The organism is Verrucosispora sp. WMMD1129, from assembly GCF_029581255.1.
GTDB classification, from domain to species: Bacteria; Actinomycetota; Actinomycetes; order Mycobacteriales; family Micromonosporaceae; genus Micromonospora; species Micromonospora sediminimaris.
On sequence record NZ_CP120741.1, the window covers coordinates 5,950,332 to 6,411,704 of the forward strand.

Genomic DNA, 461,373 nt, shown 5'->3' on the forward strand with positions numbered 1-461,373 from the left:
CGGCCTGGGGTTGGCGATCGCGCACAGCGGGACCTACCTCGGTATCCTGCTCGGCGAACATCGAGAGGGCGAGGAGCGGACCGCCGCCGCCCTCGCCCGCTGCGCCGACCTGCCGGGTAAGGTGCGGGTTTTCCGAACCCTCGGCGCCGCCGACTATCCGACCGGGCCCGCCACTGCCGGGCCCGCGAGTCGGTGCGGTGAAGGGCTGACCGAGCTGCGCGAGCAGGTACGTGAAGGGACGCCGACGTGAGTACGACAGACACGATCGCGGATCGGAGTTGGTCGCGGGCGCGTACCGCTGTCCTCCGCGACGCGGTCGGGGTGGGCGTGGCCGTCGGTGCGCTCGGGCTCTCCTTCGGCGCACTGTCGGTACTGGCCGGCTTCTCCGTCGCACAGACCTCTGCGCTGTCGCTGCTGATGTTTTCCGGCGCGTCGCAGTTCGCCGTGATCGGGGTGATGGGCGCCGGCGGTGGCGCGCTGACCGGCGCGGCCACCGCCACCCTGCTGGGGGTGCGCAACAGCCTCTACGGCCTGAACCTCGCGTCCCTGCTGCGGCTCCACGGGGCGCGGCGCCTGGTCGGCGCGCACCTGGTGCTCGACGAGAGTTCGGCGATGGCGACGGCCCGCAGCGACCCGCGCGAGGCGCGTCTGGCGTTCTGGGCCACCGGGATCTCCGTCTTCGTCCTCTGGAACATCGCCACGCTGGCCGGTGCGCTCGGCGCACACGTGCTGCCCGACCCGGAAGCACTCGGGCTCGACGTGGCCGCACCGGCCGCGTTCATCGCCCTGCTGCTGCCGCGACTGCGCGGCCGACGGCTGTGGGCACTCGCCGTCGCCGCTGCCGTCATCGCGCTGATCATGGTGCCGCTGTTGCCGGCCGGGATACCGGTGCTGGTGGCCGGACTGACCGCCATCGTCGCGGCGTTCACTGCCCGCCGGGCGGGTGACCGCTGATGTGGACGGCGGTCCTGCTGGGCACCCTCGGGGTGTATCTGCTCAAGCTCGTCGGGCTCTGCGTACCCAAGTCGGTGTTGGAACAGCCGCAGGTGCAGGAGGCGTCGGCGTTGCTTCCGGTGGCGCTGCTGGCCGCCCTGGTCGCGGTGCAGACCTTCGCCACCGGCCACGATCTGGTGCTCGACGCGCGCGCCGCCGGCTTCGCCGTCGCCTTGGTGGCGGCGTTGCTGCGGGCACCGTTCCTGATGGTTGTCGCCCTCGGCGCCGGTACCGCCGCCGTGCTGCGTCTGATCACTTAGCGCCACCGGGGTGTTTGTCCTCGGTGTCCACTGCACGAATAATTGTGGTGCAGATGACCACACGAGCGCTGAAGGGGGACGGAGTGGCGAGCCGTCGAGGGTCGCCCTCCCATCAACCTATGGGTATTGATCACCACGGCCGGACCCAACGGCTGGACTGGGCAGACGTCACACTCCGCGAATGGGACTGCACGGTCCTGTGGTCGGATCCGGCGGATCCCGACCAGGGCATCGTGCTGGACCGGTCCGCGTTCTACCCTGGCGGTGGCGGTCAGCCGCCGGACCACGGCGTGCTGATCTGGCAGGGTGTGCAGACGCGGATCGTCGGCACCCGCAAGGGCGACGACCTCTACCTGTTGCCCGCGCCGGGGGACCCGGTGCCCCCGGTCGGCACCACGGTGACCGGTGCGATCGACGACGACCGCCGTAGCTCGCTGATGCGTACGCACTCGGGCCTGCACGTGCTCTGTGGCACCGTCTTCCGCGACTTCAACGTGCTGGTTACCGGCAGCAACATGGAGCCCGGCGAGGCCCGGATGGACTTCAACCTGCCGGAGATCCCGCCGGGCTTCAAACAGAGCCTGGAGGATGCGGTGAACGCCGAGATCGCCGCGGACCGCAAGATCGTGGTGCGGATGCTCTCCCGGGAAGAGGCGAACGCAACGCCCGACCTGGTACGGACCCAGTTCAAGGCACCGCCGGAGCTGCCCGAGGTGCGGGTGGTGGACATTGTCGGGCTCGATGTGCAGGCCGACGGGGGCACTCACGTGGCGTCGACCGGTCAGATCGGCCGGGTGACCGTCACCAAGGTCGAGAGCAAGGGTCGGCAGAACCGGCGGGTCCGGATCAAACTGAGTTCCTGACCTGCGGGGCTGGGCCGGTGTCGTGACCACCGGCCCGGCCGCACACCGGTCAGCGGGCGTCGGGCAGTTCGCGCCGCAGGATCGCGGGCCACTGCTGCGGGTCGTCGCCGAGGTAGCCGTGGATCCAGTGCAGCCAGCGGTCCATGCCGAAGCCGACACACGCCGACGACGCCGTCGCTCCGGTGGCTTCGGTCATCGCGAAGCCCTGGCCGAAGTGCTGCTGGTGCAGGTTGACCGAGCTGACCGCGACCGCGGCTCCGCTGCCCGCCATCCGTCCGCACACCTCCTGCTTGAGATCCCAGGTGCTCTGGTAGCTGGCGAGGTCGGCACGGCTGTCGGTGAAGAACGGGTCGTTGGCCGAGCCGATCCGTGCCGGCAGCCCCAGTTCCCGGACCACCTCGGTGAGATCGGCGAGTGCCCGGTCGCGGAACCGGCGGGCACCGGCCCGGTCACCCACGTAGATCACCTCGCGCATGTCGAAGGACCAGAGCCGGGTGACCTCGTCCGTGGTGCCGGCCTCGTACCGACCGCACGACTGACGGGCGGTGGCGATCAGCGGCTCGGTGAGCCGGGTGCCGCTGAGCGCTGCGAACAGGTGCAGGCACACGGTCGGTGCCACGGCCACCGGCGCCTCCCGCAGCTCGGCACGGCGCTCGGCGGCGGTGCGGGCCCGGGCGAACCGGTCCAGCGCCGGCAGGTCGGAGGCCACCACCGCGCAGGTGGTCAGGTGCTGCGGGAAGGTGCGGGCGTAACCGGCCCGCTCGATGGTCTCCCAGGCGACCAGGTGGGGGACCAGGTACTCGTCGGCACCCCAGCCCCGGGCCAGGCGGAGAAACAGGGCGTCCAGGGCGCGGACGAGCCGGGCGGGACCTGGACCGTGCACGGCCAGGCCGGGCCCGACGGCGACGCGATCCGGGCGGCCCTCGGCACCGGTGACCGGCGCCACGTCGGCGGACCAGGAGTCGTACACGATCCGGGCCTGCCGGTCCGGCACGACGCGGGCCCGCTCCAGGGCCTCGGTCAGTCGCTGACCGATCTTCTCTGCCGCGTTGTCGTCGACGTGGTAGACCACTGTGAGTTGGTCGGCGTGATCACATTCCCATGACCATGCCTCGTCCAGGCAGTAGGGGAGCAGATCGTCGAAACACCGCCGGCCGTCCGGCGTGAGGCGGACGTCGGCCTGCCACACCCTCGGTGCCGGCGTCACGATCGGGGCGCTCATCGTCGACTCCGGGGCCGGCAGTCCAGGCGCAGGCCGCTGGCGGCGCGGAAGCCCCGCCCGCGTACCGGCGGGACGGGACCGAGCGGGTGCACCTCGGCCACCCGCTCGACCAGCGCCTCCAGCACGACTTCCAGTTCGGCCTGGGCGAGACCCATGCCGAGGCAGACGTGCCGGCCGGCGCCGAAGGCGAGAGACGGTCGGTCCCGGCGGGTGTGATCGAACCGGTGCGGGTCCGGATAGATCCCCGGGTCGCGGTTGGCGGCGGCCAGGCAGACCTGGACCGGAGTGGCCCGTGGAATCGGTACTCCGGCCAACTCGACGTCGGCAGCCGCGAACCGCAGCGTCACGTGCAGTGGTGGCTCGTGCCGCAGCGTCTCGGCGACGACCGCCGGGATCAGCGCCGGGTCGGCGGCGACCCCCGCGTACAGCGCGGGATCCGCGGCCAGCCGGGCGAACAGATTGCTGATCGCCGCTGCGGTCGTCTCGGTGCCCGCGGCCAGCAGCAGGATCGCGTTGTTGACGACGTCCGCCTCCGTCAGCACCTCGTCGGCGGCGAGGACGGCGAGGATGCCTCCGTCATCCGTGCCGGCGGCGATCCGGCTGCGGAAGTACGCGGCGAGTTCCCGCCGCCGCTGCACCACCGCCGCCAGCGGAACCGGCGCGTGGTCGACGTATTCGACGAGCGGCCGCATCGCCTCGTGCAGCCACTCGGCGTCGCCGTCGGGCAGCCCCATGAAGCGGCACACGACCCGCATCGGCAAAGCGGTGGCCAGCCGGTCTGCGAGGTCCGGGCGGGCGTCGGCCAGCAGGTCGTCAAGCGTCGCCGCGGCCAGTGGAGCGATGATGTCGCGGGCGAACGCGGCCACCTTCCGGGGGCGCAGGACTCCGGCCGTGGCCGCCCGAGCCCGGGTGTGCGCCGATCCTTCCTGGTCGAGCATGGACGGCCCGAAGGCCCGTCGGCTGGTGCGGAACGGGTGGTAGACGGTGAAGTCCGGCGAGGTGACGACCCGGCGGACCAGGTCGTACCCGACCACGAAGTACGACTCCAGGGCGGGGACGTACGACACGGGTTGGTGCTCGCGGTGCCAGTCGTACAGCGGCCAGGGGTTGGTCTGGAAGACCGGGTCGGCGAAGTTCAGCTCACCGGCCGGCCCGGCGGTCAGATCGACCGTCGGCATGGAACCCTCCTCAGGGTGTGAAGCCCAGGTCGCCGGTGCCGTCCAGGAAGTCGTCCAGGTGGGTCAGGTCGGCGAGGGTTTTTCCGTCGTGCTGCATGGCCTCCTTCAATGCCTCCTCGCGGTCGCGAAGGACCGCGCCCGCGGCGAACACCGCGCCGACGCGGTCGGCGGGGAGCAGCAGGAAGCCGTCCGGGTCACCGAACAGCCAGTCGCCGGGGCGAACCGCGGTGCCGGCCACCTCGACGGTCTGCGGCAGGTCGATGGCGCGCTGACTGGTGGTGCGCGCCGACACGAACGTCACCTGCGTGGAGAAGACCGGCACGTCGATGGCGGCGAGGTCGGTCAGGTCGCGTACGGCGCCGTCGACCACGATCCCGCCGAGCCGTTGCACCGCCGCGGAGGTGAGGAAGATGTCGCCGACGATCGCCTCGGAGCGCGTGACGGTGTTGTGGATGAACAGCACGTGCCCGGGCGGTGTCTGTGCCAGTGCCTGCAACGCCGGGAGCATGTCGTCGGTCGTGGCCACCGGGAAGACCGGCCCGCAGACGCGTGGCCGGCCGTTGCGCGGCACCGCCGGCAGGTGCAGCGGCGCCACGAACTCGGGCGCGGCGTCCGCGAGCTGGGCACAGCCGACGGTCGCGAAGCGACGGCGGATCCGGTTGATGTGTTCCTCGTCGGTGGGTCGCTGCTCGGTGACGGTCATACCCGTTCTTCCGTTCCGGCGACGACGTCGTACAGGCCGCGGAGGGTGTAGAAGGTCTCCAGCTCGTGGTCGGCGAGATCGACCGCCACGCCGGTGGTCTCCTCGACGAAGACGATCATCCGGATCATCGAGAAGGAGTTGACCAACCCGAGGTCGAACAGGTTGTCGTCCGGGTCTATGTCGGCGGGCGGGGCGGTGGTGCCCGCCTCGGACGCGGTTCGGGTCAGGAACCCGACAACCTCACGGTAGAACTGCTCTCGCTCCATCTGCTGCCTCCCGGTCATCCGTTGAGTACGTTCCACAGCGTGTCCACGCCGCCGCGCAGTTGATCAGCCGGCACCGTCAGCGGCGGTGCGATCCGGATCCGTTCGCCGTGCCGGCCACCGGCGAACACCAGGACGCCCGCCTCGAAGGCGGCGGCCACCACCGCACGGCTGGTCCGTGCGGTCGGCCGGAAGGACAGCGCCGGACCGGTGACGTGCACCTCGTCGGCGAGCCCGGCGGCGGTGAGGCGGTCGGCCAGATCCCGCAGCGGACGCTCGACGGTGGCAGCCATCGCGGCGACGTCGTTGCTGTCGAGGTAGGCCGCGACCGCGACCGCCGCGGCCGGGCCCATGGTCCCGGTCTGGAAGGTGTGCGCGAGGTAGACGGCGGCCGCGTCCCGCTCCAGGTGTTGTTTGTAGACCACGGCGGAGAGCGGGTACATCCCGTTGGTCAGTGACTTGCTGAACAACACCACGTCCGGGTCGAGGCCGGCGGCGGCGGACGGGCTGAAGGGGCCGTGCCGGTGGAAGCCGCACTGGATCTCGTCGGCGATCAGCAGCACCCCGGCGGAGCGGGCCGACTCGGAGAGCTGGCGCAGCCAGTCCACGTCGAGCGGCACGTAACCGTTGGCGCCCTGCACCGGTTCGTAGATGACGCAGGAGACGTCGGTCCAGTCCTCGGGGACCTCGCCGGGAGTGAGATGCCCGACCTCTGTGTTGAGCAGCTCGACGAATCCGGTGTCCTGAAGGGAGAACTCCCGCTGGACGGTGGTGACGGCGGCTGCGTCGACGCCCAGGCCGTGGAAGGCGCCGCGTACGCCCAGCACCCGGCCGGGCCGGTGCCGGCGGGCCAGGGCCAACGCGGTGGAGACCGCGAAACTGCCGCCGATCTGGAACAGCACCCGCCGGTCGGCGGTGCCACCGAGTCGGCGGCACAGCCAACGAGCGATCAGTTCGGCGTCGGCGGTCTGGAAGGGAGCGGCGAGGTCCGACGGTCGTCGCAGCGCCTCCACGATGGCCGGATTGCGATGGCCGAAGTTGACCGCGGCGAACGCGGACATGAAGTCGGTGCAGGACCGTATCCGCCCGGCCGGGTCGGCCAACCGTAACGTCGCGTTCTCGGCGTCGACGAGGAGATACCGGCCTGGTAGGACGCCGCCTTCGTCGAGGCGGCTGAGGTACGAGGTGGTCTCACGGTCCAGTACGGCGTTGCTCACAGGCTCAAACTCCTCGGAGAGGTCCCGGGACGCAGGTGCACGCGGCGACGCGTGGATGCCGGCGACGCTGAAGCGCAGCAACCGGCGGACGGCTCAGCGGCTGGACCCCGACGGTCCGCAGCTGGGCAGGGCACGTTTTGCCGGCTGAGGTCGACGCAGAGCTTGGGCCGCACCCGTCGCCGGCGCGGATTGCGCGCCTGGCCGGTGCGAGGAGATGACCGCCCGTTATGAACGCGAAGTCGTGGTGTTTCCCCCGATCCACCCGAACACGCGACAGACGCTAGACCAACCCGGCACGCACGGTCAACCGAAATGCTGTCGCATTTCCGCGGCGGTCTTCCTTCCGCCGAGCGCCTCGTGGTGGTCGTCTGCGCGCCGCCACCGTTGAGAGATCTAGATTGCTGCCGCGTCGCTGGCGGGCGGTTTGTCGGCGCGGACTGCGTAGTGCCGTCTGGACGTTTCCGTTCCAGCATACGGACAGCTAATGCTGACAGAGCCACAGGTGGGGGCGTATGGGCGGTCCGGAGAACGTCGGCAGCATTGACACCCGTCAGGGGGCTGTCTCACCATGGGAGCGCGCCCACGGCCGGCCATCGCTCGCCCGTGAGCGCAGAAGTGCTGGTCGCCGATGGCAAACAGGCAGCCGGTGCCGAACAACGGGGGATTGCTGCAAACGCGTCGCGACGATCTCGTGGCCGGGTGTACGCGCCTCCGTGTCGGTGAGCGCCACCCACTCTCCAACTCCGTTCTGACCGTCGTGCCTATTGGGCCGCATGGTCCGCGGTGAACGGCTGTGAGTTGTGCCCGATGAGGAGTTCGCGTGCCCGTTGACAGTGCCAAACGGCAGGTTTGGCTCGTGCAGCAAGGCGTTTGGGACACGCCGATGGAATCCATGCCCCTCGCCGCCGGCTACCTCAAGGCCACCGCGCTCGCCGACGAACGGATTGCGCGGGAGACCGAGATAGAGATTCGCAATTACCGTGGCGGGATGAAGCTTTCCGCGCTCTCCCAAGATCTATTTCGGGACGGCGCGCCCGATGTCCTGGCGTTCTCCGTGCTCGGCTGGAACTACCGGGAGTTCGGGGTCCTGGCGGAGACGTTCAAGCAGCTTCGCCCGGACGGCTGGGTGATCTTCGGCGGCACCCACGTGGCCAACCGCGCCCAGCGGACCTTCGCGATGGTTCCCGAGGTCGACGTGGTGGTCAACGGCGAGGGCGAGTTCGTCTTCACCGAGCTGGTCACCGCCTACCTCGACGGGCGCTCGCCGCGGTCGCTGGGCGACATCGACGGAATCTCCTTCCAGGATCCGGACGGTGCGGTGGTGACCACGCCGGACCGGCCGCGCCTGGAGGACCTGGACGTCATCCCGTCGCCCCTGCTGACCGGGGCCATCCCACTGCTCGACGACGCCGGCGAGTTCCGGTACGACGTCGCCCTGATGGAGACCAACCGGGGCTGCCCGTACAAGTGCTCGTTCTGCTACTGGGGCGGTGCGGTAGGCCAGCGGGTGCGGGCCTTCTCCCGCCAGCGTCTCCGCGACGAGCTGGAGTTCCTCGCCCAGCACAAGGTGCACACGGTGGTGCTCTGCGACGCCAACTTCGGCATGCTGCCGATCGACGCGGAGTTCGTCGCGGATCTGCTGGAGATTCGTGAGCGTTACGGGTACCCGCGCACGCTGGAGACGTCCTGGGCCAAGAACAAGTCGAAGGTCTTCTACCAGATCGTCCGGGACATGAAGAACGCCGGGATGCGCAGCTCGTTCACCCTGGCCCTGCAGACCCTCTCCGACGACGCCCTCAAGCTGATGAACCGCCGCAACATGAAGGTCAACGACTGGCGCGACCTCGTCGAGTGGCTCAAGGCCGAGGAACTGGACTGCTACGCGGAGCTGATCTGGGGCGCCCCGGGGGAGAGCCTGCAGTCGTTCCTGCGTGGCTACGACCGCCTCGCCGAACACGTGTCCCGGATCGCCGTCTATCCGATGCTCCTGCTGCCGAACACCGAGTACTTCGACAAGAAGGACGCGTACGGGTTCGTGACCGTGCGCGGCGACACCGACGACTTCGAGTACGTCCTGGCCCACCACACCATGCCGCTGCGGGAGAATCTCGAGGCTCGCCGGTTCATCTTCTACGCCCGGGTGCTGGCGGAGAACCTGGTGCTGCGGCACGTGTGGGCGCCGGCCCGGGTGTACGCCGGGCTCAGCCAGTCCACGTTGCTGCTGAACTTCGCCGACTGGTTGGAGCGTCAGGACGACGCCGACTCGGCGCCGCTGCGGGAGGCGGCCGCCAACGCCGCCGCCGAGTTCGGCGCGGTCAGTCCGGCGCTGGTCTACATGTACGGCGATCCACGTGCCAAGACGGTGCTCAGCCAGTGGTGGCAGGAGGCGGTTCGTCCGCTGGTGCCGGAGTCGGCCCGCCGGTGCCTGGACGAGGCATTCCGGTACGACATCGTCACCCAGCCCACCTGTGCCGAGCCGGGCAGCCTGGAAGCGGCCGGGTTGGATCTGGTCGACATCGACGGCGAGGCCTTCCTGCGCGGCGCGCCGGTCGAGTTCGAGTTCGACGTGCCGCGCCTGGTGGAGGCGATCGGACGTGGCGAGACGGTGCCGATCGAACCACGGCGACTGGTCACCTCCTTCTACTACAAGGTGGGTTTCGCCGCATTCGTGGCCACCACGAATCACGAACAGTCGGCGTACTTCCTCGGCCGGCCAGAGCGCGACGTCCTGGGCGGCCAGCTGGTCCAGGACGTAGCCGGATGACTTGAGCGATCGGAGAGACATATGGACCTGGGTATGCGGCACGTGACGCAGCTGACCGTCGGCACCTGGCAGGCGGAGGTGCTCTACACCCTCGCCGAGCTGGACGTCTTCACCGCGCTCGCCGACCAGCCGGCCACCGCGGCGGAGCTGGCCGCCGCCCATGGGTGGCACCCGGAAGCCACCGAGGCGGTACTCGACGCCGGCGTGGCACTGCGGTTGCTGAGCCGTACCGGAGCGGTGTACGCCAACACCGAGCTGTCCCGCCGGCTGCTCACCGGGGACACCGACGAATGCCTGGTCGAGTGGGTACGAACCATGGGCCGCTGGGCCCGGGCCTGGGCGCGGCTGACCGACGTGGTCCGCAACGGCGGGCCGGCCCTGGGCCACGACATTCGGCTGACCGAGGACCCGGCCTACCTCGCCGACCTGGAGGTCGGGTTCTTCCGGTACGCCACCCGGCTCGCCGAGGAACTGGCCGTGTGCGTACCGGGCCCGCTGGAGGGTGCACTCGTCGATCTCGGCGGGGGCTGCGGCGCGTACTCGATGGCGCTGTGCCGGCGGCATCCCGGGCTCACCTCCGTCATCTGGGAACTGCCGGACGCGGTGCCGCTGGCCAGCAAGGTGATCGCCGAACACGGGATGGCCGACCGGGTCAGCGTGGTGGGGCGCGACTACACCCGGGAGGAGTACGGCACCGGCCTCGCCGCCGTGCTCATGTCCAACATGCTGCACTCCGAGCGGCGGGAGACCGCCGCCGAAATGCTCCGGCGGGCGCACCGGGCGCTCGCGCCGGGCGGCCGGCTGATCGTCAACGGCAACCTGCTCAACGAGGACCGCACCGGGCCCCTGTTCTCCGCGCTGCACAACGTCTCGTCGATGGTGCTGTGGGAGGGCGGACGGGACTTCAGCGTGGCCGAGCTCAGCCGGCTGATCATTGACAACGGCTTCGGTGAGCCTCAGGTGGAGCCGATCGCCGGGGCCTCGTCACACGTGCTGATCGCACGCAAGCCGGAGTAACGGTGCGCCACGAGACGGTCGTCACCGATCCCACCGAGCTGTACCGGCTCCGCGACGGCGTGTACGCCGCCGACCTGCTCATCGTGGTCGTCGCGGAGCTGGACCTGTTCACCTGGCTCGACAGGTACGAGCGCGAGCACGACGACCCGGCCGGGATCGAGCAGGTGTGCGGGGCGCATCACCTCGACCCACGGGCGGCCGACGTGACGATCACCTACCTCGTCGCGCGGGGGCTGCTGGTCCGCGTCGGCGACCGGATCGTGCCGACCAGGGTTGCCCGGGACCACCTGGTCGCCGGTTCGCCGTACGACCTGCGGGCCTACTACGCCTCGCTGCGGGAGCGGCCCACCTGCCGGGATCTGCTCGCGGTCCTTCGTTCCGGACGCCCTGCGGCGTGGGCCGGCGCCGGTGGCCAAGAGGTGTGGTCGGATCGGCTGGCGTCGCCGGAGTTCGCCGCTTCGATCACCGCCGCGATGGACGCGCGGGGCGCGTACCTGGGCCCGGCCCTGGCCGAAGCGATCGCGGACCTGCCCGCACGCGCGGTCCTGGATGTGGGCGGTGGCTCCGGAATCTACGGCTCCGCGCTGGTGGAGCGACTGCCTGGTCTGCGGGTCGATGTCTTCGAACGGCCGCCGGTGGACGACGTCGCCCGCACCCTGCTGGCCACGCGCGGCCACGCGGACCGGGTCGGTGTCGTGGCCGGCGACATGTTCGCCGGCCTGCCCGGTGAGTACGACGCCCACCTGTACTCGCACGTGCTGCACGACTGGGGAGCCGGCGAGGTCCGCCGGCTGCTGGCGAACTCCGCCGCCGCCCTGCCGCCCGGCGGCTGGCTCGTGGTGCACGACACCCATATCGACGATGAACGATCAGGGCCGTTGCCGGTGGCGGAGTACTCGGTGCTGCTCATGCACTCGACCCCCGGCAAGTGCTGGTCCGTGGCGGAGCTGCGCGGCATGTTCGCCGAGGCCGGCTTCGACTACGTGGACTGTCGGCCGACCGCAGCCGACCGCACCGCCGTCATCGGTCGGCGGGCCCGCCGATGACCGAGAGAAAGGTGGCGGCCGTGTCGCCCACCCTGACCGAACGCGTACGCGGTTGGACGCGGCCGACCCGGGAACGCTGGTCGGCCATCTTCCGGCTGCTACCCCGGGCCGGCGCCTCAGTGATCATCGCTGCGGTCCTGCTCAACCTGGCGATCGGCGTGCTGCCGATGGCCTTCATCATCTGGACCGGCCAAGTGCTCGGTGACCTGCCGGCAGTCGCCGGTGGGACTCCGGACGCCTGGCGCACCGTCGTGCTCAGCCTGACGATCGCGGTGGCCGCCTTCGTTCTCCAGCAGATGCTGGTGCCGTTCCAGTCGGCTCTGGGCGAGGTGGTGATCCGGCGGGTGGACGGCTTCTGCGCCGGGCGGCTGGGCCGCGCCGCCCTTGCCGAAGCCCCGATCGCGGTGCTGGAGCGACCCGACATCAGCGGGCTGCTCGGTGAGGCGCGGGGCGGCTACGACCGGGTGCTGCCCACGCCGGGTGACGCGGTCGCGGGCGCGCTGGCGTTGATCGCGCGGTACAGCCAGCTCGCCGGTGCGGTCATCCTGGTCGGGTTCGTGCTCTCGGTACCCGCTGCGCTGCTGATCGGGGCGACCGCGTTGATCGTCCGGTACGGCCAGCGTGGTTCCCTCGGCCGCTTCGGCGCGCTCTGGGTCAGTCTGCTGCCGAGCCGGCAGCGGGTGATGTATCTGCGCTCCTCCGGCACCAGCACGAAGGTGGCCAAGGAGATGCGGATGTTCGGGCTGCTGGAGTGGTACCAGCGCCGGCATCGGGACGACTCACGTTCCTACCTGGATCCGCTGTGGGTCGGCCGGCGGCGGATCCTGCTGCGCCCGTTCCTCGCGTACGCCACCGTCGCGCTGGTCGGCGGCGCGACGGTGCTGTACTGGCTGGCCGGTGCCGCCGGCAGCGGCACGCTGACGCTCACGCAGCTGGGTATCGCCATCCAGGGGGTGCTGATCCCGATCCGGTTCGGGGTGTTCTTCCCGGAGTCGGACGTGCAGACCCAGTACGGCATGCAGGCGTACCAGGCGCTGACCACGTTCGAGCGGACCGCTGCCGAAGGCCGGGCCGGCGTCGCCGGTGACCTGCCGGTGCCGGCCGGCCCGATCGGCCCGATCCGCTTCGACGACGTGGCGTTCCGCTACGGCGAGAAGGGCAGCCCGGTGCTCGACGGAGTCTCCTGCACCCTGCCGGCGGGGCGGAGCACCGCCATCGTCGGGCTCAACGGTGCCGGCAAGACGACGTTGGTCAAGCTGCTGGCCCGGCTCTACGACCCGACCGGTGGGGCGATCTCGGTCGGCGGCGTCGACCTGCGCCAGTACTCACCGCGGGACTGGCAACAACGGCTCGCCGTCATCTTCCAGGACTACGTGCACTACGAGCTGGACGCGGCGGCGAACATCGGCCTGGGCGCGGCGGACCACCTCGACGATCGGGAAGGTCTGCTGGCCGCCGCCCGCCGGGCGGGCGCCGAGGACGTGATCGACGCTCTGCCGCACGGACTGGACACGATCCTGTCCCGGCAGTACGCGGGCGGCACCGACCTCTCCGGTGGCCAGTGGCAACGGATCGCCCTCGCCCGGGCGCTGTTCGCGGTGCGGCACGGCGCGTCCGTCCTGGTGCTCGACGAACCCACCGCTCAACTCGACGTCCGCGCGGAGGTCGAGTTCTACGACCGGTTCCTCGAACTGACCCGCGGACTCACCACAGTGATCATCTCGCACCGGTTCTCGACCGTACGACGCGCCGACCAGATCATCGTCCTGGACGGCGGACGGGTCACCGAGCAGGGCAGCCACGACGAGCTGATGGCGGCCGGCGGCCAGTACGCCGAGCTGTTCCGTCTCCAGGCGCGGCGCTTCTCCGGCGACGACGAGCCGCTCGTGGAGGTGACCGCATGATAGGGCTGTTGCGTACCGCCCGTTTCATGCTGGGCCTGGCGGCCCGCCTGGACCGTGGCCGGCTCATCCGGTCGGGCGTGTTGATGCTCCTGGGCTACGCCGCGACCCCGTTCATCGCGCTGGGCCTGCGGGATCTCACAAACGCCGCGCTGAGCGGCGACGTCTCGGCGGCCACCATCGCCGCGCTTGTCGTCGCGGTGCTGCTCACCTTCGAGCTGATGTTGGGCCACTTCGCGCACCTGTCGTACTTCGAGGTCGGCGAACTGGCCGAGGTGGCCCTCAACGAGGAGCTGTTGCGCCACGTCAACGCGGGCCACGGGCTGGAACGGGTGGACGACCCGGAGTTCGCCGACGGCGTGACGATGGTGCAGGAGGAGCTGGTCCGCACCCGGGTCGCGCTGGAGGCGGTGCTGCAACTCGGCGGCCTGCTGCTCCAGGTTCTCGTCACGACCGTCGTGCTGGCGATGCTGAATCCGTGGCTGCTCCTGCTGCCCGTCGCGGCTCTTGCGCCGGTGTTCATCGGTAAGCGGGCCCAGGCGACCATCGACGCGGCCAAGGAGAACGCCGCCGAAACCACCCGGCAGGCACGGCACCTGCTGGAACTGGCCACCACTCCGGCCGCGATCAAGGAGATCCGCCTGTTCCACGGCGAGCAGGAACTGCTGCGCCGGCACGAAAGGGCCTGGTCGGCGTCGACCCGACTGTTGTGGCGGGCGCACCGCCGGGCGGCGACGCTGCGCTCCGCCGGCCAGTCGGTGTTCGCGCTGGCGTACGGCGGCGCAGTGGTGCTGATCATCTCTCAGGTACGCGACGGGCGCGCCGACGTGGGCGACGTGGTCCTGGTGATCACCCTGGCGGTGCAGGTGGCGGTGCAGGTGGCCAGCGCTCTCAACCTGCTCGCGCTGTTGCAGGGGGTCGGCCGGACCGTGGCCCGGCTGACCCGGCTGCGCCGGTCGACCGGCGCGGCGACCACCGTGGGCACCGAGTCGTCCGGCGGGGTGCCGGAGCGTCTGAACGACGGCATCGTGCTGGAGAACGTCAGTTTCCACTACCCGGGAACCGACCGTCTCGTGCTCCGCGACATCAACCTGCGGTTGCCGGCCGGGGGTTCGGTTGCCATCGTCGGTGAGAACGGCGCCGGCAAGAGCACGCTGGTCAAGCTCCTCTGCGGGCTGTACCAGCCGGTTTCCGGGCGGATCCTGCTGGACCACGGCGACCTGGCTGACGTGCCGGACGACGAGTGGCGCAAGCGGGTGGCCCCGCTGTTCCAGGACTTCGCGCGCTTCGAACTGCTGGTGCGGGAGAGTGTCGGGCTCGGTGACGTGGCGCGCGTCGAGGACCGCGACGCGGTCGCCGACGCCGTCGACCGGGCCGAGGCCGGCGGCGCGGTGGCCGCGGTGCCGGGTGGTCTGGACGGGCTGCTCGGAAAGGGGTACGGCGACGGCGCGGAGCTTTCCGGCGGTCAGTGGCAACGGCTCGGGCTGGCTCGGACGATGATGCGCGACCGACCGCTGTTGCTGGTGCTCGACGAACCGGCGGCGGCCCTGGACGCGGCCGCCGAACACGCCATCTTCGAACGCTACCGGGACTCCGCCGGGCGGGTGGGCGCCGTCAACGGTGGCGTCACGCTCTTCGTGTCGCACCGGTTCTCCACCGTGCGCATGGCGGACCTGATCGTCGTGCTGGACGGTGGCCGGGTGGCCGAGAGTGGCAGCCACGCCGAGCTGATGGCGCGCGGCGGTCTGTACGCGGAGCTGTTCGGCATGCAGGCGCGGGTGTCCACGTGACGGCGTCGATTATCGTGCCGTTCGCCGGCACCCGTACCGCCGAGGCGGCGCTGAGCTGGGGGCAGGAGTCGATCTGGCGGACCGTACGCTGGCTCGACGAGGACGACCCGTACTTCAACATCCCGTACGTGCTGCCGATCGTCGGCGGCCCCGACCTGGACCGGGTCGGTGCCGCGTTGCGCCGGCTGGTGGAGCGGCACGAGGCGCTGCGTACCACGATCGCGGACACTCCGGACGGTGCCCGACAGACCGTTGTGGCGGCCGGCGAGCTCTGCGTCGACGTGCACGAGGCCGGGGACGACGACGCGCAGGTGGCGCAGCGGGTCGCCGCCGACCTCGCGGCCCGCGCCTTCCGGTACGCCGAGGAGCTGCCGTTCCGCTGCGCGGTGGTGCGCCGCGACGGTGTGGCCACCCAGCTGGCGCTGGCCCTGTCGCACCTGGCCGTGGACGCCTGGTCGATCCGGGTGCTCACCGACGACTGGGCCGCCCTGGTCGCCGGCGCGGACCCGGGTGACGTGCCGACGCAGCCGCTGGACCGGGTGGCGTTCGAACGCGACGGCGCCGGTGCCGGTCGGGGTGCCGAGTCGGTGGAGTACTGGGCCCGGACGCTGGCGCAGGCGCCACGGACACTGTTCGACTTCCCGCCACGGGAACCGGAGACGCTACGGTTCGTGCGGGTCGGCATGGAGTCGCCGGCCCTGGCGGTGGCCGCCACGGAGCTCGCGCACCGGTGGGGAGTGAGCACCGCCAGCGTGCTGACCGTGGCCTGTGGCGTCCTACTCGGGGTGCACACCGGGCACGACCGCGTCGCGCTTCAGCTCATCGTCGCCAACCGGCACGACCGGCGGTTCCGCACCATGGTCGGCCCGGCGGCCCAGGACGGCCTGCTGCTGCTGGATCTGGACGCGGGCTCCTTCGCCGAGACGGTGCGGCGGGGCCACATGCAGGCGATGGCGGCGTACCGGTACGGGCATTACGATCCGGCGGCCGTTCGCCAGTTGCGGGAACAGGCCGGCCTCGTGCGGGGCGCCCCGATGGACCTGTCCGCGTACTTCAACGACATCCGAGCCTCCGGAGTCTGGCCCCGGCTGCCGGCCGCGCCCGACGGCCTACGCGGCCTCAGCTCACGGACCCGCACCTTCGTGGTGGGCTCGCACGCCAAGGTGGACGCCAAGGCGTTCTTCGCCACCGGCGCGGCCCCCGACACCGGCCAGCTGTACCTGCTCGCGGACACCGCCTACCTGGCTCGCGAGACGGCGTTCGCCCTGCTCCGCGCGGTCGAGGAGATCCTGGTCACCGCCGTGGAGTCCGACGATCTGCGGATCTCCGACCTCGCCGCGGTCGCCGGGCTCGCCGTGGTTCGGCGCGGGCCCGGCTGGACCCGTAGCGGTCCGGACTGGGTACACCTCGACGCGCCCGCCGCAGCATCGCAGGACACGCCCGAGATCGTGCAGAGGTCTTCTACCCCCGGAGGCGCCGTATGACCGCTGTGACCGAACTGACCTGGGACGACGAGATGCGGACCGCGGTGGACCGCCTCACCCACACCGCCGAGGAGAACTACTACAACCCCTACCAGACGTTCGAGTGGCCGGATCACATCGACGAGAGCATTCCGTGGATGAGTGCCGACCTGATGACCGTGCACGGCACCGAGGCGGCCGCCGAACTGTCGTCGGCGCAGCGACTGGCGCTGTCCAAGTGGGAGAGCATCCACTTCTACAGCCTCAACGTGCACGGGATCCGGGATCTGATGACCGAGGTCGTGGCGCGGATACACACGCCCGGATTCGAGATCCCCACCCCGTTCTTCCATCACTTCCTCGGTGAGGAGAACGAGCACATGTGGTTTTTCGCCGAGTTCTGCCTGCGCTACGGCGGGAAGATCTATCCGGACCGGACGATGGCGTTTCCCCGGGAGCCGGCCAGCCCGGTCGTCGACCACTTCATCGTCTTCAGCCGGATCCTCATCTTCGAGATCATCGTCGACTACTTCAACAGCCGGATGGCGGCCGACGCCACCCTGCCGGAGACGATCCGGGCCATCAACCGGGTGCACCACCAGGACGAGTCACGGCACATCGCGTTCGGCTGCCACCTCGTCCGGGTGCTGTTCGACCGGTTGCGGGCCACCTGCGATCCGGCCGAGGTGGAGCAGGCCCGCCGGTACGTGGCCCGGTACATCGAATCCTCTCTGCACCAGATGTACAGTGTGGACGCCTACCGGGACGCGGGGATCGACCGGCCCGCCGCGTTCCGGCAGCGGCTGTTGGCCGACCCGGGACGCCGAGCGGTGCACGAAGCCTTCGCCGGGCGCGCGTACAGCTTCTACCGACGGATCGGGGTGCTGGCATGACCGCGGGCCCGACCGAAGCTCATCTCGGCGCCGTGCCGGCGCTGCGCGACCCGGGCCCCGGGCTGATCGTGCTCGACCCCGACCAGGCTCGCCTCTTCCACCTTCTCGACGGGCTCTTCGTCGGGGTCGCGGAGCGGTTCGGCGCGGCGCCCGTGGTCGGGCCGCCGCTGCTGCCGGCGGCGGACCTCGTCCGACTCGACTACTTCCGTAACTTTCCGCACCTGGGCGTGCTGGCCGCCCGCCTGACACCCGAGGCGACCGCCGAGGCCGCCGCCGGCGCCGACCCCACCGCGCTGGACACCGTGCCGACCGGCTACCTCCTGCCCTCCGCGACCTGCTACGGGTTGCTCACCGCCATGACGGGCGTCCGCCTCGACGCCCCCGTACGGCTGTCCGCGACCGGCCGATGTTTCCGCAACGAGGAGCGGTTCGAGGGCCTGCGCCGGCTCTGGGGCTTCCACATGCGGGAGATCCTGTTCGTGGGGGACCAGGACGGTGCCGCCGGGCACCTGAACGTCTCCCGCGAGATGATCCTCGACCTCGCCAACCGGCTCGGCGTGCCGGTGACGGTGGAGGCGGCCAACGATCCGTTCTACGACCGGACCGGTTCCCGGGCCCGGCTGGCCATGCTGGACCCGGTCAAGCACGAGTTCGTCACCGTGGACGGCACCGCCATCGCCTCGGTGAACCGGCATCGCAACTTCTTCGGTGAGCGGCTCGACATCCGGCTCGGTGCCGACAACGCGTACAGCTCGTGCACCGCGTTCGGTGTCGAACGCTGGATTCACGCGATGGTGTGCGCGCACGGGTCGGTGCGCGCCGCGCTGGCGGTCGCGGAGCGGGCCAGTGGCTGACGTCCCGGTCACCACCGGTGTGCTCGGCGTCCGGCTGCCCCTGGTGCAGGCCGGCATGGGCGGGGTGGCCGGCCCCGCCCTGGCCGCGGCGGTGGCCGAAGCCGGCGCGTTGGGGACGGTGGCGCTGTACCGCGTCGACGCGTCGACCGCCGCCGAGTTGGTCCGCCGCACGGCGGAGAACACCGCGGCCACCTTCGGCGTCAACGTCATCCCGGAGGTTGCCGGGGCGACGCTGCCCGCGCAGGTCGCCGCGGTGCTGGACGCCGCCGACCGAAGACTGGTGATCAACGTGTACGGCCTGCCGCCGTCGTGGCTGGTACCCCGGGCGCACGACGCGGGGCACACCGTTCTGGTTCAGGTCGGGTCGGCCGCCGACGCTCAGCGGGCGGCGGCGGACGGCGCCGACGTGCTCGCCGTGCAGGGCGTCGAGGCCGGCGGACACCATCTGGGGGACCGGCCGGTGGCGGATCTGCTGGCCGAGGTGCTGGACCGCGGCGTGTCGGTGCCGGTGCTGGCCGCCGGTGGTATCCAACGCGCCGACCAGGTCGCGGAGCACCTGCGGGCCGGCGCGGGTGGCTGCCTGTGCGGCACGGCGTTCGTGGTCGCGGCGGAGGCGGCCGCGCATCCGGACTACCAGGCCGCCATCGTGGCGGCCGGCGAGGACGCCACCACCGTCACCGACCGTTTCGCGATCGGCTGGCCGGGTCGTCGGCACCGGGTGCTGCGTTCGGCCGTCACGCAGGCGGCGCAACCGCCGGCCGGCCGCTTCGTCGCCTGGACCACGGTTACCGGCCGGCGGTTGCCGGTGCCGCGCGGGTCCGCCGCCGTGCCGACCGTCGAGACGCAGGGCGGGATCGCCGAGATGGCCCGCTATGCGGGTACCGGCGCCCGGTGGGTGACGGCGGTGGAGCCGGCCGCGGAGATCGTGTCGCGTCTGACGGGCCTGCCGGCCACCGGCGAATCCGTCGCGCGGGTCGGAAGTGCGCTGTGACCCGCACGGTGCCGCCGGGCGCACCGGACGGTCGGGACCTGGCGGGCCGAGGTCCGGGGCGCTGGGATCTGCCGGGCCGGGATCTCGACGGTCGCGGACCGGGGTGTGGGCCTGTCGAGGCACTGCGCCGGCTGGTCGGTGATGCGCCGGAGGTCGGTCTCGACCTGGTCGCGGTCGATCGGGTCCGCCGCGCGATCGACCGCCACGGCGACCGCTGGCTGGCCGACATGTTCACCGGGGCGGAACTGGAGCAGTTGCGACTCGTCCGCGGTGATCTGCCCGAACGGGCGGCCGGCCGGGTCGCCGCCAAGGAGGCGGTCGTCAAGGCGTTGCGCCCGGACGACCTTGTGGCCTGGCACGACATCGAGGTCCTGCGGCTGCCGCACGGCGCTCCGGTCGTGCGGTTGTCCGGCCGGGCCGGGCGGCACGCCGAGCACCGCGGCGTGCGTTCGGTCGCGGTGAGCATCACCCATCAGGACGGCTGGGCCGCGGCGATCGCGGTGGCCGGGTCCGCTGACCCCGACTTCGAGGAGTACCCACATGGATGAGATCCGCGAGTGGATCCGGAGCAGGAACCCGTCGCTGACCGGCGACATCGGCGAGGACGACGACCTCATCGAGGCCCGCTTGATCGATTCGCTGGACTTCCTGGACTTCGTCTACCTCCTGGAGGAGGTCTCCGGCAGTCCGATCGACCTGCAGCAGTTGAGCGTCGATGACTTCCGGACACTGGGCCGGATCCGCAAGCGGTTCCTGCCGGCTGAATGAGGCCCGCTGCACGGGGGGACGACAAGATGCCGAACTCCCTTCTCGTCCGGGTGACGGACGAACGGACCGTCGAGGCGGAAGCGACCTGGGGACAACGGGCCATCTGGTCCTGCATCCAGTTCATGGGGGAGCACGATCCGTACTTCAACGCGGGGCGGGTTCTGCCGGTGCCGCAGCGGTGCGGTCTGACCGACGTCGCCGACGCACTCGGTGAACTGCTTCGCCGGCATGAGACGCTGCGGACGGTGTTCGAGTTCGCTGACTCGACCCTGCGGCAGACGGTGCAGGGCTCCGGCGAGCTGCCGGTCGCGGTGGAGCCGTTGTCCACCGCCGGGCACGCCTCGGCGGACGCGGCTGCCTGGACACGGATGTACCAACTCGCCGGCCTCGTGTTGCCGGTGCACGAGTGGCCGGTACGGATCGCGGTGCTGACCGAGGCTGACCGACCACGGTTCGTGGCGGTGGTGTTCAGTCATCTGGCCGTCGACCACACCGGTGCCGAGCTGGTCATGGCGGATCTCGCGGAGCTGTTGGCCGGGCGACGGCCGCCGCTTCCCGAACGCCAGCCCGTCGACCAGGCCGCGTACGAGCGATCCGAGGCGGGGCACGCCACGAGCGAGACAGCCCTGCGGCACTGGGCCCGTACGCTCCGGAACATTCCCGCCTCCATCTTCGACTACCGCACCCACCACACCGGGTCACCCCGATTCCGCCGGACGATCATGTACAGCGAGGCGGTCACCGCCGCCGCCGCGGCTGCCGCCGTACGCCTGCGGGTCACCTCGTCGGCGGTGCTGTTGGCGGCGCAGGCTCTCGTGTTGGGCCGGTACACCGGCCACGACGTCGTGCCGGTGCAGCTCATCTGCGCCAACCGCGACACGGAGCGGGAACGGCTGGTCGCCACGGTCGCCGGAGACGGCATCGTCCGGGTCGATCTGGCTGAGGACTCCTTCGCGCGGATCGTCCGGCGGACCTTCCTTGCGGGCGTGGGCGCGTACCGGTTCGGTTACTACGATCCCGAGGCGGCCTGGCGGATGAGGGCCGCCGAGCACCTCGCGCGTGGCGCGGTCCTCGGCATCGGCGTCTACTTCAACGACGTACGCGACGGCGTCTCGTCCGCCGTGCCGACCGACCCGGCGGACGAGCGGACGATACGCCGGCTGGCCGCCAGCACGAGGATCGAGCCGGCCGGCGGTTGGGACCTGATGGATGCCCGGGTGTTCCTGACCGTGGCCACCGCCGGCGCGGCGACCCGGCTGTCGATGCTCTGTGACACCGCGTACGTGCCGACGGAGGACGTCGTCGCACTGCTGCACGGCATCGAACGGGTGGTGATCGCAGCGGCGACCGACGACCTCACCGCAGAGCTGACCTCCGAGGCCATCGGGGTGCCGTCGGTCGTGCGCGGCCCGGACTGGGTGCGTGGCCCCGACGGATGGGTCGATCTGGCCGGCACTCGCGCGCTCTGGCGCGATCTGCTGCCCGACGCCACCGTGGGTGGGGTCTTCCTGGCCGAGGATCCGGCCCCGACCGGCTCCGGGTTGGTCGGCTATCTGGCCGGGCCGCCCGACGGCGACCTGCACGACCTGCACGAGGCGTTCGTCGCCGCGCTCGGCGAGCGGACGGATGTTCGCGCACCGTCCCGCTACGTCCGGTGCGCCCACGGGCCGGATGATCCGGACGACCGGCTGGCGTGGGAGAAGTGCCCGGTGCTCGCCGAGGGAACGGGACGGCGGGTCGACGGCCCCACCGATCGGCTCTCGGTCGATCCTGCGGTTCGTCGCGCGGCCTGGGTTGCCGCAGACGACGGTCGCTGAAGAACCTCGGGCCACGACCGGGGGAACGGCCGTGGCCCCGGCGTCACGCCAGTTCCGCCAGGAACCGGTGCATCCGGTCGAGCGCGTCCGTCAGGCGGTCCGGTGGCTGGGTGAACGACAGCCGGACATGGCCCCTGCCGTGCCGGCCGTAGCTGCTGCCCGGCATGACGGCGACTCCCGTCTCGGCGAGCAGCCGCTGCGCGAAGACCACGTCCGGCAGGCCCGTGTCGCTGATGTCGGGGAACGCGTAGAAGGCGCCCATCGGCGGGGTGAGTCGCACCGAGGGCATGTCGAGCAGCCGGGTGACGGTGAGGTCACGACGGGCGCGGTACTCGGCGGCGTACCTCGCCGACCAGCTGGCCGTCTCGGGCGCGGTCAGCGCTGCGGGCAGCGCCCGCTGGACGAACGCCGGCATGCAGCAGTTCGTGTTGGTCATCAGGACCGCGAAGTCGGCGGCGAGGTGTGGGGGAGCCACCATGATCCCGGCCCGCCAGCCGCACATGGCATGGCTCTTCGACAGTGTCTCCGAGACGATGACGCGTTCCGGCGGCAGCTCGGCCAGCAGGGCGTCGGTGTCCACACCGGTCCAGTTCAACCCCCGGTACGCCTCGTCGCGCAGCACGTAGAAGGAGTGCCGCCGGACGAGGTCCGTCAGCTCCCGGGCGGTCTCCGGGAGCAGGACGGCTCCGGTGGGATTGTGTGGTGAGTTGACCACCAGCAGGCGGGTCCGGGCGGTGACCCGGGCGGCCAGTTCAGCGATGTCGGGGGCGAAGCCGGCCGTACCGCGGAGCGGATAACTGACGGGCACCCCGCCGGCGAGCCGCACCAGCTCGGCGTAGACCGGAAAGCCTGGATCCGGGAGCAGCACCTCGTCGCCGGGAGCGACGAGGGTCAGCAGGGCGAAGTGCAGGACCATGTTGCTGCCGGGCACGAGCAGCACCTGCTCGGCGGCCACCGGCATCCGCAGCAGCCGCGCGTAGTGTCCGGCGAGGTGCTGGCGTATCTCCGGGTCACCGGCCGGGGCCGTGTAGTGCGTCCAACCGTCACGCGCGCTGCTGACCATCGCCGACACGATGTGGGCCGCCGTCGGCAGGTCGGGCTCGCCGAGTTCGAGGTGGATGACGTCCCGGCCGGTGGCGGCCAGTTCGTCCGCCTGATGCTGCACCGCGAACGCCGAGTGCCGCAGCAGACTGCGCAGCGGAGGCTGCGCGGATACGACGCGGGACGCTGGCGGTGGAGTTGCCAGCGTACGCAGGGCCTCGGTCATTCCGGCTCGCCCAGCACCCGCTGTACCTCGGCGCGAATGCGTCCCTCGGTCGGCCACATCGTCTCTTCCAGTGGGGGAGCGGACGGCACCGGAACGTCGGGCTGGCACACGTACCCGATCCGCCCACCGGCCGCAGCCGCCACCCCGGGCTCGTCGAGCAGCCGGGACAGGATCTGCGCGGGCGCACCGGAGCGCGGGCCGTCGTCGACGAAGACCAGTCGCCCGGTACGGCGGACCGATGCGGCCAACGCCGCGGTGTCCAGCGGGACCAGCGTGCGGGGGTCGAGGACGTCACAGTGCACGCCGTCGGCGGCGAGCGCGTCGGCCGCGTCCGACGCGACCTTGACGGCGCCACCGATCGCCACGATCGTGGCCGCGTCGCCGTGACGCAGGTGCGCGGCCTCGCCGAAGCGCAGCGGAGCGGCGGCGAGCGCGGCACTCAGCCCCCGCTGACGGTTCAGCTCCGGTGCGACGAAGTACAGGACCGGGCCGGGCCACCGCGTCGCGCCGCGGAGCAACGCGCACGCGTCCCGCAACGAGCCGGGTACGACCACGGCGAGACCCGGTGTCTGCATGAAGATGCCGTACGGACACTGTTCGTTCTGCGGGCCGAGCTGCTGCCGCCCGCGGGTCGCCGACGTCACGATCATCGGCACCCGGTACTGGCCGCCGGAGAGATAGTGCATCCGGCCGGCGTGGTTGACCAGTTGGTCCATCACCAGCATGGCGAACGAGGCCCGGTTCAGGTCGACGATCGGCCGCAGGCCGCTCATTGCCGCGCCGACCGCCATGCCGGTCATCGCCTGTTCGGAGATCGCGCAGATGCGCACCCGGTCCGAGCCGAATCGTCGGCGCAGCGACGCCGGTGAGTTGGTGGCCAGGAACACCAGGTTCGGATCCCGGGTGAACTCCTCTTCGAGGACGAGATCCAGCAGACCGACTTCGTTCACGGTTCCTCCGCCCAGACATGCGTCGCCGCTTCCTCCGGTGCCGGCCATGGGGAGCTGCGGGCGGTTTCGACGGCGCGCTCGACCCGCTCGCGGGCTCGCTCCCAGATGGCCTCGACGTCCGCGTCCGACAGCCTGTCCCGCAGGGGTGGGCTCTGTCGTGCGGTGTCGATCGGATCCCGCGCCCGCCACGCCGCCATCTCGTCCGATGGCCGCACCTCCGGCGAAGGGCGCTCGAACTGCAGGTGGAACCGGGTCAGGTAGGTCCGCGCCTCGATGAACGTCGGGCCCCCGCCGCCCCGGGCGAGTCGCACGGCATCGTGGGCCGCCGTCGCGACCGCGGCCACGTCGTTGCCGTCGATCCCCACCGCGCGGACCCGGTGTGCCTCGGCCAGGCGTAGCAGTGACACCTCGGGATAGACCTCCTCGGTGCGGTTGCCGGCCTGGTACCCGTTGTGCTCGCACACGATCACCAGCGGCAGCCGTTGCACGGCGGCGATGGTGAGGGTCTCGTGCACCGCGCCGCTGCCCAGGGCGCCGTCACCGATGAACGCGACGCTGACCGCCGGCTCACCGCGTACCTGGGCGGCCATGGCGGCGCCGGCGGCGACGGGTACGCCGGCGCCGACGATGCCGCTGGACATCAGCAGATTGGTTCGGCTGTCACTGATCAGCGCGGCTGCCTTACCGCCACACAGCCCGGCGGCTCGGCCGAACAGCTCGGCGGTGAGGGCGTCGAGGTCCACCCCGCGGGCGATCGCGTGCCCGTGCCCCCGGTAGTGGCTGACCAGGGAGTCCGCCTGGGTCAGTGCCGCGCACACCCCGACGGCGATGGCCTCCTGGCCGACGTACGGATGCACCGGCCCGATCACCTCACCGGCGGTGCGCAGCTCCATCATCCGCTCCTCGAACACCCGGATCAGCACCATGCTGGCGAACATGGCGACCGGGTCCGGCGCGGCCGGTTCGGCGCTCCTGGCCGGGGCGACGGCCGTGGTCATGGGGTCTCCTCATCTCGGCTGTCGTGCGGAAGGTCAGGTCGTCGGGTGCTGATGATCAGGCCGGTGCCGGCCGGGATCGGCGCTGTGACGAGCCGGGGGTCGTCGGTCAGCGTCCGTTCCACCCGCAGCACCGCGGCGCGGTGTTCGGGGTCGGTGTAGCGCCCCAGGTCCATGTCGTCGACGACGAGCAACCCGCCGGGCGCCAGCGCGTCGATCGTCAGGTCGAGGCCGGTCCACTTGCCGGCGACGGCGTCGGCGAAGACGAGGTCGAACCGGCCCAGCGTGGGCAGCAACGCCTCGGCGTCACCCGTGTGGATCACGACGTTCGTCGGCCAGTCGTCGGCGCGCACGGCTGCGGCCAGGGACTCGTCCAGCTCGACCGTCTCCAGCCGGGCGTCGTCGCGCCGGTCGATCCCTTCGGCCAGCCACGCGGTGCCGACCCCCGTACCGGTGCCCAGTTCCAGGATCCGACCGTTGGGCGGGACCGCTGCCGCCAACGTCGCCAGCAGCGGACCCACCGGGTCTTCGCAGGCACCGTGGAAGCCGTGCTCGGACGCGCGGGCGAGGGCGCGGCGCACCCGGGGCGGCACCGCGGTGCGGGTCGTCATGGCGCCACCTCCGACGGGTCGGGACGGGATTTCGCGTGCCACTCGTCTCGTACCGGGGTGATGACCTCGGCCACCAGCCGGCGCAACAGGGTCGGCGACGCGTCGGGCGGCAGACTGAACACGACGTGCCGGGCCCCGGCGGCCACCAGCCGCGCCGTCCAGAACCGGGCCGCGAGCAGGTCCCCGGCGGCCACGTGCAGTTGCGCCGACAGTGTGATCTCGGCAGGGTCGCGTCCGCTGTCGACACAGTGCTTGGCCAGCACGTCCCGGCCCTGACGCAGGGTGCTGACCTGGCCGTCGGCCACGTTCCAGACGTCTGCGTGCCGGGCCACGACCTTCAGGGCGCGCGGTCCGGAGGCCCCGAGGACGAAGCGGGGCCGGATGCTCGGGCGCGGATTGAGACCGGCGCCCTCCACCTGGTAGTACCGGCCGGCGAAGTGGACGGTGTCCTCGGTGCAGAGCCGGTGCACGACGGTGCATGCCTCGTCCCAACGGGCGAGCCGTTCCGCCGGAGCGGGCAGGGGTATGCCGAGCCGCCGGCATTCCTCGGCGTGCCAGCCCGCACCGAAGCCGAACTCGACCCGCCCGGCGGAGACGTGGTCGACGGTGGCGAGCATGTGCGCCAGCACGGCGGGATGCCGGTAGACGTTCCCGGTGACGAGGACGCCGATCCGTAGTCGTGCGGTCTGGGTCGCCAGGGCGGCCAGCAGGGTCCACGCTTCCAGGCAGCTGCCGTCGGGCGCGGCGTTCACCGGCTGGAAGTGGTCGTAGAGCCAGGCGTCCCGCCATTCGCCGTCGGCGTCGGCGGCGGACCAGAGCCGTTGCAGTTGCGACCAGCTGATGAGCTGCTGTGCGACCTTGAAGCCGAAATTCAGCTGGGCGGCCGTCACGGCGTACGCCATCGCGTACGGATGGTGGACCGACTCATCGAGTGCTCCTGTCCCGCGGTCGAGGCGCACGGCACACCCCACCAGCCGGCACGAATATGGCAGAACCAGACGGCGGCAGGCCGTTCCCGACGGCGGTCGCGGTGTCATTCCCGTGTCGTGGCGACCGACGACGCGAATTGTTAACTTAGCGTCAGTTCAGTTCGCACAACATTGTCGTCAGGGCACGCGTCAACGCACCTGACGTCACTTCTGCGCAGTTGCTGACCAAGCCCTCGATGCGGTCGCCAATTGTGGTGCGACGGCATGGGCGTACGCGATGTGTGCTATTTGAATCCCCCGTTGAACGACCGGTGTGGTGTCGCCTGAAGAAGGTGGCCACCTGTCTCTGTTGAGCCTCCGGTGTGACGCCGTGACAGTCGGTCGTGACGCCTCGATGATGGAACCGTGGCTAGCGCCGGGTCGTCAACCAGCATCCCGCGCAGTGAGAAGCGCCTATCTCGACAACGGCCCGGGACCACGGAAAACCATAGTGGACCATCCCGCTGCCTTGACGGGATGGCTATTGTCGTCCGGGAGCCCGCGCGCCGGCCGGTCCGCACTGCGGCCGGCGACACTTTACGAATCCAGCCGCTATCATCGGACGTCGCGCGCGCTTTGCCAGATCGCTTTCACGCCGACGGGGGAACGAAGGCGCATGATCAACAATGCTCGGTCGCGCAATACCACCGCGGTGCTCGACGAGGGCGCCGGCCCACCGTCGCGCAGCCGACTGTCGGACGCGGACCTGTCCGCCATGCTGCTCATTCGGCACTTCGAGAAAAGTTTGCTCAAACTCTTCGAGCAGGGATTCCTGCACGGCACGACACACACCTGTCTCGGGCAGGAGTACGTGCCCGTGGCGTTGACGTCCCTGCTGCGCGACGACGACCACATCTTCAGCAACCACCGGGGCCACGGCCACTACCTGGCCAGATTCGCGGACCCCGAGGGCCTGCTCGCCGAGTTGCTCGGTCGCGCCGGTGCTGTCTGCGGCGGTGTCGGCGGCAGCCAGCACCTGCTCCGCGAACGGTTCCTCTCCACCGGCGTGCAGGGGCAGAGCCTGCCGGTGGCCGCGGGCGTGGCGTTGCACCTCAAGCGGTCCACCCCGGGAGCGCTCGCCTGCGTCTACACCGGTGACGGCACCTGGGGCGAGGGTGTGGTCTACGAAGCTCTGAACATCGCCGCCCGGTGGGAGTTGCCGCTGCTCGTCGTCACGGAGAACAACGGCATCGCCCAGTCGACGCCGACCGTGCAGCAGATGGCGGGCGACATCGGTGGCCGGGCGGCGGCCTTCGGCATCGCGTACGAGCGGTTCACCGACACCGACGTGAACCGGCTGCGAGCGGCCCTGCGGCCGCTGGTGGAGCAGGTGCGCCACGCGTCACGGCCGTTCGTCGTCGAGTTCGTCACCCATCGCCTCGGCCCGCACAGCAAGGGCGACGACTCCCGCTCGCCGGCCGAGTTGCGTGCGGTCCGCGCGGCGGACTGGGCGACCGGGTACGCGGCCGGGCACCCTGAGCAGTTCGATCGGATCGACGCGGAGCAGTCGCGGCGGGTCGAACGGATCGTCGCCGAGGTGCTGGCCCGGCCGCTGACGGCGTGGAGCCCACGGTGACCGCCCCCCGGGTGGCCGGCGATCTCAATACCGCGTTGCACCGGCTGTTCGCCGAGGACGAGCGGGCCATGCTGCTCGGCGAGGACGTCTGCGATCCGTACGGTGGTGCCTTCAAAGTCACCCGGGGGCTCTCCACCCGGTATCCCCACCGGGTCCGCAACACACCGATCAGCGAGGGTGCGCTGGTGGGTGTCGCCAGCGGGCTGGCCCTGGCCGGCGACACCGCCATCGCGGAGATCATGTTCGCCGACTTCGTCACGCTCGCCTTCGACCAGTTGGTCAACTTCGCCAGCAAGTCGACCGCCATGTACGGCCGTCGCCTGCCCCTGCGCCTGGTGGTGCGTTGCCCGACCGGTGGGAATCGCGGGTACGGGCCGACCCACAGCCAGACCCCGCAGAAACATCTCGTCGGCGTACCCGGGCTGGCGCTCTACGAGGTGTCGCCGTTGCACGACAACCACACGCTGCTCACCCGGATGCTCGATGACGGGGTGCCCGCCGTGCTGTTCGAGGGCAAGGTCCTCTACGGCGAACGCATGTTCACCGACGGCATGGTGGACGACCTCTTCGGCTACGAGCTCACCGACGGCGTGGCCCGGATCCGCCTGCACGACCCGGTACCGCCGGACTGCGTGCTCATCACCTCCGGCGCGCTGGTGCACCGCGCCGTCGAGGCGCTGCGTGAGCTGCTTCTGCACGACGAGATCGTGGCCGAGCTGCTTGTCGTGTCCCGGCTCTACCCGGTGGACCGGGCGCCCCTGCTGAGCTTGACGGGGCCGGCGCGGCGGGTGGCGGTGATCGAGGAGAGCACCGCCGGCGGTACGTGGGGCGCCGAGGTCGCAGCGGCTCTGCATCCATCCCTGTGGGGCACCCTGGCCGCACCGATCCGCCTGATCCACTCGCTCGACAGCATCATTCCCGCCGCAGCCCACCTGGAACGACAGGTGCTGGTGCAGAGCGGCACGATCCGGCACGCCGTCAAGGAGCTGGTCAATGGCTGATATCCGAATCCCCCGGCTCAACACCAACGACGCCTCGTACGTGCTGGTCGAATGGTTGGTCGACGACGGCGCGACGGTGCAGAGCGGCGCGACGGTGGCGACGGTCGAGACGTCGAAGGCCCTGGAGGACCTGGTGTCCGAGCACACCGGGGTGCTGAGCCGCCGACTGCCGGCCGGCGCCGACTGCCGGCCGGGTCAGGTCGTGGCGGTACTGACGCCGCCGTCGCAGGCGCCGCCGCCGGTTGCCGGCCCGGACCGCGAGGAGGCCGACCGTACGCCGCAAGCCCCACGGGTCGCGCCCGCTGCCCTGGTGATCACGGAACCGGCGCGGGCCCTCATGCGGGAACACGGCATCGACGAACAGGATCTGGCCATGCTGGGCCGCGCGCTGATCCGTCGCAGTGACGTGGCGGCTCTGCTGGCCGGTCCGGTCGTGCCGCCGCTCGACGCAGCGGAGGTCACCGCGGTTTCGCAGGAGGACGGCCATGCCCGGCCCACCCGCTGACCACGGCCCGGATCAGCCGTTCCCCGGCTGGGAGAGCGTGCAGGCCAACCTGGCCGGAGCGCACCTCGCCGGCGCCGTCTGCGCCGAGCTGGATCGCCGCACCTTCCTGCACCCCGGTCCGCCGCTGGACATCGCCGACGCGCCGGCGCCGATGCGGTCGGCCATCGTGGGCGCACTGCTTCTCGAAGAAGAGGCCGACAGCCCCGCCGCCGCCGAGCGGCTGATCGACCGCCGCGAGGTGCGGCTGCTGCCGTCGGTCGATGTGGGTGCCGTGGTGCCGATGACGGGGGTGCTGTCGCCGTCCATGCCGGTCGTGGTCGTGGCGGACGCCGACGGGCGGCAGGCGTTCGGTCCGCTGGAGAACGGCGCTGGCGCGTGCCTGCGCTTCGGCTGTCACGAGCAGCAGGTACTCGACCAGATCCGGTGGATCGGCCAGGTCGTCGTACCGGTGCTCGACCAGGTCGCCCGGCTGACACCGATCAACGTGACCCGCATCATGGCCGAGTCCCTGCGCCGTGGCGACGAGTGCCATGCCCGCACCGTAGCGGGCAGCTCCCTGCTACTGACCCAGGTCTTCGCCACCCTACTGGGTCGCCAGATGTCCGGCCCGGACGTGGCCCGCGTGGCCCGTTGGTGCCGCGCCAACCTGCACCTGTTCGGGGCGTTCGCCACACCCGCGGCTCGCCTGCTCGCCGACACCGCACACGGCCATGATCGCAGTCCGATCGTGACCGCGCTGGCCTCCAACGGGAACGAGTTCGGCGTCCGGGTCAGCGGTACCGGCGACCGGTGGTTCGTCACCGAGGCGCCGGTGGGCGAGGTCGTGCTCTTCGACGGGTACCGCCCGGCGGACGCCCACCCGATCGCGGGTGACTCCTTCGTCATGGAGGTCGTGGGTCTCGGCGCCGTGGCGCTTGCCGCCAGCCCCGTGGTCGCCGCGCAGCTTGGTTGGTCGGCGGCGGACGTCGCGCGGCACACCGCCCGGATGCGCGAGATCACCGTCGAGCCGGGGGACCGGTTCAGGCTGCCCGGCGACGATTTCCGGGGCGTCGCCACCGGCATCGATGTGCATCGGGCGGCGCGTGCCGGCTTTGGTCCGTCGGTAAACACCGGCATCGTGCACCGACGGCCCGGCGTCGGCCAGATCGGTGGCGGCATCGCGGACCTGCCGACCGCACCGTTCCGCGAGGCTGCGGCCGTGCTCGGTGCGGCCAGGGGAGTGCCGTCATCGGTTTGGCGTTGAGGTCGGTCGGGGTGAGGCTGCTCAGTCGAGCTGGGCGCGAGCAACCCAGTGATGGTCCCGGGGCGGGCAGAGGCGCTCGGGCGGCGCGGGCAGCCACGAGCACTCGCCCGCGTAGAGCTGCCGCAGCGTGTATGCCTCCGCCGTCCAGCCCTGGTGGCGCAGGAAGTCGCCGAGGTCGTCGAAGCCGAGTTGGAACGCGGATCCCCGTGACGTCATGAAGGCCAGAAACGTCTCGTTGGCCGGATCGGTGTAGTAGTCGGTGTGCGGCGCGTCGACAAGCAGTACCGAACCGCGCGTCGACATCTTCCGCACGGTCCCGATCAGCCGGGTGAAATCCTCGATCTCGAGGTAGGGAAGCAGCCCTTCGATGATCCAGACCGTGGGTTCGGCCGGTTCGTAGCCGGTTGCCCGCAACTGCTGCGGCCACGTGTCATGCCGAAGATCGGCGCCGAGGGAGGCCCGACGGCAGACGAGCCGGTCCCGGACCGGCTCCAACATCCGCTCCTTGGTCTCCAACTGGCCCGGCAGGTCGACCTCGAAGAACCGGGTACGCGAGGGAAGATCCAGTCGCCATGCCCGGGTGTCACTGCCGGCCGCCAGGCAGACCACCTGGGTTATGCCAGCGTCGGCCGCCGCTTGAAGCGCGATGTCACCGAACCGGGCTCGGACGATCACGGACCCGACGGTGCCGCCGGCGGCCAGCGCCGCCTCCGTCATCTTCCGGGACACCGGGGTGCTCAACAGCCTGGCGTACCGGTCCACCAGGTAGGCGTCGGGGCGGTCGTGCTCCATGGCTCTGATGACGGCGGTGATGAAGCCGGTCTCCTTCACCGCCCTGGACTCGTCGTTGCGCCCGGCGAGGTCCGCCGCCCCCGTGCTGGTACCCGCGCTCTTGCCGGGCTGCCGAGCTACGCCCAGCGACGGTCGGGAGTTGACCCAGTCCTGATCGAACCTGCCGGTCCGGGCATAGCTGCGGGAGATTTCCGCGAGTTCCGCCTCGCTGAAGACCTCCCGCACATCCGTGAACCCGTGCGGTGCCCGCTGGTGGGCGAGCGTGATCACCTTCTCGGGCCCCAGGGAGCGGTTCGCGTGCTGCAACTCGGTCATCTGCGGGCGGCGTTCGTCCTCGTAGGCGCGCAGGGCGCTGCCCAGATCGGCGTGGGTCGCCAGGTGCCACGACAACACCCGGGCGTCGACGATGGCCTGGGTGGCCCCGTTGGACCCGGCCGGATACATGGCGTGGGCGGCGTCGCCCACAAGCGTCACGTCGTTGAAGCTCCAGCGCGGGATCGGGTCTCTGTCGATCATCGGGTACCGCTGGACGTCCGCCGTGTCGTCGAGCAGGCGGGGCAGGTCCACTCCCGGCGGCGCCCAGCTGCCGAACTGGCGCAGTACGGCTGCCCGCCGCTCGGCGGCGTCCGTGCGATCGTGCGGCGGCAACGGGTCGGCCTCGTCGTCAGGGAAGGCGGCGACCCAGTTGATCAGGGACTTGTTCGTGGCGTTGTCCCTGTCGATGGGATACAGCACGAGTCGCCGCCGGTCGTCACCGAGCACCGCCATCGTGCTGCCCGTCAGGAAGTGGCGGCCCCAGGCGGTCCCTCGGTACATCGTCATGCCGTTGGCCGGGGGCGGTCCCTCGGCCGGGTAGAACGTCGCCCGGACAGCGGAGTGAATGCCGTCCGCGCCGATGAGAAGCCCGGTGTCGACCGTACGCGTGGTGCCGTCCCGGTCCATGAAGGTCCCGTACGTCCGACCCGGCTCGCTGTGCAGGCCGACGAGCCGTGCGTCGGTGACGATGGCCCTGTCACCCAGGCGCAGTCGTACCGCGTCGGCCAGAACCGTCACGAGCCGGGCACGGGAGATCGAAAGCTGCGGCCATCGGTAACCCGCCTGAGTGCCGCGATCCTCGCGCCACACGAGATCCCCACGGGTGTTGTACATCGCCAGTTCCCGGGTGCGGACCGCGTGCTGCTGCAACTCGTCGAGCAGCCCGAGTTCGGCGAGTTCCCGCACGGCGTTGGGCAGAATGTTGAGCCCGAGCCCGTGTGGACGCAGGTCCGGCTCCGCCTCGAAGACCGTGACCCGGTCGAAGCCCGCCGCGTGCAGGCTGAGCGCGGTGGCCAGCCCCGCGACCCCGGCCCCCACTATCGTGATCTCCATCGTCAGCGTCCTACCTTCCGGGTACGTCACGGCAGTTGGACCCGCTGCGCAGCGGTGGCGTTGAGCAGGGCGCGGTTCTGTCTTGTCAGGGCGAGGATCTCCTCTAGGAGCCCCACACTCCCGCCGCCACTGCCCAGTTCATACAGTCGGAGTTCCTCCTGATAGGCGCGTCGCGCCATCACCAGATGCTTTCCGCGGAACGACGTGAGGGTCTGCAGGGCTCGCCGCAGGCTCCTCGCACTGGCCTCGACGATCTCGTCCGCGGACCGTGCGCCGGCGGTTCCGAGGGCCGCGACGACGCGGGACGTGATGGATGGCGTGTTCGCCCACTCCGCGTACCGCTCCCGCCACTGCGGCAGGGTCTGCGCTGACACCTCACGGCAGAACTGCAGATATCCCGGGCTTCCTCGGTCCGAAGCCCACAGGAGCAGGTCGATGAGAAAGATCGGAATGTGGGCCGCCGCCGGTCCCATGTAGGCGCGGCCGGCGACGCGGACGTCCTCGTAGAACGGTCTGAGCACCCGCGCGAAGAACTCGGGGGTGACGCTCGCCTGGATACCGCTCATGACCGTGTCCGCCACCGCGATCTGCGCGGCGAGCGACGCGATCCGCTCCGCGTGGACGGGCGCGGCCGGGTCCTCCTGCATCAGCGAGCGTCCGACATCGACCGCGTGGGCGAGGTTCGGCACGCAGGTGCGTACCGCGTTGATCAGGCTGCGTTCCATCGGGTGCCCCGTGTAGAGCCGTTCCCGCTCACCCGTCGGATTCCACGACGTGTAGTGGTACACCGTGTCCCGCGGAATCATCCCGGTACGCTGGCCCAGCAGCTGGAATGACCTGGTCGCGCCCGGCACGGCGTCGAAGGCGGACACCCCGTGCCGTTGCAGGCTGCCGAGATACATGCCGAGATCACGCATGGCGGCGAGACACTCCGCGGTGGTGAAGGCCGCGATGCTCTCCGCCGGGGGAAGCGCAGCGCCGAGCACCCGTGCCAACGCGGCGACATCGGCGGCCCTGTTCAACCTGGGCAACATCCGAAGCTCGCTGTCCAACCGCAACGGGTCGAGCCTTCTGACCTGCTCGTTGTGCTCCTCGGAGATCACATCCACATTTGCGCTGCGGTGCACGTGAATCCTTCCCCCACGCGGATCCAGGCGATGTCCCTGATTCGAGCAGGAAGGCGTCGTGCCGTACGAATACCTGACAGAGCCCTGACAGATAGCCGTGCCCGTGCGGCGGTGGCCGAGGGGCCGGGCGGAGTCAGGCGTGCAGGGTGGGGCGGTAGGTGAGTTCCTGGGCGCGGCCGTCGAGGGTCCGGCTTTCGAGCAGTTCCAGGTCGAAGTCGGCCGCGCCCTGGAAGACGGGTTCCGTGCCGGTCTGGCCCGTGATCACCGGGAAGACGGTCACCTGGACGCGGTCGACCAGGCCGGCGGCCATCAGCGCACGGTTCATCGACAGGCTGCCGTGCGACCGCAGGGGTACGTCGGACTCCTCCTTCAGCCGGGCGACGACGTCGACGGCGTCGCCGCGCGCGATTGTCGCGTCCGGCCAGTCGAGGGGAGCTTCGAGGGTGTTCGACACCACCGTCGCCGGGAGGTTCCGCATCCGGGTGACCCAGGCGTCGCGTACCTCGGACTCCTCGGTGCTCTCGGCCAGCAGCTGCGCGAACACCCGGTACGTGTCGGCGCCGAAGACCATGCGCTGCTCCGCGCGGTACGCGGCGAGGCGGTGCGCGAGCAGCTCCGGGCCCTGCTTGCCCCAGTAGCCGCCCCAGTCGCCGCTGTGGGTGCCGTAGCCGTCGAGGCTGGCGAAGACGTCGAAGGTGTAGGTGACGGTCATGAGGTTCTCCTCGTCCGGGTGAGTTCGGTGTGACGACGTTGCAGGAAGGCGCGTTCGGTCTCGTTGGTGGCCAGTGCCATGGCCTCGTGGTAGGCGGCCCGGGCCTCCGTGTCGCGGCCGAGCCGGGCCAGCAGTTCGGCGCGGGTGGCGGGCAGCCGGTGGTAGCCGGGGAGGTCGATGTCCGCCAACGCGGCGAGGGCCACCGCCGGGCCGTGTACCTCCGCCACCGCGACCGCACGGTTGAGCGCGACGACCGGGTTCGGTGCCAGCGCGAGCAGTTGGTCGTACAGTGCCAGGACCTGTGGCCAGTCGGTGGCGGCGCCGTCGGTGTGCACCGCGCTGATCGCGGCCTGGATCTGGTACGGCCCGGGCCGGTTGCGCCGCAGGCAGCGGCGGACCAGGTCGTGGCCTTCGGCGATGAGGGCCCGGTCCCACAACGACCGGTCCTGATCGGGGAGCGGGACGAGTTCCCCGCCCGGGCCGAGCCGGGCCGGGCGGCGTGCCTCGGTCAGCAGCAGCAGGGCGAGCAGGCCGAGCACCTCGGGCTCGTCGGGCATCAACGCGGCGAGTTCGCGGGCGAGCCGGATCGCCTCGGCGCACAGGTCCGTCCTGATCAGCGGCCCCGCGGTGGACGTGTAGCCCTCGTTGAACATCAGGTAGAGCACGGTGAGCACGGGCGGTAACCGGTCCGGCAGCTCGTGTTCGGCGGGTACCCGGTACGGGATGCCGGCGTCGCGGATCTTCTTCTTGGCGCGCACGATCCGCTGGGCGACGGTGGCCTCCTGGATCAGGTAGGCCCGGGCGATCTCCGGCACGTCGAGGCCACCGAGGAGCCGGAGCGTAAGGGCGGTACGCGCGTCGGGGGCGAGGGCCGGGTGGCAGCAGGTGAAGATGAGTCGCAGTTGGTCGTCCTGCACCGGTCCCACCTCCTGGGGTTCGTCCGGTTGGTGCAGTAGCAGGGCTTCGGCGTGCCGGGCCTCGCGGGTGGTCTCCCGGCGGAGCCGGTCGACGGCCCGGTTCCGGGCGGTGGTCACGATCCAGGCGCCGGGGTTCGGCGGCAGCGTCTGCCACTTCTGCAGCGCCGTGGTGAAGGCGTCCTGCACCGCCTCCTCGGCGAGGTGGATGTCGCCGAGGAGGCGGGCCAGGGTGGCGACGCAGCGGCCGTACTCCGCGCGGTAGACGTTCGCCAGGTCCATGTCGGGTGACCGGCTCCGGTTCAGGCCTGGGACAGGTCGTCGAAGGGGCGCACCTCGACCGGGCCGCAGGCCGCGGCGCACTTCTCGGCCCAGGCGAGAGCCTCGTCCAGGTCGGCGCACTTGATGACCCAGAAGCCGGCGATGTGTTCCTTCGTCTCGGCGAACGGCCCGTCGCTCATGGTGGTGGCGCCGTTCTCGATCCGCACGACGGTGGCGCTGTCGGGCGACCGGAGCCCTCCGCCGAAGACCCAGGCGCCGGCGGCCTGCATCTCGTCGTTGACCCGGCCGGTCTCCCTGAACATGGTCTGCATCTCCTCGTCGGACGGCTCTGGTGCGCCCTCGACGAAGTGCACGGACAGCAGGTACTGCTTCATGACGATCCTCCGGTAACTCGATGGGTGGGCTCAGGCGGCCAGGCGGCGCGCGACAGCGGGGATCACGATCGCGGCCGCGACCAGGTGGGTGAGCATCAGCAACGCCTTGGTGGCCGGGCCGGCGTCGACGACCACATCCGGCACCAGCGACAGCACGGTCAGCACCACTGTCGTACGGACGAAGGTGCGCCGCGGACGTCGGGCGAGGCGGGACAGCAGCGCGGCGATGACCACGCCGATCAGCGAGAAGAAGGCGGTCAGCACACCGAAGCCGGCGACCGGGATCGGGGGCTGCGCCGATGTCGAGACTGACACCGGCCGCGTGGCCGGCGGCGGCGACGGCCATCGTGGCGGCGCTGGCGGCAGCCGTCGCGACAACGCCGGTTCCGATCAGCGCACCGGTGGCCGGCAGGGTGGCGCGGGTGGTGTTCGTGGTGGTGCTCATCGTGCCCTCCAGCAGGCGTATCGTCCGGCTCGGTGCCGGGCTCTCACCAGAGCTACGAAGAGGACCCACCCCGATCGACAGGCACGCCAAGATTTTTTGCGGAAGTTCAGTCCGGCGCGGGCTGCGGCCGGGCTTTCTGCGGATAGAACGTCTCGTGGCGGGCCAGCATGGCGACGAACTCGCCGATCTTTCGTTCCCGGGTCTGGGCTCGCTTCACGGCGTTGAGGCGGTGGATGAGAGCGAACCGGTTGGTCTTGGTGAGCACGTCGAACATGGCCTGGGCGGCGGGCTCGGCCGCGATGGCGGCGAGGAGGTCGGCCGGCACCTCGGCTTCCGACGGTGGGGCGTACGCGGCCGCCCATCGGCCGTCCGCCTTCGCGGCCTGCACGGCGGCGCGGCCCGATGGCAGCATCCGCCCCTGCGCCTCCAGCCGGGCGACGTGGGCCACGTTGCGCTGGGACCAGGAACTGCGGGGTCGGCGAGGGGTGTACCGGATCCAGGAGGTCTCGTGATCCCGTTTGCGGGCCTGCCCGTCGATCCAACCGAAACACAGGGCCTCGTCGACCGCCTGCTGCCAGGTCAGGGTGGTGACCGAGCCGCCCTTCTTGGTGAGGGCGAGCCAGACGCCGGGCGACGTGGCGTGGTTGACCGACAACCAGGCACGCAGGGCGTCGGCGTCCGCGACGATCAACTCATCCAGCTCAGCGCTCGCCATGACGGCAGACTAGTGCGGTACCCGGACATGTTGGCCGTGTCGCTGCCCGGACCGGCGAACCTGGTCGGGCGCCGCAGCCTCGGCAGGTGACAGTGATCGGGCGGGTAGCGTCGGCAGCATGTCGTTGGAGGCCGTCGGGGCGCTGCGGGAGCCGGTGCGCCGGGCGGTGTACGAGTACGTTGTCGCGCAGGCGGAACCGGTGAGCCGTAACGAGGTCGCCGAGGCGGTGGGCGTCGGCCGTACCCTGGCGGCCTTCCATCTGGACAAGCTGGCCGAGGCCGGACTGCTGGAGACGTCCTACGCGCCGCGCAGTGGCGGGCCGGGTGCGGGACGGCCGGCCAAGCTGTACCGGCGGTCGGCGGCCGAACACGCGGTGACGCTGCCGCCGCGCGACTATCGGCTGCTGGCCGATGTGCTGGCGAGTGCGGTCGAGCGATCCGGTGTGGAGCCGGCGGTCCACTCGGCAGCGCGTGAGCTGGGCGCGAAGCTCGCCGGTGGCGGGGTGTTCGAACGACTGGGGACGCTCGGCTACGAGCCGTTCGAGGATGTCGACCAGACGATCCGGCTGCGTAACTGTCCGTTCCACGCTCTGGCCCAGGCGTATCCCGCACTGGTCTGCGGTTTGAACCTGGCACTGCTCGACGGTCTGGTCGGCGACCGTGGCTGGGACGTCCGGCTCGACCCCGGGCCGACCGGGTGCTGCGTCGTGCTCCAATCTAAAGACAATCAGGATTGACATAGAACGTAGGCTTGGCCGCATGGCCGACCATCACGTGGCGCAACTGAACATCGCCCGGCTCCGCGCACCCCTCGACAGCCCCGAGCTTGCCGATTTCGTGGCCCTGCTTCCCGAGGTCAACGAACTGGCCGAGCGCTCGCCCGGTTACGTGTGGCGACTGCAGGACGAGTCCGGTGACGCGACCGCCCTGCGACCCTTCGAACCGGACATCATCGTGAACCTGACAGTGTGGCAGTCGATCGAGTCGCTGCGCGGCTTCGTGTACCGGACCGCGCACCTGGAGCCGATGCGTCGGCGGCGGGAGTGGTTCACTCCGCTCGACCGCCCCCACCTCGTGCTGTGGTGGATTCCGGCCGGCGTCCTGCCGACCCTCACCGAGGCCGCCGAACGGCTGGAACTGCTGCGCCGTGGCCCGTCGCCGGAGGCGTTCACCCTTCGCGAGCCGTACCCCGCGCCCGGCGAGCGGGTCGCCTGAGCGGCCACGCCCCGTCATCGATCGACGTCCTCCCGGACTGGGCCGACCAGCATCTGGGCGCGATCGAGGCGGCACGCCGGGCGTACGACGACGCCGCTTCGGCCACCTGAAGCGCGGCCGTCGGGTGCCGCGCGACGTCGACCGGTGGCCAGGCCGGTCCGGTCTTCGATCGGGTGATCGGCGCGGGTAGCGTGAGGCGATGGAGGGCGCGGGGCCACGACGCGGCGCGGACCAGAACGTCGTGCGCGAGGTGAACCGGTCGCTCGTGCTCGCTGCCCTCAGGGCGGGCGGACGGATCTCGAGAGCCGGCATCGCGCGGGTCACCACGTTGGCCAAGCCGACCGTTTCCGCGATCGTCGACGAGTTGATCGCCGACGGCCTGGTCCGCGAGGTCGGCCGAGGGGCCACCTCGGTCGGTGGCGGCCGGCCGCCGATCCTGCTGGAGTTCAACGCCGCCTCGCATCTCGTCGTCGGCGCGCACATCGGCGCCCGGCGTACCACGGTGGCGGTCAGCGATGCCGACGGGCGCGAGCTGGGGCGTCGTGAGTTCGACACGCCGGCCGGCGCGCCCGAGGCGGTGCTGCGGGAGGTCGCGGCGCAGGCGACGGGCGTCGTCGGGGCAGCGGTACCGGGCGGACGAATCGCCGCGGTCGGTGTGGTGCTGCCCGGGCTCACCGACTTCCACCGCGCAGTCTGCCTGCTGGCGCCGAACCTCGGGTGGCGCGACGTACCCGTCGGCGAGGTGTTGACCGCCATCCTCGGCGTGCCGGTCTACCTGCACAACGCCGGTCAGGCAGCGGCGGTCGCGGAGCATCTCGAAGGCGTCGGCGCCAAGGTCGGGGACCTGGCGTTGCTGTACGTGGGTACCGGCCTGTCGGTGGCGGTGCTCTGCGCCGGCCAGGTGCTCTACGGCACCGGTGGCACGGCCGGCGAGATCGGACACTGCCGGATGCCGGGCGGTACCGTGCCGTGCAACTGCGGCAACGTGGGCTGCCTGGAGACGCTGGCGTCCGGGCCGGCGCTGGTCCGGCTCGCGCGGGAGGCGCTCGCGGCGGGCCGGGGGTCGGTGCTGAACGGCGGGTTCGACGTACGGGACGTGGCTGCCGCGGCCCGCTGCGGTGACGTCGTGGCGACCGACGCGGTGGCGGAGGTGGGCCGCAACCTGGGCCTGGCCGCGTCGTGGGTCATCAACGCGTACAACCCGGCGATGCTGGTTCTCGGTGGCGGCCTCGCCGCGATCTCCGATCTGCTGCTGCCCCACCTCCGGGCGACGACGACGCAGTACGCGCTCGGTCCCGCCCGACGTGCTGTGGAGATCCAGGTTTCCACTCTCGGCCGGGACGCGGAGGTACGCGGTGCGGTGCTGCTCGCGTTGCAGCACTCCACAACGTACGACCGGGTGGTTCTCCGGTCGTGAGGTCGCGGACCGGCAGCGCCCCGACCACTTAGGAAGGGCATTGAACTAACTGGTTCCCGGCCGTAGAGTCGGGCGCGACAGCATCGCCCGAGTGCCTTGACACGCCGGCACCGGACCCTGTGGAGCGTGCGATGACACTGGTAGCCGGGGTCGACTCGTCCACCCAGTCGACGAAGGTGGTGGTGTGCGACGCGGACACCGGCGAGGTGCTCCGCGAGGGCCGCGCCCCGCACCCCGACGGGACGGAGGTCGACCCGCACCTGTGGTGGACCGCCTTCGAGCGGGCCAGCGCCGGGCTGCTGGACGGCGTGGCCGCGATCGGCGTCGGCGGGCAGCAGCAGGGCATGATCTGCCTCGACGAGGCTGGCGAGGTGGTGCGTCCCGCCTTGCTGTGGAACGACACCCGCTCGGCGCGCGCCGCGGTCGACCTCACCGGCGAATTCGGTGGCCCGCAGGCGTGGGCCGACGCGGTCGGGCTGGTGCCGGTGGCCAGCTTCACGGTCACCAAACTGCGCTGGTTCGCTCGCGCCGAGCCGGAACTCGCGGCCCGGACCGATACGGTGCTGTTGCCGCACGACTGGCTCACCCATCGATTGCGCGCGGGCGGGGGAGAGCCGACGACGGATCGCGGCGAGGCCTCCGGCACCGGGTACTGGTCGCCGGCGACCGGGGAGTACCGGCGGGACCTGGTGCGGCTCGCCTTCGGTCGGGACGTGGCACTGCCCCGGGTCGCCGGCCCTGCCGAGACGGTAGGCGAGACCGCGTCCGGTGCGATACTCGCCGCCGGCACCGGCGACACCATGGGCGCGGCACTCGGCGTCGGCCTGAGACCCGGCGACGTGGTGGTGTCGCTGGGCACCTCGGGATGCGCGTTCGGGCTGAGTGAGGTCCCGACCGTCGACCCGAGCGGGTTGGTGGCCGGCTACGCCGACGCGACAGGTCGGTTCCTGCCGCTGGTGTGCACGCTCAACGCGGCAAGGGTGCTGGTCGCGGTCGCCGATCTGCTGGGCCGGTCGCTGGCCGAACTCGACGAGTTGGCGCTCTCGGCGCCGCCCGGCGCGGACGGATTGACGCTCCTGCCGTACCTGGACGGGGAGCGCACCCCGAACCTGCCTGACGCCCGCGGTCTGCTCGCCGGGCTGACCCGCGCGAACGCGTCGGCGGCGAATCTGGCGCGGGCCGCTGTGGAGGGCATGCTCGGCGGTCTCGCCGACGCCCTCGACGCCCTCCGCGCCCAGGGCATCCCGGTCGTCCGGGTGCTGCTGGTCGGCGGCGCGGCCCGGTCGCGGGCGGTGCGGGCGGTCGCGCCGGCGTTGTTCGGCGCGCCGGTGAGCGTGCCGCGCCCTGGTGAGTACGTCGCGCTCGGCGCGGCACGTCAGGCGGCCTGGGCGTTGGCCGGTGGAGCCGAACCGCCACAGTGGCCGGTCGCTGCCGACGAGGTGGCCGCCGCCGGCACCCCGGACGTGCACGAGCGCTACGTCGACGTCCGTCAGCGGGCGCTTCCACTGCTCGCGGCGACGGAGGGCTGAGCGCTATTGCCAAAGATGTGCAGATGCATCTAGCTTGCATCTGTGGCCATCTCGTGGATTCGCGCCGCCGTCGGCGTGCCCGTTGCCCTCTCCGTGGCGCTCGTCAGCGGTTGCGGTGGCCCGCCCCGGGACGATGGTGCGCTGGGTGGCACCAGCATCGTCATCGGCGCGGCGTCGGAACCGGACAACCTCAACCCGGTACTCGGCTACGCACCCAACGGGGCGAGCAAGCTGTTCGACGGCCTGGTGGACCGGGACGCCGACCTGAGCCTGCGGCCGGCACTGGCAGCGGAGCTGCCCCGGGTCTCCACCGACGGCCTGACCTGGACCGCGGATCTGCGGCCCGGCGTCACCTTCTCCGACGGTCAGCCGGTCACCGCCGAGGACGTGGTCTTCACCTACGAGGCGGTGGTGGCGCCCGCGTCGCAGTCGCCCATCGCCGCGGACTACGAGGCGCTGGAATCGGTGCGCGCCGTCGACACCGACACTGTCGAGTTCCGGCTCAGGTACCCGTACCAGCCGTGGGCGCAGCGGCTGGCCCTGGGCATCGTGCCCAAGCAGGCGCTGGCCGGGCAGGACATCCGCGCGGCGAAGTTCAACCGGCACCCGGTCGGCACCGGTCCCTATCGGTTGGTGGACTGGCGGGCCGGCGAACGGATGGTCCTGACGGCGAACCCCGACTACTACCGGGGCGCCCCGCAGGTCACCGACGTGACGATCGTGTTCGCCGCCGACGACAACGTACGCGCGCAGCGGATGGCCGCCGGCGAGTTCGACGCCGCCGCGTTGCCACCGAAGCTCGCCAGGACCTACGAAGGCCGGCCCGGCTACCGGGTCGTCTCCAGCCGTAGCGCTGACTACCGTGGCATCGGGCTGCCCGTCGACCTGCCGATCACCGCGACGGCGCAGACCCGTCGCGCCGTCAACCTCGCCATCGACCGGCAGGCCATGGTGGACACCATCCTCGCCGGCCAGGGCACGCCGGCGAGCAGCCCGGTCGCGCCCGCGCTGGCGCAGTGGCACGTACCGAGTACGGCGTTCGCGTTCGACCGGGCGCAGGCCGCACGACTGCTCGACGAGGCCGGGTGGCGGCCGGGCCCGGACGGCGTACGGGTCAAGGACGGCGTGCGTGCCGAGTTGCCGGTCCTGTATCCCGGCGACGACGTGCTGCGCAAGGAGTTGGCGGTGGCTGCGGCCAGCGACATTTCCGAGATCGGGATCGAGGCCCGGGCGGAGAGCGCCACCTTCGAGCAGATGTTGCAACGGCGCACCAGCACCGCCGGACTCTGGGGCGGCGGCGACCCCTACGACCCGGACAGCGCCGCCTACACCCTGCTGCACTCGAAGTACGCCGACACCGGCGGCTATGTGAACATGACCCGCTACCGCAATGCCGAGGTGGACGCCGCGCTGGACCGCGGCCGGCAAGCCGGCGACGCCGACGCGCGGGTGGCGGCCTACCACGACTTCCAGCGCGCCTACGCCGACGATCCGGGATGGGCGTTCCTGGTCTTCCTGAACCACACGTACGTGTTGCGGGAGGGGTGGACGGGTCTGCGTGACCAGGTGGAACCGCACGACCATGGTCTGATCCACGGGCCTTGGTGGAACCTGGAGGAGTGGACTCCGGCCGCGGCGGCGGTCCGGTGACGGTCGCCGAGCCGACGAGCGCACCGCCGCGCCGGTCGCTGGCCGGGGCGCTGGGTCGGCTGGTCCTGCGCCGGCTGCTGCTCGCCGTCCCGGTGTTGGCTGCGGTCAGCGCCACCATCTTCGTCCTCGGCAAGGCATCGCCGTTCGACCCCGTCGCCTCGTACTTCGGTGTGCGGATTCTGCGTGCCTCCCCGGAGCAGGTGGCGCAGATCCGGCAGGACTGGGGCGCGGACGACCCGGCTCTGGTGCAGTACGGTCGGTGGCTGAAACACCTGCTCAGCGGCGACCTCGGCGACTCCCGCACGTTCGGGTTGCCGGTCGCCACCCTCATCGGTGACCGACTCGGCTGGTCCGCGCTACTGGCCGGCACGGGCCTGCTGCTGGCGTTGGCACTGGCACTGCTCGCCGGCACGGCGGCCGCGTGGCACCGGGGCGGGTGGTTCGACCGGGCGGTCTCCTCGGTGGCCTACACGCTGGAGGCGACGCCGGTGTTCTGGCTGGCCCTGGGCGCCCTGTCGCTGTTCGCCGTGCGACTGCGCTGGCTGCCGGCGGCTGGGCTGACCGACCCCGGCGCCGACATCTCCGCCGCGCAGGTCGCCGAACATCTGATTCTGCCCGCCGCAGTGCTGGGTGTGGCACAGGCGCCGTGGTTCCTGCTGTTCATCCGCGAGTCGGTGGCGCACGGGCTGACCCAGGACTACGTCCTCGGTGCCCGTGCCCGTGGTCTGGGGGAACGCACGGTGGTGTTGCGCCACGCGTTGCGCACCGGCCTGCTCCCGCTGATCACCCTGGTCGGCGCGCGGGTACCCGAACTGATCACCGGCGCGGTGCTCGTGGAGGCGGTGTTCTCCTGGCCCGGCGTCGCCGCCGCCACCGTCACCGCCGCGACCACCGTCGACTTCGCGCTGCTGGCGGCGCTGACCCTGCTCGGGACCGTCTCGGTGCTCGTGGGGAACCTGCTGGCTGACATCGGCTACTCGATCGCCGACCCCCGGGTGCGTGCCGATGGGTGAGCAGGCTATCGCGCCGCACTGGCGGCCCGCCGCCCGCCGCCGCGCCGGATCCGCCCGGCCCGGTCAGGCGTACCGGCGTCGGGCCCGGCTCCGGCTGGCCGTCTCGGTTGCGGTGCTCGCCACCCTGACCCTCACGGTCCTGATCGTCCCGCCCATCGTGGACCTCGACCAGCAGAGCGTCGACCTGCGGCAGGCCCTGCTGCCACCGTCGTTCGCCCACCCGTTCGGCACCGACGAGGTCGGTCGAGATGTCCTGCTGCGTTGCGTGTACGGGCTGCGCGTCTCCTTCATCGTCGGGCTGGTCGCTGCTGCGGTGTCCACCGTCATCGGCGTCGCCGTCGGCGCGGTGGCCGGTGCCTTCGGCGGCTGGGTCGATCGCATCCTGATGCGCGGCGTAGACGCGGTCGCCTCCGTACCGCATCTGCTGCTGGGTATCTTCATCGTGGCGATGTTCCAGCCCGGCCTGGTGCCGGTCATCGCGTCGATCGGGCTCACCCACTGGCTCGGCACCGCCCGCATCGTCCGATCGGAGATCCTGTCCCTGCGGGAACGACCGTTCGTCGACGCCGCGGTTGTCGGCGGTGCCTCCCGCTGGTACGTCATCCGGCGACACCTGCTGCCCAACGTCGCCGGGCATGCCGCCCTCGCCGCGACCCTCGTCGTGCCGCACGCGATCTGGCATGAGACCGCGCTGTCGTTTCTCGGCCTCGGACTGCCGGTCCACCTGGCCAGTCTCGGCAACATGCTCAACGACGGTCAGCAGTCCCTGCTCACCGGCGGCTGGTGGAACTCCTTCTTCCCTGGGCTGCTGCTGGTGGCGGCCGCGCTGGCCATCGCGGGGCTCGCCGGTTACGCCCGCGAGCGCACCGACCCGTATCGAAGTTCGGAGATGATCCGGTGACGGTCCTCGTCGACGTACGTGATCTGTCGGTGCGCTTCCGGCTGCCGCGCGGGACCACCGTGCGGGCGGTGAGCGGCGCGTCCTTCCAACTGCGGGCCGGGCGTTGCCTCGCGCTCGTCGGCGAGAGCGGCTGCGGCAAGTCCGTCCTGGTGGGTGCCCTGCTCGGTCTGCTGCCCGGCAACGCCGAGGTGGCTGGCACCGCTGCGCTTACCGACGGCGTCGGTCGGGTGGACCTGCTCACCGCCCCGGAACCGGTGCTGGCCCGGCAGATCCGTGGCCGGCGCATCGGTCTCGTGCCCCAGTCACCGACCGCTCACCTGACCCCCGTGCACACGGTGCGCCGTCACCTCACCGAAACCCTGGCCACACTGCGGCCGACGATCGGGCGGCCAACCCGGCGACGGCGACGGGCGGCGGACCTGGCCGCCGTCGAGGCCGGGGCACGGGTCGGCCTGCCCGCGAGCGCCCTGGATCATTACCCGCACGAGCTTTCCGGCGGCATGGCGCAACGTGCCGTCACCGCCCTCGCCCTGGCCGGCGATCCTGAGGTCCTGCTCGCCGACGAGCCCACCACCGGCCTGGACGCGCCTCTGGCCAGGCGGACGCTGGACGAGTTGCGGCATCTCGTCGACCTCGGGCATGCGGTTCTGTTGATCACTCACGACCTGGACGCCGCCGCCCGCATCGCCGACGACATCGCGGTCATGTACGCCAGTCGCATCGTCGAGACCGGGCCCGTCGAGACGGTGCTGCATCGGCCTCGGCACCCGTACACCGCTGGTCTGCTGGCCGCCCTGCCGCGCAACGGTTTTCACCCGATCCCTGGCCTGCCACCGCAGCTCGACTCGCTACCGGACGGCTGCGCGTTCGAGCCGCGCTGCCAGCGTGCCGGCGCCGAGTGTGCGCAGGTGCCGCCGGCGGCGACCGACGGTGGGCACCTGGTCGCCTGTCACCGGCCATGCTGACCGCTCGCGGGATCACCGCCGGCTGGACGCCGGGTCGGCCCGTCGTCCGAGGGGTCGACGTCGACCTCGAACCTGGCGAGGTGCTGGGGTTGCAGGGCCCGAGCGGCTGCGGCAAGTCCACCCTCGCCCGGGTGCTCGCCCTGTTGCACCGGCCCACGGCCGGTGTGGTGCGTATCGACGGCGATTCGGTGAGCGGACACCGGTACGCCGTTCCACGCGAGCTGAGAACCCGGATCGGCGTGCTGTTCCAGCAGCCGAGGATCTCCGTCGACCCCCGCCTGACGCTGCGTCAGATCATCGTGGAACCGCTGCGAGCCAACGGTCGGCGCGCCGAGGCGACCCAGCGGCTGTCCGAGCTGGCCGGGGCCGTCGGACTCACCGAGGACCTGCTCGACCGCCGTCCGCACGCGGTGAGCGACGGGCAACTGCAGCGGGCCTGTCTCGCTCGTGCTCTCGCGTTGCGGCCCAGGTATCTGATCTGCGACGAGATGACCGCCATGCTGGACGCTTCAACCACCGCCGCTCTCGTCCACGTGTTGAACGCGTACCGGGATCGGGAAGGCGCCGGAATCCTCGCCATCAGTCATGACGACGACCTGCTCGCTTATTGGACTGACCGTGTTCACCGGCTGCACGACCAACATTGACATTGCCGTCATCGCGCGTGATGTCGGGCGATTCTACTATACATGCCGCCGCAACTTGCTCACCATGTCATGATTCTGAAAGGTGGCTGGGGTATTAATTCTGCACATCCGTGACAAGGTGCTCGATGAATGTCTCGTCGAATGTCACACAGCATTGATCATGAGCTCGTCCAATGCACTCTGACCTGCTTATTCGTGGTCCCTGTAGGCTGCATTGACAGACTTGGTGGTCGCGGCTACTGTTTGCGACGGAGCCGTTGCGGTGTCGTGAGAGCCTCCGGCGGTCGCAGTATGTCCCTAGTCCGGGGGGAATTGTTGGACATCCGCGAAATGCCACGTAAACATCAACCGAGGTCTTTTGCTCAAACCGATATCGCGACAGATTCGACACCTTCCTGGTGGGGTAGAGTCGGTGTTGGCACTGCCATGGGGCACCATGGCGAGTTGCTTCAAGGCGTTTTCCACGACAAATCCGGTAACCCTCGTCGTGGTCTGGTCACGATGCCGGTCGTCGATCTGAAAACGGTGGCGATATTCCGAGGAAAGGCCGGCTCCGGTCCGGTGCGTATCACGGTTGAGCCGGGCAGTAAGGACAAGGCCCGTCGGGCCGCCGAGCTTGCCGTCGACTACTGCGCTCAGCGCTCCGGGAGCCCTGCCGTGCACGGGCACCTGGTGAATCACACGGCGGTCATGAGCGGTCTGGGCCTGGGCGCGTCCACAAGCGACGTGGTCGCCAGCATCCGTGCCGTGGCCGACTGGTACCGGTTGTCCCTGCAACCGGCGGAGATCGCCCGACTGAGCGTACTCGCCGAGCGCGCCTCCGACTCCATCATGATCGAGGACCGGACCGTGCTCTTCGCGCAGCGCGAAGGGGTGGTGCTGGAGGACTTCACCACCCCGCTGCCGCCGGTGATCGTCGTCGGCTGTGTGGCCGGTCCCGACCTCAGCGTCGACACGTTGACGCTCACGCCCGCCGAGTACGACCCGGACGAGTTGATTCGACTGCAGGTCATGCTCTCGACGTTGCGGCACGGCATCGCCACCGCCGACGTGACGCTGATCGGCGCCGTGGCGACGGCGAGCGCCCGGATGAACCAGCGCTTCCTTCCCAAGCCTGAACTCGAAACGTTGATCGCAATCGGTGAGGCGCACGCCGCCGCCGGAGTGCAGGTCGCGCACAGCGGTTCCGTCGCTGGCCTGATCTTCGATCCGGAGCGTGCGTCCGTCTCGGACGACATCGAGCGCTGTGTCCGGGCCATGAGACATGCCGGCATCACCCATACCGAGGTGTTCTGTTCGCAGCCGGCCAAGACGGGAGGACGGGGATGAGATCCTCAGTGTTCGAGGAGATCACCGCAGGGGTGGAACGACCGCAGATCGTCCGACTGGGACCGAACCTCTTCGGCGTCGTGTTCACGCTGATGAAGATGATCCCGGCACGCTACATCCTGCGGCAGGCTGTCGCGCGCGGCGACATCGGTCCCGACACGCTCATCGTGGAGACCACCTCGGGTACCTTCGGACTCGCCCTGGCCATGCAGACCGCGCTGCTGCGCCGACGCCTGATCCTGGTCAGCGACCCGGTGATCGATGACGAACTGCACCGGCGACTGACCGACCTCGGCGCGACCGTGGAGATCGTCCGGCACATGGCCGCGAGCGGTGGCTACCAGGGGGCGCGGCTGGAGCGGCTCGCGGAGATCCGTGCCGAACACGAAGACTCGTTCTGCCCCGAGCAGTACGCGAACCCGGACAACCCCCGCTCCTACTCCCTGGTGGCCGAGCTGCTCAGCGAAGCCCTGCCCCAGGTCGACCTGCTGATCGGACCGGTCGGGTCGGGCGGATCCATGTGCGGTACGGCCTCCTTCCTCCGATCGGTCAGTCCCGACCTGCGGCTGATCGGCGTGGACACACACCGCAGTGTGCTGTTCGGTCAACCCGACGGAGCGCGATCCCTGCGCGGCCTCGGCAACAGTCTGATCCCACCGAACCTCGACCACACCGCGTTCGATCAGGTGCACTGGTGCAGCGCCGGTCAGGCCTACCGGGCCACCCGGAAACTGCACCGCGAGCACGCCGTCTTCCAGGGGCCGACCAGCGGCGCGGCCTTTCTCGTGGCCGAGCGGGTGGCGATGACGAACCCCGACGCGGTGACCGTGGTCATGCTGCCCGACCAGGGCTACCGCTACCAGTCCACTGTCTACGACGACCGGTGGCTCGCCGAGCAGGGGCACCTGGCCGACTCGACCGAGGATCGGCCGGTGGAGACTAGCCACCCCCTTGCCGAGCACGCGGAGTGGTCCTGGTTCAACTGGGGACGACGGAGCCTGCACGAGGTCCTCGAACATCGCGGCACCGCAAGCGTGGCGGCGCGATGAGCGACACGGGCCGGATCAAGGAGCCCATCGGCCTGCGGACGCAGCGGCAGATCTACGGTGAGCCGACGCCGGCCGAGATCGCCGAGGAACTCGATCGCACCACCCTGGTGGACCTGGCACACGTGGTCATGCTCAGGGAGCGGCGGTTGATCGAGCCCGAGGCGGCGGTCGCGCTGGTGACGCTGATCGAGCAGCTTCGCGACAGCCGCTTCGCCGCCCTCGCCAACGCCCGCATGCCGCGCGGGCTGTATCTGGCCTACGAGCAGTACCTCACCGCGGAACTCGGCGAGGAGGTCGGCGGCGTACTGCACACCGGACGTTCCCGCAACGACATGAAGGCCACCATCACCCTGACCCGGCTGCGCGAGTGGCTGCTGTCCTTCCTTCAGGAAACGTCGAGGCTCGTCGCGGTGCTGCTGAGCCGGGGACGTGAGTACCGCGACGTCGTGATGCCGGTGCACACCCACTACCAGGCGGCGATGCCGATCACCTACGGCTACTACCTGACCGGCGTGGCGGCCGGGCTGACCCGGGAGATCGAGTCGGCCTGGGACTCGGCCAGGGGACTACGGCGCTGCCCCATGGGCGCCGGTGCGGTCGCCGGAAGCGACCTGCCGATCGATCCGGCCCGGGTCGCCGCGCTGCTGGGATTCGAGGAACCACCGGTGCACGCCCTGGACGCCATCGCCAGCCGGGACGTCGCGCTGCGACTGCTGGCGGACGCCACCGGCGTGGCCGTCGTGCTGAGCAGGCTCGGCACCGACCTGCAGCTGTGGAGTACCGAGGAGTTCGGCTTCATCCAGTTTCCCGACCGTCTCGTCGGCGGCAGTTCGGCGATGCCGCAGAAGCGCAACGCCTTCCTGCTCGAACACGTCACGGCCGCCGTGGGGAGGGTGAGTTCGTCCTGGGTGGGCGCGGTCACCGCGATGAAGGGCGCACCCTTCACCAACTCGATCGAGGTCGGCACCGAGGCGGTCGGACTCGCCTGGCCGGGTCTGCGAGCCGCCACCGACGTCGTACAGCTCGGTCAGGTTCTGGTCAGCGGCGCCCGACCACGTCCCGGCCGGATGCGACAGCGGGCGGTGGAGGGGATCACCACGGCCACGGCGGTGGCCAACCGACTGGTCCAGGACGGCATGCCCTTCCGGGTCGCGCACCACACTGTCGGTGCGGCCATCCGGGAGCAGCTGGCCGAGGCCGACGGCGAGCCGACCGGCATCGACTGGGTGGCGCAGCGATTCCCGGCGGCCGCCAAGGTCGCCGACCCGGCGATCGCGGCGAGCCTCACCGACGCCGGCGGCGGCCCCGGTGACTGGCAGCGCGGGTACGACGACGTGTACGGCAGGTTGCGGGTCCTCCGCGACCGGAGTCAGCGGGAGTTGGCGCGGCTGACCGCCGCCCGTGCCGAGCTGAACAGCGCCGTCCGTGAGCTGCGGCACGGCAGGACCACGGCCAACCAGCAGAAGGAGGATCGGTGGACGCCTCGGGGGTGATGGTGTTCGTGGAGAGCAACACCACGGGGACCGGTCGGCTCTACTGCCGGGCAGCTCGGCACCGAGGACTACGTCCGGTCATGCTCGCCCGCGATCCGTCCCGCTATCCGTACCTCGCCCAGGACGGGATCGATGCGCTCGTCCTCGACACCGGTGACGCCGAGACGGTCGCGCGTGCCTGCCAGCAGCTGGGGCCGGTCGCGGGCGTCACCTCCAGCTCCGAGTACTTCGTCCCGGTCGCCGCCCGGGCGGCACGGCGGGTGGGTCTCGCCGGCCCCGATCCCGTTGCCGTCGAGCAGGCCCGCGACAAGGGGTTGCAACGGGAGGCGCTGCTGGCAGCGGGCGTATCCGTGCCTGACTTCCGCGTGATCCGTACGCCGGGCGAGGCGACGTCGGTCGCGGTCGAACTCGGCTGTCCGTTGGTGGTGAAGCCGGTGCGGGGCTCGGGCTCGGTGGGGGTGCGGCTGTGCCGCACCAGCCGGGAGGTCGTCGAGCACGCGACCCGGTTGCTCGCCACCAGGGTCAACGAGCGGGGTCTGCCCGTTGAGCCGAGAGTCCTCGTCGAGCGCTTCGTCAGCGGGCCCGAGTTCTCCGCGGAGTTCTTCGACGGTGAGCTGGTGGGCCTGACCGCCAAGCAGCTCGGCCCGCCACCACACTTTGTCGAGACCGGGCACGACTTTCCCGCGGAGCTTGAGCCGACGGCTGCTGCCGCGCTTACCGAATGCGCGCGATCCGCGTTGCAGGCGCTCGGCCTGACCTGGGGGGCGACGCACACCGAGCTGCGGTTGAGTCCCGACGGACCGATGATCATCGAGGTGAACCCACGCCTGGCCGGCGGCTTGATCCCCGAGCTGGTACGCGCGGCCCTCGGCATCGACCTGGTGGACTGCGTCATCGCGCGGGCAAGCGGCGACCTGCCCAAACTGCGTCCACTGCGCAACGCACACGCCGCGATCCGATTCCTCATCGCGCCGGGCGACGGGGAGATAGCCGAGGTCGACGGGGTCGAGCCGGCGGAACGGACCGCGGCGGTCCGCGCCGTCAACATTGGCGTGGCGGTCGGGGATCGCGTCGCGGTGACCGGGGCGTTCACCGACCGGATCGGCTCGGTCATCGCCGCTGCCGACACCGGTCCGGAGGCCGCTCGGCAGGCCGAGACGGCGCTGGGTCGACTGACCGTACGGCTCGCAGACCACGCGGAGAACGGAATGGCCGGCAAATGATCGAGTTGCGTAGTGACACCTTCACCGTGCCCGACGCGACCATGCGACACGCCATCGCCGAGGCCGCCGTCGGAGACGACGTCTACGGTGAGGACCCGACCGTGCGGGCGCTGGAGCGGCGGGCGGCGGCGCTGACCGGGCATCAGGCGGCGGTGTTCACCCCCAGCGGCACCATGGCCAACCTCTGCTCGGTCATGGCCCAGGCGGAACGTGGGCGGGCGGTGATCGTCGGTGACCGCAGCGACCTGTACCTTTTCGAGGCCGGCGGACCGTCGGTGCTCGGTGGCACCGTGCTGCGCCCGGTGCCGAACCTGCCGGACGGCACGCTCGACCCGCGTCGGTTGACCGAGGAGCTGACCGTCGACCGGCAGGATCCGCAGTTCGCGCTGCCCGCACTGCTCTGCGTGGAGAACACCCACAACATGGCCGGGGGCGTGCCACTGGACCTGGGATACCTCAAGCACCTGCGGGATCTCAGCGGGGAACACGGCATCCGGCTGCACCTGGACGGTGCGCGGGTCTTCAACGCCGCGGTCGCCCTCGGCGTACCGGTAGGCGAGATCACCAGCCTCGCCGACTCGGCGCAGTTCTGTCTGTCGAAGGGGCTGGGCGCGCCGGTCGGCTCGCTGCTGGTGGGTAGCGCGGAGGTGATCGAACGGGCCCAACGGATCCGCAAGATGCTCGGCGGTGGCATGCGCCAGGCCGGTCTGCTCGCGGCGGCCGGTCTCATCGCGCTCGACGATGTCGAGCAGCGGCTGCGGAGCGATCATGAGCACGCGGCCATCTTCGCCGAGTTGCTCATGGCCTCCGACGCGCTGGAGCTGCGTGGCGGAGCACCCCGTACCAACATCGTCTTCTTCCGGGCCGCCGGCGTCGAGAGCCAAACCTCGTTCCTGCGGCACTGCGCCGACGGGGGAGTTCGCCTCCTCGAACTCGAAGCCGGCTGGGTGCGGGCGGTCTTCCACGGCGGGGTCAGCGGGGCGGACGCGCGACGCGCGGCCCACGTCATCCGTACCGCCGCCGAACGCCACCCGCGCTGACAGACCCCGCTCCGACCGCCGCCGTCCGTGGCAGGAAGGCCGAGATGAGTAGCCTCCCCGAGTTCCCTTCGATCCCCGCCGCGCTGAGCCACTGGGCACAGCGGCGTCCGGACGCTGTCGCGTTCACGTTCGTCCAGGCCGGCGGGGCGATCGAGCAGGTGACCTACGCGCAGCTTGAGGAGAACGCGCTACGGGTCGCGTTGTCGCTGCGGGAATCGACGCGGCCCGGCGACCGTGCCCTGCTGATCCTGCCACCCGGTCTCGACTTCCTGACCGCGTTCCTCGGCTGCCTGCACAGCGGTGTCGTCGCGGTGCCGCTCTACCCGCCCCGCCCGGGGGCGCGGCTCGATCGGATCGAGAGCGTCGTGCGCAGCTGCCAACCGGCGCACGCGGTCACCACGGATCTCTTCGTCGAGCAGTTGACCGCCTTTTTCGGTGGGAACGCGACCGCCTCGATGCGGATCCATCCGTTCAAGTCACTCCTGCACGGTGAGCCCGGCAGCGCGGGGGTGGCTGCCGTCAGGCCCGGGCCCGGCGGCGAGGATCTGGCCTTCCTGCAGTACACCTCCGGCTCGACAGGCCAGCCCAAGGGCGTGATGGTCAGCCACCGCAACCTCGTGCAGAACGAGGAGGCGATCGCCGAGGGCTTCGGCATCCGCCCCGACGACATCGTCCTCAGCTGGCTGCCGATGTACCACGACATGGGGCTGATCGGTACCGCCCTGTTGCCCGTCTACCGGGGCATTCCCTCGGTGCTGCTGGACACCTTCGCGTTCGTGCACGATCCGATGCTGTGGCCGCTGGCCGTGGACCGCTTCGGCGCCACCTGCTCCGGTGGCCCGAACTTCGCCTACCAGTTGCTCGTCGAACGGTACGACCGGGCCCGGCTCACCGACATCGACCTGAGCCGGTGGCGGATCGCGTTCAACGGGGCCGAGCCCGTGCGCGCGGAGACGATGCGGGACTTCGCGACGTGCTACGGCGTGCACGGTTTCGACCGCGACGCCTTCTTTCCCTGTTACGGCCTGGCCGAAGCCACTCTCTTCGTCGCCGGAGCCGAACCGGGAACGGGGTACCGGTCCCGACACGTCAGCCGCCGGGAACTGGAGCGCGGCCGGCTGGTCGAGCTGCCGGAGGAGACAAGCGAGGCCGGCACGAGCCTCGTCTCGTCGGGGCGACCGGCCCGGCACACCGAGATCGTCATTCGCGGCGGTGACGACGACCGGGTCCTGCCCGACGGGGAGATCGGGGAGATCTGTGTGCGGGGGCCGGGCGTGGCCCAGGGGTACTGGGACGATGCGACGGCCACCCGACAGACCTTCCACGCCGACGTTCCTGGTCGCGAGGGGCGCTGTCTTCGGACCGGGGACCTCGGCTTCACCTGGCAGGGCGAGTTGTACCCGGTCAGCCGCAGCAAGGACCTGCTGATCGTCGCCGGGCGGAACTTCTACCCGCACGACGTCGAGACCGTCGCGCTGACCGCCTGCGCCGACCTGCGCGGCGGTGCCGCAGCCGCATTCCAGCCGGATCCCGACGCCCCGCCAGTGACCCTGGTGGCCGAGGTGGCCCGGGCGTCTCTGGCCCGCCTGCGCGATCCGGCTGCGGCGGCCGCGGTGCGGACGGAGGTGCTGCGCGCCGTCGGTGTCGAGTGTGACCTCCAACTGGCCGAGGTGGTGCTGGTCTACCCGGGCTCCCTGCCCAAGACGTCGAGCGGAAAGATCCGGCGGAGCGAGACCCGGGCCCGCCATCTCACCGGCCGGCTGCGGGTGCTGGGGCACTCGGAGAATCCACAGCCGCGTCCGGCACCGCCCACCGCCGACCAGCTCGACGCGCTACACCGTCGCGACCGGGACACGCGGCGGCAGCTGGTGCGTCAACTGCTGGCCGCGCTGGTCAGCGCCGCGGGGCAGCAGCTGACGGTGCAGGACTGGTCCCGGCCGCTGGCCGCACTCGGGCTCGACTCGCTGCGTACCGCCACCGTGAAGGTGAGGTGCGAACAGCAGCTCGGCCGCTCCCTGGACAGTCGACTCTTCACCAGCGACCGCTCCCTCGAAGAGATCGCCGAAGCGGTGGTGGTGTTGACCGGGCAGCCCCCGGAGCCCGCGCAGCCGGAGCCGACGACCGGATCTCCGGATCGGGTCGCGCCGGCCACCGACGGCCAGGTGCAGATGCAGTTCTATGACGAGTTCCATCCGCAGGACACGGCGAACATCCTGACCAGCGCCGTCCGCCTGTCCCGTCGGTACGACCCCGACCTGCTGCGCGCCGCGGTTTCGGCGGCGGTGGCCCGGCACCCGGCGCTGCGCACGGTGCTCGGGTCGCCCGGCAGCGGGACGCAGATCGTGCGGGACAGCCCTCAGCTCGACTGGTCGCAGGTGGCGCTCACCGATATCGACGAGTCGGTCGACTTCTTCCTGCGGGAGGTCGCCGACCGGCGGTTCTGTCTCACCGAAGGTCCGCTGGTCCGGGCCGCCGCCGTGCTGACGCCGGAGAGCACCGTCTTCATGCTCGTCTGCCACCATGCGATCGTCGACCACTGGTCGTTGCGGGTGATCTTCATGGAGATCCTGGCGGAGCTGCCCGGGGTGCGCCTGGGCGGAGAGCTTCCCGCCACCGACCGGGGCGACTACGTGCAGCGGCAGCGGTGGTTGTCCGCCTCAACCGACGACGAGTCGGCCCGGCGCCGGCTCACCGCGCTTGCCGAGCGGTGGCACCCACTGCGCGACCACCTGCTCTTCCCGACCGTCCGAACGGGAGGCACTCCGGGCCGGAACCCCGCCGCGATCATCGACTTCGAGGTGGACGGTGCCGACCGCCTCTACCAGCGGGCCCAGCTCCGTGGGCACACGCCGTTCGTCAGCCTCGTCGCGGCGTACCTGAGGGCGCTGCATCGGACGACCGGCGAACAGCGGATCGTGATCGGCACCCCACACCATGGCCGGGACGACTGGCGCTTCGCCGACATGGTCGGCTACCTGGTCAACATGCTGCCCCTGGCCGGCCGGTTCGAGGACGACGAGCGCCTGGAACAGATCGAGGACCGCAGCCGGGCCGAACTGCGCGACGCCCTGGCCGACGCTGATCTGCCGTTCGCCCGGCTGGTCAAGGCGCTCAGCCCGGACCGGCACGGGCAGACACCCCTGTTCCAGGCCACGTTCACCTTTCAGCAGTCGACGGACGGGCTGCTCGACGATGGTTTCTCGATCCCGTCCAGCGGATGCCGCCAGCGGCTCGGAGAGGTCGAGGTGTCGGTGGTGGACGTACCTCCCCGGGATGTCGCCTTCACCGTCAGCCTGTACGGCACCCGGCACGCCGACCGCCTGACGTTCCGTCTGGTCTACCAGCGGGAGCGGATCGACGCCGCCACCGCAGCCCGGATCGTGGCGGAGTTCCAGTCGGCCCTCAAGGAGATCGCATCGCCCGGCCCCGCGCCGGCCGTCGAGGAGGCAGGACGATGAACAGCCAGGACATTCCGGTGCCGTCGGTGGGGCAGGCGCGGAGTTTGGTGGCGGGGTTTGGGGAGTCGGTTCGGTGTTTTCCGGATCGGGTGGCGGTGCGGTGTGGTGGTCGGGGTGTGACGTTTGCGGAGTTGGATCGTCGGGTGGGGGTGTTGGCGGGGGCGATTCGGGCTGCGGGTGTGGATGTGTCGCGGCCGGTGGGTGTGTTGTTGGATCGTTCTGTTGACATGGTTGCTGCGGTGCTTGCGGTGTTGCGGGTGGGGTCGTCGTATGTGCCGTTGGATGTGGGGACTCCGGCGGGTCGGTTGGAGTTGATTGTGGATGATGCTGATCCGTCGGTGGTGGTGACCAGTGGTGGGTTGGTGGGGTTGTTGCCGGAGGGTGTGCCTTCGGTGCTTGTGGATGATGAGGGTGTGGTCGGCGGTCCGGTGGACGTGGCTGTGGCGGAGTCGGGTGGGGATGATCGGGCGTATGTGATTTTCACGTCGGGGACGACGGGGCGTCCGAAGGGTGTGCAGATTTCGCACGGTAATGTGTTGCGGCTTTTTGGGGTGACGGAGCGTCATTTCGGGTTTGGTCCGGATGATGTGTGGGCGATGTTCCACTCGTTCGCCTTCGATTTCTCGGTGTGGGAGATGTGGGGGCCGCTGTTGTACGGCGGTTGCCTGGTGATCGTGCCGAGGGAGACCGCCCAGGATCCTCGGGCGTTGTGGGACCTGCTGGAGCAGGAGCGGGTGAGTGTGCTGTGCCAGACGCCCACCGCCTTCAATCAGCTGATCGCCGAGGACGCGACCCGGGGCCGTCGACTGCCCCTGAGGTGGGTGATATTCGGCGGCGAGGCGCTGCACTTCGCCGACCTGCGGCCGTGGGTGGCCCGGTACGGCGACGAGCAACCACAACTGATCAACATGTACGGCATCACCGAGACCACGGTGCACGCCACCTACCGGCGGGTGCGGCGCGACGACCTGGATCAGGGGCGGTCGTTGATCGGAGTGCCGCTGGCGGACCTGCGGTTCACCCTCGTCGACGCCGACCTCAACGAGGTGCCCGCCGGCGAGGTGGGGGAAATCATCGTCACCGGGCCGGGGGTCAGCGCGGGCTACCTGGGCCGGCCCGAGCTCGACGCCGAGCGGTTCGTCCGGTTGCCCGGCAGCACGGCGCGGTCCTACCGCTCCGGCGATCAGGCCGTGCTGGTGGAGAGCGGCGAGTACGAGTACCGGGGCCGGCAGGACGACCAGGTCAAGATCCGCGGATTCCGGATCGAACTCGGCGAGGTGCACGCCGCCTTCGCCGGCATCCCCGGCGTACGGCAGGTCGTCGTCACCGTGGTCCGGCCCGAGACCGCCGCCGATCCGGTGCTGCGAAACCGGACCGCGTCGCTTGAGATCACCGATGTGCGGGATCTGCTGCGCGGCGAGAGCCGCCGTGCCCCGTCGCCGAGCACCGGCCCACGGATCGTCGCCCACCTGGTCGCCGACGACGACCTCGACCCCGGCGAGCTTTTCACCCGCCTTCGGGGACGGCTTCCGAACTACATGATGCCGTCGTTCATCGTGCCCGTCGACGCCATCCCGCTCACCCAGAACGGCAAGGTCGACCGGGACCGGCTGCCGACCGCCACCCCCGCGAACAGCCTGCGTGAATCCCGCCCGGTGGAGGCCGCCGGGCAGGGCAACCTGGTGACCCTCATCCGCCAGATCTTCGCCGAGGTGCTGGGCGTACCGAGCGTCGGCAGCGACGACTCCTTCTTCAGCGTCGGCGGTGACTCGATCACGGCCCTGCGGCTGCGTGCCCGCGCCCAGGAGCGCGGCGTCACGCTGAACCTGGTCGACATCTACGGCACTCCGACACCCGCCGGACTCGCCGCCCTCGCCGGAACTGCGCAGGCGCCGTCGGAGAATCGCCCGCCGACCCCGCCCTTCAGCCTGATCAGCGCAGCGGACCGCGCGGCGCTACCGGACGGCGTGACCGACGCCTACCCGGTCAGCACCCTCCAGGGGGGCCTGCTCTTCCACAGCGCCTACGACGCTGACGTCAACATGTACTGCGACATCTTCATGTTCCGGCTCCGAGCCGGCTACGACCATCGGGCGATGGAGCAGGCGGTCGCGCGAGCGGTGGCCCGCCACGAGATCCTGCGCACCTCCTTCACGTTCACCGACCACTCGCAACCGCTGCAACTGGTGCATCCCAGCGCGCCGTCCCGGGTGACCGTGGTGGACCTGCGGCACCTGGGTGGAGAGGAACAGGATGCCGAGCTGAGCCGGTGGCAACTGGGGGAGCGGCAGACCGGGTACGACTGGAGCGTCGCTCCGTTGATGCGGTACACGGTGCACCTGCTGTCGGCCGACGAGTTCCAGTTCTCCGTCAGTTTCCACGACGCGCTGTTGGACGGGTGGAGCGAATCATCGCTGATCACCGAGATCCTCTCCGACTACTGGCAGCTGCGGGCGGGGGACAAGCCGGTGGCCGCCCCACCCCGACGCCGCTACGCCGACTTCATCGCGCTTGAGCAGGAGACGCTGCGCGATCCGTCAGTCCACGAGTTCTGGGCGCGGGAGCTGAGCGGGGCGGAGCCGACCCTGCTGCCCCGGAATGCCGTCGCGACCGGGACGGCCGCCCGTAACGAGATCGGCTTCCTCAGCGTCGAGGTCGACGCCGATCTTTCGGCGGCGCTCGACGAACTCGCCGCCCGCTGCGCCGTCTCGCTCAAGCACGTGCTGCTGGCGGTACACGCCCGGGTGCTGGCCACCGTCACCGGACGCTCCGACCTGGTGCTGGGCGTGGAGTCGAACGGTCGGGTCGAGGAGGAGGGCGGCGCCGAGGTGATCGGCGTACACCTCAACCTGCTGCCGTACCGGCTGGCCACCTCCGGCACCACCTGGATGGCGCTGATCCGGGCGGCGTACGCCAAGGAACAGCAACTGTTGCCCGTGCGGCGGTTTCCCTACGCCGAACTGCAGCGGCTCAACGGCGGCCGGGAGCTCACCGACGTGAGCTTCAACTACACGCACTTCCACAGCTACGAACAGCTGGCGTCCGCGACGTCCCTGACCGTGGTGGACGCGAAGGCGTACATCCAGACGCACTTCGCGCTCCGTACCGAGTTCAACAAGGACCCCTTCACCAAGCTGCTCTCTCTCGATCTTGAGGCCGATCTGCACCGGTTGAGCGAGCCGCAGGTGCGGCTCATCGCCGCCCTGTACCGCCACGCGTTGGCCGATGCCGTGGCCCACCCCGAGACCGTGCCCAGCCGGCGTACGTTGCTCGGTGAGACGTACTGGCAGGAGCTTGTCGCCGCGTTCGGACCGCCCGCCCGGCCACTGTCCGCGCCCGGCTACTTCACCCTGCTGGAGCAGTCGTGCGCGACCCACGCGGAGGCGCTGGCCGTGCGCTGCGGCGAGGATTCGCTGACCTACGCGGAGCTGGCCGTACGCATCGAGCGGATCGCGGCCCGGCTGGCGCGACGAGCCGTCACGGCCGGAACCGTGGTCGGCATGTCGGCCGCACGGGGCATCGACTCGTTCGTCACCGCGCTGGCGGCGATGCGTATCGGCGCGATCTACCTGCCCCTGCCCTCGGGGCCACCGACCAGGGTGGCCAGCATGCTGCGGACCAGCCAGGCCGCGCTGGTCCTCGGCGACAGGCAGAGCGAGGCAGCGCTCCGTGAGGCGGCCGGGCCGACACCGTTGCTCCTGCTCGACGAACTGGTGGCCTCGGGCGACGAGCACGATCGATACGCCGGGCCACTGCCCGGCGGTCGGGCCGCCGCCTACGTCATCTTCACCTCCGGCTCGACGGGTGAGCCCAAGGGCGCGACGATCCGGCATGACGGGATGCTCAACCACCTGGAAGCGAAGATCGGCACGCTGGGAATCAGTGCCGGCGACCTCGTCTCCCAGGACGCCGCCGCCACCTTCGACATCTCGATCTGGCAGATGCTCGCGCCGCTGGCGGTGGGCGCGACATCGGTGATCTATCCCGACGAGATCAGTCAGGATCCGTCACGGTTGCTGCGCGCCGTGGCCGAGGACGGCATCACCGTACTTGAGGTCTCACCCACGGTGTTGAGCGTCTTCAGCGCCGAGTTGACCCACTACGGACTGGCCGCCTTCCCGCCGTTCCGGCTGCGCTGGGTCGTTTCCAGCGGGGAGACGTTGACCCCGAAGAGCGCCAACGCATTCCGTCGGCACCTGCCGCAGGTGCGACTGCTGAACATGTGGGGGGCCACGGAGGTCTCCGACGACTGCACCCACTACGAGATCATCGGGTGGGCCGACGAGCGGGCCGCCTCGGTGCCGGTGGGCCGTCCCATCGACAACGCCAAGGTCTACGTCCTCGACGAACACCGTGAACCGGTGCCGACGGGCACCCCGGGCGAGTTGTACGTCGGGGGGCTCTGCGTCGGTGCCGGCTACGTCAACGACGTCGAGCGCACCGCCGCCGCGTTCGTACCCGATCCCATTGCCGAGCAGCCTGGGATCGTGGCCTACCGGACGGGTGATCGGGGCCGACTGCTGCCTGACGGGAACCTCGAGTTCCTCGGCCGGATCGACAAGCAGGTCAAGATACGCGGACACCGCGTCGAGCTGGCTGAGGTGGAGGGGGCGCTCGCCGCGATCCCGACACTGCAGGAGAGCGTGGTCATCGTGCGTTCGGACGGCGAACACGGCAACCAGCTCGTCGCGTTCTTCGTCCCGCAGACGGTTGCCGGCGACGGTGGGACCGCTGCCGGATCGGGCCCGTCCCGGGCCGAGGTGTCCCCGCTGGAACTACGCGAGCAACTGGCCGCCATCCTGCCCCGGTACGCGGTACCGGATCACCTTGTCCGCCTCGACGTGCTGCCCCGCACGCCGCACGGCAAGGTCGACACCCGGTCCCTCGCCGGATGGCAGCCGGCACCGCCGCCCGAGCTGACCGACGACCTCGAACCGGGGAACGAGACCGAGGCCGTCGTGATGGATGTCTGGCGCAGCGTGCTGCGGCTGTCGATGCGGCCCGGTCCACTCACCGACTTCTTCGGCCTGGGCGGTCACTCGCTGCACGCGGCGCAGGTGATGGCCCGGCTACGGGATCGCTTCGGGATGGATCTGCCGATCCGTCTGCTGTTCGAGAATCCGAACCCCCGCGCCCTGGCCCAGCGGATCGCCAGCGGTCGCGGGGTCGTGCCGGCGACCGACGGAACGCGTATCCGGCCGGCACAACCCCGACCGGACCGGTTCCCGCTGGCCGCCAACCAGGCCGCCCTCTGGTTCCTGTGCCAGGTCGACCCGGACGACCGCTCCTACGACAACACGGTGCTGTTGCACCTGTCCGGGGCGCTGGACATCACCGCGCTGCGCTCCGCGATCACGACTCTGACCAGCCGGCACGAGGTGTTCTCGATGCGCTTCGGCACCGAGGAGGGCAGCAGCTATCAGCGACCCGACCGGGACGCGGTGGTGACGCTCGACGTGGTGGACGCGACGGGGGAGCAGCTCACCGATCCGACGGAGATGACGAGGTACGTCCGGGACCAGGTCCTCAGTGACCTCGTGCTGGACCTGACCAGCGGCCCGGTCGTGGTCACCCGCCTGTTCCGGTTCACCCCGACCGAGCATGTGCTGCAGTGGAGCAGTCATCACCTGGTGTCGGATGGCTGGTCCACGAACGTGGTCTTCAGCGAGATCACCGAGGCGTACCGGGCGCACCGGCAGGGGCTGCCGCCCCAACTGCCGGAGCTGCCGATCCAGTACGCCGACTATGCCCTCTGGCGGCACGAGCGGGCGGCGGCCACGGCCGGCGCGGACGTCGACTTCTGGCGGGACTACCTGGACGGCTACTCCGGCGACCTCGGCCTGGTGACGGATTTCCCCCGAACCGAGGAGCGCAGTCGGGAGGCCGGTTACGTGGCGGTGCGGTGGCCAACCGGACAGCGGGATCGCGTGCAGCGCGCCGCGGAGGAGGCCGGGGTCACCACCTTCATGCTCCTGCACAGCGCGGCGGCGATCGTGCTCAGCCGATTCGCCCAGCACACCGACATCGTGTTGGCCGCCCCGGTCGCCGGCCGCGACCTTGCCGAGACGGAGAACCTGGTCGGCTACTTCGCGGACACGCTGCCCTTCCGGTACCGGGTGGAGCCACAGGCCACCGGCGCTGCCCTGGTCGATGCGATAGCTGCCAGCGCCCTCTCCGCGCTGGATCATCAACAGCTGTCGTTCCAGGAGATCGTGCGGGCGGCGCGGCCGCCTCGGGTCGCGGGGATGCCGACCTTGGTCCAGGCCATGGTCGCCGTCGACAACTACCCGCTCGACCTACGCACGCTGCCCGAGGTGACCGGTCGGCTGGTGCAGCTGCCACCGGCGACCGCGCTGTTCGACCTGCTGTTCCGCTTCGTGTTCGACCCGGAGCCGGAGCTGTCCGCACAGTACGACGCGACGCTCTTCACCCGTGCCACCATCGATCGGCTCCTGGCTGCGATCGGCCGGGCACTGGAGTTCCTGGTCACCCACCCCGACATGAAGCTCTCCGAGATGCGGCTCATCGATCAGGACGACCAGACGGAGCTGGAGCGCCTTTGGCGCGAGATCAGCGGCGATGACATCGACCTCGGCAAGGCGGCGGCGCAGATTGTCGAGTCCCCGTCCTGGCCGGACTTCCTGGCGGCGGTCCAGGCACGGCAGGGCCTGCTCGCCGCGCTGCTGCTCGCGTTCTGACCCACCGATACCAACTGTTTTGACGAAGGGCCAACCGTGAATCAGGTTCTTGCAGATCTTCTGCGTCAGCGGGTGATTCAGCGTAGTCAGTCGGATTCGACGGTCACCGATGGCGACGCGCGGATCGGCCGGAGCGTGCCGTCGGTGGGGCAGGCGCGGAGTTTGGTGGCGGGGTTTGGGGAGTCGGTTCGGTGTTTTCCGGATCGGGTGGCGGTGCGGTGTGGTGGTCGGGGTGTGACGTTTGCGGAGTTGGATCGTCGGGTGGGGGTGTTGGCGGGGGCGATTCGGGCTGCGGGTGTGGATGTGTCGCGGCCGGTGGGTGTGTTGTTGGATCGTTCTGTTGACATGGTTGCTGCGGTGCTTGCGGTGTTGCGGGTGGGGTCGTCGTATGTGCCGTTGGATGTGGGGACTCCGGCGGGTCGGTTGGAGTTGATTGTGGATGATGCTGATCCGTCGGTGGTGGTGACCAGTGGTGGGTTGGTGGGGTTGTTGCCGGAGGGTGTGCCTTCGGTGCTTGTGGATGATGAGGGTGTGGTCGGCGGTCCGGTGGACGTGGCTGTGGCGGAGTCGGGTGGGGATGATCGGGCGTATGTGATTTTTACGTCGGGGACGACGGGGCGTCCGAAGGGTGTGCAGATTTCGCACGGTAATGTGTTGCGGCTTTTTGGGGTGACGGAGCGTCATTTCGGGTTTGGTCCGGATGATGTGTGGGCGATGTTCCACTCGTTCGCCTTCGACGTGTCCGTGTGGGAGATGTGGGGGCCGCTGTTGTACGGCGGTTGCCTGGTGATCGTGCCGAGGGAGACCGCCCAGGACCCCCAAGCCCTCTGGGACCTGCTGGAACGGGAGCGGGTCACGGTGCTGTGCCAGACGCCCACCGCGCTCAACCAGCTCATCGCCGAGGACGCCACCCGCGACCGTCGACTGCCGTTGCGCTACGTCATCAGCGCAGGTGAGGCGCTGCACTTCGCCGACCTGCGGCCGTGGGTGGCCAGGTACGGCGACGAGCAACCACAACTGATCAACATGTACGGTCCGACGGAGACCACCGTCTACGCCAGCTACCGGCGGGTGCGGCGGGAGGACCTGGATCAGGGGCGGTCGCTGATCGGGGTGCCGCTGGCGGATCTGCGGTTCACCCTCGTCGACGCCGACCTCAACGAGGTGCCGGCCGGCCAGCCGGGCGAGATCGTCATCACCGGTCCCGCGCTGAGCAGCGGATACCTCGGCAGCCCGAGACTGAATCGGGCGCGTTTCGTGCGCCTGCCGGCGACGGGGGAGCGCGGCTACCGCTCGGGCGACCAGGCCGTGCTGATGGAGACCGGCGAGTACGAGTACCGGGGCCGGCAGGACGACCAGGTCAAGATCCGCGGATTCCGGATCGAACTCGGCGAGGTGGAAACCGCCCTGCGCGCTCTCGGCTCGGTCTCCGCGGTCGCCGTTGTCGCCCGTGATCTACCACAACGTGGCACCGCGCTGGTGGCCTACCTGGTGCCGAGCCAGCCAGGACTTACCGCCGTCGCCCTGCGGCGTGCGCTGGCCGCGTCGCTGCCGGCGTACATGATCCCGAGTGTCTTCGTCACCCTGGACGCCCTGCCGCTCAACCAGAACGACAAGGTGGACCGGCGGGCGTTGCCGGATCCCGCCCAAGCGACGCTCCTACCCGACACCGAGCACGGCCCGGCGCCGATCGCCGCGCCGGTGTCGACCGCGTCGAGCGGTGACGTCGACGAGGACCGGGTGGCACAGGTGGTGGCCGGCCTGCTCGGCATCGAGCGGGTCGATCCGCAGACCAGCTTCTTCGAGTTCGGCGGCCACTCCATCCTCGCCATCCGGCTGGTCGCCCGGATCGGGAGCGAGTTCGGCGTCGACATACCGCTGCGTCTCTTCCTGCGCGACCCGACCGTACGCGGGCTCACCCAACTCGTCCGGCGCGGCGGCGCCGACGGGCGTACCTCGGGCGGTGGCGGCATTCCGCTGTACCGCGTGCCACCGGGCGAGCCGGTGCCGGTGACCGACCCCCAGGGACGGTTGTACTACCTGGCCCAGCTGCAGCGGGACAGCGCCGCGTACAACCTGCACCAGACCGCCCTGATCGAGGGTGAGCTGGATGTCGACGCGCTGGAACGGGCCTTCCGGGCCATCGTCGACCGGCATGCCGCCCTCCGCACGGTCCTGCGCCTGACCGACAGCGGCATCGTGCAGGTCGTCCGTCCCGCCGGCCAGTTCAGGATGGCGGTCGAGACGGCGGAGGTGCCGCCCGGCGCGGACCTGAAGGCAGTGGCCGAGCGGTTGTCCGAGCAGGAACTACGCCGTCCGTTCGACCTGGAACACGACGACATGCTGCGGGTACGCCTGATCAGGCTGATGCCCCACACGCACGCACTGCTGATCAGCATGCACCACGTCGCCTCCGACGGCTGGTCGATCGGCATCCTCGCCCGCGAGGTCGGCCATCTGTACCGCGCCTTCCACCAGGACCTCGCGGCCGATCAGGCCGAGCTACCGCCGTTGCCGGCGACCTACGCCGACTACTCCTACAGCGTGACGCGCTGGGCCGACAGCCCGCAGGCGACTCGTGACCTCGGCTACTGGGAGGAACGTCTGCGGGATCTGCCACTCGTGCACGGCCTTCCACTCGACCGGCCCCGCCCCATCGAGGCGACCCATGCGGGTGAGAGCATCATCCAGCGGCTCGACCCGCGGCTCACCGAGGCGGTACGAGCGCTGGCCCGAACCTCTGGGGGGACCCCGTTCGTGCTGCTGCACGCGGTGTTCGCGATGCTGCTGGCGAAGCGGTCGGGCAGCGGTGACGTGGTCGTCGGTACTCCGGTCGCCAACCGCAACGGCACCGAACTCGACGGACTCATCGGAATGTTCGTCAACACCCTGGTACGCCGGACCCGGGTGGACGACGCCCCCACTTTCCTGAGCTACGTGCAGCACGTCCGGGAGGAGGCACTGCTCGACCTCGACCATCAGCATGTGCCGCTGGACATGGTGGTGACCCGGCTCAATCCGGCCCGCTCGACCGCCCACTCACCGCTTTTCCAGATCATGTTCGCCTACCAGGACGACCAACGCGGCGGCATCGAGTTGGACGGACTTGCTGTCGACCTGCTTCCGTCACCGAGTCAGGACACCCAGGCGGAGCTGATGCTCGATGTTTTCGACATCGGCCGGAACCTCGAACTGCGCTGGCACTTCAACCCCGACCTGTTCGACCGACCGACCATCCAGTCCTGCGCCGACGAGTACGTCGACCTGCTGCGACGTGCCCTGGCGGAGCCGCAGTCCAGTGTGGCGGCCCTGCTCGGCCGGGAAATACGCGGCACCCGGCGGCTGCTGGCGCTGCGTCGGCGGCCCGAGGGCGCCACGCCGATCTTCGCGCTTCCCGGGGTGCTCGGTCTTGGTACCTCCTTCGCCCAGCTGAGCGCCATGTTCGACGATCGTTCGTTCTTCGCGGTGTCGACCAGAGAGCTGTTCCAGGAGGGGGGCGACGGCACCGTCACCGCGCTGGCCAGCAGATGCGCCGAGGTGATCGCCGCGGCGGCGGGCACCGGACCTGTCGATCTCGTGGGCCACTCCTTCGGCGGCGCGCTCGGCCTCTACGTCGCGCACGAGCTGCAGGCCCGAGGCGTTCCGGTCACCCGCCTGGTGGCGCTGGACTCGGTGGACCCGGAAGCGGTGGGGCGTCGCCTGGGGACCAGCCGCGTCGAGCAGTTCGTCTCGTTCCTGGCGATCCTGGCGGAGATGTTCCCGGTGGTGCGCGAGCACGCCCCCTCGGACCTGCCGAGCCTGCTGCGAACCACGCCGGAGGAGCAGATTCTCGCCGAGGTCCAGGAGCTGATCGGGACGGACGCGCCAGAACTGCTCAACGGTGACCTCACCGAGGTGTTCGACGCGTTCAGCGGGATGTCGTCGCTGCGCTGGCCGCCGGTCACGGTCCCGCCGGACCTTTCGATCATGCTGATCGAGGCCGCGCAGACTCGCCATGACCAGGGCGAACAGCCGAGATCGGGTTGGCAGCGGATCGCCGGGGAGACGTTGACGTACGCCTCGGTCGCGGCCGGACACGAGGCGATGCTCTACCGTCCGCACGTCACCGAGGTGGCCGAGCTGATGCGCCGCTTCCTCGGTCAGCGTGGGCCCGTCGCCACGGACGGGGCAGGGTCGGCCTCCCGATGACGACGACAACCCGCCCCATGATGTTGGCCCGACTACTGATCGCCGGGGCCGGGATCATGAGTCTGGCGAACTCGGTGGCGATCCCCTTCCTCGCGATCTTCCTCCATCGGGAGCTGGGACTCACCCCGACCACGATCGGCTTCATCATCGGGTCGTCGGTCTTCTTCTCGATCTTCGCCGGCTTCGTCGGTGGCTCACTCTCCGACGCGCTGGGCCGCACCAGGCTGCTGCTGCTCGCGTTGTCCGGGGTCATCGCCTCCTTCGTGGCCTTCTACTTCAGCAACGGGGTGCTGGCGGTCTTCTTCATCAACGCCGCCCTGGCCCTCAGCAGCAGCACCTTCAACCCGGTGGCGAAGGCGCTGCTGAGTGATCTGCTGCCGGCGGAGGACCGGCTGAGATGGTTCTCGTACCAGTACATGGCGGTCAACGTCGGGTTCGCCGTGGGGCCGTTGCTGGGCGCGTACGCCGGCCTCTCCGGCGGCCGGGTGGCCTTCCTGGTCGGCGCGGCGGTCTACGCGGTCTATCTCTGCCTGTTCGGGCTGACGCTGCTGTTCCTGCCACCGATGACACCTGCGGTGCTGGAGCAGGAGCCCAGCACCGGCTTCCGAACCCACCTCGAAGGGCTGCGGGACAGCTTCCGGGTGGTCGTCCGGGACTTCCGGTTGCTCTGCTTCATCGCCGCGGGTCTCCTGCTGGAGGCGGTACACAGCAAGATCTCGGCGCTGCTGGCGCAGCATCTCTCCGCCGGATTCGCCGACGGCACGAAGATCCTCGGCTACGTGCTGACCACAAACGCCGTCACCGTGGTCGTCGTCCAACTCTTCGTCTCGCGGTACGCGCGCAAGCGTGACCCGGTGCGGTCGATCGTCATCGGCGGGGTGCTCCTCGTCGCGGGCATGGTGGGCTTCGCCTTCGCCGGTCCGGGTTGGCAGTTCGTGGCGGCAATGGTGATCTTCACGATCGGGGAGACCTTCATCATCCCGGCGGAGTTCGCCGTCATCGACCGGATCGCACCCCCGGACCGGCGGGGCAGCTACTTCGGGGCACAGACCTTCGCGCAGCTCGGTGGCTTCATCGGACCCTTCACGGGTGGACTGATCCTGGCGCACTACGGCGGCACGGCGATGTTCCTCGGGGTGAGTGTCTTCGCGGTGATCAGTGTCCTGATCTACCTCCTGGTGGGACGTAACCTGCCCGGTCTTCAGATGGGCAAGGCCACCCCTCGGGCTCGGACGGCGGTCGGCGATGGCGCGACGTGACCGGGTACGCGACGGGGCGCTGCGGCTGCTGCGCACGCCGGCCGTGCGGGCACACGCCGATCGTGGCTCGGTGCGGCTGAGCGGCCTGACCGACCGGGCCATGGTGCGCCGCGACGACCGTGGGGTGCCGTGGATCATCGCCCACGACGAGCACGACCTCTACTTCGCCAGCGGCTTCGCGCAGGCCAGCGACCGGCTGTGGCAGATGGACGTGCTCCGGCGACGAGCCCGCGGCCGACTGGCGGAGGTGCTGGGCGAGACGGTCGTGCCCGAGGACGTACGGGCCCGCAGGCTCGCTCTGGAACGGGTGGCCCGCCAGTCGCTGGAACTGGTGGACCGTGCGTCGTACGCCTGCCTGGTGGCCTTCAGCGACGGCGTCAACGCGGCGATCCGCCGGCTCCGGCGGCGGGCCGGTCTGCCGGTGGAGTTTCTGCTGCTCCGCTACCGACCCGAGCCCTGGACACCGCTCGACTCCGTGCTCATCGTCAAGCACCTGGGGTTCGACCTCGGCACCAACCTCCGGCAGGAGGTCTTCCGCATGCGACTCGCGGCGGAGCGGCCCCGCTACGCGGCCTCCTTCTCCGCGCCGCGCTACCCGATCGACGGCGCGGTGACCATCAGGCGTCCGGGGCAGGGCGTCGACATGCGCCTCGGCCGCCCGGGAGCGTCCGAGTCCGCCCCGGTCGTCGAGTTGCCTGAGCAGTCCCGTGCCTGGCTGTGGGGGCTGCTGGACGGGGAGACGTCCCCCGGATCCAATGCCTGGGCGGTCTCGGGGCGACTCACCCGCTCGGGCGCGCCCCTGCTGGCCAACGATCCGCACGTGCTGTTCACCCAACCGAGCATCTGGTACCAGATGGGTTTGCTGCTGTCGGCGGAGCCGGCGACGGCGTACGGCATCACCGTCCCCGGACTGCCCGGACTCATCGCCGGCAGCAACAGCCGGCTGGCCTGGGGCATCACCAACGCCACTGTCGACACCCAGGATCTCTGCCTGCTCGACGGCCCGGCAGCGCGGCCGACCTGGCGGCAGGAGAGCGTCATCTCGGTCCGGGGCGGCGCGGACGTCGCGGTCCGGGCCGCGGGCGGGCAGCGGCACGTCGAGTTCGACGCGCCGGGTCCGGACGGCGCCGCCCGGCTCGGCCTCTTCTGGAGCGGCTTCGTGCCCTCCACCGAGATCGTCGGTTGTCTGCGGATGTGGCGGGCGGAGACCTATCCCCGCTTCCGGGCGGCCCTGCGGGACTTCGGCGTGCCGGTGCTCAACGTGGTGGTGGCCACCGCCGACGACGTCATAGCGCTCAAGACCGCCGGGAACGTGCCGCGGCGACGGCCGGGCAGCGGGCTTGCCCCAGCATCGTTCGGCGACGTCGCCGAGTCGTGGCAGGATCTGCTCTCCTTCGACGAGCTGCCGGAGACGGTCAACCCCGCCGAGGGCTACATCATCTCCGCGAACCACAAACTGGTGCCGGACGACGCGAAGGTCCACGTCGGCGTCGACTGGGTCGCCCCGTACCGGGCCGAACGCATCGAGCAGCTGATCCGTGACGGGTCGATTTCGGCTGAGGAGTGCGCGCGCTGGCAGAACGACCTGGCTGACGGAAGGGCGGCCCGGGTGCTGCCGGTGCTGCTGGACGCGCTGGCTGCCCGCCCGCCCACGGATCCGCTGGCGGGGACCGGGCACCGCCTGCTCAGCGAGTGGGACGGCCACGCCCGAGGCGAGCAGCCGGCGCCACTTGTCTTTCTCCGGCTGCTGCAGGCCCTGGTGGACCGATGGGTGACCGAACCACTGGGTGCGGATCTGGCTACCAGCATGCCGGATCTGACCCTGCAAGTTGATCATCTCATTCTCGACGCGGAGGCCCGACGACAACTCGGCGAGACCGAGCCACTTCCGGTCGTCGTCGCCGAAGCGCTGGAGACGGCGATCGCGAGAATCGTCACCGCACACGGCACGGACCCGGCAGGTTGGCGTTACGACGCGGTGCACCGCGTCAACGACCGGCATCCGATCGCCAAGGCGCTTCCCGGGCTGCGCGGACTCTTCGGCGGCGACGAGACCCCGGTCGGAGGCAGCGGCCACTCGGTCTGCCTCATGACCCCGGATCGCAGCGGCGCCGCGATCGAGGGAGCACCCTGGCGCTTCGTGGCCGAGGTCGACCCCGCCGGGCCGCTGCTGCGGGACGTCCTGCGCCACGGCAGCTCGGGGCTGCCCGGCTCCGCGCACTACGACGACCAGACGCCGGTCCATGCCCAGGGGCAGACCTACCTGGTTCCGCTCGCCGGGCCGCAGGGCGCGGCAGACCGGACGCTCACGCTGCTGCCGTCACGCCCGGCGACAGGTTGAACGACGGTACCGCACCGCGGGATCGACAAGCGCCCACCGACGGGCCGGCCGACCGGCCGGGGACGGTACCCTGCGCCTACCGGGGGCGGCCCCGGCCCGGCCGGAGAGGATCGCGTAGCTCGTGGATGACATCGTTTCGCTGGTCCGGCCCGAGATCTACGCGATGCGGCCCTACAGTTCGGCGCGCGTCGAGGCGGAGCAGGTCGCCCGGGTCCACCTCGACGCGAACGAGAACCCCTACCCGCCGTACCCGGGCGGGCCCGAGCAGGAGGGCCTCAACCGGTACCCGGAACCGCAGCCGCCGTCGCTGCTGAGCCGCTTCGCCGAGATCTACGGCCTGCCGGTGGAGCAGCTCTTCCTGTCGCGTGGTGCGGACGAGTCCATCGACCTGTTGGTCCGCGCGTTCTGTGCGGCCGGCCGGGACGGCATCCTGATCACACCGCCGACCTTCGTCATGTACGAGACGGCTGCGGCCATCCAGGGTGCGTCGGTGTGCCGGGTGCCCCTCGTGCCCGGGGTGTACCAGCTCGACACCGACGCGATGCTGGCGGCCTGCGACGCCGATCCCGGGATCAAGCTCGTCTTCGTCTGCTCGCCGAACAACCCGACCGCCAACCTGATGGACCGGGCGTCCGTGCTGTGGCTCGCCGAGCGGCTACGCGGCCGGGCGATGGTGGTGGTCGACGAGCTCTACCTCGATTACTCGGGACAGCCGTCACTCGCGGGCGACATCGCCGGCCATCCCAATCTCGTCGTCGTGCGCTCGCTGTCCAAGGAGTACAGCCTCGCCGGTGAGCGCTGCGGCATCACCCTCGCCCACCCGGAGGTCGTCGGGGTCCTCCGTCGCATCATGCCGCCGTACCCGCTCACCGTCACGGCGATCCGCGCGATCGGCGCGGCGATCTCGCCTGCGGGCATCGCCCAGGGACGCCGCAACATCGAGCGTATCGTCGCCGAGCGGGATCGGGTGCGCAACGCCTTGGCGCAGCTGCCGGCGGTGATCGAGGTGTTCCCGTCGGACGCGAACTTCCTGCTGCTGCGGACCGAGGATCCGCAGCGGCTGTGCGGCGCCTTGGCCGCGCAGGGCATCCGGCTGCGGGACCGCAGCAGTGTGATCGACGGTGGCGTCCGGCTGTCGATCGGCACTCCCGAGGAGAACGACGAGCTGCTCCAGGCTCTCAAGCTGCACGGCTGAGCCGTTCCCGTCGGCCCGGTCTCCGGCTGTCCGGCCGCGGTTCGGGCCGTTCGCGGCGTGGGAACCGGCCGGCGCGCGGCCGGGTAGCGTGCGGGCGTGACCGCGACAGGAGCGGTCACGCCCGCACCGGTCGGGCTCAGGCTGCGGTGGGTTGCCGCAGCGCCTGCCAGGCGCCGTAGCCGCCGAGCAGGTCGGCGACGTCGGTACGGCCGGCCTGGCGCAGCAGGCTGGCCGCGACCGAGGAGCGGTAGCCGCCGGCGCAGTGCACGACGACGGGCCGGTCGTCGGGCACCTCGTCGAGTCGCCGGGGCAGTTCGGCCAGCGGGATGTGCAGCGACCCGGCGATGGAACCCTGCTCACGCTCACCGGCGTTGCGCACGTCGAGCACGCGCGGCGGCTCGGTCCGGTCGAGGGACTCGCGCAGCTCGGTGGCGGTGACCCGGCTGGCCGGGGTGAGGTCGGCGACCATCTCGCGGAACGCGTCCTCGGGATCGCGCAGGTAGCCGGCGACATGGTCGAAGCCGATCCGGGCGAGGCGGGTCACGATCTCCTCCTCGCGGCCCTGGTGGGCGATGACGAGGATGGTGCGCTCGGGCGCGACGACGCTACCCGCGGTCTCGGCGAAGCGGCCGTCGGCGGGGATGTTGATCGCGCCACGGAGGTGCCCGGCGGCGTACTCGTGCGGGTCGCGGGTGTCGACGACGATGGCGCCGTCGGCCCGGGCGGCGAGGAACTCGGCGGGGGTGAGCGGCCGGGCGGCGCGGGCGTGGTCGAACAGCTCGCGGGTCTTGCGGTTGAGCACCGCGTCGAAGGCGAAGTACCCGGGTGCCGCCGGCTGACCGCCGGTGACCAGCTCGACGAACTGGTCCTCGCTCATCGGCGCGCAGGCGTAGTTGGTGCGGCGTTGCTCGCCGATGGTGGACTGCCGCTCGGTCGACAGGTTCTTGCCGCAGGCCGAGCCCGCGCCGTGGGCCGGGAAGACCCGCACCGCATCGGGCAGGGCCATCAGCTTGCGGTGCACGCTGTGGTAGAGCATGCTGCCCAGCTCGTCGGCGGTGACGCCGAGCGAGGCGAGCAGGTCGGGCCGGCCCACGTCGCCGATGAACAGCGCGTCGCCCGTCAGCACGCCGTACGGCACGGTGTCCTCGGCGTGCTCGTACACCAGCACGCTCACCGACTCCGGGGTGTGTCCGGGCGTTTCCATGATCTGCAGGGTGACCTCGCCGAGGCTGATCCGGTCGCCGTCGGTCAGCTTGCGGATCGGGTACTCGGTCTCGGCGCGTCGGCCGTACCCGATCCAGGCGCCGGTCGCCGCCGCCACCTCCAGATGCCCGGCGAGGAAATCGGCGTGGAAGTGGGTGTTGATCACGCCCTCGATGGTCAGCCCCCGGGCCCGGGAGTCGGTGAGGTACTCCTCGATGTCGCGGCGTGGGTCGACCAGGACCGCCCGACCGGTGGTGTCGTCGGCGATCAGGTACGACGCCTGGGAGAGGCAGTCCAGGTAGTACTGGGTGAACAGCAGGGTCAAACTCCTTCATGACGAGAACGGTCGACGGGACTTCTTCCGCCATACCCCTGGGGGTATATGGTGGGCACAGTGCTACGGTCCGGTCTTCGGCGGGATCACCTCCGCGACGAGTTCGGGTGCCCAGCACCGCTCGCCGCATCGGCCGGCGTGCACGGCCAGGATGCGGGTGCCCGGCAGCCGGGTGGCCAACCGGGACAGGCCGGCGCGCAGTTGACGATGATGCTCGGCCACGCTCACCGGGTTTCCCGCGCAGTCCGAGTGCGCGGCGACGACCAGGGTCGCGCTGCCGTGTGCCCGCTGGGAGACCCGCACCTTTTCCAGCAGAGTGTCCAGTCGGGACTCACCCGTCGTGGCCAGCAGCGCCTCCGGCCCGGGCTCGGTGATGGTGTCGAGGTACTCGACGTCGAGATGCCGTTTCACCCACTCGTCGAGGGGACGCTGGATGCGGCCGTCGATGCAGCTCAGCAGCGTGGCGAACCGGTCGGGCACGGCTAGAACACCTCCTGTGGCGACGGCGGCCGTGCGGGTGTGTCGACCACCGGCTGCGTCGCCCCGCCGCCGCTGGCCGCCACCGCGGCCGTCAGGTCGGGGTGCACCTGACCGCCGCTGTGCACCGTCTGCCACACGCCCGCCCGCCCGAGCAGGTCGCGCACCGGCCCACGGACCGTGGCCAGGTGCAGCGCCACGCCCCGGGACGCGAGACGTTTGTGCAACTCGGCGACGGCGTGGGCACCGTCGGCATCGGCGTCGCTTATCGCGCTGGCGTCGAGCACCAGTGCCGTCAGTTCCGGCCGTTGCTCGGCCAGGCTGAGCAGTCGGTCCTCCAGGAACTGGGCGTTGGCGAAGTACAGCGGCCCGTCCACCCGGACGATCGCGACCCGGGGGTCGGTGATCAGGCCCGCGTAGCGCGCCACGTTGCGGTACGTCTGCGTGCCCGGCACCCGGCCGAGTTCGGCCAGATGCGGCCGGGCCGAACGCCACAGGAAGACCGCCAGGGCGAAGGTCACGCCGGCGGCGAGACCGGGTTCGACCCCGAACAGCAGGGTGACCGCGAAGGTGAGCGCGAGGGTCAGCCCGTCCGAGCGGCGGGTCCGCCACGCGGTCACCGCCGACCGCCGGTCGACCAGCCCGAGCACCGCCACCACCACGATGGCGGCGAGCACCGCCTTGGGCAGGTGGTGGAAGGCCGGCGTGAGGAACACCGCGGTCAGGGCCACCATCAGGGCGGTGACCACACTGGCCAAGGGGGTGCGTGCCCCGGCCGAGTAGTTCACCGCGCTGCGGGAGAAGCCGCCGGCCACCGGAAACGCCTGGAACAGGCCGGCCGCGACGTTTGCCGAACCGACCGCCGCGAGTTCCTGGTTGGGGTTGATCTGCTGGCGGCTCCGCGCCGCGAGGGACTTGGCCACGGCGATGCCCTCCATGTAGGCGACCAGGGCGATCGCCACGGCGGCCGGCAGCAACGCCGCCACGTCCGAGCCGCCGAGCGCGGGGACGGCGGGGGCGGGAAGCCCGCCGGGGACCTCAGTGAGGATCCGCACGCCGTGCGTGCCGAGGGAGAAGGCGGCGCTGGCCACGGTGACGCCCGCCACCACGAGCAGGGCGCCGGGCAGTTTCGGCAGGTAGCGGCGAACCAGTAGCAGACCGGCGACGCTGGTCGCCGAGACGAGGACCGTCAGCGGGTGGACGGTGGTGGCCGACCGCCAGAGCGACGCGGCGATCTGCGGAAAGGTCTCCGCCCGCCCCGCGTCGAGTCCGAGCAGGTCCTTCACCTGGCTGGCCGCGATCACGATCGCGGCGGCGGAGGTGAAGCCGGACAGCACCGAGTGGGACATGAAGTTGACCAGGGCGCCGAGCCGGAGCACACCCATCAGCACCTGGATCGCGCCGACCAGCAGGGCGAGCAGGCCGGCGAGAGCGGCGTAGCGGGCGGGGTCGCCGTCGGCGAGCGGAGCGAGCGCGGTGCCGGTCATCAACGCGGTGATGGCCACCGGCCCGACCGCCAACGATCCGGAGCTGCCCAGCAGCGCGTAGACCAGCAGCGGCACGACCGAGGCGTAGAGCCCGGTGACCGGGGGCATACCGGCCAGCGCGGCATAGGCCATGCTCTGCGGCACCAGCATGACCGCCACGGTCAGACCGGCGATCAGGTCGTGGCGCAGGGTGCGACGGTCGTAGTGGCGCAACCATCCGAGCAGGGGCACCACCCGGGCCGGGCCGGAGCGGTCCTGCCGGACGTACTCCGTACCGTTCACGCCTGTTGCCGATCGTTGCGCAGCCGCGCCAGGGACCGGTCGACGTCGCAACCGGCGCCGCGGTTGTAGGGCAGCCGGGACAGCATCGCTCCCATCGCGCAGGTGTCGGTCAGGGCGGCGAACGTCAGGCCGGCGCCGATGAAGCCGGCCACGAAGCGGGCGGCGGGCACCCAGACGCTGGCGACGACGGCGAGCAGCACCACCCCGCCGGCGACGAGGCGGACCTGGCGTTCCAGGCTCCACCGCTGCCGACCACGCTCGACCGGTCCGCCCGCGGCGACCCAGGCGTTCATGCCGCCGGTGATGACGGTGGCATCGGTCAGGCCGGCGTTCGCCAGCCGGGCGCAGGCCGTCGTGGCCCGGTTGCCGGACTGGCACATCAGCAGGATCCGGCCCCCCGCGTCGTTGACGATCCGGCCGAGGTGCGCGTCGACCTGGTCGAGCGGCAGGTTGATCGAGGCGGGCACGTGCGCGGTCTCGAACTCGCCCGGGGTGCGTACGTCGACGATCAGCACGTCGGGGTTGTCGGCGATCAGGGCTCGTGCGGCGGGCACGTCGATGGTCGGGGAACTGCTCCTGGCGGTCACGGGACACTCCATCCTCAGGCTCGGCTTCATACCCCGGGGGGTATCTGGATCCGAGTATTGACCAAGGATCGGAGAACCGCAAACGGCCCGCGGTCGGCCGCCCGGAAATACCCCCCGGTGTACTGTTGTTCGACGAGTGGAGAGGGGTGGGGATGCAGGTCGACGAGGACGCGGTAGGTGACGTGGTCAAGCGACTTCGCCGTGCCGAGGGCCAGATTCGCGGCGTCATCGGCATGCTCGAAGACGGCCGGGACTGCGCCGAGGTGGTGACCCAGCTCGCGGCGGTCTCGCGCGCGCTGGACCGGGCCGGCTTCAAGATCATCGCGAGTGGCCTGGAGCAGTGCGTCAGCGGCTCCGCCGGGGACGACCGCAAGGCCAACCTCGAACAGATGGAGAAGCTCTTCCTGTCGCTGGCCTGAGGTTCGTCGCCGAACGGTCGCGCCCCGGCGGAGTCGGGGCCGCGGTCAGCGGAAACCGGCGATCAGAAACGCCGCCAGGCCCGCCAGTGCCAGTGGCAACGCCGCGATGAGAGCCAGCGCGCGTTGCCGGTTCGTCCGCCCGGCCAGGGCGAGGACCAGCAGGCCGAGCGCGATCCTGATCAGGGCGTCCCAGATCGGGTCGTCGCCGTAGCTGGGGTCGCCGATCCGGCGGATCTCCAGCCCCGCCTCGGCGAACAGCACCGCGGCCGGCAGCGCCGGCCCGACCACCTGTCGCCAACCTGCCACGTGTGTCCATGTTCCGGCGATGCCGAAGAGCACTCCGGCGAGGACGCCGAAGCACATCCAGAGCAGTGACGTCGGTGCCCACAGCACGGACCAGTCGTCGCCCTGCACGACCGCCGCCGTGACGTAGTAGCTGGGTACCGCGACCACGAGTGCGACAGCGGCGCCCGCCGCCGCGCGCAGCTTGCCCGACCGCACCCAGAAGCCGAAGAGGTAGGCGGCGACCGCCCACACCGCACTGGAGTTGCCGAGGTCGCCGACGGGATACGGCACGTACTTGATCCAGATGAAGTCGAGGCAGCCGAGCAGCAGTCCGCCCAGGGTCGCCGCGAGCGCCACCCGCCGGTTGTCGGGTTCAGGTCGCATGGGCTGCGAGCATACCGGGTATGCACCGAGGCCGCGCGTCGCGGGTCAACGCGGTGCGACGCCGTTGCGGTAGGCCCAGACGACAGTCTGGAGCCGGTCCCGTACGCCGATCTTGGCCATGGCGCGGCCGAGGTGCGACTTGACCGTGCTGGTCTCGATGAACAACTCGTCGGCGATCTCGACGTTCGACAGCCCTTGGGCGAGCAGGCCGATGATCTCGACCTCCCGCGCGGTGAGCTGATGCGCGGCGGCGGCATCGGTCGCCGGTGCCGGGGTGCGGCGGGCGAACTCGGCGATCACGCGTCGGGTGACGGCCTGGTCGACGAGCCCCTGACCGTCGGCGAGGCGCCGCACCGCCTCGATCAGTTCCTCCGGCTCACAGTCCTTGAGGATGAAACCGCTGGCGCCGGACTCCAGCGCGCCGAAGACGTACTCGTCGAGGTCGAAGGTGGTGACCACCAGCACGGCCGGCGGCGACCCGACCGCCTCGGTGATGATCCGGCGGGTCGCGGTGAGGCCGTCGCCGCCGGGCATGCGTACGTCCATGCAGATGACCTCGGGCCGGAGCCGGCGGGCCAGCTCGACGGCGGTGGACCCGCTCGACGCCTCACCCACCACCTCGATGTCGCCGGCCTGTTCGAGGATGACGCGGAAGCCGGCCCGGACGACGGACTGGTCGTCGACGAGCATCACTGTGATCATCTCTGGTCGTCTCCGTTCACGGTCGCCGTCGCCCCGGTGGCGCGGGCATCGTCTCCGGTCGTCGGCACCGTCACGGTGACCGACCATCCGCCGGTCGTCGTCGGGCCGGCGGTGAACTGCGCGCCGATCAGATGTGCCCGCTCGCGCATGCCCACCAGCCCGACCCCACCGGTGACCGGGGATCTCGGCTCGGGTCGTCGGGTCGGCCGGTCGTTGCTCACCTCAAGCGAGACCTGCCGCGGCAGGAAGCGCAGTTGCACGCGGACCGGCGCCCCCGGCGCGTGCTGGCGGGCGTTGGAGAGGGACTCCTGGACGATCCGGTACAGCGCGACGTCGGCGATCGGCGGCACGTCCCGGTGCTGCCCGTGCCGGACGATCTCGACCGGGCTGCCGAGCTGCCGGGCGTCGCTCACGAGATCGTCGAGCATGGCCAACCCGGGCACCGGAGCGTTGCCGTCGCTGTCCCCGGTCCGACCGCGCAGCACCCCCACCACGAGTCGGAGATTGTCGAGGGTCTCCTTGCCCTGGGATCGGATCCATGCCACCGCGGTCTTCGCCGCGGACGGATCCGGGTCGATCAGTCGCTCGGCCGCCGCCGCCTGCACCACCATGCCGGACAGGTGATGGGCGGCGACGTCGTGCAACTCGCGCGCCATCCGGGCGCGTTCCGCGCCGATGGCAGCGCGCACCGTGGCCTGCTGTGCCCGCACCGCCTCGTCCGCCCGGGCCCGCACCAGTTGCAGGTACCGCCGGTAGGTCGCCACGTAGCTGCCGACGAAGACGAGACCGGCGTAGACCAGGGCGCTGGTGGCCAGATGTCCGACGGTCGTGACGAGCGGCCCGGGGCCCGGGCCGCCGATGGCGAAGTCAGCCGCGTCGGCAGCTCGTGCCGCCACGGCCACGCCGGACGTCTCCACCACCACGGCCGCGCCGGCAGCCAGCAGCGCCGAGCGGAGCGGGAGCAGCGTGCCGACGGTGTACGCCGCGACGAACGGTGCGATACCGCGGATCGTCGCCTCGGGTACCGAGAGGACGATGACCGGCACCTGGACGCCGACGACGAGCGCGAGGCAGAGCCGTGGCCGGACCCGACGCAGGCACAGCAGCATCGCCTGCCCGCTGCACAGGGCGATGACCAGCCAGACCCGCGCCGGGCCGAAGGTGAGCCCCTGCGCCGGTGCCACGAACCGGAACAACAGCGTCATGACCAGGAACGTCAGCACGGTGAGCAGCGCCGCGAGCAGGCAGTCCCGCGCGAACCGACCGGTCACCCCGACCCGGGTCAGCCGATCGTCGAACCAGCGGGTCAGCCGGGGTGGACCCGGGACGTCGACGGCGTCCGTGACGGTGCCGCTGTGGTCGGACATGCGATTGTCGTCCTCGTTCCGGTTCGTTTCGGTCAGTAGGAGATGCTAGGGGCCAGCAGCATGAACTCGACGGCGAACCAACCCGTGCCGGCCAGCGCGAGCAGCACCGCCACGCCGCCGGTGATCCGGTGCCAGCCGGTCCGGCGTCGGATGTCGTCGACCAGCCGGACGGCGGCCGGCAGCACCCCGAGCAGGCCGATCAGCTGCATCAGCTGCACCACCCGCAGGCTGGTCGCGGAGACATCCTGCAAGCCCATGATGCTGACCAGGCTCACCGCCCAGCCGGCGAGGGCGAGCAGCGTGCCGGCGACGGCGACCCGGGTGAGGATCCGCGCCGTTCGGCCGGCCCGGTCCCGGGGTGCGCGGCCGAGGCGGCGGCGGACGATGGCGCGTACCGGCCACGAGAGGGCCACGAGCAGCAGGACCACTGTGGATGCGGCGAGCACGGTCAGCACCAGTGCCGAGTCCCGTTCGGCCGGCACCGGCAGCAGCGCGAACGCGGAGTCGAAGCTGATCGCCTCCACCTGTCCGTCGGTCACCCGCATCGCCACGGTGCGCTGCCCGCCGACCTCGCGCCACACCCACGGCGAGACCTCCTCGTACAGCGCGGGGGAGTCGGACAGTGGCGCGGGCTCGAACAGCAGCCGGTCGCCGTCGGCGACGCTGACCGTGGTACGCCCGACCAGACCCATCATGGTCAGGAAGTTGCTCCGCACCGCCCGCGAACTCTCGTACGTCCCGGCGGCCAGCGCGGCGTGCTCGGCGGCGGTGGCCGGGTCGACGTCTGCGACCGGTTGCGTGCCCGCGACCTGTCGCGTGGCCCCGGCGGGGAAGTAGCGGTCGGCGAAGCCGTTCAACACGGCCTGCCGGAGTTCGTGACTGTCCAGCGCACCCTCCCCGGTGCTGTTCAGCGAGAGGTAGATGCCGGTCCGGTCGTCGGGGTAGAGCTGGAGGTGGGAGTGGAAGTAGCGGGTGTCGCCGCCGTGGCCGAGGATGCGGTGCCCGTTGCGGCTCTCGTCGAAGTAGCCGAGGGTCATCCGAGGGCCCTCGGCGAGCGTGCCGAGTGACGTGGCGTCGAGTGCCGGGCGCTGCATGAGTTCCCGCGTCGGCGCGTCGAGCAGCGGTGCCTCACCCACCTGCTCGCCCAGCTGGGCGAGCATGAACCGGGCCATGTCCGTCGCCGGGGCACTGAGCGCGCCGGCCGGGGGAGTGCTCACGATCTCGAACGGCGCTGCGGGCGCGCCGGCGCGTTCGTACCCGTTGGACATCCGATCGCTCAGGTGCGGGGGCAACGGCTGCTCAAAGGTGGACGATGCCATGCCGGCGCGGGCCAGCACGTTGCTGGCGACGTACTCCTCGAAACGGAGGCCGCTGGCCCGCTCGACGAGGTAGCCGGCCAGCGCGTTGCCGTAGTTGGAGTAGGCCGGCACCGTGCCCGGCTCGTAGATCTGCTCCGGCGGGTCGTTGATCAGGGCGGCCCGCAGGTCGACGTCGGTCCCGGTGGTGCCGATGAGGCCGGCGATCCGCTCCTCGAACCCGGCGGTGTGGGTGAGCAGGTGCCGCAGCGTGACGTCCTGCGGATAGCGGCGGGGCACGGTGAAGTCGAGGTACTCGCCGATGTCGGTGTCCAGCTGGAGCTTGCCGCTCTGCACGAGTTGCAGTGCCGCGGTGGCGGTGACCAGCTTGGATACCGATCCCACCCGGAACAGGTGCCGGTCGGGATCGACCGGGACCGCAGCCGCGTCACCGACACCGGTGTCGGCGTGGCCATAGCCCCGGGCGGTGAGGGTTTCGCCGTCCCGGACCACGGCGACGCTCGCGCCGGCGACGCCGGTACGCGCCAGCGCGGCCGGCAGCAGCCCGTCGAGCCAGGTGTTGACGTTCGCGCCGGTCAAGGCGGCGGGCTCGGCCGGGGCGGGCGGTGCCGAGCCGGGCGGTGCCGGGGCGCTCTGCGGAGTGCCGCACCCCACCACCGTCGCGGCGACCGCGACCGCCGTGGCCAGGGCAGCGCCGACTCGTACGCGGCGCGAGCGGGATCGGGTTGCGCGAGGTCGGGTCACGGTCTTGTGGATCATGGTCGGTAGCCACCTTCCGGGCCGCCCGGGTGTCCGGAATGCTTCCGTACGGCGTCACCCGGGGCCTGGTGCCAGCCTGCGGGAGCGCCGTCGACGCGACATCTGGCGCAGGACGGCATTCGACTTACGACCTGAGTAGCAACCCAGGGTGCGACCGCATACCCGCGCGCCCTGCCGGGTACGTCGATCGACGAGGATGGCCGGGGGGGCGGTGCGCCGGCCCTACGGCCCCGATGGGGAGCGAGGAATGTCGATGCGAAAGTGGTCTGCCGGAGTGGGGTTGGCGGCGCTGGCGGTGGGGGTCGCAGGTTGCGGTGGCACCAGTGCCACCGACGGGGGGTCCGCGTCGCCGACGGCTACCCGGACGCCGATCGCCGAGGCCACCACCGGGGAGGTGCCGGCGCCCACGGCGTCGGTGCCGGCCAGCCCGGTGCCGACCGCCACCCCGGCGGTGTTGTCCGGTACCCGTCAGGTCACCATCACCCGGGTCGACGGCTTCGAGGCGGGACTGTCGTTGACCGACGACGGCCGCCTGGCCGAGGTGGACGACGACAGCGGTCGGCAGCTGTTCGTGCCGACCCCACTGAGCGGGCAGAACTTTCTGATCCGGTCCTATCGGGGGGCGGGCGGCGGCCCGGGCGCCGGTGAGCCGGTCTGCTGGCGGGTCCGCAACCCGAGCGGCAGCCAACCGCTGGTGGTGGAGGGTGCCGCCTGCCGCGAGGACGAGCCGCGACAGCAGTTCACCATCTCCGCCGCGGACGCGGACGAGGGGTTCCTGATCAGCAACAACTCGGCGTACCTGCGGACGTCGCGGGAGTCCGGGTTGATCCTGGAGGAGTTGGGCGACGCGCCACCGGCGAGCAGCTTCCGGTTCAACGACAACGGGCCGGCACCCGACCGAAATTGATCACCCTGCCGGGTGGCTCCGCGCCGCGTCCGCGCGATTCCCACCTTCGTCAGGGTCGCTGCGGAGACGGTCCAACTCGGCGAGGTACATCGCCTGCATGCGGTCGTAGTGCCGAACCAGTAGAGAGACCTCCTCGACGCTGTACCCCTCGACGAGCCGCTCCGCCCGTTCGGCGAACCGCTCGTACGGTCGCGCCAGCTCGGCGATCCGCTCGGGCCGCAGGGCGACGATGACCCGCCGCCGGTCCGCCGGATCGCGCTCGGCCGTCACGTAGCCCGCCTGCTGGAGCCGGCGGAGCATGCTGGTCACCGCCCCGGTGGTGAGGTTGGTCCGCTCGGCGACCTGACCTGCGGTGGCGGAGCCGACGTCCGCCAGGTAGTCCAGGCACTCCAGGTCGCTCACGGTGAGGCCCAGCCGTTCCGCGATGGCGTACCGGAACACCATGGACAGCCGCGACGTCTCCCGCCCGGCGCGCATGAGGTCGGCGATCGCGGCGGCACGGGCCGGCTCGTGGGACATGACCGTCATCATGCCTCCGGCACGGTGACCCGGTGCAACCGAGGTAACACCCGGGTCAGCACCCAGTGCGGTGCGGCGGCGCCCCCGGTCAGGCGGCGCATCAGCCGAGCGGCGGTGTCGACGGCGCGGAAGGCGTACGGCACCATCTCGTTCTGGTACCTGGCGATCGCCACCTCCACCGGGGTGCCGTTCGTCCGAGCCTCGACCAGCCGCTGACCGAGCAGGGCAGCGTCGCGCAGCGCGGTGTTGCCGCCCTGCGCACCGAACGGCGGCATGGCGTGCACCGCGTCGCCCATCATCGTCGCCCGGGGTACCGCCCACCGGTGCGGGCGCTGGCCGGTGGCGAAGAGGTTGAGCACCGTGGCGTCCAACTCGGCCGTGTCGACCAGCCGCCGGACGAGCGGGTGGAAGTCGGCACTCATCCGGGCGGCCAGTTCCCACAGCGTCAGCAGGTGCCCGCGCACGCCGATGGGCACCTCCTCCCGCCGCAGCAGCAGTGCCCACATGACGTAGTCGTCGCCGGTGGGCGCGTAGCTGCCCGGGGCCAGACGGGCGAATGCCTCGCGCGGGCGCTCGCCGAACCGCATGGGGGTGAAGAAGAAGGCGCGGCCGGGCCGGTCGGCGATGGCCAGGACCCCGCTGGTGCGCAGCGCTTCCGGGATGACGCTCTCGCCGTGGTGCCGCAGGGGAGACCGGCCATAGATGCCCACCATCGGGGTGTCGGTCGGGTGCGCGTCCGGCATGAGCTGCGCGCGCAGCGCCGAGCCGACGCCGTCCGCGCCGACGACGACGTTCGCCGGGGCGGCCCCGCCGTCGGAGAACCGCAGCCGAAGCCGGGCCGGGTCGTCGCTGTCCACCGCGACGGCCGTCTTGCCGTAGTGGATGCGCCCGTCCAGCCCAGACTGCAGGATCGACCGCAGGGTCAGCCGGTCGACCTGGCGGGTCGCGTACGGCTCGTCCTTGAAGGTGATGGTGAACGCGTCGCGCAGCCGGCTGTCGGTGAAGCGCAGCTGCCCGCCGGGCTCGTCGCCGGTGGACAGCGCCAGGCGGTACAGCGGGCGGGGCAGGCTCTCGCGCAGGGCCGCCAGCCCGTACCGGTCGAGGATGATCCGGTAGCCCTGCCGCCGGACGAAGGGGCCCGAGTCCCGTTCGTAGACGTGCACGTCGATGCCGGCGCGCATCAGGTACTGGGCGAGGCAGAGGCCGGAGAGGCCGCCGCCGGCGATCGCCACCGAGAAGTCAGTCGATACGCTCATGAGCGTTATCTTAATGACTAAGATAATTTGGGCAAGGGCTGCCGGCCTGCGATGCCCCCTGCGTCATTGATCGATCAGCTCGACGGTGACGATGGCGGTGTCGCCCGGGTCGAGATCCTCGGCGGCGCGGACGGCACGCTTGACCGGCAGCACGTAACAGCCGCGTGTGCGGTCGGGAAAGATTGAGGTCGTCCAGCTGCTGCCACCGATGGTCGCTCGGACCCGCACCGCGCCGAATCCCCGCCGTGCCCCGCCGCAGCGGTCCCGGATGTCCTCGGAAGCATCGTCAGGCAGGCTCACGAAGGTCCAGCTTTCATTGCGCCGGGCAGCCCAGAGCCACAACTCGCTGTCGAACTCCACGATCACGACGCCCATCATCACACCCGGGCCCGACAGCGCCGTTCGACCGCGTGCGACTCGCGGCCGTCGCCGGGTACGGCCGGCTGAGGTTCCGTTCCGGCCCCGGTGCGGCCGGGACGTCTCGTCCCGGCCGCACGCACGGATCAGGTGTTGATGGCACCCATCATCGTGGCGCGGGTGTTACCCCGCGCCGCGCGTTCTCCGGCGGCCATCGCCTCTTCCGGGGTGGCGCCACGGGCCATCGCCCTGGCCACGGCCTCGGTGCGCTGTTGTTCGATCTTCCTGCGCCGCCGCTTCTTGAACCAGCTCCAAAAGGACATGTCGGCCATCTGCCCGAGTGCAGACCACACCAAACCTGTCCGTCCTCACCGCATCGTGTGGCGTTCGGCGAACCGCCACACGATCTCGCTGGCGTCGGGACCCGCGTGATCGGTGTACCTGCCGTCGCCGTCCGGGCCCGGCCAGGCGTGCCCCATGCCCTGGACGAGGTACGACTCGACGATCGACGAGCCGTCCGACGCGGTGATCGTCGTATGCGTGTACGCGTGTCGTCCCGCGGCGGCTGGCACGGACGTGGTCTCCTCGGTCCGGCCGAGGCTGTCGTTGGGCTGCCCGTCGTCGATGAGGTCACCCACCGCGGTCCAGTGCGCGGCGAGTCGGGTGGCGACCAGAGGCGGCACGACATCGTCCTGCTCGCCCTGGATGATCAGCAGCGGCACCCGCCGGGCCCGTTCGCCCATCTGCGCCCACGCCTGCCGCGCCGTGTCCAGCGGTGAGGTCGAGTCCGGGTCGTCCGGGTCGACCTGGTCGAGGCCGTACTCACCGCCGGCGACCGAGGTCACCGTGGCGAAGACGTCGGGATAGGTCGCGCCGAGGATGACGGCGGTGCCCGCCCCCGAGGACGCGCCGGCCACGTGCACCTGCGCCGGATCCGCGTCGTACTTCTCGACCACCTCGCGGGCGACACCGGCCAGCAGCGCGGGTTCTCCGGTGTGCCGCTGCTGCTGGCGAGGGTCGGCCGAGTTCCAGCAGGCGATCACGTTGCGGGAGATCAACTGCGTGGGGTAGACGACGATGAAGCCTTCCCGGTCGGCCAGGCTGTTGAACTGCGTGGTGGCCTTCATCGAGTTCCACCCGTAGCCGGTCATCGCGCAACCGTGGATCGCCATGACGACCGGCAGCCGGGCGGTCCCGTCCTGCTGGGGCGGGAGATGAACCTGGTAACGCTGCGAACCGGCAGGGCCCTGGTAGACATGGTTGCGGTCGCCCGCGCCCATCTGCCAGGGCAGGCCGAGTTGGAGAGCGGCGACGCCGAGACTGACGACGGCCACGACGGTGACGAAGATGCTGGAGACGATCCCCAGCCACCGCCGCCGGGGACGACGAGAATCGGCGTCGGCATTCGTCGCGGACTCGTTGGCAGGGGTGATGGACATGTACCCATGACAGCGCGGACGCAGCCGACCTGTCAGTGCCGCGGTGTCATGACCGCATGTGACACAGCGTCACTGGTCGTGGCGAATGACCTGGGCGCGTCGGCCGCCGGTCTACATGTTCATGATCGGTAGCTGAGCGTCGCTCGGCTCAAGCCGGGTGAGCAACTGCTCGGGCTGTCCGGTCACCATCGACAGCGCGTTCAGTGCCGCCGCCCGGTCGCCCTGGTCGGCCGACACGACGGCCACGGCGATGGCGAGTCCGCTGGCCACGTGTGGGCTGCGCTCCTGCGCCAGCCGGGCGGCGTCGGCGATGTCCCGCCACGCATCGTCGTGGCGGCCGGTGCGGCTGTGCGCGATCGCCCGGTTGGCGAGCAGCATGACCCGCACGATCGGGGTGCACTCGTCGGTGAGCTGGCGGCCCATCAACTCGGCGGCGCGCTGGTATTCCCGGTTGCGGAACGCCGCTGCCCAGCCGGTGCGGTCGGTGAGCTGGATCAGGTCGATCACCCGGCCCTCCTCCGGCCAGGTCCTGCGGTAACTGAGCCGGAAGCTCATCCAGCCGTTCGGGTCCAGGGCGGGCAGCAGTGGACGGATGTCGGTCGCGCACTGCTCCGGGCTCGGCGGACAACGAAGGAAAACCGGCTTCGGGTCGGCCACCAGCGCCCGACCTTCGTGGTCGAACAGCCAGTTACCGCGATGCGCGTCGCCGTGCAGGACGTTGCGGGAATGCAGAAGCGCCAGCGTGTGGCCAATGGCGTAGCCGTCGGTGTCCGGCGTGAACCTGCCCGGCTCGGCCACCCACAGATCCCGGAACTCCCGGTAGTCGGTCACCACCGGCCGGGCCTCGTACGGAAATGGCGGCGGTGGCATGCGGTCGACGTAGGAGCACAGGTAGCGGATGCTCTCGCGTGGGCCGATCACCAGCGGATAGCGCGGCCCGCCCGCGCCGGTCAGGGCGGACAGCGGCACCGCAGCACACTCACCGACCGACTCGACGATGTACTGCGGCCACTGATCCGTCTGGCGGTCTGCGGGCACCTCGTCGCGGAGCAGGACGATCTGGCCGCCCGCCACCAGGTCGCGTACGGCGCAAAGGTCTGTTCCGGTGAACTCGGTCGCTTCGACGCCCGTCGAGCCCAGCATCATGGGGCCGATCCTAGAATGCACGTCGTGGCCGCAAACGGACAGAATGTGGCGCTGGTGACGCAGACACTGATGGCCAACGCCAGCAGCGTCCTGTCCCGCCCAGAGGCGCTGACTCTCCCCAGGTTCCTCGATCTCTGCTCGCTCTGCGAGGCTGCGGTGCTGCTCGACCGGATGGAGGCACTGGGGGCCTCGAACGAGTACGTCAGTGGCCTCAGCAGCCAACTCGCCCGCGAGGGGCTGTACCGGACGTTTGTGCCGACTCTGCCGCGCGACGAACTGCGCCGGATCGCGCTGCGACTGCCCGACGAACTCGCGATGCGGGTCGCCGAAGGCAGCGGCGACGACCCGTCCGCGGCCAGCGAGACCGGCGCGGTGGCCGGTCTGGACTACGCGGCCGGGCTGAACAATCTCCTCGCCCAGGTCGACGGGCTCGGCAGCTTCGCCAGCGCGGGCGAGGCCGTGGTCAAGGAGCGGATGTACCGGGGCAACGGCTACCTGGTGGTGGCCGCCGCACACGGCCTCGACTACTTTCCCGACTTCGACCGTGTGCCGTTCGTCGCCGGCACCCTGCAGAAGACCTACCGGTCGCTGCCGCGTCAGCTGTACGACAGGATCGCCGAATCGCTCCAGGAACCGCTCACCGGAGGCGACGTCGTCGCCGAGTGGACGGCCATGTCGACGATCCCGATCCCGCCGATCGCCGCGCTCGTGCTGTCCCGCGCGTCCGGTCTCGACGACATTCCCGAGCAAGTGCTCCGAGTCCGCGACGAGTTCAGTGGATTCCGCCGCTACTTCGCTGACTTCAAGGCCGAGTTGCAGGCCGCCGACACGATCCGCGAACGCCGCAAACTACTGGCCCGCTACCGAACCCTGCTGGAGGAGGCGAGCGGCCCGGGACGCGAGGCGGTCTCCGTGACCGAGATGCTCAACCTGACCGAAAAGGCGGTCGCGGTGGCCGCCGCGCCGGCCGTGCCGACAAGTTACGGCGCGCTGCTGGTGACGCAACCGATCGACTGGATCAGCCGCTGGTGGCGCCGCCGCCCGCTGGCCATCCTGTTCCGCCTGGACAGCAAGATGCCCAAACTCTCGGAATACCAGCAGTTGGCCGCCCGCCTGTGGGGGCCCGGGTCTGCCGCCCGTCTGCACGACCAGGCCGCTGCGCACGGCACCGCCATGCAGAGGCTGCTGTCCGAGGTCGAGACCACCGTCCAGTGAGCGTCAGGCGGCGCGCTTGGGTGGCATCCGTCACTCGCTGGCGTCGCGCTCGTCGGCCAGGCCGGCCAGGCGTCGCTTGTCGGGCTTGCCGGCGACCGTGACCGGCGCCTCGGCGATGAAACTGATCTTCCGGGGGGTGCTCGGCTCGCCGAGCTGCTTGCGGACCAGCTCGCGCAGCACGTCCGGATCCGGCTGCCGGCCCTGGGTGGCGGGGACCACGAAGGCGTGCACCGCCTCGCCGGTCTCCTCGTCGGGTGCGGCCACCACGTACGCCTCGGCGACGTCGTCGCAGCTGGCCAGGACACGTTCGATCGGGCCGGCGTACTGGAGGTCGGCGTTGACGATGATGACGTCCCGGGCCCGTCCCAGCAGGTACAGGTAGCCGTCGGGGTCCAGCCGGCCGAGGTCCCGGGTGCGTACCCAACCGTCGGTGAAGACCTCGGCGGTCTCTGCCGGTTCGTTCCAGTAACCGCTGGCCTGGGACGGGGTGCGGACGAAGACCTCCCCTTCGACCCCGGCCGTGACCGGCCGGCCGTCGGTGTCGCGGACCTGCACCTCGACCGCGGTTGGTGGACGACCCACCGAGGCGAGCAGGGCCGGTGCGGCGAGCATCTCCGTCGGGGTCAGCATGGAGATCATGCCGGTCTCGGTCTGGCCGTAGCCGTGGTAGACGACCGGCCCAAGGACGGAGAGCGCCTCGGCGAGCCGGGCCGGATGCAGGGGCGCGCCGGAGACCAGCAGGGCGCGTAGCGTGCCGAGGTCGGCCGGCGCGGCGCGCTGGGCGGCGACCAGCTTCGCCAGCCTGGGGACGGTGATCACGCTGGCGGTCGCCCGGTGCCGGACCAGCGCGTCGGGGAAGAACGGTGCACCGGCACGAGGTGGCTCGGCGATCACCATCGTGCCGCCGGCGGCCAGGGTGAGGACGCCGTACTCCAGCATCACCTGACTGTTGAGCGAGCCGAAGACCAGGTAGCGGTCGAGGTGGCCGGCAAGGTCGCGGACCGCCGGCGGCCACCGGTCCGGGTGCGCCGCCCAGGCGGCGTCGAGGGACCCGTACGTCTGGAGGCAGCCCTTGGGGTTGCCGGTGCTGCCGCTGGTGTAGACGACCCGGGCGACGTCGTCCGGATGCCCGGCGGGGACCGGTGGTGTGACGTCGGTCCGGGTGGCGGTCAGGTCGGGTGTCCCGTCGACCGGGCCGATGCCGAGCAGGGGACGGTCGGCGGCGACCGACCTCAGCTGCGGTGTCGCGGTCGAGCGGTCGACGAGCACCGCCGCGATCCGGTGGCCGAGCAGGTGCCGGAGGTGATCGGCGGGCAGTCCGGGGCGTACCCCGGCGACCCGGGCGCCGACCACCTGGGCCGCGACGATGGCGGCGAACGCCTCCGGAGACACGCCGAGCGCCACCGCCACCCCAGCGCCCGGGCCGATTCCGGCCGCCTGGAGACCTGCGGTGATCCGGGCGATCAGCTCGGACATCTCGTCGGCGCCGACGGTGCGCGAACCGTGTTCGAAGACCGGCCGGGCCCGCCCGCTGCCCAGCAGGTCGAGGATCGCCTGCGGAAAGCCCGTTTCGGCTCCCGCCGTCACCCGGCTGCTCCTGCCGCCGGGGCGACGCCGGCCAGGGACTCCTTGACGAAGACCGCCAGCGGCTGCTGGTGCACGGTGGGCAGGTTCCACTCGTTCTCCAGGTTCTCCGCCAGGTGGTGCACGGCCACCACCTGCCCGTCCCGGTGGTGCCGCACGACCGGGTGCAGGTACGTGGCCCGGTGTGCGCCATGCGCGTCGTTCTCCGCCACCCGGGGCACCGAGATGTCGAACGGGTCGACGGAATCGTGGTCCGGCCCGTACTCAAGGGTGACGGCGAGCGCCCAGCCGCCGCCCAGCCCGCCGTCGGCGAGGTACGCCATCGGCACCTCCTCGTGGTAGTAGGCGGTGTCGTCGCGTACCGTGACCACGTCGCCGAGCACCCCGAACTGCTGCCAGAGCGCCGACGAACGGTTGACCCGGGCGATGATCGCGTCGGTGATCGCCTCGGGGGTCGCCTCCAGTCGGGCGGTCGGCCACTGCGTGTCGTGGTAGCGGGAGGCGAGGATGCGGTGCAGCGCCCGTACCCCGTACCGGAAGCCGTGGATGAAGCCGCTTGTCGATCGTTTGAAGTCGCGTTGCTGGGTGAGGGTGCCGGCGAAGTAGAGGTCGGGGACCGTGGTCGACTCGTACGCCGGGGTCTGCTCCGGGAAGCGGTCGTCGATCACCAGCCGGGGCCGGCAGCTCTCGTCGAAGATGCTCGCGTCGAATCGGAATCCGGTGCAGGCGATCACCCGGTCGTAGCGGATCTCCCGGATCGCCTCGGCGGAGCGGGCGTACCGGAAGCGGACGAGGTAACCGCCCTCGGGCTGGCGGTGGATGCTCTCCACCGTGCCGTCCAGCACGGCGTTCTGCGACTTCAACTGGTAGGTGTCGAGGAAGTTGTTGTTCACCGCCCGCAGGTGCCCGACATAGTGTGACTGCCAGGCGAACCGGACCGAGCGGGGCCCGGCCAGGTGCACCACGGCGGCGGTCTCCATCAGCGCGTCGGCGGTCTCGAAGCCGGAGTTTCCCTTGCCGATGATCATGACGCGTTGGTTGACGAAGTCGGCCGGGTCGACACTGACCGTGTCGTACCGTTCGGCGTTCTCGATCCCGTCGATGGCCGGCACGTACAGCTGCGAGACACCGGTTGCGACGATCAGCCGACGTCCCCGCCAGGTGTGGCCGTCGGCGTCGAGGGCGTGGAAGCCGCCGCTGTCGCGGCTGATGCGGACCACCCGGGTCTGGTAGCAGACCCGCACCCCGGTCGCCCTGGCGAAGTCGGCGAGGTAGCGCAGCAGGTCGTCGGCGGCCGGGAAGTACCGCTGGCTGTACCGGCTGAACAGCAGGTCCGGATCGTCACTGAGCAGCGAGTTCCAGTCCATCCGCAGGTTGAACTCCGGATCGTCGGAGCCGGTGTGGACCTTGTTGATGGAGATCAGCTTGCGGTGTCGCGGATAGCTGCGGAAGAAGGAGCCGGGCTCGGCACCGGCTTCCAGGACGACGTAGTCGTGACCGTCGCGTTCGAGCGACGCGCCGAGTTGCAGTCCCGCCGGCCCCGCACCGATGATCAGGTAGTCGTGCGTCATGTGCCCGGACGGTAGCGACGGGTCATCAGAGATAACTCAGACCGCTCTGAGAATCCCCGGCTACGGTCGGTCCGATGACGACCCACACCGCGCCCGACGCGGTCAGCCCGATCGACCTGGCCCGCCCGCTGCGGGTGGCCGACCTGCGCCGGGCCGCCAGCGAGGTCACCGTCGACATCGCCGCCGAGGTACGCGACCGGGTACGGCGCTCCCGCGACCACCTGCGCGCGGTCCTCGGCGACAACCGTCAGGTCTACGGTGCGACCACCGGGTTCGGCGCGCTCGTCGGGTTCGCCGGCCGGGACGACGACGCGGACCAGTGCGACAACACCCTCGCCCACCTCGGCGCCGGCCAGGGCCCGGACATCGACCCGGAGGTGGTCCGGGCGGCGATGCTGGTCCGGGTGTGGTCGCTGGGCCAGGGCACCTCCGGCGTCTCGCTGCGGGTCGTCGAGGGGCTCGCCGCGATGTTCGGTACGACGTTCGTGCCGGCGATGCCCCGCCTCGGGTCGGTCGGGGCCAGCGGTGACCTCATCCCGCTCGCCTATGCCACCCAGTCGCTGCGGGGCCGGGGCTGGGCCTATCTGGACGGTGACCGGAGGCCCGCCGCCGAGGCGCTCGCCACGGCCGGGCTGACACCGCTCCTCCTCGACGGACGCGACGCGCTCGCGCTGGTGAACGGCACCTCGCTTACCACCGCCGCCACCGCACTCGCGCTGGACGACATCCGCCGCGCGCACCGGGCCGCCCAACTGCTGAGCTGCCTCCTCGTCGACGTGCTCGGCTGCGACCCCGGCCAGTTCCTGCATCCCCGGCTGCTGGCCGCGTACGGGCATCCCGGCGCGGTCGACGTCGGCGCCCGGATGCGGGAGTGCCTTGCCGGCGCGGTGCCGTCGGGTGGGCGCCCGCTCCAGGAGGCGTACAGCATCCGCTGCACTCCGCAGCTGCTCGGCGCCGCCGAGGACGCGTTGCGGTACGTCGACGGCGTGGTGGAGTCGGATCTGCGCAGCGTCAGCGACAACCCGCTGTTCTTCCCGGACGACGATCTGGTGCTGCACGGCGGCAACTTCTTCGGCCAGCCGGCGGCCTTCGCCGCCGACGTGCTGGCGACCGTGGCGGCCCAGCTCGGCAACCTCGTGGAGCGCCAGCTCGACCTCCTGGTCGACCCGGTCCGCAACGGCGGGCTGCCGCCGATGCTCGCGGCCGGGCCGGGACGGCAGCACGGGCTACAGGGCGCCCAGCTCGCCTCGACCGCGATGGTCGCGGAGATCCGCCGGCAGGCCACCCCGGCCGGGATGCAGAGCCTGCCGACGAATCTGCACAATCAGGACGTCGTGCCGTTCGGTACCCAGGCCGCGCTGCGCGCCGTGGACCAGGCACGGTTGCTGCGGCTGATCTGCGGAACGCTTGCGGTCGGGCTGCGTCAGGCGGTCCACGTCGGTGCGCGTACCCCGACCGCACCGGCCTGCGTCGCCGTGCTGGAGCGGCTCGCGGAGATCGTGCCGGCGATCGACCCGGACCGGCCGCTCGACGCCGATGTCCGCCGTGCCGCCGACCTGCTCGACCTGCTGACCGAGCCACCACAATTACCGGCCTCGGCTGGCTGATTTTTCTCTGAGTTCGCCTTCGTACCGTCGCCTGGTGACCGCAGAGATGCTCGACTATCTGATCATCGGGGCGGGGCCGGCCGGACTTCAGCTGGGGGCGCTCCTCGAACGGGACGGCCGGCGGGACTACCTGGTACTGGAGTCAGCCGACATCCCCGGTGCCTTCTTCACCCGGTTTCCCCGACACCGTCAACTCATCTCGATCAACAAGCCGCACACCGGATCCGACGATCCGGAGCTGAACCTGCGGCTGGACTGGAACTCGCTGCTCAGCGACGACCCGGCGTTGCGGTTCACCCGCTACACCGAGCGCTACTTCCCGGACGCCGAGGTGATGGTCCGCTACCTGGCGGACTTCGCGGCGGCCACCGGGGTCCAGGTCCGCTACCGCAGCCGGGTGGTCCGGGTCGCCCGGTCCGCCGACGGTGGCTTCGCGGTCACCGACCAGGAGGGTACGACCCACCGGGCGCGTCGGGTCGTCGTGGCGACCGGTGTCTCGAAGCCGTACGTCGCGCCGATTCCCGGCATCGAACTCGTGGAGCGGTACGACGAGATGCCGGTCGATCCACGCGACTTCCTCGACCAGCGGGTGCTGATCATCGGCAAGGGCAACTCCGCTTTCGAGACCGCGGACAGCCTGATGGAGACCACCACCCTGGTCCACGTGGCCGGGCCGAGTCCGGTCCGGATGGCGTGGCGGACCCACTACGTCGGGCACCTGCGGGCGGTGAACAACAACTTCCTGGACACCTACCAGCTCAAGTCGGCAAACGCGATCCTGGACGGGCACGTGCGCGCCATCGAGCGGGACGGTGACGGCTACCGGGTGACCTTCGGCTTCTCCCGAGCCAACGAGGTCACCAAGGAGCTGCGCTACGACCGGGTGCTGGCCTGCACCGGTTTCCGCTTCGACGCGTCGATCTTCGCCGACGACTGCCGACCGACGCTGGTGATCAACGACCGCTTCCCGGCCCAGACCCCCGCCTTCGAGTCGGTCAACGTTCCGGGTCTGTTCTTCGCCGGCACGCTGACTCAGCAGCGCGACTTCAAGAAGTCGACGAACGGCTTCATCCACGGTTTCCGGTACGGCGTCCGGGCACTGCACCGCATCCTGGAACAGCGGTACCACGACAATCCGTGGCCGGCGGAGAAGCTCGACGCGACCGCCGAGGCGGCGGCCGACGCGATCATCGAGCGGGTCAACCGTTCCTCCGGCCTCTGGCAGCAGTTCGCGGTGCTCGCCGACGTGCTCACCGTGGCCGAATCGGGCGCCCGCTACCACGAGGAACTGCCCGTCGACTACATCGGGCAGGCCGGGCTGGCCACCGCCGATCATCAGGTGGAGCACGCCTTCGTCGTCACCCTTGAGTACGGTCCCGACCACGACCAGGTCGACCCTTTCGACATCTCGGTGAGCCGGATCGCCCAGGACGTGCCCGGCCAGGCCCACGACGCGGCGTATCTGCATCCGGTGGTGCGCCATCACCGCGGGGGTCAGCTGACGGCGGTGCACCACCTGGCGGAGAACCTGGAGAACCAGTGGGACAAGCCGCAGGTGCACCGGGCGCCGCTGGTCGCCTTCCTGCGCCGCTGCCTGACGAGCACTGTGGGCTGACGCGATGCCATCGGTGCCTGCGCAGGTGACCCCGTCGCGCACCGCAATGGCCGACCCGGGGCCCCTGCACCGTCTCGACGATCTGGAAGCCGAGGCGCGGCTGCGGCTCGATCCGGTGCATCGGGACTTCTTCGCCGGCGGTGCCGGGGACGAGCGGACGCTACGGGCCAACGAGACTGCCTTCGACGCGTACCGGATCCTGCCCCGGGTGCTGCGGGGCGGCGGTGAGCGCGACCTGCGGACCGAACTGCTCGGCGAGACCCTGCCCATGCCGGTGCTGGTCTCTCCGACCGCCTTTCACCGGCTGGCGCACCCGGAGGGGGAAGTGGCGACGGCCCGGGCGGTGGGGGCGGTCGGCACCGTACTGGTGGTGAGCATGGCCTCCACCACGCCGATCGAGGCGGTGGCCGAGGCGATCGAGCCGTCGGACCGGTCGGCGCGGCTGTGGTTCCAGCTCTATCCACAGCCGGATCTCGGCTTCACCGCCTCGGTGGTCAGCCGGGCGGAGGCGGCCGGCTGCCGCGCCCTGGTGGTCACTGTCGACTCGCCGGTCTTCGGCCGCCGCGACCGCGACCTGCGCAACGGTTTCCTCGACCTGCCGCCCGGCTACTGTTGCGAGAACATGCGCGACCCGGAGACCGGCCGGGTCCGGGACATCGTCATGGACGCCACCCTCGACTGGGCCCGAATCGAGTGGCTGCGCGCGACGACGCGGCTGCCGATCGTGCTGAAGGGGATCCTGCACCCGGCCGACGCCCGCCTCGCGGTCGCGCACGGCGTGGACGCCGTGCTGGTCTCCAACCACGGCGGGCGGCAGCTCGACGGGGTGCCGGCGAGCATCGACGCCCTGCCGGCGGTCGTGGCGGCGGTCGGGGGTCGCATTCCCGTCCTGCTCGACGGCGGGATCCGCCGGGGGACCGACATCCTCACCGCGCTGGCGCTCGGGGCGGTCGCGGTCGGGGTCGGTCGACCGGTGCTCTGGGCGCTGGCGGCCCGGGGCGAGCGCGGCGTCAGTCAGCTGCTCGACCTGCTCCGCGCCGAGCTGGCCCGGGCCATGACGCTCGCCGGTGCGGTCCGTCCCGCCGATCTCACCCGCGAAATGATCCTCGACCGGGTGCCGGGATGACCTACCCGCTGGTGCTGCTGTGCTGCCTGGCCGGCCTGCTGGCGGTGGGTTGGCTGCTGCCGCGCCGGCTGCCACCGGCGGTGATCCGGCTCCGCGAGTGGATCTTCAGGCGGGTGAACGGCGCCGAGGGGATTCCGGTGCCCGGCCCCCGGATCGGTCCCGAGCACTTCACCCGGATCTACTCCCATCCGGCGGCCAGCGGGCGTAGCCGGGGCGCCGGCATCTCCGACCTCTTCTGGTACTGGCTGGCGCCCGGGCCGCAGATGCACCAGGAACACCTGGAGCCGGGCGAGCGCTACCGCACGGTGGCCCGGACGACCAGGCGGGTGGTCGCGGTGTCGCATCGACGTTCGACCGAGCTGGCCGGCGCGGCGACCCGACGGATCCTCGACGAGCTGCCGGCCGGCCGGACCCGCCACGTCCGGCTGCGGGACCTGATGATGCCGATCTGGGCGGAGGTCTACTACGAACTCGTCTTCGGCGCCGCGTGCCCGCCGGACGTCCGGGCGCTGATCGTGGCCAACGCCGACGACGTGGTCACCGCGCTCAAGTGCTGCGGGCTTCGGCACCTGGACCGGCGCGATCGGCTCACCCGCTATCTGCGAGCCCGGGTCGAGGCCGGTACGGCGCCGGTGACGCTGCCGGATCCCTTCACCGCCGAGGAGACCGCGTGGTATCTCCAGGGCACCTTCTTCAACACCGCCGTGGTGCAGATGTCGGAGGCGATGGCGCACCTCCTGCTCGCCGTGGCGCAACACCCGACGGTGCAGCGGGAACTGGTCGCCACCCTCGACGACCCCGACGGCGACGCCGCCCTGGATCGGGTGATCGACGAGACGCTGCGCGTGCATCCGCTGTTCGGGGTGGCGCACCGGATCACGTCCGGCCCGATCGAGGTCGACGCCGGGCTCACCATCCCGACCGGCTCGGTGCTGCTCTTCAACTACCTGGCCTACCAGCGCAGCGGACCGGCGGCCGACGACACCTTCGCGCCGGAACGTTGGCTCACCCAGGACCGGGGCGACGTGCACTTCGTCCCGTTCGGTGTCACCGCCAACCGGGCCTGCCCGGCCCGCGGCGTCGCGCCGGTGATGATGCGCGCGGTGACCCGGGAGGTGCTGCGCCGGTACGCCCTGGTCTCCACCGTGCGGCACACCCGGTCGCTGCCGAACCGCGGACCCTGCTTCCTCGTCCCGACCGACGCTCGACCGCCGGCCCCGGCCCGACTGTCGGTGATGCGGTGGGGCGACCGCTGGTCCGACGTGGGGCGTAGCCTCGTCCAACTGGCGCTCGGCACCTGGATGGTGCTCGACGCCCGACGTCAGCGCCTCTGCGCGAGCTACTTCGAGCAGGTCCGGCGATGACCACGGATGGTCGATCGGGCTGGCGGCGATCGCCGATCGAGACAACATAGAGACATTGGTCACAATCGATGTCGAGGGATCGGTGTGGGATTCTCGACGTGTGCTACAGGTAAGCGGGGTATCACCAGACGTACACCGGCTGCTCCTGGTCGAGGACGACGCGGAACTCGCGGACATGCTCACCGAGGTACTTGCCGACGAGGGATACCAGGTCGACGTGGCTCGGGACGGACATCGGGGGTTGCACCTCGGGCTCACCCGACCCTACGACGTGATGGTGATCGATCGGCTGCTGCCGGCGCTCGACGGGCTCAACCTGCTGACCCGGCTGCGCTCGCGCGCGATCGGTGCCCGTGCGTTGCTGCTCACCGCGCTCGGCACGGTCGACGACCGGGTGGCCGGCCTGAACGCGGGCGCCGACGACTACCTGATCAAGCCGTTCGACCTGGACGAACTGAGTGCCAGGCTCCGGGCGCTCTGCAGACGTACCTCGGACGGCGCCGAGGCGCTGCCGATCGGCACCGGTCGGCTCGACCTCGGCCTGCGAGACGTGGTGCTGGCGGACGGCACCCGGGTGGCGCTCTCCGCCCGGGAGTTCGAACTGCTCCGCGTGCTCGCCGTACGCCCCCGGGCGGTGCACACCCGCGCCGAGCTGCGCCGCCGGGTCTTCGACGAGGCGGCGGCGACCTCCATCGTCGACACCTATGTGTACTACCTGCGACGCAAGCTCGGCCGGACGGCGGTCCGCACCGTGCACGGCCTCGGCTACCGGATCGGTGAGCTGTGACGCCGTGGCGGAGGCTGCGCCGGCCGGCGCCGGCCGGCCTCTCCTGGATGGCGGCCGAGCGCATCGTGGTGGCCCGGGCCCGTCGCCGGGTCGGCGTGCTGGTCGGGCTCGCGGTGACCGTCCTGGTCACGGCGGTCGGCGTGCTCGCCTACGGCATGCTGGTCCGTGACCAGGAGCGCCAGATCAAACGCGAACTCGCCTACACCGCCAGCCGTAGCGACCCGTCCGGTCCACCCGGCTGCACCTGGCTGTTCCTGCTCCGCGACGGCGAGATCACCGGCGGTACGGTGCCGGCGCCGCCCGGGTTCCCGCTGGCGACGGCGATGACCACCACGGCCAGCACCGGAGTCCCGGCGGAAACCACGATCACGCGCAACGGCACGGTCTACTTCGTCCTGACCGAGACCCGTGGCGAGGACGTCGTGCAGGCGATCTTCGACGCCCGGTACCAACTCGCCGACCGGCGTCACCTGCTCGTCGCGCTCGCCGTCGCGGAACTGCTCGGGCTGATCGTCGCCGTCGCCAGCGGTTGCGTGGTGGGCCGGCTCGCCGTCGCGCCGCTGGCCGACTCCCTCGCCCGGCAGCGCCGATTCATCGCCGACGTCAGCCACGAACTGCGTACGCCCATCGCGCAGGTGCACACCCGGGCACAACTGCTGGCGCGGCGGGCCGGCGCCGCCGGCATCCCCGTCGAGTACCAGTCGGAGCTGAATCGCCTGACCGGCACCACCAGACGACTCGGCGAGGTCGTCAACGACCTGCTGCTCTCCGCCCGGCTGGCCGCCGCCCCGGGTGACCGGCCGGCCGCCGACCCGGTGGACCTGGCCACTCTCGCCGAGGCCGCCGTGCTCGCTGAGAACGACCGGGCCGGCGAACAGGGTGTGGCGCTCACCCTCAGCCGTCCGGACGTGCCGGTCCCGGTCGCCGGGGTGGAGTCGGCGCTGCGGCGGGTGATCAGCGAACTGCTGACCAACGCCCTCACCCACACCCCGGCCGGCGGACGGATCGACGTGACGGTGCGCCTGCCCGCCCCCGACGTGGCGGAGTTGATCGTCGCCGACACCGGCAACGGCTTCGACCCGGCCGACCGCATCTTCGACCGGTTCTACAGCGGCGCGGGCCCGGAGAAGCGCCACACCGGGCTCGGCCTGGCACTGCTTCGGGAGGTGGTCACCGGGCACGGAGGCAGCATCGACGCCCGCAGCCATCCCGGTCGGGGCGCCCGGTTCGCCGTCCGGCTGCCGGTCGGGACGAGCCCGCGACCGGCCGCGTCGACGCTCGCGTCGGTCTCCGGCGACGCCTGACCGGGGAGGGCGTACGGGACGTGCGGAGAGCTGACCTGCCGGTGTCAACGGGGGCGCGCAGCGGCCTCCGGGGTCTCGGCGATCTGCCGCGTCACGTGGCAGGCGACCTCGCGCAGGACGTCGATCTGACTCGCGGTGAGGCCGTCGATGACGTAGTGACGGACGGCGGCGACGTGTCCGGGGGCTGCGGCGACCACAAGATCCCACCCGTCTTCGGTGAGCGTGGCCACGGTGTAGCGGGGGCTCTCCGGGTCGGGTGCGCGGCGCAGCAGTCCCCGCTGTTCGAGCCGCTTCACGACGTTCGACAGTCGGGACAGCGAGCAGCTGATCTGGCTGGCCAGATCACTGAGCCGCAGGGTGCGTGCGGGGGCCATGGACAGGCCGCTGAGTACGAAGTAGTCGAACAGCGTGAGGTGGTTGTCGCGCAGGAGTTGGGCGTCGAGGGCGCTCGGCAGGTTGAACATGAGTTTGGCCAGGGCAAGCCAGGCGTCGCGCTCGTGGTCGGTCAACCACCGAGGTTCCTCAGCCATGCCGCAAGCGTACGTCCCGGCCTGACCTGCCCGAGTGGGGGACGTCCCAGCTCAGCCGGTTGACTCGGGGGCGTCGGTGTCGAGCAGGGGAGCGAGGGTCTCCCAGTTGGCGCGGGTGGCCTCCGCCGCACCTGCGACATCTCCGGCCTCGCACCGCGCGATGATCAGCTCGTGCTGAGCGACCGACTCTCGGCCGCTGAGTGAGGAGAAACGCAGTCGCTCCAGGCGACGCAGCACCGGGGTGAACTGTTCGAGCACGTCGCGTAGGGCCTGGTTGGCGCTGGCCTGGACGGCAACTGCGTGGAAGGCGTCGTCGGCGGCGATGGCCTCGTCCACGTCGTTACGCCGCAGCGCCTCGGCGAACCGGGCGTTGGCCGCGCGCATGGCGTCGATCTCGTCGGCGGAGAGGTTGGGCAGTGCCTCGCGGACGGCCAGTTCGTGCATGGCGGCCGTGACCGACTGGGCGTTTCGGGCGGCGCGGACGTCCAGCGGGCTGACCATCGTGTATCGGCCGGGTCTGGTCTGCACCAGACCTGCCTGCTCCAAGCGGGCCAGGGCCTCCCGGACCGGGGTGCGGCTCACGCCGAGCCACTCGACCAGGTCGTTGTCGTTGAGGCGTTCGCCGGGGGCCAGCGTGCCGCCGACGATGGCGTCGCGGATCGCCCGGTAGGCCTCGTCGCGGAGAAGTGACCTGGGAGCGAGTCCCGGCCCCCGTGGAACAGGCATGCAATATGTTGCACACCGGATGTGCCAGCTGTCAACCAGGCTCGCCTCGCGATGGATTGAGGACGTCGGCTCTTGCCCTTCTCCAATATTCGTTGGAATACTGTATTTAAGGTGTGGTCTGCCGACGTGGGCGGCCAGGCGAGGAGGATGTGATGGCTGAGGTGAATGTGGTTCCGCTGGTCGACGAGGGTCTGGGGAACACGGCGTATCTGCTGGATCTTGGTGGTCGGGCGCTGGCGGTGGACGCGAGCCGTGACCTGCGGACGCTGCGGGCGGTCGCCGAGCGTCGTGGCCTGCGGATCGCTTACGCCGCTGACACGCATCTGCACGCGGATTTCCTGTCCGGTGCCCGTGACCTGGCTGCCAGCGACGGTGCGCGGGTGCTGGCCTCGGCGGCGGGCCAGCGCGAGTTCGGACACGTCGCGCTGGCCGACGGGGACGAGGTGGACCTGGGTGGGTTGACCCTTCGGGTCCTGGCGACCCCGGGGCACACGCACGAGCACATCGCCTTCGAGGTGCTGGACGGCCCGCGGACCGTCGGGGTGTTCACCGGGGGATCGCTGCTGGTCGGAGCTGCCGCGCGTACCGACCTGGTGGCGCCGGAGCGCACCGAGGAACTGGCCCGGGCCCAGTACCGGTCGCTGCGCCGTCTCGCGACGCTTGGCGACGCGGTGGCGGTGTGGCCGACACATGGCGCGGGGTCGTTCTGCTCGGCACCGCCCAGCGCGGAACGGACCTCGACCATCGGGGCTCAGAGGGCGACGAACGCGCTGTTGCGCGCCGAGTCCGAGGACGCGTTCGTGACGGCGCTGCTGGGTTCGCTGGGCACGTTCCCGCCGTACTTCCTGCGACTGCCGGAGCTGAACCGTCTCGGGCCGGCGCTGGTCGGGAGCGCAGCCGTCCTGCCCGACCTGAGGGTCGAGGACGTTCGGCGCCTGCGCGAGGCCGACGCCGAGGTTGTCGACGTCCGGCCGGTTGCCGACTTCGCCGCCGGACACATCCCCGGCTCGCTGTCCATTCCGCTGCGCGGGGTGTTCGCCACGTGGCTGGGATGGCTCGTCGACCCCGACCGCCCCTTGGTCGTGGTTCGCAACGCCGACCAGGACCGGGACGAGGTGATCTGGCAGGCATTGAAGATCGGCTACGACCGGCTCGCTGGTGAGTTCACCGGGGGCATGGCCACCTGGACCGCGGCCGGTGGGCAGCTCAGGTCGATTCCGCTGGTCGACGGCGCGGCGCTGGCCGACGCCTCCATCCTGGACGTTCGGCAGATCAGCGAGTACACCACCGGTCATGTCCCGGGCGCCCGGCACATCGAACTCGGCGGCCTTGCCGCTCGTGCCGGGGCAGCGCCAGTCGGCCGCACCGTGTTGATGTGCGGCCACGGAGAACGGGCTATGACGGCCGCCAGCCTGCTCGCCCGGGCCGACCGCACCGATCTCGCCGTGCTCGCCGGCGGCCCGTCGGACTGGTCCACCGCGACTGGCGCGAAGCTGGGGGTGGGAGCATGAGTCTGCGCGCGACTCAACGCCCGATCGCCCTGGGCCTGCGGCAGAACGCAGCCCAGTTTTCCCTGCTCGTCGCGGTCAATGCCCTTGTCGGCGGGATGCTCGGCCAGGAGCGGACGGTGCTGCCGCTGCTGGCGGAGTCCGGGTTCGGTCAGCAGGCGTACACCGCCGCACTGACCTATATCCTGGCGTTCGGCCTGGCCAAGGCCGCGACGAACTACTTCGCCGGCACCTGGTCGGACCGCTACGGCCGCAAGCCGGTGCTGGTCGCGGGCTGGCTGATCGCCGTCCCGGTACCGCTGCTGCTGATCTGGGCACCGACCTGGGGGTGGGTCGTCGCCGCCAACGTGCTGCTCGGCGTCAGCCAGGGGCTCACCTGGTCCACCACAGTGATCATGAAGATCGACCTGGTCGGGCCGGCCCGGCGTGGGTTCGCGATGGGGTTCAACGAGGCCGCTGGCTACCTGGCCGTCGCCGCGACCGCGCTCGCTACCGGGTACCTAGCCGAGGCGTACGGGCTGCGCCCGGCACCATTCCTGCTCGGGATCGCGTACGCGGCGCTCGGGCTGGGTCTGTCGACGCTCCTGGTGCGGGAAACCCGCGGGCACGCCCGCCTGGAGGCAGCGAACCACGTAGCCCGTGCCGACGGCCGCCACGATCACCTGCATCCGGAGCTGAGCAACCGGCAGGTGTTCACCCAGACCAGCTTCCGCGAGCCCGCGCTGTCGTCGGCCAGCCAGGCCGGTCTGGTGAACAACCTCAACGACGGTCTCGCGTGGGGGCTGTTTCCCGTGCTGTTCGCCGCCGCAGGTCTGTCCGTCGGACGCATCGGCATCCTGGCGGCGCTCTACCCGGCGGTCTGGGGCCTCGGGCAACTGTTCACCGGCGCGCTGTCGGACCGGTGGGGGCGCAAGTGGTTGATCGCTGCCGGCATGTGGGCCCAGGCCCTCGGCCTGGCGCTGATCGCCCTCGCCGACGCCTTCACCTGGTGGGCGGTCGCGGCGGTCCTGCTCGGCGCCGGCACCGCGATGGTCTACCCGACGCTGCTGGCGTCCATCGGTGACGTCGCCCACCCGGCGTGGCGGGCCCGCTCCGTCGGCGTCTACCGGCTCTGGCGCGACGGCGGCTTCGCGGTAGGCGCCCTGCTCGCCGGTGTCGTCGCCGACGCCTTCGGAATCCGGGCGGCGATTTGGACCGTCGCCGCCCTCACCGCCGCGTCCGGGCTGGTCGTCGCCGCCAGAATGTACGAGACCCACCGACGCCGGATCCCGGCCTCGTCAGCACCCCAGGGAGGCACCAATGGGTGACCGAGCCGCCAAGGACGCGCTGTTCGCCGAGTTCGCCGCCGTCGGCAAAGCCCTCGGCAGCCCGAAGCGCCTGGAACTGCTCGACCTGCTCGCCCAGGGCCCGCGCAGCGTCGAGGACCTCGCCAACGCCGCCGACCTCGGGCTGTCCACCTGCTCGGCGCACCTGCAACGTCTCCTCGCAGCCGGGCTCGTCGCCACCCGCCGCGACGGCACCCGGATCTGGTACTCCCTGGCCGGCGACGACGTCGCCGCCCTGTTCGCGAACCTCCGCAGCGTGGCGCAGCGGCACCGACCGCACACCGAGCAGGCCCGCCGCGCCTACCTTGGTCCCGACGACACCGAACAAATCGATCTGGCCGAGCTGCTCCGCCGGGCCGAAGCCGGCGACGTCGTCGTCCTCGACGTGCGACCGGCACCGGAGTACGCCGCCGGGCATCTGCCCGGCGCGGTATCCATACCACTTGACGAACTCGAGGACAGGCTCGCCGAACTGCCCGAAGACCGGGAGGTCGTCGCCTACTGTCGCGGTGCCTACTGCGCCCTCGCTCACGACGCGGTCCGGCTCCTCAGCGCCCACGGCCGGCAGGCACGGTGCGCCACCGACGGCATCCTGGAATGGCGAGTGGCCGGCCTGCCCGTCCAGTTCAGGGCCGCCTGAGCGCGAACTCGACGACCAGGACGTACATCGGATCCTCCCCTTCTCGAAGGAGTGGTCACAGGGCCAGCAAACCCCGGTCGGTGAACTGGGCGCGGACCCGGTCGAGCAGTTCGGGCGTGGGTGGCTCGGTGTCGGCACAGGCAAACGGCAGCCCCAACTCGCGGTACTTGTGCGCGCCGAGCCGGTGGAACGGCAACACCTCCACCCGCTGCACGGTGGGCAGCGTGGCGACGAAGTCGGCGACGCCGGCCACGTTGGCCGGGTCGTCGGTGAGGCCGGGCACCAGGACGAAGCGGATCCAGATCGGGGTGCCCCGCTCGGCGAGGCGGCGGGCGAAGCGCAGCGTCGGCGCGACCGTACCGGTCCGGGTGACCCGGCGGTAGGTCGCCGGATCCCAGCTCTTGATGTCCAGCAGCACCAGGTCGGTCGCGTCGAGCAACTCCGGGGTGGCGCGGTCGCCCAGGAAACCGCTGGTGTCCAGGGCGGTGTGCAGACCCAGCTCCCTGCACCGGCGCAGCACGGCCGCGGTGAACCGCGCCTGTTGCAGTGGCTCGCCGCCGCTGAGCGTGACGCCGCCACCGGCGACCTTGATGAAACGTTCGTACCGCCGGATCTCGGTGACCAGGTCGTCGACGGTCATGGCCCGTCCGCTGCGCTGGTACCAGGTGTCGGGGCTGTGGCAGAAGCGGCAGCGCAACGGGCAGCCGGCGAGGAACGCGACGAAGCGGGTACCGGGCCCGTCCACTCCGGTCGAGATGTCGAAGGAGTGGACGGACCCGACCACCGCACCCGCGGGCACGAGGGGCGGGCGCGACGGCCAGACCTGCGGCGTCATCACAGTCGGCCGTGGAAGGTGCGGGAGATGACGTCGCGCTGCTGCTCGCGGGTCAACCGGACGAAGTTCACCGCGTACCCGGAGACCCGGATGGTGAGCTGCGGGTACCGCTCCGGGTGCGCCATGGCGTCTTCGAGGGTGGCCCGGTCGAGGACGTTGACGTTGAGGTGGAAGCCGCCCGCGTCGGCGTAACCGTCGAGCACTCCCACGAGATTGTCGACCTGCTCGTCGCGGGTGCGGCCGAGCCCGTCCGGGGTGACAGTGGTGGTGAGCGAGATGCCGTCGCGGGCGCTGGCGTACGGCAGCTTCGCCACTGACAGCGCCGCCGCGACGAGGCCGTGCGTGTCCCGGCCGTTCATCGGGTTCGCGCCGGGCGCGAACGGCTCGCCGGCCCGACGACCGTCCGGGGTGTTGCCGGTGTGTTTGCCGTAGACCACGTTCGAGGTGATGGTGAGCACCGACAGGCTCGGCTCGGCCCCCCGGTACGTCGGCTGCGCCCGTACCTTGTCCATGAAGCGCTGCACCAGGTCGACGGCGATGGCGTCGGCCCGGTCGTCGTTGTTGCCGAAGGCCGGGTAGTCGCCGTCGACGGTGTAGTCGGTGACCAGGCCGGTGTCGTCGCGCAGCACCTTGACCTGGGCGTGCCGGATCGCCGACAGGCTGTCCACGGCGACGGAGAGCCCGGCGATGCCGGTGGCGAGGAAGCGGTGCACCGGGTGGTCGTGCAGCGCCATCTCCAGTCGCTCGTAGGCGTACTTGTCGTGCATGTAGTGGATGACGTTGAGCGCGCGTACGTAGGTGCGGGCGAGCCAGTCGAGGGTCCGGTCGAACGCGGCCAGGACGGTGTCGTAGTCCAGCACGTCGTCGGTGACGGGCGGCGTGGCGGGCGCGACCTGCGCGCCGCTGATCTCGTCCCGACCGCCGTTGATCGCGTAGAGCAGGGCCTTGGCGAGATTGGCGCGGGCGCCGAAGTACTGCATGTCCTTGCCGACGCGCATCGCCGACACGCAGCAGGCGATCGCGGTGTCGTCGGAGTACACCGGCCGGATCAGGTCGTCGTTCTCGTACTGGATGGCGCTGGTGTCCAGCGACACCTGCGCGCAGAAGCGTTTGAAACCGGTGGGCAGGTCGGCCGACCAGAGGACGGTCAGGTTCGGCTCGGGTGCCGGACCGAGGTTGTACAGCGTCTGCAGGTACCGGAAGCTGGTGCGGGTCACCAGCGGCCTACCGTCCGTGCCGACCCCACCGATGGCCTCGGTGACCCAGGTGGGGTCGCCGGAGAACAGCTCGTCGTACTCGGGGGTACGCAGGAAGCGGATGATCCGCAGCTTGATCACGAAGTCGTCGATCAGCTCCTGGGCGGCGGACTCGGTGAGCCGGCCCTCGGCGAGGTCGCGGTCCAGGTACACGTCGATGAAGGTCGACGTGCGACCCAGCGACATGGCGGCGCCGTTCTGTTCCTTGGTGGCGGCCAGGTAGGCGAAGTAGAGCCACTGGACCGCCTCGCGGCCGGTGGCGGCGGGTGCGCTGATGTCGCAGCCGTAACCGGCGGCCATCTCCTTGAGTTCGCCGAGGGCGCGGATCTGCTCGGCCAGCTCCTCACGGTCGCGGATGACGTCCTCGGAGCAGGGACGGTCGTCCAGGGACGCCTTGATCGCCTGGCGTTCGGCGACGAGGCGGTCGACGCCGTAGAGCGCGATCCGCCGGTAGTCACCGATGATCCGGCCGCGACCGTAGGCGTCGGGCAGTCCGGTGACGATGTGCGAGCGCCGCGCCGCCAGCACGTCGTTGGGGTAGGCGTCGAAGACCCCGGCGTTGTGGGTCTTGCGGTACGTGGTGAAGACGCGGCGCACCTGCGGGTCCAGCTCGAAGCCGTACGCGGCGAGCCCGTTCTCCACCATCCGGAGCCCACCGTTGGGCATGATCGCCCGGCGCAGCGGCGCGTCGGTCTGCAGCCCGACGATCAGCTCGTGATCCCGGTCGATCCAGCCGGGCGCGTGCGAGGTGATCGTGGCGGGGGTGTGCGGGTCCACGTCGTAGATCCCGCGCTCCCGTTCGGCGATGAACAGGTCACGCAGTCGGTCCCACAGTTGTGTGGTGCGAGCGGTCGGGCCGGCGAGGAACCGGGCGTCCCCGTGGTACGGGGTGACGTTGTCGCGGACGAACGCGGCGACGTCGACGGTGTCGCGCCAGGCGTCGCCGTGGAAGCCGCGCCACGGGTCGGGCCGCGCCGTCGGGCGCTGCTCGGACCGGGCCGCCGGGCTGTGCTGCTGGGCCATGTCTCCTCCTGGAAGCTCTCTTCGAGCCTCTCGCGGGGGTGGCCGGGCGGTCAGGGGCGAAAGGCCCGGGCGGTCCGGGCCGCTGGACACCGGCGTGGGCCCCGGTGCGGCGGCGACGATCAGGGTGTGACCGGACGACGTGACCGGCATCGACGATCGGAGTGATCCGCATGACCGCCGCCACCGCGACGAGCCTCCTGCCAACCTCGGCCCCGCCGCCGCAGCGCGGGGCGGCCAGCACGCCCGGGACCGCCATCGACACCCTGGTCGGCAATGGACTCAAGGCGCTCGACGACTACGCCGCGTTCGACCAGGAGCGCGTCGACCGGATTGTGGCGAAGGCCTCTGTGGCGGCGCTGAGCCGGCACGCCGAGCTGGCTCGGATGGCGGTGACCGAGACCGGCCGGGGCGTTTTCGAGGACAAGGCGGTCAAGAACATCTTCGCGTGTGAGCACGTCACCAATCACATGGCGGCCCTGAGGACGGTCGGGGTCATCTCCCGTGACGAGATCAACGGCATCGTCGAGATCGCCGAGCCGGTCGGCGTGGTCTGCGCCGTCACTCCGGTCACCAATCCCACGTCGACGACCATCTTCAAGGCGCTGCTCGGGCTGAAGACCCGCAACCCGATGATCTTCGCCTTTCATCCGGCCGCCCAGCGGTGCAGTGTCGAGGCGGCCCGGGTGGTCCGGGACGCCGCCGTCGCGGCGGGCGCACCCGAGCACTGCATCCAGTGGATCGAGCAGCCTTCCGTGGAGGCCACCGGCGCGCTGATGAAGCACCCCGGGGTCGCCACGATCCTGGCCACCGGTGGCAACGGGATGGTGCGGGCGGCGTACTCGTCCGGAAAGCCGGCCCTTGGCGTGGGTGCCGGCAACGTGCCGGCGTACGTCCATCGCGGTGCGAAGCTGCGCCGGGCGGTGCATGACATCGTGCTGTCGAAGTCGTTCGACAACGGCATGATCTGCGCCTCCGAGCAGGCGGTGATCATCGATGCCGAGGTGTATCCGGCGGCGATGGCCGAGTTCCAGCGACTGCACGCCTATCTGGCCGCCCCCGACGAGAAGCGCCGGATCGAGGAGCTGATCTTCGGGGCCGCCGCCGGTGGCACCGATTGCGCGGGTGCGCGGCTCAACCCGGAGGTCGTCGGCCAGAGCGCGGTGTGGATCGCCGAGCGCGCCGGCCTGACGGTGCCGGCCGACACGTCGGTGATCCTGGTGGAGGTGGACCGGGTCGGCCCGGCCGAACCACTCACCCGGGAGAAGCTCTGCCCCGTCCTGGCGGTGCTGCGCGCCGAGTCCACCGAGGACGGCATCCGGCACGCCGAGCAGATGGTCGAGCTGAACGGCCTCGGGCACAGCGCGGTCATCCACACCGAGGACGCGCACCTCGTGGAGGAGTACGGGCGGCGGGTCAAGGCGGTGCGCATCATCTGGAACGCTCCCGCGTCGCAGGGCGGCATCGGCGACATGTACAACGCGTTCCTGCCGTCGTTGACGCTGGGCTGCGGCAGCTACGGACGAAACTCGGTGTCGAACAACGTCACCGCGGTCGACCTGCTCAACGTCAAGCGGGTCGGCCGTCGGAACAACAACCTGCAGTGGTTCAAGGTTCCACCGAAGATCTACTTCGAGCCGAACGCGATCCGCTACCTGGCCGACCTGCCCGACGTGCACCGGGTCACGGTGGTCACCGACCACACCATGACCCGGCTGGGGTACGTCGACCGGCTGATCACCGTCCTGCAGCGGCGGCCCGAGCGGGTGGCGTTGCAAATCATCGACGATGTCGAACCGGAGCCGAGCGTCGGCACGGTCGACCGGGGCGCGGAGCTGATGCGGTCCTTCCGACCCGACACGATCGTCGCGTTGGGCGGCGGCTCGGCGATGGACGCCGCCAAGGTGATGTGGCTGCGCTACGAGCACCCGGAGGTGGTCTTCGCCGACATGCGGGAGAAGTTCTTCGACATCCGCAAACGGGCCTTCAAGTTCCCGACGCTGGGGGAGCGGGCCCGGCTGGTCTGCATCCCCACCACCTCCGGCACGGGCGCCGAGGTGACGCCGTTCGCGGTCATCACCGACACCGCCACCGGCAAGAAGTTTCCCCTCGCCGACTACGCCCTGACGCCGAGCGTGGCCATCGTCGACCCGGTGCTCGCCGCCGACCTGCCGCCCACCATCACGGCGGACAGCGGCTTCGACGCGCTGACCCACGCCACTGAGTCGTACGTCTCGGTCTACGCCAACGACTTCACCGACGGTCTCGCGTTGCAGGCCATCAAGCTGATCTTCACCTACCTGGAGCGCGCGGTGCGCAACGGCGCGGCCGACGCCGAGGCCCGGGAGAAGATGCACAACGCGGGAACCATCGCCGGCATGGCCTTCGGCAGCGCCTTCCTGGGCATCGTGCACGCCATGTCGCACACCCTGGGTGCCACCTTCCACGTGGCGCACGGACGCACCAACGCGATCCTGATGCCGCACGTCATCCGCTACAACGGCACCACACCGACCAAGCTGACCGGATGGCCCAGGTACGAGGACTACCGGGCGCCGGAGCGGTTCCAGGACATCGCCCGGATGCTGGGCCTGCCGGCGGCCACCGCGCAGGAGGGGGTCGAGTCGTACGCCGCCGCGGTGGAGCGGCTGCGCGACGCCGTCGGCATCGAGCCGTCCTTCCAGGCCGTCGGCGTCGACGAGGAGGCTTTCCTCGCCGCGTTGCCGCAACAGGCCCTCAACGCGTACGAGGACCAGTGCGCTCCGGCCAACCCGCGGATGCCCATGCTCGACGACATGCAGGAGCTGATGCGAGCCGCGTACCACGGCACGTGACCACGGCACCGGTCGCGGCGGGTGGGTTCGCGGTGGTGACCGAGGAGACCCCGGCTAGCCATCGCAAATGACAACCGTTATCGTCTGGTGGTCGGGGATCCCCTGAACATCGGGAGTGCGCGGTGGGACATGTGCTGGTGGTCGAGAGCTGGGTGGGTGCGATGAGCACCCTGCTGCCCCGGGCGATCCGGGAAGCCGGACATCGGTTCACCTTCCTGACCAGGAACCTGCACCACTACCTGGGCCGGGGCAGCGGCGACGGGGTGCACCCGCTGCTCACCGCGGACAATGTGATCACCGCCGAGACCAACGACCTGGACCTGCTGCTGCCCCAGGTCCAGCGGCTGCACGAGGTACTGCGCTTCGACGGTGTCATCACCTCCTGCGACTACTACCTCGGCACCGTCGCCCGGCTGGCCGCACACCTGGGTCTGCCGGGTGCCCGGCCGCAAGCCGTCGAGTACGCCTGCCGCAAGGACCTGGCGCGGCAACGGATGCAGGCGGCCGGCCTGCCCGGCCCGGGTTTCGCGATCACCGAGGACTGGCCGGGTGCCGAGGCCGACGCGCGTACGCTGGGCTTCCCGCTGGTGATCAAGCCGGTCGACCTGTGCGCCGGAATGTTCGTCCGGCTGGTGGCCGACCGGACCGAACTGCGCGAGGCCTTCGACGCCCTCGACGCGTTCCCGGTCAACGCCCGTGGCCAGCAGCGCGCACCACAGGTGCTGCTGGAAGAGGTGCTGGTCGGGCCGGAGGTCAGCGTCGAGACCGTCACCATCGACGGCACGACGACGGTGCTCGGTGTGACGGACAAGAGCCTGGCCGGCGAGCCGTGGTTCGTCGAGACGGGGCACATGTTCCCCGCCGCGCTCGACGCCGCGACGGTCACCGCGGTGGGCGACACGGCGGTCGCCGCCCTCGCCGCGGTCGGGTTCGACCGGGGAGTGGCGCACACCGAGCTGCGGTTGACGGCCGCCGGGCCGCGGGTGGTGGAGATCAACCCACGCCCGGCGGGCAACCAGATCACCGAGTTGGTGCGGCGGGCGACCGGGGTGGATCTGCCCATGGTGTACGCGCAGCTCGCCCTCGGTGAACAACCGGACGTCACAGTGACCGACACGGGCGTGCGTAGCGCGGCCATCTCGTTCCTGCTGCCGCCCCACGCCGGGACCGTCGCCGGGATCGACGGCTCGGCCACGGTGGCCGCAGCGCCCGACGTCGTCGACTGGGCGGTGAAACCCGTTGGGCACCGCACCGGCGACGCGGTGAGCAACAACACCTACCTCGGCCATGTCATGACTGTGGACACCACCGGCCTCGGCGCCCGCGCCCGCGCTGAGGAACTCATCGCCGGCCTGCGTGTGCGGTACGCCGACGAGCTGGCCGGGGCGCTGGCGTGACGACACCGACGCCGGTGGAGACCGGTGAGCCGTTCATGTCGGTGACGGACCTGATCGACGCGGTCAACGCGGCCCGATTCGGTCCCGATCCGGCCACCGAGCAGGTCAGCGTCGCGTTCACCACCCGGCAGGGTGCCCGGCACGCCGGACGCGGCCGCAGCTACCGCAACCACGTACTGAGTCTGCGGGTGGGCGCCACCGTCGGTTCCTGCTCGACTGAGCCGGCTGAACTGACCGACGACGTCGCGTACGACTGCGTGGGTCGCAGCGTCGCGGAACTGCTCACCCACCCGGTGCCGGCGGTCCGCGTCGCGGCCCTGGACGCCTACCTCGCCGCGGCCCGTCCGCACGCGCACGCTGCCGACGACGCGGTCACCATCCCCGCCGGCACCTCGCTGGCCAAGTCGACCGCCAGAGCCGCCGCGGTGGTGGACCTGCTGCCGGTGGCCCGGGGGCAGCAGGTCCTGGTGGTCGGCGTGGTCAACTCCCTGCTCGGCCAACTGCGCCGCCGCGGCATCGGCTACCTGCCCTGCGATCTGGCGGGCGGCAGCACCGAGTGGGACGAGCCGTGTCTGCCGGACGCCGACGCGCTGCTGGAACGCTGTGACGCTCTGCTGGTGTCCGGAATGACGCTGGGCAACGGCACCTTCGAGCCACTGCTGCGGCACGCCCGCGCCACCGGCAAACCGATGGTGGCCTTCGCGCAGACCGGCAGCGCCGTCCTGCCGTGCTTCCTCGGCGCCGGGCTCAGCGCCGTGTCCGCCGAACCGTACCCGTTCTTCTGGCTCGACGGCGGGCCGACGACGGTCTACCGCTACCGCGCCGCCGACGGGTCGCCATGCTGACCGGCGCCGCGCCGGGAACGTGCGCACCACACCTGCTGGACCTGCTGGGGCGCTCCCCGGTGGCGTACGTCGACACCCCGCTGCCGCACCCGCACGGCGGCTTCCACGCCAAGGTGGAGTATCTGAACCCCGGCGGCATGAAAGCACGCGCCGCCGTGGCCATGCTCCAGGCCGCCCGGCAGCGCGGTGACCTTCGACCGGGAGCCACGGTGGTGGAGTCCACAAGCGGCACCCTCGGGATCGGGCTGGCGTTCGCCGGGCAGGCCCTGGGCCACCCGGTCATCCTCGTGGTGGACCGCGACATCGAACGACCGATGCGGGCGCTGCTGACCGCCTACGGGGCGGTGGTCGAGGTGGTCGAGCAGCCGCACCCGGTCGGCGGTTGGCAGCAGGCCCGCCTGGACCGACTGCACGAGATCCTGGCGCGCATCCCGGACGCCTACTGGCCTGATCAGTACCACAACCCGGACAACGCCGCCGGTTACCGCACTCTCGCCGCCGAGCTGACCGGGCAGGTCGAGGCCGTCGACGTGCTGGTGTGCAGCGTCGGCACCGGCGGGCACAGCGCCGGCCTGGCCCGGGCGTTGCGGCGGCACTGGCCCCGGATGCGGCTCGTCGGCGTCGACACCGTCGGCTCGACGATCTTCGGTCAGCCCGCGCGGCCACGGCTGATGCGCGGTCTGGGCAGCAGCATCTTCCCCCGCAATGTCGACTACACCGCCTTCGACGAGGTGCACTGGATCGGCCCGGTGGAGGCGGTGGACGCCTGCCGCCGGCTGGCACGCTCGGCGTTCGTCACCGGCGGTTGGAGCACCGGCGCCGTGGCCCGGGTCGCCGCGTGGATCAGCCGCATGCAGCCCGGCGCGCGGGTGGTCACGATCTTCCCGGACGGTCCGCACCGCTACCTCGACTCGATCTTCGACGACGCGTTCTGCGCCGCCCACGGGCTGTTCGCCCCCGCACCGGGCCACCCGATCGAGATTCCGTACCCGGACGCCGTCGAGGTCACCCGGTGGAGTCGCTGCCGGACCGTCCGCGACCCGCTGCGCCGCCTGGCGGTGCCGGCATGAGGCTCGGCTGGCGCAGCTACCCGCTGCGGCTCCGCGAGCCGCTGCGGATCTCCCGCTCGACGATGCCGGGCCGCGACGCCGTGCAGGTCGAGCTGTCCCACGACGGCTTCACCGGCCACGGCGAGGTCGTCACGAGCGTCTACTACGGCCTCGACCTGGCCGCCATCCTCGACCTGCTCGCCGGGCTCAGGGACCGGGTGCGCGGCTACGGCGAACCCGAGACGCTGGTGGCGGACCTGCCCGCGCTCGCCGCTGAGCTGCCCGCCGGAGTGCTGGCGGCCCTGGACGCCGCCGTCCACGATCTGGTGGGCCGGCGCGCCGGGATGCCGGTGCATCGGTGGCTCGGCCGGCCGGATTTCGCCCCGGTGCCCACGGCTCACACCATCGGCCTGGTCGCCCCCGGGGACGCGGCCACCACCGCTCGGGCGCTCGGGCGGCGCGGCTTCCAGTTCGTCAAGGTCAAGTGCGGCGACGCCGCTGACCTGGCCCGCATCGCCGCCGTACGCGTTGCCGCGCCGCAGGCCCGGCTCCTGCTCGACCCGAACGGCGCCTGGACAGCCGAGCAGACCGTGCGGCTACTCGACACGATGCGCCCGTACCGCATCGACGCCGTCGAACAACCCATCGCGCCCGGAACACCGCAGCTGCTCGCCTGGATCAGCGCGCGCACCGAGGTGCCGGTCATCGCCGACGAGGACGCCGCCACGGTGGCGCACCTCGACGCGCTCGCGGGCACGGTCGCCGGCATCAACATCAAACTCGCGAAGTGTGGCGGCATCCACGCCGCACAGCAGATCGCGGCCACCGCCCGCGCGTACGGCATGGACCTGATGCTGGGCTGCCTGGTGGCCAGCTCGCTGGGGATCGCACCAGCGGTGCACCTCACCGGCGATGCCCGCTGGATCGACCTGGACGGGCACCTGCTGCTCGCCGACGATCCGTGGACCGGTATCGGCGGCCACGACGGTGTCCTGCGGCTGACCGACGAACCCGGTCTCGGCGTGCGGGCGGCCCGATGAGCACGTGGGCCGCACTGCGCAGCTTTCCGCTGCCGATCCGACTGCTGGTGGTCAACCAACTCGGCGTCAACATCGGCTTCTACCTGCTGCTGCCCTACCTCGCCGGCTATCTGGCCGACGACGTCGGCCTGTCCGCCGCCGTGATCGGCGTCGTGCTCGGCGTGCGGAACCTCAGCCAGCAGGGCCTGTTCCTGCTGGGCGGCTCGGCCGCCGACCGGCTCGGTGCCCGCGGCGTCATCATCGCCGGCTGCGCCCTGCGCGCCGTCGGCTTCGGACTGTTCGCCCTCAGCACCTCGTTGCCGCTGCTGCTTGCCGCGTCGATCCTGTCCGGGCTGGCCGGGGCGCTGTTCAACCCGGCGGTGCGCACCTATGTGGCGCAGGCCGCCGCCGACCGGCGCGCCGAGGCGTTTGCGTTGTTCAACGTGTTCGCCAGCGCGGGCGCGCTGCTCGGCCCACTGCTGGGCTCGGCACTGCTGCTTGTCGACTTCCGGGTCGCCGCGTTGACCGCCGCGGCGGTGTTCGCCGCGCTCACCGTGGCGCAGGCGGTCTGGCTGCCCGCCCAACCGGTGACGTCCAGCGCGGCCACCGTCTGGCAGGACTGGCGCACCGGCATCGCCGACCGCCGGTTCCTGGCCTTCAGCGTGGCGCTGGCCGGCATGTTCGCGTTGCAGACCCAGTTGTATCTGATCCTGCCGGTGCAGGCGGAACACGTCACCGGGCAGCCGGTCGCGGTCGCGGTGCTGTTCGTCGTCTCCACCGTCGTGACGCTCACCCTGCAACTGCCCCTGACCGGCTGGCTACATCGCCGGGTCAGCCGCGGTACGAGCATCACCGCAGGCATGGCCGTGATGGGAGCCGGCTTCCTGCTGCCGCTGCTGCGGGTGGAGCCGGCGCCTCCGGCGCTGCGGCTGCTGCCCGTACTGGCCGCTGCCGTCCTGCTCACCGTCGGGGTGATGATCACCCAGCCCTTCGTTCTGGAGCTGATCCCCACCTTCGCCGGGCCGGGACTGACCGGCACCTATTTCGGCCTGTTCTACCTGGTGTCCGGGATTCTCGCCGCCGGCTGCACCGCCGCCGTCGGCGCGGCGGTGGGCGGCTCCGGAGGCGCCGGTGTGCCCGCGGCGGCGTGGCTGCTCACCGCCGGTGTCGGGCTGGCATCGGCAGGCGCGGTGTGGCTGCTGCGCCGTGGCGGCCTGCTCACCCCGGCACCGGCGATACCGGCGGCGGCGTCGGCGGGCGTGTCATGAGCGGAGAGAACCTGCTCACCGACAACCCGGAGCTGTACGAACAACAGTTTCCCGACCCGGGCCACATCGCCGCCCGGTTCGTCGACGACCTCGTGCGCCGATTCGCCGACCGCGCCGTCGCCGCGCCCCGGCTGCTCGACGTCGGTTGTGGCACCGGTCGCGACGCCGGGCACCTCGCCACCCTCGGTTACACCGCCACCGGGTTGGACATTTCGGTGCCGATGTTGACCTACGCGCAGCGCCGCCATCCCGGAGTCCGGTTCGTGCACGCCGACCTGCGCACCTTCGACCTGACCGGTGACTTCGACGTGATCACCTGCCTGGACAGCGCGTTGCTGTACTGCCACCACAACGCCGACCTGACCGCGTTCCTGCAGCGCTGCCGCCGGCACCTGCGGCCCGGTGGGCTGCTGGTGGCGGAGATGCGCAACGGCGCCTTCTTCCTCGGCAGCACCGAACTCCTCGACGGTGCCCGCACCCGCAGCGTGACCTGGCGTGACGTCACGTACACCTCCGCGACGCGGCTGTGGATCGACCACCGCGAGCAGTTGCTGCGCCGGGAGCGCGTCTGGACCTGGCCGAACTGCCCGCAACCGCTGGTACAGACCTCGGCGTGGCGGCTGCTGTTCCCCGCCGAACTGCGGCACCTGCTCGACACCGCCGGGTTCGACGTGGTGGCCCTGTTCGACACCCCCGGGCCACGGACCGACCCGCCCTGGCATCCGGCGGCCGCGCCGTCTGACGCCCTGTCCGGCGACCGTCTGCACCTGGTCGCCCGCCGCCGCAACGAGGCGGCGTAACTCGCACCTGCGTATCGAAAGGACATCCCCATGATTCACCCTCCCGTCACCGCGCCGCGAGTATCTCGCCGTGGCCTGCTCGGCGGCGCCGCCGCCGTCTCCGCCGCCCTGCTCACCGGCTGCGGCCCGGGTCAGGACCCGGCCACCACCTCGTCCGGGCAGCCCCAGCGCGGCGGCCGGCTGCGGGTGGCGTTCGCCGGCGGTGGTGTCAACGAGACGTTGGACCCGCACCTGGCGAACCTGTTCAACGAGGCATCGCGCGCCAAGGCGATGTTCGACAAGCTCGCCGACTACGGCCCGGACGTCTCCATCCAGCCCCGCCTCGCCGAACGCTGGGAGCCCAGCGGCGACCTCACCCGCTGGCGGATCACCCTGCGCCAGGCCACCTTCCACGACGGCAGGCCGGTCCGCTCCGCCGACGTGCTCTACAGCTACACCAGGATCACCGACCCGAAGCGGGCGTTCCGCGCCAAGGCCAGCCTCGGCCTGCTCGACCTGCCCAACAGCCGGGCCGTCGACGACCGCACCCTGGAGTTTGCCCTCAAGCAGCCCTTCGCGGAGTTCCCCAACGCCCTGGCCGCGTTCGGCGCGTACATCGTCCCCGAGGGCGCCGACAGCTTCGAGCGGCCCGTCGGTTCCGGGCCGTTCACCTTCGACTCCTGGCAACCCGGCCGGTCGCTGCTGCTCAAGCGGTACGACGGCTACTGGGAGGGCGCCGCGCACCTCGACGAGCTGGAGTATCTGATCAGCAACGAGGAGTCGGCCCGAGTCAACGCCCTCCTCGCCGGCCAGGTCGACTACGCGCACGACATCACCCCCACCACCGCCCGTACCCACGCCGACGGCGGCCGGATGACCGTCACCCGGATGCCGAACAGCACCATGCAGTCGTTCGCCATGAAGGTCGACCGGCCACCGTTCGACAACCGCGACCTGCGCGAGGCCATGTTCCTGCTCACCGACCGCCAGCAGTTGGTCGACACTGTCCTGGCCGGTTCCGGTCAGGTCGGCAACGACCTGTTCGGCAAGGGCTACCAGTACTACGCCGACGACATCGCCCAGCGCACCCGCGACCTCGACCGGGCCCGGTTCCTCATCGACAAGGCCGGTGCCAAGGGGCTGCGGATCCCGCTCGACACCGCGTCGGTGGCCAGCGGTTTCGTCGAGGCCGCCAGCGTTTTCGCCGAACAGGCCAAGCAGGCCGGGCTCGTCATCGAAACGGCGATGGGCAACAAGGACACCTACTGGAAGGACATCCTCAACTCCGGTGTGCTGGCCTCGTACCGCTCCGGTGCCATGCCGATCGAAACGCACATCTCGCAGCGGCTGCTGACCAACTCCACCACCAACGCCACCAGATGGGCCCGCCCCGAGTTCGACACCCTCTACGCCAAGGCCATCTCCAGCGCCGATGAAGCGACCCGCCGGCAGGCGTACGGCGACATGCAGCGCACCCTGCACGCCGAGGGCGGATTCCTGATCTGGGGTTTCGCGGACTTCCTCGTCGCCACCGCGCCTCGCGTCGGTGGGGTCTCCTCCGACGCCCCGGCCAACACCCTCGACTGGGCCCGTTTCGACAAGGTCTGGCTGGGGTGAGTCTGCCCCGCTACGCGGCCGGTCGGCTGCTGCTCGGCCTCGGGCAGGTCGCCGGGATCACCACAATCGTGTTCGTGCTCACCGAGGCGTTGCCCGGTGACGCCGCCGTGGTGATCGCCGGCGACCAGCCCGACCCGGCACGCATCGCCGCGATCCGGGCACAACTGGACCTCGACCGACCGGCCTGGCAGCGCTACCTCGACTGGCTGACCGACCTGATCCGCGGCGACCTCGGCGTCTCGCTGATCTCGCAGCGGCCGATCGTCGAACGCCTCGCCGACAGCGCGGCGGCCACTCTGCTGTTGGCGGCGGTGACGCTCCTCGTGCTGGTACCGCTTGCCATCGCGTTGGGCATGCTGGCGGCCCGCCGGGAAGGGGGACGACTGGACCGGATGGTGTCGGCGGTGTCGGTCGCGCTGTACGCGGTACCCGAATTCGCCCTGGCGATCCTGCTCATCGCCGTCTTCGGCGTCCAACTCGGTTGGCTGCCGCCCACCGCGTTCGGCGCGGACCTGCTCGCCCGGCCGTCCGTGCTCGTGCTGCCGCTGCTGGTGCTGCTCGCTCGGCCGATCTGCACCATCAGCCGGCTCACCCGCGCCGGCATGCTCGACGCCCTGCGCGGCGAGCACGTGCGCCATGCCCGACGGCTCGGCATCACCGGCAGCCGGCTCTGGCTTCGCCACGCCCTGCCTGGTGCGTTGGCACCCGTGGTGCAGCAACTCGCCCGCACCACCGACTGGCTGCTCGGCGGCGTCATCGTCGTCGAGGCGGTGTTCGTCATCCCCGGCCTCGGCACCGCCCTGGTCGACGCCGTGTCCACCCGGGACATCCCGACCGTGCAGGCGTTGTGCGTCCTGGTAGCCGTCACCACCGTGGTGGTGAACCTGGCCGCCGACCTGGTGGCGTTCCGCCTCGCACCCCGGATCGGGGCTGTCCGGTGAGGCGGCTGCGCACCCTCACCGGGGCACTGCTGCTCGCGGTGCCGCTCGCGCTGGCCGTGTTCGGCCCGCTGCTGGCCGGCGAGGCGGGCGACCGCACGTTCCCGTTCTCCGGCGACGGTCCGCTGGGCACCGACTTTGTCGGCCGCGACGTGGGGCAGCAGGTCCTGCTCGGCGGCCGGTCCGTCGTCGTGGTCGCCGTCTGCGCGACGCTGCTGGCGTACCTCGTCGGTGTGCCGGTCGGGCTGCTGGCCGCCGCCACCCGCCGCCGATGGGTCGACGAGCTGCTCATGCGCCCCCTCGACCTGATGCTGGCGGTGCCGTCGCTGCTGCTGCTGATCCTGCTGGCCGCCACCGCGCCGCCCGGGCCCCTCACCCTGGTCGGGATCGTCGCGCTGATCGGGCTGCCGGAGATCGCCCGGATCACCCGGGCCGCCGCGCTGCCGCTGGCCCACGGGACGGCCATGGAGGCGATGCGCCTCTACCGGGAGACCTGGTGGCGGCGCGGTCCCGGCTACATCGGTACCGGCATCCGGCGGATCCTGCTGGCCGACGCCGGGGTCCGGTTCATCGGCGCCATCTACCTGGTGGCCACCGCGAGTTTCCTGGGCATCGGCGTGGCACCCGACGCCGCGGACTGGGCCGTCATGGTGGACCGCAATCGCACCGGCCTCTTCCTCCAACCCTGGGCCGTCGCCGTGCCGGCCGCGCTGATCATCTGCCTGGCCGTCGGTCTCAACCTGGTCACCGACCGGATGCTGGTCACCCCTGCCGTGCCCAGCCCCGCACCACCGCCCGTACCAGCCACGACCGGCGACCGCCCGCACGCGCAGAACGCCCTCCTTCAGGTGCGGGAGCTGACGGCCCTGGCCGTCGACCGGACGTTGGTCGACGGCGTCTCGTTCAGCCTGCCGGCTGGCGAGATCCTCGCCGTGATCGGCGCATCCGGCAGCGGCAAGACCACCACCGCCCGGGCCCTGCTCGGCGAGGTAGCCCCCGGCGTCACTCTCACCGGCAGCATCACCCTGGCTGGCCAGCCGGTCACGACCGTCAGCCCGCCCAGGCCCGGCACCGTCGGCTACGTGCCCCAGCAACCCGGCACCGCACTCAACCCCGTACGCCGCATCGGCGCGGTGCTCCATGAGATTGCCCGGCACCAGACACCCGAAGACAGCCGCAGCGCCCATCGGAGCGCGGTGACGGCGACCCTCGAACACGTCAGCCTGCCGACCGATCGCCGGTTCCTGCGCCGCTTCCCACACCAGCTTTCCGGCGGTCAGCAACAACGCCTCGTCATCGCCCACGCCCTGCTGGCCCACGCCGTGCTGCTCATCGCCGACGAACCCACCACCGGCCAGGACGCGATCACCCGCAACGCCGTCGCCCGGGAACTGACGAAACTCGCCCGCGACGGTATCGCCGTCATCCTGCTCAGCCACGATCTGCACCTGGTACGAGCCGTCGCCGACCGGATCCTCGTGCTGCACCGAGGTGCCGCCGTCGAATCCGGTCCGGCCGCCGAGGTGCTCGCCGTGCCGCAGCACCGGCACACCCAGCAACTGCTCGCGACGCCACCGGCCGGGCCACCGGCGGTGGTCGGCGAGGACCGGCCGCTGCTGCGCGTCACCGGCCTGAGCGCCGCCCACCGCGACGGTGGTCGACACCGCGACGTGCTCCGTGACGTCAGCGTGTCCGTCCCCGCCGGGCAGTGCCTGGCGGTGGTCGGCCGGTCCGGCAGTGGCAAGACCACGCTCGCCCGCTGCATCGCCGGCCTGCACCCCGCCCGCACCGGCCAGGTGATCCTCGCCGAGCACCGCCTCGCGGCGCAGCTCGACCAGCGCCAGCCCCACGAACTCGGGGCGGTCCAGTACGTGTTCCAGGACGCCCGTGCCAGCTTCAACCCCTACCGGCCGGTCCTCGACCAGATCGCCGGGCCCGCGCGCCGGCTGCGGGACGCCACGCCGGACCAGGCCCGTCACACCGCCCTGCACCTGCTCGAACGGGTGGGTCTCGCCGAACACACCGTGATCCAACGTCCCGACCGGCTCTCCGGCGGCGAACTGCACCGCGCGGCGCTCGCTCGTGCTCTCGCCAGCGAGCCCCGCGTCCTCATCTGCGACGAGACGACCGCCGGACTCGACAGCGTCACCCGGCACGGCATCCTCACGCTTCTCGACGAGCTGCGACGCACTCTCGGACTGACCGTGGTCATGATCAGCCACGACCGCGACGTCGTGGCCCACCTCGCCGACCACATCGCCGTTCTCGACGACGGAACCGTCGTCGACAGCGGACCGGCCGACGCCCTGCTCAACCACGCACACCACCCGCTGACCCGCGCGCTTCTGCACATCGACCCGGCGACCGCCGCGGCACCGTCGAACCCATGACCGGAGGCACCATGCAGCAGTACCGACGCAACGTCGGCCCGTACGACGTCCAGCCGGCCGACCAACGGCACCTCGACGGAGCGCGCGGCGTCATGCTCGACAGCTTCTACCGCGACTTCGGCTACGGCTACCGGCCCGACTGGCACCGGGACGTCATCGACCTCGACGGCACCTACCTCACGCCGCAGCACCACGCCCTGTTCGTCGCGACCAAGGGCGACGAGGTCGTCGGCACCACCGGGGTGCGGGCCGGTGGGCCCAAGAGCCCACCACACCCGCGTTTCCTCGCCCAGCGCTACCCGGACGAGACCACCGCACAGCTGTTCCGGGTCTACGTCCGGCCGGAACACCGACGCTACGGCCTCGCCCGGGCACTCGTCGGCCTCGCCATCGACTTCGTCACCCGGCAACCGCATTACCAGGCGCTCTACCTGCACACGGATCCGCGCATCGACGGTGCCGAACCGTTCTGGCGGAGCCTGGCCACGCCGATCCACGACCCGCGTGACGGCGGCGACGACATTTACCAGACCGTCCACTTCGAGATCGCGTTGCCCGGCCGCCCCCGTTAGCGACCGGGCAGACCTCGTCGCGCTACGCCGAGCGTTCGGCGGCAGCCCGTGCCGGGCCCGATTCCGCCTCCACCAGTTGGCGGCGCTTGTTGTTGCTGAGCCACCGGTGCGATCCGGGCTTGCGGGCCTCGTTCGTGAGGTGGGCAACGGCGAACCGGTAGGTGAGAGCCTTCAGTTTCGCGCCGAAGCGGCCGCCGACGTACATCCTGTTCGCGGTGTCGTCCCGGCCCGCCAATTGGTAGATGCCGGCACGGGTGCCCAAGCCGACACACATGGCACCGAAGAAGACACTCGTCGGCTCGGCGGGCGTACCCGCGATGCGCCGTAGCACCGTGTCCGCGGCGTGCGCGCCGAGGCAACTCGCCGTGTACGCGCTCATTCGGTACGGCACGCCCGACGGCGCCGCCGAGTCCCCGGCCGCGACGATGCGTTCGTCGTCGACGCTGGTCAGCGTCTCGTCGGTGATCAGGCGCCCGAGGGCGTCGGTCCGCAACCCGCTGCGCGTGGCCAGATCCGGCACCCCGAAGCCTGCGGTCCAGATGGTGATCGTGCTCGGCAGCGTACGACCGTCACCGAGCCGCACGGCGTCCCGCGTGACCTCGGTGACCTCGGTGCCGGGACCGGCCAGGACGTCCACGCCGATCCTGGTGAGTGACCTGGCGGCGGCGCGTCGGGCCCGTGGGTGCAGGTACGCGCCGAGCGTACCCCCGCAGACCAGACTGACCCGGTGCCCCCGCTCGGCCAACTCGGCGGCGGTCTCGATGCCGGTCGGCCCGGCGCCCACGACCGTCACCGGAGTCGCGGGGCCCTGGTCGTCGAGGATCGAGCGCAGCCGCTGCGCTGCCTCGAGGGTGGCCATCGGGTAGGCGAACTCGGCCGCGCCGGGAACGCGTGATTCGGCGCTCGCGCTGCCCGCCGCGTAGACGAGGTAGTCGTAGCCGAGTGTGCCGGCCCCCAGCAGAGTCACACTGCGCTGAGCCGCGTCGATTGCGGTGACGGTGTCCTGGATCAGCCGCACGTCTTCGGCCAGCACCTGCCGGTAGGGCACGACCGCATCGTGGACACCGGCGACCACGTGGTGCAGCCGGAGCCGGATGACGAAGTCCGGCCGCGGATTCACCACGGTCACGGTGACGTCGTCGCGCTGCATCAGGCGATTGGCCGCCATCACGCCGGCAAATCCGCCGCCGACCACTACCACCCTGGTGTTCCCTGCCATGTCTGACTCCCTTCGCGGACGGTTCAACCCCCGAGACACCGGCAGAGCCCCAGGTGTGACTGGCGTGGCTCACCTCACTTCCTGCCGCCGCCATCCCGACTGGTCGGCGGGTGGTGGAACGGCGTGATCCCCTGACGGGATCAACAGGCCGTCAGGGGATCACCGCGGAGTCGGGTCAGAGCGCCGCCACCGCCGCGTCGTCATTGCCCGGCATCCGGGTCACGCTGGGCAGCAGCGGATCGGTCACTGCCGATCGTCGGCTCGCCTCGTCGGTCGGGCAGATCGCGGTTTGCAGCAACGTGTACCAGGCAATGTCGATCGGGTGTGGATCGGGCAGGCCGATCTGGTAGTGGCTGAGGTTGATCCCGGAGGACACCTGGCGGGTGCCGTCGCGGCTGTGCATCGAGTACGTCAGGTGACCGATGACCGCGCCGTCATGCCCCCAGAACTCGCCGCACGGCGTGGGCAGTGAGTAGATGCCGAGCCCGTAGCTGCCGGCTTCGGGTTGCTCCGGCAGCATCGGCACCCCGGTGAGCATCTCGTCGAGGGTGGTCGGGCTGAGCAGGTCACCGCCGAGCAGCGCCCGGAAGAAGGTGTTCAGGTCTGCCGTGGTGGCGATCATCTCGCCGGCCGTCCATGCCCAGCTCATGTTGAACTCGCTGAGGTCGCGTACGCCGAACGGGGCGAAGTAGGCACCGCTGTGCGGGCCGCGGATCCTCGGGTCGGCGCCGGGGAAGGACGTTCCGGTGAGTTTCAGCGGCCGCAGGATGCGCCGCTGCACCTCGGCCGCCGCATCCTTGCCGGTGATCTTTTCGATCAGCAGGCCGGCCAGGACGTAGTTGGTGTTCGAGTAGCTGAACCGGGCGCCGGGAGCGTTTGTCGGGGGCATGGCCAGGCCGATGGCGACCAGGTCCGCCGGGGCGTACGTGGTGACCTGCATCTGGTTGATCGCCGCGTACGAGTCGAGCAGGGCGTTGGTGTAGTTGCCGATGCCGCTGGTGTGGTTCAGCAGCATCCGGACGGTGACCTGGTCGCCGAGCTCACCCGGCACGACGTCGGGCAGCCACTGCCCGATCGGGTCGTCGAGGCCCAACCGGTCCTCGTCAACGAGTTGGAGCACGGTGGTGGCGACGAAGGTCTTGGTGATGCTGCCGATCCGGTGCCGCAGTTGCGGCTGCATCGGTCGAGGTCTGGTCAGGAACGCCTGGCCGGCGGCGTCACGCCAGTCGCGCCGGCCATCGCGCACGGCGACCAGGACGCCTGGGGCGCCGGCTTCGGGTACCGCGGCGAGTGCGTTGCGCAGTTCGGCGCGGTCCAGCCCGCCGGCGGTTGGCCCGGCTGGCGGACGCGGCTGAGCTGCGGCGGAGGCGGGTACGACAGCGATCGCGGTTGCCAGCGCCACGCTGGACGCCACGATCTTCAGTGTCCGAAATGTACGTGACATACAGACATACTCACCGGGTCCGACCCTGGTCACATCCTGCTCAGGCGGGAGATCCGGCTCCCGCTGCGGTACGAAGGAGAGTCAACCGATCGACGCACGGCCGGGCTGTCGATGTTCGACTTTCCGGTTCGAGCGGCAACTCTCGGGGTGCGTCCTGCCGTCGTCATGCCCAGGCAGGCGGGGTTTGGCGACTGCGGCGACGGGGGTAGAGAGCGTCCGCTCGTCAGCCAACCCCCGAAGGAGACGGTCATGTCGGTGCAGGCGTTCCTCTATGTCGTCGCGGTCATCCTGCTCGTGCTCGCCGCGTTGCCCCTGCCTACCCGGGGCGTCTCGCTCGCGCTGCTCGGCGCGGCGTGCGCCCTGCTGGCCTACGCCTGGCCGGTGATCACCGGTTAGGAAGGACCAGTCGTGCTCGTCCGAGGAGCCCTGCCGTCGCTATGGCAGGGCTCCTGCCGTTGTCGCCGCCTGTGGTGCACGCAGCGGGTGCGGTGGTCGACTCACCGTGTCGGTCGGCGGGCGGCCCAGACGCTGCGCTCGGTTCGGACGGCGAGATCGCTGCTGCGCAGGATGCTGTGCTGGTTGTCGGTGTCCAGCAGCCGGTCGAGTGCGGCAAGATCCTCGGGGGCGAGGGCGTCGGCGACGCTGTGGCGGATGCGCTGGAGGCTGGTCTGGGCGTAGACGCCGACCCGCTTGTCGTTCGAGCCGTTGACCCGCACGGTCAGCCGGCGCTCAGCTTCGACTGTGAATCCGGCGGCGGTGAGCAGCGGCCCCCAGTCGGCGCCGCGGTGGGGAAGGTGCGCGGCGTGGACGCGGGCGCCGGCGGCGTGGCAGCGCTCTTCCAGACCGGGGCGGTCGTCCGGGGCGCTCTCGGGGAGGAATCGCGGGAAGCCGGCCAGCTCCACGACGGCGAACAGGCCGCCCGGGGGCAACAGGTCGTGGACCGCGCGCAGGACCTGGTCGGGGTGGGCCATGTGGTGCAGCGAAGCGGAGGCCCACACCAGGTCCGGGGTGCCGAGCTCGGGCCAGTCGGGCTCGTCGAGGTTGGCCTGGACGGTCCGCACCCGCTTCGTCTCACCTCGGCCGTACGCCTTGTCCCGCAGCCGCTGGAGGTGCCCGGCCGAGGAGTCGACAGCGGTCACGTGCGCCTCGGGGAAGCGGTCGAGGAGGGCGAAGGTTCCCGCTCCGGTGCCGCTGCCCAGATCCACGATCTGGCGCGGGGGAGTGTCGACAGGTAGCCAGGCCGTGATCTCGGTGAGGTGCGCCGCGAGGACTTCCGCGTCCAGGTCGAGGATCTCCGCCTGTCCGGCATCGTGGCATGCGCGGTGGGCTGCGTGGGTCATACCCCGACGTTAAGACGGTCATGCGCACACGGCACGATCGCTTCCCGATTACGCAAGACGGTGGGCGAAGGAGTGGCCTGACACGCAAGAACGATCGTCTGCGCCGCGCTGTGGTGGTGGGACGAGCCGTCACCGTCGCGGGTTCTCTTTCTCGCGCTGCTGGTGTCCGCGGCGGGCGTCGCGGTCGAAGATGCCCAGGATCTCGCAGGGGCGACCGTCGGCGCCGATGGCGTGCGGCAGCATGGTGGGGAACTCGGCGGCCTGGTTGGTCTCGAGGCGGAAACGCCGGTGGCCGAGCAGCAGGACCGCAGTGCCGGACAGGACCACGAGCCATTCGCGGCCAGGGTGGGCGCGCATGCGGGCCGGATTGTCCGGTGGCGGCTCGGTCATCCGTTGACGGACGACGGACATGCCCGGATCGGCCTTGATGGGCCAGCGCATCAACCCGTGGGCGCCATCGATCATCGGGCTGGTGACGATGTCGTCTGAGGCGGTCTCCACGAGCTGGTCCAGGGTGGTGTCGAGGGCGTGGGCGAGCGTGACGAGCTGGTCCAGGGCGAGGCGGCGCTGGCCGTTCTCGATGCGGCTGAGCGAGGACTGACTGAGCCGGGCCCGGGTGGCCAGTTCTTCCAGTGACCAGCCCTGGGCGACCCGCAGAGCGCGGATCCGTTTGCGTACGAGGCTGTCCAGGTCACCATCATCTTGCGTCATAGGCAACATCGTATGCCCCTAGGGCAGTGCGTGGTTAGCGTCGTGCGTACCAGGCCCGGACCATTCGGGCCGTTCGCAGAGGGAAAGACCGATGACCTTCGTACGGCGCACCCTACGCCGCACTCCGCAGGCCCTTGACCCGCTCCGGGGCCTGCCCTCGGTTCGCCGATCGCTACCGCGCCCCCTTGTCGGGAGGAATTCATGAGTACGTACCAGCCGGCGGAGCTGAGCACAGCGGCGCAGGACGGTGCTGTGGTCGGCGGAAGCGCGCCAGATGCCCGTCAGCTTCGCTTGATCCTGATCGCGGTCTCCGTCGCCCTGATGGCCGTGATCGCTTCCGTCTCGGGCCTGAACGTGGCCCAGACCCATCTCGCAGTCGACTTCGGCGCCGCACAGACCACCGTCCTCTGGATCATCAACAGCTACACCCTCACCCTGGCTGCGCTGCTGCTCCCGCTCGGTGCCCTGGGCGACCGGTTGGGTCGCAAGCCCATGCTGATCGCCGGGCTGGTCGTGTTCGGTGCGGCGAGCGTCGCAGCGGGCCTTGCCCCGAACGCCGAGATCATGATCGCGGCACGGGTGCTCAGTGGTGTCAGCGCCGCGATGATCATGCCGATCACCCTGGCGGTGATCACCTCCACCTTCCCCGAGCGCGAACGCGGCAAGGCGATCGGCGTCTGGACGGGCGTCGCCGGTGGCGGTGGCATCCTCGGCATGTTTCTCTCCGCCCTGCTCGTCGACGTGGCCTCCTGGCGCTGGCTGTTCGTCCTGCCCGTGGCCCTTGGCATCGTGGCCCTGGCCATGGCGGTGCGGTCGGTGCCCAACTCCCGCGAGTTCTCCGCCCACCCCTTCGACCTCCTCGGCGCGCTGACCTCCAGCGTGGCCGTGGTGGGGCTCATCTACGTGCTGCACGAGGCACCGGAACGCGGCTGGAGCGACCGCGTCACCATGATCAGCCTCGTCGTCGGCCTGGCCGCACTCATCGCGTTCGTGACCTGGGAACTGTGGCGTCGGGACGCCTCGCTGTTGGACGTCCGCCTGTTCCGCGAGTGGGATCTGGCCGGTGGTTCGCTCACGCTCCTGGTCGTCTTCGGCGTCCAGGCAGGCATCGCCGTGGTCCTCTTTCCGTTCTTCCAGGCCGTGCTCGGCTGGTCGGGACTGCTGTCGACCCTCGCGATGATGCCCATGGCGGTACTGATGATGATCACGTCCGCGCTGGCCCCGCACCTTGCCGCCCGCATCGGCTCCCGATCCACCGTGGCCCTCGGTGTCGCTCTGGGTGGCGTCGGTCTGACCCTCATGGCCCTGGTCGTCTCCGTGGACGGCGGCTACCGCTCCGTCCTGCCCGGCATGCTCGCCATGGGCATCGGCATGGGCTTCTCGATGGCTCCCTCCACCGAGGCGATCACCAGCTCCCTGCCCGTTGCCAAGCAGGGTGTCGCCTCCGCCCTCAACGACATCACCCGTGAGTTCGGCACCGCGCTCGGCGTCGCCATGCTCGGCGCACTACTGTCCGCCGGCTACCGCGTTTCCATCGACGACAAGCTGCACGGCATTCCCGCCGACACCGCCAGTACCGCCCGTGAGGGTGTCGCCAACGCCCTGGACGTGGCCGGGGAATCCAGCTCCCACGGCCCGCAGGTGATCCACGCCGCGCAGCAGGCGTTCGTGGACGGGTGGCGACAGGCCATGGTGGTAGGCGCCGCCGTCATGGCTGTCATGTTCCTCGTCGTCCTGGCCGGCGGCCCCAAGCGCCGCCCCGCACCACCGGCCGAGGTGACCAGAGCCACCGGGACCGTCCCGCGCTGACCACTGGTGCTGGTGGTGAGCTCGCGGACACCACGGTGACTGTCGAGCTGGCATGCTCTGGGAAGTGTCGGGACTGATCGGGGGAACCGCCGGGCGCCGGGAAGGGACCACCATGGGCACCGAGTTGGCCGACATCCTGGATGCGGCAGCCCAGGGGCACTTCCCGGCGCCGGACGGCGGCGTCACCGTGGTGCCACAGCCGAACAGTCGTGATGCCGGAGTGGTCGCCTTCACCGCCCACTCGGTGGTCTTCACCGACGAGGACCCGTTGTGGGTGCGCCGCATCCTCGCGTCGCTCGACTGCGACCCCCTGGCGGCCACGATGAATCCGGCCTTTCTGCACGCGCTGCTCGACCGCACCCGGCGCGCCATGGACACGATCGACCTCCTGACCGTGGCGAGCCCGCTGGCCGGTGAGCCTCCGCTGGACCTGACAGAGGTGACCAACGCGGATCATCCACGCCGGATCAGGGCCGGTAAACGCCGTGACGAGCTGCGCGTCTGGGCGGCCGACGGCGGAATCGTCATCCTCGGCCGCGGTGTGGCAGGCCGCTGGGAGACGGCGATCGAGGTCGACGAAGGCCATCGAAGCCGGGGCCTCGGGCGGGCACTGGCGACCGCCGCCCGGCACCTGGCGCCCGACGGCCAGCCTGTCTGGGCGCAGCAGGCCGCCGGCAACGCACGCAGCGTCCGCGCTTTCCAGGCGGCTGGCTTCCGGCCGGTGGGAGCCGAAGCGCTCCTGATCTGCACGTAGTGCGGTGTCCAGCAACGTTCGCAACGCTTCTGGACACCGCACCGGGCGACACCGCGAGCGGTGGTGCGGGCCGGGGTGGACGCGTCAGCTCAACCTGAAGGCCACGTTGTCGACGTCGAAGGTCGTGACGCCGTTGCCGGCCGTCTCGCTGGCGAGGAAGCTGACCGTCGCGGCGCGTTCGGTCGTCGCGGTCCCGGACGACATGGTGTACTGCCGCCACTCTGCTCCTCCGTCGAAGGCCAGGGAGAACCGGGTCTTCGGGGGGATGCCGGTTACTGCCAGCCCGACGTTCAGGTAATCGCCACGGCGGGTTTCGGTGGTGGTGGTCCGGACCCAGAAGCGGACCGTCAGGTCGCAGTTGGCCGGAACCGTGACGGTGGTGCGCAGCAGGTCGGTGCGGGTGACGTCCAACCCGGCGAAGGTGGCGTACGCGCGGCCGGTGCGCGCTGGCCGGGTCGTGTCGCCGAGCACGACAATGCGGGGGCCGGCCTCCCAGCCGGTGGTGCCCCGCTCGAACCCGGGGTTGGGATGGATCTGCCCGGTGCAGGGCGGATCGGCTGCCGGCTGGCCGGCGGGTGCGCTGCCCGTGGTCAGGAGCAGCAGAGCCGCAGCGATTGTGGTGGTGACGAGGGCCTTCATCAGTTCTCCCCGAAGCAAGGCATTCGAGACGGTCAATCGACCATGCTTCACGGAGGTTGGCGCGTCAAGCCCGTCCCACCAGGGACAGCGGAGCCGGCAGCCTACAGTCGGACCATGAGCACCGACACCGGAATGCGGCTCCGATTGCCTCGGCCGCAGTCGTGACACCCGCAACGTCAGCAGGGTCAGGAGCGACAGCAGCCGCCGCCGGTCCCGTACGCGCCGTCTACCCCGGCAGCTTTCATCCCTTCACCGCCGGGCATATGAACGTGGTGCACCGTGCACGTGGCCTCTTCGACGAAGTGGTCGTGCTGGTCGCCGTCAACAGCGACAAGCGCCCAGGCGTCGACGAGGAGGAGCGGGCCGCCGCCGTCCGGGCTGCCCTGCCGGTCGAGTGGACCTCTGTCACCGTGGTGGCCTGGAGCGGGTTGACCTCCGACTACTGCCGTAGCCATGACGTGGCGGTCATCGTGCGGGGCGTGCGGAACACCACCGACCTTCAGGCCGAGTACCGACTCGCCGCGATGAACCAGTCGCTCGGTGTCCCCACGGTGTTGCTGCCAGCGCAGCCCGAACTGACCAGGCTGTCCTCGACAGCGGTACGCACGCTGGGACGCTGACCCGCTTCGAAGATGCCGACCGACCCTGGTGATGAGTTGTCGCGCCCGCATCCGTCATACCTACGACGGAACACCGACGGGACACCGACGGAAGGATGACGTGATGGGTGCGAACACGCGGCCGAAGGAGCTGGGTGTGGGCGATCTGGATGAGATCGACGAGTTCTCGGGGCTGGCGCAGCGGCACCGGCGCGAGCTGCACGTGCATTGCTACCGGATGCTCGGGTCGTTCGAGGATGCCGAGGACACCGTCCAGGAGACGTTCCTGCGTGCCTGGCGGCGGCGGGAGACCTTCGCGGGGCGCTCGTCGTTCCGGGCCTGGCTGTATCGGATCGCCACCAACGCCTGCCTGGATCTGCTGGCCAAGTGCCGCCCGGAACCGGCGACCGGCGGTGAGGTGCGGTGGTTGCAGCCCTACCCGGACCGGCTGCTCGACGAGCTGGCCGCGGCCGTCGCGGACGAGCCGGAGGTCGTCGCCGTCGCGCGGGAGACGATCGAGTTGGCGTACCTGGTCGCGGTCCAGCACCTGGCGCCGCGCCCGCGGGCGGTGCTGATCCTGCGGGACGTCCTCGGTTGGCCGGCGAAGGACGTCGCGGAACTGCTCGGCGACTCGGTCAACTCCGTGAACAGCGCGTTGCAGCGGGCCCGCGCGGGCATGCGGGAGCATCTGCCCGCTGAGCGGCAGGACTGGACCGGCGGCGAGGAGGACGCCGGGACACGGGAACTGGTGCGCCGCTACACCGACGCCAGCGTGGCCACGGACATCGACCGGCTCGCCGCACTGCTGCGCGACGACGTCCGCTGCTCGATGCCGCCCACCCCGGGCCTGCACGTCGGCCGCGACGCGGTGGTGACCGACTGGGTCGGCAGCGGCTTCGTGGGCATGACGGGCCTGCGTGCCGTCGAGACCCGGGTGAATCGGCAGCCCGCAGTCGCCTTCTACCACTGGCGGAAGCGCGAGGGCGCGTACCTGCCGCTGACGATCGACGTGCTGCGGGTCACCGGCGGGACGATCAGCGAGATCATCACCTTCCACGACGATCAGTTCCCGAGGCTCGGGCTACCGGAACGTCTGCCGGCCGACGGCACCGACTGAACACTCGACCGCACCGGACCGGCCGCAGGTTTCGCTGACCGTCGCATCCGGGTAGCGCAGGGCGCATGAACCGCAATCTCGCGAAGGGGCTGCAGGTTGCGTGGGGTCTGCCGGAGTTTCGCAGTGGGTTGCGACATCTCATCGATCTCGACGAGGTGTCGGTGCTGCTGGCCACGCTCTCCGGTCCGGAACATGATCGCGGGGTGGAACGCAGCGTGTTGACGCTGCTGCGGTCCGGCCTGGACGCGGTCGAGGTTCGTGAGGCGGTGTTGCTGCTGCTGGAGCGGGACGAGGTACGCCGGCCGCTCGTCGCCGCGGTGGGGCCACTTGTGGACCGGCCGGGTCAGGCTGCGGCCATCGCCTCGGCGGCCGAGGATCCGGTGGTGCGACGTGAGGTGCGGGCGGTGCTGGACAGTGCCCGGGTGCGCGAGCTGATCTGGCTGGCGATCGACAACCAGGTCAGCCACGACCGGCTCGGACTGATCCGGCGGGCGGCGCTGCTGTTCGTGCGGCACTCGAGCGTACGGCGTCTTGCCTGGGCGCTGCGCCGACACGGCGTGCTGCGCGAGCTACGTCGCAGGCCGTGACCCACGACGATCGCCGGGCGGTCGACCGGCGCGACGGCGTCAACCCGATAAATCGGAGGCGTCGCGGCGGTGTACGTCGCTAGCGTGCCACCTCGTGGGCAGCACGAACCTCCGAACCGAGCGTCTTGAGCTTCGTCCCGTGCGGGACGAGGACATCGACCGCATCCTGGAGTACCGCAACCTGCCGGAGGTCACCCGCTGGCTGGTGCGCACCGAGGTCGACCCGGCGTCCTTCCGGGCGGCGTGGCAGCGCGCGGCGAACGATCCTGACGACCACAGCAGGGCGGTGGTGCTCGGCGGCGTGGTGATCGGGACCGTCTCGCTCGACGTGATCGACGGCATGGGGCAGCCCGGCATGCCGGCGCGGACCGAAGCCGAGCTCGGCTACATCTTCGACCCGGCGTACGGCGGCCAGGGTTACGCGACCGAGGCGGTCACCGCGATGGTGGCGTACGCCTTCGACCGGCTGGGCGTGCGAAGAATCACCGCCGGCTGCTTCGCGGACAACCTGGCCTCCGTGCGGATCCTGGAGAAGGTCGGCATGCGTCGTGAGCAGCACGGTGTCGGTGACTCCTGGCACGCCGAGCTGGGCTGGGTGGACGGCTACACGTACGCCCTGCTCGCCGAGACCTGGCGGCAGATGTCGGGGTCAGGGGCGGCTGAGGTGCCTCGACCAGTGCGGAGCGGGTGACCCGACCCGGCTGGGCCGAGCTACCCACGCTCGGCCCAGCCGGCGAATCATCGGGTGAACCGGTTGGCGGCCTCACCTTCCAGATGGCCTGGTGGGAGGCGGCGTCCGCAGATCACGAGCAGGAGATCCTGGGCCAGCCCGCGCACCGTCGTTCCGCTGCCGTGGCACCAGTCGAGGTCGGTTGCCCGCAGCGCCACCCCGGCCAGGTCCGTGCCGAAGAACGCGATGTTCCTGGGTGCCAGCCCAGCGAGGACCATAGCCATGCGGTCCGGCGGAATCCGCCGGCCCAACCCGAGGCTGACGGTGATGTCGAGCCCGTGGATGACGTCGTGGGACAGGGCTCCGAGCGCACCACCGCCCGGCGGTCTCCAGGGATGGGCGACGTTGTCGCGGAGCGTCGCCAGGAGTTCTGCGCTGGTCATGCGCGTCGCGTCACGTCGTGCGCACCGGTCGGCCATCCGGTTGAAACTGCCGCCTGCCTTCACCAGCTCCACGAACGTCCGGCCGAGCGAGGTGCGGAACGGCATCGTCGTGTGGGCGACGACCTCGCGGACCCGCCAGCCGTCGCACAGGGTCGGCGCGTCCCACTGGTCTGGTCGGAGGGTGGCGAGCAGGTCCACCTGCTCGCTCCGTTCCGCGGTCACCGCCGCCCGGATGTCTTCTTCAGTCACTGTCAGCCCTTCATGGTCGTGGTGCGTCGTCGGAGGGACGTGCTGCATGACATACGGACGAGGCGCGGCGAACTCATCGGTCAGCCCGTGTCGTTCCCGATGCGTAGGGTCGGGAGGATGTTCGAGACGCCGACCGACGAGGTTGCCGAGCTGGAGCGGTTCCGGACGGAACTCACCGGCTACTGCTACCGGATGCTCGGCTCCGGTTTCGAGGCCGAGGACGCGGTGCAGGAGACGCTGGTGCGGGCGTGGCGGTCCTACGACCGTTACGACGAGCGACGAGCATCGCTGCGTACCTGGCTGTACCGCATCGCCACGAACGTCTGCCTCGACCTGCTCCGCAGCGCGCAGCGCCGGGTTCTGGCCATGGACCTGGGCCCCGCTACCCAGGCCGGAGCTTCCCTCGGCCCGCCGGTGGCGGACCAGCGGTGGATCCATCCGATTCCGGACGGCCGTGCCCTACCGTCGACCGACAGCCCGGAGGAACTGGCCGTCCAACGCGAGACCATCCGGCTGGCGTTCGTCGCCGTGCTCCAACACCTGCCGCCCCGGCAACGCGCCGTACTGATCCTGCGCGACGTGTTGTGCTGGCCGGTGGGGGAGGTGGCACAGCTGCTGGAGACCACCGTGGCCGCGGTGAACAGCTCGCTGCAACGGGCTCGGGCGACGCTGCGGGCGAACGAACCCACACCCAGCGATCCGTGGCGGCCCGCCGACCCGGCCCACCGGGATCTGCTCGACCGCTACTGCACCGCGTTCGAACGGCACGACATCGCCACGCTGGTGTCGCTGCTGCACCAGGACGCCACGATGTCGATGCCGCCCTTCGCGTGGTGGCTGCGTGGCCGGGACGAGATCCGTCTGGCGTTGCAGGACCCGCAGGCGTCGTGCGCGGGCGCTCGGCTGTGGCCGGTGCGGGCGAACGGATCACCGGCGTTCTGGCAGACGCGCCCCGACCCGGCCGGTGGCCACCGGCCATTCGCGCTCGTGCTGCTCGATGTGACCGACGACCTGATCACCGGCATCGTCACGTACCTCGACGCCGACCGGCTGGTGCCGCTGTTCGGGATTCCGCAGCCGGCCCGGTGGTAGGGCGGTTCCGTCGTTCGGCGGGCGGTCGGGCCTTGGCGCGGGCTCGCCTCAGGTGGCGGGCAGGCGGACCTCGAACCGGCAGCCGCGGTCGGTGTTGCGTACGTTGACCCGGCCACCGTGCGCCTCGACGAGTCCGCGCACGATGGCCAGGCCGAGTCCGCCGCCACCGCCTGAGTCGGCCGCTCCGGGGGTGCGGGCTCGTTCACCTCGGAACGCGACGTCGAAGACCCGGTCCAGGTCTTCGCCGGGGATGCCCCCGCAGGTGTCGGAGACGGCCAGCCAGACGTTGTCGGTCTCGTGGCCGGCGGCGATGTGCACGCTGCCGTCCTCCGGTGTGTAACGGACGGAATTGATCAGCAGGTTGCTGACGATCCGGGCGAGTTCGCGTTCGCCGGCCCGCACGTTGGGCCAGCCGCTGTCGGCTGCCACCAGGTGGATCCGGCGGCGGGCGGCCAGCGGTGCGACGCCGGCGATCGCGTCGGACACCACGTCGCGCAACGGCACGGTGGTGGGCATGAGCCGTAGCGCGCCGGCGTTGATCCGGGACAGCTCGAACAGGTCGTCGACGAGTTGGGCCATCCGGTCGGTCTCCACCCGGATCCGCCGGTGGTACTCGTCGATGACGGCTGGGTCGTGGATGATGCCGTCCTCCAGGGCCTCGGCCATGGCTCGCAGCCCGGCCAGCGGGGTACGCAGGTCATGTGACACCCAGGCGACGAGTTCGCGGCGGCCGGCCTCCAGCCGCCGTTCGCGTTCCCGGGCAGCCCGGGCCCAGACCGCGGCGGCGGCCAGCCGGCTGCCGAAGGTGGCGCCGACGGCGAGGCTGATCACCGCGGAGGCGCTGACCGTGACGAGAACGACCCACAGGTCGTGCGCGGACAGGAACATCGCCTGCGCGACCGTGGCGACTCCGGCGACCACGGCGAGGACGGTGACCGTGAGCAGCACCAGGATGTGCACGAGGATCGACCGGCCGCGCAGCATCCGTAGCGCTGCGGCGCCGGCCAGGCCGACGACGCCTCCGGCGGCGAGGGCGTAGAGCCCGATGAGCAGCGTGTCGCTCACTGGCCGGTTTCCTCGTCGAGCGGGTCGTAACGGTATCCGACGCCCCAGACGGTGCGGATCCGCTGCGGGTCGGCCGGGTCGTGCTCGATCTTCTCGCGCAACCGACGGACGTGGACGGTGACCGTCGACTGGTCGCCGAACTGCCATCCCCAGACCTTGTCCAGCAGGTCGCTGCGCGACCACGCTCGGCCCGGATGCCGTATGAAGAAGATCAGGAGATCGATCTCCCGGGCGGTCAACGACAACGGTGTTCCACCCATGGTGGCGACGCGGCGGGCGGTGTCCACGGTCAGCGCCGCGTCGGTCAGCTTCGCCGAGACGGTGGGGTGGGCGGTGTGCGCGGCGGTGCGGCGCAGCACCGAGCGGATCCGCAGCACCAGTTCGCGGGGGGAGAAGGGCTTGGTGACGTAGTCGTCGGCGCCGACCTCGAGCCCGAGGACCCGGTCGGCCTCCTCGCCGAGCGCGGTGAGCATGACCACCGGCAGGTCAGGCAGCTGTCGCCGGATCCGGCGGCAGACTTCGAGGCCGTCGATGCCGGGCATCATCAGGTCGAGTACGACGAGGTCGGGTCGCTGGGCGGCGATCGCGGCAAGGCCGTCGGCGCCGTCGGCGGCCAGCTGGACCTCGCAGCCGGCCTGCTCCAGGTAACGCCGGACAACGTCACTGACCGTCGGGTCGTCGTCGACCACTAACACCCGGTGTCCCATCCTGACCAGGCTATCGACCGGGGATCACGGACGACCCCCGGCGGGTCTTTCGGATTCCTTACGGTCCGCCGCCGCGCGTCTCCGTAACACGCAGGCCAGCAGCGTCGTGCCGGCGACGGCGAGCAGGACGGCGACCAGATTGCGGCCGTACGGCAGCGGCAGCACCGAGGTGTTGTCGGCCGAGCGTCCGAACCCCAGGGCGAGGGGCAGTCCCACCACGGTGACCGCCGCGGCGGTGATCGCCGCAGTGCGGAGGGTCGACCGGCACCGTGGCGGAACGCGGGTCAGCGCGGCGCCGACGGCCAGCACCGCCGCCATCCAGACGACGTCGTGGCCCACCAGCACGGCGGCCAGGAAGATCAGCACCCCGCCCGGGGAAACATCGGCGTCGGTGAGGGCGCCGCCGACGGCGTACGCGATGAGCAGGCAACCGCCGGCGACCAACCCGGCCCGGGTCTTCACGGTGTCCCCGCAACGGTGATCCGGCTGATCCACTTGGTCTGCAGCACGCCGGGCCGGTTGGGCGCGATCAGCCGCGCCGGATAGCCGTGGTCGATGTGCAGGGGCTCGCCGCCCAACCGCAGCGCGACCAGAGTCAGCGGATCTCCCACATGTTCCGGTGGCACCGTGCAGGCACGGTATCGCCCGCCCACCTGAAGTGACTCGACAAGTGCCGTCGAGCGTCGCGGATCGGCACCCACGAGCGCGACCAGATCGCCCAGCCGCACGCCGGTCCACGTGCCGACGGCGCTCCAGCCCTCCACGCAGGCGATCGGCAGGTCCGCGCGGTACTGCGGAAGTCGATAGAGGGCGGCGAGGTCCAGGCTGACGCTGCGGACCGGTCCGGTAACCCACAGCCGGTACGCCGGGTCGAGGGCCGCGGCGCGCACTCCGGCGCCGGCCGCGGTCCGGTTCACCGGAAGGCCCTGCGGTCCCACGTCGGGGTGGCGTGGGGCGAGCACCGCGAGACCGGCCAACGGCCGGATCGTCTGCCCGACCGTGGTCAGGGTGATCAGTCCGGAGGCGGCGGCGACGCCGCCGAGCAGGGCACGCCGGTTCAGGCCGTCCTGCCGTGGCTCACCCGCCATCGGACGGGCGAGCGCGGCGCGGACCGCCGGCAGGTGTACGCCGATGTGCACCAGGAGACCGCCGACCGCCAGCCAGGCCACCCAGTAGTGCCCGGCGGTGAAGAAGAACGGCATCGGCGCGTACCAGCGGGAGATGTTGAGGACGCCGCTGACCAGCAGGAACAGTGCGGCGGCGACCAGTAGGCCGGTGCCCGCGCGTTCGGCGGCGTGCGCGATCGAGCGGGCCGGCGGCCAGCTGAACAGGCGCGGGTACACCGACCACAGCTTGGCGCCGAGCAGCGGAATCGAGGCGAGCCCGGTCGCCACGTGCAGACCCTGGGTGAAGCGGTAGAGCCCGACCGGGCGGGCCGGCCACCAGAACCAACCCGGCGGGTGCTGGATCAGGTGGCTGAGCAGACCGGTGGCGAAGCAGATGCCGAAGGCCACGCCGAGGGCGACGCCGAGCTGACTGGTCAGCCGGGTAGACCGTAGCCGGGACCGGAACCGCCCGGGGCGCAGCGGTCCGCGCCGCAGGGCCACCGGTGGTGCCGGCAACGGCGTCAGGCACCACCGGGCGAGGCGGCGCAGCACCGCCGCGCGGCCGGTCACCGGGGTGTCAGGGTGGCGAACCACCGACCTGCCTCCGTCCAGGTGTCGCGCAGCCGCATCGCGGTGGCGTCGGCCAGCTCGGGAAGCTCGTCGACGGGTACGCAGGCCCAGGGCAGCACGCGGTCGGTGCCGTCCGGGGTCTGCACCGTCGCGGTCCCGGACCAGGCCGGTGTGCCGGCCGGTGCCAGCTCCGCATGGAGGTACCCGTCGGCGGCCAGCAGTTGACGGCAACGGCGAAGCAGCCGGTACGGGTCACCGCCGATGCCGATGTTGCCGTCGGCCAGCAGCAGGTGCCGCCAGCGGCCGGCACCGGGCACCGGACCGAAGACGTCGCGGTGCAGGGCGGGTGCGCCACGACGGCGGGCCAGCCGAACCGCGCTGGCGCTGACGTCGATGCCGAGGGCCGGCCGGCCGGCGTGGACGAGGGCGCTGGTGAGCCGGCCGGGGCCGCAGCCGACGTCAAGGGTGTGGCCGGTGCAGCACTCGATCAGCGCATCGTCTCCGTCGATCACGTCCCGGCACCAGGCGGCCGGGTCGAATCGGTACACACCGCCGCTGGGATGCCGGGCCGTGAAGGCGGCCGGGATGCCCGCCGCGGCCCTGTCGATCGCGGTGTCGAAGACCGCGACGGCGTTCACCGGGCGACCGGTGCGGGACGCGGCACCTCGGCGGCGACGGCGTGGGCGAACCGGCTGTCCGGCGGGCACAAGCTCGCCACGGCGCGGGCGTCGGCGGCGGTGTCCACGTCGGACAGGCGAGGCAGCAGGCGTACCCGCAGGCCGCGCCGACGCAACGCCACCGCGGTGGATCGGCCGGTGGTGGCCGTGGAGGTGGCGATGGTACGCAGCACGACGGCGTGGCCGGGGTCGCGCAGCCCCAGTATCCACCATCCGCCGTCGGTGGCCGGGCCGAGCACCGCGTCCGGGCCGCCCACTGTGGCGAGCAGCTCTCGGGCCTCGTCGAGGTGATCGACGAGGAGCTGTGGGGTGTCCATGCCGATCAGCACGGCGGGTGTGCCGGGTGTGCGGGCGTCGGCGAACGCGTTGGCGAGGCGGTCGCCGAGCGAGTCGCCCCGTTGGGGGAGTGTCGCCCAACCTGGCGGGGTGGGGTGCTCGCCGTCGAGGACGAGAACGCGGGAACCGGCCGCCGCGGTGGTGACGGTGTCGAGGGTGTCGGCCAGGGCGGCGGCGGCGACCCGGGCGGCCTGCTCGGGGGTGCAGGGTGGGCAGAGCCGCGTCTTGACCCGCCCGGGTGTCGGCGCCTTGGCCAGCACCAGGATCTGGGCGGCGCTCACCGGGCCAGCACCGCGCTCATGTCGCGGATGGCACGGGCGGTGCCGAGCACGGTGCCGGTCACCTTCGAGCGGGTGCCGGCCGCCCTCGGGCGGTAGTCGACGTCGATCTCGATGACCCGCCAACCGGCCCGGTCCGCCGAGATCAGCAGCTCCAACGGGTAGCCGAACCGCCGGTCGCGCAGCCCCAGCGCCAGCAGGTCGTCGCGGCGTACCGCCCGCATCGGGCCGATGTCGTGAACGTCCAGGCCGGTGCTGCGGCGCAGCCGGTGGGCGAGGACGGCGTTGGCTGCCCGGGCGTGCAGCGGCCACACGCCCCGTCCGACCGGGCGGCGTCGGCCGGTGGCCAACTGCGCCTGACCGGTGCGCACGTACGCGGCCAGCCGGGGCAGTTGTGCCGGGTCGAAGGAGCCGTCGGCGTCCATCACGCACACCACCCCGTCGGCGGCGTCGGCCGCCACGACACCGGCGTGCACGGCGGCGCCGTAGCCGGGCTCGGCGACGCTGATCACCTTCGCGCCGTGGGCGCGAGCCACCTCGGCCGAGCCGTCGGTCGAGCCGTTGTCCACCACGATCGGCCGGTAGCCGGCCGGTATCCGGGCCAGCAGGCCGGGCAGTGCCGGCGCCTCGTTCCGGCAGGGAAGAACCACATCGGTCATGTCGCGGACGCTAATCAGGATCGGGCGGAGCAGGTATTACCAGCCGATGATGAAGTCTTACGAGATGCTGACGGCTGCCCGTCAGGGCCGCCTCCGGTGCCCGGCTGGTTCTAGCGTCGGCCCGTGACCCACGTACTCGTCACCGGCGGAGCCGGTTTCATCGGGACCCATGTCGTCGCCGCGCTGCACCGGGTCGGGCATCAGGTGTCCGTCGTGGACGCAGGTCATCCGGGCGCGCACCGCGTGCCCTTACCGGACGCCGTGGCCGGCGCCCCGCTGCGCCGGGTCGACCTGCGTGACCGGGCCGCCGTCGCCGCAGCCCTGACCGGCGTGGACGTGGTCGTGCACCAGGCGGCCATGGTCGGGCTCGGCGTGGACCTCGACGACCTGCCCGAGTACGTCGGCTGCAACGATCTCGGCACCGCCGTGCTCCTGGCCGAGATGGCCCGCGCGGGTATCCACCGGCTCGTGCTGGCCAGCTCGATGGTCGTCTACGGCGAGGGCGCCTACACCTGTGCCCGGCATGGTGCGGTACGCCCCGCCCCACGCGCCGCCACCGACCTGGCCGCCCGGCGATTCGAGCCCGCCTGCTCCGACTGCGGCACGGCCCTGGAGCCGGGACTCATCGATGAGGACGCACCACTGGACCCACGCAGCGTGTACGCCGCCACGAAGGTCGCCCAGGAACACCTGACGGCGGCCTGGTGCCGGCAGACCGGTGGCACCGTGGTGGCGTTGCGATACCACAACGTCTACGGGCCCGGCATGCCGCGCGACACGCCGTACAGCGGTGTCGCGGCGATCTTCCGGTCCGCGCTGGCGGCGGGCCGGGCTCCGCGCGTGTTCGAGGACGGCTGCCAGCGACGCGACTTCGTCCACGTCGACGACGTGGCGGCGGCCAACCTCGCGGCGGTGACGGCCACCGGGAGCCGGACCGGCTGGCGGGCCTACAACGTCGCCTCCGGGCATCCGGCAAGCATCGGGGAGATGGCCGCCGAACTCGCCCGGGCCGCCGGCGGTCCGAGGCCGGTGGTCACCGGCGAGTTCCGGCTCGGCGACGTACGCCACGTGGTCGCCTCACCGGCCCGTGCCCGGGCCGAACTCGGATTCCGCGCGGCGGTCCGCCTCGCCGACGGAGTCCGGCAGTTCGCCCACGCACCACTGCGCGGATGAGCACGACGCTCCTCGCCCGGCTGCGGCGCACCACCGCACGGGCCGACCTGATCGCCGTCGGGGTCGCCGTCGGGTTGTTCGCCGCCGCCGCCGGTGTCGGCGGTCTGCTCCACCTGCTGGGACGTCCGGTGCACGCCAGTGCGGCACCGTTGTTCGCGCAGTGGCGGCCGCACGTCGGCCCCGGCACCCCGCTGGCGGTGGCGGTGGCCGTACTCGTCTGCTGGCGCGGAGCCGCCCTGGCCGGCCGGCTGCCGTGGCGGCGGCTGCTCGTCCTGTCCTACGCCACCGCGGTGGCCTGGACGCTGTCACTGGCACTTGTCGACGGCTGGCAACGCGGCATCGCCGGCCGGCTGACCACCCACCACGAGTATCTGCACGAGGTTCCCGGCGTCACCGACATCGCCGCGATGCTGGCCGCCTTCACCTCCCGGATCCTCGACTTCCAGCCGGATTCCTGGACCACCCACGTGTCCGGCCACCCGCCGGGAGCGCTGCTGGTGTTCGTCTGGCTGGACCGGGTCGGGTTGGGCGGGGGCGGCTGGGCGGGGGTGCTGTGCATCCTGACGGCGGCGCTCACCGCCGTCGCCGTGCCGCACACCGTGCGGCTGCTCGGCACCGACGACGCGGCGCGGGCCGTGCTGCCGTTCGCGGCGTTGTTCCCGGGAGCGGTCTGGTCCGGAGTGTCCGCCGACGGCCTGTTCGCCGGGGTGACCGCCACCGGGGTCGCCCTGCTGGCGTACGGGCTCACCCGGGGCAGCGCGGTCGGCGCGCTCGGCGGCGGCGCACTGCTGGGTTTCGGCTGTTACCTCTCCTACGGGCTGGTGCTGATGGTCCCGATCGTGCTGGCCGTGGTGATGCTGGGCCACCGGCGCCGGCCCGCCGCCTGGTGGGCGCTCGGCGGCGCGGCACTCGTGGTGGGCGCGTTCACAGTCGCCGGCTTCGACTGGCTGACCGGCTATCACCTGGTCATCGAGCGCTACTACCAGGGCATCGCCAGTCGGCGCGCCTACGGTTACTGGGTCTGGGCCAACCTGGCGATCCTCACCGTCGCCGCCGGCCCGGCAGCTGCCGTCATCCTCCGCCGCGCGGCGGTCGCCGGATGGCAGGCGGTCTCGTCACTGCGGCCGGGCCGCGGTCTGCCGCGACCGCAGCAGGGCTCCGTCGGGTACGCCGCCTGGCTGCTGCCCGTCGCCGCGGCGGCGGCGATCGTCGCCGCGGACCTGTCCGGCTACAGCAAGGCCGAGGTGGAACGCATCTGGCTGCCCTTCACCTGGTGGCTCATTGCGGGCGCCGCCCTGATTCCCGCCACCGGCCGCCGTACCTGGCTCGCCGGGCAGGCAGGGGTGGCCCTCGCGATCAATCACCTGCTCCTGACGACGTGGTAGGGCACTTCTTACCGAACGATGACATACCCGCTCGATGCTGACCCTTCATCACACAAGGGGCCGTATCCCGAGGCGTCGGCGCACCACGGCAGCCGACGTGCCAGTGACGTTCAGGAGAAGCCATGACAAACCGACAGCGGCGCTTCCGGCCGACGCAGACCAGACAGGTCCGAATCGCCATGGCGGCGGTGGTGCTCGCCGCCACCGGCGCGCTCACCGTCACCTTCGTCTCCGGCGGCGGCAACGGCACCGCGGACGCGGCGACAAACCTCGCGCAGTTCGTGGCGATCGAGGACGTACGGCCGAACGTGTCGAACCCGAAGCCGGCCGTCGGCGCCGCCACCGGCCGGTTCACTGTGGACTGCGGCACCAACGAGAACGGCAAGTTCAGCCCGGACAACCCGGTCGCACAGCCCGGTGTCAAGAACGGCGCCGAACATGTGCACGACTTCGTCGGCAACCTGGCCATCACCGCGGACTCGTCCAACGCCGACCTCGCCGCGTCCGGCACCACCTGCAAGAACGGCGACAGGTCGTCGTACTTCTGGCCGGTCGTGCGCATCGACCGGACGGTCCGCAGCGGTGACCGGGTCGCGCAGGCCCTCGCCCGGACCCAACCGATGATCGTCTGCCCCTCCGTGCGGGACCGGCTGCCCGCCGTCCCCCTCCGGGCCCGCGACACGGTCGACCGTCGACTCGCGGAACTGGACCGCCTGAACGCCCAGGCCGGCCGGCGGATGACCGCCAGCCGAGGTCGGGTCGACGCCGCCCTCAACAGGCAGGTCCTCGACGCGCTGCGGACCCGCCGCGCCATCGTGATCAAGAACATCAGCAACGCCCTGCGCTCCGCCGGCACGGCTCGGCCGGCCGGCCTGGTGTCGCTTGTCGACTGCGATGTGAGCTACGACGGCATGCACGCCTCGATGCACGGCCCCAGCCACGCTGCCAGCGCCACGGCGGATCGCGTTGCGAACCCGCGGCTCCGCTGCCCCACCGTGCGCGGCAGGCTGCCCGGAGTGCCGGCCCCAGCCGTCGCCGAGGTCAACCGTAACCTCGACGAGCTCGACCGGCAGATCTCCGAGGCCACCGAACGGATCGCCACCAGTGGAGGTCAGGGCGGCCCCAATTTCGTGGACAACGCGATCGTCGGCCCGCTGACGGCCAAGCGGATCGCCGTGCTCGACCGGATCGGCATCGCCATCGGGCGTCACAGCGCCCGGCCGCAGGGTCTGGAAGCGCTCGCCGCCTGCACCGTCGACCAGGCGGCCGGCGACCCGGGGCCCACCACGCCCGGCAGCGCACCCAGCCCGACGGCGTCCGCGCTGCCCGAACCCCAGGGGCCCGATTTCGAACTGCCCGGCAACACCGGTGGCATTGTCCGCCCCGCCCAGGTGCTCATCGAGTACCGGGGCAACCCGGTCAGCAAGGTCGTGCCGATGCCCAGGTTCCTGCGGGCGCTCACCGGCGACGCCAAGCCCACCAGCCGTGGCCCGGCCAACGCCCGCCCGTCCTGGACGTGCTCCGGCTTCGCCGACCGGCTCGCCGACAAGTACCCGATCTGCCCGGTCGGCAGCCAGGTGCAGCGCGTGCACGACTTTCCGGGCTGCTGGGACGGCCGGAACATCGACAGCGACAACCACCGTAGCCACGTCGCCTTCGCCGACCCGGCCACCGGCGCCTGCCCGCAGGGATTCCGAGCGATCCCGCAGCTGCGGATCACCATTTCCTACGACATCCCCCGGGACGTGCAGGAGAAGGGTCAGTACGCGCTGGACTCCTTCCCCGAGGAGAACCACAATCCCTTCTCCGACCACGACGACTTCATCAACGTCAACTCCACCCGCACGATGAAACACATCGTCACCTGCATCAACAAGGGCCGGGACTGCTCGTGAATCCGCAGACCGTGTCCCCGTCCGCCGACCTTGCCGTCATCGGTGGCTCGGGTCTCTACGCGCTGCTCGACGGCGCCACCGAATATGTTGTCCAGACGCCGTACGGTGCGCCATCCGACGCGGTGACGATCGCCGACGTCGGCGGCCGTCGGGTGGCGTTCCTCCCTCGACACGGCCGCGACCACCGGCATCCTGCGCACCGGATTCCCTACCGGGCCAACCTGTGGGCGCTGCGGTCGCTCGGGGTACGCCAGATACTCGCGCCGTGCGCCGTCGGTGGCCTGCGTCCGGAACTCGGTCCCGGCACGTTCGTGGTACCCGATCAGCTCATCGACCGGACCAGCGGCCGGGCGCAGACGTACTACGAGCAGGGCGCGGTGCACGTCTCCTTCGCCGACCCGTACTGCCCGGTCGGTCGGCGTACCCTGCTGACGGCTGCCACCGGCCGGTCGGTGCCCGCGCACGACGGCGGAACCATGGTGGTGGTCGAGGGGCCGCGCTTCTCCACCCGCGCCGAATCCCGGTGGTACGCGGCGGTCGGCGGCGCGGTCATCAACATGACCGGCCACCCGGAGGCGGTTCTCGCCCGGGAGTTGGCTCTCTGCTACAGCTCGATCGCCCTGGTGACCGATCTGGACGCCGGCGTGGAGAGCGGTCACGGGGTGACGCAGCAGGAGGTGTTCCGGGTCTTCGGCGAGAACACCGAGCGGCTGCGCGGGCTGCTGCTCGACGCGGTCGCCGCGCTTCCGGTCGAGCGGGACTGTCCCTGTCCGCACAGCCTGGACGGCATCACCCTCCCGATCGAGCTGCCCTGACCGGCGGCCGGAACCTCGTTCGCCCGGCTCAGCCGGCCTTCTCCTACCTGGTGGAGGCCGGCTGAGCCGGTGACCGGGCCGCTCCGGACCGAGGCGATCAGCTCCGTTCGAACACCTCGGGACTGGTGCTCGGGTCGGTGAAGCGAAGTCGGTAGAGCGCGGGCATCGGCATCTGCCGCACCGTGGCCCAGCTGACCGGCACGCCGAAGCCGGCCAACGCCCGGCAGATGAAGGTGCCGTGGCTGCCGACGAGAACCACCCGGCCGGCGTGGTGCCGGGCGAGTGCCCGCAGGGCGGCGACGGCACGGATGCTGAGCTGATCGAGGCTCTCCCCGCCCGGGCGTGCGTAGGAGAGGTCCGTCCAGCTCCTGACGTAGTGCGACTCCCATACCTCGGTGAAGGCGAGGCCGTCGTCCCACTCGCGCAGCTCGGTCCGGGTGCGTACGGGCAGGCCGAGCGCGTCGGCGGTCGGTTGGACGGTCTGGATCGCGCGCCGGTACGGGCTGGACCAGACCGCCGCCGGCCGCGGCTCGGTGAGCATCGCCACCAGTTCCTGCGCCTGCCGCAGCCCGTCTGCGGTCAGCGGGCGGGTGAAGTCGTCCGGACCGCCGGCGGTCGGCGGGACGGACCGGGCGTGCCGGACCAGCACGATCTCGGTCGGCATCAGAGACCTCCGCTGTCTCCGTGACCGTACCCCTGCTGCCGTGCCCATCCATCGACGACATCGTCGCCTGCTATTAGGTGCTGGGCTTCCACCCGACGTACCAGCAGCGCAAACCCAACCCGTACGTGGCGCTCCGGCCGTTGTCAGACAGTGCCGAGCCGGCGTGCCGAGCGGGGCGCCGGACGCGTGGGCCGGCCCACCCGGGTGACGTGTAGCAGCCGGTCCGGTGCGACGTCCAGCAGCGCACCGAGCGCCGTCCGGGTGGCATCGACGTCGATCAGCTGGCTCAGCGGATGCGCCGCCAGCCCGGCGATGTGCAGGGTCAGCCAGACCCGCAGCAGCACCCTGCCGACCTCGACCTGGCCGGGCCGGTCGAGGTCCGCCGGGCCGACGAGGACCAGCACCGCGCCGCCGCGCTTGAGCGGGTCGTCGGCGGCGGCGAGCAGCCTCGGCAACCCCAGTGGCCGCAGCAGCGGGTACGCGGCCAGCGCCGCGCGCAGCCCGGTCGCGGCGGTCCGCGACAACGCGAGGCAGCGGTCGTTGAGCCCGTCGGCGTGGTAGTTCGGATGTGTCGGATCGAGCCGTAGCCAGCGGCGCAGCTCGGTGACGACCGCCGGGTCCGCGTACAGCCGCCGGTCGGCGGCGCGTAACAGGGCACCGAGTCGATCCGGGTGCGACACGGCGAGGAGGCCGCCGCCCGCCTGCCGGGCGACCGAGCCGACCGCGTCGAGGGTCTCCTGCTCCGGACCGGCGGCGAAGCGGCCCCGGTCGGTGCGGCGCTGCCACACGTCGGTGGTGCGAAACGGCGTCGGGTAGCGGTGCCGGGCCGGCCGTAGCCGGCCCACCTGCCGGTGCTGTTCGTCGTGGTCGGCGACGAACTCCAGGTGCAGGCCGGCGTCGGCGGCGACGATCAGGCAGGTCTCGACGAACGCGCCGAGGGACAGGCGCAGGTCCCGGCCGCTGGGGTCGGCCGCCGGCAACGTGTGGGCCGCGTGCCAGCCGACGTGGATCGCCCCCGGTTCGTAGCGCAGTCGCCACGGCTGGGTGTTGTGCGCACTCGGCGCCCGCCAGCACAACGGCTCCAGCGCGCGGAACGCGGCGAGGTCCACCTACCGCTCCTTCGCATAGAAGGTGTACCCGTGCAGCGGGCGACCGCCGAGCCGCCGGTACTGGGCGGCCGACGCCGGGTTGTCCCGCCCGACGTAGGTGCTGCGCAGCGTCGTGTAGCCGGCGGCGTGCAGGTTGCGGTGCAGGTGCGTGGAGAGCAGCCGCTGGTAGCCGCGCCCCTGGTACTGCGGCAGCACGCCCTTGACGATCAGCACCGCCTCCCTCCGGTAGCGGCGACGCGTGGCCAGCAACCGCACCTGGTTGACCGGGTGCAGGTCACCGCGGACGGCGACCAGGAACTCGCTGATGTCCGGTACGCAGAGCACGAACGCCACCGGCTGCCCGTTGCGGGTCAGGTAGAGCAGCAGTGACTCGTCGAGCAGGTATGCCAGACCGTCGGTCTGCCGCCGTAGCTGTCCGGCGGAGATCGGCGTGTAGTAGCCGAGCTGGGCGAAGGAGGCGTTCAGCATCCCGCGCAGCAGGTCGAGTTGGTCGTCGAGCCGCCGGACATCACCACGGTGCAACTCCAGCCGGGCGTCTTCGGGCGCACTGCGAGCCGGCTGCGCCGGGGCGGGCACCGGGCAGATCCAGGTGTCGGACTCGAACCGGCGGTGGAACCCGTACGCCTCGTAGGCGGCCACGTAGCGCGGCGGGTTCCAGGCGCTGTCGACGAAGCCCCGCTCGGCGTAGCCGGAGGTGATCACCCCGCCGGCCTGGTTGGGTAGCAGCGCCACCGGGCCGAACAGCAGGTCCCGGTCGGCATCGGCATGCGCGGCAATCGCGTCGAACAGCGGCCCGGCGGCCGGCGCGGTGAACTCGGTCAGCCCGAACAGCTGGCACCGACGGCCGATCTTCGTGTCGAAGGCCGGATCGGTGTGCAGGGTGGTGCGTCCGACCACCGTGCCGGCGGCGTCGCGTAGCAGGTACAGCGGTACGCCGTCGCGCCACCACCGCCGGATCTGCTGCCGGGGAACGGGTACGTGACGCGGTTCGTCGGCGTACAGCCGGTCGGTGAACGCCAGGAACTGCCGCAGGTCCCGGCGGGTGGAGACGCGGTCGAACCGGTGGCTGCTCACCGCCGGACCGCCGGACCGGTCGTCTCCGCGCCCAGCGGGGTGAAGGTCGCGATGTGTCCCATCTCCGGGCTTTCGGCCCGCCACGCGCCGTTGGAGTACCCGTCCGGAGCGGCGCTGTAGAGCCGGATGAACCCGGCGGTGGCATTGCGGGTGCCGTCGGTCAACCAGACCATCAGCCGGCGGTGATGGCGGGTACGGGCGAAGCGCAGCATCGCGTCGCGGTCGGTGAAGAACGCGATGGTGCCGAGGGTCAACGGAAACTGCCAGTAGACCGTGTGCCAGCAGTAGCCGGACATCCGGCGCATGTCCCGGACCATCCGGAACCAGGCCGGCGCCAGTCGCAGCAGCACCAGGGGATTGGCGTACCGGGTCCCACCGATGAACATGGCGCCGGCGCGGGCCTGGGCGGGAGCGCGGGAGAAGTCGCGAGTACGCATGGTCACCTCACCAGGTAGACGTTCTTGATCTTCTGCTGCCCGGCGAACGGGCCACTGCCGGGTTCGTGCAACTCCACTCGCAGGTCACCGGCGGTCGGGTCCTCCACCAGGGACTGGGCGAAGTCCCGGGAGACCGAGGTGAGATGCCGGCGTACGCCGCTGCGGCACGCGGCGGCGAGCGCGTCGCGCTGCGCGGCGGCCAGCGGGCGGCGCAGTTCGAGGTGGATCACCGGCCGGGTCTCCAGCGCCGCGTCCTCGACCAACGCCAGACAGAACCGGTTGATCTCGGCGGCGTGCGGATTGCCGGTGTAGAGGCCGTACTCGACGTCCTGGGGGTAGAGGTTGGCTCCCAGGTAGGAGACCGTGGAATCGCGCCGCCCGAACAGCAGCAGCACCGGCAGGGTCATCCGCTCGGCGGAGACGGCGGTGCGGAACTCGGCCCCGCGTACCGGGTCGGCCTGCGCCAGCTCGACGACCTGCCGGTACGGCACCAGCAGCGCCTCGTCCCCGATGTTGTAGCGCAACCGGGGTTGCAGCACGTCGGTGGTGACCGTGCAGACCAGTTCCCGTCGCTCGTTGGTCTCCAGGTAGGTGCTGAACGGGTTGTACTGGAACACCATCGGCAGCCGTTGCTCGTCGGCGCCGAGCAGCGCGGTCCGCAGGGCGCGGTCGGTCTGCAACCGCCGTCGCAGCCACACCGTGAGCCGGGTCTCCGCACCGATGCCGATGGTCAGGTCCGACGCACCGTACGCCGAACGCACAAGCGCGAACCGCTGCTCCAGGTAGTCGCGCAGCGCCTCGGTCATTCCCTCACCGCCGCAACTGGCGAAGATGCGGTACCGCGACCACGGGAAGCCCTCGGCGTCGAGCCGGTCGCGCAGGTGTTTCAGGAACGGCGGGTACGCGGTCACCAGGTAGTCGAAGTCGGGACCGAATTCACGGAGCGTGTCGACGATCTTCCCGAGGTCCGGGCCGGTGTTCTTCACCACGGCGATGCGGGCCATCGCGGCGCCGGTCGTCGTCCCGGTCGCCCACGCGCCCATCGAGTAGGCGTTGATGACGAACGGCCGGCGCATCGGAAACACCAGCCCGGTGTATCCGGCGATGTCGCGGTGCACCGCGCGCAGTTCCCGCTCCGCGCGGGGCCAGTTGAACGGCTGCCCGGACGAGCCGGCCGACTCGTCGACCACCACCCCACGGGTGGGCAGCCGTCCCCGCCAGCAGCGCGCGGCGGCGTCGTAGGCCGTGACGTAACGGAGCTTGTCGGTCTCCGGAAAGTCGTCGAGTCGGCGGCGGTTACCGGCGGGGCGGGCCCGCAGGAAGGCCCGGTAGGCGGGTACCTGCCGGGCGGCTCGTACACAGATCGCCGCCGCGTTCGCACCGGCCAGCCGGTCCAGGAACGGGTGGTGCCGCCGCGCCAGCCACCGCCACCCGGCGGGGTGGCGGCCGGCGAGCCGGCTCAGCGCGGCGACCAGCCGGCCGAGGGTCGCCAGGACGGCCTGCCGGGCCCGCGCGGCCACGACCGGCAAGGGAGAATCGGCGGTACGCAGAGCAGGGTGTCGGTGTGGCAGTTCGGCCATGACGACATCCTGTCGACGCCGCGGCGTCGACACCTGAGCCCGCGCACGGTCCCCGCTGAGTATCCCTACCCAGCCGGCTTCCCGGGTTACTCGTTGAGCAGCTGCTCGCGGAGGATGTCGGCGTGCCCACAGTGCTGGGCGAGTTCGCGCAGCACGTGCAGGTACACCCAGCGCAGCGGCAGCGGGCCCCGCCGGTTGCCGCGCAGTGTGTCGTCCAGATCCAGGGACGACGTCGCCTGGCGCGACGCCTCGCAGGCCTCGCGGTGCGCCTGCTGGACGCTGGCGATCGTGTCGCCGTCGTCGAGGACGAACGACTCGTCCGGCGTCGCCGGAATGCCGATCTCAGCGCGCGACCGGCACGTGACGGCTTCGTCGAACCAGACCTTCTCCACGAATGTCGCATGCTTCACCAGACCCAGCAGCGTGGTTCGGGAAACCACCAACGAGCGGCGGGCCTGTTCCTCGGTCAGCCCGTCCAGGCAGTTGGTGAGCGCCCTGCGGTGCTCGTCGATGAACGCCTCGAACTGGGCCTTGGCCGGCTGTGCGACGACCTGGTCGGCGAAGGTGGGTGGGTAGGAAGGCATGGACGTAGCATCCCAGACCGCCACTCAGCAGCGGCCACACCGCTCTTAGAATCCGTCGGGTGATCGTACGCAGGGCTGGCGTGGCGGACGTGGCGGCGCTCGCGGAACTACGCGGCATCGACGGGAACACGCTCCGGGCGTACGCCGACTGGGTGGCCGCCCACGCGCAGACGCACCTGCCGTTCGTCGCCGAGATCGACGGACTGGTGGTGGGTGCCGCCTGGCTCCATGTCGCGCAACGGGTGCCAGGTAACGGAGCGCTTGAGCGCTGGTACGGCGACATCCAGTCGGTCGAGGTCCGTGCGGAGTACCGCAATCGCGGCATCGGCGGCGCGCTGATGGCCGCGATCCTGGCCGAGGCCCGCTCCCGGGGGCTGCTGCACGTGACCGTCCACTCCGGTCGCCGCGCGGTCGAGTTCTACCTGCGCAACGGCTTCACCCAGCACCGCCAGATCCTGCTCTGGGAGCCGACGCACCGGCCGCCGCCGTGACCGTACGCCGCCGTTGGCCTGCTGCGACCGCCCTGCCCTGCCCTGCCCTGCCCGGCCCGGCCCGGCGTAATTCGGTCGCGTGCGGTGCGGCTGGCGGGGACGATACGGCGATGCCCGGTGCACCCGAGGGATTCACCTACCGCCTCCGCAAGAACGGTGACGTCGAACTGCTCCATCACAGCCGGCCGGCCGGCGTGCTTCGGGGTTCCGCTGCGGCCCGGTTCCTGATCGACGTCAACACCGAAGATCCTCAGGAGTTGATGGCGCGCATCACCGGCAACTACAAACACGGCAACGAGCGGACGGCCAAGAAACACCCCCGCAACCGCCACCGGTAGCCCACGTCGATGTGCCGGCACCCCTTGGTCCAACTGGCCGGATGCCGGCAGCCGGTGGCCGGGCCGTCAGGTGTCGGTTTCGAGGGCGAAGGTGTTGCCGTCGGGATCCTGGAACCACGCGATGCGTCCACCGCCGGCCCGAGCGGTGATTCCCCTGGCGTCATGGTCCAACTGGTCGTACCGGATGATGTCGACGCCGGACGAGACGAGTTCGTCGACGATCTGGTCGATGTCGTCGACGTACCAGGTCGTCAGGGTCGCCGGACTTTTCCCGGCAGTGACCGACTGGTAGACGTTCAGCGCCATCCTGCCACCGCAACCATAGATGCGGCTGCCGTCGGCGATCTGGGCGCTGGGGCCGGACTGTAATGCCTGGAGGCCGAGCTTGCCTTCGTAGAACGCGATCGCCAGTTGGATGTTGGACACCGCGACCGACGCTCTGAGGTCGTACCTGCTCAACGGCATGCACCACTGTCGCACAGGGCTAGCCGACCGGAGGGCTTATCAGCATGGTCCTGCGTCGCCGGTCGGCTGACAGCCATCCCGTTGCCTGCTCGCTGGGAAGCAGCGCCGGCCAAGGGATCTCCGCACGCGTTCGCGGGCCCCGGCCGATGCGCAGCACGAACCGCCAACGCTCCTGACCGCCGGGCCCGCACCAGGCCCGGCCACGGATGAACGGTTCGGCGCTCAGCAACTCGTACTGCTCGGCTACCAGACCATCGCACCAGTACCACCGAAGGTGCTGGTCCTCGAAGCCCCGGAACTCCGCGCAGATGCGGAACTCCAGCCGTACCCAGAAGTCCTGCTCATCCATGGCGACCCCCACCGACAACCGGGTGCCATCGCACCGTACGCCACGTTCGATGACTGATCGACGGGCTACTGTCGCTCGCGTACCAGATCGCGCTCAGACCTCCATGGTCAGACGAGGACGGCTCAGTGAGTGATGTTCCGGATCTCGGCCCCGTGCCGCAGCGCATCACCGTCGACGCTGAACAGGTGCGTCGGCTCGTCGCCGACCAGTTCCCGCACCTGGCCAACCTCCCGATCGAGCCGGTGGCCAACGGCGGCTGGGACAACTGGACCTTCCACCTCGGTCCCGACCTGCTGGTGCGTCTACCCAGCGCTGCCGAGTACGCCCTGGCGGTCGACAAGGAACATCGTTGGCTGCCGGCCCTCGCCGCCCGGCTGCCGCTGCCCATCCCCACCCCGGTGGCGAAAGGCAGACCCGACGCGAGTTATCCCTACCCGTGGTCGATCTACCGGTGGCTCGACGGCGAGCCGGCCAGCCTGGACCGCATCGACGAACCGGCGCGATTCGCGATCGACCTGGCCGAGTTCCTGGTGGCCCTGCGGGCCGTCGACGCCGCTTGCGGTCCGCAGCCGGGTGTCCACAACTGGTTCCGGGGCGGCACCCCGCGCACCTACGACAAGCTTGTTGAGCAGGCGCTTGCGGAGTTGGAGGGCCACGTCGATGCCGAGCTGGTGCGCGAGATCTGGGCGACGGCACTCGACGCCCGCTGGGACGGTGTCGACCGGTGGTTCCACGGGGACATCGCCCAGGGCAACCTTCTGCTTGCTGACGGCCAGCTGGCGGCCGTCATCGATTTCGGGACCTGCGGCGTCGGTGACCCGGCCTGCGACCTGGCGATCGCCTGGACGTTGCTGACCGCCGACGGCCGGCAGGCATTCCGCGCCCGGCTGTCGGTGGATGATGCGACGTGGGCGCGTGGCCGTGGCTGGGCCCTCTGGAAAACCCTCGCCACCTGCGCCTCCACCTTCGACGCCCCCGAGGACGCAGCAGAGTTCGCGAACGCGCGCCGCATTCTCGCCGGCATCCTCTCCGACTACGTGGCCAGCACTGTCACCAAGCCTCGCCGGCAACAGTGACACCCGCCCTGGCACCCCTCGGGACGTGTCGACCGTTCCGAGCCCCGCCCTGGCCCGCTACGGCGCGGGTTCGAGTACGACGACGGGGATCTGGCGGGTGGTCTTCCGCTCGTACTCGGCGAAGAATGGGTACGCAGCCTTCTGCGCGCTCCAGATCCGTTCCCGCTCGTCCCCGGTGGCGACCCGAGCGACCAGATCGACCGTGTCCGTGCCGATCTCCGCTCGCGTCTGCGGATTCGCGAGCAGGTTGTGGTACCAGTCGGGGTTGGTGGGCGCGCCGGCCTTGGACGCGAACACGGCGTAGCCGCCGTCCACCTTCTGGTACATCATCGGGTGTACGCGGGGCTGGCCGCTCTTGGCGCCGACCGTGTGCAACAGCAGCAGCGGCTCGCCGGCGAAGTGACCGCCCACCTGCCCGCCGTTGGCGCGAAACTCGGCGATGACCTTGTCGTTCCAGTCGCTCATGTCTTCCCCTCGACCAGTGCGTACCGGCTTCTTGAGTCCGATTCTGACAGTCCCGGCTCCGCCGCACACCGCGACGCGACCGGGCACCGCGCGAGCTTCTCCACCGACCGTCCGTGGCGGGTGGTCACTGCCCGTGGGACGCGGACAACGGCAGGAGTGGACGGACAACGGCCCGGGTCAACGCGTCCATCCTGGTGTCAAGCGTCAATGATCGAGACGCGGTTGGGGTTGCTTGGCTCAGGCTGAAACATGGTCAGCAGGCTCTCGCCCTCGGCCACGACGGCGTCGCGCTCGTCCGTCGTGAGCGTACGTAGCGGCGTGATCCGTAACGTCGCCGCGCCGTCGTCGGCGGTGACCGCCCAGGTGCCCGAGACCCGTCCGTCGACCAACAGGAAGCGTGCGCCGGTGACGCTCAGCCCGCGATGTTCGACGTCGATGACGCGGCTGCGGTCGTCGTAGCCGAGCACCGCGTTGTCGAACGCCGGCAGGAACCGCGGCGGCGCGGGGGTGTGCGGGTCGGGCAGTGCGCCGTCCGGCACGTCGAGCAACTCGCGGCCGCGCTCGTCGCGGAACGTCCGCAACGAGGGGCGCAACCGTTGGACGGACTCCCGCAGCCCGCCCAACCCGGACCAGGCTCGGATGTCGGCGGTGGCCGCCGGGCCGTACGCGGCGAGGTAGCGCAGGACCAGCGCGTCGACGGTGGCGGGCGACGTCGACGCCAACGGCCGACCCAACCACGTCTCGATGGTGGTGTTGTACGCGGCGGCGCGCTGGCCCCAGACACCACGCGGTGGCACCTGCACGAGCGGCACGAGCGTGCTGAGCGCGTCGCCCAACGTGCGCGCCTGCACACCCGGCCAACGGTCGGCAATCACGCGGGCCGCCTCGGTGAGCATGCGCGGCCGCTCCTCGAACAACGGTCTGCCCAGTTTCGTCAGCTCGTCGAGGTCGACGCCGGGCAGCGCCCGGCGCAACGTCGACCACATGCGTGAGACCAGCATCGTCTGGTGCACCGGCCGCAGCGTGACGCAGTCGTCGGCGGTCACCAGGTGCAGGGTTCGGCGCATCAGCAGGGTGCGGACGGCCCGGCGGCTCAGCAGCAGCTCGGCCAGCGCCGCCGGCTGGAAACCGGCCAGCCGGCTCCACAACCCGACGTAGGGCTCCAACGGCTCCTGCGCCTGCAACCCCACCAGGTACTCAAGGGCGTCAGCGACCGGCATGTCGTGCCGTTGCAACAGGAGCTGACGGGCCAGCAGCGCCCGGTTGAGGGCGCGACGGTCGAGCACGCTCATGGCGCCGACGCTATCGCCCACCCCGGACATCTTCTGCTCGGCGGATCCAGGCGTGCGACGGCTCCACCCTCGTATCCTGGTCAGGCTACGAGCAGGCGGAGACCGAGCTCCGCCGTGTCGAGGGCGACCAGGTCGCGGTTGCGCTCGGCCCACCGACCCGAGGACAGGTCCTCGCGGAGTCTGCTGACCGCCCGCTGCTCGGCCTGCGGTCCGACCCGGGCCCACACCGAAACCGCGCGGCGTACGTGTTCGTCCAGGTACGCCTCAGGTCGACGCCAGTACGCCTCGAAGAACCCGTCGACGCAGTCCCATGGCACGAGCACCGGCTCGGCGCGTCCGCCGATCGCATTGGCCAGATCGGCCAGCGACGGCCACCCGACGAGGAGGTCAGCGAACTCCGGCAGGTAATCGCGGGTGAGCCAGAATCGTTGACGCCAGCCGGTGTCGTCGGCGTCGTACGTGAACACCACCACGCGGCGGGCCACCCGTCGCATCTCGCGCAGCCCGGCGACCGGGTCGGGCCAGTGGTGCACGGTGCTGACCGCCATCGCGGCATCGAACGACTGGTCCTCGAACGGCAGACTCTGCGCAGCGGCGGCCACGCACGGTGCCGCGCCCGGAGGACGCAGCGCCCGCATGACCGCCGACGGCTCCACCGCCGTCACGTCGCGGTCGGGCGGCTCGTACGAGCCGGTGCCGGCTCCGATGTTGAGCACCGTCCGGGCGTCACCCAACGCATCCCAGATGCGCGCGGCGATCCGCGGCTCGGTGCGTCGGGTCGCGGGATAGTCGGCTCCGATGGCGTCGTACAACTGTGCCCCGAACACTCTCAGCTGCTCCTCCGGTGTCGTCCTGATTCCCCTCGCCCGTGCCTCCAGTTCCCGGTCGATGGCCGTCACCATGGCGGCAGCGCGATCACGCTGATCCATCAGCAGGCCCCGCAGCCGGCACAGATGTGCGACCGCGTCCGTGGTCGGATCGTCGACCAGATCCGCGATCTCACGCAGCCCGAAGCCGAGCCGCCGGTAGGCGAGCACCTCCCGGAGCCGCTCCACATCGTCGGCGGAGTAGGCCCGGTGTCCGGCCGCGGTTCGGGTGGACGGTTCGAGGAGGCCGATCTCGTCGTAGTGGTGCAGGGTGCGGACGCTGACGCCGGCCAGCTCCGCCACCCGTCCCACGGTCAGATGCTCCGCCATGGCACGACTATCGGGCATCACGCCGCGTGAGGAACAAGGCTCGCCGCCGCCCGATCTTCCTCAGGTCCGCTCCAACGTCTGCGCGCGAGCGCGACCGTACTGGGCCAGGGCGTGAAAGGCGGCCTTCGGCGTCCACGAGCCGTCGGGCAGTACCCGCACGATGCCGCGCGCGGCCAGGTCGTAGTCGTGCGCGGGGTCGCCGGTGGTGGGTAGGTGCCGGTTCGCGAACGTGTAGACGAACGCTGCCTCCACACCGCCACGCTCGTAGTCGCGTAGCAGATCCAGCAGGTAGCGGGACTGGCCCGCCTCGTCCCGTTCCAGGCTGGTGGTGAGCTGCACGGCACGGCCCTGCTCGTCGTAGGTCACCGGCTCCGTCGCGCCCGCGACGTCGGCCGCGCCCCGGAAGGTGCAGCAGCCGAACTCGGTCACGGCGTACGGCTTGCCCTGCCCCACGGCAGCGGCCAGGGTCTGCGGAAATGCCGCGGCGTTCGTCGTGTCACGGTAGCCGGCGTCGCTGGCGATGATGTCGAACGGCGCCCAGTCGACGTCTTCCAGGGGGATCGCGGCGTAACCGACCAGGCCGCCGAACCGCTGCCGCACCGCAGGCATCACCTCGGCGAAAAAGTCGCGCACGGCGGCTCGGGCTATCGGGACCGCCTCCCGCATCCGCATCGGATCGGCGAACAGTGTCAGCCGCTCGACCAGGTCGCGACCGGGCAGGAAGCCGTCGGTGAACAGGGAGATCTCGGAGCCGGTGAGGTACACGACCGAGGCGCCGGTGCGGCGGAGCCGCTCGGCCCGCTCGGCGCCGTCGAGCAGGAACGCTTTGAGCCCGTCGCGGTCGAGGCCATTGGTGAAGGGGGAGTACCACACCTCGAGCCCCGCTTCGGCGGCGAATCGCGCGGCCAACTCCAGCCGGTCCTGGACACCGCCGGTGAGGCGTACCGCGTCGCAGTGCAACTCCTCGCGGATGACGCGCAGGTCGCGCCGGACGGTCTCGGGGTCGAACGGCTCGTGGGTGGTGGAGCCGGCGCTGACGAAGCCGGTGTCGTAGTTCATGCCGAAGACACGCACGGGGATCTCCTCGCCCTAGGGTACGCATCGTACCTTACAGGGTACGTCTAGTACCCTGCAATGAATGGGCACCAGACGCCGGGGCGAGGAACTGGAAGGGGCGATCCTGCAGGCGGCGGCGGAGGAACTGCGCCGGTCCGGCTACGCGGGGATGACCATGGACCGGGTCGCCGCCCGGGCCGGGACCAACAAGAACGCCATCTACCGCCGATGGCCACATCGGGCGGCGCTGGGCATCGCGGCGTACCGTCACCTCTCCGACATCGCGATGCCGAACCCCGACACGGGCACGTTGCGGGGCGACGCGCTTGAGATGCTGCGGCAGGCGAACGAGACGTGGTCCTCGCCGCACGGGGCGGTCCTGCGCAGCCTGCTGGCCGCGGCGGCGGACGACCCGGCGCTGCTCGACCTGATGCGGGAACGATCAGGCGCGGACACCATGGACCGCGCCTGGCTGACCATGCTCGACCGCGCGGTCGCCCGCGGTGAGGTACCACCGTCGGCCGTGCACCCGCGGGTCGCGGCGACGCCGATGATGCTGCTGAGAGCCGAGTACGCGATGCGCGGCACCCCGTCGGTCCCCGACGAGGTCCTGATCGAAATCGTCGACGAGGTCTTCCTGCCGCTCGTACGCGGTCGCGTCTGACCTCCTCGCCGGCGGTGGCCGACGCGGGGCTGGCCGGGGTCGGGCGGGGCTACCCTGACCGGGTGCGGTTGGTCATCATGGCAGACACCCACCTGCCGAAACGTGCCCGGGACCTGCCGCCCGGGCTGTGGGCCGCCGTCGACGCCGCAGACCTTGTCATCCATGCCGGCGACTGGGTCGACGCCGCCCTGCTCGACGAGCTGGAGCGGCGCAGCGCCCGGCTGGTCGGCGTCCACGGCAACAACGACGGTCCCGACCTGCGTGCCCGACTGCCGGAGATCGCCCGCGTGGAGGTCGGCGGGATGCGGATCGCGGTGGTGCACGAGACCGGGCCGGCCAGTGGCCGGGAGCGGCGGTGCGCGGCGCGCTTCCCCGACTGCGACCTGCTCGTCTTCGGTCACTCCCACATCCCCTGGGACAGCGAGGCGCCCGGCGGCCTGCGGTTGCTCAATCCCGGCTCGCCGACCGACCGGCGCCGCCAGCCGTACGCGACGTACCTCACCTGCGAACTGGTCGACGGTCGGCTCGACGCCGTCACCCTGCACGAGGTGCCGCGCCAGCCGTAGCCGGGACGCGGGCCGGCCTAGTCTGGACGCATGCCGAAAGCCATCTGGAACGACCTGGTCATCGCCGAGAGCCCGGACACCGTCGTGGTCGAGGGCAACCACTATTTCCCCCGCGCCGCGCTCCGCGACGACCTGCTGCGGGACTCCGACACCCACACGGTCTGCCCGTGGAAGGGCACCGCGTCGTACTACACGCTGGAGCACGACGGGCGGACCAGTGTGGACGCGGTCTGGTACTACCCGCAGCCGCTGCCCGAGGCCGAGATGATCCGGGACCGGGTCGCGTTCTGGAAGGACGTCAAGGTCGTCGGGGACGACTGACGTCGATGTCAGCGCCCGAGGGTGCTGTCGAAGGCGGTCAGCCGCTGCACGAACCAGGACGGGTCGGCCAGGTGGGGGTAGTGGGTGACGGTGGGCGACATCTCGACGACCGCACCTGGAATTCGACTGCCCAGCCAGGCCGGATAGTCGTCGGCCACGGGTAGGCCGTGTAGCGACAGGAAGGGTGTGGGCTGCCGCATCGCCATCACGTTCGCCATGAACGCGGCCAGTTCCGGCGGTTCGAGGTCGAGCAGGGGCGCCCATGCTCCGAGCAGTACGTCCTGGCGCAGCGTCCGGTTCTTGCTGATCTCTTCGGCGACGGCGGCGTCGAGCTGCCCGTACATCCTGGCCAACGCCGACGTCATGAACTCGGCGAAACCCTCCCCTCGCAAGGCCCTGGCCGCCCGTGCCGGCAGCGGTTCCACGTCGAGCGTCTGATCGACGGTGACCACACCGCGCGTCGGGAAACGGGCGGCGTAGGCAGTCGCCACCACCCCGCCGAAAGAGTGCCCCACGACCAGGGGATCCTGCTCGATTCCCAGGGCGCGGACGAGTTCGTGGAGGTCGCCGGCCATGCTCAGCGGGTCGTACGGCGGCACTCGTGGCGAGGTGCCATGGCCGCGCAGGTCGACGCGGACCGTACGGAAGTGCGCGGCCAGCGGCACCCGAGCCCAGGAACGGCGGTCCTCGGTCATGCCATGGATCGCGACGAGGAGTGGTCCGACACCGTCGACGTCATGGGCGAGCGGGACGGTCCGGATCATCGGTGCGTGCCTTCCGGTCCGCCGGTCCGGAGACTGGCGCGAACGAGGCTGCGTGCCAGCTCGGTGCTTTCCGCGAGCGTGTCGAGAGCGAGTGGTTGGGTGGCGAGAGCGCCCTCGTGCAGCACGAGGAGCCGGGTGGCAAGGGTGGCGGGTTGTGCGCAGCCCGCCGCGGCGGCGAGTTCCCTGAAGAGATCCAGCAGCCAGTGCTTCTGGTCCGCGGCGATGCGGTGGGCGGGATGCGCCGGGTCCGGCAGTTCGGCCAGCGCGTTGATGAACGCGCAGCCGCGGGTGTTGGTCCTGCTCCAGGTCCGCAGCGCGTCGAACGGCGCGGTGACCGCCGCGACCGGATCGGCGCACGCGTCGACGGTGTCGTGGACGAGCGACCGCCAGCGTCGGTCGCGCTCGGTGAGGTACGCGGAGACGAGGTGGTCTTTTGAGCCGAACTGGTTGTACAGGGTCCGTTTGGTCAGACCCGAGTGCTCGGCGATGAGATCCACGCCGACGGCGGTGATCCCGCGGTCGTAGAAAAGCTCCTCGGCAGCCGCGAGAATGCGCTGGCCAGCCGGGGTGCGGACCCGCTTTTCCGGCATCTGGGGCTCCTCCTCACCGATCGCTGTACGCTGGATGATTCACAGATCAGTGTACTTTGCGAGGGGGGCAGGCTGATGGCGGTGCCGACGACCATGCGTGCGGTGCGGATCACCCGGCACGGTGGACCGGACGTGCTGACCGAGGCGGAGGTGACCGTGCCCGCCCTGGTGGCGGGGGAGGTGCTGGTGAGGGTCGGCGCGGTGGCGCTGAACAACACCGACCTGTGGACCAGGGAGGGTGCCTACGGTCGCCCGGGGGACCCGCAGGCGCGGTCGGGCTGGCGGGGGCCGATCCAGTTCCCTCGCATCCAGGGCGCCGACGTGGCCGGCCGGGTCGTGTCGGTGGGGTCCGGCGTGGACGCGAGCCTCGTCGGTCGCAGGGTGGTGGTCGATCCGGCGATCTACGACGCCGACGGGCCGGACGCGAACCCGGTCGGCCTGATGGGCAGCGAACGCGACGGTGGCTACGCCGAGTACGTGACCGCACCGGCGCGGCAGGTGCACGACATGACGGAGTCGCCGCTCGCGGACGATCAGCTCGCGGCGTTGCCGACGGCGTACGGCACGGCGCTGGGCATGATCGAGCGGGGCCGGCTGCGGGCCGGGGAGACCGTCCTGGTCTCGGGAGCCTCCGGCGGCGTGGGATTGGCGCTGGTGCAGATCGCGCGGGCGCGCGGCGCGCGGGTGCTGGCCATCAGCAGCGGGGAGAAGATCGACGCGGTGCGCGGGGCGGGAGCGCACGACGTGGTGGACCGCGCGCAGGACGTCGTCGAGCAGGTCCGGGCCATCGCCCCGGAGGGCATCGACGTGGGACTGGACGTCGTCGCCGGCGACCTCGTGGACGCGGGTCTGCCCCTGTTGCGCGACGGCGGCCGGTGGGTCATCGCCGGTGCGCTCGGCGGCTACCAGGTGGCCTTCGACGTGCGCCGCCTCTACCTGCACAACGCGCAGTTGATCGGCTCCGCGATGCACAGCCCGGCACACTTCGAACTCCTGATGGACCTGGCCCGGCGAGGTGAGATCGCGCCCGTCATCGCGGCGATCTTCCCGCTGCACCAGGCCGCTGCCGCTCAGGAGGAACTCGCTCGTCGGCAGCACGTGGGAAAGATCGTCCTGGTCCCGTAGCGGCCCCGTCGGAGACGGTGGGTCTTCACGCTGGTCGGCGGTGCAGCTCCAGGGCGCCCCGGTCGAGGACCAGCCGGCCCTGACCGTCGACCGCCTGGAAGAGCGCACCACCCGGCCGCCGCCACACCAGCACGCTGAGGGTGTCGCCGGGAAACAGTGGCGCGCTGAACCGGGCGCTGATCCGGTGGATCCGGTCGGGATCCCCGTCGGCCACGGCGTGCAGCAGCGTCCGGGCGACGAAGCCGTACGTACACAGCCCGTGCAGCACCGACCCGCGCAGCCCGGCGGCGCGGGCCACGGCCGGATCGGAGTGCAGCGGGTTGCGGTCGCCACTGAGCCGGTAGAGCAGGGCCTGGTCGGCGCGGATCTGATGGTGGCCGGTGTGATCGGGCTGCCCCGCCGGACGTTCCCAGGTGGTGACCGGCGCGCGCTGTCCGCCGAACCGCCCGGCGCCGATGACGAACATGGCCCGCTCGACGGTGGCCAGCGGTGCGCCGTCGACGCCGTGGATCTCCGAGCGGTGGTGGACCAGCGCCCCGCGATCCTGGTCGTACACGCCGGTGACGCTGGCGGTGGTGCGGGCCCGACCAGCGGGTGGCAACGGCCGGTGCAGGGTCAGCGTCTCACCGGCGTGCCGGACGACGGCGGGTTCGCCGAGATACGGCGGTTCGGCGGCGAGCAGGGTGGCGAAGGTCGGCAGCGCGGCGTGCCGGTGGCCGGTGGAGTTCTCGGTGGTGAAACGCAGTTCGTCGGCGGGGTCGGCCTGCCCGGCGCCGACGCCGAGGGCGTAGAGGATCGTGTCGGTGACGGTCCACGTCCGCTCGGTCGTCGTTCGCGGGTAACAGTTCGGTGCGCAGAGTCGGGACGCCATCGCGGGTCCGACACGTTCAGTTACTGGCTCCGGCGGCGTTGATGCTGGCCGAGATTTCGGATTCGCCGCATCAACTGGGTTGTTCAGGCACTCCACGGTCGGTGTCTCCTCGATGCGGGGCAAGCGAACTGGGGCCGTACGGCGGAATCTGGCTACTGTCGGTGTCGAGAGCCCAGTGGCCGAAACTCTTGACGTTGTAAACCGCCTCACAGTAGCGTCCCATATTAAGCAACCAAGACCACAATATGAGCCGCTGAAGTCTGGGGTAGTCATGAGAATGCGAGTGCGGGCCGCGGCCGCAGCCCTGCTGATGACCGTCGCCGTGGCGGGGTGTTCCGAGAACCAGTCCTCCGGGGAGCCCGACGGCGACAGCGCCGCCCCCTCCGCCGCCGTCAACTTCGGCGTCGGCGTCGACCCGGCGTACTCGCCGATCTACCTGGCCAACCAGGAGAACCTCTTCGAGCAGGCCGGCCTCAACGTGACCGTCACCCAGTACCAGGAGGGCACCGGCGGGCTCGACGCCATCCTGGCCAAACAGGGCCAGGTCACCGCCAGCACCGAGTCGAGCCTGCTCAACCGGGCGACCCGGGGCGACATCAAGGGACTCGCGGTCTTCTCCCAGTCGCCCAGCTTCATCAAGCTCGTCGCCCGGTCCGGCATCACCGACGTCGCCGGCATCAAGAAGTACGGCGTCGTGCCGGGGACCGTGAACGAGTACGCCACCAACAAGGTGCTCGACAGCGAGGGCATCAGCCGCGACGCGGTCGAGTTCGTCAACGCCTCGCCCGCCGAGATGCCGGCACTGCTGCAACGCGGCGACGTCGACGGCTACATCATGTGGGAGCCGTGGCCGTCGCGTGGCGTCGCCAACGGCGGCACGGTGCTGCTGACCAGCGGGGACATCGGCTACGTCTACAACCTGATCATCGGTGTCGACGGCGCCTGGTACGAGGCCAACAAGGAGACCGCCAAGAAGGTCGTCGACACCATCGCGACGGCGTGCGAGCAGCTCACCGCCGACCCGGCCAAGGCCGGCACGGTCACCGAGGCGGCGATCAAGGTGCCGGCGGCGGAGGCCCAGGCCCTCCTCGAAGGTGTCCAGTGCCAGGTCCGGGACTTCACCGACGAGGACATCGCCCGCTACAACGAGATCGCCCAGTTCCAGCAGGACAGCAAGATCGTGGACCAGAAGGCCGACCCGGCGGCGGTCATGGTCAGGGGAGTGGTGTGAACCGCTCCGGCTCCCCGGTGTCCGTACGCGACGTCGACATCCGCTTCGACGACTTCGTGGCGGTCCGCCAGGCGAACCTGGACATCGCCGGTGGGGAGTTCGTCTGCCTGCTCGGCCCCAGCGGTTGCGGCAAGTCCACGCTGCTCAACGCGATCGCCGGGTTCGTCAAGCCGGTCGGTGGGGAGGTGACCTGCGCCGGTGCGCGGGTCACCGGCCCCGACGTGTCGCGCGGGGTGGTGTTCCAGAGCGCCGAGGCCCTCTTCCCGTGGCTGACCGTACGCCAGAACGTCGACTTCGGCCCCCGGATGCGCGGCGTCGGCAAGGCGCAGCGGGCCAGCGCCGTGGACCGCTACCTGGCCATGGTCGGGCTCAGTCACAGCGCCGACCGGTTTCCCGGTCAGCTCTCCGGCGGCATGCGCCAGCGTGCGCAGTTGGCCCGGGTGCTGGCCAACGAACCGTCGGTCGTGCTGATGGACGAGCCGTTCGGCGCCTTGGACGCGCAGACCCGGCTGGTGATGCAGGTCGAACTCGACCGGATCTGGCGGGAGACCGGCGCGACGATCGTGTTCGTCACCCACGACATCGGCGAGGCGATCCTGCTCGGCGACCGGATCGTCACCATGACCGCCGGTCCGTCGGCGGCGATCAAGAACGTCTACCCGTGCGACCTGCCCCGGCCCCGTGACCTGACCGACCCGGCGAGCGCCGCGCTCTTCCGTCAGCTGCGCGAGGACATCGGCACCGAGGTGGCCCGGACCCTGCGCGCCCAGGGCCTCGACGACGGGCACGACGGGCCGGATGCCGGCGGCGACGGCGGCCGGCCCGCCGACGAGGACAGGAGGACGCGACGATGAGCGTGGACGTCCGTACCGTCGCCGAGCGGACCGGCCGGACCGGGCCCGAGCCGGCCCGCCGCCGCCGGAGCCGGCCCCGGCTGACGCGAGTCGGGCTGTCGGTCCTGTCGGTGGCGCTCGGCATCGTCATCTGGGACCTGGTCAGCCGCAACTACACGGCTTTCTTCCTGCCGTCGCCGTTGCTCACCTGGCGCGGCGCGGTCGAACTGGTCCAGGACGGCACGCTGTGGAGTTCGGTGAGCGCCTCGTCGACCCGGATCCTGACCGGTTGGGGACTGGGCGTCGTGATCGGGGTACCGGTCGGGCTGCTGATGGGCTGCGTGCCGTGGCTGCGGTTGATGCTGGACCCGTACATCCAGTTCTTCCGGTTCGTGCCGCCGATCGCCTTCGTCACGCTGGCGATCATCTGGCTCGGCCCGGGTGAGGCGTCGAAGGTCGCGCTGATCTTCTACACGACCGTCTTCATCGTCGCGCTCAACACGCTGGCCGGGGTCCTGTCGGTCGACGAGCTGCGGCTGCGGGCGGCCCGGGCCCTCGGCGCCAGTCCGGTTCGCACGCTGGTCTCGGTGGTGCTGCCCTCGACCGTGCCGCACGTCGTGACCGGCGCTCGGCTGGCCATGGGCAACTCCTTCCTGACGATCGTCTCCGCCGAGATCGTGGCGGCGCAGAGCGGCCTGGGTTCGCTGATCTGGACCGCCCGCAACTACGCCAAGACCGAGTGGGTCTTCGTCGGCATCATCGCCCTGGGCATGCTCGGCTACCTCTTCGACTGGATCCTGCGCATGGTCAGCAGCAGGACCCTGCGCCGCTACGGCGTCACCTTCTGACCAGGCCGCCCCGGCGGGCGGCCCGGCCACGTCGCGCCCCATTCCGCGCGCCCACCACTAGCGAAAGGCTCGCCATGCTGTGCATCGGCGTCGACATCGGTGGCACCTTCACCGACGTCATCGTGTACGAGCCGGCCACCGCCCGGCTCGCCGAGGCCAAGACCCTCTCCACGCCGGACGACCCGGCGGCGGCCATCTTCGAGGGCCTGGCCAAGCTCGGCGTACGCCTCGACGAGGTCGACCGGTTCGTCCACGGCACCACCCGGGTCACCAACGCGCTGTTGGAAGGCTCCGGTGAGCCGGTCAGCGTGGTGGCCACGGCGGGCTTCCGGGACGTCCTGGAGATGGGGTTGGGGCATCGGCCGCAGCTCTACAGCGTCAAGGAGGCGGGACGTCCGCCGCTGGCCCCGCGTCGGCTGCGGCACGTGCTGCGGGAGCGGATCGGCGCCGACGGCAGCGTGGTGCAGCCGCTGGACAGCGCCGACCTCGACGCCGTGCTGGAGCGGGTGGCCGCCGCCGGGCCGAAGGCGGTCGCCGTCTGCCTGCTGCACTCCTACCGCAACCCGGCGCACGAGCGGGCGGCGGCCTCCCGGCTGGCCGAGCGTTACCCCGGTCTGGTCTGCACGATCTCCTCCGACGTGGTGCCGGAGCAGGGCGAGTACGAGCGGTTCACCACCACCGTGCTCAATGCCAGCGTCCGGTCGACGGTGGCGGACTACCTGCGCGGGCTCGGCACCACGCTCGCGGCCGGCGGCTACGCCCACCCTCTTTCGATCATGACCAGCAGTGGTGGGATCGTCTCCACCGAGGAGGCCGGCCGGCTGCCGATCAACCTGGCGTTGTCCGGTCCGGCCGGCGGAGTCGCCGCCAGCGTCCACGTCGCCGGGCTGGCCGGCTACCCGAACGTGATCACCTGTGACATCGGTGGCACCAGCACCGACGTCTGTCTGATCAAGAACGGCACCCCGTTGATGACGAACGACGGGAAGATCGCCGGCTACCCGAACCGCACCTTCCAGGTCGAGATCAACACGATAGGTGCCGGCGGCGGCTCGATCGCCTGGCGGGACCTGGGCGGCGAACTGCGGATCGGGCCACGCAGCGCCGGCTCGACCCCCGGTCCGGCCGCGTACGGTCGGGGCGGCACCGAGCCGACGACCACCGACGCGCATCTGGTCGTCGGCCACCTCGATCCGCAGGAGAGCCTCGGCGGCGAGGTACGCCTCGACGTCACCGCCGCCCGAGCCGCCGTGCACCGCCTCGCCGCCGAGTTCGGTCTCGACGACCTGGAACTGGCCCACGGCATCATCACCATCGCCACCACCAAGATGACCAGCGCGATCAAGGAGATCTCGGTCGCCTGCGGTCACGACCCTCGGGACTTCGTGCTGATGCCCTTCGGCGGGGCCGGCCCGATGCACGCCACCGTGCTCGCCGACGAACTGGGCATCCGCCGGGTACTGGTGCCACCGGTGCCGGGCAACTTCTCCGCGCTCGGCTTCGTCACCGCCCAGGCCCGGCACGACTACGTGCGTACGGTGCTGGTGCCCGCCGACGAGACGGGTCTCGGTGCCGTACGCGCCGTGGTGGCCGAACTGCGTGACGTCGCGCGGGCGCAGCTCAAGGCGGAGGACGGTGTCGAACCCGACCAGGTCACGTTCGGCCTGTCGGTCGGCATGCGGTTCCGGGGGCAGTCCTTCGACCTCGCCGTACCCGTCGAGGAGGTGCCGGCGACCGCCGAGGAGCTGGTGGGGATGTTCCACACCGCCTACGCCGAGCGGTACGCGTACGCCCGGTCCGGGCATCCGGCCGAGATCGTCAACTGCCGGCTGACCGCGTTCGGTCCGCGGCCCGCCGTGCGCTTCGCGCCCCCGGCCGGCGCCGCGCCGCAGCCCGAACGGACCCGGATCTACGGTGCCGACGGCTGGGTCGACGCCACCGTGTGGCGGCGTACCGACCTGGCCCCCGGCGGCGCGGTGTCCGGTCCGGCGGTCATCCGGGAGAACGGCAGCACGACCGTGGTCGGCGTCGGCTGGACCGCCACCGTCGACAACCACGGAAACCTGCTGCTCGTCAAGGAGTGACCCGGTGATTCCCTCCGCCTTCGACGCCATCGTCCTGGACCGCGCCGCCCGGGAACCGGACCGCCCGCTCTACGTCTTCGACGAGCGGGACCGGCCGGTGTCGGCGGGTGAGTTCGCCGACCTGGCCGGCCGGGCAGCGGCGGTGCTGGCCGCGCTGGGGGTCGGTCGCGGCGACCGGATCGCGGTGTGGGCCGAGAACAGTCTGGGCTGGCTGGTCCTGCTGGCCGCCGCGAGTTGGCGGGGTGCCGCGCTGGTGACGCTGCATCCGGGTCTGAGCACCCCGGAGCTGACCGCGGCACTGGCCCGCAGCCGACCGCGTCGGCTCTTCGTCGCCAACCAGGTGCGGGACCGCGACGGCCCGGCCACCGCCGCGCAGGCCGTCGCCGGGCTGCCGTCCGACGCCCGCCCCGACGGCTGGCACGCGTTCGACGACGGCCTGGTCGGACTGCCCGGCTGGACCGACGCTGTGCCGGCCCCGGCCGCGGACCCGGACGCCACCCTGAACATCCAGTTCACCTCGGGCTCGACCGGTCCGGCCAAGATGGTCTCGCTCAGTGCCCGCAACCTGATCGTCAACGCGCGGTGGACTGCCGACGCCGCCGGTCTCGGCTCCGGCGACCGGATCGCCTCGCCGCTGCCGCTGGCACACGCGGCGGGTCTCGGCAGTGGCGCCGTCCTGGCCCTGGTCACCGGGGCACTGTGGGTGTCGGTACGCCGGTTCCGGTCCGGCCCGGTGCTGGCCCAGATCGCCCGGCACCGGTGCACGGTGCTCCAGGCGGTGCCGACGATGGCGACGATGCTCGCCGACACCGTCGAGGCCGCCCCGGACCGCTTCGACCTGTCCTCGCTGCGGGTCGGCTTCCTCGGCGGCGCGCCCTGCGCACCGGCGCTGCTCGCCCGCACCCGGCGGGTGCTCGGGCTGGACCGTATCGCCGTGGTCTACGGGCAGACCGAGGCCGGACCGACGATAAGCGTCGACCCCGGTGATGGAAGCTGCGGCCGTCCCGGCGACACCGTCGGCCGGATCGTGCCGGACCTGTGCGCCGTCGTCGTCGCCCCCGGCACCCGGACCGAGCTGCCCACCGGCCGTCCCGGTGAGCTGCTGGTACGCGGCGAGTCGGTGACCGCCGGCTACGTCGACGACCCGGCTGCCACCCGCGCCGCGGTCACCTCCGACGGCTGGCTACGAACCGGAGACCTGGGCGCGCTCGGCACCGACCGGATCTTCACCCTCACCGGCCGGGTCAAGGAACTGATCATCCGGGGCGGTGAGAACGTCAGCCCGGCCGAGGTGGAGGCGGCGTTGCTCGACGACCCGGCCGTTGCCCAGGTGTGCGTACTCGGCGTGCCGTCGCCGCGCTGGGGTGAGGAGATCGGCGCCCTCGTCGTCGCCGTCACGGGCGCCGAGATCGACCCGGACCGGCTCACCGGGCTGGCCGCCGCCCGGCTGGCCCGGCACAAGGTGCCCACGCTGATCCGTACGGTGCCGGGGCTGCCGCTGCTGCCGTCCGGCAAGGTCGACCGGCGCGCCGCGCTCGGCCTGCTCACCGGCGAGGAGGAACGCTGATGCAGCTCGGCTCGTGTTTTCTGGACTCGTTGACCGTCACCAGTTTCTTCGGCAACGCCGAGATGCGTGGGATCTTCAACGACCGCCAGCTGATGCAGTCCTGGCTCGACGTCGAGGCGGCCCTGGCCCGTGGCCAGGCCGGCCTCGGCATCATCCCGTCGGCGGCGGCCCAGGCGATCACCGACGCGGCCCGGCTCGACCGGCTCGACACCGCGGTGCTCGCGGCCGGGGCCGCCGACACCGTGCACCCGCTCGTGCCGCTGGTCCGGGCGCTGACCGACGCCTGCTCCGGTGACGCCGGCCGCTACGTCCATCTCGGCGCGACCACCCAGGACGTGATGGACACCGGCTTCGTGCTGCGCGCCCGGGCCGGGCTGGATGTCGTGCAGCGCCAGGTCGACGACCTGGTACGCATCCTGCGCCGGCTGGCCCTGCGTCACCGGGCCACCCCGATGCCGGCCCGCACCCACGGTCAGCAGGCGCTGCCGACCACGTTCGGCCTGCGCTGCGCGGTGTGGCAGAGCGAGCTGCAACGGCACCGGGCCCGGCTGGCCCAGCTGCGCGAACGACTGCTGGTGACCAGCATGGGTGGGGCGGCCGGCACGATGGCCGGGTACGGGTCGCAGGCGTTCGCCCTGGAACGCGCGGTGGCCGACGAGCTCGGTCTCGGTGTCGCGGACACCCCGTGGCACGCCACGTCGGACCGGTTCGTCGAGTGCCTGATGGTCCTCGGGCTGGTCGCCGCCAGCGCCGAGAAGCTGGCCCGGGAGATCTACTTCCTCGGTCGTACCGAGGTCGGCGAGGCGTACGAGCCGCAGCGGGCGACCCAGGTCGGCAGCAGCACCATGCCGCACAAGCGCAATCCGATCCGGTGCGAGGCGGTGATCGCCGCGGCCGGCACGTTGCGCGCCCAGGTGCCGCTGGCGCTACAGACCATGGTCGCCCAGGACGACCGGGACATGGGCGTCGGCATGACGTTGTGGAAGTTGCTGCCGGAGTGCTTCATCCTCATCGGCGGCGCCCTGGAACGGCTGGTCGAGGTCTTCGGTGACCTCGGCGTCAACCCGGACCGGATGCGGTCAAACCTGGACGCGACCGGCGGGCTGGTGCTCTCCGAGGCGGTGATGCTGCGCCTCGCCGAGCCGCTGGGCCGCGAGCAGGCCCACCACCTGGTGATGCGGATCGTCCGCGACAGCCTGGAGCAGAACCGGCCGTTCGCCGAGGTGCTGCGGGCTGATCCGCAGGTGGCCGCCGCGCTGCCCGGCACCTCACTGGCGGGGTTGCTCGATCCGGTGTCGTACGTCGGCCATGCCGCCGCGCTGGTCGATCGAACCCTGCTGACCTCGGAGTCGACATGACAAGTGACCAGTCCGTGTTGCTGCACCGCTCGGGCCGGTTGGCCCGGGTGACCCTGCACCGGCCCTCCCGGCGCAACAGTTTCGACCTGCGTATGCTCGCCCGCTTCGAGGACGTGCTGCACGAACTCGGCCGCGACCGCACGGTCGAGGTGGTGGTCCTCACCGGCGACGGTACGGCGTTCTGCGCCGGCACCGACCTGCACGAGCTGGCCGGCCTCGACGCCGAAACCACCATGTACGTCCAGCGGCGCACCGCCGACCTGGTGGAGCGCTGGTACCGGCTGGAGCAGACCACGGTCGCCGCGTTCAACGGGCCGGCGATCGGCTCGGGCGCGGTCCTCGGGCTCGCCAGTGACCTGCGGGTGGCCGCCGACAGCGCCTACTTCACCTTTCCCGAGGTGACCTTCGGCATCCCGTTGACCTGGAGCGGCATGGCGATCCTCGCGGATCTGGTCGGTGCCGACCTGGCCAAGCGCTGGTTGCTGCTCGGCGAGCGGGTCGAACCGGCCGACATGCTGGCCCTGCGTCTGGTCACGGCCGTGGTCGACGCCGACGGACTGCCGGCCGCCGTCACCGGCATCACCGACCGGCTGCTCGCCACCTCGGCGGTCGGCCGGTCGATGACCAAGCGCGCGGCCCGGCTGGCCGGGCCCCGGTTCGACGCGGTGGCCAACGACTCCTACCTCGGCGCGCTGAGCGTGGCGCTGCGCCCGCCCGGCGGCTACCTGGACGGGGGAGCACGGTGAAGGTCTTCGAGGCGATCGCCGACGCCGTCGTCGCGCACGGCGTCGACACCGTCTTCGGTCTGCTCGGCGACGCCAACATGTTCCTGGTCGCCGACCTGGTGCACCGGCACGGGGTGCGGTTCGTCGCGGCCCGCAACGAGAACGCCGCGGTGATGATGGCCGACGGGTACGCCCGCACCACCGGCCGGTGCGCGGTCGCGACCGTCACCCAGGGGCCCGGGCTGGCCGTGGCCGGGGCGGCCCTGACCATCGCCCGGCAGGCCCGCACCCCGCTGGTCCTGATCGCCGGCGACACTCCGCCCGGTGACCCGCTGCACGTGCAGCATTTCGACCAGCAGCCGTACGCGCTGGCCACCGCGGGCACCTTCGTGCCGGTCGCCGCCGGGACCGCCGTACGCGATGTCGGGTTGGCGTTCCGGGCGGCCCGCGAGCTGCCCGGCCCGGTGGTGCTGAACGTGCCGATCGATCTCGCGGACGAGGCGGTGCCGCCCGGCCCGGTCGGGCCGGCGCCGGTGCCGCCCCGGGCGCCGCGACCGCTCGTGCCGGATCCCGCCGACGTCGACGCGCTGGCCCGACGGCTGCGTGCGGCGCAGCGTCCGGTGCTGCTCGCCGGCCGGGGCGCAGAGTCGGCCGCCGCCGCGATCCGGGAACTCGCCGACCGCAGTGGGGCCCTGCTCGCCACCACGCTGATGGCCGCCGGCCTGTTCGCCGGGCACCCGTACGACCTGGGGGTGGCCGGCGGGCTGTCCCGGCCGCTGACCCGGCGGGTGTTGGCCGGGGCGGACCTGGTGGTCACCTTCGGGGCCGGGCTCAACAGGTGGACCGCCGACCACGGTGCCCTCTTCCCGGACGCGGTGGTGGTGAGCGTGGACGTCGACCCGGCGGCGATCGGGGCGCGCTGGCCGGTGACCGCCGGGGTACTCGGCGACGCGGGTGAGACGGCCCGGGCGGTGTCGGCGGTGCTGGCGCCGGTACGCCGGCCGCACTGGCGCAGCTCCGACCTGTCAGCCGAGCTGGCGGTCGCCGACCCGTTCGCCGGGCTGGCCGTCGAATGCACGGCGGACCGGATCGATCCACGCGCGTTCATCCGGATCTGCGCCGGCCGGCTGCCGCGCGAGCGGACCACGGTGGTCGGCGTCGGTCATTTCGGCGGCTGGCCCAACCTGCTGCTCGACTCGGCCGCCACCGACCGGTCCTTCGTCGCGCCGTGGGAGTTCGGCAGCATCGGCGTGGGGCTGCCGTTCGCGGTGGGTGCCGCCGTGGGCCGTCCCGACCGGCCGGTGGTCGCCTTCGAGGGGGACGGCAGCCTGCTCACCGGGCTCGGTGAGCTGGACACTCTGGCCCGGGTCGGTGCGCCGGTGCTGCTGGTGCTGCTCGACGACGCCGCGTACGGCGCGGAGGTGCGCAAGCTCGCCCCTCGGGGGGTCGACCCGGAACTTGCCCGGTTCCCCGAACGGGATCTCGCCGCGGTGGCCCGCGCGCTCGGGGTGCCGGCGTGGACCGTCACCGACGACGCGGGCGCGCAGGCCGCCTTCGACGAGGTGCTGCCGCTGACCGGGCCGGCCGTGCTCCACGTTCGGGTACGCCCCGACGTGGTGCAGGAGAAGTTTTGACCGGGTCAGTCGCCCCAGACGTCGCCGAAGCCGTACCCGAGCTGCCGGGACAACTCGTCGGCGGTCCGGCAGGCCGCCGCGGCGAGTTCCGCCACCCGTGGCTCGTCCAGCCGGAAGATCGGGCCGGACACGCTTATCGCGCCGGTGACCCGGCCGTGGCGGTCGCGGACCGGCGCGGCCACGACCCGCAGTCCCTCCTCGCTCTCCTGGTCGTTGAGGGCCCAGCCCTGCTGCCGGACGGTCGCCATCCGGGAGACGAACGTGTCCAGGTCGGTGATCGTGTTGCCGGTCAGGGCGGTGAACGGTGCGGTGGCCAGCGTGGCCCGCAGTTGCGCGTCGTCCTGGTCGATCAGCAGCGCCTTGCCGGCTGCGCTGCACCACAGCGGGATGCGCCGGCCGAGCCGGGAGACGAGCTGCAGGTTGCGGGTGCCCTGCACGACGTGGATGGAGATCGCGTCGAGGCCCTCCAGGACCGACAGGTTGACGCTCTCGCCCTCTTCCTCGGCCAGCCGGTGCACCAGGGGGCGGGCGACGCCGTGCAGATCGAGGCCGGCGAGGTAGCGGGCGCCGAGTTCGAAGACGGTGACGCCGAGCCGGTAGTTCCCGTTCTCCTCGTTGCGATGCAGGAAGCCGGCGTCGGCCAGGGCACGGAACAACCGGCTGGCGGTCGACTTGTGCAGCCCCAGCTCGCGGCTGACGTCACTGACCTTGCGTTCGGTGTCGGTGCCGCGGAAGGCGAGCAGCACGCTGAGCGCGCGGTCCAGCGCCTGCGTGCCGGACTCGCGGGGGGCCGGCCCGTCGTCCGGGCTGGGGTCAGTGGCGTACGACATCTTGCTTCCCACCTTCTCGGTTGCTAGGTTTCATAATATAACTCTAGGACCACAATATGGTCCAGTCCATGACCGGGATCGAGCCGGAACCAGTGAGGCATCCGCATGACTGTGAACCCGATCGACCTGGAAGTCGTCACCGAAGGTCTCATCTCGATCGTCCGGGAGATGCGACAGACGATCTTCCGTACGGCGCACTCGCCGGTGATCGCCGACGCGCAGGACTTCTCGTGCGCGCTGTTCGACCCGCAGGGACAGATGGTCGCCCAGGGCCGGGACATGCCCGGTCACGTCATCGCCATGCCGGCCTCGGTCGCGGAGATCTTCGCCGACTTCGCCGACGAGATGCGTCCCGGTGACCTCTACATCGTCAACGACCCCTATCGCGGCGGCAGCCACCTCAACGACGTCACCCTGATCAGCCCGGTCTTCGTCGACGGCAAGCTCTTCCTCTTCCCCTGCGTACGCATGCACTGGGCGGACATCGGCGGGATGACCCCGGGCAGCGTCTCCGGCCAGGCCACCGAGATCCTTCAGGAAGGGCTGCGGATCCCGCCGATCAAGCTGATCGAGCAGGGCCGACCGAACCGGGCCGCGTTCGACATCGTCTTCGCCAACGTGCGGATGGCCGAGGAACGCCGCGGCGACCTCGAATCCAGCATCGCCGCCTGCCACACCGCTGAACGCCGGCTGCGGGAACTTGTCGCCCGGCACGGCACCGACCTGATCGGCGAATCCGTCGCCGCCAACATGGACCGCACCGAGCAGCGGCTGCGCGCCATGATCCGGGCCCTGCCCGACGGCACCTACCGCTACGAGGACTACCTCGACCTCTACACCGACGGCCACTACGACGCGGCCATCGTCCGCTGTGCGCTCACCGTCGACGGCGACGAGATCGAGGCCGACTTCCGTGGCTCGTCGGCCCAGGTGGCGGCCGTGGTGAACTCCTCGCGGGCGATGACCGTCGCCGGCGTCTTCATCGCGGTCAAGTCGGCACTGGACCCCGGCGGCCTGGTCAACCACGGCGCGTTCCGGCCGCTGCGGGTGCTCACCGAACCCGGCACCGTCGTGCACGTCAGCTATCCGGCCCCGGCCAACGCGCACAGCGAGGTCCGCAAGCGGGTCATCTCGGCCGTGATGGCCGCCCTCAGCCAGGTGGCACCCGACCTCATCGCCGCCGACCAGTTCGGCACCACCTTCCAGAACCTCATCGGCGGCGTCGACGAGCACACCGGGCGGCCCTACCTCTACTACGACTACCCGGCCGGTGGCAACGGCGGATTCCTCGAATCCGACGGGCCCAGCGCGATGAACCCCGTCGACCTCGGCGACATCTCCACCATCCAGTCCGTCGAGCGGCTGGAGACCGAGATACCCATCCTCGTCGAAGCGTGCGAGCTGCGGGCCGGCTCCGGCGGCGACGGGGTGCGCCGCGGTGGGCTCGGCAGCCGCCGGGAAACCCGCCTGCTGGCCAGTGGTGGCGCGTACTCGGTGCAGACCGACCGCACCACCGTCCCGCCGTACGGGCTGCGCAACGGCGGGCCCGGCGCACCCACCGTGACCCACATCCGGCGCGCGGACGGCGAGCGCGTGGACTTCGCCACCCCCGGCAAGGTCGCCGGCTTCCCGATGCGTGCCGGCGACGTACTGGTCATGGAGTCGGCCGGCGGTGGCGGCTGGGGAGATCCGCTGGAGCGGCTGCCCGAGGACGTCGCCCAGGACGTCGCCCAGGAGTACCTGACCGTTGCCGAGGCCCGGCGGCGCTACGGCGTCGAGATCGACCGGGCCGGTCGGGTCGACGCCACCGCGACCGCCGCGCACCGGCAACGACTGCGCGACGAGCGGCGCTGGCTGCGCACCACCGTCACCGCCAACCCGGCCTACACCGGCCAGCGGGGACAGCGACGCCTGGCCTACGTCGCCGCCGGCAGCGATCTCGCCGAGGACACCCTCGTCGAGGTGCACGGCGCACACCCGGCCCCGCTGCGGGCCTGGATCCGGCATGACGCGGCACTGGCCGCGGACGAACTCGCCCTCGACGACGACGGGCTGCAGATTCTCGGCGCCGCCCCGCACGACCGTAGCTACGTGCGGGTGCTCACCGGGGAAGGATGGTCATGAGCAAGGTCTTCCGGGTGCCGCTGCCGCCGGCCCGGGGCGGCGCCACCACCGCTCCGCGGGCACCGCAGCCGACCGCCACGCCGCCACGCTGCGGCATCGTCGCCGGCTGCCTGAGTCCACACCCACCACACCTGATCTACGCCGAGAATCCGCCGCAGAACGAACCCCGCTCCACCGGCGGCTGGGAAACGCTGCGCTGGGCGTACGAGCGGCTGCGCGCCCGCATCCGCGAGGTGCACAAGCCGGACGTGCTCATCGTGCACGCCCCGCACTGGATCACGATGGTCGGTCACCACGTCAACTGTGTGCCGAACCCGCGTGGCATCTCCGTCGAGCCGATCTTCCCGCACCTGTTCCGCTACCGCTACGACTTCCGTACCGACGTCGAACTCGGCGAGGCGATCGCCGACGAGGCCGGCGGCCTCGGCCTGGTCACCCGCAAGCTGCGCGATCCCCGGGTACGCGTCGACTACGCCACCATCGGCGCCCTGCACCTGGCGAACCCGGCCTGGGACATCCCGGTGGTCTCGCTGTCGGCGAACAACAACCCGTACTTCTACTCCGACGCGTCGCTGGAGGAGATGGAGGTGCTCGGCGAGGCCACCCGGCGGGCGGTCGAGGCCACCGGCCGGCGGGCCGTCCTGCTCGCCTCCAACTCGCTGTCGCACCTGCACTGGCACGAGGAACCGGAGCTGCCCGAGGACATGGAGCGGGAACACCCCTACAACAATCACCAGTACCGGTGGGACATGAAACTGCTGGAGGCGATCCGGCGTGGACCCACCGCACCGCTGCGCGAACTCATCCCCGAACACATCGAGGCGACCGCCTCGGAAACCAAGGCCGGCAGCCTCACCTGGATGCTCGCCGCGATGGGCTGGCCCAAGGTCGGCGGCGACGTGCTCGGCTACGGCACGATCATCGGCACCGGCAACGCGGTGGTGGAGTGGCTGCCCGAGGGGAGCCACCATGGCTGACCGGACCGGAATCCTCGCCGGGGCGCTGCTGCCCGGCATGCCCCACCTGCTCGCCGACCAGGCGGCGCCGAGCTGGTCGGCGCTGGCCGACGCGGCCCGCGACGTGGGCGCCCGGCTGCGCCGCCTCGAACCCGACGTGGTGCTGCTGCTGTCGACGCAGTGGTTCACCGTCCTCGGCCACCAGTTCCAGTGCGACCCCAACCCGCGCGGCCAGCACGTCGACGAGAACTGGTACGCCTACGACTACGGTCTGCTCGACTACGACCTGCGGTTCGACGTCGACTTCACCGAACGTTGGGCGGCGCGGGTGCAGGCCGGGGGACTGCAGGCCCGACGGACCCGTTACGACGGGTTCCCGATCGACACCGGCACCATCGTCACCTCCGCGCTGCTCGACCCGGACCGGAAGCTGCGCTGGGCGCAGGTCTCCTGCAACCTCTACGCCGACGCCGACACCCTCGCCGACGTCGGTCGGGCCGGTGCCGCCGCCGCCCGCGACGCCGGTCTGCGCGCCGCGGTCGTCGTGGTGACCGGGATGTCCTCCGGGCTCATCCAACAGTGGATCGAGCCCGGCCAGGACCGCATCGGCGCACCCGGCCACGACCAGTGGAACACCCGGATCCTCGACCTGCTCACCGCCGGCAAGGTCGACGAGGTCCTCGCCGTCCGCGAGGACTTCGCCCGGCAGGCGCAGGCCGACAGCCAGTTCCGGGCGTTGGCCTTCGCCACCGGCGCCGAAGCAACCACCGGCCCGGCCCGACTGCACGCCTACGGCCCGATCTGGGGCACCGGCGGCGCCGTCGTGTCCTGGAACCTGCCAGACCACCACTAGAGGAGAGAGCATGCGGAACATGGCCGTGGGCTTCGTCGAAGCCGAAGGTTTCACCCCCATCTTCGACGCCGTCGACGCGATGGTGAAGGCCACCGAGGTCGAGGTGACCAAGGTGGTCCGGCTCGGCGGCGGCATCGTGGCCGTCGCCGTACGCGGTGACCTGGCGACCGTCGAGGAAGCCGTCGACATCGGCGAGGAGACCGCCCGGGCCAAGAGCCGCTCGGTGCGTTCGATCGTCTTCGCGAGCCCCTGCGACGCCGTCAGCGCGCTGGCGGCCGACCCCCAACTCGTCGGCAACTGACCCACCGGTAAGGAGAACCAGACATGTCCTCCGACATCGCGATCGGAATCGTCGAGACCCGCGGAGTCGTGGCCCTCTCGGCGGGCATCGAAGCCATGATCAAAACCGCGGACGTACGGTGCGTCGGCGTCGAACGGGTCACCAGCGGCTATCTCGCCGTCGCGGTACGCGGCACCCTCGCCGCCGTACGGCAGGCCGTCGCCGCTGGCGAGACCGCCATCCGCGCCCACGGCGAGCTGCGCAGCTCGCAGGTCTATCCCAAGCCGCACCCGAACACCGCGGCGCTGCTCGACAACCCGGAAACCGCCCGGATCCGCGAGGTCATGGCCGGCCTGCACGGAGCGAGCTGATGGTGCTCGGCGAGGTCGTCGGCAAGGTGTGGGCAGACCGGATCCTGACCCCGTTGCAGGGCCGGCGGCTGGTGCTGATCCGGGTCCGGCCGGACGGCCCCGACCTGGTGGCCGTCGACCCGCTGAACGTCGGCGTCGGCACCACCGTGCTTGTCGTCACCGACGAGGCAGCCGCCGCGGTGGCCGGTGAGCCCACCGTCGACGCCGCCGTCGTCGCCCTGGTCGCCGACGCCGGCACCGCCGAGGCCGCCGACACCGCGCCCATCACCGCCTGACCGAAAGGTATGCCTGATGACCGACGGGCTCTGGTCCCCCAGCCTGCTCGCCGGCCGGCCGGCCGGCGAGCCGACCGTGCTGCCGAACTTCGTCAACGGCGAGTTCGACACCTCCGGCACGCACTTCGCCAAGGTCTCCCCGGTCACCGGAGACACCATCCGGTACGTCGCCGAGGCCGACAAGTCCACAGTGGATGCCGCGGTTGCGGCGGCCCGATCGGCGGTGCGTGGACCGTGGGGTCGGATGGGGGAGCGGGAGCGGGCCGCGGTGCTGTACCGGGTCGCCGACGAGTTGGAGCGTCGGTTCGACGACCTGCTGGCTGCGGAGGTCGGTGACACCGGCAAGTCGATCGCGCAGGCACGGACCCTCGACATCCCGCGTGGCGCGGCGAACTTCCGGGCCTTCGCGGAGATCGTCTCGACCGCGCCGGCGGAGTCGTTCACGACGGTGACACCGAGCGGCGGACGGGCACTGAACTATGCGGTGCGTAAGCCCGTCGGTGTGGTGGCGGTGATCGTGCCGTGGAACCTGCCGCTGCTGCTGTTGACATGGAAGGTGGCCCCGGCGCTGGCCTGTGGCAACGCGGTGGTGGTGAAGCCGTCGGAGGAGACGCCGTCGTCGGCGACGTTGCTGGCGGAGGTGATGGCGGCCGCCGGGGTGCCCGACGGGGTCTTCAACGTGGTGCACGGGTTCGGGCCGGGTTCGGCGGGAGAGTTCCTGACCCGGCATCCGGGGGTCGACGCGATCACGTTCACAGGCGAGTCGGCGACCGGTGGAGCGATCATGCGGGCCGCGGCCGACGGGGTGAAGGCGGTCTCGTTCGAACTGGGCGGCAAGAACGCCGGCCTGGTCTTCGCGGACGCCGACCTCGACGCCGCGGTCGCCGGCTCGGTGCGGTCGTCGTTCACAAACGGTGGGCAGGTGTGCCTGTGCACGGAGCGGTTGTTCGTGCAGCGGCCGGTGTTCGACGAGTTCGTGACCCGGCTGGCGAAGCGGGCCGACGAGTTGGCGTTCGGCTGGCCCGCCGACGAGGCGACGGCGAACATGCCGCTGATCTCCCACCAGCACCGGGAGAAGGTGCTGGGCTACTACGACCTGGCCCGCGCCGAGGGCGCCACGGTCCTCGCCGGGGGCGGTGTCCCGAGCTTCGACGACGCCCGCGACGGCGGCGCGTACGTCCGACCGACCGTGCTGACCGGCCTGACGCCCGACGCCCGGGTCAACCGGGAGGAGGTCTTCGGCCCGCTCTGCCACGTGGCGCCGTTCGAGGACGAGGACGAGGCGTTCGCGCTGGCCAACGACAGCGAGTACGGATTGGCCGGCACCGTCTGGACGCGGGACGTGGGCCGGGCGCACCGGGCCGGCGTACGTCTGGACGCGGGGATCGTCTGGGTGAACACCTGGTTCCTGCGGGATCTGCGTACGCCGTTCGGCGGCGTGAAGGCATCGGGCGTCGGCCGTGAGGGCGGCGTCCACTCCCTGAACTTCTACTCGGAGCTGACGAATGTCTGCGTGGATCTGTCATGACTGATGTTGCCCGGGCTGCGGACCTGCTCCGAGGCGCGTACGAGACCGGGAGACCCGTGCCGCCGCTGCGCGGCGAGTTGCTGCCGGCCGGGGATGTCGACGCGGCGTACCAGGTGCAGCAGGCGCAGGTCGTCGCGTGGGAGGCAGCGGGCCGCCGCCGGGTCGGAGCCAAGGTCGGCCTGACGTCGGCGGCAGTGCAGCAGGCGTTCGGCGTCTTCCAGCCGGACTTCGGGGTGTTGTTCGCCGACATGGCCGTCCCGGACGGCGCCGAGGTCGCCCGTGGTCGGTTGCTGCAACCTCGGGTGGAGGCCGAGGTGGCGTTCGTGCTGGGGGCGGATCTGCCGTTCGAGCAGGTGACGGCCGTCGACGTCATCCGGGCGACCGACCACGTGTTGCCGGCGATCGAGATCGTGGACTCCAGGATCGCGGGTTGGGACATCTCGATCGTGGACACGGTCGCCGACAACGCCTCCTCGGGCCTGTTCGTGCTCGGTAACCAGCCCCGGAAGCTGTCGGACGTGGACCTGCGGCTGGCCGGGATGGTGCTCGAACACGCGGGAGAGCCGGTGTCGGTGGGGGCCGGCGCCGCCTGCCTCGGCAATCCGGTGCACGCGGTGGCCTGGTTGGCGCAGACGCTGGCCGTCGCGGGCGCTCCGCTGGTCGCCGGCGACGTGGTGCTCTCCGGGGCGCTCGGGCCGATGGTGCCGGTCACCGCCGGCGCGGCGTACGAGGCACGGATTTCCGGCCTGGGCTCGGTCCGGGCCTGCTTCGAGCTGGGGGAGACGACATGACCACGGGTGTTGCGGTGATCGGGTCGGGCAACATCGGCACCGATCTGATGATCAAGGTGTTGCGGTTGTCGGAGTCGCTGCGGATGGTGGCGATGGTCGGGGTCGATCCGAACTCCGACGGCCTGGCCAGGGCCCGTCGGCTCGGGGTGGCCACGACCGCCGACGGGATCGACGGGCTGCTGGCGATCCCGGAGTTCGCCGACGTGCGGGTGGTGTTCGACGCGACGTCGGCGGGGGCGCACCACCGGCACGCCGCGCTGCTGCGGGAACACGGCCGGCTGGTGGTGGACCTGACCCCAGCCGCCGTCGGCCCGTACGTGGTGCCGCCGGTGAATCTGGACGAGCATCTGGACGAGCCGAACGTGAACATGGTGACCTGTGGTGGTCAGGCGACCGTTCCCGTCGTCGCCGCGGTCGGCCGGGTGACGCCGGTGCGGTACGCCGAGATCGTGGCGTCGATCGCGTCCAGGTCTGCCGGGCCGGGGACGCGGGCGAACATCGACGAGTTCACCGAGACGACGGCACGGGCGATCGAGGTCGTCGGCGGCGCCGAGCGCGGCAAGGCCATCATCGTGTTGAATCCGGCGGAGCCGCCGATGATCATGCGGGACACCGTCTACTGCCTGTGCCCGGGCCGGGACGTCGACCGGGAGGCCGTCGCGGCGTCGGTCGAGGCGATGGTCGCCACCGTCGCCGGGTACGTGCCCGGCTACCGGCTGAAGCAGCGGGTGCAGTTCGACGAGGTCGACGCCCACGTGCCCGCGTTGGGTGCCCGGTTCACCGGCGTGCAGGTGTCGGTGTTCCTGGAGGTGTCCGGGGCCGGGCACTACCTGCCGGCGTACGCCGGGAATCTCGACATCATGACGTCGGCGGCGCTGCGCACCGCGGAGCGGATGGTGGCGTCACGTGCCGGACGGGAGGTGCCGGCGTGACCGGGCTGTACATCCAGGACGTGACGTTACGGGACGGCATGCATGCCGTCCGGCACCAGTTCACCGTCGACCAGGTCCGGTCGATCGCCGCGGCCCTCGACGCGGCCGGTGTCGCGGCGATCGAGGTCGCGCACGGCGACGGCCTGGCCGGATCGAGCGTGAACTACGGGCACGGCGCCGCCTCCGACGCGGACTGGATCGCCGCGGCGGCCGAGACGGTCACCACCGCGAAGCTGACCACCCTGCTGCTGCCCGGCATCGGCACCATCGCCGACCTGAAGGCGGCCCGCGACCTGGGGGTGACAAGCGTACGGATCGCCACGCACTGCACCGAGGCGGACATCTCCGCCCAGCACATCGGATGGGCGCGCGACAACGGCATGGACGTGTCCGGGTTCCTGATGATGGCGCACATGACCGACCCGACGGCCCTTGCCGAGCAGGCGAAGCTGATGGAGTCGTACGGTGCCCACTGCGTCTACGTCACCGACTCCGGTGGCCGGCTGCTCACCCGGGACGTCGCCGAGCGGGTCGACGCGTACCGGCAACGGCTCGACCCGGGCACCCAGATCGGTATCCACGCGCATCACAACCTGTCCCTCGGCGTGGCGAACAGCGTCGCCGCGGTCGAGCACGGCACCACCCGGGTGGACGCGTCCCTGGCCGGACACGGCGCGGGTGCCGGGAACGCACCCCTGGAGGTGTTCGTCGCCGTGGCCGACCTGCACGGCTGGGAGCACGGCTGTGACGTGTTCGCGCTTATGGACGCCGCCGACGACCTGATCCGGCCGGTGCAGGACCGGCCGGTCCGCGTCGACCGGGAAACCCTCACCCTCGGCTACGCCGGGGTCTACTCCAGCTTCCTTCGGCACGCCGAAAGGGCGGCGCAGCGCTACGGGGTCGACGTCCGCTCGATCCTCGTCGAACTGGGTCGCCGCGGCATGGTCGGCGGGCAGGAGGACATGATCGTCGACGTCGCCCTCGACCTGGTGAACGCCGCCACCGACACCGGAGGGGACCGATGAGCACCGTCGACCAACTCGCCGTACGCCTCGACGACGCGGCGACCGGCCGCACCGCGCTCCCGTCGTCCGGGGCCGGGACCGGGCTGGACGTGCCCACCGCCTACCGGGTGCAGCAGGCGGTGGTGGACCGCCGGCTGTCCCGTGGCGAACGTCCCGTGGGGTTGAAGCTGGGGCTGACCAGCCGGGCCAAGATGACGCAGATGGGCGTCGACGAGGTCATCTGGGGCCGGCTCACCGACGCCATGCGGATCCCGGACGGCGGCACCATCAGACTCGGCGACCACATCCACCCGAAGGCCGAACCGGAGGTCGCCTTCCTCGTCGAGGGCGGTGCCATCACGGCGGTGGCGCCGGCGATCGAGGTCATCGACTCCCGGTACGTCGACTTCCGCTTCACGCTGCCCGAGGTCATCGCCGACAACACCTCGGCCAGCGGCTTCGTGCTCGGTGCCTGGCAGCCGATACCGGACGGGATCGACAACCTCGGCGTGCTGCTGGAGGTCGACGGGCGGACCGTCCAGATCGGCTCGACGGCCGCCATCCTCGGCGATCCGCGCCGGGCGCTGTCGGACGCGGTCCGGCTCGCCGACGCCAACGGTGTGGACCTGGCCGACAACTCGGTCCTGCTCGCCGGTGCGGCGACGGCCGCCGTACCGTTGCGCGCCGGATCACACGTGCGGGTCACCGTCGAGCAGCTCGGCACGGCGTCGCTGCGGGTCGGGTCATGACGGGCGGGAGCGAGGCGGCCATGGGCCACGGGGGAGTCGTGCCGGGCATGGCCACGCCACGCGGCCGGTTTCCGCACGTCAAGCTCGCCGGCGATCTGATCTTCGTCTCGGGCACGTCGAGCCGCCGGCCGGACAACACAATCGTCGGCGCGGCCGTGGACCCGATGGGTGTCACCGACCTCGACATCCGCGCGCAGACCCGCGCCGTCATCGAAAACATCCGCGACATCCTGCACTCGGTCGGCGCCGACCTGACGGACCTTGTCCAGCTCACCACCTACCTGGTCAACATGAACGACTTCGGTGGCTACAACGAGGTCTACGCCGAGTACTTCGACGAGACCGGCCCCACCCGCACCACCGTCGCCGTACACCAGTTGCCGCACCCGCACCTGCTCATCGAGATCCAGGCGGTCGGCCGGCGGCGGCCATGACCTGTCGACGCCAGCGTCCCGAGGCCGCCCAGGGGAATGGTGAAACCATCGTCCTAGGACGGGCTGGCCGTTGTGGGGGGCGTCACGGCAGGTAGCGGAGACCCGGACACCTGCGCGAAGTTGTGCAGGGGCATGGCAACCGGCATCCGCGACGGCTGCGAACGGGCACTGGCGCATCGCCCGGCCCGCTGCGCACCAAGATGATCTACGGTGGCGGTCGAGGAGCGCGGATGATGTCACGACCCGGGGTGCAGCGTGCGCTTATCGCTGCCGTCCAGGTGCTCAGCCTGGCGGTGTGGTTCTCGGCCTCCGCCGTGGTGCCGGCGCTACGCGAGTCGTGGCAGATCAGCGCCGCCGCGTCCGTCTGGCTGACCGCGTCCGTCCAACTCGGGTTCGTCGCCGGTGCCGTCACGTCCACCGTGCTGAACCTGGCCGACCGGATCAGGCCGCACCTGCTGATGGCCGGCTGCGCGACGTTGGCCGCCGCCTGCACCGGCGTCTTCGCCCTCACCGTTGACGGGCTGGCCGGGGCCGTCCCGCTGCGCTTCCTCACCGGTGTCTTCCTGGCCGGGGTGTACCCGGTCGGCATGAAGCTGACCGGGTCCTGGGCGCCGCCGGCCCGCCGAGGGCTCGCGTTCGGCGTCATGATCGGCGCGCTGACCCTCGGCTCGGCGCTGCCGCACCTGATCGGGGGGCTCGGCGACCTGCCGTGGCGCGGCGTGATGGGCACCGCTGCCGGCTGCGCGCTGCTCGGCGCGGTGGTGGCCGTGACCCTGGTGCGGGAGGGTCCGCAGTTCGCCCCGGGCACGCCACCGCGTCCGTACCCCCGGTACGCCCTGGCGATGTTCGCCCAGCGTGGTCCCCGGTTGGTGAACCTGGGCTACTTCGGACACATGTGGGAGCTGTACGCGCTCTGGACCTGGCTGCCCAGCTTCCTGATCGCGGGTACGGCCGCCCGGACCGGCCGCGACGGTGTGAACGTCAGCCTGCTCGCGTTCCTGGCCATCGGCCTCGCCGGAGTCGCCGGATGCCTGGCCGGCGGGTGGGCCGCGGACCGATTCGGGCGACCCCGGGCCGCGTTCACCGCCCTGGTGGTCAGTGGTGCCTGCTGCCTGGCCTCACCACTGTTCTTCACCGCGCCGCCCGGCGCCGTCGTGCTGCTGGGCGTGGTGTGGGGTGCCGCGGTCATCGCGGACTCCGGCGTCTTCTCGACCGCCCTGAGCGAGGTCGCCGACAGGCGGTACGTCGGAACCGCGCTCACCGCGCAGACGGCCATCGGGTTCGCCCTGACCGTCGTCACCATTCAACTCGTCCCCGTGCTGGCCGACGCGGTCGGCTGGCGTTGGGCGTTCCTGCTGCTCTCTCCGGGCCCGTTCGTCGGCGCGCTGGCGATGCGCGCCTTCGGCCGTCAGCCCGCTCGCGCCTGAGCAGCGGAGAGGCTGCCGCCGTCCGGCTGGCAGGCGGCTGGCCGACTGTCGGTCATCGTGCGCGAGGTAGGGCGGCGGTGGTGACCGCGCGCCCGGCCTCGTCGTGCGCGGTGACCGTCGGCGGCCGGCGGGAGCCCCAGACCACGATCAGATGACCGTGGTACGGGACGGGCAGGCGACGGTCGGCGACCCGTAGTTCCGTGATCCCAGAACCGACAAGTATCTCCCCCGCGTGCACCCACCGGCTGCCCCATGGCAGCGGGCGCCGGGTGTCGCGGAGGGCACCGGAGCTTCCCTCCACCACCACGTCATGCGGCGCGAGGCCGACGCGGGCGCGTTCGAACTCGTCCGCCGTCAGGTCTTCGCCGCTGGACGACGCGCTGCCGCCGAGCTGTCGCCAGGTGCCGCGACCGTCGACGGCCAGCAGGTGTGTCTCGTCCCAGTGGCAGCCGACGCCGCGACGGAGAAACCGGGTGGCGGCGATGTCGCCATCCACGTCGACCGCGATCGGCGCGAATCGGCGACGCCGGCTCAACCGCACCGGGCGGTCCGGCAGACCCGATCTGATCAGACGCAGGCTCTCGGCCTGACTGTCGTACGCCACCCGCCGACCGTATCGGCGTGGAGGCGCGTTGTGCAGCGTGCGACCGTCTGCGCCGGCCGGAACAGCCTCGACCTGGAGGAGGGGACGACAGCGTACGTCGCACTTGGTCAATCGGTGGAAATCAGATCTCGTCGTCGCTCTTTCGCCCAGACTGGCCGGGTGAGCGCTCCACCGCCGTTGCGCCGGTCCCGTTGGCTCCGGCCGGTCATGCCCGGCTCTCGGGTCACCCGGCTGGAGCTGTTCTTCGACCTGATCTTCGTTTTCGCGTTCCTCAACGTCGCTGGGCTGGTGTCGGCCGAGGTGACCACGCAGGCGGTGCTGTCCGGCGTGGTCGTGCTGGCCCTGCTCTGGTGGTGCTGGACGACGTTCGCCACGCTGGGCAACCTGGTCCGAGCCGACTACGGACTGCTGCCCATGTTCGGGCTCGGCGTGATGGCCGCCGCGTTCGTACTGGCCATCGCCATCCCGCAGGCGTTTCTCAACCAACCCGACGACCTGACCGGCCCGGTGGTCTTCGCCGTCGCCTACCTGGTCTTGCGGGCCCTGACCCTGGCCGCGTTCCTGTACGCGCTCAGCGCCGCCGGTCGCAGCCGTCGACAACTCATGCTGATCAGCCTGCCAGCGGCGTTGGCGGCAGTGCTCGTCGGGTTGGCGGCCTCCGTGAGCCGGTGGGTGCCGGCGGTAGCCGTCCTCGACGTGCGTCTCGGGTTGTGGGCCGCCGCCCTGTTGGTCGAGTACTCGGTCGGCCTGTTCCTGCCGTACACCCGATGGGCCGTCGCCTCGGCCGGGCACTGGGCGGAGCGGCATTCGCTGATCGTCATCATCGCCCTCGGGGAGGCGGTCATCTCCCTCGGGCTCGGCCCGGGCCGGTTCGACCGGCTCGCCCTGACCACCACGGTGATCACCGGATCCGTGCTCGGCATCGCGCTGCTCGCGACGCTGTGGTGGCTGCACTTCGACACGCTGCTGCCGAGCGTCGAGCAGGCCATGCACGGCACCCGGGGTCCGGAGCGGATCACCCTTGCCCGGGACGTCTTCTCCTACCTGCACTTCGTCAGCATCGTCGGGATCGTGGGGACCGCCCTCGGGCTGAAGTTGGTGCTTGAGGCGGTAGCCATGCCCGAGGCCGAACCGTTGCCCTGGCCGGCCGTCACCATCCTGTACGGTGGCGTCGCCCTCTATCTGCTGGCGGGCGTGGCCGTCGCGGCGCGGACGTTTCGCCGGCTGCGGGCCACCACGCTGATCGCCGCAGTGGTCGTCGGCCTGCTGGCGGTGCCGGCGGCCGCGCTCACCCCTCTCGTCGCGCTGGCCGTGCTGGTGTCGGTCTGCGGTGCCCTCGTGGTGATCCAGCGGTTCAGCGCCGCCGACGCGCGGGCACGGATCAAGGCCTCGGTCCACGCGGAGGAACGGGCGGTCGAAGTGGCGGCCAGCGAGTGGCGCCGCCAGCGTCTCTGACCTGGCGGCGGTGAACCACCGGTGTGCCCATGTCGGCGACGGGCGCTGCCATCTCCCGTTGGCAGGGCGCGAGGCGTTGGATGGGTGATTCGGTCGCGACCTCGCGGGTACCCGGTCGGGATGGCACGAGCACCTTCACCGGAGGACATCTACGGCAGCGCCCGCGCCGAGGGCGAACGGCGACTGTCCAGCAGCGCTCTGGAGCAGGCATCCACCGGGTTCATCGCCGGGGTCACAATCGTGTTCGGCATCGTGGCGCTGGGCGTGGCCCGGGAACTGGCCGCACCCGACTTCGCTTCCGGCGTGGGGCAACTGGTCGGCGCGCTGGCCTTCGGTATCGGCCTGGTCTTCGTGGTGGTCGGACGCACCGAGTTGTTCACCGAGAACTTCTTCGACCCGGTCGCCGCCGCGGTGGCCCGTCGGCGGCTCGGCGCGCTGTGGCCGCTGGCCCGGTTGTGGCTGCTGGTGCTCGTCCTGAACTTCGCCGGCGGTGCTCTGATGGCCGCCGTGTTCACAGTCCCCGGCACGCTGCCGGGCCGAGCCCACCACACCCTGGCCCTCGTCGCCGAGGAGATCGCCGCCAAGGACGGGCTGGCGACCTTCACCCGGGGCATCGCCGCCGGAACCCTGTTGACCCTGCTGTCCTACCTGCTGCATGCCGTCGAATCGGTGGGCAGTCGGATGCTCCTGGCCTACGTGGTGGGGTTCTTCCTCGCCCTTGGCCCGTTCGATCATGTCGTGGTCTCCGGGCTGCACCTCTTGTTCGGTATCTGGCTGGGCGCTCCCGTCTCCTACCCGGATCTTGGGCTCAACATCGTCCTCTCCGGTGCCGGGAACCTCCTGGGCGGCCTGCTCCTGATGACGCTGACCCATGCGGTCCAGGTCAAGGGCAGCGGCTGAGGACGGTCAGCTGCGGCCCCAGGGCGTGGTCGGTTGCAGGACCGCCTGTTGCAGGGCGGCGGTTCGCCACCTTGTGACCTGCTGATACTCGGGATCGGCGACCATCCGGCTGAAAGCCGTCCGGCTCGGGTACCGCACCAGCAGCACCGCGTCCCATGCCTGGCCCTCCTCGGCGACCAGGGCCGGTCCACCGTCACCGGCGTAGAGCACCTCGCCGCCGTGGCGGGGCAGGAAGGTCTCGCGCAGCGCGGCGGCGTACCGTTCGTACGACACCCGTCCACCGTCGGCGAAACGCAGCAGGTTGAGCATCACCACAGGCGCCTCGGGGTCGGTGGCGAGGAACTCCTTCAGATCCCGACCGGTCGGGTCGACGGCCATGTTCGCGTCTCCTTCAGTTGCGGGTGGCGACATCAGACCACAGACCTCGGTGGCGGGAGAACCGCCCGCCGGCCTGGCCGGGGTACCCGGGTGTCAGGGCCGCCCGGGTACTGGTGCGGTGGGCCGGGCAGTTCCTGGTGGCGGAGCATGGACGGTGATGTCCTGGGTGACGGAGGCGACCCGGAGGCCGTTTTCGGTGAAGCGATCAAGCACTCTCCGGGTGACCTGGTCCTTGACCTGTCGGGCTGCGCGTACCGGCACTACGAACCGGGCGGACAGCTCGATCCAGTTGGGGGTGGCACGGATGAAGACCCGAGGATCCACCTCGGCGTCGGCGACCGGGTAGCGGTGGCGCATCTGCTCGATGGCGCGCTGCGCCTCGGCGGTGGAGGAGATGTTCTGTGCCTCTTCGCACAGGATGCGCTCCGCCAGGTGCCAGTCCGCCTCGTAGGGGACCGGCAGGGTCAGTTCCTCCCACAGATGGTCCAGCACGGTGCTGCTGTTGAACACCGGCGCGGTGAACACGAAACGGTTCGACAGGGACACCACGCGCCCGGTGTACTGGCGGCCGCGGATCCAGGACTCCGGGTCTGAAGAGGAGCCGCTCTCCAGGATCCGGGTACGTAGTGGGGTGATGTCCAGGACGTCGCCGCGTACGCCGCACATCTGGATGCGGTCACCGACGCGGAACTGCCGGCCGGTGAGGATGCTGACCCAACCGGCGAATGCGCCCAGGACCTCCTGCAGCGCCAACGCGAGGCCGGCGGCGAGTAGACCGAAGACCACACCGACCCGTCCGGCGAACGGCCTCCACAGCAGCGCCAGCGCGAACAACAGCGCTACGACGGTCAGGTAGTGCACCGCCTTGCGGAGGTAGTAGCGGTTGGTGGTGTCCTTCACCTTGACTGTGGCCAGCCGACCAGCCAGGGCGGCGACGACGACAGCGAGCAGGGCCAGGACGACGCTGGTCACGAGTCGACCGTTCACGCTGCTCGTGTCCCACAGTATTTCCAGGAACCGCGCCATGGTGCTGCCCATCGTTCTCGGCGGCCGACCGATGTGTGTCCGTCGCGTCTTCACCTTAGGCAGCCGCCGACGGGGGATTCGCGGAATGCGCGACACACCATCCGTGCCGGTCGGGCGCGGCGTCAATCGCTGTGGTCGGCCCCGTCGTGGATCTCGGCCTCCTCGGGCTCGACGACTGGTGGTGGCGGTGGCACGGGGGTCAGGGCAGCGGCGACCGGTGCCGGGCCGGTGACGCGTTGCCCATTGCCGAAGTCGAAGGTGACAGAGGCGTGCTGCCCGGAGCGGAGAGACTCGTCCAGATCGAGGAGTTGAAAGTACCGGCCGGATTGTTCGTTGAACCGCACGAAGCTCAGCGGCGGGAGTTCGATCCGAGCGGGCCCGGTCGCTGGTTGCGGCACCCCGCTCTGCGGCGATCCGTCGGGGGAGAGGGAGGCGTTCGGGCTGGCGGTGGTGGGGCGCGGAGATGCTGCGTCCGACCGGGGAGGGATGGGTCGGTCAGCATCGACGATGACGACCTCGCGGGCGTCCTGCGTGGTGACGGTCACCGTGACCGGCCCCTTCGAGTCGTTGTAGATGACGGCGCTGAGCAACGCGTTCTCGCCGGCGCGGTAGCCATCAGCGCCCGGAAACTCGATGAGCAGACCGCGAACCGCGTACTCGCCGTTGTCGGCCATGAGGTTGACGCCCTGGATGGAGGGCTCCTTCTCGGCCGTCTCCGCGATCTGCCCCGCGCCGCATCCGCCGAACAGCAACACGACCAGTGCCGTGCCGGGCAGCGACGCCCACCGGAGCGTTCTGGCCGGTCGCGTCACGGTGCCTCCTCGCGGTTCCGCGCTCCGTCTCGGTGCTCCGCGTTCCGTTCGCGACCGCGGCGACAAACCCAGCCTAATGCCGCTCGACCGGGCCGGTGCGCGGATCCAGGTGGCTCGCCTACCGCCAGCCTCGCCGCGATCGGCCGGGCCGATCGCGGCATCACCCGCCGGCATCCGACGTGGCCGGCCGGACCGGGACAGGCGTCAGGGGCGTTCCCAGAAGTCCGGACCGATGGGCTGGCGATAGTCGGAACTGGCGACGAAGAAGCCCTCGTCGTCGACCTCGATGGGCAGCTGCGGCAGCGGCCGGCTGGCCGGCCCGAAGACGGGTCGCGCGTTGTCGGTGATCAGAAACTGGGACTGATGGCACGGGCAGAGCAACCGGTTGGTCTGTTGCTCGTAGAGGCTGGCGGGGCAGCCGGCATGGGTGCAGATCTTGGAGTAGGCGATGAAGTCGCCCCACATCCAGTCCTGCTTGCCGGCCCGACGGTTGTTTTCCCGTGCGGCGAGGGCATCCTCGGCGCGCAACCGGATGAGCAGCGTGACCGAGTCGGCGTACTGGTTGCTGACGCCGTGTGGGATGCCTGGGAACACGGTGACCTGGCCGCCGGGTAGCACGTCCAGCGGCCGGACGGGCCGCAGGTCTTCCCGAACGAGCCGGATCCTGGTGACGGCGCCGTTGTCGTCGGCGGGGGCGAACCCGGTGCGGAACAGTTCCCGGTTGTCGTGCGGGTCCCTGATGAGGCCGCCGACCAGGGGAGCGGCGACGACCGCCCCGACCGGAACCAGACCCGCGAGCAGGGACACCCCGAGCACGGGGCGCCGTTTCACGCCCAGCTCGTCGGCCATGTACAACATGGTCTGGCCGGTGATGCGCCGATCGGCGGCGGGTACCGGCTCGTCGTGCCGGTCCTGGATCGACACCTCTTTCGGCAGCAGTCGCTTGCCCCAGACCAGGATGCCGAAACCCAGCGCGAGCAGCGCGACGCCGAGGGTCAGACCGAGCAGCGGGGTGTAGTACTCCTCGATGTCACCCACCAGTCGATACCGCCAGGGCCACCAGATGTAGACGATGAGGAAGGCCGTGGCGGACAGCCCGGTGACCAGGAAGAGGGCGGCCACGGTGCGGACCAGTCGCCGTTCGGCCCTGGAACCGGCGGCCACCTGCGGTTCGTAGTGGACGATCTCGATGTCATCGCGGCGCGCACCCTCGCGAACCACCTCGAAGCGAGCCAAGCCGGGGTCGTCGACGTCCGTCGGCTCGCGGCCGTGTCGTTCGGTACCGGTGTTCACGACTTACCCGCGATCCACAGACTGGCGAACACCAGGGCGATGATGCCGACAAGGAAGATCGCCAATCCTTCGGTGGACGGGCCGTAGCGGCCGAGGTTGAAACCGCCCGGGTCGCGATCGTCCTGCACGACCTGCTGGATGTAGGCGATGATGTCGGCCTTCTGCTCAGGGGTCAGCTGACTGTCGCCGAACACCGGCATGTTCTGTGGACCGCTGAGCATCGCCGCGTAGATCGTCCGATCCGACGCCGGGTACAGACTCGGCGCGAACTTGCCGGAGGACAGGGCACCCCCGCCGCCGCCGAAGGCGTGACACTGCGAGCAGTTGATCCGGAACAATTCTCCGCCCCCGGCCAGATCGGCGTCGTTCAACTGTTCGTCGACGCTGTCTGGCACCACCGGGCCTCCGCCGATCTCCTGGATGTAGGCCGCCAGCTGACGGACCTCCTCGTCGCTGTACTGCGGTGGCTTGCGCAACGCCTGCGCCTCCTGCCGCGCCAGTGGCATCCGCCCGGTACCGACCTGAAACTCGACCGACGCCGCGCCCACCCCCACCAGGCTGGGCCCGCGCCCCTCGACACCACCGGCGCTGCGTCCGTGGCAGGTGATGCAACCGACGTTGAACAACGCCTCACCCTGCGCGGCGGCGCCGCTGAACCGAGGCTCCTCCTGCGCTCGCGCGGCGGGCGCGAAAGTCGCATACACCCCGCCGGCCAGCACCAATGCGGTCAAAAGCCGGGCTGCGGCTCCGAGACGCCGACGGGCCCTGCTCATCGAACGTACGACAATCCGGCGGCTCGGCCTTTGCCGGCCGGATCGGCCCCGACGATCAGTCGCCACGCCGTCTCCTGTGTCCGAGGGTGAGCCGGGGCACCGACGGACCTGCCGATCATCGTGCGAGCAGAACCGGCCCCACCGCAGACTAAGAAGTGAGCAGCGGGTGCACGCCAGTTTCGGTCAGTCCGTCCCTCCCAGGCGTTCAGTACCGGTCGTCGAGGATCTCCTTCATCTGGTTGATCTCCTCCTGTTGCGACCGGACGATCTGGTCGCACAGTCGTACGATCTCGGGGTCGGTGATCTGGGATTCCTGGCACACGAGGATGGCCCGGGAATGATGGGGGATCATGGATTTGAGGAAGGCTTCGTTGCCCACGAACGGCTCCGTACGCACGGCCGCGAACCCGCCCACGAAGAGCACGCCCAGCGCGATGTAGAGGGCGATGTTGAGACGCCGGACGGCGAACATCTGGTGCATGACGCCCATCATGATGAGGCCCATGGCGGCCACCATGATCAGCGACATGTAGAAGTTGCTGAGGTTCAGGTAGAAATCCGACCAGCCGCGAATCTGGGACAGCGTCAGGACGAACATGACCGCCAGGCTGATCACTAGGACCAGCCCGAACCGAACGTAGTTCTGCTTCATTTTCCCTCCGCCAGCCGGTCGGGCAGTTTCACCCACTATCTGGTGGTAAGAAACCATACGCGCTTACGGGCGGCTGGTCCGGCCGCCGGGCAAGCCGGACCGGACGGTCGACGGTCCCGCCCGGCGGACGTGGGTCGACCGGATCCAGCTGTGATAGGCGGCCAGGTCGACGTTGCTGCCGCAGACGATGATGGCGACGTGCCGGCCGGCGAACCGGTCAGGATCTTCGAGGATCGCGGCGACGCCGAGCGCGGCTGACGGTTCGGCGACCAGGCCGGCCTGGTCGAGAAGCATCCGCATACCGGCGATGATCGAGGTTTCCTGGACGAGGATGGCGTCGTCGGCGACCAGGAGCAGGTCGTCCAGGACGGCCGGGATGGGTCGCCGGCCGGCGACGCCGTCGGCGATCGTGTTGATCGATTCGGTGGTCACGACCGCCCGCTGGTGCCAGGAGCGGGTCATCGCTGGTGCGCCCAGCGGCTGGACGCAGAGAACCTCGACATGGGGGGCCTGTTCCTTCAGGACGTGCCCCACTCCCGTGGCCAGCGCGCCACCGCCGAGCGCGATCAGCACAGCGTCGAAGGACGGCGCGGTGTCCACCAGTTCCAGGCCGATGGTTCCCGCGCCGTCGCAGGTCTCGATGTCCAGGCTGTCTTCGAGGAGCCGGATGCCGCGCTGCCGGGCGATGGCTGCCGCCCGGTCGCGGGCCAGCTCGTGATCGCCGTCGACCAACTCCAGCCTGGCGCCCAGGGCCCGGATGCGATCGAGCTTGGCGACGGTCGCCCGGCGGGTGGCCACGACGGTGACGTCGAGTCCTCGACCGCGACCGGACCAGGCGAGGGCCTGGCCGAGGTTGCCCGCGCTGGCGCACACCACCGCGTGTTGTCCGTCGTCTGCGAGCTGACTCGCGACCAGTTCGGTGCCGCGGGCCTTGAAGCTGCGGACCGGGTTCGCTGTTTCGAGCTTGATGCTCACGGCACACCCGAGTTCGGGCTCCAGCGGCTCGCATCGGTACAGCGGAGTGTCGAGGAAGACCGGGTCGATGGTCCGTCGGGCCGCCCGGATCCGGGCGGTGTCCAGGCGGGTCTTCGGCACGACCGATCAGCGTAGCGGTGGCCGGCCGCTGCGTGGGGGCACTCGGGTGCCGGATTTCTTTCACGGTTCTGTCAGGCAGCGGTATCGGGCCGACGGGTCCGGCAGAGTTGCGGACGCTGGCCTTTACCTGTGGAGGGTGGGCGTTGACCTTGACGCGTCACGGAACGGACGACTCGACCAGGGATCGGCAGGCGGACGGACCAGTGATCCGTGTGCGCGACCTGGCGAAGACGTATCCCGTGCCGGGTGGTGAGTTTCCCGCGCTGACCGGGGTGGACATCTCTGTGGAAGCCGGCGAGTTCGTCGCGGTGGTAGGTCGATCGGGCAGCGGCAAGACGACACTGTTGAATCTGCTCGCCGGGATCGACCGGCCGACCGTCGGGGAGATCAGGGTGGCCGGAATCGCCCTGCACGACGTACCCGAGGCCCGGTTGGCGGCCTGGCGGGGGCGCGCGGTCGGGTTGGTGTTCCAGTTCTTCCAGTTGCTGCCGACGCTGACCGTCGCGGAGAACGTGATGCTGCCGATGGACTTCTGCGGCACGGTACCGGCGCGCCGCCGCCGGCCGCTCGCGCTGGAGCTGTTGAGCCGCGTCGGCATCGCCGACCACGCCGACAAGGTGCCGGCCGGGTTGTCCGGCGGGCAGCAGCAGCGGGCCGCGATCGCCCGGGCTCTGGCCAACGACCCGCCGGTCATCCTGGCCGACGAACCGACAGGCAATCTCGACAGCTCCACCGCCGAAGCCGTGCTCGGACTGTTCCGGGATCTGGCTCGCGCCGGCAAGGCCGTCGTCATGGTCACCCACGAGCGCGACCTTTCCGGGTACGCCGACCGTCTGGTCACGCTCGTCGACGGACGGGTGGCGGAGGACGTGGCGGTCTCAGCGTGATGCGGCCACGCACGGTCAAGATGTGGCGGGACCTGTCTGCTGCTCGGGGCCGGGTAGCGGTCATGATTCTGGCGATCACGGTGGCGATGTCCGGTGTGGGTGCGCTGCTCATCGCCCGTACGGTGATCGTCCGTGAGGCCGAGGCGGTCTATGCCGGCACCAACCCGGCGAGCGCGACTCTGGAGGTCGAAGGCGGCGTCGATGCCGCCCTGCTCGCCCAGGTTCGCGCCCGACCCGGTGTCACGGACGCCGTGGCGCGTCAGACCGTCCTGACCCGGGTCCGGGTCGGTGACCAGTGGCGTCGCATGCTGCTGTTCGTCATCGCGCCGGACGATCCGATGCGGGTGGCGAAGCTGCGCATGGAGTCCGGTGCCTGGCCGCCAGCCGACGGTGAACTGCTCCTGGAACGTACCGCGGGGCCGGTCCTGGACGCGGCAGTCGGCGACCGCCTGGCGGTCGCCGGACCCTCCGGTGCGACGACGGAGGTGCGGATCGCCGGCACCGTGTACGACGCCGCGTTGGCCCCGGCCGGGCAGGAGAGCGTCGGCTACGGCTATCTCACCCCGGTTGGGCTGGCTCGTCTCGGTTTCACCGCTTCGGCCGACGAGCTGCGTATCGTCACGGCCGAACGGGACGAGGCCACTGTGGCGGCGACCGCGACCGGCGTCGCGGCATGGCTGACCGCCCAGGGCCGCGAGGTGCATCTGATCCAGGTACCTCCGTACCAGCATCCGCACCACAGCCAGTCCGAGACGATCACCGGCATGTTCCTGGCCTTCGCCATCGCGGCCCTGGTTCTCGCCGGAGTCCTGGTGGCGGCGACACTCGGCGCGATGCTGGCAGCACAGACCCGTCAGATCGGCATCATGAAGACCGTCGGCGCCACCACCGGCCAACTGCTGCGGGTCTACCTGGGGGCGGTTGCCGCGATCGCCGCGACCGCCACCGTGCTGGCCGTCGTCCCGGCACTGCTGGCCGGTTACGGGCTGACCGGGCTGGTCGCCGAGATGCTCAACGTCGAGATCACCAACCGGGCGACGCCTTGGTGGGTGCCGGCGGCGTTCTTTGCCGTCGGACTCGTGGTGCCGCTGGCGGTCGCGCTCGTACCGCTCGTCCGGGCGGCCCGGATCACCGTACGGTCCGCACTCGACGAGCATGGCGCCGGGACGAGAGTGGGAACTCGGCGCGGCGACCGGTGGCTGACCCGGCTGCGCGGTGGCCGGCTCAGCGCCCTCGCCCTGCGCAATCTGCTGCGCCGCCGAGGCCGGCTGGCGCTGACCCTGGCACTGCTGGCCGCGGGCGGGGCGATGTTCACCAGCGGGCTCAACAGTTCTGCCGCCTGGCGGAGCTGGGTCGACGACGGCATGGCCCGCCGGGCGTACGACGCGCAACTGCGGCTCGCCGCACCGGCGTCGGTCGACACCATCACCAGGGCCGCGAGCGTCGTCGACGGCGTGATCGCGGTCGAACCGTTCGTGTCACTACCGGCGACGCCGGCCAGCGCGGACGGGCAGATCGAGGTGGAGCGCACCTACCCCGACGACGGACACGGCCGGTTCCTGCTCGCCGCGCTGCCGGTGCCCACCCGCATGGTGGACTTCGAGGTCACCGCCGGTCGCTGGCTACAGGCAGCAGACACCGACGGCGTCGTGCTGAACCAGAGCGCCGTGTCTCGGCTCGGCGATCCGCGCGTCGGCGACGAGGTGCACCTGGCCGTCGACGGAGTGGTCGGGCGGTGGCGGCTCGTCGGCACTGTCGCGGAGGCCGGCGGACCCGCCACCGCGTACACGAGCCCGCAGAGCGTCACCCGGTTCGTGGACCCGGGGACCGCCAACATGCTGCACATCGTCACCGCCGGAGATACCGCGGCGGTCACCGGCGCGGTGGAGGGGGCGCTCACCAGCGCGGGGCTGACGGTCGGCGAGTCGATGCTCACCGAGGACCTGCGCACGGCGATCGACGAGCACGTGGCCATCTTCATCGGCACCCTGCTCGCACTCGCCGCGCTGATGGCGGCTGTCGGCATCCTCGGGTTGGCCGCCACGATGAGCATCACCGTCACCCAACGCACCCGCGAGTACGGCATCATGCAGGCCATCGGTGCCCGTCCCACAGTCATCCGCCGCATGGTCGTCCTCGAAGGCACTGTCACCGGTCTGCTCGGCTCGCTCGTGGCCATCTCCCTCGGAGTGCCGCTGTCCATCCTGGTGGGCGAACTGCTCGGCCGGATCTCCTTCGGGCTGCCGTTGCCGCTGCGACTCTCACCGGGCGGACTCGTCGGCTGGCTGTTGCTCTCCATCGTTGCGGCGGCCGCCGCGTCGCTGGTCGCGGCGCACCGAGCGGCTCGGCTCACCGTGCGGGAGACGCTCACCTACCAGTGAACCGGTGCCGGACCGGCGGAGGCACTATCGTGCTGGCGTGCAGATCCGTTTCGACGTACCCGCCGATCCCGCCTATCCGGGCCGGGTGGCCGCTGCGCTCAGCGGTGCTCAGGCGCGGAGGTACCGCCTGATCGGCGCGGTGCTGGTGGCGGTCGGTGTGATTGGTTTTGTCGTCTCGCGGGGGTTCGGGTGGGGCGCGCAGACGCTGTCGGTGTGGATGACGCTGGGTTTGGGTGGTCTGCTGGCGATGCTGTACTGGCCGTGGCTGCGGTGGCGGGCCCGCCGTCGCTCCAGCGGCTATGCCGTCGAGGGCGGTTACGACATCACCGAGGACAACATCATGATGCGCAGTGGGTCGGAGTCCGGCGGCATCGCCTGGGACGGAGTGACCCAGGTGCGGGCCACCCCTGAGTTCTGGATCGTGTACGTGGGGCGGATGCCGGCGACGGTGATCCCGCGCCGCCTGATGTCCGCCGAGGACGCGGAGACACTGCGCGCCTACATGGCCGGACGTGGGCTGCTTCGGACGTGACCTGATCTGTGGGGTCGCGGGCGACCGGGCCGGGTGGCCGCCCGGGGCGCGCGCCATCTCCGCACGCCCCGGGCAGGTTCAGCACTGTCAGGGGGTGAGCACGACCGTGGAGATGCTGCGGGCGCCGACGTTGACGGAGACCTGCCCGCCGTTGACGGTCACCGGCTGACTGGCCGCGTTGGCGTTCTGCGAGGTCAGGTAGTGCTCGGCCCGGGAGACGTTCTGCGGCACCTGGATCACCGCATTGTTGACCGCGCTGGTCGAGCGGTTCAGGATCACCAGCGTGGTCTTTCCGCCGCCGGTGTAGGCGGTGACCTCCAGCGGCGCGGCCTTGCTGCTCTTCGTGAGGGCGACCCGCTGGTAGCCGGGACGGACGTACTTGGCGTACTGCGAGAAGGCGTACCCGCGCTTGAGCGGGGCTCCGGCGGTGGTGCCGAAGGCGGACTCGCCGTCGCCGATGAAGGAGTAGTAGCGCTTGCCGTACCACCACACGTAGGCGGACCAGTTGGCTTCCATCGACCTGTGCACCGTACGCATGATGTCGTCGAGGGTCTCGTTCCAGACCGTCTGGTTACTGGGGTTGCCCCAGATGTTGGAACCGTTGCCGTCGGCCTCGTGCAGGTTCCACTCGGTCATCCATACCGGCTTGTTGTGCTGGTCGGCCAGGGGGTAGGAGCGTAGCCGACCGGACGCTTCGGTGCCGTACAGGTGGCCACCGATGTAGCCGATGTTGTTGCGGGCGGTCGCGTCGTTGAGGGTCGGATCGGTGTAGGTGTAGTTCAGGTTCACCGCCTCAGCGACCATCAGCCTGGTGTTCTGCACCCGTGTCCCGTGGTCGCGTACGAAGTCGCGCAGCTCGGTGCCGCTCCAGTCCATCGAGTCGTAGTCGGGGTGCCAGTCCGGCTCGTTCTGTACAGAGGTGACGTCGATCGTGACGCCCTGGTTGCGCATCGACTGGACGTAGCTGTTCAGATGGTTCGCGTAGTCGTCGTAGTAGTCGGTTCTCAGCTTGCCGCCGTTGGTCCGGCTGTTGTTCGTCTTCCATGCCGCCGGTGCGGTCCACGGCGAGGCGAGGATCTTCACATCGGATCCGTACGACTTGGCAGTCCGCAAGGCGTTCACGTGGACCGGCCACTCGCCGGACTCCGGCGAGATGCCGGTACGGACGATCGACAGGCCCAGCTGGTTGGGGCCCAACCCGACCAGCGTCTGGGTCTCGGCCGTCGACCAGGTGCCGTTGCCCCAGATCGAGGTGGCGGCCCCGAATCCGTCGATCGTCTGGTGGCGGGTGGCGGTGTTCACCGTGATGTCGGCCGGCCCGGTCGGCGGCGGGGTGGTGGGCGACGGCGGCGGGGTGGTGGTGGGTGGGGTGGTGGGGGTGACGCCGCCGGTGCAGGTCACGCCGTTGAGGGCGAAGGTGGTGGGGGCGGGGTTGCTGCTGTTCCAGGAGCCGTTGAATCCGAAGGAGGCGGTTCCGTTGGTGGGGATGCTGCCGTTGTAGCTGACGTTCCTGGCGGTGACGGCGGCGCCGTTCTGGGTCAGGGTGGTGTTCCATGACTGGGTGACGGTCTGCCCGGCGCCGAACGACCACGTCAACGTCCAACTGGTCAACGGGTCACCGAGGTTGGTGATGGTGACGTTGGCGCCGAAGCCGCCGGGCCACTGCGAGGACACCGCGTAGTTCACCGAACAGCCGGCCGCCGCCGCGCCGGCTGGCATCGCCGCGGCGGCGACTGCGGCCGACGCCAGGAGGACGGTGCTCGCCGACACCAGTGCGGCGTTGACTCTGAATCTACTTCTCACACGTCTCATCGCTGATGTGCCCTTCAGGATTGGTGTGTGGGGGTGGAGTCGGGTGACGTCGACTGCCCGTCATGCGCTGAGAACGTTCACCTGCCGGGTTGGCCCGGCTTGCGCGGCCTGCCCGCGTACGTGCCCTACTGGATGGGTGACCAGGTCTGCCAGCTCAAACGGGATTCAACGATCGATTGCCTCCGATCGATGCTTGAGGGCGTGGGAGCGCTCCCGTAATATACACGACGCAGCTGTTAACGTTCACCTAACACCGACGACCGCCAATGTGTATCTGCCATCCCATCGGGAGGATGCCTTATGTCAAGATCCAGACACGTCAATGTCGTCGCGGCATCGTTCGGCGCCGCGCTGCTGGCGTCCACGGCGCTCGTCGTGGCGATGCCGGCGAGCGCGGCGGCGGCCGGCTGTTCGGTGAACTACGCGGTGTCCTCGCAGTGGCCCGGCGGCTTCGGCGCCAACGTCACCATCACCAACCTCGGTGACCCGTTGACCAGTTGGACGTTGACGTGGTCGTTCGGCGCCGGGCAGACCGTCACCCAGTCATGGAACACCACCCTGACCCAGAACGGCGCCGCCGTCACCGCCAGGAACGTCAGCTACAACGGCAGCATCCCCACCAACGGAACCGCCTCCTTCGGATTCAACGGCTCCTGGAACAGCAGCAACCCCGCCCCCACCACCTTCGCCCTCAACGGCGTGACCTGCACCGGCGGCGTCACCCCCACCACCCCACCCACCACCACCCCACCTACCACCACGCCACCCACCACCACCCCGCCGACCACGCCGCCGCCGACCGGTACCTGCAACCTGCCGTCGTCGTACCGGTGGTCGTCGACGGGTGCGCTGGCGCAGCCGCGGTCGGGTTGGGTGTCGTTGAAGGACTTCACCCACGCGCCGTACAACGGTCAGCACCTGGTTTACGCCACCACGCATGACACCGGCACGTCGTGGGGTTCGATGAACTTCGGTCTGTTCTCGAACTGGAACCAGATGGGTTCGGCCAGCCAGAACGCGATGCCGTTCTCGGCGGTCGCGCCGTCGTTGTTCTACTTCGCTCCGCGTAACGTCTGGGTGTTGGCGTACCAGTGGGGTGGGCCGGCGTTCTCGTACCGGACGTCGACGAATCCGACGAACGTGAACAGTTGGTCGGCGCACCAGACGTTGTTCACCGGGTCGATCTCGAACTCGGGTACGGGTCCAATCGACCAGGCGTTGATCGGTGACGACCAGAACATGTACCTGTTCTTCGCCGGGGACAACGGCCGTATCTACCGGGCCAGCATGCCGATCGGGAACTTCCCGGGCAGCTTCGGGTCGAACTACACCACGATCATGACCGACACCACGAACAACCTGTTCGAAGGTGTGCAGGTCTACAAGCTCCAGGGTCAGCAGCGGTACCTGATGCTTGTCGAGGCGATCGGTTCGCAGGGCCGTTACTTCCGGTCGTTCACCGCCACCAGCCTGGGCGGCAACTGGACCCCGCAGGCCACCAGCGAGAGCAACCCGTTCGCCGGTAAGGCCAACAGCGGCGCGACCTGGACCAACGACATCAGCCACGGCGAGCTCATCCGGTCGAACGCCGACCAGACCATGACCGTGGATCCCTGCAACCTGCAACTGCTGTACCAGGGACGGTCACCCAACTCCGGCGGTGACTACGGCCTGCTGCCGTACCGTCCCGGCCTGCTCACTCTGCAACGCTGAGCGGGCTCGATCGTGGTCCGGACACCTCCGGGTGTCCGGACCACGCTTCGCCCTGCCGGATAGGGACCGTGGGGAGGCCACCTCAGCGGCGGCTGGACGTATCCGGCCGCCGCTTTCGCACCAGGTCGACGAGACCGCGCCACACGTGGCCGACCGTGGCAGCGGTGCGGATGGTCACCAGCGGGTTCCAGAAGTCCCGGAAGTGAACGATCCTGCCGTCCCGAAAGCGGACCACGGAGATGTAGACCTGGTGGAACGGTCGTTTGGTGATCACGCCCCTGCCGTGACCCACGAACTCGGCGATGACCAACTCGGGATCGGTCGTCTCGTGGAAGACCAGGCCGGAGAAGCGCACGTCGAACTGCTTCGGGAAGTCCTTCATGTGCTCGTACAGCTGGTGGTGCCCGACGAACCGGGGTCGGACGCCCGGCGGTGGGTACGGAAACTCCAGCACCCCGTCCGGGTCGAACAGGTCGACCCATTCCCGGATCCGTCCTTCGGTGATGTATTCGAGGTTGCGGGCGAACGACGCCTGCGCTCGTGCCCGGCTCTGCTCGGTATCCACGTCTGGCCACCTCTCGATGTCGGTCGTCACGGTTCGGGCTGAGGGCGAGAGACGGTGAGTCAGCCATCGCGCGGCGGGACGAGCGCGGCGAGGTTCCGGTCGATCAGGTTGTCCGGCAACAGCCGGGCGGCCAGGCTCGCGATTCGTACGTCGGGGCCGACCGGGTACCGGGTCCTCGGCCGAGCCGCGGTGAGGGCACGGGCCACCGTCCGGGCGTACTGCCCGGGGGTGGTCCTGCTGCGATGCACCTGGCGTGCGTTGCGGCGCAGGAAGGCCCGGAACGCCGCCCGGTACAACGCCGCGGTCGGCTCCGGCACGCCGTCGATGAGCTCCTCCCCGGCCTGGTCGAGCTTCTCCCAGATCGGCGTACGGATCGCGCCCGGCTGCACCACCGAGACCGTGACACCGAACGGCCGCAACTCGCGCCGCAGACTGTCGCTGATCGCCTCCTTGGCGAACTGCGCCGCCGCGTAGGCGCCCAGGTACGGCAGCGCCACCCGGCCGAGTCCCGAGGTGACGTTCACGATCCGCCCCCGGCCGGCCCGCAGCAGCGGCAGGAACCCCTGGATCGTCTCCACCTGCCCGATCACGTTCGTCTCCAACTGCCGCCGGAACTGCTCACCGGACAGGCACTCCAACGGACCGGGTTGAGCGACACCGGCGTTGTTCACCAGGCCCCAGAGCCCGACTTCGCCGAGCCGCCGGGCCACCTCGTCCACCGCCTGCCGGATCTGACCCGGCTCGGTCACGTCGAAACGCAGCGGATGCAACCGGCCGGCCGACGACTCCGCGAGCAGCCGCTCGCCGTCAGCCGTGGCGCGCACCCCGGCGCAGACCTGGAAACCGATCCGCTCGAGGTGTAGGGCCGCCTCCCTGCCAAGACCGGACGACGCCCCGGTGATCACCACGGTGCGACCCGACGGCGTGATCCCTGCTGCTCTCCTGATCACGGGCGGCTCCGCCCCGGCCGGCAGCCGATCGCGGCGAGCGCAGCGTCGACGCTCGCCTCCACCAGGCCGATCGCCCGCTGCTCGGGCAGTGCGTCGGGCACGTAGGTGAAGTTCCAGAACAAGCGCCCGTGGCTGGTGTTCACCGTGGAGACGAGGTAGCCGCACACGGAAAGGCCGGCGACGAACTGGGCACCGGAGAGCTGCCACGGCCCGATCCGGGCGGGGAAGTCGTACCGGCCGATGTTGGACAGGCACAGGTTCACCGGACCGCTGCGTTCCATCATCTCGATGAACCGCCCGCTGGCGGTGACCGACTTCGGACCGGTGAGCCCGACCAGGTCGATCATGGAAAAGTGGCTGCCCGCCCGGCGACGGGCCGCGAGATCGTCGCTGATCGAGCGGGCGAGCTGCCAGAGGGAGAGCCCTGGACGGTATCTGACGAGGGTGGGCACGGTGGCGACGTACGCCCCCACGGCCCGTTCGGGCACGGCGGGCTCCAGCGCGTCGCGGAAGGTGACCGGGGAGCCGATCGTCACGTGTCCCGGCGCCGGTGGGCCGGTCTCGGCGGTGACGGCCAGCACCATCGCGGCCGCGAGTGCGCCGTGCACCGTGGTCTCCTCCCGCCGACAGGCCACCACCAGCGCCTCGACCTGCTCCGGAGTGAGGCTCCGGGCGAGCAGCCGGGTACGCCGCGCGGTGAACGGCACGAAGTGGCTCGGCACGACCCGGGCCGGACGGTGACGGTGCACCCGGTACAGGTCCCGGAGCAGCAGCCGCCGCAGCCGCAGCGCCCCGAGCACGCCCCGGTACCGGCGGGGAAACATCGCCTCGCAGGCGGGCAGCGCCGGCTCACCCGGCGCGCCCACCGGGTCCGGCACGGCCGACTCGGCACGGTCGACGTCCTGGGTGACGGAGTACGCCGGCTCGGCGAGTTCGATCCACTGCCGCAGCAGCGAGAGCACGGTCGTGCCGTCGGCCACGCAGTGCGGCATGGTCAGCAGCAGATCGTGCACCTCGTCGTCGGGCACGCCGGTGCTGGAGGCCCGGGTGAGCACCACGGCTCGACACAGCGGGCCGGTGCGCCAGTCGACCCGGTCGACGAGCTCGTACTCGTTGACTCGCCGCACCCAGCCCGGTGTCGCATCCGACGAAACGTCCTCGACGTCGGACACCTGATGCAGCGGTATCGGCCGATCGACAGGCACGAACCGGGGGGATCGCCCGTCCGGCGCGGCGGCGATCGCCACTCGCAGCAGCGGGTGCCGTCGGCGCAGGTGGTGCAGCGCGGCGTGGAGCACAGGGGCTGGTAACGGCCCGCGTACCCGGACGCGGGCCACGACGTTGAGCGGTGACACCTGATCGGCGATCCAGTACCAGCGTTCGAGCGGGCTCAACGTCCGCCGTACCTCGGTCGTCGGCACGATCATTTCGGGGTCACCGTCGGGTCCGGGGAGCCGGCGAAGGTGAGTGCGATCTCGTTGCGCCGGTCGAGGAGGCGATCGGGCAGCCAGCGCAGGTAGAGCCGGCGGACCAGGTCGGCGATCGGGTGGGCCAACTGCTCGACCCGACTGAGCGAGTACGCTTCCCGGACCATCCAGCGGGTCCGATCGCGCCGCGCGGTCTCGTAGCGTCGCAGGGCATGGGGCAGATCGACTGCCTGACGTAGGCAGTGGGCGAGGACGACGGCGTCCTCCACGGCCAGCGCCGCGCCCTGGCCGAGGCTCGGCAACATCGGGTGGGCCGCGTCACCGAGCAGCGTCACCGGTCCACAGCCCCACCGGTCAAGGAACGGCCGGTCCCGGGCCGGCACGCTGATGATCGCCGACTCGGGCGTCTGGGCGATAGCGACCCGGATCTCCTCGGCCCAGCCGGAGTACGCCCGCTCGATCTCGGCCTTGCCACCGCGCCAGTCACGGGCCACAGCCGGTGCCATGTTCAGCGTGCCCCACCAGTAGACCCGGTCGCCGTCGAGTTGAACCAGGCCGAACCGCTGGCCCCGTCCCCAGTAGTGGGCGGCGTAGCCGTCACGGATCTTCGGGTGTCGCAACGGGAGGGTCGCCAGCCAGCAGACGTACCCCGGTTCGCGGGGCCGCTCGGGTCCGGCTATCTGCCGGCGGACGGCCGAATGGAATCCGTCGGCACCGATGAGCAGGTCCCCCTCGGCGGTCTGCCCTTCGTGGAAGTCGACCCGGACGTGGTCGCCGGTCACCCGGAACCGCCGGGCCGTGGCGCCGAGCCGCACCGGTGGGTCGCCGGCGGCGGCGAGCAGCGCCTGGTGCAGCTCGGCCCGGTGGATGGCGACGTTCTGTGCTCCGAGTCGGTCACCGAGCCGCGCGAACGAGACGGTCCTGATCGGATCGCCGGTGGCGGTGCAGAGCCGCAGCGCCGGGTAGGCGCGGCCCCGCCGCTCGACGTCGAGATCGAGGCCGAGGGTGCGCAGTGCGACGCGTGCGTTGGCGCTCAGCGACAGCGCCGATCCGCCGGGCCGCATGTCACCGGCTTTTTCGTAGATCTCCACGTCGACACCGACGTGACGCAGGGTGGCGGCTGCCGCCAACCCGCCGATGCCCGCGCCGATGATGAGTGCCTTGGGGCGTCGTCGCCCCGGGCGTCGCGTTCCGTCCGCTGCCGCCATCACCGGCCGCCGCCAACCGGGCTGGATTCGCTCTGGCCGGTCACCGGTGTGGTGGAACCGGCCAGCAGCTCGGCGATCCGGTGGGCCACGTCCACCACGTGTGGCGGGTCCATCAGTGCCAGATGGTCGCCAGGCACATCGAGCACGTCGATCCGGCCCGTGGTCAGTTCACCCCACCCGTTGCGCGGGTCGAGGTGCAGCGACCCGGCGATGTCGTGCATGGGTTTGAGCAGAGGCGGAAGCGGGTCGGAGGCCCGCAGCAGGGTGATGTCCTGGTCGACGACTTCGGGACGGTAGGCGATGATGGCCTCCCAGTTGGCCTTGAACACCTCGAACAGCCGACGCACCGCCGCCGGCGAGTCGCCCGGGCGTAACACCCCGGCGGCGCCGGCCCGGCGGGCGACGAAGTCCAGCCTTTCCTGGGGCGAAGTCAGATTCGACGGAATCGGCTCCAGTAGCGGCCGGTCCTGGTCGAGCGGCATCAGTTCCCAGAAGAACCAGTCGAGCAGCACGTCGTCGGTCACTGGCACCGGCTCGTCGGAGCGTCTGGCGATGGGATCGATGAGGATCAGCTGCTCTACCGGGCGGGCTCCGGTGGGGTCGAGCCGGCGGGCCGCCCGGTTGAGCTGGCGGGCCATCTCGAAGGCCACGACGCCGCCGAACGACCAGCCGCCGATCGTGTACGGCCCGTGCGGCTGGACCCGGCGGATCGCGGCGAGGTAGCTGGCCGCCAGTGCCGGCACGGACCGCAGCGGCTTCGTCCCGGCGGTGATGCCGGCAGCCTGGAGCGCGTGGACAGGCTGCTCCCGGGGCAGGTGCCGGGCGAGCGGCAGGTAGCACAGAACGTTGCCGCCGATCGGGTGGACGAGGAAAAGCGGCGTTCGCTCACCGGCGGCACGTATCGGCACCAGCGGGTCGACCGACGCCGGGTCCGCTCCGCCCGCCCGAAGCAGCGCGGCGAGGCTGGACACGGTCGGGGCGGTGACGAAGGCTGCGACTGGCACGACCACGCCGTACCGCTTCTCGATGAGCGTGACCAGGCGCATCGCGGTGAGCGAGGTGGCACCCAGCTCGAACAGGTTGTCCTGGACGTCGACCTGCGGCAGGTGGAGCAACTCCGCGACGATCTCCGCGAGGACGCGTTCGTACCGGTTGCGGGGCACCGTTGGCCGAGCCGCTTCCATGCGCAGCGGAAGCTCGCGCAGTCGGCGTTCGTCGCGTTTGCCGCTCGGAGTCAGCGGCATCTCCGGTAGCCAGTGGAAGTGGGTGGGCACCAACTGCTCGGGCAGCATTTCCCGCAGCCGGCGCCGCAGGTCGGTGAGGTCGACCCGAGCCGGCTCACCGACGACGAAGGCGGCCAGGAAGGCATCGGCGTTGTCCGGGCGTCGAGCCACCACCGCGGCCTCGCGGATGCCCGGGTGGTGCGTGGCCAGCTTCATCAGCGCTATCTCGGCTTCAAGCGGCTCCACCCGGAAACCCCGGATCTTGGTCTGGGTGTCGGTACGCGCGAGCCAGACCAGGTCGCCGTTGGGCAGCACCCGGGCCAGGTCTCCGGTGCGGTAGAGCCGCGCACCGGGCGTACCGGACGGGTTGGGCACGAACCGTTGAGCGGTCAGTCCGGGCTGCCGGTGGTAGCCCCGCGCCACCTGGACGCCGCCCAGGTACAGCTCCCCGGCGACTCCGGTTGGTACCGGACGCATCCGCCCGTCCAACAGGTACAGCTCGACCCCGGGAATCGCCGGCCCGATCGGGGGGAGATCGGGGAACCGGTCCGGGTCGCCGGTCATCGGGTACGCGGTGACGACGTGGGTCTCGGTCGGTCCGTACTGGTTCTCCAGGACCGCGCCGGCCGGCAGGGCCGCGATGAACCGGCGGATCTCGGCGGTCACCCGGAGCTGTTCTCCCGACGAGATCACCACCCGCAGCGCGCGGGGGTGGATCCCCAGCGTCACCGCGGCCCCGGCGAGTTGCTGGAGCATCACGTACGGCAGGGCGACCCGTTCGACGGACTCCCGGTCGAGCAGTCGCAGCAGCTCCGAGGTGTCTCGCCGCTGCCGTTCGTCGATGAGTTGGAGCGTCCCGCCGGCACTGATCGTGGTGAAGATCTCCTGGAACGACACGTCGAAGCTGAGCGGTGCGAACTGGAGGGTGACGCCGCCGGCTGCCGCACTGGCCGCTCCCGTCTGCCACGTGTGCAGGTTGCCGAAGGCGGCGTGGGACATTGCCGCCGCCTTCGGTACGCCGGTGGAACCGGAGGTGAAGAGCACGTAGAGCAGGTCGTCCGGCCGGTGCCGGGGCAGTGGGGCCGGTGTGACGACCCGAGGCGGTGCGAGGAGGTCCTCCACGACCAGCACGATCCCGGGCCGGCCCACCAGTTCGGCGTGCGACCGGTCCGCGATGATTCGGACCGGTCGCGCCTGGGTGAGCATCGCCGCGATCCGCTCCGGCGGGTAGGTCACGTCCAGCGGTAGACAGGCCGCGCCGGCACGGACGACGCCGTAGATCGACGCGATCATCTCGGGGGAGCGGCCCACCGCGATCCCGACCAGGTCGCCCGGACGCACCCCGGCGTGGATCAGCGCGTACGCGATTCGGTCGACCTCCTGCCGCAACCGCGCGTACGTCCACCGACGGGTCCCGGCCGCCACCGCCACGGCGTCCGGCGTGTGCCGCGCGTGATCGACGAGGCGGCGGACGATGTCGCTGTGCGGCCCGCTCGCCGGCCTGACCGGACCGGCCGTGACCACCGGCGTGGCCGGGGCCAGGAACCCGAAGTCCGGTGCGGCGTCCGGTTCGTCGGTGATCCGGGCGAGGATCCGCAGGTACGTCTCGGCGATCAGGTCGGTCTGCGCCCGGGTGAACGTCCGGCGGTCGGCGTCGATCCGCAGTGAGATGCGCTGCTCCGCCGGGTGGACGAAGACGTTGAGCAGCAACGCGAAGTTGGTCTCCTCCCAGGCGTCGAAACCGAGCAGCGTGATCGAGGGAAGTCCGAGCAGCGGCGCCAGGACGTGCATGTGCACGTAGTTGAAAGCCAGCTCGAAGACCTGCCCGCCGCCCCGGTCGTGCTGGATGGCGTGCAGCGGATAACGCCGGTACGGCTGGCACTCCTGCTCCCGCTGGTGCACCTCGCGGACAGCTTCCAGCCAGCAGGGGTGCTCGGACCGAAGACGCAACGGCACCGTGTTGAGGAAGAGCCCGGCCAGCCGCTCCGCTCCGTCCCGCTCGGGTCGGCCGTGGGTGACCAGCCCGACGGTCACGTCCGTGGCGCCGGAGTACAGCCGCAGCGTCAGGCAGTAGGCGGCGAGGAACACCGACTTCAGCGGGAGTCCGTGATCGTGGGCGAAGGCGCGTACCCGCTGCTCCAGACCCATCGGCAGCGGGACCAGCTGCGTCGGCGACTCATCGTCGCCCGGCGGCTCGTACTGCCGGAAGCCGTCGAGCTGGGTCAGCTCGGCGCCGTCGAGCCGGTCGGCCCAGAATCGCCGGGCCGACGTGGAGGCGAGCGCGCGGCGTTCCTCGACGACGTATGCGGCCGGGCCGGGCAGCGTCGTCTCGGCGACCGCCTCGATTCCGGTGCCGATCAGGTGCAGGTAGTCGCGGAACAGGTCACCGACAACGGTGGCGACGCTCCAGCCGTCCAGGAGCACGTGATGGAAGCTGAACACCAGGTCGACCACGCCGGAGGGGAGGACATGTGCCCGGAACAGGAACAGCGGCGGCTGGTCGAACGCGTACCGGTGGCGGCGTCGTTGTCGCATGTGTGCCAGCACCTCGGCCCGGGCGGCGTCCGGATCGAGGGTACGCAGATCAGCGATGTCGAGGCCGCCGGCGATCCGGGTGTGCACGATCTGCAGCGGTTCGGTGCAGCCACCCACGTCGAAGGCGGAGCGCAGGCCCGGGTGCCGGGTGACCAGCCGGTCGTACGCCGCGCGGAAGGCGTCCTCGTGCCACGGCATCCGGACCTCGTAACGGAAGACGTCGTGGTAGGCGGTGGCTGTCTCGTGCTCGCTGCTGTGGTAGAGGAGCCCGAGTTGGAGCGCGGTGGCGGGAAAGGCGTCCGCTGCGTCGCCGAGCCGGGCCCGGTCGAGCGGGGACACGAGCGCGAACGGGGCCTCCGCAGCGGGTGGGCTGGGCGATAGGTCGGCCGGCGCAGTGCGTCGGGCGTACTGCGCCAGCGCCGCGATGGTCGGATGTTCGGCCAGATCGGCGAGGGTGAAACGCAGGCCCTGGCGTTCCGCCTCGGCACGGATGCGCAACGCCAGGATCGAGTCGCCGCCGATGGCGTGGTAATCCTGGTGGATGCCGACCGACGGCAGGTCCAGCACCCGTGACCAGATCGTGGCCAGGGTGCGCTCCACGTCGTCGCGGGGCGCCTGCGCCGGCTCCTGATGCGGCCGTGCCGCCGGTGCGGGCAACGCCGCGACGTCGAGCTTGCCGTTCGTGGTGAGAGGCATCCGGTCCAGCCGGCCGAAGAAGGCGGGCACCATGAAGTCCGGCAGGTGGCGCAGCAGGTGGCCGCGCAGTCGCACCGGGTCGAGGTCCGCCTCCGCCACGTAGTAGCCGACCAGGTGGAGGTTCCGACCGGCGGAGGTACGGGCGACGACCGCGGCCTCGCGGATCCCCGGGTAGCCGACGAGCACCTGCTGGACCTCGCCGGTCTCGACCCGGTTGCCCCGGATCTTCACCTGCCCGTCGAGCCGGCCGAGATATTCGAGGTTGCCGTCGGCGAGCCACCGGGCGAGGTCACCCGTGCGGTACATCCGGCCCTCGCCGCGCACCGGGTCGGTGACGAACCGGGTGGCGGCCGGCGCCTGCCCGCCGGTCCCGGTCCCGCCGACCCCGGCGCGTCCCAGGTAGCCCCGGGCGACGGCGACCCCGGCGACGCACAGTTCACCGGGTACGCCCACCGGCTGCGGCTGGTCGTCCCGGCCGAGCACGTAGAGCCGGACGTTGTCGATCGGTCGGCCGATCGGCACGCGTCGCGTCGGCCGGTCCGGATCGGGGTGGCACTCGTGATGTGTGACGTCGACCGTCGCCTCGGTCGGCCCGTACAGGTTGATCAGCCGGGGCCCGGCGGAGGGGTCGGTGCCGGGCGGTCGGTGGAACGACCTGTGGAACTGGTCGACCCGTCGGGCGGGCAGTTCCTCACCGCTCGCGAAGACCAGCCGGAGCGGGTCGGCCTGCCGGCGCAGTTCCGGTGCCTCGGCCAGCAGGTCGAGGAACGGCCCGAACATCGACGGTACGAAGTGGATGACGGTCACTCCGTGCCGTGCCACGGTGGTCACCAGCGTGCGGGGATCCCGGTGCGCCCCGGGGCACGGCAGGACGAGTCGAGCACCCGCGAGCGCCCACCAGAACAGCTCCCACACCGACACGTCGAACGTGATCGGGGTCTTCTGCACGAGCACGTCGTCGCCGTCGAGCGGGTAACAGCGCTGCATCCACGCCAGCCGGTTCACCACCGAACGGTGTTCGACCATCACTCCCTTGGGGTCGCCTGTCGATCCCGAGGTGTAGATGACGTACGCGAGGTCGGTGGGCCGGGCGGACGGTGCGACCGGGTCGCTCGGGTAGGTGGTCAGCGCGTCGAGGCAGCGCACGGTCAGGCCCGGGACGGCATCCGGGCCGCCGCCTTGGGAGGCCGGCTGCGCACCGCAGGTCAGCAGGACCTTCGCGCCGCTGTCGGCGAGCAGGTACCGGATCCGGGCCGGCGGATGATCTGGGTCGACGGGGACGTACGCCCCGCCCGCCTTCAAGGTGCCGAGGATCGCGGCGAGCAGCGACGCCCCCCGCTCGGCCAGGATTGCCACCCGGTCGTCGCGGCCGACGCCGTCGGCACGCAACGCCTGCGCCACCTGGTTGGCTCGCGCGTCGAGGTCGGCGTAGCTGAGCGTCTCGCCGGTACCGTCCACCACCACGGCGATCCGGTCGGGTGTCCGGGCTGCCTGTTCCTCGAACAGAGCGTGGAGTGTCGCCTCGGTCGGATGGTCCACGTCGCAGTCGCCGTGCGCCCCGGTGACCTGGTCGAGTTCGGCGTCGCTGAGCATCGGGATCCGGTTCAGGGGCACGTCGGGCCGGTCGAGCGCGTGGTTGAGGAGGGTGACGAGGTGTCGGCCCAACGCCTCGGCGGTGAAGTCCTCGTCGAACACGTCACGGGAGTAGTCGAGGTCGACGGTCAATGTGCCGTCGTCGTGCTCGTTGACGAGCACGGCCAGAGCGTTCTGCTCACCTACCCGGCTGGCACCGAGTGTCCGGTGGGCGATGCCGGGAATCAACTCCGGACGTGGCCAGCGTAGCCAGGAGAGGGTCACGTCGTAGAGCTGACGGGGCCCATGGGGTGGGGTGACTTCGCGCAGCAGTTCGCCCCGCGACAGGCGTTGATGGGTACGCATCGAGCGCAGGGTCTGCTGCAGCTCGGCCGCCAGTGCGAGCATCGTGCGGGTACCGGGAACCGCGACCGGCACCGGCAGTTCGTTGGCGAAGTGGCCGACGGTGTGCCGCTGCGCGTACGTGCTCCGGTTGAGCATCGGCACGCCGAGCACGACCTGTTCGGCCCGATGGATACGACCGAGGCAGACCGCGAGGGCCGCCGCGAAGACGGTGAACGGCGACTGACCGGTGGCCCGGATCCGGTCGACGAGCTCCGGACGTAGGGGAAAGCTGTGCCGGGCGGTCCGGTAACGGCCGGTGGTACGAGGGGCGAACAGGGCTGGGGTGATGCCGTCAAGGCAGGCGCGGAAGTGTTCGACGTCCCGCTTGCGCTCAACGGATCCGGCGTAGTCGGCCATGTCCCGCACCAGGTCCAGGTAGGACGGGCGTCCGCCCGCGACCGGAGCCGTTCCCGCGAGGGCCGCCGCGTACCCGGCGCAGACCTGCCGCAGCAGCAGCCGGGCGCCCCAACCGTCGGTGACCAGGTGGTGGGCGTTGAGGTAGGCGTACGCGACGGACTCGCTCTCCCGCAGCAGGGCCAGCCGGTAGAGCCGGTTGCGGTGCAGCTCGAAGGGCTCGGCGAACGACTGTGCCATCCAGGAATGGCACGCCTCGTGCGGGTCGGGGGCGCTGGTGAAATCGTGGACCTCGACCACTGCCTGCTCAGGCTCCACCCATTGGAAGGGCAGTCCGTCTTTTTCGTCGAAGCGTAATCGCAGCGCGTCATTGGACTCTATCGCCTGCCGTACGCAGCTGAGCAGGAGCCCGTGGTCGAGGGGGCCGACGAACTGTTCCCATCCGCACACATTGAACTGCGGGTTTTTCGGAGACAAACGGCTTGCTACCCAGATGTCTGATTGGTATGTGGTTAACGACGTACGGCCCGGATTGATCACTGGTCACCTTTTCGCTCGCTACCGCACCGGACCGGGGCACCGATGGCATTCGCGATCGTGCCCGGTTCCGGAAGTGCGGAGGGTGTCGCTGCGGTCGAGATTGGCCGCTACGGACGAGGCGCGCGGCGGTGGAGACAAGGTGAGGTCAGCCGCCTGTTCTCGGTGGCTGTTCCTGACGTTTCTGTGGCGAAATTCTCCGGCGTGGCGTTCTCACGCCACCGCCGCTCCCGTTGATCACTTCGGGGCAGCGTAGCCGAGAGGTGGTGCCGGGGTCACGGCATCATTCTGATGTCTGTCAGCCTTTGGGAGTCGCCTCTCGTTCGTCTCTAGCGTATGACCCGAATTGAGCTTCCGGACGTGATCCTGGGCGTGATGGTCTTTGCGTGCGTGGGTCCTTGTGCCGGCTTTCAGGTGGGGGAATGAGGCGGGTGGACGCACCGGATCGGCGATCTGAGACGTGCATTTCATCTCGGGTGGCGGGAGCGTGATGTCCGGGCCCGGCACCCTCCTGCGGTGGACGGTGCGGCACGGTCTGCTGCGGCTCGGCATCGCCGCCGCCGCACGTCGGGGCGACACGCAGGCCCGGCTCTTTCTCGACCCGGTGATCCGCGAGAACCCGTACCCGTTCTATCGCCAGGTCCGCCAGACCGGTGCCCTCGTCCGTGGCCGCCTCATGTGGAGTGCCACGCGGCACGACGTGGTCACCGAGGTACTCCGCCGCGACGCGTTCGGCGTGCATCCGGACACGGTTCCGGCGCCCCGCCCGCTGGCGACGCTGCGCCGGCTGAGCCGGCGGGGGATGCCGATCGGGCCTATCGATCCACCGTCGATGCTCGTCACCGACCCTCCCGCGCACACCCGCTACCGTCGACTCGTCGTCAAGGTCTTCACCGCCCGGGCGATCGAGGGTCTGCGGTCCCAGGTCGAGCGGCACTGTGCCGACCTGCTCGACGAACTGGGCCGGGCCGCCCCGCACCGCGGGCCGGTGGATCTGGTTGCGCGTTACGCCAGTCTGCTACCGGTCACCATGATCGCCGAGATCCTCGGCGTGCCACCGCAACTGCGCCAACGCTTCCTGGACTGGGGTTCCGCCATGTCGCCGGCGTTGGACCTTGGGCTCTCCCTCGGCGAGTTCCGCCGTGTCGAGGCGGGGATCCGGCAGCTCAACGCCTGGCTGCGGGGACACTTCGCCCGCCTGCGCGCCGACCCCGGCGCCGACCTGCTGAGCCAACTGGTACTCCTGGACAGCGACGGTGAACGGCTGACCGAGGAGGAACTGGTCGTCCTCGCCGGCCTGCTGATGGCTGCGGGCTTCGAGACGACCGTGAATCTCCTCGGCACCGGCACGACGCTGCTGCTGGCCCACCCCGAGCAACTCGCCCTGCTGCGTGCCGAGCCGCACCGGTGGCCGAACGCGGTGGAGGAGATCCTGCGTTATGACTCCCCGGTGCAGACGACTGCCCGGTACTGCCGGACCGACACCGAGGTGGCCGGGGTACGGCTACGCCGGGGCGAGGTCGTGGTGCCGATGCTGGGCGGGGCCAACCGGGACCCGGCTGTCTTCGCCGATCCGGACCGCTTCGACGTGACCCGGGGCAACGCGCGCGACCATCTCGCCTTCTCCAGCGGGGCGCACTACTGTCTCGGCGCCAACCTGGCCCGACTCGAGGGCGAGATCGGACTGCGCAGCCTTTTCGAGCGGTACCCCGATCTGGCGCTGGACGGCGTACCGCAACGCCGGCCGACCCGGGTGCTCCGTGGCTACGACCACCTGCCGGTACGCCTCAGGCCATGACGCCGAGCCCGAAACCGACGTACCAGTACCGACGTGTCAGGAGCCGAGGTGCCAGCAGCAGCCGGGGCTGTGCCCCGCAGGCCGATCATGTTCGCCAGCCCGTCCCACCCCGGACAGCTCAACCCCTTGCTGACCATCGCCGCAGAGATGTCCCGACGGGGTGAACCGGATCTGTGGTTCAGCGTCGACGTAGACGCCCGGCACCGGGTCGAGGCGGCTGCGCTCGGCAGCCCGCTGCGATACCTGCCCGGCGCCGACGTGCCGGTGCGGATCGAGGGCGAACTGTACGCGGCGATGGCCGGTGGACGACGTACCACCGCCGGCCTGGCCGCTCTCGCCCGGGCGGTACGTACGGCCGACGGCACCGCACAGGTATACCGGCGCAGCCTCGACCACATCGAGCGGGTCGACCCCCGGCTGATGGTCATCGACGTGATGAACCTCGGCGCACTCGACGCGGCGACCGCTGCGGGCGTGCCCTACGTGCTGAGCGTGCCGTATCCGATCAGCGCCGCCTACCTGAGCCGTCTGCCGTGGGACTACCCGACGCCCACCTCGGGGCTTCCGCGCCGGCTGACCGGGGCACAGCGGTTGACCAATGTGCTGTTCCGCGCACGGCTGCACATGGCGCTGCTGCGCGCGCTGGCCGGGCCGACCTGGCGGCGCCGGGCCCGCGGCCTGGCCAACGCCTCCGGTGACCCCGCTGAGTACGCCGCCGCAGCGGTCGCCGTCTTCGGCTACACCGTGTTCGGGCTGGAGTACCCCTTTCCCGCACCGGACCATCTGCACCTGTTGGGCGCGATGGTGCCTGAGGAAACCACGACGCCCGGGCGACCCTGCGACGAACTGACCGACTGGCTGGACCAGCAGACCAGCGTGGTGTACGTCTGCCTGGGCACTCTGGCCAGTCTCTCCGTTGCCCAGCTCGACGCGTTCGCCGAAGCACTCGGTCGGATCGGCCCGGAACACCAGGTGCTGTGGAAACTGCCACCCCAGCAACGTTGCGTGCTGACCAGACCGCTGCCGGCGAACATCAGGGTCGAGGAGTGGGTACCGTCCCAACTTGCGGTGCTCGCTCACCCGCGGGTACGCGCCTTCGTCTGCCACGGCGGTGCGAACGGTTTCCACGAGGGGATCCATTTCGGACAGCCGATGCTGATCACCCCGTTCTGGCTGGACTGCTACGACGTCGCCGCCCGGGCGGTCGACGCGGGTGTCGGGCTGGCCCTCGACGAACCGCCCCGGGTGGACCCGGACGAGATCACCGGCAAGCTGCGTCGGCTGCTGTCGGAGGACGGCTTCCGGCAGCGCAGCTGCTACTGGAGTGAGCAGAGCCGTAAGGCGGGCGGGGCAGGGCGCGCGGCGGACCTGTTGCGCGAGCTCTCCGGCCGTGACGAGCGGCCAGCGGGAGTGGCGTGACCCGGTGACGTCAGCCCCGACCCGGGACGGCCGAACGCCGGTGGCGGGGTGCGGTCCGATCCGCACCCCGCCACCGGGCCGTCGAAGGGTCAGGGGTTGGTGATGCCCAGCGAGTAGCTGCCGGAGCCGCTGTACGCGTGCACCTCGAAGCGGTAGTAACCCGCCGTGCCGTTGTAGGTCAGCGACTCATCCGGCCCGGCGCTGTAGGAGCCGGCCACGTCGACCCAGGCCGATCCGCTCCACTTTTGCAGGTAGAGGTCGAAGTCCACCCCGGTCGGCCCGTCCAGGCAACCGCGGTGGGTGCCCGAGGAGGACGAGTAGTAGTAGCTGCCGTTCGGCTGGTAGCGACTCTGGCCGGAGGAGATGCTGCCGGTGTAGGTCGCCTCGTAGCCGCTGCACCCGGTGGGCGGCGGCGGCTCGTTACCACCGCCACTGGTGCGCAGCGTCAGGCCGTACGCCGAGAGGATCTCGTTGACCGGCTGGAAGTAGGTGGTCCCGCCGGAGGAGCAGTTGCCGGAGCCACCCGAGGTCACGCCCTGGGCCTGCTGGCCGGACAGCCACGACCCGCCCGAGTCGCCCGGCTCGGCGCAGGCGTTCGTGCGGGTCAGTCCGCTGACCGAGCCCTCGGCGTAGTTGACGGTCTGGTTCTTGGCCTGGATGGTGCCGCACCGCCAGCCGGTGGTCGAGCCGGAGCGGCAGACCGCCGCACCGACGGCGGCCTCGGTGGAGCCGGCGACCGTCACGTTGCCGCCTGAGTAGTTGTTGACCCACGGCTGCGGCGTCCAGTTCGAGTTGGTCTGGACCCAGCCGTAGTCGTTGCCCGGGAACGACGAGCCGCGGAAGGTGCCCTGGGCCACCTGGTTGTAGCCCTGGGTGGCGGTGCCGGTGCGGCCACAGTGTCCGGCGGTGACGAAGCCTCCGGTCACCGAGAACCCGACCGAGCAGCGTCCGCCCATGTAGTAGGCGTCGCCGCCCCGGACGTCGTAGAGCAGCCGAGGAGCCTCGGTGGTGCTGACCACCCGGACCGCGGTGGCGTCGACGCGGCTCGTGCGGACGAACTTCGCGGCCGCTGCGGTGTTCCCGTTGGCGAGGACCACGACGGTGTTGGTCGTGACGTCGACGTACCAGCCGGGTACCGCGCCGGCCGGCGCCTTGGCGGCGTGGCGGTCCAGGGTCGCCTTGATCCGGTCCAACTCGGCGCCGCTGCGCTCGACGATCGTCGCCTGCGCGCCAGCGGCCTTGACCCGGTTGGCTGCGGCCTTGCCGGTGACGGCGACGACCAGGCCGTCGGCGGTCATCCAGCCACCGGCGTACGACGAGCCCAGGGACCGGCGCAGACTGGCGTCCGTCCTGGTTCCCTTGTCGTCCCGGGCGATCCGGGTGCGCGCCTCGGTGGGGGTCAGATCGAGGTCACGCTGCATCGCGGCGAGCATCTCCGACGATGCGGCCGCCACGGCGGCGCTGGCGGTGTCCGGGGTGGGCAGTGGGGCCGCTGCGGCGGGGGTTACCGCGACGGCGATGGCACCGACGGGCAGCAGGATCGCTGCTGCCGCGAGGGTGAGAACTCGTCTCATCTATTGCCTCCTGTGGAAACGGCGGCGCGGATCGGGGGTGCGCCGCGATCGGGGCGGGGTTGTCCCGCCGCGCTCCGCCCTCGGGGTTTGGGCGACGATGCTGCGGGTGTCGCAGCCCGTTGACCTGGCCGGTGCCGCTGCCGGGCGCCTCGGAGGTACGCCAGCCGGATCAGGTGGGCCACCGCCAACCTAACCGGAATCCATAGAGAAAGATCTATACCAGTTAACTCATATTAAGGCGAACGATGCTCGGTTCCTGGCGTGCGCCGGCTGCTCACTCGGGCTTGACCGCGTGTACGCGTTCGACGGTGCCGGCCTTCGACCGCTCGGCCTCGACGACGGTGAACCCTGCCGTCCGCACGAGTGGCAGCTGACGGCGGGTGAGGTGCTCGCCGGCCGAGCGAATCGTCAGCCGTTCGAGGAGCCACTGCGCGGCGTAGATCGGTGGCCACGTGCTACCGATGTGGTCCAGCAGGAGCAGCCGGCCGCCGGGTACGAGGACCCGCTTCATCTCGTCGATCGCCCGCGCCGGCCGCGGAATGCTACAGAGTGAGAGGGCGCAGACCACGGTGTCGAACGAGGCGGCAGCGAAGGGCAGCTCCTCCGCGTCGCCCTCGCGCAGGTCGACGGTGCGGCCGAGATCTGCGGCCCGTCGCCGCGCTATGTCCAGCATCGCCCGGCTCAGCTCGACGCCCGTCACCGTCGTGTCGACGGGGTAGTACGGCAGGTTACGGCCGGTGCCGATGGCGACCTCCAGCACCCGACCACGCGCGCGGGCACCCAGCCATTCGCGGCCACCGGCGAACTGGACCCGCTCGAAGAACGCGATCTGCTTGTCGTAGCGGGGTGCGGACCTGTCCCACACCCGTCGCTGCCTCGCCGTCGGCGTCTCGGCGATCTTCCTCTGGGCGGGGCCGTTCATGATGGTGGTCTTTCCTCGTAGCCGGGCGGCCGGACGGATTGTCGGTGCTGAGCGACATGTCGCTGTGACATGAATATGCCGCTGAGACAGTTTGTTCGGGCTCTTGTCGTCGCTCGGGTCACCCGCTCGCTCAGACCGTGAGGGTAGTGGCCGTGCCGGGGGTGAGCCAGCGCAGGCTCTCCCGGACCGGGGACGGAGCCGCGGCGAAGGCGGCCTCGATCGCCGGTCGGCCCTCGCGGAAGTGACCCCAGCCCTCGTAGTGCACCGGTAGCACGGTGTGGGCCTTGAGCAGACCGCACAGTTCGGCGCCCTCGGCTGCGGTCATCGTGTAGCGCAGCGGACCGGTGAGGCCGAACCGCACCGCTCCGAGGTGCAGTACGACGGTGCCGATGGCGAACCGGTCGGCGACCTGACGGACTCCGTCGTAGAGCACGGTGTCGCCGGTGATCCAGAGCGGACCGTGCCGCTGGCCGGGCCAGCGCAGCACGAACCCGGTCACCTCGCCGACGACCGGCCGGCTCAGTGGTGGGCCGTGCCGGCACGGGGTCGCGATGACCTCGATGGTCGGGTGGCCGGGTGCGGTGAGTGTGGTGTGCTGCCACGGTGCCAGGCCGGTGGTGCCGGCACCGAGTCGCCGGCCGCCGGCCACCGTGGTGACGACCCGGCTCGCCGCCCGCAGCAGGCCCCGGCCGGCGTCGTCGAGGTTGTCGGCATGGTGGTCGTGGGTCAGCAGCACCGCGTCGAGGTCGCCGAGCGACTCGGCGGCCAGTGCGGGGCCGGCTAGCTTGCGTGAGGCGGTGCCCCAGCCGAACTGGTAGGTCCGCCCGGGCTCGTCGAACGTCGGGTCGGTGAGCAGCTGCCAACCGTCGACCTCGATCAGCACGGTCGGACCGCCGATGTGCGTGATCCGTACGTCGGTCATGCGGCCTGCCGCACGGCCCAGTCGAGCACCTCGTCCGCGATCCGCTGCCACCCCTGCTGGGCCGGCAGCAGGTGGGCGTACCCCGGGTACTCGCGGCGTTCGGTGACGGTGTTGGAGGTGTAATGCTCCGCGTTCGACCTCTGTACGGCGGGCGGCATGATGTGGTCCTCACCGCCGGAGACGAACAGCAGCGGCGCGCGGTCATCGTTCTGGTAGTCGACCCAGGTGTCCTGGTGACCGGGCTGGAAGTTGGCCAAGACACCGCCCCACACGATGCCGCCGGGGGCGGGGATGTGGTAGCGCTCGTAGAGTGCCCGCGACTCCTCGTCGGTGAACGTGTTGGTGAAGGCGTACTTCCACTGTTCGAGGGTCAAGCCGACCGCCTTGTGTCGGTTGGCGGGGTTCCTGAGCACCGGGAAAGTGGATTTGACCTGGGACAGGGGGACCACGCGAACACCCTCGGTGGGTGCCGAGTTGAGCGCCACGCCAGCGGCGCCGAAGCCGTGGTCGAGCAGGATCTGGGTGAAGGCGCCACCGGCGGAGTGACCGATGATGATCGGAGCCTCCGGCAGCCCCCGCACGACCTCTTCGAGGTGGGCGATGATCTGCGGCACCGTCACCTGTGCGATCGGGGCCGGGTCGGCGTTGAGCGCCTCCACCTCGACCTCGAATCCTGGGTATGCGGGGGCCACCACCTGGTGGCCCTTGCTCTCATAGTGGGAGATCCAGTGCTCCCAGCTGCGGGGCGTCACCCAGAAGCCGTGCACCAGGACGATCGGTCTCATGGCTGGTACTCCTCTTTAACACGTCCACAACTGCGCCGTATCAAACACCGTGCGGATGGAGAAACCCCGTCGTGCGTTCGCGGTTGCGGCAGAACGGCGAACGAGACGACGAGGTCGAGCTCAGTATGCGCCCCGCCGAGGGGTAGGACAACGCAGGCAAGTAGATCCAACATCTGCTATATATGGGAACGCTCCCAAGCCTCGCCACCCCAATTTGCCGTGGTGGAAATCAGCTCCTGGAGGAGAACATGCGCAGCCTTCTTGCCGCGTTGACGGCCCTGACGGTCGGCGTCACGGTCGGCAGTGTCCCGTCCGACGCCGCGGACGCCGCCCACCGAGGCTCCTGCACCCGGCAGATGCTCTTCTGCGAGGACTTCGAGCGACTGCCGCGCGGTGGCGCCAGCACCCTGGACTGGGGCATCGACACGCGCAACGGCACACTCACCGTGGAACGTGCCCGTCGTGGCAACCAGGTGTTGCACATCCACACCGTCGACAACGGACGAGCCTTCCTTCGCGTCGATGATTTCGCCGCGCCAGGAAACCGCTTCTACGGTCGGATGCGGCTGCGCGTCGATGCCTTCCCCACCGGCCCGGACTGGGCGCACTTCACCCTGGTCGAGGCGACCGGCACCGGCAGCTCGGAGATCGTCCGTCCGATCGGCGGGCAGTACGCACCCACGGTTCCCGGCATCTTCTGGGGGGTGGGCGCCGACGGCGGGCCGACCGGCGACTGGACCAACTGGCGCGAGTCCGCCCCGGTCGTCGAGGACACCTGGCAGTGCTTCGAGTGGCAGCTTGACCCGGCGGACAACCGGGTCGCGGTGTGGATCGACGGGGTGGCGAACCCGGAGCTGACCGCCTCCACCACCGAACACGGTGGCAACGACGTGCCGTTCGTCCTGCCGACGGTGAACACCGTCAAGATCGGCTGGCAGCTCTACCAGGGCGGCACCACGCCGGGCGAGTTCGATCTCTGGATCGACGACATCGCCCTGTCCACCAGGCGCCTCGGCTGCTGACCTGCACGGCCGACACGCCGTTCGGGGAAGACCACGCGGGCGTCGTCGGGATATTCGGCTGTGCCCGGCGACGAATCTCCCTACGCTCCACCCGGTGAATGGCGCTGCCGATGACGGTCAGCCGACGATCCGGGGGATGCAATGACGTGTCAGCTGGTCGCGGTGTGTTTCGATGCCAGCGCGCCGCTGCGGTTGGCGCAGTTCTGGGCCGGCCTGCTCGGCCGGGATGTCGTTCGTGACGCCGGCGGCGCGTTTCTCCCCGGCACGGACACGCAGCTCGGCCTCCGGTTCGTGGCAAGCCGCGCGAAGCGGGTGGGGGAGAACCGCCTGCACCTGCACCTCACCAGCGCCAGCCCGGACGACCAGCAGCAGACGGTGGCCAGGGCGCTCGCTCTCGGTGCGGGCCACCTGGACCTGGGACAACGCCCGGAGGAAGGACACGTCGTCCTGGCCGACCCCGAAGGTAACGCATTCTGCGTGATCGAGCCGGGCAACAAGTTCCTCGCCGGATGCGGATTCCTCGGTGAAATCGCCTGCGACGGCACCCGGGAGGTCGGCCTCTTCTGGCAGGCGGCGCTGCACTGGCCGCTCGTGTGGGATCAGGGTCAGGAGACCGCCGTGCAGTCACCGCGCGGTGGGACGAAGGTCGCCTGGGGTGGTCCGCCTGTGGCACCGAAGCAGGGAAGGAGCCGGCAGCGCTTCGAACTTGCGCCACCCGCTGACGGTGACCAGCGGTCGGAGGCCGACCGGCTGGTGTCCCTCGGCGCCACGTGGATCGGGGTCGGCGAGGACGGCACGGTCATGCTGGCCGACCCCGACGGCAACGAGTTCGGTGTCCTGCCCCCCGGATAGCCCACATGACCCGGCATTGACCGCTGCCGGTGCTGACAACCGGCGGTCCGTCGACCGCGCGGAGATCGCCCGGGTCAGGAGTGGGTGGCGGACTTCTCGGGGTGGTCCGGGGAGGCGGTGCCGTGGGCGGGGCGGCGGGTCAAGACCCGGGGGCCGGAAGCCGTGACGGCGACCGTGTGCTCGGAGTGGGCGGTGCGGGAACCGTCGGCCGACCGGATGGTCCAGCCGTCCTTGTCGTACCTGATCTTGTCGGTGGAGTGGCAGAGCCAGGGCTCGATGGCGATGGTCAGACCGGGTTCGAGTTTCAGGCCGCGCCGGGGGCGGCCGCTGTTGGCCACGTGCGGGGCCTCGTGCATGGTGCGGCCGATGCCGTGGCCGCCGAACTCGCCGTTGACCCGGTAACCGTAGGCGTTGGCGACCTCGCCGATCGCGGCGGAGACGTCGCCCAGCCGGCCGCCGGGCTGGGCGGCCTTGATGGCGGCTTCCAGTGCGACCTCGGTGGCCTCGATCAGCCTCAGGTCGGCCGGGTCGGGGGTGCCGACGACGACGGAGAGCGCGGAGTCGGCGACCCAGCCGTCGATGCCGACCGCCATGTCGATGCTGAGCAGATCGCCGTCCCGTAGGACGTAGTCGTGGGGAAGACCGTGCAGCACCGCGTCGTTGACCGACAGGCACAGCACGTTGCGGAACGGGCCGCGGCCGAACGAGGGGGCGTAATCCCAGTAGCAGGACTCCGCACCGCGTTCGTTGATCCGACGGCGAGCGTAGTGCTCAAGGTCCATCAGGTTGACGCCGACGGCGGCGACACCGCTCAGCTCGGCGAGCAACTCGCCGACGAACTGGCCGGTCACCGCCATCAGCTCGATTTCCTCGGCCGACTTGAGCTCGATCATGAAAAAGCCTCCCTCACTCCTGCGGTATTTTTATACCACGTCACGATGGGGCGGCTCGGAGGGATATCCTGCTGGCATGGTTCGCCAACCGCTCACCGCCGAACAGATCGCCGCGGGCCAGCGCCTCGGAGCCGCCCTGCGGGCCGCTCGAGCCGGCCGCAGCCTCGTCGACGTGGCCCTGGCAGCCGGCATCTCGCCCGAGACGCTGCGCAAGATCGAGGCGGGCCGCCTCCCCGCGCCGGCGTTCGGCACCGTGGTCCGCCTCAGCCACGCCCTGGACGTTTCTCTCAGCGATCTGGCCGAGGTCTGGCGGGCCGACATGCCCGTCCGCCAGGCGTCCTAGGGTCCCTGCCGACCTTGTGCGTCCGTTGAATCCCCACCGCGCGGGACGGCCTGACCTACCCGTCATCTTCCTGGACCTCGACGGCGTACTGAATCCCTTCGCGGCACCGACCTGCCCGGACGGCTACCAGGAACGTGTCCTCTTCGACGGGGAAGACCCGCAGCGCTACTGCGTGGCGCATGCCGACTGGATCCGGGAGTTGGCCGTCGCCGGAGAGCTGTGGTGGGCAACGGGTTGGGGCGAGGACGCCAACGAGCTCTACCTGCCGCTGCTCGGAGTCGGGCCGCTGCCGGTGGTCGGCTTCCCGCCGGCGCCGTTCGATCCTGAACTCAAGGTGCCGGCCGTGGCCGCCGTGGCCGCCGATCGACCGGCCGCGTGGATCGATGACGAGCACACCGCCGTCGGCCGGCGGTGGGCCGCTGCCCGTTCGGTACCGACCTTGCTCGTATCGATCGATCCCGCGCTCGGCTGGACGCGATCGGACGTCGACCGCGTGCTCACCTGGGCGGCATCCCTGCCCAGGTGAGCACGGGTTGCACGAAGCCCGAGAGGCCCCGTCCTACCTCGCCGAGTCGTGATCCGGTCGACCTGCGGACCCATCCGTGCCGGATCGGGCCGTCAGTGTCCGGCGCAGCTCGCGGACGGTGTCGAAGGCCGGGTTGTCGTCGTCGGCGTACGCCTCCTGCCACAGGTCGTGCCATTCGGAATCTGCGGACATGATCCGCTCGAGCGCGCTCGCGGCCAGTGCGGGCAGGTCGCCGGGCAGGTCGAGTCGGCCGCCGCTGCGGAGAACCTCCGGCGCGTACGGTGAAGTGACGGGTTGCCCGCCGGGCAGGTGCGCGGCCACGATCGCGGCTGCGGCGATCGCCTCGCAGGCGATGTCGGAGTCGAGGTAGTCCTGCTCGACGGCGGCCCCGTGCAGGGCCTTGCGGACCAGTGCCGGACGCTCAGTGGCGTCGGCCTTGTCGAGGTCGCCACACCAGTCGGCGGCGGTGTCGTTGTCGAACGGTCCGCTGTCCCAGCTACCCACGTAACCCTCCCAAGATCGGTTGTGCGGCATTCTGGCACCGGCCACCGACAGGCTTCGACGCTGACCGGGACGACGGTGGCGCATCGACCGCCGGATGTCTGGCACCCGAACGAGGAGCCCGAGACGGACCGGAGTGAGCGCGCCGTCGAGGGGACCACTTAGGATGGTCGACGGCGTCGGCCGCAGGATGTCGAGCAGGTGCAGTTCGGCCGACCGTGATCCGGTGTGGACGAGGAGACGAACTGTGGCGAATGAAGAGGTGGCACCGTCCGGGGTCGACATGAGCGTGCCGAGTATCGCCCGGGTGTACGACTTCATGCTCGGTGGCAAGGACAACTTCGCTGTGGACCGCGCCGTCGCCGAGCACGCGCTCAGGATCACGCCGGACGGCCCGCAGGCGGGCCAGGCGAATCGGGCCTTCCTGCGTCGGGCGGTGCGCTTTCTCACCGAGCAGGGCATCGGGCAGTTCCTCGATCTCGGTTCCGGTCTGCCCACTCAGGGCAATGTGCACCAGGTGGCCCTGCGCCACGACCCGCAGGCGCGGGTGGTCTACGTCGACAACGATCCGATCGTGCTGGCGCACGGTAGGGCGCTGCTGGCCGACGCCGGAACCGCGACGGTGGTCCAGGCCGACATCCGGTCGCCGGAGGCCATCCTGGAGCACCCGGAGGTCCGCCGGTTCCTGGACTTCGACCGCCCCGTCGGGCTGTTGCTCTTCGCGATCCTGCACCACCTCACGGACGACGAGAACCCGAAGGCGGTGGCGGCGAGGCTGATCGACGCCCTGCCGTCGGGCAGCTACGTCGCGATCTCCCACTTCCGTGATCCCGGTGACCGGCACCCCGATGCCTCCCGGAAGGCGCGCGAGGTCGAGCGCATCTTCAACGAGTCCCTCGGCACCGGTCGTTGGCGTACCGACGAGGAGATCCTCTCCTTTGTCGAGGGGCTAAAGGTGGCGGAACCGGGCCTGGTGCCGGTGGCCGCGTGGCGACCGGACCCGGATGAGACCGCACCGGAGCAGAGCGACACCTACCACACCTTCGTCGGGGTGGTCGCCCGCAAGCCGTAGTACCGCGGCGTGGCCGGCTGCGCGGAGCCCGTCACCGCCACACGGTGATCTGACTGGCCACCAGCGCCTTCTGCCCTTCGAACGGGCGGTACGCCGCCCGGTCGGTCAGGTGGTGGCGGGTCGCGAGGCTGCGGTACGAGAAGCGGACCACGGTCCCCTCCACGCTGAGCAACTGCGGCGGGGTCGCCTCCACCGCCTGCCCGGTCAGGACGAGCAGGGTGCGGTCGGCCAGATCGACATCCCGTACGACGAGCGCGCGCTCGTCGATGACCCGGTCCACGGTCGCGGTCACGGTCAGCGCGTCACCGACGTCGACCTTCGCGAGGGTGTTCGGCGGGCTGGTGCCGGTGGCGGGAGGTGGCGGTTCCGCCGCCGGCTCGGGGGCGCAGCCGGTGACGGTGAGTAGGGCCGCCAGTGCGGTGCCGAGCGCTGCGTGCCGGACGCCGCGCGGAACGGCTCCTCCTTGGCCGCCTCGCACGGCCGGATGGACTGCTGGATCGCCGGCAGCGCGCACCCGCCGCGTGGTCCAGTTGGCAAAACGTCGGTCGCGCATGTCGTCGCCTCCTCGAAACGATGCCTGTTCCCAGAGATGCCCTGCGGGATGACGGGTGCCGCGCGAACGTGTGACGGTCACGTGACATCACGAATCGAGACGTACCAACTGATTGACCAGGGGTTTTCCCGCCTCCGGCCGGGGGTAGCGCGATGGTCGACCAGGGCGGTGACCGGACACGATCCGCCGACGGGACACCCTGCCAGGGGTGCGCGACCGGAGCGGGAGGTTGGGCTCGTGCGATGTCTGCAGCGGCGTTACCGGCTCGACGAGCCGGTCGGCCGGGGCGGGATGGCCACCGTCTGGCGCGGCTACGATCTGCGGTTGCAGCGTACCGTCGCGGTGAAGCTGTTGTCGGCGCCGCTGCTGGGCGACCCGGCGGCCCGCGACCGCATCCGCCGCGAGGCGCTGGCCGCCGCCCGGCTGGACCACCCGGGTGTGGCCCGGGTCTACGACTACGGTGAGCAGCGGCACCTGACCCGCACACCCACCCCGTTCCTGGTGATGGAGTTCGTCGCCGGATCGACGCTGTCCGCTCGGCTCCGTGCCGCCGGCCCGCTGCCCCCGGACGAGGCGCTGCGGATCGGTCAGCAGGTTGCGGCGGCTCTCGCCGCCGCGCACGAGCAGGGCATCGTGCACCGGGACGTCAAGCCCGGCAACATCATGCTCACCGAGAGCGGCGTGAAGGTGGTCGACTTCGGTATCGCGGCCGGCGCGGGTGACGACCCGGCGGAGCCGGACGGGCAGTTGTGGGGGACCCCGAGCTATCTGCCGCCGGAGCTGACCGCCGGAGCGGAGGCGGTGCCGGCGGGCGACGTGTTCGCCCTCGGCGTCGTGCTCGCCGAGTGCCTCACCGGTCAGGCTCCCCGACGCGCTCCGCACGAATCGGTGGCCGTTCCCGCCGTCGAGGGACTGTCCGACTTCCACGCGCACCTGATCGGTAGGTGTCTGGCCACCGATCCGGACCGGCGTCCGGGCGCGGCCGAAGTCGCCGAGACGCTGGCCGGGGCGACCATGACCGTGCGGCCGGCACCCGGCGCCGCGCCGACCTCGGTCGCCGTACCCACCCGGACGGTCGCCGGCCCCACCAGGCCGGCCGGCGCACCTGCCCGGCGGTCGGCGGTCGTCGGGCGGCGGCGCGGACTGCTGTTCGCCGCTCCTGCCGCCGCGGCGGCCGCGCTGGCCGGGATCCTGCCGGGACTGCTCACCGCCGAGGAAGGCTCGGCGGACCCACCGGCCGCCGAGGCCGGCTGCACGGTGCAGTACCGGGCGCAGCAGGCCGCCGATGGCCGTTTCCTGGCTCAGATCAGCGTTACCGGAACCGGGCGACCCGCGACCGGGCAGCGGGCGCTGACCTTCACCCTGCCGGCCAGCCAACATCTCCTCGACGTGCAGGGCGCCGCCTGGACACACGACGAGCAGCGGGTGACCCTGCGACTGGCCGAGCCGTCGGCCCCGGGCACCGGTGTGACGGCGACCCTGCACGGTCGGGTCGAGTCCGGCGGGCACGAGACGCCGGAGCGGTTCAGCCTGGCGGGTGTCGCCTGCGAGCATGCCGGCACGCACGTACGGACGTCGGTCCTGGCCTCCGCGTCGGCCGAGCCGGCGGCGTCGACGGAGGGGGCCTCCCGGGGGCGGTCGGGTGCGCCGGACGGCGACCGCCCGTCTCCGGACGGCGGCGGAGGCGGATCGGGTCAGCCCGACGCCCAGCCGTCGGGCGCACCATCGGCGACGCCACCGGGCACGCCGACCAGCTCGACGCCGACCACGTCCGATCCGTCGACGTCCCCGAGCCCGTCGGCGACGACCAGCCCCACGCCCAGCCCGTCGGCGACGTCGAGTCCCGCGGCGACCTCGCGGCCCCCCACCCCGTCCCCGCCGCCGGATCCGACCCCGGCACCGAGCACGGAACCTGCCGAAACCACAGCTCCCCCTGCCGATCAGACGTCTCCCACCGCCTCGGTGACCTCGGCCACGTCGGCGGCTGCGGACGAGGGCGGGGACACCGGCGACACGAATGCCTGATCCCGCGAAAACTTGATTGATTCCAGAAGAGTCGAGTAGGTTCGTCGGCATGACGGCCGACTTCGAGGCGCAGCTGCGGGCGGTCTCGTTGCGCGTGACCCGGCCCCGGTTGGCGGTGCTCGCGGCGCTACGCGACCACCCGCACGTCGACACCGACACCGTGATCCGGCTGGTCCGTGCCGATCATCCCACCGTGTCCCACCAGGCGATCTACGATGTGCTGCGGGCACTCACCGACGCCGGTCTGGTGCGGCGCATCCAGCCCACCGGAGCGATCGCCCGCTACGAGTCCCGGGTCGGGGACAACCACCATCATGTCGTCTGCCGCTCCTGCGGCGTGATCGCCGACGTGGACTGCGCCGTCGGCTACGCCCCCTGTCTGACCGCCTCCGACGACCACGGGTTCGTGGTCGACGAGGCGGAGGTCGTCTACTGGGGCACCTGCCCCGACTGCGCGACCGCCCGCACCACAAGTGAACCGCCAGGTCGGAAGGAAGCACATTGAGCAACGCAGAGCACGACGCCCCGTCCAGCGCCCAGGGCGTGGACGCCAAGGCGGCGGCCGGCTGCCCGGTCGCGCACGACTCCGTGACCGCCCACGGCAGCGAGAGCGAGAACCCGGCGATCGACTCGCCGACCCCGAAGACCGGCGGTCGTCCGCGTACGAACCGGGACTGGTGGCCCAACCAGCTCGACCTCTCGGTGCTGCACGCCCACTCGTCGAAGGGCAACCCGCTGGGGGAGGACTTCAGCTACGCCAAGGAGTTCGCCAAGCTCGACGTCGAGGCGCTCAAGCGGGACATCACCGAGGTCCTCACCACCTCGCAGGACTGGTGGCCGGCCGACTTCGGTCACTACGGCGGCCTGATGATCCGGATGAGCTGGCACGCCGCGGGCACCTACCGCATCGAGGACGGCCGCGGCGGCGCCGGTGACGGCGGGCAGCGCTTCGCCCCGCTCAACAGCTGGCCGGACAACGCCAACCTGGACAAGGCGCGCCGCCTGCTCTGGCCGGTGAAGCAGAAGTACGGCCAGCAGATCTCCTGGGCCGACCTGCTCGTGCTCGCCGGCAACGTGGCCCTGGAGTCGATGGGCTTCAAGACCTTCGGGTTCGGCTTCGGCCGGGAGGACGTCTGGGAGCCCGAGGAGATCTTCTGGGGCCCGGAGGACACCTGGCTGGGTGACGAGCGCTACGTCTCCGAGAAGGAGATGTCGCAGGGCGTCGGCGCGACCGAGATGGGCCTGATCTACGTCAACCCCGAGGGCCCGCGCGGCAACGCCGACCCGCTCGCGGCGGCGCACTTCATCCGGGAGACCTTCGCCCGGATGGCGATGAACGACGAGGAGACCGTCGCGCTCATCGCCGGTGGCCACACCTTCGGCAAGACCCACGGCGCCGGTGTCGCCGACGACCACGTGGGCGCGGAGCCTGAGGGCGCGCCGCTGGAGGCGCAGGGCCTGGGCTGGCTGAGCACGTACGGCAGCGGCAAGGGCGCCGACACCATCACCAGCGGCCTTGAGGTCACCTGGACCGACCGGCCGACGCAGTGGAGCAACCGGTTCTTCGAGATCCTCTTCGGCTACGAGTGGGAACTCACCACCAGCCCCGGCGGTGCCAAGCAGTGGGTCGCCAAGGACGCCGAGGCGATCATCCCGGACGCCCACGACCCGTCGAAGAAGCACAAGCCCACGATGCTCACGACCGACCTGTCGCTGCGCGTGGACCCGGCGTACGAGAAGATCTCCCGCCGGTTCCTGGAGAACCCGGACGAGTTCGCGCTGGCCTTCGCCAAGGCGTGGTTCAAGCTGCTGCACCGCGACATGGGTCCGGTCAGCCGGTTCCTCGGGCCGTGGGTGCCGGAGCCCCAGCTGTGGCAGGACCCGGTGCCGGCCGTCGACCACGAGCTGGTCGGTGAAGCTGACATCGCGGCGCTCAAGGCGAAGGTGCTGGAGTCCGGTCTCACCACTGCCCAGTTGGTGAGCACCGCCTGGGCCTCGGCCGCGAGCTTCCGGTACACCGACAAGCGCGGCGGTGCCAACGGTGCCCGGATCCGCCTTGAGCCGCAGCGCAGCTGGGAGGTCAACCAGCCGGAGCAGCTCGCGACGGTGCTGAGCACCCTGGAGGGCATCCAGCGGGAGTTCAACGCGGCGGGCGGGGCCAGGATCTCCCTCGCCGACCTGATCGTGCTGGCCGGTTCGGCCGCGGTCGAGAAGGCGGCGCGGGACGCCGGTGTCGAGATCACCGTCCCATTCCACCCGGGCCGCACCGACGCCAGCCAGGAGCAGACCGACATCGAGTCGTTCCGGGTCCTGGAGCCGCGTGCCGACGGGTTCCGCAACTACCTGCGTGCCGGCGAGAAGACCCAGCCGGAGGTGCTGCTCATCGACCGGGCGTACATGCTCAACCTGACCGCGCCCGAGATGACCGTACTCGTGGGTGGCCTGCGCTCCCTCGGTGCCAATGTCGGCGGCAGCCGGCACGGCGTGCTCACCGACCGGCCCGGCGTGCTCAGCAACGACTTCTTCAGCAACCTGCTCTCCCCGGGCACGCGCTGGAAGGCGTCGGAGTCCGACGAGCACGTGTACGAGATCCGTGACGTGGCCACCGAGCAGGTGAAGTGGACCGCCACCGCGGTCGACCTCATCTTCGGCTCCAACTCCCAGCTCCGCGCGCTCGCCGAGGTCTACGCCAGCGACGACGCCCGGGTCAAGTTCGTGGCCGACTTCGTGGCGGCCTGGACCAAGGTGATGGAACTGGACCGCTTCGACCTCGCCTGATCCGACACCCACCGACGAGCCCCGGGCGACCAGCAACGGTCGACCGGGGCTCGCCGCACCTGAGGTCTGCGGGTGCCTCAGCCCTTCAGACCGGTGTGGGCCAGACCTTCGATGAACTGCCGTTGCGCGATCACGAAGATCACCAAAATGGGGATGGCGGTCATCGACGCCGCCGACAGCTGTACGTCCCACATCGGCCCGCCGTAGGCGTCGACGAACTGGGTCAGCGCCTGCGGCAGGGTGAACTTCTCCGGTGTGGAGAGGAAGACGATCGGCTCCAGGTAGAGATTCCAGCTGTGCAGGAAGGTGAAGATCGCCACCGCGCCGAGCGCCGGACGGGCCAGCGGCAACGCGATGCGCCAGAAGGTGGCGAAGCGGCCCAGCCCGTCCACCCGCGCCGCCTCCTCCAACTCGGCGGGGAGGGTGATGAAGAACTGCCGCATGATGAAGGTGGCCAGCACGCTCGGCGCGCCGAGGATCGGCACCAGGATCAGCGGCCAGTGGGTGTCCACCATGCCCCACGAGTTGAACATCCGGAACAGCGGCACGATCGTCACCTCGCTCGGGATGAGCAGCCCGACCAGCACCACCACGAACAGCACCTGCTGACCCCGGAAGCGGATCCGGGCGAAGGCGTACCCGGCCAGCGACGACACCGCCAGGGTGCCGATGGTGACCACGGCCGCGATGTACCCGCTGTTGAAGTACTGCTGCGCGAACGGTTGCAGCTCGAAGACCCGACGGTACGCGGAGAGGCTGGCCTCGGTCGGGATCAGCGACGGCGGGAAGGCGAAGATGTCGCCCACCGGTTTCACCGACGAGGTGACCATCCACCAGGTGGGGAAGACGAACGGCAGGGCCAGCAGGCAGAGCGCACCGTAGAGCGCGACCCTGGCCCGTGCGGAGAGCCTACTGTTCATGGAAGACCCACTTCCTGCGCATCCGCCACTGCACGACGGTGAGCACCAGCACGATCAGGAAGAGCAGCACCGACAGCGTGGCGCCGTAGCCGAACTGGTGGAACTGGAACGCCCGCTGGTACAGGTAGTAGACGAGCACCGTGGTCGAGGTGCCCGGCCCGCCCTGGGTGAGCACGGCGATCTGGGCGAACACCTGCAACGACCCGACCACCGTGATGATCGAGGTGAGCAGGATGGTCGGGCTGATCAGCGGCACGGTGATCCGACGGAACCGGGTCCAGGCGTTGGCGCCCTCGACCCGGGCCGCCTCGTACAGTTCCGCCGGCACCCCCTGCAGGGCGGCCAGGAACAGCACCATGTTCAGGCCGACGTTCTTGACCACCTGCACCACGATCACCGACAGCAGTGCCGTCCAGTCGCCGCGCAGCCAGTTTGGCCCGTCCACGCCGGCCACGCCCAACGCCCCGTTGACACCGCCGTTGTCCTGGAGCAGGAAGCCCCACACGATCGTCCAGGCGACCAGCGAGACGACCACCGGGGAGAAGAACAACGTCCGGAACACGACGGTGCCGCGTAGCCGCTGGTTGAGCAGCACCGCGAGCAGCAGGGCCAGGCTGAGGTTGAACGCCACCAGGCCGATCGAGAACAGCGCGGTGACCCGCAGCACCGACGGCAGGTTCGGGTCGTCGGCCATGGCCTGGTAGTTGCCCGGGCCGACGAACTCGAAGGTGCCGGCGAGCACGTTCCACTCGTGCAGGCTGTACCAGAAGACCAGCCCGAGCGGAATCAGCACGAACAGCACCGACCCGGCGAGTTGCGGTGCGACGAAGAGCAGCCCGGCGAGCTGGTCGCGGCGGCGGGTCGTCCACCAGCCGCGCCGCCGGTGCGGCGCGGCCCCGCCGGGGGCGGACCGGTCACCGGCCCGCCCCACGGTGTCCCTGGTCAGGACCGACATCGAGGATCCCTACTTCGTCAGCAGCGGGTTGATCGCGGTGCAGACGCCGTCGAGTACGCCCCGCACGTCGGCGTCCGGCCGCCACAGCGGGTCCAGTGCGGCCCGGACCGCCTGGTTCAGCTCGGCCTGGCCGGTGTGGCTGGGCTTGACCACCCCGTCGGCGATCCCGTCGATGACAACCTCCTGCAACTGCTCCGGGCTGAGCAGCGGGTTGGTCTTGGCGAGGGTCTCGGCGGTGAGCAGCGAGGTACGCGGCGGCGGGAAGAACTGCGCGAGCTTCGCCGAGTTGGCCGGGTTGGTCAGGTAGGCCAGGAAATCGGCGGCGGCATCGGCGTTGCGGCCCTGCTTGAGCACACCCATCCCGCCCTGGCCGATCACCGCGTACTCACCCTTCGGTCCGGCGGGCAGCGGCACCAGGTCCCAACCGAACTTCTGCCCCTCCAGCAGCGACGCGCGGGAGATCTGGGTGATGGTCATGCCGGCGTCACCGGCGAAGAAGTCGGCGGTGGTGCCCGGGCCCGGTAGCGCCTTGTCGACGAAGATCCCCCGGTGCAGGACGGTCATCGCCTCGACCATCTCGGCCGAGTTGAAGCCGCAGGTGCGGCCGTCCTCGCTCCACGCCTGCGCGCCCCAACCGGTCCAGACGGTGGACAGGAAGTCCCAACCCTTGTAGTCGAAGTCGCGGACCACCAGACCCGCCTTGCCGGTCTCCGCCTGCACCGCCTTCGCGGTGGTCAGCGCGTTCTGCCAGGTCCACTGGCCGGCGGCGATCAGCTCGGCCGGGCTCTGCGCGCCGGATGACTTCACCAGGTCGGTGTTGACGAACACCCCGAACGGCGAGGTGGAGAAGGGGTACGCGTACAGCTTGCCGTCGGCCTGCCACAGCTTCGTCGCGGCCGGGGCGAGCTCGTCGAAGCCGTACCCCTCGGTGCCCTTGAGGGTGTCGTCAAGCGGCACCAGCGCGCCGGAGGTGACGAAGTCGGGCGCGGAGTTCTCCAGCACCCAGGCCAGGTCGGGCGGGTTGCCGCCGGCGATCTGGGTGGTCAGGGTGGTGGTGTAGCTCTCGAACGGGATCGGGTCGAAGGTGATTCCGGCGATGTCCGGATTCGTCGCGGTGTATTCGGCGGCGATCTCGTTGAACAGCTTCAGGTGGGCCTCGTTCGCCGACCAGGTGGTCATCCGCAACGTGACCGGGCCGTCGGACTCGGTGGAGTCGCCACCGCAGGCGGTCAGGCCGAGCAGCGCGCTGAGCGCGACGACGGCCGTCAACCGGTTCCTCATGGGGGATATGTCCTTCCTCAGTAGCCGGCGATGTCGGGCCAGCGCAGCTCGACACCGGAATCGGCGAGGCGGTTCTGGAAGTCGGCCAGCAGGCCGGGGGTGTAACGCACCGCGCGGGGGGTGACCCGCCGGGCCAGGCAGAAGTCCGCGAGCAGGCCGGCGACCTCGCCGACGTTCCACTCCACGGGGTGCAGGCGGTAGGAGCCGTTTGTGATGTGTGTGGTGCCGATGTTCTTGCCGGCGGGCAGCAGGTTCTCCATCCGCCGGGGGATCAGGGCGCCGAGCGGGATCTCGAACGGGCAGGAGGCCACGTCGATGTAGTTGTCGCCGCCGGTGGAGGGGTGCAGGTCGATGCGGTACATCCCGACACCTACCGAGTCGGCGTAGCTGACCGCGCCCTTGTCGCCCCGGATCTCCAGGGAGAGGTCCTGCTCGACGACTGTGTACTCGGCGCGGATGCGGCGCGACTCCCGGATGTAGGGCGCCTGGGCCAGGCCGCTGTGGGTGACGTCTCCGCCGGTGGCGGGGGTGCCGGTGCCGGTGACGTCGCCGCGTAGTCGCAGCCCGGGAAAGCCGGTTCCACCGTCGGTGCGTGGCGCCTCGGTCTGCAACCAGTACAGCACCGACAGGGACAGCTCCCGGGCCGCGGCGATGCCGGCGTCGCCGTCAGGTACGTCGATCACCGGCCGCTCGAAGTAGTCGATCATCGGCCAGTTGACCAGGCAGATGTCGCTGTCGTACGCACCGGGGGTGAAGTTGCGTCGGGCGGCGATGCGGCGGAACGTCCACAGGTTCCCGTCGCCGGGATTGACCCGCTGGTCGGCCTGGACCAGCCAGGGGTCGTCGTCCGGGTTGGGGGTGAAGCTGCGTTCGGAGATCGCCAGGGTGCGCGGGTTGGGGGAGCGGAACGACAGCATCCGGTCGCCCCAGAACGGTGGCCGGTACGCCCGCCAGAAGTCGTACGCCGTCGGCTTGTCGATCGTGTGGTCGCCGTCGACGTGGTCGACCGCGAAGCACACCGACACCGCCTGCATGTTCGCCGGCTGGGCCTGCTCCGGCGCGCTCGGTTCACCGGTGTCGGCCCGGGACTCGAAGCCGGTGACGTACTCGGTGCCGGTCAACGGCAGCAGTTCGCCGGTCTCGGTGGCGTCCAGCACGTACGGCGCGCTCAGGTGCACCCGCTCACCGGTGTACCGGTGCGCCACGGTGACACCGACGACCCGGTCGCCGTCGGTGTCGGCGGCCACCGGCCGGTACGGCTGGAGCACCCGCAGCCGCCCGGATCCCCGGTACGGCCCCAGCATGCCCTCCAGCACCGCCACCGCGACCCGGGGTTCGTGGCAGAGCCGGCTGACGTGCCCGGCGCCCGGGTTGAGCGCGGTGGTGCGCCGAGCCCGGTCGGTCAGCGGATACCAGCGACGGTAGTGCTCCCGGATGCCGTCCCGCAGCGCCCGGTAGCTGGCGGTGACGCCGAAGTGCTCCACCCAGGAGTGCTCGTCCGGCGGTACGGCCTGGCTGGTGAGTTGCCCGCCGAGCCAGTCGTACTCCTCGGTCAGCAGCACGCTGCGGCCGGCGCGCAGCGCGGCCAGGGCGGCGGCCACGCCGCCGAGCCCACCGCCGACGATAAGTACTTCGGCCTGCATCTCGGGCACGGTCGGTCCTCTCATGGAACGGTCCAGGGTCGCCGGGCAACGGGATGGCGACCGGGGGTGAGCTGGTCAGTGCCGGGGCGGCAGGAGGGTGACGCCGTCGACCGGCTGGCACGGCAGCAGCCGCTGGGTCACCGTGCCGGGCACCCCGGCGAGCAGCCCGGTGAGCACCTCGACGGCCTGCCATCCCATCTCGCGGCGGGGGATCCGGAAGCCGGTGAACTCCAGGTCGCTTGTGGTCGGCCGGGTCGGGTCGCCAAGCGCGAGGATGGACAGGTCGGCGGGCACGGTCCGGCCGCGCTCGGCGGCGGCGGTGGCCAGCGCGACCCCGTCGGCGTACTCCTCGACCACCACGGCGGTGACTCCGGTGTCGAGCAGCGTGTCGAGCAGGTCGGCGGGGGAGCGGTCGGTGGGTTCGTGCCGGGTCGGCAGCCCGGCCGCGTCGAGGGCGGCCCGGTAGCCGGCGAACCGGTCGGTGTGTGATTCCGGGCCGGCGCCCTGGCCGAGGTACGCCAGCCTGGTGTGGCCGGCGTCGAGGGCGCGCCGGACCACGTCGGCGGTGGCGGCGGCGTAGTCCGCGCCGACGTACGGCACCGGTCCGCCCGCGTCGTCGCGTCGGCCGACGGAGACGAACGGCTGCCCCTCGGCGACCAGGCGGCCCAGCTCGTCGCGGTCCAGTGAACGACCGAGCAGGACGCAGCCGTCGGCCAGCCGCAGCCGGTTGTCGTCGTGGAAGATTCGCCGCCGGCCGTCGGTGACCGGGGCGCTGGTGAGCAGCAGCAGGTCGCAGCCGAGGCGCTCGGCGGACTCCTCGATACCTACCAGGAACGGGTGGTAGAAGTCGCCGGTGCCGGCCGGGAAGACCGGCTCGTAGGTGAAGACGCCGATGATCCGGTTGTGTCGGGCGGCGAGCCGCCGGGCCACCGGGTCGGCGACGTACCCGGTGGCCCGGATGGCGCCCAGCACCCGTTCCCGGGTCTCCGGGGCGATCCGGACGCTGCCGTCGTCGCGGCCGTTGAGCACCAGCGAGACCGTCGCCTGGCTGACGCCGGTCATCCGGGCGATGTCCTGCTGGGTCACCCGCCTGCGCGATCCGGTCACGTTCCGTGTCCAATCGTTTCTGCGCTAATACGCATTAGCTACGTTGGTGTGAAATCCTGCGACCCGCCACCGCCTGTCGTCAACCCCCCGTCGTCGGAAAATTTCTCCGGATGATCGGCGTGATAATTCGTATTAGCGCCTTGACCGGGGCTCGTCGCCGACCGCAGACTCATCGATCACAAGGTTCGCTCCCTCATGGAGCCCGATCTCACGCACGGTCACCGGCAAGTGTTGCGGTGGCCGCGGTCCACGCCTGCCACCCACCGTTCCGCCGCGTTCCCGCCGGCAGGGCGGTCCCGCACCATCCCCAGCTCCGCCATCGACGAGCGTCCCCTCACGATCGGAGACCCGCATGCCCGACCGGACCCCCCGACCCGCCCCGGTGACCCGCCGTGGCCTGCTGCGCGGCGCCGCCCTGATCGGCACCGCCACGGCCGCCGGTACCGCAATCGGCGGCACCCTCGCCGCCGCTCCGGCCCTCGCCGGCCCGGCCGGCTTCCCCAGCTACCGGTACGTCCGCGACGCGTTCGCCACGCCGCTGCGCTACAACCCCACCGGCGAGATGATCTTTCCCTGCGTACGTGGGGTCTACGACAAGATCTCCGGTGCCCGGGGGCGGTACTACCTCTACTACGCCCCGCACGACGCGCCCGGCGGCATCTGCCTGGCCTACGCCGACCGGCTCGAAGGCCCCTACACCGAACACCCCGGGAACCCGATCATCGACCGGGTGCTACCCGCCACCACGGTCAGTCACGTCTCCTCACCGCACGTGGTGTGGAACGCCTCCACCAGGGAGTTCTTCCTCTACTTCCACGGGGAGAACTTCACCACCCGGGTGGCCCGCTCCCGCGACGGCATCAACTTCACCAACGAGACGCCGATCCTGAGCACCCGGCTGGTGCCGAACACCACCGAGACCTCGTACGCCCGGGTCTTCGAACACTCCGTCGCCGGAAAGAACAACAAGTACGTCATGCTCTTCATGGGCGCGCACACCGTCGGCCCCGGCACCCGCAAGATCTTCTGGGGTTGGTCACCGAACGGCTGGGACCAGTGGCAGTTCGCCCCGAACCCGTTGATCTCGCCGGCCGGTGATGGGTTGACCGACATCTCCAGCCCGCACCTGCTCAGGCGCAACGGCACCAGCTACGTCGCCTACCACGGCAACGACGGTCGGATCCGGCTCACCGAGGTCGGCAACAACTTCGACCGGGAGGTGCACCTCGGGGTCTTCCACGCCCCGATCGCCTCGGACAACGGTCGGGTCGCCGCGCCGGCCTTCGGCACCGACGGCGGCGTCTCGTACATGATCTACGAGGCCGGACCCCGGCTCGACGCCCGCATCTGCATCGCCCGCGCCGTCTGAGCGGTGCGGGGCCGCCGCCCCGCTCCGGCAACTCAGCTCCGGTGCCGGCTGGTCACGGCCACCGGACGGAGAGGAGATCGGCGACGACCGCGGCGGCCAGAAGGCGGACATGCAGGTGGTGGCCACCGCCCTGAGTGGGCGGTGGCCACCACCGGAGCCACCTCACCGGCCCCGGCCCGTCAGCGTGGTCGGCTGACCTGGCCCGGGCCGGGTGTCACAGGTTGGCGCAGTACCCGACGCTGAAGGTGCTGGCGCCGGCGGCCAGGGTCCGGTTCCACTTCACCCCCTGGATCCGGTAGCTGCCGTCGGCCAGCCGCTCCCGCTTGAAGTTCCAGGCGGTGTAGATGTCACCCTCCAGATCGACCACCGCGGTCCACTCGACGGGCTTGTCGCCGTTGTTGGTGGCGGTGATGGTGGCGCAGTAGCCGCCGCCGCTGTCGGAGTTCCAGCGGGCGATCCGCTCCATCGCGATCTCCACGTTGGAGCCGGCGACCAGCCGACCCACGCCCCAACGGGCGGTGGTCTGGTAGCCCTCGCCGTTCTGCTCGGCCCAGTTGCGGATCGACGTGCGTGCGCCGTCGGAGGCGTCGTTGACCTGGAAGTCCAGGCCGTGGAACGTGCCGAGACCACCGTATTCGAGCAGGCTGATCGCCGCCTCGACGGTGTAGCCGGTCTCGGTACGCACGGCAACGCTCTCCAGCCGCCCGGCCTGGAACGCTTCGTCACCGGTGCCGAACGACACGACGTTGTCAGCGTTGATGCGGATCTGGGTGTCGTCGTAGCGGAACGGACCGTTCTTGGCGTTGCCGGCGTCGACGTAGATCTCGACCGAGTCCTGGGTCCACGGGTCGGAGCCGGAGACGTCCACCACCGGGTCGGTGACCTCGGCCAGCACGTACAGCGTCTGGCCTCGCCAGAGGGTGCGGACATTCGCGGTCGCGCCGTCGGTGCCGGAGACCTGCTTGGCGGTGGTGACCGAGGTGGCCTGGGCCCAGCCGGCATCCACCGTGCCGTCGATGACCGGCGCGGTGCCCGTCTCGCGGACCTCCAGGTACGACAGCTCCTCCACCAGGCTCAGGGTGCCCACCGCGCCCGGAGTGTTCCAGCCGGAGGTGGTGCCGTTGTCGGTCACCCGCACGTCGAAGGTGCGGGTCTCGCCCTCGGCGGCATCGACCAGCGGCAGGTGGGCGACCAGGTGGTAGCCGTCGTCCCGCTCGGCCGCCACGGCCGGCACGTCGCCGCTGCCGTCGCGGGAGACCCGGTAGGTCTCGTCACCCAGGGCGAAGGTGACCCGGTCGTCGTCGGAGACCGAGGCGTCGTCGACCGTGACGTACGCGGTCAGGTGGTCCGGCGACCAGCGCAACTGGAACCGGGCCGCGTCCTCGATCGGATGCAGGGGCAGTTTGCGCCAGGTCAGGTCCTTCGGCGCGGCGGCCGTGAGGGCCACGTCACCGGCGAAGACGTTGGCCGTGCGCAGGCGTGCCGGCAGGTCGCCGTCCACCGCCCCGTAGTAGGCGGGCTTGGCCCGCAGGTTGTCGTCGAACAGCAGCGGCGCGTTGGCCGACCGCCACGAACGGCCGTCGGTGAGGCCCCACACCGTCACGGCGAACAGGTCCTCGGTGTGCTCCCGGAAGATGCGGAAGGCGTCCCGGTAGAAGTAGCCCTGCTCGATCAACCGCGCCTGGGTCACCGGAGTGCCGGTGGTGACGTCGAGTTCGGTGACGGCCTGGGTCAGCGGTAGCCCGGCGAAGGCGTCCAACGTGGCCTCCAGGCTGCTGACCGGCGTGGCCAGCGAGACGTGGAACTGGTGCCCCACCCCGTCGATCGGCACGTCGCGGTCGACAAGCCGCTGCACCAGTGCCCGGTAGCGGGCCTGCTTGCCACTCTGCTCGGTGTTGTAGTCGTTGATGAACAGGGTGACCGGGTCGCTGTCGGCCACGGCGTGGACGTCGTTGAACGCCTCGTGCGCGTACTCGAACGACAGGTCGATGAAGTTCTCGCCGAGAATCCGGTACCACTCGCTGCGGCGCAGGCCGTCGGCGTACTCGCCGCTGTCGCTGATGACCTCGTTGACGACATCCCAGGCGTACAGCGGGTTGGTGGGGGAGCCGAAGAGGCCGTACCGCTCGGACAGCGATTCGGCGACGTTGAAGATGTGGGTACGCAGGCGGTCGCGCAGCAACTGCTGGTGTTCCGCCGACGTGGTCAGCGGCTGGCCGTCCGCGTCCTGGAAGAACCAGTCGGGGGTCTGGCTGTGCCAGACCAGCACGTGACCGTAGACGCGCAGGTCGTTGTCGCGGGCGAAGTCCATCACCGCGAGCGCCTGCTCGTGCGGTCGGAAGGTGCGTTCGTCGTCGTACCAGGCCTCGGGCTTCATGTGGTTCTCGTGCGTGACCTGGTTGAAGTGCCGGTTCAGCAGATCGGCGGCGCCGCCGACGGTCTCCCGGGCGTCGATGGCCACGCCGACCGGGAAATCGGTGGTCTCGTGGATCCCGGTCAGGTCTTCGATGACCGGCGGCTCCGGCACCCGGACGACGATGTCGTCGACCAGGAAGTCGCTGGTGTTGCCGGCTACGTCCGCGCCCTCCCAGCGGGTTTCGAAGTAGAGCGACGCCTCGTCCGAGGCGGGCATGGTGAAGCGGGCGCTCACCTCGGTCCAGCCCGTGTTCGTGATGGACTCGAACTGGGCGAGGGTGCTGAACGACTGGCTGCCGCCGGAGGTGCTGGCCAGGCTGAGCCAGATCTGGTCGGTCGGCTGGCCCTCAGCGAACCGCAGCCAGGCGCTGAACTCGTAGGTGACGCCCGCTTCGAACAGGCCGGCGACGTCACGCCCGAGGCCGGCGCCCTGGTTGACCCGGTCGGTGACCAGCGCCGCGGCCGAGCCGCCGTGTGCGACGTCGTTGATCTCGACCGTCGGGGCGCCGGCACCGCTGTCGCGCGGACCCCAGCCGTCCAGACCGTCCTCGAAGTCGGTGTCGATGACGACGGTGCCGGGTTCAGGTCCGCCCGGTTCGCCGTCCGGCCCGGTGATCAGGACGTCGTCCAGGAGGAACGGGGTGCTCTCCGCCGCCTCGACGTACACGGTGGCCGTGCTGAGCCCGTCGGGCAGCGTGTAGGTGCCGCCGATCTGCACCCAGCTCTCGGCGGTGGTGGGGACGTCGCCGCCGATCCAGGTGTAGGTGTTGTCACCGCCGTCGACCGGGGTCGCCTCGACGGTGAAGTGCACTCCCGCGGTGCCCTCGGTGCCGGCCGGCAGCTTGACCCAGGCGGTGACCGAGTACTGCGTGCCGGGCCGGAACAGCGCCGTCGCGCTCGTCGCCGGGCCCTGCCAGTTCGCCGTACGGCCGGTGACCGACAGGCTGCTGTCGCTCTCGTGTCCCTCGTCGGCGATGGCGAGGGTGATGTCGCCGCGCGGTCCCCACGGCGCGTACGAGCCGGACTCGAAGTCGTTGGCGAGGACGATCTCGGCGGCTGCCGCCGGCGCGGGTGCCACGGCGACCGCCGCGACGAGCGCTGCCGAGCAGAGCAGCGCGACGGTTCGGGATCGGCGTCGTGATCGATGGGAGAGGTTCCAGAGGCGCATCGAAATCCCTCTACTTTTTATCGGTGCTGGCGGGGTGTGTCTGACGTGGCCCTTGGGACGGATTCAAGCGCGTGCATGCTATGTCGAGACCGCCGTGGTGGCCATAACTTCCGGAAGTTTCCGGTAACGACGCAGCGGTGGCGGCCGGTGAATTGCCAGCGGCCAGGGCTACCGCAGGGGTTGGCCGGCCGGCCGGTGCGGCACCGTGGGGCGGGCAGACGCACCGACCCGGTACCGGAAGACGTGCCGGTAGGTCTGCGGGGTCATCCCGCTGATCCGACCGAAGTGCTGGCGCAGGTTGGCGCCGCTGCCGAAGCCGGTACGGTGCGCGATCCGCTCGACCGGATCCTCGGTGGTCTCCAGCAACTCCTGTGCCAGTCGGACCCGCTGCTCCAACAACCACTGCAACGGCGTGGTGCCGAGCGAGTCGCGGAACCGGCGGGCCAGGGTGCGCGGGCTCAGGTTGGCCGCGCGGGCCAGATCGTTCACCGACAGCGGCCGGTCGAGGCGTTGCCGAGCCCACTCCAGCACCGGGCTCAGGTCGGCCGGGGAGACTCCCCGCACCGGCGGCGCCGGATACTGGGTGTGGTCGGCGCCCCGCTGCGGCGCCACCACCATCCGCCGGGCCACCTCGGCGGCCACCGCGGCACCGTGGTCCAGCCGCACCAGATGCAGGCACAGGTCGATGGCCGCGGCGGTGCCGGCCGAGGTGAAGATGTTGTCCTCCGCCACGTACAGCACCCGGGGGTCGAGGTCGACAAGCGGGAACCGGCCGGCGAAGTCCTGCGCGTTCATCCAGTGCGTGGTGGCGCGGCGACCGTCGAGCAGGCCGGCCGCGGCGATCGGGTACGCACCGGTGCAGATGCCGACGATGCGGCTGCCCCGCGCGTACGCGGTGCGCAGCGCCTCGACCAGCGCTGCCGGGGGACTGACCTGGGCCGGTCGGGCGCAACCGGGCACCAGCACGGTGTCGGCCTCGACCAGATCGTCCAGGCCGTACGCGGGGTCGAGCCACGAGCCACCCGTGGTACGCAGCGGGCCCGGCTCGGCCGCGCACAGGCGCATCTCGTACCACGGGTCGACGATGTCCCGTCGGTCGGTGCCGAACACCTCCTGCGGGACCGCCAGCTCGAAGATCGGCGGGTTGTCGGTCACCGCCACCGCGACGACGTGCGGACGCATGGCAGAAATCTAACGCAGCTCGGCGTCAATCCTGCTGTCCCGGTCGGCCGGCCTGAACGACGGTGATCACATGACCCAGACCCGTGCCACGCCGGTGACCGGTGGTCGGCTGACCGCCGCCCAGGGCACCGCTCTCTACGTCGGTGCCGTACTGGGTACCGGCGTGATCGCGCTGCCCGCGCTGGCGGCCGAGGCCGCCGGCCCCGCCTCGCTGCTCGCCTGGCTGCTGCTCGTGATCGTCTCCGCTCCCCTGGCCGGCACGTTCGCCGCGCTCGGTTCCCGTCACCCGGACGCCGGTGGCGTGTCGACGTACGCCCGGATGGCCTTCGGACCGCGGGCGGCGGCCGTCGTCGGCTGGTGTTTCTACTTCGCGGTGCCGCCGGGCGCATCCGCGGCGGCGCTGTTCGGGGCCGCCTACGTCGAGGCGGCGGTCGGCGGCGGTACGCCGACCGTCGCGGTCACGGCGGCGCTGCTGATGGTCGCGGTCACCGCCACCAACCATGCCGGTGTGCAGCTCGCCGGCCGGGTGCAGCTCGCGCTCGCCGGAGCGCTTGTCGCGTTCCTGCTGCTGGCGGTGCTGTTGTCGCTGCCACACGCGGACGCCGCGAACCTCACGCCCTTCGCCCCGCACGGCCTGCCGGCCGTGGGCCCGGCGGCGGCGTTGCTGATGTGGAGCTTCGTCGGCTGGGAGGCGATCACCCACTTGACGGGCGAGTTCCGCCGTCCCGAGCGGGATCTGCCCCGGGCCACTGCCGCAGCGGTCGTCGTGGTCGGCGCGCTGTATCTGGCGGTGGCCTTCGCGACCGTCGCCGTGCTCGGCTCGACTGCGGCGGACTCCACGGCACCGCTGGGCGACCTGTTCGCGGTCGCGCTCGGCGGCGACGCCCGCTGGCTGGTCGCCGGGGCGGCGCTGCTGCTGACCTTCGGTGCGATGAACGCCTACTACGCCGGAGCGGCGAAGCTCGGTGCGGCGCTCGGCCGCGACGGCGCGCTGCCGGACTGGCTCGCCCGGGGCAGCGTGGCCGGCGAGGTGCCCCGCCGAAGCCTCGCCGTCACCGCCACCCTGGCCTTCCTCGCGCTGGGCGCGGTACTGGTCACCGGCCTCGGCACCCATTCGCTGGTGCTGCTCACGACCGGCTCCTTCATCACCGTCTACGTGATCGGTGTCGCGGCGGCGCTGCGGCTGCTGCCCCGCCGCAGCGCCGCCTGGTACGCCGCCGCCGCGACCATCGGTGTGGTGCTGTTCCTGCTGGTCATGACCGGCGTGTACCTGCTCTGGCCGGTGGCGGTGACCGGGGCGGCGCTGCTGTACCTCCGGGCACGGGGCCGAGTCCGGTCCTGATCGGCACACACCCGCCGGGGTTCGGGGCTCGGCGGGTGTGTGCCGAGTCGACGCCGACCTTGTTAGGCTTGCCCTGCGGATCAACGCGCCAGGTACGGAGCGAGGAGCGCTCGGCATGCTTTCGGGGGACGACGAAATCTCAGGGTGAGCAGCCCTGCCGCCGGGTGACGGCGGCCTGTCGAGTCGTGGCTCTGTCTGCCTGACCGGGGCGTTGTGTCCCCGGCTCCCACCTGAGGTCTTCTCTGATGTCCGACGTCTGCGTCGTCTGCACCAACCTGTCCTTTTCCTGGCCCGACGACACCCTGGTGTTCCGGGAGCTGTCATTCACCGTGCCGCCGGGTCGCACCGGCCTGGTCGCGCCGAACGGCGCGGGCAAGTCGACGCTGCTGCGCCTGATCGCCGGTGACCTCGTACCCACCGGGGGCGGCGTGACGGTCGAGGGAACGCTCGGCTACCTGCCGCAGAACCTTCCGTTCACCGGTGACCTGACCGTGGCGGAGGTGCTGGGCGTCGCCCCGGCGTTGACCGCGTTGCGGGCGATCGAGGCCGGTGACGCCCGCGAGGAGAACTTCGTCGCGGTCGGTGACGACTGGGACGTCGAGGAACGCAGTCGCGCCGAACTCGACAGGCTGGGGCTGGGCGAGGTGGCGTTGGAGTGTCGCCTGGACACCCTCAGCGGCGGGCAGGTCGTTTCCCTCGGCCTGGCCGCCCAACTGCTCCGGCGTCCCGACGTGCTGCTGCTGGACGAACCGACGAACAACCTCGACATCGACGCCCGGCACCGGCTGTACACGGTGCTGGAGAGCTGGTCCGGGTGCCTGCTGCTGGTCAGCCACGACCGGATGCTGCTGGATCGGATGGACCGCATCGCCGAACTCGACGGCGGGCAGCTGCGCATGTACGGCGGCAACTTCTCTGCCTACGAGGAGGCATCCCGGGCTGCTCGGGAGCTGGCGGAGCGCCAGGTCCGCAGCGCCGAGCTGGAGGTCAAGCGGGAGAAACGGGAGATGCAGCAGGCCCGCGAACGCGCCGAGCGGCGAGCCGGCAACGCGGCCCGCAACCTCGGCAACGCGGGCCTGGCCCGCATCGTGGCCGGTGGGCTCAAGCGCAGCGCCCAGGAGTCCGCGGGTCGGGCCCAGCAGGCGCATGCCAGCCGGGTCAGCGACGCGCAGTCCCGGCTCGACCAGGCCGGCCGGGCGCTGCGGGACGATCAGACGCTGGCGTTGGAGCTGCCGGAGACCGACGTCCCGGCCGGCCGGACTCTGGTCGAGGGGCAGCGGATGCAGGTCCGGTACGGCGGCCGGGCGCTGTTCGCCGGGGAGGGCGTCGACCTGACCATCCGCGGCCCGGAACGGATTGCGTTGACCGGCCCCAACGGCGTCGGCAAGTCCACCCTGCTGCGCCTGCTGCTCGGTGACCTGAATCCGGAGGGCGGGCAGGTGCGTCGGGCCGACGGCCGGGTGGCGTACCTGTCGCAGCGGCTGGACCTGCTCGACGTGGACCGCACCGTGCTGGAGAACCTCACCGCGTACGCCCCGGACCGACCGCAGGCGGAGCGGATGAACCTGCTGGCCCGGTTTCTGTTCCGGGGTGCCCGCGCCCAGCTACCGGTCGGCGTCCTCTCCGGCGGTGAACGCCTGCGCGCCACCCTGGCCAGTGTCCTGTACGCCCAGCCGGCACCGCACCTGCTACTGCTCGACGAGCCCACGAACAACCTCGACCTGGTAAGCGTCGGTCAGCTGGAGAACGCGTTGCACGCCTACCGGGGCGCCTTCGTGGTGGTCAGCCACGACGAACGCTTCCTGCGCGACATCGGCGTAGACCGGTGGCTGCGCCTCGACGGGAGTGGCCTCCGCGAGATCCCCGCCCCCGAGCCCGACTGAGCATCGCCGAGGGGGCGAGCCATTCTCAGGTGTCTCGCAGGATTGCGGCGATGGAGGGCTTGTCGGCCGGTTGAACAAGTGTTTAATCTGGTGTCGTGACGTCCTTGGGCGGAGCTTCGGAGGAGCGCGGCGGCGAGTTGGCCACCGCGAGCCGCATCCGTGACGCCGCCATCGCGCGCTTCGGCCGCGACGGCTTCCGGGCCGGGCTGCGCACCATCGCCGCGGACGCCGGGGTGACCGCCGGGCTGATCGTGCACCACTTCGGCTCGAAGGACGGGCTGCGCCGCGCCTGCGACGAGTGGGTGCTGGAGTTCATGCGCCGGGAGAAGAAGAAGGCGCTGACCGATGGCACCGGGACGATGCTGCTGGCGCAGATGGCCCAGGTCGAGCAGTTCGCGCCGATGGTGTTGTATCTGCTGCGCAGCATGCAGGCCGGCGGGGAGCTGGCGGCCGAGCTGATCGAGCACATGATCAGCGACGCCGAGGCGTACCTGTCGGCGGGGGAGGCGGCCGGGGTCGTCCGGCCCAGCCGTGACCGGGCCGCTCGTACCCGTTATCTGGCCTACCAGGCAACCGGCAGCATGCTGCTCTGGTTCACCCTGCACGGTGGCGACGCGGAGCCCGAGAAGTTTCCCGCCCTGTTCCGGCGCTACATGGAGGAACTCACCCTGCCGGCGCTGGAACTGTTCACCGAGGGGTTGCTCGTCGACCGGTCGATGCTCGACGAATACCTGATGTACGTGCCGGATCCGCCGTCGGCCGCATCGAACGCTGCCGACCAGGACGGTACGGCTAGCTGAACCGCCACCACGCCGCGGCGTGGCCCACTCATCCGCGCACCAGCGCGAACCGCACCGGATCCCGGGTGGCGTGCCCCCGGATCCGTTGATCGATCACATCGCACCCCGGGACGCTCCGGGCTACCTCGAATGAGGTCAACGACCATGACTGCTGCCATCGACATCCACCACCTCGACAAGTCCTTCGGCCGGGTCAAGGCACTGGACGGACTCGACCTGCGGGTCGACCCCGGCACCGTGCACGGCTTCCTCGGCCCCAACGGCGCCGGCAAGTCCACCACCATCCGGATCCTGCTTGGGCTGCTGCGCGCCGACGGCGGCCAGGCCCGGCTGCTCGGCGGCGACCCCTGGGCCGACGCGGTCGCCCTGCACCGACGGCTCGCCTACGTGCCCGGCGACGTGGAGCTGTGGCCCAACCTCACCGGTGGCGAGGCGATCGACCTGTTCGCCCGGCTGCGTGGCGGCACCGACCCCGTCCGCCGGGACGAGCTGTGCCAACGCTTCGACCTTGACCCGAGCAAGAAGGGCCGCACCTACTCCAAGGGCAACCGGCAGAAGGTGGCGCTGATCGCGGCACTGGCCAGCGACGTCGAGCTGCTTCTGCTCGACGAGCCGACCGCCGGGCTGGACCCGTTGATGGAGGCGGTGTTCCAGGAGTGCATCCGCGAGGTGAAGGACGCCGGGCGCACCGTGCTGCTGTCCAGCCACATCCTCGCCCAGGTCGAGGTGCTCGCCGACCAGATCTCGATCATCCGGCAGGGAAAGATCGTCGAGACCGGCTCGCTGACCGAGTTGCGCCACCTCACCCGTACCTCCGTCGAGGCCGTCACCGACCGGCCGGCCGACGGCCTGGCCAACCTGGCCGGCGTACACGGTCTGCGCACCGACGACGGACAGGTCCGCTTCGAGGTCGACGGCGACCAACTCGCCGTCGTGGTACGCGAACTCGGTGACCTCGGTGTGCAGGGCCTGACCGTCCGGCCGCCGACGCTGGAGCAGCTACTGCTGCGCCACTACGGCGACCAACTCGTCGGTAACGGTGCCGGGAAGGTGGCGTGATGACCGCGACGACGCTCGACCGCGCGGCACCGGCCGGCACCCGTACGGGCACCGCCGTCACCGGAACCGCCAGCCTGCTGCGGTTCATGCTGCGCCGTGACCGGATCCGGCTGCCCGCCTGGGCGCTCGGTCTGCCGCTGCTGATGACGTACTTCGCCGCCGCGCTGGACACCATCGCGCAGACTCCGGAGGATCTGGCGGGGCTCACCGCTTTCACCAGCAGCCCCGCCGGCGCCCTGTTCGGTGGACCCGGCTTCGGTTTCGACGACCTGACCATCGAACGCTTCCTCGCCGGCCAGTACGGCCTCTACGTGCTGATCGGCGCCGGTCTGATGGGCCTGCTCACCGTGGTCCGGCACACTCGGATCGAGGAGCGGACCGGCCGGGCCGAACTGATCCGGGCCAATGTGGTCGGTCGGCACGCCCAACTGACCGCCGCACTGACCCTCACCGCCGTGATGGCGGTACTTGTCGCCCTGCTGATCGGTGCGATGCTGGCCGGCCGTGGCTTCGATCCGGGCGGCTCCATGCTGTTCGGCGCCTCCGTCGGTGCGGTGGCGCTGGCCTTCGCCGGCATCGCCGCGGTCACCGTCCAGTTGTCGGAGTACCCGCGGGCCGCCTCTGGCATGGCCGGGGCGGCGCTCGGTGCCGCGTTCGTGTTGCGCGGCCTCGGTGACATGGCGGCGGTGCAGGGCAGCGGGCCGTCCTGGCTGTCGTGGCTGTCGCCGATCGGCTGGTCCCAGCAGACCGCCGCGTACGTCCACGACCGCTGGTGGCCGTTGGCCGTCTCGCTGGCCTTCGCGGCGGCGACCGCCGTCACCGGCTACGTCTTGTCGGCGCGGCGCGACTTCGGTGCCGGCCTGGTGCCGCCCCGCCCGGGGTCGCCACGGGCCGCGAGCTGGCTGGCCGGCCCCTTCGCGTTCGCGTTCCGGCTGCACCGGGCCAGCCTGATCGGCTGGAGCGTGGCGCTGCTGGCGGCCGGCGTGGCCTACGGCTCGTTCACCCAGCCCCTGCTGGACGGCTTCGAGGACGCACCCGAGGACCTGGTGGAGGTCATGGGCGGCGGTTCTGGTGACCTGCTCGCCGGCTACCTCGGCATGATGGGCCTGACCATGGCGCTCGTCGTCGGGGTCTACGCGGTACTCGCCGTGCAGTCGCTGCGCGCCGAGGAGACCGAGGGACGGGCCGAGCCGGTGCTGGCGACATCGGTCAGCCGGACCGCCTGGATCAGCAGTCACGTCGCCGTCGTGGCGCTCGGCGTACCGTGGCTGCTGCTGGTCGCCGGCGTGGGCATGGGTGTCGGCGCGGCGGCGAGCACCGGCGATGCGGGTCTGCTCGGTGACGTGCTGGTCGGCCACCTCGCGCACACCCCGGCGGTCTGGCTGGTCCTCGCGGCCGCTGCCCTGCTCTACGCCGCCGCACCGAGAGTGCTGCCGGTGATCTGGGTGGTGCTCGGCTACGGGCTGATCGCCGGTTACTTCGCCCCGATCCTGGAACTGCCCGAGGGTGTGCTGCGGCTGTCTCCCTTCGAGCACGTGGGGGAGTACCCGCTGGAGGATATCAGCGTGGTCGCGGTGGTGGTGCTGACCGTGCTCGCGGGTGCCCTCGCCCAGGCTGCCGTGGCCGCCTTCCGCCGCCGGGACCTGGCCGGCGGCGCCTGACCTGGTATGAGCCTGCCGACGTGGCGTGCGGCGCGTCGGCAGGCTCGGGCACGGCGGCTGCGCGGTGCCACCGGTGCGGGACAGGTGGCTGTCAGTCCCGGTGCGGCATCGGAAAGCCCGCCACCACGATGCCGTACAGCAGATGGTCGGCGACCAGGGCCAACTGTTCGTGCCAGTCGGTCAACCGCCGATCGATGCCGAGGACCGGCGCGATTGTGGTGTGGAAGCCGAGCAGCAGCACCATGCCGTAGAGCGGGCCGACCCAGATCCGATGACGTAGGCGTTTGGGCAGCGCGCCGAAGGCCAGCCCGGCGCCGAGCCCGTAGCTCCAGTGCGCCACCGCCAGGGCTGCCGGGTGCTGATCGCCGGGCAACCGGTCGAGCAGTCCGGGCACCAGCTTCTCCATCACCGACTTCGGCGGCGAGCTCTGTACGAGATTCAGGGAGGTGGTGGCCTGGCGTAGGCCGGACATCGCCATCGCGGCGATGACCCCTCGGATGCCACTCCGCATGATGATCGTCGTGCGTGCCGACAGCTCCATGCCCCGTTCCAATCCGTAGCCGCAGTAGCGCGGCTACCCGCGCCTCCCTGCGTCAAACATTCCGCTCACCACCGAACATGCGCGGTGAGCGGCCGGCCACGACTGTCAGAGGTTGTCCCGCACCCAACCGGCGAGGACGCTGGCGCAGCCGTCTACCGATTCCTGCCAGCTGCGCTCAGCCCCGTCGCCGGCCTCGTCGCTGACCTGCTTCACCATGCGGACCGGTACGCCGAAGGCAAGCGCCGTCGACGCCACCGCGTACCCCTCCATGTCCACCAGGTGAGCACGGCGGGCCAGGGCCGCGCGGGCCTCGTCGTCGGCGATGAACCGGTCACCGGTGGCCAGCGTCGGACCGTCGCCCAGGGCCAGCGGAGCGCCGACGGTCTGACCGGTGAGCCGGCGGATGAACTCGGTGTCCAGGTCGTGCTGGAGGACGCTGCCGACCTCGTGGGTGCCGGTCCAACCCGGATGCAGCGCGCCCGCGGTGCCGAGGTTGACAAGCACCGACGGCAGCGGGAAGCGGGCCAGCGTCGCCGCGACGGCGGCGGCGGCGTTGACCTTTCCCATTCCGGTCAGCAGCACCGGAAGCTCCGCGTCGAGGTACGCGGCCTCCTCGGCGATGGCCAGGACGAGCAGCGGACGGTCCGGGCTGATCGTGCCGCGAAGATCCATCGGGCGATGGTAGCCGTTGCCCGTGACGCTCCCGTTGCGGCGCGGTGCCACCGGCTCTCGGCCCGGTCACGGTCGCACGACGTACGCTGCCCGGGTGGAGCATGAGGACCGGATCGCCCTGTTTCTGGACTACGAGAACCTGGCGCTGGGGGTGCGCGACCACCACGGTGGGGCGATGTTCGACTTCCGACCGATCGCCGACGCGTTGGCCGAGCGCGGCCGGGTGGTGGTGCGGCGGGCGTACGCCGACTGGTCGTACTTCGACGAGGACCGGCGGATGTTGACCCGCTCGCACGTCGAGCTGATCGAGATTCCGCAGCGGATGGGCGCCACCCGCAAGAACGCCGCCGACATCAAGATGGCCGTCGACGCGATCGAGCTGGCCTTCGAACGCGGGTACATCTCCACCTTCGTCCTGTGCACCGGTGACAGCGACTTCACGCCGCTGGTGCACAAGCTCCGCGAACTCAACAAGCAGGTGATCGGTGTGGGGGTGGAGAAGTCCACCTCGGCCCTGCTGCCACCCGCCTGCGACGAATTCCTCTACTACGACCGGTTGGAGGGCGTCGACATCCTGCCGACGCGGGGGCGACGGGGCCGTCCGGCCCGGCTGCCCGAGCCGGAGCCGCGGCCCGCCGAGCAGGTGGAGATCGAGGTGCCACCCACCGAGGAGCCGCCCCGCGACGCCGACGCGCTCGCCGTACTGGTCGCGCAGACCGTCGCGGGTCTGCAGGGCAGTTCCGGCGGGGAGGTGACCGCCTCGCGGTTGAAGCGGACGCTGTTGCGGAAGGATCCCACCTTCAGCGAGTCCGACCACGGGTTCCGTACCTTCGGCGAACTGCTGCGCCACCTCGCCGAACTGCGTGTCATCGAGTTGGCGGAAGGCCCGGCCAAGGGTGACCCGGAGGTCTCCCTGCCGGAACACGGCGACCGGGAGACGGCGTTCGCGTTGCTCGGCTCCGTGGTCCGCGATCTCGGCGGGGAGACCGGCGAGGTGGCCCTGTCCGGCCTGAAGAACCAGCTCCGGCGGGTGCGGCCGGACTTCAGCGAGAAGAAGCTGGGCTACCGAGGTTTTCTGCAGTTCTGCAAGGCCGCCGCCACGGAAGGCGCGGTAGGTCTGCGCTGGAGCACGGAGGCGGACGACTACCTGCTCACCGCCGAGCCGTCCTGACCGACCGGCCCGTTCAGCGGGCGTGTTCCGGTGGGCGTGACGGGTCACTCCCACCGGAACAGCAGACCCGCGACCACGGCTCCGACGACGACCGTCGCACCGAGGCCGATCAGGTTCGCCACCGGTACCGCGGCGCCGGCCCAGGCCGACGACAGGGCCTCGACGGCCGCGCCGAACGGCAGCCAACCACCGATCTCGGCGAGCACCTCGGGCAGGGAGTCCCGGCCGCCGAACATGCCGCCGAGGGCGCCGAGGACGAAGAAGGCGACCAGGCCGATGGCGACGGCGGAGTTGGGGGTGGGCGCGACCGCCGCGACGATCATGCCGGCGCCGTACATCGCCGCCATCGCCAACGCGACCACCCCGACCGCGGCGCCGAGGTTGGCGGGTGGGCTGGCGCCGAAGGCCAGGAACGCCACGACGAGGGCGGCTGCGATGCCGACGAGCGCCTGAAGAACGCTGACGACGGCCTGGGCGGCGAGGACCATGGCCGGCGACGCGGGGGTGACCCCGAGCCGCCGGAGGATTCCGGAGCGACGGTAGTAGGCGAGGAAGCTCGGCATGTTGATGATGCCGATGATCGCGACGACCATGGTGAACACGAGTGGCAGGACGTAGAGGTCCAACGCGGTGCGTCCGTTGGCGACGACGGTCCGGCTCGCCGAGGAGGCACTGGTCAACATGATCAGCAGCGGAAGGCAGAGGGGTACCACCAGCCCGGCCGTGTCCCGCACGACCATCTTCGCTTCGCACCCGATCAGGGTGACCAGCGAGCGCAGTCCGGGTCGACGAGCCTCGACGAGCGTGGTCATGCAGTCTCCTCCGCCAACGGCCGGCCGGTGAGCGCGACGAACGCGTCGTCGAGGGTGGTGGCCCCGGCGCGTGTGATCAGGCCCGCCGGGGTGTCGAGCGCGACGACCCGGCCGGCGTCGAGCACCACGACCCGGTCGCAGAGCCGCTCGACCTCCTCCATGGTGTGACTGACCAGCAGCACGCTCACCCCTTCGGATCTGAGTCGCTCGACCGTGCCCCACATTCGGCGTCGTGCCGTCGGGTCCAGCCCGGTGGTCAGTTCGTCGAGGATCACCACGCGGGGTCGCCCGGCGATGGCGAGGGCGATGGAGAGCCGCTGCTGTTGCCCGCCGGAGAGCTTGTCGAAGCTGATCCGGCGCTGCTCGGTCAGCTCGACGAGGTCCAGCAGCTCCTCGGTGGGCCGGGGATCGGGGTAGAAGCTGCGGTAGAGGTTGACCAGTTCGGTGACCCGGAGCGCGTGGTGCAGCTGGGCCTGCTGCAACTGCACGCCGAGGACCTGTCGCAGCCGTGCGCGGTCGCGGCGCGGATCGAGGCCGAGTACGCGTACCCGCCCCTGTTCGGGTACGCGTAGCCCGGCGATCATCTCGACGGTCGTCGTCTTGCCCGCGCCGTTGGCGCCGACCACACCGACCGCCTCACCGACCTCGACCCGCAGACTCACATCGACGACCGCCCGCGTATCGCGGTAGCTCTTGGCGAGGTGCTCGGCGAGGATCGCCGGTTCGGTGCTGTGCATGCCTCGACGCTACGAACGCGTCCGGCCGGTGTCGTGTCCCGAAAGTCATCACCTGCCGGCATTACTTCCGGCACAGGTGGGCTCGCGGTGGCCCGACCTAGAGTGGGGATCATGCGACGGGTCGGGACAGACGAGTGGTCCGGCCTCGCGATGCTCGTGGTGGCGGTCGCCGTCGCCGGTCCCGGCCTGTTCGGCGCCATCGGGACCACGATCGCGCGCGGCTGTTGGATCGTGCTGTTCGGCTGCTACCTGGTCGCCCTGCTCGTCTCGGTGGCCACCCGCGTGTCCCGGCTGGTGCGGTTCGTGGCGTTCGCCGCGACCGTCGTCGCCGCCTGGGCCCTGCTGCTGACCGCATCCAACCTGGGGCTGTTGCCGGTGCTGCTGGTCCTCACCGCAGCCGTGAGCGTGTATGTGGTGCCGCTGCCGGTGGGTCTGGCGGTCGTGGTCGCGAACACACTGGTGATCACCTTCGGTGCGACGTCGATGACGCGGGCGCCGGCCGACGGCGTCATGCTTCTGATCTTCTACCTGCTGATCCAGGTGGCGACGCTGCTCAGCTCGGTCACCCTGCTGCGGGAGCAGCGGATGCGCCGCGAGTTGGCCGAGGCGCATGTCGAGTTGCAGGCCGCCAGCGTCCTGCTCTCGGACTCGGCTGCCACGGCGGAGCGACTGCGCATCTCCCGCGAACTGCACGATCTGATCGGTCACCAGCTGACCGTGCTGACCCTGGAGCTGGAGACCGCCCGCCACCTGGAGGGGCCGGCCGTGCGTACCCACCTTGAGCGGGCCGATCAGGTCGCCCGGGAGTTGCTCGGCGACGTACGGGCCACGGTCGGGCGGCTGCGTACCGAAAGCCCCGATCTTGAGCAGGCGTTGCGTCGGGTGACGCAGGACCTGCCCGGTCTCGACGTGACCATCGACGTGTCCCCGGCGGTACGCGTCGACGAGGACGACAGCGCGGCGTTCGTCCGGGCCACTCAGGAGATCGTCACCAACACGATCCGACACGCCGACGCGCGTACCCTGCGGATCTCGGTGACCGGCGACGAACGGGAGACCGTGCTGGACGCTCGCGACGACGGCCGGGGTGCACCGGAACCGACGCTCGGCAACGGGCTGCGTGGCCTGGGCGAACGGTTCGCCGCGCTCGGCGGTGAGCTGTCGGTCGACGGCGGTGACGGGTTCCGGGTGACTGCGCGGGTGCCGGCGCGATGACCCGGGTGGTGGTGGTCGACGACCAGACCCTGATCCGGCAGGGCATCCGCGGGCTGCTGGAGGTCGCCGGGATCGACGTGGTCGGCGAGGCCGACGACGGCCGGGCCGCGCTTCCGGTCGTCGCGCGTACCGCCCCCGACGTGATCCTGCTCGACCTGCGGATGCCCCGCTTCGACGGCATCTGGGCGCTGGAACGGCTGCGCGCGGACGGCGTCGACATCCCGGTGCTGGTGCTGACCACGTTCGACGACGACGAACTCGTGCTCGCGGCATTGCGCGCGGGCGCCCGGGGCTATCTGCTGAAGGACGTCACGTTGGACCAGCTCACCCGGGCCATCCGGACGCTCGCCGACGGCGGCACGCTCATCGCCCCGTCGATCACCGACCGGATGCTGCGGGCGATCCGCTCCGGGCCGTCCCCGGCCGGACCGCAGGCGCCGCCGGTGCAGAACCTCACCGAACGCGAGCAGGAGGTGCTGCGGCTCGTGGCGCACGGCTACAGCAATCGGGAGATCGCAGACGGGTTGTTTCTCGCCGAGGGGACGGTCAAGAACCACGTCTCCACGATCCTGACCAAACTCGGCGCGCGAGACCGCACGAACGCGGTGCTCCGCGCGCTGCACGAGGGCATCCTCGGATGAGCGCCCACCGCCCGGCCGCCGCCGGTGCGGGACGGCGGCCGGGCGACGTACGGCTATCGGGTGGTGAGTCCCAGGCTGATCGTCCTGGTCAGGGTGGCGTGGTCGTCGTCGCCGTCGAGCGACCAGATCATCGCCCCACCCAGGCCGGCCCGGCGGATGTAGAGGGTCTTCTGCAACACCACCACCGGATCGTCGTACGTCCAGAAGGTCGTGCCGTCAAACAGCCAGGCATGCCCGGCGCGCAGGTCGCGGTGGACGGTGAAGCCATCCCGGGCCAGGTTCTTGAGCTGTTTGTAGTCCTCGAACCCGGCGGCGTGGGTGGCCGGCGCGGGCCCGGTGGCCGGTTGGAACAACCCGTTGCCACCGCCGGTGACGCCGGTCCACCCCTGGCCGTAGTAGGGGATGCCGAGGACCAGCTTGTGCCGGGGCGCCCCTCGGGCGATCCAGCCGTCGATCGCCACCTCGACCGAGAAGTCCGGGTCGTCCGGCGCGCCCTTCGGCACGCGCAGCGCCGACTGCTGGTTGGTCACCGCCTCCCAGGTGCCGTGGAAGTCGTAGCCCTGCACGGTGGCGAAGTCCAGGTACTTGAAGATCTTGCGTCCCTCGTAGCCGGCGTCCATGGTGGCCGGGTTGGCCGGGAGGAAGGCGGTCAATGGGTGGTGCCGCCGTGTCTGCCGGCCGTACGCGTCGAGCTGCCGGCGGAACTCGGCGAGCAGTTTGGTGAAGTTCTCCCGGTCCTCGGGGCGGATGACGTTGCCGGGTTCACCGGGCCAGTTGGGCCACTCCCAGTCCAGGTCGATCCCGTCGAACACGCCCGCGGCGGCGCCGGGACCGCCGCTGCCGCCGTCCAGGACCGGCAGGTTGCCCTTGAGGTAGAGGTCGATGCAGGAGGAGACGAAGGCCCTGCGGGAGGCGTCGGTGCGGGCGGCGTTGGAGAAGTACGTGGACCAGCTCCACCCACCCAGGGAGATCATCACCTTCAGGTCGGGGTGCTTGGCCTTCAGCTTGGCCAACTGGCCGAAGTTGCCGTTGAGTGGTTCACCCCAGGTGTCGGCGACCCCGTCGACGCTCTCCTCCGCCGGGACGGGACGCCGGTAGTCGGCCCAGGCGTCGCCCTCACCGGGACCGCCGTCCACATAGCACCGGCCGTCCTCACTGACGTTGCCGAAGGCGTAGTTGACGTGGGTGAGGCGGCTCGCCGCGCCGGAGGTGTCGAGTTTTTTCACCGGGAACGCCCGGCCGTAGATGCCCCACTGGGTGAAGTAGCCGACCCGGTGGTAGCCGTCGCTGCGGCCCGGCTTGCCACCGGCGTTGGCGGCGGCCGGTGGCGCGGCGGTGACGAGCAGAGTGGTCAGGGCGACGACGGCGGTGAGGCGGCGGGAACGGGATGATCGCATCGGCACTCCCAGGCGGGGTGGTCGAAATCGTTAAGAGACCTTCCTGATCGATGAAGCTAAGCCGATCACGGTCTGCGGTCAAGGGTCACCGCAGGCTCACCGCCGCCGGTGGAGCCGAGTTCGACCGGGATGTGCCAAGCGCTGGCGGAGGGGACTGTCGGGGGTGGCCAATAGCATCCGGTCGACCGCCGACGAAGGGCCGACCATGACCGGAACCGAGCTGCCAGCCGAGCGCGCCGACCTGCTTCAGGCCCTGCGCCAGCACCGCTTCTTCCTGCGCAACACCGCCCGAGAACTGACCGACCAGCAGGCCGCCGAGCGCAGCACCGTGAGCGAGCTGTGCGTGGGCGGGGTGATCAAGCACGTCGCGCACACCGAGCGCGACTGGGTCGACTTCATCCTCGATGGTCCGGCGGCAATGGGCAGCTCCGACGACCCGGGCGCCTACGAGCGTCATGCGCAGTCGTTCCAGATGCTGCCGGGGGAGACCCTGGCCGGCATTCTGGCGGCGTACGACGAGGTGGCGCGTCGCACCGACGAACTCGTCGCCACCCTGCCCGACCTCGACGCCGGTCAGCCGTTGCCGGAGGCGCCCTGGTTCGAGCCGGGCGCCCGCTGGTCGGCCCGCCGGGTGCTGCTGCACATCATCGCGGAGACATCCCAGCACGCCGGGCACGCCGACATCATCCGCGAGGCCATCGACGGTGCCAAGTCCATGGGCTGACCTGCCTCGCGGGCCCGGTCCTGACGCGACATCCAGGCTCGTGTCCGGTCCGCCGAATCGGCGTGGTTGTATCGAGGGGCGTCGACTGGGAGACTCGGGCTCATCGACCGCGTCCGGGGAGCCGATGCGGACGCTCGACGGGCGTGGGCGCGCCGTGGATGCCACGCGTCCGGGCAGCCCTCTTGTGCGCGTACCGCCACCGTGACGTCTGCTGTCGACGCCGTCAGCGGTCCGTTGGCCGGTGCCCGACAACCTACCGGCCGTCGGCTGGCTCAGCCGACCCGCCGGTCACCGTCCCTTGGAGGTAACGGATGCTACGTACGCTCGGCGTGGTGCTGACCGCAGTGACCCTGGCCGCAGTCGCCGGGGTCACGGCGGCCGGCGCCGCCGACACCCCGGCCGCCTCGACCCCGGTGCCCCTGTGGACCCCGAGTCCGAGTCCGACCCCAAGCCTGACCCCGACCCCGACCCCGACGGTGGCGTGCCCGCCGGCACTGCCGATCAGTGGGATGGTCACCGGGGTCACCGCCACCTCCGTCACCATCAGCTACTCGCTGATGTTCAGCGGCCCACCCTGCGGCTACGACCTGCCGATGACAGTCCTGCTCTTCACCAGCCGTGACGACGCGGCGAAGTGGCAGAACCCGGTAGCCGAGGCGGTCACCGGGCTGGAGCGCAACGGGCAGGTGACGCTCGACGGGCTGACCCCGGACACCGAGTACTGGTTCCGGTTCAGCGACGTCGAGGCCCGACGCGATCCGTACGTCATCGGTGGGCCGGCGCGGACGGAGCCGTTGTCCCCCTGCGGCGCGACGGCCACTATCGACGCCCGTTGGGGCAGCGGCTTCGTCGCCACGGTCACCGTACGCAACACCGGCAGCGAGGCCCTCGACGGCTGGCTCGTCCGGTGGCGGTGGTCCGGTGACGAGCGGATCCAGTCGGTCTGGGGTGGCGTGCCCGACAACTCGGCCGCCGACGTCACGGTCCGCAACGCGCCGTACAACGGCACCGTCGCGCCGGGCGGCACCACCACGTTCGGGCTGCTCGCCTCGGCCAGCACGGTGCCGGCGGGGATCACGATGACCTGCGGAAGCTGACGAGCGATCCCGTTGGCCTGCGGACCGCTGACCGGTCCGCAGACCAACGGGGCAGCTAGGGGCCGCCGTCGGCACCCTTGACTTTGCGTCTTAAAGTAGTTTGCGTGATCACCGACGATGACCTGCCACCCGAGGACCCGGCCGCCGCCCTGCGACTGATCGACGAGCAGCGGGCCACCGCCGCCCGTCAGTTCGAGCCGGACCCGCGTGCCTACTACTGGCCCTGGGGGCTGGCCTGGCTGATCGGCTTCGGGCTGCACTTTCTCTACTACTCGCCGGGGGATGCGCCCCTGGTCGAGATGCCCTCCTGGCTGCCACTGACCACGTTGTTCGTCCTGCTGGCCGCCGCCGGTGCCGTCAGCGCGGTGGCCGGCGCACGGGCGTACGGGCAGGTGACCGGGGAATCCGCCCGGCGCGGCGCCTGGTACGGCTGGTCCTGGGGGCTGGGCTTCCTGACCCTCTTCGTGCTCGCCGGTCGGCTCTCCGACAGCCTCCCGCCGGATCTGGTCGGCCTGCTGTGGTCGGCCCTCGCGGTGGGGCTGACCGGCATCCTGCACATGGCCGGCGGCGCGATCTGGTTGGACCGGCCGCTGTTCCTGCTCGGTGTCTGGATCACCGTGGTCAACCTGCTGGGCACCATCGCCGGCCCCGGCTGGCACGCCCTGATCGTCGCGGTTGCCGGCGGCGGCGGGATGCTGCTCGCCGGACTGCTCGGTTGGCTGCGTCGCCGAGGCCGGCGATGACCGAACTCGACCCGGTCATCCACGCTCAGGCCCGGTTGCGGGTGGTCGCCTCCCTGTCCGCCCTGCCCGATTCCGACCAGGTGACCTTTCCTCGCCTCCAGGAGATCCTCGGGATGACCGCAGGGAACCTCTCGGTGCACCTGCGGCGGCTGGAGGAAGCCGGCTACGTCGCCGTCACCAAGACCCATCGGGGTCGTACCCCGGTCACCCTGATCGCGCTCACCCGTCGCGGCCGCCTGGCCTTCGAGGAGTACACGGAGGCGATCCGGGCGCTGCTCGCATCCGCCGATGCCAAGGAGACGTCATGATTCTCGCCCGGGCCGAGCAGGCCACCCGACGCTACGGTGACGTCCTGGCCCTCGACCGGGTCGACCTGAACGTGCCGGCCGGCGAACTGGTCGGCCTCCTCGGGCCGAACGGCGCCGGCAAGAGCACCCTGCTCAACCTGCTCGTCGGGCTGCGTCGCCCCACCGGCGGCCGGGTGCTGCTGTTCGGTGGCGATCCCCGCGACCCCGCGTGCCGTCGCTGGGTCGGGGTCACTCCACAGGAGACCGGGCTGCCCGGCTCGCTCCGCGTCGGTGAGGTGGTCGACTTCGTCGGCGCGCACTTTCCCGACCCGGTCCCACGGGCCGAGCTGCTCGACCGGTTCGGTCTGGCCGACCTGGCCCGACGACAGACCGGTGGTCTGTCCGGGGGGCAGCGGCGGCGGCTGGCGGTGGCGCTGGCCTTCGTCGGTCGGCCCCGGCTGGTCCTGCTCGACGAGCCGACCACCGGCCTCGACGTCGAGGCCCGGCACGCGCTGTGGGACGCGATCCGCGCCTTCCACGCCGACGGCGGTACGGTCCTGCTCACCAGCCACTACCTGGAGGAGATCGAGGCGCTGGCGCAGCGGGTGGTGGTCATCGGGCAGGGTCGGGTGCTCGCCGACGACAGCGTCGCCGCGATCCGCGCGGTGGTCGGTCTGCGCCGGGTCAGCCTGACCACCGACGACCTGCCGACCCTGCCGAACGTGGTCCGGGTGGAACGGGACCGGGAGCGGACTCATCTGCTTACCGCCGACGCCGACCGACTGGTCCGCGATCTGGTCACCGCCGGTGTGGCCTTCCGCGACCTGGAGGTCCGACCCACCTCGCTTGAGGAGGCGTTCCTCACCATCACCGCCGAGAGCCGTCCGGCGGACGCCGGCGTGCCGACCACCGCCTGAGGAGACGCCGTGCAGTACGCCCTGGCCCACGCCCGCTATCAACTGCTGGAACTCGTCCGGACTCCGGTCGCGGTGTTCGGCAGCGCCTTCTTTCCGGCCGTCGCGATGCTCTTCTTCGTGGTGCCCGCCGTCGGTGACAACCCCGTCGGCGCCACCTACGCCACCGCCGCCATGGTCACCTTCGCGGTGCTCAGCGCGAACGTCTTCCAGTACGGCGTCGGTGTCGCCGAGGACCGGGCCCAGCCGTGGGATCCGTACCTGCGGACCCTGCCGGTCGGGCCGGCACCCCGGTTCGCCGGGCGGGTGCTGGCCGGCCTGACCCTGACCTACCTGTCGCTGCTGCCGGTGGTGCTCATCGCTGCGCTGCTCACGGAGGCCCGGACCACCGCAGCGGGGTTCGCGCTCGCCGCCGTCGCCGTCGCGCTGGTGTCGGTGCCGTTCACGCTGATGGGGCTGGCCATCGGGTACGCCCTGCCGAGCAAGGCGGCGATCGTGGTCGCCCAACTGGTGTTCTTCCCACTGGCCGTGGGCGGTGGACTGCTCACCGCACCCGGGCAGGCGCCCGCGTTCATCGAGGCGATCGCACCCTTCCTGCCGACGCGGGGCGCGGTCGAGCTGATGTGGACGGCAGTGGGCGACTTCCGGCCCGAACCGCTCTCGATGGTCATGCTGGGGGTATGGATCGTCGGGCTGGCGGCACTCGCCGGCTGGGCCTACCGGCGCGACGAGGGACGCCGCTTCTCCTGACCCGGTCACCGCGTCCGGCATAGGGTCGGGGCATGCCGGAGATCGTCCAGTTGCTGGCCTCGCCCGTGCACCGGTTCGTCGGCCGGCCGGCGGACGGGCCGGCGCCGGCGGCGGCCGGTGAGCTGGTGGACGAGATCCAGGTCCGGGCCGAGCTGGGCATCGTGGGGGACCGGTACTTCGGCAAGGCCGCACATCGGCAGGCGAGCGTCACCGTCATCGCGGCCGAGTCGCTGCCGGCCGGGACCGGCCTGGCTCAGGTACGGCGCAACATCCTGACCCGGGGCATCACCGTGGACGACCTGGTCGGCTCGGTGCTGGTGCTCGACTCCGGCCAGGGGCCGGTGCGGCTGCGGGCGAACCGGGCGGCGCACCCCTGCGCCTGGATGGACGTGACCATCGGCCCCGGCGCGTGGCGCGGCCTGCGCGGCAGGGGAGGCCTCCGCTGCACCCCGTTGACCGATGGCTTCCTCCGGGTCGGCCCGGTCGACGTGACGATCGAGGACGACCCGGCGCGGCGGAGGTGAGCCCACTTACCCGTGGGCGGACGAGTAGTGGACCTGCGCGCGGTCATGGTCGCCGAGCGCGGCGGCGAGGTCGCCGAGGTGACGGGCGACCGGGCCGAGGGTGAGCACACCGCTGCCGGCACCGGCCAGCTCGCCGTCGGCGGGCAGCAGGTCGGCGTACGTGGCGCGGATGCGGGACCGGTCGCCGAGCGCGACGGCGGCGCGGGCGACGAGGCAGCCGCGGGCCTCGCGCAGCAGATCGTGCGGCGAGTCCGGCACAGCCTCCAAGGCCTCGGCCGCCTCGGTGCGACGACCGGCGGCGAGCAGCAGCAGCGGGCGGACCCAGGGTTCGTACGGGCCCCAGTCCTCGCCCCGCCAGCGGAGCGTCTCGTCCGGTGTCGGGTCGCCGCCGGTGGCCAGACGGAGGCAGAACAGCGCCAGCGGGGCCAGCCCCTGCGCCATGCCGGGCAGTTCGTCCGCGGGCAGGGCGTGATCCGCCTCCCGGTAGGCGTCCTCCGCCTCGGCGGGTCGCCCCTCGATGGCCAGCCGCAGGGCGGCGTACCACCGGGTGAAGAGACCGACCAGGGGCAGCTCGTAGCGACGGGCGAGGTGCTCGGCGGCCGTGGCGCGGGCGTCGGCCGGGGCCAGGTCGCCGACCGCGCAGTACGCCTGCATGGCGATGAGGTGACCGAGCACCTCGAAGGTCACCAGATTCCGCGAGCGGGCCACCTCCGCCAGCTCCACGCCGAGCCGGGCCCGCTCCGGCGCCAGGCCGGCCCGGTGGAAGGTGTGCAGATAGCGGGCGTTGAGCGCCAACGCGAGCAACGGCACGTCGCCGGTCTGCCGGGCGATGTCCTCCGCCTCGCGGGCGGCCCGGTCGCCGCGATCACCGGTGCTGCCGCGTAACTCCAGCGCCAGGGTGGCCAGCAGGTGACCTCGGCGGGTGCGATCGTCCGGAGGCAGGGCCGCCAGTGCCGTCTCGACGGCCAGCGCGACCTGCCGGGACAGCGGCTCGTCGTCGTTGCGGGTCCAGATCGCCGGTACGGCGAAGGCGGTGAGCACGTCCGCCAGCAGCTCGGGGTCGTCGAGTCGCTGCGCGGTGCTGATCGCGGCGGCCCGGTGCCGGCGGGCCTGCGCCAGCCGACCGGTGACCGCGAGGGCCCGTCCCAGACCCATCTGCGCCGCCAACCGGCCGTGCACGTCGCCGTCGGTGGCCCGGTCGTACGCGGTGACCGCCTGCTCCCAGAGCCGGACCGCGTCGTGCGGGGCGGCCCGCGCCTCGGCCTGCTCGGCGGCCGACCGCGCGTAGCGGGCCGCACGGCTGGCGGTGGCCCGGTTGCCGGCGGCGGTGAAATGGTGGGCGAGGGCGGCGGCCTGGTGCGGGTGCAGCCGTTCCAGGGCCTCACCGACGGCGGCGTGCCACCGGGCGCGGCGGGCTGCCGGCAGGTCGTCGTAGAGGGTGTCACGGACCAGGATGTGGGTGAAGCGCAACTGCCCGGCCGTACCGTGCGCGCTGAGGAAGCCGGCCTGTTCGGCCTGGTCGAGAGCGTCGAGGACGACCGCTTCACGCTCGCCGGTCGACGCCGACAGCACCTCCGGGTCGACCTCGCGGCCGACGACCGCCGCCTGCCGTAGCAGTGTGCGGGTGGCTTCCGGCAGCTGCGCGAGGCGGTGCCGGATGACGTCCCGCACCCCGGCGGGTACCCGGGCGAGCGCCTGCGGACCCTCGGCGGCGAGCAACCGGGCCAGCTCGCGGACGAAGAACGGGTTGCCGCCGCTGCGGTGGTGAATCGACCTGAGGGTGGCGGCGTCGACGTCGAACCCCACGACCTCCCGGGTGAGCTCGGCGGTCGCCACCTCGGACAGGCCGGTGAGGTAGACCCGGGCCGGTTCGCGGGGTGCGAGCCGGGCCAGCGTCGCCGTCAGCGCGGCACCGACCTGCGACGTGCGGTACGCAGCGATGATCATGACGGGGCCGCTGGCCGGTGCGGGCTCGGCGAACAGGCCGGTGAGCAGGTCCAGGGTGCCCTCGTCGGCGCGGTGCAGGTCGTCGAGGACCAGTAGCACCGGGGCTTGCCGGGCTGCCGTGTCGACAAGTGTGATCGCCTCGCGCCGCAACCGGAACCGTAGCGTCTCGAGGCTCCGTTCGCTGCCGTCGACGGGTACCGGTCCGGCGTCGGCCGGCGGTGACGGCGTGACCGGCTGTGTCGGCCGGATCCTCGCCGTCAGCGTCTGGTTGATCTGCGTCCAGGGCCAGGCGGTCGGTGCACCGTCGTACTCGGGGACGCTACCCCAGGCGGTCACCCAGCCGTCGGCCGCCAGACGGCGGGTGAGCGCGTCGAGCAGGGCGGTCTTGCCGGCGCCCGCGTCGCCGGAGATCAGGGCGACGGCCGGCGCGCCGTCCCGGGCCGTGTCGGCGGCGACTCGTACGAGGCGGTCCAGTTCCGGTCCGCGGCCGATGAAGGGACGCCGCCCCGGCGGCACGTCGGGACGTTCCGGGGGCGTGCCGTCGGCCCCGACCGGCGCCTCGGGGGAGGAAGCCGGCGCCGCAGCGGGGGCGGCGGGCGCCGGTGTCGGCGCGGTGGGCGTGGTCGGGGCGAGGTGCGGTGCCTGCCGGAGGATGTCGGCTTCGAGCTGACGCAGCCGGGGCCCAGGGTCGATGCCGAGTTCGTCGACCAGGGAGTCGCGGACCCGGCGCAGCGCGGCGAGGGCCTCGCCCTGCCGGCCGGAGCGGTACAGCGCGACGGCCCACAGCCGCCAGATGTCCTCGCGCAGCGGATGGGCCTCGGCGTCACCCCGCAGGACGGTGGCGGCCTCGACGTCGCGCCCGAGCGCCATCAGCGCTTCGGCCCGCCGCTGGCTACCGAGCAACCGCAGGTCGTCGAGGCGGTTGATCTCCCCACGGGCCCAGCCCTCCCCGTCGTACCCGGCGTAGGCGGGCCCTCGCCACAGGGCGAACGCCCCGTCCAGGCCGGTCAGCGCCGCCTCGGGGCGGGCCTGGTCGAGCAGCCGTCCGGCCTCCCCGACCGCCGCCTCGAACCGCCAGGCGTCGACGCTGTCGGCGGGGGCGCGCAGCGCGTACCCGGGGGGTGTGGTGATCAGCAACCGGGCCGGGCGGCGGGCCGGCCGCTCCGGCTCCAGGGCCCGGCGCAGATCGGCCACGAAGGTGCGGATCGCCGCGATCGACCCTTCCGCCGGCGGGTGCCAGAGGTCGGCGAGGAGTTGGTCGACGGGGACCACCCGGCCCCGGGCGATCAGCAACCGGGCGAGCACGGCGCGGTGCCGGGGACCCTTCAGCCCGACCGCTACGCCACCGGCCCACGCGGTTACCGCACCGAGCACCCCGAAGGACACCGCCGGAACCGTGTCCTGCCTGGTCATGTGACCACTCTAGGGCGAGTGCCGATCATGGCGGCGGTCCGCCCGCACTCATCGGGCACTCATCCGCTGCTGATCCGGCCCGGCGAACCTCGGTGTGGACGACCGGCAACCGCCGTTCGACACCCACGTGATCCGGAGGACCTCGAATGACCCCGCGCATCAGCGGCTTCGATCAGCAGCGCGTTCCCGTCGCCGACGGGGTGGAACTGCACGCCGCCGTCGGCGGCTCCGGCAGCCCGATCGTGCTGCTGCACGGCTTCCCGCAGACCCACCTGATGTGGCGGCACGTCGCCGCCGACCTGGCCGCTGACCACACGGTGATCGTGCCGGACCTGCGCGGTTACGGCGCCAGCGACAAGCCCGCCGATCCGGACGGCACCGCGTACGCCAAACGAACCATGGCCGCCGACGTGGTCGCGCTCGCCAAGGCGCTCGGGCACGAGCGCTTCGCGTTGGCCGGCCATGACCGGGGAGCCCTCGTCGCCATCCGTGCCGGACTCGACCACCCGGAACGCATCACCCGTCTCGCCATTCTCGACGTGCTGCCCACCCTCGACATGTGGGACGTGCTGCACGGCGTGGACGCGGCGGTCGGCTTCCACCTGTACCTGATGGCGCAGCCACCCGGCCTGCCCGAACAGATGATCGCGGCGAGCGCCGACGCCTTCTTCGGCCACTTTCTGGACGTCTGGACCCGTGACCCCGGCGCCATTCCCGCGGACGTACGTGCGGCGTACCTCGCGGCGTCCCGCGCGTCGGTGGACTCGATCGTCGCCGACTACCGGGCCACCGCGGGCATCGACGTCATCCACGACCGGGCCGATCGGGCGGCCGGTAACCGGCTGCGGATGCCGGTGACGGTGCTTCAGCAGGACTGGGGTGCGGCTCTGGGGTACGACGCCGCCGGGTTGTGGCGTGGCTGGGCGTCGGACCTGGTGCACGAGACGGTTACCTGCGGTCACTTCATGGCCGAGGAGGCCCCGGCCGACGTGGTCCGGGCGCTACGCGCGCTGCTGGCCCGAGAGCCCGCTCGGCCGGCGTGACGGACGGCCCGGCCGGGGGCCCCGGCCGGGCCGTCCGTCAGGACATCGGTCTGCATCCACCTTGTTGATGACCCTGGGTGAAACTCACTCAGCGTGTCACTCCCGGCCCGCTCTCCCGAGCTGCACTAGCCACGCTTTGCTCTGCTTCAACCCACGCAATAGCCGTTGAGCAGCAGTGGCGCATCGGTGGTGATCTGCCGTTCGACCGGGCGGCGGCACAGAGCGTGACTGTTGCGTCGGTTGAAGCAGAGCAAAGCGGGGCGTGGGTAGGTTGGCGGTCGGACGTGATGTCGCCGAGGGTGACGACCGGCGGACGCTGCCGCCGGAATTCCTGCGGGGAGGAATGCCCGTGGCGGAGGCTGCCCGGCCGGCCGGTGCCTGCGGCGTGGGCGTCTCCGTCAGCTGTGGATGCCGCCGTTGGCGAGCAGGCGGGTGATTGGGAGGGTGGCGGCGCTGAGCGCGACCGTGTGCACGACGAGCCGGCGTATGGTCAGTCGCTGAACTCGGCGCGGTCCACAGTGAAGAGGGTGCCGGCACCGCCGGTGAAGACCAGGTAGAGGTCGTGGAAGCCGTTCGCGGCCTGCGGGCTGGTGTCGATCTCTGTCGTCGCGGTGACCCAGTCGGCGCCGGACCCCGGCGGTACGGTCATCGAGCCGACCAGCGGCCCGTCCGGGCTGCCGATCCGTGCCTCGATGACGCCGCCGGCCATCGGGGCGACGGTGGCGTGCAGGCGAAGTTGGCCCTTCTGGTCGGCGAAGCCCGCCGCCGAGCCGTCCGCGAAGTTGACGTTCGCCCAGCGGAGGTGGCTGCCGTCGCGTACGCCCGTGAGGACCTTGCCGTGCTCGGGCGTCCTGGTCACCCGGAGCCCGGCGGACTGCCCGTCGTTCTCCTCGGCCAGATAGGTGGAGAAGACGTCCTTGCGGTCGGGCAGTGCGGGCAGCTCGGACCACTTCGGCACGAACGTGGTCACGCTGTGACCCCGCAGATGCGTGCGGAAGGATCCGCCGTGGGTGCGGATGTCGGCCAGCTTCTTCATGTTCTCGTTGCCCGACGTGCGGTACGGCACCATCGACGGACGTGGACCCTTCCCGGCGGCGACGTGAGAGACGCACTCGCCTTGGCTGCGAAAGGTCGGGTTGACGAAGCTGGCCCAGCCACCTCGCTTGCAGTCCTGCCTGGTCTCCGGTGGCAGCGGGAAGCCGCCGGTGAGGTCGACGTTGAGCGGGACGTCGTTCGGGTTGTTGTTGACCACGACGATGGTGAAGTCGTGCGTCGACTCGTCCTTGTACGCGGTGACCGTCACCCCGGGCGCGGGCGTGCTGGTGGCGTCGATCATCACGTCGCCGGGGTCGAGGAAGCGGCTGTACTGGCCGAATGTGTAGTACCGCTTGAAGATGCGGTACTGGCCGGTCTCGGTCGGGTTGCCGCTCTGCGGGGTGCCGGTGTTGACCAGGCGGATCAGGTCCGAGCCGTCCGCACCGTTGTTCGCCACCGGCCACCACCAGAAGTACGCGCCCAGCCGGGTCTCGTCGAACAGGTTGCCGATCAGGGTCGCGTAGCGCAGGCCGTCGCTTATCGTGTTGTTGACGAACAGCCGGTCGCGCGGCGCGCCCTGGTTCATGTACTCGGTCTGCCAGATGGTCTTGCCCAGCGTGTGCGAGGTGGTGAACGCGGTGGGCGCGGCCCGGGTGGCGCCGTCGACCAGCCCGGCGTAGCCGTGCGCCGCGACGACGTCGACGTACCGGTTCGCCGCCGGGTCGGTGATCGCGGGCAGCGCGTACCCCTCGTGGAAGCCGACGCCCTCGCCGAGCACGATCTTCGCGGTGACACCCCGTCGTTCGAAGGTGGGACCGAGGTGGTCGCGGACCAGGACGCGTAGTTCCTCGGCGGTCCACTGGCAGCTGGAGTAACCGGTGGAGATGTCGGGTTCGTTGGTCGGAGAGAGGTGCGTGATCCTGATCCCGAACTCGCGCTCGTAACCGAGCACGTACTCCGCCAGGTAGTCCGCGAACGCCTGGTACATGTCGGGTCGGAGCTTGTTCGGTGCGCCGGTGGGGCTGGCGGAGGTGACGCTGTTGTTCTGCTTCATCCACGCAGGTGGGCTCCACACGCTGGCGAGGATCGTCTCGACGCCGCGTGCCTGCGCCTGTCGCATCAACCAGACCTGGTACGCGTCGAAGTCGGCCTTGCGCTGCGCCCAGTCGGGCCGGTCCCACACGAAGGTGCCCGGCTCAGGCTCGATCGTCTGCGTCGGCCCGTCGTAGAGCTGGTCGCCCCACACGCCGCCGTCACCCACCATGACGCGCACGATGTCCAGGCCGATGCCGGCCCGGTCGTCGAAGATCATGTCAAGCATCTGCGAGGTGAGCGGCTCGCCGAGCCGCTGCACGCCGCCCGCCTTGTGGAAGGCGAAGGACCCGCCGAAGCCGTCTACCGTCTGCCGCTCGGCGTTCCAGTCGACCACGGCGGTGGGTGGGGTGGCGGACCGGTGCGCGATGCCGCCCCCAGCCGTCGCCGCCACCAGGCCGCCAACGGCGACCAGGGCGGTGGCCAGCCGGATCGTCCACGTGGTCGGTCGTCGCATCAAGGAATCCCCCGTCGCTGCAACCACCCGGCGGTACGGCCAGCGGGAACGCGGGCAGCCACACCATCGCGACGCCGTGGGTGGTGATCCATAGACGTCTGCGAATCAAGGCTATGGGTTGTCGTATCGACGGGCAAGGTGGATCGGTCATCCGCTTCGCCCTGCCCGATCTCATGACGAGCGGCACTGTCCGGCCCGGGGGCTGACGCGATGTACTGAAGCCGCCGGAGAGCCCGGCAGACGGCAGGAAGAAGTCACGTGGCCTTGTGGGTAGGCGCCATCGGTGCAGTGCTGTTCGTGCTGGTGTTCCTCGCCGACGGCTGGAGTCGACCGGACTACGCCTCGGCACGCCACCCGATCAGCGCGCTGGCGCTCGGCCGGCGCGGCTGGATCCAGACGACGAATTTCGTCGTCTCCGGCTCGGCGATCACGGTGGGGGCGGTCGGGGTGCTCCTCGACGGGCCGAGCGTCCTGCTCGGTGTGGTGCTGACCGTGTTCGGGCTCGCCCTCGTCGCATCCGGGTTGTTCCGGATGGACCCGATGCTTGGATATCCGCCGGGTGCTCCGGCCGGGATACCCGAGGAGCACAGCGCTCAGCACCGACTCCACGACTTTGCCGGCGCCGTCGTCTTCCTGTCCCTGCCCCTCGCCGTGGCGATCGGAGCGTTCACGCTGCCCGGGACGTCGTGGCGGATCGTCTCGGCCGGTCTCGCCGTCGCCCTGTTCGTCGGATTCGGCTGGTTCGGCAGGGCGTGGGAGGAGGTGTCACCACGCCTCGGCCTCATCCAGCGCGCCATCGTCATCCCTGGGTGGGGCTGGCTGGCCGCCCTCTTCACCGCGCAGGCCCTCGGCCTGGGCTGGTAGCTGTACGGCAACCGGTGAACCGGCCCTCGGTCTCGCCGCCCGATCGCTGAGGTTCGCGTAGCCGGCGGCCGCGCGTCTATCGGGGGAGGATTTCCACGTAGCCGTCGGTGGCGTGCACCCGGATCCGCTGCCGGTCGGGGATCAGTCGGGTGGCGTCTGCCACCCCGACGACGGCTGGCAGGCCGTACTCCCGGGCGATCACCGCGCCGTGGGTCATCTGCCCGCCGACCTCCGTCACCAGGCCGGCGACGGCGACGAACAGGGGCGTCCAGCTGGGATCGGTGTGGGTGGTGACGAGGATGTCGCCCGGTTCGAGATCGGCCTGGGCCAGATCCAGGATGACCCGGGCGCGCCCTTCCACGGTCCCGGTGGAGACCGGCAGGCCGACCAGGGCGCCGGCCGGCACGTCGTCGCGTCGGTACGCTCCGGCGACGGCCTCACCCTCGGAGGTGAGCACCCGAGGTGGTCGGAGCGCCTGGTACGACCGGAACTCCTCCCGGCGCTGCCGGATGAGCCGGTCGTCGACGTGGTTGGTGCGTACGGCGTCGTGGAACTCGTCGAAGGTGAGGAAGAAGACGTCCTCCTTCTCGCGGATCACCCGTGCCTCGACGAGACGTTCGGCCTCTGCCAGCAGGGCCTGCTTGTAGACGGAGTAGCGGCTGATGATGTCGTACTTCGGGTACTCCCGATAGCCGGCGAAGGTCCGGACCCGGTCGATCATCCGCTTGGTCTCGGTGGCCTTGCGCTCCCCGTCCGGCAGGGCGCGCAGCCGGGACAGCACCTCCTGCGTCTTCTGCTCCGCAGCCTGCCGGCCCTGCTCGAAACGACGCTCGGCGGCGCCCGGCTCGGCGTGCCGGGCGTGTTCCAGTAGTACCGGCAGCAGCGTGGTGGGACGTTCGTGCCACCGTGGCCTGGTGATGTCGATCTCGCCGACGCAGCGCATCCCGTACCGGTCGAGGTACGCCTCGATGGCGTGGCGCGCCTCGGTGCCGCCGGGCAGCCTGGGTAAGTCGTCCAGGAAGCTCTCACTCTCGACGTCATGCAGGAACGCCACCACCTCGGGGTGCGGGCGGATCACATCGGCGACGTCGAGCAGCGCCAGCCCCATCTCCGACGTCACGTTGCCGGGGGCGGAGAGGGTCAGCGTGTCGGCCGCGTTCTTCTCGCCCAGCCACTCCCCGAGGTGGTCGTTGAGCCACCAGGTGGCCTCCATCCCCGCCATGATCGCCTGCATGCTCAGCGGGTCACTGAGGACTCGTTTGTGTTCCTGAAACGCGGTTGTCAGGAAGTCGAACAACGCCGTGCCGGTCTGCGTCCGGATGTCGCGCCGCAGGGCGGCGATGGAGGCTTGGCTGCGCTCGACCAGTCCGGCGACGATGGCCGGGTCCGTGTCGATCGCAGTGACCGCTGGGCCGGCGGCCGGTGCGCCACCGGTCTGCGCCTCGGGCCGCGTCGGGGCGGATGGGTCCGGCCGGTTCGGAATGAAGTCGGGGCGGTCGAGGATGGTCTCCAGCGCATCCCTGACCAGCGGGTCGCCCTTACCCATGAGCTCCAGCAGGGCGGCGCGGGTTGCGGGGGAGGCCAGCCGCTGGGTGACGTCGACGAACAACCTCCCGCCGGCCGCCTGCATCGGTGCCATGGCCGTCAACTGCCACATCGACAGCCCCAGCGGCTTCATGGCATCGGTCATCATCTGCTGATGGCCGACCGAGACGAAGACGTGGTTGTCCTGGTCGCCGGTTGCCGGGACAGGGAACAGCGTCGTGATGGGCCGGCTCTGCACGATCTGGAAGGCGTCGCCGACCAGGCACCACTCGATGTCCTGCGGGCAGCCGAAATGTGCCTCGATCCGCCGCCCGAGCTGCGCGAGCCGTACGACCTGGGTGTCCGTCAGGGTCGGCTGCTCCCGCCGCTGCGGGTCGACCGGCTGTTCCCGCGTACCACCGTCGGGGAGGGCGTGGAGGGCCCGTCGTTTGGTGGCGACCACCCGGGCGACGATCTCGCCGTCGCGCACCGTGAACACGTCGGGGTTCACCAGGCCGGAGACCAGAGCCTCGCCGAGGCCGTAGCTGGCATCCACGGAGGAGACCTTCCGGTTGCCGGTGACCGGGTCGGCGGTGAACAGGATGCCGGCCGCGTCCGGGAAGACCATGCGCTGCACGACAACGGCCATCCGGACCGTACGGTGGTCGACGCCGTTGCGCTGGCGGTAGGTCACCGCCCGCTCGCTGAACAGCGACGCCCAGCACCGGCGGACGTGCTCGACGACCGCGGTCGCGCCCAGCACGTTCAGGTACGTGTCGTGTTGACCGGCGAAGGAGGCCGTCGGCAGGTCCTCGGCGGTCGCGCTGGACCGGACGGCGTACCCGGCCTGCCCGTCGAGTTCCTCGACGGCGGCGGCGATTGCCGCCGCCAGCTCACCCGGCACAGGGACGGCTTCGATGGCGTGCCGGATCTCGGCGCTGCGCGCCCGGATCGCGTCCCGGTCGTCCGGGTCCAGCCGCACCAGCTCATCGAGCCGATCGTCGATCGACGGCACCTCGGCCATGAGCCGTCGGAACGCGGCCGTGGTCACGCAGCAGCCGGCCGGCACCCTGAGGCCGTCGATCCGCGTCAGCAGGCCCAGGTGAACGCCCTTGCCGCCTACGACCCCGAGCTGTGTCTCATCGATGTCCCGCAGGCCCACCACGTACTGCCCGGTCGTCCCGTACGTCGACAGCTCCCGCACGATGTGCCCCCGTTTCTTCGTCGGTGCCGTGTCCGGCCGACGATTGTGCGGCAGAACCCGGGTCTTGCCACAAGCCCCCCGGTGCGCTATACGTTAGGAGTGGCAGGGAGGTGACTCTCTGCCTTTGTCTTTGTCGCCCGTCGCGGGGCTCCACCGCCGACCGGACGGGGGAGGCCCACCATGGATGTCACCTCGCGTCGCGAGCCGGCCCGGACCGGTCTGGACGGGCCGTTGGGTGGCAACGCCGCATCGATGCAGGCCACCGCCCGGGCTCTGGCACAGGTCGAGTCGGCCGTGGCCGTGGTGCTCGTCGAGGGCATCAGCGACCAGATCGCCCTGGAAACGCTTGCGGCCGCTCGTGGCCGCGATCTCGCCGCCGAGCGGATCGTCATCGTTCCGATCGGCGGGGCCCACGCGATCGGTCGCTTCCTGACCAGGCTTGGCCCACCCGGGACCGGTTTGCGCCTCGCCGGCCTCTGCGACCTGCGGGAGGAGGAGATCTTCCGGCGTGGGCTGACCGAGGCTGGTGTCGGTACGCCCCGCACCCGCGCCGAGTTGGCGCAGCTCGGCTTCTTCGTCTGCGTCGACGACCTGGAGGACGAGCTGATCCGTGCCGTCGGCAGTTCGGCTGTCGAGGCCCTCTTCGACACCCAGGGCGACCTGCAGCTGTTCCGTGGGTTCCAGAGCCAGCCCGCCTGGCGCGGCCGGGATCCCGACGCACAGCTGTGGCGGTTTCTGCGCAGCAGTTCTCGCCGCAACCTGCGCTACGCCCGCCTGCTCGTCGAGGCCGCTGTCGCCCGGGACACCGTGCCCCAGCCCCTCGACGCGCTGCTCACCGGCGTGTGATCGGCGTGGCGGCGATGCGCGCTCCGCCGAGGCACGGCCCCTGGCGCGGACGCGTCCGAAAACCGGGCACGTTCTGCCGGTCCCGGTCGGTGGGCTCGTCCAGCACTGACGCCAAGCGGTACTGCCCACAACCGGGCAATCCCCGGACGGGCGCGGAAGAGATTCAGCGTTCCCGGACGCGTTCGGCGATTGCCCGGCCCAGCTCCTCGGTGGTGCCGGTGCCGTGCAGGTCGGGGGTGAGGGGCGCCTCCTCCGGTCCGAGCGCCAGGACGTCCTCGACGGCGCCGAGGAGGTGGGCGGCGGCCTCGGGATGGCCGAGGTGGTCCAGCATCATCGAGCCGCACCAGATCTGGCCGATCGGGTTGGCGATGCCCTGGCCGGCGATGTCCGGCGCGGAGCCGTGCACCGGTTCGAAGAGGCTCGGGTGGCGGCGGTCGGGGTTGATGTTGGCGCTCGGCGCGATGCCGAGCGTGCCGGTGCAGGCCGGGCCGAGGTCGGAGAGGATGTCACCGAAGAGGTTGCTGGCGACGACCACGTCGAACCATTCGGGATGCAGGACGAACTGGGCGGCGAGGGCGTCGATGTGGAACTTGTCGACCCGTACGCGGGGAAACTGCTCGCTCATCGCGGCCACCCGCTCGTCCCAGTACGGCATCGAGATGGCGATGCCGTTGCTCTTGGTGGCTGATGTCAGGTGTCGTCGCGGGCGGTTCTGTGCCTGCTCGAAGGCGAAGCGCAGCACCCGGTCGACGCCGATGCGGGTCATCACCGTCTCCTGGAGCACCGTTTCCCGGTCGGTGCCCTCGAAGATGCGCCCGCCGACGCTTGAGTATTCACCCTCGGTGTTCTCGCGTACCACCAGGAAGTTGATGTCGCCGGGCTCGCGGTCGGCGAGTGGACTGCGGACGCCGGGCATGAGCCGGCAGGGGCGCAGGTTGACGAACTGGTCGAAGGTGCGCCGGAACTGGAGCAGGCTGCCCCAGAGCGAGATGTGGTCGGGCACCACGGTGGGCCAGCCGACCGCGCCGAAGTAGATGGCGTCGAAGGCGCGCAGCGTCTCCTCCCAGTCGGCCGGGAGCATCCTCTGGTGTCGCTGCCAGTACTCAGCGCTGGCGAAACCGAAGTCGGTGAACTCCAGCCGCAGGCCGAAGCGGCCGGCGGTCGCCTCCAGGGCTTCGATCCCGGCCGGCACGACCTCCTTGCCGATCCCGTCGCCGGGGATGACGGCGAGCCGGTGGTTCATCGGGCCCTCCGCAGTGCGTCGAGGCCGCCCTGGGCGTCCGCGATGGCGATACGTTCGGCAGCGGCGGAGTCGCCGGCCCGCAGTGCCCGGACCAGGGCGCGGTGGCTGGTGTAACGCTCCATGCCGAAGGTGTCGTCCTCGGCCACCCGCTGCAACAGCAGTTCCCGCCGCTGAGGGCGGGTGAACACCCGGCTCTGGCCGAGCATCCGGACGAGGACCGGGTTGTGGGCGCAGGAGTTCACCGTCTCGTTGAACTCCACCATGGTGTCGAGCAGGGCGGTGAGGTGCCGCTCGGTCGGCAGGCCCTGGGTGCGGCGCTCCTTGAGCAGGATCAGCAGGTCGTCGGCCCGGTCGAGGATCTCGTCGAGGGCATCGAGCTGGTCGGCCGTGGCATGCCGGGCGGCGAACCGGGCGACCAGGCCGCGCAGGCCGACCTCGACCTCGGCGAGGTCGTCGATGGCGGCGTCACGGATCTCGGCGACCAGCACGGTACGCGGCCCGATGCGCTCGATCAGCCCGTCGGACTCCAGCCGCCGCAGCGCCTCGCGGGCCGGGGTGGGGCTGATCGCCAGGCGTTCGGCCAGGCCGCGCTCGGTCACCTTCTCTCCCGCTGCGAGTTCACCGGCGGCGATGGCGGCGCGGACCTGACGGTACGCCTGATCGGCGAGCGTCTCCGTGACTGTCATGGCCACACCCTAACTCATGCCATTGCCTAAGTTGCATGCAACTGTTGACGAGTTTGCTATAGCAAACTAGCGTGACGCGGCACACGTTACGTGGAGGTGACATGGCCGACATGAAGACTCGCGACGAGGTGTCATACCGGAAGATCACGTTCTTCATCGCCCTCGCGCTGTTCGCGCAGGAGTCGACCTGGAACTTCTACGACAACCAGGTGCCCGTGCTGCTGCGCGAGCACGTCACCAGCGCCGCCCTCGTCGGCGTGCTGATGGGCATGGACAACCTGCTGGGGATCTTCATCCAGCCCTGGATCGGCAACCGGTCGGACAACACCCGGACCCGGTGGGGTCGGCGCATCCCGTACCTGGCGGTGGGCATGCCCCTCGGCGCGTTGTTCTTCCTGCTCCTGCCCTGGACCACCTCGCTGGTCACGCTGGTCGCGGTGATGGTCTGCTACGCGCTTGTCGCGAACACCATGCGACCGCTCGCCGAGGCGCTGACCCCGGACTTCGTCCCGCCGCAGCGACGCGGCCGGACCAACGCCATCGTCAAGATCGCCACTTCGCTGACCATCATCGTGGCGTCGCTGATCAGCCTCCTGGTGGTGGACGACCACCCCCGGGCGGCCTTCGTCATCCCGGCGGCGATCATGCTCGTCGTCACCGCCGTGATCATCACGAAGGTGCGCGACAGCCGATCCCCGGCCTATCAGGCCGCCGTGGCCGAGGACGCGACCGCCGGGCCTGACCAGACGAAGTCGCCACTGTGGCGGGTCGTCACCGAACTGGTCACCAGCCGGGACCGGCGGCGGGTACTGCTGCTGCTCACCGTCTTCCTCTTCGGCGGCGCCTGGTTCGCGTCCCGGTCACTGATGACCCCGTACGGCATGGAGGTGCTCGGCCTGACCCGCGGTGAAGCCGGCGGGCTCACCCTGCCCAGCGGCGTCGCGTACCTGATCGCGGCCTATCCGGCCGCGCTGGCGGCCGAGCGCTTCGGTCGGCTGCGGGTGATCCTGATCGGCATCGCCGTCTTCGCCGCGGCACTCGCGGCCGGCTCCGTCGTGCGGACCCCCACCGGCACGGTCGTGCTGTTCTGTGCCGCCGCCATGGGCGCCGCCGGATTCCTGATCAACGCGGCGGTCGCGTTGTGGAACCTGGCCCCGTCCAGCCGGATGCTCGGCGCCTACACCGGGCTCTACGCGGTCACCTGGTACCTGGGCGGCTTCGCCGGTCCGGCGCTTGTCGGCGCGGCGGTCGACCTGGTCGGTTGGAACTGGATGCTGCTCGACATCGCCGTGCTGGCCACCCTCGCCGGTGTGGTGGTGATCCGGCTGGCCCGCCTGGAACGGGTCCGCGAGACGACCCCCGCCCTGTCACGTTGAGAGAGAGCCGATGCCGACCATCCTGATCACTACCGACTACCTGCGCCCCGGGGACGAGGTGGACACCTACCTCACCGGCCAGGGCTTCACCACGCGGCACGACCCGATGCGCGGGTCGCGCCGGCCGGCGGACCTGATCGCCGCGCTGACCGGTGCCGACGGCGCGCTGATCGCCAACGAGCCGATGACCGAGCAGGTGCTGGCGGCCTCGCCCGGGGTGCGGGCGATCGTGCGCACCGGCGTCGGGTACGACTCGGTGGACGTACCGGCCGCCACCCGTCTCGGCATCAGCGTCAGCAACCTGCCGGGGATCAACGCCAACGCGGTCGCCGAGTACACCATCGCGTTGCTGCTTGCCCAGGCGCGGCATCTGGTCCCGATGGCGGTCGGTGTCGCGGCCGGTGACTGGCCGCGCCAGGACGGGCACGAACTGCGTGGCAAGATCCTCGGCCTGATCGGTCGTGGCGCGGTGGCCCAGCGGGTGCGACCACTCGCCGAGGCGTTCGGCATGACGGTGCTGGGCCACGAGATCCCGCTGGAACACCTGCTCCGAGACGCCGACTACGTGTCGATCCACACCGCGCTGACCCCGCGCACCCGGCACCTGATCGACGCTGCGGCGCTGGCCCGGATGAAGCCGACCGCCCACCTGATCAACACGGCACGCGGGCCGATCGTCGACGTCGTCGCGCTGGCCGAGGCGGTCCGGTCCGGCCGGATCGCCGGGGCGGCCCTCGACGTGGTGGACGTCGAACCGCTGCCCGCCGAGAGCGTGCTGCGCGGAGTCGACGGCATCACCGTCTATTCGCACATGGCCGGCCAGACAACCGAGGCCCGCCGCGACTCGGGCCGGTGCGGGGCGCGCGAACTGGTCGCCGCCCTGGCCGGTAACCCGCGGACCTCCGTCAACGCCCACCTGATCGACCCGGAGCAGAGAAGATGACAGCTGATGTGATCGTTGTCGGGGCCGGCCTGGCCGGGCTCGTCGCCACCGCCGAACTCGTGGACGCCGGGCACCATGTGCTCCTGCTCGATCAGGAGCCCGAGCAGAGTCTCGGCGGCCAGGCGTTCTGGTCGTTCGGTGGCCTGTTCCTTGTCGACTCGCCCGAGCAGCGCCGGATGGGCATCCGCGACTCGCGCGAGCTGGCCTGGCAGGACTGGCTGGGCAACGCCGGTTTCGACCGGCCGGAGGACGAGTGGCCCCGGCGCTGGGCCGAGGCGTACGTCGACTTCGCCGCCGGGGAGAAACGCGCCTGGCTGCGCCAGCTCGGCGTCAAACTGTTCCCGATCGTCGGCTGGGCGGAGCGCGCCAACAACTCGGTGCCCCGCTTCCACATCACCTGGGGTACCGGGCCGGGGCTGCTGGCGCCGTTCGTCGCCAAGGTGCGCGCCGGGAAGGCCACGGTCAAGTTCCGGCACCGGGTAGACGAGATCGTGCGTACCAACGGCGTCGTGTCCGGCGTACGCGGGAAGGTCCTCGAACCGAGTGGCGCGGAACGCGGCACCGCCACCAGCCGGACGGTCGTCGCGGACTTCGAACTGTCCGCGCCGGTGGTGGTCGTGACCTCCGGCGGCATCGGCGGCAACCATGACCTGGTCCGCCGCAACTGGCCGGAGCGGCTCGGCACGCCGCCCACGCACATGATCTCCGGGGTGCCGGCCCACGTGGACGGCCGGATGATCGAGATTGCGGCGGCGGCCGGTGGCGCGGTGGTCAACCCCGACCGGATGTGGCACTACGTGGAGGGCGTGCAGAACTGGAACCCGATCTGGGACGGGCACGGCATCCGTATCCTCCCCGGACCCTCCTCGATCTGGCTGGATGCCCTCGGGCGCCGGCTGCCGGCGGAGCTCTCGCCCGGGCTCGACACCCTCGGCACCCTGGCTCACCTGCGGTCCACCGGGTACGACCACAGCTGGTTCGTGCTGACTCAGAAGATCATCGAGAAGGAGTTCGCGCTCTCCGGCTCGGAGCAGAACCCGGACCTGACCGCGCGCAGCGTCCGCCAGGTGCTCGGCCGGATCCGGGCCGGTGCGCCGGGGCCGGTCGAGGCGTTCAAGAACCACGGCGCGGACTTCGTGGTCGCGTCCGACCTGGACGAACTGGTGAACGGGATGAACGCGCTTACGGAGACGCCGTTGCTGGATCCGGCCGAGGTGCGGCGGGTGGTCGAGGCACGCGACCGGCAACTGGACAACCCGTTCACCAAGGACCTGCAACTCGCCGCGATCCGGAACTTCCGGAACTACCGGGGGGATCGGCTGATGCGGACCGCCCCGCCGCACCGGATCCTCGACCCGAAGGCCGGACCGCTGATCGCCGTACGCCTGCACGTGCTCACCCGCAAGACCCTCGGCGGCCTGCACACCGACCTCGACGGGCGGGTCCTGGACGCCACCGGGCAGCCGGTTCCCGGCCTCTTCGCCGCCGGTGAGGCCAGCGGCTTCGGTGGCGGTGGCATGCACGGCTACCGCGCCCTGGAGGGCACCTTCCTGGGCGGCTGTCTCTTCTCCGGCCGGCAGGCCGGCCGTGCGATCGCCAAGAATTGAGGAACGATGGCCACCAACCCTGACTCCGTACGCATCCTCGTGCCGATCGGCATGCTCGGCGCCGGATTCCCGCCCGAGACCGTCGAACGTGGACTGGCTGTCGGCGCCGACGTGATCGCCGTGGACGGCGGCTCGACCGACTCCGGGCCCTACTACCTGGGCACCGGCACCGCCAAGACCGCCCGCGCCGCGGTCGCCCGCGACCTGCGCCTGCTGCTGCGGGCGGCGGCCACGGCCGGCATTCCGCTGATCGTCGGCTCGTGTGGCACCAGCGGCACCGATGCCGGTGTCGACTGGGTCGCCGGCATCACCCGGGAGATCCTCGCCGCAGAGGGCCTGGACCTGCGGCTGGCCACGATCTACAGCTCACAGCAGGCCGCCGACCTCGATCTGGACCGGATCCGTCCCCTGCCGCCAGCCGGCGACCTCGACCGGGTGACACTGGACAGCTGCACCAACATCGTCGGGATGATGGGCCACGAACCGATCGCCGCGGCCCTGACCGCCGGCGCCGACGTGGTCCTCGCCGGACGGGCCACCGACACCGCCGTGGCCGCCGCCTATCCCTTGCTCAAGGGCATGCCGGCCGGACCCGTCTGGCACGCCGCGAAGATCGTCGAGTGCGGTGGGCAGTGCACCACGAACCCGCGTGCGGGTGGTGTGCTGGCCACCGTGGACGCGACCGGTTTCACAATCGAGCCGCTCGATCCGAGCAATGCCTGCACACCCACCTCGGTAGCGGCGCACATGCTCTACGAGACGGTAAACCCGTTCACCATGCGCGAGCCGGCCGGCACCATCGAGGTCGGCGACGCGGTCTACCGCGCTCTGGACGAGCGGCGCGTCCGTGTCGAGGGTTCCCGGTTCGAGCCCGCCGCGCAGCACACCATCAAGCTGGAGGGCGCCCGGATCACCGGGTACGAGACGATGTCGTTCACCGCCATTCGTGACCCGCACATCCTCGGCCAGATCGACACCTGGACCGCCCTGCTCCGCAAGATGATCATCGAGTGGGTTGCCGGGACCATCGGGCTGGGCGAGGGCGACTACAGCTTCGACATCCGCCGTTACGGGTACGACGCGATCCTCGGCGACCTCGACCCGGCCACCGGCCCGCCCCGCGAGGCGGGCGTGATGCTCCTGGTGCGTGCGGCGGACCAGGCGACCGCGACCGCGGTCGCGAAGGTCGCCAACCCGCTGATGCTGCACCTGCCCACGCCGGACATGGACTACCTGCCCAGCCTCGCCTTCGCCACGTCACCGGCCGAGACGGAACGCGGAGCGGTGTACGAGTTCGTGCTCAACCACGTCGTCGAGGTGTCGTCGCCGACCAGCCTGTTCCGCGTCTGCCTGGAGGACAACCGATGACCGTGGTCGCCGATCTCGCGCTGGAGGTCCGGTCCAAGAACGCCGGTCCGTTCTGGGTGACGATGGAGGTGTTCGCCCGCGACGCCGACGCCTACGCGGTGGTCGCTGATCCAGCGTTCCTGGACGCCTCGGTGATCGCCCGCCTCTACGGCGTCCCGGCGCAGGACGTCCAGTTCTACCGGATTCCGTCGCTCAACGTCGTGAAGATCTCGTTTCCGCGGCCGGTGGTGCAGGGCAGCCTGCGCGACCACGACATCCACGCCGGGCAGCACCATGTGCCGCTGGCGATGCTGGCCGTCCCACCCGTCACCTGACAGCGCGGCCGGATCCCGGCAAAGCCGGGGGAATCTACCGATTCAAGTTTCGGCTGGTCGTGCTGAAGTTGGTCATCGGCGGCAAGCGGTGCCGCGGCGGAGGGATGACCTATGGAGATCCTCAGGAGGCTGGCCCAGGCTGCGGTCGTCGGTGGGGTGCTCGCCATGCTCGTGGCGTGTGGGAGCGATGCCGGCTCAGGTTCTTCGACGCCGGGGGCGGCTCCGGGCGCGGCGGACAGCGTCGACGGTGCCGCGCCGGACGACGACGCCGGGTCGCTGACCGAGCCGAAGGGTGAGGAGTGTGAACGCCTCACCACGGACGAGGTCGCGGACGCGATCGGGGCGCACGACGGCGGGCAGCACGACTACCAACTCGGCGGTTGCGTGTGGACGGCGACCTCCGGTGGTGAGGCGATCCACGCGTCGGTGCTGTCCAAGGACGAGTACGAGGCGGTGGCCGAGATCGGGGAACCGGTGAGCGGATCCGCCGACGGGGCCGTCTACGACGAGATCCATGGCGAGCTGTGGTTCCCGTGCGGCAGCGGTGAGTTCTGCGGCATCAAGGCCGACATCGGTGACTCGGGCCGGCGCAAGGAGGTCGCGTTGCGGATGGGCACGGTCCTGCAAGGCCGGGTGTAGCCCCCGCCGCCCGGGGTGGCGCTACCGCCCGACGCGCCGACGCGCCCGGCTCGCCCGGTCAGACCTGAGTCTGGACCGGGCGAGCCGGGCGCGTCGAGGAACTGCCGCCGCTTCCGCTGACGGATCAGCCCTTCACGGCTCCGGTCAGCCCGCCGACGATCCGGCGTTGGAACAGGCTGAAGAAGACCAGCGCCGGGATCATCGAAAGAGAGGTGAACGCCAGGACCTTGGCCGTGTCGACCGAGTACTCCGAGGCGAACGCCTGCACGCCGAGGGGCAGCGTGAAGGTCTCCTCCCGGTTCAGGATGAACAGCGGCAGCAGGTATCCGTTCCAACTCTGGATGAAGGTCAGGATGGCCACGGTGATGACGCCCGGCATGGCCAGCGGGAGCACCATCCGCCAGAAGAAGCCCAGTCGGCTGCAACCGTCGATCGACGCGGCCTCCTGGATCTCGTCGGGGATCGCCCGTACGAACGGGACCAGGATGATGATGGTCAACGGAATGCCGAACCCGATCTGCGGCAGGATCACCCCCGGCAGCGTGTTCATCAGCCCGAGGTTCTTGACCAGGATGTACAGCGGGGTGATCGCCACCGTCAGCGGGAACATCAGACCGGCGGCGAACAGCGCGTACATCGCCCCCCGCCCCCAGAAGCGGTAGCGCGCGATGATGAAACTGGTCATCAGACCGAGCGTCACCACCCCCGCCGTGGTGGCCAGGGCCACGATTGTGGAGTTGAAGACCTGCTGCCAGAAGGTGCTCCCGGTCAGCACGTCGAGGTAGTTCTGGGTCTGCCAGGTGGTGGGCAGCCCGGCCGGGTCGGTGGTGATCTCCGCGTTGGTACGGAAGCCGCCCAGGATGATGTAGACCACCGGGGCCAGCATCGTCGCGATGAGCAGCAGCGCGATGAAGTACACCGACGGGTCCGTCCAGCTGAACGGCTTCCTGGACCGGGATGACCTGCGCGGCGCCCGGCGCCCCGCTACGGCGGTCACGGCCATCAGCGCCTCCCTCCGGTGATCGCGCCCTCGGTGTCCCGGCGCAGGATGAACCGCTGGTACAGCAGGGCCGCGAAGAGCGAGATGAAGAACAGGACCACGGCGACCGCGTTGCCGTACCCGTACTCTCCCGCGTTTCGTCCGTTGGCCACCATGTAGGTGGCCATCGTCGACGTCCCCGCCGTCGCCGCAACGTACTGGCCCCAGATGATGTAGACCAGGTCGAACAGTTGCAGGGCGCCGATCATCGACAGGAAGGCCCAGATGCGGATCGTCGGCCCGAGCAGCGGCAGTGTGATGCGTCGCTGGATCTGCCAGTACGACGCCCCGTCGATCGCCGCGGCCTCCGTCAGCTCCTCCGGGATGCCCTGTAGCCCGGCGAGGAAGAGGATGACGGCAAAGCCGATGTACTTCCAGGTGAGGATGCCCATCAGCGTCCACATGGCGATCTTCGGATCGGAGAGCCAGTCGTTCTGCAGCCAGCCGAGCCCGATCTTCTCGAGGACGGCGTTGACCACGCCCTCCCCGTGCAGCATCAGGCTCCAGCCGGTGCCGACGACCACCTCGGCGATGACGTACGGGATGAAGACCAGCACCCGGATCAGCGTCTGCCCCCACATCTGCCGGTTCAGCAGCAGGGCGAGCAGGATGGCCGCCGGCCCCTGGAGCAGCAGGGACAGCACCACGATGATGCCGTTGTGGCGCAGCGCGTCGATGAAGGTGCTGTCTTCGAAGATCAGCAGGTAGTTGCGGAATCCGACGAAGTCCTCAGCCGGCCCGTAGCCCTGCCAGCTGAAGAAGCCGTAGTAGGCGGCCATGGCCACGGGCAGGATGACGAACGACAGGAACACGATAAGTGTCGGCCCCGTCATCAGCGCGATTTCCAGCCGGGCCGGCCAGCCGATGCCCTTGCGTCGGCGGCGCCGGGCCGGGGGCGACACGACCGGCGTGTCACCCCCGACCTTCGTCAGACCCGGTGACGGGTCCGGCGCGAGCCGTACGCTCTCGTGTTGCGTTTCAGACATGGCGTTCGGACTACTGCGCCCTCTTGGCGGCGGCCTTGACCGCGTCGACGATGCTCTGCGGGTCCCCCTTGCCGGCCAGCATGTTCACCACAGCGGTGTTCAGGGCGTTGCCGACGTTCTGCCCGTAGACCGTGTCGAGCCACTGCGAGACGAACGGCGCCTGGTTGTAGGCGGCGAGAATGGACTGCAGGTGCGGCTCGGTGACGGCGGCCTGGGCCTCGCTGTTGACCGGCGGCGCGTTGAACGCCTCGTAGTAGGCCTTCTGCACGTCGGTCTTCGCGATGTAGTTCAGGAAGGCGGTGCACTCGGCCTTGGGAGCCTGGGCCGAGCAGGAGTAGCCGTCGACACCGCCGAGGATCGCGCCGGGCTGACCGGCACCGCCCTCGATGCTGGGGAAGGGGAACCAGCCCAGGTCGGGCAGCGGCTTCTGGTCCGGGGTCAGGGAGGCGATGACGCCGGGGTTCCAGGCGCCCATCAGCTCCATCGCCGCCTTCTTGTTGGCGAGCAGACCGGCCGAACTGCCGGCGCCCTGCTGAGCGGAGGTGGTCAGGAAGCCGTTGTTGAACGGCTCGGACGCGGCGAAGTTCTGCACGTCCTGACCGGCCTTGAGCCAGCAGGGGTCGTCGAAGGTCATCGTCTGACCGGCCTGGGTGATGGTCTCCGAGCTGCACTCACGCAGCGCGAAGAAGTAGTAGTAGAAGGCGGCCGGCCAGGCGTCCTTTGCGCCGAGGGCGATCGGCTGGACGTTCGCCGCCTTCAGCTTGGTCACGGCCTCCTGAAGCTCGGTGAGGGAGGCCGGGGGCTGGTTGATGCCCGCCTTGGCGAACAGGTCCTTGCTGTAGAAGAAGCCGCCGGGCAGGACGGCCACCGGCATCGCGTAGACCTTGCCCTCGATCGTCTGCGCCGTGAACGACCCCTCGGAGATCACCTTCTTGGTGTCGTCGGTGATCGAGTCGGTGAGGTCCATCAGCTGGCCGGCCTTGACCATCGCGGCCATCTTGCCGCCGCCACGCTGCATGAACACGTCGGGGGCGTCGCCGGAGTTGAGGGCGGTCTGGAGCTTGCCGTCCAGGTCCTCGTTCTGGATTGACTGAATCTCGATCTTCACGTTCTGGTTGGCGGCCTCGAAGTCCGCGACCGTCTTCTCCCAGAATGCCTTGCCCGGCCCGGTGCTGGCGTTGTGCCAGAAGCTCATCGTGACCGAGCCGTCGCTGTTACGACCGTCCGAGTCGTCGCCGCCGCAGGCCGCCGTCGCCAGGACGCCCGTCGCCAGGGCTACCGACACAGCCAGTAGTTTTCTCGCCCTCATCAATCTTCCTCTCTGCCAAGTCCGCCAACCTGAAACAACCCTGCGAACGAGCCGAAGGCCAGCACGTGCGCCGTGGCGGCGCCGAAGGGGTGTTTCCTGTCGACAGGCACTGGTCCGGGCTCGCCTCGCGGTCACCTCGCGATCAACCTCGGAGTGACCCAGGCCACCGACGGCCAAAACGGTCGCAGACTTGTCCGAAAAAAACAAGACACGTTTCCGAAACTTCCGTGACCTGAAGTCGGGGGTGACGACGTCGCTGGTCAGCCGGGTTTATCGGTGGCGGTAGCAGGGCGGCTACGAACGTGGCTCTGCGTGACAGGCTGTTTGCGCTAACAAACACTGGTCGGTTACGGGGTCCGAATCGTCCGGAAGCTGGGCTGGGAGCCCCGCCGCACCGCTTCGGCAACCTGGTAGCTCGCATCCTGGTCCCGGAAAAATCCCGGTAGGGACTCCGGGTGCCATCGTCGGGCTCACCCGCGAGGAATCGTTGTGGGCCCGTTACGAAGGCGATACCGAACCACGGGCGGATGGAGGCGCCAGGCAACTCCTGGCGGCACTGGTTGATCACGCTTACAGGCATGATTGCGCGGAATTGTCACCAGCAGCGTACGACCGTCACGTAATGCCAAATCGACCCTGCGGTGTCACGCCAGGGTGGTGGCGATCATCACCGCCTCGGCCATGGTCAGATCGCCTTCCAACCGATACGTCACCCCGGAGTCCGCCCAGATCAGCGTCGCGGCGGCGAGGCGGGCGCTCGCCTGGTGGGTGATCCCGTCGCGGTCCACGTAGGAGACCGGGTGCGGGCCACCGAGCCAAATCGCCTCGGCCGCGCCCACCTGCGTCCACTCGGCGTCCGACCCGCCGGCCTGCTTGAAGAAGACCGGATCGAGGCGGCCGTCGAAGGTGTCCAGGCGCAGGGCGCCGGCCCGGTAGAGCAGGCTCGCCACCCGGTATGCGCCGGTGCCGTCCGGGTCGGCCAGCAGCGCCTGCTCGGGCGGACCCAGCACGGCCGGCGTCCGGATCGGGAAGCGCACCAACCGGCGCGCCTCGTCGAGGGTGGCGGTGCGCTGTCCCGGCGGTGGTGACGGGACGCCGGTCGGTGCCGTCCGGTCGGGCGAGGTGCTGATGGTGACGCCGGCGAAGCGCAGCAGGCCCGCCATCGCGTCGGCGAGTGCGGCCCGTCCCGACGGCAGCATCACCAGCAGCGTTGCGAGCGCCGCCGCGAGCGCGTACCGCCAGCGCCGTCGGACCGCGACGCGGCGGGAGCGTGGTGCGGTGATCAGCCGGGCACGGACCCGGGCCGTGACGTCCGGTGGCTCGGGGGTCGACAGCCAGCCGGACAGGTCGCGTAGCTCCCGCTCCAGATCATCCACGGCTGACCTCCTCGACGGCGAGCAGGCCGCGCAGTTTCCCAAGTGCCCGCGAGGTGCGCGACTTCACGGTGCCCCGGGGCCAGCCCAGCATGGTGACCGTCTCGTCCTCGGTCAGATCCAGCAGGAACCGGCAGACGATCACCTCCCGGTCCCGCGACGGCAGCGACCGCAGTGCCCGCACGAGGGCGGCGCGGCGTTCCCCGGCGAGGACCGCGCCGACGGCGTCGTCCTCGACGATCTCCGAGCCCGACGCCACCCGCGCCGCACGCAGCGCCAGGCCGTTGCGCCGCTCCCGGCTGCGGTGCAGGTTGCGTGTCTCGTTCGCCACGATGGCCAGCAGCCAGGAGCGGAACGACGAGTCGCCGCGGTAACGGTCGAGCTTGCGGTACCCCTTCACGAACGCCTCCTGGATGACGTCCTCGGCATCGGAGCCCGCGCCGAGCAGCACCGCGGTCCGGTACGCGGCCGCGGTGTGCCGAGCGACCAGGGACTCGTACGCCGCCAGGTCACCTGCCTGCGCGCGGGTGACGAACTGCTCGTCGTCCAGGGCTACCTCCGGTGGGATCACCCCTACTGACACCGCTCGTGCCGACGAGGTTCCATCGCGCCGGGTGGGAACCCGGGACGGCCCGCCGGTGTCACCGGGTCATGATGGCGAACACGACGTTCTCGCGGCGTACCCTGCTGACCGCCCTGGCCGGGGCCGGCGCCGCCACCCTGGTCGGCTGCGAGCCGACCCCGGCCGCCGCCGACCCGCTACCGGACCCACTGCTCGTCACCCTCGACGGCGGCCTGACCGTGCTGCGTGGCACCGACCGGCAGCGGATCGGCGCCGGAGTGGCCACCGCCGACGGGCGGCTGGTGTGGACGGCCGCCGCCAACGGCGCCGACACCGACCTGTGGCGCGTCGACGCCGGCCGGGGCGACGCTTCCGAGCGGGTACGGCTGCCGGGCCGCTGGGTGCCGCAGACCGCCTCCACCGACGGCACCCGGCTGGCGCTCACCACCGAACGCCTCAGCGCCACCGGGGACCGGCCCGCCGGACGTGCCGAGACGCCTGTGTTGATCGCCGACGCCGCTGGGGTGCGGCAACGGCTGCGGCTGCCGGGCAACGTGGTGCCGGAGGCGTTCACCCACGACCTGGCCGGGCTGTTCGTGCTGGAGTGGCTGCCGCCGGCCGCGCCGGACCGCTACCGGGTACGCCTGGTCGACCTCGCCACCGGGGTCACCGGGCCGCTGCTCACCCGGGCCAAGACACCGGTGCCGGAGGGCGCGGAGGAGGAGATGCGTGGTGACGGACGGCAGGCGGTGCTGGCCCCGAACCGCGCCGTGCTCTACACGCTCTACACCCACCAGCCCGACCATCAGCACACCCGGGACCGGATCAGCGGCCGGCCGGGCAGCGACGTGCACGCCTTCGTGCACACGCTGCACCTGGAACAGCGGTGGGCGTACTGCGTGGATCTGCCGCACCCGTTCGGGGAGGGACCCGCCGACGGCCACACCATGGCCATCGCGCCGGACGGCGGCCGGCTCTACGTCGCCGACGTCGGCTCCGGCGCCGTCGCGGAGATCTCCACCGAGGAGCTGACCGTACGCCGCGTCGCCACCCTCGGCGCTGGCAGTGGTCCGGCGTTCGCGGCGGCCTCCACCGAGCGGCTGTTCCTCGGTGCCGGCACCGCCGTACGGGCCGTGGAACTGGCCGGTCTCGCCGTCACCGCCGAGCGGGCCACCGCCGACCCGGTCACCGGCGTCCTGCTCAGCCCGGACGACACTCGCCTCTACCTGGGCCAGCGGGCAGCGGTGTGCTGGCAGGATCCGGTGACCGGCGCGGAACTCGGCCGCGCCGCCGTGCCCGGTCTGGTGGGCCTGCACGCTCCCGCGCGGCCCGCCTGACCCGACATCGTCGATCCCCGACGCGGCCGGTCGTCGCCGAGGCCCGCCGCAGGCGGCAAGGGACTTCCAGCTAGCGGGCGTGGGCGGCGGCCAGGTCGGCGAGCAGACCCTCGCAGCTGCGGGCCACCACCTGCGCGCCCCGCCGCTGTGGCAGCGCGATTCCGGGATCCTCGGCATGCTCGCGCCACCGCCAGCGTGCCTCGGCGGCGGTCTCCCACAGCCACGCCAGTGTCGCGTCGGGCGCGATGCCCAGCCGGGCGGCCGGTTCGTCGCCGTCCCCGCCGACCAGCCGCCGCGCCTCGGCGGCCAGCTCGGCGTCGAACCCGAGCCGGCCGTCCCGCAGCGCGGCCAGCAGCCGGGATTCGGCGAACTCGTGCGCACCGGCGAGCAGCTGCTCCAGCGCGGCGAGCAGGTCGCCGGTGGCCGGACCCGGTTCGTCCCGCAGCAGCGCCTCCACCGCCGTCAGCGCCGACCGCGCCTTGAGCACGTGCCGGCGGTCGACGAAGAGGCGGTTGAGCGACTCGCGCAGCTCACCGAGCCCGCTGCGACGGACCAGCTCGGCGGCCAGCGCCACCCGGTTGTCGCAGCCGGTGCGGACGAGAGTGGCCGCCAGGCGGATCCCGACCACGCCGAGCCGCTCCAGCAGCGCGTTACGGGTGGCCGCGTCCAACCCGGCCGGTGGCTCGCCGCGGGCGAACCGCTCGGCGGAGAGGAGGTACGGCTCAAGCTCGGCGCGCGGCACCCGGGCCAGGGCCGCCAGCGCGGTGAACTCGGTCTCGCCGAGCACCCGGCCGGCCAGGCCGAGCAGCCCGCTGCACGGCACCACCGTCACGCAGAGCGAGTCGACGTGCGGGTCCCGTAGCGCCCGTCGGGCGAGCTGACGGGCGCCGAGCAGCGCGTCGACCCGACCACCACCGGATTCGTCCACCCGGGACAGCACCATGATCGTGTGGACGGGTGCGGCCTGCCCGACCACGCCCTCCCGGGTCGCCCCCAGGATCCGCAGGTCGGCTCCCCGGGCGTCGCGGGTCAGGTACAGCAGCGCGTCGGCCTCCCGCAGCACCCGCGCCAGCACCGGATCCGTTGCCTGCACGTCGGCTGCGCCGATCGCAGGTGTGTCCAGCAACGTCACCTGCCGCAGCGAGCGTGCCGGCCACCGCACCACGATGTCGCGCAGTTCCCCGGCGCGCCAACCGGTGAGGTCGACCCGCATCCCGGTGCCGGAGCGCAGCACCGTCAGCCGCTGCGGGGGGTGACTGGTGGAGTACCCGGTGGCGTCCGGCTGCGGCCCGTCCTCGTACCAGGTGAAGGCGCTCCCGTCGACCGGGGCCACCTCCTCGCCCATCAGGGCGTTGAGCAGGGTCGACTTGCCGCTGCGCCACCCGCCGACGACGGCGACCCGCAGCGGCTGGTCGTAGCGGGCCAACTGGTGCCGCAGCAGCTCGGTGGCCCGGGGGTTGTCGCGGTAGCCGTGCAGCGCCCGGTGCAGCAGGTCCCGGACCTCCGCGTCCAGTCGCCCGCCGGTCATGCCAGCGGCGCCAGCGGCGCCGGGCGGGCGGCGGTCACCTGCTGCGCCTGCTCATACAGCTCGGCCAGCCGGATCATCCGTTGCTGGATCTCCCGCTGGCGTCGCTCGCGTGCCGCCGCGTCGGTGTCGGCCGCCTCCTTGGCGCTGCGCAGCGACTCGATGATGGCGGTCTGCAACTCGTCGGTCAGGGCGGCGAAGTGATCCCGCAGTACCCGCTGCGCCCGGCGGGCCGCGTCCCGGCTGTCCTTGCTGACCTGGATGAAGAAGTCGTCGACGTGCCGCTGTACCGCCGCCTTGACCGTCGCCTGCCGACGGCGCAGCAACTGTTTGCCCTCGTCGCGGATGCTCTTGCCGCCGAACAGGGCACCGGCGCCGATCGAGATCGGGTTGATCATCGGCATGCCGGCCAGGGTCAGAGCCAGGCCGAACATCAGCAGCCCACCGTAGGAGCCCTTCATGCCGGTGAACATCTTCTGGCCGACGGTGAACCGGTCGACATTGGGACGTTCCAGCTCCGGCACGGGTGCGCCGTACTCCGCCGAGGCGGTCAGCGGCCACGGTGGCAGCGACCCGTGGCCGTACCGGGCGAACGACTCGGCGACCCGCCGGGCGATCCAGTCGCACCGCTGCACCAGCCACCGCCGGTTCGCCGCAGCCGCCTCGACGAGGCTCTCCTCCAGCCACTGCGCCACGGCGTCCCATGCCACAAGGGGGTCGGCGGTCTCGAACGCCTCGTCGACCATCCGCAGGATCTGCCGGGTACGGTCGCGCAGGTCGTGCTCGATGTCGGAGATCAGATCGGCCATCTCGTCGGTCAACGTGTTCTGCCAGCGGGTGGCGCACCGCCGAAGCTCGTCGACCTCCCGTTGCGCCGCGTGCAGCCGGGCCATCGGCGCGGACTCCTCGGCCGAGCGCTGGTCGGTCAGTTCGGCCCGTAGCGGGGCGGCGAGCTGCTCCACCACGGTGCGCGCGGTCAGCACCACGGCGGCCCGGGCCAGGGTGTCGGGCTTGGCGGCCAGGTGTCGCCGGAGCAGGGCGATCAGCGCCGGGAAGCCGGACTCCGCGTTGAGCGCGTGGTCGCCGGTGGCGGCAGCGTGCAGGCGCAGCGCGGCGGACACCGGGACCAAGGGGGCCGGTACCCCGGCGTCAGCCAGGTGCCGCCGGTTGCGGTCGGCCACGGCCCGCCAGTCCGGCACCAGGTCCGTTTTGGTCTGTACCACTGCCACGTTGGAGTGCGACCGGGTGAGGTGCAGCAACATGTTCAGCTCGTTGACCGCCAGGTCCCGGGTGGAGTCGGTGACCAGCAGCACGGTGTCCGCGCGGGCCAGGGCGGCGACCGGCGCGCCGGCGCCCACGGCGGCGAGGTCACCGCCGCCCGGCATGTCGACAAGCACCACGCCGGCGCCGAGCAGCGCTCGGGGCAGGCCGATCTCGATGTACGCGGGGCCGCCGCCGGGCAGCCGGCCGGTGCTGCCACCGACCCCGGCGGCGATCTGGTCGGTCGGCACCGGCGTCCGTTGCACGGCCGGCGGGTCGGCGGCCGGCGGCGTTCCCGGTCTCGTGAGTGGTGTCTGCACCACCGTCGCAGAGGCGACCTCGGCGTGCCGCAGCACCGTCGGCAGCACTGTGGTGGTTCCGTCGCCGACCGGGCAGACCGGTGCGTTGAGGATCGCGTTGACCAGTTGACTCTTGCCCTGGTTCGGCTCGCCGACCACCAGCACGGTCAACGTCGGATCGAGCAGGTGGGCGCGCTTGAGGCGGACCGCCTGAAGCAGATCACCCCGACCATGTTCCTGGCACGTGCGGGCGATGTCGTCGAGCGCGTCGAGCCAGATTCCCGCCATCACCGCACCAAGTGTGCTGAATTCGGCTCAATTATCAAGTGCGAGAAGTGGGCGGGGCCGGCACCGGATGGTGTCGACCCCGCCCGCTGGCGGGTGTCAGAGCAGACCGTCGGTGAGGCCCAGCACCCCGCTGGTCGAGGTGGAGGCCTCGCCGTGGGTTGCCGTGTCCCCGCTCACCGAACCACTGACCCCGCCGTCCAACAACCCCTTCGTGCCGCCGGTGACGGTCCCGGTGACGCCGCCCAACAGGCCATCGACCTGCCCGGTCACACCGCCCACAGTGGAGTCGAGGTCCAGCGACGGCACCACGCCGCCGGTGTCGCCGGTCAGGCCGAGCCCGCCCAGGGTGTCACCGACACCAAGCGAACCGACCAGATCGCCGACCTGACTGGTGGTGCCGGGAAGCAGACCGGACGTGGTGTCCAGCAGTCCGGAACTGGTCCCGTTCACCGCGGACACCGGGTCACCCACCGCGCCGGTGACGTCACCGAGCGCCGGCTCGGTGGTGCGGTCGAGTGGGGCCACCACGTCCGCGTCGAGGGTGTCGGCCACATCGTTCACGCCGGACAGATCCACGCCCACGCCGGTGGGGGTCACGCCGACGCCGACTCCCGGGAAGACGGTCGCCCCCGCGGTCACCGTCGACGGGTCGACGGCGATCGTGCCGAGCACGCCGGCCTTGACGTCCACCCCGGAGTGGGAGCTGCCGACGCTGATCTGCTGCGCCACGCTCTGCAACTGGCTGATCGCGTCGGTGGCGTCACCGACAAGCGGGTCGAGGCCGAGTTGCCCGGTCACCGGGGCGACCGGGGCGAGCCCCTGCACCGGGGCGTAGTCCACCACCAGCGGCACCACGTCCTGGACGTCGGCGGCCGTGATGTCACCGAGGCCGGCGGCCCGCAGCGCGCCCTCCGGGTCGAGGTCGAACGCCGACCGGGCGTCCGCGTCGGTCAGCAGGTTGAGCACGAAGTCGTGCAGGGTCTGGTCCATGTTGGGGGTTCTCTCCTCGGCGAAACGTCAACGACCGGTGATCGCCGATGACGCTACGGGCGGTGCCCGGGTCCGGGCATCGGGGACGATCCCGCAATCCGACCCGTCCGATTAGGGGCATCCGGGCTCTCGTACGTTAGGGGGAGTGGGGGACCGGCGCCCGCCGAAGTTGGGGCTCCTGATGCCGGAGTGATCTCTGGTACGAACGTAGGAGCCCACGGGGTCCCCCGGGGCGGCCCGCAACGGTGGGCCTGTCCGGCCCACCCCCACGGCCGACGCGGTCAAGGAAGAAAGCAGATGGCCTACGTGCTCGGGATCGACATCGGCAACACCAGCACCGTCGCCGCGGTCGCCCGGCACCGCGACGGGCACTGGGGTCACCCCGAGCCGGTCGCCCTGCACCCCGGACCGGGCCCGTTGCCGTCGACGCTGCTGCTGTCCACCGACGGCACATTCACCCTCGGTGAGGGTGGCGAATCGGAGCGTACCGCCCGGGGGGTGCTGAGCCGGGTCGGCGACGACGTGCCGCTGCTGCTCGCCGGTGAGCGGTACCGGCCGGAGACCCTCGTCGCGTTGCTCGCCGCGCACGTGGTCGATCAGGTCCACGGTGCCAGGGGCGCGCCGGCCGAGATGATCGTGCTCAGTCATCCCGCGTCCTGGGGACGGTACCGCTGCGACCTGCTGCACAACGCGTTGTGGGACTACGGCCTGGGTGCGGTGACGCTGCTACCCCGCACGGTCACCGTGGCGGAGGGACACGCCGCCCGGGGCTTCGCCGGTGGGGTCGCCGCCGTGTACGCGCTGGGTGGCGGCACCTTCGAGACCGCACTGGTCCGGCGCAACGCCCGGGACCGGTACGAGACCGTCGGCGTCCCCGCGACACTCACCCGGCTCGGCGGCGCCGACTTCGACGAGGCGCTGGCCGCGCACGTACGATCCGTGCTCGCCCGGGATCTGGCGACCGCCGGCCCCGGTGCCCGTACCGCTCTGCGTCAGCTGCCCGTCGAGTGTGAACGGGCCAAACGGGAGCTGACCGTCGGGTCGCAGACCGACGTGGCGTTGTCGCTGCCGACCGGGCCCGTCCGGGTGCCGGTGACCAGGCTGGAGTTCGAGGAGCTGATCCGGCCGGCGGTTCAGGCCACTGTGGAACTGTTGGCGCAGGCCGTCCGCGCCGCCGACCTGGCACCCGCGCAGCTCGATGGCGTGTTGCTGGCCGGCGGCGCCAGTCGGGTACCGCTGGTCGCCGAGCTGCTCGCCACGGCCGGCTTTCCGGTCGAGACCGCGCCCGATCCGCAGAACACGGCGGCGGCCGGTGCCGCCGCCGCCGGCACCCGGATCCTGTCCCCACGTCCGCTGCCGGCCGGCCCGCCGCCACCGGCCGGTCCACCCGCGACCGTCGGCACCCCCGCCGCCCTCGCGACCGCGTCCGTCGGATCGATGGCGCGCACCGTCGGTCCACCCGTGGGCCCGGCCGACGACCTGACCCCCCGCGAGGAGCCACCGCCCCGCCCGCCGATCCGCTACCCACCCCTCGACCTGCCGAAGCGATCTCGCCGAAAGCTGGCCCGCAACCGGGGACACGAAGGATGACCGCCATGATGACGAGCGCCGTGGCGGACAGCCCGCTGGTCCTCGACGCCGAACCCACCGACCTGCTCGACGCGATCACCGCGGACCCGGCCGCGCCGCTCGCTCTCGGGGTGACCGGACCGGGCGGCCACGGCCGCACCACCTACCTTCAGGAACTGGCCGGTCGGTACGCCCGGGCCGGCGTCACCGTCCATAGCGAGGTGCCGGCCACCGACGACGCGTACGTCCCCGACGCGGTGCTGTTGATCGACGATGCGCACCTGCTCGACGAGGCCCGGCTGGGTACGCTGCGGCGGCTGGTGTCCGACCGCCGGCACCGCATCGCGATCAGCTACCGACCGTGGCCCCGGCCGGCAGCGCTGGTCGAGCTGATCGACACGCTGCGTCGGGAGGGCCGCCAACTGCTGCTCACCCCGTTCACCCGGGCGCGCACCGCCGCGTACCTCGCCGCCGTGCCCCGCCTCGGCCGCCGCCCGGACCTGGTCGACTTCGTGCACAGCCAGACCGGCGGGGTGCCTCGGCACGTGGGATGGCTTGTCGACGGGCTGCGCGAGCAGGAGACGGCCACCGGCGTTCCGACCGAACCGCCTCGCCAGGTGGTCCTGCACCTCGGTCCCGACCTGGACCACCTCTCCTCCGACGTGCGACGGCTGCTGATCGCGTTGGCCGCCGGCGTTCCGCTGCCGGCCGAGGCGCTGCGTCCACTGCTGAACCGCGAACCGGCGGAGATCGACGACCTCGTCGCCGAAGCCCGCGCCGCCGGGCTGCTCGGCGCCGACGGCCGACCCACCCCGCTGGTCCGGCGGGCGGTGACGGCGCTGAGCCCGGCCGCCGACCGTACCGTCGTCTGGCATCTGCTCAGCGAACTCGCGCTCAGCCGTGGCGCACCGGTGTTGCCGCTGGTGCGCTCGCTGCTGGCGGCCGGTGTCGCCGGTGACTGCCCGGCCGCCACCCTGGAGGCGGCGGCGGAGGAGGCCCTCGGTGGCGAACCGGCGCTGGCGGCGCACCTGTTCGCCGCGGCGGGCGCCGCCGGCCGCCCCACCGGCGTCCGGCAAGCGGTCGCCGCCGCCCTCGCCGGTGACCTGGACCTCGCGCTGCGACTGGCCGACCGGCTGCTCACCACCGCGCCGCCGGACCAGCGGGCGGAGGCTGCGCTCGTCGCCGCCACCGCACTGGCCCATCGCGGACAGACCGACCGCAGCGTGGAGCTGTACCGCTGGTCCGGTGGGGTTAGCGCGTACGCTTTCGCCACGGTCGGCACGCTCGCCACCGCCCGTTCCACCGACCATCCCGAGCCCGTCCCGGACAGCCCGCCGACGTTGCAGGCCGGTGCCGCCCGGCTGATGGCCGACGGGGTACGCGAAAGTGTCCACGGCACCCCGTCGGCGGCCCTGTCCACTCTCGTGCAGGCGGCGGCCCTGCTCGAACCCGACGGGCGGGCGGTGCTGCTGCCGGACAGCCCCGCCGCGCTGGCGGCGCTGACCGCCGTGCACTGTGGTGAGCTGGACATCGCCGAGCGGGTCCTCGACCGCGCTCTGGCCAGCGGCATCGGCGGGCCGCTGCTGACCGGCCGACACCGGCTGTTGCGGGCCTGGATCCTGATGGCGCGGGGGCGGATCGCCGCCGCCGGTGAACAACTCGCCGAGGCGACCGCCGGTGCCGGGCTGGAGTCCCGCGACCTGCTCTTCGCCGCCGGGCTGACCATGGGCATCGCCCGGCGCGCGAGCGACCTCGGCGCGTTGCAGCGTGGCTGGGTGCCGGCGCTGGAGGCGGTGGTCCGCCATCCGGTCGACCTGTTCACGCTGCTGCCGCTGGGCGAGCTGGCCATCGCCGGTGCCCGCCTGGGTGACCTGGGTCGCCTCCAGCCCTACCTGCGGGCCGCCCACGAGTTGCTCGGCCGCCTGGCCGATCCGCCGCTGTGGCGTACGCCGCTGCACTGGAGCGGGCTGCATGCGGCGATCCTCACCGACGACCCGGTCGCCGCCGACGAGCACGTCAGCGCGCTGCTCGCCGCCGCCGGCCACAGCCGGTACGCCGCCGTGGTGGCCGCTGCGGCCGAGTGCTGGCTGGAGGTGCTGCGCGGCACCGTCGATCCGGTCCGGGTGGAGGCCGCCGCTCGGGGCCTGCACGACACCGGCCTGTGCTGGGACGGTGCCCGGCTGGCCGGGCAGGCCGCCATCCGCACCGCCGACCGGCGGGCGATGACGGCGTTGCTCGACTGCGCACGGGCGCTTCAGGGCCGGTCCGCCGCCGAGGACCGCAAGCCGGCGGCCGGCACCGTCTCGCCCCGGCTCAGCGACCGGGAGCGGGAAGTGGCCGAACTTGTCGTCGCCGGTCTCACCTATCGGGAGATCGGGGATCGGTTGTTCATCTCCGCCAAGACTGTGGAGCACCACGTGGCCCGGATGCGATCGCGGCTCAACTGCGCCAACCGCACCGACCTGTTGGCCCTGCTTCGAACCATTTTGGCTGACCCGTCGTACACCACGAACGGACAGCCGTGGCCCCGACGGGCCGCGAACTGAGCCTCGGACCGGCCCTCATCCGCCGGCTCCGCCAACGAGAGGATGTGCCATGACTACTGCGGTGGCCACCGCCGACAACCTCGGCCGCGCGCTCGACAACATCGTCGACCGTGTGCCGGGTGCCCAGTTCGCGGTGGTGCTCTCCCCGGACGGCCTCCTGCTGGGCGCCTCGCGGGGCATCGACGACGAACTCGCCAGCCAACTGTCCAGCATGGTCTGCGGTCTTCAGGCGCTGGGCCTGGCCGCCGCACGGGTCTGCGGGGACGGCGAACTGCACCAGGTGGTGGTGCAGATGTCCCGGGCGTTCCTGTTCCACGCCACCACCGGCAACGGCGCCGTCCTCGCCGTCGGGATCGACGGCGACGCGGAGGTCGGCGACATGGCGTACGAGGTGGCCATGTTCGTCGCCCAGGCCGGCGACAACCTGCCGGTGTACCTGGAGCCGGTGGTGGAACGCGTCGCGCTCCGGTGACGTCCGGCGGTCAGCCCCGGTCGCGGTGTGCGTCGTACTGCGGGGCCGGGTTGGCCACCTGCCAGAACTCCGCGGGCAGGAACGCGATGACATCGTCGTACTGACCGGCTTCCACGGCCTCGCGGATGGTGTCGAGGACCGCGCGGATGCCGGCGGTCGCCAGGTCGGGGTCGACGTCCGCCCGCCCACCGACCCGCTGCACGAACACGTCGAGGCCGAAGCGCTCGGCGTCCTCATGCGGGCCGAACGCGTACGCCCGCAGCCCCTCCGGCAGGTGGCCGGCGAGATCGCGCGCCTCGCCGCCGTCGATCCGCTCCGCCAGCGTGGTCAGCGTGGCTCGGGCGATGGCGGTCGCCTGCTCGGCCGAGGTCCCGGTGCGCTCCGCCACGGAGTCGATGAACTGCTCGTCGTCCACCTCGCCGTACCCCTTTCGCCGCGGATCCGGCGTCTACCCGCCCACCGGCGTCCCAAACGAACGCGTCCGGTGCAGCCGTCGGCTCCCGGATGATCGGATCGGGCCAGGACGATCGGGCGCGACGCGGGGCGCGCCGGCCAGTCTTGACGGCGGAAGGAGGCCTCATGATCTCGGCACTCAACCGGCTCGTCGACCTCGTCGAGGAGCACCTCACCGAGGAACTCGACGTCACCGGGGCAGCCCGGGCACTCGGCACGACCGAGTACCACCTGCGCCGGATGTTCTCGTCGCTGGCCGGCATGCCGCTGTCGGAGTACGTGCGCCGGCGGCGCATGACCGTCGCCGCCGCCGATGTCGTCCGCGGCGAGGACGACCTGCTCCGCATCGCGGTGCGGTACGGGTACGGCTCCACGGAGGCGTTCGGCCGGGCGTTCCGGGCCGTCCACGGCGTCGGCCCCGGTGAGGTACGCCGCGACGGAGGCCCCCTGCGTAGCCAACCACAGCTCAGGTTCCGCCTGACCGTCGAAGGGAGCGTCCCCGTGGACACCCGCATCGTCGACCGACCCGCGTTCCGGCTCATCGGACACGCCACCCGGGTTCCGCTCATCCACCACGGCGTCAACCCGCACATCCAGCGGCACGTCGCCGCGCTGCCGGCCGAGGAGCACCAGCGGCTCAAGGAACTCGGCGACACCGAGCCCGGTGGTCTGCTCCAGGTCACCGACGACGTCGATCCCGACGCCGTCGAGGGCACCGAGCTGACCTACCTGCACGGGGTCGCCGTCGGCCGCGACACCCCGGTCCCCAGCGACCTCGACCGCATCGAGGCGCCGGCCGGGACGTGGGCGGTCTTCCGCACCGCCGGACCGTACCCGCAGCAACTGCAACAGACCTGGGCCGCGACCGCGTCCGAATGGTTCCCGTCGAACCCTTGGCGGCTACGGCCGGGTCCGTCGATCGTCGCGATCCTCGATCGTGCGGCCGATTTCAGCACCGCCACCTGTGAGCTGTGGCTGCCCGTCGAACCAGACTGACGGGTACGGCGTCAGCGTCCTGGTAGAAGCCGGTGGGCACGCTCGTGCGGCGGGCCCACCGGTGACCGGAACTTCCGGAAGTATCTTGACGTGTTTGGTGGGATCGTTACGATCTGCGCAATGACCGCCCCCGCCCCGACCGACGTCCACCCCGCCTGGTTGCCGCCCGAGGCGTTCCGCGCCATCGGCTCCCGGCACTGTCTCGTAGTCGGTACCGCAGGGCTCATCGACACGGTCGTCGCCGAGGTCGAGCGGGCCTGCGCCGAGCACGGCGGCAGCGTCCGGCGGAAGGCGGAGGGGCCGCCGCCGAGCCTGGTGCTCGCCCTGGTCCCGGCCGTCGGCGACGGTGGACCCGCCGAGCTCGACGCCGCCCTGGCCGACCTGGAAACGGCAGCCGGTGGGCCGCTCGGCGCGGAAGGCTACGCCCTGGGCCGCCACGGCGAGGTCACGGTGCTGCTCGCCGACCAGCCGGCCGGGCTGCTCTACGGGCTGTTCCACCTGATCCGCCTCGGTGAAACGGCATTCGGCACACCGTACGCGGCCCAGCCGTACCGTCCCGCGATGCGCCGTCGCATGCTCGACCACTGGGACAACGTCGACGTGCACCCGGTGATGGGGCAGGTGGAACGCGGCTACGCCGGCGGCTCGATCTTCTGGCAGGCCGGCCAGCCCCGGCGGGACCGCGGGCGGGTGCGGGCGTACGCGCGCCTGCTGGCCGCCGTGGGAATCAACGCGGTGACGGTGAACAACGTAAACGTCCACGCCACCGAGGCGCGGCTGCTCACCGAGCGGCTCGACGACGTCGCCGAACTCGCCGACGAGTTTCGCCCGTACGGCATCCGGGTGCACCTGTCGGTCACCTTCGCCGCGCCGGTCGTCCTCGCCGGCCTGCCCACCGCGGATCCCCTCGACGACGCGGTGCGGGCCTGGTGGGCGGAGACCACCCGGGCGGTGTACGCCCGCATCCCCGACTTCGGCGGCTATGTGGTCAAGGCCGACTCGGAGGGCCAACCGGGCCCGTTCAGCTACGGCCGTGACCACGCCGACGGGGCGAACCTGCTCGCCGACGCGTTGGCTCCGCACGGCGGCGTGGTGCATTGGCGGGCCTTCGTCTACAACCACCGGCAGGACTGGCGCGACCGCACCACCGACCGGGCCCGGGCGGCGTTCGACCACTTCGCCCCGCTCGACGGCCGCTTTCGGGACAACGTCATCGTGCAGGTCAAGCACGGCCCGATGGATTTCCAGACCCGGGAACCCGTCTCCCCGGTGATCACCGCGATGCCCGGCACCCGGATGGCGGTGGAGTTCCAGGTGACGCAGGAGTACACCGGCCAGCAGCGGCACGTGTGCTATCTGGCTCCCTGGTGGAGCGAGGTGCTGCGGTTCGGCTGGGGCGACGACGGAGACACCGTCGCCGGTGTGGCCGCCGACGGTGGCGGCCTGGTCGCCGTCTCCAACGTGGGCGACGACCCGTTCTGGACCGGGCATCCGCTGGCCCAGGCCAACCTGTACGCGTTCGGCCGGCTGGCCTGGGATCCGCGGCTGCGACCGGCGGAGCTGCTCGACGAGTGGATCGAGCTGACGTTCCACCCGGACACCAGCGCCGACCCGGATCTGCTCCGCCGCACCCTGCACGAGATCATGGACGACTCGTGGCGCACCTACGAGCGCTACACCGCCCCGCTGGGCGTGGGATTCATGGTGCGGCCGGGCCTGCACTACGGCCCCGATGTCGACGGCTACGAGTACAGCCGGTGGGGCACGTACCATTTCGCCGACCGCGACGGCGTGGGCGTGGACCGTACCCGGGCGACCGGCACCGGCTTCACCGGCCAGTACCCGCGGCCCTGGTCCCGGGTGTACGAATCCCCGGAGACCTGCCCCGACGAGGTGCTGCTCTTCTTCCACCACGTGCCGTACGAGCATGTGCTGCACAGCGGTCGCACCGTCATCCAGCACATCTACGACACCCACTTCGACGGGGTGGCCGAGGTGGAGGCGGCCTGCCTGCGGTGGAAGTCGCTGGTCGGCCTGGTGGACGCGGCGGTGCACGCCCGAGTGACCGAGCGCCTCGACGAGCAGTTGCGCTGCGCGCGGGAGTGGCGTGACCAGATCAACGCCTACTTCCACCGCAAGTCCGGCGTTCCCGACGCGCACGGCCGGCCCCTGCACTGAGCCGGGCCTCGGCGACGCCGAACTGCGGCGACGGCCGGTGTCGTTGGCCTCAGGGTGCCTCGGCGCGGTAGCAGGCGAAGCGGCCGAACCACGCCTTACCCCCGCCGTTGCTCGCGACGCCGGTCAGGCCGGCGTCGCCCAGCGCGGCCAGCACCCGCTCGGGGAGGCTGGCGGCCACCCGGGCGATGCGGTGCGCCTTTCCGCCACGTCGGCCCGACGGTGTGCCGTCGATGTCGAGCAGGTGCAGTTCACCGCCGCGCCGCAGCACCCGCCTGACCTCCCGCAGCGCCCGGGCGCGTTCCTCGTCGTCCAGGTGGTGCAGCATGAACGCGGACAGCACCCGGTCGACGCTGTCGTCGGGCAGCGGCAGCGCGCCGGCGAACGCCTGCTCGTACCGGATCGGCAGCCCGTGCCGGGCGGCCTTGCGGCGGGCACGGCGTAGCGCGGCCGGGTCCGGGTCGATGCCCAGCGCGTCGATGTCCGGTACCCGACGCCCGAGCGCGGTCAGCAGGTTGCCGGTACCACAGCCGATCTCCAGGATCCGCTGACCGGACCGGAGGTTCGCCCGGTCCATCAGCTGCCCGTGGATACGCCCGACCCCGACGAGACGGGAGAACGGATCGTAGAGCGGAAGCAGCCAGTGCTTGCCCATGCCGGGCAGATACTGCTGCGCGTCGGTGCGGTGGGACTGTCCGGTCATGTGACGCTCCGATATCAGATGAAGTTCGGTCGTACTCTCAGCGTCATGGAGCACGACACCGTGGACAATGGCGCAACTGTGGACCGGATGCGACGAATTTTGGTTCCAGCCCCCAGTGCCGTCGGGGTGACCGGGCAGGGCGTGCCGGTCATCGGGTTCGGTCGGGTGCCCGGCCTCGCCCCTATCGCCGTGGCCCGTGTCCCACAGGGCACGCCGATTCCGGGCCCGGCCGCCAGCGGTGCCCACACCCACGACTTCCTGGTGCTCTTCTACGCGCACCGCGCCGACGGCAGGCTGGTGATCGACAGCCGCAGGTGGACGGTGACCGACGGGGACCTGTTCGTCATCGCGCCAGGGCAGGTCGTTTCCCTCCTCGACCCGATCGAGACGACGGTCACCGACGGATGGACGGTGTGGTTCCCGACCGACGTGGTGCGGCCCGGAAGGTCGGGGGCCTACTCGTCGTGGCGGTCACACCCCTTGCTCCTCCCGTTCGCCCACGGCACAGACCGGGCACAGCGGCTGCGCATCCCACCGTCCGACCGGGCGGGCTGGGTCGAGCGCTTCGCCGCACTGGACACCGAGCTGCGCGCCCGGCGTGACGGGCACCAGGAGGCCGCCCTCGCCCACCTGACCCTGCTGCTGGTGGCCGCGGCCCGGTTGCCGACCGGCGTCGCCGACCAGCTGCGATCGGCGGACGAGCCGATGCTCGCGGCCGTCTTCGACGTCATCGAGCGGCGCTACCAGGAACCCATCTCGCTCGCCGATGTCGCCGCCGAACTGGCGCTCACCGCCGGACATCTCACCACCGTGGTACGCCGTAAGACCGGCCGGACCGTCCAGCAGTGGATCGCGCAGCGCCGCATGCAACAGGCCCGCGTGCTGCTCACCGACACCAACCTGACCGTGGCCACGATCAGCCGCCGGAGCGGCTACCCCGACGTCAGCTACTTCATCAAACGCTTCCGCGCGGAACACGGGGTGACTCCGATCCAGTGGCGCGCCGCCGCCCCCGGCACCCAGTGACCGACCGTCGTCACGGAATGTCTGTCGGTCCCGGAGCGTAGCGTGCGGAGGTGTTCGCGACGAAGGAGCAGAGATGATCGACAGTAACGGCAGCCCGGATCTCGAGCCCGCGGCCCGCGCGCTGAAGGCGCTGCTGCGCGGGGTTACCGACGACCAGCTTGCCAATCCCACTCCGTGCGAGGGTTGGACGGTCGGCGACCTGCTCGACCATCTCATGGGGCTGACGCTCGCGTTCCGGACGGCCGCCGAGAAGGGGCCGGATCCCGCGCCGAACGGTCCGGGTGACCCCTCCGTCGACAGGCTCGACCCCCAGTGGCGCAGCCGACTGCCGGTGCAGCTCGACGAGCTGGTTGCCGCCTGGCGCGCGCCGGCCGCCCGGACGGGCGAGACCGCGGTCGGCGGGGTGCGGCTGCCGGCCGACATCATGGGCGTCGTCGCGCTGGACGAACTGGTCGTCCACGGATGGGATCTCGCCATCGCGACCGGGCAGCCGTACGACATCGATGACCAGACCCTCGACACGGTCCATCGCCTGGTGTCCCAACAGGCCAGCAGCGACGGCACCCCCGGCCTGTTCGGGCCGTCGATCACCCAGCCCGCCGACGCTCCGCTGCTCGACCGGGTTCTCGGGCTCACCGGCCGCAGCCGGAACTGGAGGCCGCTCACCTGATCTGTTCGGCGAGCGCGACCATGATGCCCGCCGGGCCGCGCAGGTAGCAGAGCCGGTAGCTGTCCTCAGCGGCCGCACCGGTCCAGGCACGTCCAGGGCCAGTCGGTGGCGATCCAGTTGGCGACGGCGGTGGCGAGCGGCTCGTCGAGGTCCGCCCGGTCGGCCCGCACCCAGGACTGGACGGTGACGTCGTACTCCTCAGAGGCCGACGGGTAAAGGTAGACGCAGCCGATGACGTCGCTGTCGACCGGGTCGAGGACGGTGAAGGTGAACCCGGTGCCCCTGGTGAAGTCGTCAGCGTGACGGCGCAGATCGGAGAGGTTCTTCTCCAGCGACATGCCGCTGACAGGTGGCCAGTTGCCGTCCGGGTATCCAGGCGTGGTGCGGATGTGCTCGATGCTCGACATCCAGGCGGCGTGATCCGCCACGTTGTGCTGCGGGCCCAACGGTTCGAGGCGGAACCGGTCGGTGATCAGCGATGTCGGCGGGGTGAAGCCGGCTGGTACGAAAGCGTCCGAGGTCATGGGCCGGGACGCTACTGCTCTTGCCGGTCTGCCCGCACCCGCGTTTACTCATGACACCGCTGCGGCGGTGACAACGATGTGGGAGGCGAACAGCCGATGGGCCCGTCTGATGCCCCGTCGCTGGGCTCGGCAGCATCTCGTCGTGCTGGTGCCGAGGATGCGCGGGCAGTCGCCGACCTGCTCATCGCTGCCCGCCGTGCCGCGGTCGGCGCGATTCCCGCGGCCGTGCATTCGGAGGCGGAGATCCGGGAGTGGGTCAGGGGCGTCGTCATCGCTGAACGGGAAGTGTGGCTGACGGAGGATGGTCACCAACTGCCGTTGGCCGTGCTGGTGCTGGACGGCCACTGGATCGACCAGCTCTATGTCGATCCCGCCTGGACCGGTCGTGGGTTGGGCTCTCAACTGATCGAGCTTGCCAAGTCCCGTCGGCCGGAGGGCCTTCAGCTGTGGACGTTCGCGACCAACACCGGCGCGCAGCGGTTCTACCGTCGGCACGGCTTCGTTCCGGTTGAGGCGACCGACGGGTCGCGTAACGAGGAGAAGGCACCGGACATCCGCTTTGCCTGGCTGCCGTCGTAGCTTCTACGAAAGCTGCCGCGAGCGGGTCGCTCCGACGTCGTGGGTGTCAACGCTGGCGAGGGTCGTTTCCGGCCCGGGTGTCCACGGTCAGCGACAGTGCCCGCGCGACGTCGCCCCAGGGGACGTACGAGAAGTTGGTGGCGTCGCGCTCGTCGTCCACGTCGGGTCCGGTCTCGGGCCCGTTCTGGGTTCGGAGGCGTTCCCACCCGCCTACGTCGTCGTACAGACATCGGTGGTTCGTGCCGGCGTCACCCGCGGACGAGTTCCCGACCACCGGCCAGCGACACCGTCTGGCCGTTGACGTGACCGTTCGCCGCCGAGGCCAGGTAGGTGACGGCGGTGGCGACGTCCTCGGGGGTGCAGATGCGGCCGGTTGGGGTCTTCGCCGACTCGGTGGCGACCGCTTCCGGCCCCAGGAACGGAGCGGTCAGTGCCTTGTCGGTGAGGGTGAAGCCGGGGCGCACGATGTTCGTCAGAATGCCGTGGCGGGCTTCCCGGACGGCGAGCACCCGCGCGGCGGTCTCCAGCGCGCCCTTTGCCGTGGCGTAGGCGAGTGGCCCCGCCATGGGCTGCGCGACGATGTCGGTCGACACGACGACGACGCGTCCCCAGCCGGTGGCGCGCATGGCTGGCAGCGCCGCATCGATCAGTGCCAGCGGACCGACGGTGTTGACGGCCAGCGACGTGGTGAGCCCACCGATCTCGTCGGTGTCGAAGGAGGGCCACTGCACGGCGTTGGCGATCAGGGCGGAGACCGGTCCGAGTCGTTCGGCGATCTCCTCGATGATGCCGGGCATGGCGGTCAGAGAGTGGTGATCCAGGTGGATGGCGCAGGCCCGGCCGCCGGCTCGCGTGATCGCCTCGACCACGTCGAGGGCGCTGTTGTGGTTGGTGTACCAGGACACGGCGACGGAGGCGCCATCGGCCGCCAGGCGCAGGGCGGTGGCACGGCCGATGGCCCCGGAGGCCCCGGTGACGAGGGCGACCTTGTTCGACAAACCGGTTTCCATGACAACTCCATAGTCGGCTATAGGTTAGTCGACTATGGATCAGTTGGCACCGGCCCGTCAACTCGTACACTGCCCGGGTGGAACTGACGGATGTCCTGGCCACCAACAAAGCGCTGGTCAAGGTGGCCAAGCTGTACCGCAGCGCGCAGGCCGACGTACTCGACGCGCTCGCCCTGCACCCGGGGCAGGACGTGCTGCTGTGGCTGCTCGGTCAGGAGCCCGACGGTATGACGATCTCCGAGATCGCCGCCCGGCTAGGCGTGGAACAGCCCACGGTGACCCGCAGTCTCAGTCGCCTGGATCAGGGTGGTTGGTTCGTCAGGGAGCCCGTACCGGGTGATCGGCGTGCCACCCGGATCCGGTTGACCCACAAGGGTCGCGCCGTCATCCCGAAGATCGAGGCGGCCTGGCGCACGCTCGCCGAGACCGCCACCGCCGGCATGGCGACCGACCAACGGGTCGCGTTCGTCGAACTGCTCGAAAAGGTACGCGGGAACCTCCGCACCCTCACCGCCGAAACCGAGTGAGCGCAACGCTCGTCCGGATGATCACGATGGGCGGCGTACCGAGGTTCGCGCAGACCGCCGCCAGGTAGGATGCGTCGATCGACGCCGATATGCCGTACACGCGCAGCACGCTCGCCAAGGACCTGGTGGCGCTCGGGGTGCGGCGCGGCTCGGTGCTGCTGGTGCACTCGTCGCTCAGCGCGGTCGGATGGGTCTGCGGCGGCCCGGTCGCGGTGGTCCAGGCGCTGCTCGACGCGCTGGGCCCGGACGGCACGCTGGTGGTGCCGACGCACACCCCGGACAACACCGACCCCGCTGGCTGGCGGCACCCACCCGTGCCGGATTCCTGGTGGCCGGTGATCCGCGCGAACATGCCCGGGTTCGACCCGGTGCTGACGCCGAGCCGGTGGATGGGCGTGGTCGCGGAGACGGTACGTACCTGGCCGGGCGCGCGACGTAGCGACCACCCGCAGGTGTCGTTCGCGGCCGTCGGCCCGGCGGCCGAGACGGTGGTGACCGGGCACCAACTCGACGAGATGCTGGGGGAGCACTCGCCCCTGGGTGCCGTCTACCGGCTGGACGGTGACGTCCTGCTGCTGGGCGCGGGACACGACAGCAACACCTCGCTGCACCTGGCCGAGTACCGGTTGCCGGACCCGCCGCGCAGGTGGGAGGGGTCGGCCGTGCGCAGCGATGACGGCCGGACCTGGACCCGTTGGCCGGACGTTGACACCGACGAGAGTGACTTCGACCAGGTCGGCGACGCTTTCGAGGGCACCCGCGGCGTACGGATCGGGCGGGTGGGCGCGGCCGAGTGCCGGCTGATGCGCCAGCGCGCGCTCGTCGACTTCGCCGTCGACTGGCTCGGCACCAATCGGACGCCCCGCGATGCACCCCGCTGAGCGGAAATGTCGATCCCGGCCAGCGTGAACAGCCGGTCGTCGTCGTCCCACACGGCCTCGGGCCACTGCTCGGGGTCGTAGTCGCCAGCGAACGGCACCTTGGGCGTGACGGGCAGACTCACTCGACGAACTCCTCGGTGATGATGTCGGTCATCGGTGCGCCACCGCGGACCAGCGCCAGCGCCAGCACCGAGCCGAGGGCGGCGAGCGCCGCCTCCGAGGCGACCATGGTCAGCGCCGTCGCCGCCACCAGCAGCAACGCGGTGCCGACGGCGACCACCGGGGTACGCAGCACGAAGTACCCGGCCAGCCGGAACACGTCGCGCAGCCGGAACGTGAACAGCGACGTGATCACCAGCGCGTTTACCCCCACGACCGACACCACGGCACCGACAAGCGCCAGCGGCACCGCCCACCAGCCGGGCACCCCCGCCGCCGGCAGGTTGACCAGGTTGACCGCGATGACGGTCAGCCACACCAGCGTCGGAACCCAGACCAGCAGCGAACCGGTCAGGTTGGCCCGGTACCCGCGCCAGAACAGCCGCCACGGATGCAGCTCGGTCAGGTCGAGACGCTGCCGGTGCAGGGCGTACAGCGCGGCGGAGAAGGCCGGGCCGAGCGGTACCGCGCAGAGCGCGACCAGCGGCAGGTTGCTCACGTGCCGCTCCAGCGCGAACAGCGCCACCAGGCCGGGCGCCGCGCAGACCAGCAGCAGCAACTCCACCACCAGCAGGGTGTAGATCAGCGCCGCGCCCCGGGACAGCGGGCCGGCACCGAACTCCCGACGGGCGGCGGTGCTCACGACGGCTCCCGACCCAGCAGCCGACTCTCGTCCCACCAGGGCGGCGTTTCGTCGGTCACCGGGCTCACCTCGGCCAGGGTCACCTCGTGCCGGGCCAGGTGCAGGTCCAACTCGACGCGGCCGGCCAGCACCGGCAGCGAGCCGTGTCGCCGGGCCGGCTCGGCGGCCTGCCGCAGGACGTCCAGTTGGCGGGCGGTGGGGGAGGGCGGTCGGCCCATTTCGCCCCAGGCCCGCCAGGCGTTGCCGGACTCCTCGCTGACCGAGGAGCGCAGCAGGAACGCGGTGCGGGCGGTCGGGTCGGCTACCGGCAGCGACAGGCGTACGGTGTGGCCGTCCACCGGTTCACCGCCGGTGACGTCGACCGGCACCCAGGCCAGCACCGCGATGCGGCCGGTGTCGTCGCGGGTGACCAGGTGGTCCGCGCCACGGGCCAGGATCTGCGGACCCAGCCGGTTCATGAAGGCGTACAGGTGGAACGTGGGTTTGCGGATCTGACGGTGGGTGAGCAGCCCGAAGCCGCCGTGGAACAGCGCGGTAGGGATGCCCACCTCCTCGAACACGTCGCTGAAGGTCCAGTACGCGAAGGAGTCGACCAGGTCGCCACCGCCGGCCAGCACCGGAGCGAGGTAGGCGGCGTGGAAGGCGGTGTCGTGGATGGGGTTGTCCGGCCGGTACGAGCTGTTGAACTCCGTGATGTGCACCGGCAGGTCGGCCAGCGCGCTGCCGGCGAGCAACCGGCGGGGACTGGCGAACTGCTCCAGCAGCCGCTGCGCCGGTGCCAGGGTCTGGTGTACGCCGAACGGCACGTGTTGGGCCGGGCCGGAGGTGTAGGCGTGCCGGCTGACGAAGTCGACGGGCACCGAGCGGTCGGTGACGAACTCGGCGAATCGGGGCAGCCATCCGTCGTCGGCGCCGGGGGAGAGCGCCGGGCCACCGACCTGGAGGTCGGCGTCGACGTCCTTCACCGCGTGCGCGGTCACCTCGTAGAGGCGGTGGTAGGCGTCGGCGTCCGCGTCCTGCCAGAACTCCTTCAGGTCGGGCTCATTCCACACCTCGATCGGCCAGCCACGCACCTCGTGCAGGCCGTACCGGTCGACGAGGTGGCCGATGGTGGCCCGGACCAGGGCTGCCCATTCGGTGTGCGACCGGGGTGGGGTGACGTTGCCGTGCCACCAGAAGACCGTCTGGTCGCCGCTGGCCAGTCCGGACGGCATGAAACCCAGCTCCACGAACGGTCGGACACCCAGCTCGAGGTAGGCGTCGACGACTTGGTCGAGGTAGCCGAAGGCGTGCCGGACGTGCCGTTGACCCTGGTGGTCGTACGGCCGGTGCACACCGACGCCGTCGCTGAGCAGGCCGTGCCCCCGGATGTACCGGAAGCCGATCTCGCGTTGGACCAGGGCCAGTGAGTCCTGGTAGTCGCGCCGCAGTGCCAGGTCGAACCGGCCGGTGCCGACGGCGAGACGCCACGCGTCGCTCAGCCGGCCGACGGGTTGCTCCGCAACGGTGATCCGCATCGTCGTCCCTGTGCTCGGGTGGAAGGTGTCCGGTCCGGTCGCGCCGACACGACCGGACCGGACACGTCTTTCTAGTTCTTCTCCTGGAAGCGCTTGTGTGCCTCGTTGACCATCGTCAGGTAGGCGTCCATGTTCTTGCTCTTCAACTCCGCCACGTACGCGTCCCATTCGGCGAAGTCACGCTGCCCGAGGACGAACTGGAGCGTGGCCTGGTAGACGTGGTCCTTCAGCGGGGTCTCCCAGAGCGACACCTGCTCGCGTTCCTCGTCATTGAGCGGGTACGGCGGCGGCGGCGACTTCGGCGCCCGCGCGTTCATCACCTGCTGGAACTCCTGCTCCTCGGGCGAGAAGAACCCCTGCACCAGCTCGGGCTTGCCGCCGTAGGAGAACACGCCGTTGCCGAAGCCGAAGTCCTTCTGCAGGTGCTTGGGCGCGCCGGGGTTCAGGCCGATCATGTCGACGTCCGGAGCGAGAGTGGGCTTGCCGGCGGCGTCCCTGACGAAGGTGGTGCCCTCGACGCCCCACTTGGCGAACTCCTGGCCCGCGTCCGAATACCACAGCCAGTCGACGAACTGCATCATGGCCACGAAGTTCTTGCTGTCGCGGGCCTTCGAGGAGATCATCATGCCGTTCTCCAGGCGGCTGGCCGGGTTGATCTCGCCGGCCGGGCCGATCGGCAGCGGGATCTTGGTGATCTTCGCCTTCGGGTTGGTCGCCGCCAAGTCCGGCCGGTAGTCGTTGACCAACGTCTGCGCGTTGCTGCTGATCACGAAGGACTTGCTGTTGGCGAGCTTCTGCCGGGCCAGGTCATCGGTCTGGGTGAAGCTCTCCGGGTCGAGCAACTTCTCCGCCACCAGCTTGTTGAGGTACTGCAACATCTGCTTGTACTGCTCGGTGGCGCCGGTGTACTCGAACTGCTGCGCCTGGTCGTTCCATGTGACGTGCTGGAAGTTCCAGCCCGCGCCTGCCAGGCCGTACGACACGGCCAGCATGTTGAGCAGGTTACCCGCCGGGTTGGGCTGGCTGAACCGGTCGGAGAACGGGTAGACGTCCGGGTACGCCGCCTTCATCGCCTTGAGCATGGTGTAGACCTCGTCCCAGGTCTTCGGGACCTCAAGGTTCAGCTCTTCGAGGATGTCGGTGCGGACCGCCAGGGAGTACTCGTGCCAGGGCTTCTCGTGCAGGCCAGGCAGCAGGTAGAACTTGCCGTCCTGCTGGCGCAGGGTGTCCATCTCCGGCTTCAGGTTCCACTTCTCGATCTTGTCCTTGAGGTTCGGCATCAGATCGAGGTAGTCGCTGACCGGCAGGATCGCCCCCGAGGAGACGTACGCGTGCACGTCCGGCGGATAGGTCTTCGGGATCAGCAGGGGAGCGTCGCCGGCACCGATGAGCAGGCTGCGCTTCTGGTTGTAGTCGCTCAGCGGCACGGCTACCTTTTCGAGGCTGACGTTCGTTCGGGACTTCAACTCCGTCCAGAACAGCCAGTCCTCCTTGAGCGGATAGTTGGGGTGGTTGTTGTAGAGGACGGAGAAGGAAAGCGGTTCGGTGGCCTTGAACTGGGTACCGACCGCGTAGTTCTCCATCGCGCCGGCCCGGTTCTCCGACAGGTCCTCGCTGTCGGACGAGTCATCGCCACAGGCGGTGACGCTGCCGAGGGCCAGCAGCACGGCAGCAGCCGCTGCCGCGTGACGCCACGATCTGCGGAACATGGCGGGATCCTTTCAACTCGGTGGTGAGAGGGGTGTTTCTTCTGGTCAGCCCTTGACCGCGCCGAGCATGATGCCCCGGACGAAATACCGCTGGACGAAGGGATAGACCAGGAGGATCGGCAAGGTGGTGAGCACGATGGTCACGGCCTTGAGCGTCGCCTCGGCCTGTACCTCGTTGGCCTCGGTGATCGACCCGACGTTCTCCGCGCCGGTGGCACCGGCGATCAGGTTGCGCAGGTACACGGTGACCGGCCACAGCTCCTGCCGGTCCATGTAGAGGAAGGCCGCGAACCAGGAGTTCCAGAAGGCCACCGCGTAGAAGAGCACCATCGTGGCGACGATGGCCTTCGACAGCGGCAGCACGATCCGCAGCAGGATGCCGTACGTGTTGAGCCCGTCGACCGCGGCGGCCTCCTCCAGCTCCGTCGGCAGGCTCTCGAAGAACGCCTTCATCACCAACAGGTTGAACACGTTTATGGCGTTGGGTAGCGCGATGGCCCAGACGCTGTTCTTCAGGCCCAGGCTGGTGACCAGGACGTAGTTGGGAATGAGACCGCCGGTGAAGAACATGGTGAAGACCGCGATGCCGACCAGCATCCCGCGCCCCTTGAGCTGCTTCTTCGACAGCACGTACGCGTAGCAGGTGGTCATCACGATCGAGATGACCGTGGCGGTGACCGTGTAGAACACGGTGTTGCGATAGTTCGTCCAGAACAACGAGTCGGACATCAGCAGCTGGTACGTCTCCAGGGTGAATCCGCGCGGCACGAGATTCACCTGGCCGGCGATGATGTACGCCTCGTCGCTCATCGAACGAGCCACGATGTTGACGAACGGGTAGAGCGTCACCACCACCACGAGGGTCAGGATGATCCCGTTGACCACCTGGAACACCCGGTAGCCCCGGGTCTGCTGGATGCCCCGGCGACGGCGAGGGCGGGGCTTGGTCTCGGTGGGCCGCTCGGCGGCGTCGATGGTCACCACAGGCTCGTCCCCACCGTGCGGCGGGCGATCAGGTTCGCCGAGACGACCAGGATCAACCCGATCACCGCCTCGAACAGCCCGATCGCGGCGGCGTAGCTGAAGTTGCTGGACTGGAAGCCCATGCGGAACAGGTAGGTGGAGATCACGTCCGCGGTCGGATAGGTGAGCGGGTTGTACAGCAGCAGGATCTTCTCGAAGCCGACCGCCATGAAGGCGCCGATGTTGAGGATCAGCAGCGTCACCATGGTCGGCCGGATGCCCGGCAGCGTGACGTGCCAGGTCTGCCGCCACCGGTTGGCGCCGTCGATCCGGGCGGCCTCGTAGAGGTCGTCGTCGATGGTGGTGAGCGCCGCCAGGTAGAGGATCGTGCCCCAGCCGACGGTCTGCCAGACCTCCGAGGAAACGTAGATGGTGCGGAACCACTCCGGCCGTTGCAGGAACGGGATGGCGTCACCGCCACCGGCGCGGACGAGCTGGTTGACCGTGCCATCCATCGACAGCAGCTGCATGACGATGGCCGCCACGATCACGATGGACAGGAAGTGCGGCAGGTAGGACACCGACTGCACGAAGCGCTTGAGCTTGCGGGCCCGGACCTCGTTGAGCAGCAGCGCCAGCACGATCGGCAACGGGAAGCAGAACAGCAGGGTCAGCGCACCCAGCACCAGCGTGTTGGTGAAGACGTTCCAGAACGTCGGGTCGTTCAGGAACATCTTGAAGTACCGCAGCCCGACCCAGTACTCGCCGAAGATGTTGCCGCCGGGCTGGAACCGGCGGAAGGCGATGATGTTGCCCAGCATCGGCAGGTACCGGAAGATCAGGAAGAACAGCAGCGGCAGGATCGCCAGCGAGTACAGCTGCCAGTCGCGCCGCAGCGCGCGCCGCCAGGTCTGCCGGGCGGCCCGTGGTGGCCGCTTCGGTGGCGTCGTGTCCGGACTGGACGCCGACGAGGTCAGGGTGGTCACGCTGCTCATGGCCGGTCCTCCGGCGCGGGCCCGGTGACCGGTTCGACGCGTACCCGGGACAGCAGTTCGCGGTGGTGACCGACCTCGCGCTCGTCACCCTCCAGCCGCAGTGCCAGGCTCGCCACCACGTCAGCGCTGGAACGGCTGAGCCGCAGCTGCACCTCGCCGGGCTCGACCACTCGCCGGCCGTGCAGCCCGGTGAACGAGGTGACGTCGGCAGGGACCGTGAAGCTGACCCGAGCCGCTCCGCCGGGCGCCACCGGGACCCGCGCGTACCCGATCAGACGCACCACCGGTCGGGTGGTCTGCGCCACCGGATCGTGCAGGTAGAGCTGGACCACCTCGGTTCCGGCCCGGGTGCCGGTGTTGCGGACGGTGACGCCGACGGTCACCTCCCCGTCGACCGGCCAGGTCGCCGGAGCCGCGGTGACATCGCCAGACGCGTCGCTCACCTCGGCGTCGTCCCACTCGAAGGTGGTGTAGCTGAGACCGTGGCCGAACGGGAACGCCGGCGTCGGGTCCACCGACGACACCTTCGACCGTCGGCCGAGGATGGGCGTGAGGTAGGTGCCGGGGAGCCCACCGGCGTGCCGGGGCACGCTGACCGGCAGCCTCCCGGACGGGTCGACCGCGCCGGTGAGGATCTCGGCCAACGCCTGACCGCCGAGCTGGCCGGGAAAGAACGCCTGCACGATGGCGCTCGCGCTGTCCGCCGCGTCGCCCAGGGCGTACGGACGGCCGGAGAGGACCACCAGGACGACCGGCGTCCCGGTGGCCAGCACCGCGCGTACCAGTTCCGCCTGCACTCCGGGCAGCTCAAGGTCGACCGCGTCGCAGCCCTCGCCGGACGTCCCCCGGCCGAACATGCCGGCCCGGTCGCCGACGGCCAGGACGCAGACGTCGGCGTCGGCGGCCGCCTGAACCGCCGCCGCGATGCCCGATGTGTCGTCGCCGGTGATGTCGGTACCCGGTACGTGGGTGAGCTGCGGATGCCGCCGTGCGAGCGCCTCGCGCAGAGAGGGGATCTCGACCCCGATGCCGTGCTCGGGGTGGTGCACCCCGACGTGCAGCGGGAACGTGTAGCAGCCGAGCATCGCCATCGCGTCGTCCGCGACCGGACCGACCAGGGCGACCCGCTGGTGATCGGCGAGGGGCAGCAGCCCGTCCCGGTTGCGGAGCAGTACGACGGACTGGCGGGCCAGCCGCAGGGCGACGGCCTGATTGGCCTCGTCGTCGAAGCGCAGCGCCTCGACGTCCGCCGGCAGCTCCTGCCAGCCCTCGTCGAGCAGCCCCAGCTCGATCTTCTGAATCAGCACCCGCCGCAGCGCCCGGTCGACGAGGCCCTCGCTGACCTCGCCGGAGCGTACCGCCGCCGCCAGGGGCGCGCCGTAGGCGTCCACGGTGGGTAGCTCGACGTCGATGCCGGCCCGTAGCGCCAGCCGCGCCGCCGCCGCAGCGTCCGCGGCGACACCGTGCAGGGTCTGCAGGAACCGGACGGCGAAGTAGTCCGCGACGAGCACGCCGTCGAAGCCCCACTGTTCCCGCAGCGTCCGGGTGAGCAGATCCTCGTCGGCCGCCGCCGGCACACCGTCGATCTCGGCGTACGAGTTCATCACCGACCGCGCCCCACCGAGCCGCAGGGCCATCTCGAAGGGCGGCAGGATCACGTCGGCCAGTTCCCGGCGCCCCATCGCGGTCGGTGCCAGGTTCCGGCCGCCGCGCGACGCCGAGTAGCCGGCGAAGTGCTTCAACGTCGCCACCACGCCGGCCCGCTCCAACCCGCGCACGTACGCCGCGCCGATCGTGCCGACCAGGTAGGGATCTTCGGCGATCGTCTCCTCGGTGCGCCCCCAGCGGTAGTCGCGGGTGACGTCCAGCACCGGTGCGAGTCCCTGATGGACGCCGGCTGCCCGCATCGACCGGCCGATCAGCCCGGCCATCTCCTCGACCAGCTCCGGGTCGAAGGCCGCGCCCCAGCTCAGCGGGGTCGGGTAGACGGTCGCCCGCCAGGCGGCGAAGCCGGTGAGGCACTCCTCGTGCACCTGCGCCGGAATGCCGAACCGGTTTGCCGCAACGATCTGCGCCTGGGACGCGGCCAGGGACCGGGCGCCGAGGACCGGGTCGACCGGCGCGGTTCCGAACGGCCGGGTCAGCTGCCCCAGGCCGTGCCGGATCGCCTCCGACCACGGTGGAGTGTGCTCGACCATGTCGGTCTGGTGGGGAGCGACGCCCTCACCGGAAGCGTCCGCACCGACCCAGAGGCCGACCAGCTGAGCGAGTTTCTCTTCCAGCGACATCAGCGGGATGAGCGCGTCGGCCCGTTCGTCCGGTCGCAGCTTCGGATCACGCCACCGATCGGCGTGAGTGGACGCCAATCGGTCGTCGACGGGCAGCTGACTTGTCATGCGAACCCCTCCGGCCGGGGCCGGGAGGTCTCCCGGCAGGCCACGCCGACCGCCGTGGAGCACGGCGATTATCGAAATTTTCGGAAACCAGTCGGACACCTGTGTCGGGGAACCTAAGCGCGTCGACAGGGCATGTCAAGAGGCATGGAAAGACTGTTCAGGCCGTACTTGCCGTGCTGGTAAGCGATTGCCCGTATTCATCTCCGCGAGTGGGCAGCATCGACTTGGGTCACCTTCCGCCGGTCCGATGCGTGCTACAGTCTCCGAAAATTTCGGAGTCGTTGCAGAGGATCCGATGGCAGAGAAGCGTTCGCCGGCAGCGCTCGGCTCCGCGACCATCGCGACCATCGCGCGGGAGGTCGGTGTCTCCTCGGCCACGGTCTCGAAGGTCCTCAACGGACGGTCGGACGTGGCCGCCGTGACCCGGGCGCGCGTCGAGGCCAGCCTGCAACGGCACCGCTACCGCCGACGCTCCCGTCGGGCGCCCGGAGAGGGCCAGATCGACCTGGTGTTCCACGAGTTCGGTTCCGACTGGGCCCTGGAGATCATCAGGGGGGTCGAGGCGGTCGCCGCCCTCACCGGGGTGAACGTGATGCTGTCGCAGCTCAGTGCCGCTCGCCGGCCACCGCAGTCCTGGGTCGACGCGGCGGTCGCCCGGCGCCCCCTCGGGGTGCTGCTGGTCATGTGCAACCTCACCGAACCGCAGCGGCAGCAGTTGCAGCGCCAGTCGATCCCCGTGGTCGTCATCGACACCGACAGCGCCAGCGTGGCCTCCGTGCCGACCGTCGGCTCGAACAACTGGAACGGCGGTCTGATCGCCACCCGGCACCTGTTGGATCTCGGGCACCGCCGGATCGCGGTCATCTCCGGTCCACGGGACGTGCTCTGTGCCCGGGCCCGCACGGCCGGCTTCCGGTGCGCCCATGAGGAACTCGGCGTCCCGATCGATGCCACGCTGGTCCGCCATGGCAACTTCCACCTCGACGCCGGTTACACCCACGGCATCGAGTTGCTCAGTCGGCCCGACCGTCCGTCGGCGATCTTCGCCGGCTCCGACCTGCAGGCGTTGGGGGTGTTGCGGGCGGCCCGGCAGCTCGGCCTCGACGTTCCCGGCGACGTGTCGGTGGTCGGCTACGACAACCTGCCACTCTCGGCCTGGGTCGGTCCGGCCCTGACCACGGTCCATCAGCCGCTGCGCGACATGGCCGGCACCGCCACCCAGATGCTGCTCGACCTAGCGCGCGGCAACGCCCTGCCCACCAGCCGGATAGATCTGGTCGCCGAACTGGTGATCAGGGAGAGCACCGCGCCGCCCCCACATTCATGACCGAGCCCGCTGCGAGGAGCCATGCCCCTGTTCGACCTCCCGCTGGCCCAGTTGCGCCAGTACACGCCGGCCGTGGCCGAGCCCGCCGACTTCGACACGTTCTGGCAGTCGACCCTGGACGCGGCGACCCAGTCGCCGGTGCTGCTCGACCTCCGACCCGAACCGACCGACCTGCGCCTGGTGGACAGCTGGGACGTCACCTTCGCCGGTTTCGGCGGCGACCCGGTCCGGGCCTGGTACAACCGTCCGGCCGGGGTCGACGAGGCGCTACCGGTGATCGTGGAGTACGTCGGCTACGGCCGTGGTCGGGGGCTGCCACACGAACGCCTGACCTGGCCGGTTGCCGGCTATGCCCACCTGCTGATGGACGCCAGGGGACAGTCCGGCCAGTACGGCGCGGGGGATACACCGGACCCGCACGGTGCGGCACCCGGTGGTCCGTCGCCGGTGACCCGCGGCATCATGACCCCGGAGGGCTACTACTACCGCCGGCTCATCACCGACGCGGTGCGGGCGGTGCAGGCGGCCCGTGCGCTGCCGGGAGTCGACCCGCGTCGGGTGGTGGCCGCCGGCAACAGCCAGGGTGGCGGTTTGTCCCTCGCGGTCGCCGGCCTGGTCAGTGACCTCGCCGCCGTGCTCACCACCGCACCGTTCCTCTGTCACCCGCAGCGGGCCCTGGAGATCACCGAGGTCGGCGTGTACGGCGAGATCGTCAACTACCTCGCGGTCAACCGCGACGCGGAGCCGGCCGTACGACGCACGCTGTCGTACGTCGACGGGGTCAGCTTTGCCCGTCGGGCCAACGCGCCGGTCCACTTCGGTATCGGGCTGCGGGACATGGTGTGTCCCCCGAGCACCGGGTTCGCCGCCTACAACCACTACGGTGCCACCGTTGGTGGTCCGCCTCCCGAGCGCACGATGCATGTCTATCCGTTCAACGGCCACGAACACGGCGACGCGACTCAGGTGCGGCGGCAGCTGCGCTGGCTGGCTGACGTGCTCGGCGAGGAAACCACGGATCGGTCGGACGGCCCGAAACTTTCGAGGGCTCTGATCTCACCGGCATGACCACATTCCCGGTGGCGCGCCGACGACGGCGGAGTCGGACCGGTACGGGGATGAACGGTCAAAGAGTGCTGCGGCGCGTTGAGCTTTCGGACCTGTTTCGATAAGGTTTTCGATACAACAGCCTCGATCTACTCATGATGGCCGGCTGAGTGCACCGGCCGACGCGGCATCCGGGCGACCGCGTCGGTGACGAGGGCCATCGTGTTGGGCAGTAGTCGGGGCCGGCTTCTCATCAGCACGGCTTCGTCGAAAGGCTCATGCCATGAACAACGCCCACGCCCGCGCCAGCGGGCGGCCGGCTACCCGACTGCGAACGCGCGCTGCGCTGGTCTCGGCCGCAGTCGGTCTCGCCCTCGTTGCCTCCAGCCTGGTGGTGACCTCCAGCGCCCAGGCCGCCGAGTCCACCCTCGGCGCGGCTGCGGCCCAGTCCGGCCGGTACTTCGGCGCCGCGGTGGCGGGGCACAAGCTCTCCGATTCCACCTACGTCAACATCCTGAACCGCGAGTTCAACTCGGTCACGGCCGAGAACGAGATGAAGATCGACGCGCTCGAGCCGCAGCAGGGGCGGTTCACCTACACGAACGCGGATCGGATCGTCAACCACGCCCTGTCCCGCGGCTGGAAGGTCCGGGGTCACACTCTGGCCTGGCACTCGCAGCAGCCCGAGTGGATGCGGAACATGTCGGGCACCGCGTTGCGTAACGCGATGCTCAACCACGTCACCCAGGTCGCGTCCTACTACCGGGGCAAGATCGACTCGTGGGACGTGGTGAACGAGGCGTTCGACGACGGCAACAGCGGCGCACGGCGGGACTCGAACCTGCAGCGCACCGGCAACGACTGGATCGAGGCCGCGTTCCGGGCCGCCCGGGCCGCCGACCCGGGTGCCAAGCTCTGCTACAACGACTACAACACCGACAACTGGACCTGGGCCAAGACCCAGGCCGTGTACCGGATGGTGCAGGACTTCAAGCAGCGTGGCGTGCCGATCGACTGCGTCGGGTTCCAGTCGCACTTCAACGCGCAGTCGGCGTACAACAGCAACTACCGCACCACGCTGTCCAGCTTCGCCGCGCTCGGGGTGGACGTGCAGATCACCGAGCTGGACATCGAGGGCTCCGGCTCCCAGCAGGCGGACACGTACCGTCGGGTGGTCCAGGACTGCCTCGCGGTCCCGCGGTGCAACGGCATCACCGTGTGGGGCATCCGGGACAGCGACTCGTGGCGCTCGTACGGCACCCCGCTGCTGTTCGACAACAACGGCAACAAGAAGCAGGCGTACAACGCGACGCTCGATGCCCTGAACGCGGGCGGGACCACCCCGCCGCCCACCACCCCGCCGCCGACCACTCCTCCGCCGAGCACCCCGCCGCCCAGCACCCCGCCGCCGAGCACTCCGCCGCCCGGTGGATCCGGATGCACCGCGTCGGTGGCGTCGCTGGACCAGTGGAACGGTGGCTTCGTCGCTCAGATCCGGGTCACCGCAGGCTCCAGCAGTTTGAACGGCTGGGCGGTAACCATCGGACTTCCGGGCGGTAGCTCGGTGACCAATACGTGGAACGCCAGCTCCAGCGGAACCAGTGGCAACGTGACGTTCCGCAACGTCAGCTACAACGGTAGCGTCGGCGCCGGCGGCACCGCCAGCTTCGGCTTCCAGGGCACCGGTACCGGGCCATCCGGTAACTTCGCCTGCTCCGGGAGCTGATCCGTCAGCACCACACCGGGCCCGGCGCGGACATGTCCGCGCCGGGCCTCGGCGCGCCAGGTGCCGCCTGGCTCAGCGGGTCAGGCCGAGCGCCACGTCACCAGTTGTGCAGGGTGCCGTCCTCCAACCGGTTCACCGGCAGCGAAGCCGGGCGGTACGGATGCCGCGCCGCCAACTTCTCGTCGATGTCGACGCCGAGCCCCGGTTCCTCCGACGGGTGCAGACAGCCGTCGGCGAAGCGGTACGAGTGCGGGAAGACCGCGTCGGTCGCCTCGGTATGTGGCAGATACTCCTGCAGACCGAAGTTGGGGATGCTGACGTCGAGATGCAGGGCCGCGGCCAGGCACACCGGGGACAGCGTGGTGGTGCCGTGCGACCCGCTGCGTACGTGGTACAGGTGGGCGAGGTCGAAGATCCGGCGCAGGTGGGTGATGCCTCCCGCGTGCACGACGGTGGCCCGCACGTAGTCGATGAGCTGCTCGGTGATCAGCTGCTGGCAGTCCCAGACGGTGTTGAAGACCTCGCCGACGGCGAGCGGCGTGGTGGTGTGCTGGCGGATCAGCCGGAAACCCTCCTGCAACTCCGCCGGCACCGGGTCCTCCAGCCAGGTCAGCGCGTACGGCTCCAGGGCCTTGCCCAGCCGGGCGGCCTCGATCGGGGTGAGTCGGTGGTGCACATCGTGCAGCAGCTTCACCTCCGGCCCGAACTCGCTGCGTACCTGGGCGAAGACCGACGGCACATGGGTGAGATACCGTTCGCTGCTCCACACGGTCTCGGCCGGGACGGCCGCGCCCGTCGGCTCATGTGCCGCGCCGTCCTGAGTCACGCCGTAGGTGTCGGCCAGCCCGGGCACGCCGCACTGCACCCGGATCGCGCGGTACCCGAGATCGAGGTGGCGGGCCATCTCGGCGAGCAGGCCGTCCACAGTGGGCGCGTTCGCGTGGCCGTAGACGGTGACCCCGTCGCGGCTGCGGCCGCCCAGCAGTTGGTACACCGGCAGCCCGGCCACCTTGCCCTTGATGTCCCACAGCGCGGTGTCCACCGCCGCGATGGCGCTCATCGTCACCGGGCCGCGCCGCCAGTACGCGCCCCGGTACAGGTACTGCCAGGTGTCCTCGATCCGGTCTGCTTCCCGACCGATCAACAGCGGTACGACGTGCTCGGTCAGGTAACTCGCGACCGCGATCTCCCGGCCGGCGAGGGTGGCATCGCCGACCCCGGTCACCCCGTCGTCCGTCACGAGCTTCAACGTGACGAAGTTCCGGCCGGGACAGGTGACGATGACCCGGGCATCGGCGATCTTCATCCAGGCTCCTCACCGGTGGCCGACGGCATCGACGCGAGCCAGTCTGGGATCACCCCCATGATCTGTCAACCGACTCCGAGCGGGTGGCCGTGCGGCCGTTCGGTCGCCTTACCTTGCCCGACGCGCCCGCGCGCCCGGCGGTCCGTTGACGGACCGCCGGGACGGGTGCGGGCGAGTCAGCAGCGGTTGATGCTCGAATTGCTGAGGGTGACGTTGCTGATGGTCAGGTTGGTCGTGCAGGGGCTCTCCAGGATCCGGCTGTTGGCCAGGGTGAAGTTGCGCAGGGTGATGTCCCGGTTGCCGGGGAACTCCGTCCGCGCCGCCAGTCGAACCTCCCCGCCACCGCTGATGGTGCCACCGCCGGCCGCGATGTCCACGCCGTAGCAGTTCTCGATCAGGATCGCGTTGTTGCCGGTATTGGCGATGTCGACCCGGTTGACCGCCACACCGCCGGACTCGGAGACGCAGAAGATGCCTCGGCCGCCGCCGCGTGCCCGTACGGTGCCGACCCGAATGTTGATCGGGTAACCGGAGCCGATCCGCCCGGCGCGGTTGGCGGTGCGGAACGCCGCGTAGCCGGTGCCGGTGCCGGCGTTCTCCGCGTCGACGGTGGTCACGGTCGCGTTGATGGTCTCGTTGAGCAGCAGGCCGGAACCGCCGACGTTGCGGGCGGTCACCGTGCCGACGGTGAGGCCGTCCACGCCGTACGTCTCGACGCCGTGGGTGCTGGTGCCGGAGACGAACACGTTGTCGATGCGGACGTTGCGCGTCCACTGGCTGGTGTCGCCCCGGTTGTCGATGCGTACCCCCAGGCCGCTCGACAGGCGCAGGTCGATCTGGCCGAGGATCACGTTTGTGACGTTACGCATGAAGATGCCGTAGAGGGGCGTGCCGGTGACGGTGAGGTTCTGCACCTCGACCTGGGTAGTGCCGCGCGAGTAGATCGGTGCCTGGTCACCGGAGCCGGAGCCGGTCACGTTTATCGTGCCGCAGACGTCGATCGTCGTGTAGCTCGGCAGGGAGATGCGCGAGCCGGCGCTGATCGAGCCGGAGCCGCGTACCACGACCCGTTGCTTGCTGGTCCGGCCGGCGCTGAGGCTGTTCACCGCGGCCTGCACGGCGGACCGCATGTCGCTGCCGGTGTAGACCGTGCTGCCACCGTTGCGGGCGGTCCAGGTGCCGCCGTTGAACACCGCCTCGGCCTGGAACGAGCCGCTGCCGCAGCCGTTGCCGTTGCCGCCTCCCAGGGTGACCAGCTGCCACTGCTGGTTGGCGCCGTCGTGGTCCTGGTACTGCGAGATCATGCCGCCGTCGGCGGTGGACCAGCCCCACACGTCGAGGGCCTTGTTCGAGTGCCGGTTGAGGAACCGGACGTACCCGCCGGCGGAGTCGGCGAGGCGGAAGTGCTGGCGGGTGTTGCCGCTGGCTGCGGCGTTCTGCACGAGTTGGACACCGTCGGTGGCGTTGGGCAGTTCGAGGACCTTGCCGCTGTGTACGGAGCGGATCTGGTAGTAGCCGTTGCCGACGTCGACGAACCGCCACTGCTGCACGGCGGCGTCGTTGCGGGTGTACTGGTTGATCGGGGCGTTGTCGGCGGTGGACCAGTTCCACACATCCATCGCCTTGCCGCTGTGCCGGTTGACGAACACGTAGGTGGCGTTGGGATCGACCGTCGCGGCCCGGGCGCTCGGCGAGGCCACCGTCACACCGGCGCCGACCAGCGCCAACGTGCTGACGGCGACCAGCCAGCGCCGAGCCGTTCGTCTTCCTGTCCTGAGCAGCATGCGGGTTCCTCCGGGTGCGAGTGCGGTGGTGGAGCGCGTGCCGGAGTGGTGAACGACGCAGAGCAAGCGCTTTCCTAACATCGACAGCAATATATCTTCCGGTCTGGCCTAAACCAAGTGAGCGGCGGCGACGCCGGTGTCCGTACGGCGGTAGCTGTACGGACACCGGGCCGATCCGGGCGAGGGCTACGGTCAGCTGACCGCGCAGGGAGCGCCGTTGAGCGCGAACGAGGACGGGCTGGCGGTGTTGCCGCTGTGGGTGGCCTGGAAGCCGATGGTGACCGAACCGTTGGGAGCGATGGTGCCGTTGTAGGAGACGTTGCGGGCGGTCACCGCCCCGGAGGTCGGGGAGTAGGTCGCGTTCCAACCGTTCGTGATGGTCTGCCCGGCAGGCAGGGTGAACGCCAGGCTCCAACCGTTGACCGCTGTGGCGCCGGTGTTGGTGATGGTCGCCGACGCGGTCAGCCCGGTGTTCCAGGCGTTCACCGCATAGCTGACGCGGCACCCCGTGCCCGGCGGCGGCGTGGTGGGCGTCGGCGTGGGAGTCACCGTCGGCGTCGGCGTCGGCGTCGGAGTGGGAGTGGGAGTGGGAGTGAGCGTCGGCGTCGGGGTGGGCGACGCGGCGTCGAGTCCGAGGAACCGGATCGCCTGCGCGGCGTCGACCGGCAGGTTGTGCGACACGCCCTGCATGCTGATCGCCTCGACCGGTGCGTTACCGCCGGAACCGCCGTACCGGGTCCGGGTGTAGCCGGACTGCGGGCTGTCGGTGAAGGTCGGGGTCTGGCTCAACCCGTGCAGGTTGGTCCACTGCTTGATCTGCTCGCCGAAGTTCGGGTAGCGCAGGATGTCGTCGTTGGTGCCGTGCCAGATCTGCATCCGTGGCCGCGGGCCGGTGTACCCGGGATAGGCGTTGCGGACCAGGTCTCCCCACTGCTGCGGGGTGCGGATGATCTGCCCGTTGGCACACTGGCTGTTCCACTCCGAGCCGCCGGTGGTGGCGAAGCAGCCGAAGGGCACCCCGGCGAAGGCCGCGCCGGCGCGGAAGACGTCCGGGTAGAGCCCGAGCAGGACGTTCGTCATCATCGCTCCGGACGAGGTGCCCGTCGCGGCGATCCGGGCCGGGTCCACCGAGTAGCGGCTCCGGACGTGCTCCACCATCGACATGATGCCGACCGGGTCGCTGCCGCCGCCGCGACGCAACGCCTGCTGCGAGTAGACGTCGAAGCACTGGCTGCTGCGGGTCACCGACGGGTAGATCACGATGAAGCCGTACTGGTCGGCCAGGCGTGCGTACTGGGTGCCCGAGTACATCGCCGGCCCGTTGCCGGTGCAGTAGTGGGCCACGACCAGCAGGCCCGGTCGTGGCGCGACCCGGTCCGGTACGTAGAGGTACATGCGTAGGTTGCTCGGGTTGGTGCCGAAATTCGTCACCTCGGTAAGCGTCGCCGCCGACGCCGATGTCGGGAGCGACAGCGCGGCGAACGCGGTCAGGACGATGGTTGCCAGGGCGGCGCACCACAGTCGGATCGCTTTTCTCATGGAACGGGTCCTCCGGACGGAAGGAGACATGGTGGTGTTCCGATCGAGGGCTGCCCGGTGCCCTACCTCGTCCGGCTCTCAGAACATCGATGATTCTCTTCGCCTGCGTCGTGGCGTCACAAGGTGTGGTGGAGCAGCCGCGCTGAGCGGTGGTGGGGCCGCGCCGAGCGGCGCGCCGCCTCGCGCCCAGCGGTCGCGGGTACATCTATTCTCTGTCCATGCGGGATCGTCGGGCGGCGCTGCTGTGGGTAGGGTTCGCGGTCGCGGCACTGGTCTCCGTCGCGCTGGTGCTGCGGCGCCCTGACCGCCTGTCCGACCTGCACATCTACCACGGAGCGTTGACCGATCTGCGGGCCGGGCGTCCGCTGTACGGGTACGTGGCGCCGAACGGTGGGCCGTTCACGTACCCGCCGTTCGCGGCGCTCGTGCTCTGGCCGATCACGACCGTGCCGCTCGGCGTGGTCGAAGCGCTCTGGCTGGCGGCGACCTGTGCCGCCGTGGTGGCCATCGCCGTACCCGTCGGTCGTGCCCTGGCCGAGGGGCGCGCCGCCATGCCGAGCCCGGGTACGGCCGGGACTCGCACGACGACGTCGGCGTCCGTCAGCATCGCGGCGGTCGCGGCGGTGCTCATGGTCGCCGCGCCGGTGCAGAGCAACCTGCGGTTCGGGCAGGTGAGCATCTTCATCGTGCTGATGGCGCTGCTCGACGGGATGGCGCCGCCGTCACGGATGCGCGGTGTGCTGATCGGCGTGGCGGCGGCGATCAAACTGACGCCGCTGCTGTTCGTGCTCTACTTCCTGGCCTGCGGCCGGTACCGCGACGCCGCCCGCGCGCTGGCCGCCTTCGTCGGCTGCGCGGCGCTCGCCCTGGCCGTCCTGCCCGCCGAGAGCCTGACCTACTGGGCGGGCACGGTCACCCAGACCTCCCGGATCGGCAACCTGGCGTCGCTGGGCAACCAGTCCGTGCACGGGATGCTGCTTCGTATCGGCATGGACGAGGGGTCCCTTCCGCTGGTCTGGGCCGCCCTGGTGGCCGTCATCTGCGCCCTGGCGTTGCTCCGGGCGCGGGCGCTGTCCCGGCTGGGGCGACCGGGGCACGCCGCTGTGCTGGTCGGCTGCGCCACCGTGGCCGCGTCCCCGGTCTCCTGGACCCACCACCAGGTGTGGACCATCCTGGCCGCGATGCTGCTGGTGGGCGCCGTCGGCGTGGCCCGGCGGGTCGCCGGTGCACTGCTGCTGGCCAGCATGGTGTTGTCGCTGGGTGTCGTGCTGGCCCCGGTGTCGATGCGACCCGGTGTGCAGTTTCTCTTCGAGAACGCCCGTGCCATCGGCACCGTCGTGCTCTGCGTGGCAGGGTTCGGCGCGGTCGCGCTCACCACCGCCCGTACCCATGCCAACCGGGCCTTCCCGCGAGGGTGGCTGCGGGTCGGCGTGGCGTCCCTCGGCGCACTGGCGTTCTTCGCCGTGCAGCCGTTGCCCGCCGGGGCCGATCCCACCTTCAAGGCATACCGCCTCCCGGACGTGGTCAACTCGCGGTACTTCTTCGTCTGCCGGGGGCCGGTGGAGTGCGCCCGCTACGGCACCGGTGCCCCGGTCACCTTCGGCACCCGCAGCGAAAAGACCAAGGTGCGCGTCAACGGCGTGGTCTCCGACCAGGTGGCGCGGCTGGACTACCACTCCGCTCCGGGCGGTCCGCCGCGCACCATCCCGCTGCTGGCCGCCTATCCCGGGGTCCGGACGTTCTCGTTCCGTTCGGCCACCATGGCGCACGGGCAGCTGATCGCCTACTCCGCCGACGGGCGTACCCTGGCCCGCTACGACGACGAGCTGACCGCCGCGGTACGCGCCGGCGGGTAGCCGTTACTGCTCCCCGTCGATCACGTCGGTCTCGCCGTCGTGGGCGTACGTCACCGGCAGGTGCTCGTCCGGTAGCGGCGTCTGTGCCGGATTGTGGTGCGGGTCGCCGTCCGGGGAGAACAGCACCGGGTCGGTCTTCGCGCTCTTCTCGCGTTCTTCCTCCGGCTCGGTCACGACCCGGCTCCTCACCTCGTCGGTATTCCCCTCCGACGCTATCTGCGGCGCATGGCCCGCCGCCCCGATCAGGTGCCGCTTCCACCCGATCGGGGCGTGCCGGTCGTCACGGTCGCAGCAGCACCGGGCCCGCGTCGATGCGGGTCCGGAACAGGGCGTACGGCCGGCGTCGCAGGTCCCGGCCGCGGTTGAACGGCGGCTGCCGGTGCACCTGGTTGGCGATGATGTAGAGGTGCCGGTTGGTGGCCACGCTTAGCGTGTCCGGCCAGAGCAGCCGGGCGTCGTGCACCACGGTCTCGTACTCGCCGTCGGGCCGGCGTCGCAGTACCGCGTTGTGCTCGTAGTTGGTGAGATAAATCCGGCCGGCGTCGTCGGACTCCAGGCCGTCGGCGCCGCCGCCCTTGTCGCCCTCGTCGAGCACCGTCGCGGCGACCTCCGCGTCGCCCAGGGCGCGGTCGGCCAGGGCGTCGGTGGCGACGCTGTACCAGCGGCGGGTGGCGAGGGCGCAGTAGTACAGCCGCGTGCCGTCGGCGGAGATCGCGATGCCATCGGCGCCGACACCCACCGGCTGCGGGGGAGCGTCCGGGGGCCGGACCAGGATCGGGCGTCCCTCGACCACCGGACGGAAGTCCTCCAGCGGCGCGGCCTTCGTGGACGGGTGGTCGTTGAGTCGCCGCCACGATGCCCCGCTGGCCAGGTCGACCACGATGAGGGCGTTGGGGGCACCATCGGCGGAATCGGTGATGTATGCCAGCCCGGCCTCCCCACGGCGCAGGTCGAAGCGCACGTCGTTGAGGTACGACGTGGGCAGCACCACCTCGGGCGGGAAGGTGATCACCTGGGCGACGGTGTCGGTTCTCAGGTCCACGCGGACCAGCTTCGGCCCGCCGGGCGAGGTCGGCTGGAACATCGGGCTGCCCGTGTCGAGCGCCCAGAGCCGGTCGGCCGGGTCGACCACCACACTTTGCACCGACACGAACGCGGACGGGTCGTCGTCGCTGGACGGTGTGTTCCACCGCAGGTCGGGGTAGGGAACCTCGCGTCCGCGTCGCAGCTCCACCACGGTGGCGGGCACCTGGTCGCCCCAGCGAGGGAAGCTGACGAAGATCCGACCGCGGTGCGAGACGGTCACCCCGGTGGGCATCGGGCCGTGGAACCGGTGCACCACGTCCAGGGTGCCGACCGGTTCGTCGGTGGGTAGTGCCTTTCGCATCCTTCGACCTCCCGTCGCACACAGGGATCAACTGATCGCTCTACGTCTATCGTCGCAAAGCGGACGACGTACGCGGCGCCGACGTCGCCCATCCGACCCGCAAGCAGCGGGAAGGCGATTCGTCACCCAACCGTCATGTGTCCGCGCGGTGCCCGCCACCTGGCCCCGGCAGGGTTGGGACCTCAACCCCTCCGACCTGGGAAGGAGCGCGCCATGGCCGTCGTTCTCGATGACCACCTGGTCACCCTGACCTGTGACAACTGCGGTGACACGGTCGCCGGGCCGCGGACGCACTCCGCCGCGGAGGTGGTGTGGCCGCTGGTGTCCGAGCACGGCTGGAGCGGTTCCCCGCTGGCCGACGGTCCGCACCGCTGCGCGCACTGCACCCAGCTCGGCCCCGCCGCTGCCGGCGTGCCCGGTGGCATCCTCGGCATCGAGCACCTCGGTGCCGTCACCGTGGTGACCGTCGCCGGCGACGTCGACGTCGACACCGGCGAGACGCTGGGCATGGCGTTGGGGCACGCGGCCGACATGGGCGGGCACGTCCTGGTGGATCTCGGTGGGACGGATCTTGTCGACTCCACCGCGCTCGGGCTGCTCGTCCGCGCGCATCGCGCCGCCGCTGACCGCGGCGCACAGCTCTGCGTGGCGTCGACCTCGCCGCTGATCCGTCAGGTGCTCCGGGTCACCCGGCTGGACGAGGTGTTTCCGGTCGCGGACACCCGCGCCAACGCGCTCGCCCGCTTGCAGAGACACCCGGCGGCAGCGGACGCGGCGGAATAGGCGACCTGCCCGGGTCCGGCTCGTCCACGGCACCGGTGCCGTGGCACCGTGGACGAGCCGAAGTTCATCAGCGGCGACCTCGCCGGTGACCGGCGAGCCGTAGCGCGTTGCAGACGTCCGTCACGCCCTCGATGTCCCAGGCCAACTCGCCGGCCGCGCGACGGGTCTCGGCGCTGGCGACCAGGCCGGTGAGGATCACGACCCGGTTCTGCACCATCACCGTGATCTGCTGCCTGCGGGTCGACCAGTCGGCGCTCAGCCGCTGCGCGACTAGGGCGGCGAGACGGACATCCTCGTCGTGATGCTGTGGCTCGTCCCACAGCGCGCGGAAGGAGTGATCGTCGGGCATCGGCCAAGGCCACGGCATCACCACAGCGGTCTCCTTCGTTGTTGATGCCGGCGACCCGACGCGCCGTCCCGATCGATCACCACCTTGCGCAACGACCTTGGAGTCGACCGCACGGTTGGATGACAGTTGGATGACAGTCACAGCGGCGTGCTGGCCGGCGGCCGGGTGTCTCCGGTCCGATCGGCGGCCGGCAGCCACAACACGAAGGTGCTGCCCGTACCCGGCCGGGAGAACACCGCCACCTGTCCACCGTGCGACTCGACGATCTGCCGGACGATGGCCAACCCCAACCCGGTCCGCCGGTCGCCACCGGAGCCACCCCGACCGGCCTCGCCCCGCCAGAACCGGTCGAAAACCCGTGCCTGGTCGGCCTCGGCGATGCCCGGCCCCTCGTCGGCGACGGCCAACCACAACCAGTCGCCCACCCGTCCGGTGGCCACCTTGATCGCCCCGCCGAGAGGGGAGAGGCGTACCGCGTTGGACAGCAGGTTGCCGGCGGCCCGGCGCAGCGCGTCCGGGTCGCCGATCATTGTGAGATCCGGGTCGAGCGCGAACCGCAGGCGCAGGCCACGGCCGGTGGCCAGGGCGGCGAAGTCCTCGCCGGCCTCACGGGCCACGGTGCTGAGGTCCACGTCCGTGTCGGACATCGAGTCGGCGTCCCGGCGGGCCGTGGCCAGCAGATCCTCGACCAGCCGGGACATCCGGTCGGTGGCCCGGTCGATCGTCGCCACCGCTGCGGCACGCTCCTGGTCACCGGCCTCCGGTGCGGTCAGCGAGGCGTCGAGATTGGCGCGGATGATCGCCAGCGGGCTGCGCAACTCGTGCGAGGCGTCATCGATGAGCTGCCGCTGGGCGTGGAAGGCATGATCCAACCGGTCGAGCATCGAGTCGATGGTGTCGCCGAGGTCGCGCAGTTCGTCGCGGGGACCGGCCAGGCGGATCCGTCGGGACAGGTCGGTGGCCTGGATCTCCCGGGCGGTACGGGCGATCGCGCCGACCGGACGCAACGCCCGGCCGGAGAGCACCCAACCGATGCCGAGGCTGGCCACGAAGAGCCCGCCGAGCGCGATCAACGAATAGTCCCGGACCGTCTGCAACAGCCGCAGGTTCACCTCGTCCTCGATCTGCTGCACCTCGGCCACCTCGAGCGTGGTGCCGGTCGGCACCGTACGCCCGTCGCTCTTGAGCTTGACCAACTGCGCCTCGTACCGCTTGGTGATCGGCTTGGGATCGACCGCGCGGTCCACCGCCACGTACGCCACCAGCAGGCCGGCGCCGGCAAGCGCGAACAACAGCGTCGAGTAGAGCACGGTCAGCCGGAACCGGATCGACCGGAAGACAGTCATGCCAGCACCTCCCGCAGCCGGTAGCCGCGCCCGACGACCGTCTCGATCGCCGGGGAGTCGCCGCCACCGCTGAGTTTGCGCCGCAGCGTACCCACGGTGACCCGGACGGTCTCGGTGAACGGGTCGGCGTTGGCGTCCCAGACGTGCTCCAGCAACTCCTCGGCCGGCACCACCCGCCCGGGACGGGTCATCAGGTACTCCAGGACGCCGAACTCCTTCCGGGTCAGGTGCAGCTGGCGGCTGCCCCGCCGGGCCTCCTGCCGCGCCACGTCCAGGGTCAACGCGCCCACGGTGAGGACCACCCCGGTACCGCCGGTGTCCCGGCGCAGCAGCGCCCGCACCCGCGCCAGCAACTCGACAAGCGCGAACGGCTTCACCAGGTAGTCGTCGGCGCCCTCGTCCAGGCCACGGACCCGGTCGGTCAACGCACCGCGGGCCGTGAGCATCAGCACCCGAAGATCCCGCCCACCGGCCACCTCGACCGCGCCGGAGCGGATCGCCCGACACAGCGCGAACCCGTCGCCATCGGGCAGATTGACGTCGAGCAGCATCAGGTCGTACGCGTTGACCAGCAGCAGGTCGTACGCCTGCGCCGCGTCGGCGGCGAGATCGACGGCGTAGCCGGCGCGGGCCAGCCCGACCCGCAACGCGCCGGCCAGATCCTCTTCGTCCTCCACCACGAGCAGCCGCATCTGTCAGTTATCCCCTCGCGATCAGCCCCTGCGCCACCTGAGCTGCCCGCTCCACCGGGATGGCGAAACCGATCCCGATGTTGCCGCTGCCCTCCAGCGTGGCGATGGCGGTGTTCACGCCCACCACCTCGCCCCGACCGTTTACCAGTGGGCCGCCGGAGTTTCCGGGGTTGATGGACGCGTCGGTCTGCACCGCCGGCTGCCGGGCGCCACCGCCGAGCCGGACGGGCCGGTCCAGCGCGCTGACGATTCCGGCGGTCACCGTGCCGGAGAGTCCGAGCGGCGAGCCGACGGCGAGCACCGGCTCACCGACCCGGGTCTGGCCGGCCGAGGCCAGCGGTAGCGGGCGCAGCGCGTTGCCGGGATCGACCCGCAGCACGGCGATGTCGGTACCCGGGTCACGGCCGACCAACCGTGCGGTGAGCCGACGGCCGTCCCGGCCGACCACCTGGAAGGTGTCCCCGCCGGCCACCACATGGCTGTTGGTCACCACATGCCCCCGCTCGTCGATCAGGAACCCGGAGCCGGAGGCACCTCGGCCGCCGCTGGTCACCCGCACCGACACCACCCCGGCAAGCACCTGATCGGCGGCGGTGACCAGGTCGGCGGTCGTACTTCCGGTCGCACCGGCCGGCGCGGCTCCCGGGTCGGCTGCCGGCGTGTCGCCGGCGGTGAGGTGCCCGGCGACGCCGCCGGCGCCGGCCGACACCGCCACCACGGCCAGCCCGGCCAGCAGCAGCCGGGGCCAGCGCGACGCACCGGAGTCCGCTTCCGCGCTCTGGTCCGCCAGGCCGTGTGCCGGGTCGTCGGGCCCGGTCAGCGCGCCCGGAATCGGCACCACCGGAGTGGACCCGGTCGACTGATCGTCGGTCGACAGGGCAGGCGAGACGAAGCGTGGTCCGCGCGGCTCACCCAACCCCGGAATCGTGCTGTGCATGCGATGTCCCTCCTCGAAGAGGTCCGTAGGACGGCCGTCAGGGCAGTCGGGAGAACCAGAACAGGGAGCCGGCGGCGGCCAGCAGGGCGAGCACCAGGCCGGCGCCGATGAACCGCGCCGACACGTCCTGACGCTCCAGCCGGTGACCGACCGACGAGCCGATGTCGGCGTACGCGGCACGTAACTCGTCGCCACTGCCCGCCTCGTAGTAGCCGCCGCCGGCCTGCTCGGCGACGGCACGCAGGGTTTCCCCGTCGACCGGGACCGACTGGCCGCCACCGATGCGACCGTCGGGGGTACCGAAGGAGATGGTGTCGACAGGTACGCCCGCCTGCACCGCGTCGGCGGCAGCCTGCGCCGGGTCCCGTCCCGAGGTGTTCGCCCCGTCGGAGAGCACCACCACCCGTGCCGGCGGCGGATCCTCCGCTGCCTGCGCGTCCAGGGTGCGGATCGATTCCAGCGAGGCATGGATGGCCTCGCCGATCGCCGTTCCCTGTAGGCCGGTGACACCCTCGTCGAGCTGGTCGATGCCGGCGGTGACCGACTCCCGGTCGCCGCCCGGTGCGACCAGCACCGACGCGCTGCCGGCGAAGGCCACCAGCCCGACGTTGAACTCCGCCGGCAGGTCGGCCACGAACTCGCGGGCCGCTTCCCGGGCCGCGAGCAGCCGGTCCGGCGGTACGTCGTCGGCGAGCATGGACCGGGACACGTCGACGGCCACGATGACGGTGGCCCGTTCCCGCGGCACCCGTACCTCGTCGGTCGGGCGGGCGAAGCCGACCACCAGCAGCGCCAGCATCGCGACGAACAGCCCGGCCGGTACGTGCCGGCGCCACGCCGGGCGGGTGGGCGCCACCTTGTCCAGCAGGCGCAGGTTGGTGAACCGCACGGCGTACCGGCTGTGTCGGCGCTGACGCAGCAGGTACCCGACCACTAGGGCGGCAACCCCGGCCAACAGCCACAGCCGTTCGGGGGACTCCCAGCTCACGCGGCGCCTCCGTTCGTCGGTCGGGTCGCCCGGGCCAGCCGGCGCTGGGCGTGGACGTGCCGGACGATGTCGGCGATCCAGTCCCGGTCGGTGCTCAGCGGTAGCTGCGCCGCGCCGGCCCGGCGCAGCGCCCGCGCCACGGCCAGCCGTTGCGCGGCGGCGGCCGCCGCGTAACGGTCGCGCAGCCGGCGGCTGCCGGTGGCGACCTCGCGCCGTCGCCCGCTCTCCGGGTCGAGCAACGTGATCAGGCCGACGTCGGGCAGCTCCAGCTCGCGCGGATCGCGGACCTCGACCGCGAGCACCTGGTGCCGCGCGGCCAGCCGCCGTAGCGGTCGCTCCCAGTCCGGGGGGCGGCCTCCGGCACCGGCCACCCCCTCGTCGGGCAGGCCATCCAGGAAGTCGGAGACGACCACCGCCAGCCCGCGACGGCCGGCCGACCGGCGCAACCCGTCGATGGCCTCGGCCAGCGGCACAGGGTCGCTGGCCGGCCGGCCGCGTGGCACCTCCAACAGGGTGCGCAGCAGGCTGAGCAGGTGATACCGGCCGGTGCGGGCGGGGAAGCGGCGCACGCCGGCGTCGCCGAGCAGATGCGCGCCGAGCCGGTTGCCGGAGCCCGCGGTGAGGAACCCGACGGCAGCGACGGCCGCCACCGCCAGCTCGCGCTTCTCCAACTCGGCGGTGCCGAAGTCCATGCTGGGCGTCGCGTCCACCAACGCCCAGGTGGTCAGCTCCCGGTCGGCGTCGACGGTACGCACGTGCGGCACGGTCGTCCGCGCGGTAACCGACCAGTCCATCCGCCGTACCTCGTCCTCGCCGGGGCGATACTCCCGGCTGCCCGCCGGTTCGCTGCCCGGGCCGGGCAGCAGGCCCAGGTGCTGCCCGTGCAGCAACCCGTCGAGCCGGCGGGTGATGGTCAGTTCCAGCCGGCGCAGCCGACGCTGCGGCGCCAGGTGCCCGAGGCTCGTCGCGTTCTCGTTCATGCCGCCGTCCCTAGACCTGGCCCCTGGGTTTCCTGGGCGGGAGCGATCTGCGGGGGCGGCACCGCCTCGACGACCTGCCGTACCAGTTCGTCGGGGTCGACGTCGTCGGCGACCGCGTCGAAGGAGAGGACCAGCCGGTGGGCGAGCACGTCGCCGGCGATCTCCCGTACGTCGGCGGGGAGCACGTAGTCCCGGCCACGCAGCAACGCCAGGGCCCGGGCGGCGGCGATCAGACCGAGGGTGGCGCGGGGGCTGGCACCGTACGCCAGCTGCGCGGCCACGTCCGGTAGCCCGAACCGGCGCGGATCGCGGGTGGCCAGCACCAGCCGTACGACGTACTCGGCCAGAGCGTGGTGGACGAAGACCTCGCGGGCCCGGGCCTGCAACGCCACCAGCCGAGTCGGGTCCAGCACCGGCCGGGCGGCCGGGGTGCCGGTGCCCATCCGGTAGAGGATGCCCAGTTCCTCGTCGTCGGTCGGATAGTCGACCACGACCTTCATCAGGAAGCGGTCCCGTTGGGCCTCGGGCAGTTGGTAGACGCCCTCGGACTCGATCGGGTTCTGGGTGGCCAGCACCAGGAACGGGGTGGGGACCGGGTACGTCCGCCCACCGATCGAGACATGTCCCTCGGCCATCACCTCCAACAGCGCCGACTGCACCTTGGCCGGGGCCCGGTTGATCTCGTCGGCGAGGACCAGGTTGGCCATGACCGGCCCCAGCTCGACGTCGAATGTCTCGGTCGAGGCTCGGTAGATCCGGGTGCCGAGCAGGTCCGACGGCACCAGGTCAGGAGTGAACTGGATCCGGGCGAAGCTGCCGCCCACCGCCGTGGCCAGGGTCTCCGCGGCGAGGGTCTTGGCCACGCCGGGCACCCCTTCCAGCAGGCAGTGGCCCCGGGCGAGCAACGCGGTCAGCAGCCGCTCCACCAGCCGATCCTGGCCGACGATCACCCGCTTCACCTCGAACAGGGTCCGCTCCAGCAGCCGGGTGTGGTCGGCGTGCTCGCCTGGGGCGTCCAGCTCGCTCACGGTGGCGCTGTTGATGGTGCTCCGCATGGGCTGTGCTCCTCGGTCGCGTCGTCGTGACGCGGGTGCCCGGACAACGGGGGGAGTCCGGGCACCCGCACGTGACCCATTGGGCCAGAACGGACCGAAAGACAACCGAACGGCGGAAGGTCAGCCTCGCCTGCCGGCCTGGCGGAGCATCTCGTCTGTTTCCGGGTCCGGCATGAGCTGCCGCACCTCCTGCGCACAACGGCAGGCGACGGCGATCTTGGCGGCCCACGCCAGCGCCTCCTCGCGTGCGGCTACGTCGACGACCATGAATCCGCCGATGACCTCCTTGGTCTCCGGGTACGGGCCATCGGTCACCAGCCCGTCCGTGGCCACGACGCTCGCCCGCTGCCGTTGCAGTCCGGCGCCGAACACGAACACCCCGGCGTTCACGGCCTCCTGGGTCACCGCGTGCGCGGCCTTGCCCACGTCGGGCCAATCCTCGTCGGGGATGTGGTCCATCGCGCCATCGTTGAACGAGATCAAGTACCGCGCCATCGCATAGCTCCCATGTCCCGGCGGCCTCCTCCGGCCGCCTCTCACCTCATCTACGAGCGACCCGCCGCCCATCCGACAAGGTGCCAGAAGATTTTTCCCACCGGTCAGCCGGCGAGCAGGTCGCGGCGGCGGGTGAGATAGGCCCGTTCGGCGGGGTTGCCGGCAAGACCGATGGCCCGGTCGTACGCCACCCGTGAGTCGCCGTCGCGTCCGAGCCGTCGCAGCAGGTCGGCTCGGGCGGCGTGGAAGGCGTGGTAGCCGTCGAGGGCCGCGACGAGTGGTTCGATCTCAGCGAGGCCGACCGCGGGGCCGCCGACCTCGGCGACGGCGACCGCCCGGTTGAGCCGCACGATCGGCGAGGGGTCGAGCAGCGTCAGCTGGTCGTAGAGGGCGAGGAGGCTGGACCAGTCGGTTTCCCGGCTGGAGGGGGCATTCGTGTGGACCGCGTTGATCGCGGCCTGCAACTGGTAGGGCCCGGGTGGGTCACCGCCGGCGGCCACCACCTTGATCCGTTCGTGGAGCAGCGCGTTGCCCTCGGCGATCCGATCGCGGTCCCAGGCGTTGCGGTCCTGCTCATCGAGGGTCACCAGCTCCCCGGTGCGGGACACGCGCGCCGATCGCCGGGCGTCGGTGAGCAGCATCAGGGCGAGCAGGCCGGCCACCTCACCGTCGTCGGGGAGAAGGGTCCGGAGCAGCCGGCCGAGGCGGATCGCCTCGTCGCTGAGGTCGACGCGTACCGCCTCGTCCCCCGCGCTGGCGAGGTAGCCCTCGTTGAAGACGAGGTAGACGACCGCGAGCACACCGACGAGCCGTTCGCGGATGTCGTCGGGCGAGGGCACCCGGTAGGGAATGTGTGCCGCCTTGATCTTCACCTTGGCGCGGGTGATCCGTCGCGCCATCGTGGTCTCCTGAACCAGGAAGGCGCGGGCGATCTCGCCGACGGTGAGGCCGCCGAGCAGGCGCAGCGTCAGCGCCACCCGGGCCTGCATCGCGAGCGCCGGGTGGCAGCAGGTGAAGACCAGCCTGAGCCGGTCGTCCTCGACCGCGCCGGTCGGCTCGGCCGGGGAGTCGTCGTGGACGATCCGGGCCGCCCGGTGCTTGGCCTCGCGCTGCGACTCGCGACGGAGCCGATCGATTGCCCTGCGGGTGGCGGTGGTGGCGAGCCAACCGCCGGGACTGGGTGGTACGCCCTCGCACGGCCACCGTTCGACGGCCGCCACGAACGCCTCGGCCGTCGCGTCCTCGGCGACATCGAGGTCACCGAAGCGGCGCGCGAGGCTGGCGACCACCCGCGCCCACTCCTCCTGGTGGGCGCGGGTGATCGCCTCCTTAACGCTCAGGCCAGTCACGGCTCACGCAGCGTTCGGACGGTTCCCGGGCTCAGTCCCGCTGGCGCTGGACGCGGTAGCGCCGGATCAGGGCGGCGGTGGAGGAGTCCAGCTCGGTCAGGTCGGCCTGGTCGCCGGTGAGCAGCGGAGCGAGCTGGTTGGCCATCACCTTGCCCAGCTCGACACCCCACTGGTCGAACGGGTTGATGTCCCAGATCGCGCCCTCGGTGAGCACGATGTGCTCGTAGAGGGCGACGAGTTGCCCGAGCGTGGCCGGGGTGAGTCGGTCGGCCACGATCGACGTGGTCGGGTGGTTGCCGGCCATCACCCGGTGCGGCACGAGGTCGGCGGCAGTCCCCTCGGCCGCGACCTGCTCGGCGGTCCGGCCGAAGGCCAGCGCCGCGGTCTGGGCGAAGAAGTTCGACATGAACAGGTCGTGCATGTCGCCGATGTCGTGATTGGGCTCGCTGAAGGCGATGAAGTCCGCCGGCACCAGCCGGGTGCCCTGGTGCAGCAGTTGGTAGAAGGCGTGCTGGCCGTTGGTCCCGGGCTCGCCCCAGAAGATCTCCCCGGTGTCGTACGACACCTGGCGGCCGTCGGTGCGTACCGACTTGCCGTTGCTCTCCATGGTCAGCTGTTGCAGGTAGGCGGGGAACCGGTGCAGGTACTGCGAGTACGGCAGCACCGCATGGGTCTGCGCGCCCAGGAAGTTGGTGTACCAGACGTTGAGCAGACCGAGCAGGACCGGCGCGTTGGCCGCCAGCGGCGCGGTACGGAAGTGCTCGTCGACGGCGTGGTAGCCGGCCAGCATCTCGTCGAAGCGCGCCGGCCCGATGGACAACATCACCGACAGGCCCACCGCCGACGGCAGCGAGTACCGGCCGCCGACCCAGTCCCAGAAGCCGAACATGTTGGCCGGGTCGATGCCGAAGTCCGCCACCCGCTGGGCGTTGGTGCTGACCGCGACGAAGTGGCGGGCCACCGCGTCGGCATCGGCGTCGAGGCCGGCCAGCAGCCAGCGCCGGGCCTGCTCGGCGTTGGCCAGGGTCTCCTGCGTGGAGAAGGTCTTCGACACCACCACGAACAACGTGGTGGCCGGGTCCAGGTCGACTGTGGTGTCGTGGATGTCGGTGGGATCGATGTTCGACACGAAACGGCAGCTCAGACCACCGTCGCGGTACGCCTTCAACGCTTCGTACGCCATCACCGGCCCCAGGTCGGAGCCGCCGATACCGATGTTGACCACGGTACGGATCCGCTCGCCGGTGTGCCCGCGCCACTGCCCGGAGCGCACCTTCTCGGCGAACTCGGCCATCCGCTGCCGCACCGCGTGCACGTCGGCCGTCACATCCTGACCGTCTACGGTGAGCGCGGCGCTGGACGGCAGCCGCAGCGCGGTGTGCAGCACCGCGCGATCCTCGGTGCCGTTGATGTGGGCACCGGCGAACATGGCGGCGATCCGGTCGGTCAGCCCGACCCGCTCGGCCAGGGCGGTCAGCAGGCGCAACGTCTCGTCGGTGACCAGGTTCTTGCTGTAGTCGACGTAGAGGTCGGCCACCTCGACGGTCAGCCGCCGGCCCCGTTCGTGATCGGTGGCGAACAGGTCCCGCAGGTGCGTCCCGCGGATCTCGTCGGCGTGCTTGCGCAGGGCCTGCCACTCGTCGGTGCTGGTGACGTCCGCAGCCATCGGATCGATCGTCTCCTCGCAGGGTCGGACACGCTGCCGGCCTCGTCCCGGCCGGCGGTTAGACCAGACTGCCACATGAAGATCGGCTCGCCAGCCCGACACCACGACCGGTGGGATCTGCGGAGACCACCGGGGTGACGATCCGCACGGACCTGGGTGCGGTGCGCGAACAGTCGGCGAGTCCACGGGGTCCGGTGCGTGCCGGTCGCCGGGACAGGGCATGGTGGTGGCATGACGACGCCGGCATCGAGCGCCCCCGCAGCTGTCCCCGCAGAACCCGCCGCCACCGGCGTACGGCAGACACTGCTGGTGCTCGGCGCCAGCGGTGACCTGACCGGGCGTTTGCTGCTGCCCGGGCTCGGCCGGTTGCTGGCCACCGGAGCTGTCCCCGGGCTGCGGCTGATCGGCAGCGGCATGGACGGCTGGGACGACGAGCGCTGGCGGCGCCGGGTGGCCGACTCCTTCGGCACCGTCGGCGCGGTGGGTCCGGTGGAGTCCGAGGTGATCCAGCAGACCCGCTACGTGCCGGCCGACGTGACACGCGAGGAGGACCTGCGGTCGCTGCTGGGCTGCTGCACCGGGCCGTTGGTGATCTTCTTTGCGCTGCCGCCGCTGGTGACGGCCCGCTCGGCCGCCGCGCTGGCCCGGATCGGTGTGCCTCCTGGCACCCGGCTGATGCTGGAGAAGCCCTTCGGAGTCGATCGGATCTCGGCCCGCTCGCTGAACGAACTGCTGGCCACCCTCGTGCCGGAGGGCCAGGTCCACCGGATTGACCACTTCCTCGGCAAGTCGACGGTGCTCAACCTGCTCGGCCTGCGCTTCGCCAACCGGATCTTCGAGCCCGTACTCAACTCGTCGCACGTGGCCTGCGTGGACATCGTCTTCGACGAGACGCTCGGCCTGGAAGGGCGGGCGGGCTACTACGACCGTGCCGGGGCGCTGGTGGACATGGTGCAGTCCCACCTGCTCCAGGTGCTGGCCCTGCTCGCCATGGATCCGCCGCCGACGCTGCGGGCCGAGGAACTACGGGGACGCCAGGCGCAGGTGCTGCGGGCCACCCGGCTGTGGCACGACGATCCGGCGGTGGCCAGCCGGCGGGGCCGGTACACCGCGGGAGAGATCGACGGGCGGCGGCTGCCGAACTACGCCGACGAGCCCGGTGTCGATCCCGCGCGGGGCACGGAGACACTCGCGGAACTGGCGGTCACGGTGGACAACTGGCGCTGGGCGGGAGTGCCGTTCCGGCTGCGCTCCGGCAAGGCGGTGGACGCCGTACGCAAGGAGGCGATCATCACCTTCAAGCAGCCGACCCGGGTGCCCGACGGGTTGACCGGCTACGAACGGCCCGACCGGCTCCGGATCGGCTTCGGACCCGATCGGCTCGGCCTGGATCTCAACATCAACGGTCCCGGGAATCCCTTCGAGTTGGAACAGGCGAACCTGACGGCGGACTTCGGCCCCGGCGACCTGCCCGCGTACGGCGAGGTGCTGCGCGGCGCCTTCGACGGCGATCCGACCCTGTCGGTTCGCGGCGACGTCGCCGAAGAGTGCTGGCGCATCGTGGAGCCGGTGCTGGCTGCCTGGAAGGCCGGTGCGGTGCCGCTCCAGGAGTACCGGGCGGGATCCGCCGGGCCGGCCGATTCGCTGATCGGCCCGGTGTCCGACGTGCGCTGAGCCTGCGCACCAGTGCGGCCCCGGCGGTGAACCGCCGGGGCCGCGTGGTGGTGGTGCGCTCGGATCAGCTGGTGGGGAAGTTGTCCGGGGTGCGGATGCGGTCGCGCATGAACACCCCGGAGGTGGTGAGCACCGAGGTGCCGGTGTAGGAGCTGCCGTTGCAGGTGCCCGGCCGCAACGCGGCGCTGCCCTCGGCCTTGTCGGAGAAGGTCCAGTTGGCGTAGCCGATCTTCAGCCGGTCGAGCAGGTCGAGCCACTGGGCGCTGCTGGTCAGGTCGACGCCCCCGTCACCGGTGTAGTCCACCGTGCCGAACTCCGTGACGAACAGCGGCAGCCTGGCGGCGGCCCGCTCCACCTCGGCGCGGTAGTTGTCCTTGTGCGACGCGGCGTAGAAGTGGAACGCGTACATGACGTTGCTGGCGTTCACCGGGTTGTTGACGATCTCGGTGTGGTTGGCGCCCTCGGAGACGCCCAGCGAGGACCAGGCGCGGGTGCCCACGATGACCACCGCGTCCGGGTCGTTGGCCCGGATCACCGGGATCACCTGGTCGGCGTAGTTCTTGATGGTCGACCAGCTCACCCCGTTGGGTTCGTTGGCGATCTCGTAGATCACGTTGTTCTTCGCGGCGTGCCGGGCGGAGACGGCGGCGAAGAAGGTCTTGGCCCGCTCCAGGTTGTACATCGGGTCACCCGGGGTGAGCAGGTGGAAGTCGATCATTGCATACATGCCGCGCCGGGTGGCCTCCTCGACCAGGTTGTTGACCCGGTTGGTGAAGCCGGCGGGGTCGGTCTCGTAGCCCTGCTCCTGCACGTACATGGCGATGCGGAACAGGTCGGCGCGCCAGTCGGTGGCGAGCGCGTCGAGCGAGGCCGGGTTGTAGCAGTTGCCGAACCACTGGATGCCGTGGCTGCTCATGCCGCGCAGCTGGATCGGTCGACCGTACTGGTTGCAGAGGTTGACCCCGCACACCCGCAGCTGCCCGTTGATGGCCACCGGGGTCTGACCGCCGGGCGGGGGCGTGGTGGGTGGCGGCGTCGTCGGCGGCGGGGTGGTGGGCGGCGGGGGAGTGGTCGGCGTGGTCGAGCCCGTGCACACGGTGCCGTTGAGCGTGAACGAACTCGGTGACGGGTTGGCGCCGGTGAAACTGCCGTTGAAGCCGATGTTGGTGCTGGCGCCGGTGCCGAGCGAACCGTTCCAGCTCGCGCTCTGCGCGGTGACGGAGCTGCCACTCTGACTCCAGGTAGCCGACCACCCCTGGGTGAGCCGCTGGCCGCTGTCGGGGAAGCTGAAGCCGAGCGTCCAGCCGTTGACCGGGTCGCCGAGGTTGGTGACGGTGACGCTCGCGGTGAACCCGCCGGACCAGCTGTTCGTCGTGTAGGTCACGGAACAGCCGGTGGCGGCCATCGCGTTGGTGGTGGGCAGGGCCGTCAACGCGCCGAGGGTCAATGCGCCGACGGCACCGGCCGCGACCAACAGGCGCCGCAGGCGGCGCGGAGGTTGCTTCATGGTGGACCATCGCAATCTGGTCGTGGTGGTGGGGGCACGGCACTCCGGCGGCAGCGACGAGGAGGCCGGGAGCGCTCCCACGGCAGCCTACGTGGCTTCGAAACGATGACGCAATATTTCGATACATCGAAGGCTGTAACCAACTGTGGCCCCGGGACGACGTCTCGGGGCCACAGTTCGGTACAGGGGCCGACTCAGTCCTCGCCGGCGGCCCGTCGTCGGTCGGCTTCGGCATCGGCAGCGCCGACGGGAGTCGGATCGGTGTCCCGTCCTGCCGCTGCCAGGTCGATGTCGGCGCCGGCTCGTACGGCATCGGCCGCCGCGTCGTCCGCGCCGACCAGTTCGGTGCCGGTGTCGCCGTCGTCGTCGATCAGCTTGCCGGTCCCGGTCATTGCGATCGGCGTGTACCTCGGGTCGGTCGTCATCTCGTCCTCCTCTCCGGTGTCCGACAGGTACCCGCCGCGCGGTGTCGGCACACCGGTAACCCGCGCCCCGACGTCCGCCGGCTGGGTGGTCGGGGAGTCGATGGCGTTCGGACTTGCGCTGCTCACTACCCTGACTGTGATCATCGGCCAGGTAACCTCTCGACTTCGACAAGGGCATCAGATGAGTGACAGCCACCCTCCGTACGGTGGGCAACAGCCGGATCCGAACGCCGCTCCCTGGGGCACACCACCCGGCTCCCCGGTCGGTCCGCCGGGTTCGCCGGTCACCCCGGCCGGCTACCCGTCGCCGTACGGGGCGCCGGTGCCGCCGCCACCCCCGGCGTACGGGACGACGCAGCCGAAGAAGTCCTCGAACAAGGGCCTCTGGCTCGGTCTGGGGATCGGTGCCGCCGTGATGGCGGTGCTTGTCGCCTGCGGCGGCGTCATCGGCTTCTTCGTGCTGGCCGGTGACGACGAGGGTGAGCCGGTCGCGGGCCAGCAGAGCGACGCGCCCGGTGCACCGACCGACGCGCCGTCGATCGCGCCACCGGCGGAGGAGCAGCCGGACAACAACAACGCGGTCACCGCCCGCAACTCCAGCGACATGTCCGCCGTCTGCGAAGGCAGCCCGATCCTCAACGCCGCGCCCTACACCGGGGCCAAGGGCACCAAGGTCTACACGTTCGCCAACTCCCCGGAGCGTCCGGAGTCGTGGCTGAGCAAGTCGGTCGGCTTCGACAAGCCTTACTACGCCAAGACCGCCGAGTGGGCATCGGTCTCCGTCGTCGGCTGCCTCACCTTCGAGCAGGGCAGCGAGGGTACGCCCCGCAAGTGCCAGTACAAGGACCGCGACGACAAGCAGGTGACCGTCGACTACGTCTCCTCGCGCTACACGCTGACCTTCTACGCCGCCAAGACCGGCGAGAAGATCGGTGAGGGCGGGCGGGTCAACGCCCCGGCGGTGCGGTGCCCGAGCTTCATCTCCTACAACAAGGAGACCATGCGGGCGTACGCCCAGCCGGACAGCGGTGCCATCGAGTTGGCGCTGGACAAGTTCACCTCCTGAGTCATCGGCATCCCGGGCGGCGGGGCGGACATCGTGCGTCCCGCCGCCCCGGTGCTGCGGCGGGTCCGCGAGTGTTTCGGCGTCCGACGGTGGGGCACCTGAGCGGTGAACACTGTCGGTGGAGGGAGGCACTCCATGCCTGCGGGATCCAGCCCGAAAAGAGAACGGCAGTACGAGCACGTCAAGGCCAGTGCCAAGAAGCGTGGCGTGTCCACCAGCCGGGCCGAGGAGATCGCGGCCCGTACGGTAAACAAGGAGCGGGCCCGCTCCGGTGAGGCGCGGACCGCGAGCCGATCGTCGCTCGACGACGTCTCGTCCGGCCACCGCGGCGGCAAGCGTTCGCACCGTGGCGCCGGCGGGCGCACCAAGGAACAGCTGTACAACGAGGCGAAGAAGCGTGGCGTCAAGGGCCGCTCGTCGATGTCGAAGGCGGAGCTGGAGAAGGCGCTGGCCCGTTAGAGACCTCGACCCGGGACCCCTGAGCTGGCCGGACGCCTGAGCTGGCCCGATGCCTGAGCTGGCCCGACGCTTGAGCTGGCACGGCGGCCCGCCGAGCCCGATGAGGCGGTGGGCCGCCGGCCGGTGTCTGCGGGCAGCGACCTGCGGATGGTCCCGTCCGCCGCCGCTCTCGCGGCAGTCCGCGTTAACCGGCCCGCGAGCAGGGGAGATGCCCGACGCGGTGTCGATGTCGGAGTCAGCGGCTAACCTCTCGGCATGCCGCGATGGGTGAGCTCAGGGGGAGGCGATGGCTGACGCCTGCGACGTACGCCGGTTGGCCCTGGCGCTACCGCACGCAGTGGAGATCGACAGTGACGGCTTCGACTTCCGGGTCGCGGACAAGGGCTTCGTCTGGTCCTATCCCGAGCGCCGACCGGGCAAGCCGCGCGTCATCCGCACCGACATCGCCGTGTTGTACGTCGGCGACGAGGCCGAGAAGCAGGCACTGCTCCTCGGCGAGCCGGCGCTGTTCTTCACCACCCCCGCCTACGACGGGCTACCCCTGGTCATGGTGCGTCTGGCCGAGGTCACCGTCGAACGGCTCGACGAGCTGATCACCGACGCGTGGCGGATGCGCGTACCGGACCGTCAGGTAGCGAATCGCCTCCCCTGACTCGGACGCCGACAGGCGACGTGGCGCGCTGTCCGCCACCGTCTCCGGTCGAAGCGCCGCGATCCCGACGACCTTCCTGGTCCGATCGGCCGAAGGCCGGACAACTATCGCGAATTTGACACTGTCATGCTTGTCGCAATCTTGATCCAGTGAATGTCCACAGTGGTAGCAAATTGCACGTCCGGCGCTGTCAGATATCGACCTTCAGATTTTCGTACGCGTGTGACATTATGACGTCGAGGGTGCGCGCTGGGCCCCCAACGGCGCGGTCGGGGAACCGTCTGGAGGGAATAAGTGGCAATCGACGTGCTCGTGTCCGACGTTCTGCATCTGTCCCGTTTTGCGCTCACTGCCCTCTTGGGGCAGGAGGAGGAGTTCTGCGTCGTCGGATCCATGAGTAACTATTTGGACGCGTTGGATTTCGCCGAGCTGCATCGGCCCGACGTGGTGATCATCAGCTTTCAGCGCGAGGAGAGCGACGCGGTCGCGTTCGCCGAGAAGGTGGCGAGCATCCCGGGGTGCCGGAGCATGCTGCTCGCGACCTCCTTCACCCGGCCGGTCGTGCGCCGGGCCTTCGCGGGAGAGATCGCGGGGCTGGTGCAGCGCGATGTTCCACCGCGCCAGTTCTTCGACGCGATCCGCCGCGTTCACCTCGGCGAGCGCGTCTTCGACGCGGAGCTCACGGTGGCCGCCCTGGGCAATGGGGACTGCCCACTCACGCCACGCGAGCTCTCGGTACTCACCCACGTCTATCAGGGGGACACCGTCGGCGAGATCGCGGCTCGGCTGCGCCTCTCCGACGGCACGGTGCGTAACTACCTGTCGTCGGTCGTCGCGAAGCTGAATGCGCGCAACCGGATCGACGCGCTGCGGATCGCCCGGGAGTCGCACTGGATCTGAGTGGGACGGGAGGGGGCCCGGGTCCAATCAGCACTCTCCGGTCGGATTTCTTTACGAAACCTTTCCTTACGGTAAAAGGCGGCTTTATGCTGGCGAATCTCCAGTGTGGGAGGCATTGCATCCAAATGTGTTTCTAATACTCGGGGTATGCATTTCTCAGCAGTGGCGATGGTTTGGTGGATGGCCCGTCCGGCCGGTGCTAGCCTGCTGATCCATGCGATTCTCCGCAGAATCGACGGCACCTGACGCAACCGACGCGTCTTCCGTCGTTCGCTGACTTCCTGGAGCGCCTCGACGGGTCATTCGTGGTGCTTGCGGTTCGTGCACACGGCAGGGAGAGGAACCGGGGCAATGATGGATCTGTCGCTCACCGCGAGTGCCACCGCCGTGATCCGTGGGCACGCCCGTGCGACACCCGAGCGCACCGCGCTGATCGTTGTCGATGACATCGATCATGCGGACGGCGATCGGCGCTGGTCGTTCGCCCAGCTGGATGCCGAAGCAAGGAAGATCGGGGCCTGGCTACGGGCCCGTTACCCGGCCGGCGACCGGGTGTTGCTGCTGTATCCCACCGGCTTCGACTTCGCCGCGGCCCTCGTGGGTTGTCTCTACGCCGGGATGATCGCAGTGCCGGCACCGCTGCCGGGCCGGTATCCCCATGAGCGGTCACGCGCCCGAGGTATCGCGGAGAACGCCGGGGTGTCGGTGGTACTGACCGACACGGTCAACCGCTCCGCCGTCATGGCGTGGGCGCAGTCGGTCGGGCTGAGCTACCTACCCCTGCTGGCCACCGACGAGGCGGCCGTACCGGAGGCGGAGTCATGGTCACCGAGCGAGCTGGGCCACGACACGCTCGCCATCATCCAGTACACCTCGGGCACCACCGGCGAGCCCCGGGGCGTGCCGGTCAGCCACGGCAACCTCCTGCACAACATGGAGAGCCAGCGCCGCGTGTATGGGCTGACCGCCGAGACCAGGCTCGGCGGCTGGGTCCCGCTGCACCACGCCATGGGACTCTTCGGTCACCTGATGCCTGCGCTGCTGGTGGGCGGCGGCTGCGTACTGATGCACCCGGCCGCCTTCATCCGCCAGCCGCACCGCTGGCTACGCATGATCGACAAGTACGACATCCATGTCTCCGCCGCCCCGGATTTCGCCTTCGAGATGTGTCGCGCCAGGGTCACCGACAGCCAACTGAGCGGGCTGGACCTGTCCCGGTGGCGCATCGGAGTCAACGGGGCGGAACGGGTGCACGCCGAGACGCTGGAGGCGTTCGCCAAGCGGTTCGCTCCGGCCGGGCTGCGCGACGATGTGGTGTGCCCCTGCTACGGCCTGTCCGAGGCGACGCTGCTGGTCTCGGCGGACCCGTTCCGCAAGGCCGTCGTGACCAGGGTGGACGAGCATGGGTTGGAGCGGCACCGGTTCACTCCCACCGACGCGGGTCCGGGCGTGGTCAGCTGCGGCGCACCCCGCGACGTCGAGGTGCTGGTCGCTGACCCGAGCACCGGTGCGGCGCTGCCGGCCGGGACGATCGGCGAGATCTGGGTACGCGGCCCCGGCGTTTCCCGTGGCTACTGGCGCGACGAGGCCGCGACCGACCGGACGGTCACGGTCGACGGCTACGTCCGCACGGGGGACCTCGGCACCATGCACGAGGGCGAGCTGTATTTGACCGGGCGGACAGCCGAACTGCTCGTCGTGGATGGACGCTGCCTCTACCCGCAGGAGATCGAGCGGGCGTTGCGGGCGCAGATCCCCGGTCTGGGCATCATCGGTGCGGTCTTCACGGTACCGCTCGACGGATCCGGGTCCGGCAACGCCCTGGTCGTGGTCTCCGAGGTCAACGGGCGGCCGTCCGAGGACCGGCTGCGCCATCTGGCCGACGAGATCACGCGTACGCTCACCCGCGAGTTCAGCGTCCGCCCCGGCGGAACCGTCCTGCTGCGCCGGGGCGGCGTCCGGCGTGCCACGAGCGGCAAGGTCAAGCGCTCGGAGATGCGCCGGCTGTTCCTCGGGGGCGGCCTGGACCCGGTCTACACCGACTGGCAGCCGCTGGTGACCGCGACCTCGTGAACACGTCCGGTCGCCGCGGCGGCGAGGTGGCGGCCGGTCATGCGGTGTGCCGGTGGGCGGCGGTGAGGAGGGCGTCGACCTCCCGGACGACCTGCTGGGCGTTGGCCGCCGCCGCGGGCACGATGTCCTGGATCAGGAAGGCGCCGTGCACCAGGCCCGGTCCCGGCACGTGCCGGGCGGGCACGCCCGCGGCGTGGAGGTGCTCCACCAGCAGCTCGCCCTCGCGTTGCAGCGGATCGAACTCGGCCGTGGCGACGACCGTCGGTGGTAGACCGCGCAGGTCCGCGCGTAGCAGATCGACGGCCGGATCGCTCCGATGCCGTGCATCGGGAAGATACTGCTCGTAGCACCAGGTCAGGTCCTCGACGGACAGCAGGTACCCCTCGGTGTGCGCACTGGCGGCGGCGATCCGCAGACTCGGGTCGACGGGCGGATACATCAGCAACAGCGCGGCGATGCGCGGGTCGCCGTTGGCGCGGGCGTCCAGGGCGGCACCGAGGGCGAGTTGGGCACCCGCGCTGTCGCCGGCGAGAACGTGGTCGCGGTCAGGGAACATCCGGCCGGTCCAGCGCGCGGCCGCGATGGCGTCGTGCAGCGGGGTGGGGTACGGAAACTCCGGCGCCTTGCGGTAGTCGGCGGAGACGACGACCGTGCCCAGTGACGCCGCGAGCACCCGACAGGCCAGGTCGTGCGTGTCGAGGTCACCGGTCACCCATCCGCCGCCGTGCAGGTAGGTGATCACTCGGTCGGTGTCGGATCGCGGTGTGTAGACCCTGCACCGGATCGGCGTGCTGTCCAAACTGTCGAGTTTTTCGTCGACGACCACCGTTGGATCCGGGTCGCCGCCCTGGCCCCGGGGGCGGAGGGCACTTGCGCGGTAGCGCTCGCGGGCCTGTTCGACCGGCATCGTGCGGAGCGGAGGCGGCGCACCGTCGGCATGTTGCCAGGCGATGAGACGGCGGAGTATCCGATCCAACGGCATGTTGGCCCCTTCGACGGCTTGATCGGGCGACTGTGGCCCGCCGATCCGCGCCCGCCACGCCGCACCGCGACGCCGCGCTGGGCGTCCGTTGTGCCGCACCCTACGATACCGGCGTCGGATCGGAATACGACCATGAGAAATGCACGTGGGGTTGCGCTGTCATGGCGGTTGCATTTCTACGGTATGTCGGCTATCCGACGTGGTGAAGAGGTGGCCTGTCTGCGGCCCCGTGCAACCTGCAAAACGAATATGTCACCGGTTGTTGGTCCTGGCGTCGGCGGGCGCGGTTTCGGCGATGTTGTCGTTGCAGCCCTGATCGGTGACCCGCTCTTCATTCCCAGGCCATATACACTTTCATTGTGTGACCTATGCCACATGGTTGTTGGTGGCGGTTCCGTATCGGATCCCCGACACCGGCGGAAGGCACTCTGAGCTGCGCAGACAGGGCTTCAACTGGCTTTTCCGCTGGTCGTGGGAGTGTTAGTGCCGGCCGAGCTGTGAAGGGGTGCTGCCGGCGTAGCGGAGGAATCGGCGGAATCGTGCGATGCGTGGGAAGCGCACAGCCGCATATGCAGAATTAACGGATTGCGGGACGTTGGGTGGGTGGTAGCGTGCGTTGGTGTTCCGCAGGGCCAGGCAGGGCCCGGCTGAATGTGTCGTGAACCATACTGATGGCCCATTGTCGGGTGTTTCGTAATCCTGTGCGGTCGGGACCGGTGTTGATCCGGTCGTAGACCCGGTTGACGCTGCCTGGGGGAGAGACCGTGCCACAGCAACAAGCGACTGCCTGTCCACCGTGGGAAAAAGTCGCCGAATCGATCGAATTCGTTCCCGATCAGTTTTCTCGCAAGACTCAGCCGGAGTCCGTGGCCCGGGAAATGCTGCACTGCGACTCGGCCGACGTGGACCGACTGGTCGACGCCGGACTGCCGGCCGAGGAGCGGGACGGCGTACGTTACTTCGACCCCAACGACCTCTACAACCTCGGCATGTACTCGTACCGGTCGAACACGCAGCCGGAGTTGGCGTTCCGGATGCTGTTCCGGTTCGCGGGTCGCTCGGTCGACGACCTGCTGCGGCCGAAGACCTGGAGCTTCCGGGTCCGACTGGAGTGCCACGAGTGCTCGGGGGTGGCGCCGTGGCGGCTGGAGGGGCCCGACGTGGTCCGGTTCGGGGGCCAGCTGGAGGAGATCACGCCACTCACGCCGAGCGAAGGGTCGGCGGAGTACGCCGCGACAGTCACCAACACCGGCGCGCGTACCCCTCTGGTATCCCCGACCCTGCGGACGTTGACCCGCGACTACCTGCACGCCGGCTACCGCTGGCAGATGATTCCGGTGCCGATGCAGGCCGACTACGCGCTGGTGCACGAACTCGGGGTGACGAGCTGCATCGCGGCGAGCCTGCTGCTGGCCGAGCGGTTCCGCGCGGCCGGATACCGCGCGGAGGCGAAGCGCGGGTGGTTCACCGGGGTGCTCGGCGGCGCGCTCGACCTGCCGCACGCGTGTGTCGAGGTGACCGACGACGACGGGGTGACCAAGACGGTCGACATCGCCAAGGCGCAGCTCGCGGCGCGGCTGTCCGCCGACACCGAGCAGTTCCAGGAGCTGTGTCTCGGATCGATCTACAACAAGGTCATCCCGTCGACCGCCTCCGGCAACGCGTCCTTCGGACACCACGAATGTGGGTCGCCACAACCGGCGCTGTTGCGTGCCGACATCAGGTCGGCGCGGTGAACCTGACCTCTTGAACCACCTATCGGGGAGGACGACTGACAATGGCGGTACGAGAGATCGAACCGATCGAGCTGGAGCTGGACCGGCTCGAGCACATGGCCGAGTCCGGCTACTACAACCCGTACACGTTGTTCGACTGGCCGGACGCCATCGAGCCGGACCTGCCGTGGATGAGCGAGAGCCTGACCACCCTCGCGGGCACGCCGATGTGGGACGAGCTCACCCGTGAGCAGCAGATCGCGCTTACCAAGTACGAGGCCATCAACTTCTTCAGCCTCAACATCCACGGCATCCGCGAGCTGATGAGCGAAGTCGTGATGCGCATCCACGAGCGGACGTACGCGAACGTCTCGGAGTTCCTGCACCACTTCATCGGTGAGGAAAACGAGCACATGTGGTTCTTCGCGCAGTTCTGCCTGCGCTACGGCGGCAAGCTGTACCCGGCCCAGCCGTCCCTGCAGGCCGACTCGGTGGAACACCTGTCGCCGGTGGCCCGTGAGCTGGTGGTGTTCGCCCGCATCCTCATCTTCGAGGAGATCGTGGACCACTACAACGCGTACATGGCCACCGACGAGTCGTTGCCGCACATCGCCCGCGAGATCAACCGGGTGCACCACCAGGACGAGAGCCGGCACGTGGCGTTCGGGCGCATGATCTTCACCAACCTGCTCGGCCAGGTGGCCAAGCGCGACCCGGCCGAGGTGCCGCTGGTCGCCGAGTACCTGGAGAACTACCTGCGGTACAGCATCGCCACGCTCTACAACCCGGCGGCCTACCGCGACGCCGGCATTCCGGACGCGTTGGCGTTGCGCCGCCGCGCGTTGGAGCACCCGGCCCGACACGCCGCGCACGAGCGGATCCTCAAGCGGACGCGCAGCTTTCTGACGAAGGCCGGCGTGGGCAGGGAACTGGTCAAGTGAGGACCGAACCGATGCAGGCGGTGCGGGAGTTCATCCTGAACCGCAATCCCAAACTCGACAAGCTGGACGACGACCTCGACCTCATCGACAGCCGGGCGATCAACTCGCTGGCCTTCGTCGAGTTCATCTTCCTGCTGGAGGAACTGACCGGCGAGTCGATCGACCCCGAGGAACTCGACCTCGACGACTTCCGCACCCTCAACGCGATCGGGGCGCGGTTCCTGAAGCAGAAGGCGGCGTCATGACTACCGTTACCGACAATGGCTTGCGGGTCCTCGACGGTGGCCAGCTGCGATTGCTGAGAGCGATCGACGCGGTGTTCCGGCGATTCGGGGACGGCTGGGGTGCCGCGGAGTTCCGGTTCCCGTTCCTGCTGCGCACCCGGGACCTGGACACCTTCGACTACTACGACAACTTCCCGCATCTGGGGCTGGCGGCCGCCCGGCTCGACCCGGAGCGGGTGGGCACCCTGCTGGCTACCGCGTCCCGGCCGTTGGAACAGGTGCCGGCCGACGTGCTGCGGCCCGCCGAGTTCGCCCTGCCCTCGGCCGCCTGCTACGCGATCTACCTGGACCTGGCCGGGTCGGTCCTGCCCGCAGACGGAGTCCTGCGGACCACGTTGGGCACCTGTTTCCGCAACGAGGAGCATTACGACGGCCTACAGCGGCTGCTCGGCTTCTCCATGCGGGAGATCGTCTTCGTCGGCCAGGAGGAGGGTGCCAAGCAGCACCTGGGCCGGGCCAAGGACGCGGTGCTGGCGCTGTGCGCCGAACTCGGTCTCGACGTCAAGCTCGAGGTCGCCACGGATCCGTTCTTCGACAAGAACAGCGGCAAGGCGAAGATGCAGCGGTTGTTCCCGGTGAAGGAGGAGTTCGTCGTCGATGGCCTGGCCATCGGCTCGGTCAACTACCACCGGAACTTCTTCGGCGAGCGGTGCGAGATCCAGGCCGGAGACGACACCGCCCACACCAGTTGTCTGGCGTTCGGCGTCGAGCGGTGGGTGCACACGCTGACGGCGCGTTTCGGTGGTGTCGAGGCCGCGCTGTCCGCAGTGGAGAGCCTGGGCTGATGCGGTCGAGCGTGGCGACGGTGCTCGGCACCGACGTGGCCCTGCTCCAGTCGGGCATGGGTGGCGTCGCGGGCACGGAGTTGGCGTGCGCGGTCTCCAACGCGGGTGCGGCCGGCTGCGTGGGCGGCTACAAGCTGATGGGTGAGGCACTGTCGGCGGTGCTGAGCCGGTTGGTGGCGGGCACGTCGCGACCGGTCGGCGTGAATCTCATCCCGGAGGTGGTCGGTCCCGACGACCTCGACCGCCAGGTGACGCAGGTGCTCACCGAGACGCCGCCGCACGTCTACGTGTCGCTGTTCGGCATGCCCGAGGAAGCGGTGTTCGAGCGCGTCGCCGCCACCGGCCGGGTTCTCGTGGTCCAGGTCGGCACCGTGGAGGATGGCGTACGGGCGGCGGAGCGGGGCGCTGTCGTGGTGGCGCAGGGCATCGAGGCAGGTGGGCACCTGCTCGGTGGGTCGCGCCGCGACGAGTTGGTCGCCGAGCTGCGTGACCGGGCGCCCAGCGCCTGCGTCGTCGCGGCGGGTGGCATCGGTTCGCCGGCCGATGCCGAGCAGGCGATAGCCGCCGGAGCCGACGGTGTGCTGCTGGGGACGGCGTTCGTCGTCGCCCGGGAGTCCTGGGCCCATCCCCACTTCAAGACGGCGGTGTGCGCGGCTGACGGTGCCGACACAGTGATCACCGACGTCTACGAGATCGGGTGGCCGGGTCGGCGTCACCGGGTGCTGGCCACACCGGTGACCGAGGACCCGCGGCAACCGAAGAAGTTCATCGGCCGTACGAGGGTTGAGGAGCGTTCGTACCTGGTGCCCCGCTTCAGCGCCGCGGTGCCCACCGTGGCGACCACCGGCCGCATCGAGGAAATGGCGATGTACTGCGGCCTGTCCTGCGAATCGGTCTCCGACGAGACGTCGGCAGCCGATGTCGTCGCCGGGTTCGCCGGCGTACTTCCTGCTGCTGAACGCATTGAACTGGGATAAGGGGGATGTGGTGTCTGCTGGTGAGGTTCTCGAACGTCTTGAGGTGGCGTACCGCGAGGATGCGGTGCGGGCCCGTGGGCGAGAGGGTGTCGAGCTGTACTACGAGTCGACCGGTACGGGTCCGGTGGTCCTGACGCTCAACAACTTCTTCATGACGACTCCGACGTGGCGGGTGTTCACGGACGAGTTGTCGGTGGGCCATCGCGTGGTGAGTTACGACCTGTGCGGTCATGGCCGGTCGTCGCACCCGGAGAAGTATCCGACGTGGGACGAGCACGTCGAGGACGTCGTCGGGCTGCTGGATGCGCTGGAGATCGACCAGGCGTACCTGTTGTCGACCTCGATCTCCACGGTGTTGGCGCGGGACGTGGCCCTGAAGCACCCGGACCGGGTCAAGGGGATCGTGCTGGCCGGTCCGGCGCTCGGTCCCCGGGGGATGCGTCGTCATCGTCTGGTGCAGCGGGCGTGGCTGCTGACGCTGGAGCAGCACGGAATGGCGGCGTTGTACGCGCACCTGTACCCGGAGGTGTTCGGCGCGGAAATGATCGAGGAGTTGGGTACGCCGGGCTTCCTCGGGTTGCGGGAGAGCTTCCTGGCTCTGTCAACGAAGGAGGATCTGGTCAACGGGTTGAAGTTGGCGTTGACCGGTGAGACGAGCGCGGATGTGCTGGCTCGGATCGAGGCACCGACCCTGGTGGTCATCGGTGACGACGACGTGTTGCTGAGCCCGTCCGGGGCCAAGGAACTGGCGGAGAAATTTCCCAACGGTCGCTACGAGATCATGCCGGGAGCGGGCCATCTGCCGTTCCTGGACGACGCGGCGGGCTTCCAGGCGTTGGTCGCGAAGTTCATCGACGAGGTCGAAACCCGTGCCTGACCGGTCGACGGTCGGAAAAGCCCGGTCGAGGTGCGCTCGACCGACGAGGCGGCTGCCGAAGCGCCGGGCGGGATGGCGCTTTGCGTGAGGAGGGGGAGCGCAGTGGATCGCGAAGTTCTGGATGTGGTTGACGAGTTGTTCCGTCGTCGGTTGCAGGTGCCGGAGTTGGATCCGGACACGCCACTGGCGGATTACGGCCTGGACTCGGTGCGGTCGATCGATCTGATCGTGGAGATGGAGTCTCTCTTCGAGGTGCAGATGTCCGACGGACAGGCGGCGTCGATGCGCACGCTGCGTGACGTCGTGGACCAGGTCACCGCGTCGATGACCGTACGGGTCGGAAACGGGATCGGCCAGCCGTGAGCACCGACCTCGATTTCGGCCGCTACGCCCGCCCGGAGCTGGGCCGCCTGTTCCAGGCACTCAACCTGGACGTGGCGTACCGCCGCGGGCACGGCGACCATCTCACGCCGGAGTCGTCGGACGGTGCCGAGACCGCCGACCAGGTCCTCGACCTGGTCGGCGGTGCCGGGTCCTCCCTGTTCGGGCACAACCACCCGGCGCTGGTCGCGGTGGCCCGACGGTGCCTCGACGAGCAGCTTCCCTTCAACGCGCAGGCCAGCATCCGCCCGGGGGCGGCCGTGCTGGCCGCGAAGCTGTCGGCACTCGTGCGGGCCACCACCGGTGTGGACTATGTCGTGACGCTCGGGTCCACCGGTGCGGAGGCGGTGGAGGCTGCGGTGAAGCACGCCGTGGTCGAGCGACGCAGGCGGCTCGGCGCGCTGCGCGAGGAGCTTGAGCGGTCCCTGCGCCGGTTGCACCGCGACGGCCTCGCCGACCTGCCGTGCGGCAGCGGGCCGGCGGCCGGGCGCCCCTGCGGCGAGGTGGTCGGTGCGGCGGTCGAGAAGGTCACCGAGCTGCTGCGGGCCGAGCCGGTCCTGGTCTCGCTGCGCGACGCGTTCCACGGCAAGACGACCGCCGCGGGCACCCTGACCCACGGCTCCAACGTGCCCGAGGACCTGCACGTGCCGGGGCCCCGGCGAGTGCGGTTGGCCGACTGGACGCCCGAGGCGGTGGTGGCAGCGCTGGACGACCGGCTGGTCGAGATCTGCACCGTCACCCTGGACGCGGACGGGGTGCCGCAGTCCCGGGCCCGCAACCTGTCTCCGGTGGCGGCGTGTTTCGCCGAGCCGGTACAGGGTGAGGCCGGGGTGCGGGAGGTTCCGACCGAGACCCTGGCCGCACTGCGGAGACTGGCCGACCGGCACGACGCGGCGCTGGTGTTCGACGAGATCCAGTGCGGCATGGGCCGCACCGGTACGTTCCTGGCGTCCGAACCGTCCGGTGTGGTCGCCGACTACTATCTGTTGTCGAAGTCGCTCGGCGGTGGACTGGCCAAGATCTCGGCGATGATGGTCGCCGCCGACCGCTACGTCGCCGACTTCGGTCGCCACCACACGTCCACCTTCGCCGAGGACGACTTCTCCGCGCTGGTCGCCACGGCCGCCCTGGAGCTCTACGAGAGTCACCGCGATCGGATCGTCGCGACCGGCGCGGAGCTGCGGGACCGACTCGCCAGGGTGGCGGCGCGGTGGCCGGAAGCAGTTGCTGAGGTCCGCGGCCGCGGGCTGCTCATCGGCGTGGAGTTTCGCCTGCCGCAGCCCGAGTCGGCCCTGTTGCGTGCGGTGTTCGATGCCGAGTCGCTCGGCTTCCTGATCGCGGGTCGGTTGCTGCACGCGCACCGGGTCCGGGTCATGCCGACCCTGTCCGCGCCCACGACCGTACGCGTGCAGCCCTCCGCCCTGCTCGCACCCGAGGACGTCGAGCGGGCCGTCGCGGCGTTCGACGACGTGGCCGGCCTGCTCGCCAAGGGCGACTACGCGACGTTGCTGTCGCACCTGGCCGTGCCACCGACGGGAGCCTGGCGGCCGCGTCAGCATGTGCCCTCGCCACCCCGCCCGCGCCGGGCGCGCCACGACGCGGACGTTCCGCACGTGGTGTTCCTCGCCAACCTCGACAACGCCGCCACGGTTCGGTCCCTGGCGCCCGAACTGGCGGAGTGGTCGGACAGTCGGTGCGCGGCGGCCCTGGACCGGATGCGCGGCGAGCTGGATCCGTTCGAGGTCGTCCGGCGTCGGGTGACCTCAGCAACCGGGCGCGAGGCCGATGTCAGCGTGGTGGCGGTGCCGTTCACCGCCGCCCAGGCGGTCGACGCGCTGCGCGCTGGGCACCGGCCCTGGTTGTCCCGAACGGTACTGGACGCGGTGGAGCTGGGCGTCGCCCTCGGCGGCGACGTGGTCGGTCTGGGCGGCTACACCTCGATCGTCACCGGCGCCGGGCGGGACGTGATCGAGCACGAGGTACGCGTCACCTCCGGCAACTCACTCACCGCCGCCTGCGCGTACGACCTGCTTCAGCGCCACCTGAGCAGCAGCCGTTCCGGTGCGCGTCGGGTCGGGCTGGTGGGCGGCATCGGCAACATCGGCGCGGTGATGGCCGATCTGGTCGCCCCACACTGCGACTCGCTCGTCCTCGTCGGCCGACCCGGCTCCGGGCGCAGGCTCGCCGCGGTCGCGAAACGAATGGCCCACCTGGTCGACGTCTCGGTCGCCGAGGACCTCGACGCGCTGCGCGACTGCCCGATCGTGGTGAGCGCCACGAACGCGGCCGACCCGGTCATCCTCCCGACCCACCTGGCGGCCGACCGGGAGGTCCTCGTCTGCGATCTCGCGGTGCCGGGTGACGCTCACCCGGCGGTGGCGAATCTGCCGAACGTCACCCTCGTGTCCGGTGGCCGCGTCCGGCTCCCCAATGGGCAGACGCCCCACTTCCCGGGCATCACGTTGCCGCCGGGCATCGTCTACTCGTGCCTGGCCGAGACCATCCTGCTCGGCCTCGAACCGGCCGCCGCGAGTCCGTCCTACGGCGGACTCTCCGTCGACGGTGTGCTGTCCGCTCTCGAACTGGCCGGTCGGCACGGCTTCCATCCCACCCGGATCACTGCGGCGGACGTGTCGACGACGCCGTGGATGGTGCGGGATTCCACCGGACTGACGACCCTCCCGGAGGTTGGCATATGAGCGTGGTGACCGTACGGCGGATCACGCCCGCCGAGATGGACGAGGCGAGCCGGATCGTCGGCCTCGCGTTCGCCCTGAATCCGAGCAACCTGGCGATCGCCGGCGGCAACCGCGACAAGGCCGCCCGGATCATGGAACACGCTGCCCGTACCCTCAAGCTCGGCAATACGGCCAGCCACGTGCTCGTCGCCGAGCGGGAGGGCGAACTCGCCGGGGTGCTCAAGGCCGCGGAGTGGCCGCACTGCCAGATGACGGTCCGCGAAAAGATCAAATCGGTGCCCTCGCAGGTCCGCACGATGGGCTTCGGGCTGCCGCGTGCCTTGAAGGTGGTGGGTGGACGGGCCAAGCACGAACCCCACAAACCCCACTGGCACATCGGACCGATCGCGGTCCACCCGCACCAGCAGGGGTACGGGATCGGCTCGGCACTGCTCACGGCCTTTCTCGCAAACGTGGACCGGCAGCAGGTGCCGGCGTTCCTCCAGGCGGATGTCGACCGCAACGTCGTGCTCTACGAGAGGTTCGGCTTCCGGGTGGTCTCCCAGGAGGCGATTCTCGGCATCAATACCTCTTTCATGTGGCGCGACGCGCGTTAGGTCGCGTCCGGATTTTGTCAACATCTGTGGACCGTCGGGAAATGGAAATCTCCTCCCGGCGGTTCACAGGTGTGGTTCGACCCATTATTCGCTGCCTGTTACATGGGAAGCGCACAACAGGGTATGCAGAATTAATGGATTGCAGTACGTCGATCAGATGATAGCGTACGGTAGTGCTCCGCCGGTTTGGGGAATGGGCGCAATCCGCGCGATGCCACGAGATCAGTGCGGTTGTCGCGCCATCAGGCGCCGCCATGGAGGCGACGCCCGGTGGACGCTCACCTGACTGAGGTGCGCCCATCAGGTGCGCTGGCGGGACGTGACGCAGTCATCCGAATGCGCCTTGGGCGCGCAGGGGATGAACAAGGGGGATGTGGTGTCTGCTGGTGACCTTCCTGGGTGTCCGCCGAACGTGACACTCAGCAGTTTTCAACTCGAAAAGAATCCGACGAGGATTGAGCAGCCGGCCTCGGTGGCGAGGTTTGTCGACGAGGTCGACAACAATGGCTGACCAGGTGACAGAGACCCGGCAGCGCATTCGCGAGCTGCTGGTCGAGATGCACGGCCCGGACAGCTTCGTCCGGACCGTGTCGGACACGGTGTCGCTGCGCCAACAGGGGCTGTCCTCCGCCGCGCTGGTCAGCCTGCTCGTGGCGATGGAGGATGCGTTCGGCTTCGAGTGGGACGACGACATCCAACCGGAGGTGCTGCGCTCGATCAGCTCGCTGGCCGAGCACGTCGTGGCGCTGCGCGTCTGAGGTGACTCGGTGACCGCTGGACTCGGAGCCCTCGTCACACCGGGCACGTACCTCGAATGGTCTCCGGTAGCGCCGCCGAACGGGCCCGACGAACAGTTTGTGGCCGGCCGTCAGGCCGCCGCGGCGGCGCTGGCCGCGGCGGGCTCGGTCGTCCGGAGCGTGCCGCGCGTCGCCGGCGGCAGGCCGGCTTTTCCGCGCGGCTACCCCGGGTCCATCGCGCACACCGAGCGGGTGGCGGTCGCGGTGGTGGTCCCCGGCGCCGCCGGGGTAGGCGTCGACATCGAGGACGCGGCCGTCACCGAGCGCATGGTCGATTTTGTCCTGTACGAGGGGGAGCGGCGCACCTTGCTCGCGCCCGACGGCCGGTACCGCCCGGTCGAGTTGTTCTCCGCCAAGGAGGCGGCGTTCAAGGCGCTGGACGGGATGGCGGTCGGTGACGGCGTGCTGTTCTGGCGAATCAAGCTGCACCGGGCGGGTGATGGGCTGATCGCCTCCTTTGGTGGCCTGTCGGTACCGGTGTGGGCCCGCTACGCGGACGGCCTCGCGTTTGCCCTGGCGGTGCGGCGGTGAGGCGTTTCGGTGCCGGCGAACGCGGCGGTCCGCCGGGACGACGCGGCGCGCGGGGGAGCGCGATGTGCTGGATGTGGTTGAGGGCTGTCAGTGCGGCCGTCCCAGGTTGTGAGGAGCGGGGTTGATGAGTGAAGTTGTGCCGAGTTATCCGACGGTGATGCATGCCCTGGCGGCCCAGGCGGAGCGCGGCTCGGACGGGGCGGAAATGGCTGTGGTACCCGAGCCGGGGCGGGTGGAGTCGCGCCGCTACGACACGGTGTTCGACGACGCGCTGCGTTGTGCCGCGGTCCTCGCCGAGTACGGCGTGCGGCGGGGCGATCGGGTGCTGTTCTGCCTGCCGACGAGTTGGACGTTCGTGACGGCGTTCCTCGGGTGTCAGCTGCTCGGCGCCGCCCCGACGGCGATCGCGGTGCCGACGAGCTTCGGGCGGGCGGCGGGATTCGACGGCCAGGTGAAGGACCTGGTGGCCTACCTGCGGCCGGCGGCCGTCCTGGCCAGGGCCGCGGTGGTTCAGGCGTCGGAGGCCGTGACGGACACGGTGTTCATCGACGCGGACGTGCTGCAGGAGCGTGCCGCGTCCGCCGAGGCTTCGTTGCAGCGGTTCCGGCTGCCGTCCGAGAACGACCTGGCGTTCATCCAGTGCACGTCCGGATCGACCGGCCGGCCCAAGGGCGTCATGATCTCGCATGCGAACCTGGCCGCGAACCTGGCCCAGAGCGCTGCGGCGACGGGGTGGTCGGCCGAGGACACGTCGGTGAGTTGGCTTCCGCTCTACCACGACATGGGCCTGATCTCGGGGATCATGGTTCCCATCTACACCGGCGGCAGCAGCGTCCTCATGCCGCCGACGCAGTTCCTGCGCTCACCGGTCGAGTGGCTACGCAACATCACCGCGATGCGGGGCACCCTCGCGGCGGCGCCCAACTTCGCCTACGGCTACACCGCCGACCGGGTCCGCGACAGCGATCTTGAAAGCGTCGACCTGTCGTCCTGGCGGATGGCATTCTGCGGAGCGGAACCCATCCACCCCGGCACCATCCAGCGTTTCGTCGATCGCTTCCGCCCGTGGGGTCTGCGGCAGGACGTCTTCATGCCCTGCTACGGCATGGCAGAGGCGACCCTGACCATCAGCATGTCGCCGCACAACGCGCCGGTCCGGGTCGACACCATCGACCGCACGGCCGCCGTCACGCACGGTCAGGTGATCGACGTCGACCCGGGAGAGGCGAGCGGGATGCAGGTTGTCGCCTGCGGTGTGCCCGTCGTGGGTACCGAGGTCCGCGTCGTCGACGGTGACGGTGAGCCGCTGGGCGACAACCAGATCGGCGACATCCAGTTCCGCAGCCCGTCGCGCACGGTCGGGTATTTCGACCTGCCGGCGGAGACCGCCGCGGCCATCGCCGAGCCGGACTGGTGGAAGACCGGCGACGTCGGCTACCTGCGAGACGGCGAGATCCGCATCACCGGACGTTCCAAAGATCTGATCATCATCCGCGGCGCCAACTACTTCCCGTCGGATTTCGAGCAGGCGGCCGAGGCGGTCCCGGGCGTCCGCCTCGGCACGGTCGTCGCCGTCGGCCATCGCCCCGAGGGCGGCGACTCGGAGGAGTTGCACCTCGTCGTCGAGTCGTACGTGCCCGCAGATCAGCAGGAAGAACTACGCCAGGCGGTGCGGTCCGCGGTCAGCGCACGCAGCGGTGTGCCCGTGGCCCAGGTTCACCTCGTACCGAGACGCAGCCTCCCCAAGACCACAAGCGGGAAGCTGCAACGAGCGAAAGCGCGACAACTGTTCATCGAGAAGGCGGCACCCGCACCGGCCTGACAACCGGACACTCACCCACCTCGCCGGCCACCACCACACCAGCCACGAGGACCGGCGCCTGCCACAACCCTTACCCGTCGCCATCCGGAAACCATTCGAGATCCTGAGGGGTTGTCCGCGTGTCCAATCCGTTCGACGACGACAGTCAAGAATTCCTGGCCCTGTGCAACGACGAGGAGCAGTACTCGCTGTGGCCGACCGGCATCACCGTCCCCGCCGGTTGGCAGGTGGTGTACGGTCCGGCGCCCCGACGGGAGGTCGTGGACCACATCGATCGGTCCTGGACCGACATGCGGCCGAAGAGCCTGCGGGACGCCGTGCCCGAGTACGGCGCTGCCGGCGGTAGAGCGGACTCGGCCCCGTCGACCGGCTCGCGGGCGTGATGAACCTGTCCGCCCGGGCCCGGACCCTGCTCGGCGTGACCGTCGGCCTCGTCGTGCTGGTGAGCACGGTGCCGCTGTGGGACACGGCAGGCCCGCACGACGGGGGCTCGCTCACCCGATTCCTGCTCGCGGTCGCGGTGGTCCTGGTGACCTGCCAGGTGTGCGCCGGGCTGGCCCGCCGGTTCGGTCAGCCCTCCGTGGTCGGCGAGATGGTGGGCGGTCTGGTGCTCGGCCCGTCCCTGCTCGGTGTGGTCTGGCCGGCGGCCACCGGGTTCCTGTTCCCCCCGGCGGTGACGGAAGGGCTGGACAAGGTCGCGCAACTGGGCCTGGTCATCTTCGTCTTCCTGCTCGGCTGTGAACTGCGTACCGACCGGATCGAACGTAAGGGCGTGGTCGGGGCGGTGGTGGTCGCCGGCATGGGTCTGCCGTGGCTGGCCGGCATGGGCATCGTCGCCGCTGCCGGCGGGCTGTTCGTCGGCTCGCAGGGCTCACCGGCGGGCACGATGATGTTCGTCGGGTTGGCCATGGCGGTGACCGCGTTGCCCGTGCTGGCACGCATCCTCGACGACCTGAAACTGCGGCACACCAGCGTCGGTGTGCTGTCCATCTCGGCAGCGGCCATCGGTGACGGTCTGCTCTGGCTGGTGCTGGCCTTCCTGCTGGCCGGGCAGAGCGCGGGCGGCGGGGGGCTGCGCGTCCTGTTGCTCGGGGCCGCGCTGGTTCTGGTGACCATCCTGTGCGTCCGCCCGCTGCTGCTGGCGCTGGTCCGACGGCTGGGCTCTGGTCAGTCGCTGACGGTGGTGCTGGTGGCCGGAGCGATCGGCTACTCGGTGCTCACTGAGTCCATCCAGCTCCATCCGGTGGTCGGTGCCTTCCTGTTCGGCGTCGCCGTACCGCGCGACTCGCTGGTCGTCGAACGGATCTGTCAGCAGTTGGAGGGCTTCACCCTGCTCATTCTGTTACCACTGTTCTTCGCCGGTGTCGGCCTGACGACCTCGGTCGGGCTGATCGGCACCGCGCCGATCACCTGGCTGGTGTTCGCCGGGGTGTTCGTGGCGGCCGTCGTGACCAAGATCGTCGGGGCGGGCGGGGTGGCCCGGTTGGCCGGTATGCCGAACGGCGAGGCGCTGCGGTTCGGCATCCTGATGAACTGCCGAGGGGTCACCGAGCTGGTCGTGCTGAGCATCGGCTACCAGGCCGGCTTCCTCAACCAGTTGGGCTACAGCGTCCTCGTGCTCGTCGCCGTGCTCACCACGGCGGTGACCGGGCCGCTGGTGCGTTGGTCGCTCAGGCGCGAGGGAACGCTCGGGTCGCCGGCATCGCCCTCCGGGCCGGACCGACGAGACCACCCGCTGGTGACCGGCGCGCCGGTTCAGCGCTGGGACGCAAAGAAGACAGACCTGTGAGGAGTCTCAAGGGTGGCATTTCTTAATTCCCATCGAGACATGGTGGCTATGGGGGATGCAGGCGATGGTCGATGTCAAGAACCGGGTTAAGTTCGTTCGTTGGCCTGCGGAAAGTGACATCCGCGCGGAGTGCCACGAGCAGCAGCACCTCTGTCTGCTGATCGTGGAACACGGCGCGGCACCGCCGGACCAACTAAGCCTTTACGAGGACTGGGTACGCCCGCCCATCGGACGGGAAGACCTCCAGGTCCGGGTCCGTCAGTTGGCGGCCCGGGCAGTGCTCAACGAGAAGCCGGTGTTGGACCCGGCCGGAATGCTGTACTTCAACAACACGTCCGTCACGCTCTCTCTGATGCAGTGCGAGATGCTGGCGCCGCTGCTGACCAGGTACGGCCAGCTGGTCTACCGGACCGAGCTGCGGGAGATCCTGGAAAGCTCCGGGGCCAGCTCGTCGAGCAACGCGCTGGACCTGCACGTCATGCGGCTGCGCCGGCGTTTGGAGATCGTCGGTCTCGCGATCCGTACGGTCTGGGGACGTGGTTTCTTCGTCGAGCCCGGATCACGGGCGTCCACACCTCGGGTGGACACGCGGCGGGCCGTCACCGCGGTGTCGAAGAAGGACCGGTCGAGGTGAGTCGGTGCGTACGTGGTGAATTGGACCTCGCGGTCCGTCCACCCGCAAGGAGATTGACAGATCCGAGAAAGCGTACGGCGAAGGGCCGTGCCACCACCGTTATGTTCGGAACCACATCGGCAGGAAAGCTGCGTCGGAGGCGGAGTGGACACTGTTTCGGAGTTCTTTGAGGCGAGCGTGCTGAAGGCCGGTGACGCTCCGTCGGTCATCTTCGGCGACACCGCCGTCGGGTACGCGGAACTGAACGCCCGAGCGAATCGCCTGGCCCGTCGGCTCATCGCGGCCGGTGTCGGTCCGGATTCGTTGGTCGCGGTCGCGGTGCCGCGCTCGGACACCCTGATCACGGCGGTTCTCGCCGTGCTGAAGGCCGGCGGCGCGTACCTGCCGCTCGATCCGACCTACCCGGGCGAGCGGCTGACCCACATGGTCACCGACGCACGGGCCATGCTGTCGATCCGGACCAGCGGCGTCGCGAGGCTGGATCTGGGTGTGCCGGAGATGGTGCTCGACGATCCCGCCGTCGTGGCGGAGTGCGCGGGCGAACGTGGGGACAATGTCACCGCGGCGGAGCGGCTGGCGCCGTTGACCGCCGACAACCTGATGTACGTCATCTACACCTCCGGCTCCACCGGCGTACCCAAGGGAGTCGCGCTCACCCATGCCGGGGTGGCGGACCTGGTCTCCACCCAGACCCGGGTGTACGGCATCCGGTCCGGCGAGCGGGTGCTGCAGTGGGCCTCGTTCAGCTTCGACGCCTGGTTCTGGGACTTCACCATGGCCCTCATGCACGGCGCGACGCTGGTGATGGCCGAGCAGGACGACCTGATGCCCGGCGAGGCGCTGCGCGACACGATGCTGAAGTACGAGGTGGACCACGCCACGCTGCCCCCGGTGGCGCTGAGCATCACCGACAGCGCGGGCCTGCTGCCCGACGGCACGCTCACCTCGACCGGAGATGTCTGCACCAGAGCCTTGGCGACGCAGTGGTCGCAGGGCCGGCGCCTGTTCAACGGCTACGGTCCGACCGAGGTGACAGTCGGCACGTCGATCGGTGGACCGGTCGAGGGCGTGCAGGAGACGGTGAGCATCGGCTCGCCCTGGGACGGCAGCGCGGTGTACGTGCTCGACGAGCACCTACGCGATCTGCGCGACGGCGACGAGGGAGAGCTCTACCTGGCCGGCAGCGGCATGGCCCGGGGCTATCTGCACCGTCCGGGCCTGACCGCGGCACGCTTCGTCGCCAGCCCGTACGGCCCGCCGGGCAGCCGGATGTACCGGTCCGGCGACCGGGGCAGACGCGCCGCCGACGGGCAGCTCTACTTCACCGGCCGGGTCGACGACCAGGTGAAGGTACGCGGCTTCCGGGTCGAACTGGGCGAGGTCGAGACGCGGCTGGAAAGCCACCCGGCGGTGGAGTTGGCCGTGGCGGTACTCGGCGGCGCCGACGCCTCGTCGCAGCACATCGTCGCCTACGTGACGGCCTCGGGACAGCAGCCGATGGTGGCGACGCAGGTACGCGAGCACGCCCGGGCCGCACTGCCCGAGCACATGGTTCCGTCCGCCGTCGTCGTGCTCGACCGGATGCCCACGCTGCCGAACGGCAAGATCGACCGCAAGGCGCTGGCCGAGCGGGCGGCGACGGCCCCGGCCGAGCAGCGCCCTGCCCCGTCACCGGCGGCCGGTATGCCCGACGGTGAGCCCGCAGTCGACGGCTCGGGTTCCGCGCCGTCACTTGAGGACCGGCTGTGCGGCCTGGTCGCCGAGACGCTGGAGATCACCGAGGTGACGCCGCAGGACAACTTCTTCGAGCTGGGTGGGCACTCGGTGCTCGCCGCCAAGCTGGCCAGCCGGATGCGCAAGGAGTTGGGCGTGACCGTACCGATGCGTTCGGTGTTCGAGGCCGAGAGCCTGGCCGATCTGGCCGAGCTGATGGCGCAGTCCAGGTAGGCAGGTGTCGGGTGCTGCCCGTCGGTTGGTCGCGGGCAGCACCCGAGCTGCGCGGCAGGTCAGTAGACGCCGTCGCGTTTGGCCAGGCCCACCGCGCCCAGCGCGCGGGTGACACCGGTGAGCGCGGTGGCGAGAATGATCTCCGCGGGGTTGAAGGCGACCGGCAGCTCCAGAATCCGACGCTGTGCCGTCGCGCGGTCGCTGTGCGGCCCGTGCAGGCGGAAGACGAGCGGCACCTGCGAACCGCACCACAGGTGGTATGCCAGCCGCGGGTTGCGGAAGACCTCGGGACGCCACGGCGAACACCCGATCACTTTGGCAAAATCAATCATGTACCGGTTGTAGTGCACCAGCGTGCGCAGTTCGGGGTTGCCGGTGAAGAACTCGTCCTCGTACGTCGCCTGCCGCTTGATCAGCTGGTTGAGCTGCTCCGGCGGCGGCAGCGTCCGTTTGCCGCTGCACAGCAGCGCGAAGTAGCGGGCCTGCATCTCCGAGCAGGCCGGGACCCCGCCCGCGGCGGGCCGCGCCCACCCGATGAAGACCACGCCCGTACCGAGCTCCGGGTGGATCATGTGCTTGTACATCTGGCGTACGTCGGTGATGTGCACGTCCTTGAGGAGGGTGAAGTCCTCGGTGTACCCGGTGTTCAGCATGATCGTGTCGATCGTCTCCCGCCGGCCGTCCTTGAACAGAACGTAATCCGCACCGAGCCGCTCGATGCCGGAGGCGTTGACCGTCAGGGTGCCATCGACGATCCGATGGATGAACGCATCGTTCTTGGTCAGGAAGTGGTTGAAGAAGCTCTTGTTGTTCGAGTTCCACGCCGCTATCGCCCGGCTTGCGGCGGTCTTGCCGAACCGCTTGCCCATCAGCGTGCCGATGCGGTGGACGGCGGTGGCAGCCGACAGCGGTAGCGCGTTCAGCATCTCCGAGGTGTAGGCGTCGTTCGGATGTGGCCGGTCACCCGGAAACCGTGCGACGACGGACTGCCAACGGCGGATCGACAGCGTGCAGCTCGCCGCCACCTGGGCGATCTCGTTGACGACGTCGGCTGCGGTCTCGCCGATGCCCACGCAGAGGACCCGCTTTCCGCGGAACGGTTCGGCATTGCGGTAGAAGGCCGAGTGGGTGACCACGCCCGCGAAGTCCTCCTGCCCCGGCAGGTTGACCTTGTTCGGAACCCGGTGGGTGCCGCTGGACACGACCACCGCGTCGAACTGGTGACTGACCCGGGCGGTGGGATCGTCCACGGGCGCGGTCTCGACCACGTAGCCCTCGCCGCTGTCGCTCCTCGAGACGCTCAGCACATCGGTGCGGGGGCGGATGAGGGGACGCAGGCCGAAGGCGTCGGCGAAGTCGTGGAGGTACTGCCGGTATTCGACCGCCGTCCAGAACCGTCGCTCCTGCTTCTCCGGCGGCGGGAAGCAGGAGAACGCCATCATGTAGTTGGAGATGGTCAGCAGCGTCGAGTCGTAGGCACCCGGCTCGTCGGTGCCCGCACCGGCGCGGAACACACCGCCGAGTTCGGCGTTGTGATCGAAGCAGGTCACGGTGTGGCCCTCGTCGAGCAGTTCCTTCATCGCGATCAGACCCGACGGGCCCGCGCCGATGACACAGACGGCTTTCTTCACGGTCACCTCGACATCTCGAAACGGACGGGCAGGGTGTCGTAGCCGGATACGAAGTTCGAGTAGATGGGGCGGGGCTTGCCGCACAGCTCCATCCGGGTCACCTGGGTGGTCAGGGCGGTCAGCAGTGCCCGCAGCTCCGCGCGGCCGAGGAAGGCGCCGAGGCAGTAGTGCGGGCCGTGGCCGAACGAAAGGTGTTTGTTGGGCGACCTGGACAGGGTGAACCGTCGCGGCTGGTGGAAGACCGACTCGTCGTTGTTCGCCGAGATGTTCCACAGCGTGACGATGTCGCCGGCCTCGACCCGGTGCCCGTGGATCGCGAAACCGGTACGCGCGGTACGCGCCACGTGCATTCCCGGGGTCGCCCAGCGCAGCACTTCCTCCACGGCCGAGTCGACGTCGACCGCGCCGGTCCGCAGGGCGTCCCACTGGTCCGGATTCTCGATCAGGGCAAGTACGGCACAGATTGCCGAGATCCGGGACGTCTCGTCGCCGCCGAGGATCAGGCTGTAGCAGTTGACCGCGATCTCCTCGACGGTCAGCGCCACCCCGTCCACCTCGGCGCTCGCCAGCATGCTGATCACGTCGTCGCCTGGCTTGCGCCGCCGCTCCTCGGCCAGCTCGACGAAGTAGAGCAGGATCTCGTTGCGAGCGCTGAGCGCGTCCAGGTCACTGCTGTCGGCCCGGTCCGACGACAGCGCCATCTTGTTCCACCGGAGCAGGTCCCTGCGATCGGCGCTCGGCACCGACAGCAGATCGCAGATGGTGTTCATCGGGATCTGCTCGGCCACCTCGGCGGCGAAGTCGAAACAGCCCGCGCCGACGACCGCCGACACGAGTTCGGTGGAGCGGAGCTGAACGTTTGTCACCACCTCGGCGAGCGACCGCGGCGTGAAGGCGCTGAACATCAGGTTGCGTAGTTTCCGGTGCGACGGTCCGTCGGTGACCGCGAGCATGCTTCCGCCTGCGGAGTCGTTGCCCCGCAGCACGACGTCCAGGACGTTGCCGCGTTCGGAACTGAGCGCCGCGTCGTGGTAGAGCGCCTGGACGTCGGCATACCGGGAGACCACCCAGAACCCCGGGTTGTTGTCGGTGGCCGGATGCCAGTAGACCGGGCTTTCCGCCCGTACGTCCCGCCAGAACCCGTGCACGTCGTTGTCGACGAAGGTGGCTGGGTCGACCAGGTCCAGGGACCGGACGCCGAGGGCGGGCTCGCTCATGGCCCGATGGTGGCAGGCAGATGACGCTCCCGTGTGGACTCTTGCCTGTTCCTTTCCGGCTCGGACGGGAGCGGATCAGTGCTGCTCGGTGTACTGGCCCAGACCGGTCTGGTAGGCGATCGCCACCAGTTGCGCTCGGTCCCGGGCGCCCAGCTTGCCCATGATGCGGCCGACGTGGGTGCGCGCGGTGGCCGGGCTGAGGAACAGGGCGGCCCCGATCTCGTCGTTGCTCAGCCCCTGCGCGACAAGGGTGAGCACCTCACGCTCGCGTTCGGTGAGCACGGCAAGCCGGTCCTCGCCCGCTTGCGCTGCCTTGCGTTGCGCGGTGAACTGGCTGATGAGCCTGCGGGTGACCCGTGGGGCGAGCAGCGCGTCGCCGGCGGCGATGACCCGGATGGCGTGCAGCAGCTCGGCAGGACCGGCATCCTTGAGCAGGAAACCACTCGCCCCCGCCTGAAGGGCCTCGAACACGTTCTCGTCGGTGTCGTAGGTCGTCAGGATGAGGATGCGGACCTGCTCCATGCCGGGCATCTCGACGATCTGCGCGGCGGCGCGGATGCCGTCGAGTCGCGGCATGCGGATGTCCATCAGGACGACGTCGGGTCGGGTGGCGCGAGCCAGTTCGACGGCCTCGGCGCCGTTGGTGGCCTCACCCACCACTGTGATGTCGTCCTCCAGGTCGAGTAGCAGCCGGAAACCGGAGCGGACCAGCCGCTCGTCGTCGGCGAGCAGCACCTTGATGGACACGCTGGTCACGGGAGGGACGCAACCGGCGCGAGCGGCAGGCGGGCGACGACCTCGAAGCCGCCACCGGTACGTGCGGTGGCGTGCAGTTCCCCACCGAGCAGTTGGCAGCGCTCCCGCATGCCCACGATTCCACGCCCGCCCGACGGTGGACCGCCCGCACCCACCGCGACCAGCACCGGGTCGCGGGCACCCTCGTCGAGCACCCGGATGCGTAGCGCGTCGGAGGTCGCCTCGATCGTCACTGTCACCCGGGTCGGCCCGACATGGCGGATCACATTGGTGATCGATTCCTGGACGATGCGGTAGGCCGCGCTATCCACCGCGCTCGGCAGCGGTGACACGGCCGGGCTCTGTTCGATGGTGACCTCCAGGCCGGCCTCGCGGGCCTTGCCGGCGAGCGCGTCGACCTGGTCGAGACCCGGGTGCGGTTCGCGCCCGTCGTCCTCGCGTAGGACGCCGAGCACGGCGCGCATCTCGTGCAGTGCCCGGGAACTGGTCTGCTCGATGGCCCGCAACGCGTCACGGGCCTGAGCCGGCCGCTTGTCGAGCACGTGCGCCGTGACGCTGGCCTGCACGTTGATGATGGCGATGGCGTGCGCGACGGTGTCGTGGACCTCGCGGGCGATCCGCAACCGTTCGGCGTCGACCCGGGCCCGGGTCTCCTCCTCGCGGGATCGCTCAACCAGCTCGGCCCGTCGCTGCGCGTCGGCGGCGATGACCCTGCGGGACCGGACGGACTCGCCGAGCGTGATGCTGATGACCGACGCTCCGATCCGGAAGAGCACCCAGCCCAGGGCTTCACTCGGCTGGACATCCGAACCGGCGACCAACCATCCGACGGCCAGCACCGCGGTGCCGGTGCCCGCGATCAGCAGCGAACGACGCCCGTCGCCGTAGGCGGCGAGGGTGTACAGGGCGACGAACAGGCCGAGGCAGGCCATCCGGTCGGGAAACCCGAGACCGAAGTAGACCAGGCTGGCGGCTCCGGTGAGCGCGAACACGGCGACCGGCCACCGGCGTCGGGCGACGATGGCCACACCGCTCAACACCACCAGGGCGTATCCGGCGTACCCGAAATCCGAGGCGGGACGGGCGATCGGCTCGGGAAGGACGGCACCGTGCTCGCTGACACTCTGGACCTGGACCACCGTGATGAACAGTGCCAACAGGACGTCCGCGAACCAGGCAGGCCGTCGGGCGAGCCAGGCCCGCAGTCGTTCCGGCAGCACCCGCAGGGTCATGACGCGATCCTACGGCACCTCTCACACTCTCTGGTGCATGGCCAACTACGCCCTGCGACGTATCCGGACCGTCTCCGGCTACGCGAATCCGCGTAGCCGGAGACACGTCTGGGGGCATGCGCGACGGGTGGTCCCGGCAGCAGGATCGGTGCCATGAAGAAGCTCTTCGCGGGCCTGGCGTCACTGTTGCTGCTCGCCGAGGTCGCACAGTTCTATCTCGCCGCCAGCGGAGCATTCGACTCCGCGCCGATCGAGGAGGCGTTCTCCCCTCATCGCTTTCTCGGCTACCTGATCCTCTTCTCCGCCGTGGTGCTGGTGGTTGTATCCGCGATCGCCCGGATGCCCGGCCGGGTGATCGGCAGGACGGCCCTGGTGGCCGGGCTGGTGCTCATCCAGTCGCTGATCCGGGAGGTCGCCAGGTCCTTCGGCGAGGGCTCCGAGACGGGTCACCTCATCTTCGGCGTGCACGCCGTCAACGGGCTGATCATCGTCGGGGCCACCATCTGGGTGGTGCGTGAGGCTCGCCAGATCGCCTGGCCGCGCACCGAGCTCAGCCACGCGACCCGGTCATGACCACGGCGGCGCTGACCGTCTTCGATCACGCCTGGGCGCTGCTCGGCGGCGCCGCGTGGCTCGCCGCCGGTGTGACCGCGGTACGGGGCCGCGCCCGAGCCGGCCTGGTGCTGCTCGGCGTGGCCCTGCTGCTCACCCTGGCCAAGGCTGTGTCGGTGGCGGTGCTGGCCGGACGGGGCTGGTGGTTCGTCCAGGAGAAGGTCCTGCTGGGGATGCCGCTGCTCGGGGTCACCGCCCTGGCCGCCGCGGTGACCGCCGGACCGATGCTGCTCGCGCGGAGCACCGGAATGCCCCGGCGGTCCGGTGGCGAGAAGGTGGGTGTCGTCGCGCTGTTCGCCGCCGGGTACGCAGCGGTGGCCAGCTTCGTGACCACCTACCTCGTGGGGTACCCGCTGACCCTGCCGACGGCGCTGATCACGGTCGGTCTCGTGGTGGCGGCCGTACTGCTGACCGCGCGGTCGCTCCCGGCACCCGGCGCGGACGTCGTGGGGGAGGCGGTCTCGAACGCCGGGATGGGCCTGTCCCGTCGTGGTTTCCTCGGCGTGGCCGGCGGCGTGGTCGCTGTCGGCGCGACCGGTACCGGCGCGGGCCTGTCGGTGCTTACCTCCGGGGCGGCGCACACCGTCGGCGGTGGTCCCGGCCCGAGCAGGGGATCGCTGGTGTCGGTGGCCGACCTGCGTGGGCCGGACACTCCCGCGCCGGGTGGCGTTCGACGCGCGTACGGGGTGACCGCCCGCAAGGCCGCCGTGCGCCTGCCGTCCGGGAAGGACATCGACGCCTGGACCTTCGATGGTGCGGTGCCCGGTCCGCAGCTCAGCGCCACCCAGGGCGACCTGCTCGAAGTGCGCCTGGTCAACCAGGACATCGACGGGGGAGTGACCCTGCACTGGCACGGCTACGACGTGCCGTGCGGGGAGGACGGGGTGCCGGGCCTCAGCCAACCGGCGGTGGCGCCTGGCGCCGCCTTCGTCTACCGGTTCCGCGCCGAACAGGTCGGGACGTACTGGTACCACACCCACTACGCGTCCCACGTCGGCGTGCGGCGCGGCCTCTACGGCGTGCTCGTCGTGACCCCCCGCACGGATCCCGACCCCGCGGATCTCGACGTGGTCGTCCCCGTGCACACCTTCAGCGGCGGCGCGGCGGTCGCGGGCGTCGAGCATGTCGCGGCGGCCGGCGCGACGGTCCGGCTGCGTCTGATCAACACCGACTCCGACCCGCGTCGCTTCGCGCTGGCGGGCACCCCGTTTCGGGTGGTCGCGGTCGACGGCCGGGACCTGCACGGGCCCGGTGAGACGAGCCGGACCGCGCTGCGGGTCGCTGCGGGTGGGCGGCGCGACCTGGTGTTCGCCATGCCGGAGTCCGCCGTCGCGCTCTTCGTCGACGGCGTGGCTGCGGTGTGGCTACGGCCCCAGCCGGGCGCGCCGGACGGTGCGGCGGCCGGTGAGGACACCGCCGGATGGCCGGAACTGGACCTGCTCACCTACGGGACCTCGACCCCCGTGCCGTTGCGAACCGCGCCCGCGGACCGGCATTTCACCCTCGTGCTCGACCGTGGGCTGGCCATGGTCGACGGACGACCCGCGTTCGCGCAGACCGTCAACGGGCTCGGCCATCCGTCGATCCCCGACCAGTTGGTCACCGAGGGCGACATCGTCCGGTTCACCGTGGTCAACCGGAGTCTGGAGACCCATCCCTGGCACCTGCACGGCCATCCGGTGCTCATCCTGTCCCGCGACGGCCAGCAGTCCTCGGGCAGCCCGCTCTGGATGGACACGTTCGACGTCCGCCCCGGCGAGGTGTGGGAGGTCGTGTTCCAGGCGACCAACCGGGGCATCTGGATGAACCACTGCCACAATCTGCCGCACGCCGACCAGGGCATGATGCTCCGCCTGCGGTATGACGGCGTCAGCACGCCGTTCCACGGCGCACACGCGGCGGGACACCGCCACCCTTCCTGACGACGACAACCTCAGGCGGTCAGCATGATCTTCGGGTACCGCGCCGTGACCATCTCGCTCGCCTTCGGGCCACAGGCGAACACCACGTTCTCGTCGTCGATCCGCCGGCCCGTCCGCCGGTCCACCACGACCGGCTCCACCTCCACACCGGTCTCCGTGTCGACCAGGATGACGCTGCGTTCCTGGGGGACGAGCCGATGGTTGCCCCACGCCGCGATGACCAGCAGCAGCGGACGAAGCGTCCTACCGAAGGGGGTCAGCCGGTACTCCCGGACCTCCAGGTCCGCAGCATCGGCCACCTGCTCGATCAGGCCCCTGGTCCGCAGGTCACCAAGACGCTCCAGGAGCAGCTCGTCGGGGGTCCCGAGGTTGTGGCGGATGGTCCCGAACCGCGTGTGGCCGTTGAACATCTCGTGCAGGATCTCCAACGTCCACCAGGCGCCCACGGTCTCCACCGTGCGTCCCAGTGGGCAGTCGGGGATCCGGGCCCTCGGGCCGGTCGGACGGGGTGCGCCGGGCGGGGCGCCGGTGTGGACACTGCTCATCTCAACTCCAGAGGACTCGTTCACCGTCGGCCGTCGAGGTCGGGCCCGCCACGTTCGGGGTCCGGGGTGACGGCCAGCGACCAGTACCGCCGCATGCCGTACAGCAGCGGGCTGACCGGGGCGACCGCGTGGGTGCGTACCCGCAGTACCGTCCCGAAGACCACGACGTGGTCCCCGACGGGCAGGGCATTGCTGACCTGGCAGTCCGCGGCCGTGTGGGCGTCGTCGATCAGGTGGGGCATCCCGGACTCCGGATCCGGGATCCACGAGACTTTCTCGAACCGGTCCGGGGCGCCGGAGGCGAACAGCTGCGCGACCGGCTCGGCGTGGTCGCGCAGCAGGTTGACCGCGAAGGCTGACACGTCGAGCAGTGCCGCCAGCGTCGGGCTCGCGGCGCGTAGACACACCAGCAGGGTCGGCGGCTGGAGCGCGACACTGCACACCGACGAACAGGTCATACCCCATGGCGCACCGTCCGTCGCCGTGGTCGTCACGACGGCGACCCCGGCGGGGTGCGTGGCCATGAGGGAACGGAACTGCGCCGGGTCGACCAGTGGCTGCGCGACGGTGCCTGTCACGGGCTCCGGCATGGCGTGCCCACCTCCTCGCTCGAACGCACAGGGAGTCTTCCGGACTGCCGTACCTGCCGGCCAGGTGCTGGCCCGACGGCAGGGCACCGGCTCATTCGGCGGAGTGGTGACCGTCGTCGCCGCACTCGTCGACAAACTCCAGGATCTTGCGTACCCCGGTCTCCAGCCACCCGGGATCGACGCAGAACGCCACGCGGACCAGATGCCGTGCCCAGGGGGCGTAGTCGTGGGCGCGGATGTGGCCCTGGTCGTCGAGCTGGGGACGCATGGCGAACCCGTTGCCGGCGACCACGGCGACGCCCTTGCGCTCCAGCAGTCGCAGGGCGAACGTCTCGGCGTCCAGTCCGGTCCGGGCCACGTCCAGCATCGCGTACCAGCCGCCGGCCGGCAGCTCGTTGAGCAGTCCGGCCTTGACCAGCGGTGGCAGGGCCACGTCGCGGTTACGCTGCACCAGCTTGCGGTTGGTGGCGGCGGCGTCGGACCGGCTGGCCAGCGCGGCCACCCCGGCGTGCTGCACCGGGGTGTTGGTGCCGATGATGTTCGCCTCCTGGACCACCCGCATGACGTCGGCGGCACGATCGTTGGCCAACGCGACGTACCCCAGCCGGTAGCCGGTCATCGCGAAGCTCTTGGAGAAGCTGAAGACGCTGTGCACGATGCGCTCCTCGACCGGGACGTCGCGTTCCAGCGAGGCGACGGAGAGGTGCTCGCGCTCGTAGCAGAAGTGCTCGTACGCTTCGTCGCTGACCACGTGCCAGCCCCGCGCGCGGGCCAGGTCGAGCAGGGCGGTGATCTCACCGGGGTCCAGCACCACACCTGTGGGGTTGGCGGGCGAGTTGATCAGCAACACCTTGGTCCGGGGGCTGGCGGCGGCCGCGATCCGCTCGACCTCGGGTCGGAAACCCGGCCCCAGCGGGTAGAGCACCGGCCGGAGTCCGGCGAGCAGGCTCTGCTGCAGGTGGACCGGCCAGTGCAGCTCTGGCAGGAGAATCTCGGCCCCGGGCTCGGTGAGGGTCTGGAACAGGGCGGCGAGCCCCTCGCACGAGCCCGGTGTGACGAGTACCCGGTCGACCACGGTGTCCACACCGTTGTCCGTACGCAATTTCTCGACCAACGCCTCGCGCAGCTCGGGCAGCCCATCGGGGCCGGTGTACTTGGTGTCGCCGCGCCGCACCGCGTCGACGAACGCGTCGGCGACATTCCCCGCAGGATGGAAGTACGGGTCCCCGACGTGCAGCTTCACCACCTCGGCGCCGGTTCGCCGCTCGGTCTCCTGCGCGGCGCGGAAGATGGTGTGCAGACACGAGGAGGGGATGAAGCTGGCAGCGGACGAGATCTCGGGGCTCACGCTCTGACCACCTCTGTTCAGTGAAGGGTTGGTGCTGACTGGGCGGGTCTCATGCGGTGCGACCGCCGTCGACGGGTATCAGCGCGCCGGTCACCCAGCCCGACAGCGCCGGGTCGAGCAGCGTGCAGACCCATTGGCCGATCTCTGCGCGGTCGCCGAAACGTCCCATCGGGGTCGACGCGACCAGGTCGGTCCGCAGCCGTTCGATGCCGGTGTCGTCCAGCCCCGTGTCGGTCCACATCGGGGTGTCCACCGGCCCGGGAAGGATGGCGTTGACGCGTACGTCCGGTGCGAGTTCGCGGGCCAGGGACCGGGTAAGGCTGTTGAGGGCCGCCTTGGTCGCGCCGTAGTAGGCACGTCCCGGCATCGACAGGACGCCGCCGACCGAGGAGACGTTTACCACGCTGCCTCTGCTGACCCGCAACAGCGGCAGCGCGCACCGGATCAGGTCGGCTGGCGCGCGGACGTTCACCGCGAACATCTCGTCGAGGTACGTCGGATCGAGTGCGTCGATCGGGCCGAACCGGGCCAGTCCGGCGTTGTTGACCACCGCGTCGAGCCCACCGTAGGTCTCCGCGGCGACGGTGACGACCCGGTCGGCGGTGCCCGGCGCGCACACGTCCGCCGCCACCACAGTCACGGCGGCGGGGTACCGCTCCGCCAGGTCCCGCAACGGCTGCTCGCGACGGCCGACGATCGTCACGTGCGCGCCCGACTTCACGAGGCACTCGGTGATGCCCAGACCGATACCGGTGGCGGCGCCGGTGACGACGACCGACCTGCCGTCGAGGGTCACCGCCGCACACCGCTTCCCAGCAGGGTCGCCACCACGTCGGCGACCAGCTCCTCCGGATGGGTGTGCAACCGGAAGTGGCCGCCGGGCCAGGCGCGCATGCTGAACTCGCGCTCGTTGACCGCGGCCCACGCGGCGACCTGGTCGGCGTCGACCAGCGGGTCCTCCGTGTTGTAGTAGCCACGGACCGGGCAGTCCAACGGGTCGGCGTCCGGCGCGGGCCGGTAGGTCTCGTGCAGGGTGATGTCCGATCGGAGCACCGGCAGCAGCAGGTCGCGTAGCTCGGGTTGGTCGGCGAGCTCCGGCTCGATCCCGCCGAGCTTCACGATCGCCGACCACAGCTCCTCGTCACCGAGCTGGTGAATGGTGCCGCCGCCCGCCAGCCGCGGCCCGGCCGCGCCGGAGACGAACAAGTGGTGCACGGGGCTGCCGTTGTCCCGCAGCACCCGCGCTGTCTCGTAGGCGACCAGCGCGCCCAGGCTGTGTCCGATCAGCGCACACCGGGCGGGCGGCATCCGCAGCAGCTCCGCGGCCACCTGCGTGGCCATCTCGGCGATGCTGCCGGCGGGTTCCTCGGCAAGCCGATCGGCGTGGCCCGGGTACTGCACGGCGTGCAGGGTCACACCGGCGGGCACCAGCGGGGACCAGGGGCGGTAGACGGCAGCCGTGCCTCCGGAGTGCGGGAAGCAGACCAGCCGCGTGGTGGGCTCGTCGACGCCGGTGAGCGTCCGTACCCACCGACGGTCGGATCTCCGTGTTCGGCTCACGACATCGAGCGTCACCGAGTCGGCCCGTCCATCCCGACAATCTGTCAAGGCTCTGTCGGGTGCGACGCGGGCTCTGGGCTGCTACCGGAATCTGTTAGCGCCGCACCAAAGGAGGACAGACAGATGCTGGACGGGTTCGTGCCCTGGCCGCCTGACGTCGCCGAACGCTATCGACAGGCGGGTTACTGGCGGGGTTTCTCCCTTCGGCAGCTCTTCGACGACAGCGTCCGCCGCCATCCGGACAAGGTGGCCGCGGTGGACGTCACCCGTCGCGTCACCTACGCGGAGCTGGCGGACGAGGCCGACCGGATCGCCGCGGGGCTGCTCGACCTTGGCATCGGCAGTCGTGACCGCCTGGTCCTGCACCTGCCCAACGTCAACGAATTCCTGTCGGTCCTGCTGGCGGTGTTCAGCATCGGCGCGATACCGGTGCTGGCCCTGCCCGGCCATCGCCGCGACGAGATCACTCACCTGGCTCGTGCCGCGAATGCTGTGGCATACCTGGGCCCGGACCGGTTCCAGGGGTTCGACCACCGTGAGCTGGCCCGCGAGGTCCGCGCCGAGGTGCCGAGCGTGCGGCACGTCGTGATCGCCGGCGACAGCGCCGAGTTCACCTCGCTGGCCGAACTGTCCAGCGCCGAGCCGAGGCAACTGCCACCGGTCGACGCTGCCGAGGTCGCCCTGTTGCTGCTCTCCGGCGGGACCACGGGCGTGCCGAAGTTGATCCCCCGCACCCACGACGACTACGCCTACAACATCTTCGCGTGCGCCGAGGTCACCGGTTTCGGCGCGGACAGCGTCTACCTGGCCGCCAACCCGGTACCGCACAACGCCGCGCTCGGCTGTCCCGGCGTACTGGGCGCGTTGCTCGTCGGCGGCAAGGCCGTCCTGGCTGCCAACCCCAGCCCGGACCATGTCTTTCCGTTGATCGCTCGGGAGGGCGTCACCCACACCGCGTTGGTGCCCGCACTCGCCCTGCTGTGGACCGAGGCGGCGCAGACCATGCCGGTGGACATGAGCGGCATGACCCTCCAGGTGGGCAGTTCGAAGTTCAGCCCCGCAGCGGCCGAACGCGTCAGGTCGGGCCTGCGGTGCCGCATCATGAACGTCTACGGCATCGGCGAGGGGCTGATCACCCACACCCGCCTCGACGATCCGCTGGAGGTGGTCTACACCACCGAGGGCACGCCCGTCTGCCCGGACGACGAGGTCAAGATCGTCGACCCCGAGGATCGCGAGCTTCCGGCCGGGGTGACCGGCGAGTTGCTCACCCGCGGCCCGTACACGATCCGTGGCTACTTCGCCGCGCCGGAGCACAACCGCCGGGCGTTCACCACCGACGGCTTCTACCGGACCGGTGACCTGGCCAAGCTCACCGAGGACGGGCGCATCGTCATCGAGGGCCGGCTCAAGGACATCATCCACCACGTTGGCGAGAAGGTCTCCGCCGAGGAGGTGGAGGGCCATGTGCTGACGTACCCGTCGGTGCGGGACGCTGCGGTCGTCGGCATCCCCGACGACGCCATCGATGAACGAATCTGCGTGTTCGTGGTGCTCACCGCCGAGGCGGAGGCGGCGGCGACGACGCTGTCGCTGCGCACGATCCGGGAGCACATCCGCGACCGTGGGTTGGCGCCGTACAAGCTGCCCGACGAACTGGTCGTGGTGCCGGAACTGCCCCGTACGCCCGTCGGCAAGATCGACAAGAGTGCCCTGCGCGCGGGGCGGCGGGAGCTTCAGCACCGCTGAGCCACCGTCCCGGCACCTTGCTGAGGAGGGCCTGCACACCGATGACCAATCCGACGGACACCCGGCGCGACCGCGCGTACGGGGAGATCCTCAGACTGGACGAGCTGCTCGACATCGCCTGCGTACGCGACGAGCCGGACCGCACCCTCTTCTTCGCCGCCCACCAGGCATGCGAGTTGTGGTTCGCGGTCATCCTGCGACACGTCGAGTCCGCCCGGGACGCGCTGACCCGCGACCGGGCGGACGTCGCCGCCGCGCACATCGACCGACTGCCGGCGGCGATGCGGGTGCTCAGCGGACACTTCGACGTGCTGAGCACGTTGACACCCGAGTCGTTCGACGAGATCCGAGCGACCCTCGGCTCGTCGAGCGGCTTCCAGTCCGCACAGTATCGGGAGATCGAGTTCCTCTGCGGGGCCCGGGATCCGCGATTTCTCAACACACCCGGGTTCACCCCGGGGGAGCGGGCCCGGCTCGTCGCCCGGTCCGAGGAACAGTCCCTGTCGCGCGCCTTCGTCGAGTACCGCGACCGCGTCCGGACCGACGGTGGCCTGAGGGCGGCCGAGCGGGTCCGCGCCGCGCTGGCGGACTTCGACGACGCGGTGCGGTCGTGGCGTGCGCGGCACGCCCAGCTGGCCGAGCAGTTTCTCGGCGCGGCCCGAGGTACGGCCGGATCAGCCGGTGCCGCCTACCTGTGGCGGTCGACCGAGCGGACGTTGTTCCCGGAGGTCTTCGCGCCGGGGCTCAACGGCGGAGTCGTGAAGAACTGAGCCGAAGCAGACACATTCGTCGAGTCCCGGGTTATCGGGTACAAGGAGGAACCGCAATGACTGTCAGTGGTGCCGCCGCCAAGAGCACGCGCGACCCCGGCAGGACACAGCGAGTCGTCATCGTCGGTGGCGGTACGGCCGGCTGGATGACGGCGTCGTACCTGGCGGCAGCCTTCGGTGACCGGATCGACGTGACGGTGGTCGAGTCGGCCACCGTCGGCACGATCGGGGTCGGCGAGGCCACCTTCAGCGACATCCGGCACTTCTTCGAGTTCCTGCGGTTGGAGGAGTCCGAATGGATGCCCGCCTGTAACGCCACGTACAAGCTGGCCGTCCGGTTCGAGAACTGGCGCGAGCCGGGTCATCACTTCTACCACCCGTTCGAGCAGATGGCCTCGGTCGACGGGTTCCCCCTCAGTGACTGGTGGCTGCGCTACCCGACGACCTCGCGGTTCGACAAGGACTGCTTCGTCATGGCGTCGCTGTGTGATGCCGAGCGTTCGCCCCGGTATCTCGACGGCAGCCTGGTGGACCAGGGCTTCGTCGAGCAGACCCGCGACGAGACGTCGGCCCGGTCGACGATCGCGGAGTACCAGGGCGCGCAGATCCCCTACGCGTACCACTTCGAGGCGCACCTGCTGGCGAAGTTCCTGACCGGCTACTCCACCCAGCGGGGCGTCAAGCACGTCGTCGACAACGTCGTCGACGTGGCGCTCGACGATCAGGGGTTCATCTCGCACGTGCGTACCGCCGAGCACGGCGAGATCGCCGGCGACCTGTTCGTCGACTGCACCGGCTTCCGGGCGCTGCTGTTGAACAAGGCCCTCGGCGAACCGTTCGTGTCCTACCAGGACACCCTGCCCAACGACAGCGCTGTCGCTCTCCAGGTGCCGCTGGACATGGCGAGCAAGCCGCTGCGGCCGTGCACGACCGCGACCGCGCAGGACGCCGGATGGATCTGGACGATCCCGCTGATCAGCCGGATCGGCACCGGGTACGTCTACGCCAGCGACTACGCGACCCCGGAGGAGGCCGAGCGGGTACTGCGCGAGTTCGTCGGCCCCGAGGCGGCCGACGTGCCCGCGAACCACATCCGGATGCGTATCGGACGCAGCCAGCGGTCGTGGGTGAAGAACTGCGTCGCGGTCGGCCTGTCCAGCGGCTTCGTCGAGCCGCTGGAGTCGACCGGCATCTTCTTCATCCACCACGCCATCGAACAGATGGTCAAGTACTTCCCGTCCGGGCTCGGCGACGACCTGCTGCGCGAGCAGTACAACAGGTCCATCACCCACGTCATGGACGGCGTGCGGGAGTTCCTCTGCCTGCACTACCGGGGGGCGAAGCGGGTGGACAACCAGTACTGGAAGGACACCAAGACCCGGGTGATCCCCGACGCGCTCGCGGAGCGGATCGAGATCTGGCAGCACAAGGTGCCGGACTCGGAGTCGATCTACCCGTACTACCACGGTCTGCCGCCCTACTCGTACAACTGCATCCTGCTGGGCACGGGCGGAATCGACGTGCGGCACTCGCCGGCCGTCGAGCTGGCCGACGAGCGGGCGGCCCTGGCGGAGTTCGAGCGCATCCGGGTGAAGGCCGAGAAACTGGTCCAGGAGCTGCCCACCCAGAACGAGTACTTCGCCGCCATGCGCGCCAACCAGTGAACCTTACGACCGCGTCGTACGCACACCTTCCCCTGCGGTCGGTCGACCGCGGGGGAAGGTGGTGAAGGTTCAGCAGCGACCGTTTCGGCCGGAAGCGAAGAAGACGTGTATCTGACCTACGACCAACGAACCCTGGACATTCAGTACTCGCCGAGTTCCTGCGTCGCGGACATCAATGTCTTCCTGCGTGAGTACGCCGAACGCAGCGCGTTGGCCCGGAACCGACTCGAAGTGCGTTCCGGTGTGCGTTACGGGCCGCGACAAGAGCAATTGTTCGACTATTTCCCGGCGGCCGGACCGGGCGGTCCGCTGCTGGTGTTCATCCATGGTGGTTACTGGCAGGAGCTGAGCCGACTCGAATCGGCCTTCATGGCGCTGGACCTGGTGCCGCGAGGAATCTCCGTCGCGGCGTTGGGCTACGGCCTGGCGCCCGCGTACCGGCTTCCGGAGATCGTCGACATGGTCGCCGAGGGAGTCCGCTGGATCTGCCGGAACGCCGACCAGTTGCCGTCGAGCCCCGGGTCGATCTACCTGAGCGGGTGCTCCGCCGGGGCGCACCTGGCCGCCATGTCGCTGCTCGACGGGCCCGGCTGGCGACGGTACGACGACCGTCCCGATCGGACGGTGGCGGGTGCGGTCCTGCTCAGCGGCGTCTACGACCTGGAGCCGGTCCGTCGGACATACGTGAACGAGGCGTTGGGGCTGGACCCGGAGACGGCCCACGCCTACAGCCCGATCCATCGGCTGCCGGCGCCGCTGCCGCCGCTGGTCGTCGCGAGGGGGGAGAACGAGACCGACGAGTTCGGCAGGCAGCAGGCGGAGTTCGTCGACGCCGTCCGGGCCGGCGGCGGTCAGGTGGTCGACCTCGTCGTGGCGTCGCGGAACCACTTCGACCTGGCTTTCGATCTCGGCGTCCGCGGCACAATGCTGGGTGACTCGCTTACCGAGCTGATCGGCGCGGACCGGTAGTCGATCCGGTGTGCATTTCTCATGACGGAGACCACGATATTCACGGCCACCCGCCGGGTGGCAACAGATTGCTCGGTGCTGCGGGCTGCTGTTAGGGTCGGGGCCAGGTGTCGGCGCTGATGTCGCCGGTTCGCCTGACATCAATCTCACATCCCGCCCGTCGACACTTTCGAACCGAACATTCCGCAGCGGAGTCGATAGCGCGCAAGGGAGCTTGAGAATGGTGGCGGAAAACACCGACTGCGGCACCGGGACGGATCGGGACGCCCTGCGCGCTGCGGTGTCCGAACTGCTCGGCATGGAACTGACCACGGCGGACGATGACAGCAACCTGTTCGAACTGGGCCTGCAGTCGCTGCACCTGATGCGACTGACCAGCCGGCTCAACGGCGCCGGTGCCGAGGTCACGTTCACCCAGCTGGCCACGGACCCGCGGCTGTCGGCCTGGGTCGGCCTGGTCGGTCCCACCGTGACCGCGACCGAGTCGGCAGCGCCCCCGCGACCCGCCGACGTCACCCGCCACGACCCGGACCGAGCCTTCCCGCTGACCCCGGTGCAGCAGGCGTACCTGTTCGGCCGCTCGGGTGACCATGCGCTCGGCGGCGTCGGTTGCCACAACTACCTCGAGTTCGAGTCGACCGGAGTGGACGCGCGGCGCCTCGAACGGGCGGTCCGGGCGTTGCTGGCCCGCCATCCGATGTTGCGGGCACGGTTCGCCGACGATGCGACCCAGCAGATCCTGCCCGAGCCGGTGTGGCCCGGCCTGACCGTGCACGACTTCCGCGACCGTCCCGCCGGTGACGCGGCGGCCGCGGCGCTGGATCTGCGCGACCGTCTCTCGCACCGCATCCTGGAGGTCGGCCGCGGTGAGGTGATCGACGTGCAGCTCACCCGGCTACCCGACGGGGTGGACCGGCTGCACTTCAACGTGGATCTGCTGGCCGTGGACCTGGCCAGTTTCCGGGTGATCCTGTCGGAGTTGGTCGTCCTCTACGACGACCCGGAGGCCCTCGGCGAGGTCGGCTACACCTTCGGCCGGTACCTCGCCGAGCAGGCCGGCAACCGGTCCACCGAACGGGATCGCGCCCGCCCGTATTGGCAGCGGCGGCTGCCGGCGCTGCCCGGCGGGCCGAAGCTGCCCCTCGCGGTCGATCCGGACGCGGTCACCGTGCAGCGCTTCGCCCGTCGGTTCTTCGACCTCACCGTGGACCAGTGGCAGGAGTTCGAGCGCCGGGCCGGCGAGGCGGGACTGACCCCCGCGGCGGTGCTGGCCACCGCGTACGCCACGGTCCTGAGCCGCTGGAGTGGGGACGAGCACTTCCTGCTCAGTCTTCCGCTGTTCGACCGTGACCTCGACGTGCATCCCGAGATGCCCCGGCTGGTGGGCGACTTCTCCGGCCTGGTGCTGCTGGAGGTCGACCTCTCCGGCGACAGTTTCGCCGACCGCGCGCGCACCCTCCAGAAGCAGATGCACGAGGACATCGGGCACGCCGCGTACACCGGCGTCGATGTGCTGCGCGAGTTCACCCGCGCTGACCCGGAGTCGCCCCGCACGGCGCCCGTGGTGTTCTCCGTGGACCTGTCCGCGCCGCTGATCCCCGAGGAGTTCGCCGCCCGGTTCGGCGAACCGACATGGATGATCTCCCAGACTCCGCAGATCTGGCTCGACCACCAGATCTACCGCACCAGCGACGGCACCGTACGCCTGGTGTGGGACGCCGTCGAGTCGCTCTTTCCCGAGGGCATGCTGGACGAGATGATGTCGGCGTACGAGACGCTGGTCCGTGCGCTGGCCGCCGGTGCCTGGACGGGCGCGCTGCCGGAGATCGCTCTGCCGGCGGCATCGCGGCGCACGCGCGCGGCGGTCAACTCGTCGACCCGGGCGATGACCGAGAACCTCCTGCACACGCGGTTCTTCGCCGAGGCGGGTGACCGGGCCGGGCGGCCCGCGCTGCTGTGGGGGGAGCAGGGGGCGCTGGCGCACGACGAATTCGCCGCGCGTGCCCTGCGCGTCGCCGGGGCGCTGGCCCGGCGCGGAGTGGGCCGCGGGTCGTACGTGGCCGTCCTGGCGCCCAAGGGCGTACCGCAGATCGTGGCCGTGCTCGGTGTGCTCGCCGCCGGCGCGGCGTACGTCCCGATCGGCGTGGACCAGCCCGCCGAGCGACGGGCCCGCATCCTCGAACTCAGCGGTGCCCGGATCGTCCTCGACGGCAGCGGGCTGCTGGGCCCGGCCGACGTGGCTGCCGAGGTCCTCACCATCGACGCCGCCGAGCAGGCCGACCCGCTGGACGCTCCGGTGCCCGCCGACCCCGACGACCCCGCGTACGTGATCTTCACGTCGGGCTCGACCGGCCTGCCCAAGGGAGTCGAGCTCACCCACCGCGCGGCGGTCAACACCGTCGAGGACATCAACGAGCGGTTCGACCTTGGCCCGGCGGACCGGGTCCTGGCGGTGTCCGCGCTGGACTTCGACCTCTCGGTGTGGGACATCTTCGGGCTGCTCGCGGTGGGCGGCGCCGCGGTGCTGGTACCCGAGTCGGGCCGGCGCGACGCCACCGAGTGGCTGGGGTTGTGTCGCCGGCACGGCGTGACCATCTGGAACACGGTCCCCGCCCTGCTGGACATGCTGCTCACCGCCGCTGACGACGCCCACCTTCCGGACACGCTGCGCCTCGCTCTGCTCTCCGGTGACTGGATCGGGCTCGACCTGCCCGGCAGACTGGCCGGCGCGACCGACGGACGGTGCCGCTTCATCTCGCTCGGTGGTGCCACGGAGGCGGCGATCTGGTCGAACTCCTTCGAGGTCGTCGAGGCGCCGGCCGGCTGGCGCTCGATCCCCTACGGCACGCCGCTGCGGAACCAGAAGTTCCGCGTGGTGGACAGCCGCGGACGGGACTGCCCCGACTGGGTGCCCGGCGAGTTGTGGATCGGCGGCGCCGGGGTGGCGCTTGGCTACCGGGGCGACACCGAGTTGAGCGCGGCCCGCTTCCCGGTGGTGGATGGCGAGCGCTGGTACCGCACCGGTGACCTGGGCCGGTACTGGCCCGACGGCAACCTGGAGTTCCTGGGCCGCCTCGACCACCAGGTGAAGATCAACGGCTTCCGGGTGGAGCTGGGCGAGATCGAGTCGTGCCTTCAGGCGCACCCCGAGGTCGCTCAGGCCGTCGCCGTCGTGGTCACCGAAGGCCGACGCGAGGTGGTCGCCGCCGTGGTCGAGCGCGGGCCCGCACCGGATTCCGGTCTCCCGGTCGTCGAGCGCGGCAGCGGGCGACCGGGCGACGAATTCCTGCCACCTGTCATCGGCGCGGCCGAGGAAGACCCGCTGCTGCTCGAACATCAGCTGGTCGAGGTCCTGCTGGCCGAGGTCGTCGCGCCGCTGATCGAGCCGGCGGACCCAACGTCCACGGTCTGCGCCGCGCAACGACCGGTGGTGGACGTCTGGCTCGACTATCTGGCGCACCGTGACGTCCTGTCCGGCACACCCGACGGGTACGCGCCCGGGCCGAGGTGGGCCGAGGTCACGGACGCGCGGTGGGTCAAGCGGATCCGGGACAACACGATCGGCACCCGTCTCGCACCGGTCACGACCGCCCTGGAGTGGGCCGCGCCGCTCTACTCGGCCATCCTGTCCGGTGCCGCCGAGGCCACCGCGTTGCTGGACGACCCGGTACTGGCCCCGGAGGCGCTCAACGACCTGATGCCCGCCACCGCCGAGTGTCTCGCCGCCATCGCGCACGACCTGACGGAACGTGGCGGCACGGCGCCGCGCGTGGTGGCCGAGTGGCAGCCCGACAGCGGTCGCGGCACGGCTCGGCTGCTGGCGGCACTGCCCGGGGACGCGGCCGAGTACACGCTGCTCGGGGCCGCCCGGCCGACCCTGGCCAAGGCAGAGGCGTCGCTGCGTGAGCGCGGGCACCGCGTCCGGGTCGCGGTGCAGGGTACGGACGCCATCGCCGCACCACACGTACACACCTTCGACGCCGTCGTGGCGAACAACGTCCTGCACCGGATGCCCGACCCGGAGACGGCGGCGGTGACCATGGGTCTCCTGCTCGCCGCCGGCGGCCGGCTGTACCTGCTCGAACGCGCCCACCCGACGCCGCTGGCCCTGGTGACCGCGCTGCCGCTCGAGGCGCGTGCCGGCCGGTTCGACGGTGACGGGCCGGCCGGCTGGCTCCACGGCCCAGAGCGTTGGACGCGCGCCCTGAGCGCGGCGGGGCTGAGTGACGTACGGGTACTGCGCACCGAGGCCACCGGCGAGATCCTGCTGACCGCGGACCGGCCCGCCGCCACCACCGGCGGCGTGGACCCGGACCGGTTGCGCCGGTGGGCCGAGGAGCGGCTGCCCGAGCACATGGTGCCCGCCCACGTCGCCGTGCTGCCCGCGCTGCCGCTCAGCGCCAACGGCAAGGTCGACCGGCGACGGATCCAGGTGGTCCTCGAACAGGCGGTCGACCGTCCACGCGACGTGGGCGCTCCGCCGAGGGGCGGCACCGAGGCGTTCGTCGCCGACCGTTGGGCCAAGCTGCTCGGTCTGGACGCCGTGGGTCGCGACGAGAACTTCTTCCGGCTCGGCGGCGACAGCCTGCTCGCCACCCGCTTCGTCGCCGAGGTACGGGGGGCGTGGGGCGTCGAGCTGCCCATGCGCGACGTCATGCGGGCCGCGACGGTCGCCGGCCTGAGCGCGCTCATCGACGAGCTGCGCGAGGCGACGGGTGGCACGAGCCCCGCCGGCTGGGACACCACCGAGGACTTCGAAGAGGGTGCGGTGTGAACGCCAGCGATCTGCTCGACGAGTTCGCCAGCGCCGGCATCCGGGTCTGGCGGGAGGGCCAGCAGCTGCGGTTCCGTGCTCCCCGCGGCAGCATGACCGACGAACTGCTCACCCGGCTGCGGCAGAGCAAGGCCGAGCTGCTGGCCAGCATGTCCGACACCACCGGCAACGCCGCCGAGCAGCTCGACCCGGTGTGGCGGGACCAGCCGGAGGCGCGGGACGAGCCCTTTCCGCTGACCGACATCCAGTCGGCCTACCTGTTCGGACGCAACCCGGCCTTCGCCTACGGCGGCGTCTCCTGCCATCTCTACCAGGAGTTCGAGTACCCGGCGGACATCGACCCGGAGCGGATGCGGCAGGCGTGGGACGGCCTGGTACGCCGCCACGACGCCCTGCGGACGGTCATCCAGGAGGACGGCTCCCAGCGGGTGCTGCCCGCGCCACCGCGCACCGGCCTCACGGTGACCGACCTGCGCGGGGCGCCGGCCGACGCCGTACGACAGACGATCGTCGGGGTGCGCGACGAGCTGTCGCACCGGGTGCACCCCACCGGCGAGCGGCCGATGTACGAGCTGCGCCTCACCTTGACCGCCGACCGTAGCGTGCTGCACGTTTCCGTGGACTTCATGGCGTTGGACTGGCTCAGCCTGCAACGTGTGCTGGCCGAACTCGACCGCCGTTACCGGCAGCCGGACTGCGTCCTGCCCCCGCTGGAGGCCACCTTCCGGGACTACGTCCTCGCCGAACGTCGGCTGCGGGACACCTCCCGGTACAGCCGGGACCGCGCGTACTGGCTGGCGCGCGTCGACGAACTGCCCGGTGCCCCGGCGCTCCCGCTGCGCGACGACCATGACCCGGTCACCGCACCGGCGCGGTTCCGCCGCCTGGCGGCCACCGTCGACGACCGGGTGTGGCGGTCACTGAAGGCGCGCGCCGCCGGACACGGCATCACCCCCGCCAACGCCGTGCTGGCCGCCTACACGGAGACGATCGGTCGCTGGAGCGGCAACGACCGCTTCTGCGTCGGGCTGCCGGTACTCAACCGGATGCCGCTGCATCCGCACGTCGACAACCTGCTCGGCGACTTCACCTCGCTGAGCGTGCTCGCCGTGGACCGCCCGGGGCGTACGAGCTTCGCCGACCGGGCGCGTGCCCTCGGCGAGCGGGTCTTCGACGACCTCGACCACCGGCTGTTCAGCGGCGTGGAGGTGCTGCGCGAGCTCGCCCGGCGTCGCGGCCGCGACGCCGCGGCGGTGCTGCCGGTGGTGTTCACCGGCGCGATCGGGGTCGGCGGCGGCGAACCGTCGGTGGCCGGCCGCAAGCCGAGGCCGGTGTACGGGGTGAGCCAGACCCCGCAGGTGTGGATCGACTGCCAGGTGGGCGACCAGTTCGGTGGCCTCGACATGAACTGGGATGTCCGGGAGGGAGTCTTCCCCGAACACGTGGTGGACGAGATGTTCGCCGCGTTCGTGCACCTGCTGCACCAGTTGGCCGCCGACGACACCACGTGGGCTGCGGTCGATCCGCAGCCGCTGCCGAGCCCGCAACGAGCCCGCCGGACCGCCGCGAACGCGACCGACGCGCCTGTGCCGGCTGGCCTGCTGCACGAGCCGCTGGTCGCCTACGCGCGCGAGCATCCGGACCGGGTGGCGGTCATCGACGCCGCCGGGTCGATGACCTACGGTGACTGGCTGGCCCGCGCGGCCGGGGTCGCCGAACGGTTGCGCGTCGCGGGATGCCGGCCCGGCGACCTCGTCGGCGTCCTGATCGACAAGTCGTGCGAGCAGGTTGTGGGTGTGCTCGGTGTGCTCCTCGCCGGCGGCGTCTACGTACCCGTGGACATCGGTCAGCCCGCTGTGCGCCGGGACCGCATCCTCGTCGACAGCGGCGCCCGGTTCGCGGTCGTCGCGGGCGCGTCGGTCGGTACGCTGCCGGCCGAGGTCGCCAGCGTCGATGTGACCGGCGCGCCGCCGGTGCCGCTGTCGGAGATCCCGACCGACTCCGGGCCGGAGCAGACCGGACTGGCCTACGTCATGCACACCTCGGGTTCGACCGGGACGCCCAAGGGTGTGATGATCAGCCACCGGGCCGCCACCAACACGGTGCACGACATCAACGAGCGCTTCGACGTCACCGGTTCCGACCGGGTTCTCGGGCTCGCCGCGTTGAGTTTCGACCTGTCCGTCTACGACCTGTTCGGCCCGCCCGCCCGTGGCGCCGCGCTGGTGCTGCCCGACCCGGCGCGGCGTGGCGACCCGTCACACTGGGCGGCGATGGTGGCCGCCCACGGTGTCACGCTGTGGAACTCGGTTCCCGCGCAGTTGCAGATGCTGATGCACTACCTGGACGTGGAACCCACGGCCCTGTCCAGCCTGCGTCTGGCGCTGTTGTCCGGAGACTGGATCCCGCTGTCGCTGCCGGGACACGCCGCACGGCACGTGCCCGACGCCGAACTGGTCAGCCTCGGCGGGGCCACGGAGGCGGCGATCTGGTCGAACTACCACCGCATCCGGACGGTTGATCCACACTGGCGCAGCATCCCGTACGGACTGCCGTTGGCGAACCAACGCTTCCACGTGCTCGACTCCGCGCTGCGCGACCGCCCCGATCTGGTCGCCGGTGAACTGTTCATCGCGGGTGTCGGCCTGGCGGACGGCTACCTCAACGACCCGGCGCGGAGCGCCGAGCGCTTCATCCGCCACCCGGAGACGGGGGAGCGGCTGTACCGCACCGGTGACCTGGGTCGGTACCTTCCCGACGGAGAGATCGAGTTCCTCGGCCGGGCCGACCAGCAGGTCAAGATCCGTGGCCACCGGATAGAGCTGGGCGAGATCGAGGCGGTGCTCGGCGAGCACCCCTCGGTCAGCACCTGCGTGGTCCTGGCGTCCGGCGACGACACGCTCGAACGCGCGCTTGTCGCGTTCGTGGTGCCGCAGCGACCGCCCGGCACGGTCGAGCCCGCCGAGGTCGTCGCGTGGGTGGCCGAGCGGCTGCCCGCGTACATGGTTCCCGCGCGGGTACGTGTCGTCGAGGCGTTGCCGTTGACCGCGAACGGGAAGGTCGACCGCAAGCGGCTGCTGGAGTCGACGCCCACGCCGACCGCCGTGCGCGCCGGGCGGACCGAACCGCCACGTCGGGGCGTCGAGCAGCACCTCGCCCAGTTGTGGGGTGAGGTGCTCGGCGGTCCGCCGCCGAGCCGGGAGCTGGGGTTCTTCGACGCGGGCGGCAACTCGTTGCTGGCGGCGCGGTTCGTCGGGCAACTGCGGGAACAGCTGCCCGAGGCCGCCCGGTTGCCGTTCGACGTACTGCTGCGCGCCCTGCTCGACGAGCCGACGGTCGCGGGCCTGGCGGCGCGGTTGGCGTCGGAGCCGGCGGCGGAGCCGGTGGCGGCTGCCACGGCGCGACGGTCGTCACTGGTCCCGCTCGGCGGCGCGGCCCAGGGGCCGGTGCGGCTGCTCGTGCACGATGGCACGGGCACCCTCACGGCGCTGCGGGCGGTGGCCGGCGGGCTCGGCGCGGGCGGGCCGGTGTTCGGCCTCGTCGCGCCGGACAGCGGCGCGACCGGCGAGATCGACGACGCCACCCTGGTCGAGGACCTGGCGGTACGCTACGCGGGTGAGATCCGGGCCGCCGGATTCGACGACGTCGAGCTGATCGGCTACTGCCTCGGTGCCTCGATCGCCCTGGAACTGGCCAGGGCGCTGAGCGAGGCCGGGACGACGGTGCGACTGACGGTCCTGTCCGGACACCGCGTTCCGTACCGGGTGGACGACGAACTCGTACAGGACTACGCCTTCGCGCGGGCGGCCGGCGTCGACCCGGCGACCCTCGGCTGGGCCGTCGACGAGGCGGTCGTCGATCGGGCGATCATGACCGTGCTGGCGGACTCGCCGGGAGTGGTGCCGGCGGGTGCGCTCGGACGACTGACCGGTGACGAGCAGTTGACCGCGGTCGCCGAGCGGTTCTGCGCCCTCGGGCGGCGCCCAACCGCCGAAAGGCAGGCTCAGCTGCATCAGGCTGTCGCCGACCGGGACCCGGCGTGGGGCGGCCCGGAGCGGGTGGCGGCGGCCCACATCCTTTTCGTGCGGACCCTCCGGGCGGTGGCGCGGCACGAACCCGAGCCCTACGCCGCAGACGTCACTCTCCTGCGGCCCACGGTGGTCGGGGATCTGCTGCCGGGGGCCGGCGCCGAGGCGACCCGCTTCTGGCCGGAGGTCTGTCTCGGCGAACTGACGGTCGTCGACGTCCCTGGTGACCATTTCAGTTGTCTCCAGCCGTCGCAGGTGGCGACGGTGCTCGCGGCGTTGGAGGCTCGCCGGTGAGCGGCCCTGCGTTGGGCCCGATGCGCGTCGTCGTGTGCGGTACGCGGTTCGGCCAGGTCTACCTGTCGGCAATTGCCCGCGCCCCGGAGCGGTTCGAACTCGCCGGCATCCTGGCTCGGGGCAGCACCCGGTCGGTGGCCCTGGCGAAGGAGTACGGGGTCCCGCTGTACTCCACAGTGGCCGAGCTGCCCGACGACGTCGACGCCGCCTGCGTGGTGGTGTCGACCGCGGTCGGCGGTGGGCCGGGTGTCGAGCTGGCCAAGGCACTGCTCGACCGGGGCATCCACGTGCTTCAGGAACATCCGGTGCACCCGGCGGAGCTGGCGGACTGCCTGCGGGCGGCGCGCCGCGCCGGAGCCCAGTACGTGGTCAACACCTTCTACCCGCATGTGCAGCCGGTCCGGCAGTTCATCTCCGCCGCCCGCACGCTGGTCCGGCTGCGCAAGCCGGTCTTCGTCGACGCGGTGTGTGCGGTGCAGGTCTGCTTCGACCTGCTGGACATCCTCGCCGAGATCTTCGACGGGCTGCGGCCGTGGTCGTTGGCGGCTGTCGGCAGCCGGACCGGCCGGCCGCTGACCAGCGTGGACGGGCAGGTCGCCGGGGTACCGCTGACGCTGCGGGTGGAGAATCGGTTGCAGGCGGGCGACGACAGCACGAGTCTGCTGCTGCACCGGGTCACCGTCGGCACCGACGCCGGCAACCTGATGCTGGCCAACACCCATGGTCCGGTGCTGTGGAATCCGGTGCTGCGTACCCCGGCGGATCCGGCGGGCGTTTTCCTCACGGGCGCGGTGGCCACCGACACGCGGTGGTCGGACGTGCTCGGACCCACCGCGGACTACGTGGGCCCGGCAGAGACACCCACCTGGTCGGGCGTGGTGCGTGAGCTGTGGGGGGACGGTGTGCTGACCGCCCTCGACGACCTGCGCGAGCGGATCGACGCGGGCGTGGACCCGTTGCGGGGCGGCCAGCGACACCTGGCCGTCGCGACCGCCTGGAAGGAGCTGACCGAGGCACTCGGCTATCCCGAGGTGGCTGCCCCGGATCCGGGTGACCCGCTGGTGGTCACCGATCTCCGCGGTGCGCCACAACCTGTTCATTCGCGGCATGCCGGTTCACGGTAGCTCGGTGGATGGGTTCGGGGTAGAGTAATTCTCGAACGTGTTTGAAAATAGGGACGGGAGAGCGATGAGTGCGACCCACTCCGTTGAGGCAGGAGAGCAGTCCACGCCGTCATCGGGAGGCACTCCCACGGGACGGCAGCCGGTGAACACGGGGCCGTTGCTGCGCGCCCATGCCCCGAGCTTCGCGGTCGTCGTGGTCCTGCAGGTCATCGGCGCCGTCGCCGGTCTGGCACCGCTGTTCGCGGTGATCGAGCTGGGGCGCGCCCTGCTGTCGCCCGGTCCGGTTGACTCCGACCGGGTATGGACCTTCGTGATCCTCGGCGCGATCGGTCTGTTCGTCCGACTGGTCTTCACCGGCGCGTCGTCGGGGCTCGGTCACGTCCTCGACGGCAAGGTGCAGCTGTCGCTGCGCCGGGCGCTGGCCCGCAGCCTCGGTCAGGCGCCCATCGGTTGGCTCTCCCGCCGTCGCAGCGGCGAGCTGGCGAAGGTGGTCGGTGACGACGTCGCCGCCGTGCACCCGTTCATCGCCCACGCTCCCGGCGAACTGGTCTCCGCTTTCGTCGTGCCGTTGGTGTCGCTGGTCTACCTGCTGACCGTCGACTGGCGGCTCACCCTTATCACCCTGATCCCCGTGGTGCTGGCCATTGCGCACGTTCCGTTGCTGATGACTCCGGCGCGTACCCGCGAGCAGCAGAACTTCGACGCGGCGATGGGCCGCATCGCCACCTCCGTCGTCGAGTTCGTGCAGGGCATCGCCGTGGTCAAGGCGTTCGGCGGCTCCGAGCGTGCGCACCGCAAGTTCCTCACCGCCGCCGACGAGTTCGTCGACATCTTCACCCGCTGGGTACGCGGCGTCTCCGCCGTCGCCGCCGGTATGCAGTTGGCGCTGTCGCCGCCCTTCGTGCTGCTGGTGGTGCTGATCGGCGGCACGGTGCGGATCACCGCCGGCGACATGGCCCCGGTGGACCTGCTCCCCTTCCTGCTGCTCGGGCTGGGGCTGACCGCTCCGGTCGCGGCCCTCGGCCACGGCTTCGACGACATGCAGGCAGCCGGCCGTGCGGTGAGCCGCATCCGCGAGGTCCTCGGGGTGGGGGCGCTGCCGCAGCCCGCGCGTCCGGCCACCCCACAGGACAATCGGGTGGAGCTGCGGGACGTCCGGTTCAGCTACGACGACGACGGCCCCGAGGTGCTGCGCGGGATCGACCTGACACTGGAACCGGGCACGCTCACCGCGGTGGTCGGGCCGTCCGGCAGCGGAAAGTCCACGCTTGTGCAACTGCTGCCCCGGTTCTTCGACCCGACGGACGGCTCGGTGCGCCTCGGTGGCGTCGACCTGCGCGACATCGACAGCCGAGAGCTCTACCGTCGAGTTTCCTTCGTCCTCCAGGACGTCCGGCTGCTACGTGCGTCGGTCGCGGACAACATCGCGCTGGCGGTTCCGCACGCGACCACCGAGGACGTGATGCGCGCCGCCCAGCTGGCGCACATCCACGACCGCGTACTCGCGTTGCCCCGTGGCTACGAGACCGTGATCGGCGAGGAGGTCAAGCTCTCCGGCGGTGAGGCGCAACGCATCGCCATCGCGCGTGCCCTGGCCGCCGACACACCCGTGCTGGTACTGGACGAGGCGACCGCCTTCGCGGACCCGCAGACAGACCAGGCGGTACGACAGACCCTGGCGACGCTGCGCGACCGGACCGTCCTGGTCATCGCCCACCGTCTGGAGACCATCGCCGACGCCGACCTCGTCGTGATGCTGGAGGACGGAGCGGTCGTCGAGCAGGGCAGACCGACCGACCTGCTCGCCCGGGACGGAAAGTTCGCTGCCTTCTGGCGGACCCAGCAGTCGGCCGTCGCCGACGACAGCGAAGCCCGCGCTGGTGCACTGCAAGGAGACCTTTCCCGATGATCAGAATGTTGTTGCGGGTGCTCGGCGACGAGTACGCCAAGCCGATGCGTCGTACGGTCGCCCTGATGACGGTGACCGCCGTGCTGGAGGGTCTGCTCTACGCGTTGCTGGTGCCCGTGCTGCGGGCCCTGTTCGGGGACACCCCGTCGGACGCCTGGCCGTGGCTGATCGCGTTCGGAGTCTCCGTCGCGGTCTACGCGGTGCTGCGGTACGTCAGCGATCTGTCCGGCATGCGCGTCGGGACCACGATGCTGCGGGGCATGTACCACGGCCTGGGCGAACACCTGGCCCGGTTGCCCATCGGCTGGTACAACGCCGCCCGGGTGGGCGAGGTGTCGGTCATGGCCAGCCGTGGCCTGCTCGCGGCGATGGGCGTGTCGGCGCACCTGCTCGGGCCGTTCATCTCCGCCTGCGTGACGCCGCTGACGATCGTTGCCGTGATCACGGTGTTCAACTGGCAGCTCGGGCTGGCCGCGCTGGTGGCCGCGCCGCTCGTGGTGCTGACCCAGCGATGGACCGCGCGGTTGATGGCCGCCAACGACGCCGACAACGCCGCGCGCAACAACGAGGCCAGCGCCCGGGTCATCGAGTACCTCCAGGCCCAGCCGGTGCTGCGGGCCGGTGGCCGCAGTGGCGAGCGGTTCGGCTTGCTCGACGACGCGTTGCAGGGCGTGGAGCGGGCCTCCCGCCGGCAGACGATGTCGGTGCTGCCCGGCGCGGTGGGTCTGACGGTCATCGTGCAGGCCGTCTTCACCACCGTGCTGGTCCTGGGGACCTATCTCGCGCTCGACGGCGACCTCGGCGCTGCGGAGGTGCTGTCCATTCTGGTGCTCGCGGCCCGAAGCGCCGACCCGCTGCTGTCCCTGTCCGACATCGGAGGCAAGCTGCGTACCGCCCGTGCCGAGCTGGACCGGCTCGACAAGGTGCTGCGCACCGAGCCGCTGCCCGAAGCGGACCAGCCGGTCCGGCCACAGCGGTTCGACCTGGAGTTCGACGCGGTCACGTTCCGCCACGGCGATCGCACCGTGTTCGACGAGGTGTCGCTGTCGGTGCCGCAGGGGCAGCGGTTGGCCGTCGTCGGTCCGTCCGGCGCGGGCAAGAGCACGCTGCTCCAGCTGATCGCCCGGTTCTACGACGCGGAGTCGGGGGCGGTGCGGGTGGGCGGTGTCGACGTCCGACAGATCGACCCGGCCGTGCTGATGGCCCAGATCGCCATCGTCTTCCAGGACGTTTACCTCTTCGACGGCACGATCGAGGAGAACGTACGACTCGGTCGGCCCGACGCCAGCGACGCCGAGGTGCGGGCGGCGGCGACCGCCGCGCGGCTCGACGAGGTCGTCGAGCGGCTGCCCGGTGGATGGGCCGCGAATGTCGGCGAAGGCGGCGCGTCGCTCTCCGGCGGAGAGCGTCAGCGGGTCTCGATCGCGCGGGCACTGTTGAAGGACGCACCGATCGTGCTGCTCGACGAGGTGACCTCGGCTCTCGATCCGGTGAACGAGGCGGCCGTCCACGATGGCATCGAACGTCTGATGGCGGGTCGGACGGTGGTCATGGTCGCGCATCGGATGCGGACCGTCCAACGCGCCGATCGCGTTGTCTTCATCGATGACGGACAGTTCGTCGAGGAGGGCAGCCACGACGAGTTGCTGCGTCGCGGCGGGCGGTACGCCGACTTCTGGAGTCTTTCCATGGTCTCCGGCGCGAGCGAATGAGTTGCCCTGATGTCGGCCGGTGAGCTGGTCGCGGGGGCCTTCCGCAGGCTCGCTCCCCGGCCCTACGCCCGTGCCCGCGTGGTGCTGTTTCCGCACGGTGGGGGCAGCGCGAGCTACTACCGCCCGTGGCTCACAGCAGCGCCCTGGGACGTCGAGTTCCTCGCCGTGCAGTACCCAGGTCGGGAGGACCGGTTCGCCGAACCGGTCCCCGCGGACATGCGTGGTCTGGTCGACACCCTCGCGGCGGACCTGCCGTTGGCAGGGCCGCCGACACCGACCGTTCTGTTCGGGCACAGCATGGGCGCGGTCGTCGCGTACGAAGTGGCCCGCCGTCTCACGGCGGCGGGTGACCCGCCGGCGGCGCTTGTGGTGTCCGGGCATCCCGCGCCGCACCTGGCCAGACCGGGTCAGGTGCATCTCGGCAGCGACGACGAGCTGATCGAGGAGTTGCGCCGCACCGAGGCGACCCATCTGGACATCCTCGACGACCCGGTGCTCATTCAGGCGTTTCTTCCGGTCATCCGGTCCGACTATCGCCTGAGCGAGACCTACCGGCCGCTGCCCGGTGTGCGGCTGCGGGCACCGGTCACCGTGCTCCACGGCGACCGGGATCCGGAGGTCACCGTCGCCGAGGCCACCGGCTGGCACGACGCCACCGACGGCGCGTGTGAGCTCCACGTCTTCCCTGGCGGTCACTTCTACCTGGACGAGCACCGTGACGCGGTGGTCGAGCTTCTCACGGCGCGCGCCCGCGCGGTCTCCGCCACGTCGGCGGTGCCGTGGCCGTCCACCCCCTGACCCGGACCGACGAGCATCGCGCACGACACGAGTGGAATGAGGACGATATGTGTGGTATTGCCGGCTGGGTATCGTTCGACGCCGACCTGACGCGCCAGCGGGAAACGCTCGACGCGATGACCGAGACCATGGCCTGCCGGGGGCCGGACGACCGAGGGACGTTCGTGCGTACGCACGCCGCGCTGGGACACCGGCGCCTCGCGGTCATCGATCTGCCTGGCGGCGTGCAGCCGATGAGCGTGGGTACGCCCGCCGGTGAGGTGGCTCTGGTCTACTCGGGAGAGGTCTACAACTTCCGGGAGCTACGCGAACGGCTCACGGCGCTCGGGCACACCTTCCGGACCGAGAGCGACACCGAGGTCGTGCTTCACGGGTACCTGCAGTGGGCGGAGAGCGTCGTGGACCACCTGGAGGGCATGTACGCCTTCGCGGTCTGGGACGAGCGTGACCAGAAGCTGCTCCTCGTACGTGACCGGATGGGGATCAAGCCACTGTTCTACTACCCGACGCCGGACGGGGTCCTGTTCGGTTCCGAGCCCAAGGCGATTCTGGCGAACCCGCTGGCGCCCAAGGTGGTGGACACCGATGGGCTGCGTGAGCTGTTCGCCCAGACGAAGGCACCCGGGTGGGCGCTGTGGAAGGGCATGCACGAGGTATTGCCCGGGGCGTTGGTCACGGTGGACCGCGCCGGGATCAGGCAGCGCGTCTACTGGCGCCTGCGCGCGGTCGAGCACACCGACAGCCTCGACGACACCGTGGCCCGGATACGTGACCTGCTCACCGACGTGATCGACCACCAGCTGATCTCCGACGTGCCGCAGTGCGTCCTGCTCTCCGGCGGCCTGGACTCCAGCGCGATCACCTCCATCGCCGCGCAGCGGCTCGGTTTGCGGGGCGAGCAGGTGCGCAGCTTCTCGGTGGACTTCGTCGGCCAGGAGGACAACTTCGTACCCGACGAGATGCGCGACACCCCGGACTCGCCGTTCGTGCGCGACGTGGTGGCCCACGTCGGGTCGGCACACCGGGACGTGGTGCTCGACCCGGCCGAGCTGTCCGACCCCGCGGTGCGGCGCGCTGCCGTGGCCGCCCGCGACATCCCGAACGGCTTCGGCGATCTCGACCTGTCGTTGTACCTGCTGTTCAAGGCGATCCGGCAGCACTCCACTGTGGCGTTGTCCGGGGAGGCGGCGGACGAGGTGTTCGCCGGGTACCCGTGGTTCCATCACGAGGCGGCCCTGAACGCCGGCACGTTCCCGTGGATGACCGTGATCCCGCCGCTGACCCTGCCGGGCCGTACTGATCACATCGAGGCGGGACTGCGCGAGCGGCTCGACGTCGGCACCTACACGGCGGATCAGTACGCTGCGGCGCTCGCCGAGGTGGAGCACCTGGACGGGGAGTCCGCGGCGGAGCGACGCATGCGGATCGCCTGTCACCTGCACCTGACGCGGTTCGTGCGTGCCCTTCTCGACCGCAAGGACCGGCTGTCGATGGCGGTGGGGCTCGAGGTGCGGGTGCCGTTCTGCGACCACCGTCTCGTCGAGTACGTCTACAACACGCCCTGGTCGATGAAGGTCTCCGACGGCCGGGAGAAGAGCCTGCTGCGTCAGGCCGCCGCCCATGTACTGCCCCGGTCGGTGGTGGAGCGGGTCAAGAGCCCGTACCCGTCGACACAGAACCCGGCGTACGCGGGAATCCTCCAACAGCAGGTGAAGGAGCTGGTGGCCGACCGGGAAGCGAAGGTGTTCGCGTTGATCGACCGGAACTGGGCCCAACAGGCCGTGGCGCAGGACCCGACGGGGATGCCGGTGGCGATGCGTGGTGCCCTGGAGCGGGTGCTCGACCTGCACACCTGGTTGGATCTGCACTCGCCTCAGCTGCGGCTCTAGGCGCGCCAGAGGCCGACCGGGCGAGCTGTCCGCGGCGCGGCGGCTGGGCCGGGGGCGCATTTCGGTGTGCGCGGTATGTCAGTGAGGCATGATCATGTCTCACTGACATATCTGTGTCGCCGGCAGCCAGTTGACGGCCGACATTCCTGGGCGACCGCGCCGCCCGGGCCGCGCTATCAGGTTCGCAGGGCCGGGTACCAGCTGACGCTGAACTCCGCCGGCGAACCGTAGGGCGGGATGCACAGCGAGATGAACAGCTCCAACTGGCTCGGATCGACGGTGTCCTGCCGGTCCGGCCTCTTCGTGGCGGCCATGGGGGCGGTGTGCACTCCGGTGCGCTGCGGTTTGACTGAGCTGCGCGCCGGTAGCAGGCCGTCGATCATCGCTGCCAGTGCCCGTTGGTGGGTCTCCCGCGCGTTGAGTTCGGCCCATCGGTCGGCGATCGTCGCCAACCGTGGGTGTGTGTCGGCGGTCAGTTGGGCGATGACCTCGTCCTGGTGGGCGGTGCCGGGGTGAGCGCGGCGGCGGGAGTTGGCCACCCGGATGATCAGGTTCCCGACGATGTAGTACCAGATCGTGCGGTAGACGTGGTGTGCCTCGTCGGCGGAATGGCCGTAGTCGATCGCGGCGTCCAGCATCTCCTCCACGATCCACAGCGCCGAGGGGCCGATCAGGTTGTCGCTGGTCAACACCTCGACGATCCAGGGACGTTCGGCGAGGAGGTCGTAGAGCAGGACCGAAGCGGCGATCAGCCGTTCCCGGGGATCGGCGGGCAGGGCCGGCCGGGAGATGTCCCGGGCCTGCGACTCCATCACCTGGACCAGCAGTTCGTCCTTGTCGCGGATGTGGTGGTAGAGCGCCATCGGGGCGCTGCCCAGTTCGTTCGCCAGGCGGCGCATCGACAGCCGCTCTAGTCCTTCGTCCTGCAGGATCCGGGTCGCCGCGTCGATGATCGCTTCCAGAGACAGGCGTGGTGGTCGACCGACGCGCCGGCTGCGGGGTACATTTGCGGGCATTTTCCCATCCTTCAGCTGCGGCACCCTCCACGTTGCAGGGCGGCCGCCGGGTCGCGGGACCGGGCCCGGGCCGGACTTCCGGGGCCGGTGGGACGACCGTGTGCGGGCACGCGAGTCCGGCGACGGTGTGTTGTCCGGCCAGGGGCGGCACCCGACACGTGTGTTGTCGCGTACCGCCCCTGGCCGTCACCGAGTGGGCCGCTCATGACGTACCGGCCGTCGGTCAGACCGCCTTTTCCGGCACGTCGACCAGCTCGCGGTCGTCCTGCTCGGCCTGGGTCGCCGGGCTGACGCGGGGAAGCACGACGAGCGCGATGACGGCGGCGACGATCCAGAGCCCGGCGCCGAGGGTCAGGGCGAAGGCGTACCCGTCGCTGAGCGCGCTGGGCGTGCCCTCCTTGCCGGAGTACTCGAAGGCGGCGGTGCTGAGCGCGGCGAGCCCGAGCGCGGCACCGATCTGACGGGAGCTGTTCAACAGGCTGGACGCCGTGCCGGTCTCGTGCTGAGCGACCCCGTGCGTGGCGGTGGAGACCATCGGCCCGAGGCAGAGCCCGAAGCCGACACTGGCGATCACCGACGGGACGAGGACGTCAGCGAGGAACGAGCCGTCGGAGTCGATCATGCCGAACCCGGCGAATCCGACCGCGCTGACCAGTGCGCCGGCGATCATCAGGGTGCGGGCGGGCACCTTGTAGCCGAGCTTGATGGCGATGACGGAGCCGACGACCACGCCGATCGCCAGTGGCAGGAACTTCAGCCCGGTCTCCGCCGGGCTGGTGCCGAGCACCCGCTGTAGATAGAGCGAGACGAAGTAGAAGGCCGAGGCCATGGTGGCGCCGAAGATGAGGTTGTAGGTGTTGGCGCCCGCGACCGAGCGGTTGGCCAACAGCCCGACCCGGACCAGGGGATCACGGGTGGTGGTCCGCTCGACGTAGACGAACGCGACGAGCAGCACGATGGCCGCCGCCAGGGTGCTGAGGGTGACCATCGAACTCCACGCGTACCGGTCCGTACGGACGATGCCGAGCACCAGCAGCGTCATGCCGCCGGTGGCCAGGAGAGCGCCAAGCACGTCCGGCCGGCCTTCGGGCGCGACCGGCAGATCCCTGGCGATGCCACGCCAGGTCAGGACCATGGCGAGCGCGGCCATCGGAGCGCTGACCCACATCACCCACTCCCAGCCGGCGTACTCGGTGAGCACGCCGCCGATCAGAACGCCGAGGGCGCCGCCCGCGGCATTCATCGCTGCCCACACGCCGAACGCCTTCACCCGGGCCTTGCCGCTCGGGAAGGTCGCGGTCAGCAACGCCAGCGCGGCGGGCGCCAGCATGGCGGCCCCGACACCCTGTGCGACGCGGGCAGCCACCAGGTGACCCGGTACGTCGGCGAAACCGCCCGCGAGGGAGGCGATGCCGAAGACGACAAGCCCGATGAGCAGGATCCGCTTGTGGCCGTACCGGTCGGCGATCTTGCCGCCGAGCAGGAGCAGCCCACCGAAGGCCAGGGCGTAGGCGTGGATCACCCAGGTCAGGCCCAGTTCGCTGAAGCCGAGGCTCTCGGCGATCTCCGGGAGACCGAGGTTCACGACTGACAGGTCCAGCGAAACCATGAACTGCACGACGGCCACCGCGGCCAGGGTGAGCCCTGGCCGGGCACCCCGGTCGAGTGCTGATTGTCCGTTGACTAATGCCTTGTTCGTCACCGCAAAACCGGTCCTCTGTCGTAGTGACGGGTAGCGTCCGACTTTTCGAACGCGTTCTGAAATTAACATCGGCCGTGGGCCGCTGTCTAGCGCGTCACGTGGAAGCAACCCGGTTGGTGGAGGGGGCATGATGGGGCGGTGCCCCAAGTCAATGCGCCGCGACTCAAAGCAGGCAGACCGCCGACGACATCTCGCGCCCAGATCCTGGCCGCCGCGCGTGGCCTCATCGATCGCAACGGGTGGGAGAGACTGACCATCCGCAAGCTGGCCGCCGAGATCGGCGTGGGGGCGACGACCCTCTACCATCACGTACAGGACAAAGAGGACCTTCTGTTCCTCTTGATCAATGAGTACGGAGAGCAGGTCTCCCACCCCGGTCTGCCGGAGGAGCCGCAGGAACGCGTCATCGCCGCGGCCGCCACGATCCACGACGCGCTGGCGGCCTGGCCGTGGGCCGCCGAGGTCCTCACCACCGACGGATTCATCGCCCGGCTGGGCGACTCGCCCCTGGGGCTGGTCGAGGCGGTCGTGGCCGGCGCCATCGACTACGGCTGCACCCCCGACCACGCCGTCTACGTCTTCCGCAGCATCTGGTACTACACGGTCGGGGAGATTCTCGTCCGATCACACACCGCGCGTCGGGGTGGCGGCGACGGGGGGAACCACCGAGGCGCGTTCTTCGGCAACATCGACCCCGAGAAACTGCCGCATCTCGCGGCGCTCGGTGACCGCTGGGCGGTGCTGGCGCCGCGCGACACCTATGTCGACGGCCTCCGCGCCCTCGTCGACGGGCTGCTCGCCCAAGGGGTCCAGGCCGAGTCGTAGGCGCGTCGGGTTGGGCGTCACGGCCCGCCGATCCGGCGGGCACCCCGGGGAGGTACGCGAACGTGCCCTCCCCGGAGTGCCGGCGGTGTCAGGCGACCGTGCAGGACGCCCCGTTGAGGGTGAACGAGCTGGGTCTTGCGGCGTCACCGGTGTGGGTGGCCTGGAAGCCGATCGTCAACGATCCGTTGGCGGGGATGCTGGCGTTGTACGAGACGTTCCTCGCCGTCACCTGTCCCGAGGTGGGGGAGTAGGTGGCGTTCCAGCCGCCGGTGATGTTCTGACCACCGGGCAGGGTGAACACCAGTGACCAGCCGTTGATCGCGCTGGTGCCGGTGTTGGTGATGGTGATGTTCTCGGTGAGCCCGTTGTTCCACGCGTTGACGGCGACGGCAACCCGGCAGGCGGCGGGGCCCGGCGGCGGGGTGGTCGGGTTCGGCGGTGGCGTCGTCGGGTTCGGCGGCGGGGTGGTGGGGTTCGGCGGCGGGGTGGTCGGGTTCGGGTTGGTCAGGCCGAAGAACTGGACGGCTGCCGCGGCCATGCCGCCGGAGGGCAGGCTGTGGCCGGCGCCCTGGATGCTGTACGCCTCGACCTGGACGGTGCCGCTGGTGTCGGCGAATCGGCGGCGGTTCCAGTTGGCCTGCGGCGTGTCGGTGGAGGTGGGCGTCTGGCTGAGCCCGAACACGTTGGTCCACTGCTCGACGGCTTCCTGCAGCAGTGAGAACGGCACGAGCGTGTCGTTGGTGCCGTGCCACAGCTGCACCCGGGGACGCGGACCGGAATAACCCGGGTATGCCTGGCGCACCGCGTCACCCCACTGCTGTGGGGTCCGGTTCATGTTGCCGCCGGTGCACTGGCTGCTCCCGGGTGGGTAGTCGGCAGCGTTGGCGAAGCAGTTGAACGGCACCCCCATGAACGCGGCACCGGCCTTGAACACGTCGGGGTAGAGGGCCAACATGTGGTTGGTCATCATCCCGCCGGACGAACTGCCCGTCGCGTAGACCCGGTCGGGGTCGGCGTTGTGCTGCTGTTGCGCGTACCGGATCATCGACATGATGGAGACCGGGTCGCTGCCGCCGCCGCGGCGCTTGGCGGCATCCGACCAGACGTCGAAGCAGTTGCCGAAGCCGGCCTGCTGGGTGGCGGACGGGTAGATCACGATGAAGCCGTACCGGTCGGCCTGGCTGGCGAACTCGCTACCGGAGTAGAAGCCGGGGCCTGAGCCGCCGCAGCCGTGCATTGCCACCACCGTCGCCGGCCTGGCCGGGCGGTTGTCCGGCACGTAGATGTGCATGCGCATCCGGCCGGGGTTGTCGCCGAAGCTGGTCACCTCGGTCAGCGAGGCCGCGTACGCCGGACTGAACGTGGGGGCCACCAGGCCGGCCGCGACCAGCGACACGGCCATGCCGAGCAGTAATTTCCTTCTGATTTTCACGGACGACTCCTTCGAACGCCTGCTCGCAGGCTGGGATCGATCTGCACGTTTGTGCTCGCGGGTGCGCCCAACTCCCCGCAGTGATCACGGCGTGTCCACCTCTGGCTTGCCCTGCCCGGCTCCGTGTGGCGTCGTGTAGCAGATATTGTTCTCCTGGGCCCAGGAAGTGTCAATCGACGCGCCTCGATCAACTGTGGCCCGCTTCTCGGCCGGGCCGCCGGACTGACGCATCGGCGTCCATCTACAGTCGATACCCCGTACCCGAGTCGAGTCCGGAGCGCCTGTGACTAGCCCGTTCCACATCGAGGAGATCTATTCCGACGACGGGAGCAACTCGCTCCGGATGCCGCGGCGACAGGTGGGCAACTCGCCCCAGGGTTTCGCGATGACGCTGCTGGCGGACTACACCCTGCGGACCCGCGCCGCGCTGCCCTCCGCCGCCATCGTCGCGCTGCTCACCGAGTCCGGGGTGACCACCGCCGGTGCCCGTACCGCGATCAGCCGGCTGGCCCGCCGTGGGGTGCTCGAAGGCAGTCGGCATGGACGCCGCAGCTCGTACCGGCTCAGCCGGGCGGCCGCCGCCAACCTCTCCAGCGGAGGCAACTGGATCCTCACCTCCACCACCGTCGCGGCGCCCTGGGACGGGTGCTGGACGATCGTTGCCTTCTCGCTGCCACAGGATCGCAACGCCCAGCGGCGGGCGCTGCGCAGCCAACTCCGCTGGCTCGGATACGCGCCGCTCTACGACGGCCTGTGGATCTCGCCGTACGAACTGACGACGCGGGCGCGGGCACAGCTCGAACAGCTGACCCTCGGCACCGTCACGGTGTTTCGGGGCCGCCAGAACGTGCTGGGTTCGATAAGTGATCGTGCCCCCATCGAGGCATGGGACATCGACGCCATCACCCGGCACTACGCGGAGTTCCTGGACCGTTGGACATCGCTGCTGCCACTGGTCAGCTCCGGGCAGGTCGACGGCGCCGCGGCGGTCCGAGCGCGTACCGAGGTGATGGACACCTTCCGCCGCTTTCCCACCCTCGACCCGCAGCTACCGGTGGAACTGCTGCCGCCCGGCTGGCTCAGGCAGCCGGCGCGGGAGCTGTTCGCGGCCGTGTACGACGGTCTCGCGCGCCCCGCCGAGCAGCACGTCCGAGCGGTCGTCGGGCGATTCACCGACAGCGCGCCGCTCGGCATCCGCGCCCACACCACCGCCGACCTGATCGCCGGAGTGCGCGACGACGCCGGTGCCAGCCCGACTGAAGCCGGGCAGGACGGCGAGTGGCAGAGTCCGGACCCGGCCGCCCACTGCGACGAGTTGACCGCCCGGGCCCCGGCTGAGCTGACCGCGCGGGCCCCGGCAGAGCTGACCTGACGAGCCGGTGGCCAGGACCCGACCGTCAGGCCGGCGGGCGTCGCGCGCTGTGGCTCATGCCGCCGCGACGCGCGGCAGCGTCGCGGTGACCGTCCAGCCTCGATCGAGGTTCGGCCCGGCGTCGACCGAGCCGCCGAGCAGTTGGGCCCGTTCGCGCATTCCGATCAGCCCGAAGCCGGTGGGCCCGAAGGCCCGTGGACCAGGAACCTCTCCGTCGTCGCTGACCCGTAGCTGCACCACCTCGTCGTCGCAGGCGACGCGCACCACGATGCGTGTCGCGTGCCGGGCGTGCCGGCGGGCGTTGGTGACCGATTCCTGGGCCAGCCGGTAGATCGCGGTGGCCACCGGCGTGGGCAACCCGTCGAGGTCACCGGAGAACTCCACCTCGACCGCCGGGCCCTGAGCGGAGCGGCCGGCCAGGTGTTCGAGGTCGGCGATGCGTGGGGCTGGCGTCCGGTCGGCCGGCTCGTCGCGGCGTAACACCCGCACCATCGCGCGCATCTCGACAAGCGCCCGGGTCGCCTCGGCCTCGATGATCCGCAACGCGTCGGCGGCAGCGGCCGGTTGCGTGTCGAGTACGGCCAGCCCGGCCTGGGCCCGGATCGCCATCGCGGACACGTGATGGGCGACGGTGTCGTGCAGATCGCGGGCCAGTCGCTCCCGCTCCAGCAGCTTCACCTGCTCGAACTCGCGTTGGCGGGCACGGGCCCGGTAACGCAGCGCGGCGCCGAGCGCGAGCGCGGCCGAGACCACCCCGGCCCCGGCCAGCGCGTCGCCCGGACCGAGGTGACCGGCCGCCGCCGACAGCGCGATCTTCGCGGCGACGATTGCCGCTCCGAGGGCCGCTGCACGCCCCGAGCCCCACCGCGACAGCGAGTACACCAGGATCAGCAGGTAGGCCAGCGTGTGCAGGCTGAGATCGCCGCCGACCACGGCCTCGCCGACGGCGCACACCGGGAAGGCGACCGCGGCCATGAGCAACGGCCTGGTCCGTCGCCAGAGCAGCACCGGGGCGAGGCCGACGCCGATCAGGACCGGCACGAACGCCGGCGCCGGCAGATGCGCGCGTACGAGCCCCTCCAGCAGGGCCGTCGCCACGAACACGCCGACCAGCAGCCAGTCCCGCCATCCGCGCGGCGGACCCGCCGGGCGCGGCTCGTGCCACCACGCTCGCAGCAGCTCCCGCACCACCCGATCGTACGGGCGGCCGAACCTCGACCACCAGTGGCGACAGCGCCGCCGTCGCCGCGCCGCCGGCACGGTCATCCACCGTGGCCAGTGGGGCAACGCCTGACCGAGTTGTCCCGGCTCCGGCAGGCCGAACGGCCCTGCCGCGCAGCCTCTCCCGGGGATCAGATGAGAGTGGACGTACCCGAGGAGGGGCTATGACACCTACGGACACCAGAGTCGACCTGGACCCGATCGACGTACGGTTTCGTGCCGGAGAGGCGTACGAGATCCGGGTACGCGATCACCGGCTGCTCGCCGACCAACCGGTCGACGCGGGTGGTGCGGACACCGCGCCCAGCCCCACGGAGCTCTTCGCCGCCTCGCTCGCCGCCTGCGTCGCGTTCTACGCCGGGCGTTACCTGACCCGGCACGGGCACGGTCGTGCCGGCCTGGCGGTGAGCGCGTCGTTCGAGATGGCCACCGACCGGCCGGCCCGGGTCGCGGCCATCCGGATCACCGTACGACCGCCGACCGACCTGCCGCCGGAGAAGTGGCCTGCGTTGCGTGCCGTGGCGAGCCACTGCACGGTGCACAACACACTGCTCAACGCGCCCGAGATCGAGGTCGACATCGGGTGAGCCGGCGACGGTCCGGCACCGGCGACGCCGATGAGTCGACGGCGGCACGGCACCGACGCCGCCGACAACGATCGGGCCGATAGTCGATGGTCACCGATGGCTGTCGCTGTGACACTCCCCGTGGGGAGGCGAGATGACAGCCAGCCGAGAGGTGGGATTCGGGCCCGATCCGGTGCTGGTGGGCCGGGCAGCCGAGCTGGAGTCGCTGGACAGCGCGGTGGCCACCGTGCGCGGCGGGCGATCCGTGGCGGTCGAGGTGTGCGGCGAGGCGGGCCTGGGCAAGACCCGCATCCTCCGCGAGCTGGCCCGGCGGGCCACCGACGCCGGGCTGCTGGTCCGCCTCGGCCGGGCCACCCAGTACGAGCAGGGGGTGCCGTTCGGGCTCTACGCCGAGATGGTGGAGGCGGCCGGCAGCGGGCCGGACGACGCGGCGCAGCCGTCGGTGCCGGCGGCGGTGCGGCGGATGCTCACCCGGGCGCCGGAGCCGGGTGCCGCACTGCTGCTCGACGACGTGCACTGGGCCGACTCGGCGTCGCTGGAGCTGACCGAGCATCTGATCGGCAACCCCCCGCCGGTGCCGATGCTGCTCGCCGTGACGTTTCGCAGCGCCTGCCCGCCGGCACGGCTGGTCAACGCCATCGCGCGGCTCGGCCCGGCAGCCACCCTCATCGACCTTCCGCCGTTGGACGTGGCAAGCCTGGACATCCTGCTGGCCGGCGTGCCACGTCGCCGCCGGGAGCTGATCCTGCGGGCCAGTCTCGGCAACCCGCTGTACATCCAGGCGCTGTCCCGGCTCGACGACACTGAACTGGACGGTCTGGTGTCCCTGGCTCGGCGGCACGACCCGGTCGACGCCGACTGCCTCGCCGGATCGCGACGGTCCGTGCTGGCCGGGCTCGCCGCCGAGATCACCGCCCAGCAGTTGTCGGTGCAGCGGGTCGCCCACATCGCCGCGGTGGTCGGCGACCACACCACGATCGACCTCGTCGGGCACGTCGCCGGCCTGCCGATGCCCGTGGTCACCGCTGCGGTCGACCAGCTCGGGCGGCTCGGGTTGCTCGACGCGGACGGCGGTCGGCTGCGCTACCGGCATCCGTTGATGCGGGCCTCGGCGTACGCCTTGACCGGTGCGGCCTGGCGGTTCGAGGCGCACACCCGCACCGCCGGCTATCTGCGCGGCCGGCGGGCGTCCCGGCGGTTGGTGGCCCACCACACGGAACGGTCCGCCCGCCACGGCGACGAGACCGCCGTGGCCACGCTTGTCGACGCGGGTGTCGCGTTCGCGCACGAGGCCCCCGCCGAGGCGGCCCGCTGGCTCGGCACCGCGCTGCGCATCATGCCGGACATGGGTGCGCACGACGAGCGGCGTGCCGAGGTGGCGATGTGGTACGCCCGGGCCCTCGGCCGCAGCGGCGAGTTGGCCCGCAGTCGCGAGGTGCTCCAGCGGCTGCGTCGCGCCGAGGGGCCGGTGCAGCGGCGGGCCGAGACGTTCAGTGTGGCGGTGGCCCGGCAGCTCGGCGACTTCGCCGAGGCGGCCGCGACGCTCGGCACGCAGCTCGGGCGGGGCGGGCTCGACCCGGTCGAGGAGGCGAAGCTGCACGTGGAGCTGGCGGCCGTGGACGCGTTCCGGGAGGAGCCGACCTCGGCGGTGCACCACGCGCAGCGGGCCCTTGAACTGCTGGACGAGCGCCGGTCGGTGCTCGTGGCGGCGGCGCTGACGTTGCGGGCGCTGGCCACCCTGTACCTCGGCTGCGCCAGGTCGGCGCGCGAGCAGCTCGCTGCCGCCGTCGTCGCCGTGGACGCCACCGGCGACGCGGACCTGCGCCCGTACGTCGAGATCGTCTCACCGCTGGCGCTGGTGGAGATTCAGTTGGGCAACCTCGCCGACGCCGACCGACATCTCGCCCGGGCGAGACGGATCCTGGACGGCCTCGGGCCGAGCAGTGCCTCGCCGTACCTGCTCGTCATGGAGTCGCTTGTGCACACCCGCGCTGGCCGGCTCGCCCGTGCGGTGCGGGCCGCGGAGGAGGCGCGGGCCGCTGCCGAGCGGGTGGGCAGCACGGAGATGGCCGCGATGGCGGCGGCGGTCCGGCTACGTCCGGTGTTGTGGACCGCCGGCCCGGCTGCGGCCCTCGACACCGCCGGCCCCGCCTCGGCTCACCTCGACGCCGACCTGAGCGGTGCCGGGCCCGAGGTGGCGGTCGGGCAGCCACGGTCCCGGGCGTGGTGGCGGATAAATCGGGTGGAGCTGGCGCTGGCCAGGGCGGTCGCGGGCGACTGGGGTGGCGGCGCCGACCTGCTCATCGAACCGGCGGCACCGCCGTCGAGACATCCACCGGTGCTGGTGGCGCGGGACCTGGTCGCGGCCGTCGCCGCCGTCGGGCGAGGTGACCACACCATCGCCAGGCAGGTCGGTGAGCGGGCGGAACGCCGGGCGACGGCCGCCGGTCTGCCGTACGAGATCGGACTGGCCCGGTTCGCCCGGGCCTTCACCGCGTACCGGATGGCGGACCCGGAACGGGCGACGACGCTGGCGGAGAGCGCGGCGGCCTGCTTCGCGGCGGCCGGAACGCCGATGGAGGCAGCGTTGTCCTGCCACCTCGCCGGTGCCGCGTACCTCGTCGCGGGCCGGCCCGGCCCCGGCGCCGCGGCACTCGACCGCGCCGAGACCGGTTACCGGGCCTGCGGCGCCGGCTGGGCCGCATCCGTGCTCGCCGGACATCGTGCCGCCGGCCCGGCCCGTGCCGGACGACCGGGCGGTGATGCCGTCCTCACCGCCCGGGAGCGGGAGATCGCCGGCCTGGCGACGACCGGCCTGAGCAACAAGGAGATCGCCGCGCGGCTCTACCTCAGCCCACGGACCGTCGAGTCCCACCTGAACCGGGTCTTCGCCAAGCTCCAGGTCCACTCCCGCACCGCGATGGCCCGCCGGCTCACCGAGGCTCCCGGCGACCACGGGCCACCTGCGTAGCCGCTTGCGTAGTTCCACGGATCCGCTCCGCTGGCGCGCTTTGCCACCCTGCCGGTACCCGATTCCGCAGGACGTGAGGGGTGATGATCGTGGACGGAAAACGCCGGTCCCGGCACCGGACCGCCATCGCGTGGTGGTCGCTACGGCGACGTTCCTGGGCGGCGGCCGTGCCGATGCTGATGGTGGTCGGTCTGCTGACCACGGTTCAACCGGCGATGGCCGCCCCGACCGGCTCGACGATCGCGCCGGCCCAGCCGGAGAACGCGTCGACCGAGGCCTGGGAGCCACGACCCACGCTGCCCGGACCGGTGGTGGTGCCGCGTAAGGGCACCCGGCCGGCGCCGTTCACCAGCCGGACCGCACCGGTCAGTCCCAAGGCCCTGCCGGGGCAGGAGAAGGCGACCGGGAACGGGCTGCGGGCCGACGCCGGGTCCGCGGTCCGCAGCCGGACCGCCGGCGCCGGTCAGGACGCGGACTGGTACTGCCAGGAGCAGGTGGCGCGCCGGACGTCGGTCAACGCCGACGCCGACAACTACTCCGCGACCGTCGAGTATCTCGCCGAGCTGAGCTGCAACTTCTACCTCGACTACGCGTACGGTGTCGCCGGTGTCGTCGACCGCACCCCCGGCTACGACGGCACGTTGCTTTACGTGGGCTCGCCGTTCGCCTTCAACCGGTACTACTACGGGGCCACCAGCGGCGGCGTCCGGATCCCCGGTGACTTCTACGACGGTGGCCGCCAGGTGGAGATCCTCTTCGAGCTCTACCTGCTGGCGCCGGTCGGTTCCGCCTGGGGCGCCTGCGGCCCGCTGCCGGGCCTGCGCTACCTGCTCTGCGAGGGGCTCGGCACGGATCTGCTGCACATCGTGTTGGGCACCGGAACGTTCGACAGTGGACTGGCGGCGCCGGTGATCCGCTTTACCGCGCTGGGTGACTCCTACTCCGCCGGCACGGGGGCGCCGCCGTACCTGGGCCCGCCGAACCCCGGGATCTGCCGTCGCGCCAACGCCACCTACTCGATGCAGGTCCAGGGCGACCGCTTCCGCGGTCTGCCGATCGACCGGACGAACCTCAAGGCGTGTCACGGCGCGCGGATCAACGACCTGACCAACCGGCAGAGCCTGGAGGAGTTCGCCCAGGTCGACTACGTGAAGCCGTACACGAGGCTGGTGACGGTCACGATCGGTGGCAACGACCTCGGCTTCGCCGCGAAGCTGCGCGACTGCGCGCTGTCGGACTGCGGCGGTGCCCCACTGGTCACCCCGGCGGAGCTACAGGCCACCCAGACCCGGCTGGTCTCGCTCTACCAGAACATCCTTTCCCGGATGCGGTCCGACGCCGTGCTGGCGGTGCTGAGCTACCCGGCCTTCCTGCCGGTGCCGGGGGTGGACCCACTGCCCACGAGTAGCGGATGCTTCGGTACGAACGCCACCATCGACACCGCCGAACTCACCCGCATCGCCGAGGCCACGGCCCAGGCCCGTGACATGATCGCCGCAGCCGTCCGGGCGACCGGTGACGGGCGGATCGTCTTCGTGGACGCCTACGACGTGTTCCAGGGCCACCGCGTGTGCAGCGGTGATCCGTGGTCGAACGGGTTCGTGGTCGCCGACCCGGAGGATTCCTTCCACCCCAACGCCCGCGGCTACCGGGCCATGGCCGACCGGCTGCGCCAGGTGCTGGGCATCACCCTGTGACGTGATGCCGGCAGGGGCACCCGGTGCCCCTGCCGGCATCACCGTGGCGGCCGGTTGCCGGCCGCCTCACGTGGTCGCCAGGGCCTCGGTGGGGGAGAGGCGGGAGGCACGGATCGCCGGATACAGGCCGGCCAAGCCGCCGATGAGCAGCGTCGCGAGCACACCCCCGATCGTCGCCCACGCCGGGACCACTGTCGGCCAGCCCTGGGAGAGCGCGTACCCGGAGGTCACCAGGATGCCCAGCAGCACCCCGCCAGCTCCACCGAGGGCTGACAGCAGCAGCGATTCGGCGAGGAACTGGGTGCGGATCTGCCCCCGGGTGGCACCCAGCGAGCGGCGCAGCCCGATCTCCGAGCGCCGCTCCAGCACCGAAATGACCATGGTGTTGGCCACTCCGACGCCACCGACGAGCAGGGCCACCGCGCCCAGCCCCAGCAGCAGCGCGGTGAACGTCTCGTCAGTGGCCTGGGCGGCGGCCAACGCGTCCGAGGGGCGGGAGACGTCGACCTCGTTGGGTGCCTCCGGATTGGCGGTCGCCCCGAGCACCGCGCGGACCGCCTCGACCTGGTCGGCTTCGGTCCGGGTGTAGACGGTGGTCGGGTGACCGTCGAAGCCCAGGTGGTTCGCGGCGACGGCCCAGCCGACCAGGGCCGAGTTGTCCAGCTCCGGTGCCAGCGGTGCCGGAGCGAGGATGCCCACCACGGTGAACCAGCGATCACCGAGCCACACCTGCACGTCCGGGCCGGCGGCGCCCAGCCCGAGCCGCTCGGCGGTGGTCGCGCCGAGCACCACCGCCGGGTACCGGGCGGTGGCCTCGTTCAGCCAGGTGCCGCTGGCCACCTCGCCGCCGACGGTGTCCAGGAGCCCGAGCCGGGTCGCCCGTACCGCGATGCCGCCGGTCTCCGCCTGCGGGATCCGGTCGGTGCGGTAGACCTTGGCGTCGGCGATCTGACCGGTGGCCGCCACCTGCGTCACCGGACCGATCCGGCCGATCATCGCCACCGAGTCCGCAGGTAGTTGGGCGTCCGCACCGAAGAGGGTCCGGCCCGGTGACACGGTGAGCAGGTTGGTGCCGAGCGCGGCCAGGGTACGGTCCAGCTCGGCGCGCGAGGACGACGAGATGCCGACCACGGAGATCATCGCGGCGATACCGATGGCGATGCCCAGCGCGGAGAGGAAGGCCCGCAGCGGGCGGGTCCGGAGCCCGACGCCGCCTACCCGCACCACGTCGGCGGCGGGCATCCGGGCCGGGGTGAGCTGCGCGCCCGGCCGGTTCTGCAAGGTCACCGACATGTCAGCTCACCCCGCTCGACACGAGCCGCGAGTCCGCGCAGATCCGCCCGTCGCGCATCCGCACCTGCCGCGGCAGGGCGGCGGCGATCTCCCGGTCGTGGGTGATCACGACAACTGTGGTCCCGGCCCGGTGCAGCTCGTGCAGCAGGTCGAGCACGGCCGCGCCGGAGCCGGTGTCGAGGTTGCCGGTCGGCTCGTCGGCGAGCAGCACGGCGGGCTCACCGACGACCGCACGGGCCACCGCGACCCGTTGCCGTTCGCCGCCGGAGAGTTCGTGCGGCCGGTGCCCGAGCCGGTGCCCGAGACCGACCCGATCCAGCGCGGCCTCGGCCCGCCGCCGCCGCTCCCGGCGGGGTACGCCGGCATAGAGCAGTCCGTCTGCCACGTTGTCCACCACCGGTACGCCCGGGGCCAGGTGGAACTGCTGGAACACGAAGCCGATCCGGGTGGCGCGCAACGCGGAGAGTTGCCGGTCGGACAGCTGCGCCACCTCGTGACCGTCGATCACCACCCTGCCCGAGGTCGGCTCGTCCAGCGTGCCGATCACGTTGAGCATCGTCGACTTGCCGGAACCGGACGGGCCGACGATGGCCACCAACTCGCCGTACCCGATGCGCAGCGACACCTCGGCGAGCGCGACCACATCGTCGCCGTACCGCTTGCCGACCTGGTCGAGCACGACCACGTCCCCGCTCACCGGGGCATCCCGACGGTGGTGCCCTCGACGATTCCGTCGCCGGTGATCTCGACCCGACCGTCGGCGAACAGTCCGGTGGTGACCGCGACGATCCGGCTGGTTCCGTCTTCGAGAACCTCCAGGCCGTAACCGCCCTCGGCGAGCGCCAGCAGCGCGGCCACCGGCACGGTCAGCACGTCCACACGCTCGCTGACCGTGAAGGTGACCTCGGCGGACGCCCGGTCGAATTCGGCCAGTGCCGACTGATCCTCGACCGCGATCGTCACCTCGATCTTCGTCTCGGCGCTGGTGTCGCCACCGGCGTCCGCAGAACCGTTGCGGATCACCGTCTCGACGGTGTCGATCTTCCCGGCCACCTGCCGGCCGTCGGGCAGGGTGACCTGCACCGTCGTGCCATGTTCGGCGAGACGCTGGTCGTCGACGTCGAGTTCGGCGGTGACCAGCCGGCTGGTGCCGGTGTAGGTGAGCACCGCCTGCCCCGGCTGGATGGCCGCGCCCACGTCCAGTTGGTGACCCTCCACCCGGACGGCACCGTCGGCGAAGACGATGCGACCCAGCTCGACGCGGCCGTTCTCCGGCACACCGAGGTCGTCCTGCCAGGCACGGACCGCCTCGGCGGTGGCCCAGGTGTACGCGTCGTCGACGGTGAAGCCGGAGTAACCGAGGGTTTCCAGGTTTCGCTCCAACTGCTTGACGTCCGCACCCTCGACGCCGGGTCGCAGCGTCCGGTAGGCGGGCAGCCGTCCGTACAACAGGACCACCGGGTCGTTGTCGACGGCGTAGAGGGCCTTGCCGCGCGCCACGGTGGCGCCGGTGTCGGGCAGCGCGGTGAGCGTGCCGGGCAGCCGGCTGGTAGCGGTCCGGCTGGGCCCGTATCCCAGCTCCCCGTCGATGGTCTCGGCGTCGGCGAGGGTGTGTCGGGTGACGGCGGCGCTGCCGGGCGTGGCGGTGCGGGCCTCGACCGAGCCGTCGCCGGAGCCACCACCGAAGCCGACCGCCGCGGCCACCCCGGCTCCGGCGACGAGGATCAGCGCCGCGCCACCGGCGGCGGGCAGGCGGGTGCGACGGGTCACCGGCCGCCCCCGAACTGCGGGGCGTGCTGACGGCACGCCTCCAAGGCGGAGCGGAACGCCGGGTCGTCCGGGTCGATTCCCAGGGCGTCCCGCTGGATCTGGATGCGGCCGTCCGCTGCCGGGTCCGGGAAGTCGGGCACACCGTTCTCGCGCATGCACCGGGCCATCACTCGCATCTGTTCGAGCTGTTCGGCGTCGAGCTGCGCCGCCTGCCCACCGTTGGGCAACAGGTGGCGGCACTTCTCCATGGCGGCCTCGACCTGCTTCGGGTCGACACTGCCGTCGAACCGGAACATCGGTCCGTTGCCGGCCTCCGGGTCGGGCATCTCCACCCCGTTCTCCCGCATGCAGCGGGCGAATTCCAGCCTTCGTTCGGCGTCGCTGCCGGCGGCATCGTCTCCGGCGGTGGAGGCGGTGGGCGCGGCGGCGCCGCCGGCGGTGGCCACCCCGGTCCGGTCGCCGTCCTGGCCGGCGCACCCGGCGAGCGCCAGGATCAGCAGTACGGGAAGCGTGAGTGTGCTCCGTCGCATCGTCGGTGTCCTCTCCGGTGTCCGACGACGGTCGCCGGACACCGGACCAGTGCATCCGCGGTGACGTATCGCGGGCGTAACCGATCACGTTTACGGCGGCGTTATCTGCGGTCGCGGCACCATGGACCGGTGCGAGTGCTGGTGGTCGAGGATGAGGACGTGTTGGCCGACGCCATCGCGGAGTGGCTGCGCCGGGAGGCGTTCGCGGTCGACGTCGCGTACGACGGCGATGCCGCGTTGGAACGGCTCGGGGTGAACGAGTACGCGGTGGTGGTGCTCGACCGGGACCTGCCGGTGGTGCACGGCGACGACGTGTGCCGGGCGATCGTGGACTCCGGGGGTGACACCCGGGTGCTGATGCTCACCGCGGCCGCGGCGGTACGTGACCGGGTGGCCGGCCTCGCCCTGGGCGCCGACGACTACCTGGTGAAGCCGTTCGCGCTTGTGGAGTTGGCCGCCCGGGTGCACGCGCTGACCCGGCGGGCCCGGCCCGCCGCGCCACCGACGTTGCGCCGGGCGGGCCTCGCGGTGGACCCGGGCCGCCGCGAGGTGTACCGCGACGGTCGGTACGTGTCGCTGTCGCGCAAGGAGTTCGCGGTGCTGGCCGAGTTGCTGCGTGCCGACGGTGCGGTGGTCTCCGCCGAGGAACTGCTGGAGCGGGCGTGGGACGAGCACATCGATCCGTTCACCAACGTGGTCCGGGTCACCGTGATGAAGCTGCGGCGCAAGCTCGGCGATCCTCCGGTGATCGAGACCGTGCCCGGCACGGGGTACACGATCCGGTGAAGCGACTGACTCTGCGGGCCCGCCTCACCCTGGTCTACGGCGGTCTTCTCCTGCTCGCCGGCATCGTTCTGCTCGGCGTCACGTACGTGCTGGTGGACCAGCGGATGCCGCAGCCGATGCGCGCCGAGTTGCCGGACAGCGCCACCGTGGTGACCCGGATGCCGACGTCGATGGAGGACCTCGACAAGATCCGCATGTTGATCCAGGACGTGCAGAGCGAGGCCAAGCGCTCCGCCCTGGAGTCGCTGCTCACCCAGGGCGGCCTCGCGCTGGTGGTGGTCTCGGCGGCGGCCGTGGTGATCGGTTGGCTGGTCGCCGGCCGGGCGCTGCAACCACTGCACCAGATCACCGGGACGGCCCGCCGGATCGCCGGGGCCGACTCCGCCGGACGTGGTCTGCACGAACGGATCGCGTTGACCGGCCCCCGCGACGAGGTGCGGGAGTTGGCCGACACGTTCGACCAGATGCTGGAGCGGCTGGACCGGTCCTTCGACGGCCAACGCCGGTTCGTGGCGAACGCCTCCCACGAGTTGCGTACGCCGCTGGCGTTGAACCGGGCGCTTGTGGAGCTGGCGGTCAGCCGACCGGACGCCCCGGACGAGGTTCGTCGGCTCGGTGAAGCGTTGCTGTCGGTGAACGAACGGCACGAGCGGCTGATCGACGGTCTGCTCACCCTCGCCGACTCGGAGAGCGAGGTGACCGAGCGCGCGGTGGTCGACCTCGCCGAGATCGCCGCCCACGTGGTCGAGCAGGTGACGCCTGGGCACCCCGGTGTTGCGGTGCACCGCTCGTGGGAACCGGTCCGCACGGTCGGCGACCCGGTGCTGCTGGAGCGGCTGGTGTTCAACCTGGTGGAGAACGCCCTGCGGCACAACGTGCCGGCGGGCGGCTGGGTGCGGGTGCGTACCGGGCAGGTGGCCGGGCGTCCCACGCTGGTCGTGGTCAACACCGGTCCGGTGATCCCGAGCTACGACGTGGAGACGATGTTCCAGCCGTTTCGGCGGCTCAGCCGGGAGCGGGTCGCCGGCACGCGGGGCTTCGGGCTCGGGCTGTCGATCGTGCGGGCGGTGGCCCGGGCCCACGGCGGCGTCGCCGAGGCTGAACCACGCCCCGACGGCGGCCTGACCGTGACGGTGACACTGCCGTCGTCCACGCCGTGACGGTGATGTCGCCGGTCGTGCCGTTGCGGTGATGTCGGCGCGTCGGCTCGCGGGGTGATGTCGCTCAGCGGAGTCCGGACACCAGGCGGGCGACGTCCTCGGCGCAGCCGTAGGAGAGCGTCACGCCGGCGCCGCCGTGTCCGTAGCAGTGAACCACCGGACCACGACCGGTGACCTCGACCTCCAGCCGAACGCTCGGACGGCCGGGTCGTAGTCCGACCCGGTGGCCGAGGATCCGCGCGTCGCGCAGCGCGGGTACGAGTTCGGCGCAGCGGTCGACGATGCCGCTGGCCGTGTCCGCCCGAACGGTCAGGTCCTCGTCGCCGTCGTCGGCGGTGCCACCGAGCAGCACCGTGTCACCCCGGGGTACGACGTAACGCAGGTGCGCCGGATCGGACTGGTCGAGAACCCACTCGCGCAGGCCGAACTGGGCGACGACGACCACCTGCCCCCGCACCGGAGAGAGGTGTACGTCACCGACCAGTTCCCTGGACCCGAGCCCGGTGCAGTTGACCACGGCATCCACGCCCACGAAGGCGTCGGCCAGCTTCTCGTACCGCCCGGCGCGGACCGTGACCCCGGCGGCGGTCGCCTCGCCGAGCAGCCAGGGCAGGTGGACCGCCATGTCCGCCACCGGGACGGTCAGCTCGAAACCGTCGGCGTAGCCGGTCGGTAGTCGTTCGGCGGCGACCCGGGCCAGGTCCGGCACCGCGTCCCGCCACCACGGCTCGGCGGCGGGCCGACGGAACAGCTCCCGACCCAGGCGCATCCGTACGCCGGTGCGCCGATCGGCGGCCAGGCCACGCAGGGTGGTGTAGGTGGACGCCGACCAACGGGTCACCTCCGCCGCCGGATACGCGCGGTAGGGATACCAGAGTGCCGCCGCGGTCGCCGATGTCGTGTCGTCGCCCGTCCGGGCGGCAACCACGTCGACGTCATGGCCGTCGCGTGCCAGGCGCAGCGCACTCGTCAGACCGACGACGCCGGCACCGACCACCCGGACCCTCATGCCTGGAGATCACACCACAGGGACACCGTGCTGGACAGCGCCGGCCAGGTCGTCGGAGCGTGGCTTGGACAGGCGGACGCTGTCCGGTGGGATGTCGCCGGTGGCTGTGCGGGTGTAACCGGCGCGCTCGTACCGGCTGATGTTGCGGACACTGCGGTGGCCGGTGAAGAGGGTGCAGTGCGTGGTCTGCTCGGGCGCCTGTCCTTCGGCGTACGACAGCAGCCAGGAGCCGATGCCGTTGCCTGCCTGGTCGGGCGCCACCATCAGGCGACCGATGAGCCAGGCGCGCTCCTGCGCCCGGGCACGCACCGCAGCGACGAGGCGGCCGTCGCGGCGTACGCACCACCATCGCCAGGTCTCCAGCGACGCCCGCAACTCGTCGATCGTCTCCCGCAGCGGCGCCAGGTCGAGGGTGTCGTTGACGATGGCCTCCTGGACCCAGCAGCACCGCTGCAGGACCAGCAGCTCCGCCAGGTCGCCGGCCTGGGCTTCGCGGAGTGTGAGACCGGTGACCGGCGCGTCGACGGCCGTCGGGTCGGTGCCGCCGCGCAGCGGACGAAGCGCACGGGCCACCCGGCTCAGCTCGACCAGCAGCGCGCGGGCGGCCTCGTCGAGCGCCGCGGACGAGGCCACCTGACCGTCGTGGACGGTGTCCGCGATGCGCAGGGCCACCGTGGCGCCGACCGGCATCATCCGCAGCGTCGTGACGACCTGCTTCGCCATCTGCGCGGATCGGGTGCCGGCGGAGGTGTTGCCGTAGCTGACGAAGGCCACCGGCTTCCACGCCCACTCGTGGTAGAGGAAGTCGAAGGCGTTCTTCAACGCCGCCGGCATGCCGAAGTTGTACTCGGGCGTCACCACCACGAAGGCGTCGGCTGCGGCGACGGTGTGGCTCCACCGGCGGGTGTGCTCGTGCCGGTAGCTGCCGCTCGCGGGATGTTCGGGCTCGTCGAGCAGGGGCAGTGCGACGTCGGCCAGATCAGCGACGTCGACCGTGATCGCGTCGGACGCGGCAGCCGGGCGGACGGTCCGGACGAACCAGTCGGTGATCGCGGGTCCGAGCCGGCCGGGTCGGGTGCTGGCGGTGATGACGAGGACACGAAGGTCGCCGGAGCTATTCGATGACATGTCAACGACCATAGGCGTACTTTCAATGACGTGTCAATGACATGTAGGGTGGCGGACATGGAGACGGCTTGGCTGAGTGCGGAGGAGGAGCAGGCGTGGCGGGCCTTCCGGCGGCTGCTCACCGCCCTACCCGCCCGGATCGGCCGCGACCTGGCCCGCGACTCGGGATTGTCCGCTGCGGACTACGAGGTGCTCAGCACGCTGTCGGAGAAGCCCGACCGCCGATGGGCGCTCCGGGAACTGGCCGCCAAGATGGAGTGGTCACGCAGCCGCCTGTCCCACCACGCCGCCCGGATGCAGGCACGGGGGCTCATCGACAAGGAGCCGGACCCGCAGGACGCCCGTGGTTGTCTCCTGCACCTGACCGACGACGGCTTCGCCATCCTCGAACAGGCCGCCCCGCACCACGTCGTCTCGGTACGCTCCCGTTTCCTGGAGCACGTGAGCGCCGACGAACTCGCCGTGCTGCGCAAGCTCTCGACCCGGATCGCCGACCTACCCGACTGACTCCGGCGACTCGACGTGACCGGGGCGGTGACCGCCGCGACGTGCCCGGCGGCGCGACGACCGGCCCGGCCGCCCAGAGTGGCGGTCGGCGGCCGAGCGCACCACCATGGCCGGTGGGTGCCGGCACCGGCACCCACGGAAACCAGCGCGGGAGAGTGGCAGCAGTGAGTTCATCCGAGAGGTCCACGTCGACGGTCCGCCAGTTGCGGCTCGTAGTGCAGGCCGACGACTACGACGCGGCGGTGCGTTTCTATCGCGACGTGCTCGGCCTGCCCGAGCAGGCCGCGTTCTCCGGCGCGGACGATGCCCAGGTGGTGATCCTGGACGCCGGACGGGCCACGCTGGAGATCGCCAACCCGGCGCAGAAACGCATGATCGACGACGTGGAGGTGGGACGTCAGGTCGCCCCGCGCATCCGGGTGGCGTTCGAGGTGGACGACACCGCCGCGACCACCGACCGGCTGGTCGCGGCCGGCGCCGAGCAGGTGGCACCACCCACCACCACGCCGTGGCAGTCGGTCAACGCCCGCCTCGACGCCCCGGCCGGCCTGCACATCACCGTGTTTCAGGAGCTGCGTACGCTCGACGAGCGCGCCGCGCTCGACGGATTCGGCACCGACGCGGCCGGTTCCTCACCCACTGGCGACGACGTGGGCCGGTGACCGGACGTCCGGGCCGCCGGCACCGTGCTCAGTCGGCGGCCGGCTTCGGGGTGCCGCAGAGTCTGGTGCCGGGCGGAATGACCTCCTCGTCGCTGTGGATGACGTACGGCGGCGGCCCCAGCTTGCCGGACGGGTCGATCGGCTTGACGTTGATCAGGCTGAGGAACTTGTTGATCACGTTCACCACCGGGGCCAGGATCGTGTATCCGACGCCGTACGAGGCTCGGACGCCGATGCCCACCCCCCGGCAGACCGCCAGCGGAGCGCCGAGCGCCGATCCGATTGTCGTCCCGTACGCGGTGGACACCTCGAAGAACAGGCCGGCCTTGAGCACGAACGCGCTGAAACCGACGTCGAACCGGACCTGATGCTCGATGAGCAGGCCCATCACCCCGACCGGAACGCCAGTCAGCGAGTTGATCAGGCTCTCCTTGCGCTTGAAGTTCTTGCTGACCTGGGGGCCGAACGTGCCGTTGGCGTAGCCGTAGCCGAGCGAGCCGGCGAGGGAGAACTCACCCTTGCCCTTGATCGTCCCCGCCTTCGCGCCGAAGGCGGTGGTGACCTTCACCGTCTGGCTGACGGTCAACGCCAGCGGTACGCCGAGCACCGTGCCCATCGGGATGCTGAAGTCCACCGGGATGGGGAGCACCGTCCTGATGTTCTGCCCGTCCCGGAGACCAGCCTCGAACGAGTAGCGGATGCCGAAGCCGCCGCTGATCGACAGCTCCGCCCGGGTCACCGAACCGCCCTTGATGTTCAGGTGGAAGTCCGCTTCCGGCTTGGCGAAGGTCAGTGCGGCCCGTCCGGACAATTTCGTACCGTTGCGGTGGTAGTGGAAGCTGACCTCCGCGCCGTCGTTGAGGCTGACGCCGGTGGAGAAGTTGGCGACGACCGTCCTGACCTCGCCACCGCCACGGCTCGGCGGCGGCTGGTTCGGTCGGGGCGGTGGCGGGGCGAGCCGCAGCGGCCCGGCCCGGCCGGCGCGGCCGGTGGGTGTGGCGACCAGGGCGCCGGCCTCCTCCTCGGACATCGCCCAGATCGGCTCACCGGCCTGGTAGACGACCGGGTTCTCAATGGCGATGCCGCGCTGTTCCAGAGTGCCGTCGCGGATCACATCGGTCACGCTGACCGGGCCGATCGTGACGAGCAGGTCGCCCCCGTCGCGCTGCACGTCGAGCACCCGGCCGACGCCACGTCCGGTGACGAACATGACCTTCCCGGGCGTCAGGTCATCGGCACGGGAGGCGTCGCCGTCGATCCGCCAGGTCAACCCGTCGGCGGTGACCGACCGGACCGAGCGGCCCCCACCGCCGACGAGCACCACATCCGGCTGGTACGTCAGGTCGGGATGCGGCACCGGCGCCATGCCGTAGCGCAGCGCGGACTCGCTGTACGGGTCCTCGGCGGCGGTTGGATCGCCCGAGGACCGACCGCCACACCCTGTCGTTGCCAGCGCGAGGACCACGGTGAGGACAGCCGAGACAACCTTGCGCACCGGTACTCCTCATCGGGGTCGGGACGGTGCCACCCACCGGCACCATGGCACCGGAGCTGCGGCGTCAGGCGCGGTCAGACCAGCGAGTACCGGGCCGGGCCCTGAGTCGACCCTAGACAGCGCCGGCGGCGAGGGAATCAGGGATTTCCCCACGCCTCGACGGCACCGGCGGGACAACCACGTCCACATCCGCACCGCACGACGCGTACACTTCCGGCATCTGGCCGCGCTCGGTTCGCGGCCCCGGCGTTCGAGGCGGTGGAGATGGATCGGGTGCTCGACACCGTCCGCCGCTCGCGCCTGCGACGACGATAGTCGTCCCGCTCACCCGCGCGTTCCTTCCGCCGTGCCCGCACCTGTCGTGCGGCCGGCACACCTCGGCGGCACCGTGGTGCGGCGCAACCACATCGGCGACTGGGGAACCCAGTTCGGCATGCTCATCCAGTACCAGGTCGAGCACCCCGACCCGCCGGCACCGGACGACACCGGCACCATGGGCCGGCTGGCCACGCTCTACCGGCGGGCCCGGGCGGAGTTCGACACCGACTCCGCGTTCGCCGACCGGGCCCGGCGGCGGGTGGTGGCGTTGCAGACCGGCGACCCGGGCACCGTAGCCGCCTGGCGGGACATCGTCGCCGAGTCGACCCGCTACTTCACCCACGTCTACGACCGGCTCGGGGTGCGGCTCAGAGACGCCGACACGGTGGGGGAGAGCGCCTACAACGCCGCGCTGCCCGAGGTCGCCGACGAGCTTGAGCGCCGGGGGGGGCGCGGTGACCAGCGATGGCGCGCTCTGCGTCTTCTTCGACGACCTCCGCGGCCCGGACGGCGAGCCGACGCCGCTGATCGTACGCAAGCGGGACGGCGGTTTCGGCTACGCCGCGACCGACCTGGCCGCGCTGCGGCAACGCGTCGTCGAACTGCACGCCGACCGGCTGCTGTACGTGGTCGACGCCCGGCAGGCCCTGCACTTCCGGATGGTCTTCGACACCGCGCGTCGGGCCGGTTGGCTGCCGTCGACCGTGGCCGCCGTGCACGTCGCCTTCGGTACCGTCCTCGGCCCGGACGGGCGACCGTTCAAGACCCGGGCCGGCGACACCGTCCGCCTGGTCGATCTGCTCACCGAGGCGGTCGACCGGGCCCGGGAGGTGGTCGCGGCGAAGAATCCCGGGCTGACCGGGTCCGCCCTGGACGAGCGGGCGCAGCAGGTCGGAATCGGCGCGGTGAAGTACGCCGACCTGGCGACCAACCGGACCCGGGACTACGTGTACGACCCGCAGCGGATGCTGTCGCTGGTCGGCAACACCGGCGTCTACCTCCAGTACGCGCACGCCCGCGTCCGCTCCATCCTGGCCCGGGCCGACGGTGTCGACGCCACAGTCGACGTGACGGCGGCGCTGGAACCGGCCGAACGGGCGCTGATCCTCGATCTCGACGGGTTCGCCGACACCCTCGCCGAGGTGGTCGCCGGTCACGAGCCGCACCGCCTCTGCGGCTATCTGTACCGGCTGGCGCAGACCTTCACCGCGTTCTACGAGCACTGCCCCGTGCTACGCGCCACCGGACCGCAGCGCGCCAACCGCCTCGCCCTGTGCCACCTCACCGGCGACACCCTCCGCACCGGCCTACACCTCCTCGGCATCCCCACCCCCACCCACCTATAACCCCCCACCCCCACCCCCGCCCGCGGCGGACGCGTTGATCAAGAAGTTTTCGTCTGCGTTCGCGCGTGTCGGAGACCAAAACCTCTTGATCAACGCGGGCGGACGGGCGGACGGGACGCAGGTGCGGTGCGGTACGGACGGACCGGTGCACGCGACCCCGATTCGGGGCGAGTCTGGTGTGGACCAGTGGCGGGCGACGGCGGGCGTTGCGCCACTGGCCACCTACCTGAGTGAGATGGCCGCGATCTGTGCCGAGGCAGAGACCAGCCGCTCGACCGGCAGCCCTTGATACGGTGGCGGCACGCCGGCCATCACCCGTATCCGTGGGCCGGGTGTGTGAACATGATGGTGTGATCGTCGTGGCGTTCGACGCACCCGTTGACGAGCCAGCGCAGGTCACCGGGTTCGAGTTGGGACACGTCAGCCTGCGCTGGGACGGTGGGGCCCACAGTTCCCGCCAGTTCGGGTCGCGCGGGCTGTTGATGGTGTATCTCGCCGCAGCGGACATGCTCCACGGCGTCGCGACCCTGTTGGCGCGCCGGGATGACAGTTACGTGTTCACCGGTGCCTCCAGCGCCTGGAGTTTCGCCCTGCGTCGTACCCGCCGTCACGGACTGCACGTCAGCACGCCCGCCGGCAGGCTGCTCTGCCATACCTCCGAGGCCGAGTACGCGATGGCAGTCTGGCGCGGCACCGAGCGGTTGCTGGCAACCCGTACCCCGATCGACGGCGGTCCCTTGACCGACCTGCGGACCGCCATGGCGGCGTTTCCGGATATCTACCGGCGCTGAGGTGCCGAGGCGGGCAGGTTGAGGCAGCCAGTTGAGCTGTGCCCGGCTACGAGCGACTGGGCTTCGAGCCATCTCGGCAGTCGCTGCAGCGGCCGGCGCGCGAGACCTGGATACAGACATTGGGCGAACCGTGACGAACGTCGACTGCTTCGATAATGGATGGTGCCAGGCCGCTCTTTGGGTTTGGGTGCACCATGAGCATCATTCTGAGCACCCCGAGCGTTGATGAGCTGCCATCAGCGGTGGACGCGCTCAAGCGGTGGCAGTTTGACGGGGGACCGCTGCAACTGCATTCCGGCGATCTCGGCTGGCACTCGTTACGTGGTGCCGAGGCTACGGCGGCTGACCTCCGGATGTGGTTGCGCGACGGGGTGGTTCACGCGATCGGGCTGCTGGACGGCCCCGAACTGGTGCGCATGGCCGTCGCTCCCGACTGGCGTGATGACGAGGCGTTGGCCCGCCGGCTCGCCGCTGACCTGGACGCCCCAGGGCGTGTGCTGGATCCCGACGGTGCGACCGTCGAAGCCCGAGGTGCGCAGCGTCTCACCCAGTTGCTGCTGGAACGGGGTTGGGAGCGGGATGAGCCGTGGACAACGTTCCACCGCTGTCTCTCAGACCCGGTGCAGGACTGCGGTCTGCGTATCGAGACCATCGAGTCCGATCGCGCCGAGGTGTGGGTCGGCGTCCACTGGTCCGCGTTTCGCGGGTCGCCCTTCACTGATGCCGACCGGCGCCGCACGGTTGGGCGTTGGCTCGCCATGGCCGGTGGCCCGTTCTACGCTGACGCACGCTGCCTCGCCGCATTCGATCAGGGCGGCGAGGCCGTGGCAGTCGCGGCAGTGTGGTCAGCCGGCCCGGGGCGGCCAGGATTGCTGGAACCGATGGGCGTCCACCAAAGTCACCGAGGCCATGGTTACGGCACGGCGATCACGCTCGCCGCCGCTGCGGCACTTCGCGACATGGGTTCGTCCAGCGCGAGTGTGTGCGTGGAGAGTTCCAACGTCGGCGCCGTAGCCACCTACGCCTCGGCCGGCTTCACGCCGTCAGCTGAGGTGACCGATCTGCGCCGCGGTTCCCGGTGAATACCGGGGCAGCTGTCGTGCTAGATGAGGGTGACGGAATCCGGTAGCCGCGGCGCGGGACGGCTGGGTAGAAAGCGTCATGACGTCATGGACCGTGGCGGCTCCCGCCTGCTGCTGACAGTGCTGGAGCACCAGGCATGCGTGCCTGGTGCAGTACATGGAGATCTGGTACGGCAAGCTCGCAGGGCGCCGATAAATGATCTTCCGGTGGGTGTTCGTCAGGGCCGCCCTCGGGGCGACGTCTGGTTCGAGGGCGGGCACAGGGTTCGGCGCATGCAGACGCGGGGCCAGCGGTCGAGTCCGTGCGCTGCCTCGCGTTGGCGGATGGCCCGAAGACCCGGGGTGAGGTCGCTCTGGTCCAGGGTGTGAAAGCCGCAGCGGGCGTAGTACGGGGCGTTCCACGGCACCTGAGTGAACGTGGTGAGGGTCAGGGCGGGGATGCCGCTGGCCATCGCATGGTCGACGAGGTGGTCGATGAGCTGACGTCCGATCCCGCGACGGGCGGCGTCGGGATGTACGGAGACCTGTTCGATGTGGAAGTTGCCGTCGACGAGGTCGGCGATGAGGTAGCCGACCGGCCTTTCGGTCGTGTCGGTGGCCACCCAGGCGCGGCCTGCCTCGCGGTAGCGGCCGAGGATGTCCAACGGCAGCGGTGCATCGTCGGCTATCTGCGGCATACCGACGTCGCGGAAGCATTGTCCGGCGGCGCGTTCGATGTCCTGCAGGATGGGTAGCTCGTCCTGACGCGCCTCTCGGATCTGCACCGGAACATTCTGTCGGTGCTGTTCTGTACCGTCACCCACGTTTCCGTGCCAGCGCCGGGTGCCGAGACCGGCCGCCGCCGTCGGCCCGTCGCCGTTGACGTAGGCGACGGCGTGGAAGCGGTCACTGTCTTGACGGGTGTCGATTTCAAGCGGAGACTGCGTAACACCCCCGAAACAGTGACCAGGGCCGTCCGGGCGCGGGTGATGTTAGCGCTAACGTCGGCCGCGCCGGACGGACGGAGAGTCGCATGTCCAAAGTCCTGACCAGGGCGAGCGCTCTGCTCGCCGCCCTGTGTCTGCTGTTGCTGCCGGCGGCACAGGCACCGCGTGCCGAGGCCGCCGCGCTCGACCCGTTCGCCGGCTACCTGATGGCGCACTTCACCGGCGAGTCGGCCACCGGCGAGCAGGTCTACTTCGCCCACAGCCGGGACGGGCTGAACTGGCGCGACCTGAACAACGGCGCACCCGTGCTGCTGTCCACGGTCGGCACCCGGGGGGTGCGCGATCCCTCCATCGTCCGTTCGCCCGCTGGCGACCGGTACTGGATCGTCGCCACCGATCTACGGATCGCCAGCGGCACCTCGTGGAACGACGCGGCGAACCGGGGCAGCAGGTCGCTTGTGGTGTGGGAGTCCCGCGACCTGGTGAACTGGTCCGCACCCTGGCTGATCAACGTCGCCGGTGCCATCCCGGGCGCCGGCAACGCCTGGGCGCCGGAGGCCATCTACAACGCGGCGACCGGTGACTATGTCGTCTACTGGGCGACGAACTCCCTGCGCGACGGCGTGACCAAGCACCGCATCTGGTACGTCCGCACCAGCGACTTCCGTAGCTTCACCGCGCCCCAGCTCTACATCGAACGCCCCGGCGGTGGGCAGGGCATCATCGACACCCAGATCGTCGAGGTACCCGGGTCCGTCGGTGGGTACCGCTACTACCGGGCGTCGGCCGACGGGCACATCACCATCGAGGGCAGCAACTCGATCCTCGGCTCGTGGACGACGCTGGGTAACCTCTCCCACCTGGGCATCTCCAACGGCACCGGCGGCGGCAACGTGGTCGAAGGGCCGATGTGGATGCAGTTCAACGGTCGTAACGAGTGGGCGCTCTGGCTCGACCAGTACGCCACCGGGCGTGGCTACATGCCGGTCACCTCCACCAACCTGGGCAGCGTCACGAACTTCCGGACCCGGACCGACTACCAGCTGGGTGCCAGCCGTAAACGACACGGCTCGATCCTGAACCTGACCGCCGCCGAGGAGAGTGCGGTGCTGGGACGCTGGGGCGCCACCACCCCGGCCAACCGGATCCAGGCGTACACCCACCAGGACCGGTACGTGCGGCACGCCAACTACGACGTACGCATCGACGCGAACGTCAGCCCGGCCCAGGACGCCCAGTTCCGGGTGGTGCCCGGGCTGGCCGACGCCGCCGGCGTGTCGTTCGAATCGGTCAACTATCCCGGCCACTACCTGCGGCACTACGGCTTCGACTTCGTGTTGGCGGCCAACGACGGAAGCTCGGTCTTCGCCGCCGACGCCACCTTCCGGCAGGTTGCCGGCCTCGGCAACACGTCCTGGTCGTCGTTCCGGTCGTACAACTACCCCGACAGGTACGTCCGGCACTACAACTACCAGCTGCGACTCGACCCGATCAACGACGCCCAGGCACGCGCCGACGCCACGTTCCGCCTCACCTCGTAGCCGTTCGCCAGCGGGTGCGCGTCGACGGTTCCGTCAGCGAAGCGGCACCGGGGCGATCACCGCGAAGCCCACGTGTGGGTGAATCGGGACGAACCGCCTTCGCGGGTGTTCCGGTGGATGGCGAACACACCGCACGAGGTCGTCTCCGACACGATCAACGTGTCCCAGCCCCTGATCGACGCCCTGCCGCAGACCAAGCAGGTGGTGATTCAGCCGGCCCGCGCCGGCTGCCTCGTACCATTGCGCAGAGATCGTGGACCGCGCAGCGGGAGGGGCCATGGGCAAAGGGATTTATGTGCAGGAACTGCCAGGTATCGGCAAGCGGTACGACGTCGACCTGGGCAGCAACACCCAACGGATCTCGGTGGTGGTACGCCGGGACGGCAACCGTGACCTCTACGTCTTCGCCGCCGGGCAGGATGATCCGGTCGCCGTGATCGAGATGTCGGAGGAGCAGGCGCGTAAGGTGGGCGCCCTGCTGGCCGGCACGTACTTCTCCGAGTAGTCGTTCCGCGTCTTGCGCTCTCGCTCAGTCCGCTCCAGGAGTCCTCATCGTGCATGCTGACCTCGTGGGCTTCGGGGCCCTCGTACTGATCGCGGGCCTGCTGGCCCGTGCGGGTCGTCGGATCAACCTGCCCACCGTGCCGTTCTTCATGCTGGCGGGCATCCTGCTCGGGCCCGGTACCCCGGGGCCGGTGCTGATCGCTCATCCCGAGGACCTGAGCCTGCTCGCCTCCCTCGGCCTGGTCCTGCTGCTGTTCCATCTGGGCGTCGAGTTCCCGGTCGACCAGGTGCTCGGCAGCGGTAAACGACTGTTCGTCGCCGCCGGTTCGTACATCGGCCTCAACGTCGGTGCGGGGCTGCTCTTCGGCTTCGCCCTTGGTTGGGGTGGCTACGAGGCGTTCGTGATCGCCGGTGCGCTCGGCATCTCCTCGTCGGCGATCGTGACGAAACTGCTCATCGAGTTCCGGCGGCTGGCCAACGCGGAGACGCCGGTAATTCTCGGCATCATCGTGATCGAGGACCTGTTCCTCGCGCTGTATCTGGCGCTGCTCTCGCCGCTGCTGTCCGGTGCCGGGTCCGCCGGGGAACTGGTGCTGCGCATCGGCCTGAGCTTCGCCTACCTGGTGGTGCTCTTCGCCGTCGCCCGCTTCGGCGCCCGCCTGGTCGGCAAGGTGATCGACAGCAACGAGGACGAACTGCTGGCCATCCTGATGGTCGGGTTGGTCGTGCTCGTCGCCGGGGTGTCGGCCGAGATCGGCGTCTCCGACGCGATCGGCGCGCTGATGATCGGTCTCGTGGTGGCCCGTACTCCCATCCGCGAACGGGTCGAACGTCTGGTGCTGCCGCTGCGTGACGTCTTCGCGGCCGTCTTCTTCCTGGTGTTCGGGCTGAGCATCGACGTCGGCGACTTCGGCTCGGTGGCGCTGCCGGTGCTGCTCGCCGTACTGATGACCATCGTCACCAACGTGGTGGCCGGCCTGATCGCCGGCCGGTTGTTCGGGCTCAACCAGCGCGGGGCCGCCAACGTCGGCCTGACCGTGCTGGGCCGGGGCGAGTTCTCGCTGATCCTGGCCACCCTCGCCATCGCCGCCGGTCTGGACGACCGACTCGGTCCGTTCATCGCCCTGTACGTGCTGATCCTGGCCGTGGCGAGCCCGCTGCTCGCGGCGAACTCACGTTTCCTGGCTCGGATGATCCCGGACCGGCTGCTGCACTCCAGTTGGCGGTACGTGCGTGAGGAGACGATCAGCACCGCCTGCACGCACCTCGACCGGATCCACATCACCGAGTCCGACGCGGACGCGTGCCCGCAGTGTGTGGAGAGCGGCGACGACTGGGTGCAGCTGCGGATGTGTCTGACCTGCGGGGCGGTGGGCTGTTGCAGTGACTCGGTCAACAACCACGCGGAGGAGCACTACCGGCAGACCGGCCATCCGTTGATCCGGTCATTGGAGGAGGGCGAGGACTGGCGGTACTGCTACATCGACGGTGCCCTGATCCGCGAGCCCATGGGCGCCACCCGGGAGTGACAAGCAGTACGCTGGGCCCGCCTCAGTCGAGGCGGTACACCCACGCGCCGGCTATCTCCTCCCGGGTGATGCCGAGGCCGTCCACCGGCCGGGCGGGCAGGCCGTCCCAGGGCGTTCCGGTGAGCCTGTCCGGCAGGACGACCACCGACCGGATGCCGACCTGCCGGAGGAAGGCGATGCTGCCCGGATCGGGGAAGGTCGTGGTCACCGCGCGGATCTGTTGTTGACTGGCCGGCAGGAAGGTGACCGACCCGTTGGCGACGCGGGGAAATCCCTCGGTGGACCAGAGCATGATGTCGGATTCGGCCACGCCGTTGCTGGGCAGGACCAGCATCGGGTCGTCCGCCGCCTGGAACGCTGGCGGGGCGGTGGGCACGGTGGGATGTGGTGTCCGGTTGACCCCTTCGACCAGGACCAGCAGCAGGGGCAGCAGGAGCACGACCGCGCTCACCGGCTTCGGCCATCCGACCTTGGGCCGATTTCGTCCGAATTCGCTTATAGCTCCTGCTGCGAGAATGGCGAGCAGCAGGCTCGTCCACACCATCAGCCGACCCGGGGTTCGTAGCGCGTCCCATCCGGGCAGCAGTCGGGACAGGGTCAGGTATCCCGGGTCGCCCTGACCGACGAGATTGCTGCCCAGCCCGAGCGCGCCGCTGACCAGCACGCCGAGCGCGAGCAGGACTCGGTGCCGCACCCGGAACGTCGAGTAGCTCAGCCCGGCCACGGCCAGCACGATCAACGTGACGCCCGGCAGCAGCGCCATCTCCGGCGGCCAGGACAGCTGGGCGCGGGCGGCCGCGAAGTGGTCGCCCCACAGCCACGAGTCCGCGGGCGCGACGAAGTATCCCAGCAGGGGTGGGGAGAACATCTCTGTCCAGGACAGGTCCCGGTGCGCCTCCGGGTTCAGCTCCACGACCCGCAGGAAGGTGATCCCCAACCAGATCAACACCGCCCCGAAGACGACGCCGCCGAAGAGGTTCGCGAGCACCACCCGGCGACCCAACAACCAGGTGCCGGTCCGCCAGCGGGCCCAGCCAATCGCCACGAGGACCACAAGCATGGTGCCGGCCAGGAAGTACGCAAGCGGCAGGCCGATCGCCAGACCCAGGGTCAGCTGCCAGGCGGCGACCAGCCAGCCGGCCACGATCCAGCCGGGACGGTGCAGCGCCGGTCGGTGACCGTCCCGCAGGGACCAGCCGTGGCCGCGAGCCAGCATCGCCAGGCACAGTGCGACGCCGCCGATGGAGAGGATGTTCAGGTGGCCGCTGTGCGCGAGCCGCCACGGCGCGAAGGCCCAGGCGACGCCGGCGACGGCGGCCGCCGTCCGGATGGCGCCGAGTTGTCGCACCAGGGCGTACGCCCCGACGAAGGCGAGTGCGTGCGCCAGGACGTAGAGGAGGTTGTAGCGGAAGATGGCCGACGCCACGCCGTTGACGAACAGACCGGCAGGTGCGTATCCGAGCACGATGTCGGTGTAGGCGTACGTGTACAGGTCGGGGAAGAACGTATTCGAATGCCAGAGGTTGAGCGGGTCGGTGACCAGCGCATGCCCGGCCCAGGCGACCTGCCACGCCTGCAATGGGGGATCGCCGATGTCGCCCGGGATGGTCGTCCACGGCTGCTTCAACGTCGGCCAGGTGAGGACAACAGCCACCGCCACTCCAGCGATTGCCGCCAACGTCCATTCATGCAGCGACAGGCGCGACGCCACCCGAGCGGCCCCCGCCAGCCGTCCCTGTCCCTTACGAGGCGGGACATCCGCTGCTGCCTGTTCCGGGTCGGCCTGCTCAGGGTCGGCGGAGGGGGCTCCGAGTAGCCTGCGACGTATTGCCTGCACGTATCCTCCTGTCGATGGCCGACGCCGACGTCATAGCGTCGCATCGATCAGAGGATAAAAGCCATCATCGATGACCGCCGAAACTTCCAGGCGGGCATCACAGCCGCCAATCCCGATTAATGGGAAACGGGCAAAAAGCTGATCACCTGTCGATCGCGCAGAAGCCGCGGGTCGCCAAGCAGGTCAGCCGCGATTGAGACGTCGGTAGACCGGGGCGAGTCGTTGGTGCAGCTGCCGGTAGACGTCGAAGACCTTGTCGTAGCCGGACCGGTGCGCCGGGTCCGGCGTGAAGACCCGGTCGGTACGCATCAGGCCCGGGATGTCGGCGAAGGTGAGCTGCCCGGTGCCGACCGCGCCGATCCACCCGGCGCCCCTGGCGTTGACCGCGAGCGGCTGGGCGTCGCGGCGGATCTCGACGTTGAGCACGTCGGCGAAGATCTGACACCACGAGTCCGACAGCGCCCCGCCGCCGGTGATGGCCATCGAGGTGACCGGCGCGCCCAGGAACCGGTTGACCGCGCCGAGCAGCCAGCGGGTGTTGAAGGCGACCCCCTCGAAGACGGCCCGCAACAGGTCCGAGCGGTTGGTGTCGAGGGAGATGTTGAAGAACCCGGCACGCAGGCTCGCGTCGTCCACCGGGGCACGTTCGCCGTACAGCCAGGGGGTGTAGAGCACCCCGTTCGCGCCCGGCGGCACCGTCGGGATGATCGTGTCGAAGGCGTCGAAGATCGTCCCTTCGTCGCGGCTGAGGTGACCGGCGCTGAGCAGTGGGTCGTCGTACTCGACGATCTTGTCCCGCAGCCAGGTCAGGTTGGCGCCGGCGGTGGCCTGGAGGGCGGTCATCAGGTAACGGTCGCCGACCGCGCAGGGCACCGAGGCGATGCCGGCGGAGACGTCGGTCTTCTTCCGGGGCACGTGGGCCGCGATCCAGGAGGAGGTGCCGACGTACAGGTGCGGCTTGTTGTCATCGGTGGTGCCGGCGCCGATGGCCGCGGCGGTGTTGTCGATCGCACCGGCGACCACCCGTACCGTCGCGGGCAGGCCCAGGTGCGCGGCAGCGGCCGGTGTCAACGTGCCGATCACTTCGGTGCAGGCGACGATCGGTGGCAGTTTGTCCGCGTCGATGCCGCTGTCGGCGACCAGGGTGGGGGAGTAGCGGATGTCGCCGGGACGCCGGTTGTCGGTCACCCACGAGGTCAGGATCGAGTCGACGGTCGCCACCGTGCGTCCGGTGAGCTTCAGGTTGATCCAGTCGAGCACGTTGAGGAACGTCGCCGTGCGCGCGTACACCTGCGGCAGGGTGTCGCGGACGAACAGCATGTGGGCGGCGGGGTCCTTGCCGGTGGGTGAGGGCATGCCGCCGGTGAGCCGCAGCCAGCGGGCGATCCGGCGCACCGACATCCCCTGGTACGCGGGAAAGCCGCCGAACCGCCGTCGCAGGTGCGGCGCGCCGCGCATGTCGAGCCAGCTGATGCACGCGGTCAGCGGTGCACCGGCCGCGTCCACCGCGATGGTCCCCTCACCCTGGGTGGAGGCGCACACCGTGGCGACCGCCCGCATCTGCTCAGGATGGTCGCGTCCCAGCTCGGCGGCGACCTGCCCGAGCGCGCTCCACCAGGCGAGCGGCTCCTGTTCGGCGCCGCCACCGGGCAGCACCCGCAGCGGGACCGGGCGCTCGGCCCAGCCGGTGACCGTGCCGTCGGCGGCGACCAGCGCGGCCTTCAGCCCGGAGGTGCCCAGGTCGATCGCGAAGACCTGCGGCGGGCTGGCGGCCACGGATCAGACCCCCTCGACCAGCGCGAAGACCCGGTCGAACCGGGCGAGCGCGTCGTCGATGACCTCGTCGGTGTCGGCCATCGACGTGTACATCCGCGAGCCGGCCAGGGTGACGATGCCGTGTGCGGTGTAGGCGGCCCCCATCTGCTCCATCAGCCGCTTGCGGGTCTTGTTCTCCTTGAGCAGCTTCACCGGGTTGCGCATGTCCAACAGCATCACGCCACTGCACTCCAGGTGCACGATGGACCCCTGGTTGTACGCCACGTACGGCAGCCCGTAGGAGTCGATCAGCCGTTGCAGGCCGCGGGTCAGCCGGTCACCGGCCCGGCCCGCGATCACCGGCGCGTTGGTGCGGGCCATCTCCTCGATGGCGAAGTAGCCGGCCGCGCAGGACAGCGGGTTGGCCGACAGGGTGCCGCCGACCTGGATGTGCGCTCCGCTCTTGCCGTCCAGCCCGGAACCGAAGACCGCCATCACGTCGGCCCGCCCGCCGACGCCGCCGGCCATCGGGTAGCCGCCGGAGACCGCCTTGCCCAGCACGGTCAGGTCGGGGGTGACACCGAAGTAGCCGGCCGCGCCGCCCAGCCCGAGGCGGAACCCGGTGACCACCTCGTCGAAGATCAGCAGCGCGCCGAACTCGTCGCACAACTCGCGGACCCGGGCGTTGAAATCGCGTGGCGCCGGCCGGGTGCCGGATTCCGGGCCGACCGGCTCGACCACCACCGCCGCGGTGCCGCCGCGCAGCCGGTTCTCGATCAGCTTGCGCCTGAGCTGACCCAGGTCGTGGGGGAATGCCTCCCGGGTGCGGGCGGTGGCCCCGAACGGAATGCCCTTGGCGTTCATCCGGTAGGTGCCGGGCACCCGCAGCCCGTAGACCATGGTGTCCGACCAGCCGTGATAGGCGCCACCGACCTTGATCACCATCTTCCTGCCGGTGAAGGCGCGGGCGCCCCGGACGGCCGCCATCACCGCCTCGGTGCCCGACCCCAGCGACCGGTACATCTCCACGTGCGGCATGAACCGGTGGATGATCTCGGCGAGCTTCAGCTCGTACTCGTGGAACAGCCCGGTCACCGGGCCGGAGTCCCGGACCACCTCGGCGACCCGCTCGTTGACCGGGCCGTAGTTGCTGCCCAGGATCGTCGGTCCGCCGGCCTGGAGGAAGTCGATGTAGGTGTTGCCGTCCCGGTCCACCAGGTACGCTCCGTCGGCCTTGTCGACGGCGAGCGGGAACGGATAGTTGAACGCCAGGTTGTGCTGCACCCCGCCGGGGATGCGCCGCCGCGCCCGGTCGGTGATCTCCTTGCTGGCCCGGCACTTCGTGTCGAAGTAGTTCAGCACGTCGAGCATCGCGTCGTGGCGCAGTCCGCGCACCGGCTGGGCGGTGAGCGCCTTCAGCCGACGCATCACGTCGTCGACGTCGGGGTACTCGCTGATCGCGTACCCGAGCCGGGCCGACTCGACGCCCGGATCGCTGTCCGTCCCGTTGCCCGGGGACGCGGCACCGTCCACCGCGCCTGGCGTGATGTCCGCGGTCCGGCCGGCGGCGACCTCGGCGGCTGCCGCGTCGGCGCTCGGCAGTTCCTCGTCGGCGGGCACCCGTAGCGGCTCGACCGCCTCGGTGAGCTGCGCGGCGATCCGCTTCTCGTCGGCCCGCAGCTTGGTGAAGGCGATCTCCCGGATCGCGGTCGGGATGGTGTGCACCTTCCCCGCCTCGCTGGTCAGCGCCAGCAGGTAGGCGATGGACACCTTCTCCAGCAGCGCCATGTTGAACACCGCCCGGTCGGGGTCGGTGCCGACGGCGACCACCCCGTGGTTGGCGATGATGAAGGCGTTGTCGCCGCTGGCCACCTTCTTCTGCACGTTGCGGGCCAGGAACCCGGTGCCCGACGGGGCGTAGTCGATGATCGCCACCTCCCGGCCCAGGAAGCGCACCTGCTCGTCGGTGAGCGCCGGGATCGGTTTGCGCAGGAAGGCCAGCGCCGAGGCGTACGGCTGGTGGGTGTGCACGATCGCGTTGACGTCCGGCCGCTCCCGGTAGATGTTGGCGTGCATCCCGCACTCGATGGACGGCTTCAGGTCGGTGCCGGAGTCGTCGGGCACGTGCTTGCCGTCGAAGTCGACGATGCAGATGTCCTCGACCCGCATCCGGTCGTAGTCGTAGTTGCTCGGGGTGACCGCGTACCGCCGGTGGCCGGGCACCCGGACCGAGACGTTGCCCTCGGTGGCCTTGAGGTAGCCCCGGGCGAGCATGCTGCGACACATGTCGACGACGTGCTGGCGGGACAGGCGGTGCTGCACGGCGTTCTCCTCCGTCGGTTCGTCGGCCACCGGGCGGTCGCTGCGCTGGCCCGCCCGCCGGTCGGGTTCATCGTCGCGCGGCCGGGCCGATCGAAACACCGTCCCGTCGGCAGTGAGAACCGCCGCCGTTCTTATCCTGCCGTGACAAAATCGCCGGATGATCGCGCCTGTCTCCGCGACTCCCTGGCGACACCTGCCCGCCGATCTGGCCGCCGCGATGCGCCCGCACCTGCCGGCCACCGTGGCCGCCGTCGCGGTCGCCGTCACCGAGGCCACCCCGGCCTTCGCCGGCATCGCCGACGACAAGTTCGCCCGGGACGTACGCACCGCCGTGCAGGTGGCCCTCGACCGTTTTCTCGACCTCATCGGCACCGGGGAACCGGCGCTGCCGCCCCGGTTCCGGGAGGTCTTCGTCGGGTTGGGCGCCGCCGAGGCCCGCGAGGACCGGGGACCGGAGGCGCTGTTGACCGCGCTGCGGACAGCGGCACGGCTGCTGCTGCGTACGGCGTCGCAGTCACTGGCCCGGCTACGCCCGGTCGATCCGGAGGAACTGATCGACCTCTCCGACGCGGTCAGCGCCTACGTGGCCGAGCTGGCCGCCGCGAGCACCGACGGGTACGCGCTCCAGCTGCGCGAGCAGGCCGGGGAGGGTGACCGTCGGCGGCACCTCGCCGAGCTGCTGCTGCGCGGCGACGGTCTGCCCAGTGCCGTCGAGTCGGCGGCGGCCCGGATCGGCTGGGCCGAGCTGGACACGGTGGTGCCCGTACTGCTGCCGTTGGACCAGGCCCGCGACGCGCGGTTCCGGTACGGCCCGGACGGCCTGGTCATCGAGCGTGGTCGCGACGCCGTGCTGCTGCTGCGGGCGGGTACCCGGGCGGCCCGCGCCACCCTGGCCGAGGCGTTCACCGGCCGGCCGGCGGTGGTCGGCCCGGAACTGGGCTGGCCGCAGGTGCCGGCGGCCGTCCGGCTCGCCGAGCTGGCCGCCGGGCTGGTCGGACCGTCCTCCGGTCCGGTCTTCGTCGACGACCACCTGGTCACGCTGACCCTGCGTGGCGAGCAGCGGGCCTTGGCGGTGCTCACCGCCCGCCGCCTCGCGCCGCTGGCGCAGCTGCGCCCGGCACAGCGGGACAACCTGCTGGCGACGCTGTACGCCTGGCTCCGGCACTGGGGCTCGCGCGCCGAGGTCTCCACCGAGCTGTTCGTGCACCCGCAGACGGTCAGCTACCGCCTCAAGCGGCTGCGTGAACTGTACGGCGACGACCTGGACGACCCGGCCGTCCGATTTGAGCTGCTGGTGGTGCTGACCAGCCAGCGCACCAGCCGGCCCGGCGGCGGTTAGGGCGAGTGCCGGCGTTGGAAGGAACCGAGTAGACCCGACCGGCCGGTGCGGCGGCCCTCGGCACCCGCGTGCCGCCGGTGGTTCGGTACTGCCGGGACCTCTACCATGACCGGCGTATAGCCTTTGCCACAAAGGAGATACAACGTCACCGTTGCCCGTGCCGACGCGCTCAACAGGTGCGGCAGTCGGGGCGGGTGACCGGCCCTTGCCCGGCGTACCCGATGGACGGACCCTGTGCGTTTCGACCTGCTCGGCCCGCTGGCGGTGCACCGCGGCGATCGGCTCATCCCGCTCGGCTCGGTGAAGCAACGGCTGCTGCTGGCCGCTCTGCTGCTGCGCCCCAACGAGACTGTGGGCACCGACGAACTGGTCCCGATGCTCTGGGCCGACGAACCGCCACCCTCGGCCGCGGCGAACCTGCGGACGTACGTGCGCGGGCTGCGCCAACTGCTCGGTGAGGAACGGATTCCGACGGCGGCCGGCGGCTACCTGCTCGCTGTCCGGCCGGGCGAGCGTGACCTGGATCGGTTCGACGCCGCCGCCGCGCGTGGCCGGGACGCACTGACCGCTGGTGACGCCGTCCGAGCGGAGACGGAGCTCGCCGAGGCGGTCACGCTCTGGCGCGGGGCGCCCCTGGCAGACCTGCCATCGCACCCGCTGCTGACCCGATGGGTCGCCCAGTTGCAGGAGCAGCGGTTGCTCGCCGAGGAGGACTACGCGGAGGCGATGCTGGCGCAAGGCGCGTCGGCCGCGGTGGTCGGCCGGCTGCGAGCCCTGCTCGACGAGCATCCGCTGCGCCAGCGGGCCTGGAGCCAGTTGATGCTGGGCCTCTACCGCATCGGCGACGTGGCAGGCGCACTCGACGCGTTCCAGCAGGCCCGGCAGATCCTTGCGGAGGAGACCGGTCTTGACCCTGCACCACAGCTGATCAGGCTCTACGACGACATCCTGCATCACCGCCCGAGCCTGGTGGTGAACGGGTTCACCAGCAGCGGTGAGCCGACGCCCGACGCGACCTCCCCGGCGACTCCGGGTTCCGGCGGTCGGCGGCCCGAGCAGCTGCCGCTCGCGGTGCCACAGTTCGTGGGCCGAGCCACCGAACTCGCCCGCCTGAACGCGCTCCTGGACCGCGAAGGACCGGCGACGGTCGTCATCTCAGCGGTGTCCGGGATGGCCGGCGTCGGCAAGACCGCCCTGGCGTTGCACTGGTCCCACCGGGTGTCCGACCGCTTTCCTGACGGTCAGCTCTACGTGAATCTGCACGGCTACGACGAGGCCGAGGTGGCGTTCCCGGACGACGCGCTCCAGGGTTTCCTCGAGGCGCTCGGCGTGCCGCCCTCCCGGATTCCGACCAGCACCGAGGCCCGCACCGGCCTCTACCGCAGTCTGCTGACCTCCCGGCGGATGCTCGTGGTGCTCGACAACGCCCGCGACGCCAGTCAGGTGCGGCCCCTGCTGCCGGGAGCCGGTGGCTGTCTGGTCGTGGTCACCAGCCGGGACCGGCTGGCCGACCTGGTCGCCGCCGAGGGCGCCGAACCGCTGCGGCTGGACGTGCTCACCGACGACGAGTCGATGAGTCTGCTCGCCGGCCGGCTCGGCGCCACCCGGCTCGCGACCGATCCGGAGGCGGTCACCGACATCATCGCCGCCACCGGACGGTTGCCGCTGGCGTTGTCCATGGTGGCGGCGCGCGTCGCCACCCACCCGACCTTTCCGCTCGATGCCATCGCCGCCGAATTGCACTCCACCGAGGCCCGGCTCGACGTGCTGGCCGACGGCGACGTGCGGCGGGTCTTCTCCCGCTCCTACCTGGCGTTGAGTCCGCCCGCAGCGCGGCTGTTCCGACTGCTCGGCCTGCATCCCGGTCCGGACCTGAGCGCCGACGCCGCAGCCGCCCTGGCCGGGGTGCCCACGGCGGCCGTCGTGCCGCCGCTGCGCGAGCTGACCCGACTGCACCTGCTGACCGAGCACACGCCCGGCCGGTACACCTTCCACGACCTGCTGCGGGTCTACGCGGCCGAACTGGCCGACTCGTCCGAGCACGCCGGGGAGCGGCGAGCCGGCCGGCAACGACTCTACGACCACTACCTGCACGGTGCTTACCCGGCGGCCGTGCTGCTGCAACCACAGTGGGCGCCGATCGAACCGGTGCCGCCACTACCGGGGGTGATCCGGCGACCGGCCACCGACCACGACGCCGCCCTGGCCTGGTTCACCGCGGAGCACCGGGTGCTGCTCCGCATGGTCCGGCAGGCCGCCGACAGCGGGTTCGAGGCGTACGCCTGGCAGCTCGCCTGGACGTTGAACACGTTCGTCGCACCCCGCGGTCTCTGGCAGGACCAACTCGCCATTCAGCAGGTCGCGCTGACCGCCGCCGAGAAGATCGACGACCTCGCCGGTCAGGCGACCGCCAACCGCCTGCTGTCGCGGGCGTTCACCCGTCTCGGCGAACACGAGGACGCCGAGCACCGGCTCCGCCGCGCGCTCGACCTCTACCGGAACCTCAACGACCCGACCGGTCAGGCACAGACCCTGCACAACTACTGTGAACTCTGTTTCCTGGGCGGTCGGCTCGACGAGGCGCTGGCGCACGCCCGCGAGGCGTTGCGGCTGTACCGGATGGTCGGCAACCGTTCCGGAGCTGCCCGTGCGCTGAACGCGATCGGTTGGCTGCTGGCCACCACCGGCGAGTACAACCAGGCCATCGAGAGCTGCACTGCCGCCCTGGCCGAGCAGCGCCGCAGCAACGACCGCAACGGTCAGGCGGCGACGCTGGACAGCATCGGTTTCGCGTACGACAGGCTCGGTGACCACGCCCGGGCGGTCGACTGCTACCAGCAGGCGATCCAGCTGTTCCGCGACACCGCCGACCGCTACCACGAGGCCGAGACTCTGGTCCGGCTCGGCGATTCGCGGGAGACGATGGGTGACCAGGCCGGGGCCATCGCCGCCTGGCGCCAGGCGGCGCGGATCTACGACGACGTCGACGACCCGGCGATCGACGAGGCCCTACGACGCATCGAGCGACTGACGGAGACGACCGCCGGTCCCTGCGGAGCCAGCGGCTGACCGCGGCTCGTCGTGCCTGGTCGCGCCCCCCACGGGCTCACCTGTTCGGCTACGACGGGGTGGGCGGGGAATCGTCGCCGGGACCGGTGGGCTGACCGGCCCGCAACCGCACGACCAGTTCCCGCGTCGCCGCCACGAAAGCCTCGTCGGACTCGCCGGGCGAATGGCCCTTGATCGGTGGCGGAACGCTGTCGCCGGGCGGGGCGACCAGGCCCGCCGGATCCGGCAGGCGGCGGTCCACCGTCGCAGAGGGCCCGCTGCTGGTCGGTGGCGTGTCGGGCCGGTGGTCGGAGAAGGTCCAGCTTCCGATCGGGTCGGTGTCCCGCCACAGGTTCACCCATCGCCAGCCGACCCGGTCACCCACCTCGTGCAACATGTCGTCGTCGAAGTAGGCGGGAAAGAACCGAGCATAGAGTCGGCGCAGCGGCGAGCCGTGGGTGAGCAGGGCGACCCGATCGCTGACCCGTGGAGCCAGCTGCAGGATGGTGGCGGCGACCAGCACCGACCCCTGGCTGTATCCGGTGATCACCACCAGGTGGCCCCTGCTGATCAGGTAGGTGATGCGCCGGGCCAGCTCCGGCACGGCCCGCTCGGCGTAGCAGGGCGGGGCGAAGGGATGGGCGGCGCGTGGCCAGAAGGTGGCCAGGTCCCAGAGCACGCCCACATGGCGCCGGAATCCTGGCGTCCGGTAGGCGAAGATTCCACCGATGACGAGGCCGAGCACGGTTGCCGAGATCAGCTGGCTACCGAGTCCGATGCCGAATTCGATCAGGCCTGCGGGCACCTGCGCGTACCGCTGGATGACGTCGCCGGGATGCTCGCCGAGCAGGTCGATCACGGTGGTTGCCGCGCCGAGCCCGCCGAGACCGGCGTAGACCACGACCAGCGGTGGCAGCCATTCGGTGGACCGGGCCCGTGCGATCGCCTGCCGTACCTGCCGTAGTCGGGCAACGGCCTCCGGTGGCGGGTTCGGGAAGTCGCGCGCGAGGATCGCGGTCGCCGCGCGGGTACGGCCGCGCCGGGTCAGCAGGACCACCAGGCCCGCCACGACCAGCGTGATCAGCACCGCCCGGAAGAAGCCGTAGATCGCCCAGGTGAAGGCGGGTGGTGGCCGAATGGCCACCTGCCCGGCCGACGCGTTCCGGTCCAGGAGATCGGCCACCCGACGGACGAGTTCTGCCGAGAACGCCACCGCGATACCGGCTCCGGCGGCGGCTGCCGCCGGAGCGCCGAAGTAGCGTGGGCGTCGGTGGCCCGACCGCTGGCCCCGGGGCCGCAGCGTGACCGAGACCAGGGCGGCCAGCAGTACGGCGTGCGCGCCGAACAGCCAGGTGAGGGTTGGCGCGTAGCCGGGCAGGCCACCTTCCTCCCGCCAGTCGGCGGGGGCGGCGAGAACGTCGACGACGACCACGATGGTGAGCCCGATGGCTGTTGTCCGTAGTGCCCGGGCGATCCCGTCGAGCCGAGGGTCCGTGGGATCCCGCTCGATCAGTGGGGGAGTGCAGACCAGGACGACGCAGGTGGCCAGCACCGCTCCGGTGGCGACCGTGAGCACGATGGTGGCGGGCGCCGGGCCTTGGGCGTGTGCGGTCCGGGCGGCGAGCAGACTGGCGTCGAGCGTCGCGAACGCCGCGGCGATGTGGATCGAGCGTAGTCGCCCCATCAGCGGCTCGGCGTCCCATTGGCCGACCGTGCTCAGCGGGTGTCCGGACCGGGTGCTCTCCGGCGGGCGGAACGCGTTGAAGGTTCGTCCGGGGCGGGTGCTGGCCCACCAGATCAGCGCGATGGCGGCGGCCGGCACCGCGGCGAGGGCCGTCAGTCGCAGACCGGTGGGGCGACCACCGAGCCAGGACAGCCAGCTGCGGCCGGACAGGCAGTCCGGGGAGGACATGCACTGCCACGCGGTCAGGTCCAACGCGACTCCGACGGCGGTGAGGACGTACAGCGCGGTCAGGGTGAGACCGAGCACCCGGCACAGAGCTCGTACCGCCGCGTCGGTGCCCGGGTTTCCCGGGCGCATCCATACCGCGACGTTGAGCAGCGTGAACGGCAGCAGGAACACCATCGACAGCGTCCGGATCATGGTGCCGGAGGGCAGGTCACTCCATCGGTACACCTCCACGGTGTCGGTGCGGTCGGTGCCGGCGCAGCTCGGGCGAGCCCGGTAGAAGCCGGCGTTGCGATCCCCTGCCACCTGCACGGGCGTTTGCGCCATCTGCTCGGCGGCAGGGGTGGAGACCCCGTGCACGCGCAGCTCCACCACGTCCTCGGGCGGCGCCAACCCACCGGTTGCCGTTGATCCAGTCGACATCGACCCTCCGGGACACCTCGCCGCCTCGCCGCGAGCGGGCCGGTACCAGGCGCGGCGTCATCCCACGGCAGCCCGGCCTACCCCAACCGAAGGGGTCCACGCCTGCGTTGCGCGGCGAGGCGGCGCGACCGTATTCATTTCTGGTCGTCGTAGCCCCGCCACCAGCACTGACGGCGCTGTGCCGCCGGTGCGCATCCGGAAAGTCTCTGGAACTTCCGCTGGTCAGCGGTGCCTACCTGGCGTGGTCGGTCGCGGCCTTGTCGAGCAATCGTCGGCCATCCCGTTGTTACTGACCAGCGCTGATGCGTTTCGTGGCGTGGCCGGGCGGTCGAGGGAAGGTTTCGAGAGTATTTCCGGAAGTTGTTGACGGGTCGGCGGATACGCGCCAATACTGTTGGCCATCGACGAACCTGGATGATCGTTGGATGTCGCTACCTACTCCGCCGGTCACGGTGCAGTTCGACCGGCAGACCGCCACCCGGTACGACGTCGACAGTCGATGGTGGCCGCACAGCCATCGGGACCGCCGGTTCGTAGCGCACTGCTGGCCACCGGTCAGCCGTCACGAGGAGGAAGCATGAACAACGTCCCCGTCCCACCACGAAGTCGCAGGCGTGGACGACTCAGGTCGCTCATCGGTGCCGCCTGCGCCGTGGCGCTGATCAGCACCGGCACCGTCGCGATCTCGGCCAGCCCCGCCCAGGCCGAGGCCGACCGGCAGGTCTGCTCGAACACGGAAGGTACCCACAACGGGTTCTTCTTCTCGTTCTGGAAGGACAGCGGCGACGCCTGCATGGTGTTGCGCGAGAACGGCCGCTACTCCAGCTCGTGGAGCAGGAGCACCAACAACTGGGTCGGTGGCAAGGGCTGGAACCCGGGAACCCGCCGCACGATCAGCTACTCGGGCAGCTACAACCCGGGTAACAACAACAGCTACCTCGCCCTGTACGGCTGGACCCGTAACCCGCTGGTCGAGTACTACATCGTCGAGAACTTCGGCAGCTACAACCCGAGCAGCGGGGCCACCCGCCTGGGCAGCATCACCACCGACGGCGGCACCTACGACATCCTGCGCAGCCAGCGGGTCAACGCCCCGTCGATCGACGGCACCCAGACGTTCTACCAGTACTGGAGCGTCCGGCAGCAGAAGCGCAGCAGCGGGACCATCACCACCGCCAACCACTTCGACGCCTGGGCCCGTGTCGGCCTGAACCTCGGTAACCACTACTACCAGATCATGGCCACCGAGGGTTACCAGAGCCAGGGAAGCTCGGACATCACCCTCTCGGAAGGCGGGGGCTCGAACCCGCCGCCGAGCAACCCGCCGCCGAGCAACCCGCCGCCCGGTGGTGGCAACTGCTCGGTCAGCGTGCAGCGCGCCGAGGACTGGAACGACCGGTTCAACACGACCTTCTCGGTCAGTGGCAGCAACAACTGGACCGTCACCATCCGTACCAACGGCGGCCAGAGCCTGCAGAACAGCTGGAACGCCTCGATCAGCGGCTCCAGTGGCACGATCACCGCACGTCCGAACGGTAACGGCAACAACTTCGGCATCACGCTCTGGAAGAACGGCAACAACACCACGCCGAGCGCGACCTGCTCAAGCGGCTGACCCGGTGAACCAGGCGGGGTGACGGCCGCAGCCGGCACGCCGCCGCCGGCAAACAGCACCCACGGCGGGCCGACCCTCAGGGGCCGGCCCGCCGTCGTTGCATGCCACGCCGACCCGGCACGTATTGACAACCATCGGCCCAGGGGCGACGCTGGTGTGAGAGCGCTCTCTCGGATCGCGTCCGCGACCACCACCAGTCCGGCCAGGGAAGCTCCGATGTCTACGGCGGCGGCGTCGGAAGGTCCCTGACCCTCCCCGACAGGAGCCAAGAGATGGACAGCGCCGCACCCCATCCCGCCAGCCGCAGCCGGCTGCGCCTCGGCACCGCGATCGGCGCACTGCTGGTGCTGCTCGGCAGCTACGTTGTGGCCAGCACCGCGCCGGCCGACGCCGCCCCGGGTGTCAACGCCATCCGGGTGGCCGAATTCCCGGCCGACTGCACGTACAGCCACCGGCTTCCGGACGACCCCATCGTCTTCCCCGGGCTGCCCGGTGCCTCGCACATGCACAGCTTCTTCGGCAGCACGGTGACCAACGCCCACACCACGCTGCCCGACCTGGTCGGCTCCGCCACCACCTGCAACCCGCGAGTCGATGTCTCGTCGTACTGGGTGCCGACCCTCTACCGCGACAACGTGCCGGTGGAACCGTCCATCGCCACCTTCTACTATCTCGGCGAAGGGGTGCGTCCCGACGTCGTCGCGCAGACGCAGCCGTTCCCGCTGGGCCTGCGCCTCGTCGCCGGAAACGCCCGGGCCGCCGGACCGGGCGACAGCATCGCCCGCTGGTCGTGCCTGCATGCCGGGCACGTGCCGCCGTCGAAGGACTTCGTCAACTGCCCGGCCGGCACCATGCTGGAGTCGTACCTGGACTTTCCGCAGTGCTGGACCGGCCGCGACCTCGACTCACCGGATCACAAGAGCCACCTGGCCTACCCGGTGAACCAGGCCTGTCCGGCCAGCCACCCGGTGCACGTGCCGAAGCTGCGGCAGGTCCTGCGGTACCCGGTCAACGGTGACCCGTCGCGGCTGCGGCTGGCCTCCGGGCCGGGCTACACGATGCACGGCGACTTCTTCAACGCCTGGCCGGTGGAGGAGTTGGCGCGCCGCGTCCGCGACTGCATCCGTCCGGTCATCAAGTGCGGGCACGACGGCAGGCCGCTCTGAGTCCACAGGTGACACCCGGCGGCGGGCCCGGTCGTACCGCCCCGCCGCCGGGCGGACGCGAAGGAGGCCGCGTGCGACCTCGGCTCGCCGCGCTGCTCGCCGCGCTGCTGCTCGCCACCGGGTGCGCCACCGGAACACCATCGACCACCGGAACACCATCGACCACGGGAACACCACCCGCCGGACAGTTCAGCGCCACCGACATCGCCTGGCTTCAACTGTCGGTGGCCATGGCCGAACGGCTGCTGCCGATCCTCGACCTGGTGCCGGACCGGACCACCGACCCGGCCTGGCGGCGGCTCGCCACCCGGATCGAGACCAGCGAACGTATCCACCTGACCCGGTCCCGGCGGCTGTTGGCCGACTCCGGCGCACCGGTGGCCAATCCGCACGAGGGCCACGACATGCCCGGCATGGTCACCGACGAGGAACTTACCGCGCTGCGCTCGGCCACCGGCCGGACGTTTCACCGCCTGGCTGCCGGGCACCTGCGGGCGCATCTGACGCAGTCGGTGCGGATCGCCAGCGCCGAACAGCAGGGCGGGTCCGACCCGGCAGCCACCGGGCTGGCCGCGACCGTGGTCCGGGCCGGCACCGCCGACCTCGCTCGGCTCGACCACCTGGACCGGGCACCGACGCTTCCCCCGGTGCCTGCTGCACGACAGTGACGGCGACCCCCGCCGTCGACCGTGATCCGGCCGGCGCTCATGCTCACCCCTCCGGCGGCGGCCGGGTCGGCGGCGATGTACCTGGTCACCGGTGCGGCGATTCCGAGCGCGCCGCGTGACCGGCTGCCACCAACGCCGTAGCCGCCGCCCCACTACCGCGTACGTGGTAGCCGGCCAGTCGTCCGTGAGCAGGAGTCGCCGGGCCGCGCCGGCCGGTTAGGGTGCGCCCATGAGCGAGCGGTGCGGGCGGATCCTCAGGCGCGCCGCGGTCGGGGACTGGGCGATCGCGGTGGGCGTGACAGCCTTGCTACTGATCGCCGGACTGTCCGCAACGCGCCCCGCCACCGGGGCGGACCTGTTCGGTTACGCGTGGCTGGTGACCGGCGGCCTGGTGTTGGCGGCGCGTCGACGAGCTCCGGTCGCGGTGCTGATCGTCACCGGCGTGTGTGCGGTGGGCCACCAGGCCACCGGCATCGAGCTGCCCGCCGTCGCGTTCCTGTTCGCGGTCTACGCGGCCGTACGCGCGGGACACCGCGTGGTCACGGTCGTGGCGGCCGTCGCGATGCTGGTCTCCCTTCCGCTCGCGGCTCTGGTCCTACCACCGGGACTACCCGTCGGCGAGGCACTCGCGCGGGCCCGCGACGCGCTCGAAGTGGCCTGGCTGATCGCCGCCGGGGCTGCGGGTGAGGCGCTTCGGCAGGCCGAGCGGCGTGCGGAGGAGGCCGAGCGCACCCGGGAGGAGACGGCACTGCGCCGCGCCGACGAGGAGCGGCTGCACATCGCGCGGGAACTGCATGATTCCCTCACCCACCAGATCTCGATAATCAAGGTGCAGGCCGAGGTCGCCGTGCACCTGGCCAGCCGGCGCGGCGAGCCGGTGCCGGAGGCGCTCTCGGCCATCCGCGAGGCCAGCCGCGAGGCGACCCGGGAACTGCGCGCGACCCTGGAGACGCTGCGCGCCGACGGCACCGCCGGATCGCCCGGGCTCGACCAGCTCCCGGAACTGGTGCGACGGGCCCGGATGGCCGGCCTGGACGCGACGTTGACGATCGACGGAGAACGGCCCGACGTGCCGGTCGCGGTGGGCCGCACCGCCTACCGCATCGTGCAGGAATCCCTCACCAACATCGCCCGTCACGCCTCCGCCGCCACGGCCTCGGTGCGGATCGACTACCGGCCGGGCACCCTCGCGATCCGGGTGGACGACAACGGCGACGGCGTGCCGGGCCGGGCGGCGGCACCGGGCGTCGGACTGCTCGGGATGCGGGAACGCGTCGTCGCTCTGGGCGGACTGTTGCGGGCCGAGACACGCGACGAGGGCGGGTTCACCGTCCACGCCGAACTTCCGGTGGGCGCGGCATGATTCGCGTCCTGCTGGTCGACGACCAACCGCTGCTGCGCAGCGGATTCCGTGCGCTGCTCGACATCGAGGACGACATCGAGGTGGTGGCCGAGGCCGCCGACGGCCAGCAGGCGCTGACCCTGGCGCGGAAGCACCTGCCCGACATCGCGCTCGTCGACATCCAGATGCCGGTCATGGACGGCATCGAGACCACCCGGCACATCGCGGCGGATCCGACGCTGGCCGGCGTGCACGTGGTCATCCTGACCAATTACGGTCTGGACGAACATGTCTTCCACGCGCTTCGCGCCGGTGCCGCCGGCTTCCTGGTCAAGGACATCGAGCCGGCGGATCTCGTGTACGCCGTCCGGGTGGCCGCCCGTGGCGACGCCCTGCTCGCGCCGTCGATCACCCGCAAGCTGATCGACCGGTACGTCACCGAGCCGCTGCGGAGACCGACCGGTGCGCGACTGAAGGAGTTGACCAATCGCGAACGGGAGACGGTCGTCCTCCTGGCGCAGGGCCTGTCCAACGACCAGATCGCCGAACGCCTGGTGATCAGCCCGCTGACCGCCAAGACCCACATCAACCGGGCGATGACCAAGCTGCATGCCCGTGACCGAGCCCAGCTCGTGGTCATCGCCTACGAGTCCGCCTGGTGTCGCCCCGGGACCACTGACCTCGACGACAGCCCGGACACACCAGCCGGTCACGGTTCAAGCAGTTGATGCTCCACGGTCGTCAGGACCAGCCGGAGCAGGTGCTCGTCCAGCGGCTCCTGCCAGGCTGACATGAACACCGTGACGACGGCGTACCCGACCGCCATCATCACGTACGCGTTGTCCGCGGTGACGGTGGTGCCATCGGTGAAATCAGCTGTCATCGTGCTGTCGTACCGCCAGCTCAGCTCGCCGATTATCGGCGCGCTGGCGGCCCGGACCTCGACGTCGAGCAAGTCGTCGAGGATGAACGACGGGCAGGCCCGCCGGGCGTCCCGGGCAGCGGTCAGCACGGCTTCGCCCACCGGGGCGTCGTACGCGTAGACGGTGACGGTCAGGTCGCTGTAGGGGAATTCACCGTCCGCCGGTTCACTTGTGTAGGTCCGTTTGCCGGTCGTGCGCAGGCTGGGCTCGCCCACCGTCAGGAACCGTTCCCGGACCAGGGGCTCACACTCTGGGACGGACACGGCCACCGGCCCGGACGCGATGCCCTGCCCCGCCGGCGCGGACTGGACGACGCGCCAGCTGAACGGGATCACCTGCACGCTGGCCTGGGCGGCCCGGTCGGCCTGTTCGGCGGTGAGCACCCGTTGCGCCACCTCGTACCGTCTGTCGAAGTCCGCCAGCCGGCGCTGGCCGGCGTTGATGGCGACGCCACCGGGCACGCCGACATTGACGACCACGATCGCGACGGCGGCGACCAGTACCGCCGTCGCGGTCGGCGCGGCCGTCGCACTCACCCAGGCCGGTGTGGCGCGGCCCCGCGTCGCGCTTTCGGCGATCATCGGCCGGCGTCGAGCGGCGCTGAGCGGTATCAGCAGCACGGCCAGCAGCAGCACGGCGTGACCGAGCCAGAGCGGGGCGACCGCGACGTCCATGGCGAACATGTCCGGTTCGGTCGGCCGATCCGTCAGCCGGCCGTACCCGTAGTGCGCCGCCGTGGCGGTGCCGGTGGTCGCGGTCGCGGCGAGCACCCCCCGCGCCCAGCCGTACGGCCAGGCGGTGCTCAGCGTCACGACGACCAGGACCACCGCGCCGGCGGCGGCACAGAGCCACCACCGCTGCTGCTGCGCCCGCAACTGGTCGGTCAGGCCGGCACCCTCCGCGGTCACCAGGATCGCCGCAGTGCCGCCGAGTCCTGCGGCGACGAGCGCCACCAGCCACGACCGCCGTCCTCCGGGCAGGCGCCGCGGCGACAGCAGCGCGTAGACCGGCAGCAGCCCGAGGGCGAGCGCCGGCCACGGCTGGTTGGCCAGCCCGTAGGTGAGCAGATACCGCAGGTCGTCGAGATCGTGCAGGACCGCGGCCACCAGACCGACGGTCCAGAGCGCGGCGACGGCGGTCAGTCCGGCCGCGCACCCGGCCAGGCCGGCGTGGACCGGCCGCCCCCGGCGGGCCGCCAGCTCGGCCAGGTGGGCGGCGAGCGCGACCACCCCGGCGGCGACCAGCGTGAGCAGCAGCACGGAGAGTGCCGTCCGCGCCGGGTCACCCGGCTGCGTCGGCGGGTAGCGCAGTGGCCTGGCCAGAAACACGACAGGCATGAACGCGGCTCCGGCGGCGACTCCGGCACCGGTGCCGAGCACTGGCCGCCACCATCCCCGGTACGGCAGCCGGGCCCGCCGCAGCAGGGATGGAAACAGCAGCCCGAGCACGGCGACACCGGCCGCCACCGGGACAACCCCGTTGCCCCACCCGTACCACTGTGGATCGCCGAAGTAGACCAGCACGAGGGTGGCGTACATGGCGGCGACCGCGACGAAGCCAACCGCCAGTGCCTGCGCGAACCCGCCCTCGTAGCCGGACGCCGGTTGCCGCAGGGCGCGTATCCGGTCCGTGGGTTCGGGATGGCGGGCCAGCGACCGGCGGGCCCAGCCGATCTGTCGCTGCCGCGCTGCCGGCACCGTTCGGGCGAACGACGCCGTCAGAGCGGCCTCGGCGCCCACGTTCGCGGCGTAGCGGTCGGCCTCGTACTCGCGCAGCCGTAGCAGCGCGGCCGCGAGCAGCGTCACGACCACCGCCAGCAGCGCGACCCCGAGCTGTGCCGCGACCCGCCGTGGCGTCACCCCGAACAGGTTCAGAAAGGGAACGCCGGCCAGCGCCACGGCGGGCGGAGCCAACCATGCCGGACCTCGGATCGTCGAGACCAGACTGACGTCGCGGGCCAGCACATGCGCGATCTCGTGGGAGACGACCGCGTCGAACCGGTCACCGGCGTCGAGGGCCAGCCGCGCCGGGACCACCACGGTGGGTCGCCGGCCGGGCAGGGCGGTGGTGAAGGCGTGGCGCACCGCCGGCCCGGCCACCCACAACCGAGGGGTACGCCCACCAGACAGCCCCTGCCGCTGGCACAGCTCGGCGAAGCGTTGCTGGGCCGGCGGGACGTCGAGCCGACCGAGGCGACCCAACCGGCGCAGATCCCACCACGGTACGACCACCGCGAGAGCCAGCGTTCCGGCGAGTAGGACCAGTGCGGCTGACCCGACCACAAATCCGTGGACGCGCAGCTGCTCTGCCGCGCAGTCGCCGAACGCGTCGAGGGAGCCCTGGTGCAGCGCCTCGCAGCGCGTCGTCGTCAGGTCGTAGGGGATCAGCAGGGACAGAGTGCCGCGGAAGAACAGATTGCCGGCCGCCACTCCCAGACTGGTGAGGGCGACCGCGATCAGCCCGTACAGCCACCACAGCGGCCGGGGCCGTTGCTGGTCAGGGGTGAGTGTCATCCGGCGGCGCCGTGTCGAGGTGAACCGCGCCGACCAGGGCGTCGGCGAGCAGGTCGGCGGTGGCCTCGTCGAGCCCGAGCGTCATCGCGTGTCCCCGGGCCACCGAACGCAACCTGGCCACCTGGGCGGCGGTAAGGACGACCCGACCGTCGACCGCCGGCAGCGCGGCGCGGTCCAGCTCGCTCGCAGACGGTCTGCGCCGGCCTCGTACCCGCCACCGCCGCCACCGCGACCGGACGGTGCTGGCACCGAGACGCAGCACGTCCAGGATCGATGCGGCCACCACCTCGATGACGATCGCGCTGACCAACGCGTCCTCGATGCCGAAACCGACCCCGCCGCCCGGTGCCCGGCGCTGCGCCAACCCGGCCCGCCAGACGGTCGCCACCTGGTCGAAGATGCCCGACTCCTCCGGAGCGATCCGTCCGCTCACCTCCCGGGCCAACCGGATCACGGCCTCGGAGCCGTTGACAGTCGCCGGTGGATGGGTGGGTTCGATCGTCAACGCCGGCTCCCCGAGGCACCACATGCACGGACGGCAGGTCCGCCACAGACTACCGTGCGCTATGGGCCCGGTAGGGCCCCGTGATCCGCCCGAACGGCGCGCCTGGGGGCCGCCGCACTCGCCGCCTGTCGGACCGACGTGGCACGATCGCTCAGGTGACCAGCAGATCCACCACCGAACAGCGTCTCGACGACCTGGCCCGGCTGCGCCGGGTGCGCGACCGCATCGACCGGGAGTACGCCAAGCCGCTGGACGTCGAGGCCCTCGCCCGTGGGGTCAACATGTCGGCCGGGCACCTGAGCCGTCAGTTCCGGCTGGCCTACGGCGAGTCCCCGTACGGCTATCTGATGACCCGGCGCATCGAGCGGGCCATGGCGCTGCTGCGCCGTGGCGACCTGAGCGTCACCGATGTCTGTTTCGCGGTCGGCTGTTCGTCGCTGGGCACGTTCAGCACCCGCTTCACCGAACTGGTCGGCGTGCCGCCCAGCGTCTACCGGCGCGACGCGGCCCGTGCGACGAAGGGGATGCCCTCCTGCGTGGTGAAACAGGTGACCAGACCGGTCAGGAATCGAGAAGCAGCGGCCCTCGCGTCGCAGCTAGCGTGACCGGCATGAACATCACCATTCACGCCAGCTTCCTGCCGCACAACGACCCGGACGCCGCCCTGGCCTTCTACCGGGATCTGCTCGGTTTCGAGGTCCGCAACGACGTCGGCTACCAGGGCATGCGCTGGATCACCGTCGGCCCACCCGGTCAGCCCGGCACCTCGATCGTGCTGCATCCACCGGCCGCCGACCCCGGCGTGACCGACGAGGAGCGCCGTACCATCACCGAGATGATGGCCAAGGGCACCTACGCCTCGATCCTGTTGGCCACGCCCGACCTCGACAGTGTTTTCGAACGGTTGCAGGCCAGCGACACCGAGATCGTGCAGGAGCCGACTGACCAGCCGTACGGGGTTCGTGACTGCGCCGTCCGGGACGCCGCCGGCAACATGATCCGTATCCAGGAAGTGCGATGAGCAGGGACAACCGGTCGGCACCACCCGCCGCCGACAGCCACGATCTGATCCGGGTGCAGGGCGCCCGGGAGAACAATCTCAAGGACGTCACCGTCGAGCTGCCGAAGCGCCGGCTGACGGTGTTCACCGGCGTCTCCGGTTCGGGCAAGAGCTCGCTGGTGTTCAGCACCATCGCGGCGGAGTCGCAGCGGCTGATCAACGAGACCTACAGCGCGTTCATCCAGGGCTTCATGCCGACCCTGGCCCGGCCGGAGGTCGACGTCCTCGACGGGCTGACCACCGCGATCATCGTCGACCAGGAGCGGATGGCCGCCAACCCGCGGTCGACCGTCGGCACCGCCACCGACGCCAACGCCATGCTGCGGATCCTGTTCAGCCGGCTCGGCAAGCCGCACATCGGGTCGCCTCAGGCGTACTCCTTCAACGTCGCCTCTATCAGCGGTGCCGGCGCGGTGACCATCGAACGTGGCGGCACCACCACGAAGGAGCGGCGGAGCTTCAGCATCACCGGTGGCATGTGCCCGCGCTGCGAAGGCACCGGGCGGGTGACGGACATCGACCTGACCGCGTTGTACGACGACAGCAAGTCGCTCAACGAGAGCGCGATCACCGTGCCCGGTTACAGCATGGACGGGTGGTACGGCCGGATCTACCGGGGCAGCGGCTTCTTCGACCCGGACAAACCAATCCGCAAGTACACCAAGAAGGAGCTGCACGACCTGCTCCACAAGGAGCCGACCAAGATCAAGGTCGACGGGATCAACCTGACGTACGCGGGTCTGATCCCGCAGATCCAGAAATCGTTCCTGTCCAAGGACGTCGAGGCGATGCAGCCGCACATCCGCGCCTTCGTGGAACGGGCTGTCACCTTCACGACCTGCCCCGACTGTGGCGGCACCCGGCTGAGTGAGGCGGCCCGCTCCTCGAAGATCAAGGGCGTCAACATCGCCGACGCCTGCGCGATGCAGATCAACGATCTCGCCGAGTGGGTACGCGGGCTGCGCGAGCCCTCCGTGGCGCCGCTGCTGGCGTCGTTGCAGCACACCCTCGACTCCTTCGTCGAGATCGGGCTCGGTTACCTCAGCCTGGACCGGCCGTCCGGGACGCTCTCCGGCGGCGAGGCCCAACGCACCAAGATGATCCGCCACCTCGGGTCGTCGCTCACCGACGTCACCTACGTCTTCGACGAGCCCACCATCGGGCTGCACCCACACGACATCCAGCAGATGAACCGCCTGCTGCTGCGGCTTCGCGACAAGGGCAACACCGTGCTCGTGGTGGAGCACAAGCCGGAGACGATCGCCATCGCCGACCACGTCGTCGACCTCGGCCCCGGCGCCGGCACGGCGGGCGGCACCGTCTGTTTCGAGGGCACCGTCGAGGGACTGCGGGCCAGCGGTACGCTCACCGGCCGCCACCTGGACGACCGGGCCACCCTCAAGAAGTCGGTGCGTACGCCCACCGGGCACCTGCCGATCCGTAAGGCGTCAACGCACAACCTGCGCGACGTCGACGTCGACATCCCGCTCGGGGTGCTGGTCGTGGTCACCGGCGTCGCCGGTTCGGGCAAGAGTTCGCTGGTGCACGGGTCGATCCCGCCCGGTGCCGGGGTGGTGTCGATCGACCAGGGCGCGATCCGTGGCTCGCGGCGGAGCAACCCGGCGACGTACACCGGGCTGCTCGATCCGATCCGTAAGGCGTTCGCGAAGGCCAACGGGGTGAAGCCGGCGCTGTTCAGCGCCAACTCCGAAGGCGCCTGCCCCAACTGCAACGGTGCCGGCGTCATCTACACCGACCTGGCGATGATGGCCGGCGTCGCCACGGTGTGCGAGGAGTGCGAGGGCAAGCGGTTCCAGGCATCCGTCCTGGAATACCGCTTCGGCGGTCGGGACATTGCCGAAGTGCTCGCGATGCCGGTGAGCGAGGCGGAGGAGTTCTTCGGGTCCGGCGAGGCGCGTACGCCGGCCGCGCACCGCATCCTCAACCGGCTCGCCGAGGTCGGCCTCGGCTACCTCAGCCTCGGCCAGCCGCTCACCACTCTCTCCGGCGGTGAGCGGCAGCGGCTCAAGTTGGCCACCCACATGGCCGAGCAGGGCGGGGTCTACGTGCTCGACGAGCCGACCACCGGGTTGCACCTCGCCGACGTCGAGCACCTGCTCGGTCTGCTCGACCGGCTCGTCGACTCCGGCAAGTCGGTGATCGTCATCGAACACCACCAGGCGGTCATGGCCCACGCCGACTGGATCATCGACCTGGGGCCGGGCGCCGGTCACGACGGTGGTCGGATCGTCTTCGAGGGCACCCCCGCCGATCTTGTCGCTGACCGGTCCACCCTCACCGGCGAACACCTCGCCGCCTACGTGGGCGGCTGAAAAGCCACCGGAGAGGTCACTGGGTCGATCCCAGGATTACCTACATGTGGCGTACCGCCTCGCCGGCCAAACGCAAGTGGGTTCGGCAGTGCTGGGACGCGATCAGCTACGACTACCGCTGGCTCTTGGGTGACTAACTGGTTGACAACTGGCACGAGCAGGGCCGGACGTCCATGGACGCTGCCGCACTGTCCGAGCAGCTCGGTCCCGCTGTAAGCGCAGCTCTTCGGCGCACGATCGTTCCTTCGGGACGAACCAGTCACGAGAGCTTTATGAGAGGCAGCAGGGCTGACGGCCCAGATCGCACCCCGGGTCCCGCCCATTACCGTGCGGACGACCCTGCTGCCTGCCGAGGGCCTGTCTCGCTAAGGGTGTTTCCGGCGATCTTGGTTAGTAGGTTTCAGCGGCTGGGAAGCGGTCGCTGAAGGTGATGGCGAAGGCGTTCAGGGCGGGTTTCCAGCGCGTCGTCCATCGGGTTCTGCCTGCTCCGGTGGGGTCCAGGGATCGGGTCACCAGGTACAGGCACTTCAACGCGGCCTGCTCGTTGGGGAAGTGGCCGCGGGCCTTGACCGCCCGCCGGTAGCGGGCGTTCAACGATTCGATCGCGTTGGTCGAGCAGATGACTGTGCGGATCTCCAGGTCGTAGTCGAGGAACGGGATGAACTCCGCCCACGCGTTGTCCCACAGCCGGATCACCGCCGGGTACCGGCCGCCCCATTTCTCGGCCAGGTCGTCGAACGCGGCCCTTGCGGCGGTGGCGTTGACGGCGGTGTAGATCGGCTTGATATCGCGCTTCAGCTCATCCCAGTAACGCCGCGAGGTGAGCCGGAAGGTGTTGCGGATCAGATGGATCACGCACGTCTGCACCACCGTCTGCGGCCACACGTTCGTGACGACATCGGGCAGGCCCTTCAACCCGTCGCAGACCAGGAAGAACACGTCCTTCACGCCCCGGTTGCGCAGGTCGGTGAGCACGCTCATCCAGAACTTCGCGCCCTCACCACCCGCGCCGGCCCACAACCCGAGGATGTCCTTGTCCCCGTCGAGGGTGACTCCGATCGCGGCATAGAACGGCCGGTTCGCCACCTGCCCATCCCGCACCTTCACCACGATGGCGTCGATGAACACCGCCGCGTAGATCTCGTCCAGGGGCCGGTGGGACCAGTCGGTCATCTCCTCGATCACCTTGTCGGTGATCCGCGAGATCGTCTCCTTGGACACCGAAGCCCCGTAAATCTCGGCGAAGTGCGCCGAGATTTCCCCGGTGGTCAAACCCTTGGCATACAACGACAACACCACCTCATCGACGCCCGACAGGCGACGCTGCCGCTTGCGCACGATCTGCGGCTCGAACGTGCCCGCCCGGTCCCGCGGCACGTCGATCTGCACCCGTCCCGACGCGTCGGTCAACACCGTCTTCGACCGAGTGCCGTTGCGGATGTTGCCCGAGCCGGCACCGTCGGGTTCGTGTTTGGCATAACCGAGATGCTCCGTCATCTCCTCGTTCAACGCGGTCTCCAGGACCGTCTTGGTCAACTGCTTCAACAGCCCGTCCGGACCCGTCAACGACAAGCCCTGCTCCTTCGCGGCCCGAACCAGCTCAGCGGCGGCTTTCGCCTCCGCCGACGGCTCAGCCCGCTTCTTCCGTCCGGTCTGGTCGTTCAGTGTCGCGGTCATCACGGCACCCTCCTCACCAGGCACAACGCCCGGCAGGTCAGGCCGGAAACACCTTTAGATCCACAGACCCCCTGCCGACTAGTCTGCCACGCCTGGTGTCTCCTGTTGCTGTCGACAGGGGACTGTAAGACGAACGGTGTAACTCCTGATCAAGGAGCAGCACCTGATGTCTGATGGATCGATGGCCGCCGTGGATACTGCCGCGGTGGCGAAGAACGGGCCGGGACAACCGGCGGAGGGTCTCGACGGGGAACTCGTCGCCCAGATCGTGGAGCAGGCCCGTGCGGCGGGTCTGCAGCTGACCGGCGACGGCGGTCTGTTGCAGCAGCTCACGAAGCGAGTCCTGGAATCAGCGCTTGAGGGCGAAATCACCGATCACTTGGGCTATGACAAGGGCGAGCCGGCGGGCAGGAACGGCGGGAACTCCCGCAACGGTGTGCGGGCCAAGACGGTGCTCACCGATGTCGGCCCGGTCGAGATTGACGTGCCGCGCGACCGGGATGGGTCGTTCGCGCCGCAGATCGTCCGCAAGCGGCAGCGTCGGTTGTCCGGTGTGGACGACATGGTCATCTCGCTGTCCGCCAAGGGCCTGACCACCGGGGAGATCCAGGCCCACCTCGCCGAGGTCTACGGTGCCGACGTGTCACGGCAGACGATCTCGACGATCACTGACAAGGTTGTCGAGGGCATGACCGAGTGGCAGAACCGGCCTTTGGACCCGGTCTACCCGGTGATCTTCCTGGACGCGGTGCACGTGAAGATCCGTGACGGGAAGGTCGCCAACCGGCCCATCTACCTGGCCCTGGCCGTCACCGTTGACGGCACCCGGGACATCCTCGGGCTGTGGGCCGGTGACGGCGGTGAGGGCGCCAAGTTCTGGCTGCAGGTCCTCACCGAGCTGAAGAACCGCGGTGTCGCGGACGCGTGCATGGTGGTCTGTGACGGACTCAAAGGGCTGCCCGACGCGATCGGCGAGGTGTGGCCCGAAGCGGTGGTGCAGACCTGCGTGATCCATCTGCTGCGTGCCTCGTTCCGGTATGCCGGCCGGCAGCACTGGGACGCCATCGCCAAAGCCCTGCGGCCGGTCTACACCGCGCCCACCGAGCCGGCTGCCAGGGCCCGGTTCGCCGAGTTCACCGAGGCGTGGGGCGGCAAGTATCCGGCGATCGTGCGGCTGTGGGAGCAGGCGTGGGCGGAGTTCGTGCCGTTCCTGGCCTTCGACGCCGAGATCCGCACCGTCGTCTGCTCCACCAACGCCATCGAGAGCGTCAACGCCCGCATCCGCCGCGCCGTCCGCGCCCGCGGCCACTTCCCCAACGAGGCCGCCGCGCTGAAATGCGTCTACCTGGCCGTGATGAGCCTCGACCCCACCGGGCAGGGCCGCCGGCGCTGGACCATCCGCTGGAAGCCAGCCCTCAACGCCTTCGACATCGCCTTCGAAGGACGCCTGTCCGCAGGCCGCAAGTAGCCGTCAACAACCCGAGTTACACCGTTCGTTTGACAGACCCGTCGACAGCAACAGGAGACAGCAACGAGCCGGGACGAGGACAGCCGCCAAGCGCGAACCGTTGCCCGAGGTTGCGTACGTGGATGGACGTTGCCGGACGGAGCGCCCAGAACTTACAAGCGAGGGGTCAACGGCGTGCGACGTTGAGGGTACGGTCGATGGGGTGGCGGCTGGGTGGGTTCGCCTGGCCTGTTGAGCTTGGAGCGGCGTTATGGCCTCGTCCGTCGATCCGCGCTTCGGTGTAGCTCTGCGTGAGTTTCGGGAGCGGCGTGCTCTGTCGCTTCGTTCCCTCGGGCAGCTCGCGCATCGGAGTAAGAGTCATCTGCACGAGTTGGAGACAGGGCTGAAGGCTCCGACAGCGGATACGGCGCGCCACTTGGACCGGATTCTCGGTGCGGGAGGCGTGCTTGCTGGCCTGGTGGATGCGCCGGTCGACCATGCTGCCGAGGCCGGTGAGCTGCTTGCGAGGGTCGCTGCCAGTGACGTGAGTAGAGACGTGCTCGACCGGATCGAGCAGGGCGTTGACGACCTTGCCAGTTCCTATCCGACGTTGGCTCCGGCGGATCTTCTACCGTTGGTGCGGCGGCACCTCGCCTATGTGGGGCGGTTGCTGGATGGACGGGTCACGCTTGCTCAGCGGCGTCGGTTGTTGATTGCCGGTGGCTGGTTGGCGGTGTTGCGGGCGACCGTTCACATCGATCTGCGGCAGCGGACTGCTGCGGCTGCTCACTTGCGGGCTGCTCGTGATCTTGCCGAGCATGCGGAGCATGGCGAGATTCAGGCGTGGTGTCTGGAAACCCGGGCCTGGGACGTGTTGACTCAAGGTGACTACCGGACGGCGCTCGTTCTTTCCGATCAAGCTCAGCGGGTCGCTCCGAAGGGTAGCTCCGCTCGCATTCAGGCGACTGCTCAGGAGGCCCGTGCGTGGGCGCGGATCGGGGACGTGGGTGCGACTCGGCGGGCGTTGGACCGGGTTGAGCGGCTGACGGCGAATCTGCCTGTTCCGGAGCGCGCCGAGCATCACTATCGCTACGACCCGGCGAAGGCTGCCGCGTATACGGCCACGACGTTGGCGTGGGCGGGTGACCCGGGTGCGGAGCAGGTGGCGCGGGCGGTGTTGGCGGATCTGGATCCGCACGGCGATGGGGGAGCGCGGCCCCGCCGTGTCGCGTCGGCGCGTCTCGACCTTGGTCTTGCCTTGGTCGCTGCCGGTCAGCCGGATGAGGCGGTGGCGCTGGGGGTGCAGGCGGTGGCGTCTGGGAGGGTGGTGCCGTCGAACTGGTGGCGGGCTGCGGAGTTGCTGGCGAAGGTAGAGCAGTCGGGGGTGCCGGAGGCCGCGACATTGCGTGATCTGTGTATCGAGTACGCCCCGGGACGTCCACCAGCAGCGGACAGCACACCTGGTTAGCGGACAGTCACCTTCTGGATCGACAACGCGCACGGCGTGAGGCTTGACCTCTACAACGGGCGCGGAATCGAGGCACATCAGCAGATGGCCCTCCGTGTCCTCAGGAGGGAGGGCCGGACAGATGGCGGTGGCTATTGGACTCCTGCGGCGAATAGTCAGCCGGTACTTCCCGTCGCCACCGGCGGTATCGGGGTTCGGCCAGCGCATCCAGACGATGGAGCAGGAAGCCGCCCGGCGGCGGCTGTTGGACCAGGCACGAGGCGTACAACAGCATCCGACAGCGGGCAAGGACGCGTCGATGTCGCGGGAGCGGCGCGTCTCGTATGACGAGTACCTGTCGGCCACCGCGTTGACGTTTGCCCGGCGGCATCGGCCCGTGTGGTCGTGGCAACTGTGGCGGCGGGTCTGCCGGTGCGGTGCCGATCTGCCGTGCCGTGCTCGGCACCGTATCCCGATCAATCGGGGCCACTGGCCGCAGGAGGGCGAGCAGTGACCGGCGGCCCGGAGCGGACGATCCTCGCGGTGCATGTCCGAGGGCTCGACGGCATGTGTGTGGGCTGTCGGGCGTGGTGGTCACGACTGGCCCCGTACCCCTGCTGGCAGGTGGACTGGGCGACCAGCCGGCAGGCCCGCGCGAGCGTCGCCCGGTTCCTGGACGGTGTGCGGTGACCACCCACGGCCCGGTGTTGCCGATCTGGAGCTGCGGCGGCTGCGACCTGCCGTGGCCCTGCCCCACGCGCCGGCGGGAACTGCGGGCGGAGTACGCCGACGCGCCGGTGTCGCTGGCGCTGTACCTCGGCGGCTATCTCGTGCAGGCCGCCGAGGACATGCCCTGGGCACCAGCCGGCGCACTGCACCGCCGTTTCATCGGCTGGACCAGACAACCGCCAGCAGTACGGCAGCGGAGTACAGCGCCCGTGCCGGCCGAACCAGGCCGGTACGGGCGTCACCAGGCCGGATGACCTCGTATCGAGCCCGTTCCGGCCGGCCTGCCGAGAGTTCACACGCGGCGGTGAGGGCCTTCGCCACCCCACGGTGATGATCATCACCGTGGGGTGAAACCTACCCTCTCCGGAGGGTAGGTTCGGTGCTGGTCGTCGAGGTGCGGCTACGGCCCCTCGCGGTCTCCTTCCTGAGCGGTTCCTTCCGGGCGACGATGCCCGGAAACGGTCCGGAAACGTCCGACCGGCACTGGTATGTGCAGATCACGTCGCTCCCTGCCCGGGGGAGCGGCATCGTGTGTGCGGCCGACGCGTGCACCCTGAGTGGAAACGGCTATATGTCTTCGATGCTGTCCGCGGTCGCCCGGCCGCGTCTGTCCCGCCCGTCCTGGCTGTCGCCGAAGGTGTTCCGGACCGAGGTCCTCGCCGGGCTGGTGGTGGCCCTGGCCCTGATCCCGGAGGCGATCAGCTTCTCGATCCTGGCCGGGGTGGATCCACGGGTCGGACTGTTCGCCTCGTTCACCATGGCCGTGGTCATCTCGATCTGCGGTGGCCGCCCGGCGATGATCAGCGCGGCTACCGGCGCGATCGCCCTGGTCGTCGCACCACTGGCCAAGGAGCACGGCCTGGACTACCTGATCGCGGCGGTGATCCTGGGCGGGGCGATCCAGGTGCTGCTGGCCGCCCTCGGGGTGGCGAAACTGATGCGGTTCATCCCGCGCAGCGTGATGGTCGGGTTCGTCAACGCCCTGGCCATCCTGATCTTCGCCGCGCAGGTGCCGTACCTGCTCGGGGTGCCGTGGCTGGTCTACCCCCTCGTCGCCCTCGCTCTGGTGATCATGGTCGGCCTGCCCCGACTCACCAGGGCCGTGCCGGCGCCGCTGGTCGCGATCGTCGTGCTGACCGTGATCACGGTGGTCGCCGCGGTGACCGTGCCGACCGTCGGGGACCAGGGCGAACTGCCGAACAGCCTGCCCACCCTCGGCCTGCCGCAGATCCCCTGGACGATGGAGACCCTGGCCCTGATCGCCCCCTACGCCGTCGGTATCGCGCTGGTCGGGCTGATGGAATCGTTGATGACCGCCAAGCTGGTCGACGACATCACCGACACCCACTCCAACAAGACCCGCGAGTCCTGGGGCCAGGGCGTGGCCAACATCGTCACCGGCTTCTTCGGTGGCATGGGCGGCTGCGCCATGATCGGCCAGACGATGATCAACGTGAAGGCGTCCGGCGCCCGGACCCGCCTGTCGACGTTCCTGTCCGGCGTCTTCCTGCTCATCCTGGTCGTGGCCCTCGGCGACGTGGTCGCCACCATCCCGATGGCCGCCCTCGTCGCCGTGATGGTCATCGTCGCGGTCTCCACCTTCGACTGGCACTCCGTCGCCCCCGCCACGCTCAAGCGCATGCCGCTGGGCGAGACCCTGGTCATGGTCACCACCGTCGCCACCACCCTGGTCACCCACAACCTGGCCATCGGCGTCGTCGCCGGTGTGCTCACCGCCATGGTGATCTTCGCCCGCCGGGTCGCCCACCTGGTCGAGGTCACAAGCGTCCTCGACCCCGACGGCGGCACCCGGATCTACTCGGTGCACGGCGAACTCTTCTTCGCCTCCAGCAACGACCTGGTCTACCAGTTCGACTACGCCAACGACCCGGAGAAGGTGGTCATCGACATGAGTCGGGCGCACGTCTGGGACGCCTCCTCCGTGGCCGCCCTGGACGCCATCACCACCAAGTACGCCGACCGCGGCAAGACCGTCGAGATCGTCGAACTGAACAAGCCCAGCGCGGCAATTCACGGCAGCCTCGCCGGCACCCTCAGCGCGGGCCACTGATGACCCTCACCGGACGCGACGTCGGGCCGCGACACGCCAGCGGCCCGGCACCCGACCGACTCATGCAGATCGGCGAGGCCGCCGAACGGGTCGGCCTGAGCATCCGCACCATCCGTCACTACGAACAGGTCGGGCTCATCGTCCCGTCGGCCCGGACCGACGGCGGCTTCCGCCTCTACACCGAACCCGATCTGGACCGCCTCGGGGTGGTCAAACGGATGAAACCCCTCGGGTTCACCCTCGACGAGATGCGCGACCTGCTCGGCATCCTCGACGCGCTGCCCGCTGCCGACGATGACGAACGTCGCGC

393 protein-coding genes and 5 pseudogenes (2 of these 398 running past the window's edge) are annotated in these 461,373 nt (G+C 70.8%); 230 read left to right on the forward strand and 168 right to left on the reverse strand.

Annotated features, from left to right (window positions below; all coding sequences use genetic code 11):
- The 4 genes from O7624_RS27645 to O7624_RS27660 all read left to right on the forward strand — a co-directional run.
- Nucleotides 1-250, forward strand: partial view of a kinase gene (locus tag O7624_RS27645; protein ID WP_282237902.1) — the 3' end only. The gene continues 722 nt to the left of window position 1, outside the view; the window shows 250 of its 972 coding nt (coding positions 723-972); its start codon lies beyond the left edge, outside the window; its stop codon occupies nt 248-250.
- Nucleotides 247-954, forward strand: coding sequence for an AzlC family ABC transporter permease (locus O7624_RS27650; RefSeq protein WP_282237903.1), 708 nt, complete (start codon nt 247-249; stop codon nt 952-954). Before O7624_RS27645 ends, O7624_RS27650 begins: the two co-directional genes overlap by 4 nt.
- The gene (locus tag O7624_RS27655) at nt 954-1,253 is read left to right on the forward strand and encodes an AzlD domain-containing protein (RefSeq protein ID WP_282237904.1); all 300 of its coding nucleotides are present in this window, start codon (nt 954-956) and stop codon (nt 1,251-1,253) included. The genes O7624_RS27650 and O7624_RS27655 overlap by 1 nt, the downstream gene beginning before the upstream one ends.
- A gap of 119 nt (nt 1,254-1,372) precedes the next feature.
- Nucleotides 1,373-2,116 (forward strand): alanyl-tRNA editing protein, encoded by a 744-nt coding sequence (locus O7624_RS27660; RefSeq protein ID WP_093409027.1) that lies wholly within the window; start codon nt 1,373-1,375, stop codon nt 2,114-2,116.
- Nucleotides 2,117-2,165: 49 nt separating this feature from the next.
- Here the strand turns inward: O7624_RS27660 and O7624_RS27665 are convergent, their stop codons facing one another.
- The 5 genes from O7624_RS27665 to O7624_RS27685 are packed head-to-tail and all read right to left on the reverse strand — an operon-like array spanning nt 2,166 to nt 6,699.
- Nucleotides 2,166-3,338, reverse strand: a complete 1,173-nt coding sequence (locus tag O7624_RS27665) for a hypothetical protein (RefSeq protein ID WP_282237905.1) — start codon at nt 3,336-3,338, stop codon at nt 2,166-2,168.
- Complete coding sequence (locus O7624_RS27670; RefSeq protein ID WP_282237906.1) at nt 3,335-4,516, reverse strand: cytochrome P450; 1,182 nt, start codon at nt 4,514-4,516, stop codon at nt 3,335-3,337. Before O7624_RS27670 ends, O7624_RS27665 begins: the two co-directional genes overlap by 4 nt.
- 10 nt (nt 4,517-4,526) lie before the next feature.
- A complete protein-coding gene (locus O7624_RS27675) occupies nt 4,527-5,219 on the reverse strand; it encodes an RraA family protein (protein ID WP_282237907.1) in 693 nt (230 codons plus the stop codon).
- Nucleotides 5,216-5,485, reverse strand: coding sequence for an acyl carrier protein (locus tag O7624_RS27680; protein ID WP_170863578.1), 270 nt, complete (start codon nt 5,483-5,485; stop codon nt 5,216-5,218). The genes O7624_RS27675 and O7624_RS27680 overlap by 4 nt, the downstream gene beginning before the upstream one ends.
- Before the next feature lie 14 nt (nt 5,486-5,499).
- Nucleotides 5,500-6,699 (reverse strand): aminotransferase class III-fold pyridoxal phosphate-dependent enzyme, encoded by a 1,200-nt coding sequence (locus tag O7624_RS27685; protein WP_282237908.1) that lies wholly within the window; start codon nt 6,697-6,699, stop codon nt 5,500-5,502.
- A gap of 856 nt (nt 6,700-7,555) precedes the next feature.
- Between O7624_RS27685 and O7624_RS27690 the strand changes: the two genes are divergently transcribed.
- From O7624_RS27690 to O7624_RS27745, 12 genes are read left to right on the forward strand one after another with little or no spacing between them, the layout of a single operon-like run.
- Nucleotides 7,556-9,463: a KedN5 family methylcobalamin-dependent radical SAM C-methyltransferase gene (locus O7624_RS27690; RefSeq protein WP_282237909.1), complete on the forward strand. Its 1,908-nt coding sequence runs from the start codon at nt 7,556-7,558 to the stop codon at nt 9,461-9,463.
- Between the two features lie 33 nt (nt 9,464-9,496).
- Nucleotides 9,497-10,480, forward strand: a complete 984-nt coding sequence (locus O7624_RS27695) for a methyltransferase (protein WP_282237910.1) — start codon at nt 9,497-9,499, stop codon at nt 10,478-10,480.
- A 2-nt stretch (nt 10,481-10,482) separates the two neighbouring features.
- On the forward strand, nt 10,483-11,526 hold the full coding sequence (locus O7624_RS27700) for a methyltransferase (RefSeq protein WP_282237911.1): 1,044 nt from the start codon (nt 10,483-10,485) through the stop codon (nt 11,524-11,526).
- Between the two features lie 20 nt (nt 11,527-11,546).
- Nucleotides 11,547-13,430: an ABC transporter ATP-binding protein gene (locus O7624_RS27705; protein ID WP_282237912.1), complete on the forward strand. Its 1,884-nt coding sequence runs from the start codon at nt 11,547-11,549 to the stop codon at nt 13,428-13,430.
- On the forward strand, nt 13,427-15,217 hold the full coding sequence (locus O7624_RS27710; RefSeq protein ID WP_282237913.1) for an ABC transporter ATP-binding protein: 1,791 nt from the start codon (nt 13,427-13,429) through the stop codon (nt 15,215-15,217). Before O7624_RS27705 ends, O7624_RS27710 begins: the two co-directional genes overlap by 4 nt.
- Nucleotides 15,214-16,701, forward strand: a complete 1,488-nt coding sequence (locus O7624_RS27715) for a condensation domain-containing protein (RefSeq protein WP_282237914.1) — start codon at nt 15,214-15,216, stop codon at nt 16,699-16,701. Before O7624_RS27710 ends, O7624_RS27715 begins: the two co-directional genes overlap by 4 nt.
- Complete coding sequence (locus O7624_RS27720) at nt 16,698-17,573, forward strand: diiron oxygenase (RefSeq protein WP_282237915.1); 876 nt, start codon at nt 16,698-16,700, stop codon at nt 17,571-17,573. The genes O7624_RS27715 and O7624_RS27720 overlap by 4 nt, the downstream gene beginning before the upstream one ends.
- Nucleotides 17,570-18,427 carry an aminoacyl--tRNA ligase-related protein gene (locus O7624_RS27725; protein ID WP_282237916.1) on the forward strand — a complete coding sequence of 286 codons (858 nt, stop codon included), beginning with the start codon at nt 17,570-17,572 and terminating at the stop codon, nt 18,425-18,427. The genes O7624_RS27720 and O7624_RS27725 overlap by 4 nt, the downstream gene beginning before the upstream one ends.
- On the forward strand, nt 18,420-19,418 hold the full coding sequence (locus tag O7624_RS27730) for a nitronate monooxygenase (RefSeq protein ID WP_282237917.1): 999 nt from the start codon (nt 18,420-18,422) through the stop codon (nt 19,416-19,418). Before O7624_RS27725 ends, O7624_RS27730 begins: the two co-directional genes overlap by 8 nt.
- Nucleotides 19,415-19,966: a holo-ACP synthase gene (locus O7624_RS27735; RefSeq protein ID WP_282237918.1), complete on the forward strand. Its 552-nt coding sequence runs from the start codon at nt 19,415-19,417 to the stop codon at nt 19,964-19,966. The genes O7624_RS27730 and O7624_RS27735 overlap by 4 nt, the downstream gene beginning before the upstream one ends.
- Nucleotides 19,959-20,186: an acetyl xylan esterase gene (locus O7624_RS27740; RefSeq protein ID WP_093408987.1), complete on the forward strand. Its 228-nt coding sequence runs from the start codon at nt 19,959-19,961 to the stop codon at nt 20,184-20,186. The genes O7624_RS27735 and O7624_RS27740 overlap by 8 nt, the downstream gene beginning before the upstream one ends.
- A 26-nt stretch (nt 20,187-20,212) precedes the next feature.
- Nucleotides 20,213-22,003 (forward strand): condensation domain-containing protein, encoded by a 1,791-nt coding sequence (locus O7624_RS27745; RefSeq protein ID WP_282237919.1) that lies wholly within the window; start codon nt 20,213-20,215, stop codon nt 22,001-22,003.
- 43 nt (nt 22,004-22,046) lie between these two features.
- Here O7624_RS27745 and O7624_RS27750 read toward each other — a convergent pair whose 3' ends face one another.
- Genes O7624_RS27750 through O7624_RS27770 form a run of 5 tightly spaced genes read right to left on the reverse strand, consistent with a single transcriptional unit; the run spans nt 22,047 to nt 26,728 of the window.
- Nucleotides 22,047-23,270: a pyridoxal phosphate-dependent aminotransferase gene (locus O7624_RS27750; protein ID WP_282237920.1), complete on the reverse strand. Its 1,224-nt coding sequence runs from the start codon at nt 23,268-23,270 to the stop codon at nt 22,047-22,049.
- Entirely contained in the window at nt 23,267-24,220 is a 954-nt protein-coding gene (locus O7624_RS27755) for a transketolase C-terminal domain-containing protein (protein ID WP_282237921.1), read from the reverse strand. Before O7624_RS27755 ends, O7624_RS27750 begins: the two co-directional genes overlap by 4 nt.
- Nucleotides 24,217-25,218, reverse strand: coding sequence for a thiamine pyrophosphate-dependent dehydrogenase E1 component subunit alpha (locus O7624_RS27760; RefSeq protein WP_282237922.1), 1,002 nt, complete (start codon nt 25,216-25,218; stop codon nt 24,217-24,219). The genes O7624_RS27755 and O7624_RS27760 overlap by 4 nt, the downstream gene beginning before the upstream one ends.
- A complete protein-coding gene (locus tag O7624_RS27765; protein WP_093408974.1) occupies nt 25,215-25,826 on the reverse strand; it encodes a class I SAM-dependent methyltransferase in 612 nt (203 codons plus the stop codon). Before O7624_RS27765 ends, O7624_RS27760 begins: the two co-directional genes overlap by 4 nt.
- Nucleotides 25,823-26,728 carry an LLM class flavin-dependent oxidoreductase gene (locus O7624_RS27770; protein WP_282237923.1) on the reverse strand — a complete coding sequence of 302 codons (906 nt, stop codon included), beginning with the start codon at nt 26,726-26,728 and terminating at the stop codon, nt 25,823-25,825. Before O7624_RS27770 ends, O7624_RS27765 begins: the two co-directional genes overlap by 4 nt.
- A gap of 682 nt (nt 26,729-27,410) precedes the next feature.
- Here O7624_RS27770 and O7624_RS27775 point away from each other — a divergent pair.
- From O7624_RS27775 to O7624_RS27790, 4 genes are read left to right on the forward strand one after another with little or no spacing between them, the layout of a single operon-like run.
- Nucleotides 27,411-28,370, forward strand: coding sequence for a thiamine pyrophosphate-dependent dehydrogenase E1 component subunit alpha (locus tag O7624_RS27775; protein WP_282237924.1), 960 nt, complete (start codon nt 27,411-27,413; stop codon nt 28,368-28,370).
- Complete coding sequence (locus tag O7624_RS27780) at nt 28,367-29,371, forward strand: transketolase C-terminal domain-containing protein (protein ID WP_282237925.1); 1,005 nt, start codon at nt 28,367-28,369, stop codon at nt 29,369-29,371. Before O7624_RS27775 ends, O7624_RS27780 begins: the two co-directional genes overlap by 4 nt.
- On the forward strand, nt 29,364-29,876 hold the full coding sequence (locus tag O7624_RS27785; protein ID WP_282237926.1) for a biotin/lipoyl-containing protein: 513 nt from the start codon (nt 29,364-29,366) through the stop codon (nt 29,874-29,876). The genes O7624_RS27780 and O7624_RS27785 overlap by 8 nt, the downstream gene beginning before the upstream one ends.
- Nucleotides 29,857-31,119 carry a DUF1116 domain-containing protein gene (locus tag O7624_RS27790; RefSeq protein WP_282237927.1) on the forward strand — a complete coding sequence of 421 codons (1,263 nt, stop codon included), beginning with the start codon at nt 29,857-29,859 and terminating at the stop codon, nt 31,117-31,119. The genes O7624_RS27785 and O7624_RS27790 overlap by 20 nt, the downstream gene beginning before the upstream one ends.
- Nucleotides 31,120-31,140: 21 nt before the next feature.
- Here the strand turns inward: O7624_RS27790 and O7624_RS27795 are convergent, their stop codons facing one another.
- The 7 genes from O7624_RS27795 to O7624_RS27825 form a co-directional block, all read right to left on the reverse strand.
- Nucleotides 31,141-33,279, reverse strand: a complete 2,139-nt coding sequence (locus O7624_RS27795) for an SAM-dependent methyltransferase (protein ID WP_282237928.1) — start codon at nt 33,277-33,279, stop codon at nt 31,141-31,143.
- Between the two features lie 26 nt (nt 33,280-33,305).
- Nucleotides 33,306-34,406, reverse strand: coding sequence for a monodechloroaminopyrrolnitrin synthase PrnB family protein (locus O7624_RS27800; RefSeq protein WP_282237929.1), 1,101 nt, complete (start codon nt 34,404-34,406; stop codon nt 33,306-33,308).
- 133 nt (nt 34,407-34,539) lie between these two features.
- The gene (locus tag O7624_RS27805) at nt 34,540-35,118 is read right to left on the reverse strand and encodes a dihydrofolate reductase family protein (RefSeq protein ID WP_282237930.1); all 579 of its coding nucleotides are present in this window, start codon (nt 35,116-35,118) and stop codon (nt 34,540-34,542) included.
- Nucleotides 35,115-36,314 (reverse strand): RNA polymerase sigma factor, encoded by a 1,200-nt coding sequence (locus O7624_RS27810; protein ID WP_282237931.1) that lies wholly within the window; start codon nt 36,312-36,314, stop codon nt 35,115-35,117. Before O7624_RS27810 ends, O7624_RS27805 begins: the two co-directional genes overlap by 4 nt.
- A 20-nt stretch (nt 36,315-36,334) precedes the next feature.
- On the reverse strand, nt 36,335-36,688 hold the full coding sequence (locus O7624_RS27815) for a YciI family protein (protein ID WP_282237932.1): 354 nt from the start codon (nt 36,686-36,688) through the stop codon (nt 36,335-36,337).
- Between the two features lie 30 nt (nt 36,689-36,718).
- Nucleotides 36,719-37,003 (reverse strand): DUF6069 family protein, encoded by a 285-nt coding sequence (locus O7624_RS27820; protein ID WP_282237933.1) that lies wholly within the window; start codon nt 37,001-37,003, stop codon nt 36,719-36,721.
- Nucleotides 37,004-37,239: 236 nt separating this feature from the next.
- Nucleotides 37,240-37,848: a YdeI/OmpD-associated family protein gene (locus O7624_RS27825; protein ID WP_282237934.1), complete on the reverse strand. Its 609-nt coding sequence runs from the start codon at nt 37,846-37,848 to the stop codon at nt 37,240-37,242.
- 118 nt (nt 37,849-37,966) lie between these two features.
- Here O7624_RS27825 and O7624_RS27830 point away from each other — a divergent pair, with 118 nt between their 5' ends.
- From O7624_RS27830 to hisC, 20 genes are all read left to right on the forward strand, one after another.
- Nucleotides 37,967-38,584, forward strand: coding sequence for a helix-turn-helix domain-containing protein (locus O7624_RS27830; RefSeq protein WP_282237935.1), 618 nt, complete (start codon nt 37,967-37,969; stop codon nt 38,582-38,584).
- A 22-nt stretch (nt 38,585-38,606) separates the two neighbouring features.
- The gene (locus O7624_RS27835) at nt 38,607-39,062 is read left to right on the forward strand and encodes a DUF3291 domain-containing protein (protein ID WP_282237936.1); all 456 of its coding nucleotides are present in this window, start codon (nt 38,607-38,609) and stop codon (nt 39,060-39,062) included.
- A 199-nt stretch (nt 39,063-39,261) separates the two neighbouring features.
- Complete coding sequence (locus tag O7624_RS27840; RefSeq protein WP_282237937.1) at nt 39,262-40,479, forward strand: ROK family transcriptional regulator; 1,218 nt, start codon at nt 39,262-39,264, stop codon at nt 40,477-40,479.
- 131 nt (nt 40,480-40,610) lie between these two features.
- Nucleotides 40,611-42,008: a xylulokinase gene (xylB, locus tag O7624_RS27845; protein ID WP_282237938.1), complete on the forward strand. Its 1,398-nt coding sequence runs from the start codon at nt 40,611-40,613 to the stop codon at nt 42,006-42,008.
- 42 nt (nt 42,009-42,050) lie between these two features.
- Nucleotides 42,051-43,658 (forward strand): ABC transporter substrate-binding protein, encoded by a 1,608-nt coding sequence (locus O7624_RS27850; RefSeq protein ID WP_282237939.1) that lies wholly within the window; start codon nt 42,051-42,053, stop codon nt 43,656-43,658.
- On the forward strand, nt 43,628-44,671 hold the full coding sequence (locus O7624_RS27855) for an ABC transporter permease (protein ID WP_282237940.1): 1,044 nt from the start codon (nt 43,628-43,630) through the stop codon (nt 44,669-44,671). Before O7624_RS27850 ends, O7624_RS27855 begins: the two co-directional genes overlap by 31 nt.
- Nucleotides 44,664-45,572: an ABC transporter permease gene (locus O7624_RS27860; protein WP_282237941.1), complete on the forward strand. Its 909-nt coding sequence runs from the start codon at nt 44,664-44,666 to the stop codon at nt 45,570-45,572. The genes O7624_RS27855 and O7624_RS27860 overlap by 8 nt, the downstream gene beginning before the upstream one ends.
- Entirely contained in the window at nt 45,569-46,537 is a 969-nt protein-coding gene (locus O7624_RS27865) for an ABC transporter ATP-binding protein (protein WP_282237942.1), read from the forward strand. The genes O7624_RS27860 and O7624_RS27865 overlap by 4 nt, the downstream gene beginning before the upstream one ends.
- Nucleotides 46,531-47,184, forward strand: a complete 654-nt coding sequence (locus O7624_RS27870; RefSeq protein ID WP_282237943.1) for an ATP-binding cassette domain-containing protein — start codon at nt 46,531-46,533, stop codon at nt 47,182-47,184. The genes O7624_RS27865 and O7624_RS27870 overlap by 7 nt, the downstream gene beginning before the upstream one ends.
- Nucleotides 47,185-47,499: 315 nt before the next feature.
- On the forward strand, nt 47,500-48,513 hold the full coding sequence (locus O7624_RS27875; protein WP_282237944.1) for a hypothetical protein: 1,014 nt from the start codon (nt 47,500-47,502) through the stop codon (nt 48,511-48,513).
- Nucleotides 48,510-49,562, forward strand: a complete 1,053-nt coding sequence (locus O7624_RS27880) for a cysteine synthase family protein (RefSeq protein WP_282237945.1) — start codon at nt 48,510-48,512, stop codon at nt 49,560-49,562. Before O7624_RS27875 ends, O7624_RS27880 begins: the two co-directional genes overlap by 4 nt.
- The gene (locus O7624_RS27885) at nt 49,559-51,055 is read left to right on the forward strand and encodes an argininosuccinate lyase (RefSeq protein WP_282237946.1); all 1,497 of its coding nucleotides are present in this window, start codon (nt 49,559-49,561) and stop codon (nt 51,053-51,055) included. Before O7624_RS27880 ends, O7624_RS27885 begins: the two co-directional genes overlap by 4 nt.
- Entirely contained in the window at nt 51,037-52,278 is a 1,242-nt protein-coding gene (locus O7624_RS27890; RefSeq protein ID WP_282237947.1) for an ATP-grasp domain-containing protein, read from the forward strand. The genes O7624_RS27885 and O7624_RS27890 overlap by 19 nt, the downstream gene beginning before the upstream one ends.
- The gene (locus O7624_RS27895; protein ID WP_282237948.1) at nt 52,275-53,318 is read left to right on the forward strand and encodes a GntG family PLP-dependent aldolase; all 1,044 of its coding nucleotides are present in this window, start codon (nt 52,275-52,277) and stop codon (nt 53,316-53,318) included. Before O7624_RS27890 ends, O7624_RS27895 begins: the two co-directional genes overlap by 4 nt.
- 44 nt (nt 53,319-53,362) lie before the next feature.
- On the forward strand, nt 53,363-56,776 hold the full coding sequence (locus O7624_RS27900; RefSeq protein WP_282237949.1) for an AMP-binding protein: 3,414 nt from the start codon (nt 53,363-53,365) through the stop codon (nt 56,774-56,776).
- Nucleotides 56,773-63,474, forward strand: a complete 6,702-nt coding sequence (locus tag O7624_RS27905) for a non-ribosomal peptide synthetase (RefSeq protein ID WP_282237950.1) — start codon at nt 56,773-56,775, stop codon at nt 63,472-63,474. Before O7624_RS27900 ends, O7624_RS27905 begins: the two co-directional genes overlap by 4 nt.
- A gap of 165 nt (nt 63,475-63,639) precedes the next feature.
- Entirely contained in the window at nt 63,640-67,662 is a 4,023-nt protein-coding gene (locus O7624_RS27910) for an amino acid adenylation domain-containing protein (protein ID WP_282237951.1), read from the forward strand.
- The gene (locus O7624_RS27915) at nt 67,659-68,921 is read left to right on the forward strand and encodes an MFS transporter (protein WP_198413237.1); all 1,263 of its coding nucleotides are present in this window, start codon (nt 67,659-67,661) and stop codon (nt 68,919-68,921) included. Before O7624_RS27910 ends, O7624_RS27915 begins: the two co-directional genes overlap by 4 nt.
- Nucleotides 68,908-71,262, forward strand: coding sequence for a penicillin acylase family protein (locus O7624_RS27920; RefSeq protein ID WP_282237952.1), 2,355 nt, complete (start codon nt 68,908-68,910; stop codon nt 71,260-71,262). Before O7624_RS27915 ends, O7624_RS27920 begins: the two co-directional genes overlap by 14 nt.
- Nucleotides 71,263-71,383: 121 nt before the next feature.
- On the forward strand, nt 71,384-72,457 hold the full coding sequence (gene hisC / locus O7624_RS27925; RefSeq protein ID WP_282237953.1) for a histidinol-phosphate transaminase: 1,074 nt from the start codon (nt 71,384-71,386) through the stop codon (nt 72,455-72,457).
- 136 nt (nt 72,458-72,593) lie between these two features.
- Here the strand turns inward: hisC and O7624_RS27930 are convergent, their stop codons facing one another.
- From O7624_RS27930 to O7624_RS27945, 4 genes are all read right to left on the reverse strand, one after another.
- A complete protein-coding gene (locus O7624_RS27930; RefSeq protein ID WP_282240776.1) occupies nt 72,594-73,979 on the reverse strand; it encodes a rhodanese-like domain-containing protein in 1,386 nt (461 codons plus the stop codon).
- Between the two features lie 78 nt (nt 73,980-74,057).
- Nucleotides 74,058-74,474, reverse strand: coding sequence for a carbonic anhydrase (locus O7624_RS27935; protein ID WP_282237954.1), 417 nt, complete (start codon nt 74,472-74,474; stop codon nt 74,058-74,060).
- Nucleotides 74,475-74,476: 2 nt separating this feature from the next.
- Entirely contained in the window at nt 74,477-76,240 is a 1,764-nt protein-coding gene (gene sulP, locus O7624_RS27940) for a sulfate permease (RefSeq protein ID WP_282237955.1), read from the reverse strand.
- Complete coding sequence (locus tag O7624_RS27945) at nt 76,237-76,827, reverse strand: rhodanese-like domain-containing protein (protein WP_282237956.1); 591 nt, start codon at nt 76,825-76,827, stop codon at nt 76,237-76,239. Before O7624_RS27945 ends, sulP begins: the two co-directional genes overlap by 4 nt.
- A 152-nt stretch (nt 76,828-76,979) precedes the next feature.
- Between O7624_RS27945 and O7624_RS27950 the strand changes: the two genes are divergently transcribed.
- Nucleotides 76,980-77,246, forward strand: coding sequence for a metal-sensitive transcriptional regulator (locus tag O7624_RS27950; RefSeq protein WP_093408891.1), 267 nt, complete (start codon nt 76,980-76,982; stop codon nt 77,244-77,246).
- Nucleotides 77,247-77,291: 45 nt separating this feature from the next.
- Here the strand turns inward: O7624_RS27950 and O7624_RS27955 are convergent, their stop codons facing one another.
- The 4 genes from O7624_RS27955 to O7624_RS27970 are packed head-to-tail and all read right to left on the reverse strand — an operon-like array spanning nt 77,292 to nt 82,059.
- Nucleotides 77,292-77,915, reverse strand: a complete 624-nt coding sequence (locus O7624_RS27955; protein WP_282237957.1) for a DUF6518 family protein — start codon at nt 77,913-77,915, stop codon at nt 77,292-77,294.
- 45 nt (nt 77,916-77,960) lie between these two features.
- On the reverse strand, nt 77,961-78,617 hold the full coding sequence (locus O7624_RS27960; protein WP_282237958.1) for a response regulator transcription factor: 657 nt from the start codon (nt 78,615-78,617) through the stop codon (nt 77,961-77,963).
- On the reverse strand, nt 78,614-79,984 hold the full coding sequence (locus O7624_RS27965) for a histidine kinase (RefSeq protein WP_282237959.1): 1,371 nt from the start codon (nt 79,982-79,984) through the stop codon (nt 78,614-78,616). The genes O7624_RS27960 and O7624_RS27965 overlap by 4 nt, the downstream gene beginning before the upstream one ends.
- A gap of 32 nt (nt 79,985-80,016) precedes the next feature.
- Nucleotides 80,017-82,059, reverse strand: a complete 2,043-nt coding sequence (locus tag O7624_RS27970) for a serine hydrolase domain-containing protein (RefSeq protein ID WP_282237960.1) — start codon at nt 82,057-82,059, stop codon at nt 80,017-80,019.
- Between the two features lie 253 nt (nt 82,060-82,312).
- Between O7624_RS27970 and O7624_RS27975 the strand changes: the two genes are divergently transcribed.
- Complete coding sequence (locus O7624_RS27975) at nt 82,313-82,966, forward strand: hypothetical protein (protein ID WP_282237961.1); 654 nt, start codon at nt 82,313-82,315, stop codon at nt 82,964-82,966.
- Here the strand turns inward: O7624_RS27975 and O7624_RS27980 are convergent, their stop codons facing one another.
- The 6 genes from O7624_RS27980 to O7624_RS28005 all read right to left on the reverse strand — a co-directional run bounded on the left by O7624_RS27980 (nt 82,967) and on the right by O7624_RS28005 (nt 87,683).
- Nucleotides 82,967-83,485 carry a MarR family transcriptional regulator gene (locus tag O7624_RS27980; RefSeq protein WP_282237962.1) on the reverse strand — a complete coding sequence of 173 codons (519 nt, stop codon included), beginning with the start codon at nt 83,483-83,485 and terminating at the stop codon, nt 82,967-82,969.
- Nucleotides 83,486-83,493: 8 nt separating this feature from the next.
- A complete protein-coding gene (locus O7624_RS27985) occupies nt 83,494-84,741 on the reverse strand; it encodes an NAD(P)/FAD-dependent oxidoreductase (protein WP_282237963.1) in 1,248 nt (415 codons plus the stop codon).
- Between the two features lie 63 nt (nt 84,742-84,804).
- Nucleotides 84,805-85,107: a DUF1905 domain-containing protein gene (locus tag O7624_RS27990; RefSeq protein ID WP_282240777.1), complete on the reverse strand. Its 303-nt coding sequence runs from the start codon at nt 85,105-85,107 to the stop codon at nt 84,805-84,807.
- 137 nt (nt 85,108-85,244) lie between these two features.
- On the reverse strand, nt 85,245-85,430 hold the full coding sequence (locus tag O7624_RS27995) for a hypothetical protein (RefSeq protein WP_282237964.1): 186 nt from the start codon (nt 85,428-85,430) through the stop codon (nt 85,245-85,247).
- A gap of 36 nt (nt 85,431-85,466) precedes the next feature.
- Nucleotides 85,467-86,537 (reverse strand): PHB depolymerase family esterase, encoded by a 1,071-nt coding sequence (locus O7624_RS28000; RefSeq protein ID WP_282237965.1) that lies wholly within the window; start codon nt 86,535-86,537, stop codon nt 85,467-85,469.
- A 111-nt stretch (nt 86,538-86,648) separates the two neighbouring features.
- Nucleotides 86,649-87,683 (reverse strand): hypothetical protein, encoded by a 1,035-nt coding sequence (locus O7624_RS28005; protein ID WP_282237966.1) that lies wholly within the window; start codon nt 87,681-87,683, stop codon nt 86,649-86,651.
- A 24-nt stretch (nt 87,684-87,707) separates the two neighbouring features.
- On the opposite strand from O7624_RS28005, the gene O7624_RS28010 reads away from it, so the two are divergent.
- A complete protein-coding gene (locus tag O7624_RS28010; RefSeq protein WP_282237967.1) occupies nt 87,708-88,898 on the forward strand; it encodes a hypothetical protein in 1,191 nt (396 codons plus the stop codon).
- 30 nt (nt 88,899-88,928) lie between these two features.
- Here the strand turns inward: O7624_RS28010 and O7624_RS28015 are convergent, their stop codons facing one another.
- Entirely contained in the window at nt 88,929-90,485 is a 1,557-nt protein-coding gene (locus tag O7624_RS28015) for an AMP-binding protein (RefSeq protein ID WP_282237968.1), read from the reverse strand.
- On the reverse strand, nt 90,482-92,053 hold the full coding sequence (locus tag O7624_RS28020) for an NAD(P)-binding domain-containing protein (protein WP_282237969.1): 1,572 nt from the start codon (nt 92,051-92,053) through the stop codon (nt 90,482-90,484). Before O7624_RS28020 ends, O7624_RS28015 begins: the two co-directional genes overlap by 4 nt.
- 74 nt (nt 92,054-92,127) lie before the next feature.
- Here O7624_RS28020 and O7624_RS28025 point away from each other — a divergent pair, with 74 nt between their 5' ends.
- From O7624_RS28025 to O7624_RS28050, 6 genes are all read left to right on the forward strand, one after another.
- Entirely contained in the window at nt 92,128-93,660 is a 1,533-nt protein-coding gene (locus tag O7624_RS28025; RefSeq protein WP_282237970.1) for an aromatic amino acid ammonia-lyase, read from the forward strand.
- A 34-nt stretch (nt 93,661-93,694) separates the two neighbouring features.
- Nucleotides 93,695-95,275, forward strand: coding sequence for an FAD-dependent oxidoreductase (locus tag O7624_RS28030; protein WP_282237971.1), 1,581 nt, complete (start codon nt 93,695-93,697; stop codon nt 95,273-95,275).
- A 4-nt stretch (nt 95,276-95,279) separates the two neighbouring features.
- On the forward strand, nt 95,280-96,401 hold the full coding sequence (locus O7624_RS28035; protein ID WP_232511391.1) for an alpha-hydroxy acid oxidase: 1,122 nt from the start codon (nt 95,280-95,282) through the stop codon (nt 96,399-96,401).
- A complete protein-coding gene (locus tag O7624_RS28040; protein WP_282237972.1) occupies nt 96,398-97,765 on the forward strand; it encodes a cytochrome P450 in 1,368 nt (455 codons plus the stop codon). The genes O7624_RS28035 and O7624_RS28040 overlap by 4 nt, the downstream gene beginning before the upstream one ends.
- Nucleotides 97,766-97,940: 175 nt before the next feature.
- On the forward strand, nt 97,941-98,552 hold the full coding sequence (locus O7624_RS28045) for a response regulator transcription factor (protein ID WP_282237973.1): 612 nt from the start codon (nt 97,941-97,943) through the stop codon (nt 98,550-98,552).
- Nucleotides 98,553-98,599: 47 nt separating this feature from the next.
- Nucleotides 98,600-99,856, forward strand: a complete 1,257-nt coding sequence (locus tag O7624_RS28050) for a HAMP domain-containing sensor histidine kinase (RefSeq protein ID WP_282237974.1) — start codon at nt 98,600-98,602, stop codon at nt 99,854-99,856.
- A 44-nt stretch (nt 99,857-99,900) separates the two neighbouring features.
- Here the strand turns inward: O7624_RS28050 and O7624_RS28055 are convergent, their stop codons facing one another.
- Nucleotides 99,901-100,386 carry a MarR family transcriptional regulator gene (locus O7624_RS28055; RefSeq protein WP_282237975.1) on the reverse strand — a complete coding sequence of 162 codons (486 nt, stop codon included), beginning with the start codon at nt 100,384-100,386 and terminating at the stop codon, nt 99,901-99,903.
- Between the two features lie 51 nt (nt 100,387-100,437).
- Nucleotides 100,438-101,112 (reverse strand): GntR family transcriptional regulator, encoded by a 675-nt coding sequence (locus O7624_RS28060; protein ID WP_282237976.1) that lies wholly within the window; start codon nt 101,110-101,112, stop codon nt 100,438-100,440.
- Nucleotides 101,113-101,264: 152 nt separating this feature from the next.
- On the opposite strand from O7624_RS28060, the gene O7624_RS28065 reads away from it, so the two are divergent.
- Genes O7624_RS28065 through O7624_RS28075 form a run of 3 tightly spaced genes read left to right on the forward strand, consistent with a single transcriptional unit; the run spans nt 101,265 to nt 104,585 of the window.
- On the forward strand, nt 101,265-102,623 hold the full coding sequence (locus tag O7624_RS28065) for an MBL fold metallo-hydrolase (protein WP_282237977.1): 1,359 nt from the start codon (nt 101,265-101,267) through the stop codon (nt 102,621-102,623).
- Nucleotides 102,620-103,927, forward strand: a complete 1,308-nt coding sequence (locus O7624_RS28070) for an MFS transporter (protein ID WP_282237978.1) — start codon at nt 102,620-102,622, stop codon at nt 103,925-103,927. Before O7624_RS28065 ends, O7624_RS28070 begins: the two co-directional genes overlap by 4 nt.
- On the forward strand, nt 103,920-104,585 hold the full coding sequence (locus tag O7624_RS28075) for a metalloregulator ArsR/SmtB family transcription factor (RefSeq protein ID WP_282237979.1): 666 nt from the start codon (nt 103,920-103,922) through the stop codon (nt 104,583-104,585). Before O7624_RS28070 ends, O7624_RS28075 begins: the two co-directional genes overlap by 8 nt.
- A gap of 55 nt (nt 104,586-104,640) precedes the next feature.
- On the opposite strand, the gene pflA is transcribed toward O7624_RS28075, so the two are convergent.
- Nucleotides 104,641-105,369 (reverse strand): pyruvate formate-lyase-activating protein, encoded by a 729-nt coding sequence (pflA, locus tag O7624_RS28080; protein WP_348774969.1) that lies wholly within the window; start codon nt 105,367-105,369, stop codon nt 104,641-104,643.
- Nucleotides 105,370-105,419: 50 nt separating this feature from the next.
- Nucleotides 105,420-107,699 carry a formate C-acetyltransferase gene (gene pflB / locus O7624_RS28085; RefSeq protein WP_282237981.1) on the reverse strand — a complete coding sequence of 760 codons (2,280 nt, stop codon included), beginning with the start codon at nt 107,697-107,699 and terminating at the stop codon, nt 105,420-105,422.
- A 170-nt stretch (nt 107,700-107,869) separates the two neighbouring features.
- On the opposite strand from pflB, the gene adhE reads away from it, so the two are divergent.
- From adhE to O7624_RS28140, 11 genes are all read left to right on the forward strand, one after another.
- Nucleotides 107,870-110,530 carry a bifunctional acetaldehyde-CoA/alcohol dehydrogenase gene (adhE, locus tag O7624_RS28090; protein WP_282237982.1) on the forward strand — a complete coding sequence of 887 codons (2,661 nt, stop codon included), beginning with the start codon at nt 107,870-107,872 and terminating at the stop codon, nt 110,528-110,530.
- Between the two features lie 122 nt (nt 110,531-110,652).
- Nucleotides 110,653-111,927 carry an ATP-grasp domain-containing protein gene (locus O7624_RS28095; protein WP_282237983.1) on the forward strand — a complete coding sequence of 425 codons (1,275 nt, stop codon included), beginning with the start codon at nt 110,653-110,655 and terminating at the stop codon, nt 111,925-111,927.
- Nucleotides 111,924-112,772, forward strand: a complete 849-nt coding sequence (locus O7624_RS28100; RefSeq protein WP_282237984.1) for a DUF364 domain-containing protein — start codon at nt 111,924-111,926, stop codon at nt 112,770-112,772. The genes O7624_RS28095 and O7624_RS28100 overlap by 4 nt, the downstream gene beginning before the upstream one ends.
- The gene (locus O7624_RS28105) at nt 112,766-113,842 is read left to right on the forward strand and encodes a PLP-dependent cysteine synthase family protein (protein WP_282237985.1); all 1,077 of its coding nucleotides are present in this window, start codon (nt 112,766-112,768) and stop codon (nt 113,840-113,842) included. Before O7624_RS28100 ends, O7624_RS28105 begins: the two co-directional genes overlap by 7 nt.
- Nucleotides 113,839-114,861, forward strand: a complete 1,023-nt coding sequence (locus O7624_RS28110) for an enolase C-terminal domain-like protein (RefSeq protein WP_282237986.1) — start codon at nt 113,839-113,841, stop codon at nt 114,859-114,861. The genes O7624_RS28105 and O7624_RS28110 overlap by 4 nt, the downstream gene beginning before the upstream one ends.
- Nucleotides 114,858-116,108, forward strand: a complete 1,251-nt coding sequence (locus tag O7624_RS28115) for an MFS transporter (protein WP_282237987.1) — start codon at nt 114,858-114,860, stop codon at nt 116,106-116,108. Before O7624_RS28110 ends, O7624_RS28115 begins: the two co-directional genes overlap by 4 nt.
- Nucleotides 116,105-116,908: a class I SAM-dependent methyltransferase gene (locus O7624_RS28120; protein WP_282237988.1), complete on the forward strand. Its 804-nt coding sequence runs from the start codon at nt 116,105-116,107 to the stop codon at nt 116,906-116,908. Before O7624_RS28115 ends, O7624_RS28120 begins: the two co-directional genes overlap by 4 nt.
- 30 nt (nt 116,909-116,938) lie before the next feature.
- A complete protein-coding gene (locus tag O7624_RS28125) occupies nt 116,939-118,504 on the forward strand; it encodes an ABC transporter substrate-binding protein (RefSeq protein WP_282237989.1) in 1,566 nt (521 codons plus the stop codon).
- The gene (locus O7624_RS28130; RefSeq protein WP_198413234.1) at nt 118,501-119,445 is read left to right on the forward strand and encodes an ABC transporter permease; all 945 of its coding nucleotides are present in this window, start codon (nt 118,501-118,503) and stop codon (nt 119,443-119,445) included. Before O7624_RS28125 ends, O7624_RS28130 begins: the two co-directional genes overlap by 4 nt.
- Nucleotides 119,442-121,832, forward strand: a complete 2,391-nt coding sequence (locus O7624_RS28135; RefSeq protein WP_282237990.1) for an ATP-binding cassette domain-containing protein — start codon at nt 119,442-119,444, stop codon at nt 121,830-121,832. Before O7624_RS28130 ends, O7624_RS28135 begins: the two co-directional genes overlap by 4 nt.
- Entirely contained in the window at nt 121,829-122,404 is a 576-nt protein-coding gene (locus tag O7624_RS28140; protein WP_282237991.1) for a GNAT family N-acetyltransferase, read from the forward strand. Before O7624_RS28135 ends, O7624_RS28140 begins: the two co-directional genes overlap by 4 nt.
- Before the next feature lie 22 nt (nt 122,405-122,426).
- On the opposite strand, the gene O7624_RS28145 is transcribed toward O7624_RS28140, so the two are convergent.
- The gene (locus tag O7624_RS28145) at nt 122,427-123,623 is read right to left on the reverse strand and encodes an FAD-dependent oxidoreductase (RefSeq protein ID WP_282237992.1); all 1,197 of its coding nucleotides are present in this window, start codon (nt 123,621-123,623) and stop codon (nt 122,427-122,429) included.
- A gap of 175 nt (nt 123,624-123,798) precedes the next feature.
- Complete coding sequence (locus tag O7624_RS28150; protein ID WP_282237993.1) at nt 123,799-125,037, reverse strand: serine hydrolase domain-containing protein; 1,239 nt, start codon at nt 125,035-125,037, stop codon at nt 123,799-123,801.
- A 279-nt stretch (nt 125,038-125,316) separates the two neighbouring features.
- Between O7624_RS28150 and O7624_RS28155 the strand changes: the two genes are divergently transcribed.
- Nucleotides 125,317-125,463 (forward strand): hypothetical protein, encoded by a 147-nt coding sequence (locus tag O7624_RS28155; protein WP_210934774.1) that lies wholly within the window; start codon nt 125,317-125,319, stop codon nt 125,461-125,463.
- 101 nt (nt 125,464-125,564) lie between these two features.
- Here O7624_RS28155 and O7624_RS28160 read toward each other — a convergent pair whose 3' ends face one another.
- The gene (locus O7624_RS28160; RefSeq protein ID WP_282237994.1) at nt 125,565-126,407 is read right to left on the reverse strand and encodes a class I SAM-dependent methyltransferase; all 843 of its coding nucleotides are present in this window, start codon (nt 126,405-126,407) and stop codon (nt 125,565-125,567) included.
- 129 nt (nt 126,408-126,536) lie between these two features.
- Nucleotides 126,537-127,118, reverse strand: a complete 582-nt coding sequence (locus O7624_RS28165; RefSeq protein WP_282237995.1) for an XRE family transcriptional regulator — start codon at nt 127,116-127,118, stop codon at nt 126,537-126,539.
- Nucleotides 127,119-127,319: 201 nt separating this feature from the next.
- On the opposite strand from O7624_RS28165, the gene O7624_RS28170 reads away from it, so the two are divergent.
- Together O7624_RS28170 and O7624_RS28175 are read left to right on the forward strand one after the other, a co-directional pair.
- Nucleotides 127,320-128,927, forward strand: coding sequence for a DHA2 family efflux MFS transporter permease subunit (locus O7624_RS28170; protein ID WP_282237996.1), 1,608 nt, complete (start codon nt 127,320-127,322; stop codon nt 128,925-128,927).
- Nucleotides 128,928-129,039: 112 nt separating this feature from the next.
- Nucleotides 129,040-129,681, forward strand: a complete 642-nt coding sequence (locus tag O7624_RS28175) for a GNAT family N-acetyltransferase (RefSeq protein ID WP_282237997.1) — start codon at nt 129,040-129,042, stop codon at nt 129,679-129,681.
- A gap of 84 nt (nt 129,682-129,765) precedes the next feature.
- On the opposite strand, the gene O7624_RS28180 is transcribed toward O7624_RS28175, so the two are convergent.
- Nucleotides 129,766-130,320, reverse strand: coding sequence for a hypothetical protein (locus O7624_RS28180; protein WP_282237998.1), 555 nt, complete (start codon nt 130,318-130,320; stop codon nt 129,766-129,768).
- Between the two features lie 161 nt (nt 130,321-130,481).
- Between O7624_RS28180 and coaD the strand changes: the two genes are divergently transcribed.
- From coaD to O7624_RS28200, 4 genes are all read left to right on the forward strand, one after another.
- Nucleotides 130,482-130,940 carry a pantetheine-phosphate adenylyltransferase gene (gene coaD, locus O7624_RS28185; RefSeq protein WP_282237999.1) on the forward strand — a complete coding sequence of 153 codons (459 nt, stop codon included), beginning with the start codon at nt 130,482-130,484 and terminating at the stop codon, nt 130,938-130,940.
- Between the two features lie 103 nt (nt 130,941-131,043).
- A complete protein-coding gene (locus O7624_RS28190; RefSeq protein WP_282238000.1) occupies nt 131,044-132,036 on the forward strand; it encodes an RNA polymerase subunit sigma-70 in 993 nt (330 codons plus the stop codon).
- A 65-nt stretch (nt 132,037-132,101) separates the two neighbouring features.
- Entirely contained in the window at nt 132,102-132,623 is a 522-nt protein-coding gene (locus tag O7624_RS28195; protein ID WP_282238001.1) for a hypothetical protein, read from the forward strand.
- 94 nt (nt 132,624-132,717) lie between these two features.
- Complete coding sequence (locus O7624_RS28200; protein ID WP_282238002.1) at nt 132,718-133,314, forward strand: GNAT family protein; 597 nt, start codon at nt 132,718-132,720, stop codon at nt 133,312-133,314.
- Between the two features lie 47 nt (nt 133,315-133,361).
- On the opposite strand, the gene O7624_RS28205 is transcribed toward O7624_RS28200, so the two are convergent.
- Nucleotides 133,362-133,985 carry a maleylpyruvate isomerase family mycothiol-dependent enzyme gene (locus O7624_RS28205; protein WP_282238003.1) on the reverse strand — a complete coding sequence of 208 codons (624 nt, stop codon included), beginning with the start codon at nt 133,983-133,985 and terminating at the stop codon, nt 133,362-133,364.
- 117 nt (nt 133,986-134,102) lie between these two features.
- On the opposite strand from O7624_RS28205, the gene O7624_RS28210 reads away from it, so the two are divergent.
- Complete coding sequence (locus tag O7624_RS28210) at nt 134,103-135,077, forward strand: sigma-70 family RNA polymerase sigma factor (RefSeq protein WP_282238004.1); 975 nt, start codon at nt 134,103-134,105, stop codon at nt 135,075-135,077.
- 48 nt (nt 135,078-135,125) lie between these two features.
- Here the strand turns inward: O7624_RS28210 and O7624_RS28215 are convergent, their stop codons facing one another.
- From O7624_RS28215 to O7624_RS28245, 7 genes are read right to left on the reverse strand one after another with little or no spacing between them, the layout of a single operon-like run.
- Nucleotides 135,126-136,142, reverse strand: a complete 1,017-nt coding sequence (locus tag O7624_RS28215; protein ID WP_282238005.1) for a HAMP domain-containing sensor histidine kinase — start codon at nt 136,140-136,142, stop codon at nt 135,126-135,128.
- Complete coding sequence (locus O7624_RS28220; RefSeq protein WP_282238006.1) at nt 136,139-136,849, reverse strand: response regulator transcription factor; 711 nt, start codon at nt 136,847-136,849, stop codon at nt 136,139-136,141. Before O7624_RS28220 ends, O7624_RS28215 begins: the two co-directional genes overlap by 4 nt.
- 24 nt (nt 136,850-136,873) lie before the next feature.
- Nucleotides 136,874-137,311 (reverse strand): hypothetical protein, encoded by a 438-nt coding sequence (locus O7624_RS28225; RefSeq protein ID WP_282238007.1) that lies wholly within the window; start codon nt 137,309-137,311, stop codon nt 136,874-136,876.
- The gene (locus O7624_RS28230) at nt 137,308-138,549 is read right to left on the reverse strand and encodes a molybdopterin-dependent oxidoreductase (RefSeq protein ID WP_282238008.1); all 1,242 of its coding nucleotides are present in this window, start codon (nt 138,547-138,549) and stop codon (nt 137,308-137,310) included. Before O7624_RS28230 ends, O7624_RS28225 begins: the two co-directional genes overlap by 4 nt.
- Nucleotides 138,522-139,163 carry a class I SAM-dependent methyltransferase gene (locus tag O7624_RS28235; protein ID WP_282238009.1) on the reverse strand — a complete coding sequence of 214 codons (642 nt, stop codon included), beginning with the start codon at nt 139,161-139,163 and terminating at the stop codon, nt 138,522-138,524. Before O7624_RS28235 ends, O7624_RS28230 begins: the two co-directional genes overlap by 28 nt.
- Entirely contained in the window at nt 139,160-139,819 is a 660-nt protein-coding gene (locus O7624_RS28240; protein WP_282238010.1) for a TIGR04282 family arsenosugar biosynthesis glycosyltransferase, read from the reverse strand. The genes O7624_RS28235 and O7624_RS28240 overlap by 4 nt, the downstream gene beginning before the upstream one ends.
- A complete protein-coding gene (locus O7624_RS28245) occupies nt 139,816-140,475 on the reverse strand; it encodes a glycosyltransferase family 2 protein (protein WP_282238011.1) in 660 nt (219 codons plus the stop codon). The genes O7624_RS28240 and O7624_RS28245 overlap by 4 nt, the downstream gene beginning before the upstream one ends.
- Before the next feature lie 123 nt (nt 140,476-140,598).
- On the opposite strand from O7624_RS28245, the gene O7624_RS28250 reads away from it, so the two are divergent.
- The 4 genes from O7624_RS28250 (at nt 140,599) to O7624_RS28265 (ending at nt 145,743) form a co-directional block, all read left to right on the forward strand.
- Nucleotides 140,599-141,648: an NAD-dependent epimerase/dehydratase family protein gene (locus O7624_RS28250; RefSeq protein ID WP_282238012.1), complete on the forward strand. Its 1,050-nt coding sequence runs from the start codon at nt 140,599-140,601 to the stop codon at nt 141,646-141,648.
- Nucleotides 141,645-143,033: a hypothetical protein gene (locus tag O7624_RS28255; RefSeq protein WP_282238013.1), complete on the forward strand. Its 1,389-nt coding sequence runs from the start codon at nt 141,645-141,647 to the stop codon at nt 143,031-143,033. The genes O7624_RS28250 and O7624_RS28255 overlap by 4 nt, the downstream gene beginning before the upstream one ends.
- A gap of 122 nt (nt 143,034-143,155) precedes the next feature.
- Complete coding sequence (locus O7624_RS28260) at nt 143,156-144,928, forward strand: DUF1996 domain-containing protein (RefSeq protein ID WP_282238014.1); 1,773 nt, start codon at nt 143,156-143,158, stop codon at nt 144,926-144,928.
- A gap of 11 nt (nt 144,929-144,939) precedes the next feature.
- The gene (locus tag O7624_RS28265) at nt 144,940-145,743 is read left to right on the forward strand and encodes an S-methyl-5'-thioadenosine phosphorylase (protein WP_282240778.1); all 804 of its coding nucleotides are present in this window, start codon (nt 144,940-144,942) and stop codon (nt 145,741-145,743) included.
- A 97-nt stretch (nt 145,744-145,840) separates the two neighbouring features.
- On the opposite strand, the gene O7624_RS28270 is transcribed toward O7624_RS28265, so the two are convergent.
- The 6 genes from O7624_RS28270 to O7624_RS28295 form a co-directional block, all read right to left on the reverse strand.
- Nucleotides 145,841-146,407 carry a histidine phosphatase family protein gene (locus O7624_RS28270; protein WP_282238015.1) on the reverse strand — a complete coding sequence of 189 codons (567 nt, stop codon included), beginning with the start codon at nt 146,405-146,407 and terminating at the stop codon, nt 145,841-145,843.
- A 143-nt stretch (nt 146,408-146,550) separates the two neighbouring features.
- On the reverse strand, nt 146,551-147,516 hold the full coding sequence (locus tag O7624_RS28275) for a nitroreductase (protein ID WP_282238016.1): 966 nt from the start codon (nt 147,514-147,516) through the stop codon (nt 146,551-146,553).
- Nucleotides 147,517-148,590, reverse strand: coding sequence for a hypothetical protein (locus O7624_RS28280; protein ID WP_282238017.1), 1,074 nt, complete (start codon nt 148,588-148,590; stop codon nt 147,517-147,519).
- On the reverse strand, nt 148,587-149,027 hold the full coding sequence (locus O7624_RS28285) for a DUF4188 domain-containing protein (RefSeq protein WP_093408755.1): 441 nt from the start codon (nt 149,025-149,027) through the stop codon (nt 148,587-148,589). Before O7624_RS28285 ends, O7624_RS28280 begins: the two co-directional genes overlap by 4 nt.
- Nucleotides 149,028-149,029: 2 nt before the next feature.
- A complete protein-coding gene (locus O7624_RS28290; RefSeq protein ID WP_282238018.1) occupies nt 149,030-150,607 on the reverse strand; it encodes a phenylacetate--CoA ligase family protein in 1,578 nt (525 codons plus the stop codon).
- Nucleotides 150,608-150,693: 86 nt separating this feature from the next.
- Nucleotides 150,694-151,191, reverse strand: a complete 498-nt coding sequence (locus tag O7624_RS28295; protein ID WP_282238019.1) for a DinB family protein — start codon at nt 151,189-151,191, stop codon at nt 150,694-150,696.
- 59 nt (nt 151,192-151,250) lie between these two features.
- Between O7624_RS28295 and O7624_RS28300 the strand changes: the two genes are divergently transcribed.
- Both O7624_RS28300 and O7624_RS28305 read left to right on the forward strand, forming a co-directional pair.
- Nucleotides 151,251-151,682 carry a GNAT family N-acetyltransferase gene (locus O7624_RS28300; RefSeq protein WP_282238020.1) on the forward strand — a complete coding sequence of 144 codons (432 nt, stop codon included), beginning with the start codon at nt 151,251-151,253 and terminating at the stop codon, nt 151,680-151,682.
- 110 nt (nt 151,683-151,792) lie between these two features.
- Nucleotides 151,793-152,020, forward strand: coding sequence for a hypothetical protein (locus tag O7624_RS28305; protein WP_093408745.1), 228 nt, complete (start codon nt 151,793-151,795; stop codon nt 152,018-152,020).
- Nucleotides 152,021-152,086: 66 nt separating this feature from the next.
- Here the strand turns inward: O7624_RS28305 and O7624_RS28310 are convergent, their stop codons facing one another.
- Both O7624_RS28310 and O7624_RS28315 read right to left on the reverse strand, forming a co-directional pair.
- A complete protein-coding gene (locus O7624_RS28310; RefSeq protein ID WP_282238021.1) occupies nt 152,087-152,485 on the reverse strand; it encodes a VOC family protein in 399 nt (132 codons plus the stop codon).
- 19 nt (nt 152,486-152,504) lie between these two features.
- The gene (locus O7624_RS28315) at nt 152,505-152,834 is read right to left on the reverse strand and encodes a hypothetical protein (protein ID WP_282238022.1); all 330 of its coding nucleotides are present in this window, start codon (nt 152,832-152,834) and stop codon (nt 152,505-152,507) included.
- Between the two features lie 125 nt (nt 152,835-152,959).
- Here O7624_RS28315 and O7624_RS28320 point away from each other — a divergent pair, with 125 nt between their 5' ends.
- On the forward strand, nt 152,960-153,910 hold the full coding sequence (locus tag O7624_RS28320) for an aminoglycoside phosphotransferase family protein (RefSeq protein WP_282238023.1): 951 nt from the start codon (nt 152,960-152,962) through the stop codon (nt 153,908-153,910).
- A 57-nt stretch (nt 153,911-153,967) separates the two neighbouring features.
- On the opposite strand, the gene O7624_RS28325 is transcribed toward O7624_RS28320, so the two are convergent.
- From O7624_RS28325 to O7624_RS28340, 4 genes are all read right to left on the reverse strand, one after another.
- Entirely contained in the window at nt 153,968-154,375 is a 408-nt protein-coding gene (locus O7624_RS28325; protein WP_282238024.1) for a nitroreductase family deazaflavin-dependent oxidoreductase, read from the reverse strand.
- Nucleotides 154,376-154,572: 197 nt separating this feature from the next.
- Nucleotides 154,573-155,667, reverse strand: coding sequence for a winged helix DNA-binding domain-containing protein (locus O7624_RS28330; protein ID WP_282238025.1), 1,095 nt, complete (start codon nt 155,665-155,667; stop codon nt 154,573-154,575).
- 80 nt (nt 155,668-155,747) lie between these two features.
- The gene (locus tag O7624_RS28335; RefSeq protein WP_282238026.1) at nt 155,748-156,863 is read right to left on the reverse strand and encodes a MerR family transcriptional regulator; all 1,116 of its coding nucleotides are present in this window, start codon (nt 156,861-156,863) and stop codon (nt 155,748-155,750) included.
- 60 nt (nt 156,864-156,923) lie between these two features.
- Entirely contained in the window at nt 156,924-157,937 is a 1,014-nt protein-coding gene (locus O7624_RS28340) for a hypothetical protein (RefSeq protein WP_282238027.1), read from the reverse strand.
- 64 nt (nt 157,938-158,001) lie between these two features.
- On the opposite strand from O7624_RS28340, the gene O7624_RS28345 reads away from it, so the two are divergent.
- From O7624_RS28345 to O7624_RS28355, 3 genes are all read left to right on the forward strand, one after another.
- Entirely contained in the window at nt 158,002-158,583 is a 582-nt protein-coding gene (locus O7624_RS28345; protein WP_282238028.1) for a TetR/AcrR family transcriptional regulator, read from the forward strand.
- A gap of 62 nt (nt 158,584-158,645) precedes the next feature.
- On the forward strand, nt 158,646-159,149 hold the full coding sequence (locus O7624_RS28350; protein WP_282238029.1) for a metallophosphoesterase: 504 nt from the start codon (nt 158,646-158,648) through the stop codon (nt 159,147-159,149).
- A gap of 30 nt (nt 159,150-159,179) precedes the next feature.
- The gene (locus O7624_RS28355; protein ID WP_282238030.1) at nt 159,180-159,470 is read left to right on the forward strand and encodes a DUF427 domain-containing protein; all 291 of its coding nucleotides are present in this window, start codon (nt 159,180-159,182) and stop codon (nt 159,468-159,470) included.
- Between the two features lie 8 nt (nt 159,471-159,478).
- Here O7624_RS28355 and O7624_RS28360 read toward each other — a convergent pair whose 3' ends face one another.
- Both O7624_RS28360 and O7624_RS28365 read right to left on the reverse strand, forming a co-directional pair.
- Nucleotides 159,479-160,234 (reverse strand): alpha/beta hydrolase, encoded by a 756-nt coding sequence (locus O7624_RS28360; protein WP_282238031.1) that lies wholly within the window; start codon nt 160,232-160,234, stop codon nt 159,479-159,481.
- Complete coding sequence (locus tag O7624_RS28365) at nt 160,231-160,824, reverse strand: TetR/AcrR family transcriptional regulator (RefSeq protein ID WP_282238032.1); 594 nt, start codon at nt 160,822-160,824, stop codon at nt 160,231-160,233. Before O7624_RS28365 ends, O7624_RS28360 begins: the two co-directional genes overlap by 4 nt.
- Before the next feature lie 81 nt (nt 160,825-160,905).
- Here O7624_RS28365 and O7624_RS28370 point away from each other — a divergent pair, with 81 nt between their 5' ends.
- A complete protein-coding gene (locus O7624_RS28370) occupies nt 160,906-161,949 on the forward strand; it encodes a zinc-binding dehydrogenase (RefSeq protein WP_282238033.1) in 1,044 nt (347 codons plus the stop codon).
- Nucleotides 161,950-161,974: 25 nt separating this feature from the next.
- Here the strand turns inward: O7624_RS28370 and O7624_RS28375 are convergent, their stop codons facing one another.
- A complete protein-coding gene (locus O7624_RS28375) occupies nt 161,975-162,820 on the reverse strand; it encodes a MaoC/PaaZ C-terminal domain-containing protein (RefSeq protein ID WP_282238034.1) in 846 nt (281 codons plus the stop codon).
- A 271-nt stretch (nt 162,821-163,091) separates the two neighbouring features.
- Between O7624_RS28375 and O7624_RS28380 the strand changes: the two genes are divergently transcribed.
- From O7624_RS28380 to O7624_RS28415, 8 genes are all read left to right on the forward strand, one after another.
- Nucleotides 163,092-164,051 (forward strand): ABC transporter substrate-binding protein, encoded by a 960-nt coding sequence (locus O7624_RS28380; protein ID WP_093408704.1) that lies wholly within the window; start codon nt 163,092-163,094, stop codon nt 164,049-164,051.
- Complete coding sequence (locus O7624_RS28385; RefSeq protein WP_282238035.1) at nt 164,048-164,905, forward strand: ABC transporter ATP-binding protein; 858 nt, start codon at nt 164,048-164,050, stop codon at nt 164,903-164,905. Before O7624_RS28380 ends, O7624_RS28385 begins: the two co-directional genes overlap by 4 nt.
- Nucleotides 164,902-165,732, forward strand: coding sequence for an ABC transporter permease (locus O7624_RS28390; protein ID WP_282238036.1), 831 nt, complete (start codon nt 164,902-164,904; stop codon nt 165,730-165,732). The genes O7624_RS28385 and O7624_RS28390 overlap by 4 nt, the downstream gene beginning before the upstream one ends.
- Nucleotides 165,733-165,806: 74 nt before the next feature.
- Nucleotides 165,807-167,816 carry a hydantoinase/oxoprolinase family protein gene (locus O7624_RS28395; RefSeq protein WP_282238037.1) on the forward strand — a complete coding sequence of 670 codons (2,010 nt, stop codon included), beginning with the start codon at nt 165,807-165,809 and terminating at the stop codon, nt 167,814-167,816.
- 4 nt (nt 167,817-167,820) lie between these two features.
- Complete coding sequence (locus tag O7624_RS28400) at nt 167,821-169,383, forward strand: class I adenylate-forming enzyme family protein (RefSeq protein WP_282238038.1); 1,563 nt, start codon at nt 167,821-167,823, stop codon at nt 169,381-169,383.
- Nucleotides 169,383-170,741, forward strand: coding sequence for an adenylosuccinate lyase (gene purB, locus O7624_RS28405; protein WP_282238039.1), 1,359 nt, complete (start codon nt 169,383-169,385; stop codon nt 170,739-170,741). Before O7624_RS28400 ends, purB begins: the two co-directional genes overlap by 1 nt.
- On the forward strand, nt 170,738-171,487 hold the full coding sequence (locus O7624_RS28410) for an enoyl-CoA hydratase/isomerase family protein (protein ID WP_232511382.1): 750 nt from the start codon (nt 170,738-170,740) through the stop codon (nt 171,485-171,487). Before purB ends, O7624_RS28410 begins: the two co-directional genes overlap by 4 nt.
- Nucleotides 171,484-173,100: a thiamine pyrophosphate-binding protein gene (locus O7624_RS28415; RefSeq protein WP_282238040.1), complete on the forward strand. Its 1,617-nt coding sequence runs from the start codon at nt 171,484-171,486 to the stop codon at nt 173,098-173,100. Before O7624_RS28410 ends, O7624_RS28415 begins: the two co-directional genes overlap by 4 nt.
- 5 nt (nt 173,101-173,105) lie before the next feature.
- Here O7624_RS28415 and O7624_RS28420 read toward each other — a convergent pair whose 3' ends face one another.
- A complete protein-coding gene (locus tag O7624_RS28420; protein ID WP_232511381.1) occupies nt 173,106-173,930 on the reverse strand; it encodes an IclR family transcriptional regulator in 825 nt (274 codons plus the stop codon).
- A 105-nt stretch (nt 173,931-174,035) separates the two neighbouring features.
- On the opposite strand from O7624_RS28420, the gene O7624_RS28425 reads away from it, so the two are divergent.
- From O7624_RS28425 to O7624_RS28485, 13 genes are all read left to right on the forward strand, one after another.
- Complete coding sequence (locus O7624_RS28425) at nt 174,036-176,054, forward strand: hydantoinase B/oxoprolinase family protein (protein ID WP_282238041.1); 2,019 nt, start codon at nt 174,036-174,038, stop codon at nt 176,052-176,054.
- The gene (locus O7624_RS28430) at nt 176,051-177,031 is read left to right on the forward strand and encodes a tRNA U-34 5-methylaminomethyl-2-thiouridine biosynthesis protein (protein ID WP_282238042.1); all 981 of its coding nucleotides are present in this window, start codon (nt 176,051-176,053) and stop codon (nt 177,029-177,031) included. Before O7624_RS28425 ends, O7624_RS28430 begins: the two co-directional genes overlap by 4 nt.
- Nucleotides 177,024-177,863: a 2-amino-5-chlorophenol 1,6-dioxygenase subunit alpha gene (locus O7624_RS28435; RefSeq protein ID WP_093408681.1), complete on the forward strand. Its 840-nt coding sequence runs from the start codon at nt 177,024-177,026 to the stop codon at nt 177,861-177,863. The genes O7624_RS28430 and O7624_RS28435 overlap by 8 nt, the downstream gene beginning before the upstream one ends.
- Nucleotides 177,864-177,873: 10 nt before the next feature.
- Entirely contained in the window at nt 177,874-178,164 is a 291-nt protein-coding gene (locus O7624_RS28440; RefSeq protein ID WP_093408679.1) for a BMC domain-containing protein, read from the forward strand.
- A 23-nt stretch (nt 178,165-178,187) separates the two neighbouring features.
- A complete protein-coding gene (locus O7624_RS28445) occupies nt 178,188-178,514 on the forward strand; it encodes a BMC domain-containing protein (RefSeq protein ID WP_093408676.1) in 327 nt (108 codons plus the stop codon).
- Entirely contained in the window at nt 178,514-178,789 is a 276-nt protein-coding gene (locus O7624_RS28450) for a EutN/CcmL family microcompartment protein (RefSeq protein WP_282238043.1), read from the forward strand. Before O7624_RS28445 ends, O7624_RS28450 begins: the two co-directional genes overlap by 1 nt.
- A gap of 16 nt (nt 178,790-178,805) precedes the next feature.
- Nucleotides 178,806-180,317 (forward strand): 2-hydroxymuconic semialdehyde dehydrogenase, encoded by a 1,512-nt coding sequence (locus O7624_RS28455; protein WP_282238044.1) that lies wholly within the window; start codon nt 178,806-178,808, stop codon nt 180,315-180,317.
- Complete coding sequence (locus tag O7624_RS28460) at nt 180,314-181,108, forward strand: fumarylacetoacetate hydrolase family protein (protein WP_282238045.1); 795 nt, start codon at nt 180,314-180,316, stop codon at nt 181,106-181,108. The genes O7624_RS28455 and O7624_RS28460 overlap by 4 nt, the downstream gene beginning before the upstream one ends.
- The gene (locus tag O7624_RS28465) at nt 181,105-182,040 is read left to right on the forward strand and encodes an acetaldehyde dehydrogenase (acetylating) (RefSeq protein WP_282238046.1); all 936 of its coding nucleotides are present in this window, start codon (nt 181,105-181,107) and stop codon (nt 182,038-182,040) included. The genes O7624_RS28460 and O7624_RS28465 overlap by 4 nt, the downstream gene beginning before the upstream one ends.
- Entirely contained in the window at nt 182,037-183,065 is a 1,029-nt protein-coding gene (gene dmpG, locus O7624_RS28470; protein WP_282238047.1) for a 4-hydroxy-2-oxovalerate aldolase, read from the forward strand. Before O7624_RS28465 ends, dmpG begins: the two co-directional genes overlap by 4 nt.
- The gene (locus O7624_RS28475; RefSeq protein ID WP_282238048.1) at nt 183,062-183,793 is read left to right on the forward strand and encodes a fumarylacetoacetate hydrolase family protein; all 732 of its coding nucleotides are present in this window, start codon (nt 183,062-183,064) and stop codon (nt 183,791-183,793) included. The genes dmpG and O7624_RS28475 overlap by 4 nt, the downstream gene beginning before the upstream one ends.
- Complete coding sequence (locus O7624_RS28480) at nt 183,790-184,227, forward strand: RidA family protein (protein WP_282238049.1); 438 nt, start codon at nt 183,790-183,792, stop codon at nt 184,225-184,227. Before O7624_RS28475 ends, O7624_RS28480 begins: the two co-directional genes overlap by 4 nt.
- 230 nt (nt 184,228-184,457) lie before the next feature.
- Nucleotides 184,458-185,654 (forward strand): MFS transporter, encoded by a 1,197-nt coding sequence (locus O7624_RS28485; RefSeq protein WP_282238050.1) that lies wholly within the window; start codon nt 184,458-184,460, stop codon nt 185,652-185,654.
- Between the two features lie 52 nt (nt 185,655-185,706).
- Here the strand turns inward: O7624_RS28485 and O7624_RS28490 are convergent, their stop codons facing one another.
- The gene (locus O7624_RS28490) at nt 185,707-186,258 is read right to left on the reverse strand and encodes a hypothetical protein (protein WP_282238051.1); all 552 of its coding nucleotides are present in this window, start codon (nt 186,256-186,258) and stop codon (nt 185,707-185,709) included.
- Between the two features lie 159 nt (nt 186,259-186,417).
- Between O7624_RS28490 and O7624_RS28495 the strand changes: the two genes are divergently transcribed.
- Together O7624_RS28495 and O7624_RS28500 are read left to right on the forward strand one after the other, a co-directional pair.
- A complete protein-coding gene (locus tag O7624_RS28495) occupies nt 186,418-187,713 on the forward strand; it encodes a low temperature requirement protein A (RefSeq protein ID WP_282238052.1) in 1,296 nt (431 codons plus the stop codon).
- 120 nt (nt 187,714-187,833) lie between these two features.
- On the forward strand, nt 187,834-188,613 hold the full coding sequence (locus O7624_RS28500) for a formate/nitrite transporter family protein (protein ID WP_282238053.1): 780 nt from the start codon (nt 187,834-187,836) through the stop codon (nt 188,611-188,613).
- Between the two features lie 6 nt (nt 188,614-188,619).
- Here O7624_RS28500 and O7624_RS28505 read toward each other — a convergent pair whose 3' ends face one another.
- From O7624_RS28505 to O7624_RS28535, 7 genes are all read right to left on the reverse strand, one after another.
- A complete protein-coding gene (locus O7624_RS28505; protein WP_282238054.1) occupies nt 188,620-188,991 on the reverse strand; it encodes a DUF1330 domain-containing protein in 372 nt (123 codons plus the stop codon).
- 93 nt (nt 188,992-189,084) lie between these two features.
- Nucleotides 189,085-189,963: a mechanosensitive ion channel family protein gene (locus O7624_RS28510; RefSeq protein ID WP_282238055.1), complete on the reverse strand. Its 879-nt coding sequence runs from the start codon at nt 189,961-189,963 to the stop codon at nt 189,085-189,087.
- A 176-nt stretch (nt 189,964-190,139) separates the two neighbouring features.
- A complete protein-coding gene (locus O7624_RS28515; protein ID WP_282238056.1) occupies nt 190,140-190,829 on the reverse strand; it encodes a hypothetical protein in 690 nt (229 codons plus the stop codon).
- Nucleotides 190,830-191,033: 204 nt separating this feature from the next.
- On the reverse strand, nt 191,034-192,122 hold the full coding sequence (locus tag O7624_RS28520) for a Rieske 2Fe-2S domain-containing protein (RefSeq protein WP_210934845.1): 1,089 nt from the start codon (nt 192,120-192,122) through the stop codon (nt 191,034-191,036).
- A complete protein-coding gene (locus O7624_RS28525) occupies nt 192,119-192,895 on the reverse strand; it encodes a cytochrome c (protein ID WP_210934846.1) in 777 nt (258 codons plus the stop codon). Before O7624_RS28525 ends, O7624_RS28520 begins: the two co-directional genes overlap by 4 nt.
- Nucleotides 192,896-193,100: 205 nt before the next feature.
- Nucleotides 193,101-193,547, reverse strand: a complete 447-nt coding sequence (locus O7624_RS28530; RefSeq protein WP_282238057.1) for a DUF305 domain-containing protein — start codon at nt 193,545-193,547, stop codon at nt 193,101-193,103.
- Between the two features lie 63 nt (nt 193,548-193,610).
- Nucleotides 193,611-194,642 (reverse strand): pyridoxal-phosphate dependent enzyme, encoded by a 1,032-nt coding sequence (locus O7624_RS28535; protein ID WP_282238058.1) that lies wholly within the window; start codon nt 194,640-194,642, stop codon nt 193,611-193,613.
- A gap of 203 nt (nt 194,643-194,845) precedes the next feature.
- On the opposite strand from O7624_RS28535, the gene O7624_RS28540 reads away from it, so the two are divergent.
- From O7624_RS28540 to O7624_RS28550, 3 genes are all read left to right on the forward strand, one after another.
- Nucleotides 194,846-195,529, forward strand: coding sequence for an ABC transporter ATP-binding protein (locus tag O7624_RS28540; RefSeq protein WP_282238059.1), 684 nt, complete (start codon nt 194,846-194,848; stop codon nt 195,527-195,529).
- Between the two features lie 62 nt (nt 195,530-195,591).
- Complete coding sequence (locus O7624_RS28545; RefSeq protein WP_282238060.1) at nt 195,592-197,910, forward strand: ABC transporter permease; 2,319 nt, start codon at nt 195,592-195,594, stop codon at nt 197,908-197,910.
- Between the two features lie 37 nt (nt 197,911-197,947).
- Entirely contained in the window at nt 197,948-198,442 is a 495-nt protein-coding gene (locus tag O7624_RS28550; protein WP_282238061.1) for a YcxB family protein, read from the forward strand.
- An 87-nt stretch (nt 198,443-198,529) separates the two neighbouring features.
- Here the strand turns inward: O7624_RS28550 and O7624_RS28555 are convergent, their stop codons facing one another.
- Nucleotides 198,530-200,254, reverse strand: coding sequence for a cellulose binding domain-containing protein (locus O7624_RS28555; RefSeq protein WP_282238062.1), 1,725 nt, complete (start codon nt 200,252-200,254; stop codon nt 198,530-198,532).
- Nucleotides 200,255-200,554: 300 nt separating this feature from the next.
- Here O7624_RS28555 and O7624_RS28560 point away from each other — a divergent pair, with 300 nt between their 5' ends.
- Entirely contained in the window at nt 200,555-201,967 is a 1,413-nt protein-coding gene (locus O7624_RS28560) for a non-reducing end alpha-L-arabinofuranosidase family hydrolase (protein WP_282238063.1), read from the forward strand.
- 82 nt (nt 201,968-202,049) lie between these two features.
- Here the strand turns inward: O7624_RS28560 and O7624_RS28565 are convergent, their stop codons facing one another.
- Genes O7624_RS28565 through O7624_RS28585 form a run of 5 tightly spaced genes read right to left on the reverse strand, consistent with a single transcriptional unit; the run spans nt 202,050 to nt 213,442 of the window.
- Nucleotides 202,050-202,532 (reverse strand): nuclear transport factor 2 family protein, encoded by a 483-nt coding sequence (locus O7624_RS28565; RefSeq protein WP_282238064.1) that lies wholly within the window; start codon nt 202,530-202,532, stop codon nt 202,050-202,052.
- A gap of 59 nt (nt 202,533-202,591) precedes the next feature.
- Nucleotides 202,592-203,482 carry an SDR family oxidoreductase gene (locus tag O7624_RS28570; protein WP_282238065.1) on the reverse strand — a complete coding sequence of 297 codons (891 nt, stop codon included), beginning with the start codon at nt 203,480-203,482 and terminating at the stop codon, nt 202,592-202,594.
- The gene (locus O7624_RS28575) at nt 203,479-204,909 is read right to left on the reverse strand and encodes a hypothetical protein (RefSeq protein WP_282238066.1); all 1,431 of its coding nucleotides are present in this window, start codon (nt 204,907-204,909) and stop codon (nt 203,479-203,481) included. The genes O7624_RS28570 and O7624_RS28575 overlap by 4 nt, the downstream gene beginning before the upstream one ends.
- Nucleotides 204,906-206,117 carry an FAD-dependent monooxygenase gene (locus tag O7624_RS28580; protein ID WP_282238067.1) on the reverse strand — a complete coding sequence of 404 codons (1,212 nt, stop codon included), beginning with the start codon at nt 206,115-206,117 and terminating at the stop codon, nt 204,906-204,908. Before O7624_RS28580 ends, O7624_RS28575 begins: the two co-directional genes overlap by 4 nt.
- Nucleotides 206,117-213,442 carry a non-ribosomal peptide synthetase gene (locus O7624_RS28585; protein ID WP_282238068.1) on the reverse strand — a complete coding sequence of 2,442 codons (7,326 nt, stop codon included), beginning with the start codon at nt 213,440-213,442 and terminating at the stop codon, nt 206,117-206,119. The genes O7624_RS28580 and O7624_RS28585 overlap by 1 nt, the downstream gene beginning before the upstream one ends.
- 487 nt (nt 213,443-213,929) lie before the next feature.
- Here O7624_RS28585 and O7624_RS28590 point away from each other — a divergent pair, with 487 nt between their 5' ends.
- Together O7624_RS28590 and O7624_RS28595 are read left to right on the forward strand one after the other, a co-directional pair.
- On the forward strand, nt 213,930-215,237 hold the full coding sequence (locus O7624_RS28590; protein ID WP_282238069.1) for a cytochrome P450: 1,308 nt from the start codon (nt 213,930-213,932) through the stop codon (nt 215,235-215,237).
- Nucleotides 215,238-215,285: 48 nt separating this feature from the next.
- Nucleotides 215,286-216,656, forward strand: coding sequence for a glycosyltransferase (locus O7624_RS28595; RefSeq protein ID WP_282238070.1), 1,371 nt, complete (start codon nt 215,286-215,288; stop codon nt 216,654-216,656).
- A gap of 89 nt (nt 216,657-216,745) precedes the next feature.
- Here O7624_RS28595 and O7624_RS28600 read toward each other — a convergent pair whose 3' ends face one another.
- The 4 genes from O7624_RS28600 to O7624_RS28615 form a co-directional block, all read right to left on the reverse strand.
- Nucleotides 216,746-218,230 (reverse strand): S1 family peptidase, encoded by a 1,485-nt coding sequence (locus O7624_RS28600; protein ID WP_170863501.1) that lies wholly within the window; start codon nt 218,228-218,230, stop codon nt 216,746-216,748.
- A 274-nt stretch (nt 218,231-218,504) separates the two neighbouring features.
- A complete protein-coding gene (locus O7624_RS28605; RefSeq protein WP_282238071.1) occupies nt 218,505-219,152 on the reverse strand; it encodes a class I SAM-dependent methyltransferase in 648 nt (215 codons plus the stop codon).
- Between the two features lie 130 nt (nt 219,153-219,282).
- On the reverse strand, nt 219,283-220,074 hold the full coding sequence (locus O7624_RS28610; RefSeq protein ID WP_282238072.1) for an MBL fold metallo-hydrolase: 792 nt from the start codon (nt 220,072-220,074) through the stop codon (nt 219,283-219,285).
- The gene (locus O7624_RS28615) at nt 220,071-220,859 is read right to left on the reverse strand and encodes an alpha/beta fold hydrolase (RefSeq protein ID WP_282238073.1); all 789 of its coding nucleotides are present in this window, start codon (nt 220,857-220,859) and stop codon (nt 220,071-220,073) included. Before O7624_RS28615 ends, O7624_RS28610 begins: the two co-directional genes overlap by 4 nt.
- A 248-nt stretch (nt 220,860-221,107) precedes the next feature.
- On the opposite strand from O7624_RS28615, the gene O7624_RS28620 reads away from it, so the two are divergent.
- Both O7624_RS28620 and O7624_RS28625 read left to right on the forward strand, forming a co-directional pair.
- Nucleotides 221,108-221,881, forward strand: a complete 774-nt coding sequence (locus tag O7624_RS28620) for a hypothetical protein (protein ID WP_093407120.1) — start codon at nt 221,108-221,110, stop codon at nt 221,879-221,881.
- 141 nt (nt 221,882-222,022) lie between these two features.
- Nucleotides 222,023-222,733, forward strand: a complete 711-nt coding sequence (locus tag O7624_RS28625) for a VOC family protein (protein WP_282238074.1) — start codon at nt 222,023-222,025, stop codon at nt 222,731-222,733.
- Between the two features lie 74 nt (nt 222,734-222,807).
- Here the strand turns inward: O7624_RS28625 and map are convergent, their stop codons facing one another.
- A complete protein-coding gene (gene map, locus O7624_RS28630) occupies nt 222,808-223,626 on the reverse strand; it encodes a type I methionyl aminopeptidase (protein ID WP_282238075.1) in 819 nt (272 codons plus the stop codon).
- A gap of 76 nt (nt 223,627-223,702) precedes the next feature.
- Here map and O7624_RS28635 point away from each other — a divergent pair, with 76 nt between their 5' ends.
- A complete protein-coding gene (locus O7624_RS28635) occupies nt 223,703-223,969 on the forward strand; it encodes a helix-turn-helix transcriptional regulator (RefSeq protein WP_093407114.1) in 267 nt (88 codons plus the stop codon).
- Between the two features lie 25 nt (nt 223,970-223,994).
- Nucleotides 223,995-224,495 (forward strand): hypothetical protein, encoded by a 501-nt coding sequence (locus tag O7624_RS28640; RefSeq protein ID WP_282238076.1) that lies wholly within the window; start codon nt 223,995-223,997, stop codon nt 224,493-224,495.
- A 33-nt stretch (nt 224,496-224,528) separates the two neighbouring features.
- Here the strand turns inward: O7624_RS28640 and O7624_RS28645 are convergent, their stop codons facing one another.
- Nucleotides 224,529-224,999: a DUF4259 domain-containing protein gene (locus O7624_RS28645; RefSeq protein WP_282238077.1), complete on the reverse strand. Its 471-nt coding sequence runs from the start codon at nt 224,997-224,999 to the stop codon at nt 224,529-224,531.
- 244 nt (nt 225,000-225,243) lie between these two features.
- On the opposite strand from O7624_RS28645, the gene O7624_RS28650 reads away from it, so the two are divergent.
- Entirely contained in the window at nt 225,244-226,068 is an 825-nt protein-coding gene (locus O7624_RS28650; protein WP_282238078.1) for an SAM-dependent methyltransferase, read from the forward strand.
- 31 nt (nt 226,069-226,099) lie between these two features.
- Here the strand turns inward: O7624_RS28650 and O7624_RS28655 are convergent, their stop codons facing one another.
- Complete coding sequence (locus tag O7624_RS28655; RefSeq protein WP_282238079.1) at nt 226,100-226,621, reverse strand: hypothetical protein; 522 nt, start codon at nt 226,619-226,621, stop codon at nt 226,100-226,102.
- Nucleotides 226,622-226,858: 237 nt separating this feature from the next.
- Here O7624_RS28655 and O7624_RS28660 point away from each other — a divergent pair, with 237 nt between their 5' ends.
- Genes O7624_RS28660 through katG form a run of 3 tightly spaced genes read left to right on the forward strand, consistent with a single transcriptional unit; the run spans nt 226,859 to nt 231,424 of the window.
- Nucleotides 226,859-228,646 (forward strand): serine/threonine-protein kinase, encoded by a 1,788-nt coding sequence (locus tag O7624_RS28660; RefSeq protein ID WP_282238080.1) that lies wholly within the window; start codon nt 226,859-226,861, stop codon nt 228,644-228,646.
- Nucleotides 228,647-228,695: 49 nt separating this feature from the next.
- Nucleotides 228,696-229,151, forward strand: coding sequence for a Fur family transcriptional regulator (locus O7624_RS28665; RefSeq protein WP_093407101.1), 456 nt, complete (start codon nt 228,696-228,698; stop codon nt 229,149-229,151).
- Nucleotides 229,148-231,424 (forward strand): catalase/peroxidase HPI, encoded by a 2,277-nt coding sequence (gene katG, locus O7624_RS28670; RefSeq protein ID WP_282238081.1) that lies wholly within the window; start codon nt 229,148-229,150, stop codon nt 231,422-231,424. The genes O7624_RS28665 and katG overlap by 4 nt, the downstream gene beginning before the upstream one ends.
- A gap of 77 nt (nt 231,425-231,501) precedes the next feature.
- On the opposite strand, the gene O7624_RS28675 is transcribed toward katG, so the two are convergent.
- The 5 genes from O7624_RS28675 to O7624_RS28695 form a co-directional block, all read right to left on the reverse strand.
- Nucleotides 231,502-232,344, reverse strand: coding sequence for a carbohydrate ABC transporter permease (locus O7624_RS28675; protein WP_282238082.1), 843 nt, complete (start codon nt 232,342-232,344; stop codon nt 231,502-231,504).
- Nucleotides 232,334-233,299: a sugar ABC transporter permease gene (locus tag O7624_RS28680; protein ID WP_282238083.1), complete on the reverse strand. Its 966-nt coding sequence runs from the start codon at nt 233,297-233,299 to the stop codon at nt 232,334-232,336. Before O7624_RS28680 ends, O7624_RS28675 begins: the two co-directional genes overlap by 11 nt.
- A 9-nt stretch (nt 233,300-233,308) precedes the next feature.
- The gene (locus tag O7624_RS28685) at nt 233,309-234,580 is read right to left on the reverse strand and encodes a sugar ABC transporter substrate-binding protein (protein ID WP_282238084.1); all 1,272 of its coding nucleotides are present in this window, start codon (nt 234,578-234,580) and stop codon (nt 233,309-233,311) included.
- Between the two features lie 17 nt (nt 234,581-234,597).
- The gene (locus tag O7624_RS28690) at nt 234,598-236,223 is read right to left on the reverse strand and encodes an FAD-dependent oxidoreductase (protein WP_282240779.1); all 1,626 of its coding nucleotides are present in this window, start codon (nt 236,221-236,223) and stop codon (nt 234,598-234,600) included.
- A 75-nt stretch (nt 236,224-236,298) separates the two neighbouring features.
- Nucleotides 236,299-237,309, reverse strand: a complete 1,011-nt coding sequence (locus O7624_RS28695; protein ID WP_282238085.1) for a LacI family DNA-binding transcriptional regulator — start codon at nt 237,307-237,309, stop codon at nt 236,299-236,301.
- 373 nt (nt 237,310-237,682) lie between these two features.
- On the opposite strand from O7624_RS28695, the gene O7624_RS28700 reads away from it, so the two are divergent.
- The gene (locus O7624_RS28700; protein WP_282238086.1) at nt 237,683-238,699 is read left to right on the forward strand and encodes a hypothetical protein; all 1,017 of its coding nucleotides are present in this window, start codon (nt 237,683-237,685) and stop codon (nt 238,697-238,699) included.
- A 214-nt stretch (nt 238,700-238,913) separates the two neighbouring features.
- Here O7624_RS28700 and O7624_RS28705 read toward each other — a convergent pair whose 3' ends face one another.
- Together O7624_RS28705 and O7624_RS28710 are read right to left on the reverse strand one after the other, a co-directional pair.
- Nucleotides 238,914-242,282, reverse strand: a complete 3,369-nt coding sequence (locus O7624_RS28705; RefSeq protein WP_282238087.1) for an endo-1,4-beta-xylanase — start codon at nt 242,280-242,282, stop codon at nt 238,914-238,916.
- Nucleotides 242,283-242,450: 168 nt separating this feature from the next.
- Nucleotides 242,451-243,464, reverse strand: a complete 1,014-nt coding sequence (locus tag O7624_RS28710; protein WP_348774970.1) for a helix-turn-helix domain-containing protein — start codon at nt 243,462-243,464, stop codon at nt 242,451-242,453.
- A gap of 70 nt (nt 243,465-243,534) precedes the next feature.
- Between O7624_RS28710 and O7624_RS28715 the strand changes: the two genes are divergently transcribed.
- The 6 genes and pseudogenes from O7624_RS28715 to O7624_RS28735 all read left to right on the forward strand — a co-directional run bounded on the left by O7624_RS28715 (nt 243,535) and on the right by O7624_RS28735 (nt 250,209).
- On the forward strand, nt 243,535-244,806 hold the full coding sequence (locus tag O7624_RS28715) for an amino acid permease (protein ID WP_348774971.1): 1,272 nt from the start codon (nt 243,535-243,537) through the stop codon (nt 244,804-244,806).
- A 245-nt stretch (nt 244,807-245,051) separates the two neighbouring features.
- Nucleotides 245,052-246,689: a ribosomal protection-like ABC-F family protein gene (gene abc-f, locus O7624_RS28720; protein WP_282238088.1), complete on the forward strand. Its 1,638-nt coding sequence runs from the start codon at nt 245,052-245,054 to the stop codon at nt 246,687-246,689.
- A gap of 95 nt (nt 246,690-246,784) precedes the next feature.
- Nucleotides 246,785-246,970, forward strand: a pseudogene (locus O7624_RS30710) (TetR family transcriptional regulator); the annotation flags it as partial.
- A gap of 33 nt (nt 246,971-247,003) precedes the next feature.
- Complete coding sequence (locus O7624_RS28725; RefSeq protein ID WP_348774994.1) at nt 247,004-247,489, forward strand: hypothetical protein; 486 nt, start codon at nt 247,004-247,006, stop codon at nt 247,487-247,489.
- A gap of 144 nt (nt 247,490-247,633) precedes the next feature.
- Complete coding sequence (locus tag O7624_RS28730) at nt 247,634-248,548, forward strand: ABC transporter ATP-binding protein (RefSeq protein ID WP_282238090.1); 915 nt, start codon at nt 247,634-247,636, stop codon at nt 248,546-248,548.
- Nucleotides 248,548-250,209 (forward strand): ABC transporter permease, encoded by a 1,662-nt coding sequence (locus O7624_RS28735; RefSeq protein WP_282238091.1) that lies wholly within the window; start codon nt 248,548-248,550, stop codon nt 250,207-250,209. Before O7624_RS28730 ends, O7624_RS28735 begins: the two co-directional genes overlap by 1 nt.
- A 91-nt stretch (nt 250,210-250,300) precedes the next feature.
- Here the strand turns inward: O7624_RS28735 and O7624_RS28740 are convergent, their stop codons facing one another.
- Both O7624_RS28740 and O7624_RS28745 read right to left on the reverse strand, forming a co-directional pair.
- Nucleotides 250,301-250,750, reverse strand: a complete 450-nt coding sequence (locus O7624_RS28740; RefSeq protein WP_093407065.1) for a hypothetical protein — start codon at nt 250,748-250,750, stop codon at nt 250,301-250,303.
- Between the two features lie 105 nt (nt 250,751-250,855).
- Nucleotides 250,856-251,422, reverse strand: coding sequence for a nucleosidase (locus O7624_RS28745; RefSeq protein WP_282238092.1), 567 nt, complete (start codon nt 251,420-251,422; stop codon nt 250,856-250,858).
- Nucleotides 251,423-251,516: 94 nt separating this feature from the next.
- Between O7624_RS28745 and O7624_RS28750 the strand changes: the two genes are divergently transcribed.
- Complete coding sequence (locus tag O7624_RS28750; RefSeq protein ID WP_093407178.1) at nt 251,517-252,593, forward strand: PIN domain-containing protein; 1,077 nt, start codon at nt 251,517-251,519, stop codon at nt 252,591-252,593.
- A 44-nt stretch (nt 252,594-252,637) separates the two neighbouring features.
- On the opposite strand, the gene O7624_RS28755 is transcribed toward O7624_RS28750, so the two are convergent.
- Together O7624_RS28755 and O7624_RS28760 are read right to left on the reverse strand one after the other, a co-directional pair.
- Nucleotides 252,638-253,405, reverse strand: coding sequence for an ABC transporter permease (locus O7624_RS28755; protein WP_282238093.1), 768 nt, complete (start codon nt 253,403-253,405; stop codon nt 252,638-252,640).
- Nucleotides 253,402-254,142 (reverse strand): ABC transporter ATP-binding protein, encoded by a 741-nt coding sequence (locus O7624_RS28760; protein ID WP_282238094.1) that lies wholly within the window; start codon nt 254,140-254,142, stop codon nt 253,402-253,404. The genes O7624_RS28755 and O7624_RS28760 overlap by 4 nt, the downstream gene beginning before the upstream one ends.
- A 111-nt stretch (nt 254,143-254,253) precedes the next feature.
- Between O7624_RS28760 and O7624_RS28765 the strand changes: the two genes are divergently transcribed.
- Both O7624_RS28765 and O7624_RS28770 read left to right on the forward strand, forming a co-directional pair.
- Nucleotides 254,254-255,357, forward strand: coding sequence for a histidine kinase (locus O7624_RS28765; protein WP_282238095.1), 1,104 nt, complete (start codon nt 254,254-254,256; stop codon nt 255,355-255,357).
- On the forward strand, nt 255,354-255,998 hold the full coding sequence (locus O7624_RS28770; protein ID WP_282238096.1) for a response regulator transcription factor: 645 nt from the start codon (nt 255,354-255,356) through the stop codon (nt 255,996-255,998). The genes O7624_RS28765 and O7624_RS28770 overlap by 4 nt, the downstream gene beginning before the upstream one ends.
- Before the next feature lie 53 nt (nt 255,999-256,051).
- Here the strand turns inward: O7624_RS28770 and O7624_RS28775 are convergent, their stop codons facing one another.
- A complete protein-coding gene (locus O7624_RS28775; protein WP_282238097.1) occupies nt 256,052-257,395 on the reverse strand; it encodes a glycoside hydrolase family 18 protein in 1,344 nt (447 codons plus the stop codon).
- A gap of 205 nt (nt 257,396-257,600) precedes the next feature.
- Between O7624_RS28775 and O7624_RS28780 the strand changes: the two genes are divergently transcribed.
- The 7 genes from O7624_RS28780 (at nt 257,601) to O7624_RS28810 (ending at nt 262,434) form a co-directional block, all read left to right on the forward strand.
- Nucleotides 257,601-258,119, forward strand: a complete 519-nt coding sequence (locus tag O7624_RS28780) for a DinB family protein (RefSeq protein WP_282238098.1) — start codon at nt 257,601-257,603, stop codon at nt 258,117-258,119.
- A 311-nt stretch (nt 258,120-258,430) separates the two neighbouring features.
- Nucleotides 258,431-259,216, forward strand: a complete 786-nt coding sequence (locus O7624_RS28785; RefSeq protein ID WP_282238099.1) for a cellulose binding domain-containing protein — start codon at nt 258,431-258,433, stop codon at nt 259,214-259,216.
- Nucleotides 259,217-259,320: 104 nt separating this feature from the next.
- Entirely contained in the window at nt 259,321-259,959 is a 639-nt protein-coding gene (locus tag O7624_RS28790) for a transporter (protein ID WP_282238100.1), read from the forward strand.
- A complete protein-coding gene (locus O7624_RS28795; RefSeq protein WP_093407038.1) occupies nt 259,956-260,267 on the forward strand; it encodes a transcriptional regulator in 312 nt (103 codons plus the stop codon). Before O7624_RS28790 ends, O7624_RS28795 begins: the two co-directional genes overlap by 4 nt.
- Nucleotides 260,264-261,163 carry an ABC transporter ATP-binding protein gene (locus tag O7624_RS28800; RefSeq protein WP_282238101.1) on the forward strand — a complete coding sequence of 300 codons (900 nt, stop codon included), beginning with the start codon at nt 260,264-260,266 and terminating at the stop codon, nt 261,161-261,163. The genes O7624_RS28795 and O7624_RS28800 overlap by 4 nt, the downstream gene beginning before the upstream one ends.
- Before the next feature lie 9 nt (nt 261,164-261,172).
- Nucleotides 261,173-261,910, forward strand: a complete 738-nt coding sequence (locus O7624_RS28805; protein ID WP_093407032.1) for an ABC transporter permease — start codon at nt 261,173-261,175, stop codon at nt 261,908-261,910.
- A 32-nt stretch (nt 261,911-261,942) separates the two neighbouring features.
- Nucleotides 261,943-262,434: a molybdenum cofactor biosysynthesis protein gene (locus tag O7624_RS28810; protein ID WP_282238102.1), complete on the forward strand. Its 492-nt coding sequence runs from the start codon at nt 261,943-261,945 to the stop codon at nt 262,432-262,434.
- A 6-nt stretch (nt 262,435-262,440) separates the two neighbouring features.
- Here the strand turns inward: O7624_RS28810 and O7624_RS28815 are convergent, their stop codons facing one another.
- The gene (locus O7624_RS28815; protein WP_282238103.1) at nt 262,441-265,794 is read right to left on the reverse strand and encodes a BTAD domain-containing putative transcriptional regulator; all 3,354 of its coding nucleotides are present in this window, start codon (nt 265,792-265,794) and stop codon (nt 262,441-262,443) included.
- Nucleotides 265,795-265,940: 146 nt separating this feature from the next.
- Here O7624_RS28815 and O7624_RS28820 point away from each other — a divergent pair, with 146 nt between their 5' ends.
- On the forward strand, nt 265,941-266,837 hold the full coding sequence (locus O7624_RS28820) for an alpha/beta hydrolase (protein WP_282238104.1): 897 nt from the start codon (nt 265,941-265,943) through the stop codon (nt 266,835-266,837).
- A gap of 490 nt (nt 266,838-267,327) precedes the next feature.
- Here O7624_RS28820 and O7624_RS28825 read toward each other — a convergent pair whose 3' ends face one another.
- Nucleotides 267,328-269,421, reverse strand: coding sequence for a glycoside hydrolase (locus O7624_RS28825; RefSeq protein WP_282238105.1), 2,094 nt, complete (start codon nt 269,419-269,421; stop codon nt 267,328-267,330).
- Between the two features lie 258 nt (nt 269,422-269,679).
- Here O7624_RS28825 and O7624_RS28830 point away from each other — a divergent pair, with 258 nt between their 5' ends.
- The gene (locus tag O7624_RS28830) at nt 269,680-270,285 is read left to right on the forward strand and encodes a DUF998 domain-containing protein (RefSeq protein ID WP_282238106.1); all 606 of its coding nucleotides are present in this window, start codon (nt 269,680-269,682) and stop codon (nt 270,283-270,285) included.
- 76 nt (nt 270,286-270,361) lie between these two features.
- Here the strand turns inward: O7624_RS28830 and rph are convergent, their stop codons facing one another.
- Nucleotides 270,362-273,013, reverse strand: a complete 2,652-nt coding sequence (rph, locus tag O7624_RS28835; RefSeq protein ID WP_282238107.1) for a rifamycin-inactivating phosphotransferase — start codon at nt 273,011-273,013, stop codon at nt 270,362-270,364.
- Between the two features lie 180 nt (nt 273,014-273,193).
- Here rph and O7624_RS28840 point away from each other — a divergent pair, with 180 nt between their 5' ends.
- Nucleotides 273,194-273,859, forward strand: a complete 666-nt coding sequence (locus O7624_RS28840) for an ATP-dependent endonuclease (RefSeq protein ID WP_282238108.1) — start codon at nt 273,194-273,196, stop codon at nt 273,857-273,859.
- Nucleotides 273,860-274,022: 163 nt separating this feature from the next.
- Here the strand turns inward: O7624_RS28840 and O7624_RS28845 are convergent, their stop codons facing one another.
- Both O7624_RS28845 and O7624_RS28850 read right to left on the reverse strand, forming a co-directional pair.
- Complete coding sequence (locus O7624_RS28845; protein ID WP_282238109.1) at nt 274,023-275,102, reverse strand: tartrate dehydrogenase; 1,080 nt, start codon at nt 275,100-275,102, stop codon at nt 274,023-274,025.
- Nucleotides 275,099-275,788, reverse strand: a complete 690-nt coding sequence (locus O7624_RS28850; RefSeq protein ID WP_282238110.1) for a GntR family transcriptional regulator — start codon at nt 275,786-275,788, stop codon at nt 275,099-275,101. Before O7624_RS28850 ends, O7624_RS28845 begins: the two co-directional genes overlap by 4 nt.
- Nucleotides 275,789-275,889: 101 nt before the next feature.
- Here O7624_RS28850 and O7624_RS28855 point away from each other — a divergent pair, with 101 nt between their 5' ends.
- From O7624_RS28855 to O7624_RS28880, 6 genes are all read left to right on the forward strand, one after another.
- On the forward strand, nt 275,890-277,164 hold the full coding sequence (locus tag O7624_RS28855; protein ID WP_282238111.1) for an MFS transporter: 1,275 nt from the start codon (nt 275,890-275,892) through the stop codon (nt 277,162-277,164).
- Between the two features lie 10 nt (nt 277,165-277,174).
- The gene (locus O7624_RS28860; RefSeq protein ID WP_282238112.1) at nt 277,175-278,107 is read left to right on the forward strand and encodes an NAD(P)-dependent oxidoreductase; all 933 of its coding nucleotides are present in this window, start codon (nt 277,175-277,177) and stop codon (nt 278,105-278,107) included.
- Nucleotides 278,104-279,714 (forward strand): FAD-binding dehydrogenase, encoded by a 1,611-nt coding sequence (locus O7624_RS28865; RefSeq protein ID WP_282238113.1) that lies wholly within the window; start codon nt 278,104-278,106, stop codon nt 279,712-279,714. Before O7624_RS28860 ends, O7624_RS28865 begins: the two co-directional genes overlap by 4 nt.
- Nucleotides 279,715-279,720: 6 nt before the next feature.
- Nucleotides 279,721-281,082 carry an acyclic terpene utilization AtuA family protein gene (locus tag O7624_RS28870; RefSeq protein WP_282238114.1) on the forward strand — a complete coding sequence of 454 codons (1,362 nt, stop codon included), beginning with the start codon at nt 279,721-279,723 and terminating at the stop codon, nt 281,080-281,082.
- The gene (locus tag O7624_RS28875) at nt 281,079-281,396 is read left to right on the forward strand and encodes a DUF4387 domain-containing protein (protein ID WP_093406998.1); all 318 of its coding nucleotides are present in this window, start codon (nt 281,079-281,081) and stop codon (nt 281,394-281,396) included. Before O7624_RS28870 ends, O7624_RS28875 begins: the two co-directional genes overlap by 4 nt.
- Nucleotides 281,397-281,507: 111 nt before the next feature.
- Nucleotides 281,508-282,035, forward strand: coding sequence for a hypothetical protein (locus O7624_RS28880; protein ID WP_282238115.1), 528 nt, complete (start codon nt 281,508-281,510; stop codon nt 282,033-282,035).
- Between the two features lie 124 nt (nt 282,036-282,159).
- Here O7624_RS28880 and O7624_RS28885 read toward each other — a convergent pair whose 3' ends face one another.
- The 5 genes from O7624_RS28885 to O7624_RS28905 all read right to left on the reverse strand — a co-directional run bounded on the left by O7624_RS28885 (nt 282,160) and on the right by O7624_RS28905 (nt 287,310).
- Nucleotides 282,160-283,038 carry a carbohydrate ABC transporter permease gene (locus O7624_RS28885; RefSeq protein ID WP_093406993.1) on the reverse strand — a complete coding sequence of 293 codons (879 nt, stop codon included), beginning with the start codon at nt 283,036-283,038 and terminating at the stop codon, nt 282,160-282,162.
- Nucleotides 283,038-284,060, reverse strand: coding sequence for a sugar ABC transporter permease (locus O7624_RS28890; RefSeq protein WP_093406991.1), 1,023 nt, complete (start codon nt 284,058-284,060; stop codon nt 283,038-283,040). The genes O7624_RS28885 and O7624_RS28890 overlap by 1 nt, the downstream gene beginning before the upstream one ends.
- A 10-nt stretch (nt 284,061-284,070) precedes the next feature.
- The gene (locus tag O7624_RS28895; RefSeq protein WP_093406988.1) at nt 284,071-285,369 is read right to left on the reverse strand and encodes an extracellular solute-binding protein; all 1,299 of its coding nucleotides are present in this window, start codon (nt 285,367-285,369) and stop codon (nt 284,071-284,073) included.
- Between the two features lie 644 nt (nt 285,370-286,013).
- Complete coding sequence (locus O7624_RS28900; RefSeq protein ID WP_282238116.1) at nt 286,014-286,745, reverse strand: hypothetical protein; 732 nt, start codon at nt 286,743-286,745, stop codon at nt 286,014-286,016.
- The gene (locus O7624_RS28905; protein WP_282240780.1) at nt 286,738-287,310 is read right to left on the reverse strand and encodes an RNA polymerase sigma factor; all 573 of its coding nucleotides are present in this window, start codon (nt 287,308-287,310) and stop codon (nt 286,738-286,740) included. Before O7624_RS28905 ends, O7624_RS28900 begins: the two co-directional genes overlap by 8 nt.
- An 83-nt stretch (nt 287,311-287,393) precedes the next feature.
- Between O7624_RS28905 and O7624_RS28910 the strand changes: the two genes are divergently transcribed.
- Entirely contained in the window at nt 287,394-288,641 is a 1,248-nt protein-coding gene (locus tag O7624_RS28910) for a hypothetical protein (protein WP_282238117.1), read from the forward strand.
- A 70-nt stretch (nt 288,642-288,711) separates the two neighbouring features.
- On the opposite strand, the gene O7624_RS28915 is transcribed toward O7624_RS28910, so the two are convergent.
- The 3 genes from O7624_RS28915 to O7624_RS28925 form a co-directional block, all read right to left on the reverse strand.
- Nucleotides 288,712-290,169 (reverse strand): hypothetical protein, encoded by a 1,458-nt coding sequence (locus tag O7624_RS28915; protein WP_282238118.1) that lies wholly within the window; start codon nt 290,167-290,169, stop codon nt 288,712-288,714.
- Nucleotides 290,166-292,013: a dynamin family protein gene (locus tag O7624_RS28920; RefSeq protein WP_282238119.1), complete on the reverse strand. Its 1,848-nt coding sequence runs from the start codon at nt 292,011-292,013 to the stop codon at nt 290,166-290,168. Before O7624_RS28920 ends, O7624_RS28915 begins: the two co-directional genes overlap by 4 nt.
- A gap of 96 nt (nt 292,014-292,109) precedes the next feature.
- Nucleotides 292,110-293,003 (reverse strand): IniB N-terminal domain-containing protein, encoded by an 894-nt coding sequence (locus O7624_RS28925; RefSeq protein ID WP_282238120.1) that lies wholly within the window; start codon nt 293,001-293,003, stop codon nt 292,110-292,112.
- Nucleotides 293,004-293,300: 297 nt separating this feature from the next.
- On the opposite strand from O7624_RS28925, the gene O7624_RS28930 reads away from it, so the two are divergent.
- From O7624_RS28930 to O7624_RS28940, 3 genes are read left to right on the forward strand one after another with little or no spacing between them, the layout of a single operon-like run.
- Nucleotides 293,301-294,593, forward strand: coding sequence for an Hsp70 family protein (locus O7624_RS28930; RefSeq protein WP_282238121.1), 1,293 nt, complete (start codon nt 293,301-293,303; stop codon nt 294,591-294,593).
- Between the two features lie 5 nt (nt 294,594-294,598).
- Complete coding sequence (locus O7624_RS28935) at nt 294,599-297,118, forward strand: helix-turn-helix transcriptional regulator (RefSeq protein ID WP_282238122.1); 2,520 nt, start codon at nt 294,599-294,601, stop codon at nt 297,116-297,118.
- Nucleotides 297,119-297,167: 49 nt separating this feature from the next.
- Nucleotides 297,168-297,590, forward strand: a complete 423-nt coding sequence (locus O7624_RS28940; protein ID WP_282238123.1) for a roadblock/LC7 domain-containing protein — start codon at nt 297,168-297,170, stop codon at nt 297,588-297,590.
- Nucleotides 297,591-297,600: 10 nt separating this feature from the next.
- On the opposite strand, the gene O7624_RS28945 is transcribed toward O7624_RS28940, so the two are convergent.
- On the reverse strand, nt 297,601-298,005 hold the full coding sequence (locus O7624_RS28945; RefSeq protein WP_282238124.1) for a DUF2267 domain-containing protein: 405 nt from the start codon (nt 298,003-298,005) through the stop codon (nt 297,601-297,603).
- Between the two features lie 164 nt (nt 298,006-298,169).
- On the opposite strand from O7624_RS28945, the gene O7624_RS28950 reads away from it, so the two are divergent.
- The gene (locus tag O7624_RS28950; protein WP_282238125.1) at nt 298,170-299,039 is read left to right on the forward strand and encodes an AraC family transcriptional regulator; all 870 of its coding nucleotides are present in this window, start codon (nt 298,170-298,172) and stop codon (nt 299,037-299,039) included.
- 120 nt (nt 299,040-299,159) lie between these two features.
- Complete coding sequence (locus O7624_RS28955; protein WP_282238126.1) at nt 299,160-301,217, forward strand: alpha-glucuronidase; 2,058 nt, start codon at nt 299,160-299,162, stop codon at nt 301,215-301,217.
- Nucleotides 301,218-301,266: 49 nt separating this feature from the next.
- Here O7624_RS28955 and O7624_RS28960 read toward each other — a convergent pair whose 3' ends face one another.
- Nucleotides 301,267-301,917, reverse strand: coding sequence for a class I SAM-dependent methyltransferase (locus tag O7624_RS28960; RefSeq protein WP_282238127.1), 651 nt, complete (start codon nt 301,915-301,917; stop codon nt 301,267-301,269).
- A gap of 141 nt (nt 301,918-302,058) precedes the next feature.
- On the opposite strand from O7624_RS28960, the gene O7624_RS28965 reads away from it, so the two are divergent.
- Entirely contained in the window at nt 302,059-302,943 is an 885-nt protein-coding gene (locus tag O7624_RS28965) for an AraC family transcriptional regulator (protein ID WP_282240781.1), read from the forward strand.
- Nucleotides 302,944-303,016: 73 nt separating this feature from the next.
- The gene (locus tag O7624_RS28970) at nt 303,017-303,613 is read left to right on the forward strand and encodes a TIGR03086 family metal-binding protein (RefSeq protein WP_282238128.1); all 597 of its coding nucleotides are present in this window, start codon (nt 303,017-303,019) and stop codon (nt 303,611-303,613) included.
- Nucleotides 303,614-303,678: 65 nt separating this feature from the next.
- Here O7624_RS28970 and O7624_RS28975 read toward each other — a convergent pair whose 3' ends face one another.
- Entirely contained in the window at nt 303,679-304,137 is a 459-nt protein-coding gene (locus O7624_RS28975) for an N-acetyltransferase (RefSeq protein ID WP_282238129.1), read from the reverse strand.
- 96 nt (nt 304,138-304,233) lie between these two features.
- Between O7624_RS28975 and O7624_RS28980 the strand changes: the two genes are divergently transcribed.
- Nucleotides 304,234-304,716 (forward strand): GNAT family N-acetyltransferase, encoded by a 483-nt coding sequence (locus O7624_RS28980; RefSeq protein ID WP_282238130.1) that lies wholly within the window; start codon nt 304,234-304,236, stop codon nt 304,714-304,716.
- Nucleotides 304,717-304,964: 248 nt separating this feature from the next.
- Here O7624_RS28980 and O7624_RS28985 read toward each other — a convergent pair whose 3' ends face one another.
- Nucleotides 304,965-305,726, reverse strand: a complete 762-nt coding sequence (locus O7624_RS28985; RefSeq protein WP_282238131.1) for an SDR family oxidoreductase — start codon at nt 305,724-305,726, stop codon at nt 304,965-304,967.
- Between the two features lie 77 nt (nt 305,727-305,803).
- Here O7624_RS28985 and O7624_RS28990 point away from each other — a divergent pair, with 77 nt between their 5' ends.
- On the forward strand, nt 305,804-306,253 hold the full coding sequence (locus O7624_RS28990) for a MarR family transcriptional regulator (protein ID WP_282238132.1): 450 nt from the start codon (nt 305,804-305,806) through the stop codon (nt 306,251-306,253).
- Nucleotides 306,254-306,342: 89 nt separating this feature from the next.
- The gene (locus O7624_RS28995) at nt 306,343-307,134 is read left to right on the forward strand and encodes an AAC(3) family N-acetyltransferase (RefSeq protein WP_282238133.1); all 792 of its coding nucleotides are present in this window, start codon (nt 306,343-306,345) and stop codon (nt 307,132-307,134) included.
- Between the two features lie 118 nt (nt 307,135-307,252).
- On the opposite strand, the gene O7624_RS29000 is transcribed toward O7624_RS28995, so the two are convergent.
- The 6 genes from O7624_RS29000 to O7624_RS29025 form a co-directional block, all read right to left on the reverse strand.
- Complete coding sequence (locus O7624_RS29000) at nt 307,253-307,936, reverse strand: DUF624 domain-containing protein (RefSeq protein WP_282238134.1); 684 nt, start codon at nt 307,934-307,936, stop codon at nt 307,253-307,255.
- A complete protein-coding gene (locus O7624_RS29005) occupies nt 307,933-309,453 on the reverse strand; it encodes a xylan 1,4-beta-xylosidase (protein WP_282238135.1) in 1,521 nt (506 codons plus the stop codon). Before O7624_RS29005 ends, O7624_RS29000 begins: the two co-directional genes overlap by 4 nt.
- A 71-nt stretch (nt 309,454-309,524) precedes the next feature.
- Nucleotides 309,525-311,162, reverse strand: coding sequence for an extracellular solute-binding protein (locus O7624_RS29010; RefSeq protein ID WP_282238136.1), 1,638 nt, complete (start codon nt 311,160-311,162; stop codon nt 309,525-309,527).
- 45 nt (nt 311,163-311,207) lie between these two features.
- Nucleotides 311,208-312,143, reverse strand: a complete 936-nt coding sequence (locus O7624_RS29015; RefSeq protein WP_282238137.1) for a carbohydrate ABC transporter permease — start codon at nt 312,141-312,143, stop codon at nt 311,208-311,210.
- Nucleotides 312,140-313,120 (reverse strand): ABC transporter permease subunit, encoded by a 981-nt coding sequence (locus O7624_RS29020; protein ID WP_282238138.1) that lies wholly within the window; start codon nt 313,118-313,120, stop codon nt 312,140-312,142. The genes O7624_RS29015 and O7624_RS29020 overlap by 4 nt, the downstream gene beginning before the upstream one ends.
- Nucleotides 313,117-315,516, reverse strand: a complete 2,400-nt coding sequence (locus tag O7624_RS29025) for a glycoside hydrolase family 3 N-terminal domain-containing protein (RefSeq protein WP_282238139.1) — start codon at nt 315,514-315,516, stop codon at nt 313,117-313,119. The genes O7624_RS29020 and O7624_RS29025 overlap by 4 nt, the downstream gene beginning before the upstream one ends.
- A 295-nt stretch (nt 315,517-315,811) precedes the next feature.
- Here O7624_RS29025 and O7624_RS29030 point away from each other — a divergent pair, with 295 nt between their 5' ends.
- The 3 genes from O7624_RS29030 (at nt 315,812) to O7624_RS29040 (ending at nt 319,616) form a co-directional block, all read left to right on the forward strand.
- Nucleotides 315,812-316,843: a LacI family DNA-binding transcriptional regulator gene (locus tag O7624_RS29030; protein WP_093406934.1), complete on the forward strand. Its 1,032-nt coding sequence runs from the start codon at nt 315,812-315,814 to the stop codon at nt 316,841-316,843.
- 21 nt (nt 316,844-316,864) lie between these two features.
- Nucleotides 316,865-317,911 carry an acetylxylan esterase gene (locus tag O7624_RS29035; RefSeq protein WP_093406932.1) on the forward strand — a complete coding sequence of 349 codons (1,047 nt, stop codon included), beginning with the start codon at nt 316,865-316,867 and terminating at the stop codon, nt 317,909-317,911.
- Nucleotides 317,912-318,173: 262 nt separating this feature from the next.
- The gene (locus O7624_RS29040; protein ID WP_282238140.1) at nt 318,174-319,616 is read left to right on the forward strand and encodes an endo-1,4-beta-xylanase; all 1,443 of its coding nucleotides are present in this window, start codon (nt 318,174-318,176) and stop codon (nt 319,614-319,616) included.
- A 97-nt stretch (nt 319,617-319,713) separates the two neighbouring features.
- Here O7624_RS29040 and manD read toward each other — a convergent pair whose 3' ends face one another.
- The 3 genes from manD to O7624_RS29055 form a co-directional block, all read right to left on the reverse strand.
- Nucleotides 319,714-320,922: a D-mannonate dehydratase ManD gene (manD, locus tag O7624_RS29045; protein ID WP_282238141.1), complete on the reverse strand. Its 1,209-nt coding sequence runs from the start codon at nt 320,920-320,922 to the stop codon at nt 319,714-319,716.
- A gap of 176 nt (nt 320,923-321,098) precedes the next feature.
- Entirely contained in the window at nt 321,099-322,706 is a 1,608-nt protein-coding gene (locus O7624_RS29050) for an RICIN domain-containing protein (RefSeq protein ID WP_282238142.1), read from the reverse strand.
- Between the two features lie 192 nt (nt 322,707-322,898).
- Nucleotides 322,899-324,245 (reverse strand): PHB depolymerase family esterase, encoded by a 1,347-nt coding sequence (locus O7624_RS29055; RefSeq protein ID WP_282238143.1) that lies wholly within the window; start codon nt 324,243-324,245, stop codon nt 322,899-322,901.
- Nucleotides 324,246-324,463: 218 nt separating this feature from the next.
- Here O7624_RS29055 and O7624_RS29060 point away from each other — a divergent pair, with 218 nt between their 5' ends.
- Nucleotides 324,464-326,101, forward strand: coding sequence for a glycosyltransferase 87 family protein (locus tag O7624_RS29060; protein WP_282238144.1), 1,638 nt, complete (start codon nt 324,464-324,466; stop codon nt 326,099-326,101).
- A gap of 3 nt (nt 326,102-326,104) precedes the next feature.
- Here the strand turns inward: O7624_RS29060 and O7624_RS29065 are convergent, their stop codons facing one another.
- Nucleotides 326,105-326,275 carry a hypothetical protein gene (locus O7624_RS29065; RefSeq protein ID WP_282238145.1) on the reverse strand — a complete coding sequence of 57 codons (171 nt, stop codon included), beginning with the start codon at nt 326,273-326,275 and terminating at the stop codon, nt 326,105-326,107.
- A 106-nt stretch (nt 326,276-326,381) separates the two neighbouring features.
- Nucleotides 326,382-327,488 carry an L-dopachrome tautomerase-related protein gene (locus O7624_RS29070; protein ID WP_282238146.1) on the reverse strand — a complete coding sequence of 369 codons (1,107 nt, stop codon included), beginning with the start codon at nt 327,486-327,488 and terminating at the stop codon, nt 326,382-326,384.
- A 213-nt stretch (nt 327,489-327,701) separates the two neighbouring features.
- On the opposite strand from O7624_RS29070, the gene O7624_RS29075 reads away from it, so the two are divergent.
- Nucleotides 327,702-328,271, forward strand: coding sequence for an STAS domain-containing protein (locus O7624_RS29075; protein ID WP_282238147.1), 570 nt, complete (start codon nt 327,702-327,704; stop codon nt 328,269-328,271).
- Nucleotides 328,272-328,338: 67 nt separating this feature from the next.
- Here the strand turns inward: O7624_RS29075 and O7624_RS29080 are convergent, their stop codons facing one another.
- The 10 genes and pseudogenes from O7624_RS29080 to pgi form a co-directional block, all read right to left on the reverse strand.
- The gene (locus tag O7624_RS29080; protein ID WP_093407153.1) at nt 328,339-328,638 is read right to left on the reverse strand and encodes a BON domain-containing protein; all 300 of its coding nucleotides are present in this window, start codon (nt 328,636-328,638) and stop codon (nt 328,339-328,341) included.
- 119 nt (nt 328,639-328,757) lie between these two features.
- The gene (locus tag O7624_RS29085; protein WP_282238148.1) at nt 328,758-329,966 is read right to left on the reverse strand and encodes a HAMP domain-containing sensor histidine kinase; all 1,209 of its coding nucleotides are present in this window, start codon (nt 329,964-329,966) and stop codon (nt 328,758-328,760) included.
- Nucleotides 329,963-330,658, reverse strand: coding sequence for a response regulator transcription factor (locus tag O7624_RS29090; protein WP_282238149.1), 696 nt, complete (start codon nt 330,656-330,658; stop codon nt 329,963-329,965). Before O7624_RS29090 ends, O7624_RS29085 begins: the two co-directional genes overlap by 4 nt.
- A gap of 7 nt (nt 330,659-330,665) precedes the next feature.
- On the reverse strand, nt 330,666-331,595 hold the full coding sequence (locus tag O7624_RS29095) for a trypsin-like peptidase domain-containing protein (RefSeq protein WP_282238150.1): 930 nt from the start codon (nt 331,593-331,595) through the stop codon (nt 330,666-330,668).
- 37 nt (nt 331,596-331,632) lie between these two features.
- Nucleotides 331,633-332,583: a VWA domain-containing protein gene (locus O7624_RS29100; protein WP_282238151.1), complete on the reverse strand. Its 951-nt coding sequence runs from the start codon at nt 332,581-332,583 to the stop codon at nt 331,633-331,635.
- The gene (locus O7624_RS29105) at nt 332,580-333,563 is read right to left on the reverse strand and encodes a DUF58 domain-containing protein (protein WP_282238152.1); all 984 of its coding nucleotides are present in this window, start codon (nt 333,561-333,563) and stop codon (nt 332,580-332,582) included. Before O7624_RS29105 ends, O7624_RS29100 begins: the two co-directional genes overlap by 4 nt.
- Nucleotides 333,560-334,537 (reverse strand): annotated as a pseudogene (locus O7624_RS29110) (AAA family ATPase); the annotation flags it as partial. The gene O7624_RS29105 and the pseudogene O7624_RS29110, both read right to left, overlap by 4 nt.
- 201 nt (nt 334,538-334,738) lie before the next feature.
- A complete protein-coding gene (locus tag O7624_RS29115; RefSeq protein WP_093406897.1) occupies nt 334,739-335,113 on the reverse strand; it encodes a YciI family protein in 375 nt (124 codons plus the stop codon).
- Nucleotides 335,114-335,217: 104 nt separating this feature from the next.
- Nucleotides 335,218-336,462, reverse strand: a complete 1,245-nt coding sequence (locus tag O7624_RS29120) for a sigma-70 family RNA polymerase sigma factor (RefSeq protein WP_282238153.1) — start codon at nt 336,460-336,462, stop codon at nt 335,218-335,220.
- A gap of 31 nt (nt 336,463-336,493) precedes the next feature.
- Entirely contained in the window at nt 336,494-338,128 is a 1,635-nt protein-coding gene (gene pgi / locus O7624_RS29125) for a glucose-6-phosphate isomerase (RefSeq protein WP_282238154.1), read from the reverse strand.
- A gap of 231 nt (nt 338,129-338,359) precedes the next feature.
- On the opposite strand from pgi, the gene O7624_RS29130 reads away from it, so the two are divergent.
- A complete protein-coding gene (locus O7624_RS29130) occupies nt 338,360-339,802 on the forward strand; it encodes a glucose-6-phosphate dehydrogenase (RefSeq protein WP_282238155.1) in 1,443 nt (480 codons plus the stop codon).
- A 64-nt stretch (nt 339,803-339,866) separates the two neighbouring features.
- On the opposite strand, the gene O7624_RS29135 is transcribed toward O7624_RS29130, so the two are convergent.
- Together O7624_RS29135 and O7624_RS29140 are read right to left on the reverse strand one after the other, a co-directional pair.
- A complete protein-coding gene (locus O7624_RS29135) occupies nt 339,867-341,309 on the reverse strand; it encodes a cellulase family glycosylhydrolase (RefSeq protein ID WP_282238156.1) in 1,443 nt (480 codons plus the stop codon).
- A gap of 194 nt (nt 341,310-341,503) precedes the next feature.
- The gene (locus O7624_RS29140) at nt 341,504-341,860 is read right to left on the reverse strand and encodes a hypothetical protein (protein ID WP_282238157.1); all 357 of its coding nucleotides are present in this window, start codon (nt 341,858-341,860) and stop codon (nt 341,504-341,506) included.
- A 55-nt stretch (nt 341,861-341,915) separates the two neighbouring features.
- Between O7624_RS29140 and O7624_RS29145 the strand changes: the two genes are divergently transcribed.
- From O7624_RS29145 to O7624_RS29165, 5 genes are all read left to right on the forward strand, one after another.
- Nucleotides 341,916-342,800, forward strand: a complete 885-nt coding sequence (locus O7624_RS29145) for a hypothetical protein (protein WP_282238158.1) — start codon at nt 341,916-341,918, stop codon at nt 342,798-342,800.
- A 135-nt stretch (nt 342,801-342,935) separates the two neighbouring features.
- Nucleotides 342,936-343,259: a plasmid stabilization protein gene (locus O7624_RS29150; protein ID WP_093406887.1), complete on the forward strand. Its 324-nt coding sequence runs from the start codon at nt 342,936-342,938 to the stop codon at nt 343,257-343,259.
- A 286-nt stretch (nt 343,260-343,545) separates the two neighbouring features.
- A complete protein-coding gene (locus O7624_RS29155; protein ID WP_093406884.1) occupies nt 343,546-343,911 on the forward strand; it encodes an MmcQ/YjbR family DNA-binding protein in 366 nt (121 codons plus the stop codon).
- A 294-nt stretch (nt 343,912-344,205) separates the two neighbouring features.
- Nucleotides 344,206-344,811 carry a response regulator transcription factor gene (locus tag O7624_RS29160; RefSeq protein ID WP_093406882.1) on the forward strand — a complete coding sequence of 202 codons (606 nt, stop codon included), beginning with the start codon at nt 344,206-344,208 and terminating at the stop codon, nt 344,809-344,811.
- A gap of 351 nt (nt 344,812-345,162) precedes the next feature.
- Nucleotides 345,163-346,884: a fatty acyl-AMP ligase gene (locus O7624_RS29165; RefSeq protein ID WP_282238159.1), complete on the forward strand. Its 1,722-nt coding sequence runs from the start codon at nt 345,163-345,165 to the stop codon at nt 346,882-346,884.
- A 37-nt stretch (nt 346,885-346,921) separates the two neighbouring features.
- Here O7624_RS29165 and O7624_RS29170 read toward each other — a convergent pair whose 3' ends face one another.
- Nucleotides 346,922-347,791: an alpha/beta hydrolase gene (locus O7624_RS29170; protein WP_282238160.1), complete on the reverse strand. Its 870-nt coding sequence runs from the start codon at nt 347,789-347,791 to the stop codon at nt 346,922-346,924.
- 941 nt (nt 347,792-348,732) lie between these two features.
- On the opposite strand from O7624_RS29170, the gene O7624_RS29175 reads away from it, so the two are divergent.
- The 17 genes from O7624_RS29175 to O7624_RS29255 all read left to right on the forward strand — a co-directional run bounded on the left by O7624_RS29175 (nt 348,733) and on the right by O7624_RS29255 (nt 364,641).
- Nucleotides 348,733-349,602, forward strand: a complete 870-nt coding sequence (locus O7624_RS29175; protein WP_282238161.1) for a hypothetical protein — start codon at nt 348,733-348,735, stop codon at nt 349,600-349,602.
- 41 nt (nt 349,603-349,643) lie between these two features.
- On the forward strand, nt 349,644-350,522 hold the full coding sequence (locus O7624_RS29180; protein WP_093406872.1) for a diiron oxygenase: 879 nt from the start codon (nt 349,644-349,646) through the stop codon (nt 350,520-350,522).
- Nucleotides 350,519-350,767: a phosphopantetheine-binding protein gene (locus O7624_RS29185; protein ID WP_282238162.1), complete on the forward strand. Its 249-nt coding sequence runs from the start codon at nt 350,519-350,521 to the stop codon at nt 350,765-350,767. Before O7624_RS29180 ends, O7624_RS29185 begins: the two co-directional genes overlap by 4 nt.
- Entirely contained in the window at nt 350,764-351,591 is an 828-nt protein-coding gene (locus O7624_RS29190; RefSeq protein WP_139233173.1) for a hypothetical protein, read from the forward strand. The genes O7624_RS29185 and O7624_RS29190 overlap by 4 nt, the downstream gene beginning before the upstream one ends.
- Nucleotides 351,591-352,568, forward strand: a complete 978-nt coding sequence (locus O7624_RS29195; protein WP_093406866.1) for a nitronate monooxygenase — start codon at nt 351,591-351,593, stop codon at nt 352,566-352,568. Before O7624_RS29190 ends, O7624_RS29195 begins: the two co-directional genes overlap by 1 nt.
- 10 nt (nt 352,569-352,578) lie before the next feature.
- Nucleotides 352,579-353,445, forward strand: a complete 867-nt coding sequence (locus O7624_RS29200; RefSeq protein ID WP_170863495.1) for an alpha/beta fold hydrolase — start codon at nt 352,579-352,581, stop codon at nt 353,443-353,445.
- 102 nt (nt 353,446-353,547) lie between these two features.
- On the forward strand, nt 353,548-353,808 hold the full coding sequence (locus O7624_RS29205; protein WP_210934135.1) for an acyl carrier protein: 261 nt from the start codon (nt 353,548-353,550) through the stop codon (nt 353,806-353,808).
- Nucleotides 353,805-356,525 (forward strand): aminotransferase class III-fold pyridoxal phosphate-dependent enzyme, encoded by a 2,721-nt coding sequence (locus tag O7624_RS29210; RefSeq protein ID WP_282238163.1) that lies wholly within the window; start codon nt 353,805-353,807, stop codon nt 356,523-356,525. Before O7624_RS29205 ends, O7624_RS29210 begins: the two co-directional genes overlap by 4 nt.
- The gene (locus O7624_RS29215) at nt 356,522-357,121 is read left to right on the forward strand and encodes a GNAT family N-acetyltransferase (protein ID WP_282238164.1); all 600 of its coding nucleotides are present in this window, start codon (nt 356,522-356,524) and stop codon (nt 357,119-357,121) included. Before O7624_RS29210 ends, O7624_RS29215 begins: the two co-directional genes overlap by 4 nt.
- A gap of 304 nt (nt 357,122-357,425) precedes the next feature.
- The gene (locus O7624_RS29220; RefSeq protein ID WP_204019238.1) at nt 357,426-357,632 is read left to right on the forward strand and encodes a hypothetical protein; all 207 of its coding nucleotides are present in this window, start codon (nt 357,426-357,428) and stop codon (nt 357,630-357,632) included.
- The gene (locus tag O7624_RS29225; protein ID WP_093406854.1) at nt 357,625-357,879 is read left to right on the forward strand and encodes a phosphopantetheine-binding protein; all 255 of its coding nucleotides are present in this window, start codon (nt 357,625-357,627) and stop codon (nt 357,877-357,879) included. The genes O7624_RS29220 and O7624_RS29225 overlap by 8 nt, the downstream gene beginning before the upstream one ends.
- Before the next feature lie 99 nt (nt 357,880-357,978).
- Complete coding sequence (locus tag O7624_RS29230; RefSeq protein WP_139233172.1) at nt 357,979-358,449, forward strand: 4'-phosphopantetheinyl transferase superfamily protein; 471 nt, start codon at nt 357,979-357,981, stop codon at nt 358,447-358,449.
- A 124-nt stretch (nt 358,450-358,573) separates the two neighbouring features.
- Nucleotides 358,574-360,271 (forward strand): fatty acyl-AMP ligase, encoded by a 1,698-nt coding sequence (locus O7624_RS29235; RefSeq protein WP_282238165.1) that lies wholly within the window; start codon nt 358,574-358,576, stop codon nt 360,269-360,271.
- Nucleotides 360,272-360,390: 119 nt separating this feature from the next.
- A complete protein-coding gene (locus tag O7624_RS29240) occupies nt 360,391-360,654 on the forward strand; it encodes an MbtH family NRPS accessory protein (protein ID WP_093406846.1) in 264 nt (87 codons plus the stop codon).
- Nucleotides 360,654-362,060, forward strand: coding sequence for a cation:proton antiporter (locus O7624_RS29245; RefSeq protein ID WP_282240782.1), 1,407 nt, complete (start codon nt 360,654-360,656; stop codon nt 362,058-362,060). The genes O7624_RS29240 and O7624_RS29245 overlap by 1 nt, the downstream gene beginning before the upstream one ends.
- A 64-nt stretch (nt 362,061-362,124) precedes the next feature.
- Nucleotides 362,125-362,694 (forward strand): helix-turn-helix domain-containing protein, encoded by a 570-nt coding sequence (locus tag O7624_RS29250; RefSeq protein WP_170863493.1) that lies wholly within the window; start codon nt 362,125-362,127, stop codon nt 362,692-362,694.
- A gap of 144 nt (nt 362,695-362,838) precedes the next feature.
- Nucleotides 362,839-364,641: a non-ribosomal peptide synthetase gene (locus O7624_RS29255; RefSeq protein WP_282238166.1), complete on the forward strand. Its 1,803-nt coding sequence runs from the start codon at nt 362,839-362,841 to the stop codon at nt 364,639-364,641.
- A gap of 59 nt (nt 364,642-364,700) precedes the next feature.
- Here the strand turns inward: O7624_RS29255 and O7624_RS29260 are convergent, their stop codons facing one another.
- The 4 genes from O7624_RS29260 to O7624_RS29275 form a co-directional block, all read right to left on the reverse strand.
- The gene (locus O7624_RS29260; RefSeq protein ID WP_282238167.1) at nt 364,701-366,278 is read right to left on the reverse strand and encodes an NAD(P)-binding domain-containing protein; all 1,578 of its coding nucleotides are present in this window, start codon (nt 366,276-366,278) and stop codon (nt 364,701-364,703) included.
- Nucleotides 366,275-367,489: a cytochrome P450 gene (locus O7624_RS29265; RefSeq protein WP_282238168.1), complete on the reverse strand. Its 1,215-nt coding sequence runs from the start codon at nt 367,487-367,489 to the stop codon at nt 366,275-366,277. The genes O7624_RS29260 and O7624_RS29265 overlap by 4 nt, the downstream gene beginning before the upstream one ends.
- A gap of 75 nt (nt 367,490-367,564) precedes the next feature.
- Complete coding sequence (locus O7624_RS29270; protein WP_198413205.1) at nt 367,565-368,236, reverse strand: response regulator transcription factor; 672 nt, start codon at nt 368,234-368,236, stop codon at nt 367,565-367,567.
- A gap of 5 nt (nt 368,237-368,241) precedes the next feature.
- Entirely contained in the window at nt 368,242-369,477 is a 1,236-nt protein-coding gene (locus tag O7624_RS29275) for a sensor histidine kinase (RefSeq protein ID WP_282238169.1), read from the reverse strand.
- Nucleotides 369,478-369,630: 153 nt separating this feature from the next.
- Between O7624_RS29275 and O7624_RS29280 the strand changes: the two genes are divergently transcribed.
- Nucleotides 369,631-370,050, forward strand: coding sequence for a DUF6220 domain-containing protein (locus O7624_RS29280; RefSeq protein WP_093407140.1), 420 nt, complete (start codon nt 369,631-369,633; stop codon nt 370,048-370,050).
- Nucleotides 370,047-372,011, forward strand: a complete 1,965-nt coding sequence (locus O7624_RS29285; protein ID WP_282238170.1) for a multicopper oxidase family protein — start codon at nt 370,047-370,049, stop codon at nt 372,009-372,011. Before O7624_RS29280 ends, O7624_RS29285 begins: the two co-directional genes overlap by 4 nt.
- 11 nt (nt 372,012-372,022) lie before the next feature.
- Here the strand turns inward: O7624_RS29285 and O7624_RS29290 are convergent, their stop codons facing one another.
- From O7624_RS29290 to O7624_RS29310, 5 genes are all read right to left on the reverse strand, one after another.
- Nucleotides 372,023-372,556: a helix-turn-helix domain-containing protein gene (locus O7624_RS29290; RefSeq protein ID WP_282238171.1), complete on the reverse strand. Its 534-nt coding sequence runs from the start codon at nt 372,554-372,556 to the stop codon at nt 372,023-372,025.
- 20 nt (nt 372,557-372,576) lie between these two features.
- The gene (locus O7624_RS29295) at nt 372,577-373,146 is read right to left on the reverse strand and encodes a flavin reductase family protein (protein WP_282238172.1); all 570 of its coding nucleotides are present in this window, start codon (nt 373,144-373,146) and stop codon (nt 372,577-372,579) included.
- A 91-nt stretch (nt 373,147-373,237) separates the two neighbouring features.
- Entirely contained in the window at nt 373,238-374,494 is a 1,257-nt protein-coding gene (locus O7624_RS29300; protein WP_282238173.1) for a pyridoxal phosphate-dependent aminotransferase, read from the reverse strand.
- A 49-nt stretch (nt 374,495-374,543) separates the two neighbouring features.
- Complete coding sequence (locus O7624_RS29305; RefSeq protein ID WP_282238174.1) at nt 374,544-375,290, reverse strand: SDR family oxidoreductase; 747 nt, start codon at nt 375,288-375,290, stop codon at nt 374,544-374,546.
- Entirely contained in the window at nt 375,287-376,054 is a 768-nt protein-coding gene (locus tag O7624_RS29310; protein WP_282238175.1) for an alpha/beta fold hydrolase, read from the reverse strand. Before O7624_RS29310 ends, O7624_RS29305 begins: the two co-directional genes overlap by 4 nt.
- Before the next feature lie 123 nt (nt 376,055-376,177).
- Between O7624_RS29310 and O7624_RS29315 the strand changes: the two genes are divergently transcribed.
- From O7624_RS29315 to asnB, 11 genes are all read left to right on the forward strand, one after another.
- Nucleotides 376,178-377,803, forward strand: coding sequence for an AMP-binding protein (locus O7624_RS29315; RefSeq protein WP_282238176.1), 1,626 nt, complete (start codon nt 376,178-376,180; stop codon nt 377,801-377,803).
- A 41-nt stretch (nt 377,804-377,844) separates the two neighbouring features.
- Nucleotides 377,845-378,573 (forward strand): tryptophan 2,3-dioxygenase family protein, encoded by a 729-nt coding sequence (locus O7624_RS29320; protein ID WP_093406808.1) that lies wholly within the window; start codon nt 377,845-377,847, stop codon nt 378,571-378,573.
- 56 nt (nt 378,574-378,629) lie between these two features.
- Entirely contained in the window at nt 378,630-380,237 is a 1,608-nt protein-coding gene (locus O7624_RS29325) for a tryptophan halogenase family protein (RefSeq protein ID WP_282238177.1), read from the forward strand.
- A 105-nt stretch (nt 380,238-380,342) separates the two neighbouring features.
- Entirely contained in the window at nt 380,343-381,206 is an 864-nt protein-coding gene (locus tag O7624_RS29330) for an alpha/beta hydrolase (RefSeq protein ID WP_282238178.1), read from the forward strand.
- Between the two features lie 220 nt (nt 381,207-381,426).
- A complete protein-coding gene (locus tag O7624_RS29335; protein WP_282238179.1) occupies nt 381,427-385,980 on the forward strand; it encodes a non-ribosomal peptide synthetase in 4,554 nt (1,517 codons plus the stop codon).
- Nucleotides 385,977-390,302 (forward strand): amino acid adenylation domain-containing protein, encoded by a 4,326-nt coding sequence (locus O7624_RS29340; protein ID WP_282238180.1) that lies wholly within the window; start codon nt 385,977-385,979, stop codon nt 390,300-390,302. The genes O7624_RS29335 and O7624_RS29340 overlap by 4 nt, the downstream gene beginning before the upstream one ends.
- Before the next feature lie 20 nt (nt 390,303-390,322).
- Entirely contained in the window at nt 390,323-391,426 is a 1,104-nt protein-coding gene (locus O7624_RS29345; RefSeq protein WP_282238181.1) for a Gfo/Idh/MocA family oxidoreductase, read from the forward strand.
- Between the two features lie 142 nt (nt 391,427-391,568).
- Nucleotides 391,569-393,335, forward strand: coding sequence for an ABC transporter ATP-binding protein (locus tag O7624_RS29350; RefSeq protein WP_282238182.1), 1,767 nt, complete (start codon nt 391,569-391,571; stop codon nt 393,333-393,335).
- Complete coding sequence (locus O7624_RS29355; RefSeq protein ID WP_282238183.1) at nt 393,332-395,047, forward strand: ABC transporter ATP-binding protein; 1,716 nt, start codon at nt 393,332-393,334, stop codon at nt 395,045-395,047. The genes O7624_RS29350 and O7624_RS29355 overlap by 4 nt, the downstream gene beginning before the upstream one ends.
- 9 nt (nt 395,048-395,056) lie before the next feature.
- Complete coding sequence (locus O7624_RS29360; RefSeq protein WP_282238184.1) at nt 395,057-395,845, forward strand: alpha/beta fold hydrolase; 789 nt, start codon at nt 395,057-395,059, stop codon at nt 395,843-395,845.
- 47 nt (nt 395,846-395,892) lie between these two features.
- Nucleotides 395,893-397,734, forward strand: coding sequence for an asparagine synthase (glutamine-hydrolyzing) (asnB, locus tag O7624_RS29365; protein WP_093406786.1), 1,842 nt, complete (start codon nt 395,893-395,895; stop codon nt 397,732-397,734).
- A 176-nt stretch (nt 397,735-397,910) separates the two neighbouring features.
- Here asnB and O7624_RS29370 read toward each other — a convergent pair whose 3' ends face one another.
- A complete protein-coding gene (locus O7624_RS29370; RefSeq protein WP_282238185.1) occupies nt 397,911-398,750 on the reverse strand; it encodes a TetR/AcrR family transcriptional regulator in 840 nt (279 codons plus the stop codon).
- 223 nt (nt 398,751-398,973) lie between these two features.
- Entirely contained in the window at nt 398,974-400,377 is a 1,404-nt protein-coding gene (locus O7624_RS29375; protein ID WP_198413194.1) for an MFS transporter, read from the reverse strand.
- A gap of 213 nt (nt 400,378-400,590) precedes the next feature.
- Between O7624_RS29375 and O7624_RS29380 the strand changes: the two genes are divergently transcribed.
- Nucleotides 400,591-401,277, forward strand: coding sequence for a TetR/AcrR family transcriptional regulator (locus tag O7624_RS29380; protein WP_093406783.1), 687 nt, complete (start codon nt 400,591-400,593; stop codon nt 401,275-401,277).
- 88 nt (nt 401,278-401,365) lie between these two features.
- On the opposite strand, the gene O7624_RS29385 is transcribed toward O7624_RS29380, so the two are convergent.
- Complete coding sequence (locus O7624_RS29385; RefSeq protein WP_282238186.1) at nt 401,366-402,709, reverse strand: PHB depolymerase family esterase; 1,344 nt, start codon at nt 402,707-402,709, stop codon at nt 401,366-401,368.
- 283 nt (nt 402,710-402,992) lie between these two features.
- Here O7624_RS29385 and O7624_RS29390 point away from each other — a divergent pair, with 283 nt between their 5' ends.
- The gene (locus O7624_RS29390; RefSeq protein ID WP_282238187.1) at nt 402,993-404,081 is read left to right on the forward strand and encodes a PaaX family transcriptional regulator C-terminal domain-containing protein; all 1,089 of its coding nucleotides are present in this window, start codon (nt 402,993-402,995) and stop codon (nt 404,079-404,081) included.
- Nucleotides 404,082-404,135: 54 nt separating this feature from the next.
- Here O7624_RS29390 and O7624_RS29395 read toward each other — a convergent pair whose 3' ends face one another.
- Complete coding sequence (locus O7624_RS29395; protein WP_282238188.1) at nt 404,136-405,269, reverse strand: sensor histidine kinase; 1,134 nt, start codon at nt 405,267-405,269, stop codon at nt 404,136-404,138.
- Nucleotides 405,270-405,466: 197 nt separating this feature from the next.
- Between O7624_RS29395 and O7624_RS29400 the strand changes: the two genes are divergently transcribed.
- From O7624_RS29400 to O7624_RS29410, 3 genes are all read left to right on the forward strand, one after another.
- Nucleotides 405,467-405,889 (forward strand): OsmC family protein, encoded by a 423-nt coding sequence (locus O7624_RS29400; RefSeq protein ID WP_282238189.1) that lies wholly within the window; start codon nt 405,467-405,469, stop codon nt 405,887-405,889.
- A gap of 133 nt (nt 405,890-406,022) precedes the next feature.
- The gene (locus tag O7624_RS29405; RefSeq protein ID WP_282238190.1) at nt 406,023-408,860 is read left to right on the forward strand and encodes a LuxR family transcriptional regulator; all 2,838 of its coding nucleotides are present in this window, start codon (nt 406,023-406,025) and stop codon (nt 408,858-408,860) included.
- 89 nt (nt 408,861-408,949) lie between these two features.
- On the forward strand, nt 408,950-410,557 hold the full coding sequence (locus tag O7624_RS29410; protein ID WP_282238191.1) for an SGNH/GDSL hydrolase family protein: 1,608 nt from the start codon (nt 408,950-408,952) through the stop codon (nt 410,555-410,557).
- 66 nt (nt 410,558-410,623) lie between these two features.
- Here the strand turns inward: O7624_RS29410 and O7624_RS29415 are convergent, their stop codons facing one another.
- From O7624_RS29415 to O7624_RS29430, 4 genes are read right to left on the reverse strand one after another with little or no spacing between them, the layout of a single operon-like run.
- A complete protein-coding gene (locus tag O7624_RS29415) occupies nt 410,624-411,850 on the reverse strand; it encodes an ABC transporter permease (protein ID WP_282238192.1) in 1,227 nt (408 codons plus the stop codon).
- A 1-nt stretch (nt 411,851) separates the two neighbouring features.
- Nucleotides 411,852-412,547: an ABC transporter ATP-binding protein gene (locus O7624_RS29420; protein WP_282238193.1), complete on the reverse strand. Its 696-nt coding sequence runs from the start codon at nt 412,545-412,547 to the stop codon at nt 411,852-411,854.
- On the reverse strand, nt 412,544-413,620 hold the full coding sequence (locus O7624_RS29425) for a peptidoglycan-binding protein (RefSeq protein ID WP_282238194.1): 1,077 nt from the start codon (nt 413,618-413,620) through the stop codon (nt 412,544-412,546). The genes O7624_RS29420 and O7624_RS29425 overlap by 4 nt, the downstream gene beginning before the upstream one ends.
- Complete coding sequence (locus O7624_RS29430) at nt 413,617-414,150, reverse strand: hypothetical protein (protein WP_282238195.1); 534 nt, start codon at nt 414,148-414,150, stop codon at nt 413,617-413,619. The genes O7624_RS29425 and O7624_RS29430 overlap by 4 nt, the downstream gene beginning before the upstream one ends.
- A 129-nt stretch (nt 414,151-414,279) precedes the next feature.
- On the opposite strand from O7624_RS29430, the gene O7624_RS29435 reads away from it, so the two are divergent.
- A complete protein-coding gene (locus O7624_RS29435) occupies nt 414,280-414,936 on the forward strand; it encodes a response regulator transcription factor (protein WP_282238196.1) in 657 nt (218 codons plus the stop codon).
- A complete protein-coding gene (locus O7624_RS29440) occupies nt 414,933-416,096 on the forward strand; it encodes a HAMP domain-containing sensor histidine kinase (RefSeq protein ID WP_282238197.1) in 1,164 nt (387 codons plus the stop codon). The genes O7624_RS29435 and O7624_RS29440 overlap by 4 nt, the downstream gene beginning before the upstream one ends.
- A gap of 64 nt (nt 416,097-416,160) precedes the next feature.
- Here O7624_RS29440 and O7624_RS29445 read toward each other — a convergent pair whose 3' ends face one another.
- Together O7624_RS29445 and O7624_RS29450 are read right to left on the reverse strand one after the other, a co-directional pair.
- Complete coding sequence (locus O7624_RS29445) at nt 416,161-417,105, reverse strand: FAD-dependent oxidoreductase (RefSeq protein WP_282238198.1); 945 nt, start codon at nt 417,103-417,105, stop codon at nt 416,161-416,163.
- 9 nt (nt 417,106-417,114) lie between these two features.
- Nucleotides 417,115-418,233: a bifunctional NAD(P)H-dependent oxidoreductase/GNAT family N-acetyltransferase gene (locus tag O7624_RS29450; protein WP_282238199.1), complete on the reverse strand. Its 1,119-nt coding sequence runs from the start codon at nt 418,231-418,233 to the stop codon at nt 417,115-417,117.
- 57 nt (nt 418,234-418,290) lie between these two features.
- On the opposite strand from O7624_RS29450, the gene O7624_RS29455 reads away from it, so the two are divergent.
- Both O7624_RS29455 and O7624_RS29460 read left to right on the forward strand, forming a co-directional pair.
- Nucleotides 418,291-418,740, forward strand: coding sequence for a MarR family winged helix-turn-helix transcriptional regulator (locus O7624_RS29455; protein ID WP_282238200.1), 450 nt, complete (start codon nt 418,291-418,293; stop codon nt 418,738-418,740).
- A gap of 164 nt (nt 418,741-418,904) precedes the next feature.
- The gene (locus O7624_RS29460) at nt 418,905-419,402 is read left to right on the forward strand and encodes a VOC family protein (RefSeq protein WP_282238201.1); all 498 of its coding nucleotides are present in this window, start codon (nt 418,905-418,907) and stop codon (nt 419,400-419,402) included.
- Between the two features lie 28 nt (nt 419,403-419,430).
- Here the strand turns inward: O7624_RS29460 and O7624_RS29465 are convergent, their stop codons facing one another.
- Nucleotides 419,431-420,897 (reverse strand): hypothetical protein, encoded by a 1,467-nt coding sequence (locus O7624_RS29465; RefSeq protein WP_282238202.1) that lies wholly within the window; start codon nt 420,895-420,897, stop codon nt 419,431-419,433.
- Nucleotides 420,898-421,330: 433 nt separating this feature from the next.
- Between O7624_RS29465 and argS (O7624_RS29470) the strand changes: the two are divergent.
- The 4 genes and pseudogenes from argS (O7624_RS29470) to O7624_RS29485 form a co-directional block, all read left to right on the forward strand.
- Nucleotides 421,331-421,588: pseudogene (gene argS / locus O7624_RS29470) on the forward strand (arginine--tRNA ligase); the annotation flags it as partial.
- Nucleotides 421,589-421,670: 82 nt separating this feature from the next.
- Nucleotides 421,671-422,561 (forward strand): arginine--tRNA ligase, encoded by an 891-nt coding sequence (argS, locus tag O7624_RS29475; RefSeq protein ID WP_282238203.1) that lies wholly within the window; start codon nt 421,671-421,673, stop codon nt 422,559-422,561.
- Nucleotides 422,562-422,911: 350 nt separating this feature from the next.
- Nucleotides 422,912-423,352, forward strand: a complete 441-nt coding sequence (locus tag O7624_RS29480; RefSeq protein ID WP_282238204.1) for a hypothetical protein — start codon at nt 422,912-422,914, stop codon at nt 423,350-423,352.
- A 194-nt stretch (nt 423,353-423,546) separates the two neighbouring features.
- Nucleotides 423,547-424,434 (forward strand): GNAT family N-acetyltransferase, encoded by an 888-nt coding sequence (locus O7624_RS29485; protein ID WP_282238205.1) that lies wholly within the window; start codon nt 423,547-423,549, stop codon nt 424,432-424,434.
- A 218-nt stretch (nt 424,435-424,652) separates the two neighbouring features.
- On the opposite strand, the gene O7624_RS29490 is transcribed toward O7624_RS29485, so the two are convergent.
- Nucleotides 424,653-425,198 carry a GNAT family N-acetyltransferase gene (locus tag O7624_RS29490; protein WP_282238206.1) on the reverse strand — a complete coding sequence of 182 codons (546 nt, stop codon included), beginning with the start codon at nt 425,196-425,198 and terminating at the stop codon, nt 424,653-424,655.
- Nucleotides 425,199-425,446: 248 nt separating this feature from the next.
- On the opposite strand from O7624_RS29490, the gene O7624_RS29495 reads away from it, so the two are divergent.
- From O7624_RS29495 to O7624_RS29505, 3 genes are all read left to right on the forward strand, one after another.
- On the forward strand, nt 425,447-426,901 hold the full coding sequence (locus O7624_RS29495) for a glycoside hydrolase family 43 protein (protein ID WP_093406731.1): 1,455 nt from the start codon (nt 425,447-425,449) through the stop codon (nt 426,899-426,901).
- Nucleotides 426,902-427,178: 277 nt separating this feature from the next.
- The gene (locus O7624_RS29500; protein ID WP_282238207.1) at nt 427,179-427,406 is read left to right on the forward strand and encodes a potassium transporter TrkA; all 228 of its coding nucleotides are present in this window, start codon (nt 427,179-427,181) and stop codon (nt 427,404-427,406) included.
- Nucleotides 427,407-427,455: 49 nt separating this feature from the next.
- Nucleotides 427,456-428,934 carry a cation:proton antiporter gene (locus tag O7624_RS29505; protein ID WP_282238208.1) on the forward strand — a complete coding sequence of 493 codons (1,479 nt, stop codon included), beginning with the start codon at nt 427,456-427,458 and terminating at the stop codon, nt 428,932-428,934.
- A gap of 22 nt (nt 428,935-428,956) precedes the next feature.
- Here the strand turns inward: O7624_RS29505 and O7624_RS29510 are convergent.
- The 3 genes and pseudogenes from O7624_RS29510 to O7624_RS29520 form a co-directional block, all read right to left on the reverse strand.
- A pseudogene (locus O7624_RS29510) lies at nt 428,957-430,624 on the reverse strand (hypothetical protein); the annotation flags it as partial.
- Nucleotides 430,625-430,954: 330 nt separating this feature from the next.
- A complete protein-coding gene (locus O7624_RS29515; protein ID WP_282238209.1) occupies nt 430,955-432,547 on the reverse strand; it encodes an FGGY-family carbohydrate kinase in 1,593 nt (530 codons plus the stop codon).
- Nucleotides 432,548-432,550: 3 nt separating this feature from the next.
- Nucleotides 432,551-434,878: an aminotransferase class III-fold pyridoxal phosphate-dependent enzyme gene (locus tag O7624_RS29520; protein WP_282238210.1), complete on the reverse strand. Its 2,328-nt coding sequence runs from the start codon at nt 434,876-434,878 to the stop codon at nt 432,551-432,553.
- 127 nt (nt 434,879-435,005) lie between these two features.
- Here O7624_RS29520 and O7624_RS29525 point away from each other — a divergent pair, with 127 nt between their 5' ends.
- Nucleotides 435,006-436,187, forward strand: coding sequence for a helix-turn-helix domain-containing protein (locus tag O7624_RS29525; RefSeq protein WP_282238211.1), 1,182 nt, complete (start codon nt 435,006-435,008; stop codon nt 436,185-436,187).
- A gap of 234 nt (nt 436,188-436,421) precedes the next feature.
- The gene (locus tag O7624_RS29530; protein ID WP_282238212.1) at nt 436,422-439,256 is read left to right on the forward strand and encodes a BTAD domain-containing putative transcriptional regulator; all 2,835 of its coding nucleotides are present in this window, start codon (nt 436,422-436,424) and stop codon (nt 439,254-439,256) included.
- Between the two features lie 49 nt (nt 439,257-439,305).
- On the opposite strand, the gene O7624_RS29535 is transcribed toward O7624_RS29530, so the two are convergent.
- Nucleotides 439,306-441,567: a hypothetical protein gene (locus O7624_RS29535; RefSeq protein WP_282238213.1), complete on the reverse strand. Its 2,262-nt coding sequence runs from the start codon at nt 441,565-441,567 to the stop codon at nt 439,306-439,308.
- A gap of 425 nt (nt 441,568-441,992) precedes the next feature.
- Between O7624_RS29535 and O7624_RS29540 the strand changes: the two genes are divergently transcribed.
- The 6 genes from O7624_RS29540 to O7624_RS29565 all read left to right on the forward strand — a co-directional run bounded on the left by O7624_RS29540 (nt 441,993) and on the right by O7624_RS29565 (nt 447,086).
- The gene (locus O7624_RS29540; protein WP_170863488.1) at nt 441,993-442,148 is read left to right on the forward strand and encodes a hypothetical protein; all 156 of its coding nucleotides are present in this window, start codon (nt 441,993-441,995) and stop codon (nt 442,146-442,148) included.
- A complete protein-coding gene (locus O7624_RS29545; RefSeq protein ID WP_282238214.1) occupies nt 442,145-443,182 on the forward strand; it encodes a glycoside hydrolase family 11 protein in 1,038 nt (345 codons plus the stop codon). Before O7624_RS29540 ends, O7624_RS29545 begins: the two co-directional genes overlap by 4 nt.
- 272 nt (nt 443,183-443,454) lie before the next feature.
- Nucleotides 443,455-444,348 (forward strand): DUF1996 domain-containing protein, encoded by an 894-nt coding sequence (locus O7624_RS29550; RefSeq protein ID WP_282238215.1) that lies wholly within the window; start codon nt 443,455-443,457, stop codon nt 444,346-444,348.
- A gap of 71 nt (nt 444,349-444,419) precedes the next feature.
- Complete coding sequence (locus O7624_RS29555) at nt 444,420-445,016, forward strand: DUF305 domain-containing protein (protein ID WP_282238216.1); 597 nt, start codon at nt 444,420-444,422, stop codon at nt 445,014-445,016.
- A 229-nt stretch (nt 445,017-445,245) separates the two neighbouring features.
- Nucleotides 445,246-446,379 carry a histidine kinase gene (locus O7624_RS29560; RefSeq protein ID WP_282238217.1) on the forward strand — a complete coding sequence of 378 codons (1,134 nt, stop codon included), beginning with the start codon at nt 445,246-445,248 and terminating at the stop codon, nt 446,377-446,379.
- Nucleotides 446,376-447,086 (forward strand): response regulator transcription factor, encoded by a 711-nt coding sequence (locus O7624_RS29565; RefSeq protein ID WP_282238218.1) that lies wholly within the window; start codon nt 446,376-446,378, stop codon nt 447,084-447,086. The genes O7624_RS29560 and O7624_RS29565 overlap by 4 nt, the downstream gene beginning before the upstream one ends.
- Here the strand turns inward: O7624_RS29565 and O7624_RS29570 are convergent.
- Nucleotides 447,068-449,794 carry a M48 family metalloprotease gene (locus O7624_RS29570; RefSeq protein WP_282238219.1) on the reverse strand — a complete coding sequence of 909 codons (2,727 nt, stop codon included), beginning with the start codon at nt 449,792-449,794 and terminating at the stop codon, nt 447,068-447,070. The two genes, O7624_RS29565 and O7624_RS29570, sit on opposite strands and share 19 nt — an antisense overlap.
- The gene (locus O7624_RS29575) at nt 449,778-450,299 is read right to left on the reverse strand and encodes a hypothetical protein (protein ID WP_282238220.1); all 522 of its coding nucleotides are present in this window, start codon (nt 450,297-450,299) and stop codon (nt 449,778-449,780) included. Before O7624_RS29575 ends, O7624_RS29570 begins: the two co-directional genes overlap by 17 nt.
- A gap of 155 nt (nt 450,300-450,454) precedes the next feature.
- On the opposite strand from O7624_RS29575, the gene O7624_RS29580 reads away from it, so the two are divergent.
- The 3 genes from O7624_RS29580 to O7624_RS29590 are packed head-to-tail and all read left to right on the forward strand — an operon-like array spanning nt 450,455 to nt 453,692.
- The gene (locus tag O7624_RS29580) at nt 450,455-450,904 is read left to right on the forward strand and encodes a helix-turn-helix transcriptional regulator (protein WP_282238221.1); all 450 of its coding nucleotides are present in this window, start codon (nt 450,455-450,457) and stop codon (nt 450,902-450,904) included.
- A gap of 5 nt (nt 450,905-450,909) precedes the next feature.
- Complete coding sequence (locus O7624_RS29585) at nt 450,910-451,320, forward strand: VOC family protein (protein ID WP_282238222.1); 411 nt, start codon at nt 450,910-450,912, stop codon at nt 451,318-451,320.
- Nucleotides 451,317-453,692: an excinuclease ABC subunit UvrA gene (locus O7624_RS29590; protein WP_282238223.1), complete on the forward strand. Its 2,376-nt coding sequence runs from the start codon at nt 451,317-451,319 to the stop codon at nt 453,690-453,692. The genes O7624_RS29585 and O7624_RS29590 overlap by 4 nt, the downstream gene beginning before the upstream one ends.
- 390 nt (nt 453,693-454,082) lie before the next feature.
- Here the strand turns inward: O7624_RS29590 and O7624_RS29595 are convergent, their stop codons facing one another.
- Nucleotides 454,083-455,369 carry an IS256 family transposase gene (locus tag O7624_RS29595; RefSeq protein WP_282237173.1) on the reverse strand — a complete coding sequence of 429 codons (1,287 nt, stop codon included), beginning with the start codon at nt 455,367-455,369 and terminating at the stop codon, nt 454,083-454,085.
- A gap of 166 nt (nt 455,370-455,535) precedes the next feature.
- Here O7624_RS29595 and O7624_RS29600 point away from each other — a divergent pair, with 166 nt between their 5' ends.
- The 6 genes and pseudogenes from O7624_RS29600 to O7624_RS29630 all read left to right on the forward strand — a co-directional run.
- A complete protein-coding gene (locus tag O7624_RS29600) occupies nt 455,536-456,837 on the forward strand; it encodes an IS256 family transposase (RefSeq protein ID WP_282236516.1) in 1,302 nt (433 codons plus the stop codon).
- Between the two features lie 250 nt (nt 456,838-457,087).
- Nucleotides 457,088-458,284: a helix-turn-helix transcriptional regulator gene (locus tag O7624_RS29605; protein ID WP_282238224.1), complete on the forward strand. Its 1,197-nt coding sequence runs from the start codon at nt 457,088-457,090 to the stop codon at nt 458,282-458,284.
- 327 nt (nt 458,285-458,611) lie between these two features.
- Nucleotides 458,612-458,953: pseudogene (locus O7624_RS30715) on the forward strand (hypothetical protein); the annotation flags it as partial.
- Nucleotides 458,950-459,246 (forward strand): hypothetical protein, encoded by a 297-nt coding sequence (locus tag O7624_RS29620; protein WP_282238227.1) that lies wholly within the window; start codon nt 458,950-458,952, stop codon nt 459,244-459,246. The pseudogene O7624_RS30715 and the gene O7624_RS29620, both read left to right, overlap by 4 nt.
- Nucleotides 459,247-459,563: 317 nt before the next feature.
- Nucleotides 459,564-461,063 carry a SulP family inorganic anion transporter gene (locus tag O7624_RS29625; protein WP_282238228.1) on the forward strand — a complete coding sequence of 500 codons (1,500 nt, stop codon included), beginning with the start codon at nt 459,564-459,566 and terminating at the stop codon, nt 461,061-461,063.
- Nucleotides 461,063-461,373, forward strand: the 5' portion of a protein-coding gene (locus O7624_RS29630; RefSeq protein ID WP_282238229.1) for a MerR family transcriptional regulator. Its footprint extends 136 nt past the window's final position; only the first 311 of its 447 coding nucleotides appear in the window; its start codon is at nt 461,063-461,065; the stop codon falls past the right edge of the window. The genes O7624_RS29625 and O7624_RS29630 overlap by 1 nt, the downstream gene beginning before the upstream one ends.

Excerpts from the sequence above, each read along its gene's own strand:
- O7624_RS28220 (WP_282238006.1), bottom strand. The coding sequence starts at position 136,849 with ATGGGACACCGGGTGTTAGTGGTCGACGACGACCCGACGGTCAGTGAC.
- O7624_RS28775 (WP_282238097.1), bottom strand. The coding sequence starts at position 257,395 with ATGCGATCATCCCGTTCCCGCCGCCTCACCGCCGTCGTCGCCCTGACC.
- O7624_RS27785 (WP_282237926.1), top strand. The coding sequence starts at position 29,364 with ATGGCTGATATCCGAATCCCCCGGCTCAACACCAACGACGCCTCGTAC.
- O7624_RS28330 (WP_282238025.1), bottom strand. The coding sequence starts at position 155,667 with ATGAGCGTGCTCGACCGTCGCGCCCTCAACCGGGCGCTGCTGGCCCGT.
- O7624_RS27655 (WP_282237904.1), top strand. The coding sequence starts at position 954 with ATGTGGACGGCGGTCCTGCTGGGCACCCTCGGGGTGTATCTGCTCAAG.
- O7624_RS28675 (WP_282238082.1), bottom strand. The coding sequence starts at position 232,344 with ATGAACAGTAGGCTCTCCGCACGGGCCAGGGTCGCGCTCTACGGTGCG.
- O7624_RS28920 (WP_282238119.1), bottom strand. The coding sequence starts at position 292,013 with ATGGCGGGAATCTGGCTCGACGCGCTCGACGACATCGCCCGCACGTGC.
- O7624_RS28285 (WP_093408755.1), bottom strand. The coding sequence starts at position 149,027 with ATGCGTACTCGCGACTTCTCCCGCGCTCCCGCCCAGGCCCGCGCCGGC.
- O7624_RS29280 (WP_093407140.1), top strand. The coding sequence starts at position 369,631 with ATGAAGAAGCTCTTCGCGGGCCTGGCGTCACTGTTGCTGCTCGCCGAG.
- O7624_RS28480 (WP_282238049.1), top strand. The coding sequence starts at position 183,790 with ATGACGGGCGGGAGCGAGGCGGCCATGGGCCACGGGGGAGTCGTGCCG.
- O7624_RS28600 (WP_170863501.1), bottom strand. The coding sequence starts at position 218,230 with ATGAGACGAGTTCTCACCCTCGCGGCAGCAGCGATCCTGCTGCCCGTC.
- O7624_RS28730 (WP_282238090.1), top strand. The coding sequence starts at position 247,634 with ATGACTGCTGCCATCGACATCCACCACCTCGACAAGTCCTTCGGCCGG.
- O7624_RS28745 (WP_282238092.1), bottom strand. The coding sequence starts at position 251,422 with ATGGATCTTCGCGGCACGATCAGCCCGGACCGTCCGCTGCTCGTCCTG.
- O7624_RS28960 (WP_282238127.1), bottom strand. The coding sequence starts at position 301,917 with ATGACCGGACAGTCCCACCGCACCGACGCGCAGCAGTATCTGCCCGGC.
- O7624_RS28465 (WP_282238046.1), top strand. The coding sequence starts at position 181,105 with ATGACCACGGGTGTTGCGGTGATCGGGTCGGGCAACATCGGCACCGAT.
- O7624_RS28655 (WP_282238079.1), bottom strand. The coding sequence starts at position 226,621 with ATGCGCGACCGACGTTTTGCCAACTGGACCACGCGGCGGGTGCGCGCT.
- O7624_RS28935 (WP_282238122.1), top strand. The coding sequence starts at position 294,599 with ATGATGACGAGCGCCGTGGCGGACAGCCCGCTGGTCCTCGACGCCGAA.
- O7624_RS28795 (WP_093407038.1), top strand. The coding sequence starts at position 259,956 with ATGACCGAACTCGACCCGGTCATCCACGCTCAGGCCCGGTTGCGGGTG.
- O7624_RS28355 (WP_282238030.1), top strand. The coding sequence starts at position 159,180 with ATGCCGAAAGCCATCTGGAACGACCTGGTCATCGCCGAGAGCCCGGAC.
- O7624_RS28065 (WP_282237977.1), top strand. The coding sequence starts at position 101,265 with ATGGCTGAGGTGAATGTGGTTCCGCTGGTCGACGAGGGTCTGGGGAAC.
- O7624_RS28840 (WP_282238108.1), top strand. The coding sequence starts at position 273,194 with ATGGATGTCACCTCGCGTCGCGAGCCGGCCCGGACCGGTCTGGACGGG.
- O7624_RS27670 (WP_282237906.1), bottom strand. The coding sequence starts at position 4,516 with ATGCCGACGGTCGATCTGACCGCCGGGCCGGCCGGTGAGCTGAACTTC.
- O7624_RS28865 (WP_282238113.1), top strand. The coding sequence starts at position 278,104 with ATGACAGCTGATGTGATCGTTGTCGGGGCCGGCCTGGCCGGGCTCGTC.
- O7624_RS28390 (WP_282238036.1), top strand. The coding sequence starts at position 164,902 with ATGAGCGTGGACGTCCGTACCGTCGCCGAGCGGACCGGCCGGACCGGG.
- O7624_RS29405 (WP_282238190.1), top strand. The coding sequence starts at position 406,023 with ATGACAGCCAGCCGAGAGGTGGGATTCGGGCCCGATCCGGTGCTGGTG.
- O7624_RS29525 (WP_282238211.1), top strand. The coding sequence starts at position 435,006 with ATGATCGCGCCTGTCTCCGCGACTCCCTGGCGACACCTGCCCGCCGAT.
- O7624_RS28625 (WP_282238074.1), top strand. The coding sequence starts at position 222,023 with ATGACGTGTCAGCTGGTCGCGGTGTGTTTCGATGCCAGCGCGCCGCTG.
- O7624_RS28360 (WP_282238031.1), bottom strand. The coding sequence starts at position 160,234 with ATGATCCGGACCGTCCCGCTCGCCCATGACGTCGACGGTGTCGGACCA.
- O7624_RS29235 (WP_282238165.1), top strand. The coding sequence starts at position 358,574 with ATGAGTGAAGTTGTGCCGAGTTATCCGACGGTGATGCATGCCCTGGCG.
- O7624_RS28910 (WP_282238117.1), top strand. The coding sequence starts at position 287,394 with ATGATGGCGAACACGACGTTCTCGCGGCGTACCCTGCTGACCGCCCTG.
- O7624_RS28740 (WP_093407065.1), bottom strand. The coding sequence starts at position 250,750 with ATGGAGCTGTCGGCACGCACGACGATCATCATGCGGAGTGGCATCCGA.
- O7624_RS28980 (WP_282238130.1), top strand. The coding sequence starts at position 304,234 with ATGGGCCCGTCTGATGCCCCGTCGCTGGGCTCGGCAGCATCTCGTCGT.
- O7624_RS29570 (WP_282238219.1), bottom strand. The coding sequence starts at position 449,794 with ATGACACTCACCCCTGACCAGCAACGGCCCCGGCCGCTGTGGTGGCTG.
- O7624_RS29550 (WP_282238215.1), top strand. The coding sequence starts at position 443,455 with ATGGACAGCGCCGCACCCCATCCCGCCAGCCGCAGCCGGCTGCGCCTC.
- O7624_RS27915 (WP_198413237.1), top strand. The coding sequence starts at position 67,659 with ATGACGACGACAACCCGCCCCATGATGTTGGCCCGACTACTGATCGCC.
- O7624_RS27775 (WP_282237924.1), top strand. The coding sequence starts at position 27,411 with ATGATCAACAATGCTCGGTCGCGCAATACCACCGCGGTGCTCGACGAG.
- O7624_RS28025 (WP_282237970.1), top strand. The coding sequence starts at position 92,128 with ATGACGACCCACACCGCGCCCGACGCGGTCAGCCCGATCGACCTGGCC.
- O7624_RS28365 (WP_282238032.1), bottom strand. The coding sequence starts at position 160,824 with ATGCCGGAAAAGCGGGTCCGCACCCCGGCTGGCCAGCGCATTCTCGCG.
- O7624_RS27815 (WP_282237932.1), bottom strand. The coding sequence starts at position 36,688 with ATGAAGCAGTACCTGCTGTCCGTGCACTTCGTCGAGGGCGCACCAGAG.
- O7624_RS27805 (WP_282237930.1), bottom strand. The coding sequence starts at position 35,118 with ATGACCGTCACCTACACCTTCGACGTCTTCGCCAGCCTCGACGGCTAC.
- O7624_RS27885 (WP_282237946.1), top strand. The coding sequence starts at position 49,559 with ATGAGCGACACGGGCCGGATCAAGGAGCCCATCGGCCTGCGGACGCAG.
- O7624_RS28140 (WP_282237991.1), top strand. The coding sequence starts at position 121,829 with ATGACCGGAGGCACCATGCAGCAGTACCGACGCAACGTCGGCCCGTAC.
- O7624_RS28995 (WP_282238133.1), top strand. The coding sequence starts at position 306,343 with ATGCCGTACACGCGCAGCACGCTCGCCAAGGACCTGGTGGCGCTCGGG.
- O7624_RS28180 (WP_282237998.1), bottom strand. The coding sequence starts at position 130,320 with ATGAAGGCCCTCGTCACCACCACAATCGCTGCGGCTCTGCTGCTCCTG.
- O7624_RS27830 (WP_282237935.1), top strand. The coding sequence starts at position 37,967 with ATGTCGTTGGAGGCCGTCGGGGCGCTGCGGGAGCCGGTGCGCCGGGCG.
- O7624_RS29275 (WP_282238169.1), bottom strand. The coding sequence starts at position 369,477 with ATGACCCTGCGGGTGCTGCCGGAACGACTGCGGGCCTGGCTCGCCCGA.
- O7624_RS28105 (WP_282237985.1), top strand. The coding sequence starts at position 112,766 with ATGCTGACCGGCGCCGCGCCGGGAACGTGCGCACCACACCTGCTGGAC.
- O7624_RS28825 (WP_282238105.1), bottom strand. The coding sequence starts at position 269,421 with ATGCGACGACCGACCACGTGGACGATCCGGCTGGCCACCGCCCTGGTC.
- O7624_RS28195 (WP_282238001.1), top strand. The coding sequence starts at position 132,102 with ATGAACCGCAATCTCGCGAAGGGGCTGCAGGTTGCGTGGGGTCTGCCG.
- O7624_RS27720 (WP_282237915.1), top strand. The coding sequence starts at position 16,698 with ATGACCGCTGTGACCGAACTGACCTGGGACGACGAGATGCGGACCGCG.
- O7624_RS29585 (WP_282238222.1), top strand. The coding sequence starts at position 450,910 with ATGAACATCACCATTCACGCCAGCTTCCTGCCGCACAACGACCCGGAC.
- O7624_RS28460 (WP_282238045.1), top strand. The coding sequence starts at position 180,314 with ATGACTGATGTTGCCCGGGCTGCGGACCTGCTCCGAGGCGCGTACGAG.
- O7624_RS29170 (WP_282238160.1), bottom strand. The coding sequence starts at position 347,791 with ATGCCGGTCGAACAGGCCCGCGAGCGCTACCGCGCAAGTGCCCTCCGC.
- O7624_RS28315 (WP_282238022.1), bottom strand. The coding sequence starts at position 152,834 with ATGGATGAGCAGGACTTCTGGGTACGGCTGGAGTTCCGCATCTGCGCG.
- O7624_RS28500 (WP_282238053.1), top strand. The coding sequence starts at position 187,834 with ATGGCACGAGCACCTTCACCGGAGGACATCTACGGCAGCGCCCGCGCC.
- O7624_RS28955 (WP_282238126.1), top strand. The coding sequence starts at position 299,160 with ATGACCGCCCCCGCCCCGACCGACGTCCACCCCGCCTGGTTGCCGCCC.
- O7624_RS27970 (WP_282237960.1), bottom strand. The coding sequence starts at position 82,059 with ATGATCCACAAGACCGTGACCCGACCTCGCGCAACCCGATCCCGCTCG.
- O7624_RS28455 (WP_282238044.1), top strand. The coding sequence starts at position 178,806 with ATGACCGACGGGCTCTGGTCCCCCAGCCTGCTCGCCGGCCGGCCGGCC.
- O7624_RS28860 (WP_282238112.1), top strand. The coding sequence starts at position 277,175 with ATGCCGACCATCCTGATCACTACCGACTACCTGCGCCCCGGGGACGAG.
- O7624_RS28295 (WP_282238019.1), bottom strand. The coding sequence starts at position 151,191 with ATGCCTTCCTACCCACCCACCTTCGCCGACCAGGTCGTCGCACAGCCG.
- O7624_RS28505 (WP_282238054.1), bottom strand. The coding sequence starts at position 188,991 with ATGGCCGTCGACCCGACCGGTCGGGATCTGAAGGAGTTCCTCGCCACC.
- O7624_RS29325 (WP_282238177.1), top strand. The coding sequence starts at position 378,630 with ATGACTGTCAGTGGTGCCGCCGCCAAGAGCACGCGCGACCCCGGCAGG.
- O7624_RS29155 (WP_093406884.1), top strand. The coding sequence starts at position 343,546 with ATGGCTGACGCCTGCGACGTACGCCGGTTGGCCCTGGCGCTACCGCAC.
- O7624_RS28175 (WP_282237997.1), top strand. The coding sequence starts at position 129,040 with ATGGGCACCGAGTTGGCCGACATCCTGGATGCGGCAGCCCAGGGGCAC.
- O7624_RS28580 (WP_282238067.1), bottom strand. The coding sequence starts at position 206,117 with ATGGCGGCAGCGGACGGAACGCGACGCCCGGGGCGACGACGCCCCAAG.
- O7624_RS29150 (WP_093406887.1), top strand. The coding sequence starts at position 342,936 with ATGCCTGCGGGATCCAGCCCGAAAAGAGAACGGCAGTACGAGCACGTC.
- O7624_RS29495 (WP_093406731.1), top strand. The coding sequence starts at position 425,447 with ATGTCCAAAGTCCTGACCAGGGCGAGCGCTCTGCTCGCCGCCCTGTGT.
- O7624_RS29130 (WP_282238155.1), top strand. The coding sequence starts at position 338,360 with ATGACGACGCCGGCATCGAGCGCCCCCGCAGCTGTCCCCGCAGAACCC.
- O7624_RS28690 (WP_282240779.1), bottom strand. The coding sequence starts at position 236,223 with ATGCAGGCCGAAGTACTTATCGTCGGCGGTGGGCTCGGCGGCGTGGCC.
- O7624_RS29165 (WP_282238159.1), top strand. The coding sequence starts at position 345,163 with ATGATGGATCTGTCGCTCACCGCGAGTGCCACCGCCGTGATCCGTGGG.
- O7624_RS29010 (WP_282238136.1), bottom strand. The coding sequence starts at position 311,162 with ATGTTCCGCAGATCGTGGCGTCACGCGGCAGCGGCTGCTGCCGTGCTG.
- O7624_RS28035 (WP_232511391.1), top strand. The coding sequence starts at position 95,280 with ATGCCATCGGTGCCTGCGCAGGTGACCCCGTCGCGCACCGCAATGGCC.
- O7624_RS29030 (WP_093406934.1), top strand. The coding sequence starts at position 315,812 with ATGGCAGAGAAGCGTTCGCCGGCAGCGCTCGGCTCCGCGACCATCGCG.
- O7624_RS29335 (WP_282238179.1), top strand. The coding sequence starts at position 381,427 with ATGGTGGCGGAAAACACCGACTGCGGCACCGGGACGGATCGGGACGCC.
- O7624_RS29455 (WP_282238200.1), top strand. The coding sequence starts at position 418,291 with ATGGAGACGGCTTGGCTGAGTGCGGAGGAGGAGCAGGCGTGGCGGGCC.
- O7624_RS28445 (WP_093408676.1), top strand. The coding sequence starts at position 178,188 with ATGTCCTCCGACATCGCGATCGGAATCGTCGAGACCCGCGGAGTCGTG.
- O7624_RS28210 (WP_282238004.1), top strand. The coding sequence starts at position 134,103 with ATGTTCGAGACGCCGACCGACGAGGTTGCCGAGCTGGAGCGGTTCCGG.
- O7624_RS27920 (WP_282237952.1), top strand. The coding sequence starts at position 68,908 with ATGGCGCGACGTGACCGGGTACGCGACGGGGCGCTGCGGCTGCTGCGC.
- O7624_RS28950 (WP_282238125.1), top strand. The coding sequence starts at position 298,170 with ATGATCTCGGCACTCAACCGGCTCGTCGACCTCGTCGAGGAGCACCTC.
- O7624_RS28530 (WP_282238057.1), bottom strand. The coding sequence starts at position 193,547 with ATGAAGCAGAACTACGTTCGGTTCGGGCTGGTCCTAGTGATCAGCCTG.
- O7624_RS29590 (WP_282238223.1), top strand. The coding sequence starts at position 451,317 with ATGAGCAGGGACAACCGGTCGGCACCACCCGCCGCCGACAGCCACGAT.
- O7624_RS28685 (WP_282238084.1), bottom strand. The coding sequence starts at position 234,580 with ATGAGGAACCGGTTGACGGCCGTCGTCGCGCTCAGCGCGCTGCTCGGC.
- O7624_RS27880 (WP_282237945.1), top strand. The coding sequence starts at position 48,510 with ATGAGATCCTCAGTGTTCGAGGAGATCACCGCAGGGGTGGAACGACCG.
- O7624_RS28075 (WP_282237979.1), top strand. The coding sequence starts at position 103,920 with ATGGGTGACCGAGCCGCCAAGGACGCGCTGTTCGCCGAGTTCGCCGCC.
- O7624_RS28305 (WP_093408745.1), top strand. The coding sequence starts at position 151,793 with ATGCCCGGTGCACCCGAGGGATTCACCTACCGCCTCCGCAAGAACGGT.
- O7624_RS28425 (WP_282238041.1), top strand. The coding sequence starts at position 174,036 with ATGACTGTGAACCCGATCGACCTGGAAGTCGTCACCGAAGGTCTCATC.
- O7624_RS29035 (WP_093406932.1), top strand. The coding sequence starts at position 316,865 with ATGCCCCTGTTCGACCTCCCGCTGGCCCAGTTGCGCCAGTACACGCCG.
- O7624_RS27870 (WP_282237943.1), top strand. The coding sequence starts at position 46,531 with ATGCTGACCGCTCGCGGGATCACCGCCGGCTGGACGCCGGGTCGGCCC.
- O7624_RS27770 (WP_282237923.1), bottom strand. The coding sequence starts at position 26,728 with ATGGCGTACGCCGTGACGGCCGCCCAGCTGAATTTCGGCTTCAAGGTC.
- O7624_RS28885 (WP_093406993.1), bottom strand. The coding sequence starts at position 283,038 with ATGGCCGTGACCGCCGTAGCGGGGCGCCGGGCGCCGCGCAGGTCATCC.
- O7624_RS28475 (WP_282238048.1), top strand. The coding sequence starts at position 183,062 with ATGAGCACCGTCGACCAACTCGCCGTACGCCTCGACGACGCGGCGACC.
- O7624_RS28635 (WP_093407114.1), top strand. The coding sequence starts at position 223,703 with ATGGTTCGCCAACCGCTCACCGCCGAACAGATCGCCGCGGGCCAGCGC.
- O7624_RS28975 (WP_282238129.1), bottom strand. The coding sequence starts at position 304,137 with ATGACCTCGGACGCTTTCGTACCAGCCGGCTTCACCCCGCCGACATCG.
- O7624_RS27665 (WP_282237905.1), bottom strand. The coding sequence starts at position 3,338 with ATGAGCGCCCCGATCGTGACGCCGGCACCGAGGGTGTGGCAGGCCGAC.
- O7624_RS27760 (WP_282237922.1), bottom strand. The coding sequence starts at position 25,218 with ATGACCACGGCCGTCGCCCCGGCCAGGAGCGCCGAACCGGCCGCGCCG.
- O7624_RS28000 (WP_282237965.1), bottom strand. The coding sequence starts at position 86,537 with ATGTCCATCACCCCTGCCAACGAGTCCGCGACGAATGCCGACGCCGAT.
- O7624_RS27695 (WP_282237910.1), top strand. The coding sequence starts at position 9,497 with ATGCGGCACGTGACGCAGCTGACCGTCGGCACCTGGCAGGCGGAGGTG.
- O7624_RS28890 (WP_093406991.1), bottom strand. The coding sequence starts at position 284,060 with ATGTCTGAAACGCAACACGAGAGCGTACGGCTCGCGCCGGACCCGTCA.
- O7624_RS28245 (WP_282238011.1), bottom strand. The coding sequence starts at position 140,475 with ATGACCGATGTGGTTCTTCCCTGCCGGAACGAGGCGCCGGCACTGCCC.
- O7624_RS28430 (WP_282238042.1), top strand. The coding sequence starts at position 176,051 with ATGAGCAAGGTCTTCCGGGTGCCGCTGCCGCCGGCCCGGGGCGGCGCC.
- O7624_RS27895 (WP_282237948.1), top strand. The coding sequence starts at position 52,275 with ATGATCGAGTTGCGTAGTGACACCTTCACCGTGCCCGACGCGACCATG.
- O7624_RS29025 (WP_282238139.1), bottom strand. The coding sequence starts at position 315,516 with ATGACAAGTCAGCTGCCCGTCGACGACCGATTGGCGTCCACTCACGCC.
- O7624_RS27710 (WP_282237913.1), top strand. The coding sequence starts at position 13,427 with ATGATAGGGCTGTTGCGTACCGCCCGTTTCATGCTGGGCCTGGCGGCC.
- O7624_RS29625 (WP_282238228.1), top strand. The coding sequence starts at position 459,564 with ATGTCTTCGATGCTGTCCGCGGTCGCCCGGCCGCGTCTGTCCCGCCCG.
- pgi (WP_282238154.1), bottom strand. The coding sequence starts at position 338,128 with ATGGCTGCGGACGTCACCAGCACCGACGAGTGGCAGGCCCTGCGCAAG.
- O7624_RS29430 (WP_282238195.1), bottom strand. The coding sequence starts at position 414,150 with ATGCGACGGAGCACACTCACGCTTCCCGTACTGCTGATCCTGGCGCTC.
- pflB (WP_282237981.1), bottom strand. The coding sequence starts at position 107,699 with ATGGCCCAGCAGCACAGCCCGGCGGCCCGGTCCGAGCAGCGCCCGACG.
- O7624_RS29060 (WP_282238144.1), top strand. The coding sequence starts at position 324,464 with ATGCGGGATCGTCGGGCGGCGCTGCTGTGGGTAGGGTTCGCGGTCGCG.
- O7624_RS28485 (WP_282238050.1), top strand. The coding sequence starts at position 184,458 with ATGATGTCACGACCCGGGGTGCAGCGTGCGCTTATCGCTGCCGTCCAG.
- O7624_RS29075 (WP_282238147.1), top strand. The coding sequence starts at position 327,702 with ATGGCCGTCGTTCTCGATGACCACCTGGTCACCCTGACCTGTGACAAC.
- O7624_RS28545 (WP_282238060.1), top strand. The coding sequence starts at position 195,592 with ATGATTCTGGCGATCACGGTGGCGATGTCCGGTGTGGGTGCGCTGCTC.
- O7624_RS29055 (WP_282238143.1), bottom strand. The coding sequence starts at position 324,245 with ATGAGAAAAGCGATCCGACTGTGGTGCGCCGCCCTGGCAACCATCGTC.
- O7624_RS28810 (WP_282238102.1), top strand. The coding sequence starts at position 261,943 with ATGCCGGAGATCGTCCAGTTGCTGGCCTCGCCCGTGCACCGGTTCGTC.
- O7624_RS28310 (WP_282238021.1), bottom strand. The coding sequence starts at position 152,485 with ATGCCGTTGAGCAGGTACGACCTCAGAGCGTCGGTCGCGGTGTCCAAC.
- O7624_RS29565 (WP_282238218.1), top strand. The coding sequence starts at position 446,376 with ATGATTCGCGTCCTGCTGGTCGACGACCAACCGCTGCTGCGCAGCGGA.
- O7624_RS28615 (WP_282238073.1), bottom strand. The coding sequence starts at position 220,859 with ATGAGACCGATCGTCCTGGTGCACGGCTTCTGGGTGACGCCCCGCAGC.
- O7624_RS28055 (WP_282237975.1), bottom strand. The coding sequence starts at position 100,386 with ATGGCTGAGGAACCTCGGTGGTTGACCGACCACGAGCGCGACGCCTGG.
- O7624_RS29285 (WP_282238170.1), top strand. The coding sequence starts at position 370,047 with ATGACCACGGCGGCGCTGACCGTCTTCGATCACGCCTGGGCGCTGCTC.
- O7624_RS28700 (WP_282238086.1), top strand. The coding sequence starts at position 237,683 with ATGCCCGACCGGACCCCCCGACCCGCCCCGGTGACCCGCCGTGGCCTG.
- O7624_RS29345 (WP_282238181.1), top strand. The coding sequence starts at position 390,323 with ATGCGCGTCGTCGTGTGCGGTACGCGGTTCGGCCAGGTCTACCTGTCG.
- O7624_RS27985 (WP_282237963.1), bottom strand. The coding sequence starts at position 84,741 with ATGAGCGTATCGACTGACTTCTCGGTGGCGATCGCCGGCGGCGGCCTC.
- O7624_RS29595 (WP_282237173.1), bottom strand. The coding sequence starts at position 455,369 with ATGACCGCGACACTGAACGACCAGACCGGACGGAAGAAGCGGGCTGAG.
- O7624_RS29040 (WP_282238140.1), top strand. The coding sequence starts at position 318,174 with ATGAACAACGCCCACGCCCGCGCCAGCGGGCGGCCGGCTACCCGACTG.
- O7624_RS28620 (WP_093407120.1), top strand. The coding sequence starts at position 221,108 with ATGCGCAGCCTTCTTGCCGCGTTGACGGCCCTGACGGTCGGCGTCACG.
- O7624_RS28165 (WP_282237995.1), bottom strand. The coding sequence starts at position 127,118 with ATGACGCAAGATGATGGTGACCTGGACAGCCTCGTACGCAAACGGATC.
- O7624_RS29560 (WP_282238217.1), top strand. The coding sequence starts at position 445,246 with ATGAGCGAGCGGTGCGGGCGGATCCTCAGGCGCGCCGCGGTCGGGGAC.
- O7624_RS28755 (WP_282238093.1), bottom strand. The coding sequence starts at position 253,405 with ATGACCACGCTCGTCGAGGCTCGTCGACCCGGACTGCGCTCGCTGGTC.
- O7624_RS29320 (WP_093406808.1), top strand. The coding sequence starts at position 377,845 with ATGACCAATCCGACGGACACCCGGCGCGACCGCGCGTACGGGGAGATC.
- O7624_RS29050 (WP_282238142.1), bottom strand. The coding sequence starts at position 322,706 with ATGCTGCTCAGGACAGGAAGACGAACGGCTCGGCGCTGGCTGGTCGCC.
- O7624_RS27950 (WP_093408891.1), top strand. The coding sequence starts at position 76,980 with ATGCAGGTCGACGAGGACGCGGTAGGTGACGTGGTCAAGCGACTTCGC.
- O7624_RS29090 (WP_282238149.1), bottom strand. The coding sequence starts at position 330,658 with ATGCGGCTGCTCGTGGTGGAGGACGAAGAGGATCTGGCCGGCGCGTTG.
- O7624_RS29190 (WP_139233173.1), top strand. The coding sequence starts at position 350,764 with ATGACTACCGTTACCGACAATGGCTTGCGGGTCCTCGACGGTGGCCAG.
- O7624_RS28440 (WP_093408679.1), top strand. The coding sequence starts at position 177,874 with ATGCGGAACATGGCCGTGGGCTTCGTCGAAGCCGAAGGTTTCACCCCC.
- O7624_RS29360 (WP_282238184.1), top strand. The coding sequence starts at position 395,057 with ATGTCGGCCGGTGAGCTGGTCGCGGGGGCCTTCCGCAGGCTCGCTCCC.
- O7624_RS29135 (WP_282238156.1), bottom strand. The coding sequence starts at position 341,309 with ATGAAGCAACCTCCGCGCCGCCTGCGGCGCCTGTTGGTCGCGGCCGGT.
- O7624_RS27750 (WP_282237920.1), bottom strand. The coding sequence starts at position 23,270 with ATGACCGAGGCCCTGCGTACGCTGGCAACTCCACCGCCAGCGTCCCGC.
- purB (WP_282238039.1), top strand. The coding sequence starts at position 169,383 with ATGCAGCTCGGCTCGTGTTTTCTGGACTCGTTGACCGTCACCAGTTTC.
- O7624_RS28735 (WP_282238091.1), top strand. The coding sequence starts at position 248,548 with ATGACCGCGACGACGCTCGACCGCGCGGCACCGGCCGGCACCCGTACG.
- O7624_RS29370 (WP_282238185.1), bottom strand. The coding sequence starts at position 398,750 with ATGCCCGCAAATGTACCCCGCAGCCGGCGCGTCGGTCGACCACCACGC.
- O7624_RS29500 (WP_282238207.1), top strand. The coding sequence starts at position 427,179 with ATGGGCAAAGGGATTTATGTGCAGGAACTGCCAGGTATCGGCAAGCGG.
- O7624_RS27660 (WP_093409027.1), top strand. The coding sequence starts at position 1,373 with ATGGGTATTGATCACCACGGCCGGACCCAACGGCTGGACTGGGCAGAC.
- O7624_RS28410 (WP_232511382.1), top strand. The coding sequence starts at position 170,738 with ATGACAAGTGACCAGTCCGTGTTGCTGCACCGCTCGGGCCGGTTGGCC.
- adhE (WP_282237982.1), top strand. The coding sequence starts at position 107,870 with ATGACCGCCGCCACCGCGACGAGCCTCCTGCCAACCTCGGCCCCGCCG.
- O7624_RS28005 (WP_282237966.1), bottom strand. The coding sequence starts at position 87,683 with ATGATGCTGGGCTCGACGGGCGTCGAAGCGACCGAGTTCACCGGAACA.
- O7624_RS29195 (WP_093406866.1), top strand. The coding sequence starts at position 351,591 with ATGCGGTCGAGCGTGGCGACGGTGCTCGGCACCGACGTGGCCCTGCTC.
- O7624_RS28715 (WP_348774971.1), top strand. The coding sequence starts at position 243,535 with ATGACCCAGACCCGTGCCACGCCGGTGACCGGTGGTCGGCTGACCGCC.
- abc-f (WP_282238088.1), top strand. The coding sequence starts at position 245,052 with ATGTCCGACGTCTGCGTCGTCTGCACCAACCTGTCCTTTTCCTGGCCC.
- O7624_RS28870 (WP_282238114.1), top strand. The coding sequence starts at position 279,721 with ATGGCCACCAACCCTGACTCCGTACGCATCCTCGTGCCGATCGGCATG.
- O7624_RS28590 (WP_282238069.1), top strand. The coding sequence starts at position 213,930 with ATGTCCGGGCCCGGCACCCTCCTGCGGTGGACGGTGCGGCACGGTCTG.
- O7624_RS28845 (WP_282238109.1), bottom strand. The coding sequence starts at position 275,102 with ATGAACCACCGGCTCGCCGTCATCCCCGGCGACGGGATCGGCAAGGAG.
- O7624_RS28170 (WP_282237996.1), top strand. The coding sequence starts at position 127,320 with ATGAGTACGTACCAGCCGGCGGAGCTGAGCACAGCGGCGCAGGACGGT.
- O7624_RS28665 (WP_093407101.1), top strand. The coding sequence starts at position 228,696 with ATGACGGCCGACTTCGAGGCGCAGCTGCGGGCGGTCTCGTTGCGCGTG.
- O7624_RS28560 (WP_282238063.1), top strand. The coding sequence starts at position 200,555 with ATGTCAAGATCCAGACACGTCAATGTCGTCGCGGCATCGTTCGGCGCC.
- O7624_RS29250 (WP_170863493.1), top strand. The coding sequence starts at position 362,125 with ATGGTCGATGTCAAGAACCGGGTTAAGTTCGTTCGTTGGCCTGCGGAA.
- O7624_RS28760 (WP_282238094.1), bottom strand. The coding sequence starts at position 254,142 with ATGCACAGCACCGAACCGGCGATCCTCGCCGAGCACCTCGCCAAGAGC.
- O7624_RS29095 (WP_282238150.1), bottom strand. The coding sequence starts at position 331,595 with ATGCACAGCACGATTCCGGGGTTGGGTGAGCCGCGCGGACCACGCTTC.
- O7624_RS29180 (WP_093406872.1), top strand. The coding sequence starts at position 349,644 with ATGGCGGTACGAGAGATCGAACCGATCGAGCTGGAGCTGGACCGGCTC.
- O7624_RS29020 (WP_282238138.1), bottom strand. The coding sequence starts at position 313,120 with ATGAGCAGCGTGACCACCCTGACCTCGTCGGCGTCCAGTCCGGACACG.
- O7624_RS29265 (WP_282238168.1), bottom strand. The coding sequence starts at position 367,489 with ATGAGCGAGCCCGCCCTCGGCGTCCGGTCCCTGGACCTGGTCGACCCA.
- O7624_RS28115 (WP_282237987.1), top strand. The coding sequence starts at position 114,858 with ATGAGCACGTGGGCCGCACTGCGCAGCTTTCCGCTGCCGATCCGACTG.
- O7624_RS27965 (WP_282237959.1), bottom strand. The coding sequence starts at position 79,984 with ATGTCCGACCACAGCGGCACCGTCACGGACGCCGTCGACGTCCCGGGT.
- O7624_RS28525 (WP_210934846.1), bottom strand. The coding sequence starts at position 192,895 with ATGAGCAGGGCCCGTCGGCGTCTCGGAGCCGCAGCCCGGCTTTTGACC.
- O7624_RS28020 (WP_282237969.1), bottom strand. The coding sequence starts at position 92,053 with ATGACGCACGACTACCTGATCATCGGTGCGGGGCCGGCGGGACTGCAA.
- O7624_RS28880 (WP_282238115.1), top strand. The coding sequence starts at position 281,508 with ATGGAGATCCTCAGGAGGCTGGCCCAGGCTGCGGTCGTCGGTGGGGTG.
- O7624_RS28190 (WP_282238000.1), top strand. The coding sequence starts at position 131,044 with ATGGGTGCGAACACGCGGCCGAAGGAGCTGGGTGTGGGCGATCTGGAT.
- O7624_RS28970 (WP_282238128.1), top strand. The coding sequence starts at position 303,017 with ATGATCGACAGTAACGGCAGCCCGGATCTCGAGCCCGCGGCCCGCGCG.
- O7624_RS28125 (WP_282237989.1), top strand. The coding sequence starts at position 116,939 with ATGATTCACCCTCCCGTCACCGCGCCGCGAGTATCTCGCCGTGGCCTG.
- O7624_RS28940 (WP_282238123.1), top strand. The coding sequence starts at position 297,168 with ATGACTACTGCGGTGGCCACCGCCGACAACCTCGGCCGCGCGCTCGAC.
- O7624_RS29415 (WP_282238192.1), bottom strand. The coding sequence starts at position 411,850 with ATGTCGGTGACCTTGCAGAACCGGCCGGGCGCGCAGCTCACCCCGGCC.
- O7624_RS28045 (WP_282237973.1), top strand. The coding sequence starts at position 97,941 with ATGCTCACCGAGGTACTTGCCGACGAGGGATACCAGGTCGACGTGGCT.
- O7624_RS28325 (WP_282238024.1), bottom strand. The coding sequence starts at position 154,375 with ATGAGCGACTGGAACGACAAGGTCATCGCCGAGTTTCGCGCCAACGGC.
- O7624_RS28785 (WP_282238099.1), top strand. The coding sequence starts at position 258,431 with ATGCTACGTACGCTCGGCGTGGTGCTGACCGCAGTGACCCTGGCCGCA.
- O7624_RS29005 (WP_282238135.1), bottom strand. The coding sequence starts at position 309,453 with ATGCGGATCACCGTTGCGGAGCAACCCGTCGGCCGGCTGAGCGACGCG.
- O7624_RS28555 (WP_282238062.1), bottom strand. The coding sequence starts at position 200,254 with ATGAGACGTGTGAGAAGTAGATTCAGAGTCAACGCCGCACTGGTGTCG.
- O7624_RS29450 (WP_282238199.1), bottom strand. The coding sequence starts at position 418,233 with ATGTCATCGAATAGCTCCGGCGACCTTCGTGTCCTCGTCATCACCGCC.
- O7624_RS28765 (WP_282238095.1), top strand. The coding sequence starts at position 254,254 with ATGCGACGGGTCGGGACAGACGAGTGGTCCGGCCTCGCGATGCTCGTG.
- O7624_RS28155 (WP_210934774.1), top strand. The coding sequence starts at position 125,317 with ATGTCGGTGCAGGCGTTCCTCTATGTCGTCGCGGTCATCCTGCTCGTG.
- O7624_RS28070 (WP_282237978.1), top strand. The coding sequence starts at position 102,620 with ATGAGTCTGCGCGCGACTCAACGCCCGATCGCCCTGGGCCTGCGGCAG.
- O7624_RS27905 (WP_282237950.1), top strand. The coding sequence starts at position 56,773 with ATGAACAGCCAGGACATTCCGGTGCCGTCGGTGGGGCAGGCGCGGAGT.
- O7624_RS27995 (WP_282237964.1), bottom strand. The coding sequence starts at position 85,430 with ATGGCCGACATGTCCTTTTGGAGCTGGTTCAAGAAGCGGCGGCGCAGG.
- O7624_RS29225 (WP_093406854.1), top strand. The coding sequence starts at position 357,625 with ATGGCTGACCAGGTGACAGAGACCCGGCAGCGCATTCGCGAGCTGCTG.
- O7624_RS28435 (WP_093408681.1), top strand. The coding sequence starts at position 177,024 with ATGGCTGACCGGACCGGAATCCTCGCCGGGGCGCTGCTGCCCGGCATG.
- O7624_RS28420 (WP_232511381.1), bottom strand. The coding sequence starts at position 173,930 with ATGTCGTACGCCACTGACCCCAGCCCGGACGACGGGCCGGCCCCCCGC.
- O7624_RS27725 (WP_282237916.1), top strand. The coding sequence starts at position 17,570 with ATGACCGCGGGCCCGACCGAAGCTCATCTCGGCGCCGTGCCGGCGCTG.
- O7624_RS27960 (WP_282237958.1), bottom strand. The coding sequence starts at position 78,617 with ATGATCACAGTGATGCTCGTCGACGACCAGTCCGTCGTCCGGGCCGGC.
- O7624_RS28710 (WP_348774970.1), bottom strand. The coding sequence starts at position 243,464 with ATGCGTCCGCACGTCGTCGCGGTGGCGGTGACCGACAACCCGCCGATC.
- O7624_RS28815 (WP_282238103.1), bottom strand. The coding sequence starts at position 265,794 with ATGACCAGGCAGGACACGGTTCCGGCGGTGTCCTTCGGGGTGCTCGGT.
- O7624_RS28450 (WP_282238043.1), top strand. The coding sequence starts at position 178,514 with ATGGTGCTCGGCGAGGTCGTCGGCAAGGTGTGGGCAGACCGGATCCTG.
- O7624_RS29070 (WP_282238146.1), bottom strand. The coding sequence starts at position 327,488 with ATGCGAAAGGCACTACCCACCGACGAACCGGTCGGCACCCTGGACGTG.
- O7624_RS27900 (WP_282237949.1), top strand. The coding sequence starts at position 53,363 with ATGAGTAGCCTCCCCGAGTTCCCTTCGATCCCCGCCGCGCTGAGCCAC.
- asnB (WP_093406786.1), top strand. The coding sequence starts at position 395,893 with ATGTGTGGTATTGCCGGCTGGGTATCGTTCGACGCCGACCTGACGCGC.
- O7624_RS28395 (WP_282238037.1), top strand. The coding sequence starts at position 165,807 with ATGCTGTGCATCGGCGTCGACATCGGTGGCACCTTCACCGACGTCATC.
- O7624_RS28705 (WP_282238087.1), bottom strand. The coding sequence starts at position 242,282 with ATGCGCCTCTGGAACCTCTCCCATCGATCACGACGCCGATCCCGAACC.
- O7624_RS28145 (WP_282237992.1), bottom strand. The coding sequence starts at position 123,623 with ATGGCAGGGAACACCAGGGTGGTAGTGGTCGGCGGCGGATTTGCCGGC.
- O7624_RS28800 (WP_282238101.1), top strand. The coding sequence starts at position 260,264 with ATGATTCTCGCCCGGGCCGAGCAGGCCACCCGACGCTACGGTGACGTC.
- O7624_RS28770 (WP_282238096.1), top strand. The coding sequence starts at position 255,354 with ATGACCCGGGTGGTGGTGGTCGACGACCAGACCCTGATCCGGCAGGGC.
- O7624_RS28680 (WP_282238083.1), bottom strand. The coding sequence starts at position 233,299 with ATGTCGGTCCTGACCAGGGACACCGTGGGGCGGGCCGGTGACCGGTCC.
- O7624_RS28260 (WP_282238014.1), top strand. The coding sequence starts at position 143,156 with ATGACAAACCGACAGCGGCGCTTCCGGCCGACGCAGACCAGACAGGTC.
- O7624_RS28875 (WP_093406998.1), top strand. The coding sequence starts at position 281,079 with ATGACCGTGGTCGCCGATCTCGCGCTGGAGGTCCGGTCCAAGAACGCC.
- xylB (WP_282237938.1), top strand. The coding sequence starts at position 40,611 with ATGACACTGGTAGCCGGGGTCGACTCGTCCACCCAGTCGACGAAGGTG.
- O7624_RS27860 (WP_282237941.1), top strand. The coding sequence starts at position 44,664 with ATGGGTGAGCAGGCTATCGCGCCGCACTGGCGGCCCGCCGCCCGCCGC.
- O7624_RS29105 (WP_282238152.1), bottom strand. The coding sequence starts at position 333,563 with ATGAACGAGAACGCGACGAGCCTCGGGCACCTGGCGCCGCAGCGTCGG.
- O7624_RS29605 (WP_282238224.1), top strand. The coding sequence starts at position 457,088 with ATGGCCTCGTCCGTCGATCCGCGCTTCGGTGTAGCTCTGCGTGAGTTT.
- O7624_RS27675 (WP_282237907.1), bottom strand. The coding sequence starts at position 5,219 with ATGACCGTCACCGAGCAGCGACCCACCGACGAGGAACACATCAACCGG.
- O7624_RS29145 (WP_282238158.1), top strand. The coding sequence starts at position 341,916 with ATGAGTGACAGCCACCCTCCGTACGGTGGGCAACAGCCGGATCCGAAC.
- O7624_RS28345 (WP_282238028.1), top strand. The coding sequence starts at position 158,002 with ATGGGCACCAGACGCCGGGGCGAGGAACTGGAAGGGGCGATCCTGCAG.
- O7624_RS29290 (WP_282238171.1), bottom strand. The coding sequence starts at position 372,556 with ATGAGCAGTGTCCACACCGGCGCCCCGCCCGGCGCACCCCGTCCGACC.
- O7624_RS27790 (WP_282237927.1), top strand. The coding sequence starts at position 29,857 with ATGCCCGGCCCACCCGCTGACCACGGCCCGGATCAGCCGTTCCCCGGC.
- O7624_RS28575 (WP_282238066.1), bottom strand. The coding sequence starts at position 204,909 with ATGATCGTGCCGACGACCGAGGTACGGCGGACGTTGAGCCCGCTCGAA.
- O7624_RS28850 (WP_282238110.1), bottom strand. The coding sequence starts at position 275,788 with ATGACAGTCACGGAGACGCTCGCCGATCAGGCGTACCGTCAGGTCCGC.
- O7624_RS29315 (WP_282238176.1), top strand. The coding sequence starts at position 376,178 with ATGCTGGACGGGTTCGTGCCCTGGCCGCCTGACGTCGCCGAACGCTAT.
- O7624_RS28375 (WP_282238034.1), bottom strand. The coding sequence starts at position 162,820 with ATGGCGTCCCGACTCTGCGCACCGAACTGTTACCCGCGAACGACGACC.
- O7624_RS29295 (WP_282238172.1), bottom strand. The coding sequence starts at position 373,146 with ATGCCGGAGCCCGTGACAGGCACCGTCGCGCAGCCACTGGTCGACCCG.
- O7624_RS28040 (WP_282237972.1), top strand. The coding sequence starts at position 96,398 with ATGACCTACCCGCTGGTGCTGCTGTGCTGCCTGGCCGGCCTGCTGGCG.
- O7624_RS28855 (WP_282238111.1), top strand. The coding sequence starts at position 275,890 with ATGGCCGACATGAAGACTCGCGACGAGGTGTCATACCGGAAGATCACG.
- O7624_RS28160 (WP_282237994.1), bottom strand. The coding sequence starts at position 126,407 with ATGACCCACGCAGCCCACCGCGCATGCCACGATGCCGGACAGGCGGAG.
- O7624_RS27825 (WP_282237934.1), bottom strand. The coding sequence starts at position 37,848 with ATGGCGAGCGCTGAGCTGGATGAGTTGATCGTCGCGGACGCCGACGCC.
- O7624_RS28110 (WP_282237986.1), top strand. The coding sequence starts at position 113,839 with ATGAGGCTCGGCTGGCGCAGCTACCCGCTGCGGCTCCGCGAGCCGCTG.
- O7624_RS28380 (WP_093408704.1), top strand. The coding sequence starts at position 163,092 with ATGAGAATGCGAGTGCGGGCCGCGGCCGCAGCCCTGCTGATGACCGTC.
- O7624_RS27740 (WP_093408987.1), top strand. The coding sequence starts at position 19,959 with ATGGATGAGATCCGCGAGTGGATCCGGAGCAGGAACCCGTCGCTGACC.
- O7624_RS29485 (WP_282238205.1), top strand. The coding sequence starts at position 423,547 with ATGAGCATCATTCTGAGCACCCCGAGCGTTGATGAGCTGCCATCAGCG.
- O7624_RS27840 (WP_282237937.1), top strand. The coding sequence starts at position 39,262 with ATGGAGGGCGCGGGGCCACGACGCGGCGCGGACCAGAACGTCGTGCGC.
- O7624_RS29355 (WP_282238183.1), top strand. The coding sequence starts at position 393,332 with ATGATCAGAATGTTGTTGCGGGTGCTCGGCGACGAGTACGCCAAGCCG.
- O7624_RS28915 (WP_282238118.1), bottom strand. The coding sequence starts at position 290,169 with ATGACCGGCGGGCGACTGGACGCGGAGGTCCGGGACCTGCTGCACCGG.
- O7624_RS27835 (WP_282237936.1), top strand. The coding sequence starts at position 38,607 with ATGGCCGACCATCACGTGGCGCAACTGAACATCGCCCGGCTCCGCGCA.
- O7624_RS29445 (WP_282238198.1), bottom strand. The coding sequence starts at position 417,105 with ATGAGGGTCCGGGTGGTCGGTGCCGGCGTCGTCGGTCTGACGAGTGCG.
- O7624_RS28335 (WP_282238026.1), bottom strand. The coding sequence starts at position 156,863 with ATGGCGGAGCATCTGACCGTGGGACGGGTGGCGGAGCTGGCCGGCGTC.
- O7624_RS27745 (WP_282237919.1), top strand. The coding sequence starts at position 20,213 with ATGCCGAACTCCCTTCTCGTCCGGGTGACGGACGAACGGACCGTCGAG.
- O7624_RS29540 (WP_170863488.1), top strand. The coding sequence starts at position 441,993 with ATGTCGCTACCTACTCCGCCGGTCACGGTGCAGTTCGACCGGCAGACC.
- O7624_RS27955 (WP_282237957.1), bottom strand. The coding sequence starts at position 77,915 with ATGCGACCTGAACCCGACAACCGGCGGGTGGCGCTCGCGGCGACCCTG.
- O7624_RS28255 (WP_282238013.1), top strand. The coding sequence starts at position 141,645 with ATGAGCACGACGCTCCTCGCCCGGCTGCGGCGCACCACCGCACGGGCC.
- O7624_RS28925 (WP_282238120.1), bottom strand. The coding sequence starts at position 293,003 with ATGGACCAGACCCTGCACGACTTCGTGCTCAACCTGCTGACCGACGCG.
- O7624_RS29115 (WP_093406897.1), bottom strand. The coding sequence starts at position 335,113 with ATGGCGCGGTACTTGATCTCGTTCAACGATGGCGCGATGGACCACATC.
- O7624_RS27680 (WP_170863578.1), bottom strand. The coding sequence starts at position 5,485 with ATGGAGCGAGAGCAGTTCTACCGTGAGGTTGTCGGGTTCCTGACCCGA.
- O7624_RS27975 (WP_282237961.1), top strand. The coding sequence starts at position 82,313 with ATGCGAAAGTGGTCTGCCGGAGTGGGGTTGGCGGCGCTGGCGGTGGGG.
- manD (WP_282238141.1), bottom strand. The coding sequence starts at position 320,922 with ATGAAGATCGCCGATGCCCGGGTCATCGTCACCTGTCCCGGCCGGAAC.
- O7624_RS28605 (WP_282238071.1), bottom strand. The coding sequence starts at position 219,152 with ATGAACGGCCCCGCCCAGAGGAAGATCGCCGAGACGCCGACGGCGAGG.
- O7624_RS28820 (WP_282238104.1), top strand. The coding sequence starts at position 265,941 with ATGACCCCGCGCATCAGCGGCTTCGATCAGCAGCGCGTTCCCGTCGCC.
- O7624_RS27765 (WP_093408974.1), bottom strand. The coding sequence starts at position 25,826 with ATGACGACCCGCACCGCGGTGCCGCCCCGGGTGCGCCGCGCCCTCGCC.
- O7624_RS28060 (WP_282237976.1), bottom strand. The coding sequence starts at position 101,112 with ATGCCTGTTCCACGGGGGCCGGGACTCGCTCCCAGGTCACTTCTCCGC.
- O7624_RS29245 (WP_282240782.1), top strand. The coding sequence starts at position 360,654 with ATGAACCTGTCCGCCCGGGCCCGGACCCTGCTCGGCGTGACCGTCGGC.
- O7624_RS28930 (WP_282238121.1), top strand. The coding sequence starts at position 293,301 with ATGGCCTACGTGCTCGGGATCGACATCGGCAACACCAGCACCGTCGCC.
- O7624_RS29545 (WP_282238214.1), top strand. The coding sequence starts at position 442,145 with ATGAACAACGTCCCCGTCCCACCACGAAGTCGCAGGCGTGGACGACTC.
- O7624_RS29400 (WP_282238189.1), top strand. The coding sequence starts at position 405,467 with ATGACACCTACGGACACCAGAGTCGACCTGGACCCGATCGACGTACGG.
- O7624_RS27980 (WP_282237962.1), bottom strand. The coding sequence starts at position 83,485 with ATGTCCCACGAGCCGGCCCGTGCCGCCGCGATCGCCGACCTCATGCGC.
- O7624_RS28270 (WP_282238015.1), bottom strand. The coding sequence starts at position 146,407 with ATGCCGACCGAGATCGTGCTGGTCCGGCACGCCCGGTCCGTCCCGCCG.
- O7624_RS28290 (WP_282238018.1), bottom strand. The coding sequence starts at position 150,607 with ATGGCCGAACTGCCACACCGACACCCTGCTCTGCGTACCGCCGATTCT.
- map (WP_282238075.1), bottom strand. The coding sequence starts at position 223,626 with ATGATCGAGCTCAAGTCGGCCGAGGAAATCGAGCTGATGGCGGTGACC.
- O7624_RS28610 (WP_282238072.1), bottom strand. The coding sequence starts at position 220,074 with ATGACCGACGTACGGATCACGCACATCGGCGGTCCGACCGTGCTGATC.
- O7624_RS28985 (WP_282238131.1), bottom strand. The coding sequence starts at position 305,726 with ATGGAAACCGGTTTGTCGAACAAGGTCGCCCTCGTCACCGGGGCCTCC.
- O7624_RS29215 (WP_282238164.1), top strand. The coding sequence starts at position 356,522 with ATGAGCGTGGTGACCGTACGGCGGATCACGCCCGCCGAGATGGACGAG.
- O7624_RS28780 (WP_282238098.1), top strand. The coding sequence starts at position 257,601 with ATGACCGGAACCGAGCTGCCAGCCGAGCGCGCCGACCTGCTTCAGGCC.
- O7624_RS29600 (WP_282236516.1), top strand. The coding sequence starts at position 455,536 with ATGTCTGATGGATCGATGGCCGCCGTGGATACTGCCGCGGTGGCGAAG.
- O7624_RS28895 (WP_093406988.1), bottom strand. The coding sequence starts at position 285,369 with ATGAGGGCGAGAAAACTACTGGCTGTGTCGGTAGCCCTGGCGACGGGC.
- O7624_RS27795 (WP_282237928.1), bottom strand. The coding sequence starts at position 33,279 with ATGGAGATCACGATAGTGGGGGCCGGGGTCGCGGGGCTGGCCACCGCG.
- O7624_RS28050 (WP_282237974.1), top strand. The coding sequence starts at position 98,600 with ATGGCGGCCGAGCGCATCGTGGTGGCCCGGGCCCGTCGCCGGGTCGGC.
- O7624_RS28725 (WP_348774994.1), top strand. The coding sequence starts at position 247,004 with ATGCGCCGGGAGAAGAAGAAGGCGCTGACCGATGGCACCGGGACGATG.
- O7624_RS27810 (WP_282237931.1), bottom strand. The coding sequence starts at position 36,314 with ATGGACCTGGCGAACGTCTACCGCGCGGAGTACGGCCGCTGCGTCGCC.
- O7624_RS28120 (WP_282237988.1), top strand. The coding sequence starts at position 116,105 with ATGAGCGGAGAGAACCTGCTCACCGACAACCCGGAGCTGTACGAACAA.
- O7624_RS29080 (WP_093407153.1), bottom strand. The coding sequence starts at position 328,638 with ATGCCGTGGCCTTGGCCGATGCCCGACGATCACTCCTTCCGCGCGCTG.
- O7624_RS29535 (WP_282238213.1), bottom strand. The coding sequence starts at position 441,567 with ATGTCGACTGGATCAACGGCAACCGGTGGGTTGGCGCCGCCCGAGGAC.
- O7624_RS29085 (WP_282238148.1), bottom strand. The coding sequence starts at position 329,966 with ATGACTGTCTTCCGGTCGATCCGGTTCCGGCTGACCGTGCTCTACTCG.